This window comes from Variovorax sp. WS11 (genome assembly GCF_010499245.1).
Classification (GTDB): domain Bacteria; phylum Pseudomonadota; class Gammaproteobacteria; order Burkholderiales; family Burkholderiaceae_C; genus Variovorax.
In genome coordinates this window covers 2,607,842-3,049,260 of the sequence record NZ_JAAGOW010000001.1, presented here as the reverse complement: position 1 = coordinate 3,049,260, position 441,419 = coordinate 2,607,842, and the positions used below count along the sequence as shown (strand labels likewise).

Below are 441,419 nucleotides of genomic sequence, written 5' to 3'. Positions count from 1 at the left end.
CGTGCTCGCGCTCGCCTGCCATGCGCTGCTGGAACCGCAGGCGTCGCTCTCGGCGCGCGACTGGCTGCTGGTCGCGCTGTGCGGCCTGGGGCCGTTGGGCGCGGCCTTCTTCCTCTGGGACATGGCGCTCAAGCGCGGCGACGCGCGGCAGATCGGCATCCTGAGCTACATCACGCCGCTGGCCTCGACGGCCCTGCTGATGCTGGTCACGCAGCGGCCGCTGAGCTGGACCATCGCGCTGGCGGCGTGCCTGATCCTGTCGGCGGCGGTGATGGGGTCGCGGATTCGCGCCTGATGGCTTGGCTCAGTCCTTCGCCACCTGCAGCACCAGCTTGCCGAAGTTCTGCCCCGTGAACAGCCGCGTCAGCGCCTCGGGGAAGGTGTCGATGCCCTCGACCACGTCCTCGCGGCTCTTCATGCGGCCGTCCTTCAGGTAGGTCGCCATCTCGGCCACGGCGATGGGGTAGCGGTCGGCATAGTCGAACACCACCATGCCCTGCATGCGCGCCCGGTTCACCAGCAGGCTCAGGTAGTTCTTCGGGCCCTGCGCAGGAGCGCTGTTGGCGTTGTTGTACTGGCTGATCGCGCCGCAGATGATGATGCGCGCGCCGCGCGCCAGCCGGGCCAGCGCGGCGTCGAGGATCTCGCCGCCGACGTTGTCGAAGTAGATGTCGATGCCCTTGGGGCAGTGCGCCTTCAGGCCGTCGCGCACGGCGGAGGGGCCGGCCTTGTAGTCGATGCAGGCGTCGAAGCCCAGCTCCTTGACCACCCAGTCGCACTTCTCCGGGCCGCCGGCGATGCCGATCGCGCGGCAGCCCTTGATCTTGGCCAACTGGCCCACCGTCTGGCCGACCGCGCCGGCGGCGCCCGAGACGACCACGGTCTCGCCGGGCTTGGGCTCGCCGATGTCCATCAGGCCGAAGTAGCCGGTCATGCCCGGCATGCCCAGCACGTTGAGCCACTGGGTGATCGAGCCGGCGCGCAGGTCGATCTTGACGAGCCCGTTGCGCTTGATGTCCTCCTGCGGGATCAGGATGTATTCCTGCACGCCCAGCGTGCCGTAGACGGTGTCGCCGACCGCGAAGGCCGGGTTGCGCGAGGCGACCACGCGGCCGACGCCGCCGGCACGCATGACGGCGCCGATCTCCACCGGCGGGATGTAGCTCTTGCCCTCGTTCATCCAGCCGCGCATGGCGGGGTCGAGCGAAAGCGACAGGGTCCTGACCAGGACGCCGCCCTCGGCCGGTTCGCCGACCGGCTCGGTGGTGAACTGCCAGTTGTCGCGGGTGGCCGCGCCTTCGGGGCGCTTGGCGAGGCGGACCTGGCGATTGCTGAGGGTGCTGCTCATGGAAATGTCTCCTGCCTGGGGATGTACGGGGGAGGCATCGTAGCCCCGGCGAGAGGGCGCGGCGGTAGCGAAGGCGACAGCTCAGAAAGGGTAGTGCCGCGGCGTGGTCTGCACCGTGATCCAGCGCAGCTCGGTGAAGGCCTCCACGCCGGCCTTGCCGCCGAAGCGGCCGTAGCCCGAGGCCTTGACGCCGCCGAAGGGCATCTGCGCCTCGTCGTGCACCGTCGGGCCGTTCACGTGGCAGATCCCAGCCTCGATGCGGCGCGCCACGTTCCAGGCGCGCGCAATGTCGCGTCCGAAGACGGCGGAGGAAAGGCCGAACTCGTTGTCGTTGGCGGTGGCCACGGCCTCCTCCACGCCGTTCACGCGCACGATCGCTTTCACCGGGCCGAAGGACTCCTCGCGGTAGATCCGCATCGCGGGCGTCACATGGTCGAGGACCGTGGCCGGCATCAGCGTGCTGTCGGCGCGGCTGCCGCACAGCAGCCTGGCACCCTTTGCGAGCGCGTCGTCGATGAGCGCATTGCAGCGCGCCACGGTGCTCTGGTCGACCACCGAGCCCAGCACCACCGGGCCCTCGCGCGGATCGCCCAGCGGCAGGCTTTGCGCCTTGGCCGCGAACTTGGCGGCGAAGGCGTCGGCGATCGCCGCGTCGACCACGATGCGCTCGGTCGACATGCAGATCTGACCCGAGTTGGCGAAGGCGCCGAAGGCGGCCGCGTTCACCGCCGCGTCGATGTCGGCATCGTCGAGCACCACCAGCGGCGCCTTGCCGCCGAGCTCGAGCACCGCGGGCTTCAGGTACTTGGCGCAGGTCTGCGCGATGATCCGCCCGACCCTGGTGGAGCCGGTGAAGTTGACGCGCCGCACTGCCGGATGCGCGACCATGGCCTCCACCACGGCGCCGGCATCGGCCGGCGCGTTGGTCACGAAGTTCAGGACGCCCGGTGGCAGGCCGGCTTCGTTCAGCGCTTCGACGATCAACGCGTGGGTTCGCGGGCACAGCTCGGAGCCCTTCAGCACCACGGTGTTGCCGCAGGCCAGCGGCGTCGCGATGGCGCGCACGCCGAGGATCACGGGCGCATTCCACGGCGCGATGCCGAGCACCACGCCGGCCGCCTGCCGCACGCCCATGGCCAGGCTCCCGGGCACGTCCGAGGGGATGACCTCGCCGCCGATCTGGGTGGTCAGCGCGGCGGCCTCGGTCAGCAGGCCTGCCGCGAGGTGGACGTTGAAGCCGGCCCACATCGCGGACGCGCCGGTCTCGGCCGCCATGGCCTGCACGAAGGCGTCGGCGCGCGCCTCGAGGGCGTGGACCGCCTTCAGCAGCAGGGCACGGCGCTCGCCGGGGCCAGTCTGCGACCAGGCCGGAAAGGCCTGGGCGGCGGCGTCGACCGCGGCGACCGCATCCGCCGGCGTGGCCGCGGGCGCGACGGTGGCGATGCTGCCGTCCAGGGGATTGCGGCGTTCGAAGGTGGCGCCACCGGTGGCCGAACGGCGCTCGCCGGCGATGAGCATGGAAAGTGTCGTCATCAGGAAGTCCTCGGGGTCAGGAAACGGTGGATTCAGGCGACGCCCAGGTAGGCCTGGCGGATCACGTCGGAGCCGAGCAGCGTCTGCGCATCGCCGGAAGCGACAACGCGGCCGCGTTCGAGCACATAGCCGCGGTCGGCGGCGCGCAGCGCCTTGCGCACGTTCTGCTCGACCATCAGCACGGTCACGCCCTGGGCCGCGATGCGGCGCACGATGGCGAGCAGTTCGTCGACCATGCGCGGGGCGAGGCCCAGCGAGGGCTCGTCGAGCATCAGCAGGCGCGGGCCGCTCATCATGGCGCGCGCCACGGCGAGCATCTGCTGCTCGCCGCCGCTCATGGTGCCGGCCAGCTGCGTGGCGCGCTCCGCCAGGCGCGGGAAGTCCTGGAAGGCGCGCGCCAGGCGTTCGGCGCGCAGGCGCGGCGGCGCCAGCCAGCCGCCGAGCTCCAGGTTCTCGCGCACGCTCATCTGCGGGAACAGCTGGCGCCCCTCGGCGACCAGCGACAGGCCGCGGCGCACGCAGGCCGTGGCATCGTTCGCGGGCAGGGGCGCATCGTCCAGCACGACCTCTCCAATCCGCGGCAGCAGGCCTGCCAACGCCTTGAGCAGCGTGGTCTTGCCGGCGCCGTTGGGGCCCAGCACGACGGTGATGCCGGGCAGCACGTCGAGGTCGAGGCCCTGGATCACCTGGAAGCCGTGGTAGCCGGCCGCCAATCCCCGGACGCGCAGTTCGGCATTCATCGGCCGGCCTCCATCTCGTCGCCCAGATAGGCCTCGACCACTTCGGCATTGCGCACCACGTCGGCCGGCGATCCGTCGGCGATCTTGCGCCCCTGGTGCAGCACCAGCACGCGCTCGACGTACTTGAGCAGCGTGGTCACCGCGTGCTCGATCCAGACGACCGTGAGGCCGTGCGCGTCGCGCAGCCCGCGGATGCGCTGCGCCATCGCCTCGATCTCGGCCTCGGTGAGCCCGGCCGCTACCTCGTCCAGCAGCAGCACGCGCGGCCGGGTGCCGAGCGCCATGCCGATCTCCAGCAGCCGCTGCTGCGAGGGCGTGACCTCTTCGGCCTGGGCACCGGCCAGCGCCCCGAGGCCCAGCATGTCGAGGATGTCCTGCTCGCTCGCGAGCCCCGCGAGCGGCTTGCGATGGCGCCCCGCGAACTGCATGCCGAAGCGCACGTTGTCGGCCAGCGTCATCCCGGCCATCACGCGCGGCGTCTGGAAGGTACGCGCGATGCCGTGCGCGGCGTAGTGGTGCGGCCCGCGGCCGGTGAGGTCGACGGTGCCCTGCACGACCAGCGTGCCGGCGGTGGGCGCGATCACGCCCGAGATGGCGTTGAAGAAAGTGGTCTTGCCCGCGCCGTTGGGCCCGATGATGCCGACCAGCTCGCCCGCATGCAGGCGCGCGCTGACCGCATCGACGGCGGTGAGGCCGCCGAAGCGCACCGTGAGCGCATGGGCCTCGAGCAGGGGGATCACCGCGTCATTCATTTCGCCGCCCCTGCCGTGCGGTCCACAGCGTCGCCAGGCCGTTCGGCAGGTACATCACGCACAGGATCAGCAGCAAGCCCAGCACCATCATGTAGCCGTAAGGCAGCTGCAGGCGCAGCGTCTCGGCCAGCAGGCTGAAGACGATGGCCGCGACGATCGGGCCGCCGATGCTGGCCGCGCCGCCGATCAGTGCGATCAGCACGGTCTGGAAGCCGATGAAGGGGCTGAAGACCGCCGCCGGCTCGATGTAGGTCCAGCGCACCGCCATCGCGGCACCGGCCGCGCCGGCGAAGGCGGCGGTGAGCGCGAAGCCGGCGATCTTGACGCGCCGCGTGTCCACGCCCAGGGTCTGGGCGCGCTGCTCGTCGGCGCCGATGCCGGCCAACGCGAGGCCGAAGCGGCTGCGCTTGACGAGGATGGCGCAGGCGATCGCGGCGCCGGCGATGGCCAGCATCGTGAGGTACACCGTCTCGTTGGTCGGCACCTCCATCAGCACCCGCCCCACCGTGCCCGAGACCTGCTTCTCGACGAAGGTGACGGCGTGACGGATCAGCTCCGTCATGCCGAAGGTGAGCACCGCGAAGTAGGTGCCGCGCAGGTGCAGCACGGCCGCGCCCATGACCACCGCCACCGCGCTCGCGATGGCGGCGCCGCAGAGGATCACCAGGGGCCAGGGCAGCAGGCCCAGCAGTGTGGCGCTGGCATAGGCGCCGAGCCCGAAGAAGGCCGAGGTCGCGAGCGAGAGGTAGCGCGTGGCGCCGCAGAACAGCGACCAGCTGGTGGCCAGCGCGATGTACATCAGGCAGCTCAGCGCGACCGCGCTGGCGAATTCCGAGGCCACCCAGGGCACCACGGCCGCAATCAGCAGCGCGAGGACCAACCAGCGCCAGGGCTTGCCGGCAAAGCGTTTGTCGTTCATCGCGAGAACAGCCCGTTGGGCCGCCAGATCAGCACGCCGATGAACACGGCATAGGACAAGAGCATCTTGAGCGAGGGGCTGGTGAAATGCATGCCCAGCGCCTCCACCACGCCCAGCAGCAGGCCGCCGACCAGGCTGCCCGCGATGCTGCCGAAGCCGCCGAGGGTGATGACGATCAGCGCCGTGACGGTGTAGGGCTCGCCCATCGAGGGCGAGATCTCGTAGCTCATCGACAGCAGCGCGCCGGCCACGCCCGACAGGCCCAGGCCGATGCCGAAGACCAGCGGATGCAGCCGCTTGGTGTGGATGCCCACCAGCTGCGCACCGACCGGCGACTGCATCAGTGCGCGCACCGCCTTGCCCAGCAGCGTGAGCTTGAGCAGCGCGATCAGGGCCAGGCTCAAGGCCAGCGCGACGCCGAAGAGCACCAGCTTGTTGGCCGTGAAGCGCATGTCGGCCAGCTGCACCGGCTCGGCCAGGTACTCGTAGCCGCGCAGGTCGCCGCCCCACAGCAGCAGGGCCGTGTTCTGCACGAAGAACATCAGGCCGAAGCCGACCATCAGGCTGCGCGCCTCGAACAGCTCCACGTTGGGCGCACCGGCCGCGAGCCGACGGAAGCACAGCCGGTGCACCACGATGCCGATCGCCATCAGCACCAGGAAGGCCGCGGGCAGGAAGACGAGCGGCGAGACGCCCCAGCGCGTGTGCGCCCACCAGGTGAGGAAGGCGCCCAGCATCAGGAACTCGCCGTGCGAGATGTTCATGATGCGCATCAGGCCGTACTGCAGGTTCAGCCCGATCGCCACCAGCGCGTAGATGCCGCCCGTGATCAATCCGCCGGCCAGCAGCTCGGCCCATCCGCTCGAGGACACCTTGCTACTTCCAGGCCGGCTTGGGCATCAGCTGCGCGGTGGCGCGGTTCTTCGGCCACACCACCTCGAACTCGCCGCCCTGCCACTGCGCGACGGTTCCGGGCACGGAGGCGTTCTCGCTGCCCTCGAAGCGCATCGGCCCGAGGATGGTCTTGAACTCGTTCTTGGCGATCTGCTCGCGCAGGGCCTTGCGGTCCAGTCCCGCCCTGGCCACCGCCTGTTGCAGGATCTCGAGGCCGGCCCAGCAATGGCCACTGGCCCAGCGGTCCGGCTCCTTGTTGAACTTCTTGGTGTGCGCATCGAAGTAGGCCTTGGCCTCGGGGCTGGTCTTGGCGTTCCACGAGCCCATGCCGATCACGCCCTCGGTGTTGGCCTGCATCACGTTCTTGTAGAGCTGGAAGGCGGTGCCGACCGAGGCGTAGAAGAACTTCGGGTTGAAGCCCACCTCGCGCGACTGCCGGCTCGCCAGCAGGGTGTCGGGCGGGTAGGTGATGCCGATGAAGGCATCCGGATTCAGGTCCTTGATGGTGCGCAGCACCGGCGCCAGGTCCTTCACGCCCAACGGGTAGCTCTTGCGCTCCACGACCTGGATGCTCGTCTTCTTGAGCGCCGCGTTGAGGGCGGCGAAGTTCTCCAGCCCGAACAGGTCGTCCATGTAGACGATGGCGATGGTCTTCACATTGTTCGCCACCATCATGTCGACCAGCGCGCCCATCATCTTGTCGGGCTGCTGCAGCAGCGAGAAGAAGTACGGCAGGTGCATGTCGATCAGCTTGCGCGAGAGCGCGGTGGGCGCCAGCATCGGATAGCCGAAGCGGTTGGCCAGCGGCGCCACCGCGAAGTTGGCACCCGAGCCCCAGGGCGGCAGGATCAGGTCGACCTTGTCGCTGCCCATCAGCTTCTCGAAGGTGCGCACGCAGGTCTCGGTCTCGCTGCGGTCGTCGTAGCCGATGAGCTCGATGGGCCGCTTCGCGCCCTTGACGGAGAGCCCGCCCGCGGCATTCACCTGCTCGGCCCACAGCAGGTAGTTCGGCTCCTGGCTGACCTGCGCGCCGGCCGCCCAGGGGCCGGTGCGGGCGATGGCGTAGCCGATCTTCACCGGCGCGCCCTGCGCGAAGAGCCGGGGCGCGACGGTGGCGGCGCCAACGGTGGCTGCTGCCTGCTGGATCCAGCGGCGGCGATTGGCATGGGTCATGTGCGTCTCCTCGTGGCGTCGGGTGCGCCTGCTTCCGGGATCGTAGAAAAGGCGGCTTCGCGGCGCTTTGCCGCCTGCGCACAATGCACTTGACCCAGCGTGCACGGCGCTAGTGGTTAACCCGCAAGGGCCGGGCCCGGGGGCGCACCGGACAATAGTTGCATGAGACGCCGCGCCGCTCCCAAGCCGAATAGCACCGCAGCGCGTAGCGCGGAGGCTGCTCAGTGACCGCTTCCCTGCTGCTGTCCACCGACGAAGTGCCGCCGCGGGAGCGCGCCCCGGTGTGGCGCGAATGGGTCTGGCGCCATTTCGGCGGCCTCGAATCCGAGCTCTACGGCGACAGCGATTTCGACGGCCACATCGCGGCCTCGCATGCCGGCGAAGTCATCCTGACCCGGCTGGAAGCCAACCGCCACCGCGTGCTGCGCACGCCGCAGATGGCGCGGCGCTCGGAGGCCGACTATTTGAAGATCGTCGCGCCCTGGCAGGGCTCGGCCGCGGTGACGCAGCGCGGCCGCGAGGCGTCGGTGCGCGCCGGCGGCTGGACGCTCTACGACACCACGGCCGACTACATGGTGGCCAATCCCGAGCGCAGCGACCACCTGATCGTGATGCTGCCCAAGGCGCAGCTCGCGGTGCCCGGCCTGCCGCTGGGCGAGCTGGTGGCGCGCCGCGTGGGCGGCGCGAGCGGCATCTCGCGGGTGGCGCTGGAGACCATGCGCAACACCTACCTCGAGCTGCCCTACATGAGCGAAGCGGCGGCGCGCGGCGCGGGCGAGCTGATCATCCAGCTGGTGCGGCTGTCGCTGATGGAGCTGGCGGGGCAGGAAACGCCGCGCACGCAGCGCGAGGCGCTGCAGGACCGCATTCGCCGGCACGTGGCGCAGCACCTGCACGACCCGGCGCTGTCGATCGACGGCATCGCGCAGGCGCTTCGCTGCAGCAAGCGCCACCTGCACAACGCCTTCGCCGGCGAGGAGGACACGCTGAACGGCTACATCCTGCACCAGCGCCTGACGCGCTGCATCCGCGCGCTGGAGGACCCGGCGAACGCGGCGCGGCCGATCACCGACATCGCGCTGGCCTCGGGCTTTTGCAACCTCTCGCACTTCAGCCGCGTGTTCCGCGAGCACACGGGCGGCAGCCCGAGCGAGTTCAGGCGCCAGGCAGCACGGCGCTGACCGCCAGGCCCGGCTGGGCGTTGCGCACCGTGAGCGTGCCGCCATGCGCCTCGGCCACCAGGCGGCAGAGGTACATGCCCAGCCCGACCCCGCCGGTGGCGCGCTGGCGGGCGCTGTCGGTGCGGTAGAAGGGCTCGGTCAGATGCTCGAGCTGTTCGGCATCGACGCCGGGGCCGAAGTCGCGCACCTCCAGCGCGAGGCCGCCCTGCCCCGCTGCGCGCAGCGCGATGCGCGGCGGCTCGGGCGCATCGCCGCCGTAGCGCAGCGCGTTCTCGAGGAGGTTGCGCACCAGCAGCCGGATGCGCAGGCGGTCCGCCGCCAAGGCAGGCAGGCCGTCCGCGACTTCGAGCACGACGCGCCCGCCCTCGGGATGCTCGGCCACCACCTCGCGAACCAGCGCCGCCACGTCGACCGGCTCGCGCTGCAGCGCCGCATGCGGGCTGGCGAGGCGCTCGCTTTCGAGCAGGTCGCTGATCAGGTCGCGCATCTCGGCCAGGTCGCGCAGAAGCGCGGTGCGCTCGGCCTCGCCCTCGGGCGTGGCGGGCAGCAGCTCGGCATTGAGGCGCGCGCGCGTGAGCGGCGAGCGCAGCTCGTGGCTCAGCGCCAGCAGCAGCGCGCGCTTGGCGTCCAGCATGCCCTGGATGTCGTGCGCCATGGTGTTGATGCGCTGCGCCAGGTCGCCCAGCTCGTCGCGCCGTCGCAGCGGGATCGGCTGGTCGAAGGCGCCGCGGCCGAAGCGCTCGGCGCCGGCGCGGATGTCGTCCAGCGGGCGCAGCAGGCGGCGCACATAGGCGTAGGCGATGACGATCAGGGCCAGCAGCAGCGCGAGCGTGATCCAGCCGATGCCGTGCGGCTCGCGCTGCCACGGCAGGGTGCCGAGGCCGAAAGTCACGCGATGGCCGTCGGCGGTACTGCGCGTGAGCCAGTCGCCTCGGCTCGGCCCGTAGCTGCGCCAGCGGCGCTGCGGATGCGAGTCCCAGTTGACCACCGGGCCCTCGATGCGGATGGAGATCGGCAGCCGCGTGACCAGCGCCTCGGCACGCGCCACGTCGGGCGGCGTGCCGAGCTCGGCCACCAGGCGATCCATGTAGTCGCCCACCAGCGGCTGCGCCGCCTCGCGCCAGCCGGTGGAGAAGGCACGCTGCATGCCGCCCAGGAACACCGCCGCCATCGCCATGGCCAGCAGCACGAAGACGGTGATCAGCCGCAGGCGCAGCGAATGCCGCCAGCGGTGGCGCCAGTGGCGGTGCGGATGCCGGCGACGAGGGTTCACGGATCGCTCTTGCCGACGGCGAGCATGTAGCCCGCGTTGCGCAGGGTCTTGATGCAGTCCAGCGGCTCCAGCTTCTTGCGCAGGCGGCTCACCACGATGTCGACGGCGCGGGTGTAGAGCTCGGCCTCGTGGCCGCGCAGGCGGTTCAGGATGTCGTCGCGGCTCCAGACCTTGCCGGGCGGGTCGGCCAGCAAGGCCAGCAGCTCGAACTCGGTGCCGGTGAGCTCCACGCGCTCGCCCTGGCGCAGCACCTCGCGCCGGTCGAGGTCGATCGAGAGGCCCTCGAACACGCGGCGCTGTGCGGGCGCCGCGGCCGGCACGGCACGCTGGCGGCGCAGGATGGTCTGCACTCGCGCCACCAGCTCGCGCGGCTCGAAGGGCTTGGGCAGGTAGTCGTCGGCGCCGAGCTCGAGGCCGACCACCCGGTCCATCACGTCGCCGCGGGCGGTCAGCATCACGATCGGGATGTCGCTCTCCTTGCGGATCTCGCGGCACAGGGCGAAGCCGTCCATTTCGGGCAGCATGACGTCGAGGATGGCGGCGTCGTAGGCGTGGGCCCGCAGCTTGGCCAGGCCCTCGCTGGGGCGCTGGGCGCTCTCCAGCACGCAGTCGAAGCGCGCGAAGTAGCTCGCCAGCGGCGCGGCCAGGTGCTCGTCGTCGTCGATCAGCAGGATGCGGGGCATGCGCTTGTGATTGTGCCTACCGGCGAAGAGCAGGCTGGTGATCAGGCCGGCGGCCATGGCAGCGCCGGCCCGTGGGAGCGTAGCCAGGCCCCGTCGTGCGGCGCGGGGCTCACCACGGGTCTGCGCGGCCGATGCGGCCGAGGTGGGTGGCGCCGAATTCGCTGCCGTACTTGAGACCGTAGCCCAGGGCGCGATCCAGGCCGATGTGCGCGCTCCAGATCAGCCCCAGCGCCAGCGCCACGGATGCGTCGCCGGCCAGGCCCAGCCCCAGCAAGGCGACCGGCCCGATGTACGAGTGCGCCGCGTTGTAGGCGATGGCGCCCGCGCGCGAACCGGCCAGGTAGCCGAGGAAGCTCAGGTCGGGCAACAGGAACTGCATGGCGAAGGCGCCCCAGCCGGCGCCCAGGTGGATGTAGGCGGCCACCGCCGCTGCGAGCACGGCCAAGCCTTCGAGGCGCAGCAGGATGCGCACGCCGCCCAGCGTGGCGCCGGGCAAGGCGTTCCGGGCGTCGGGCGCCGGCCGCGCCCACGGCGGGTTCGTGGCCCTCGCGGCCGGGAGCCGCGGTGCAGAGAGATCAGCCATGGCGATGCCAACGGCGGCCGCGGTCCATGAACTCGCGCACCTTCTGCTGCTGCGCCGGGTTCAGGTTGTCGAAGAAGTCGGCGGCGGCTGCAATCACCTCGGGGCTGCCGGACTGGATCGTGGCCGTCTTGTCCTCGACCAGCTTCCTCGCCCGCTCCTGATCCAGCTTGGCGCCGGCGAACAGGGCCCGGAATTCCGCGCGCGGGTCGCCGCCGCCGCGCAGCGCCTGGCGCTGGGCCTGGATCTTCTCGGCCAGCACGTTGAGCTTCTGCTTCTGCGTGGCATCGAGTTCGAGCTTGTTGCCCACGCGCTCGACCATGCGGGCGCGGAATTCGGCGCGGTCCTGCTCGGAGCCGCCGCCCCAGCCGTGGCGATAGCTGGAGCAGCCGGCCAGGCTGCCGGCGAGCAGCGCCGCGCCGGCAAAACCGAAGAGGGAACGTTTGAACCAGGGTTTCATGAGAGTCTTCCTTGCAGTGCGATCGGGATCGATCAGGGAGACTCGATGGTGCGAGCCGGCGGCCGCGAAGTCCTTTCGCGGCAGTTTCGGCGTGTTTCGTTTTATTGCGGCGCGGCCGCGGGCGCCAGCAGGGCGGCCGGGTCGTCGGCCTCGAGCACCTGCTGCGTCCAGGCGTCCAGCTTGCTCGTGTCGGCGCGCAGCACCTCCTGCTTGACCGCGAGGATCTGGGAGGGGTGCATCGAGAAGCTGCGCAGGCCCATGCCCAGCAGCAGCCGCGTGAAGGCGACGTCGCCGGCCATCTCGCCGCACACGCTGACGCCCTTGCCCTGGCGCTGGCACTCGGCGATGGTCTCGGCGACCAGGCGCAGCACGGCCGGATGGGCCGGGTCGTAGAGGTGGGCCACCGATTCGTCGGCGCGGTCGATGGCCAGGGTGTACTGGATCAGGTCGTTGGTGCCGATCGACAGGAAGTCGAAGTGCTTGAGGAAGATCTTGAGCGTCAGCGCCGCGGCCGGCACCTCGATCATGGCGCCCAGCTTGACCTTGCCGTGGACCACGCCGCGGTTATCGAGTTCGGCGCGCGCAAAGTCGATCAGCGCCAGCGTCTGGCGGATCTCGCTGGCGTGCGCGAGCATGGGGATCAGCATCAGGATCTCGCCATGCGCCGCCGCCCGCAGGATGGCGCGGATCTGGGTCAGGAACATCGCGGGGTCGGCCAGGCTCCAGCGGATCGCGCGCAGGCCGAGCGCGGGGTTGAGGTGCGCCTCGTCGTCGCGCACGGCCCGGCCGTCCAGCGGCTTGTCGGCGCCGACGTCGATGGTGCGGATGGTGACCGGCATGCCCTGCATGCCCTCGATCGCGCGCCGGTAGGCTTGGTACTGCTCTTCCTCGTCGGGCAGGCGGGTCAGGCGCTGGGCCTCGCGACCCATGAACAGGAACTCGCTGCGGAACAGGCCGACGCCAACCGCGCCGGCCTTGACGGCGTTCAGCGTGTCCTCGGGCATCTCGATGTTGGCGAGCAGGTCGACCTTCTGGCCGTCGAGCGTGACGGCCGGCTTGTGGCGCAGGCGCGCCAGCCGCCCGCGCTCCAGGTCGCCCTGGCGCTGCTTGAAGCCGTAGTCGGCGAGGATGATGGGCGAGGGATCGACGATCACCACGCCGGCATCGCCGTCGATGATGACCCAGTCGTCCTGCCGCACCAGCTGGCTGGCGCTGCGCGCGCCGACCACGGCCGGGATGTCCATGCTGCGCGCGACGATCGCGGTGTGCGAGGTGCGCCCGCCCACGTCGGTGACGAAGCCGGCGAACACGCTCTTCTTGAACTGCAGCATGTCGGCCGGCGAGAGGTCGTGGGCGATCAGCACCAGCGGAGCGTCGATGGCGTCGCGGGCGGTGGGGTCGCTCTCGTCGTCCTCGGCGGTGCGCTTGCGCCGCGGCGGCGTGGGCGCCAGCACTGCGGCCGTGCCCTTCATGCGGTGCAGCAGGCGCTCGACCACCTGCTCGAGGTCGGCCTTGCGCTCGCGCAGGTACTCGTCCTCCATCTCGTCGAACTGGCGCGCGACCACCTCCAGCTGGGTGGTCAGCGCCCACTCGGCGTTGTAGAGACGCTCGACGATCCAGTGCTTGACGCCGCTGGTGAGCACCTCGTCCTGCAGCAGCATCAGGTGCACCTCGAGCAGCGCGGCGAGCTCGTGCGGCGCGTCGTTGGGGCCCATCAGCGCCACGCTGGCCTGCAGCTTCTGCAGTTCCTCGGCGACCGCGTTGCGCGCGATGCGCACGCGATCGATCTCGGTTTCGACCTCTTCCGGCTTGATGAAGTAGTGCGCCACGTCGATGCGGCTCGAGACCACGAGCACCGCGCGTCCGATGGCGATGCCACGGGCGACAGGCAAGCCATGGACAGCGAAGGTCATGGCTGCACTCTCAGGAGAAAAGCGCGGGCGGCGCGCTGATCGAAGGTGAGAAAGCCTGGGGGTGAACCATCTCTATTCGCCTTCCCCGAACTTGTCGTTCATCAATGCGACGATGGCGTCGAGCGCCTCCTGCTCCTGCTCGCCGTCCGTCTCGACGTCCACCGTCACCCCGATGCCCGCGGCCAGCATCATCACGCCCATGATGCTCTTGGCATTGACGCGGCGGTCCCCGCGCGCCAGCCAGACCTCGCATGGATAGCTGCCCGCGATCTTGGTGAGTTTGGCCGAGGCCCGCGCATGCAGGCCCAGCTTATTGCTGATGGTCACGGATGTCTTGATCACTGTGCTTTCTTCTTGCCTGGTTCTGGGGCGCCGCCACCGCCACCTGCATCACGCCCGCAGTGCCACCGGTGAGCGCGCGCTGCACCAGCGTCTCCAGCGGTTCATTGCGGTAGCTTACGGCACGCAGCAGCATCGGCAAGTTGACGCCGGCCACCAGCCGCGAACGCACGCCGTCGACCAACTTCTGCGCCACGTTGCAAGGGGTGGCGCCGAAGACGTCGGCCAGCACCAGCACCTGCGAGCGCGGCGTGTGCTGCAGCTGGGCCAGGGTGATGCGCGCGGCGGCCAGGGTTTCGTCGGGCGACACGTTGGGCAGCACGTCGAGCGCCGCGATCGAGGACTCGCTGTCGGGGAACACATGCAGCGCGCACTGCCGCAGCGCCTGGGCAAGCGGCGAGTGGGCGACGATGAAGATGCTGTTCATGCGGGTCGGAGGCGGGTTCGTCGATTATGCGGGGGCGCCCAAAGGAAGTAGAAATAAGATAACAAACAGCATCCCAGGAACAGCCCCAGCGCGCCCCTGAAAGCGCCCGGCGCATCGAACCCGGCACGGCCGAACAGGTCGACCAGCAGGCCGACGCCCCACTGGACGACGAAAACGCCGAGAAACACCACGAGGTTGTACGCCGAGAGCGCTCGTCCGGCCAGCGCCGGCGGCAGTGCCATGGCGACGGCGGGCTGGGCCAGGGCGACGACGGTGGAACCGCAGAGAAAGACCATCCAGGCCAGCGTGCCCGCGGCGGGACCGAGCACCAGGATGACGGCCAGTGCCAGCATGCTGAACGGCAGGCCCCAGGCGATCAGCCGGTCGGTGGGGACGCCGCGCCGCGCGAGCCAGGGCGTAGCGACGCCCCACAGCCAATAGGTGATCAGCATCGCGATGCTGATCTGGAACAGGGCATCGGCCGCCTCGGGCGGCGCATAACCGGCCACCCGGGTGAGCCAGGGAACGACCCACAGCGTCAGCATGGCGACGAAGCCGCCGTAGTTGAAGAAGCCGACGGGGACGAGCTTGCGGAAGAAGGGGTCGCGCCATACGGCGGCATAGCCGCCGTCCGAAGGGGCCCCAGAGGCCTCGCCGCCTGCGGGGCGCCAGGCAGGTGCGGCCCACGCGATCAACAGCATGGCGAGCAGCAGCCCGGCTGCCAGCAACCAGAAGAGCGGCCGCCATCCCGTGATGGGGATCAGCAGGCGCACGGGCAGCGTGGCGCCAACCAGGCCCAGCGAACCGACCATCAGCATCCACGAGTTGGCGCGCAGCTGCAGCGGCGGGTCGAACCAGCGCCGGTAGCCGGTCAGCGGCGCCATCAGGCAGGCGCTGACGCCCACGCCGGTGAGCACACGTGCCGCCATCAACACCCAGAACTGGGTCGCCGCCGAGAACAGCAGGCAGCCGGCGACGGCGGCCGACAGGAAGCACAGGATCACCCGCTTGGGGCCATGACGGTCGAGCCAGGCGCCCATGGGCAGCTGGGTGAAGGCGAAGCCCAGGAAGTACCCGCCGGCCAGCAGGCCGAGGTCGCGCGCGTGCAGCTCGAATTCCGCCGTCAGCGTGGGCGAGAGGGTGGCGGTGATGGCGCGGATCAACGTGGAGAGGAAGTAGGCGAAGGCAAAAGCGAGGAAGACCGCCGCGCCGCGGCCACGCCCCGTGAGCAGGCGGCTCACTGGAGTACCTTCGCCTTCGGCTGCGGTGCTATGAGCCTTCGGAGCGGCCGTGCGGCTCATGGGAGCCGCAGCCCTTCGAAGAAGACGCCCGGTGCCTCGGCCGATGCGGGGCGGCCCAGCACGGTCGCCTGGTAGAGGTCCACTTTGCCGGCCCGTTGCTGGGCGAACCAGAGCATGTGGGCGGGCGCCGGGCCACCGGCGCCCTGCTGCTGCGGCAGCTCGAAACGCACCGGCGCCGGGGAGCCCGCGGCTCGGGGGAGCGTGGCCGGCGTCTCGACGATCGCGGCGCCGGCCAGCTGGCTGCGCGTAGCGGCGCGCCAGGCACGCATCCACGCGTCGGCCTGGGCGGCGTCTTCGGCGGTGGCATGGGCCACTGCGAAGGTGGCGCCGCCGGCCTCGCAGCCGGTCATGTCGACCGCCACCGATGCGCTGCCGCCGCCCAGGGGCAGGTTGCGCGTGGCGTGGTCGGGCTTGCAGGGCAGCAGCGCGACCAGGCCGTCGTCCGCGATCGGGACTTCGCGCCAGTTGAAGACGGGGCTGCAAGCGCCGAGCGCCGCGGTGAGGACGATGAGCGGCGCCCATCGGGAACGGAACGAAAGGTGCATCGGAGGCCGATTATCGAACCGCCTCCCGGGCGCCCTCTGTGCGGATGGCCCTCAGGCAGGCGCGGCCCATCCGACGGAACTAAAATCGCCCCGCTCCGTTCCACCGTTGCCCCATGAAAAAACTCGTCCCCGCCGCCGCAATCGCGATCGCCCTGGCTGTCGGCGTCGGCGTGTACCTCGACACGGGCGTGTCGGCCGCACCGGCCTCGACCTTCGTGCTGCTCGACGGCAGCAAGAAGAGCACGGACGATCTCAAGGGGAAGGTCACGCTGGTGAATTTCTGGGCCACCAGCTGCGTCACCTGCGTGGCCGAGATGCCCAAGGTGATCGCCACCTACGACAAGTACAAGGACCGCGGCTACGACACGCTGGCGGTGGCCATGAGCTACGACCCGCCCAGCTACGTGGTGAACTTCGCGCAAACGCGCAAGCTGCCCTTCAAGGTGGCAATCGACAACACCGGCGCGGTGGCCCAGGCCTGGGGCGACGTGAAGCTCACGCCCACCACCTACATCGTCAACAAGCGCGGCGAGATCGTGAAGCGCTACGTGGGCGAGCCCGATTTTGCCGAGCTGCACCGCCTGATCGAGAAGCTGCTGGCCGAAGCGTAGGCCGGCAGCGGGGCGGCGTCATTCGACCGCGCCCCTTGCTTTCATTTGCTGCGGAAAGTGTCGTGGCAGGACTTGCAGGTCTCGCCCACGGCCGAGACCGCGGTCTTGAGTGCGTCCAGGTTGCCGGCTTTCGACGCGACAAGCAGCTTGCCGGTCTCGACGACCAGCTTCTCGTTGAGCTCCTTGAACTTCGCCTGCTCCTTCCAGATCTCCGGCTTGGCCTTGCCGCCTTCCGTGCCTTGGCCGAAGCCGATCCACGGCAGCTTCGAGATCTCCGCCACCACCTCGGCGTTCGCCGTCGCACTCGCGGCGTCGTAGGGCGCGCGGCCGCTGGCCATGGCGCCCAGGCGGCTCATGTGATAGTTCTGGATGAACATCGCGCTCTGGCGATACTTGATGGCGTCTTCGGTCTTGGCGAACTGGGCCAGGGCCGGCAGGCACAGCACGGCGCCGGCCGCGGCCAGGGTCAACGAGGCAAAGCGATTCATCGTGGTTCCTTGTTGTGGGGGGCAGCGCCGCGGGACTGGCGGCGCGGGCCAGTTTAGGGGCGGGTGACGGCGCCCCATGCATAGCGACAACCCGTAGGCGCGGTGGCGCCGACTTTGCTAATCTGCGCCTTCCGACGCTTCGCGCCCAGCCTCCCCTCGATGCCCCCCGCCCTAGAGTCCGCCACGCGCCCCGCGAGCCTGGAAGACGCCAGCGCGATCCGCACGCGTGTCTGGGACCTGCCGACGCGCGTGTTTCACTGGGCGCTCACGGTTGCGGTGATCGGCCAGCTGGCGACCGGCTTCGGCGGCGTGATGGAGTGGCACTTCCGGATCGGCTACACGGTGCTGTCGCTGCTGCTGTTTCGCGTGATCTGGGGCTTTGTGGGCGGGCGCTGGTCGCGCTTCGCTGCCTTCGTCTATTCGCCCGGCTCGGTGATGAACTACCTGCGCGGGCGCCCGCATCCGGACCATCTCATCGGGCACAGCCCGCTGGGCGCCTTCTCGGTGTTCGCGCTGCTGGCGATCCTGTCGCTGCAGGTGGCGACGGGCCTCGTGGCCGACGACGAAGTCATGTCGGCGGGGCCGCTCACGCGTTTCGTCTCGGGCGCGACGGTGAGCCTCGCCACGGGCTGGCACACCCTGTTCGGCAAGTGGATCGTGATCGCGCTGGTGAGCCTGCACGTGCTGGCGGTGATCTTCTATGTGGCGGTCAAGCGCCGTCGACTGGTGCGGCCGATGATCTCCGGCGACAAGCTGGTCGCGGACGGCCGCGCAGCGCCGAGCCGCGACGACGCCGCGTCGCGCCTGCTGGCTTTGGTGGTGTTTGCGGCCTGCGCCGCCTTCGCGGCGTGGATCGCGTCGCTCAGAGCATGAGTTTTTCCGTCACCCGGCCGCTTCCGCTGGAAGGTACGCCAGACATCGTGCTGGTGACGCCCGACGAGGCGCACGAACTGGAGGCGACGCGAGCGATCTTCAGGGACTACGCCGCCTCGCTGGGCATCGACCTGTGCTTCCAGAACTTCGACGAGGAGCTGGCCACGCTGCCCGGGGACTATGCCGAGCCGCGCGGCGCGCTGCTGCTGGCTCTGGCGGACGCCGAGCGCCGGGATGCGGCCGCCCCGCCGATCGACGCACCGATCATCCGGCGCGCACAGGGCGGCATGGCCTACGTGGCCGGGTGCTGCGCGCTGCGCCCTCTGGACACGGCCGACTATTCCAATGCCGCCGAGATGAAACGGCTCTACGTGCGCCCCGCCTTCCGCGGCCTCGGGCTCGGCCGCCAGATGGCGGAGGCCATGCTGGACGCGGCGCGTGGCGCCGGCTATGCCTGCGTGCTGCTGGACACGTTGGACGACATGGAATCGGCCCGGGCCCTCTACGAAGACCTGGGCTTCGTCGAGGTGCCGCCCTATTACCACAACCCCATCGCGGGGGCGCACTACCTCAAGGTGGAGCTCTGAGGCGGGGCGCGCTCAACCGCGCGCCTGCTTGAGCAGCGTCTCGGCGTCGCTGACCTCGAACTTGCCGGGCCCCTCGACGTTGAGCGTGGCGACCTTGCCATCTTTCACCAGCATCGAATAGCGGTTGCTGCGCACACCCATGCCGCGGGCCGTCAGGTCCAGCGTCAGGCCGGTCGCGTTCGCAAACGCGCCGCTGCCGTCGGCCAGCATGCGCACCTTGGTGCCGGTCTTCTGGTCGCGCGCCCAGGCGCCCATCACGAAGGCGTCGTTGACGCTCACGCACCAGATCTCGTCCACGCCGGCGGCCTGGAGCGCCTCGTGGTTCTGTACATAGCCCGGAACGTGCTTGGCCGAGCAGGTCGGCGTGAAGGCGCCGGGCAGGCCGAAGATGGCGATCGTCTTGCCCGCCGTGGCCTTGCTCACGTCGACCGGGTTGGGCCCGATGCTGCAGCCCTCGCCTTCGACCTCGGAATACTCCTGCAGGGTCGCGGAAGGAAGGGTGTCGCCGACTTGGATCATGGAAAGTGCTCCTGAAAAAGAAAAACGGCCCACATTGTGGGCCGCTTTCGCTGTGGCTGCGTTACCGCGGTGCGATCAGACCAGTACGGCCTTTTCGACCAGGCGGGTCACCACCCAGTTCTTCGACTTGGAGATCGGCCGGCTCTCGGTGATCTCGATCATGTCGCCCATCTTGTACTCGCCCTTTTCGTCATGGGCGTGGTACTTGCTCGAGCGGATCACGATCTTGTCGTAGATCGGGTGCTTCACACGGCGCTCGACGAGCACCGTCACGGTCTTCTCGCGCTTGTCGCTGACCACCTTGCCGACCAGGGTGCGCTTGAGGGATTTTTTAGCTTCCGTCATGTTCGCTCCTTACTTGGCGGCTTCTTGCTGCTTCTGCGCAAGAATGGTCTTGGCACGCGCGATGTCACGACGGGTGACGCGCAGCGTGGCTGTGTTCGACAGCTGTTGAGTGGCCTTCTGCATGCGCAGGCCGAAATGGGCCTTCTGCAGATCCTTGATTTCGGTCTGCAGCGCGGCGACGTCCTTGTCGCGCAGCGTTGCGGCTTTCGACACCTTGGCCGAAGCCGCCGCGTCCTTCTTCTTACGTGTTGCCATGAGTGTTCTCCTCGATCAGGCGCCGAGCTGGCGCGCGACGAAGGTGGTGCGCAGCGGCAGCTTGGCGGCAGCCAGGCGGAACGCTTCGCGGGCGAGTTCCTCGGGCACACCGACGATCTCGTAGATCACCTTGCCGGGCTGGATTTCGGCCACGTAGTACTCGGGATTGCCCTTGCCGTTACCCATCCGCACTTCTGCGGGCTTGGTGGAGATCGGCTTGTCGGGGAACACGCGAATCCAGATGCGGCCACCCCGCTTGACGTGACGCGAGATCGCGCGACGGGCGGCTTCGATCTGGCGCGCCGTCAGGCGGCCGCGGTCGATCGACTTGAGGCCGAAGTCACCGAAGGACACCGCGTTGCCGCGGGTCGCGATGCCGGTGTTGCGGCCCTTCTGTTCCTTGCGGAACTTTCTGCGTGCAGGTTGCAGCATATTTCTTACTCCGTAGTTCTAAGACCGATCACTCGGTCTTGGAGCCGTCCGCTGCTGCAGCGGGCGCGGCTTTGCGGACGCGCTTAACGGCGGGTTTCGAGTCTGCACCCGGCTGTGCGCCGGTAGCTTCGGCGGGCTTGTCGCTGCCATCGGCCGGGGCGACATTGCCGCCCATCGGGCCGCGAGCACCGGCGCGGGGGCCGCGACGGTCCGAGCCCGGACGGTCGCCGGGGCGGCCGTCACGGCGCGGGCCACGCGGGCGGCGCTCTTCTTCGGGACGCGGGGTCTCGACGACCGGCAGGTCGTTGCGGCCCAGCGTATCGCCCTTGTAGACCCAGACCTTGACGCCGATGACGCCGTACGTGGTCTTGGCTTCCGAGGTGCCGTAGTCGATGTCGGCGCGCAGCGTGTGCAGCGGCACGCGGCCTTCGCGGTACCACTCGGTGCGGGCGATTTCGATGCCGTTCAGGCGGCCAGCCGACATGATCTTGATGCCCTGGGCACCCAGACGCATGGCGTTCTGCATGGCGCGCTTCATGGCGCGGCGGAACATGATGCGCTTCTCGAGCTGCTGCGTGATGCTGTCGGCGATCAGCTGTGCATCGATTTCGGGCTTGCGCACTTCCTCGATGTTCACGGCGACCGGCACGCCCAGTTGCTTGCCCAGTTCGCGCTTCAGGTTCTCGATGTCCTCGCCCTTCTTGCCGATCACGACGCCCGGACGTGCCGAGTAGATCGTGATGCGGGCGTTCTTGGCGGGGCGCTCGATCAACACGCGCGACACGGACGCGTTCTTGAGCTTCTTCTTCAGGTACTCGCGCACCTTGATGTCTTCGGCCAGCATGCCCGCGAAGTCGCGGTTGCTCGCGTACCAGCGGCTGGACCAGTTGCGGCTCACCGAGAGGCGGAAGCCGGTGGGGTGGATCTTCTGTCCCATATTCTTCCAGCCTTGTTAGTTGCCGACCGTCACGTACACATGGCACGTCGGCTTGCTGATGCGGTTGCCGCGGCCCTTGGCGCGCGCGGTGAAGCGCTTGAGCGTGGCGCCCTGCTCGACGTAGATGGTCTTCACCTTCAGCTCGTCGATATCGGCACCGTCGTTGTGCTCGGCGTTGGCGATGGCCGACTCGAGCACCTTCTTCACGATCACGGCGGCCTTCTTCTGCGTGAACTGCAGGATGTTGAGCGCCTGATCGACCTTCTTGCCGCGGATCAGGTCGGCGACCAGACGGCCCTTGTCGACCGAGAGGCGGACGCCGCGGAGGACTGCACGTGTTTCAGACATGGTCGTTCCTTACTTCTTCTGGACTTTCTTGTCCGCGGGGTGCCCCTTGAACGTGCGCGTGAGCGCAAATTCGCCGAGCTTGTGTCCGACCATCTGGTCGGTGATGTAGACAGGCACGTGCTGCTTGCCGTTGTGCACGGCGATGGTCAGGCCGATGAACTCGGGCAGGACCATCGAGCGACGCGACCAGGTCTTGATCGGCTTCTTGTCCTTGTTCGTCACGGCCTTGTCGGCCTTGGCCACCAGGTGGTGGTCGACGAAGGGACCTTTCTTGAGAGAGCGAGTCATTGTGCTGTCCCTTACTTCTTGCGACGCGACACGATGAAGACCTGCGTGCGCTTGTTGTTGCGGGTGCGATAACCCTTGGTGAGATTGCCCCAGGGGTCGACAGGATGTCGGCCTTCGCCGGTCTTGCCTTCGCCGCCGCCGTGCGGGTGATCGACCGGGTTCATCACCACACCGCGAACGGTCGGGCGGATACCCATCCAGCGCTTCACGCCGGCCTTGCCGAGCTGGCGCAGGCTGTGCTCTTCGTTGGCGACTTCACCGATGGTCGCGCGGCACTCGACGTGCACGCGGCGCACTTCGCCCGAGCGCATGCGGACCTGGGCGTAGACGCCTTCGCGGGCCAGCAGCGTGGCCGAGGTGCCGGCCGAACGGGCGATCTGCGCGCCCTTGCCGGGCTGCAGCTCGATGCAGTGGATCGTGGAACCCACGGGGATGTTGCGGATCGGCAGCGTGTTGCCGGCACGGATAGGCGCTTCCGAGCCGCTCAGCAGCGTCGCGCCGGCTTCCAGGCCGCGCGGGGCGATGATGTAGCGGCGCTCGCCGTCGGCGTAGCACACGAGCGCGATGTGGGCGGTGCGGTTCGGGTCGTACTCGATGCGTTCGACCTTGGCCGGGATGCCGTCCTTGTTGCGCACGAAGTCCACCACGCGATAGTGGTGCTTGTGGCCGCCGCCCTTGTGGCGGGTCGTGATGTGGCCGTTGTTGTTGCGGCCGGCCTTCTGGAACTGGGGCTCCAGAAGCGCTGCGTGCGGCGCACCCTTGTACAGGTGGTCCCGCGAGATCTTCACCGCGCCGCGCTGGCCCGGCGAAGTGGGTTTCATCTTGATGACGGCCATGATTAAGCGCCTTCCCCGACCAGGTTGAGCTCTTGACCGGCCTTGAGCGTCACGTAGGCCTTGCGAACGTTGTCGCGGCGGCCGACCGACTTGCCAAAGCGCTTGGTCTTGCCCTTGGTGTTGAGCACCGACACGCCCTTCACTTCGACCTTGAACATCAGTTCGACGGCCGCCTTGATCTCGGGCTTGGTGGCGTCCTGCAACACCTTGAAAGTGACTGCATTCGACTTCTCGCCGACCATCGTGGCCTTCTCAGACACGATCGGTGCGACCAGCACGTTCATCAGCCGACCTTCGTCGAACTGACGCTGCTGCGGCGTGGGATTCATGCGGCTCATGCGAACATCTCCTTGAGCTTGTCGACGGCGCCCTTGGTGACCAGCACCTTCTTGTAGTGGACCAGCGACACCGGATCGGCGTAACGCGGCTCGACCACGAGCACGTTCATCAGGTTGCGCGAGGCCAGGTACAGGTTCTCGTCGACTTCTTCGGCGATCACGAGCACGGACTCGAGGTTCATCGCCTTGAACTTAGCAGCCAGCGCCTTGGTCTTGGGCGAGTCGACCTTGATCGAGTCGACCACGGCGATGCGGCCTTCGCGGGCGAGCTGAGAGAAGATGGACGCCATGCCGGCGCGGTACATCTTCTTGTTGATCTTCTGCGAGAAGTTCTCGTCAGGCATGTTCGGGAAGATGCGGCCGCCCCCGCGCCACAGCGGCGAGGAAGTCATACCGGCACGGGCGCGGCCCGTTCCCTTTTGCTTGAACGGCTTCTTGGTCGAGTGCTTGACCTGCTCGCGGTCCTTCTGGGCGCGCGTGCCCTGGCGGGCATTGGCCTGGTAGGCGACGACAACCTGGTGGACCAGGTCTTCGTTGTAGTCACGGCCGAACACGGTCTCGGGTGCGTCGTACTTGGACGCGGCCTGGCCTTGTTCGTTCAGGAGTTCGAGTTGCATTTCTTTTGCTCCTTAGGCCGCCGGCGCGGCCTTGGCCTTGACGGCCGGGCGCACGGTGACGAAGCCACCCTTGGCACCGGGAATCGCGCCCTTGATCAGAAGCAGCTGGCGCGCTTCGTCGATACGGATCACGTCGAGGTTCTGGGTCGTCACGGTGACGTCGCCCAGATGGCCCGTCATGCGCTTGCCCGGGAACACGCGACCCGGGTCTTGCGCCATGCCGATGGAACCCGGCACGTTGTGCGAACGGCTGTTGCCGTGCGAGGCGCGCTGCGAACTCATGTTGTGGCGCTTGATGGTGCCGGCGTAGCCCTTGCCGATCGAGGTGCCCTGCACGTCGACCTTCTGGCCCACCGCGAACACGCTGCTCACGGCGATGGCGCCGCCAGCCTTGTGCTGGGCGGCCGCATCGGCGGTGACGCGGAATTCCTGGATGATTTCGCCGGCTTCGACGCCAGCCTTGGCGAGATGGCCCGCTTCGGGCTTGGTAACGCGCGACGCCTTGCGCGAGCCGAACGTCACTTGCAGTGCGACGTAGCCATCGGTCTCTTGGGATTTGATCTGGGTCACACGGTTGTTGGACACATCCACCACCGTGACGGGAACGGCATCCCCGTCATCGGTGAAGAGACGCATCATCCCCACCTTGCGGCCCAGCAACCCGAGGGAGTTGCTCAGACTCATGGTTTTTCTCCAAAACTCCCGCCGCTGCCACTTCAATTGGCGACAGCGTTTGGTATGCGGAAGAAGGTTAATAAAGCTCTGCGCCAAGAGGCGCCCAGAAGGCGCAAGTTGGGCAGAGCCGGAGATTATAGCCCGCAGAAGTCCGAGTGCGCAAGCCGCCGGCCAGCCTTGCCGGCCGAGCTCATCACTTCACCGGCATGGAGATGATCTTGTCGCCTTCGGTCGTCTGCTTCAGCCCGCTGCTGGCGGGCATGGCGGAAGGTGCCTTGCCCACCTGGACAGTGATCGAGGTCGCGCTGGTCGCGCCGTTCTGGGTAGTGAACACATGCAGGTAGCCGGTGCCGTCGGCATCCGGAATGACCTGAACGGTCAGGGTCGAGGCCTTTCCGGCCGGCAAGGTATGCGGGCCGGCCGAGCCGCCGATGGTCAGGCCGCCGTCGGCCGTCAGCTTGACCGTGCCGCCGGCAGGATCGCTGACGCCGTCGAAGCTCAGCACGACCGGGACGGCGCTACCGGCCTGCGGTGTACCGTCGATGCGGTATTGAACGGCGATGCCCGAGCCGCCCGGCTTCACGGGCGCGGCCGTCGTCCCCGTTGGAGCGGCCTGCCCAGGCTTCGCGTTGTGCGCACAGGCCTGCAAGGACACGCCCATGGCCAGCGCCGCCATGACGACGGCTCCGAGGCTGCGAGATGCACGCATGGCTGTGCTCCTTAGTTGATGGTGACGGTGAAGCATGTGTTCGCCGACACGTTGTTGAAGTCGTTGAGCACCAGAACGGCCTCGCCCGCGGACAGGCTGACAGCGCCCGATTCGCTGCCGCCGACCGTGGAGAGCCCCTGGCCTGCGCGGCGCCCCTGGTAGACCACGAAATCCGGGTCCGTGCCGGGAGTCCCGCCGGTGACCGCGATCGTGACGCTGTAATTGCGTTGCGTCGGGGCGGTGAAGCGCAAGTAGGCGTAGCTGCCGAGCTTGTTGCCGGCACGGCCCGGATCGACTTGGTTCGTCACGCAAGCCTGCGTGCCGACGCCCAGCGTCGCCGTCCTGTACATGGGGAGAGCGAAGCTGGTGAGTCCACCACTGTTCGTCTCGTTGTCGGCGAATTGGTTGTTCGGTACCGCAATGCCCTGCCCAACCAGCAGTGCGTTCAGCGCCGATGCGCTCCCAGATGCCGCGGCATTGAAGGCCACGGAGAAGGGATGGATCGAGGTCACCGCCGTGCTCGTCTTGAAGGAGCCGGTGAGCGCGTCGTGGATCGGCTTGAAGCCGACCTGGTTGTTGAGATTCCAGAAGATGGACTGGATCGAGGCCTCGCGGAACCAGCCCGGATTGGACGTCGTCCCCGCGGTCAGATCGAGGCTGGATCCCAGGGCCTGGTTCGCTCCGGTCGAATCGGTGTAGTTGCTGCGTGCCAGGGCGATGCCCGACCACGCATTGCCCCAGCCCTCCGAGAAAGCCAGGCGCCGATCCAGCAGTTCGCTCAAGGAATGGCTGCCACCGGGCGAATCGTCACGGCTGAAGGCCGACTGATAGTAGTGCCCCCATTCGTGCGCGACCACCGAGTTGTCGTATTCGTCGGTATCGACGTTCTCCTTGCCCAGCACGTAGATGGCACGCACCGCACCCGTCGCGGTCGAACTGGTGAAGAAGGTCGTTCCGATCTGACCCAGCGCCGGGTTGCCGGAAGCCGGCACGTTGTTGACGCTCCAGAAGACGCGCAGCGGCGGGAATGTCGTGCTCGATGCAACCGACAGGACCTTGGCCTGGGTTGCGTAGACGGTGTCGAGCACCGCGAACGGTCCGGCAACGCGGGTCGAGGCGTAGCTCGAGCCGTTCCAACCGGAGGGCGCGTGGACGTTACGCGTCACCGCCGCGCCACCGGTGGAGAAGCTCTCGCTGGCCATCGAGTAGAGGGCGTCGCTCTGCGTGTTGTCGCGCACACTGACGTCCCAGCTCGCACCGGAGCCGGTCTGCAGCATCTGTGCCTTGACGCGCACACTGACGGTCGTGTTGGCGGGCACGGTGGCGGAATAAGCGCCGCTGCCATCGGTGGCCGTGCTGGTCAGCACGGCCCCGTTGGCATCGAGCACTTCGACGACGGCGCCACGAACCGGCTTGACGCTCATGGCGCCGTAGTTCAGCGCACCGGTGCTGTTGGGCACCGAATCGAAAGTCACGTTGCCGTTCAACGCCACCGTTGTTGCGCCCGGCAAGCCCGTGATCGGGAAGAAGCCGCCACCGCCGCCACCCCCACCGCCGCATGCGCCGAGCACGGCTACGGCGACGATTGCCAAGCTCCGCAGGAACCAAGTCTTCATGATCTCTCACCCCCCAGAGCGTCCATGCCCGGCCGATCGCCGTCGGCGAAGGATGCCACATTCACAAGTCAAAAAATAAGCCCACCAGCGCTTCCGCGGGCGGGCCTATTCCTACAAAGCCGGTGTGGCTTTTTTATTGCAGCTTGATCTCGACGTCCACGCCAGCCGGCAGGTCGAGCTTCATCAGCGCGTCCACGGTCTTGTCGGTCGGGTCGACGATGTCCATCAGGCGCTGGTGGGTGCGGATCTCGAACTGGTCGCGGCTCGTCTTGTTGACGTGCGGCGAACGCAGGATGTCGAAACGCTTCATGCGGGTCGGCAGGGGCACGGGGCCCTTGACGATCGCGCCGGTGCGCTTGGCGGTGTCCACGATCTCGGCAGCCGACTGGTCGATCAGCTTGTAGTCGAACGCCTTCAGGCGGATGCGGATTTTTTGCTTGGCAGCCATGGTGATTCCTTTGCGTTCGATCAGATGTCGAGGATCTTCGCCACGACGCCCGAGCCCACGGTGCGGCCGCCCTCGCGGATGGCGAAGCGCAGGCCTTCTTCCATGGCGATGGGGTTGATCAGCTTCACCGTGATGGACACGTTGTCGCCGGGCATGACCATCTCCTTGTCCGTGGGCAGCTCGATCGCACCGGTCACGTCGGTCGTGCGGAAGTAGAACTGCGGACGGTAGTTGTTGAAGAACGGCGTGTGACGCCCGCCCTCGTCCTTGCTCAGCACGTACACCTCGGCGGTGAAGTGGGTGTGGGGCTTGATGGAGCCGGGCTTGCACAGCACCTGGCCGCGCTCGACTTCTTCACGCTTGGTACCGCGCAGCAGCACGCCGACGTTGTCGCCCGCCTGGCCCTGGTCGAGCAGCTTGCGGAACATTTCCACGCCGGTGCAGGTGGTCTTCTGGGTCGGACGGATGCCGACGATCTCGATTTCCTCGCCGACCTTGATGACACCGCGCTCGACGGCGCCGGTCACCACCGTGCCGCGGCCGGAGATGGAGAAGACGTCTTCCACGGGCATCAGGAAGGTGCCGTCCACAGCGCGCTCGGGCGTGGGGATGTAGGTGTCCAGGGCCTCGGCCAGCTTCATGATGGAGCCTTCGCCGAGCTCGCCCTTGTCGCCTTCCAGGGCCAGCTTGGCCGAGCCGTGGATGATGGGGGTGTCGTCACCGGGGAATTCGTACTTGTCGAGCAGCTCGCGCACTTCCATCTCGACGAGCTCCAGCAGCTCCTTGTCGTCGACCATGTCGCACTTGTTGAGGTAGACGATGATGTAGCCCACACCCACCTGGCGCGCCAGCAGGATGTGCTCGCGGGTCTGGGGCATGGGGCCGTCGGCGGCGGAGCACACGAGGATGGCACCGTCCATCTGCGCGGCACCGGTGATCATGTTCTTGACGTAGTCGGCGTGGCCGGGGCAGTCGACGTGAGCGTAGTGGCGGTTGGCCGTCTCGTACTCGACGTGCGCGGTGTTGATGGTGATGCCGCGCGCCTTTTCTTCAGGCGCCGCGTCGATCTGGTCGTAGGCCTTGGCTTCACCGCCGAACTTGGCCGACAGCACGGTCGCAATGGCCGCCGTCAGGGTGGTCTTGCCATGGTCCACGTGACCGATCGTGCCCACGTTCACGTGCGGCTTCGTGCGGGTGAATTTTCCTTTTGCCATTTTCAATCCTTGAAAGAGCGCTCCCGTGTGTTGGTTTTACGTCTGCATCCTGTTGCTGATTCCTTCGCCACGGGCAACGAAGGGCACAGGATCGCAGACAGAACTGAGGCGAGAACAAGAACGGCTAGGCCGCCTCGCCCTCTTTGGGGTGCACGCTTACTTGGTGCGTGCAGCGACGATGGCTTCGGCGACGTTGCGCGGGGCTTCCGCGTACTGCTTGAATTCCATCGTGTAGGTGGCACGGCCTTGCGACATCGAGCGCAGGGTGGTTGAGTAGCCGAACATCTCCGACAGCGGAACTTCGGCCTTGATGGTCTTGCCGCCGCCGATCATGTCATCCATGCCCTGCACCATGCCGCGGCGGGACGACAGGTCACCCATCACGTTGCCGGCGTAGTCTTCAGGCGTCTCGACTTCCACGGCCATCATCGGCTCGAGGATGACGGGGCTGGCCTTGCGGGCACCTTCCTTGAAGCCGAAGATGGCGGCCATCTTGAAGGCCATTTCGTTCGAGTCCACGTCGTGGTACGAGCCGAAGTGCAGCGTGACCTTGACGTCCACCACCGGATAGCCGGCCAGCACGCCTTGCGTCAGCGCTTCCTGCACGCCCTTTTCGACCGCGGGGATGTACTCGCGGGGCACCACGCCGCCCTTGATAGCGTCGACGAACTCGAAGCCCTTGCCGGCTTCCTGCGGCTCGATCTTGAGCACGACGTGGCCGTACTGGCCCTTGCCGCCCGACTGGCGCACGAACTTGCCTTCGGCTTCTTCCACCGTCTTGCGGATGGTCTCGCGGTAGGCCACTTGCGGCTTGCCCACGTTGGCTTCCACGCCGAACTCGCGCTTCATGCGGTCGACGATGATTTCGAGGTGCAGTTCGCCCATGCCCGAAATGATGGTCTGGCCCGATTCCTCGTCGGTTTTGACGCGAAACGAGGGGTCTTCCTGCGCGAGGCGCTGCAGGGCAATGCCCATCTTTTCCTGGTCAGCCTTGGTCTTCGGCTCGACGGCCTGCGAGATCACCGACTCGGGGAATACCATGCGCTCCAGCGTCACGATGGCTGACGGATCGCACAGGGTTTCGCCCGTGGTCACTTCCTTCAGGCCCACGCAAGCAGCGATGTCGCCGGCGCGGATTTCGCTGACTTCTTCGCGGTTGTTGGCGTGCATCTGCACGATACGGCCGATGCGCTCCTTCTTGCCACGCACCGGGTTGTAGACGCTGTCACCCTTGGAGAGCACGCCCGAGTAGACGCGCACGAAGGTCAGCTGGCCCACGAACGGGTCGGTCATCAGCTTGAACGCCAGGGCCGAGAACTTCTCTTCGTCGTCGGCCTTGCGCACCACCGGTGCTTCGTCTTCGTCGGTGCCGGAGACCGGGGGAATGTCGGTCGGCGCGGGCATGTAATCGATGACGGCGTCGAGCATGGCCTGCACGCCCTTGTTCTTGAAGGCCGAGCCGCACAGCATCGGCTGGATCTCGCCGGCGATGGTGCGCGTGCGAATGGCGAGCTTGATTTCTTCTTCCGAAAGCTTCTCGCCTTCGAGGTACTTGTTCATCAGCTCTTCGCTCGATTCGGCAGCGGCTTCCACGAGCTTCTCGTGGTACTCGTTGCAGACGTCGACCAGGTCGGCCGGGATCTCACCGTAGGTGAAGGTCACGCCCTTGTCCTCGTCCCAGATGATGGCCTTCATCTTCACGAGGTCGACGATGCCCTGGAACTTGTCCTCGGCGCCGATCGGGATCTGGATCACGACCGGGTTGGCTTTCAGGCGGTCGATCATCATCTGGCGAACGCGCAGGAAGTTGGCGCCGGTGCGGTCCATCTTGTTGACAAAAGCGAGGCGCGGCACCCTGTACTTGTTGGCCTGGCGCCAGACGGTTTCCGACTGGGGCTGCACGCCGCCGACGGCGTCATAGACCATCACGGCGCCATCGAGCACGCGCATCGAGCGCTCGACCTCGATGGTGAAGTCCACGTGGCCCGGGGTGTCGATGATGTTGATGCGGTGCTCGGGGAAATTCTGCGCCATGCCCTTCCAGAAGCAGGTGGTGGCAGCCGAGGTGATGGTGATGCCGCGCTCTTGCTCCTGCTCCATCCAGTCCATCGTGGCAGCACCGTCGTGCACTTCACCGATCTTGTGGTTCACACCCGTGTAGAACAGGATGCGCTCGGTGGTGGTGGTCTTGCCGGCGTCGATGTGCGCAGAGATACCGATGTTGCGGTAGCGCTCGATGGGGGTCTTGCGGGACATGAAATTACTCCATTAACGGATGAAAGCCCGCCCACCACACGGTGGGTCGGGCTTCCAGCCAGTACTTGATTTGAGGACGGGCTCTTAGAAGCGGAAGTGGCTGAAGGCCTTGTTGGCTTCGGCCATGCGGTGCACTTCGTCGCGCTTCTTCATGGCGCCGCCGCGGCCTTCCGTGGCTTCCATGAGCTCGTTGGCCAGGCGCAGGGCCATCGACTTCTCGCCGCGCTTGCGAGCGGCCTCCTTGATCCAGCGCATCGACAGCGCCAGGCGACGCACCGGGCGCACTTCCACGGGCACCTGGTAGTTCGCGCCGCCGACGCGGCGCGACTTCACTTCGACCATCGGCTTGACGTTGTTGATGGCCATGGTGAAGGCCTCGACCGGATCCTTGCCCGGGTTCTTCTTCTCGATCTGGTCGAGAGCACCGTAGATGATGCGCTCGGCCACTGCCTTCTTGCCGCCTTCCATGATCACGTTCATGAATTTGGACAGCTCGACATTGCCGTACTTGGGATCCGGCAGGATTTCACGTTTGGGGACTTCGCGACGACGTGGCATTTTTCTAACCTCTTTGCTTCAGTTGGCGCCTCTTGCCGAGACACCGCGAGAACCGACGAGAGTTCTCACTTACTCGACCCGACAGTGGGTCACTTCGTTCGATGCACCCGCCAGGCGCGCCGAACACCGATTGAACACTCGAAGACTCAAGCCTTCTTGGGACGCTTCGCGCCGTACTTGGAACGCGACTGCTTGCGATCCTTCACGCCCTGCAGGTCCAGCGAGCCACGCACGATGTGGTAGCGCACACCGGGCAAATCCTTGACACGACCGCCGCGAACCAGCACCACGCTGTGCTCCTGCAGATTGTGGCCTTCGCCGCCGATGTAGGAAATGACTTCGAAGCCGTTGGTCAGGCGCACCTTGGCGACCTTGCGCAGCGCCGAGTTCGGCTTCTTGGGGGTCGTGGTGTAGACCCGGGTGCAGACGCCGCGGCGTTGCGGCGAGTTCTGCATGGCAGGGCTCTTCGACTTGATCTTCTCGACCTCGCGACCCTGACGCACCAGTTGATTGATGGTTGGCATGAATGAATAAGTCCAAAAACACCCCGGTCGAACCCCTCACCGTGACATGAGGAAACCGGGAGATGACGAAAACGTGAAACCCTTCGGATTTTTCCGAAAAGCCCGCGAGTATAGCACTCACCCCCAGGCTTGCCCACTTCGTGTGGCCCCCAACTCCTTTGAGGGGGCGCTTACTTGATCCAGAGGCGCACGGCGTCCCAGGCTCGGCCCAGGATGCCGGCCTGCTCCACCGGTTCGAGCGCGACCAACGGCACGTCGGCGACCGGCTGGTCGGCGAGCGTGATCTTTAGCGAACCGATCGGCTGGTTGCGGGTGAAGGGCGCAACCAGCGGATCGGGGCGCGCGACCTGGGTCTTGATCTTGCTCGCCGAACCGGCAGGCACCGCCACCACGATGGCCTCGGTGCGGCCGAGCTTGACGGTGTTCTCCTTGCCCTTCCAGACCGGCGGCGTGGCGACCGCCTGGTTGGCGTCGAACAGGCGCACCGCGTCGTAGGCGGTGTAGCCCCAGTTCAGCAGCTTCTGCGACTCGTTGGCCCGCGCGTTCTCGCTGGCCGTCCCGAGCACGATCGACAGCAGGCGCCGGCCGCCGGTGAGGTTCGGGAAATCGCGCTTGGAGGTCACGATCATGCAGTAGCCGGCCGCATCGGTATGGCCGGTCTTGAGGCCGTCGACGGTCGGGTCGCGGAACAGCAGCAGGTTGCGGTTGGTGTCGTTGGTCGAGGGGGTGCCGGGGTAGCGGTACTTCTTGATCGAGTAGTAGTGCACGTACTCGGGAAAGTCGCGCATCAGCCGCGTCGCCAGGATGCTCAGGTCGCGCGCCGTGGTCGTATGGCCCGGCGCAGTCAGGCCCTCGGGGTTCTTGTAGCTGGTGTTCTTCATGCCCAGCGCCTTGGCCTGCTCGTTCATGAGCTCGACGAAATGCTCCACCGTGCCGCCCACGCCCTCGGCCAGCGCGACGGTGGCGTCGTTGCCCGACTGCACGATCAGGCCCTTGATCATGTCCTCGACCGGCACCTGCATCTTCGGGTCGATGAACATGCGCGAGCCGGGCATCTTCCAGGCGCGGGTGCTGACCGGCAGGGTCTGCTGCAGACCGATCTTCTTGGCCTTGAGCGCGTCGAAGACGAGATAAGCCGACATCAGCTTGGTGAGCGAGGCCGGCTCGACCGGCGTGTCGATGTCCTTCTGCGCCAGCATCTGATTGGCCGTCACGTCCAGCAGCAGGTAGCTGCGCGCAGCGACTTCGGGAGCTTGCGGGACCTGGGCCGCGGCGATGAGGCAGAAGGATGCGGCGGCAGCCGCTGCAAAGGCGCGCAGCGCGCCGAGAAGACGATTCATGGAGGTGCGAAGAGAGACGAAAACTAGCCCGCGCGCAGATGGCGGACGACCAGACCCTTGAGCAGCGGCAATTGTCCGTGAAAGAAATGGCCGCCCCCGGGAACGACCGTAACAGGAAGTGATTGTGGCCGGGCCCAATCCAGCACGGCGGTCAGAGGCACGGTGTCGTCCTGCTCGCCATGCACGACCAGCGTGCGCTCATGCGCCTCCGCCGGCAAGGTCGCCACCGAGAAGCGCGCGGCGGCGGTGCCGACCAGCACCAGCTGGCGGATGTCCCGCCGCGCCCACAGCTGCTCGGCCGCGCGGCTCGCCACAAAGGCGCCGAACGAGAAGCCGGCGATGGCGAGCGGCCCCTCGGGTGCCAGCTGCTCGATGACCTGGAGCATGTCCTCGCGCTCGCCGCGGCCCTCATCGTGCACGCCCTCGGTGCCGCCCACGCCGCGGAAGTTGAAGCGCACCGCGGCCCAGCCGCAGGCGACGAAAGCCCGCGCCAGCGTCTGCACCACCTTGTTGTCCATGGTGCCGCCGAAGAGCGGATGCGGATGGGCGATCACCGCCACGCCGCGTGCTGGGACGCCATCGGCCGCGGCATCGCGCAACGCGGCGATCGCGCCGGCAGCGCCCTGGATCCGGATCTTCTCGGTCTGCGAATTCATGGGTTTCAGCGCCCCACGTCCGGTGGCAGCAGCAAGCGCTCGACCACCTTGCCGTCGCGCAGGTGCGAATCGACGATCTCGTCGATGTCCTGCTCGTCCACGAAGGTGTACCAGACGGCTTCGGGATAGACCACCGCCACCGGCCCGCCCGCGCATCGGTCGAGACAGCCCGCCTTGTTGACGCGCACTTTGCCCGGCCCGGCCAGCCCCGCCTCCTTGACGCGCTTCTTGCAGCGGTCGAAGCCTTGCTGCGCATTGTGCTGCGAGCAGGACTCCTCGCCGTTCTTGCGCTCGTTCAGGCAGAAGAAGATATGGCGGCCGTAATAGCCGCGCGGCGGCGCAGTGCTGGAGGTGGGCATCGGCTGATTCTATTGAGCGTCCGCAGCCGCGCACCGCAAAGGGACTAGACACGCGCACGGCGCGACAAGGCGGCCAGCACGTAGACCAGCGTCGCGAAGGGCCAGAGCCAGCCCAGCCACTGCGCCAGTCCGTGGAAGCGGATGAATCGCCCCTGCTCCCAGGTCGCCAGGGTCTGGGCGAAGTAGGCGCTCTCCGGTGCCTGGTTGAGCAGGCTCAGGTGCACCCCGAGCGCGACCAGCAGCAGGGCGGCGCACAGGCGGCGCGACGCGGGCAGCAGCAGCACGCCGAGGAAGAACGCGGCCGCAATGCCGACTTGCACCGGCAGGCTCAGCCAGGCCCAGGCGTGCTCGGGCCCGTAGCTCAGCGCCGCCGACAGCGCGGAAGCTGCCACCCCGCTCAGCAGCACCAGCGGCATCAACACGGCCCGGCGCGCGACTGCCCGCGTCACCTGGAAGGCCAGCAGGCAGGGCACCAGCGCCCCCAGCGCCACGCACAGCAGTTCGACGCCTGGCACCAGCGGCTCCAGCTCGAACTGGCGCACCGGCATCCAGTCGATGAAGGGCGTGTCCAGCAGCCACTCGGAGATGGCCGCCTCGAGACGCTCGAACACCTGGCCCAGCCCGAAGGTGACCGCGGCCGGGAACAGCAGCGCCATCGGCCACAGCGCCAGCAGCACCAGCGCGCCGCGCGAATCCTCCACGAACCAGTTCGAGCGGGTGCGGTGCCAGTGCGCCACCGCGCCCAGACGCTCGAGCGCTGCTGCCAGCACAGCGCCCGCCAGCGCGCCGAGACTGTTGAGACCCAGGTCCACATTGGACGGAATGCGTGCCGGCAAATAGCTCTGCAGCGTCTCCATGACGAAGGCGATGGCAGCGCCAATCAGTGTCGCGGCCAGCACCGCACGCACCGGCCCGATGCCGGGTTGCGTGCGCAGCACGGCGATCGCCGCCAGAAAGCCCAGCGGCAGGTAGCCGGCCACATTCACGCCGAAGTCGAAGCCGGTCCAGTACTTGGGCCAGGGCGCCGCCAGGTAGGACCAGGGGGCGATGCCCTGGTCGCGCCAGTCTGCAAAGGGATAGAGGCTTGCGTAGACGATCAGCGCCGCATAGGCGAATGCCAGGGGCAGGGCCGCGGACTTGTGCTGCTGCGTGGCCACCGCTCAGAAGGGCTTGACCACGACCAGCACCACGATCGCCAGCAGGAGCAAGACCGGCGCCTCGTTGAACCAGCGGTACCAGCGCTCGCTGCGCCGGTCCTGCCCGGCCACGAACTTGCGCAGCAGCACCCCGCACCCATGGTGGTAGCCGACGACCCCCAACACCAGCGCCAGCTTCGCATGCATCCAGCCGTTGCCGGGACCGCGCCCGATGCCATAGCCCAGCCACAGCCAGAGGCCGAAGCCGATCGCCGGCACGGCCAGGAAGGTGGTGAAGCGGAACAGCTTGCGCGCCATCAAGACCAGCCGGGCGCGTTCGGCCACTGACTCCGGCGCCACCATGGCCAGGTTCACGAAGATGCGCGGCAGGTAGAACAGCCCCGCGAACCAACTGGCAATGAACACGATGTGCAGCGATTTGACCCAGAGCATGGCGGCAGTTTAGTGGGGGCCCTTTCGCAGACGGGGCGACCGCCAGGGCAAAAAAAAGCCCGGCGCCAAAACGCCGGGCTGGGAAGCCCTTTTGCTGTCACACATCAAGGCACCCGCTCAGGGAGGAAAAGCGGGGAGCGGCAAGCCGCCCACCGCGGAATTTAGCAAAGGCATTACGTACGATCAAGCGAGTTCTAATTTTTCTGCCGCCTTTTTGGAGATTGAGTACCTCAAAGGTATTACTAATATGAGCAATCAGCGGCTTTCGCCGTGGCTCAAACGCACTTGGGGCACAATTTTCGGCATGACCCTCCACGCCCCCTTCCCTTCGGGCCGGCCGCGCCGGCTGCGCCGGGACGTCTTTACGCGAAACCTGGTACGTGAGCACACGCTCAGCGCCCACGACCTCATTTATCCGGTGTTCGTGCAGGAAGGCGAGAAGCGGCGCGATGCCGTGCCGTCCATGCCCGGGGTCGAGCGGCTCAGCCTGGACCTGCTGCTGCCAGTCGCCGAGCAATGCGTCTCGCTGGGCATTCCGGTGATGGCGCTGTTCCCGGTGATCGACGCCGGCCTAAAGACTCCGGCCGGTGACGAGGCCTTCAACCCCGACGGCCTGATTCCGCGGGTGGTGGCGCAGCTCAAGTCGCGCTTCCCCGAACTGGGCGTGATGACCGACGTCGCGCTGGACCCCTACACCAGCCACGGCCAGGACGGCCTGCTCGACGAAACCGGCTACATCCTCAACGACCCGACCGTCGAGGTGCTGGTGAAGCAGGCGCTGGTGCAGGCCGAGGCCGGCGTGGACATCGTGGCGCCCAGCGACATGATGGACGGCCGCATCGGCGCAATCCGCGGCGCCCTCGAATCGGCCGGCCGGATCCACACCCAAATCATGGCCTACAGCGCCAAGTACGCGAGCGCCTTCTACGGCCCCTTCCGCGACGCCGTGGGCTCGGCCGCCAACCTCGGCAAGAGCAACAAGAAGGTCTACCAGATGGACCCGGGCAACAGCGACGAGGCGCTGCGCGAGGTCGGCCTCGACATCGCGGAAGGCGCGGACATGGTGATGGTGAAGCCCGGCATGCCCTACCTGGACATCGTGCGCCGGGTGAAGGACGAATTCCACGTACCGACCTTCGCCTACCAGGTCAGCGGCGAGTACGCGATGCTCAAGGCCGCGGCGCAGAACGGCTGGCTGGACCACGACGCCGTGATGCTCGAGAGCCTGCTGGCCTTCAAGCGAGCCGGCGCCGACGGCGTGCTCACCTACTTCGCGCTCGACGCCGCGCGGCTGTTGCCCAAGCTTTAGCCTGCGGCCTCAGGACGGCATCCGGGCGCGGGCCGTCTCTCCCCAGAAGAACAGCAGGACCGTCTGCATGCGCATCTTCGAGATCAGCGGCACCCGCGTCACCGAGCATCCCGCGCTGGCGCCGATGGCCGCGCCTGGCGCCTGCGCGGGCTATCTGTGGCTGTCGCTCACGCGCGACGAACTCCGCAGCGCGCTCGCCGAGGTGCAAGGCACCCTGCAATCGCTCTGCGGCACGCACCTGGTCGACCTTCATGTGGCGGACCTGCTCAACGACCAACTGCCGTCACGCTACGACTACACCTCGCAGTACGACGTGCTGGTGTTTCGCCGGCTCGCCGCCGCCAATGGCCCGGCTTTCGCAGGCACCGAACCCGGCCTGCCGCGCGGCGGCCCGCCGGTGCTGCGGCGCATCGACACGCGGCCGGTCGGCTTCGCGGTCTTCGACCGCGTGCTGCTGTCCGTGCATCCGGAAGACGGGTCGGTGCGCGATGCCTTCGCCGCCCGCCTGCTGAACGCGGCGACGCCCGATGCGCGCGGCGGGGCCGCGCCGCCCGCGCTCGATGTGCGCGCCGTCTCGACCCGCGTGCCGGCCAGTCCTGCCGACCTGATGCTGCGCGTGATCAACCTGATCGTCGACGCCTACCTGGACCTGCGCCGCGACCTGACCCGGCAGCTGGACCACTGGCAGGCCGAGCTGATCGACCCGCGCAGCCACTTCACGAACTGGAGCGCGCTGATGAAGGCGCGGCAGGCGCTGCACCACCTGGACGAGATCTGCGAGGACCAGCGCGCCGCGGTGCAGGACTGGATCGACGCCTTCGAAACCCTGCCGGCGCCCGAAGGCACGGCCGAGTCGCGCGAGCGCGAGCTGATCATGGTGCGCAGCCGCGATGTGCTAGAGCACATCCAGCGCGTGGTGCATCACGTGCGGCGGCTCGAGCAGAACGCCGAGACCGCGGTGCAGCTGCATTTCAGCGTGCAGAGCCACCGCACCAACGACATCATGCGGGTGCTCACGGTGCTCACTGCCGTCTTCCTCCCGCTGAACCTCATCGCCGGCATCTTCGGCATGAACTTCGAATTCGTCCCCCTGGTGCACAAGGCCGGCGGCTTCTGGATTGCCATGGGTGCGATGGCCTCGGTCGCACTGCTGCTGGTGCTCGTGTTCTGGCGCAAGCGCTATCTCGCGCGAAACCGATAGGCCAAAAGAAAACCGGGCAGCGCTGGCGCGCCGCCCGGTTCTCCGATGGGCCGGTACGAATTACTTGGCCACGGGCGCGACTTCCTTCTGCGCCTGCTGCAGCGTGCCGGCGCGGTTGGGCATGGTCGAGATCACGCGGCTGTTGACGCGCGAGCCGCTGGACACGTTCTGGTCCGGCGCGTTGGCGGTCGCGACGGCTTGGACGTACACCGCCTCGGAGTTGGCGACCGCCTTGAAGGGCTCCGCGCCGCGCGAGCCGCGCACCACGTTCTGGTTGGGGGCAGAAGCCGTGCGAGCGGCTTCGGCTTCGACGTCGGCGCGGCTCACCGCGGACACCGGCGCTTGCACACCTTGGTAGGTTTCTGCATGGGCACCGGCGGCGGCCAGAAAGGAGAGCGCGGCGGCGGCGAGGATGTAAGAGGTCTTCATTTCAGGTCCTTGGGTTCGTCGGAGGCGGTTTCAAACCAGGCTCGCGTAGGCTGGCCTGTGCGACAAAGTGTCCGGTCGAAGACTCTCGGGAAATTACTTAGAAAAGAGACACGGCGTTTCCGGGATCGAAACAATCCGTAGCCGCGTGCCGCGGCCGCTCAACGCAGCCCGAACAGCCCCGCCGCGTTGCCCCAGGCGATGCGCTGCGCCACCTCCGGGGGCAGTTCGCCCAGCCAGCGCCGGTAGCCGCCCATGATCTCGTCGTAGGCGCTCCAGCGCTGGTTCACCCAGGTGTCGGAGCCGACCACGAAGCGATCGGGATGCTTGAGGATCAACGCTCGCCACTCGGGGCAGAGCATGCCGCCCTCGCAGGTCAGGCCCGGCCGGTAGGAGAGCTCGCCCATCAGCAGCGGATAGCGCTCCAGCAGCGCCTGCACCCGTGCCACCGGCGGCCCGCCGATGCCGGTATGCGCCCAGATCAGCCGCAGCGACTGCCCTTTGGACGGCGCATGCGCCATCAACAAGTCGATCGCCGTATCGTCCACATGCGCGAGCACGGCCAGCTTCTTTTGCTCGGCCAGCACGATCAGCTTGCGGGCCACCGGTCCGTTGGCGTTCGCGCTGTCGTAGAGATGGAATTCGCCCAGCCCGCGGTACGGCCCGCTGGCAGTGCCGCGGGCCAGCTCGGACTGCACCATGTCGTGGATGCTCTCGTCGCGAAACCAGTTTCTGTAGTCGTCGCGATTGCGGTAGAGCCGCACGAAGGGCACCACCGTGACGCCGGCTTCGCGCGTCTCGCGCGCCGCCGCCAGCGTCTGCGTGCCCGCGTTGGGCCGCGAGTTGGCAATGATGGCCTTCACGCCGTTGCGCTGCATCTGCGCCAGCGCCTCGGCCGGCGGGTAGGGGCCGGTGTTGCCGTCCCAGGCTTCCTGGTTGTAGTGCAGGTGCGTGTCGAACAGGGGGCCGCTGTAGTCGGCCGCCTGCACGCCGAGGCATGCAAAGGCCGCCAGCAGGGCCGCGGCAAGACGCACCGGATGCCCCGCTCAGTCGAGGTGCTTGGCGAAGAAGGCCAGCGTGCGCTCGCGCGCCAGCTTGGCGGCCTCCGCGTTGTACGAGCCACGCTGGTCGCAGTTGAAGCCGTGGCCCGATTCGTAGACATGCACTTCCACCTCGGGATGCGCCTTCTTGAAGGCCTCGATGGTGTCCAGCGGAATCCAGTGGTCGTTGTTGCCGAAGTGCGCCATCACGGGCACTTTGGGCGTGATCGCGCTCTCCTCCGGCGTGGTCATGCCGCCGCCGTAGTAAGGTGCCGCGGCCGACAGGCCCGACACCTTCGCCGAGGCGCGCCATGTCAAGAGGCCACCCCAGCAGTAGCCGACGATGCCCACCTTGCCGCCACGGGCCGCGTATTCGACCGCGGCCTGGATGTCCTGCAGCACGCCCGGCGCCGGCAGCGCCTCGACGGCAGTCTTGAGCGCGAAGCCGGCCTTCATGTCCTCCTCGCTGTAGCCCAGCTCGACGCCCGGCTTGACGCGGTGGAAGGTCGATGGCGCGACGGCGAGATAGCCGTCGGCCGCATAGCCGTCGGCCACCGAGCGGATGTGCGAGTTGACGCCGAAGATCTCCGGCACGACGACCACCGCGGCCTTGGGCTTGCCCGCGGGTTCTGCCACGTAGGCGGGAAAGCTGAAGCCATCCTTGGCGGTGAGGTCGATGAATTGGCCCATGGTCATGCTCCTGTAATGGTGAGAGGGGGTTGTTGTTCAATGCGCGTTCAATGCGCGCGCGACGAAATCCAGCCGATCCTGGCCCCAGAAGATCTCGCCGTCGATCACGTAGCTGGGCGCGCCGAATACCTTGGCGTCGATGGCCTGCTGCGTGTAGTCCTCGTAGCGCTCCTGGACGGTCTGGCTTTGCGACTGCTCGATGCGCTTGGCCGCGAGCCCGCATTCGGCGGCCAGCGCCTCGAGTACCTTCGGGTCCGCGATGTTCCGTTCCTTCACCCAGACCGAGGCGAACACCGCGCCGCACAGTTTCATTGCGGCCTCGCAGCCATCGTGCAGGTCGACCGCGATGATCAGCTTGGCGGCGTCGTCGCCCGCGACGGGGAAGAACTTCGGCGTCGGGTTGAGCGGAATGTCCAGGTGACGCGAGAAGCGCGCCAGGTCGACCAGCCGGTACGCCTGGCGCTGCGGGGCGCGCTTGCCTAGCGGCAGGCCGCCGGAGACGGGAAAGATGGCGCCGAAATCAACGGGTCGCACGCACACGGTGGCGCCGGCGGTCTTGGCGAGCGCGGCGAAGCGCGCGTGTCCCAGGTAGGTCCAGGGGCTCTGGGGTGTGAAGTAGTAATCGACGCTGCGGGTCACAGGCCTCTCCTCGATGATGTAATCGACGTCGACGGTTTTAACTGAGGCACGGCTTTCGTGCAGGAGGCGGGATTTGGACCAGGTGCTCTTGATCACGGGCGGCAGCCGCGGCATCGGCGCCGCGACCGCGCTGCTCGCCGCGCAGCGCGGCTTCGCGGTGGCCGTCAACTATGCCAGCAATTCCCTGGCCGCCGACGAGGTGGTGCGCGCGATCCGCGACCAGGGCGGGCGCGCCATGAGCGTGCAGGCCGACGTGGGCGACGAGGCGCAGGTGAAGGCGATGTTCGAGAAGGTCGACGCCAAGTTCGGCCGCCTCGGCGCGCTGGTCAACAACGCCGGCGTGGTCGACGTGCAGGCGCGGGTCGACGGCATGAGCGTGGCGCGGCTCGAGCGGATGCTGCGCATCAACGTGATCGGCAGCTTCCTCTGCGCGCGCGAGGCGGTGCGGCGCTTGAGCACGAAACATGGCGGCAGCGGCGGCGCCATCGTCAACCTCTCCAGCGCCGCGGCGCGCCTGGGCTCGCCGGGCCAGTACGTCGACTATGCGGCCAGCAAGGGCGCGATCGAGAGCTTCACCATCGGCCTGGCCAAGGAGGTCGCGGACGAAGGCATCCGCGTCAACGCGGTGCGCCCGGGCCTCATCGACACCGAGATCCACGCCTCGGGCGGCATGCCCGACCGCGCCTTTCAGCTGGCCTCCACCGTTCCGATGAAGCGTACCGGCAGCGCGCAGGAGGTCGCCAACGGCATCGCGTGGCTGCTGTCTGACGAGGCCAGCTACGTCACCGGCACCTTCCTCGACATCACTGGGGGACGCTGAGTGGCCACGCCCGCCATGGACCTGGTCAAGCCGATGATCACGCTGCTTGCCATCGTGAACCCGCTGGCGATCGTGCCTTTCTTCATCCACTACACGCAGGGCTACACCGAGGCGCAGCGCAAGCGCACGGCCTGGGTGTCGGCCTTCAGCGCCTTCGTGGTCATCGCGATCAGCGCGCTGCTCGGGCTGCAGCTGCTCGCCTTCTTCGGCATCTCGATCGCCAGCTTCCAAGTAGGAGGCGGCATGCTGCTGTTGATCAGCTCGCTCAACATGCTCAACGCGCAGCCGGCGGAATCGAAGAGCAACGAAGAGGAAATCCGCGCCGCGGAAATCAAGGCTTCGCTGGGCGCCTCGATCGCGGTGGTGCCGCTGACCATCCCGCTTTTGACCGGGCCGGCCACCATGTCGACGATGGTGATCTATGCCGACAAGACGCAACATGTCTGGGAGCTCGCGATCCTGGTGGGTTACGGCGTGGTGGTCGGGCTGGTAACCGGCGTCATCTTCTCGCTGGCCGACCCGATCGCGCGCGTGCTCGGCAAGACCGGCATCAACGTGATGACCCGGCTCATGGGCCTGATCCTCGCCGCACTGTCGGTGGAGGTGATGGCGGACGGCCTTTCCACCCTGTTCCCGGCGCTGACCCGCACGCACTGACCGCGGTCAGCGCTTCACCAGTTCGACGAGCTGCGGCGTGACGACGCCGTCGTCCACGCGCAACTCGGCCGCCGAGATCGGCAGCCGGAAGCGTGGCGGTCCGGCGCTGCCGGGATTGACGTACCAGACGCCCCCGCGCTCCTCGGCCTTGGGCCGGTGCGAATGGCCGCACACCACCACGCGCACGCCCTCGGCCGCCGGATCGATCTTCAGCTCGGCGAGGTCATGGATCACGTAGAGGCGCAGACCCGCGAATTCCACCCGCGCCGCGGCGGGCACGGCGTCGGCCCAGGCGCCCACGTCGTTGTTGCCGCGCACTGCCGTCAGCGGCGCCAGCCCGGCCAGCTGCGCGAGGATCCGCGGATCGCCGATGTCGCCGCCGTGCACGATGTGATCGCAGCCCTGCAGGAAGGCCAGCGCCTCGGGCCGCAGCAGCCCGTGCGTGTCGGAGATCAGGCCGATGCGGTACATGGCCGGGCCGGGATGTGTCAGCGCGGCTGGTCCACCCAGGCCACGAGCTCGGCCACCGCCGCATCGCTCGCTGCCGCCAAACCCTTGACGCCGCCGGCCGCGTCGGCGCTCGGCGCCGGCCGCTGCACCGCGAAGCTGCGCTGCGCCAGCACGCGGTCGCCGCCGCTGCCGCCGCGGATCAGCGTGGCGCGCATCCGCACCAGGCCTACGCTCGTGGACGGCGACTCGAAGTAGTGGCTGAACTCGTCGAGCGAGATCCGCAGGGTGTCGGGGACCCGGCCCTCGGTGCGCGCGATGGTGGCGCTCTCCTCCGAGCCGAGCACGGTACGGCGCATGGCCAGCGCATCGCGCAGCCGCTGGTGCAGCAGCTGGGCCGGCGCCAGGCTCCAGCGCGCCTGGCCATAGGGGCGCAGCTCGTTGGCGTCGGCGTAGCCCAGGCGGTAGAGCAGCTGCGTGCCCTCGAGCCGCATGCTGGCGTCGATCTCGGCCAGCGCGATCGGCGGCAGCGCCGGGGAATTCGCCGGTGCCGGCGCGGCCGCCGCGAGGTTGGGCCCGAAGTCGTAGAGCGTCGCACGGGCGGGTTTGTCGGGCAGCGCGCCGCAGCCCGCTGCGAGCAGCGCGGCGCCTGCGGCAAGCACGGCAAGGATCGGAAGGCGCCGGACGAGCGCGCGCGGGTACGGGTGTGCGTTGTTCTTCATGTTCGTCACGGTCAAGGGCGCGCGGCCGGCGCGGAAAAGCCGGGCTCGCCCGGCCCCGCGACCACGCCACCGTTGCCGAAGAGCAGCGATTGCGGGTTGTCGTTGATGCTGTCGGCCGTGCGACCCAGGCGGCGCACCGCCCGCGAGGTGTCGTCGGCTACGCGGTTCACGCGCGGCAGGGTGGCGGCGTTGAAGGAATCGACCGCCTGCGCCAGCGCCCGGGTGCCGTCGCTCAAGCGCTCGACCGGGCCGTCCTTCGCGTTCAGGCGGGTCACGGTGGTGTTGGCATTGTTGGCCACCCGCGAGACGTCGCTGGCGGCCGCCTTCACCGTGCCCATCGTGTCCTTGGTCCGCTCGATCAGCGGCGGCAGCGCCGCCAGCGCCGGGTTGAGCCCATTCTTGACGGTGTTGTCGAGCGAGCGCGTGAGCTCGTTGGCGCTGGCCGTGGCCTGCGAGATGCTCTCCAGCGCGTCGGCGATGCGCTTCTGGTTGGGGTCGCCCAGCAGGGTGTTGGCACGCTTCGTCACTTCCTCGATCTGGCCGATGATGGCCTCGCCGCGTTCCTGCAACTGGGCCAGCACCGAGGGCTTGAGCGGGATGCGCGGCGGGTCGTCGTTGTTGGGCGACAGCGGCGTCTGCGATTCGCCCTTGTCGTCCAGCGCGATGAAGGCGAGGCCGGTCACGCCCTGGTAGGCCAGGGTGGCGTAGCTGGAGGTGGTGAGCGGCACCCGCTGGTCGACCGTGATGCGCACCCGCACATTACCCTTGACCTTGGGGTCGAAGTCGATCAGGGACACCTTGCCGACGGAGATGCCGCGGTAGCGCACCATGGCCTGTGGCTGCAGGCCGCTGACGGCGTCGCGCGTGGACAGTTCGTAGACGTTGCGCACCGTGTTGTCGCGCGTGAGCCAGACCACCAGCGCGATCAGCGCAGCGGCCAGGCCGAGCACGAAGGCGCCGGCGGCGATGGCATGGGCCTTGTTTTCCATGGCAGCTACCTTTCAGTGGATGGGACCGGGCGCGCGCCTGGATGATGCCCCGCGACGAGCGCCGAGGGCGCGCCTTCGTGCAGGGCCTCCATGGCGCGCTGGCCGCGGCCGCCGAGGAAGTACTCGTGGATGAAGGGATGCGGATAGGCGATCACGTCGCGCGCGGTGCCGGCGACGATCACGCGCTGGTCGGCCAGCACCGCGATACGGGTGCTCAGGTCGAACAGCGTGTCGAGATCGTGCGTGACCATCACCACCGTGAGCCCGAGTTCGCGGTGCAGGCCGCGCAGCAGGTCACAAAAGCCGTCGGCGCTCTCGGGGTCCAGCCCCGCGGTGGGCTCGTCGAGCAGGAGCAGGGGCGGGTCCATGATCAGCGCACGCGCCAGCGCCACGCGCTTGATCATGCCGCCCGAAAGATCCGCCGGGCTCTTGGTGGCGTGATGCGGCTCGAGGCCGACCATCTGCAGCTTGACCAGCGCGGCGTCGCGGATCAGGTCCTCGGGCAAAAGCTTGAGCTCGCGCAGCGGGAAAGCGATGTTGTCGAGCACGCTGAAGGCTGAGAACAAGGCGCCGTGCTGGAACAGCATGCCGACCTGGGCGGCGCCGGTGGCGCTCATGCGCCCGGGCGGATGGCCAAGCACCGAGACCTCGCCCTTGTCCGGATGCTCGAGGCCCAGGATCTGGCGCAGCAGCACGGTCTTGCCGGTGCCCGAGCCGCCCACCAGCGACAGCACCTCGCCGCGGTGGATGGTGAGGTCGAGGTCGCGGTGCACCACCTGGTCGCCCTCGGGCGACTCGAACACGGTCCAGAGCTTGCGGATCTCGACGACCGCCTCGCCGTGGACGTTGCCGTTTCCGCTTTCGTTGTCTCCATTCATGCCCGGAACCCCACGCCCCTGAACAGCACCGCGAACAGCGCATCGACCAGGATCACCACCGTGATCGAGGCCACCACCGACGAGGTGGTGCCGCGCCCCAGGCTCTCCGTGTTGGGCTTGACCTTCATGCCGAAGTAGCAGGCGATCAGCGCGATCAGCACGCCGAACACGGCCGACTTGCCCATCGCCAGCCACAGGTTGGTCAGCGGCACCGCGCGCGGCAGCGCCGTCATGAAATAGGCCGGCCCGATGTCCAGCGTGAGATCGGCCGCGATCATGCCGCCGAGGAGCGCCGCCATCGAGGTCCACATGCTGATCAGCGGCATCGCGATGGCCAGCGCCAGCACCCGCGGCATCACCAGGCGGAAGCCGTGCGGGATGCCCATCACGCGCATCGCGTCGAGTTCCTCGGTCACGCGCATCACGCCGATCTGCGCGGTAATGGCCGAGCCCGAGCGGCCGGCGATCAGCACGGCCGCCAGCACCGGGCCCAGCTCGCGGATCAGCGACAGGCCGAGGATGTTGACGATGAAGGCCTCGCCTCCGTACTGGCGCAGCTGCTGCGAGGTCAGGTAGGCCAGCACCACGCCGATCAGCAGGCCCACCAGCGCGGTGATCGGCAGCGCGGTGGCGCCGAAGTGATAAAGGTGCCCCGAGAAGTCGCGCCACGGTGCGCGATGCGGCGCGCGCAGCAGCTTGCCAATGTCGAGGGTGAGCTGGCCGATCAGGCGCAGGAAGTCGCGCGCCACGAACATGATGCGCGGGCCGATGTGGGCGAAGTCGCGCAGGTGCTCGGCCAGCGTCTTGGCCGGCTCGGCCGGCGCGCGGCAGGTGTATTGCGCCACCTGGTCGAGCACGGCCTTGTGCTGCGACTCCATCTCCAGCCGCGCCGGCCATTCGTGCTGCCAGTGGTTCCACAGCAGCTGGGCACCGATGTGATCGAGCTGGTCGATCGGGCGCAGGTCCCAGGCCCGGCCGTCCTGCGCCGGCGCGCCCGCGAGGCTCTTCTCGAGCGCATCCCAGCTGGTCCGGGAGGACATGGCCATCGCGGTCCAGCAGCCGCTGGCGACCGCCCAGCGACCGCCGGCCTCCTCGCGTTGATCGACGCGGGGACGCCTGCTATCCGCGTCTTGCGCGTAAGCGGGCGGCGGCGGGACGGTCGACATGGAGGGTGGGCGGTTCGGCAGAACGGAGATCGCCACATCGTAACCGCCGCGCTTGACAGCTCGAAAGCCGTTCGCCGTTCGCCGCGCGTCGGCGCAGGCGTTCGCGTAGCAGGCGGGCCTTTGCCACAATGTCCGATTCGGTTTGGAGCCGGAACACGCAATGGGCACACCGAAAGACAACAAGCGAGACCGACACACAGGCATGAGCGACGACACCACCTTCGACTACGTCATCGTCGGCGCCGGCACCGCCGGTGCGCTGATGGCCAACCGCCTGAGCGCCGACAAGAACCGGCGCGTGCTGCTGATCGAGGCCGGCCGCAAGGACGACTACCACTGGATCCACATCCCGGTGGGCTATCTCTACTGCATCGGCAACCCGCGCACCGACTGGCTCTACACGACCGAGCCCGACGCCGGCCTCAACGGCCGCAGCCTGCGCTACCCGCGCGGCAAGACGCTGGGCGGCTCCTCCTCCATCAACGGCATGATCTACATGCGTGGCCAGTCGCGCGACTACGACCAGTGGGCAGCGCTCACCGGCGACGACACCTGGCGCTGGGACCAGGTCCTGCCGGCCTTCAAGCAGCACGAGGACTTCTACCTCGGCGCCGACGAACTGCACGGCGCCGGCGGCGAGTGGCGGGTCGAGCGTCAGCGCGTGCGCTGGGACGTCCTGGATGCCTTCGCCCAGGCGGCGCAGCAGGCCGGCATTCCGCATTCGACGGACTTCAACCGCGGCAGCAACGAGGGCGTGGGCTACTTCCAGGTCAATCAGAAGAACGGCTGGCGCTGGAACACCGCCAAGGCCTTCCTGCGGCCCACCTGCTACGGCCGCCCCAACTTCGAGCTGTGGACCGGCGCGCAGGTCTCGCGCCTGCTGCTCGACACGGCGCCGGACGGCCAAAAGCACTGCAGCGGCGTGCAGGTATGGGACGGCCACGAGATGGTCGTCGCCCACGCGACGCGCGAGGTGATCGTGTGCGCCGGCAGCATCGGCTCGCCGCAGGTCCTGCAGCTCTCGGGCATCGGGCCGGCGGAGCTGCTGCGCCGGCACGGCATCGAAGTGGCGCTCGACGCGCCCGGCGTCGGCGCCAACCTGCAGGACCACCTGCAGATCCGCGCCGTCTACAAGATCAAGGACGCGCCCACGCTCAACATGCTGGCTTCGTCCTATTACGGCAAAGCCAGGATCGGCCTCGAATACCTGCTGAAGCGCAGCGGCCCGATGAGCATGGCTCCCTCGCAGCTCGGCGCCTTCACCCGCAGCTCACCCGAGCACGAATGGCCCAACCTCCAGTACCACGTGCAGCCGCTCTCGCTCGACGCCTTCGGCGAGCCGCTGCACAGCTTTCCGGCCTTCACCGCGAGCGTGTGCAACCTGAATCCGACCAGCCGCGGCACGGTGCAGATCAAGAGCCACCGCTTCTCGGATGCGCCGGCGATCGCGCCGTGCTACCTGAGCACCGAGGCGGACCGCAAGGTGGCGGCCGATTCGCTGCGCGTCACACGCCATATCACGGCCCAGCCCGCGCTGGCGAAGTACCGGCCCGAGGAATGGAGGCCCGGCCTCGAATACCAGAGCGACGAGGAGCTGGCGCGGCTGGCCGGCGACATCGCCACGACCATCTTCCATCCGGTGGGCACCACCCGGATGGGCGCCGACGGCGATCCGATGGCCGTGCTGGATTCGCGCCTGCGGGTGCGCGGCATCGCCGGGCTGCGCGTGGTCGATGCCGGCGCCATGCCCGTCATCACCAGCGGCAACACCAACAGTCCCACCCTGATGATCGCGGAGAAGGCGGCCGGCTGGATTCGCGAGGCCGCCGGCGGTTCGTAGCGCCGTCTTGTTTCTGCTTGTTTCAGATGGCGGGTAATCCCCGATGCACTGGCACGGTGCGTCCGCCTAAAGTCCAGCCACTCGCAAACGGGCCTGCCCGCAGCGCGGGGGAACCGAGGAGACACTTGCCGAAGAACTAGAACAGGCTACAGACAAGGCATCCGCACGAGATGTTGTTTTTTTTATCAAGGCGCCGCTGGTCGGCGCCTTTTCTTTTGGCGGCGCCAAAAGCGCCCCCATATGGGGCGCGGCCGCGCCCCACCCGTCACTGAACCAGCTTGCCCCTGGCGCCGAACATCGCGAAGTCCACGTAGCGCGAGGCGGTCTGCCCCCGCGTGCTGAAGTCGAGCACGTAACCGCCGACGTCCACGGCTTTCGCAGAGGCCAGCGCGGCGCCCACGCCGGCCGCGCTGAGGGTGTTGGCGCCCTCCATCACCTTGACCAGCGCCTTGGCGGCGATGAAGCCCTCCATCGAGCGCGCCGAAAGATCCGGGTCCTTGGATGCCTGGCGCAGTTGCAGGTACTCGCGCACCACGGCGCGGTCCCCCTGCTGCGGCAGGACGACCGAGAAGGCGTAGCCGCGCGCCCGTTCGGGCCCGAGCGCCTTGAGCAGCGCGTCGGTGTCGATGATCGACAGGCCGTAAAGCATGCTGCCGGCACCGCCCGCGGCCGTGTATTGCTTGACGAACTCGATGCCCGCCGCCGTGGTCGCGCCGAGGAAGACGACCTGTACCTTGGCCTTGGCGATCTCGGCCACGGCCTTCTCGACCGCCACCGTGTTGCGCGGGTAGCCGGCGCGCACGACCAGTTGCATGCCATGGGCCTTGGCGGCCGCCTCGGCCCCGGCCAGCACGTCCTGGCCCAGGCCATCGTCTTGGTAGACCACGCCCACGCGCTGCACGCCGACGGCGGCGAGTTGGCCGAACAGCCGCGCGACCTCGTCGTGGTAGCTCGCCTTCACCACGTAGATGCCCGGCGCCTGCGCCACGGTGCTCGCGCCCGAGACGGCGCCGATCATCGCGACCCCCTTCTGCGCCAGCACGCCGTCCTTGGCGATGGCCTCGAGGTTGGTGGTGCCCACCGTTCCCATCAGGGCCACCGGCGATTCGGCGGCGATGATCTCCCGAGTTAGGCGCACGCTCTCTTCCGCCTTCTGCGCATCGTCGCGCGTCACGAGCTTGACCGGCCGGCCGCGCACCCCGCCCTTGGCATTGATGGCGTCGAAGTACAGCTTCGCGCCGGCATGGATCGCCCGTCCGGTGACTGCTTGCGGGCCGGTGAAAGGTGCGACCTGCCCGATGACGATGGGCTCGGCAGCCGCGCCCCATGAGGCGCTCGCCGACAAAAATACAGCCGCACAGGCGGCGCGCCAACGCGCGAAGCGGCGCCCGCCTTGGTTCCCGATGTCCATAAGCCCTTTCCGACCTTGCGTACGATCGATATCGTTAGTAACGATTGTTTACAAAGGCCGCGAGCGTACACGAGGGATTAATCCCCCTCGATGACACAGGGTTAACCCGCGGTGGCTGTTCAGGGCGCCGTTGCGGCGCCGCTCACGATGGGCCAGGGCATCTCGCTGGCCACGCGCGGCTTGCCCATCGGCGCGACGGCCTTGCCGACCTGCACGGCCGCCAGGTCCTGCTCGTTGGGGTACTGGTCGGCCAGCCAGTAGTCGAACGCCCGGCGCACGATGGGCGCCGCCGCCGCCGCGCCGAAGCCGGCGTTCTCGACGATGACGGCGATCGCGATCTTCGGCGCCTCGGCCGGCGCGAAGGCGGCGAACAGCGAGTGGTCGCGCTGGTGCTCCTCCAGCGCCTTGGCGTTGTACTTGGTGTTCTGGCCCCACGTCACGGCCTGGGCGGTGCCGGTCTTGCCGGCCGAGGTGTAGGGCGCGCCGGCGAACACCCGCGTGCCGGTGCCGCCCTTGTTCACCGCCACCAGGGCGTTGCGCACCAGGTCGACGTGCTTGGCCTGGTAGCCGAGGCTCTCGCCAGGCGTCTGCACCACCTCGGTGATCTCGCCCGTGACCGTGTCCTTGACGGCCTTGACCAGGTGCGGCCGGTATTTGGTACCCCCATTGGCCAGCGTCGCTTCGGCCACCGCCAGTTGCAGCATGGTGAAGTTGTTGTAGCCCTGGCCGATGCCGAGCGACACGGTCTCGCCCGGGTACCACTTCTTCATTTCGGGGCGCTTGTAGGCCTCGCGCTTCCAGGTGGTGCTGGGCAGCAGGCCGCGCACCTCGCCCTGGACGTCGATGCCGGTGATCTGGCCGAAGCCCAGCGGCTTCATGAAGTCGTGGATGGCGTCCACGCCCATGTCGACGGCGAGCGAGTAGAAGTAGGTGTTGCTCGACATCTGGATCGCGCGGTGCATGTCCACGCCGCCCAGTCCGCCCTCGTGGCTGCGGAAGGTGTGGCCGCCGAAGGTGTAGAAGCCGGGATCGTTGACCACCACGCTGGGCGCGCGCTTGTTGAGCTGCAACGCGGCGAGGGCCATGAAGGGCTTGAAGGTGGAGCCCGGCGGGTAGGTGCCGCGCAGCGCGCGGTTCAGGAGCGGCTTGTCGATGGATTCGTTGAGCGCCGCCCAGCTCTCGCCGTCGATCCCCTCGACGAACAGGTTCGGGTCGAAGGTGGGCTTGGAGACGAAGGCCAGGATCTCGCCGGAGTTGGGATCGATGGCCACCAGGGCGCCGCGGCGCTCGCCGAACATGTCCTCGATCAGCTTCTGCAGCTTGATGTCGAGCGAGAGCTTGACGGTGTTGCCCGGCGTCGCCGGGTGGCTGCCTAGCCGGCGCACCGCCCGGCCGCCAGCCGAGGTTTCCATCTGCTCGACGCCGGTGTGGCCATGCAGCGTCTTCTCGTAGCTCTGCTCGATGCCCAGCTTGCCGATGTAGTCGGTGCCCTTGTAGTTGGCCTGGTCCTCCTCGCTCCAATCCTCCATCGCGGTCTTCTCGCGCTGGTTGATGCGGCCGATGTAGCCGAGCACGTGGGCGGCGAGCTCGCCGTTGGGGTAGTTGCGGAACAGCCGCGCCTTGATCTCGACGCCGGGGAAGCGGTAGCGCTGGGCCGCGAAGCGGGCGACCTCCTCGTCGCTCAGGCGGGTGCGGATCGGGATCGAGTCGAAGCTGCGCGAGTCCTCCCGCAGGCGCTTGAAGCGGCGGCGGTCGCGCTGCGAGACCTCCACCACCTCGCCCAGGCTGTCGATGGTGTCCTCCAGGCTGCCGACCTTGGAGGGCGTGATCTCCAGCGTGTAGGCCGAGTAGTTGGAGGCCAGCACGATGCCGTTGCGGTCGAGGATCAGGCCGCGATTGGGCACCACCGGGACCACTGCCGTGCGGTTGCTCTCGGCCTGCTCCGCGAGGTCCTCGTGCCGGACCACCTGCAGGAAGAAGAGCCGCGCGCACAGCAGCCCGAAGGCGACCAGCACCACCAGGCCGATCACGAGCACGCGGCGCTTGAAGCGTGCGAGGTCGGCGGCAACGTTGCGGAGTTCGGTCATGGCGCGCGAAGCCTACGCCGCCCGCGGGCGCGGGACAAGGCGGCAGCCGGGGCTGTTACAAGGGCCGGTTGGCATCGGGCTCGGGGGCGCGCCGTTGCGGCGCCAGCAGCAGCAGTGTCACGAAAGGCCAGAGGCACGCCTCGACCACCGGCGCGACCAGGAAGCCCCAGCCGGGGAAGATGCCGCCGCCGATCATCCGGATCGCCACCTCGATCAGGTGCGAGATCGCGAACAGCGGCAGCACCTGCAGCGCCTGCGAGAGCAGCGGATACCAGAGCAGCCGACGGTGGACCATGATCGCGAAGAAGCCCAGCGTCGTGTAGGACAGCGCATGCTGGCCCAGCAGCGCGGTCTGGTGCACGTCCATCAGCAGGCCGAACATGAAGGCCGCGCCGATGCCGATGCGCGCCGGCTGGTGCACGCTCCAGAAGACGATCGCCAGCGCCAGCAGGTCGGGCAGCCAGGCAGCGCGGCCCAGGGGCACCATATTGATCAGCAGCGCCACGATCAGGCTGGCCCAGAGGAACAAGGGGTTGACCGGCAGCAGAAGCTGCTGGTGGCCGGGACGCATGATCATGGGGTGCGGCCCTCTTTCTTCTCTGCCTTGGCGGGCTTGTCCGCCTTGTCGCCCTTTCCGGCCTTCGCGCCGGACTTGTCGGCCTTCTTCTTCGCCGCCGCGCTGGCGTCGGCTGCCGCGGGGGGCGCCGGCTTGGGCATCTGATTGGCGGTGGGCGCCAACACCAGCACGTAGCGCGCGGCCGTCACATGGGCCATGGGCAGGCAGTGGATGCGGGCGAAGGCAGAGTCGGCGCGGCGGTCGATGCGGTCGATCTTCGCCACCGGCAGCCCCGGCGGGTAGACGCCGTCGACCCCGCTGGTGGTGAGCAGGTCGCCCTCTTGCACATCGGCGTTGGCGGCGGTAAAGCGCAGCTCCAGCCCGCCGCCATGGGCGCTGGCATCGCCGAAGGCCACGCTGCGCGCGCCGGTGCGCACGTTCTGCACCGGGATCGACAGGTCGCGGTCGATCACCAGCGTGATCTCGCTGGTGAGGGGCTGGACCTGCGTGACCTGGCCCACCACGCCGTGCTCGTCGATCACCGGCGAGCCCGGCGCGATGCCGTTGGCCAGGCCCTGGTCGATCACCAGCTTGCGGGTATACGGGTCGGCCGCGTCGTAGAGCACCTCGGCCGCGCGGCCCGGTGTCTGCGTGATCTGGCGCAGCTCGAGCAGCGAGCGCAGCCGGGCGTTCTCCTGCGCCAGGGTGTCGGCCTGGCTGGCCCGTTCGGACTGCAGCGCCAGCGCCTTGCGTGCATCGGCCTCCTTGGTCTGCGCGGTCTGCAGATCTTCCAGGTAGCGGCCGCCGCCCAGTGCCAGCTGCACCGGCTTCAGGGCCAGCCACTGGACCGGATAGAGCACCGCCCCGATGCCGGCGCGCAGCGGCTGCACGATGTTGAAGCGGGCGTCGGCCACCATCAGGAACAGCGCCAGCGCGCTGAAGAAGATCAGCTTGCTGAGTGCCGAGGGTCCCTGGTTGAACAGGGGCGGCGCAGTGCGGTCAAGGGTGCCGAGCGGCATGCTGCTTTATGCCACGAGCCGGACTGTTCGGGGGGTGCCGCAGGACCGGCTTTGCCGGACCGCAGGCGCCGCCCCCGGTCGGGGATGGGAGCGCGACACGAAGTGCGCGCGACCTGGGGGCGAGCAACATTTATTCGCTGGTGAAGATGCTGCCCAGGCGGTCCATCCGCTCCAGGGCGATGCCGCAGCCGCGCACCACGCAGGTCAAGGGGTCTTCCGCCACCAGCACCGGCAGGCCGGTCTCTTCGGCCAGCAGGCGATCCAGGTCGCGCAGCAGGGCGCCGCCGCCGGTCAGCATCATGCCGCGCTCGGCGATGTCGGCGCCCAGCTCGGGCGGGGTCTGCTCCAGCGCGTTCTTGACGGCCGAGACGATGTTGTTGAGCGGATCGGTCAGCGCCTCCAGCACCTCGTTGCTGCTGATGGTGAAGCTGCGCGGCACGCCTTCGCTGAGATTGCGGCCCTTGACTTCCATCTCCTTGACCTCGGAGCCGGGGTAGGCCGAGCCGATGCTCTTCTTGATGACTTCGGCCGTCGGCTCGCCGATCAGCATGCCGTAGTTGCGGCGGATGTAGTTGATGATGGCTTCGTCGAAGCGGTCGCCGCCGACCCGCACGCTGCCCTTGTAGACCATGCCGCCCAGCGAGATCACGCCCACCTCAGTGGTGCCGCCGCCGATGTCGACCACCATCGAGCCGCTGGCTTCCGACACCGGCAGTCCGGCGCCGATGGCGGCGGCCATGGGTTCCTCGATCAGATAGACGGAGGTGGCGCCGGCCGCCTCGGCCGCGTCCTTGATGGCGCGGCGCTCGACTTGGGTCGAGCCGCAGGGCACGCAGATGATGATGCGCGGGCTGGGCGTAAGCAGCGACCGCGGGTGCACCATCTTGATGAACTGCTTGATCATCTGCTCGGTGATCACGAAGTCGGCGATCACGCCGTCCTTCATCGGGCGGATGGCCTCGATGTTGCCGGGCACCTTGCCGAGCATGGCCTTGGCTTCGCGGCCCACCGCCTGGATCACCTTCTTGCCGTGCGGCCCGCCCTCGTGGCGGATGGCGACGACCGAGGGCTCGTCGAGCACGATGCCCTTGTTGCGGGCAAAGATCAGGGTGTTGGCGGTGCCGAGGTCGATCGCGAGGTCGGTCGAAAAGTACCGACGGAAAGCTCCGAACATTCTGGAATCCTCTGGAGCACGGCATGCGCGTCGGCATGTCGTCGCCCTCTTGCTGGGTCGTTTTTAGACGGGATGGATGGACGTTTTTGCAGCAAATGCCGGCGTGTTCGCGGGGGTTGCGGCAAAGGCGGGATAATACCCGAATCCCCTCCGCATCCCGCCTTCGGCGCACCCTGCCGACGTGCAAATTCCGCCAATTCGGCCACGCGCGGGGCCCTGCTTTTTCCATCGCTCATTCCGATGTCCCTCACTTCTGCAGATATCGCGCGCATCGCCTCGCTCGCCCGGCTGGAGCTCGCGCCCGACGAGAGCGAACGCATGCTCGGCCAGATCAACGGCTTCTTCGAGCTGGTCGAGCGCATGCGCGCCGTCGACACCGCCGGCGTCGAGCCGCTGTCCCACCCGGTGGCCGCCATCCAGGATGTGACGCTGCGCCTGGCCGAGGACGTGGCCAGCGAGCCTAACCGGCGCGAGCTCAACCAGCGCAGCGCGCCCGCCGTCGAGAACGGGCTGTTCCTGGTGCCGAAGGTGATCGAATGAGACATCCTGGGTCAACCTCCCTCGCTGGAAGCGAGCTTGAGGGCGCCAAGATGGCGCGCTGGGTCATAGGGAATGCGGTCGGTCCATGCGCGCCAGATGACGCGCAGCCAAGCTCGCGCGAGGATGCGGATCGCATGGGGGTGATCGCAGCCGCGGGCACGCGCTGCGGCGTAGATGGAGCGTGCCCAGTCGTTGGCGTGACGCGAGTTGTCGGCCAGGCAAGTGATGGCCTGGCGCAGGCGGTGATTGCAGGCCCATCGGAAGGCCACGCTGCGGGTCTTGCCGGACTGGTAGGTCACTGGGACGGCGCCAGCTTCAGAGGCCAGCTGATCGAGCGTGGGGAAACGCTCGCGCACATCACCCAACTCGGCCAGGATCTGCGCGGCGCAGACACGGCCGGCCCGCGGGAAGGACATGATGATCTGCCCGTCGGGCAGCGACTCGACGAAGCGCTCGATGCGTCGCGTGAGTTCGGCGATCTGTTCGACCAGCGGCTGCAGCACCGCCACCATCGAGCGCACGAGCTGCCCAGCAGCCTCATTGGTGAGGGGGCCGGCCAGGCCCGTTGCGGCGCTGTTGAGCCGCACCAGCAACTCGGCCGGACTGCGGCGTCCGCTGTAGTGCTGGCTGCGGCAGAACCGGTTCAAGGCGGCCTCGCTCAGCCGGGTGGCCGACACGGCCGAGGGATAGCGCTTGAGAAACGCCAACCCGATGGGCGAAGTGATGTCGCAGAAGATGCAAGCCGCGCCGGGCCAGAAGGCCTCGAGCGTGCTGCGCAGTTGGTTGCCCAGTGCCACGCGGGTGGCCACCAGATCGTCGCGCGAGCGCACCAGCGCACGCAGCGCGCGGATCGAATCGGACTGCGGCGACAACTCCCCCCAGCGGTGGCCGTCGGTGCGCAGCAGGTCGGCCAGCAGGTAAGCATCGGAGGCATCACTCTTGGCGCCATGGCTGCGGTAGCGCGGACGGCTGGCCTTGACCGCGTTGGGATGAATCGGAAAGACACGATGGCCGGCCTCGACCAGGGCGTCGACGATCAGGCCCGAAGGCCGCTCGATGGCGATGCGCACACGCGCGCCGAAGCGAGCCAGGCGTCGCATCAACTCGGCCAGGCCCTCGCGATCGTGGGCGATCTCGAAGCGCTCAAGCACACGGCCTGTGATGTCGACGACACACACCGCATGGGTGTGCACGGCCCAGTCCAGGCCGACAAACACGCTGCTGCAAGCATTGGTACTCATGGACAGACTCCTGGAAGTTGCGGTATGACTGCCCGTGTCGGAAGGCGCGGCGGGAAGCTCATAAATTGGCGCTCCAGCTGGGTAGGCCTGGCGCTACATCCTGTGGCCCGTCGTGGCCTTCCGGCACCCTGCGGGCTGCGGGTCTCATTCGGGCCTTTGAAAGGCAAGCGCACTAGGCAGTCACCGCAGGGGCACGGAAGTCGGTCGATACCTTCGGTTGTTCTCCTCGACGGCGTCAATGCCGCACACACGCAAAGTCCTCGCGCTGAACACGGGTTGACCACCGGGTGCTTCGCAGTTGTGGACAACACGCTTCGTGGCCTGACAAAGGGCCAGCGCGTTGTCCACAACCAAGCCCGGTGGACAACCCTGCGCCGCAGCACTTCGGCGGCCTTCAACCAAAGAGAGCTTGCCTTATGAGCGGCGAACTCCACCAGATGGGCGTGGCCGAGCTGGCCCGTGCCCTGCGCGAGCGCAAGGTCTCGGCAGTGGAAGCCGCCCAGCACCAATTGGGCCGCATCCGTCAACACCAGGACCTCGGCGCCTTCGTGGCGCTGGACGAGGCGCTCGCCCTGTCCCAGGCCCGCGCCGCCGATGCGCAATTGGCAGCAGGCAACGCCCCCGCCCTCGCCGGTGTGCCGATCGCACACAAGGACATCTTCGCGACGGCAGACCTGCCGACCACTGCCGGCTCGCGCATCCTGGCCGGCTACCGCTCGCCTTTCGACGCGACCGTGGTGCGCAAGCTGGCCGAGGCGGGCGCCGTGAACCTCGGCAAGCTCAGCTGCGACGAGTTCGCGATGGGCTCCTCCAACGAGAACGTGGCCGTGCCGGCCGTGGGCTTCGACCACGCCGTGCCGGTGCGCAACCCCTGGGACCGTGCGCGCATCCCCGGCGGCTCTTCGGGCGGCAGCGCCGTCGCGGTGGCCGCGCGCCTGGTGCCGGCCGCCACCGGCACCGACACCGGCGGCTCGATCCGCCAGCCGGCCTCCTTCTGCGGCGTGACCGGCATCAAGCCCACTTACGGCCGCGCCTCGCGCTACGGCATGGTGGCCTTCGCCTCCAGCCTGGACCAGGCCGGCCCCTTCGCCCGCTCGGCCGAGGATTGCGCCCTGATGCTGTCGGCCCTGTGCGGGCCCGACCCGGAGCGCGATTCGACCTCGCTCGACAAGCCGGCCGAGGACTTCACCCGCACCCTGGGCGACTCGCTCGAAGGCCTGCGCATCGGCGTGCCGCGCGAGTTCCTGGGCGACGGCGTGGCACCGGGCGTGCGCGCCGCCGTCGAGGCCGCGCTGGCCGAGTACGAGAAGCTGGGCGCCAAGCGCGTGGAGGTCACGCTGCCGCGCACCGAGCTCTCGATTCCCGTGTACTACATCATCGCCGCGGCCGAGGCGAGCTCGAACCTGAGCCGCTTCGACGGCGTCAAGTTCGGCCATCGCGCAAAGAACTACCGCGATCTGGCCGACATGTACGCCAAGACGCGCGAGGAAGGCTTCGGCGACGAGGTCAAGCGCCGCATCATGATCGGCACCTACGTGCTGTCGCACGGCTACTACGACGCCTACTACCTGCAGGCGCAGAAGGTGCGCCGCATGATCGCCGACGACTTCCAGCAGGCCTTCGCGCAGTGCGACCTGATCGCCGGCCCGGCCGCGCCCACGGTGGCGTGGAAGCTGGGCGAGCATGGCGGCGACCCGGTGGCCGACTACCTGGCCGATATCTTCACCCTCCCCGCCTCGCTGGCCGGCCTGCCCGGCATGAGCGTGCCGGCGGGCTTCGACGGCGGCATGCCGGTCGGCCTGCAGCTGATCGGCAACTACTTCGGCGAAGCGAAGCTGCTGAACGCGGCGCACCGTTTCCAGCAGGCAACGGACTGGCACCAGCGCACGCCGGAGGGCTTTTGAGATGAACACCTTCGAACAAATGCAGGAAGGCCGCCCGACCGGCCCGCTGGTGCAAGGCTACGAAGTCATCATCGGCTTCGAGACCCACGCCCAGCTCTCGACCGCGAGCAAGATCTTCAGCCGCGCCTCCACCGCCTTCGGCGCCGAGCCCAACACCCAGGCCAGCGCCGTCGACCTGGCTCTGCCGGGCACGCTGCCGGTGATGAACAAGGGCGCGGTCGAGCGCGCCATCCGGCTCGGGCTGGCGCTCGGCTCGCACATCGCGCCGCGCAGCGTGTTCGCGCGCAAGAACTACTTCTACCCCGACCTGCCCAAGGGCTACCAGATCAGCCAATACGAGATCCCGGTCGTGCAGGGCGGCTCGGTCAGCTTCTTCCTCGGTGACGAGAAGAAGACCGTGCGCCTGGTGCGCGCCCACCTGGAAGAAGACGCCGGCAAGTCGCTGCACGAGGACTTCATCGGCCAGTCCGGCATCGACCTGAACCGCGCCGGCACACCGCTCTTGGAGATCGTGACCGAGCCCGACATGCGCTCCACCGCCGAGGCCGTGGCCTATGCGCGCGAGCTGCACAAGATCGTGACCTGGATCGGCATCTGCGACGGCAACATGCAGGAAGGCAGCTTCCGCTGCGACGCCAACGTCTCGGTGCGCCGGCCCGGCGCGAAGCTGGGCACGCGGCGCGAGATCAAGAATCTCAACAGCTTCAAGTTCATGCAGCAGGCGATCGACTACGAGATCCGCTGGCAAATCGGCGAGCTGGAAGACGGCCAGGCGATCCAGCAGGCCACCGTGCTGTTCGACCCGGAGACCGGCGAGACCCGCGCCATGCGCACCAAGGAAGACGCGGCCGACTACCGCTACTTCCCCGACCCCGACCTGCCGCCGCTGGCGATCGCGCCCGAGTGGATCGAGCGCGTGCGCAGCGAGATGCCCGAACTGCCGCGCGCCATGGCCGAGCGCTATGGGCGCGAGCATGGCCTGTCGGACTACGACGCCACGCAGCTCACCCAGAGCCCGGCGCTGGCCCGCTACTTCGACGAGGCCGTGCGCGCGGGCGCCGCGCCCAAGCTCGCAAGCAACTGGATTACCGGCGAAATCGCGCGCCGGCTCAACCTGCAGGACATCGACATCGCCCAGGCGCCGGTCACCGCCGCCCAGCTCGCCGCCCTGATCGGGCGCATCGGCGACGGCACCGTGTCGAACAACGCCGCGCGCCAGGTCTTCGACGCGCTGTGGACCGGCGAAGGCAGCGACGTCGACGCGATCATCGACGCCAAGGGCCTGAAGCAGATGAGCGACACCGGCGCGCTCGAGAAGATCGTCGACACCGTGCTGGCGGCCAACCAGAAAAACATCGACGAATACCGCGCCGGCAAGGAAAAGGCCTTCAACGCGCTGGTCGGCCAGGTCATGAAGGCCAGCCAGGGCAAGGCCAACCCGGCCCAGGTCAACGCGCTGCTGAAGGCGAAGCTGGGCTAGCGGTAGCGGTCAGCGCGTGGAGGTGGCCGGCGCGTTGCCGGCCCACAGCGGCCGCAGGCGGGCGCGCTCCTCGTCGAAGCGCGCGTTCACGCGCTTCTTCTCGTCGTCCTGGTCGGCGATGAAGCGGTTTTGCACCGTCATGCTCTTGCTGTTGTCGTCGAACTTGCGCCGCAGGGAATCGGGCGCCTTGCTCACGTCTTTGGCGTAGAACTCGAGCTCGTCGTCGATCTTGCGGCGCTCCTCGGCCAGCTCGCTCAGGCGCTTGCGGGCGGCGTTGGTCACCGCATCGATCTGCACCAGCGCCTCGGCACGCTCGCGGTCGTGCGCGGCCGCGTTGGGGTAGCGGATCAGCAGCGCGCGCTCGCGCCGGCGTTCCTCGAGCAGGCGGGCGGCCTGCAGCTGCGCCTGGCGCTCGCGGTCCTCGCGCTCGGCCTGCTCACGCGCCGTGTAGGTGGGTTCGAGCTTGCGCCGCACGCTGCCGCTGGGGCTGAGCTCGCGCTGCTCGCGGTCGACGCAGTCGGCGATCGGCCGGTCGGCCGTGATGGTGCGGCCGCGCCCGTCGGTGCAGGTGTAGATGCCGGGACCGCCGGCGGGTTGCTGGGCATGGGCCGCGCCGGCCGCAGCCAGCAGCAGGAGCCCCAGGGATCCGATGCGTATGTACTGCATGCGCGCCAACGTCGATCCTTCCGGTGGTTGATCAACCCGCGCCGTAGCGCGCCCGATAGTCCAGCACTCCCTGCCGATGGGCGCTCAGCTCGTCGTCCGCGCGTCCCGACAGATACTGTAACAAGTCGTCAAGCGTGGCAATCGCCACCACCTGCATTCCGAGCTGTTGTCTGACATATTGCACGGCGCTGTGGTCCACATCGATGCCGTTCTCTGTCGCCTTTTCTTGTCGATCCAGCGCGATGGCCACGGCATGCGGCGTGGCGCCGGCGCTCTTGATGGCGGCGATCGACTCGCGCACCGCGGTGCCGGCGGACATCACGTCGTCGACGATCAGCACCCGTCCCGACAGCGGCGCACCGACCAGCGTGCCGCCCTCGCCATGGTCCTTGGCTTCCTTGCGGTTGTAGGCAAAGGGCACGTTGCGGCCGCGCCGGGCCAACTCGGCCGCCACCGTCGCGCCCAGGGGAATGCCCTTGTAGGCCGGGCCGAAGATCATGTCGAATTCGAGGCCGCTGGCGATCAGCCGGTCTGCATAGAATGCCGCCAGCCGCGCGAGCTTGGCGCCGTCGTCGAACAGCCCCGCATTGAAGAAGTAGGGGCTCATGCGGCCGGCCTTGGTCTTGAACTGGCCAAAGCGCAGCACCCCGGATTCGAGCGCGAACTGCACGAATTCCTGGGCCAGCGCGCCCTCTTCTGTTTTCGCCATCTCATCAGCCATCGGGAACGTCCTCGTGTTCAAACTCACCAGTCTCAACCTCAATGGCCTGCGCTCGGCTGCGACCAAGGGCGTCGCCGACTGGGTGGCCGAACTGGCGCCGGATTGTATTTGCATGCAGGAAATCCGCGTCCAGGCCAGCGACATCGAGGGCCGCTTCGAGGCCATGGCCGGCCTCAAGGGCCACTTCCATTTTGCCGAGAAGAAGGGCTACGCCGGGACTGCGGTTTACACGAAGCACGAGCCCAGCGAGGTGACGGTCGGATGGGGCGACAAGGAATTCGACGCCGAGGGCCGCTACCTCGAGCTGCGCTTCGACACCCCGAAACGCAAGTTCTCGGTGATCAGCTGCTATTTCCCGAGCGGCTCCTCGGGCGAGGAGCGGCAGGCGGCGAAGTTCCGCTTCCTGAAGGGCTTCTTCCCGCACCTGATCGCGCTCAAGCGCGAGCGCGAATTCGTGCTGTGCGGCGACATCAACATCGCACACAAGGAGATCGACCTCAAGAACTGGCGCGGCAACCAGAAGAACAGCGGCTTCCTGCCCGAGGAGCGGGCCTGGATGACGAAGCTGCTCGACGAGGGCGCCGAGGGCGCGGGCCTGGTGGACGTCTACCGCATGCTCAAGCCCGACACCACCGACGAGGCCTACACCTGGTGGAGCAACCGCGGCCAGGCCTACGCGAAGAACGTGGGCTGGCGGCTGGACTACCACCTGGCCACGCCGGGCATCGCGAAGCTTGCGCGTAACGAGCAGATCTTCAAGACCATCAAGTTCAGCGACCACGCGCCGATCACGGTGGACTACGACTTCACGCTCTGACTGAGCCGCGCTATCGCGACAGCGCCGGCAGCGCCTTGACGAGGGTCTTGCAGAAGGCCTGCATCGCCTCGGTCTCCTGCACGCCGCGCCGGGTGATTCGGTAGAAGTCCAGCCCCACCTTCGGCTTGGCCAGCAGGTCGGTGCGCACGCGGTGGCGCCGGCAGGCCGCGAGCGCGAAGGTCGGCATCACGGCGCTGCCGAAGCCGGCCTCCACCATCGAGATCAAAGTGCCGAAGAAGTTGAAGGCAGGACGGTCCGGATCGGCCGCGCCGACGGCCGCCAGGTGTCCGTCGATCAGCTTCTGAATCGGGTTGCTGGGCGGTAGGCCCAGCAGCTGCGCGCCGCGCAGCGAAGACCAGGGGACGCTGCCGATGGGTGGCGCTTCACCGGCGTCGGACGGCGCCACGTGCATCAGCTGGAAATGACCCACCGGCATGCGTTCCAGCCCGGCCGCGGCCTTGAAGAAGAAGCCCAGGCCCATGTCGGCCTCGCCCTCCACCACCATCGCCTCCACGTCGCGCAGATCGGCATCGAAGAGCTTGAGCTTGATCCGCGGATGGCTTTCGCGAAAACCGCCGAAGACCTGCGGCAGCAGGTTCGAGGACACCAGCGGCGTGGCCGCGATGCGCAGCGTCTGGCGCGCCGCGTCGCCTTCGGCGCCCAGCCGGCCGGTCACCTCGTCGAGCTCGCCCAGAACGCGCTCCACCACCGGCAGCAGGCGCCGGCCCGCGGTGGTGAGGCCGACCATGCGCGTGGTGCGGTCGAACAGGCGGGCGCCGAGCTGGCGTTCCATCTCACGCACCAGGGTGCTGAGGCCGGCCTGCGTCATGTGGGCCTGCTCGGCCGCCCGCGTGAAGTTGCCGATGCGCGCCACGTGCAGGAAGGCGCGCATCTGGCGCATGGACAGATTCATACGTGATCATGATAAATCCATACGACATCTAAATTTCCCATATGACCGACAGGCCGGTCTAATTCGGTTTTTCCCGTGAAGAGACCGGAGACATGAGCGAGACATCGACCCAAGTGATCGTGCTGGGCGCCGGCATCGGCGGCCTGACCCTGGCGCTGAGCCTGCACCAGGCCGGCATCCCCTGTCGCATCTACGAAGCCGTGCCCGAACTGAAGCCCCTGGGCGTGGGCATCAACCTGCTGCCGCATGCGGCGCGCGAGCTCGGCGAGCTGGGCCTGCTGCCCGCGCTCGACGCGGTGGGCGTGCGCACGCAGGAGGCGGTGTTCTTCAACTCCCATGGCCAGCTGGTGTTCCGCGAGGCGGCCGGCACCGCCGCGGGCTACGACTGGCCGCAGTACTCGATCCATCGCGGCGACCTGCACACCGTGCTGCTGAATGCGGTGCGCGAACGGCTGGGCGCGGACAGCGTGGTCTGCGGCCACCGCTGCGCCGGCGTCGAGCAGGACGACACGGGCGTGACGGCGCGCTTCACCGCGCCCGACGGCTCGGAGCTGCCCTCCGTGCGCGCCGCGCTGGCGGTGGGCTGCGACGGCATCCACTCGGTGCTGCGCAAGCAGCTCTATCCGAACGAAGGCGCGCCCCGCTACTCGGGCGTCAACATGTGGCGCGGCACCGCGAAGCACAAGCCCTTCCTCTCGGGCGCGAGCATGGTGCGCGCCGGCTGGCTGGACCAGGGCAAGATGGTGATCTACCCCATCCGCAACAACGTCGACGCCGAAGGCAACCAGCTCGTCAACTGGGTGGCCGAGATCCATGCGCCGCAGCCCGCACTGCAGGACTGGAGCCGCCCCGGCCGGCTCGAGGACTTCCTGCCCGCCTTCGCGGACTGGCACTTCGACTGGCTGGACGTGCCGGCGCTGATCCGTTCCTCCGACGCGATCCTCGAATACCCGATGGTCGACCAGGACCCGTTGCCCCGATGGACCCATCGCCGCCTCACGTTGCTGGGCGACGCCGCGCACCCGATGGTGCCGCGCGGCTCCAACGGCGCGGGCCAGGCCATCATCGATGCGCGCTACCTGGCCGGTGCCCTGCGCCGACTCGGTGTGGGCACCGAGGCGCTGGAGGACTACGACCGCATACGCGTGCAGGCCACCACCCAGGTGGTGCTGACCAACCGCAGCAACCCGCCCGATACCATCCTGCGCGAGGTGTTCCAGCGCTCCGGCGGCAAGCGCTTCGAGCGGCTGGAGGACATCGTCAGCACCGCGGAGCTGCAAGCCATCTCCGACAACTACAAGCGCGTCGCGGGCTACGACCCGGCCGCCCTGAAGGCGCGGCCTTCCTATCTTTGAAACCACAAGGCCTACGGAGACAAGCGATGCGTCCCTTCAAGAAGATCCTCGCCACCCTGCTGCTGGCCGCCGGCGCCACGGCCGCCCAGGCCTGGCCCGACCAGCCGATCACGCTGGTGGTGCCCTACACGCCCGGCACCGGCATCGACCTGATCGCACGCCAGCTCTCGGCCCGGCTGCCCGCCGCGCTGGGCCAGCCGGTGGTGGTCGACAACGTGGCCGGCGCGAGCGGCAACATCGGCAGCGAGAAGGTGGCGCGCGCCAAGCCCGACGGCTACACGCTGCTGGTGCAGGTCAACACGCTCGTGATGAACAAGAGCCTCTACAAGTCGCTGGCCTACGACCCGCTGAACGACTTCACGCCGGTCTCGCTCACCTCGTGGGGCACCCTGCTGCTGGTGACCAATCCGAACGTGCAGAAGACCACGTCGGTGGCGCAGGTGGTCACCGCGGCCAAGGCCAGCCCCGGCAAGTTCACCTATGCCACGCCGGGCGTCGGCACGCCGCACCACCTGTCGATGGCGATGCTGCTGCAGAGCACCGGCACCGAGATGCTGCACGTGCCCTACAAGGGCACGGCCGGGGCGGTGACCGACCTCCTGGGCGGGCGCATCGACTACATGTTCCTGCCGGTGCACGTGGCACTGCAGCACATCCAGGCCGGCAAGCTGAAGGCCATCGCGACCGGCAGCGACAAGCGGCTGGCGCAGTTGCCCGACGTGCCGACGCTGGCCGAGGCGGGCATCCAGGGCGGCAATGTCGACATGTGGTACGGCGTGCTGGCGCCCAAGGGCACGCCGAGCGCCGTGGTGGCGCGGCTCAACAAGGAGATCGGCGCGGTGCTGAAGCAGCCCGAGGTCGCGACCGCCTTCGAGTCGCAGGGGATGGCGCCGGCGAGCTCGGCGCCGGGTGAGTTCAAGGAACTGATGACCAAGGATGCGCAGCGCTGGGCTGGCGTGGTCCAGCGCGGCGGCATCACCGCAGAGTAGGGCTCCCCGTCTTCACTTGCGCATGGCGAGGCGGGCCATGTGCACCTGATGCAGCGTGATCTTGCGCACCTCGGCCTGGCTGGTCTCGATATGCGCGCGCAGCAGCATCGCGGCCTGCTCGCCGCGGTTGGCGCGGATGGCCTTGAGGATCTTGGCGTGCTCCTCGTAGGTGGCGTCGATGCGCGGCTGCTGGGTGAAGTCGAGCCGGCGGATGATGCGAATGCGATCGGTCACGTCGCGGTGCACGCGCGCCATCTCGGCATTGCCGGCGGCAGCGACCAGGGCGCAATGGAATTCCTCGTCCCATTGCGCGACCTGCACCGTGTCGGAACTGCGCTGCGCCACGGGCACCAGCCAGATGCCGGCCAGACTGTCGAGCAGGCTGCGATCGACGCGATGGTCGCTCTCGCAGAGCCGGTGAACCGCCGTGGTCTCGAGCACCATGCGCAGGTCGTAGAGCTGCTCGAACTGGTCGAAGTCGAAGGGCAGCACGCGCCAACCGCTGCGGAACAGCACCTCGACGTAGCCCTCCTGCTGAAGCCGGAACAACGCCTGGCGCACCGGCGTGCGCGAGACGCCCAGGCGCTCGCTGATCTCGCTTTCGGTGAAGCGGTCGCCCGGCACCAGGCTGAACTCGGCAACGTCGCGCTTGAGCTGGGCGTAGACCTCGTCGGCACGGGTGCGGAACGCCGCGTCCTCGGACGCGGGTCGGGCTGGAGCTGTACGGGTCTTGACGGAGGTGGGCACGGCGAAGATGTTAGTCGCCCAGCGCGGCGAGCAGTTTCCGGCTCGGCGCGGTCCAGCCGACGATCGCGCCCTGGGCGCGGATCATCTCCAGCGCTGCGGCCTTGAAGGCGGGGAAGTAGCTCTCGGTGCAATCTTCCAGCAGCAGGCTGTCGTAGCCGCGGTCGTTGGCCTCGCGCATGCTGGTCTGCACGCAGACCTCGGTGGTGACGCCCATGAAGACCAGGCTGCGGATGGCGCGCTGCTGCAGCAGGGACTGCAGGCCGGTTGCATAGAAGGCGCCCTTGCCGGGCTTGTCGATCACGATCTCGCCGTCGATGGGCGCGAGCGCATCGATGATCTGGTTGCCGGGTTCGCCGGCGACCAGGATGCGGCCCATGGGGCCGGGGTCGCCGATGCGCAGCGTGGGCTGGCCGCGGTTGCGCTTGGCCGGCGGGCAGTCGGCGAGGTCGGCGCGGTGGGCTTCTCTCGTGTGGACCACGAGGCCGCCTTTTTCTCGCCATGCGTGGAGCATCCGCTGCGTCGCGGGGACGATGGCCTGGAGCAGCGAGACATCGTTGCCCAGGGTTTCGCCGAAGCCGCCGGGTTCGATGAAGTCGCGCTGCATGTCGATGATGACGAGGGCCGCGCGGGCCAGGTCGCACTCGAAGACAAAGGGGTTGGCGTCTACCTGCACATGAGCTCCGTTATTTCTCTCTCTCCCTTTGGGAGAGGGTTGGGGTGAGGGCGTCGGGCCGTCGATGAAGTGCGGCGACTGCAAGCGCCCGGTGCCCTCATCCCCGCCCTCTCCCAGAGGGAGAGGGAGCAAATCGGAGACATGCGCGTCATGCGTGATGCCCTCCACCCATATGCGCCCCGAGCACATGCCGCTCCGCCGAAGCCGCTGCCGTCTCGAACACGATCCGCCCCTCGCTCATCACCACGATCCGGTCCGCCATCTCCAGCAGCTCGTCCAGGTCCTCGCTGATCAGCAGCACCGCGCCGCCACGCGCGCGCACCTGCCGGATGCGGCCATGGATCTCGGCCACGGCCGCGAAGTCCAGCCCGAACACCGGGTTGGCGGCGATCAGCACGTTGATCTCCCCGGCCAGCTCGCGCGCCAGCACGGCACGCTGCACATTGCCGCCCGAGAGACTGCGGATCGGCGCGCCCTCACCCCGGGTCTTCACGCCGTACTCGGCGATCCACTCGCGGGCGCGGCTGCGCCAGGCCGCGAAGTTCAGCACGCCGGCGCGCGCCAGCGGCGGCTGGTCGAAGTCGCGCAGCGCCATGTTCTCGGCGACGCTGAGATCGCCCACGCAGGCATTGCGCAGCGGCTCTTCGGGCAGGCTGCGCACCTTCAGGCGGCGGTTCTCCGCGCGGCGCGCCGCATAGGGCTCGCCCATCACCTTCACCTCGCCGGCCAGCCGTGCGCGCTGGCCGACCAGCGCCTCGACCAGCTCGCGCTGACCGTTGCCCGAAACGCCGGCGACACCGAGGATCTCGCCTGCGCGCACCGCGAGGCTCAGATCGTGCACGGCCAGCGTGCCGCGGTCGCCCTGCGCGCGCAGGGCATCGACCTGCAAGGCCACGGGAGCATCGGCACGCGTGGCCTGCCGCGCACCGTCCGCCGGCGAAGCGGTGGCAGTGTCGCCCTCGGGCGGCGGCGCCTCGCCTTCGCCCATCATCGCGGCCGCCAGCCGCGCCGGGTCGGTCTGGTCGACGCGGCAGTGATGCACCGCCTTGCCCCGGCGCAGCACGGTGACGCTGTCGGCATAGGCCATCACCTCGCGGAACTTGTGCGTGATGATGAGCACGGTGCACAGCCCGCTCTTGGCGAAGGCGCGCACATGGCCCAGCACCTCGTCGGCCTCCTGCGGCGTCAGCACCGAGGTCGGCTCGTCGAGGATCAGGAGGCGCGGCTTCAAATAGAGCTGCTTGAGCAATTCCAGCTTCTGCTTCTCGCCGGCCGCCAGCTCCGAAGGGCGCAGGTCCAGGTTCAGCCGGAAGGGCGTGGTCGCCAGGAACTCCTCGAGCTCGGTGCGCTTGCGCTTCCAGTCGATCACGGCCGGCGTCCGGCCGCCGGCCAGCAGCAGGTTCTCGGCCACCGTCATGCCCGGCGCCAGCGTGAAGTGCTGGTAGACCATGCCGATGCCCAGGGCGCGCGCCACCACCGGATTGGCGATCTCCTGCTCGCGCCCGTCGATCAGGATGCTGCCCTCTTCCGCGCGCTGGTAGCCCGCCACGCACTTGACCAGCGTGCTCTTGCCGGCGCCGTTTTCGCCGAGCAGTGCATGCACGCTGCCGGCCTCGACGCACATGCTCACGCTGTCCATGGCGGTGAAATCGCCGAAGCGCTTGGTCAGGCGGTAGGTGTCGAGCGCGAGCGCGCCGCTGGCGGCGGGCAAGGCGCCGATGGGCTGCTGCTGGATGGTGTCGGGCATGAGCAAGGCTCCCTGCTACATCGCGGCCAGCGCATCGAGCAGCGCGGCCGAGCCGGCGTGCGCCCCGAACACGCCGCCCTGCATGGTGATCATCTTCAGCGCCGCGAGGTGGTTGCCGTGGTCCGTCGCCGCGGTGCAGTCCGACAGCAGCAGGCATTCGAAGCCGCGGTCGTTGGCATCGCGCATGGTGGTGTGCACGCAGACGTCGGTGGTGATGCCGGCGAGGACCAGGTTCTCGATGCCGCGGGTGCGCAGCACCAGTTCGAGATCGGTGGCGTAGAAGGAGCCCTTGCCGGGCTTGTCGATCACCACCTCGCCGGGCAGCGGCGCCAGCGCGGGAATGATCTCCCAGCCCGGCTCGCCGCGCACCAGGATGCGCCCGCACGGACCATCGTCGCCTATGCCGACGCCGCCGGCGCCGATCTGGCGCGAGCGCCAGCGCTTGTTGGCCGGCAGGTCGGCCAGGTCCGGCCGATGGCCTTCGCGCGTGTGGATGATGTGGAAACCCAGCGCGCGCATGCGCGCCATCGTCCGCGCGATCGGCTCGATCGGCGCCTGCACCAGCGCCAAGTCGTAGCCCATCACGTCGACATAGCCGCCCTTGCCGCAGAAGTCGGTCTGCATGTCGATCACGATCAGCGCCGTGTTGTCGGGCCTCAGCGCGCCGTTGTAGGGCCAGCGGTAGGGGTCGGCGTGGACGAAACGCTCCACGACCGGTGTCGATGTATTCATGGAGCCACCTTCGCCTTCGGCGGCGCTCATAAGGCAACCTCCGCGCTGTGCGCTGCGGTGCTATTCGACTGGGGAGCGGCTCGGCGTCTCATGCCGCGTTCTCCGGTCCCTTGTAGACGCGCACCGGCGGCTCGAAGCCGAAACCGCTGCCATCGCGCACCTTCACCTGCTCGCTCCACGGCAGCCGGTAGCGGCCGGCCGCCATGTCCCGCATGTAGGTGTAGGGGCAGTCCTGTGCGCCGCCCTTCACCGCCACATAGCCGCGGTGGTAGAGCTGGTAGATGTTGTTCTCCACGCCCCAGCCGATGCGCGCCTCGCGCACCAGGTCGGGCCGCAGCTCGGCGGTGACGATCTCGTCGGGCCGGCCGCCGCCCTCGACCAGCACCGTGCCGTCGAAGTTGCAGAACATGCCCTCGCCCATGGAGTCGAAGGTGCCGTCGCTGCCGCACATGCACACGCTCGCGGTGTAGGCCAGGTTGCAGAAGGCATTGGCCTGGTTGGTGATCCGCCAAGCATGGCGGATCGGCGCGGTGTAGCCGGCCGTGCGGATGATGATCTCGGCGCCCTTGTACGCGGCCTCGCGCGCCATCTCGGGCAGCATGCCGTCGTGGCAGATGATCAGCGCCAGCTTGCTGCCCTTGGGTCCGTCGCAGACCGGCACGCCGATGTTGCCGGGCTCCCAGGGCTCGACCGGCACCCAGGGATGCATCTTGCGGTAGTAGAGCTTGATCGCGCCCTGGTCGTCGATGATCAGCCCGCTGTTGTACGGGTTGCCCTCGGGGTTGGCCTCCATGATCGAGAAGCAGCCCCAGATCGCGTTGTCGATGCAGGCCTGCCTGAAGGCCGCCACTTCGGGACCGTCCAGCGTGCACATGATCTCGGGCGCGGTGTCCATGGAGAGCCCGTGCAGCGCGTATTCCGGAAAGACCACGAGGTCCATCGTCCCCTGGTTGCGCCGCGCCTTGGCCACCAGTTCGCAGATGCGCTGCGTCTGCGCCGCCAGGTCGGCTTGGGTCTTGACGACCGGCAACTGCAGTTGCACCAGCCCGACGACCACGCCGTTCGCCGATTTGTTGAGACCACCCAGACCGCTCATCGATCGTTTCCTTTCGAGTTCAACGTGTGGAAGACAGCTCGCCGGGGCTGCCGGCGGCCACGCTGCCCGGCTTGCAGGTCAGCACCAGGATGACCAGCGTGAGCACGTAGGGCACCGTGTTGAAGAGGTGGTAGCCCCAGCCCACGCCGATGGACTGCAGCGCCGGCCCGATCGCGCCGGCGCCGCCGAAGAGCAGCGCCGCGCCGATGCAGCGCAGCGGACTCCAGCGCGCGAAGATCACCAGCGCCACGGCGATCAGCCCCTGCCCGCTCGAGATCCCTTCGTTCCAGCTGCCCGGGTAGAAAAGCGTGAGCGAGGCGCCGCCCAGCCCCGCAATGAAACCGCCCGCCGTGGTGGCGCCGATGCGCAGCCCCGCCACCGAATAGCCCAGCGCGCGCGTTGCATTGGCCGAGTCGCCCGCCATGCGCACCAGCAGGCCGATGCGCGTGCGCGCGAAGGCCCACCACAGCACGAGCGCGAGCACGATGCCCAGCGGCACCAGCGCATTGACCTGCAGAGCGGAGCGCACCACCGGGTTCTCGCTCCAGTTGCCCAGCGGGATGGCCGGCAGCTGCGGCGCCTGCGGCTGGATCAGCGGCTTGCCCAGGTAGAAGGCGAGCCCGGTGCCGAACAGCATCAGCGCGATGCCGGTCGCGACGTCGTTGACGCGGTCGAGCGAGCACAGCAGGCCATGCAGCAGCGCCAGCAGTGCGCCGGCGGTCGCGCCGATCAGCACGCCGAGCCAGGCCGAGCCCGTGAGCCAGGCTCCCCCGAAGGAGGCCATCGCCGAGAGCACCAGCACGCCTTCGAGGCCGAGGTTGATGCGGCCCGACTTCTCGGTCAGGCATTCGCCGAGGCTCACGAAGAGGAAGGGCGCACCGACGCGCAAGGCGCCGCCGACGATGCCGGCCACGAGGGCGATCCACTGGTCCGCGGTCATACGGGCTCCTTGCGCAACGGCGGCTCGGCGGCTTGCGGCATGCGGTTGCGGATCAAGGTCTTCCAGTCGACCATGCGCAGGCCCTCGCTCGCCAGGATCAGCACGAAGGCCAGGCCCTGCAGCACCAGCACCGAGGCATCGGGCAGGCCCAGGCGCCGCTGCAGCAGGCTGCCGGCCGCACCGAAGCCGCCGAACAAGATCGCCACCGGGATGACCGCCACCGGGTTGTGGCGAGCGATGAAGGACACCAGGATGCCCGCATAGCCGTAGCCCGCGATCAGCGAGGCATTGGCGTTGGTATGGACCGCCGCCACCTCCACCGCGCCCGCCACGCCCGCACAGGCGCCGCCGAGGCCGCAGGCCGCCAGGATCAGCCGGCTGGCGGGCAGCCCCACCAGCTGCGCGGTGCGCGGGTTGCCGCCCACCACGCGCACCGCGAAGCCCGACGCTGTCGCGCGCAGCCACAGCCCCGAAGCCAGGCAGGCCACGATGCCGATCACCAGGCCCCAGTGCACGTCCGAACCGCCGATGCCGCCGATCGCCAGCCCTTCCGCGAGCGAGCGCGTGGCCGGCTTGTTGAGGCTGGCCGGGTCGCGCAGCGCGCCCTCGACCAGGTGCTTGAAGAGGCCGATCGCGACATAGGCCAGCAGCAGGCTGCTGATGGTCTCGTTGATGCCGCGGTACTGCCGCAGCCAGCCGGCCAGGGCGATCCACAGCGCGCCGGCCAAGGCACCGGCGATGCACAGCGCGAGCGAACCGAAGATGTTGGCCGGCAGCGGCAGCACATAAGGCAGGGCCGCGCAGGCCAGGCCGCCGAGCACCACCGCGCCCTCGCCGCCGATGATGACGAGTCCGGCGCGCGCGGGGATAGCGACGCACAGCGCAGTGAGCATCAGCGGCGCGGCGCGCTGCAAGGTGTTCTGCCAGGAGAACCAGTCGCCGAAGGCACCCTTGAAGAGAATCACCCAGACCTCCAGCGGGCTGGCGCCGGCGAACCAGACGAAGACGCCGAACAAGAGCAGCGCCGCCGCGATGGCGAACACCGGCAGGGCCGCTTCTTTCAATGCGCTGGGCATGGTCGGCTTGCGTCGAACTGGAAGATCAGCCGATCGAGCCGACCACGCCCTCGACGAGGTAGTTCATCTTCTCGAGTTCGAGGTCGGTCTGCTTCAGTGCCTTGCCGGCCGGGATGACGACGACGCCCTTGTTGTCCTTCAGCCCGCCCTGGAAGATGTCGAAGCCGCCGGCCAGCATCTTGGCCTTGATGTCCTCCGCGTTTTTCTTCGCGGCATCGCTCACCATCGGCCCATAGGCCGAGGTCTTCACATAGCCCTCCTTCAACCCGCCGCGCAGGAAGTTGGGATGGGGCTTGCCGGACTGCGCCGCCTCGATGGCGGTCTTGTAGGCGGTGAGCCAGTTCCACTCGGCACCCGTCAGGTAGGCGTTGGGCGCCAGCTTGGCCTGGCTCGCGTGGTAGCCGCAGACCATCTTGCCGCGTTTGGCTGCCGTCTCGACCACCACCTTGGGCCCGTCCACGTGCATGGTGAACACGTCGCAGCCCTGGTCGGCCAGGCTGTTGGTGGCCTCGGCTTCCTTCACGGCCATCGACCAGTCGCCGGTGAAGATCACGCTGCAGGTGATGTTGGGCTTGACCGAGCGCGCGCCCATGGTGAAGGCGTTGATGTTGCGCAGCACCTGCGGGATGGGCTTGGCCGCGACGAAGGCGATCTTGTTGCTCTTGGTCATGTGGCCGGCGATCACGCCGTTCAGATACTGGCACTCGTCGATGTAGCCGAAGAAGCTGCCCACGTTCTTCGGATGCTTGCCCTCGGCCCACAGGCCGCCGCAGTGGGAGAAGCGCACGTCGGGGTTCTTGGGCGCGACCGCGAGGATGTGCGGGTCGAAGTAGCCGAACGAGGTGGGGAAGAGCAGCTTGGCGCCGTCCTGCGCGATCATGCCGGTCATGGTCTTCTGCACGGCCGCGGTCTCGGGCACGTTCTCTTCCTCCACCAGCTTGATGCCCGGCAGCTTCTTGAGCTCGGCCGCGGCCTGCGCGTGCGCCTGGTTGTAGCCGTAGTCGTCGCGCGGACCGACGTAGATGACGCCCACGGTCAGCGGTTTCTGCGCCTGCGCCAGCGCGCTCCAGCCGCCCAGGGTGGTGGCCGACGCGAGCGCGGCGAGGGACTTGAGGGAATCGCGGCGATTGAACTGGCTCATGGTGTGTGCTCCAAGTAGTGAGGGGGTGGCTGGGGATCGGTCAGGCGAGCAGGCTCACGTGGGCGGCGACCACGCGCCAGCCCTGATCGGTGCGCATCCAGGTCTGGCTCTGGCGCCCGGGCTTCGTGCCGCCTTCGCGGCGGAACTCGCAGTTGGCGGTGGCGAAATCGCGGCCGTAGCTGGTGATCACGGTGCACAGCAGCTCGCGCGCCAGGCCCCGCGCAGGGCGCGATGCGCGAAAGGCCTGGATGGCCTGGTAGCCGTAGAGGTTCTCGGTGGCGCCGTAGCGCAGCGTCAGCGGGCTGTTCCAGAACAGTTCGTCGAGCACCTCGACCTTGTTGTGGACCAGCGCATCCTCGTAGCGCGCGAAGGCGGCCGTGACTTCGGCCAGCACATCGGGCAGGTTGATCTCGGGTGTCGTCATGGACTCGCTCATCCCAGCCTGGCGACCGGGGCTTGCACCACGCCGGCCGATTCGAGCGCCGCGGCCACGCGCAGCACCAGGTCCTCGCGCCAGGGCGCGCCGATGACCTGCACGCCGATCGGGAGGCTCGCATGCGCACCCCACACCGGAACCGCACAGACCGGCAGACCGATGCACGAGATGGGCTGGGTCAGCACGCCCATGTTGGCGCGCAGCGGCAGGCGCTGGTCGTTCAGCTCGATCCACTCCGCGCCGATCGGCGTCGCGGCGCAGGGCGTGGCCGCGGCCAGCAGGATGTCGAAGCGCTCGAACACGCGCGCCACCTGCTGGGCGTAGAGCCGGCGCACGCGCTGGGCGCGCGCCACCCAGACTGCCGGCAGCAGCGCGCCGGCCAGGAAGCGGTCGCGCGACAGCGGCTCGAAGTCCTGCGCTCGGGTACGCAGATCGTGCAGATGGAGCGCCGCGCCCTCGGCATTGGTAATGAGGAAGGCGGCGGCGCGCCCGGCCTCGACCATCGGCAGCTCGACAGTCCGGACCGCGCCCAGCGCCACTGCCACGGCATCGACGGCCGCCAGCGCCTCGGGCAGCGCCCGTTCCCGGAACCAGCCGCCCAGCACGCCGATGCGCAGGCCCTGCACCCCGCGCGACAGCGAGGTGAGGAGCGGCTCGACGGGCCGCTGCGCGCAGCCGGGATCGCGTGGCGCCAGCCGCTCCGGGCCCTGCATCGCGTCGTAGGCCAGGGCCAGGTCGCGCGCCGTGCGGGCGAAGGGACCGAGGTGGTCGAGGCTGGAGACGAAGGGGTAGCTGCCGGTGCGCGGCAGCCTGCCGAAGGTGGGCTTGAGCCCGAACACGCCATTGAGCGAGGCCGGCACGCGGATCGAGCCGTTGGTGTCGGAGCCGAGCGCCAGCGGCACCTGGCCGGCCGCCACCGCGGCACCCGAGCCGCCCGAGGAGCCGCCCGCGATGCGCTCCAGGTCGTGCGGGTTGTGGGTGGCGCCGACATGGCTGTTCTCGGTCGTGAAGCCGTAGGCGTACTCGTCCATGTTGAGCGCGCCGACCAGCACCGCGCCGGCGCTCTCGAGGCGGCGCACCAGCGTGGCGTCCCCGCGCGCGGGTTCGCGCTCGCGCTCGATCTTCGAGCCGGCCAGCGTCGGCAGGCCGGCGATGTCGAACAGGTTCTTGACCGCGAAGGGCACGCCCAGGAGCGGCAGCTCGCGCGTGCGCACGCCGTGCTCGGAGGCCAGCGAAGCATCGACCTGGCGGGCGCGCCGCAGGGCGCGCTCGCGAACCACGTCGGTGAAGGCGTTGACGCGCGCGTCGGTGGCGACAATGCGCTCCAGGCTGGCCTGCACCAGCGCGACCGCGCTCACCGCGCCCGAGCGCACCGCCTGCGCCATCGCCGCGGCATCCTTCAGCAGCAGCGCGGCCGGCGTCATTCGCGCGGCTCCGTCGGGGGCACCGGAGAGAAGTGCACCGCCGTCTCGTCGTGGGGACTGAGCGGCACCGCCTCGACGACGGCCGCGAACTCGGCCGCCAGTTCGAAGTAGCGCAGCACACCGGCGCGGTGGTCCGGCCGCAAGCGCAGGTCCAGCGCGGCTGCGGCGGCGTCGACATAGGCCTCGATCTGCTTGGGTGTCATGGCGGCTGTCCTCTCGTCTCGTTGCATCACCTACGCGAAGACCGTGCCAGGAAGCGACACGAAGTAGGCGAGGCCTGCAGGAGCACGCATGTCAGCGGCGCACTTCGCGCTGGAAGATTTCGAGGCTCAGCTTTTTCGTGGCGACGAAGCTGGGCGCGCTCAGCGTCTCGAGGGTGCGCGGGCGCGCATCGCCGTACTCGAGGATCTCGGCCACTCGCGTCGGCCGCTTGGTGAGCAGCAGCACCTGGTCGGCCAGGTACACCGCCTCCTCCAGATCGTGAGAGACGAGCAGCATGGTGGTGCCGGTCTGCATGAAGACCTCCTGCAGCTTCTCGCGGATGAACAGCGTCATCTCGAAGTCGAGCGCCGAGAAAGGCTCGTCGAGGAACAGCACCTCGGGGTTCGGCGCCAGCGCCCGCATGATCGAGGCGGTCTGCTGCTGGCCGCCCGAGAGCTCGTACGGGTAGCGGTGCAGGTCGAACTTGACGTCGAAGGAGGCCACCAGCTCCGCCATACGGCGGTCGACCTCCGCCTTGGAGCGGCCTTCCAGCTTCAGCGGATAGGCGATGTTGTCGATGGTGCGCATCCACGGGAACATCGCCTCGCGGTAGTTCTGGAACACGTAGCCGATCTTGGTGTCCTTCAGCGACTTGCCGTCGAACAGGATCTCACCGGCGTCGATGGGGATCAGCCCCGCGATCATGTTGATCAGCGTGGACTTGCCGCAGCCGTTGGGACCGAAGACCGAGACGATGCGGTTCTTCGGGATGTCGAGATCGAAGTTCTCGTACAGCGGCCAGCCGGCGAAATGCTTGGTGAGGCCGCGGATGGTGATGTGCGTGCCGGCCGGGCCGGGCTGGAAGGCGGGCCTGGGCACGTCGGCGTAGACCGGGCCGTTGATGACGGTGTCGTTGACGGCTCTCATCGTCCGCTCCAGTGCACGATGCGGCGCTCGGCCACGAGGAAGAGGATGTTGAGCGCATAGCCCAGCGCCCCGGCCGCCAGGATGGCCGCATACATGCTCTTGACGTTGAGCACCTGCTGCGCGTCGATGATGCGGTGGCCCAGCCCGTTGTCGGAGCCGATGAACATCTCGGCAACGATGACGATCACCAGCGCCATCGAGACCGCCGAGCGCAGGCCGACGAAGGAAGGCTGCAGGCTCTCCCACACCAGCACGTCCTTGAAGATCTGCCAGCGCGAGGCGCCCATCACCCGCGCCGCCATCACCCGCTGCTTGCGCGCGTTGATCACGCCGTAGGCGCTGTTGAAGACCACGATCAGCAGGGCCCCGAAGGCTGCGATCGCGACCTTGTTGATGTCCGACACGCCGAAGATCAACAGGAACAGCGGGATCAGCGCCGACGAGGGCGTGGAGCGGAAGAAGTCGATCAGGAACTCGACGCTGCGATACGCCTTTTCGTTGCTCCCCAGCAGCACGCCCAGCGGCACGCCGATGGCCGCGGCGATCAGGAAGGCCTGCAGGGTGCGCCAGACCGTGACCGCGAAGTCGGTGAGCAAGGGGCCGCCCGCGAGGCCGGTGATCAGCGCGGCCAGCGTGTCCGCCGGGGTGGGCAGCAGGATGGGCTTGATGAAGCCCAGGCGAACGACCAGGTCCCAGAGGATGAAGAGCACCACGGGGCCGATCGCCGGCAGCCAGGGGGTCCAGGACAACTTCTTCGCTGCCATCGGCGCGACGGCGCCGGCAGGCGGCGACCAGGCCGCACCGGCCGCGGAACTGGGATTCGCGTCGGCCATGCTCAGCCCCGGTAAATCAACCCGTCCACCGCCACCTTCTTCTCGAAGATGCCCTTTTCGGTGAACAGGTCGTAGAACTTCTGGAAGTACGCCAGGTCGCTGGGCTTGAATTCGTTGTAGAGCATGTAGGAGGCCAGCGGCACCTCGGCGGTGAGCGCGCCCTCGATCGCGGTGTAGCCCTTCATGTGCGCGCGCGCCTCCTCGGGCTTGGTGCGCACCAGCTCGATGCCGCGCGCATAGGCGGCGATGTATTTCTTCGCCGCCTCGGGGTTCTTCTTGATGAACTCGCTCGTGAGGCTCGCGGCGCCGCCATGCCACGGCGCCATCGGATCGCCGAGGATGTACTTGGCGACAACGCCGGCCTCCAGCACGCGCGTGGTGCCGTTCATGCGGCCCACGGTGCCCGTGGGCTCGAGTGTGTAGCAGGCGTCGACCTGGCCCGCCACCAGCGCGGCCACGTGCTGGCCGATCGGCAGCTCGGAAACGGCCGCGCCCGTGGCACCCGCACGCTCCAGCATGGTCTTGCACAGCGTCATGTTCTGGATGCCCGGACCCGAGGCCACCTTCTTGCCCTTGAGCTCGGCCATGCTCTTGACCGGGCTGTCCTTGGCGACGATGAATTCGTCGAGCACGAACTTGGCGTTGCTCGGATTGGTGCAGAAGATCTTGAAGAGCCCCGGCTGCGCGATCTCGCCGATGGCCAGGTTGGCGGAGCCGGTGCCGTTGGAGCTGCCGTCGGAGCGGCCCGAGAGCATCGCCTCCATCACCTGCTGCGCGCCGGCGAACTTGAGCGGCTCCACCTCGAGCCCGGCCTCCTTGAAGTAGCCGCGGTCCACCGCGGCGAAGAAGGGCAGGCCGGCCGCCACGGGCCAGTAGCCGATGCGGATCTTCGGCGCAGCCTGGGCCAGCACGGCCGGCGCCGCCAGCGCGGCGATGCCTGCCGCACCGGCTTGCAGCACGCGGCGCCGCGAAGCGCCGGAGATCGGTCGGGGTGTACTCATGAGGGAACTCCTTGTGAAGCTTGGCGGGATTCGATGTAGCGGCGCCAGCCGCCCAGGTGCGTGATGTCCTCGGCGCCCTCGAGCGCCAGCGCTTCGCAGAGAAAGCCCTGCACGCTGCTGCCGTCGGCCAGCGCGAGCGTGCCGATGCCCAGCGGCGCGGGGATCAGCGAGACGAAGCTGCCGTAGTGCGCGAGCGGCATCTGCCACACCTCGAGTGCGATCGACGCGCCCTGCGCCGGCGCCACGCGCACCAGGCCGGGCTTGGGCGGCACCGTGCCGGGCAGCGCATAGAGCCGGTACTGCGGCGCGGTGGCGGTCTGCGCCACCAGCGTGGCGCCGCGCTCGACGAGCTGGCCGTTCAAGGGCATGCCCGAGAGATGCGCGCCGACGACCGCGAGCTTCACCAGCGGCTCCGGCGGCGCGAGCGGCAGCACCTCGGGCGCCGGCAGCGGCCGGCCGGTGGCGCCCTGGGTCAGGCCGGTGGCGTGATGGAAGCGCTGGCCCAGCTCGGCCAGCTGCAGATCGCTGCCGCAGGGCCCGATCAGGGTGATGCCGAAGGGCAGCCCGTCCTCGCGCAGTTCGGCGGGCACCGCGAGCGCCGCGTAGTCGAGGAGGTTGACGAAGTTGGTGTACTCGCCGAGGTTGCGGTTGAGCGCGACCGGCGCCGCGCGCATCACCTCGATGGTGTAGTGCGCGGGCGCGGTGGGCACCAGCAGCATGTCGATGTCCTCCCACATTGCGGCCGCGCGCTGGCCCAGTGCGTGGAGCTTCGTGCGGGCATCGACGAAGTCGGCCGCGCTGTAGCGCCGGCCCGCAGCGAGGATGCCGCGCACCGGCTCGATGACGGCCTCCTCGTTGCCATCGAAGAAACTGCGCACGGCGGCATAGCGCTCGGCCACCAGGGCACTGTCGTAGAGGAGCGCGGCGGCCTCCGCGAGCGGTGCGTAGTCGATGGCGACGGGCGCGCCGCCCAGGGCCCGCATCTGCCCGAGGGAACGCTCGAAGGCGGCGGCCGACAGCGCGTCGCCGAAGAAGCGCGGCGCACGCGGCACGCCGAAGCGGAAGCGCGCCGGCAGCGGCCGCGAGGCGAGTGCGAGGCGGCGTGCGTACGGGTCTTCGGCGTCGAAGCCCATCGCCGCCTGCAGCACGCGCACCGCCAGGCCCACGGTCGGCGCGAAGATCGACACGCAGTCCACGCTCTGCGCCGCCGGCACCACGCCGCGCGCGCTGATCAGGCCACGCGAGGGCTTGAGCCCGACGATGTTATTGAGCCCGGCCGGCACGCGGCCCGAGCCCGCGGTGTCGGTGCCCAGCGCGAAGTCCACCTCGCCGGCGGCGACCGCATAGGCCGAGCCGGAGCTCGATCCGCCGCTCACATAGCGCGCATCGAAGCTGTTGGGCACGGCGCCGTAGGGCGAGCGCGTGCCGTTGAGGCCGCAGGCGAACTGATCGAGGTTGGTCTTGCCGACCAGGCTTGCACCGGCATCGAGCAGCCGTTGCACCACATGTGCATGGGCGGCCGGCGTGCGCGCGAAGGCCGGGCAGGCGGCGGTGGTGGGCACACCGGCGACATCGATGTTGTCCTTGGCCGCGAAGCGCAGCCCGGCGAGCGGGCCGTGCCCGGCGCCTGGCAGCGGCGGATCGATGCGCGCGATCCAGGCCTGCGCGGCAGCCGCTTCACCGTCCAGCGCCGGGGCCTTGCCGCGCGGCGAGGCTGTTTCATGCACCATCATCAAGCATCCTGTCTTGTGTACAAGACGAGATGCAAGCTGCGTGCCAGCAGAGCGGGTCCCTCTGAGGGAGGATCAGTGCCCTTCGATTGCGAGAACGATGGCGCCCGGGCTGGCGCCGGACGAGATGGCGATGTGCCGACAGTCGCGCTTCGACTCACGCGAATGGATGGCCGGGGCGGGCGAGGCCACATGGACGATCACATCGACGCGGCCGAAGACTTCGGTGGCCTCGTCGATGAAGCATTGCATGCTCTTGGGCTGCGTGACGTCGAGCGCCTGGTAGTGCGCCGAGCCGCCGGCCTCGACGATCTCGTGGGCGAGCGCATACAGCCGGCCGATCCCGAGCGCGCCCAGCATCACCTTGGCACCGCGCCCGGCCAGCAGCCTGGCGGCGGCTTCACCGACCTCGCTGCTGGCGCCGGTGATGGCGACGACTTGTTCCTGGATTCCCGACATGCTGCGCTCCTTGAAGAAGGCCCTCGGCGCAAGTGCGACGAGGACAGGAACGAAGTCTAGGAACGAGGTGGCTGCAGGCGGTAGCCGATTCGGGGGCGCTTCTTGCCCGATCCTGCAAAGGCGAAGTGGGGAGCCGGGAGCGCGCTCGATCTAGCTCCGCTTGGCCGCGCGATAGAGCCCTTCGACCTTGGGCACGTTGGCCTCGAGCTTGGCGATCCGGTCGGGTCCGCTCGGGTGCGTCGACAGGAAGCTCAACCCGCCTTGGCTCTTCGAGGCCTGCCCCATCTTCTTCCACAGCGACACCGCGGCTTGCGGGTCGTAGCCGGCGCGCGCGGCGAGCTCGAGCCCGACCAGGTCGGCGTCGGTCTCGTCGGTGCGGCTGAACTTGAGGGTGAGCAGCTGCGTGCCGGCGCGCGCGGCCAGGTCGCCGGCCTGGCCCAGCCCGAGCAGCTGGGCACCGATCGACAGCGCCGCGCCGGTGCCGGCGCTCTTGGCCAGTCGCGCACGCGCGTGCTCGCGCAGCGCATGCGCCATCTCGTGGCCCATGACCATCGCGACCTCGTCGTCCGTGAGCTTGAGCTGGTCGAGGATGCCGGTGAAGAAGGCGATCTTGCCGCCCGGCATGCAGAAGGCGTTGATCTGCTTGCTGCCGATCAGGTTGATCTCCCACTTCCAGCGCGCGGCGCGCTCGTTCCACTGGGCCGCGAAGGGAATGGTGCGCGCCGCGATCGTGCGCAGGCGCTGCAGCTGCGGATTGCCGTCGCCGGCCAGTGCGCCCTTGGCCTTGGCCTGCGCCAGCAGTTGGCCGTACTGCTGCACGCCGGCCTGCTCGACGTTCTCGGCCGGCACCAGGTTGCGCGCAACCGAGGACTTGCCGACCTCCACCTGCGCCAGCGCCGGCGTGGCCGCCGCAGCTGCTGCGGCGAGCAGAAAGGCACGGCGACCCTGCCAGGGACCGGAGCGAGAGGGGCAGTGCAGGCACATGCGGGAATAATAAGAGAGCCAAAGACATTCCTTCATGCCCCCTTACCCCGGCTGACCAGACTCCCCCGCCCTGCCCTGGCGCGATGCGCTCAAGGTGTCCTCGAACCCGCGACCTGCGCATGCTCGCGCTGGGCTTCTCCGCGGGGCTGCCCCTGCTGCTGGTGCTGGGCACGCTCAGCTTCCGGCTGCGCGAGGCCGGCATCGACCGCACCACCATCGGCTACCTGAGCTGGGTGGGCCTCGCCTATGGCTTCAAGTGGGTGTGGGCGCCGCTGGTGGACCGGATGCCGGTGCCGCCGCTGACCACGCTGCTCGGCCGGCGCCGCGGCTGGCTGCTGCTGGCGCAGATGATCGTGATCGCCGGGCTGGTGGGCATGGCCTTCAACGATCCGCGCGCTGGGCTTGCGCCGCTGGTGTGGTGCGCCCTGCTGGTGGCCTTCGGCTCGGCCACGCAGGACATCGCGCTGGATGCCTTCCGCATCGAATCGGCGGCCACGCGCAAGCAGGCTGCGCTCGCGGCGGCCTACCAGACCGGCTACCGGCTCGCGATGATCTGGGCCGGCGCCGGCGTGCTGTGGATCGCGGCCTGGGCCGAGCTCGCCGGCAGCGCCGGCTACCAAGACAGTGCCTGGAAGACCGCCTACCTCGCAATGGCCGCCTCGATGGCGGTGGGCGTGCTCACGGTGCTGCTGTCCCCCGAGCCGGCACGGGTGGCGCTGCCGAAGGCGAAGAACGCGGCCGAGTGGCTGGAGAGCGTGCTCATCGAGCCCTTCGCCGACTTCTTCCGCCGCTACCGCTGGCAGGCGGCGCTGATCCTGGCGCTGATCGCGGTCTACCGCATCAGCGACGTGGTGATGGGCATCATGGCCAACCCCTTCTACGTCGACATGGGCTTCACAAAGGACGAGGTGGCCACGGTCAGCAAGATCTACGGCGTGGTGATGACACTGGTGGGCGCCTTCGTGGGCGGCGTGCTCTCGATGCGGCTGGGCGTGATGCGGGTGTTGATGCTGGGCGCGGTGCTGAGCGCGGCCAGCAACCTGCTGTTCGCCGGGCTGGCCTCGCGCGGGCACGACCTGACGGCGCTGGTGCTGGTGGTCTCGGCCGACAACCTGGCGGGAGGCATCGCCTCGGCGGCCTTCATCGCCTACCTGTCGAGCCTGACCAACGTCAGCTATTCCGCCACGCAGTACGCGCTGTTCAGCTCGCTGATGCTGCTGCTGCCCAAGTTCATCGCCGGCTATTCCGGCGCCTTCGTGGACGCCTACGGCTACCACGCCTTCTTCACGGGCACGGCGGCGCTGGGCGTGCCGGTGCTGCTGCTGGTGGCGCTGGCGGCGCGGAATGCCCCGGCCCGACGGGCTGGCGCCGCATCCGTATCGGCGCCATAATGGCTCCATTTTGCAGGCGCCTATGGCGAATCTTTCGGTCAAGGACGTACCCGACGATTTGGCAGAGCGGCTGCGGCAGCGCGCGGCGCGCAACCATCGGTCGCTGCAGGGGGAGCTGATGGCCATCATCGAGCAGGCCGTCCGTGAGCCTGAGCAGGTCGCTGCGCCCCTGCCGCGCCCAGCCGTCGTCGGCGTCGGCTGGAGTGGCCGGCCGATCCTGCGGCGCGGCAGCAAGACCATCGAGCAGATCGCAGCCGAACACCGGGCTCGCTTCCCGCAACCCATCCGCAGCGGGCCCGACGCGGTGGACATCATTCGCGCCGAGCGCGACGCCCGATGAGCCGTCGGGCCGCTCCCAAGGCGAATAGCACCGTAGCCGAAGGCGAAGGTACTCCAGTGAGCCGCCGGGCCGCCCCCAACGCGAATAGCACCGCAGCGCGTAGCGCGGAGCTTGCCTTATGAGCGCTCCGGCGCCGGCCTTCTACGTTGCCGAGCCGCCGGCGGCCTTCAGCGTGCGCCCGCCGATCGTGGTGGATTGCAGCGCGCTGAGCGCCATCCTCTTCGACGAGCCGGCGCGCGACGAAGCCCTGGCGCGGTTGGTCGGCCGCAGCCTGCATGCCCCCAACCTGCTCGACCACGAGATCGTGAGCGTCGCCCTCAAGAAGGGGCGAAAGGACGGGCCGGCCGAGGCGTTCGCGCAGGCGCTGCGCGACTACGCCGCTTCCGACATCGACCTTCATCCCGTGGACCTGATCGCCCAGTACGAGTTGGCGACACGCTACGGGCTTAGCGCCTACGACGCCGCCTACCTCTGGCTGGCCGCCGAGCTCAGGGCGCCGCTCGCCACTTTCGACCGCGGGCTCGCCGAGGCGGCCCAGGCGCACCTGGGCACCTTGTCCTGACGACGCCGTAGGACATTCACGGCCCCTCGACGGGGGAAGTAGCTGGTAGGCTGTGACGTTTTTCACGTCCTGCATCACCGCTTTACCGTGCCGCCCTCCCGCATCCCTCCCCTCCAGATCAGCGCCTTCACCGCAACCTCGGCCGTCGGTGTCGGCAAGGACCCCCTGCTCAGCGCGCTCGAACAATCGAAGAGCGGCCTGCGCGCCAACGACTTCGGCGCCACACCGCTGCCCACCTGGATCGGCCGCGTCGACGGCCTCGAAGACATCAGCCTGCCCGAAGACCTGGCGTCCTGGGACTGCCGCAACAACCGCCTGGCCTGGCTCGGGCTGCAGGCCGACGGCTTCATCGAGGCGGTGGCCGCGGCGCGCAAGCGCTACGGGCCGGCACGCATCGCCCTGATCCTGGGCACCTCCACCTCGAGCATCGGCGAGACCGAGCTGGCCTACACGCAGCTCGACGCCGACGGCAGTTTCCCGGAAGACCAGCGCCGCCCGCGCGTCCACACGCCGCACTCGCTCGCGATGTTCGTGCAGGAGGCACTGGGCCTCGAAGGGCCGGCCGAAACCATCTCCACCGCCTGCTCCTCCAGCGCCAAGGTCTTCGCCTCGGCCGAGCGGCTGATCCGCCTGGGCCTGGTCGACGCGGCCGTGGTGGGCGGGGTCGACACGCTGTGCGGCAGCGTGCTGTTCGGCTTCAACTCGCTCGAGCTGGTCTCGCCCGAGCCCTGCCGCCCCTTCGACGCCGAGCGCAACGGCATCAGCCTGGGCGAGGCCGCGGGCTTCGCGCTGCTGGAGCGCGGCCCGGGCCGGCTCGAGCTGCTGGGCTACGGCGAGGCAAGCGACGCGCACCACATGTCCACGCCCCACCCGGAAGGCCTGGGCGCCGAGCGGGCGCTCGACGACGCGCTGGCGCGCGCCGGCCTGACGGCCGAGGCCATCGACTACATCAACATGCACGGCACGGCCAGCGCCAAGAACGACGAGGTCGAGGGCGCGCTGGTGGCGCGCCGCTTCCCGCCCGGCACCCATGCCAGCTCGACCAAGGGCTTCACCGGCCACACGCTGGGCGCGGCCGGCATCGTCGAGGCGGTGATCAGCCTGCTGGCCATCGAGCGCGGGCTGATGCCGGGCACCGTCAACACCACCGTGCCCGATCCCGGCTGCGGCCCGCAGATCCGGCTGCAGCCCGCGCACGGCGAGGTGCGCTATGCGCTCTCCAATTCCTTCGGCTTCGGCGGCAACAACTGCGCGCTGCTGTTCGGCAAGGGGGCGGCAGCATGAGATGCCGGACCGCTCCCAAGTCGAATAGCACCGCAGCGCGTAGCGCGGAGGTGGCCTTATGAGCGCCAGGATGCCTACCCTTTTTATCGAAGGTCCTGCCTTCTGGGCCGCCACACTGCCCGGCTGGCACAGCGCCCGCGCGGTCTTCCGCGGCGAGGCGGCGCCGGCCGATCCACCGGCCAAGCGGCCCTCGCCCCAGATGCTGGCGCCGGCCGAGCGGCGGCGCGCCCCCGACACGGTCGCGCTGGCGCTCGAGGTCGCGGCCGCCGCGGTCGAGGCCTCGGGCCGCGCGGCGAAGGACCTGCCCTGCGTGTTCGCCTCGGCGCACGGCGACCTGGGCATCAACGACTACATGTCCGCCACGCTCGCGAGCGACCCCAAGCTGCTGTCGCCGATCAAGTTCCACAACTCGGTGCACAACGCCGCAGTCGGCTACTGGACCATCGGCACCGGCTGCACGGCCGCGAGCAATTCGCTGGCCGCCTACGAGCACAGCTTCGCGGCCGGCCTGCTGGAAGCCGCGACGCAATGCGCGGCCGACCGGCAGGCGGTGCTGCTGGCCGGCTTCGACATCCCGTCGGTCGGCGCCCTGGGCTCGGTGATCAAGAGCCGCGAGCTGCTGGCCGTGGCCCTGGTGGTCGCGCCCACGCGCAGCGAGCGCACGGTGGCGGCCATGGAGTGGTCGCTGGCCGCCGGCGAGCCGGCGCCGCAGCGCCCGCTGTCGGAGGCGGCGACGGCGCTGAAGGCCAACGCGATGGCCGATGCGCTGCCCTTCTACGAAGCGCTGGCACGCGCCGAACCGGAATCGCTGGACCTGCCGCTGGGCACCCGCCTGGCGCTGCGGCTGCGGCTGGAGCCGCAGGGCTGATCAGGCCATGAACACGAAGCTCTCCCACCACGATGTCGTCATCATGGGCGGAGGGCTCGGGGGGCTCACGCTCGCGCTGCAGCTCAAGCGGCGCTTCGATGACATCGACGTGCTGGTGCTGGAGCGCCGCGCCCATCCGGTGCCGCACGCCGCGCACAAGGTCGGTGAGTCCTCGGTGGAGATCGGCGCGCACTACTTCGACACGGTGCTGGGCCTGAAGGCCCACATGCAGGGCGCCCAGCTGCGCAAGTTCGGCTTCCGCTTCTTCTTCAGCGAGGGCCGGCGCGACATCGACCAGGTGACCGAGATCGGCGCCAGCCGCTACCTCTCGGTGCCCAGCTACCAGATCGACCGCGGCATCTTCGAGAACTTCCTGGCCGAGGAGGTCACGCGCGCCGGCGTGCGCTTCATCGACGGGGCGCTGGTGCGCCGCATCGACCTGGCCGAAGACGCCCAGGCGCCGCACCGGCTCGAATGGACCCGGGAGGGCGAGACGCACGCCGTCCACGCCCGCTGGCTGGTCGACGCCTGCGGCCGTGCCGGCCTGCTCAAGCGCAAGCTGGGGCTCGCGCAGCCCAACGCGCATCTCTGCAACGCGGCCTGGTTCCGCATCGGCGATCGCATCACCATCGACCACTGGTCCGACAGCGCCGAGTGGCGCGAGCGATGTGAGCCGCAGGCGCGCTGGCTGTCGACCAACCACCTGGTCGGCACCGGCTACTGGGTCTGGCTGATCCCGCTGGCCTCGGGCTCGCATTCGGTCGGCATCGTGGCCGACCCGCGGCAGCATCCGCTGGAGACCATGGACAGCTTCGACAAGGCGATGGAATGGTTCCGCACCTGGCAGCCGCGCCTCTTCGACGAGCTCGACAGCAAGCGCCACCTGCTGCAGGACTTCGCCTTCTTCCGCGACTTCTCCTACGGCTGCAAGCAGGTGTTCTCGGGACAGCGCTGGGCGCTGACCGGCGAGGCGGGGCTCTTCCTCGACCCCTTCTACTCGCCGGGAAGCGACTTCATCGCGATGAGCAACACCTACATCGCCGACCTGGTCGCGCACGACCGCGCCGGCCGTTCGGTGGAGGCGCGCGCCCGGCTCTACGACCAGATCTACCACTCCTTCTACGAAAGCACGCTCGCGCTCTACACCGACCAGTACGCGCTGTTCGGCGATCCGGAGGTGCTGCCGGTGAAGGTGATCTGGGACTACACCTACTACTGGGGCGTGCTCTCGCAGATCTTCTTCCAGCAGCGGCTGACCGACCTGGCGCTGCTGGGCAGCCTGCGCGAGGAGCTGCAGCACTGCCAGCGCCTGAACTTCGCGATGCAGGACTTCCTGCGCGCCTGGTCGAAGCAAAGCGCCAGGCGCAACCCGGCCGTGATGCTGGACCAGGCCGCGCTGCCGTGGTTCGCCGAGCTCAACCGGAGCCTGGGCGACCGGCTGGACGACGCCGCCTTCCAGGCGCGCATGCGGGCCTCGGCCGAGCAGTTGCAGGTGCTCGCCGCCGAGATCCTGCAACGCGCCGATGGCGAGCACCCGGGCCTGGACAGCCGGGCCCTGCGCGCCGTCCTGGCCGAGCGCAGTGGTGCCGCGCCGCCCGTCATGGCCACGACGCCCATGCTGTTCGCCCCGGCGTGACGCCCCCATGGATACGCCCGGCTGCGAGGTTTACGCCAACTTTACGGACCCTTCAAGCCTGCTTGTCGCCCTGCGGCGACGCTAGGCTTCAGCATTCCCCGGCTTCCTGCCGGGCCGAACAAAGCGGCGGGAGCGCCGGCCGAGGACCCTGATGAGCACACCCCAACTCCTGATGATCGAAGACGATGCCCGCCTGGCCCAGATGGTGGGCGAGTACCTCACGCAGTCCGGCTTCGGCTTCCATCACGCCCTCGACGGCGCCAGCGGGCTCGAGATGCTGCAGCAGCGCTCGCCCGACCTGGTGATCCTCGACCTGATGCTGCCGGACACCGACGGCCTCGAGGTCTGCCGCCGCATCCGCGCCCTGCCCAACCACGCGCTGGCCAAGGTGTCGGTGCTGATGCTCACCGCCAAGGGCGACCCGATGGACCGCATCATCGGCCTGGAGATCGGCGCCGACGACTACCTGCCCAAGCCCTTCGAGCCGCGCGAGCTGCTGGCGCGCATCCGTGCCGTGCTGCGGCGGCGCAGCGAAGGCGGCAGCGAGGCGGCGCCCGCCGCGGTGATGCGCTTCGGCACGCTCGAGATCGACCGCAACGCGCGCAGCGTGACCGTCGGCGGCGAACTGGCGGACCTCACCTCCTACCAGTTCGACCTGCTGGTCGCGATGGCCGAGCGCGCTGGCCGGGTGCTCACGCGCGACCAGATCATGGAAGCCGTGCGCGGCCGCGAGCTGGAGGCCTTCGACCGCTCGATCGACGTGCACATGGGCCGCATCCGCGCGGCGATCGAGGTCGATGCCAAGAACCCCAAGCGCATCCTGACCGTGCGCGGCGTGGGCTACGTCTTCGCCAAGCAGCAAGACTAGGTGGGCGCCATGCTGCTCAACCTGTATCGACGCCATCTCTACGTCCGCATCTGGCTCGCGGTCGTGGGCGGCGTCGTCATCCTCACCCTGTGCGCCAACTGGATCGTGCGGGAAGCCGCAGAGAACGAACGCGAACGGCTGTCGATCGTGCCGCGCGAGGTGGTGGTGCTCGACACCAAGGACCGCGCCATCGGCAGCGGCAGCGCGGTGCGCGTGCCCGGCCAGGGACTGGAGTTCGACGTGACGCTCGAGGACGGCCGCTCGATGTCGCTGCGCGTGGCCCCGCGAGCCCGGCCGATGGGCAGCAGCGGCCTCGCAGCCTGGCGCACGCCCTTCGGCTTGGGCTGGATGGTGGCGCTGGTCGGCATGGCGGTGGCGCTGGGCGTCTACCCGATCGTGCGGCGGCTCACCAAGCGCCTGGAGGCGCTGCAGCGCGGCGTGCAGCGCTGGGGCGAAGGCGACCTGTCGGCGCGCGTGATGGAGGAAGGGCAGGACGAGGTGGCCGACCTCTCCCACCGCTTCAATGCCGCCGCGGCCCGCATCGAGGAACTGGTGCGCTCGCACAAGTCGCTGCTGGCCAACGCCTCGCACGAGCTGCGCTCGCCGCTCGCGCGCATCCGCATGGGGCTGGAATTGATCGGTGAGCGGGCGAGCCCGAGCGCGCGGGACGAAATCGCCCGCAACATTGCCGAGCTCGACCAGCTGATCGACGAGATCCTGCTGGCCAGCCGGCTGGACGCCAAGGAAGCCGACATGGGCACCATCGAGACGGTGGACCTCACCGGCCTGGCGGCCGAGGAGTGCGCGCGAGTCGATGCCGAGCTGGACGTGGCGGAGAGCGCCTGCAGCGAGGCCCTCACCGTGCGCGGCGTGCCGCGCCTTCTGCGCCGCGCGATCCGCAACCTGCTCGAGAACGCGCGCCGCTATGGCGCAGGCGAGATCAGCGTGGAGCTCGGCAATCGGCAGGGCGCGGCGGAGATCCGCGTCAACGACCGGGGGCCCGGTGTGCCGGCGGCGCTGCGCGATCGCATCTTCGAGCCCTTCTACCGCCTGCCGGGCGCGAGCGAGCGCAACGGCGGCGTGGGCCTCGGGCTCGCGCTGGTGAAGTCGATCACCGAGCGGCACGGCGGCAGCGTGCGCTGCGAGGATCGGCCGGGCGGCGGGGCCAGCTTCGTGATCGCGCTGCCGAACTGACGCGGAAGTCAGGAAAGGGCGCAATAGCGCCCCCTAGAATTCGCCCCCATGCAGAGATCGCAACTCGTCCGCCCCGCAGCCATGTTCTGGGGGCTGACGGTGTTCATGCCGGTCGGCGTTCCCTACCTCGCGGCCTTGTTGATGCTCGCTGCCCTGCTCGCAGCCGGCGGCTGGCGCGCGCGCGTGCAGCGGCTGCGCAGCAATCCGATGTGGTGGCCGGTGGTGGCCTACGTGGTGTGGACGCTGGTGGTGCTGGCACTCGAGCCGCAGTATCCGCAGACACCCTCGAACCTGGCGCACGGGCTGCGCATCGCGGCCACGGTGCTCATGGCCCTGGCCCTTACGCGCGACGAGGCGATCTGGGCGCTGCGCGGCTTCCTGCTGATGGCACTCTTCAACATCGTCCTGATCGCGATGTTCTGGGTGGCGGTCGCCCTGAAGATGTATTTCCCGGTGTTGGAGGTCTGGCGCGGCGTGATCTTCCTGATCGGCAACAAGTCCATCAGCAACGCGCTGCTTTTCACCATCCTGGGCGCGACCGCGGCGGTGTTCGGCTTGCAGGCGCTGTCGGAGCACCGGCCGCTGCGCGCACTGCCGGCCTTCGCAGTGACGCTGGCGGTGATCGTGATCATCACCTTCAGCCTGCCCTCGCGCACCTCGCTGCTGGCGCTGCTGCTGGTCATCCCCGCGGCTTGCGTCCATCAATGGCGCGGGCGTCTCAAGGTGCTGGCGCTGGTGCTGATGGCGGGAGGCGCGATCGTGGCCGTGGGCCTGTGGAACTCGCCGGCGGTGCAGCAGAAGTTCGAGCTCGGCGTGCAGGAACTCGAGCAGGCGCAGGCCGGCGCCGTGTCAGAGGGCAGTTGGGTGGTGCGCTACTACATGTACCGCGACACCGGCCGCATGATTCTCGACCGGCCCTTCACCGGCTGGGGCATCGGCGGCTGGACCGAGCAGTGGCATTTGCGCGGGCCCAAGCTGCTGGCCGACTACAACATGCCGCACAACGACTTCCTGTGGATGGGCTCTCAGGCCGGCATTCCAGGCGCGCTGGCTCTGTTGGCGATCATGCTGACGGGCGTCTGGGTGGCCTGGCGGCGCGACGATCTCTACGGGCGCTATGCCTTCGCCGCGCAGCTGATCGCGCTGATCGCGACCAATGCGAACTCGGCACTGCGCGATGCGCAGATCGGGCTCAGCCTGCTGTGGATGTCGACGATCTACCTGCGGCTGGCGCAGGAGCCGGGGGATTCATGGCGCGGGCTGCTGCCGCGCCGCCAGGCAGAGCCTGCCCTCAGTGGCGATGCGCCACAGCCTCGCCGGCCTTGAGCCGGTAGACCGTGCCGCAGTAAGGGCACTTGGCCTCGCCGGTGCGCGCCACGTCCAGGTAGACCTTGGGATGCGCGCTCCACAGCTTCATGTCGGCCTTGGGATTGGGGCAGAACACCCCGCCCTGGTGGTTCAGGTCCTGGCCCGACAGTTCGATCACGGCGTTGGCACTCATTTTTTCTCTCAGACCTTGGTGAGCCAGTGGGCGTAGTTGGGATTGCGGCCGTTCACGATGTCGAAGAAGGCGCTCTGGATCTTCTCGGTGACGGGGCCGCGCGAGCCCTGGCCGATCTCGATGCGGTCGAGCTCGCGGATCGGCGTGACCTCGGCGGCGGTGCCGGTGAAGAAGGCTTCCTCGGCGATATAGACCTCGTCGCGCGTGATGCGCTTCTGCACCACCTCGATGCCGAGGTCCTTGCAGATGTGCAGGATGGTGTTGCGCGTGATGCCGTTCAGCGCACCGGCCGACAGGTCGGGCGTGTAGACCACGCCGCCCTTGACCACGAAGATGTTCTCGCCCGCACCTTCGCTCACGAAGCCCGATGCGTCGAGCAGCAGCGCCTCGTCGTAGCCGTCGTCCAGCGCCTCCATGTTGGCGAGGATCGAGTTGCTGTAGTTGCTCACCGCCTTGGCCTGCGTCATGGTGATGTTGACGTGGTGGCGCGTGTAGCTCGAGGTCTTGACACGGATGCCGCGCTTCATGCCCTCGTCGCCGAGATAGGCGCCCCAGGCCCAGGCCGCGACCATCGCGTGAATGCGGTTGCCCTTGGGGCTCACGCCCAGCTTCTCGGAGCCGATCCACACCAGCGGGCGCAGGTAGCAGCTCTCCAGGTTGTTGGTGCGCACCACCTGCTTCTGCGCCTCGTTGAGCTGCTCGGGCGAGAAGGGGATCTTCATGCGCAGGATCTTGGCGCTGTTGAACAGGCGCTCGGTGTGCTCGGCCAGGCGGAAGATCGCGGTGCCGTCGACCGTCTTGTAGGCCCGCACCCCCTCGAAAGCGCCGCAGCCGTAGTGCAGCGTGTGGCTCAGCACGTGGATCTTGGCCTCGCGCCAGTCCACGAGATCACCGTCCATCCAGATCTTTCCGTCACGATCGTCCAGTGCGGGGGGCAGCGCGCTCATGTCTTTGTCCTTTGGGGGAAGGGAAGTCGCAAAAGCTTTCGATTTTACGGCGCGGGCCGGGCTCGTCCCGCCGACAATGCTCGGCTTTGCCAAACAGCCAGGAAAAGGGTTTCCGTGTCCGTCTTCAAGAACGTCATCGTCTATCGCATCGAATCCACTTGGTCGCAAACGCTCACCGACGTCGAGCAGCGCCTGGATGCCTTTCGCTTCGTGCCCTGCAGCCCCTCGCAGGAGAAGGCCGCCGGCTGGGCCGAGCCCCGCGGCGAGGACCATGGGCCGCTGGTCGAATCCGTCGGCGGCCAGTGGCTGCTCGAATACATGATCGAGAGCAAGACCCTGCCCGGCTCGGTGGTGCGCCGCAAGGTCGAGGAGCGCGCCGCGCAGATCGAGGCCACCACCGGCCGCAAGCCGGGCAAGAAGGAAAAGAAGGAGCTCAAGGAAGACATCACGCAGGAGCTACTGCCGCTGGCCTTCACGCGCCATGTGCGCATCGCGGTCTGGATCGATCCGGCCGCGCGGCGGCTGGTGGTGAACGCCAGCAATGCGGCGCGCGCCGACGAGGTCGTGACCAGCCTGGTGAAGGCGCTGGAAGGCTTCGCGGTAGCGCAGATCAATACCCAGGTGGAGCCGGCCGTCGCCATGTCGGACTGGCTGTCGACGCAGGAGCCGCCGGCGGGCTTCACCATCGACCGCGAATGCGAGCTCAAGGCCACCGACGAGTCGAAGGCCGTGGTGCGCTATGCCAAGCACCCGCTGGACATCGAGGAGGTGCGTCAGCACATCGCCGACGGCAAGCGCCCCACCCGCCTGGCGATGACCTGGGACGACCGCGTGTCCTTCGAACTGACCGAAGGCATGCAGTTGCGCAAGATCGTGTTCCTCGAAGGCACGCTCGACGACGCGCCGGGCTCGGCCAAGGAAGACAACTTCGACGCAGATGCCGCGATCGCGACCGGCGAGCTCGGGCAGCTGGTGCCGGAGCTGATCGAGGCCTTGGGCGGCGAGATGCAGCTGGGCGCGGCCCCGGCCGAGCCCTCGGCACCGAGCGACGCGTCTGCGCCGCCTGAGCTGGTGGACGAGACCGCGCCGTTCTGAACTCGCGCGCTACGAGGCCTTGCCACGCTCGAGCAGGACCTCCTTGGCAACTTGCTCGCAATGTTCGAGGAAGGCGGCGAGCAGCGGTGACGGGCTTCGCGTCCTTGAGGTAATGGCGCAGATCGTGCGGTACGTCGCTTTGCTCCCAATCCTGCGATACACCAGGCCCGTCATGTCGATGTTCTGCAGGAACGACTCCGGCAGTTCCCCGATGCCCAGATCGGCCGAGATCAGGCCCAGCATCGTTCCGACATGCGCGACCTCGAAGGCGGGGCGCAGACCGACGCCGTTGCGTGCGAACTGCTGGTCGACGAGCTGCCGTACGCTGCTGCTGCGGTTCATGACAATGTGCGGGTATGGCCGCACATCGCGCCATTGCACTGTCTTCAGGCGCGCCAACGGATGGTCGGCCCGACAGACAACGCCCAGGTAGTCGCGGAACAGTTGCTTCTGCGTCAGGTCCGACGCGTCATCCATGGCCGGCGCCAGCGCGACGTCGGCCGTGCCTTGGCGAACGAGGTCGACGCTGAGGTCCGAGAGTTCGTCGTGGAGCTCAAGATCGAGCTCGGGATGGTCAGCAGCCACCCTGGCCATCACGCGCGGGGCGAAGGTCGCCGCCATGGAGGGCGCAGCGGCCACGACAAGGCGGCCGCGCTTGCCGGACACGAAGTCCTGTACCCGCGCCAGGGCGGCCTCGATGTTCTCCGACACGGAGGATGCTGCCTTCAGAAACTCCACACCCACAGCGGTCAACGACACCTTGCGCGTGTGCCTGTCGAACAGGCGCGCACCCAGCACCTCCTCCAAGCGCTTCACATTCGCGCTAAGGGCAGGCTGGGAGAGGTGGCACAGCCGAGCCGCTTGGCTGAAGCTCAGCGTCGCGGAGACGGCCAGGAAGACCTCGATCTGTCGCAGGGAAACGTTGATCATTCAGATGGATAAATACATTTAAAAATAGAAATTGTCTGATAAATGCCTTGCCGATATGTTTCGGTCATCCATTCAGTCGACAGAGGAAAAAACCATGAGCAGCGCGATCGAGGTCACGCACGCACCAACGGTGAGTCCCAGTGGGGCGGCACTGGGCGCAGATATCGGCTCGATCGACCTGAACGAGGCGCTTGCGCCCGCGCAGGTCGATGCCATCAAGGCCGCATGGGCCGATCACCTGGTGCTGCGCTTTCGCAACCAGAAGCGCCTCACGCTGGAGAACCTTGTGGCGTTCTCGAGGCACTTCGGCACGCTCGACAAGCGCCCGACCGCCAGCGGCAAGATGAGCGTCGAGCACGACGCGCTGCCCCCCGCCATCACGGTCATCTCCAACGTGAAGGTCGGGGGCAAGCCGCTGGGCGCACTCGGTGACGGCGAGGCCGTATGGCATGCGGACATGACCTACAACGAGCGCCCGCCCAAGGGCGCCTGCCTGTATGCGGTCGAAGTGCCGCCGGCCGGCGGCGACACGCATTTTTCGAACATGTACCGAGCCTACGAAACGCTCGATCCCACGCTTCAGTCGCGCATTCGCGACCTGCGTTGCGTTCACGACGCAAGCCGCAACAGCGCCGGCGAACTGCGGCTGGGCTTTTCGGACAACACCGATCCGCGCCAGACCGTGGGTGCGACGCATCCGCTCGTGTCCGTGCATGCCGTGACCGGCCGGGCCTGCCTTCTGCTGGGACGGCGCCGCAATGCCTACATCGCCGGCTTGGACCTCGAGGAAAGCGAGGCGCTGCTGGACCAGCTCTGGGCCCACGCAACTCGCCCCGAGCTGACCTGGACCCAGGTCTGGAAGGTCGGCGACGTCATGATGTGGGACAACAGCTGCACGATGCATCGGCGGGACTCCTTCGATCCGGGCGCGCGCCGGCTGATGTACCGGACCCAGATCGCCGGCGATGCTGTGCGCTGAAAGGATGCAGCGCGTGCAGATCGAACAGGTGAGCGCGCGGCAGGTCGACCTGCCGCTTCGAGTCCCCTACGAAGTCTCGCTGGCGAAGATCGAGCGCTTCGATCCCTTCGTCATCGAAGTTCGCGGCACCGATGGCGAACACGGCTTTGGAGAGGCCCTGATCATTCCCGGCTACACGACGGAGACGGTCGAGGGCTCATGGCGGCTGTGTGAAATCCTGGGCTCGCGCGTGGTGGGCATGGATGCAGAAGCGGCCAAGGCTGTCGCCCGAAGCCATGTGCATGACGGGGTAGGTGCCGCCAGCGCGATGCTGGCCGCACTGGACATGCTGACCGGCCACCCGCTCCTGGCGACACGTGCGGCCGTGGCAGTCCCCCTGCTCGCCCCGGTGCAATCCTCCGAGCCCGCGGCACTTGCCGAGGAAATCGAGCGGACGCTCGCGCAGGGCTTCCGCACGCTCAAGGTGAAGGTCGGCTTCGACTGGCAGCGCGACCTGGACCATGTCGGTCGCATCCAGGGTCTTGTCGGGGACCGCGCCACGCTGCGGCTCGATGCAAACCAGGGCTTCGATTCGGTCGATGGCATCGCCTTCGCCAGCCGCCTCGCACCGCAGGGCATCGAACTGTTTGAACAGCCCTGCCCGCTGGACGACTGGCGCGCCAACGCCGCGGTTGCCGTTCGCTCGGCGGTGCCGGTGATGCTGGATGAATCGATCTACGACCTGGGCGACATCGACCGCGCCGGCGCGATGGATGGCGTCGGTTTCGTCAAGCTGAAGCTCAAGAAGATGGGCAGCGTGGACATGCTGATCGAAGGCCTTGAACGCATCCGCGCCAATGGCCTTACCCCGGTGCTGGGCGATGGCGTGTCGCTCGAGATCGGCTGCTGGGCGGAAGCCTGCGTCGCCGCGCACGCCATCGACAACGCTGGCGAAATGAATGGCTTCCTCAAGACGCGAGAGCGCGTTTTCGAGAATCCGTTGCCGTTCTCGAACGGTGCAATCCGCATTCCAGCCGGGTACAGGCCTCGGCTCGACACCGATCTGGTCGAGCGCTGCACGCTGCGGAAGGCGACGTTCGGCAAGCAGACGCTGCGGGCCTGAACGACATTCGAACGCGCGGCAGAGACCGCCTCAAGGAAAACATATGAGATATCTGTACAGGACGTACCTTCTGCCTGCGCTCTCGGGGCTGCTGGCACTCTCGGCGTCATGCGCGGGCGCGCAGCCGCCCGGCGACTATCCCGTCAAGCCGGTGGTGATGGTCGTGGCAGGCCCGCCGGCCGGCGGCACCGACGCCATCGCCCGCATCGCTGCCTCCGAGCTGTCGCAGAACCTGGGGCAAAGCGTGGTGGTGGACAACCGAGCGGGTGCGGGCGGCATCATCGGCACCAAGGTGGTCGCGGGCGCGGCACCCGACGGTCACACACTGCTCATGGGACAGGTGGCGACCAACGCCATCGTGCCCGCGCTCATCAAGCCTCGTCCCTACGACCCGCTCGGCGACTTCGTCCCGGTGGCCCTGATCGGCACGGCACCGGACCTGCTGGTCGTGTCCGCCAAGAGCGGAATCAAGACGCTCGACGAACTCCTGGCGAAGGGCAGGGCCGGCGCGCAGTTGACCTATGCATCTCCCGGCGTCGGCCTGCCGCAGCACATCGCCGGCTTCGCATTGGCCAAAACGGCCGGCATACCGATGCAGCACGTTCCTTACCGGGGCAGCGCACCGGCCATCACGGACTTGATCGGCGGGCAGGTCTCGATGATGTTCGTGACGCCCGGCGCAGCGGTGCCCTTCCTCAAGTCAGGACAGCTCAAGGCGCTGGCGGTCACCTCGCGCGAGCGTAGTCGCTTCTTTCCACAGGTGCCGACCGTGGTCGAGCTCGGCTATCCCTCTGTGGAGGAAACGGGGTGGTTCGGCGTGTTCGCGCCCGCCGGCACGCCAGCTCCGGTCGTGCAGAAGCTCAGCAGCCATCTCGGCCACGCGCTCGGCAAGCCGCAGATCCGGGAAAAGCTGGAAGCGATGTATCTCGAACCTTCGCCCGATACGAGCGCGTCGTACTTCGCGGGCTTCGTGAAAAGCGAAGTGGCAAAGTGGGCCAATGTCGTGCAAAAACTCGGCGTCAGCGCGGAATAACGCGGCGCAAGACCAGGAGGCAACCCGATGAAACGCTTTCGAGCCGGCTGGTGCCGGCACCTTGCGGCCCTCGGCCTGCTGCTGCTGGGCTCGGCGGCGCAGGCGCAGACCGACTATCCGAGCCGGACTGTGCAGGTGATCGTTGCCTACCCGGCTGGTGGTGGCACCGACACCCTGGCGCGCATCATCTCGGCCGAATTGAGCAAGGCCCTGGGCCAGTCCTTCGTCGTGCTGAACAAGCCGGGCGCTGCCGGCGTGATCGGCACCGTCGCCGCGGCACGGGCCGCGCCCGACGGCTACACGCTGCTGCTCGACACCGGCAATGCGACGCTGCGACCGGCAATCGAACCGTCGACGCCCTTCAAACCCAAGGACTTCGCGCCGGTGGCCCTGCTGACCGAGTCGCCCGTAGCGCTGGCGGTGGCGGATTCGCTCCCGGTCGCGTCGGTCGCCGAGCTGGTGGCTTATAGCAAGGCAAATCCCGGCAAGCTCAACTACGCATCGACCGGCCCTGGCTCGCCGCAGAACCTGGTGACCGAACTGATGAAAACCAAGCTGGGCCTGGACTGGCAGGAGGTCCCGTACCAAGGCGGCGGCCCCGCGCTCACCGACCTCAGCGCCGGCCGGGTCCAGTTGATGTTCAGCAATCCGGTGCCGCTGATGCCATACGCCAACACCAAACGATTGAAGGTGCTGGCCGTCACCTCACGCGAGCGGCTCCCGGCGCTGGAAGCCATTCCAACCATGGCACAGGCCGGCGTCGCCGACTTCCACATCGGCTTCTGGAACGGACTGCTGGCACCCGCAGGCACGCCCGCGCCAGTACTCGCAAAGCTGTCGGAAGCTGCGCTGAAGGTGATGCGCATCCCAGCCGTGCAGGAGGCACTGATCCAGCAGGGTTCGGTGCTGATGCCGCTCGGCGCCGAGCCCTTCGCGCGCTATATGGCGGAAGACTCGGCACGCTGGGAGCGCGTGGGCAAGACGATCAAGTACAAGCCCGTCCAATAGGAGGAATTGAATGAAGTTGGGATCTTTTTTCATCGACGGTCAACCCACGTTTGGCGCGGTTGTCGACGACGCCGTGGTCGATCTCGGGGCACGCCTGGGGCAGCGTTTTGCCGACCTCCGGGCCCTCCTGACCGCCGATGGTGGGCTGGAGGAGGCACGGCGTTGCCTCGCCACAACCGACCCCTCGATTGCGCTGGACCAGCTTGTCCATCGACCGGTGATCCCGAACCCCGGCAAGATCTTCTGCATCGGGGTGAACTACGCCGATCACTTGGAGGAAACGAAGATCCGCAAGGCGGCGCATCCGACCGTGTTCCTGCGGTATCCCGAATCCCAGGTCGGACACGAACAGCCCCTGCTGCTGCCGCCCGAGTCGACCCGTTTCGACTTCGAGGGTGAGGTCGCCGTCATCATCGGCCATGGAGGGCGCCGCATCTCGCCGGCCGATGCATGGCGGCATATCGCCGGCTATAGCTGCTACAACGACGGCTCGATGCGAGACTGGCAGTTCCATACGACCCAATGGACTCCCGGCAAGAACTTCGCCGCCTCGGGTGCGTTCGGGCCGTGGATGACATCCGCCGACGAGCTCGACCCAAGCCGCCGCCCCCTGACGCTCACCACCCGGCTGAACGGGACGGTGGTCCAGCAGTCCGACACCAGCTTGTTGATCTTCGACATCCCCGAGCTGATCGCGTATTGCTCCACGATTCTTCCGCTTGCACCCGGCGACGTCATCGTGACCGGGACACCCGGTGGCGTCGGAATGGCCCGCACCCCTCCACTCTTCATGCAGGTTGGCGATGTGGTCGAGGTCGAGGTCGCGGGGATCGGTGTCCTGCGCAACCGAGTCGAAGCCGAGCGGGCGGGCTAGCCGCTACATCGGCGGCCGCAGCGCATCCGCGGCCCCGGGCTTCACCGCATCGGCGCTCGGCGCATCGGCCGCTTGCACTGCGTCCTCGTCGGGCGCCTGGGGCCGCACCAGCGTCCATTCCGTCAGCTTGCCGTTGACGAAGGTGGCATCGACCCACGAACCGCCGTTGTCGGTCCAGCGATAGATCTCGGGCTGCGCGTCCTTCGGCGTGCGCTGCTCGCCGAGCGCGCGCGTCATCGCGATCACGTGCAGCAGGGTCACCTTGGGCTTCAACTTGGCATTGAGCATCACCGCGCTCGCCACCGTGCCGATGGGCCGGTCGGCCGCGCGCTTCAGGACCTGCATGGTGCGGTTGAAGTGCATCAGCAGGAACATGACGATGGCACCGCCCGCGAAGGCGACGCCGGGCCAACTGTAGGCGCGGTAGGCCAGGCCGAGCAGCAGCAGGCCTGCGAGAGGCACGAAGACTTTGCCGAAATTCATGGGCCGCATTGTCGCCTCCGTCGAAGCGGGGCTACTTCATCCGTTCGCGAATCGGCCGGGAGGCCGACGGCTCACTCGAGGCCGCGCACCACGTTCATCGCCTCCTCGATGCGCTCCACCGGATGGATGGTCAGCCCCTCGATCTCCTTCGCGCCCTTGCGCGGCGCGTTGGCCTTGGGCACCACCGCCACGCTGAAGCCCAGCTTGGCGGCTTCGCGCAGCCGCTCCTGGCCGCGCGGCGCCGGCCGCACCTCGCCGGCCAAGCCCACCTCGCCGAAGGCGATGAAGCCCTTGGGCAGCGGCTTGCCGCGCAGGCTGGAGGTGATGGCCAGCATCACCGCCAGGTCGGCCGCCGGTTCGCTGATGCGCACGCCGCCCACCGCGTTGACGAACACGTCCTGGTCCATGCAGGCCACGCCCGCATGGCGGTGCAGCACCGCCAGCAGCATCGCGAGCCGGTCGCGGTCCAGGCCCACCGACAGGCGCCGCGGGCTGGGCCCGCCGTTGTCGACCAGGGCCTGGATCTCGACCAGCATCGGCCGCGTGCCCTCCAGCGTGACCAGCACCACGCTGCCGGGCACCGGCTCGGCATGCTGGCTGAGGAAGATCGCGCTGGGATTGGCCACGCCCTTGAGGCCGCGCTCGGTCATCGCAAACACGCCGATCTCGTTGACCGCGCCGAAGCGGTTCTTGATGGCGCGCACCAGGCGGAAGCTGGAATGGGTGTCGCCCTCGAAGTACAGCACCGTGTCGACCATGTGCTCGAGCACGCGCGGGCCGGCCAGCGCGCCCTCCTTGGTCACATGGCCCACCAGCACCACCGCCGTGCCGCTGGCCTTGGCGAAGCGCGTGAGGTGCGCCGCGCATTCGCGCACCTGCGCCACCGAGCCGGGGGCCGAGGTCAGTTGGTCCGAATACACGGTCTGGATCGAATCGATCACCGCGATCGCCGGGCGCGTGGCGTCCAGCGTGGCCAGGATCTTCTCCAGCTGGATCTCGGCCAGCACCTGCACCTGCGACAACTCGAGGCCGAGGCGCCGCGAGCGCAGCGCCACCTGGGCACCGCTTTCCTCGCCGGTGATGTAGAGCGCGTTCCGCCCTGCGCGCTGCAGCGCATCGGTTGCCTGCAGCAGGAGCGTGGACTTGCCGATGCCGGGGTCTCCGCCGATCAGCGTGACCCCGCCATCGACGATGCCGCCGCCCAGCACGCGGTCGAGCTCGTCGAGCCCGGTGGGCGTGCGCTCGATGTCGGTGGCCTCGATCTCCGACAGCACCGCCAGCTCGGCCGAGCCGGCGAGCGAGGCGTAGGGTGCGCCGAAGCGGTTGTTGCCGCCGCCGGGCGCCGCCGCCACCTGCTCGATCAGGGTGTTCCAGGCGCCGCAGCTGGGGCAGCGGCCCAGCCACTTGGGGCTGGTGCCGCCGCATTCGGAGCAGACGAAGAGTGTTTTTTCCTTGGCCATCGCCCGAGTGTAGGGAGGGGCCATCGCCGGCCCTCATCCGGGCTACGGGAAAACCCGGGAAAAGCAGCTTCGGAGAGGACTTGCAAAAAACTTAACATGTTAAATAATCGAGGCCTTCATGAGCACCCCCTTCGTCCACCGCAACCTGCCCCGCCTGCTGCTGCAGGCGCGCGAAGCCGTCATGGCGCACACCCGGCCCAGCCTGCGCGAGCATGGGTTGAGCGACCAGCAATGGCGCGTGCTGCGGGTGCTGGGCGAGCACGGCATGGTCGAGACCGGCCGCGTCGCGCGCGAGGCCTTCATCCTCGGACCCAGCCTGACCGGCGTGCTCGCGCGCATGGAGCGCGACGGCCTGATCCGCCGCGCGCGCGATCCCGCCGACCAGCGCCGCACGGTGGTCGAGGCCACGCCCAAGGGCACGCGCATGGTCCAGCAGCTCTCGCAAAGCATCGAGGCGCACTACGCCTGGATGGAGAAGTCGCTGGGCAAGCAGAAGCTGTCGCAGCTCTATGTGCTGCTCGACCAAGTGATCGAACTGGAACAACCATGAGCTTCCTCCCCACCGGCACCGTCTACGGCGTGCTGCTCAACTTCCGCGCGGAAGTCGAGGCGCTGGCGCCGCAGATGACGCAGCCCCCCTACAAGGCACCGCCAAAGGCGCCGGTGCTGTACGTGAAGACGGCCAACACCTGGAGCCCGCACGGCAGCGCGATCGTGGTGCCCGCACGCGTGCCCGAAGTCGAGGTCGGCGCCACCATCGCGATGGTGATCGGTGCCGACGGCGACGTCGAAGGCTTCGTGCCGATGAACGACCTCTCGATCCCGCACGCGAGCTTCTTCCGCCCGCCGGTCAAGTTCAAGTGCGTGGACGGCTTCCTCGGCATCGGCCCCGCGATGCGTGATGCGCAGGAGGTGGCCGACCCGGCGGAGTTCAAACTCGAGCTGCGCATCAACGGCGCGCAGCGCCAGTCGATCGACTTCTCGCAACTGGTGCGCAACGCCTCGCAGCTGCTGGCCGACGTGAGCGAGTTCATGACGCTGGCGCACGGCGACGTGCTGATGCTGGGTTGCGATGCCGGCCGCCCGCTGGCGCGGCCCGGCGACCGCATCGAGATCAGTGCGCCGGGCTTCGAGACGCTGGCCAACACGCTGGTGGGAGAAGCCGCATGAAGCACGCACGCATCGCCTTCGAAGGCGTGGAGCAGGCGGCCACCGAGCGCGACGGCCGGCTGCTGCTGGCCGACGGCCGCAGCATCGCCTTCGACGACGCCCTCTGGCTGCCGCCGCTGGCGCCCACGCCGCGCCCGCGCACCATCCTCGCGCTCGGCCTCAACTACGCCGACCACGCGAAGGAGCTGGAATTCAAGGCGCCCGAGGAGCCGCTGGTTTTCGTCAAAGGCCAGAGCACGCTCATCGGCCATCGCCAGAAGACGCGGCGCCCGGACGGCGTGTCCTTCATGCACTACGAATGCGAGCTGGTGGTCGTGGTCGGCAAAACGGCGCGGAACGTGCGGCGGGGCGATGCCTACGACTTCATCGCCGGCTACACGGTGGCCAACGACTACGCGATCCGCGACTACCTCGAGAACTGGTACCGCCCCAACCTGCGGGTGAAGAACCGCGACACCTGCACGCCCATCGGGCCCTGGCTGGTGGACGCGGAGGACGTGCCCGACCCGATGGCGCTCGCGCTGCAGACCACCGTCAACGGGAAGCTCACGCAGTCGGGCAACACGAAGGACATGATCTTCGACGTGCCTTTCCTCGTCGAGTACTTCTCAGGCTTCATGACGCTCGCGCCCGGCGACCTGATCCTCACCGGCACGCCCGACGGCGTGGTCGACTGCCGCCCCGGCGACGTGGTGGTGACGGAGATCGAAGGCATCGGCGCGCTGACCAACACCATCGCTGCGGCCTGAGAAGGCGTGACCGCGCAGCGCCTGCCCGCCACAACACAACTAGGAGACAAGCTATGACCCGGATTTCCCGTTTCGCCGCGGCGCTGCTCGCGCTGGCCGCTTCGCTCTTCGCTTTCGATGCGCCCGCGCAGCCCTACCCGAACAAGCAGGTGCGCTGGGTGGTCGGGTATCCGGCCGGCGGCGGCACCGACTTTCTTGCGCGCACGGCCGGCGCGCAGCTCTCGCAGCAGCTGGGCCAGCCCGTGGTCATCGACAACCGTCCCGGCGCGGCGGCCATCATCGCCTCAGAGCACGTGGCCCGCTCGCCGGGCGACGGCTACACCGTCTTCTCGGCCGACAACGGCGTGCTGGTCTACAACCCGGCGCTCTACAAGAAGCTGCCCTACGACGCCGAGAAGGACTTCGCCTTGCTCGGCATGATGGGCCGCTCCTCGCTCATCATCACGGCCGCTCCCAATGCCGGCATCACCGACGCGAAGGCGCTGCTGGCCGAGCTCAAGCGCTCGCCCGGCAAGTACAGCGTCGCCACGCCCGGCCTCGGCAGCCCGCATCACCTGGCGCTCGAGCTGTTCCAGCGCGAGGCGGGCGTGTCGGTGCTGCACGTGCCCTACAAGGGCGGCGCGCCGGCCCTGCAGGACCTGATGGGCGGCCAGGTGCCGCTGATGGTGCTCGACCTTCCCAGCGGCGTCAGCGCCGTCAAGGCCGGCAAGGCCATCCCGCTGATCGCGATGTCCGGCGAACGCATGCCGCAGCTGCCGAACGTCGTGACCGCGAAGGAGCTCGGCTTCCCTGCCGTCGAGGCCTACGCCTGGCAAGGCCTGGTGGCGCCGGCCGCCACGCCCAAGGACGTGCAGGCCCGCCTCGGCGCGGACCTGATGAAGACCATGAACGACCCCGGCGTGCGGCAGAAGCTGCAGGATGCCGGCTGGGACCCCACGCCCGCCGACGCCGCCGAGATGAACCGCTACACCGAAGCGGAACGCAAGAAGTGGCACGCCCTCATCAAGGCGCGCGACATCAAACTGGATTGAAAGCCCCATGAAGATCGATCACCTCATCGACGGCAAACCGGTCGCCGGCGCCGACTACTTCGAGACCGTCAACCCCGCCACGCAGGAAGTGCTGGCCGAGGTCGCCTCCGGCGGCGAGGCGGAAGTCAACGCCGCGGTCGCCGCCGCCAAGGCGGCCTTCCCGAAATGGGCGGGCCTGCCCGCCCCCCAGCGCGCGAAGCTGATCCGCAAGCTCGGCGACCTGATCGCGGCCCACGTGCCCGAGCTGGCTCAGACCGAGACCAACGACTGCGGCCAGGTCATCGCCCAGACCGGCAAGCAGCTGGTGCCGCGCGCGGCCGACAACTTCTATTACTTCGCCGAGATGTGCACGCGGGTGGACGGCCACACCTACCCGACGGAGACGCACCTCAACTACACGCTGTTCCACCCGGTCGGCGTGTGCGCGCTGATCTCGCCGTGGAACGTGCCCTTCATGACCGCCACCTGGAAGGTCGCGCCCTGCCTGGCCTTCGGCAACACGGCGGTGCTCAAGATGAGCGAGCTGTCGCCGCTGACCGCCGCGCGCCTGGGCGAGCTGGCGCTGGAGGCCGGCATTCCGCCGGGCGTGCTGAACCTGGTGCATGGCTACGGCAAGGAGGCCGGCGAGCCGCTGGTCGCGCACCCGGACGTGCGCGCGATCTCCTTCACCGGCTCCACCGCCACCGGCAACCGCATCGTCAAGAGCGCGGGCCTGAAGAAGTTCAGCATGGAGCTGGGCGGCAAGAGCCCCTTCGTGATCTTCGAGGACGCGGACCTGGACCGTGCGCTCGACGCGGCCGTGTTCATGATCTTCAGCAACAACGGCGAGCGCTGCACCGCGGGCTCGCGCATCCTGGTGCAGCAGTCGATCTACGCCGACTTCGCGGCGAAGTTCGCCGAGCGCGCCAAGCGCATCGTGGTCGGCGACCCGCTTCATGAAGCGACCATCGTGGGGCCGATGATCTCGCAGGCCCACCTGGCCAAGGTGCGCAGCTACATCGAGCTGGGGCCGAAGGAAGGCGCGACCCTGCTGTGCGGCGGGCTCGAAGTGCCGCCGCTGCCGGAGCGCGTGCGGCGCGGCAACTACGTCGCGCCCACGGTCTTCGCCGATGTCGACAACCGCATGAAGATCGCGCAGGACGAGATCTTCGGGCCCGTCGCCTGCCTGATCCCCTTCAAGGACGAGGCCGATGCCATCCGCCTGGCCAACGACATCCAGTACGGCCTCTCCAGCTACGTCTGGACCGAGAACATCGGCCGTGCGCACCGCGTGGCGGCCGCCGTCGAGGCCGGCATGTGCTTCGTCAACAGCCAGAACGTGCGCGACCTGCGCCAGCCCTTCGGCGGCACCAAGGCCTCGGGCACGGGCCGCGAGGGCGGCACCTGGAGCTACGAGGTCTTCTGCGAGCCGAAGAACGTGGCGGTGTCGCTGGGTTCGCATCACATCCCGCATTGGGGAGTCTGATCATGGGCACGCTCGCACTCGCCGCCAAGATCACGCACGTTCCCTCGATGTACCTGTCGGAGTTCCCCGGCCCGAACTTCGGCTGCCGCGAGGCGGCGATCAACGGCCACAAGGAAATCGACCGGCGCTGCCGGGAGCTGGGCGTCGACACCATCGTGGTCTTCGACGTGCACTGGCAGGTCAACAGCGAATACCACATCAACTGCGGCCCGAAGTTCGAGGGTACCTACACCAGCAACGAACTGCCGCACTTCATCAAGAACATGCCCTTTGCCTATCCAGGCAACCCGGCGCTGGGTCATCTGATCGCCGACGTGGCCAACGAGATGGGCGTGAAGAGCCGCGCCCACAGCGACACCACGCTGGAGCTGGAGTACGGCACGCTGGTGCCGATGCGCTACATGAACGCCGATCAGCACTACAAGGTGATCAGCATCAGCGGCTGGTGCGACTGGCATGACCTCACCGAATCGGGCCGCTTCGGCCTGGCGGTGCGCCGCGCCATCGAGGAGCGCTACGAGGGCACGGTCGCGGTGTTCGCGAGCGGCTCGCTGTCGCATCATTTCGCCGACAACGGCCGCGCCCCCGAGTTCATGCACAAGGTCTACGATCCCTTCCTCGAGCAGGTCGACCGCCGCGTGGTCCAGCTCTGGGAGGCCGGCGAATGGAAGACCTTCGTCGGCATGCTGCCGATGTATGCCGACAAGTGCTGGGGCGAAGGCGACATGCACGACACCGCGATGCTGCTGGGCCTGCTGGGGTGGGACCGCTACACGGCGCCGGTGGAGATCGTCACGCCGTACTTCGGCAGTTCGGGCACGGGGCAGATCAATGCCATCTTTCCGGTCACGCCGCTGCCGGCGCCGGCCATAGCCTGAGGAGCAGACAACGATGCCGCATCTCGTGATTCTCTACACCCCCAACATCGAGCTGCAGACCGACATGACGGCGCTCTGCCGCACGATGGCCGACGCCATGCTCGAACAGCGCGACGACGAGGGCCGGCAGGTCTTTCCGACCGGCGGCACGCGCGTGCTGGCCTTCCCGGCCGCGCACTATGCCGTGGCCGACGGCAAGGGCGACTACGCCTTCGTCTATCTCAACGTGCGCATGGCGTCGGGACGTACGGAGGCGGTCAAGAAGCGCATCGGCGATGCATTGCTCGCCAAGGTGAAGCAGCATTTCGAGCCGCTGGTCGCGCAGCGGCACATCGGGACCACGCTGCAGATCGACGAAGCGCCCGACCAGGTCTACGACGGCAAGTACGGCAACCTGCATCCTCTCTTCAACAAGTAGAAAAGCATGCTCGCCAGGAACGTCATCCAGCAGCTCGCCGCGGAACTGCACGAAAGCGAGAGGTCGCGCGTGCAGGTCGAGCATTTCTCCAAGCGCTTTCCCGAGATGAGCATCGAGGACGGCTACGCCATCTCGCGCGAGTGGGTGAAGGCCAAGCTGACCGAGGGCCGCGTGGTCCGTGGCCACAAGATCGGTCTCACCTCGCGCGCCATGCAGCAGGCCAGCCAGATCACCGAGCCGGACTACGGCACGCTGCTGGACGACATGTTCTTCGAGCAGGGCGGCGACATTCCCTTCACCCGCTTCATCGCGCCGCGCATCGAGGTCGAGCTCGCCTTCGTCCTGGGCAAGCGGCTGCAGGGCCCGAACGTGAGCATCTTCGATGTGCTCGCGGCCACCGACTACGTGGTGCCGGCCATCGAGATCATCGACGCGCGCATCGAGCAGTTCGACCGCGAGACCGGCGCGATGCGCAAGGTCTTCGACACGATCGCCGACAACGCGGCCAATGCCGGCATCGTGACCGGCGGGCGGCCGGTCAAGCCCGACGCGGTGGACCTGCGCTGGGTCGGCGCCCTGCTCTACAAGAACGGCGTGATCGAGGAGTCGGGCCTGGCCGCGGCCGTGCTCAACCATCCGGCCACCGGCGTGGCCTGGCTGGCCAACAAGCTCGCGCCCTGGGGCGAATGCCTGGAGGCCGGCGAGGTGGTGCTCGGCGGGTCCTTCACCCGGCCCACCAATGCCAAGCCCGGCGACACCTTCCATGCGGACTACGGCCCGCTCGGCGCCGTCGCTTTCCGTTTCGTCTGAAGAAGAACCCCATGCAAACCCCCACGAATCCCTTCAAGCAAGCCCTGGCCGAGAAGCGCGCGCAGATCGGCCTGTGGCTCGGCCTGGCCGACGCCTACAGCGCGGAGATCTGCGCCGGCGCCGGCTTCGACTGGCTGCTCATCGACGGCGAGCATTCGCCCAACGGCCTGCGCAGCGTGCTGCAGCAGGCGCAGGCGATCGCGGCCTATCCGGGCGTGAACGCCATCGCGCGCGTGCCGGTGGGACACGGCGACGTGGGCACGGCGCTGATCAAGCAGTACCTCGACCTGGGCGTGCAGACCCTGCTGGTGCCGATGGTCGACACGCCCGAGCAGGCGCAGGCCATCGTGCGTGCCATGCGCTATCCGCCGCAGGGCATCCGCGGCATGGGCGGCGCGCGCGCCTCGCGCTGGGGCCGCTACCCGGGCTATGCCAGGGAGGCCAACTCACAGGTCTGCCTGCTGGTGCAGGCCGAGTCGCGCGAAGCGCTGGCGAACCTGGACGCGATCGCAGGCGTCGACGGGGTCGACGGCGTCTTCATCGGCCCGGCCGACCTGTCGGCTTCGCTCGGCCATGTCGGCGACTCGAACCACGCCGAGGTGCAGGCCGCCATCGAGGACGCGATTGCGCGCATCCAGCGTGCCGGCAAGGCCACCGGCATCCTGACGCCGGACGAGACGCTGGCGCAGAAGTACCTGGAACTGGGCGCCCTCTTCGTCGCCGTCGGGCTCGACACCAACCTGCTGGTGCGCAGCACCAATGCGCTGGCCGCGCGCTTCAAGGGCGGAGCGAAGCCGGCGTCCGCCGGCGGCACTTACTAGGCCCCTCGCCATGAGCGACCCCAAGCGCTTCCGCTCCGCGATCATCCGCGAGGGCACCATCCGCGCCACCACGCGCAGCTTCCTGCATGCGCTGGGCCAGGACGACGAGGACATCGCCCGCCCGCACATCGGCGTGTTCCACACCGGCGGCGAGATGAGCCCGTGCAACCTCAACCTGCGCGAGCAGGCGCAGCATGCCAAGACCGGCATCTACGCAGGCGGCGGCACCCCGCACGAATGCCCGGTGGTGTCGGTGAGCGACGGCCTGACGATGGCGCATTCGGGCATGCGCTTCTCGCTGATCTCGCGCGAGCTGATTGCCGACAGCGTGGAAGCCTCGACGCGCGGCCACCAGTGGGACGGCATCTTCGCCATCGGCGCCTGCGACAAGAACCTGCCGGGCCTGATGATGGGCATGGTCCGCTGCAACGTGCCCAGCGTGTTCGTGCATGGCGGTTCGGCGCTGCCCGGCCAGATGCCGGGGCCGGATGGCCACGACCTCAACGTGGTCGATACCTACGAGACCATCGGCAAGGTGCTGGCCGGCGACGCCACGCACGAGGAACTCGACGCCATGAGCCGCGCCTGCCTGCCCACCGCCGGCGCCTGCGCAGGCCAGTTCACCGCCAACACCATGGGCATGGTGTCGGAGGCGCTGGGCCTGGCGCCGATCGGCTCCAGCATGGTGCCGGCCGTGTTCAGCGAACGCGCGCCGCTGATGCGCCGCGCCGCGAAGCAGCTGATGAAGGCCGTCATGGGCGAAGGCCCGCTGCCGCGCGACATCGTGACGCGCCAGGCGCTGGAGAACGCCTGCGCGCTGGTCTCGGCCACCGGCGGCTCGACCAATGCGGCGCTGCACCTGCCGGCGATCGCGCATGAGGCGGGCATCAAGTTCCACCTCGACGACGTGGCCGAGGTGTTCGCGCGCACGCCGCTCATCGCCGATCTGCGCCCGGGCGGGCAGTACCTGGCGCGCGACGTGTACTACATCGGCGGCGCCGGCGTGATCCTGCGCACGCTGCTGGAGCAGGGCTACCTGCATGGCAACGTGCTCACCTTCACCGGCCGCACGCTGGCCGAGGAAGTGGCCGATGCGCCCGCGCCGGACGGCCGCGTGGTGCGCAAGGCGGGCGATCCCATCACGCGCGACGGCGGCCTCGCGGTGCTCAAGGGCAACCTGTGCCCCGACGGAGCCCTGCTCAAGACCGCGGGCCTGAAGACGCTGGTGCATCGCGGACCGGCGCGCGTCTTCGAGTCCGAGGAAGAAGCGCAGACCGCCGTGCAGAACCGCCGCTACCAGGCCGGCGACGTGATCGTCATCCGCAACGAAGGGCCCAAGGGCAGCCCCGGCATGCGCGAGATGCTGGGCATCACCGCCCTGCTCTACGGCCAAGGCATGGGCGACAAGGTGGCTTTGCTGACGGACGGCCGTTTCTCGGGCGCGACGCGCGGCCTGTGCATCGGCTACGCGGGGCCCGAGGCGGCCGACAGCGGACCGATCGCGGCGCTGCGCGACGGCGACATCGTCGCCATCGACGCGCGGGCAGAAATCCGCAGCATCTCCGTCGAGCTGAGCGATCAGGAAATCGCTGCGCGGCTCGCGCAACGTCAGGTAAACGCGGGGGTGCGGCATACAGGCTTGCTGGAAAAATACGCGCTCACCGTGCGCCCCAGCCACCAGGGCGCCGTGACCCATTCGGGCGCAGTCACCTGGCTGCGCGACGAATCCTGAAACGCTCACACGGAGACATCCCCATCATGACCCTCACCCGCCGCCATTTGCTGCAGACCACCGGCGCCTCGGCGCTGCTCGCCAGCCTGGGCCAGCAGGCCTTCGCGCAGGCCCAGCAGCCCATGGAGACCGCGCGCCTGATCACCGGCTTCGCCGCCGGCGGCACCTCCGACACGCTCTGCCGCCGCGTCGCGAGCCGCCTCCAGCCCGACTACGGCAAGGCCGTGGTGGTCGAGAACCGCACCGGCGCGGGCGGCCAGATCGCCGTCACCTACGTGAAGGGCCAGCCGGCCGACGGCGCGACGATCCTGCAGACGCCGACCTCGATCCTCACGATCTATCCGCACATCTACAAGAAGCTGCCCTACGACCCGCTGGTGGACCTCACGCCGGTGACGATCGCCTGCCAGTTCGACTTCGGCTTCGCGGTCGGCCCGGCCGTGCCGGCGAGCGTGAAGTCGGTGCCCGAGTTCCTGGCCTGGGCCAAGACGAACCCCGCCGGCGCCAACTACGGCTCGCCCGCGGCCGGCTCCACGCCGCACTTCATCGGCGCGCTGCTCGGCAAGAACGCCGACGTCGATCTCAAGCACGCCGCCTACCGCGGCACGCAGCCGGCCATGCTCGATCTGCTGGGCGGCAACGTGGCGGCGGTGTCGGGGCCGATCGGCGACATCACGCAGCACCTGGCCTCGGGCAAGGTGCGCATCCTCGGCGTCTCCGGCGCCAAGCGCAGCCGCTTCGCGCCCGACGTGCCGACCTTCGAGGAGCAGGGCATCAAGAACGTCACGCACAGCGAATGGTTCGCCTTCCTGCTGCCGGCCAAGGCCTCGCCCGAGGTTGTGGCACGCGCCAATGCGGCGATGAAGACCGCGCTGGCGCAGAAGGATGTGATCGACGGCTTGGCCACCTTCGGGCTGGAGGCCATGTCTTCGTCGCCCGGCGAGCTGACAGAACTGCTCAAGAAGGACACCGCGAAGTGGGCGCCGATCGTGAAGCAGATCGGGTTTACCGCGGAGCAATAGCCCACCCCCAAAGGAACTGTTTGATGAACACACCGCTCGCCACCCCGGCCGCCGCCGCGGCCCGACCCGCCATCCATCCCGACGAACAGGAGGCGCGCCTGCAGCTGGCCGCCTGCTACCGCGTGTTCGCGATGCTGGGCTGGACCGAGATGATCTACAACCACATCACGGTGCGGCTGCCCGACAGCGTGACGGGCGGGCAGAAGCAGTTCCTCATCAACCCCTTCGGTCTGCATTACAGCGAGGTCACGGCCGGCAACCTGGTCAAGATCGACCTGCAGGGCAAGGTGCTGGACGGCTCGCGCCATCCGGTCAACCCGGCCGGCTTCACCGTGCACGCCGCGATCCACGACGGCCTGCCCGACGCGCATTGCGTGATGCACACGCACACCACCGCCGGCGTGGCGGTGGCCTGCCTGCAGGGCGGCCTGCAGCAGACCAACTTCTATTCAGCGCAGCTGCACGGCATGGTGGCGTACCACGACTTCGAGGGCATCACCATCCATGCCGACGAAGGGCCGCGGCTGCTGAAGAGCATCGGCGACAGGCCGGCCGTGATCCTGCGCAACCACGGCCTGCTGGCCTGGGGCCAGACGCTGCCGCAGACCTTCGCCATCCTCTGGACGCTGCAGCGCGCCTGCGAGATCCAGATGGCGACGCTGTCGATGGGCGCGCCCATCCCTGTCTCGGAAGAGATCGCGCGCAAGTGCACGCGGGATGCGCTGCAGTTCAACCCGAAGCACGGCGGCGGACAGGACGTGTTCGACGCGCTGGTCCGGCAGGTCGATCGCATCGACGATTCCTACAAGCACTGAGCGAGGCGCGATGAAAGTCTGCATCTACGGCGCCGGCGCGATCGGCGGCTGGATCGGGGCCGGCCTCGCGCAGGCGGGCAGCCGGCTCAACGTGGTGGCGCGCGGCGCGACGCTGGAGGCGCTGCAGCGCGATGGGCTGAGCGTGATGCGCGGCGACCAGCGCACGCGCGTCGCGGTCAACGCGGTGGCCGACCCGGCCGACCTGGGCGTGCAGGACCTGGTGGTGGTCGCAGTGAAGGCACCGGCGCTGCCGGCCGTCGCCGCGCAGATCGCGCCGCTGCTCGGCCCCGACACCATCGTGCTGACCGCCATGAACGGCGTGCCCTGGTGGTTCCTGCAGGGCGGCTTCGGCGGCCCGCTGGCCGGCACGCAGCTGGAGGCGGTGGACCCGGGCGGCAAGATCGACGCCGCGATCCCCGCGCAGCATGTGATCGGCTGCGTGGTGCACGCGAGCTGCTCGCTGGATGCGCCGGGCGTGGTGCGGCACCACTTCGGCAACGGCCTGATCATCGGCGAGCCCTCGGGCGAGGCGACGCCGCGCGCGCAGCGGCTCGAGGCGCTGCTGAAGCAGGCCGGCTTCGAGGCCCGCCTCTCGCCTCAAATCCAGAAGGACGTCTGGTACAAGCTGTGGGGCAACATGACAGTCAATCCGATCAGCGCGTTGACCGGTGCGACCACCGACCTGATCCTCAACGACGAGCTGGTGCGCGGCTTCATCTCCACCATCATGCTGGAGGCACGCGAGATCGGCGAGCGCATCGGCGTGCCGATCGCCGAGAGCCCCGAGGACCGGCACGCGGTCACGCGCAAGCTGGGGGCCTTCAAGACCTCGATGCTGCAGGATGTCGAGGCCCAGCGGCCGGTCGAGCTCGACGCGCTGGTGTCGGTGGTGCGCGAGTTGGGGCAGCACGCGGGCGTGGCCACGCCCTTCACCGATGCGCTGCTGGGGCTGGCGAGGCTGCAGGCGCGGCAGCTCGGGTTGTACTGAAGCGAAAGCTGCTCAGCGCTTGAGCAACACCCGCACCGCCTCCGGCAGCGAGTTCACCTGCGGCATGAAGCGGTCCAGCGCCGCACCGAGCAGCACCGCGCACAGCAGCGCGCCGAGCAGTGGTTTCCACGTCAGCCGCACCGCGGCCGTGAGCCAGCCCTCGCGCGCCACGCGCACCGCGGCGGTGGCCGTGACGTAGCCAAAGGCGAGCTCGATCGCCACCGCGAGCAGCGCCTCCGAGCCGAAGTACAGCAGCACCAGCGCGCCGGCACCGAAGAGGATGGCCAGGCCGATCAGGAAGATGGCGACCACCGGCACCACGACGATGGCGCCTTCGTCGGCCCCAGCCGCGGCTTCCAGCGCGCCGCCGGCCAGGTCGCCGGCGCCGTGGCCTCCACCGGCCGGGCTCGTGCCGCCGCGGAACGACGGCCAGTCGGCGATCTGCGGGTCGGGCAGGTCGGGATCGAACTGGGTGTTCTTGCGGATCAGCATCGTGGCCCACCAGCGCAGGATCCAGAGGTACCCCAGGTAGCCCACGCCCAGCGTCAACAGGTAGCGCAGCGCCAGCGACTCGACGCCGGCCTTCATCTGCAGCCAGGACGCGAGCCACATGAGCAGCAGCGTCGCCGTCCCGATCAGCAGGCCGTGCGTGCGCAGGTCGTGGTCGCGGTGCAGGTCGCGCTCGACCTGCGTTTCCCAGAGGCGCACCGAGCGCCAGTTGGACAGGATCTTCAAGCGGCCCGCGCCTTGCTCAATCCACCGCCACGGGCACGCGCGGCGCCACCGCGCACATGAGCTCGTAGCCGATGGTGCCGGCTGACCGCGCGACCTCGTCGATGGGCAATACGGCGCCGTTCGAGGCACGCCCCCACAGCGTGACCTCGCTGCCGAACACGGCATCGGGCACTGGCGTGAGGTCGACCGTGATCATGTCCATGCTGACCCGGCCGACCATGCGGGTGCGCACGCCGTTCACCAGCACCGGCGTGCCGGTGTCGCAATGGCGCGGATAGCCGTCGGCATAGCCGACCGCCGCAACGCCGATGGTGAGCGGCCCTTCGGCGGTGAAGCGGGAGCCGTAGCCGATGGTGGCGCCCGCAGCCAGCGTCTGCACCGAGAGCAGCCTCGTGGACAGCGTCATGGACGGCTGCAGCTGCCAGTGCGCCGCATCGTGCTCGGGGAAGTCGGGCGCGCTGCCGTACAGCAGGATGCCGGGGCGCACCCAGTCGGCGCGCGTCGTGGCGGCATGGCGCAGGGTGGCGGCGCTGTTGGCGATCGTGCGCTCGCCCGGCAGGTCGCGCGTGACGCGCTCGAAGACCGCGAGCTGGTGGGCCACGCCGCGCGCGCCGTCGGCGTCGCTGAAGTGGGTCATCAGCGAGATCTCGTCGACCTGCGGAAGCGCGTCGAGCCGCGTCCAGGCGGCGCGGAAGCGCTCGGGCGAGAAGCCCAGCCGGTTCATGCCGGAATTCATCTTGAGGAACACGCGCTGCGGCACCTGCGTCTTGTGGGCGGCCAGCATGTCGATCTGCGCGTCGCAGTGCACGGTGTGCCAGAGCTCCAGGCGCGAGCACAGCTCCAGGTCGCGCGGCTCGAACACGCCTTCGAGCAGCAGCACCGGCCCGCGCCAGCCCAGGGCGCGCACGCGCACGGCCTCGGCCAGGTCGAGCAGCGCGAAGCCGTCGGCGGCGCGGAAGGGCTCGAAGACGCGCTCGATGCCGTGCCCGTAAGCGTTGGCCTTGACCACCGCCCAGACGCGGGCGTCGACGGCGGCGCGGCGCGCGCGCTCGAGGTTGTGGGCCAGGGCGGCGGTGTGGATGGTGGCGAGGATGGGACGAGGCACGGTGAAACCCGTTCAGGACATGAGGACAAACACCCGGAGGACGCGGGACGCGACCTCATTTTGACATTGCACCCCCATGCTATAACCGCGCATTTCCGCCAGTACCGCGGCCAATTTCCACTATTGCCAGCAGCCCACCTCCTGGCCAGCCAGCCCATCGATGAAGCGCGGTTTCTACACCATCATGTCGGCCCAGTTCTTCTCGTCGCTGGCCGACAACGCGCTTTTCGTTGCGGCGGTGGAATTGATGCGAAGCGGTGGCGCGCCCGAGTGGCAGCGCGCGGCACTGGTCCCGATCTTCACCATCTTCTACGTGGCACTGGCGCCGCTGGTCGGCGCCTTCGCCGATGCGCTGCCCAAGGGTCGCGTGATGTTCATCAGCAATGCGATCAAGGTGGTGGGCTGCGTGATGATGCTGTTCGGCGGCCATCCGCTTTGGGCCTATGCGGTGGTCGGCCTGGGCGCGGCCGCCTACTCGCCGGCCAAGTACGGCATCCTGACCGAGCTGCTGCCGGCCTCGCAGCTGGTCAAGGCCAACGGCTGGATCGAGGGCCTGACCATCGCCTCGATCATCCTGGGCATCGTGCTCGGCGGGCAGCTGGTGGGGCATGCGCTGTCGACCCGGCTGCTCGGGCTGGACTTGCCGGTGTTCGACACCGGCATCGACACCCCGCCCGAGGCGGCGATTTCCGCGCTGATCCTCGTCTACATCATCGCGGCCTGGTTCAACACGCGCATCCCCGACACCGGCGTCGAGATGCGGCCGCTGCGCGCCAATGCGCAGCAGGGCATGCTGCGCAACCTGCTGGCGCTGCTGCCGGACTTCTGGCACTGCAACTCGCGCCTGTGGCGCGACAAGCTGGGCCAGATCTCGCTGGCGACCACCACGCTCTTCTGGGGCGCGGGCGGCAACCTCAAGTACATCGTGCTGGCCTGGGCCTCGCTGGCGCTGGGCTACAGCACGGCGCAGGCGTCCTCGCTGACCGGCGTGGTGGCCATCGGCACCGCGGTGGGCGCGGTGGTGGCGTCGATGCGCATGCGCCTGGACATGGCCACGCGCGTGATCCCGATGGGCATCAGCATGGGCATCCTGCTGATCGGGATGAACTTCATCGGCAACATCTGGATCGCGGTGCCCTTCCTTATCCTGCTAGGCGGCCTGGGCGGCTTCCTGGTGGTGCCGATGAATGCGCTGCTGCAGCACCGCGGCCACAACCTGATGGGCGCCGGCCGCTCGATCGCGGTGCAGAACTTCAACGAGCAGGCCTGCATCCTGATCCTCGGCGCGTTCTACAGCGCCTGCACCGGCCTCGGGCTGTCGGCCTACTGGGCCATTACCGCCTTCGGGCTGGTGGTGGCGGGCTTCATGTGGCTGATCAAGCGCTGGCATCGCAACAACCTGCAGCGCTATCCGGAAGAGGTGGAGCACCTGCTCGCGATCGCCCGCAGCGACAAGCATCACTGAGCCCATCGCTGCCTTGCCCGCTCTCGCGCTTGTCTTCAACGCCTTCGTCTGGGGCGTCTCCTGGTTCCCCTTCCGCCAGATCGAGGCGCATGGCCTGCATCCCGTCTGGGCCACGGCCCTCATCTATGCGCTGATCGCGCTGGCCATGGGATGGCTGCGCCGCCATGCGTGGCGAGCCTTCGCGACGTGGCCGGGTCTGTGGCTCCTGGGGCTGGCGGCCGGCTTCACCAACGTGGGCTTCAACTGGGCCGTGACGCAGGGCGACGTGGTGCGGGTGGTGCTGCTGTTCTACCTGATGCCCTTGTGGAGCGTGCTGCTGGCCTGGATCTTCCTCGGCGAGCGGCCCAGCGCCTCGGCACTCGCGCGCATGGCACTTGCGCTCGCCGGCGTGGCCGTCGTGCTCAAGACGCCGGAGACCGACTGGCCGGTGCCGGCGAGCCTGCCCGACTGGCTGGGGGTGGCGGCCGGCTTCAGCTTCGCGCTGGCCAACATCCTGCTCCGCCGCTTGCGCCCGGCGCCCGGCGAATCGCGCGCGCTCGCCATGTTCGCCGGCTGCTGGAGTGGCGGGCCTGACCGGCGGCCAGCACCGCGCTCGGTTATCACCTGCCGCTGCCAGCTGCAGCTGTCGGCGGCGGCGGGTGGCGGCTGGGCGGCAATTCCTGGGCGGGCTTTGCCTCGCCAATGTTCGCCTGCAGTATGGCGCTGCGTTTGAGCGGACAGCGCGCCACCATATGGATCATGCTGTCGGAGGTGCTCTTCGCCAGCGTCTCCTCGGTGGCGCTGGGCGCGGCCACGCTGGATGCCCGCGTCTGGGCCGGCGGCGCGCTGATCGTGCTGGCGGCCCTGTGGTCCTCGTTTGCACGAACGAACGGCGGCGAGGATGATCGGCATTCCCGCATCCTGGAGGACAAGCCATCATGACCAGCGTCTACGACTTCGAAGCCCGGCAGATCGACGGCAGCGAGGTGCCGCTTTCCAAGTACAAGGGCCAGGTGCTCCTGATCGTCAACACGGCCAGCAAATGCGGCTTCACGCCGCAGTTCGAAGGCCTGGAGGCGCTCCACAAGAAATACGCCGGAAAAGGCCTCGCGGTGCTCGGCTTCCCATCCAACCAGTTCGGCAACCAGGACCCGGGCACGAACGAGGAGATCGGCGCCTTCTGCGTGCAGAACTACGGCGTGAGCTTCCCGATGATGGAGAAGATCGAGGTCAACGGCTCCGGCGCGACGCCGCTCTACAAGTGGCTGGCGAAGGAAGCGCCGGGCCTGCTGGGCAGCACGGCCATCAAGTGGAACTTCACCAAGTTCCTGGTCGGCAAGGACGGCCGCGTCCTCAAGCGCTATGCGCCACTGGACACGCCGGCCTCGATGACGCGCGACATCGAGGCGGCGCTGGCGTCATGAGCCGGCCGGGCCGCTCCCAAGGCGAATAGCACCGCAGCCGAAGGCGAAGGTACTCCAGTGAGCAGCTTCGCTCAGAAGCGGAAATCCGCGGTCTGCGAGCCGCGGCCGACCATGACCGTGTGCGTCTTGGTCATGCCCTCGGTACGGGCCTCGACGGTGTAGCGGCCGGCCGGCAGGTCGACCAGGCACACGGGCCCGGAGGCGCGCATCGCGAGCGCGGTGTCGCCGCCGGCGGACTTGATGGTGACTTCCACGTTGGCCAGGTACTCGCCGCCGGCGCGCGCGAACAGCAGCGCGAGCGGATGGTCCTTCATCGCGGCACGCATGGCGTTGGACTCGTCCGAGCCGATGCCGCCGCAGGCGAAGCGCGCGTTGCCCTGCACCTTCATGGCAGGCAGCGTGCCGGTGCCGGGGTCGACGGTCTGCGCGTGCGACGCCAGTGGCCCTGTGGCGCAGGCGCATGCGAGCGCAGCGCCGAAGAACAGCGTGTGGAGAGGGCGGTTGTGCATGGTCTTGCTCCCGAAGTGAAGACATGCGTATCGTGCCGCGCTGCCACCCGGCCCGGGTCGGACCAGTGCCTCTTCGCTTGTGCGATCAAACCGTCGCCGCGCACATGCCGCTCAGGCGGATCGCCAATCTGACGAATTGTCGCAAGACGGCAAGCAATCCGCGCCCGCTCGCCACACTTCGGCTCTCGCCTTGGCGCCGCGCGCATCAGCAAAGTCGGCGCCGACCCCACGCCTTCGAACAGACCCATGATCAGTTATCGCGCCCTGCCGCTCCGCGCCCTTGCCGCGGCCATCTTCTCCTTGTGTCTTGCCGCTTGTGGCGGAGGCGGCGATGGCGGTTGCGCAGCCTGCGGGTTCGGGGCTTCCCTGGCGGGCGCATCGGCAGATCCCTCGACGGCCCAACCGCCCACGTCGCCGACAACCCCGCCTTCGACCGAAACGCCCTCGACCGAGCCTCCGCCGCCGCCTGGCACGACGCCTCCCAGTTACGTCATTGGCGGCTCGCTCACAGGACTGCCCGCCAACAGCAAGCTGGTTCTGCTGAACAACGCGGGCGACACCCTGACGCTGGCAGCCAATGGTGCATTCAGCTTCGCGGCGCCCGTGACCTTCAATACCGGCTACGCGGTCACGATCGCCACCCAGCCTCTGTGGCAAGCCTGCCGCATAGCCAATGGCAACGGCACCGCCGTCGCCAACGTCACCAGCGTCGCGGTGTCCTGCGCCGACGCGCAAGCGCTGGTCTCGACCTTGGCCGGCTCTTCGGCGACGGGCTCGGCCGACGGCACGGGCGGTGCAGCAAGGTTCGACAGCCCGCAAAGCATGGCGATGGACGGCAGCGGAAACATCTATGTGATGGACTCCGACAACTTTGTGGTCCGCAAGGTCACGCCGACTGGCGAGGTGAGCACCTTGGCCGGTTCGGTTGTGCCCGGCTACTCCGTTGGCGTGGTCGTCGATGCCGGCGGCAATGTCTACGTCGCGGACTACGAGAACAACGTGATCCGCAAGATCACGCCAACCGGTGATGCCTCCATCCTGGCCGGTTCCACGGAGGGCTGGACCGATGCCACCGGTACCGATGCCCAATTCAACGGGCCGGCAGGGTTGGCGATCGATTCGAGCGGCAACGTCTATGTCGCGGACTATGACAACAACGTGATCCGCAAGATCACGCCGAACGGAACGGTCACGACCGTGGCCGGTTCCGGGAGCCGAGGGGCGGCGGATGGCCAAGGAGCGGCTGCGTCGTTCGACAGACCGAACGGGCTCAAGGTCGACGCCAGCGGCCATATCTACGTCGCCGACGCCTCCAACCACCTTATCCGCAAGATCACGCCCGATGGTGTCGTCACCACTCTGGCCGGCTCGACGCAAGGCTTCGCAGACGGCACCGGCATCGCTGCGCAATTCGACTACCCGTGGGGTATCGCCCTCGACGCCGACGGCAACGTCTACGTGGCGGACTCCAGCAATAACAAGATCCGCAAGATCACGCCGAACGGCGTTGTCACCACGCTTGCCGGCTCGGGTACGAACGGCTCGGAAAACGGCTTCGGCCTCACAGCCCAGTTCGACGATCCGCTGGACGTCGCAGTGGATGCCAGCGGCAACGTCTACGTGCTCGACGACTACAGCGTCCGCAAGATCAGTCCGTTGCGCTGACAGAACGGAATGCATCACCTCCTCTCGCGAATATTCACCCGTGCATCGGGGCGCTGAACGCACGAGCAATCCATCCGACTCGGCGCCATCAACCATCGAGCCAATCGAACATGAGACTTCTCACTCTCCGCCCCCTCGCCATGGCCGCCCTCTGCCTGTCTCTCGCTGCTTGTGGCGGTGGAGGCGATGGCGGGTGCTCAACATGCGGCTTCCTGGCTTCCGTTCCGAGTGCACCTGCCTCCGGCGACACGGTACCTGCGCAGATCCCTTCCGCTGGCGACACGGCACCTGCGCAGTTCCCTCCCGCTGGCGATACGGCGCCTCCCACCTATGCCATCGGCGGCGCTCTCACGGGGCTGGCCAGCAACACCAAGTTGGTTCTGCTGGACAACGCCGGTGATGCACTGACACTGGCGACCAATGGCGCCTTCAGCTTCGCTGCGCCCGTGGCTTTCAATACTGCCTACGCGGTGACGGTGGGCACACAGCCTCTATGGCAAAACTGCAGCGTGAGCAACGGCAGCGGGACCGCCACGGCTGATGTGAACAGCGTACAGGTGACCTGCATCGAAGCGCAAGCGCAGGTCTCGACACTTGCCGGCTCGGCTGCACCAGGCTTCGCTGACGACACCGGCAATGCCGCGCGGTTCAATAGCCCAGACGGCATAGCGGTTGATCCCAGCGGCAATGTCTACGTGGCGGATTTCAACAACAACAGGATCCGAAAGATCACTCCGGCCGGCGTCGTCACTACCTGGGCCGGCTCCGGAACAGCAGGCTTCGCCGACGACACCGGTACTGCGGCGCAGTTCAATGGCCCATGGGGCATCGCGGTGGATCTCAGCGGCAATGTCTACGTGGCGGAGAACATCAACCACAAGATCCGCAAGATCACACCGGTCGGCGTTGTCACCACGCTGGCCGGCTCCGGAACAGCAGGCTCGGCCGATGGCCCCGGCGGTACCGCGCAATTCAACTATCCGAGTGGCCTCGCAATCGATGCAAGCGGCAACGTCTACGTAGCGGATGACCACATGATTCGCAAGATCACGCCGAATGGCGTTGTCTCCACCCTGGCCGGCACGACCACGTCCGGCTCGACCGATGGCGCCGGGCTGGTTGCGCGATTCAACTGGCCGTACAGCCTCACGGTCGATACCAGCGGCAATGTCTACGTGGCGGACACCTGGAACCATGCGATTCGCAAGATCACACCGGCAGGTGTCGTGGCAAGATTTGCCGGGACAGGAACGGCCGGCTCAGCGGACGGCACGAGCTCAAACGCACAATTCAGCTTTCCGTCCAGCGTTGCAGTCGATACCAGCGGCAATGTCTACGTCTCGGAGCTGGGCAACCACGCGATTCGCAAGATCACACCGGCTGGAGTCGTCACGAAACTCGCCGGTTCAGGAACGGCAGGTTTAGCCGACGGCATTGGGACCACGGCGCAATTCAACAATCCTTGGGACGTGAAGTTGGACGCCGGCGACAACCTTTACGTCGCCACCGACAATGCGATCCGCAAGATCACACCGGTGCGCTAACTCCGCTGCGGGACCGCAATGACTCGAGGGCAGTTCGGGTGATCCCAGTCAGGAACCCAGTGCCTCGTCCAGCACTTCCGCCCAGTGCCGCACCGGCAGCGCACTGCCGCTTTGCAGATGCGTGATGCAGCCGATGTTGGCCGACAGGATGGCGGTGGGCCGCAGCTGATCGAGATGGCCCAGCTTGCGGTCGCGCAGCGCATAGGCCAGCTCGGGCTGCAGCACGGAGTACGTGCCGGCCGAGCCGCAGCAAAGATGCGACTCGTTCTTCGCGACCTGAATGTCGAAGCCGAGTGCGCGCAGATTCACCTCGACGCCGCCGCGCAGCTTCTGCCCATGCTGCAGCGTGCACGGCGGGTGGTAGGCGTAGACGCCCGGCGGCGCCTTTACGCGGTCCTTCAACAGCGGCACCAGTTCGGGCAGCAGCTCGCTCAGGTCACGCGTGAGTGCGCCGATGCGCGCGGCCTTCTGCGCATAGGCCGGCTCATCGCGCAGCACATGGCCGTACTCGCGCACGGTGACGCCGCAGCCGGAGGCGTTCATCACGATTGCTTCGACCACACCGTCCTCGACGTAGGGCCACCACGCATCGATGTTGGCGCGCATCTGCGCCTTGCCGCCTTCCTGGTCGTTGAGATGGAACTTCACCGCACCGCAGCAACCGGCAGTTGGCGCGATCACCGCCTCGATGCCCGCGGCATCGAGCACGCGCGCGGTCGCGCTGTTGATGTTGGGCGCCATCGATGGCTGCACACAGCCGGCAAGCATGAGCATCTTGCGCGCATGACTGCGCGTGGGCCACGCCCCGGCGGGCTGCGGCGCCGGCACCTTGGCTTTGAGCTTGGCCGGCAACAGGCCGCGCACCGACTGGCCCAGCTTCATCGCAGGACCGAAGAGCGGCGAGGGCAGCGCCTCCTTCAGCGTCCACCGCAGCGCACCTTCCAGCGGCGGCCGCTGCACTTTCTCGTCGACGATCTTGCGGCCGATATCGACCAGGTGGCCGTACTGCACGCCGCTCGGACACGTGCTCTCGCAGTTGCGGCACGTGAGGCACCGATCCAGGTGCAGCTGCGTGCTGCGCGTCGGCGCTTTGCCTTCGAGCACCTGCTTGATCAGGTAGATGCGCCCGCGCGGGCCGTCGAGCTCGTCGCCCAGCAGCTGGTAGGTCGGGCAGGTGGCCGTGCAGAAGCCGCAGTGCACGCACTTGCGCAGGATGGCCTCGGCCTCTTCGCCGTCGGGCGTGCCCTTGAATTCGGGAGCGAGTTCGGTTTGCATCTCAAGTCGTGGGGAAGAGCCGTGCGCGGTCGAACACGGCATGGGGATCGAACTCGCGCATCAGCGCCTCGTGGATGCGCTTGAGCGGTGCGCTCAGGGCATCGAAGCGGCGGGTGGCGGTGCCGGCGCCGTCCGCGGTCATGAACAGCGTTGCATGGCCGCCTGCGGAACGGGCCGCTTCCCGGAGCCGCTCGCCCTCGCCGGGCGCCACCTGATACCAACGCTGGCCTCCATGCCATTCGATCAGCGGTGGCTCTTCCAGCGGAAGCACCGGCGCGGTCTGCGGCACGGACAGGCGCCACAGCTCTTTGCCCTGGCGCGCGTCGAACCAGGGCAGCCGGAGATCGCGCGCGGCCTCCCAGTCGCTGCGGGCCTGCGCATCGTCCTGCCGCTCGCCGCCGAGGCGGGTGCAGGCCGCCGCCACCGCGGCCGTCGCGCCACGCAGGCGCAGCCAAAGCCGCCCCTGGCCCTGCTCATGCGTCCAGCGGCTCGCATTGAGCGGCAGCGGCTGGCCGCCCCAGCCGTTGAGCAGGCGCAGCGCATCGGCCTGGTGGCAATCGAAGACCAGCGTGGCTTCGGCCGGCGGCACGGGCAGCACCTTCAGGCTGACTTCCGTGATCAGCCCCAGCACGCCCAGCGAGCCGGCCAGCACGCGTGAGACGTCGTAGCCGGCAACGTTCTTCATGACTTGGCCGCCGAAGCTGAGCAGCTCACCGCGGCCGTTGAGAAGCTGGGCGCCCAGCACGTAGTCGCGCACGGCGCCGGCGCTGGCCCGCGCAGGGCCGCTGAGGCCCGCGGCGACCATGCCACCGACCGTGCCGCCTTGCTCGAAACGCGGCGGCTCGAAAGGCAGGCACTGGCCCTGCGCCGCCAATGCTGCTTCGAGCGCTGCCAGCGGCGTACCGGCGCGCACAGTGACGACAAGCTCGCTGGGTTCGTAGCTCACGAGGCCCTGGAGCTCGCCGGTGGAAAGCGGCTCGCCCCGCGGCGGCTCTCCGTAAAAATCCTTGGTGCCGGCGCCACGAATGCGCAGCACAGTGCGCTCGGCGGCAGCGGCGCGAATGCGCTCGGCGATCTGGCGAAGGGCTGGATCCATGCGGACGATGGTAGCGCCCACTACCGGCTTCATTCCGCGAAGAAATGGACGGGCAGTCCTGACACTTCCGAACGCATCGCGATCACCTGCCCGGAAGCCGGCCTCTGCTCGAGTTCATCGGCAGGCCGCCCGCGGCGTGCGCTGGTAACGAACAGCGTGCGCAGATCGTCGCCGCCGAAGCAGGGCATGGTGGGGCATTGCACCGGCACGGGCAGCGCCGCCACCTGTTCGCCCAGGGGAGAGAAGCGCAGCAACTGCCCGCCCTCGAACATGGCGACCCAGTAGCAGCCCTCGGCGTCGACGGTTGCGCCATCGGGCCGCCCCTGGTAGCGCTGCGCGGAAGTCGACGACCAGCCCTCTGGCTTGGCTTCGAACTGGCGCAAAACGCGGGGACGCGCGAGGCGATTGGCCTGGGCATCCCAGTCCCACACGCTCACGCAGTGCGCTGCGGTGTCGGCCCAGTAGAGCGCTGCCGCATCGGGCGCAAAGGCCAGGCCGTTGGCGGTGGTGACGCCTTCAGCCATGCGGGTCAGCTGCGGCGCGCGGCCACCGCGCGCATCGAGGCAGTAGAGCGCACCGCTGGCGCGGTCCTTGGCCTCGTTGAGCGTGCCGGCCCAGAAGCGGCCCTGCGCGTCGCACTTGCCGTCGTTGAAGCGCATGCTGCGCGCGTCGTGGTCCACGTGCGCGAGAACGGTGAGCGCCCCGCCCCATTTGCGCGCACGGTAGATGCCATCGCGCAGTGCGATCACCAGGCCGCCGCGGGCCGCGGGCGCCATGCAGCCGGGCTCGGTGGGCAGGCTCCAGCGCTCGACCGTGGGCTTGCCCCCGATCTCGCCGCGGGTGCGCAACACGGCGCGGCCCGGGATGTCGAGCCAGTAGAGCGAGCGCTCATGGGGGTGCCAGAAGGGCGATTCGCCGAGCTGGCAGAGGCTGTCGTCGAGGGCGGTCCACATGCCGGCAGCTTAGCCAAAAAAATGGCCCGCTCGCGCCAGGGCGCTTGCGGGCCGAACATCCAAAGGAGACTCTTGCTTTGAATTGTTCCTGCAGGCGATGGGTGCGGGCCGCGCGCGGCCCACACTCGCCTCGCTTCAGCGGTTGTAGGCGGTTTCGCCGTGGGCCGAGATGTCCAGGCCCTCGCGCTCTTCCTCTTCGCTCACGCGCAGGCCGACGGTGAGGTCGACGATCTTGAAGGCGACGAAGGAAACGACTGCGGACCAGACGACGGTCAGCAGCACGGCCTTGAGCTGGATCCAGACTTGCGCGCCGATGCCGTTGGACACCACGCCGGCCGTAACCCAGTCTCCCACCAGGCCGGGGCCGCCGAGCGCCTGGGTGTTGAACACGCCGGTCAGCAATGCGCCGACGATGCCGCCCACGCCGTGCACGCCGAACACGTCCAGCGAGTCATCGGCGCCGAGCATGCGCTTGAGGCCGTTGACGCCCCAAAGGCAAGCGAAGCCGGCGATGAAGCCGATGATGATCGCCCCCATCAGGCCGACATTACCGGCCGCCGGCGTGATGGCCACCAGGCCGGCGACGGCGCCGGATGCGGCACCCAGCATCGAGGCCTTGCCCTTCATCAGCGCTTCGCCGATGGACCAGGCGAGCACCGCCGCGGCCGTGGCCGAGAAGGTGTTCATGAAGGCCAGCACGGCGCTGGTGCCGGCTTCGAGTGCGGAGCCCGCATTGAAGCCGAACCAGCCCACCCACAGCAGCGAGGCACCGACCATCGTGAGCGTCAGCGAGTGCGGCGTGAAGGCTTCCTTGCCGTAGCCGATGCGCTTGCCCACCAGGAAGGCGCCGACCAGGCCGGCAACGGCCGCGTTGATGTGCACCACGGTGCCGCCCGCGAAGTCGAGCGCGCCCCATTGCCAGAGCAGGCCGGCCTTGGCGTTCATGGCGTCGACCACGTCCTTGTTGGCGTAGGCGTCCGGGCCCATCCAGAACCAGACCATGTGCGCGATCGGCGCATAGCTGAAGGTGAACCACAGCGCCATGAAGAGCAGCACGGCCGAGAACTTGATGCGCTCGGCGAAGGCGCCCACGATCAGGCAGCAGGTGATGCCGGCGAAGGTGGCCTGGAAGGCGGCGAACAGCAACTCGGGGATGTAAACGCCCTTGCTGAAGGTCGCGCCCGGCGCGAAGGTGCCGGTGGCGGCGTCGAAGATGCCCTTCATGAAGAGACGGTCGAAGCCGCCGATGAAGGAGTTGCCCTCGGTGAAGGCCAGGCTGTAGCCGTAGATCAGCCACAGCACCACGATCATCGAGAAGGTGACCATGATCTGCATGAGCACCGACAGCATGTTCTTGCTGCGCACCAGGCCGCCGTAGAAGAGGGCCAGGCCGGGGATGGTCATCATGATGACCAGCAGCGTCGACAGCAGCATCCAGGCGGTGTCGCCCTTGTTGAACGAAGGCGCCGGCGCCGCGGCCGCTGCATCGGCGGCGGGTGCTGCGGCGGCGGGAGCGGCCGGGGCCGCTGCAGCAGGTGCAGCGGGCGCGGCAGCAGCCGGGGCCGAGGCAGCAGGCGCTTCGGCCGGGGCCGGCGGGGTCTGGGCAAAGCCGGCGGTGCCGGCGACGAGCACGCCCAGCCCGAGGGCGAGAGAGACAAGCAGTTTTTTCATTGGATCTGTTCTTTCGTGCCTCGAAGTCAAAGGGCTTCGCGGCCTGTTTCCCCGGTGCGGATGCGCACGACCTGCTCGAGGTCGTAGACGAAGATCTTGCCGTCTCCGATCTTGCCGGTGCGCGCGGCGGCCTCGACCGCCTCGATCACGCGCTCGACCAGATCGTCGGCCACGGCGGCCTCGATCTTGACCTTGGGCAGGAAGTCGACCACGTACTCGGCGCCGCGGTAGAGCTCGGTGTGGCCCTTCTGGCGGCCGAATCCCTTGACTTCCGTCACGGTGATGCCCTGGACGCCGATCGTCGAAAGCGCCTCGCGCACCTCGTCGAGCTTGAACGGCTTGATGATGGCTGTAACCAGCTTCATGATGTTTCCCCCACAGATTTCACGATGGTTCTCCTCAGGATGGATGGATCGGGACGCCTGGCCTGGATCAGAGCGTCTTGGTCAGCGTAACGATGAACCGCGCCTTGTTGGGCGACCAGGTCTGCACGCCGACCGGGCCGAAGCCCAGGTCGATGCCCGGGCTGGACACCAGCAGGTACGAGCTCTTCTTGTTGGCGCCCTGCACCGAGCCGGCCAGCGACAGGCCGTTGCCGAAGTCGTAGGAGGCGCCCACGTTGTAGTCCACGTAGCTCTTGTAGCCCAGGCTGCGGATGTCGCTGCTCATGTGCGTGTAGCCCACCGCCGCCTTCAACGTGACCTTGGGCACGATCTCCTTCGTGTAGCTCAGGTTCAGGTAGCCGGTGTTGCGGCCCTTCAGGCCCGAGCCGTCGCGCTCGCCGGCGTAGTTGAAGTAGTCCTTGGATACGGTGTGCGAGTACTTCAGCGTGAACGAGCCGATGGCCTCGTCGGCCCAGGTGCCCGCGCCGTACAGCTCGGTGGTGTTGCCGCGGGCGTTGCCCGGGTAGATGTAGCTGAGCACGCCGAAGTCGAGGTCGAACACGCCGGCCTTGAACTTGTAGCCGCCATAGATGTCGCTCTCGATGCTGTTGCCGTTGAGCCAGTTGACGCTGGAGTTCCAGTTGCCGATGTAGAAGCCGCTCTCGCCGAAGGCATAGTCGAAGCCGCCCTGGATGGCGGGCTTGAAGCCCTTGGTCTTGGCGAAGCCGCCGCTGCCGAGCACGTCCTGGTCCTGGCCGCGGAACTTGTAGTTGCTGGTCAGGGAAACGTTGCCTGTCAGCTGGGCGCTTGCCAGCATGGGAAGGGCTGCCAGCGCGGCCACAGCCAAGGCGGACGCGGTTTTACGGTGCATCATCGGGAGACTCCTCGGTCAGTTTTGAAATGGTTGGATACCGATTCAAAGCAGGGAGCGTGCCAAATCTCGCAGCCGTGTGTCGCGGAGCCTGAGAGAGGTGCATGGAGGCGCATGAACAAGTGATGGTTGCACCATCTTGGTGAAAAGGGAGAAAAATGAGTCTGTCTTTGGTGCAAAGCCGTGCTTTGCTGGGCCTGGAAGCGGCGAGTGTCACGGTTGAGGTGCATCTGGCGAATGGCCTGCCCAGCTTCACGCTGGTGGGCCTGGCTGATGTGGAGGTCAAGGAAGCGCGCGAGCGCGTGCGCGCCGCCATCCAGAACGCCGGCCTCGAATTCCCGAGCAACAAGAGGATCACAGTCAATCTGGCGCCGGCCGACCTGCCGAAGGACTCGGGCGCTTCGACCTGCCGATCGCCCTGGGCATCCTGGCGGCCGCGGGACAGATCGAGGCGGCACGGCTGGCCGGCCACGAGTTCGCCGGGGAGCTCTCGCTTTCAGGGCATCTGCGGCCCGTGCGTGGTGCACTCGCGATGGCGCTGGCGTTGCATGGCGGGGGCGTTGCGACGCGACTGGTGCTGCCGGCCGAGAGCGCGCGCGAGGCCGCCCTGGTGCCCGGTGCCGAGATCTACGGTGCGGCCCACCTGCTCGATGTGGTGCGGCAGTTCCTGCCGGGCGGCCCGGTGCCGGGCGAGGCGGCGGACGATGGCTGGCATCGCGCATTGCCTGCCGCCGCCGGGCCGGCGGCGGCCGTGGCCGATCTGGCGGAGGTCAAGGGTCATGCGGGTGCGAGACGCGCCCTGGAAATCGCCGCGGCAGGCCAGCACAGCCTGCTGATGGTGGGCCCGCCGGGTTCCGGCAAGTCGATGCTGGCCCAGCGCTTCGCCGGTCTGCTCCCGGAAATGAGCGTGGACGAGGCACTGGAGAGCGCCGCAGTGGCCAGTTTGCAGGGCCGCTTCGCCGTCGAGCGCTGGCGCGTGCGGCCGACCTGCAGCCCGCACCACAGCGCCAGCGCGGTGGCCTTGGTGGGCGGCGGCTCGCCGCCGCGGCCGGGGGAAATCTCGCTGGCGCACAACGGCGTGCTGTTCCTCGATGAGTTCCCCGAGTTCCAGCGCAGCGCGCTCGAGGCGCTGCGCGAGCCGCTGGAGACCGGCAACATCACCATTGCGCGGGCGGCGCGGCGTGCCGAGTTCCCGGCTCGCTTCCAGTTGGTGGCGGCCATGAACCCATGCCCCTGCGGCTATCTGGGCTCCTCGCTCAAGTCCTGCCGCCGCACGCCGGACCAGGTGGCCCGCTACCAAGGCAAGCTCAGCGGGCCCTTGCTGGACCGCATCGACCTGCACATCGAGGTGCCCGCGGTGGCGGCGACCCAACTGCTCGACACCCCCGCCGGCGAAGCCAGTGCCGAGGTGCGTGTGCGCGTCGTCGAAGCGCGTGAGCGCGCCATCCGCCGGCAGGGCAAGGCCAACCAGGCGCTACAAGGCGCGGAGATCGACCGCCACGCGCAGCTTGATGCCGCCGCCCTGCAGTTCCTGCATGCGGCGGCGTCGCGGCTGGGCTGGTCGGCGCGCGGGACGCATCGCGCGCTCAAGCTGGCCCGCACGATCGCGGACCTGGCGGGGGCAGGCACGGTGCAGGCGGGGCATGTGGCGGAAGCGGTGCAGTACCGGCGTGCGTTGCAGGTCGCCGGATGATCAAGCTTCCTCAATCGAAGGACGCCGTCGCGGCCTCCGGATAGAGGTTCGGCAGCAGCAGATGCAGGGCATCGAGCGGAAAACCGATGCCGACCGGCCCCTTGGGGCCGTCGCTGACCAGCAAGCCGTCCTTCAAGAGCTGCGACATCAGCTTTCGACCCGTCCGCTCCGCCAGGCCGGTCATCTGGACGAACTCCCCGCGCGTCACCGGGCCCACCGCCAGAACGTGATGCAAGGGCAACACGGCTTCCTGGCGATAGCCCTGGTAGGACCCGGAAGCACTGCGGTACAGCAACAGCCCTCTGATTCGCTCTTTCAGCTCGTCCAGATTCAACATCTTGGTCATGAATGTGACCTGGTCCTCGCACAGCTGAATGAAGAAGCGGCACCACTCCCAGAGCATTCGCTCGCTCAGGTTGCCGTGGCCATCGAGATCGCCGTGGCGCGCCATGTCGGCATTGGACAGCAGGTCGTAGTAGCGGTTCTGCTGGCGCGCCAAGCCGCGATTGACCGACCAGAGGCCTGCGGTCAACGGCCAGAGTGCGCAGTGCATCTGCAGCCGGCTCGCTCGCCCATTGCCATCGCGGAACGGGTGGGTCCACACCGCCCGATGATGTTGAGCCGCAATGGCATACAGCATCGGATCGAATCCCCAGGCACGCCCGTAGACCTCATCCATCCGCGCGAGGAATGCCGGCACGGACCGCCATGCCGGCGGTTGATGGTGGCCGATGCTGACTTCCTCCGTGCGAAGCATTCCCGGCTGAACCACATGGCCGTCATCGGTACGACGGTCTTCCTCCGACAAGCGGCCGTAGAGGCACGCATGGCTCTTCAGCAACCAGTCGCTGCGCAATACGGCGGCTTGGTCCGGCATCTGATGTTCCAGTTCCTTTTCGGCCTCGATATGCGCGACAGCAATTCGCTGAAGCTTCGCGACTGCAGGCTTGTCCGAAAAGTTCTGCCTCATCGCCCGGTCGATGTTCACAGGATGCGTGCTCTGCCCCTCGATGCGATTCGAGTAGTAGGAGTTCATGGCACGCACGACTTCTCGCAGGCCCTCCCGCGCCGATTCGCTCGCGGCCCCCTGCAGGCGGAGGGACTTCTCGACCACGGCGCGGGTGGCGAGACAAAGCTCATCCAAGCGCGCCCGCGGCAGCAAAGGCTCGAACTGATGGATCTGGTCGTAGACCTTGAGGAGTACAGGAGGACTGGAGGCCATTTGCCGATCTTTTTGCCGGCTGATGGTACAAGCAAATTCCAATAAAAACAATGACTTACATGATCATTACATCCAGGATTCGGGGTCGTTTTTGCCGATCTTTTTGCCGATGTTCGCCCGCATGTACTGGGCATGAGTCAGCGCCGCAACCGCTCAGCGCTTGAAGCGCCCCCCGCTGATGATCGACAGATCGACGTAGTCGATACCCGTGTGGTCCTGAGGCGAGTAACCCACCTCCAGGCCGCCGCCCGCGTCGTAGCGGAAGTCGTTGAGCACCGCGAGCAGCTTGGCGCGCGTGGGCTTGGGGCCAGCGCGGCGCAGCGCCTCGACCAACACCTTGGTCGCGACGAAGCCCTCGAGCAGCGCCGGCGAGAGCTCGATATCGCCCTTCGCCTTGGCCAGGTCCGAGGCCTCCTTGATCAGCGGATGCGCCATCGCACGCTCCGAGGGCAGCACCTGCATGACGACCACGCCGCCGCTGGCGCTGCCCAGTTCCTTGATGAAGCCCGAGGCCGCGTTGTTCGACAGCGTGATGACCTGCGCCGCGGAACCCGCCGCGCGCAGCGCCTTGATGCCTTCGGTGACGGCCGTGCCCGAGCCGATCCACAGCACGGCCTGCGCGTTGGCGGCGGTGAGCTTGGGCACGATGGTGGCGTAGTCGGGCTTGTTGCGGTCGGCCAGCGCCAGCGCGACCGGCTTCAGGCCCGCCTTGTCGAAGCCCTTCATCGCGCCTTCCATCGCGTCCTTGCCGAAGGAGTCGTCGGCCTGGACCACGGCGATGCGCTGCATGCTCACCGTGTGCAAATGCAGGACCGCCTTCTCGGCCTCGCGCTGATAGGTGGAGCGCACGTTGAACACGAGCTTCTGCACCGGCTTGTGCAGCGACATCGCGCCGGTGGACGGCCCGATCAGCGGGGTACCGCTCTTGTCGAGCAGCGGGATGACGGCCAGTGCATTGGGCGTGCCGCGGTTGAGCAGCAACGCGATCACCTTCTTGTCTTCGATCAGGATGCGCGAGTTCTCCGCGGAGCGCTTCGGGTCCAGCCCGTCGTCCAGGCGGATCACCTCGACCTTCTCGCCGTGGATGCCGCCCTGCGCATTGACGTGGTCGATGACCAGTTGCGAGCCGGCGATGGTCTCCCTCACGCTGGCCGCGACGGGCCCCGACATGTCGGCGGACTGGCCGATCAGGATCTGGGCGGCCGCATTCGCGGCGCTCAAGACGAGCGCAGCGGCACAGCAAAGAACTCGCACGGTTTTCATGGGCTCCTCCAAAGGGGCCGGGCGTGAAAACGCGCGGCACAGATTGTGAACAATTGTTACCAGCCTCGCCTCTGGCCGTTCGGGAAGAAACCCTTGAGGAAATTGTCTTACTGTGTTTCCGCTCCCTACTGGGCCTCGATGCCGAAGGCGCGGATGCGCTGCGTGATCACCTCGAACTCAGCTCGGTAGCCGCCGGCGAACTGCTCGGGCGTGGTGTTCATGATCTCGAAGCCGCGCTCGACCAGCACCGGGCGCACGTCCTCGGCGGCGACGATGGCGCGAATCTCGGCCGCGAGCCGCTGCACCACGGCCGGCGGCGTGCGCGCCGGCGCCAGCACGCCGAGCCACACATTGGTGTCGTAGAACGGGTCGGTGAAGCCGAGCTCGCGCAGCGTCGGCACCTGCGGCAAGGCCGTCGAGCGCTCGCGGCCCAGCACGGCCAGCGGCACCAGCTTGCCCGCCTGCACATGCTGCTTGGCGCTCGCCACCGACGAAAGGCCGATGCTCACCGTCTTCGACAGCAGGTCGGTCACCACCGGGCCCTCGCCCTTCTGCGGCACATGCACCATGCCCGCCTTGAGCTCGCGGTTGAGCGATTCGCCGGCCAGGTGGCCGAGCCCGCCGACGCCCCAGGAGGCATAGCTCAGGCTCGCGGGCTGACGCGCTGCGAGGCGGCGCAGCTCGTCGATGCTCTTCGCCGGCAGATCGGCGTTGGCGGAGATGAGCGCCGGGCTGCGCACGATCTGCGTGACGAAGGCGAAGTCCTTCTGCGGGTCGTAGGGCAGCGCCTTGAAGAGGGCCGTGTTGTTGATCTGCGAATCGGTGATGGTCAGCAGCAGCACGCTGCCGTCGGCCGGCGCGCGCGCCACCTCGGCGGCGCCCAGCGCGCCGGCGGCGCCGGGCTTGTTGTCCACCACCACGGGCTGCCCCAGGCGCTTGGCCAGGCGCTCGCCGACCAGACGTGCGACGAAGTCGGTGGCGCCGCCGGCCGGATAGGGCACGACCAGCCGCACGGGTTTGGCGGGGAGCGGCGAGGGCGCGGTCTGCGCGAACGCGCAAAGCGGCAGGGCGGCCAGGCAGCAGGCAGCCATCCAGGTCCTGAACATGGTGGGTCTCCGGTGATGGATGAAAGGGCGCCCAGCGGCGCCTCAGGCCCGCTCGGCCTCGATCGCCTGCGCCAGCAGGCGGCGGAACTGCATGAGTGCCGCGTCCATCGCAAGCGGCAGCATCGGGGCCTCGGGCCCGCGCTCGATGTTGCGGGCCTGCGCGGTGATCATGTCGCGGTCCTCGTCGAAGGCGACGACCAGGCCGTCGTGAATCATCTTCGTCAGCCATTCGCCGCCCAGCCCGGCGCGGTGCGACTGCTGGAAGAAGTAGTGGGTGCTGCTCTCGGTCTCAGGCGTTAGCGCCTGGCAGCTGTGAAGCTCGACCGCGCGCCGCATGTCGCCCTCGGCATCGCCGGTGGGGCGGCCGCCCGAGTGCATCAGCAGCGTGCCGGGCAGCAGGAAGTCGTAGATGAACCAGCGGTCCACATGGCCGCCGCCGAAGTCGCGCGCCCGTGCCCAGTAGGCGGGCGGCGGCACGTCGCGGACCTTGCGGCTGACGCGCAGGCCGCGCGGGATCTTCTCGATCTCGGGCCGCACCCGCGCGATCGCGGTGGAGTTGCCCAGCGTCTTCTCATGCACGTAGCTCAGATGCGAGAAGTCCAGCAGGTTGTCGCAGATCAGCAGGTGGGGCGTGTCGTAGTGCAGGTAGTCGGGGATGTTGCGCCAGTCGGCATGCTCGCAGGAGAAGTTGTCGGGCAGCAGCGCCGGATCGGCCAGGGCCGGATCGCCCATCCACACGAAGACCCAGGCATGGCGCAGCGCCACCGCATAGCTGCGCACGCGCGCCTTGGGTGGCACGCTCTCGAGGCCGGGGACCTCGACACAGACGCCCTCGGCATCGAACTTGAGGCCGTGGTAGCCGCAGCGCACGCAATCGCCTTCCTTGCGGCCCTTGGAGAGCGGCGCCAGCCGGTGGCAGCAGCGATCCTCCAGCGCGACGATGCTGCCGTCGGCGCGCCGGAACAGCAGCAGCGGCTCGCCGATCACGGTGCGGTTGAAGAGGCCGTCGGCCGGAACCTCACGGTCCCAGGCGACGACATACCAGCAGTTGCGCAGGAACATTGCGCTTGTCTCCATCGGTGGTTGTGGGGCCAGCTGATGGTGGCGCGCAGGGCCTCGCGCCCGCGTCCCCTGCGCAGGGGACAGTGCCCTGCCCTCAGGCAGCCAGGCGGATCAGCTCGGCGCGGTCGTGGATGTCGAGCTTGAGGTAGGCGCGCTTGCGCAGCGTGAGCACGGTGGAGGCCGCGATGTCCAGGTCGGCCGCGATGCCGTCGGCCGTCATGCTGCAGGCGATGCGCGCGCAGACGTCGAGCTCGCGCGGGCTGAGTGCGGCGTCGCGCGCGTCGAGCCGTGCCCGCGCGAGCGCGACGCGCGTGGCCATCTGGCGCGCGGCCGCGCCGGTGCCGACGGCATTGCGGTGCACCTGGCGAAGCAGCGGCGCAACGGCCAGCACGCGCTCGATCTCCTGCGCGGCGAAGGCGCCCTTGGCCTCGCTGCGGTAGAGGTTGATCGAGAAGGCGGTGCGCGGCGCCGGCGTGAAGAGCAGCGTGAGCCGGTCCGACAGATGCTCGCGCTCGTAGATGCGGTGGCGCCAGCCGGAGTCGGGGATTTCGCCGGCGCGGAAGCGCAGCGCCGTCACCTCCGCGTTCTCGCCGGGCTGCGCGCGCATCTGCCCGGCGATGCGGATTGCATCGTCGAAGAGGTAGAAATGGCGGCGGTACTTGTCGAAGCACTGGCCGGTGACGTTGCGCAGCCCGGCGCCGAAGGCATGCCCTTCGAGCAGCGCCGGTGGATCCTCCATGTGCGAGACCAGGCTGATGTAGTCGACCGGCAACAGCGCGTTGAGGAAATGCAGCATGGCGCGCGTCGGCTCCGCCTCGCGCGGCGCCTCCAGCAGCAGCGAAACCGCGTGCAGGTCGAGCGTGTGCTGGTGGGGAACGGCGGGGACGCGCCAGGTGGCAGGCATGCGGCCATTGTCCGGTCGCGGCCGTGGCGCGCGAAGACCACGGGGCTCGGGACAAACCCGCTTTCCGCTCTTCTGGCCGGCGCGGGATAACTGACTGCTAGGTTTTATTGCACTCCGAGTGCTAGGTTTTGTTGCAACGCCAGGCGCTAGAGAAGACCGCGCCCCGCCAGGTTGCGCATCAGCGCACCAATGCCGAAGGACCAGCGCGCCGCCTGATCGGCATGCACCACGCGGTTCTCCAGCGCGCCGAGTTCGGGCGCCGAGATGGTGACGCGGTCGCCCACCACGTGGGTGAAGCCCTGACCCGGGCCGTGGCGGTCCTGCGTGGGCGCGAACATGGTGCCGAGGAAGAGCATCAGCCCGTCCGGGTAGGCGTGATGCGGCCCGATGGCCTGCGAGACCAGGTCCAGCGGATCGCGGCTGATCTGCGCGAGCGAGCTCGATCCCTCGAGCGCGAAACCCTCGGGCCCGGCGACGCGCAGCGCCACCGTGATGCGGCGCACGTCGTCGATGCCGAAATGCGTGTCGAACAGGCGTATGAAGGGGCCGATCGCGCAGGAGGCGTTGTTGTCCTTGGCCTTGCCCAGCAGCAGCGCGCTGCGGCCTTCGAAGTCGCGCAGGTTGACGTCGTTGCCCAGCGCCGCGCCCAGGGTGCGGCCGCGGCTGTCGACCGCCAGCACCACCTCGGGCTCGGGGTTGTTCCAGACCGAGCCGGAATGGATGCCGACGTCGGCACCGGTGCCGACCGCCGACAGCACCGGCGCCTTGGTGAAGATCTCGGCATCGGGGCCGATGCCGACCTCGAGGTACTGCGACCAGGCGCCCTGCGCGATCAGCACCTCCTTGACCTGAGCTGCCTGCGGCGAGCCGGGCACGATGCCGGCGAGGTTGTCGCCCAGCACGCCGCCGAGCGCGGCGCGGATGGTTTCGGCCCGGGAGGCATCGCCGCGCGCCTGCTCCTCGATCACGCGCTCCAGCAGGCTGGCGACGAAGGTCACGCCGCTGGCCTTCACCGCCTGCAGGTCGCAGGGGGCGAGCAGCCAGGGCAGTTCGGGATCGCGCGCGGCCTCGTTGCTGTTGGCCAGCGAAGCGTCGAGCGCCGCAATGCGCGGCGCGTCGTTGTCGCGTAGGGCCTGGCGCACCAGGCCCACGGGATCGTCGAGCTCGAGGAGCTGGCTGGTGGTGGGCGCCAGGCGCGTCAGGTCGTGCAAGCCGCCCTCGTGCACCACCACCGGCGTGGGCCCGACATCGGGTTGCCAGAGACGGCCGATCAGGGCGGCGCGCCCGGCGTCGCGTGGCAGGCTGGTGGCGGACGAGAGGGTCTGGGGCATGTTGTCTCCAAAAAATCGGGTACCCGACGCAGAGGACGCGAAGGTTTCGCCAAGGACGCAAAGGAATCCAGGAAGACCATTCTGTATGTCTTTTTCGCGTCCTTCGCGAAAGCTTCCCGTTCTTCGCGTTCCGCTCAGTCCTTATTCATTCGTCGCCTCGCACCCGCGCGACCTCCGACTGCAGATCCGTCCATGCCGGCTCCTGCGGCGCGAAGCGCGCGCGCATGTAGCCGGCCAGCTCGGCGATCTGCGCATCGCTGAGCGCCTCGCGGAAGGCGGGCATGAAGCCGATGTCGCGCGTGGCCGGCTCGCGCACGCCATCGAGGATGGTGCGCAGCAGGTTGTCGGGGCGCGCGCTCGTGAGGTTGCTGTTGAGCGCGAGCGGCACGTTGGCGCCGAGCAGCGTGGGCCCGTTGCCGTCGTGGTGGCAGGCGGCGCAGGCGCCGTCGAACAGGCGCTGGGCCGGGCCGAGCAGCGGGCCCTGGCGCGCGGCGGCGGTGGCGACCGCGCGCTGCGCCTGCGCACGGGCCTCGGCCTCGCTGGTCTGCGCATTGAAGGAGGCCAGGTAGGTGGCCATGGCGCGGATGTCCGTGTCGGGCACCTGGGCCAGCTCGCGAACCACCTCCGCCATCGGGCCGCCGGCCGTGCCGTGCTGGGGGCTGTGGCCGTTGCGCAAGTAGCGGTAGAGCGATTCGGCGTTCCAGGGCACGGCCGACTTCGAGGCCAGGCCCGTGAGCGCGGGCGCCTCCCAGCCCTCGACCATCGCGCCCGACAGGTAGGCGCCGCCGCCCTGCTCCGCGCCCAGCGCGTTGCGTGGGGTATGGCAGGCGCCGCAATGGCCCAGGCCGTCGACCAGATAGGCGCCGCGGTTCCATTCGGCGCTCTGCCGCGGGTTCGGCTGCAGGGGGGCGGGATCGTGGAAGAGCGCGTTCCAGCCGGCCATCAGCGGACGGATGCCGAAGGGGAAGTTCAGCGAAGACTTCGGCGTGGGCGCCTGCACCGGCGGAAGCGACATGAAGTAGGCGTAGAGCGCCTGCAGGTCGTCGTCGCTGGTCTTGGCGAAGGCGGTGTAGGGGAAGGCCGGGTAGAGGTGGTGGCCGTCGCGCGAGATGCCCTCACGCATGGCCCGCTGGAAGGCGCTGAAGGACCAGCGGCCGAGGCCGGTGTCGGGGTCGGGCGTGAGGTTGGTGGTGTGGAGGGTGCCGAAGGGCGTGTCCATGGCGCGGCCGCCGGCGTTGGGCGTGCCGCCGGGGGCGGTGTGGCAGACGGCGCAGTCGCCGAGGGCGGCGAGGGTGCGGCCGCGGTCGATGGTGGATTGGCTGTAGACGGGGGCGCTGAGGGTGACGGGGGCGATGGTGGAGCGCCAGCCGAGGAGCCCGGCGATGAGGCCGAGGCCGCCGATGATGAGGGCGGTGGCCGTGGCCCATGCACCACGCGCTTTCGGCCACGGCGCGTCCGGTCTTGCTCCTTCCCTCTGGGGAAAGGTTGGGATGGGGGCACGACGGCGCCACCATCGACCGCCCGCGTGCCCCCACCCCTGCCCCTCCCCAAGGGGGAGAGTGAACGAGATTCAGCGCAGCCCTCACCACCTCCGGCGTGAACGGCGGCGCCTGAACCTCACCCCGTCGCATCGAAGATCGCATTCGCGATCGCCGCCGTCCCCGGCACCGAGGACGACTCCCCGCCCCAGCGGCGGCTCGCCCGGCCGCTGCATGTGCACGACCTCGATCACCGGCACCTCGCGGAAGCTGAGGATCGGGTAGCTGCCCCACTCGCGGCTCGCGACCACGCCCGCGGGCAGCACGCCCGGCAGCGTCTCGCCGCCGGACGGCTGCGCCGGCGGCGCGAAGTCCACGCGCTCCTTCAAGGCCCGGCTGGTGGTCTGGATCACGTTGCCGTGGATCTGGTGCTCGACCCCGGCCGGGTTCACCATCAGCCCCGCGTCGTGCCCCACCACCACGCGGCGCACGTGCACTTCGCCGGTGGTCTTGTGGACCTCGACGTCGGCCACCCAGGCCGACCAGGCCGCGCCGAAACCGGGCCACTTGCTGTGCACGTAGCGGGCGTAAGCGAAGCCCTGGCCGAAGAGCACATCGCCGCCCGGGCCCACGCGCGCGTCGGCGCGCCTCGAAGGATGATCGCCGTCGGCATCCTCCTGCGGCCCCGTGCGCATGCGCCAGCCGGCCTTCTGCGCGGTCTCGCGCACCAGCTCGGCCGCGCGCGGATCGCGCAGATGGCGCAGGCGGAAGGCCACCGGGTCCACGCCGGCCGCGGTGGCCAGCTCGTCCACGTAGGACTCGTGCGCGAAGGAGCTGGGCAACGCCGAGACGCCGCGCAGCCAGGAGGCGCGCACGATGGGCGCCATGTCGTTGACCTTGACCCGCAGATTCTCGTAGGCATAGGGCGGGCGCGCGGTGCGGTCGCCCATCTCGAAGGCCTGCGCGACCGGCTCGACCGTGCGGGTGAGCAGCAGCGCCAGCGTCGGCGCGCCGTTCGACGGGTAGGAGGTCTCGAAGTCGTAGGCCGCCACGCCGCCCTCGGCATCGAGCCCGCCGTTGACCTGCATCAGCTGCGCCGCGCCCTTGGGCTCCCACGCATGCTCCTGCTCGCGCGTGAGCTGCACGCGCACCGGCGCGCCGGCCGCGCGCGCGAGCAGGGCCGCGTCGGCCGCCACGTCGTCGGCGCCGTTGCGGCCGTAGCAGCCGGCGGCCTCCATGCGCACCACGTCGACGGCCACGTCCTCCAGGCCCATGAGCTTCGCGAGATCGGCGCGCAGCACATGCGGGTTCTGCGAGCCGGCCCAGACGCGCAGCTGCACGCCCGCATCGCCCTCGGGCTGCCAGTGCGCGAGCGCGCACGAGGGGCCGATGGAGGCATGCATCTGGTAGGGCCAGACATAGGTGCGCAGCATCGGCTGGGCGGCGTTGGCTAGCGCCTCGTCCACCCGGCCCTCGTCGACCAGCAGGCGCTGCGTCGCGGGGTTGGCGCGGATCGCGCCTTCCAGATCGTCGAGCGCGGGGAGCCCAGGCCAGGCCTTCCAGCGCACCCGCAGCTCGCGCAGCGCCTGCTCCGCGTGCTCCTCGCGCTCGGCGACGATGCCGACGAAGTCGCGGATCACCACCACCGCGCGAATGCCGGGGATATGGTCGATGGAAGATTCGTCGACCGACTCCAGCGTGTTGCCGATGAAGTCGCCGTGATCCGCGCCCGCATAGGGCGGCCGCACGACGCGGCCGTGCAGCATGCCGGGCACGCGCATGTCGTGCACGAACACCGTCTCGCCCGCCAGCTTGGCCGGGATGTCGACGCGCGGGACCGCGGTGCCGACAAGGCGGTAGTCCTTCGGGTCCTTGAGCCGGGCCGCGCCGTCCAGTGGCAGCACGGTGCGCGTGCCGGCCACCAGTTCGCCGAAGGGCACGCTGAAGGCCGGGTCCTCGCCGGCATGGACGCGGCCCTCGCGCACCTCGAGCAGCGAGGGCTGCACCCCAAAGCGCTCCGAAGCCTGCGCGAGCAGCCAGGCGCGTGCCTGCGCCGCGGCCTGCCGCAGCGGCACGGCGTGGATCTGCAGCGAGGCGCTGGCGATGGTCGCGCCTTGGTTGGGCGCGCGCGCCGTGTCGCCGAGCACCATGTGCACCTGCGACAGCGGCAGGTCGAGCTCCTCGGCCACCACCTGCGCCAGCGCGGTGCGGATGCCGGTGCCCAGGTCCACATGGCCGTTGAGTGCAGTGACGCTGCCGTCGCTCCACAACGCGAGCAGGATCTCGGGGCCTTCGGCGGGATTGCCCGCGACCACCGCCGGCTGCCCATTGGCAGCGGGCGGCGCGGGCGGCGTCTCGCGCACCACCACCAGCACGTCCCGGGCGTTCAGGAAGTCGCTGCGGGTGCGCGGCTGTTCGGCGCGCCGGGTCACGTCGGCTGGCCCTTCGCCAGGCGCCTTGCGGCCGCCTGCACCGCGGCCAGGATCTCCACATGCGTGCCGCAACGGCACAAGTTGCCCGAGAGCTCGGCGCGGATGCGCTCGTCGCCGGGGTGCGGGTCGCGCGCCAGCAGCGCGGCGGCCTGCATCACCATGCCGTTGAGGCAGTAGCCGCACTGCGCGGCCTGGGCATCCTCGAAGGCCTGCTGCACGGGATGCCATTTCTCGCGCGAGCCGAGCCCTTCCAGCGTGGTGATGGCGCGGCCGGCCACGCCATGCGCCGGGATCACGCAGGCGCGCGCCGCCACGCCATCGACCCACACCGTGCAGGCACCGCATTGGCCCAGCCCGCAGCCGTACTTGGGGCCATTGAGCGCGAGGTCGTTGCGCAGCACGTGCAGCAGCGAGGCCGCCTCGGGCACCGACAGCGCGACCTCGCGTCCGTTGACCTTCAGTGCGAGTTCCTGCATTGCGCGCGCGGGCCTCCTCAGGCGCTCATCTCGATATCGGTCGACTGGATGCGCTTGACGCCCTTGGTCTGCATCTCCTTCCAGGCCTTGGCGAGCGAGCCGTTCAGGTCGATGGCGCGCGTCGCGTCCTCGACCACATAGGCCTCGAAGCCGGCCTTGCGCGCATCGAGCGCGGTCCAGGCCACGCAGAAGTCGGTGGCCAGGCCGGTCACGAACACGGTCTTGATGCCGCGCGCCTTGAGATAGCCCGCCAGGCCGGTGGGGGTCTTGCGATCGGCCTCCTCGAAAGCCGAGTAGCTGTCGACGCCCTTGTGGTAGCCCTTGCGGATGATCAGTTGCGCGCTGGGCAGCTTCAGGTCCTTGTGCAGCGCGGCGTCTTCCGTGCCCTGCACGCAGTGGTCGGGCCACAGCACCTGGTTGCCGTAGCCGAGCTTGATGCTGCTGAAGGGCTTCTGCCCCGGATGCGCGCTCGCGAAGGAGGCGTGGCCCTGGGTGTGCCAGTCCTGAGTGAGCACGATGTTCTCGAACGCAGTGGAGAGCTTGTTGATCACCGGCACCACGTCGGCGCCGCCCTTGACCGGCAGTGTGCCGCCGTCGACGAAGCAGTTCTGCACATCGACCACGATCAGCGCCGACTTGTCGGAGGGCTTGATCTTCGCTGCCGCGAACAGCGGCGCCGAAAGCCCGGCCAGGCCCAGTGCGGCGGCGGACTGGAGAAAGATTCTGCGGTGCGTGTTGTGCATGGTGTGTTCGCTCCTCGGGTTGATGAAAGCCGTGATCAGACGGACAGGTAGGCCCGCCGTACTTCCTCGTTGGTCGCCAGATCGGCCATCGAGGCCTGGTAGCGGATCTGCCCCTTCTCCAGCACGTAGGCGCGGTCGGAGACCAGCTCGGCGAAGTGCATGTTCTGCTCCGACAGCAGGATGCTCACGCCCTGCGCCTTGAGCTCGAGGATCATGTTGGCCATCTGCTCGACGATCACTGGCGCCACGCCCTCGGAGGGCTCGTCCAGCAGCACGAGGTAGGGGTTGCCCATCAGCGTGCGCGCCACCGTCAGCATCTGCTGCTCGCCGCCGCTCATGCGCCCGCCCGGGCGCTGCGGCATCTCGCCGAGGTTGGGGAAGAGCTTGAACAGGCGCTCGGGCGTCCATAGCGGCGCGTCGCTGCCGTCGGACCAGCGGCGCGCGGGCTGCTTGCCGACCTCGAGGTTCTCCATCACCGTGAGGTCGGTGAACACACGCCGGTCTTCGGGCACGAAGCCCAGGCCCAGCTTGGCGGCGTGGTGCGGCTCGCACTTGGAGATGTCGTGGCCCAGGAAGCGCACCGCGCCGCGGCGCTTGGACAGCATGCCGATCAGCGCCTTGAGCGTGGTGGACTTGCCGGCGCCGTTGCGGCCCATGAGCGCGACCACCTCGCCGCGGCGGACTTCGAGGTCGACGTCGTAGAGGATCTGGGCGGCGCCGTACCAGGCGCACAGGGACTTGGCCTCGAGCAGTGTTTCGTGGGTGCTCATTGGAAAATACCTTCGCCTTTGGCTGCGGTGCGAGCCCCTTCGGACGGCCGGGCAGTGCTCATGCAATTTCTCCCGCCACGGCGGCATTCACCGCGGCCGCCTTCTCCGCGATCTTCTCGAAGGTCTTGCCGCTGCCGAAATAGACCTCCTGCACCTTGGGATGGTCGCGGATCTCCAGCGGCTTGCCCTGTGCGATGAGGCGACCGCGCGCCAGCACGATCATGCGATCGGCATAAGCGAAGACCACATCCATGCTGTGCTCGGTGAACAGCACAGCCATGCCGCGGTCGATCACCAGCTGCTTGGTGAGCGCCATCAATGAGTTGCGCTCCTTGGGTGCCATGCCGGCGGTGGGCTCGTCCATCAGCAGCAGCTTGGGCGAGTTGGCCATCGCGATCGCGAGCTCGACGCGCTTGACGTCGCCGTAGGCGAGCACGCTGCAGGGCCGGTCGGCCTGGGCCTTCATGCCGACCTGGTCGAGCAGGGCCAGCGCCTCGTCGCGCTTGTGGTCGGCAGCGCGGCGCCAGGTTGCGAAGAGCTTGTGGTCGTGCGAGAGCAGCGCCATCTGCACGTTCTCCACCACGGTGAGCGAGGCGAAGGTCTCGGCGATCTGGAAGGTGCGGCCAACGCCCATGCGCCAGATCTCGCGCGGCTTGCGGCCTACGAGCTCCTCGCCGTCGAGCAGGATCGAGCCGCGGTCGGCCTTCAGCTGCCCGTTGACCATGTTGAAGGTGGTGGACTTGCCGGCGCCGTTGGGGCCGATGAGCGCCAGCAGCTCGCCGGGAGCGAGGTCGAAGCTGATGCCGTCGACGGCCTTGACGCCGCCGAAGGACTTGCCGAGTTCTGTGACTTTGAGAAGGCTCATGCCTTGGCTTCCTTGAGTTCGGCCGGATCCTTCGAATGCCGCCGCCTGTCGAACAGCTGCTTCGCAAACCCCGCGATCCCCTGCGGGAACAGCAGCACCAGCAGCAGGATGATCCCGCCCAGCATGGCCCGCCAGTAGTCGGTATTGCGCGCCACCGTGTCGTGCAGCCAGGTGAAGGTCACGGCCCCCACCACCGGCCCCGCCAGCGTCTGGATGCCGCCCAGCAGCACCATCACCAGCCCGTCGACCGACTTGCCCACGCTCAGCGACTCCGGTGAGATGCTGCCCTTGGAGAAGGCATAAAGCGCGCCCGCCAACCCCGCTGCCGCGCCGGCCATCACGAAGGCGGCCCACTGCATGCGCTTGACGTCGATGCCGATCGCGTCCGCGCGCAGCACCGAATCGCGGCCCGCGCGCAGCGCATAGCCGAAGGGCGAGAACAGCACGCGCCGCAGCCACAGCACGCCCAGCGCCACCAGCACCAGCGTGAGCCAGTAGTACACCCGCTTGTCCGCGAGCCAGGCCGCCGGCCACACGCCGGTGAGCCCGTTGCTGCCGCCGGTGAACGTGTCCCACTGGTAGGTGATGGCCCAGGTGATCTGCGCGAAAGCCAGCGTCAGCATCGCAAGGTACACGCCCGACAGCCGCACCGCGAACCAGCCATAGACGAAGGCGCCGGCCGCCGCCACCAGCGGCGCGAGGACGAGCGCCAGCTCCATCGGCATGCCGCTTGCACGCACCAGCAGCGCGGCGCCGTACGCGCCGAGCCCGAAGTAGGCGGCATGCCCGAAGGAATGCATGCCGGCCGGGCCCATGATGAAGTGCAGGCTGGTGGCGAACAGCGCGGCGATCATCAGGTCGATCATCAGCACGGTGGTGTAGGGCGAGTCGGCGGTGAAGATGGGCACCGCCGCCAGCACCAGGCCGAAGACGGCGGCGGCCACCAGGTAGGTCTTGCTGGGGCGGCGCAGCGGCTCCTCCTGCATGCCCACGTAGCGGCTGGGCGCCTGCGGCCGGCCGAAGAGGCCCCAGGGGCGCCACACCAGCACCACCGCCATCACCAGGAAGTCCACCACCAGCGTGAGCTTGGAGAAGGACACGCTGATGCCGAAGACATCGACCACGCCCAGCCAGATGCAGATCGCCTTGATCTCGGCAATCAGCAGCGCGGCCGCGTAGGCGCCGGGGATCGATCCCATGCCGCCCACCACCACCACCACGAAGGCGGCGCCGATGGTGTTGAGGTCCATCTCCAGCGTGGCCGGCTCGCGCGGCAGCTGCAGCGCGCCGCCCAGGCCCGCGAGCATGGCACCGAGCGCGAACACGGCCGTGAACAGCCAAGCCTGGTTGACCCCCAGCGCGCTGACCATCTCGCGGTCCTGCGTGGCCGCGCGCACCAGGGTGCCGAAGCGGGTGCGCGTGAGCAGCATCCACACCAGGCCCAGCACCACCGGGCCGACCACGATCAGGAACAGGTCATAGGACGGAAACTGTCGCCCGAGGATGGCGACCGAGCCCGAAAGCCCCGGCGCACGCGGCCCCAGCAGCTCGTCGGGGCCCCAGAGCCACAGCACCGCGTCCTTGATCACCAGCACCAGCGCGAAGGTCGCGAGCAGCTGGAACAGCTCGGGCGACTTGTAGATGCGGCGCAGCAGCACCACCTCGATCAACGCGCCGAGCACGCCCACCGCCAGCGCCGCCACCACCAGCGCCGGCCAGAAGCCGAAGCCGGTGCCCAGCCGCTCGACCAGCGTGTAGGCGACGTAGATGCCCACCATGAAGAACGAGCCATGCGCGAAATTCACGATCCGCGTGACGCCGAAGATCAGCGACAACCCCGCCGCCACGAGGAACAGCGAGGACGCGCTCGCCAGCCCGTTGAGGAGCTGGACGATGAAACCTGAAAAACTCATGACTCGTCCGCCTCTGGCTCAGTCGTTCGCGCGGGACTTCTTCAGCTCTTCGACCGGCGGCTGATACTTGGCGTCCGCGCCGTCGAGGTACACGTAATTCACCATCACGCCCTTGCCGCCTTCGTTCTTGGTGCGGCCCACATAGGCGCCCATGGTCGACTGGTGGTCTTCCGGGCGGTAGGTGATCTTCCCGAAGGGCGTGTCGACCTGCAGGCCCTTGAAGGCGGCGACCAGCTTGTCGGTGTCGGTGCTCTTGGCCTTGGCGATGCCGGCAGCGGCCGACTTGATCATGCTGTAGCCCACCACCGAGCCCAGGCGCGGGTAGTCCTTGAACTTGGCCTGGTAGGCCTGCTCGAACTTCTTGTGCTCGGGCGTGGTGATGCCGTACCACGGGTAGCCGGTGACGATCCAGCCGTTGGGCGCCTCGTCCTTCAGCGGGTCCATGTACTCGGGCTCGCCGGTGAGCACGCTGACCACCTCGCGGTCCTTGAAGAGGCCGCGCGTGTTGCCCTCGCGCACGAACTTCGAGAGGTCGGCGCCGAAGAGCACGTTGAAGATCGCATCGGGCTTGGCGTCGGCCAGCGCCTGCACCACGCTGCCGGCGTCGACCTTGCCCAGCGGCGTTGCCTGCTCGGCCACGAACTCCACGTCGGGCTGCGCCGCCTTCAGCAGGTTCTTGAAGGCCGCCACCGCGGACTGGCCGTACTCGTAGTTGGGGTAGACCACGGCCCAGCGCTTCTTCTTGAGCTTGGCCGCCTCGGGCACCAGCATCGCGGCCTGCATGTAGGTGCCGGGGCGCAGGCGGAAGGTGTACTGGTTGCCGCCCTGCCAGGTGATCTTGTCGGTGAGCGGCTCGCCGGCCAGGAAGAAGAACTTCTTCTGCTTGGCGAAGTCGGTGACCGCCAGGCCGGTGTTCGACAGGAAGGTGCCGGCGAGCAGGTCCACCTTCTCGCGCGAGACCAGCTCCTCGGCCACGCGCACCGCGTCGCCGGGGTTGGCGTTGTCGTCGCGACTGATGAGCTCGATCTTCTTGCCGTTGACGCCGCCCGCGGCGTTGATCTCGTCGACCGCCAGCTCCATGCCTTTCTTGTAGGGCTCGAGGAAGGCGGGCTGCGCCTTGTAGCTGTTGATCTCGCCGATCTTGATCACGCCCTGCGCATGCGCGGGGACGAGTGCGGTGGCAGCGAGCGAAGCGACGGCGGCCGCACTGAAGACATGACGCAGGGGGTTCATGGAAAGCTCCTTGGGGTCGAACGGTGAAAAAACGGGAAGGTGGCGTGACGGCTCAACGAAGGCCGTCTTCGCCCTTGATCTCGGAGACCTGCAGCCCGCCGATGCGCGGCAGCGGGCGGCCGCTGTCGGTCACGGCGACGGCCACGACGATCTCGTTGGCTCGCGGTGCATCGGACACACGCGCCTCCACGGCGTCGAAGTGGCTGCGCACGAAGGCCGCGTCCTTGTGGCCCAGGGGCACGTCGATGGCGGTGCCCAGCGTGCCGCGCTTCTTGGCCGACGGCACCAGCGCAGCGCCCTTCTCCACCGCCACGCGCAGCGGCGCGCCGAGCTTGGGATGCAGGATGGCAGCGGCGTGCTCCAGCTCGCCGGATTCGCCGACGATCGCGGCCTTGCCGTAGCTCTGCGCCTGGCCGGGCTCGATGCCCAGCGCCTGGACGGCCTTCTGGCCCAGCAGCGCGCCCAGCTCTTCGCCGATGGCGATCAGATCGTCGAGCGATTCGCTGTAGCGGCCGGCGTAAGGGTTCTCGATGACCGCGATGGCCACGGCGCGGCGCGTGGGCGGCTCGATGGTCTTGCCCATTTCCTTGCGGGTTTCGTCGAGCTGCACGACGAGCTTGCGGATGTTGGCGCTCATGGTTCTTTCCTTGTGTCTCTGAATGAAGGGCGTTGCTGCTTCAGGGCTTCAGCGCAGTCCGTCCCACTTGGCGATGTTCTCGGCGCGCAGACCGCCCACGCGCTCGTGTACGCGGTAGCCGGTGCTCATGGCGAGGATGAAGACGATCTCGTCGGACGCGGGCGCGCCGGGTACGCGCACCTCGATGGCGTCGAACTGGCCGCGCACGTAGCTGGCGTTGATGTTGGTGAGCGGCACGTCCAGCGTCGCGCCGGGCGGCCCCACCTTCTTCGTCGAGGGCACGATCGAGAGCGCATTGCCCGGTTGCCCGGTCTTCTTCTCGTCCACGGTGCCTGCGGTGTAGGCCGCGCGATCGCCCTTCCAGCCCAGCAGCTCGCGCATTGCATAGCCGCCCGGCACATGCCACAGCGCGCCATGCTCCAGCTCGCCGGCGGCGCCGACGATCGCGCCCTTGCCGTAGGTCGCGATGCGCGCGAGCGGCACATCCATTGCCGCATGCAGGCGCTGCGCCATGTCGAGGCCCACCGGATCGAGCAGGCTCATCATCGGCAAGATGTCGGGCTCGTAGCGGCCGGCGAAGGGATTGGAGAGCACGGCGCCGATGGCGCCACGCACCAGCGGTGTCGCTGCGCGCGGGCCGAACTCGTGGTGGATAGTCTCGACCTGGGTGAAAACACGGCGTATATCGATCATCGAAGGGTCCTGCTTTTCATTAAGCAAATACTGAACCAACTGCCGCGGCCTGCGGCGAATTCACGAGCGCGGAAATGCCGGACGCTGGCGAGCTTAAAGGTTCCATGAGGCGCCACTGCCCCTGGCAAACCAGCATGGCGGAGCCGATCAGCCCCGAGCGCTGCAGGGCCATGGCGCGAGCGGCGCCCGCCTCCAGTGCGCGCTGCACCTGCGCGGGCGCGAGCGTCTCGACATCGACCGTCACCGGGATGTCGCCGAGGTCGCTGTCGTCCTTGCATTCGCTGGCGGGGCGGCGATGGATGCCCGCGTCTTCCACGTTCACCGCGTTGGCGATCACCGTGGCGGCCGCATCGGCCTCGGCCGCCGTGGCGGCGAGCACGGTCACGCTGTCGGCAATGCCCAGCGAGAAGCTGCGTCCGCGCCAGCCGCTGGTGGCGACGCCGCGCACGGGCATCTCGGCGCGCAGCTCGAACTGGCCGTCGGTCGTGAGCGGGCCGCGCTCGCGAAGGTCGAAGCGCGCTAGGTCGGCGAACAGGCCGACGCGCGCCGACTGGCCCGGCGCGAGGTGCAGCGCGATGTCGCCACCGTTGTTGATCCAGGCGCGCTCGATGCCCTCGCGCTGGTAGAAGGCAATGAGTTCCTGCGCGACGGCACCCGCCACCGCGGCCATCGGCGTGATGAAGCCGGCACGGAAAGGCGCACAGGCCTGCCACATGCGCCGTGCGATCGGGCCCTGCAGCGCACAGGTCTCGCCCACGGGCTGGCGCAGCAGGCGCAGCTCGCCCACGAGTTCGTCGAGCACGGTGCCGAAGCGCCGCCAGGCGAGCTCGTGGGCGACCGCGACCTCGACCTCGTTGCCATGCGCCTCGGCGACGATGTCGATCGGGCCGTGGTTGAAATGCCAGCGGCCTCCCTCGAGAGCGCTGCGTTGGGCCGTCATGGGAAACCCGATCAGCCGAGCATGGGCGGATGGCCGAGCGGCCACGGATTGGCTTCGTCCATGCGAAGCCATTGGCGTGCCAGCGGTGCGCCGTCGTTCTGCCAGGCGCCGCGCGCCAGCGCCTGCTCGAGCGGGAACACATGCTCCATGTGGCCGCCCAGCGCCGCGTAGTCCTCGCGCCGCATGCTGAACTCGATGGGCGCGACGATGGCCGGCGTGGGCACGGTACCGAAGCTGTTGTCGGGCATGCGCAGCACGTCGGCCATCACCGTGATGCCGCCGCCGGGCCACACGTAGGCCGGCGCGCCGCCGCAGGTCACGTTGACCAGCGCGCGCTTGATGGCGCGCGTGAGCAGCACCGGGTTCTCCGTCACGCCCGCGCGCAAGGATCCGCCGGCGCCGCCGAGGAAGAGCACGGTGCACATCGAGGGCTCGCAGTTCTCGCCGATGCGCTCGACGACCCGGCGCACCTCGGCCGGCATCTGCTGCTCGACCGGCTTGAGCGCGTCGTCGAGCACGTACCAAACCGCATGCTCGCCGGTGGTGGAGGTCATCAGCAGGCGCAGGCCGGGCCGGGCCACGCCCTCCTCCCAGCCCTCGATGATCGACAGCGGATCGTCGATGTCGGTGCCGCCCCAGCCGTTACCCGGATTGGCCACCTGGAAGTAGCGCCCCGGCGTGGACTTGCGCCCGCGCATCTGGATGCCCGAGGGCGCCATGTCCAGGCAGCGCCCGGCCTGGTGCTCGGTGAGCACGCCGGTGATGTGGTCGTCGACCACCACCACCTCGTCGGCCTGGCCGAAGAGCTGGCGCGCGAAGATGCCCACCGCGGCCGAGCCGCAGCCCACGCGCATGCGCTTTTCCTCGACGCCATTGACGATGGGGGCCCGGCCGGCCTGGATCACCATGCTGGCGCCGCCGTCGATCACGCACTCGGCCGGCTTCTTGTTGCCCAGCAACTGCATGAGCTCGACCGTCATCCGGCCTTCCTTCTTGCTGCCGCCGGTCAGGTGGTGCACGCCGCCGAGCGACAGCATTTGCGAGCCGTACTCCGCGGTAGTGACATGGCCCACGACCTCGCCGCGGTAGCGCACGTTGGCCTGCTCGGCGCCGAGGAAGCGGTCGGTGTCGATCTTCACCTTGAAGCTGCAGTAGCTGAAGATGCCTTCGGTGACCACCGTGACCATGTCCACGCCCTGCGCCTTGGAGGCCACGATGAAGGGGGCGGGCTTGTAGTCGGGGTAGGTGGTGGAGGAGCCCACGCCGGTCACGAAGACCTCGTCGGCATGAAGGAGATCACCGTTCCAGTCGGGCTCGGCGCCGGGCGCTGCCGGCTCGGCCGCGGGGCGCGCGAAGGGCACCAGCGCGGGCGCCTCGCTAACCAGCTCTCGGCGCAGCAGCAGCACCGGATCGACCCGCACCAGCACGCCCTCGCGGTTGGCGTAGCGGTCGCAGGCGCCGGTGCGCCCCTCGGAGATCTGGCACAGCACCGGGCAGGCGTTGCACTCGACCTTGCTGGTGCTCATGCGCTCGTTGCGCAGGGCCGAGCGGCCCGTGGCCTCGGGCAGCACCGGCATGTCCATGCCGGGCAATCCGTCTGTCTTGGTGTGTTCGGTCATCGCGGGCTTCTCGTGAAATTCGTGGCGGCGGGGGTGCAACAAATGCGCCGGAGGGATCTCTTGTGCTGGAACTTCGCTTTGTGTAGTATTCACTACAACTTCATGTGGTGATCACTACATGAAGTCAATGTAGCAAACAGACCCGATGCTTGCAATGGTGTTTTCTCAGGTGTCGCCGACAATCGAGGGGTTGCGGCAGACTGACGGTGTTCGGCTCCGCGTCACCGCGCACCCCGTTCGTGCGCGTTTTTTCGTCCACAACCATCCCTGATTCCTATGAGTGCATTCAGCGAAGAACGTGTGTTGAGCGTCCACCACTGGACCGACCGCCTGTTCACCTTCACCACCACGCGCGACCCGGCATTGCGCTTCTCGAATGGCCACTTCACGATGATCGGCCTGAAGGTCAACAACAAGCCCCTGCTGCGGGCCTACAGCATCGTGAGCCCCAATTACGAGGAGCACCTGGAGTTCCTCAGCATCAAGGTCGAGGAAGGGCCGCTCACCTCGAAGCTGCAGCACATCCAGGTGGGCGACACCATCATCGTGGGCCGCAAGCCCACCGGCACGCTGCTGATCGACTACACCCTGCCGGGCAAGCGGCTCTACCTCTTCGGCACGGGCACCGGTCTCGCACCGTTCATGAGCATCATCCGCGACCCGGAGACCTACGAGAAGTACGAGCGGGTCGTCCTGGTGCATGGCGTGCGCCAGATCGACGAGCTGGCCTACCACGACCTGGTGACCGACCACCTGCCCAAGCATGAAATCCTGGGCGAGATGGTCGAGAAGCAGCTGCTCTACTACCCGACGGTGACGCGCGAGGAGTTCCGCAACATGGGCCGCATCACCGACCTGATCGCGACCAACAAGTTGACGGACGACCTCGGCCTGCCGCCGCTCGATGCGAGGGAAGACCGCGTGATGCTGTGCGGCAGCCCCGGCCTCCTGGTCGACCTGAAGCACATCCTCGAAGGCCGCGGCTTCAAGGAGGGCAACACGTCGACCCCGGGCGACTTCGTCATCGAACGCGCCTTCGCCGAAAAGTAAATGGCAACGGCCCGCGCACCCAAGCCGGCCACGCGCCGCACCGGCGTGCGCGAGGCCGCCGCGCAGGCCACGCGCGACAGCATCCTGCGCGCGGCCACCAAGGTGTTCGCCAAGTACGGCTACGACGGCGGCAGCGTCGAGAAGATCTCGAAGGCCGCCAACTCGTACGACCGGATGATCTACTACTACTTCGGCAGCAAGGAAGGGCTGTTCATCGCGGTGCTGGAAAGCATCTACCGCCGCATGGACGATGCCGAGGCCGCGCTGCACCTCGATGCGAGCCGGCCGGTGGAAGCGCTCGCGGCGGTGATCCGCTTCGTGCTCGGCTACTACCGCAAGAACCCCGAGTTCGTGACGCTGCTGAACACCGAGAACCTGCACAAGGGCCGGCACATCGCGAAGTCGCTGCGCGCGCGCGAGTACTCGTCGAAGGCGATCGCGATCATCCAGGAGCTGCTGGAGAGCGGCGTGGCGCAGGGCCTGTTCCGCAAGGACGTGGCGGCGCGCGACCTGTATCTGCTGATCGCCTCCACCGGCTATTTCTACACCTCCAACCGCCACACGCTCACGGCCTTCCTCGGCGAGCCGCTGGAGACGCCGGAGGCGGTCACGCATTGGGAGGACTTCGTGATCGAGACCGTGCTGCGCACGGTCGACGCGGGGCCCTCCGAAGAAGAAGCGCCCCCATCCCCAGCACCCCACGAGGACAAGACATGGCAGAAGTCGCAAGCACCGCAAAGTCGGGCAAGGTCGTCATCCGGAACATAGGTCTGCTGCTGTCCGGCGACCTGGACAAGCCCATCCTCGATGCCGACACGATCGTCGTGAACGACGGGCTGATCGTCGCCGTCGGCAAGGAGAAAGACTGCGATTGCGAAGGCGCGCAGACGGTCATCGACGTGAAGAAGACCTGCGTTGCGCCCGGCCTGATCGACAGCCACGTGCACCCCGTCTTCGGCGACTGGACGCCGCGGCAGAGCCAGCTGGGCTGGATCGACTCCACCATGAACGGCGGCGTGACCACCATGATCTCTGCCGGCGAGGTGCACCTGCCCGGCCGCCCCAAGGACATCGTGGGCGTGAAGGCCCTGGCCATCACCGCGCAGCGCGCCTTCGACAACTTCCGCCCCGGCGGCGTCAAGGTGCTGGCGGGCGCGCCGGTGCTCGAGAAGGGCATGGTCGAGAGCGACTTCAAGGAGATGGCCGAGGCCGGCGTCGGGCTGCTCGGCGAGGTGGGCCTGGGCTCGGTGAAGGCCGGCTACGAGGCCAAGGAGATGGTGGCCTGGGCGCGCAAGTACGGCATCCAGAGCACCATCCACACCGGCGGGCCCTCGATTCCCGGCTCGGGGCTGATCGACAAGGACGTGGTGCTGGAGGCCGACGCCGACGTCATCGGCCACATCAACGGCGGCCACACCTCGCTGCCCGAAGCGCATGTGTGCGAGCTGTGCGAGAAGTCATCGCGCGCCATCGAGATCGTACACAACGGCAACGAGCGCGTGGCCATCGCGGCGGCCAAGGCGGCGTTGGATTTGAAGTGCCCGCACCGCATCATCCTCGGCACCGACGGGCCTGCCGGCTCGGGCGTGCAGCCGCTGGGCATCCTGCGCATGGTCGCGATGCTGTCCTCGCTCGCCAACATCCCGGCCGAGCTGGTGTTCTGCTTCGCGACCGGCAACACGGCGCGCATCCGCAAACTGAACTGCGGGCTGATCGAGCCTGGCCGCGCGGCCGACTTCGTCTTCATGGACCGGGCCCAGCACACGGCCGGCAAGACGCTGCTGGAGAGCGTACAGCTGGGCGACATCCCGGGCGTGGGGATGGTGATGATCGACGGCATCGTGCGCTGCGGGCGCAGCCGGAACACGCCGCCGGCGACCGAGATCCCGGTGGTGGTGTCGGGCGCGCACTGAGGCGCGGGCCCTGCCTCGTACCCGCGCCAGCAGGGCAGATGATGCTCGACGAAATACTCGACCATCGCTGCAGCCCGCATGTCCCAGCGGAATGATGCACATGCTCTCCAGCCCCTGACGCCGCCGCGAACGCGCTCCTATTCTTGATCCGTGCAGCGCGCCGACGGCCGCGCTGCCACCTAGGAAACTCAGGAACCTGGAGAGCGACATGAAGGTGCATACGAATTCCATCCGGTTCGACGGCCCGGGCAGCGCCGTCTCCATTGGCGTCTTCGACGGCATTCATCGCGGCCATCGGCGCGTGCTGGCCATGCTGCGCGAGGAAGGGCTGCGGCTGGGTCTGCCCACCGCCCTCGTCACCTTCGACCCGCATCCCCGTGCGATCACGCAGCCATCGGCCGCACCGCCCATGCTCTCGACGCTCGACGAGCGGCTCGACATGCTGGCGCAGTCCGGCGATGTCGATCACTGCGTCGTGCTTCGCTTCGACGAGATGCAGCGACGGCAGACGGCAGGCGACTTCGTCCGGAGCGTGCTGGTGGAAGGCTTGCGCGCGCGAGCGCTGGTGGTGGGGGAGAACTTCGCTTGCGGTCGGGCGAGGCAGGGCAACGTGCCCTGGCTCGAGGCCGCCGGACGCAAGCACGGGTTCGTCGTGAACCCGATCATCCTGGCGAAGGCCGGCGCGGAACCGTCGGCGCCTGCGTGCTCGTCCAGCGAGACGCGACGGCTGATACGAGCCGGAGAGATCGAGGCTGCCGCGGCACTGCTGGAGCGGCCCTATGCCTTGTCGGGCACGGTGCTGCCCGGGTCCGGCTCCGCCTCGATCGACACGCCGGTTGCACTGCCGAGCGGCAGATGCACGCCGGCGGCAGGCCTCTACGCCGGCGAGGTAGGTCTGCGACCACTCGGAGGCGCCGGCATGGCGTGGCGCCGCGCACACCTGGAAGTCCACGCGGCAGGCGAGACGGCAGTCTGCAGCATCCGCATGCCCCATGGCGCGCACGTCGAGGCCGGGCCGGGGCAGGCGTTGGGCCTGCGCTTTCATCGCCGCATCGGCCGTGCCGCCGCACCCATGGCGCACCCCGGTGCGCTTTATGCCTCCATGGAATAGTGCGCATGCCCTGCCCTTGCTGTCCAAGGGCAAGCCTCCGGCCTAAGGTCCGCGGTCAGGAGGTCAGACATGACAGTTCTGCGATACGCCTCGCGGCCCGCACCCGCCAAGACCCGCAACTCCGCTCCGGTTTCGGCGGGGCGCGCCATGCCCTCATGGCTTTGCGACAGGCGCAGTTTGTCGGCGCTCCTTGCCCTGTGCAGCGCCTGCGCGCACGCCACCGAAGGCGGTGGCAACTCCTACCCCGTGGGCGTGGAGACCAACTACAACGGCGTCATGCTGTCTGACGGCGCGCACTGGTTCGCCTATTACGCGCACTACAGCGCCACCCACTCCAGGCACGCAGCCGGCGTGGACAACCCGCAGCTGGCGCGCTTTCGCATCGACTCCGACGTCGTGGCGCCCCGGCTCTCCTATGTGTGGCCCGGCCTCACGCTGTTCGGTGCGCGCGTCGAGACCCGGGTGGTGCAGGCCATCGCCTCGGTCGACCTGGACGCCGCCGTCGCCAGGCGGGGGCTGCCGCCGCTGGACCGCGGCGGATACCGGCTGGGCCTGGCCGACATGGCCTTCACGCCGATCATTCTGGGCTGGAACTGGTCGAACTATCACCACACGATCGGCATCGACACGCATCTGAAGACCGGCAGCTACGACGTCGGCGAGCGCGTGAATACCGGGCGCAACTACGCCCAGGCCGCCCTCTTCTATGCCTTCACCTGGTTCCCGGCGCCCGGCTTCGACATCAACGCCAAGTTCCGCTACGCCGTCAACGGCAAGAACAAGGCGACGAACTACCAATCAGGTGACGAAGCCACGATCGAATTCAGCGGCGGTTACCGCATCAACCCCGGCCTGGCCATCGGGGTCAACGGCTATGTCTACCGCCAGACCAGCGACGATTGGCAGAACGGGGTCGCCGTCAACAACGGCAACCGCGGCCGGGTCAACGCCCTGGGGCCCTACATCAGCTACAACTTGACGCCGCGCATGGCGCTCATCGCGAAGGTCCAATCGGAGTTCGGCGCGCGCAATAGGCCGCAGGGCACGCGAGTCTGGCTACAGGCGAGAATTCCGTTCTAGCGAAGCCGTGCCGGCACGGTTTTCACGCGCGTTGGTGTAGGTCCGGAATGGAATGGCGGCCAGACAACCAGGACTCGATCACATGGGTACGAACCTGCACATCCAAGCAGATCTGCTGGACCTCTACCAGCTCCGGGTCATCGATGTCCTGCTGCGGGAACAAAGCCTCACGCGCGCCGCGCTCGTGCTGAACACGACTCAGCCGGCGCTGAGCAAGACCCTCGCGCGCTTGCGCAGCTATTTCGACGACCCGCTGTTCGTGCGCGTGTCCCTGAACATGGAGCCGACCCCGAAAGCCTTGGGGCTGGCGGCGCCCATCCGTCTCATCCTCGACGAGATGCAGATGCTGCGCTGCTCGCAGGTGCCCTTCGATCCGCGCAAGAGCGATCGCACCTTCAGCTTCTTCGCCACGGATGCGGCGGTGGTGGTCATGCTCCCGTCGCTGGTCAAGACCCTGCAGAGCCAGGCGCCGAGCGTGCGGCTGAGCGCGGTGCAGTTGGAAGAAGACCATCTGCATGCCTGGCTGAAGTCCGGCAAGGTGGACCTGGCGATCGGCAACTACCCCGCGCTCACGCAGGGCATCCGAAGACAGCGGCTGTTCACCGCGGGCTACTTGAGCCTCGTGCGCAAGGGGCATCCGCGCCTGCCGAGAGAACCGGCCCCCGATGCATTCGCCGCCGAGCAACATGTGCTCGTCTCCTCGTCGGGCACCGGTCACGGCATTGCGCTCGCCGAGCACGTGCTGCAGGCCGCGATACCGGCGAGTCAATTCACGGCGCGCGTGCCGAGCTTCACGGCCGCAGCCGTGGTTGCCAAGCACACCGACGCGGTCGTGACCCTGCCGTCGCCCCTGGCCGAAGTGCTGGCGCGCGAGCTCGACCTCGAGCTGGTCAAGCCGCCGCTGCGCCTCCCCCGCTTCGAGGTGGCGCAGTACTGGCATGAGCGCTTCCATCGCGAAGCCGGCAACCAGTGGTTCCGCTCGGTGCTGCACCAGCGGTTCAGCGCCAACCCCTGATACTAACTCGCGTTCAAAAATATAGAAGTTATCCATTTGAACCCGGTCATTGGATGGGTTCGCGTAGGATTGGATTCGAGGGCGACGAGTCCGTTGGTCAGGGTGCTCTCGACGGCGTCCAGATTGGCGAAGACGTGGTTGGCGAAGCAGTCCTCGCGCAGCGACTCCCACAAGTGCTCGGCGGGGTTCAGCTCCGGGCTGTACGGGGGCAGGAAGATCACGCGCATGTTCTGCGGCACGGCGAGATCACCGGCGATGTGCCAGCCTGCTTGATCCATGACCATCACGATGAATTCCGCGGCGTGGCGCTGCGCGACCTCGCTCAGGAACAGCGACATTGTCTCGGCGCTGACCCAGGGCAGCACGAGGCTGTCCAGCACGCCGTCGTGCGGGCTGACGGCGCTGAAGGCGTAGATGTACTTGCGCTCCAGTCGCGCACCGACCACCGGGCGTGTGCCGTGAGGTGCCCAGCAGCGCCGAGGGCTGCCCAACAAGCCGAATCGGCCTTCGTCCTGGAACATCAGGCGCACTTGGCGCCCACGTTCAGCCTGGCGCTCGACCTCTTGGCGTACCGTGCGGCGCAGTTTTTTTAAAGGCGGCCTGCGCCGCCACGTCTGCCTTGGGGTGCCGTGGGCGCGGCACCACCTTGCGCCAACCGTGGCGATCCAGAAGCCGGTAGACCGTAGAGGGGGCCACCTGCTTGCCCAGTTGTTCCTGGTAGGCCTGCTGGATCTCCGCCACCGTCAGCATGCCGCCCGCCTCGGCACGCTTGACGAATGGCGCCAGAAGTTGCTGCTCTTGCTCTGGGCTGAGGTGTTGGTGATGCCTGCCGCCACGCCCGCGCAGCTCGAAGATGGCATCTCCCTCCTTCGACCAGCGCGAGTGCAAGACATGCACCGTCGCTGTGGACCAGCCCAGCAACTCGGCGATCTGCGCGGCTGAACTGCCCAGCGTCGCACGGATGAGCACGCACTGGATGCGCTGGTACTCCGCATGACTGCCGGCTCGCTTGAGCCGCTCCGCCAGGCGCTCAACAGTCGGCCTATCACCCACGATCAATGTCTTCATCCACGACTCCTTGAAGTTCGTGGAATGACATGATATCTAATCTATTGAACGCGAGTTGGTATGAGACGCGCGCGGCGCCTGCCGCGTTCGACGCCGCTCCCAACATTCCCACCCGCGAGTCCGGTGCCGGGCCGGTCCTGCGCGCTCGCGCGCCCGACCCGCTCGCCACAGCTGCCAACGGAATAGTGCGCATTGCCGCTGGTGCATGGCAAGCGGGCAGTCGCCCACCTACATTGATTCCACCGATCTGCTTCAACCCGGTCACACCCCATTCAGGAGACACACAATGCCGCTCGCAGAACTGATTCAACCCGCACGCTCGCATGCGTCCGTTGCGCCCTCGCCCGGCGCCTCGAGGCTTGCGAGCGACCCCATCGACCCTGCGGAATTCCGTGCGGCGCTGTCGCGCGTCGCGACCGCGGTCACCGTCGTCGCCACCAACGGCGAGCACGGCATCGCGGGCGTCACCTGCTCGGCCGTCTGCTCCGTGTGCGACACGCCGGCCACGGTCCTGGTGTGCGTGAACCGCCGCAGCTTTGCCAACGGCGTGATCAAGCGCAATGGCGTGCTCTGCGTCAACTGGCTCGGCGCCGAGCATTCTGAGATCTCACAGGTCTTCTCCGGCGTGGGCGAGCTCCCCATGGCCCATCGCTTCGCGCAGACACAGTGGGGAACGCTCGCGACCGGCGCACCGCACTGCAGCCTCGCGCTCGTCGCCCTGGACTGCCGCGTCGCGCGGGCCATGGAAGTCGGGACGCACAGCGTCTTCCTTGCCGAAGTCGTCAAGACGTCGATCGCGGAAGCCATCGAAGACCCCTTGGTCTATTGCCAGCGCCGCTACGCCACCACGCGGCCCATCGTCCTCAACTGATTCATCCATCCATCCCTCCCTCCCACTCACTCACCCACGTCACACAAAGGAATCGCCATGCGCACCGGAAAACAGTACCTGGAATCGCTCAACGACGGCCGCGTCGTCTGGGTCGGCAACGAGAAAATCGACAACGTCGCCACGCACCCCAAGACATGCGACTACGCGCAGCGCCACGCGGACTTCTACGACCTCCATCACAGGCCGGACCTGCAGGAAGTGATGACCTTCGTGGACGAGGCAGGCGAGCGCCGCTCCATGATGTGGTTCGGCCACCGCACCAAGGAGGAGCTCAAGCGCAAGCGCCGCTACCACGAGGCCGTGATGCGCGAGATGGCCGGTGCCTCCTTCCCGCGCACGCCGGACGTCAACAACTACGTGCTCACCACCTACACCGATGATCCCACGCCCTGGGAGAAGCAGTCGATCGGCACACCGGGCCAGCCGCTGGCGCAGCACATCGTGGATTTCGCGAAGTTCGTGCGCGACCGCGACCACAACTGCGCGCCCAACTTCGTCGACCCGCAGATGGATCGCTCGACCCCCGACGCGCAGGCGCGCTCGCCGGGACTGCGCGTCATCGAGCGCAACGACAAGGGCATCGTGGTCGACGGCGTGAAGGCCGTCTCCACCGGCACCGCCTTTGCGGACTGGGTGCACATCGGCGTCTTCTTCCGGCCCGGCATTCCCGGCGACCAGATCATCTTTGCGGCAGTGCCCGTGGCGACCAAGGGCGTGTCGATCGTGTGCCGGGAAAGCCTCGTGAAGGAGGACCGCGTCGAGCACCCCCTGGCATCCCAGGGCGACGAGCTCGACGGCATGACGGTGTTCGACAAGGTCTTCATTCCCTGGTCGCACGTGTTCCACCTGGGCAACCCGGAGCATGCCAAGCTCTACCCGCAACGCGTGTTCGACTGGCTGCACTACCACGCGCTGGTGCGGCAGATGGTGCGCGCCGAGCTCATGGCGGGCCTGGCGGTGCTCATCACGGAGCACATCGGCACCAGCAAGATTCCGGCGGTGCAGACGCGCGTCGCCAAGCTGATTGGTTTTCACCAGGCCATGCTCGCTCATGTGGTGGCATCCGAGGAACTGGGTTTCCACACGCCGGGCGGTCTCTACAAGCCGAACATCCTGATCTACGACTTCGGTCGCGCCCTGTACCTCGAGAACTTCTCGCAGATGATCTACGAGCTGGTCGACCTGTCGGGCCGCAGCGCCCTGCTCTTCGCCACCGAGGACCAGTGGGAGGACTCCAAGCTCAACACGGTCTTCGAGAAAATGAACAGCGGCCCGGTGGGACGACCGAAGGACCGGCTGCGCATCGGCCGAGTCATCCGCGATCTGTTCCTGACCGACTGGGGCAATCGCCTCTTCGTGTTCGAGAACTTCAACGGCACGCCGCTGCAGAGCATCCGCATGCTGACCATGCAGCGCGCCGAGTTCTCCGGGTCCGGCACCTACGGGAAGCTGGCACGCCAGGTCTGCGGGATCGACGCGGTGGAGGAAGACACCACCGAATACAAGGCCACGGCGGACTATGCGAAGGCGATGGATGCCGCCCGGCACCAGGAGCAGCTCTCGCTGAGCGGCACGCTGTCCATCTGAGCGCCGGGAGTCACGAGGAGACGACCATGCGCAACATCACGCAAGAGAACATCACCCAGGCCGTGCTGGACAGCCTGTCCGACACACCAGACCCGCGGTCGAGGAAGATCTTCCGCGGCCTGGTACAGCATCTGCACGACTTCGCACGCGACGTCGAGCTCACCGAAGCGGAATGGTTCACCGGCATCCAGTTCCTCACGGCGACGGGCCAGAAGTCCGACGACAAGCGGCAGGAGTTCATCCTGCTCAGCGACGTGCTCGGGCTCTCCATGCTCACCGTCGCGATGAACAACGACAAGCCCGCCGGGTGCACGGAGTCGACCGTGTTCGGCCCTTTCTACGTCGAAGGCGCGCCGCATTGCGAGTATGGCGACGACATCGCCCGCGGGGCGGTAGGCGAGCCCTGCGAAGTCACGGCGTCCGTTCGCGGCCTCGATGGGACGCCGGTCGCGAACGCGGTCGTCGATGTCTGGCAAGCCGATGCCGAGGGTCGGTACGACGTCCAGCGCCCGGAGCTGGATCATGCGCAGGGACGGGGGCAGTTTCGTACGGATGCGCAAGGCCGGCTGCGCTTTCGAACGGTCCTCGCCGAGGCCTATCCGATTCCGGTCGATGGCCCGGTGGGAAGATTCCTGGGCGCCGCCAAGCGCCACCCCTGGAGGCCTGCGCATCTGCACTTCATGATCCAGGCGCCGGGCTACGAAACCCTGATCACCCATGTGTTCAGGGAAGGCGATGCCTACCTGGACTCCGATGCGGTGTTCGGCGTACGACAGTCGCTGGTCGCGCCGTGGACCCGCCGGCTGGAAGGTGGCCATGCGCTCCACTACGACTTCGTGCTCGATGCGCGACCGGCCTGAGGGCGTCCAGATGGGCAACCTATCGAGTGCCTCGCGCGTGGTGGACGTCGACGCCAGTGTCGATGCTGCCCCGGTCGGCCGCCACCTGCTGCTCGTCATGGTGCTCTGTTCGCTGGTGGCGCTGCTCGACGGTTTCGACACCCTCGCCATCACCTACGCGGCGCCCCTGATTGCGCAAGCGTGGAAGCTGCCGAAGGAGGCGTTCGGGCCGATCTTCGCGGCCCACTACGCCGGGGCGGCGCTGGGCGCCGGGCTGTTCGGATTGCTGGCGGATCGGATCGGCCGAAGGCCTGCAATCCTCGCAGCGACAGCGACCTTCGGCCTGTTCGCGCTGGCAACGCCGCTCAGCGAAGGCGTCGTCCCACTGTTGATCCTGCGCGGCTTGACCGGCCTCGGCCTCGGCGGCGCGCTGTCGAACGTGATCGCGCTGGTGTCGGAATATGCGCCGGGCCGGGTGCGCGCGACGATGGTCAGCGTCATGTACGCGGCCTTTCCGCTGGGAGGTGTCATCGGCGGGCCGCTGTCCGCCCATGTACTGGCCCAGCACGGGTGGCAGGCGGTGTTCGTCATCGGCGGCCTGGCGCCACTGGCGCTTCTGGCTGCGCTGTGGTTCCTGCTGCCGGAATCGGTGCGCTTCCTCGCTGCCCGGCATGCCCCTGCCGACCGCATTGCGGCACAGCTGCGGCGCCTGGATCCGAAGCGCGGCTTCGGCAAGGACGATCGCTATGTGCTGGCGGCCGCCGGCGAGCGCAGCCATGGCGCCTTGAGGCTGATCCTTTCCGGCGATCACTTGCGCAGCAGCCTCATGCTGGGCGGTGCGTCCTTCGTCACCCAGATGGTGATCGTGTACATCATCACCTGGATGCCGACGCTGCTGCTGGCCAGCGGCCTGGACCTGAGCCAGGCGATCTGGACCTCGGCGACCTTTTCGCTGGGCGGCATCCTGGGCTCCCTGCTGCTCGCACGCATCATCGACCGCGTCGACGCGCCGTGGCCACTCACTGCGGCCTTTGCCGCCTCGGGTTTCGCGATCGCAGCGGTCGGCCTTGGGCCTTCGGAAAGGGTCGTGCTCCTTGCGGCTGTCGCGCAAGCCGGGGGACTGATCGTCGGCGCCCAGGTCAATCTGAGCGCCTACTGCGCGACCGTCTACCCGACCGAGATCCGCTCGACCGGCCTTGGCTGGATCATCGGCCTCGGACGCATCGGCGCGATCTGCGGCGCGCTGCTGGGGACCGCTTTCGTAGCACTGGGACTGACCTTGCCGTGGCAGTACGGCATCAGCGGCCTCGCGGCGCTTTGCACCGCGCTGCTGGTCCACATGGCGAGACGGAAACGAGGAGAAGCAGCCGCGGTTTCAGTGTCTGCCTAGAAATCCCGCGCCCGCAAAACCACCGGCTCCTGCGGAAGCTGCTGGTAGCGATAGGTCGCCGCCACATGGATGGCGAGGTGGTTCTCCTCGTAGGCATCGACCGCGCGGCTGCAGCTTTCTTCGCCGAAGGCATAGGCGCCGAAGTGCGAGGCCAGGGCGTCGTAGGTGATCAGCGCCGACACGTCGCGGCCGCGCATCGGGAGGGTGAAAGCGACGCCCTCCCCGACGGACTGTGCTCGGTGCGCCCGGGGCGATGGGTGGGTCGGCACGTCGTCGTAGGCACTCGGCGACGCGGTGAAGACCAGTCCGGCCAGGTCCGTCGCGGCCGCGTCGGCGGCTGGGGCCGGCCGGGCCTGCGCAAATTCCGCGGTGGGATCGTCCATGCGGCAGAACAGGAGCTCGACGTCGGCCAATTGCAGCCGGTCGCCGTCCAGCACGGGCATGGAGTCGATCCGCGTCCCGTTGACGAAGGTGCCGTTGGTGCTGTGCGCGTCCTTGATCGTGGCGAAGGCGCCCTGGCAGCTCAGGACGGCATGCACCCGGCTGACCTTCTGGCTGGGAAGAACGATCTCGTTCCCGTCCCACCGCCCGATACGGAGTTCGCCTTCGGCGATCCGGATGCGGCGGGCGAAGCGAGCACCTCGCATGACAAGCAAAGTCGGCACGTTTTTCCCTCCCGCGAATGAATCGATCGAGACTTGGTCCTCCGCTGGACCGGCAAGAATAGTACTTTTCTCTGACTTTTGCGGCAACGCCTTTTACATCCCGGCGCATCCGGGAAAGCCCAGCCTTCAGCGCCCGCGCCTGGACTTGAAGATCAGCTGCCGTGCGGCGAGGAAGTTCAGCGCCAGCCCCGCGCAGCTGCCCAACGCCACGCCCAGCGCAGGCACCCAGGGCCCGGCGAGGCTGTGCAGCACGAGGACATAGACGCTGTAGTTCACCACCGCCCCGCCGAGCATGGTCAGCAGGTAGCCGAGGTATTCGCGCGCCAGCGAGGCGCCCGAATGCCGGGTGCCGAAGGCATAGCGCCGGTTCAGCGCCCAGGTGGCGGTCGCGGCCGCGAGGAAGGACAGCACGCGCGCCGCGTACCAGCCCAGGAGCGGCGCCGCGAGGTAAAGCACGCCCACGTCGACACCGAAGCCGATCACGCCGGCGAGCGCGAACAGCAGGAACTCGCGGCCTGCCTTCATCGTCAGGGCCGATCGACGAGCCCGCGATGCCGCACGCCCGGAATGGCCAGGTAGCGCAGGCGCTTGGCCTCCTGGCGGCCCTTGGTCACGGTGTGCATCACGATGCCGCAGACAAAGGCGAGCATCGCGCTCAGCATGGTGCCGGTCAGCAGCACGGCGGTGGGCAGCCGCGGCACCAGGCCGGTCTCGATATACGTCAGGGCCAGCGGCACGGCCGCCAGGATCGAGCCCAGCGCGAGCACGGTCGCGATGCCGGAGAAGAAGAGCAGCGGCCTTTCGCTCACGAAGAGCTTGCAGATGGTCCTGAGGATGCGCCAGCCGTCGCGGTAGGTGGAGAGCTTGCTGTGCGAGCCCTCGAGCCGCGAGCGGTAACGCACCGGCAGCTCGGCGAAGGGCATGCGCAGCTCCAGCGCGTGGACGGTGAGCTCGGTCTCGATCTCGAAGCCTTCGGAAACGGCGGGGAAGGACTTGGCATAGCGCCGCGAGAACACGCGCAGGCCCGAGAGCATGTCGGTGAGCCGCCCGCCGAAGAGCGCCGCCACCGCGCCGGTGAGCAGGCGGTTGCCGAAGCGGTGGCCGGCGCGGTAGGTCTGGGCATCGTGGCCGTCGTCCACGCGCGAGCCCACGACCATGTCGAGGTTGCCCTCCACCAGCGTGTCGACCAGGCGGCGCAGCTCGCCCAGGTCGTAGGTGGCATCGCCGTCGACCATCACGTAGATGTCGGCCTCGACGTCTGCGAACATGCGGCGCGCCACGTTGCCCTTGCCGCGCAGGGCCACGTAGGTCACCTGGGCGCCGGCCGCCCCCGCGATGGCCGCGGTGTCGTCGCTGGAGGCGTTGTCGAAGACGTGGATCTCGGCTTCGGGCAGCGCAGTGCGGAACTCGTCCACCACCTGCGCGATGGCGAGCGCCTCGTTGTAGCAGGGGATCACCGCGGCGATGCGCAGCGCGGGCCGCAGGGCGTTGGAGACAGGAGCTTCGTTCATGGTGCTGGGGGCAGGATACGGTACGCCTTGGCGCCGTCCTGCTCGAACATCAGGGCGAAGTGGCGGTTGAAGTCCTCATGGGCGGTCAGGGTGCGCGCCACTGCATCGGGCATGACGATGGCCTCGAAGCCCAGCCCGGCGAACCGACGCGCGGCCTCGGCGCCCGGCAGCAGCGGGAAATCCGGATAGCGCCAGGGACCGAGCGTATCGCCCCAGATCGGATTGGGCCCGTAGTAGATGGCCTCGCTCAGCGCGATCTGGTAGACGCGGCCCTTGGCGTGCTCGCGCACGTGGTTCATCACGGCATAGCCCGGTACGTTGGCCCGCAGGAAGGCCTCGCGGGCCGCGGGCGTGGGCGACACCTTGGCCAGCTCGCGGGTGGTGTGCCGGAACGACACCGCCGCCAGCACGGCCAGGAACAGGCCCAGCGCGATGCCGCCCGCACGCACGGGCCAGCCGGCACGGCCGAGCGCGGGCAGCAGCTTGCGCAGCCCGCCGGCGATCCACCCCAGCAGCACCTGCCACCCCAGCACCGCCACCAGCGCGAGCAGCGGGAAAGAGGCCGTCATGTAGCGCGGATAGCGCGAGGTCACGGCCCACACGAAAAGCGAGTAGGCGCAGAACACGATCGCCGCATGCACCGCGGGCGAGCGCCGCCAGGCCAGGCTGAAGGGCGCGAGCACCACAGGCCAGATCAGGAAGTTGGGCAGCGCGGCATGGGCGCGCACGTCGTCGACCTGGTTCTTGTAGTCGGCCAGGTTCCAGTTGCTGAAGCCGAACAGCTTGGCGCCGATCGGGTTGAAGGGATCGCCGGTCATCACGGCGTTGCGCGCGTACCAGTAGACGCAGGGCAGCAGGAAGCATAGGAGCCCCACCGCCCAGACGGCCGGCCGCCGCTCGCGCCGGATCACGAACCACGCGGCCAGCGGCAGGAAGGTCAGCGCCTGGTACTTGGAACCGGCCGCGAGGCCGAGGAAGAAGGCCGCCAGGGCCAGCCAGCGCGCGCCCTGCGCCGGCTGCGCCGCGTGCGACTCGTTCCACCACCACAGGGCGATCCAGGCCGACACGATGAACAGGGCGACGCCCATGTCGATCAGCGCGTTCGAGTAGTCGCCGATGCCGAGCCAGATGGCGGCGGCCGCACAGGCCAGCACCCGGTTCAGGTACTGCACGCCCAGGCGGTAGACCATCCACACCGACAGCCAGCCCGCCAGCCCGTTCATGAAATGCGGCAGCGCGTCGTCGCCGACCAGCAGCGCGCCGGCATAGAGCAGGTTGTAGTTGTACGGGAACCAGGGGTAGCGCAGCCACTCGTGGATGCCCAGCGTGCCGCTCTGGGCCACCTGGCGCGCATAGGGCAGGTGGTACATCAGCTCGTCGAAGGCCGCCGGCGGTGCCAGCGGCGCCAGCAGCGTGGGCAGTGCGACCAGCGCGAGCGCGGCCAGGGCCGCCTTCTCGACCCACGACAGGGACGGCCCGGGCTCGAGGGCGCGCGCCTGCCGCAGCCAGGCGGGGGCCTGCACGCAGGCCGCCGCGAAGCCGACCGCGACCGTCAGCAGCACGCCCGGGAGGTTGAGGAGGCCCGCAATGCCCAGGGCCTGGAACACGCAGATGAAGAGGCCGACGCCGAGCGCCGTGGTCATCGCCGTCTCGAGCCAGAAGTCGGGATGGACCAGCCCGCCCAGGCGCGCGAACAGCGCCCGCCCGAAGCCCCAGCAGGCAGCAACGAAGATCGCGAGCGCCGCGTAATGCGCGGCCGCGAATGTGAGTTTCTCGAACATCAGAGATTGGGCGCCAGCAGCCGCTCCAGGTCCGCCTCGCTCTCGTGACGGCGTGCGGCCTGGTCCTGCAACTGGTCGTGCCCGATCTTGCCGACGTTGAAGTAGGTGGCTTCCGGATGACTCAGGTAGAAGCCGCTGACGCTGGCGGCGGGCATCATGGCCAGGCTTTCCGTCAGCGTCATGCCGATGTCCTGGCACCGCAGCACGTCGAACATCGGGCCCTTCACGCTGTGGTCCGGGCAGGCGGGGTAGCCGGGGGCGGGGCGGATGCCGCGGTACTTCTCGGCGATCATCGCCTCGTTGCTCAGGGCCCGTCGTGCGCATAGCCCCAGAGGTCGGTGCGCACGCGGTGGTGCAGCGCCTCCGCGAAGGCCTCGGCCAGCCGGTCGGCCAGGGCCTTGAGCATGATGGCCGAGTAGTCGTCGAGGTCGTCGATGAAGAACTTCTCTTTCTTCTCGATGCCGATGCCGGCGGTGACGGCGAACATGCCCACGTAGTCCGCCACGCCGCTGTCGCGCGGTGCCACGAAGTCGGCCAGGCAGCGGCTGGGGCGCATCACGCCGTCGATCGCCTGCTTCTCGGTTTGCTGGCGCAGGCCGTACCAGGTGAGCGCGGCCTGGCTGCGCGTCTCGTCGGTGTAGAGCGCGATGTCGTCGTCGTTCACCGTGTTGGCGGGCCAGAAGCCGATCACGCCGTTGGCGGTGAGCCAGCGGCCCTCGATCAGCCGCTTGAGCATGCGTTGCCCGTCGCCGAAGACGCGCACCGCCTCGCTGCCCACCACCTCGTCCTTGAGGATCGCGGGGAAGGGGCCGGCCAGGTCCCAGGTCTGGAAGAAGGGGCCCCAGTCGATGTACTTCGCGAGCTCGCTCAGGTCGAAGTTGCGGAACACGCGGCGGCCGATGAACTTCGGCACCGGCGGCACACAGCCCCGCCAGTCGATGGGCGTCTTGTTGGCGCGCGCCTTGGCCAGCGGCCACAGCGGCACCTGCTTCTTGTTGGCATGCAGGTGCCGCACCTTGTCGTAGTCGGTGTTGAGCTCGTCGATGTAGGCCGCGGCCTGGTCCGACAGCAGCGACTGCGCCACGCTCACGCTGCGCGAAGCGTCGGGCACGTAGACCACCGGCCCCTCGTAGTGTGGCGCGATCTTCACCGCCGTGTGCACGCGGCTGGTGGTGGCGCCGCCGATCAAGAGCGGGATCTTGCGGATGCGGAAGTGCTCGTCCTTCTGCATCTCGCCGGCGACGTACTGCATCTCCTCGAGGCTGGGCGTGATCAGGCCCGACAGGCCCACGATGTCCGCGCCCTCGACCTTGGCACGCGCCAGGATCTCGTGGCAGGGGACCATCACGCCCATGTTCACCACTTCGAAGTTGTTGCACTGGAGCACGACGGTGACGATGTTCTTGCCGATGTCGTGCACGTCGCCCTTGACGGTGGCGATGATGATCTTGCCCTTGCTGCGAACGTCGCGGCCCGCGGCCTCGTCCTGGCGCTTTTCTTCCTCGATGTAGGGGATCAGGTGGGCCACGGCCTGCTTCATCACGCGCGCCGACTTCACCACCTGGGGCAGGAACATCTTGCCGGCGCCGAACAGGTCGCCGACCACGTTCATGCCGTCCATCAGCGGGCCCTCGATCACGTGCAGCGGCCGGCCGCCCTTGGCCACGATGGCTTGGTAGGCCTCCTCGGTGTCCTCGACGATGAAGTCGGTGATGCCGTGCACCAGCGCATGCGACAGGCGCTGGCCGACCGACACCGGCTGCTCCGGCGTGCCGCGCCATTCGAGCTTCTTGCTGTCGTCCTTGGCGCCGCTCTTGGCGCTCTCGGCCACCTCGACCAGGCGCTCCCCGGCGTCGGGGCGGCGGTTGAGCACCACGTCTTCCACCCGCTCGCGCAAGCCGGCCTCGAGGTCGTCGTACACGCCGACCATGCCGGCGTTGACGATGCCCATGTCCATGCCGGCCTGGATCGCGTGGAAGAGGAACACCGTGTGAATGGCCTCGCGCACCGGGTCGTTGCCGCGGAAGCTGAAGCTCACGTTCGACACGCCGCCCGAGACCTTGGCGCCCGGCAGGTTCTTCTTGATCCAGCGCGTGGCCTCGATGAAGTCGACCGCGTAGTTGTTGTGCTCCTCGATGCCGGTGGCGATCGCGAAGATGTTGGGGTCGAAGATGATGTCCTCGGGCGGGAAGCCCACCTCGTCGACCAGGATGCGGTAGGCGCGCTCGCAGATCTCGATCTTGCGCTCGTAGGTGTCGGCCTGGCCCTTCTCGTCGAAGGCCATCACCACCGCGGCCGCGCCGTAGCGGCGCAGCAGCGTGGCCTGGTGCTTGAAGCCCTCCACGCCCTCCTTCATGCTGATCGAGTTGACGATGCCCTTGCCCTGGATGCAGCGCAGGCCGGCCTCGATCACCTCCCACTTGGAGCTGTCGATCATGATCGGCACGCGCGCGATGTCAGGCTCGCTGGCGATCAGGTTGAGGAAGCGCACCATCGCGGCCTTGCTGTCGAGCATGGCCTCGTCCATGTTGATGTCGATCACCTGGGCGCCGTTTTCGACCTGCTGGCGCGCCACCGCCAGCGCCTCCTCGAACTGGCCGTTGAGGACCATGCGGGCGAAGGCCTTGGAGCCGGTGACGTTGGTGCGCTCGCCGATGTTGACGAACAGCGTGCCCTCGCCGATGCGCACCGGCTCCAGGCCGGACAGCTTCATCGGAGGGACTTGGACGGGAGAAGAGGAATCGGAAGACATGGGCTCACCTGCGAACGGGGATCAGGCGAGCGTCGTTGCACTCCAGAAGATGGAAGCCCAAGCCTGACGCGGCGCCCTCGACAAGGGAGGGCCGCGCTGCAACGCTCCTTGGGAGCCGGCGATTTTACGCCGGCTGCACCGCGCCGGACGCCGAGGCGGGCAGGCCGAAGATCCCGTCGAAAGCCCAGTTGAAGACGAAGGTGTAGATGAGGAAGAACACCACCAGGCCCAGGTCCATCACCAGCGCCTGCCAGAGGCTCACGTCCAGCCACCAGGCGAAGACCGGCACCAGGAAGGCCACCAGCCCACCCTCGAAGCCGATCGCGTGGGCGATACGGCGGCGCAGGCTCCGGCCGCGCACCGCCTGGCGCGACTCCCAGCGCTCGAAGAGGGCATTGAAGCTGAGGTTCCAGAGGATGGCGATGCCCGAGGCCAGCACGGCGGCCACGCCCGAATGGCCGGCGCTCTGCCCCGTCATCAGCGCCAGGCCGGCGCTGGCCGCGACGATGGCGATGGCCTCGTAGAGCGAGATGTAGACGATCCGGCGCTTGAGCCCTTGCATGAATTCGTTCCCGTTTTTGTTGCTGCGTTGGGCTCGACTTTATGTGTTTATCACTGATATAAGAAGTCACCTTCCTTCAGTTTTATTGACAGATCGATGAGCTTCAGCAGCGACAACGTGGAGGTCTTCCTGGCCGTGCTCGACCACGGCTCCTTCTCGGCTGCTGCCCGGGCGCTGCACCGCGTGCCCTCGGCCGTCAGCATGGCGATCGCCAACCTCGAGGCGGAACTGAACCTCTCGCTGTTCGATCGCAGCGGCCGCGAGCCCCAGCCCACCGCCGCCGCGCGCTCGCTGGAGCCGCAGGCGCGGCTGCTGGCGGCCCAGCTCCAGCAGTTGCAGGTGCAGGCGCTGGCCCTGACCCAGGGCCTGGAGAACCGGCTGACGCTGGCCATCGCACCCGAGCTCCTGGCCGCGCCCTGGAGCGGACCGCTGGCCACGCTGGCGCAGGAATATCCGCAGCTGGAGGTCGAAGTGCTGGCCGCGCCGCAGGCCGATGCGCTGGCGCTGCTGCACAGCGGCCGGGCGCAGCTGGCGCTGGTCTTCGAGCGCCCCAGCCTGGACGGGCGCGAGGCCTTTCAGGAAGTGGCCAACGAGATGATGGTGGCCGTGATCGCGCCCGCCCACCCGGTGCTGGCCGACGCCGGCGGCCGCCTGCGCGAGGACCATCTGCGGACCACCCGCCAGATCGTGGTGGCGGGCCGCGACCTGGCCACCCGCGACCCACGCTTCGAGTTCGCGCGCCACGTCTGGCGCACCGACAACGCGCTGGCCGCCCTGAGCCTGATCACCGCCGGCCTGGGCTGGGGCTGGCTGCCGCGCAACTTCGCCTGGCCGCACGTGGCGGCGGGGGCGCTGGTGGAGATTCCCTTCGAGAACCTCTCGAACGGGCTGGACCTGTGGGTGGACGTGGTCTGGTCGCGCGAGCGCCCGCTGGGCCTGGGCGCACAGCGCTTCGTGGCGCTGATCGCGCGCAAGAAGGACTAGTTTTGCCTTGTGTATGACTCCCTCTCCCCCTGGGAGAGGGCCGGGGTGAGGGCACCGGGCGCATCCACCGCCACATGATGACGGTCTCCTGCGCGCCCCCTAAGGCCGATCGTCCGACGACGACGGCGGCCGGTTGATCCGGTCCATCTGCCGCTGCCGCATATCCGCCCCAGGCATGGCCGGCGCCGGCCCGGGTGGACGACCGCCCGCCTGTCCCGGATGCTGCATCTGCGGCGGACGAGCCCCTGGCTGCACGCCCGGCGGCTGAGCGTGCTGGGGCGGCACCACCCCGGGAATGGCCCTCGGCTGACGAAGGTCAGGGCCGGGCTGCGGCGGCATAACCCCAGGAACGGCCCGCGGCTGACGGAAGTCGGGGCCGGGCTGCGGCGGCCGAACGTCACGATCGGGCCGCGGCGGCCGGAACCCGTGATCCGGTGGCGGGCGCTGCCCGGGCGGCTGCTGCCAACCCGGCTGCGGCCGGAAGCCCGGGTCCGGATGGGGCTGGTAGCCCCGGCCCGGACGCGGCTGGTAACCCGAGTCGCGGTCATGCCAGGGCCGGGGCTGCCAGTCCGGCCGCGGCGGCGGCACCGGACGCCAGCCCGCCACCGGGGGTGGCGGCCGATGACCATGCCACCAGCGCTGCTCGCGGTACCAGGGCCGGTCGCGGTAGTGGTCGGCCCAGTAGTTGCCGATCGTGAAGCCGACGATCGGCACGCCGATGGTCGCGCCGTAGCTCGCCAGGGGCAGGCGCCGGTTGTCGTAGATGTAGTCGATGGCGCCGGCATACACCCAGCCGCGCAGGCCGTCTGGCAGCACCACGTCGCACCAGCTGTAGCCGCTGATGCAGCCCAGCACCTCGAAGGGCTGGCCGGGGCCCAGCCGGGCCACCACCGGGTAATCGCCCGAAGGTCCCGCCCGGAGGTTGACGGTGTTGCGGGCGACGGCCTCCTGGGCCGCCGCGGCGATCGGCAGCGCGAGCGCGAGGGTTCCGATGCCGATCCAGCGTTGTGCGAGCTTGTTGTTCATGGTGCCTCCTTGATGAACTTCAGGGCAGGCCGCGCGCCCAGGCGTTGCCATTGGGCCACGGCCTTCCCGCCCAACGGAGCCGCTCGGGTGGCGGTGCACCGCCATAACCCTTGGAGAGCTTCTTCATCTGGCCTTTACAGGCCGCTGGCCGCGCTCAGGCCGCCTCGGCCTCGGAATAGAAGGCCGCGCGATGCAGCGCCCGCCCCGCCAGCGGCGACACCGCCTGCCCGATGGCCGCGATGTGCTCCGGCGTGGTGCCGCAGCAGCCGCCCACGATGTTGACCAGCCCTTCGGCGGCGAACTCGTGCAGCAGGCGCGAAGTGACCTCGGGCGTCTCGTCGAACCCCGTCTCGCTCATCGGATTGGGCAGGCCGGCATTGGGATAGCAGCTGATGAAGGTGTCGTCGGCCACCCGCGCCAGCTCCTGGATGTAGGGCCGCATCAGCGCCGCGCCCAGCGCGCAGTTCAGCCCGATCGCCAGCGGCCGCGCATGGCGCACGCTGTGCCAGAAGGCGGTGACGGTCTGCCCGCTGAGGATGCGGCCGGAGGCGTCCGTCACCGTGCCGCTGATGATCAGCGGCAGGCACTCGCCGCTCGCCGCGAAGTACTCGTCGACCGCGAACAGCGCGGCCTTGGCGTTGAGCGTGTCAAAGATGGTCTCGACCAGCAGCACGTCGGCGCCGCCTTCGACCAGCGCCTCCACCTGCTCGTAGTAGGACGCGCGCAGTTCCTCGAAGCTCACGTTGCGCGCGCCGGGATCGTTCACGTCGGGGCTGATGCTGGCGGTCTTGGGCGTCGGGCCGAGGGCGCCGGCCACGAAGCGCGGCTTGTCGGGCGTGCTGAACTTGTCGCAGGCAGCGCGCGCGATGCGGGCCGATTCGAGGTTCATCTCGCGCGCGAGATCGGCCATCTTGTAGTCCTCCTGCGCGATGCGGGTCGCACCGAAGGTATTGGTTTCGATCAGGTCGGCGCCGGCGGCCAAGTAGCCCTCGTGAATGTCGCGGATGACCTCGGGCCGCGTCAGAGAAAGCAACTCGTTGTTGCCCTTCACGTCGCGCGGAAAGTCCTTGAAGCGCTCGCCGCGGTACTGGGCTTCGGTGAGCTTGAAGCGCTGAATCATCGTTCCCATGGCGCCGTCGAGGATGGCGATGCGGGTGGCGAGGATGGCGGGGAGCTGCTGGGCGCGCGTGTAGGCGAGGGGCTTCATGGGGGGATTGTAGGAAGGGCTCGACATCCCTTTCGGAGCCTTGGCCTTGCGCCTCCGAAGGACGGATGGAACCAACCCGCCGCCAGGGGTTACGCATTTAGGCGCGCTGCTGAGTCCGCTGTGGACAAGGACAAGGGCGCAATCAGGAACTCCACCATGAACCAAAGCCAATTCAACGGCATCTGCGAAGCCGCCGCCCGTGCATTGCATGTCGATCCTTCGAAGCAGGACGGGCGCTACTCACTCTCGATCGACGAGGTCGAAGTCCTCATGGACTTCGATGACACGGAAGACGGCGACGCGCTCTTCTTCTACATCGACTTGGGCGACACCGACTCGCACGAGCGCGCCGAGGTTTGCGAGCAGCTCCTGCAGCTCAACCTGCGCACGCACGGAACGCTCCGAGGCGCCTACGCATTCAACGCCGGCTCGTCGCGCGCGCTTTTTTGCGGCGAGCTTCGCGACGACGAAGCGCTCGATGGCGAATTCGTGGCGGAGATGCTTCGTTTTCACCTGGAGGAAACCAAGACGGCGCGGGAGGTGATCGGCCTGCGTGCGTCGGAGGGCCATGGCGTCTTGCTGACCAGCGTGCTGGCTTGAACGGTAATTTTGGTCAATCAACAACCACCAACACCAACCACCAACCACCAACCACCAACCCAAATACTCTATGTCCAACAAAAAAAGGCTGACCAAGTTGTTTCGACCACGACATGCAGTCCTAAAACAGGCATTGCTCCGCTTTCCCATTCAAATTATTGAAATATCTCGAGGAGTTTATTCGTGAGCACCCCATCCAAATCAACTGATACGCGCAAGAGCGTCTTCCGGATCAAAAGTGTTCCTAAATCAGGTGATTTATCGAACAAGCCAAGCAAGAAAGAGAAAACAACCCGACAGCCACTGCCAGACATTATCCCGAAGCCCATTGCCACATGGAAACCGGTGCTGCCGGCGAACATGCATGTAGTATCGCCACGGGTTCAGCGTCCGGTGGATCTAGCGACTCAGCTCGCAGCCAACAGAGATGAAGAAATTAGTTACAGCGAGAGCATAAATCTCGACGAATACCTTGCTCCATATCCGAATTCGCCCTCGCCTGATTTGCCTAAATCTGACATTCAGGGTCTCGCCACCCTCGATGAGGAAATTGCGCCGCGATCCTCCTCTAGCGAAGGCGAGCTCACGATGAGCCAAGACAAGAACGTCATAACCTCATCTCAACAGCTCGTACAGCCGGAGAACGACTCTGGAACAGAAAAAAAAGCAGCCAAACCACCTGCACGACAATTGTTCGAAGTCATCAAAAGAGAAAAGACACGCAGTAGCGTGCGAGCACTGGGAGCGCGGCGCACGATCAACAGCGCAATCCCAATCGAAGTGACGTCACACGACGCCGACGCCTACGGCGAAGGCTCCATCACGATGCCCGAAGGGCCAGAGGCAGTGCGCAAGCGTTCCATCGCCGACACCTCCGACGGCACGGGGAACGAGGGTCAACTAGATGCGGACTTGGAAACAATTGGTCTTTTAAACGAACTGAACGCCGATATGGCTCACCTGGGATTTGTTGACGCCATGTCGCCATCTACTGAGTCGGCTGAAAAACCAGTAGCTACTACGCCAACTGTGTCAACACCTGAGCACACAGAAGACTTGACAGAAGTGGCAGATCAGGTCCTCGAGCTCGAAAAATTCGTGAAGATTAACAATCGACCAGAAGGAAAAGAATTTCTCCGCACAGCAGCAAAAGATCTGTCAGTTACCAAGAAAAAAATAAAAGCTGCAGCCTTGGCTGCTCAACACGCAGCTAGAGTTGTTGAAGAAGCAGCTAAAGCCGCCAGAGTTGCTGCTAACGAGCCAGTTAGAGTTGCGCTTGTGTTAAACATCAAAGCGCTGATTGAAGAAAATAAAAGCGCCACCGCAAGTATTTCGAGCAGAGTTCTGAACATTCTCTATTACGCTGCCGATGGCCTTCTTGTCAATCCGAATAATTCGCATCCGGAGGTCAGTACCCATGCGAGCACTTTGAACGCGCTTCCGGAGGAGGAGAGACCTGGGCAACTAAGAGCCCTGTACAACGCGCTCGGCGCTCACTTGTCTCGAATAGATCAAGGCAGGATGGAAGCTAATATTTCCCGCATTGAAAGCGCCAAGACCTCTTTCGCCGTGCGTAACGGACTCGAGAGCCTTAGATTGAATATCTTGATAACCCTCAATTCTCAATGAAGCGTCCACCCTCAAATACAACGGCCAAATCGAAATTTTTCATGAAGAGTGCGCATTAGCCTGAACAGAATGGGCGTTGTGGAACGGCCTCTGGCAAACTCCAACACGGCCACCACCATCCGCCGCACCCGGATGGCGGCTTTAGGCAAGTACGCAAAGGAAACTTGCTTCTGCATGCAGCAGATCTCCGTCATTTCTCTAAGCACTTCATTTCAGCAATGTTGTCATGTTATTTCACTTGAATTTGCTTTGATTCGAAAATTTACTTCACAAGTCACCAAAATATCCAATCATGTCAAATAGAACTTCAGTTTCGAATTTTCATTCGAAAATTCAGCGCAACCCCTCTCAAACAGCACAAAGCGACGAAAGGAAAAAGGCAGAAAAAAACGTCTGACAGACGCAATTCCAAAATTGGTTCTGAAAAATCTTGGCGCCTCAGATTCCGCCCCGCGACCCAAAAAACCAACAAAAACAGAACGACCGACAAAGACGATCACCGAAGCACCTGAATTTGACTCTAGCGAAAAGTCTCATTCAAATCCATCCCTCGAGTTCATGGACAAGTTCGCCGAAAATTCCTTGCCGATGAATATAGGGGACAGAATTCGCACTCGGCCAGTACCAGCAAAGCTAAAACAACAGGCTAGATCGACCACTCTGGCGCGGAGTTTGACGAGAGAATCGACACGGATGCATTTGACAAGAGGCTTAGCAATCTCCTTCCTGAGAAGCAGGTCTTCTCTTGGTGGGAGGACGCTCTTGCCAACCGGCGACGAATCGGCGGTAGTCCTGTTCCGCGGATGCAAGTCGCGCGCGCTCCTGGTCGCGAATGGCCTTCACGCTGTAGTCGCGCGCCGGGCCCGGCTTGTTCCCGCCGCGGCGCGATGTGTGACCAGCCATGAGCTCAAGTCGCCGAATCTTGTATTGCAGCAGAGCGGGCCGCGTCCACACATAGTCTTGCTGCTTGGTCAGCATGTGCCAGATGAGCACGGCCAGCTTGCGCGCCGTCGCGATCGCAGCGACTGACTTGCACCGCTTGACGCTGATTCGATGAAAGAACGCGCTCAGCGGCCCAGTGCTCGAGGCGAGCGACCATGCTGCCTCGACCAGCATGCCGCGGGCGTGTCCTCGCCCCTGATGAGTGATGTGGCCGTGGTACGCCGGATGGTCCCCGGATTGATGCACCGAGGGGTTCAGCCCAAGGTAGCTGACCAGCTTCTCAGGGCTGGAGAACCGTCGGATGTCGCCGACGGCAGCCAGCACACTGGCTGCGACGATGGCGTCGACGCCGCCGATGGTCATCAAGCGCTTGACGTTGGGATCGGCAAGCGCACGCTGTGCCACGTCTCGGTCGATGATGGCCAATTCGGCGGCGAGGCGGCCGAGTTCATCGTGATGACGCAACGCCATCCGCATCTGGTCAGCAGGAAGAGGCAGGGCTTCGAGCCGTGCCCGGCCCCGCTTGCTGAAGATGTGGCCGGTCTCCTTCGGGACGAGGTTGGCATGAAGGATGGACTGAATGCGGTTCTTGAGCCGCGTCATCTGGCCGACCAGCTGCGTGCGCTCAGCGATGACCCTCCGTTGTAGTTCGACGTCCTCGGGAGGCATCCAGACCTCTGGCAGGAACTGCGCCGCATGGAGACGCGCGAGGGTCGCAGCGTCGATCTTGTCTGTCTTGACCTTGGCCCAGGCGATCGCTCGCACTTGGAGGGGGTTGGCAATGACCACGCGACGCACGAAGGGGAGTTGTCAGGATTTTTGTGTTCGAGGCCGGTTGATTGATTTGTTCTCGATTGTTTTTTCTTATGTCTTCAGGCCCCCGCCAGGCCGCCGGAGGCGCCCCGGTTGAGCCATGTATTCATGGTTCAACCTCCTGATTTTGCGTTGCCTTGGGCCGCGTGCGTGAAGCGCTCTTCGTAGAGGATCGCGAATTGATTCATCGCCTCCTTCCAATTGTGCGCCGCGCGCCCCCAGTCGGTCGTGATGTTGCGCAACGCCAGCCAGATCAGCTTGGAGGCCGCGTCATCACTGGGGAAGTGGCCGCGCGACTTGATGATCTTGCGCAACTGCGCGTTGATGCTCTCGATGGCATTGGTCGTGTAGATCACCCGGCGGATGGACGGCGGAAACGCGAAGAACGGAATCACCCGATCCCACGCACGGCGCCAAGCCGCGACCACGGTCGGGAACTTGATACCCCAGGGGCCTTGAGCAAAGGCATCGAGTTCGGCCTCGGCCGCTTCGGCGCTCGCGGCCGTGTAGATTGGCTTGATCGCCGCGGCCAGCAGCTTGCGGTCCTTCCAGCTCGCGTAGTCCAGCGAGTTGCGTATCAGGTGCACGATGCAGGTCTGCAACGTGGTAGCCGGATACACCGCCGCCAGCGCCTCGGGCATGCCCTTCAAGCCATCGGTGACGGCGATGAGGATGTCACCCACGCCGCGGGTCTTCAGGTCGTTGAATACCTTCATCCAGAACTTGGCGCCCTCGGTGCCTTCGATCCACAGGCCGAGGATGTCGCGCGTGCCATCGGGCAGCACCCCCAAGGCCAAGTAGATGGCCTTGTTGCGCACCACCGCGTCTTCTTTGATCTTCACGCGCAAGGCGTCGAAAAAGACCACCGGGTACATCGGCTCCAGCGGCCGGGCCTGCCAGGCTCCGACCTCGGCCATGACGGCGTCGGTGACCGAGCTGATGAACTCGGGCGACACCTCCACCGCGTAGCTCTCCATCAAGAAGCCCTGGATCTCGCGCATGGTCATGCCGCGCGCGTACATGGCCACGATCTTGTCGTCGAAGCCGGTGAACCGGCGTTCGTGCTTTGGGATGAGCACTGGCTCGAAGGAGCCCTCGCGGTCGCGCGGCACCTCGATGCGAAGTGGCCCGTCACCGGCCAAAACCGTCTTGGCACTCCTGCCATTGCGCTGATTGCCACCGCTGGCCTCGGGCTTGCTCGCGCCGCTCGGGTAGCCCAGGTGGTGCGACATCTCGGCACCCAGGGCGCGCTCGATCAGCGCCTTCTTGAACGCGGCCGTCGCCTCATTGACTGCGTCACCGGTCATGGGGCCGGTGACGAACTGGTCAATCAACTCCTTCGGAATCGACGGCAGCGCCGCCATCTTGGCGGCGATCGCCGCGTTCTTCATCTTCGTCTTGCTTACTGGCATACATGCTCCTGGTCGTCATGCTATGCCTCGAACACAAAATTTTTGACAGGCTCCACGAAGGGCGTCAGCAGTCGGACAATGATCGCCGTATTGCCGGTTGCCTCCAGCACGACGTCGTCCTCCTTGGTCAGCACCTTGTTCGCGAAGGCCAGCACGGCCTCGCGCTCCATGACGAATCGGCCGTGGTCCTTGACCAGGCCTCCGTCGAGGATCGCAACCTGTGCGAAGTTGCGATGCACGTCCAAACCGATGACTCTCATAAGGCGATCTCCTGCAGTGGCGTTAATCACGGCGGAAGCTCGCGGGCAACACGACAACTACGGATCCGCGCTCGCAGCGCAACCGGGCGAATCGAAGGGGCAGCCAGATAACAACCCGAGCTCGCAGCTCATTGTCGAACGCCGGCCTGCCCGCGAACACATGCTCCCGTCGCCCCTATCCCGGTGCACGGACACTACTCCGCGAAGGCTCACCGCGCCAAGGGTGGTGCGAACTCCAAGCATGCCAGGTAACAACCTCATGGAGAGAGACGAAGGCAAACAGGCCGGCCAGGCAAAAAGGCGCCGAAGGTTTCTTGAGCTTGAAAGGAATTCCCGTTGTTAGCGAGGAGGCTATCAACGCCAAATCCGAGGCTTCGGACGAAGAATCTCCTCCCAACAATTAATTGAGCAACCGGGAGGATGGAAAAATGTGCATCCTCGGGTTGTCGACAGGGAATTTCGGAGCGCAAGAAGGGCCTCTACCGGCCTCCAACAAACTCCAACACCTCCTCCACCATCCGCCGCACCACCGGCTGCACGCGGATGGCGGTTTCAGGCAGGTACGCAAAAGGCAGCTGCTCCTCCATGTAGCTGGCCTGCGTCATTTCCAGCTGCACCGCATGCACGCCGCCCGCGGGATTGCCGAAGGTGCGCGTGATATGCCCTCCCTTGAAGCGGCCGTTCAACACCGCGGTATGGCCGCTTGCCGATGAGGCGATCCGGAGCAGCGCATCTGCCAGCGCCGGATCGCAGCTCGTTCCTCCCCCAGTCCCTAGATTGAGATCGGTCAACCGCCCTTCGAAAAAGCGCGGCAGCACCGAGCGGATCGAATGCGCGTCCCACAGCGCGACGGTGCCGTGCAACTGCTTCATGCGCTCCAGTTCGGCCGTCAGCTTCTGGTGGTACGGCTTCCAGATCGCATCCACGCGCGCCGAAATCTCAGCCTCGTCCGGCACATCGCCAGCGGCGTAGAGCGGCGTCTTGTCGAAGGTGTCGACGGGGCACAGGCCGGTGGTGTCCTGGCCCGGGTAGAGGTTCTGGTTGTCCGGCGGCCGGTTCAGGTCGATCACATAGCGTGAATGCGTGGCCACGAGCACGGAAGCGCCCAGTTCGTCGGCGAAGTCGTAGAGGCGCTCCAGGTGCCAGTCGGTATCTGGCACCTGTCTCGCCTCCTCGGTCAGCCGCGCGGCCAGTGCGGGCGGCACATGGGTGCCCACATGCGGCATGGAGATGAGCAGCGGCCGCGTGCCCTGGCGGAAGCGGAAAGGGGGCTCGGTGGTTTCGAAGAAGTTCATGACGGTGAATCAGTGAGCAGTTGGTTGCGCGCGGCGACGAAGGCCGCCGCCGCATCGTGGTGAAGAGGATGCCGTCCGCCCGCGACGCGTGGCTGGCCGGCCACCCAGGCCGCGGCGATCGCGTTGCCGCGATGGCTGGCGAAGACATGCGAGGACAGCATGTCCGTCGCGCCGAGGCCGGCGAGCGCAGGATGGCTGGCGTCGAGCATCACGAAGTCGGCCTGCTGGCCGACAGCCAGGCCCGCGACCGCGCGACCTGAAGCCTGCGCCCCACCCTGCACCGCCGCGAGCGTCAGGGCCGTCGCGACACAAGGCTGGTCCGCATCGGCGCCGATGTTGCGCTGCCGGGTCGCCAACCGCTGGCCGTATTCGAGCATCAGCAGTTCCTCGGCCGCGTTGACGCAGGCATGGCTGTCGGAGCCGACGCCCCAGCGCCCGCCGCTCGCGCGCCAGGCACCGAAGTCGAACAGGCCGTCACCGAGGTTGGCCTCGGTGGTCGGGCACAGCCCCGCGACCGCGCCGGTCGCGGCCGCGCGGCGGTATTCGTCCGCATCCATGTGCGTGGCATGCACCAGGCACCAGCGCGCATCGACCGGCGCATGGTCGAGCAGCCACGCAACGGGGCGCTGGCCGCTCCAGGCCAGGCAGGCCTCGATCTCGGCGGTCTGCTCGGCGATGTGGATGTGAATGGGCGCGGTGGCATCGATCGCGTCCAGCCCCGCGAGCACATCGCGCAAGGCCTCGGGCGCGACCGCGCGCAGCGAATGCGGCGCGAGGCCGAGGCGCGCGCCCTGCGACTCGCACGCGGGGCGCAGGCGCTCGAGCAGGCGCAGCATCGATTCCGTCGAACGAACGAAGCGGCACTGCCCCGCATTGGGCGGCTGACCGCCGAAGCCGCTGGCCTGGTAGAGCACGGGCAGCAGGGTCAGGCCGATGCCGGTGCGTTCGGCTGCGCGCAGCAGCGCGAGCGCAAGCTCGGCATCGTCGGCATAGGGCCGGCCGTCGCGGTCGTGGTGCAGGTAGTGAAACTCGCAGACCGAGGTGTAGCCGGCTTCGAGCATCTCGACATAGAGCCAGGTGGCAATGGCTTCGACCTGCTGCGGCGAGAGCTGCGCCGCAAAGCGGTACATCAGGCTGCGCCAGCTCCAGAAGCTGTCTTCGCCGCTGCCGCGGAATTCGGTGAGCCCGGCGAAGGCACGCTGGAAGGCATGCGAATGCAGGTTGGGCATGCCGGGGACGATGGGGCCGCTTGCGGTCGGCGTGCCTGCAGGTGGTTGCGCGTCGGCCTGCACCTGCGTGAGCTGTCCAGCGTCGTTCCACGTCAGCAGGACGTTCTTCGACCAGCCTGCCGGAAGCAGCGCATCCTGCGCGAAGAGCGCGTTGGTCACGGCCGCGTGCCCTCACCCTGCCCTCTCCCAGAGGGAGAGGGAAAAGCAACACGGCCCCGCCGCACCACGATGCGCGCAGGCCTGTGGCCGAACCAGTACGCGAGCTCGGCCGCCTCGCGCACATCCCACAGCACGAAGTCGGCCGGCCGCCCCACGCCGAGCACGCCATGCGTGTCCTCGAGGCCCAGCGCCTTCGCCGCGTGCACGGTGACCCCGGCCAGCGCCTCGGGCACGGTCAGGCGGAACAGCGTGCAGGCCATGTTCACCATCAGCAGCAGGCTCAGCGCCGGCGAGGTGCCGGGGTTGTGGTCGGTCGACACGGCCATCGGCACGCCAGCCGCGCGCAGCGCTTCGATGGGCGGCAGGTGCGTATCGCGCAGCGTGTAGTACGCACCCGGCAGCAGCACGGCGACGGTGCCGGCCTCGCGCATGGCGGCGATGCCCTCGGGGGAGAGGTGCTCGATGTGGTCGCACGACAGCGCGCCGTAGCGCGCCGCCAGCGCCGCACCGCCCATGTCGGACAGCTGCTCGGCATGCAGCTTGACCGGCAGGCCCAGCGCGCGGGCCGCCTGGAACACGTGCTCGGTCTCTTCCAGCGAGAAGGCAATGCGTTCGCAGAAAACGTCGACCGCATCGATCAGCCCCTCGGCAGCGAGGGCGGGCATCATCTCCCGGCACACCGCGTCGATGTACTCGCCGCTGCGGCCCGCGTACTCCGGCGGCAGCGCATGGGCACCGAGGAAGGTGGTGCGTACCGTCACGCCATAGGCCTCGCCGAGCCGCCGCGCCACGCGCAGTTGCTTGCGCTCGTGTTCGAGCGAGAGGCCGTAGCCGGACTTGATCTCGATCGCGCACACGCCATCGGCCAGCAGTTGCTCCAGGCGCGGCGCGGCCTGGGCGAAGAGCTCGTCTTCGTCGGCCTCGCGCGTGGCGCGGACCGATGAGACGATGCCGCCGCCGGCCTTCGCGACCTCCTCGTAGCTCGCCCCCGCGAGGCGCATCGCGAACTCGTTGGCGCGCTGGCCGCCGTAGACCAGGTGCGTGTGGCAGTCGATCAGGCCGGGGGTGACGAGCGCGCCTGCGCCGTCGTGACGTGGCGCAGTGGCAAAGCGCTCGGGCACGGCGCCACTGTCGCCGATCCAGCCGATACGGCCCTGCTCCACGGCGATTGCCGCTTGCGCGCCCTCGGGCAGCGACACATCGGGCGCCGCACCAGGGGCCAGGCGCAGGCCCGTCCACAGGCCGTCGGCGGAAGGAAGGTGGTTCGGGGTTGTCATGGTTCGTCTCTCAAGGCTGCGGGTCGGCGGGCAGGATGCGCACCACGGCCAGGCGCGCATCCGGACTCGCCGGCACGGCCTGCCACGCGTGCGGCGCTTCGGTCCAATGCAGGCCCTCGCCTTCGCGGCAGAGCCGGTCCTCGCCATCCAGGCGCCAGTCGCCACGCAAGACCAGCAGCACACCATGCGAGGCGGGAGCGATCGCGCCTGCGCCGTCGAGCACCTGCACCTCCGCACGCCACTGCCCGCGCCGCGTCATCACATTGAAGTCGCTCGACGCGCCGCCCTGCAGCGTGCAGTCGATCTCTACATCCCCGGGAAAGGCGAAGGGCCGGTGCGGCACGTCGAGCCGGTGATCGATGCGCCCATCGCGCGAGTGCAGGCGAACGCCCTCGCCATCCAGCAGCGTGATGCTGCGGTCCACGCCCGCGAAGACCGAGAAGGGCCCCGCAGCCGCGATGGTCGCGATGCTCACGCGCCAGCCGAAGTCGGACAGGCCCGCGCCCGCGGGCCAGCAGGCGATCTCCTGCGTGGTGCCGCCGCCGTTCTTCCAGGGCGTCGCGGGCAGCGTGGCGCGCGAAAAGCGATGAAGGGCCATCAGTCCGGCTTGATGTTCTGCTTCTTGATCACGTCAGCCCAGCGCACGGTCTCCGCCTGGATCTCGGTGGCGAGGTCCTGCGGCTTGCCGCCGCCGGGCTCGAGCCCCTGCGCCGCGAACTTCTCCCGGATCGCGGGCTTGGCGAGCGAACGCGCGCTCTCGGCGTTGAGGCGGTCGACGATGGCCGCGGGCGTGCCGGCCGGTGCCATCAGCGCATACCAGGACACGGCTTCGAAGCGCGGCAGGCCCTGCTCGGCGATGGTCGGCAGCTCGGGCATCGTCGCCGAGCGCTTGATGCTCGCGACGCCGAGCGCACGCAGCTTGCCCGACTTGACGTGCGGCAGAACCGCCGACATCGCGCCGAACATCATGGTCACCTGCCCGCCCACCACGTCGTTGAGCGCGGGGCCGATGCCCTTGTAGGGCACGTGAATGAGCTTCACCTCGGCACTGAGCGCCATCAGCTCGCCGGCCAGGTGCGCCTGGCTGCCCGCCCCGGGCGATGCGAAGCTGAGCGTGCCGGGCTTCTGCTTCGCGAGCGCGAGCAGCTCCTTGAGCGACTTGGCGGGCACGTCCGCGTTGACCACCAGCACGTTCTCGACGGTCGCGAGCATGGCGACAGGCGCGAGCTCGCTGGCCTTGTAGGGCAGCGTGGGAAAGAGGCTGGGGTTCACCGCCACGTTGCCCACGGGCACGATGCCCACGGTGTAGCCATCGGGCGTTGCCTTGGCGATTTGCTCGACGCCGATGTTGCCCGCGGCACCCACCTTGTTCTCCACCACGAAGGGCTGGCCGAGGGCCTCGGAGAGCTCCTGCCCGATGACGCGCGCCAGCACATCGGCCGGGCCGCCGGGCGCGAAGGGCACGATGACGCGCACGGGCTTGGAGGGATAAGGCTGCGCATGCGCGATCAAGGGCACGGCGAGCAAAGGCAACAGAAGGGCAAGACAACGCTGGATCATCAGAGTTCCTCGAAGGTGGGAAGGTCGGGGCGGGCGATCTGCGCGAGGACCTCGTAGTCCGCGGGATCGGGCACGGCGAAGCCGGCAAGCAACAAGCGTTCCGCGACGGCGTGCAGCTCCGGCACCTTTGTGCTGGCCTGCAGCGCTTCGCGCAGGCGCGCGAGTTCGTCCGGCTTCAACGCGGCCGTGGCCACCAGCGGCGGGATCGGCCGCGCCTCGGTGCTGGCGATGATGCGCACCTGCTGCGCGAAGGCGGGCTCGTTGTGTCGCAACAGGTCGTGGTAATAGCTGTCGAGCGGGCCGACGTCGATGGTGCCGGCGGCCAGCGCATCGATCACGCCGCGCGCGTGGATCAGGTTGCCGACCGCCTTGCGATAGAGACGCGCTCCCCGTGCTTCGCGGTAAGGCGCGAGGTGGTTCGCCAAGGCCACGCCGCCCGACATCGAATCGGCCAGCGTGTAGCCCACCACGCCGCCGAAGGTGTCTTCGAGGCGCTGGTACGGCGCGTCGGCGCGCACGACGATGTCGGTGAAGTAGACCGGCCGGCCGCCGTAGCGCGCCGGCGAAGGCACCGGCGCGGCGACCAGCGTGGGCCGCGGCGTGCGCTGCGAGAAGGGCAGCCCGCACATCATCACCAGGCCCAGGTCTTCGCGCGCCCACAGTGCGGCCAGCGGCGCAGGCGCGTCGTAGTCGATCACCTCCCAGCCGAGCTCCGCGCGCGCGAGCACCCATGCGAGCAGGGTCTTCCAGTCGGCCCGCGCCGAGGCGGTGGCCGAGTACATGCGCGCGTTGGCGACCCGAGCCATGGCGAGCGTCAGCGGAAGCGAAGCTGCTGGCCCAGGCCCATGCGCTTGGCCTTCGCGAGCATCGCCGAGCCGAGCGCGATGTCGGACAGCGACAAGCCGCGATGCCAGAACAGGTTGGTCTCGTCCTCGCTCTCGCGCCCGGGCTTGATGCCCGCGACGATCTGGCCCAGCTCGGCATGCAGCGTCTGCTCCGACAGCTTGCCGCTGTCGACGTGCGCGCGCAGTGCGCCCAGCGGACCGGCCTTGGCCTGGCCCCAGTCGTCCATCACCATCTTGTCCATGATGTCCGTCAGCGAAAGCTCGACCGCGCTCATGGTGCCGTAGGGAATGACGCAGGCGCCCTTCTTGATCCACTCGGTCTTGAGCATGGGCGTGGGCTTCTCGAGGCGCGAGGCCTCGACCACGATGTCGGCGCCGCGCACGCAGGACTCCCAGTCCTCGGTGATGGTGATCTTCGTGCCCAGGTCGCGCTCCAGGCGCGCGGCGAATTTCTCGCGGCTCTCGGGTCGGCGCGAATGCACGCGGATCTCGTCGAAGTGGAAGATGGAGTGCAGCAGGCGCACGTTCCAGTACGAAGTGCCGCGCGCGCCGATGTGACCGAGGATCTTCGAGTTCTTGCGCGCGAGGTGCTTGGCGCCGATGGCGGTGATCGCGCCGGTGCGCATATCGGTGATGTCGGAAGCATCGATGATGGCCACCGGCACGCCGGTCTTCGGATCGAAGAGGTTGAGCAGCGCCAGCTCCGAGGGCAGGCCGATTTCGTAGTTGCGATAGAAGTCGCCCACCACCTTCACGCCCGCCACGCCGAGCGGCCGGACGTAGCCGCGCAGCACGTTGAAGTGGCCCGGGTAGTCCTTCTCGGGCACGAGGTGCATGCGCGGCTCGATGGTGGTTTCGCCGCGACCTTGCGCGAGCAGGCCTTCTTCGACGGCGGCGACGATCTCGGCGTCGGTCATCGCCAGCGCCTGGACGTCGAGGTGGTTCAAATAGTGCAGATAGATCTCGGACATGGGGTTGGGCTCACTTGATCATGGGGAGTTGGAGGGCATGCTTCTTGGCCGTCGCAACGGCCTGTTCGTAGCCGGCATCGGCATGGCGCATGACGCCGGTGGCCGGGTCGTTCCACAGCACGCGGCCAATGCGCTTCGCCGCTGCGTCGGTGCCGTCGCACACGATCACCACGCCCGAGTGCTGCGAGTAGCCCATGCCGACGCCGCCGCCGTGGTGCAGGCTGACCCAGGTCGCGCCGCCCGCGGTGTTGAGCAGCGCGTTGAGCAGGGGCCAGTCGGACACGGCATCGGTGCCGTCTTTCATGGCCTCGGTCTCGCGGTTGGGACTGGCGACGGAGCCGGTGTCGAGGTGGTCGCGGCCGATGACGATCGGGCCCTTGAGCTCGCCCGACTTCACCATCTCGTTGAAGGCCAGGCCCGCCTTGTGGCGCTCGCCCAGGCCCAGCCAGCAGATGCGCGCCGGCAGGCCCTGGAAGGAGATGCGCTCGCGCGCCATGTCCAGCCAGCGGTGCGTGTGCTTGTTGTCGGGGAAGAGCTCCTTGATCTTGGCGTCGGTCTTGTAGATGTCCTCCGGGTCGCCGGAGAGTGCGACCCAGCGGAAGGGGCCCTTGCCCTCGCAGAAGAGCGGGCGGATGTAGGCCGGCACGAAGCCGGGGAAGTCGAAGGCGTTCTTCACGCCTTCGTCGAAGGCGACCTGGCGGATGTTGTTGCCGTAGTCGACGGTGGGGATGCCCATGGCCTGGAAGTCCAGCATGGCCTGCACGTGTACCGCGCAGGACTTCGCGGCATCGGCCTTCAGGCGCTCGTGCTGCGACGGATCTTTTTGCGCATCGATCCACTCCTCGACGCTCCAGCCGGCGGGCAGGTAGCCGTTGATCAGGTCGTGCGCCGAGGTCTGGTCGGTGACGAGGTCGGGCTTCAGGCCGCCGGCCTTGGCGCGCTTCACCAGCTCGGGGAGGATCTCGGCCGCATTGCCCAGCAGCGCGATCGACACGGCTTCCTTCGCCGCCGTGTGTTGCTGGATCAGCGCGATGGCTTCGTCGATGTCCTTGGCCTGCTTGTCCACGTAGCGCGTGCGCAGGCGGAAGTCGATGCTCGACTGCTTGCATTCGATGTTGAGCGAGACCGCGCCGGCGAGCGTGGCGGCCAGCGGCTGCGCGCCGCCCATGCCGCCGAGGCCGGCCGTGAGGAACCACTTGCCTGCGAGGTCGTCGTTGTAGTGCTGGCGGCCGGCTTCGACGAAGGTCTCGAAGGTGCCCTGCACGATGCCCTGGCTGCCGATGTAGATCCAACTGCCGGCGGTCATCTGGCCGTACATGAAGAGCCCCTTGCGGTCCAGCTCGTTGAAGTGCTCCCAGGTCGACCACTTGGGCACCAGGTTGGAGTTGGCCAGCAGCACGCGTGGGGCATCGGAATGGGTCTTGAAGACGCCGACGGGCTTGCCCGACTGGATCAGCAGGGTCTCGTCGTCTTCGAGCGTCTTCAGCGAGGCGAGGATCTGATCGAAGCATTCCCAGTTGCGCGCGGCGCGGCCGATGCCGCCGTAGACCACCAGGTCCTGCGGGCGCTCGGCGACCTCGGGGTCGAGGTTGTTCTGCAGCATGCGGAAGGGCGCCTCGGTCAGCCAGCTCTTGCAGCTGAGCTGGCTGCCGCGCGGGGCGCGGATCACGCGGCTCGCGTCATGGCGGGGGTCGGTGGCGGTCTGGGCGACGAACTTGTCTGGAGCGTTCATGGCGGCTTGTCCCTTTGGTTTGGGGGCGAGGTTCAGGGGCGGCTGGGCAGGATGTCCAGGAGGGCGGCGGGCCAATCGCAGCGGCGCGCCCACTGGCGCATGGCCTCGATGTCGGGGGCGATGAAGTGGTCCTGGTCGATGAAGGCGACGTGCTGGCGGATGGCGGCGAATTCGGCTTCGAGCAGGGGCGAGCTCTTCGGGCCTCGCTTGAGCTCGATGCCCTGCGCGGCAGCCATCGCCTCGATGCCCACGACCACCGCGGTGTTCTGCACCATCTCGCCAAGGCGACGCGCGGCAAAGGTGGCCATCGACACATGGTCCTCCTGGTTGGCCGAAGTGGGCAGGCTGTCCACGCTGGCCGGATGGGCGAGCGACTTGTTCTCCGAGGCGAGCGACGCGGCCGTGACCTGCGCGATCATGAAGCCGGAGTTGACGCCGCCATCGCGCACCAGGAAGGGCGGCAGGCCCGAGAGGCCGCTGTCGAGCAGCAAGGCCATGCGGCGCTCGCTGATGGCGCCGATCTCGGCCACCGACAGCGCGATGATGTCGGCCGCGAAGGCCACGGGCTCGGCGTGGAAGTTGCCGCCGGAGATCACGTCGCCGTTGTCGAAGACCAGCGGGTTGTCGGAGGCCGCGTTGGCTTCGGTGCGCAGCACGCGGGCGGCATGCGCGAGGTTGTCGAGGCAGGCGCCCATGACCTGCGGCACGCAGCGGACGGAATAGGGGTCCTGCACGCGGCCGCAGTCGGCATGCGAGGGGATGATCTCGCTGCCTTCGAGCAGCGTGCGCACCGCGGCCGCAACCGCGATCTGGCCCGGCTGGCCGCGCGCGGCGTGGATGCGGGCATCGAAGGGTTTGATCGAGCCTTGGATCGCCTCGAGCGAGAGTGCGCCGGCCATGAGGCCGGCCGCAAACACGTCCTCGGCACCGAAGAGGCCCGCCAGCGCCAACGCTGTCGAGACCTGCGTGCCGTTGAGCAGGGCCAGGCCTTCCTTGGGGCCGAGCACGAAGGGCTGGAGGCCGATGCGCGAAAGCGCCTCCGCGCCACCGATCACCGCGCCCTCGGGCGTCGTGACCTCGCCCTCGCCGATCAGCACGCAGGCCAGGTGCGCGAGCGGCGCGAGATCGCCGGAGGCGCCGACCGAGCCCTTGGAGGGGATGAGAGGCAAGAGGCCGGCGTTGTGCAGCGCGATCAGCGCATCGACGATCTCGGGCGCGATGCCGGAGTGGCCGCGCGCCAGGCTCACCGCCTTGGTGGCGAGCACCAGGCGCACGACGCCGTCCGGCAACGGCGCGCCGGTGCCGGCGCTGTGCGAGAGCACGAGGTTGCGCTGCAGCTCGGCCAGGCGCTCGTGCGGGATGATGGTCTGCGCGAGCTTGCCGAAGCCGGTGTTGATGCCGTAGACCACTTCGCCGGCATCGACGATGCGGCGCACGGTGGCCTGGGCTGCGAGCAATCCGGCGCGCGCTGCGGGGTCGATGGCGAGCTGTATGCCGCCGGCGTGCACGCGGCGCAGGGCGGCGAGCTCGACCTCGCCGGGCGTGAGCAGCAGCGGTGCGGTGGAGAGGGAGGCGTTGTCCATGCGTGAATCCTGTCTATACAAGTAGGTGCGTGCGAACGGCGGTCCTGATCTGGGCGGACTTCGTTCAGCCGAAGCTCGGATTGCCGTCCGCGCGGAAGCGGCTGCCCAGGCGGTAGCGCGAGGCCGGGTGCAGGCAGCGCACCATCGTCACGGGGGTGCTGCGCGACCAGGTACGGCGCGTCAGCAACAGGCACGGATCGTTGGAGGGCATGTCCAGCCGCTCGGCCTGCTCGACCGTCGGCAGCACGGCATCGACCACATGCTCGATCTGGTCGAAGGGCACGTTGCGCACGAGGTACTCGCTGGGCGACATGGCCGAGAAGTCCTGCTCGAGGAAGGCCGGCACCATGCGCGGGTTGACGTGGCGGTCTTCCAGCTGCACGGGCAGGTTGTTCTCCAGGTGCAGGCACACGGTGTGGAAGACCGACTCGCCGGGCCGCAGGTCCAGCCACACGGCCACGTCGGGCGAGGCGGCGATGCGCTCGGCCACGAGGAACTTGCAGCGGTAGTCGTGGCCGCGGGCGCGGATCTCGCTGGCGATGTTGGCGATCTGAAGCAGCGTGGACTGGGGCTTGTCCTCGGCGACGAAGCTGCCGACGCCCGCCACGCGAACGATGCGGCCCTGCTCCACCAGCTCGCGCAGCGCGCGGTTGACCGTCATGCGCGCGACGCCGAACTGCGCGACCAGCTCGCTCTCCGAAGGCAGGCGATGGCCGGCGGGCCAGGAGCCGTCCTGGATCTTGTGGGTGATGAAGGACTTGACCTGCTCGTAGAGCGCCAGCGCCGGCTGCAGCGGCGCCGCCGGCCCGTGCGCGGGCTTGCTGCTGCGGTGCTTGGCGCTGGTGGTCATGGCTTCGTTCTTCAGTGTTCGGCCGCGGCCATGGACTCGGCGCGGATCTCCTCGGTGAGTCGCGCCTTGATGTCCATGAACTCGGGCGAGGTCTTGATGGTGTAGTGCCGCGGATGCGGGAAGTCGACCGCGATCTCGCTCTTGATGCGGCCCGGCCGCGCGCTGAACACCGCCACGCGGTTGGCCATGAAGATGGCTTCGTCGATGTCGTGGGTGACGAAGAGCACCGTCTTCTGCGCCGATTCCCAGATGCCCAGCAACAGCTCCTGCATCAGCACGCGGGTCTGGTTGTCGAGTGCGCCGAAGGGCTCGTCGAGCAACAGGATCTTCGGGTCGTTGGCGAGCGCCCGCGCGATCGCGGTGCGCTGCTGCATGCCGCCCGAGAGCTGCTTGGGGTAGTGGTTCTCGAAGCCGCGCAGGCCCACCTTGGCGATGAAGTAGTCGCTGCGCTCCTTCTGCGCGCCCTCGCCCATGCCGCGCTCGCGCAGGCCGAAGCGGATGTTCTGCGCGATGGTGAGCCAGGGGAAGAGCGTGTAGCTCTGGAACACCATGCCGCGGTCGGCGCCCGGCCCTTCGATGGGCTGGCCGTCGAGCAGCACGCGGCCTTCGCTCGGATCGTCCAGGCCCGCGACGATGCGCAACAGCGTGGACTTGCCGCAGCCGGAGGGGCCGAGGATGGTGACGAAGTCGTTCTCGCGCACCTCGAAGTCGATGGGCAGCAGCGCCTGCGTGCGCTGGCCGCGGTTGCCGGTGAAAGTGCGGGAGACGCTGCGGATCGAGAGCTGGCTTTGCATCACAGGGCACTCCACGCGAACAGACGGCGGTTGAGGAACTTGAAGGCGAAGTCGGAGACCAGCCCGATCACGCCGATGACGATGATCCCGAAGATGATCTGGCCGGTGTTCAGCAGCGCCTGGCTGTCGGTGATCATGTGGCCGATGCCCGAGGAAGAGCCGATCAGCTCGGCGACGATCACGTAGGTCCAGGCCCAGCCCAGCACCAGGCGCAGGGTCTCGGCGATGCCCGGCGCGGCGCCGGGGATCAGCACGCGCGCGACGATGCCGCGGCTATTGGCACCCAGCGTGTAGGCCGCCTCCACCAGGTCGCGGCGCGCGCCGCCCACGGTGACGGCGACCATCAGCGTGATCTGGAACACCGAGCCGATGAAGATCACCAGCAGCTTTTGCGCCTCGCCGATGCCGGCCCAGAGGATCAGCAACGGGATGAAGGCCGAGGCCGGCAGGTAGCGGCAGAAGGAGACGAAGGGCTCGAAGAAGGCCTCGACGGGCTTGTAGGCGCCCATGGCAATGCCCAGCGGCACGGCGACGATGGCCGCCAGCACGAAGCCGCCGACCACGCGCCACACCGTCATGCCGATGTCGTGGATGAAGTTGAACTCGGTGAAGAGGCCGTAGCCTTCCTTCACCATCGTCACCGGGCTCGCGAGGAAGGTGGGCGGCACGAAGCCGCCCAGCGTGAACGCAGCCCAGACCGCGAAGAACAGGACGAAGAAGCCCAGGCCCAGCATCCAGCGCGCGCGGGGGCTGACGGGCTCGAGCGGCGCCATGCCGCGGCGCCGGCGGGGCGCTGCTGCGGTCGGCATGGCGGCGGGTGCTGCAGGCGCAGCGGTGGGGACGGCGGTGGTCGCTTGCATGGCAGTGGCCCTGGCAGGTTCGTGTGCCGCGTTCTTACTTGATGAAGCTCGCGTCGAAGGTCGCCGCGAGATCGTCGGGCGCCTTGCGGATCACGCCGGCCTCCAGCAGGATCGGCACCGATTCCTTCATGAACTGGGTGAGCTCGCCCGCGAAGAACTTCTGGTTGGCCGCCTTGTCTTGCCAGCGCAGGTAGGCCGAGGACTTGGCGAACTGCTCGCCGCTCTGCTTGACGGCCGAGCCCATCAGATCGTTGGCTTTGGCCGGGTCGCTCTTGATCATCTCCAGCGCCTCGAAGTACGAGTTGGTCAGGGCCTGCGCGGCCTTGGCGTTGGCCTTGAGCCAGGTGGGCGCGCAGCCCACGGTGTCCATCACCATCGGATAGTCGAGCGTGGTGGCGAGGATCTTGCCGGCCTGCGGGTTGGCGCGCACGGTCGAAAGATAGGGCTCGTAGGTCATGGCGGCATCGTTCTGGCCGGCGACGAAGGCCTGGGCGGCGGGCTGGGGCTCGAGCGAGACGGTCTTCACGTCCTTCAGCGACATGCCGTTCTTGCTGAGCATCCAGGCCAGGCCGAAGAAGGGCGCGGTGCCGGGGGCGCTCACGCCGATGGTCTTGCCCTTGAGGTCGGCGAAGGACTTGACGTCATTGCGCACCGCGATGCCGTCGGCGCCGTAGGACTTGTCCATCTGGAAGATCTGCACGATCGGCACGCCGTTGGCGTTCCAGGCCACGTGCGTCTCGACGGTGGTGGCCGCGCACTGGATGGCGCCGGAGGCCAGGGCCAGATGGCGGTCCTTCTGCGGGATCATCTTGATCTCCACGTCGAGCCCGTTCTTCTTGAAGATGCCGGCCTTGTCGGCCAGGGAGAGCGGGGCAAAGCCGGTCCAGCCGGACATGCCGAGGGTGATCTTGCTTTCCTGGGCATCGGCGCTGGCCGCCATGCCTGCGGCGCAGAGGCCTGCCGCGAGCAGCGAGGCGGTTGTTTGAAATGGCTTGAGCATCGAGGTTTCTCCGTCGCGTTTTGAAAAAAAGCCCGGCCGAGCTGCGCAGGAGCTGCTTCAGCGTGGGCCGATTGTTGATGACTGCGATGCACCTGTCTATACAGGGACAACCCTGAAAGCGGGTTTGTTCGGCCGTGGTCGGTCCCCAATGGGATGGTCGTCCGCGGCTTAAAGCGGCCACCATGCCCGCACAGACCAGCATTGGGTTCAGGCGCCTGATGTCGGCGGGGTGGCCTTGGCGACCAATGTCGTTGCGTCGGCCATTTGCTGGAAAACGAGTCGTTGCGCTTCCTCGGCGGCCGTCTTCTTCGCGGCCAATTGCTCGGCCGGCAGCTGCGCGGAATAGTCGGCGAACCCCTTCAGCATTTTCAAGAACGGTGTCTCAGGAAGGTTCTGCGACTGCACCTTTGCCAGGAAAGTCCCGATGGCACTGTCGAAGGCCTGCAAGCCTGCCTGCGGGTCGGGATAGAGCTTGCCCAAATCCTCGCGAATCTCCGCATGGAGGTCAGCCGAACCGCCCCCCTCCTTGTAGCGCTCCCGAACGGTCGACAGTGCTTTCCGGAAATGCCCGAGAAAGACCGACACATGGGGCAGGGCCTGCTCCTGCTGAAGCTCGCCTTGCATTCGCATTTTTATGTCCAGCCGGGGTGCGATCCTCGACTTGATGTAGTCCAGTTGCATATCCGCCGGCCTGGCCGAGGCCGCCTTGCAGATGGCAAGCAGCCTGATCGCGTCGATGCCGACGGCCTCCAGAAGCTTCATGAAGGGAGATTGGGGGTCGTAGCCGCCTCCCTTCAAGACCAGATCCTGGACCCGAAGCGCCAACGCATGAAGTCCCAGGTACTCGTTGTCGCGGGCATCGAAGTCCATCTCCCGGCTGCCGGCGAAGGGCTCCTTTTCAGGCAGGTACTCGCCCTCCTGGAATGCCACGTGCAGCCTGGAATCGTTCTCGTGCGTACCGGCCAGCTTCTGCTCCAGTTCCTCGCGGGACATCTCGAAGCCCAGGACGCGTGCAGCCCGCTGGCGCCACTTGGATTTGTGCTCGATCCGGTGTTGCTCGTAGCCGCGCTTGGCTGCCACGCCTCCCCAGACGAGCCCAGGCACGGCAGCGATTATCCCGGCCGGACCGAGCAACGGTGCGACGACGACGCTGCCCAGGACCAGACATGCCGTCACTCCCAGTGCCGTCATGCCGCCGACGGCCCCACCACCCGTGAAGATGTGTGTTTCGGCAAAACCTTTCTCCCGTTCCATTTGGCGAATCACCTTGTCCTGCCATCCGGCCAGACTGTGCACGATGCCCACCAGGAGTGGGTAGTCGGGATGCTCCTCGTTCACCTCCTTCAGGACCTTGTCCATTGCAGTTTTGCGCTGCTCGGCCCACTGCTTCTGGTCCGATTGGCGCAGGTGTTCCTGCACCCCCTTGTAAACATCGATGCCCCCGCCGACAGCGGCAAGCGGCGCCAATACCGCGGCGGCAGGGGCCGCGATCGCAACCGCGGGCGCGGCCAGGCTGGTGATCGCTGCGCCTGCCGATACGGCGGATGCCACCTGCTGAACCACCTGATTGGCGGCGCCGGCCTTGGCCCCATTCATCTCTGCGAGTTCTTTCTTAATCGGATTGAACTCCTTAGTCTCTGCGAGTTCTTTCTTGGTGGGCTTGAACACCTTCAAGGCGCTTTGATCGAAGTCCAGGAAAAGGTCCGCCTCCTCGGAGTTCGCTTCTGCAAGATAGTGCCAAAAGCGCCCGGCGTCGTTGACGCCATGCAGCACGTTCGCTTTTGCTTTGTCCTGGTCGCTCATAAGCGACGAGAGACCTTCCGCTGCGACTAATGCACCGGCGACCGATAGCACCGGCGCGACACAGCTCAGCGCGCCGCCGAGCACGCCGGCGCCGGCCGCGACGACTGGCTGGCCCAGGCCCGAGGCAGAGGCGGCAACAATGCGGTTGGCTTGCGCTACTCCGCCATAGGCGACCCCGACGTTGTCCAGTGGCAGGGTCTTCTTGCCGGTCACCAGACCTTCAGTGCCCTTGGCGCTCAGGTAGTTGCTGCCGGTCTTACGTTTGCCGACCAGTTTTCCGCCCATTTGGCGCCCACGCTGGCCTATGCGATTGATACTAACTCGCGTTCAAAGATATAGAAGTTATCCATTTGAACCCGGTCATTGAATGGGTTCGCGTAGGATTGGATTCGAGGGCGACGAGTCCGTTGGTCAGGGTGCTCTCGACGGCGTCCAGATTGGCGAAGACGTGGTTGGCGAAGCAGTCCTCGCGCAGCGACTCCCACAAGTGCTCGGCGGGGTTCAGCTCCGGGCTGTACGGGGGCAGGAAGATCACGCGCATGTTCTGCGGCACGGCGAGATCACCGGCGATGTGCCAGCCTGCTTGATCCATGACCATCACGATGAATTCCGCGGCGTGGCGCTGCGCGACCTCGCTCAGGAACAGCGACATTGTCTCGGCGCTGACCCAGGGCAGCACGAGGCTGTCCAGCACGCCGTCGTGCGGGCTGACGGCGCTGAAGGCGTAGATGTACTTGCGCTCCAGTCGCGCACCGACCACCGGGCGTGTGCCGTGAGGTGCCCAGCAGCGCCGAGGGCTGCCCAACAAGCCGAATCGGCCTTCGTCCTGGAACATCAGGCGCACTTGGCGCCCACGTTCAGCCTGGCGCTCGACCTCTTGGCGTACCGTGCGGCGCAGTTTTTTTAAAGGCGGCCTGCGCCGCCACGTCTGCCTTGGGGTGCCGTGGGCGCGGCACCACCTTGCGCCAACCGTGGCGATCCAGAAGCCGGTAGACCGTAGAGGGGGCCACCTGCTTGCCCAGTTGTTCCTGGTAGGCCTGCTGGATCTCCGCCACCGTCAGCATGCCGCCCGCCTCGGCACGCTTGACGAATGGCGCCAGAAGTTGCTGCTCTTGCTCTGGGCTGAGGTGTTGGTGATGCCTGCCGCCACGCCCGCGCAGCTCGAAGATGGCATCTCCCTCCTTCGACCAGCGCGAGTGCAAGACATGCACCGTCGCTGTGGACCAGCCCAGCAACTCGGCGATCTGCGCGGCTGAACTGCCCAGCGTCGCACGGATGAGCACGCACTGGATGCGCTGGTACTCCGCATGACTGCCGGCTCGCTTGAGCCGCTCCGCCAGGCGCTCAACAGTCGGCCTATCACCCACGATCAATGTCTTCATCCACGACTCCTTGAAGTTCGTGGAATGACATGATATCTAATCTATTGAACGCGAGTTGGTATGAGGCCATTCTGTACTGTCGCTCCTGCTTCGGTCTGCCAGTCCGTGAAGCGCTGGACTCTGGTCTTTTTGATCCTGACCACTTCGAAAACCTTCTGAAGCTTACCGCTGCGGTCGACGAAGGTCTTCTCTATTTTCTGGTAGCGCTTGCTGGTGGCTTTTTTCTTCTGCAGCTGCTTTGCCAATCCGTAGTGCAGAGAAAACGCTGCCTCGCCTCTCGCTCTTTGCGCCTTCAATATCTCCGGGTCAATTCCGAAGGAAACAGCCTGCCTGGCTTCCTGCTGCTTCGCGGCGTGATCGTCGGGCACGGGGTTGAACAGGTCAGACGCCTTGAGTTCGTCAGCTTGATTGAGAAAGCCGACTTCATCGGCGTTCCTGCGGGCCAGGAGGCGTGCATGTTGCCGGTTGAAAAGCTCAGCGGGCTGTTTGACAAGCTTGACGCGTCGGACGGTCGCTTCTCTGGCTTGGCTCGTCGACCTGTCGCCATGATTCTCGTTGAGATGCAGGACACGAGGTGTGGCTTGGAGACTGGCGGCGCGCATGGCAAACGTCCTTTTGTTCAGGCAAGTGTTCCGATTGGGAGCAAAGCTTCGCTGTTGGATCGCACATCATCGAGCGCTTGCCGAATGGCAGACTTCCATTCGTCGAGCAGCGGGATCAATTGCTCGTCGAGCACGAAGGCGAGGCCGATGCTTTGATCGCGCAGGATCTTCAGGGGCAGGTGATACGCCACGATCACGTGCCCGCTTTCGGGATGCATGCTGAAGATCGGCAAGTACAGCCCGTTGTTGCTCGAATTGAATTCCAGCAGCACAGAGAACAGCGCTACCCTGTCTTCCTCCGCCTCCATGTCCCCTAGGTCCATGAGCAGGCGAATCTCTTTTCTCGCATCCAGGTACTCGATGCCGATGAGCGTATCGTCCAGTTGCAGAACACCTTGGTGCAGCAGCTCGCCTACTTCCTCGAAGCCGATCGCTTTGCAGAAATCCTGCATCAGCTCGACGTAGTCTTCCCTGCTCACGGCTGCACGACTGGATCTGGTGCTGACTCATTGAGGACGGCATCGAGTTGGGCGTTGATCTGAATGTCTGTCTCGGGCCACTCTGTGCCTTCCTCGGCCTCCTCTATGTCTGCATGGGGATTCACCGGAAAGAGCCTCACTGCGGGCAATCGCGGAGAAAATCCAAACCCCGCCTTCCCTTTGACCGCTTTAAAGAAATGACTTGGTGGCAGCTTGCCCCCTACCGACGGCATGGCCCGGGGATATTTTTTTTTCGTCTGGTACTGTGAAGGAATCCGGTTGCTGGTTTGGAACACGGGCATCACGAGTCTCCTTGTTTTTCAAACCAACGAGCCAGGAAGAGGCAAGGGGTCGACACCGGATGAATCACTGTCGAGTGCCTCCTGCAACCTGAGCTTCCAATCGTCCAGCAACGGGATCAGCTGCTCCGTGAGCACGAATGCGAGATCGACGTCTTCCTCCAGCAAGACCGGCAGAGGGATGTGGTAGGCCACCACGGGGTGATGGTTCTCGGGGTGCACGCTGAAAGTCGGCAAATACAAGCTGGTGTTGCCGAGGTTGGCTTCCAGGAGCAGCTCCAGCATCGCGTGCCGGTCGATGCCTTCCTCGATCTCTCCGAGATCCGCGAGCAGGCGAATTTCATCGCGCTCCTCGAGATACTCGATGGCGACCAACGTGTCGTTCACCTGCAGCAAGCCCCGATCCAGGAACTCGCCGGCGTCGCCGAGTTCCAGCTCCTCGCAAAGATCCTGAACCAGCTCGACATAGTCTTCACTACTCATGGGCCCGTCTCCTCATCAGATCGAACAAAGGAAGTTCACCTGATCAGTTGGTAACAATCGTGTCCTGGACACTCCGCCGGCGACCTGACTTTTTGTGACGGCGGCTCAAGCGACAATCAGTTTTCGGCGCCCAATGCGGTGCCGGTCAGCCTCCTCCCGAAATCATCACGCCGTCGGTGTCAACCCCGTGTCCGTCCTGCCGTCTTCATCACCCGAACGCGAGTTGTCGCAAATCCTTCGCGACGTCTTCGGCTATGCCGAGTTCCGCGGCCATCAGCAGGCCGTCGTCGAGCACGTCACCAGCGGAGGCGACGCGCTGGTCCTGATGCCCACCGGCGGCGGCAAGTCGCTGTGCTATCAGATTCCCGCGATCGCGCGACAGCGTGCGGGCCGTGGCGTGACGGTGGTCGTCTCGCCGCTGATCGCGCTGATGCACGACCAGGTGGGGGCACTGCACGAGGCGGGCGTGGCGGCGGCCTTCCTCAATTCCACGCTGGATTGGGAGCAGACGCAGGATGTCGAGCGCCGCATGCTGCGCGGCGAGATCACATTGCTCTACGCGGCGCCCGAACGCGTGACGACGCCACGCTTTCTCTCGCAGCTCGACGGGCTGCACGAACGCGGCAAGTTGTCGTTGTTTGCAATTGACGAAGCGCATTGCGTGAGCCAGTGGGGGCATGACTTCCGCCCGGAGTACCGTGCACTGACGGTGCTGCACGAGCGCTATTCGAGCGTGCCGCGCATCGCGCTCACCGCCACCGCCGACGCGCTGACGCGCGCCGACATCGTGGAGCGGCTGCAGCTCGAGGAGGCGCGCCAGTTCGTCTCCAGCTTCGACCGGCCGAACATCCGCTACACGATCGTCGAGAAGAAGGATCCGGCCACGCAGCTGCTGCGCTTCATCGAGCGCGAGCACGAGGGCGATGCGGGCGTTGTCTACTGCCAGTCGCGCAAGCGCGTCGAGGACACGGCCCAGACCCTGCGCGACGCCGGGGTCGAGGCCCTGCCCTACCACGCCGGCCTCGATGCCGCGGTGCGGCAGAAGCACCAGGACCGCTTTCTGCGTGACGAGGGCATCGTGATGGTGGCGACCATCGCCTTCGGCATGGGCATCGACAAGCCGGACGTGCGCTTCGTGGCCCACCTCGACATGCCGAAGAACATTGAGGGCTACTACCAGGAGACTGGCCGCGCCGGCCGCGACGGCGCCGCGGCCGATGCGTGGATGGCCTATGGGCTGCAGGACGTGGTGAACCAGCGCCGCATGATCGACGAGAGCCCCGCCGGCGAGGAGTTCAAGCAGGTGATGCGCGGCAAGCTCGACGCCCTGCTCTCGCTGGCCGAGGCCAGCGACTGCCGGCGGGTGCGGTTGCTGCATTACTTCGGCGAGCACAGCGCGCCCTGCGGCAACTGCGACAACTGCCTGAACCCGCCGCAGGTGTGGGACGGCACGGATGCGGCGCGCAAGCTGCTGAGCACCATCTACCGTGTGCAGCAGCAGAGCGGCATCAGCTTCGGCGCCGGCCACATCATGGACATCCTGCGCGGCAAGACGACGGAGAAGGTGACGCAGTTCGGCCACGCGAGGCTCAGCACCTTCGGCCTGGGCAGCGAGTTCAGCGAGGCGCAGCTGCGCGGCGTTCTGCGCCAGCTGATCGCGACCGGGGCGCTCTCGGTCGATGCGCAGGCCTACAACACGCTGCAGCTGATCGAGGGGTCGCGCGCGGTGCTCAAGGGCGAGGTGCAGGTGCTGCTGCGCGAGTCGGTGTCGTCGCCGGCCGAGCGGAAGAAGTCGAGGCGCGAGAAGCCGGCGCGCGGTGCGCCCTCGCCGGCCGCAGCCACGCTGGACTCGACGGGCCAGGCACGCTTCGCGGCGCTCAAGGCCTGGCGCGCCGAGGTGGCGCGCGAGCACAACCTGCCGGCCTATGTGATCTTCCACGACGCCACGCTCGCCGCGATCGCCGAGCGGGCACCGGCCACGCTCGAGGACCTGCAGGGCCTGAGCGGGATCGGCAGCAAAAAGCTGGAAGCCTACGGGGCGGATGTGCTCAGGGTCTGCGCCGCGTTCTAGCCTGGCTGGCGCCCGGGGCGGAGCAGCCGGTTCTCGAGGATCGGAGAGCGCACCAGGTAGGGCACGCGCTCGGCCTCGGCCTTGCGCATCGCGATGTCGGTCTTGCTGGCCGATGCCGGGGTGGGACAGACGCCGCCCCCGAGCAGATGCAATGCCACTGCGAGCCGGGCTTCCTTCGGATCGCCGAGCTCGTGCGTGAAGTCGTCCACCACCGCACAGGTCGGCTTGAAGCCATCGCCGTAGTCGCCGAAGCCCTTGTCGTTGACGCCCTGGAACTGGATCGCGTAATAGCTGGTGCCACAGTTGTCCTGCGGCGTGAAGCCGTAGGGCTTGCCGCACGTGCCGCCGCCGACCAGGTCGACGGTGATGCCGATGCCACGCAGGCTGTTGACGACGGACTCGCTGGCCGAGCAGGTGTCGGGGCCGCTGAGCACAGTGACGCGCGTCAGCCCGAGCTGCGGCAACGCGTATCCCGGAGCCACCGAGTACCCGAGCGCGGCGCCATGGAAGGGCATGGTGGCTTGCTCCGGCGTCAACTGGAACGGATTCTTGCTGTTGTACTGGAGTCGCTCGAAGGCCTTGCCCTGGGTCGCCGCGTTGGAGCTCACCATGTAGGCCAGCTCGCTCGCGATGTCGAGATAGCCGCCGCCGTTGTAGCGCATGTCGATCACGAGATCGGTGATGCCGATGGTCCGGAATAGCTCCATCGTGGAGGTGAGCCAGTATTCGGCTGTGGCAAGGTGTTCGTTGAAAAGCAAGTAGCCGACATACTTGCCGCCGCCGATGTTGAAGGCGTTCAGCGTCGGCACGGGATCGCGAGTGATCGACGCCGACGCGAGCGTGAGGGTGCGCTCGGTGCCGTCGTTCGCCCGCAGCTTGAAGCTGTGCTGCTCTCCCGCGCGCTGGGGCGCGATCGCGGCATTGAGTGCGTCGACATCCGTCCCGTTCACGACATCGATGCCGTCGATCTCGATCAGTCGATCACCGCGAGCCACAGCCGCCTGTGCCGCCGGAGAACCCGGCTCGGTGAACGCGACGCGGATGTCGCGCGGCGCCGAAGCGCCGATGAAGGCGAGCTGCATGCCATAGCCGATTTCGGTGCCGTTCTGCGCCAGTGCGCGCGCCTGCTCGGTGTTGGCGGTGAAATGGAAGCGATCCTTGGGTTTGCCTGACGCGGTGAGCTTCGGTGTCTTCAGCACATCGAAGTAGGAGACGGGGGTGGCGTAGTCCTGCGCGAGCAGGGTGGTGGACACCTCGTCGAACCACAGGTAGGTCTCGTCGATCCAGGCGCGCACCCAGTCTTTCTCGTTGGCCAGGGTGCCCTGGCGATCCGCGAAGGCGGCGTTGGTCGATGGGTCGATGCGATGCGGCGCGGCGCATTGGCCGGACACCGAAGCCGACGGAACGATGGTGGCTTGCGGGATGGGTGTCGGGGCGGGAGGGTGACCGACGGCTCGGGCACCGCAGGGTCGGGGACTCGCCAGGAGCCGGAGCCGGATCTCGGGAACCGGGGATGGCGCCGCTGCGATGGGCGGAAACATCACTGCGCCGCAACTGCCGCCGCCCCCGCAGGCGCCCAGCGCGATGATCCATGCCGCGCAGACTGCAGACCGCGCGACCTTCTTTTCGAGAATTCTCCCCATCTTTCCTCCAGGTGCGATGCGCCGGCGGAGTGCCAGTGCCGCGGGCATGCTAGGAGGCCTCATGTCACGCAGGTTGCAGGCGTGACATTTGTTCAGGTTTCATGGGGGCGACGATCGACGGCCGCGCTTGCACGGCCTTGTCGCAGTGACCGGGCTAAGGCTGCGTCGGCGGCCCCGTCACGACCAGCCGACTCTCCCGGGCCGGCGAACGCACGAGATACGGCGTGCCCTGCGCCTCCGACTTGCGCAGCGCGAGCTCGGCCTTGCTCGACCCCGCCGTCGGGCAGGTCCCGCTGCTGCGGAAGGTCAGCGCCGCAGCCAGCCGCGCTTCCGCCGGGTCGCCCAGCGCGTGGTCGAAATCGTCGGCCACCGCGCAGGTCGGCGCGAAGCCATCGCCGTAGTCGCCGAAGCTCTGGTTGTTGACGCCCTGGAACTGGATCGCGAAATAGGTGGTGCCGCAGTTGTCCTGCGGCAGGAAGCCATAGGGCTTGCCGCAAGTGGCGCCGCCGACCAGGTTGACGGTGACGCCGACGCCGCGCAGGCTGTTGATCACCGATTCGCTGGCGGAGCAGGTGTCGGGGCCGGCAAGCACGGTGACGCGCGAGAGGCCCAGGCGCGGCAGCGCCTGCCCGGCCGGAGTGGAGAAGCCGCGGGACGTCGCGTGGAAGGGCAAGGTGGTCTGCGCGGGTGCCAGGCGAAACGGGTTCTTGCTGTTGAAGAGGAGGCGTTCGAACACGGCGCCGCTGGTCGCGCCCCCCGAGCTGACCATGGAGGCCAGTTCGCTTGCGACATCGAGCAGGCCGCCGCCGTTGTAGCGCATGTCGATGACGAGATCGACGATGCCGGCACCTTGCAGTTGGTTCACTGCCGCGATCAGCGCCGCCTCCGCGGTCGCCAGATGGTCGTTGAACTGCATGTAGCCCACGGGCCCGCTGGCGGTGGCGATGGTCTTCACGTTCTGCACCGGAACGCGCGTGACGCGCGCAGCGGCCATCGAGAGCGTGCGCTCGGTGCCGTCGGGCGCACGCAGCTTGAAGGTGTGGGCTTCGCCCTCGCGCGCCGGCGCAAGCCCGGCGTTGAGCTTCGTGGTGTCGCTGCCGTTGGCGACGTCGATGCCGTCGATCTCCACGAGGCGCGTGCCGCGCACGATGCTAGCCTGCGCTGCCGGCGAGTTGGGCTCGGTGTAGGCCACGCGCACGTCTCGCGGCGGCGATGCGCTCAGGAAGGCAAGCTCGAGGCCATAACCGACATCCACGCCGCCCTGCGAGAGCGCGCGATAGGCGGCCGTGTCCTGCGTGAAGTGGAAGCGGTCCTTGGCGCGGCCTGAAGCCGTGAGCTTGGGCGTCTTGAGCACGCTGAACCACGCGATCGGCGTGGCGTAGTCCTTCGATGCCAGCGTCGTCGGCACCTCGTCGAACCAGAGGTAGGTTTCGTCGATCCAGCCGCGCACCCAGCGCTTCTCGTCGACGCTGGTGCCGAGGCGGTCGATGAAGGCGGCGCCCGTGTCCGGATCGATGCCGGTGCGCGGCGCGGCGCAGAGGCCGGCGACGCTGGAGGAAGCGACGATGGCATCGTCCTCGGCCGTGGATGCGGCTGGCTGCTGCGGCGTCGCGGCCAGCGGCAAGAAGGCGCCGCCGCCGCCTCCTCCCCCGCCCCCGCAGGCGGTCAACGCCACAGCGGCCGCGCACACTGCCAACAGCGCAGCCAGGCGCTGCAATCCAAACTCCATGAAGATCTCCCTCGCGCGCCGGCGCCCGGCGCGACGGCGTGCTGTCTCAGTGAACGAAGCCCATGCCGCGCGATTCGCGCACCTCGGGCTTGATGCGGTGCTCGGCCTCGAGCTGGTCCAGGAACTCGTCGGCCGAGAACGCGACGGCAAGGATATCCGTCTGGCGTTTCACGGCCGCGAAATCGCCGGGGCACAGCTGCTGCAGCCTGGCCAGACGCTGCTGTCGCTCGTTCGTCAGGCCGGCGGCATCGCCGTCCAGCGCCTCGGTGACGAACATGCGCTCGCGCTGCACCGGCGTCAGCGGCATGAACTTGATCTTGAAGGTGAAGCGTCGCAGCGCCGCCTGGTCGAGCCGGTCGAGCAGGTTGGTGGTGCAGACGAAGATGCCGTCGAAGCGCTCCATGCCCTGCAGCATCTCGTTGACCTCGGTCACCTCGTAGGTGCGCTGGGCGCCGCGGCGGTCCTGCAGGAAGCTGTCGGCCTCGTCGAGCAGGAGGATCGCCTGCTCGGCCTCGGCCTCCCTGAACATGGCGGCCATGTTCTGCTCGGTTTCGCCGACGTACTTGCTCATCAGGTCGCTCGCCTGCTTGATGATCAGCGGGCGGCCGATGGCCCGCGCCATGTGCTCGGCCAGCGCGGTCTTGCCGGTGCCGGGGGCTCCATAGAAGCACAGGGTGCCGTGGCCGCGCGCCTTGAGCGCCTCGACGATGCGCGGGATCTCGAAGCGGCTCTCGACGTTGAGCATGTCGAGGTCGTAGGTGGTGACGCTGCGGCGCGCGCCCAAGCCGCCCTGCGTGCCGAGCGCGAGGTCGGCATTGCGCAGCTGGCGCTCGATCAGGCTCTCGATGGAGGTGCCCTCGGACATGGCCAGCCCCGCGAAGCGCACCGCGGTGCGGATCTGCGCCGGCGTGAGGCCCTTGCGGGCGGCCAGCTTGGCGGTGAAGGCCTCGGACACGGCCACGCCCTCGAGTGTCTTGCGCACCAGTTGCTCGCGCGCGCCCGGCGGCGGCGACTTGAGCTCCAGGTGGTAGGCGAAGCGGCGCCGGAAGGCCGGGTCGATCTGCTCGATGCGGTTGGTCACCCAGATCGTGGGCACGGCATTGGATTCGAGGATCTGGTTGACCCAGGCCTTGCCGCTGACGCTGCCGCTGGCGGAAGCGGGGACCTGCTCGGCGCGTGCCATGAGCTGGGCCGCCTCGGTGCTGATCGGCGGGAACACGTCCTCGACCTCGTCGAACAGCAGTGCCGCCTGCGCGCTGCCCTTCAAGAAAACCTGCGCGATCTGCAGCGAGCGGTAGCGGTCGCGGCCCGACAGCGAATTGCCGTCGCGGTCGGCGTACTCCACTTCGAAGAGCTCCAGGCCCGCGGCCTGCGCCACCACCTTCGCGAGCTCGGTCTTGCCGGTGCCGGGCGGGCCGTAGAGCAGCACGTTCACGCCCGGTTCCTTGCGCGCCACTGCCGCGCAGAGCAGGGTGACGAGCATCTGCGCGTCTTCCTGGACGAATGCGAAGTCGTGCACTGCGAGCGCGCTCTTGGCCGAGGGCCGCGTGAACACGGCCATCAGCTCGTTGTGGTCGCGGTACTCGCGCATCAGCACGGGTGGCAGCTTTTCGCTGACCTTCATCAGGTCGGCGAGGTCGGTGATGTTGTGCTCGGAGATCAGGTTCTCGACCAGGCCGATGCGCTCCAGCCGCGAGCCGGCGCGCAGCGCCTCGCCCACGTCGCTGGCATTGACGCCGGCAACCTCGGCGATCGCGGCATAGGCCTCGGGCGCGTTGTTGACCTTGAACTCCACCAGCAGCGAGCGCAGGTCGCGCTGGTAGCGCGCCAGGGTGCCGTAGAGCAGCAGCGCGCGCTCGGCCTTGTTGAGCTGCAGCAGGCCGGCGAGCGCATCGATGTTCTTCTCGACCAGCGTCGACTGCTTGCGCAGCGCATGGGTGAGCCAGTCGCGTGTGGCCGACAGCACGGAGAGCAGGTCCTTGGGCTGGTCCTTGGCGTATTCGTCGAGGTAGAAGAAGAGCGTGCCTTCCTCGTAGGGGCCGCGCCAGACGCCGTGGCGCTCCAGCAGCGTGCGGCCGTCGAAATGCTCGACGCCTTTCCAGACATCGTTGCCAGCGCAGCGGCGGCCGAGGAATTCGCGCAGGCGCTGCAGCACGGCCAGCGGCCAGACCAGGTGGCGGCCGGTCAGCGAGAGCAGGCCGTTGAGGTCGCGCCGCACGTTGAAGCGCGGGCCCTGCTTGGCCGCCAGGGTGAGCACGAAGTGCGAGCACATGAGCTCGAGCACCGGCGCTTCCTTGAGTCCGGGCGACGGCAATGCATGACCGCGGGAAGCCGCGGCCACGACATCGGTACCGGAACGCTTGACCATCGAGCAACCCCCAGCTAGGAGAACACGGAAACTGATCGCGACCATAGCGCAGAGTTTTGGCTTGGGGAAGACTCGGGGACAGTAAAAACCCGGATGTTGCGATTCCGTCCACAATGCCGCCCATGCTTGGAATCGACGACATCGAACGCGCCGCCGAGCGCCTGCGAGGGCAGGTGCTCGATACGCCCTGTGTGGAATCGCGCACGCTGTCCGAGATCGTCGGCGCGCAGGTCTTCCTCAAATTCGAGAACCTGCAGTTCACATCCTCCTTCAAGGAGCGCGGGGCCTGCAACAAGTTGGTCGACCTGTCGGAAAAGGGCGTCCGGGGCGTGATCGCGATGTCGGCCGGCAACCACGCCCAGGGGGTGGCCTACCACGCCCAGCGCCTGGGCTTGCGGGCCCTGATCGTCATGCCGCGCTTTACCCCGGGCGTGAAGATCGAGCGCACCCGCGGCTTCGGCGCCGAGGTGGTGCTGCACGGCGACACGCTGGACGCGGCGCGCGCCCATGCCCTGGCGCTGGCGGAGCAGGAAGGCCTGGCCTTCGTCCACCCCTACGACGACGAGGCGATCATCGCCGGGCAGGGCACCGTGGCCCTCGAGATGCTGGCCGTGGCGCCGCGGCTCGACGCCCTGGTGGTGTCGGTGGGCGGCGGGGGGCTGATCGCCGGCATGGCGCTGGCGGCCCGGGCGCGGCAGCCGGGCATCGAGATCGTGGGGGTGCAGACGCGGCGCTTCCCCACCATGGTCAACGCCGTGCAGGGCACGAACCATCCGCTGGGGCAGAGCACCATCGCCGAGGGCATCGCCGTCGGCACGCCGGGCGTGCTGACGCAGGCCATCATCAGCGAGCAGGTGAACGACCTGCTGCTGGTCGACGAAGGCGACATCGAGCAGGCGGTGCTAATGCTGCTGGAAATCGAGAAGACGCTGGTCGAGGGCGCTGGGGCGGCCGGGCTGGCGGCGCTGATCCGGCATCCCGAGCGCTTCAAGGGCAAGCGGGTCGGGCTGGTTCTTTCGGGCGGCAACATCGATCCGCTGCTGCTGGCGGCGATCATCGAACGCGGCATGGTGCGTGCCGGCCGGCTCGCCCGCGTGCGCGTCAGCGCGCGGGACGTTCCGGGCTCGTTGGCCCAGATCACGGCCACTGTGGCGGAAGCGGGCGCCAACGTCGACGAGGTTCACCACCAGCGCGCCTTCACCATGCTGGCGGCGCAGAACGTGGACATCGAGCTGGTGTTGCAGACCCGCGGACGTGCCCATCTGACGGCGGTGCTCGAGGCCCTGCGCAAGGCCGGGCTCGAGGCAAACGAGCAGCGCTGAGTGTGCTGGCAAGCCCCTAGACCGGGGCGCTCGAGTCGGTCGGTAAAATGGTCTCAGTTTTGCGTACCCGAGGAATAACCATGTCCAATCCCACTCCTGTCGATCCGGCCAAGTCCGCCGCCGTCGAGGCCGACGCGGTCGAGTCGATCGTTCCCCTCATGCCCCTGGTGTTGCCCATCGCCGGCGGGGTTTTGATGCTGCTGCTGGCCTCCATCGCCGTCTACATGGCCTGACACCCGGCTGCGGCAGCGGCGGACACCGCGAGGACCGCCGCCGTTCCAGGATTGCGGACTCCGCTTCGGGGTGCGCGGATCCCTCCTCTCCCGAGACGGGAAACGTTTTTTCCAACGGACCTCGGTGCCCCCCGGCCCCTGAGCCCCGTTCGGAAAGACGATTTTCAACTTAGGAGACTCTATGAACGCACCGCTCAAGGGCCTTGCCGTGCAGGCACCCTCGTACGTCAAGAACGCGAAGCTGATCGCCTGGGTGGCGGACATGGCCGCGCTGTGCAAGCCCGAAGCCATCCACTGGTGCGATGGCAGCCAGGAGGAATACGAGCGCCTGTGCCAGCTGCTGGTGGACGCCGGCACCTTCAAGAAGCTGAACCCGGCCAAGCGGCCCAACTCCTTCCTCGCGAGCTCCGACCCGAGCGACGTCGCACGCGTCGAGGACCGCACCTTCATCTGCTCCGAGAAGAAGGAAGACGCCGGCCCCACCAACAACTGGATGGCGCCGGCCGAGATGCGCGCCACGCTGCAGCCTCTGTTCGACGGCTGCATGAAGGGCCGCACGATGTACGTCGTGCCCTTCAGCATGGGCCCGCTGGGCTCGCCGATCGCGCACATCGGCATCGAGCTGTCCGACAGCCCCTACGTGGCGGTCAACATGAAGATCATGACCCGCATGGGCAAGGCGGTGTACGACGTGCTGGGCGCCGAGCGCGAGTTCGTGCCCTGCGTGCACACGGTCGGCGCGCCGCTGCAGGCCGGCGAGAAGGACGTGGCCTGGCCCTGCAACAAGACCAAGTACATCGTCCACTACCCCGAGACGCGCGAGATCTGGAGCTACGGCTCGGGCTACGGCGGCAACGCGCTGCTGGGCAAGAAGTGCTTCGCCCTGCGCATCGCCTCGAACATGGGCCGCGACGAAGGCTGGCTGGCCGAGCACATGCTGATCCTGGGCGTGACCAATCCGGAGGGCAAGAAATACCACGTGGCGGCGGCCTTCCCCAGCGCCTGCGGCAAGACCAACTTCGCGATGCTGATCCCCCCGGCCGGCTTCGAGGGCTGGAAGGTGACGACCATCGGCGACGACATCGCCTGGATCAAGCCCGGCGCCGACGGCAAGCTGCATGCGATCAACCCCGAAGCCGGCTACTTCGGCGTCGCGCCCGGCACCAACATCCAGACCAATCCGAACTGCATGGCCAGCCTGGACCACGACGTGATCTTCACCAACGTGGCGCTGACCGACGACGGCGACGTCTGGTGGGAAGGCATGGGCGAGGCCCCGGCGCACGCGATCGACTGGCAGGGCAAGGACTGGACGCCCGCCATCGCCAGGGAAACCGGCGCCAAGGCCGCCCATCCGAACGCACGCTTCACCGTCGCCGCCGCCAACAACCCGGCGCTCGACGACGCCTGGGATGACCCCAAGGGTGTGGCGATCGACGCCTTCATCTTCGGTGGCCGCCGCTCGACCACGGTGCCGCTGGTGACCGAGGCGCGCAACTGGGTCGAGGGTGTCTACATGGCCGCGACCATGGGCTCCGAGACCACCGCCGCTGCGGGCGGCCAGCAGGGCGTGGTGCGGCGTGATCCCTTCGCGATGCTGCCCTTCGCCGGCTACAACATGAGCGACTACTTCCAGCACTGGCTGGACCTGGGCAAGAAGCTCGAGGCCGCGGGCACGCGCGCGCCCCGGATCTACACCACCAACTGGTTCCGCAAGGGCGCGGACGGCAAGTTCGTCTGGCCGGGCTACGGAGAGAACATGCGCGTGCTGAAGTGGATGATCGACCGCATCGAGGGCAAGGGCGAAGGCACCGAGCACGTGTTCGGCGTCAGCCCGCGCTATGAAGACCTCAACTGGACCGGCCTGGACTTCAGCGCCGAGCAGTTCGACACCGTGACCCACATCGACAAGGCGGCCTGGCAGGCCGAGCTGAAGCTGCACGCCGAGCTGTTCCAGCAGCTGGCGCATCACCTGCCGAAGGAGCTGCCGGCGACCAAGGCCGCGATCGAGCAGCGGCTCGCTGCCTGACCGAGGCCCAAAAGAAAAAAGCCGCCCGAGGGCGGCTTTTTCATGGGCGCGGCGGGATCAGTAGTGCTGGCCCAGATTCACGCGGCGCAGCGCCGTGTACAAGGTCGGCACGCTGTCGTCGGCGAGCTTCGCCGATTGCGCAGAGGCGGTCACGGGCGCTTCGGCCGAGTCTGCTTCCTGGCGTGTGCGGATCGCCTGCAGCTCGCGAAGGATGCGCGGGTCGAGCTTGGCGTAGGCCAGGAATTGCTCATCGGCACGGGCCGCAGCGCGTCGGCGAGCGGCGCTGCGTGCCGCAGAGACCGCGCGAACGGCCAGCGTGCGGGCGGTACCGGCGAAGAAGGCGAGCGTTGCGAAGGCCACGCCCCACAGCACGAGCCAGGCGACGAGCAGGCCGCCGTCGTTCCAGGTCGACATGAGCTTGTCGGCGACAACGAGCAACGAGGCGACGATGGCCGCCAGCAGCAGTGCTGCGAGGCCGCGCGCGCCGTCGAAGCTGCGGCGGGCAGCGCGAATCTGATCGATGACGGCTTCCGCGCGGGCGACGCCCGGGTGAGTGGCCGGTTGTTCAACGTGGACAAAGCTGGTCATGGTGAAGTCCCTCCTAGGACGACGAGTGGCTGATACCGATGCAGTGATATTAGTGGTTTCCCTAGTACTTTTCTACTTAAGCTTCATGATGTCTATCATTCACAGCAATGATAGATGTCAACTTTCGCACGCTGGATCTCAACCTCCTGCGCGTCTTCGACGAGGTGATGGCGGAGCGCAACCTCACGCGGGCGGCGCGCAACCTCTCGATCACCCAGCCGGCCGTGAGCAATTCCCTGCGCCGGCTGCGCGAGACGCTCGGCGACGAGCTGGTGCGCCGCTCCGGCGCGGGGGTCGAGCCCACACCCCGGGCGCTGGCGCTGTGGCCGACTGTGCGCGATGCCCTGCGGCAACTGCAGCACTCGCTGGCGCCGGGCGAATTCGATGCTGCGGTCGCCGACGACACCTTCGTTCTTGCCATGGCCGATGCGACGGCGGCCGAGCTGATACCCGGCCTTGTCAGGATCGTCGAGGAAGAGGCGCCGGCGATCTCGCTGCGCGTGCTGCCGCTGACCACCCGCGACCCCCGGCGGCTGCTCGAGAGCGAGGAGGTCGACATGGCGATCGGCTACTTTCCGGCCGTCGTCGCCAACCTGGCCGCGCGCGGCCAGTCCGATGCCGCCCTGCTGCCCTTCGAGACGCAACGCCTCTACGTCGGCGAATATGTCTGCGTGATGCGGCGCGGCCATCCGCTGGCGGATCAGGCGCTGACGCTCGACGCTTTCTGCGCCGCGCGACACCTGCTGGTGAGCTTCTCGGGCCGGCCCTACGGCTTCATTGACCAGACGCTGGGCGCGCTGGGGCGGGAGCGGCGCGTCGTGGTCACCGTCAACCAGTTCTTCACGGCCGGCCGCGTGGTGGCCAATTCAGACCTGCTGACGGTGCTGCCCCGCCATTTCGTCAAGGTCACGGGGATCGACGAGCAACTGGTCCTGCGCGAGGTGCCGTTCCAGCAGCCGCTGGTGCACGTGGACGCCATCTGGCACCGCCGGGCGCAGCACGGTCACGCCCATGGATGGTTGCGGCAGGCGCTGTTGCGCTCCGCGAGGGCAGCCTTTGCCGGCGCGCCGGGCGGCCTGGTTTAGCGGACGACGCTGAGCCAGGCGCTGGCGGCGGCGCGCAGTTCCTGGGCTTGATGGGCATTCATGCCGGCGCGGGAATCGGCGCTTTCCATCAGGGCCGCGGCGGGGCTGGCAGGGACTTCGAGGGTCTTGGAACGGAACAGGCGTGCCACCTGGGCAAAAAGGCTGAACATGAAGCTTGCGCGGCCCATAGCCCGCGCTGGAGTGATGATGAAACCAAGATTAAGGGTTTTCCCCAGTATTTCCAGCCTCGGGTTATGCGCGTCGCGCATAGGGATATTCGCCTAGACTGGCCGGCATGAAGCTCCAGCTGCTCTCGGATCTGCACCTGGAAGTGCACCCGCAGTTTCGGATCTCGCCGGCGGCGGGTGCCGACCTGCTGGTCCTTGCCGGGGATATCGGGTCTTATCAGGCGGGATCCCGCCTCATCGAGCCCGATTTCGGCCTCACCCGCTTTTCCCCGCGCCATGGCTGGCCGACCCCGGTGCTCTACGTGCCGGGCAACCACGAGTACGACAACGCCGACTTCGACCAGACGCACGAGCGCCTGCGCACGCTCTGCGAGGTGCTCGACATCCAGTGGCTGGAGCGCGAAACCCGTGTCATCGGTGGCGTCCGCTTCGTCGGCACCACCCTGTGGGCCGACTTCGATGCCCTGGTCGAGCCCGGCGACAGCATGACGGAGGCACTGCGCAAGCGCGGCAAGGCCATGCGCGCCGCCAACTTCTATCTGGAGAAAGCAGTGACCCTGCGGGCCGGCGAAGTCTTCCTCGCCGAGCCTCTGAGAGAGCACTCACTGACGTGTCAGGCGTGGCTGCGAAAGGCATTGGCCGAAGACTTCGATGGCCCCACCGTGGCCATCACGCACTTCGCGCCGACGATGGCCAGCGCCGATCCGCGCTACGGGCTGAGCCCCGGCACCGCGGGTTTCTGCAACTCGCTCGACGAACTGCTGCCCCGGGCCGACCTGTGGCTGCACGGCCATCTTCATTGCGCCTTCGACTATGTGAAGGACGGGTGCCGGGTGGTGGCGAACCCGTTGGGCTATGTGGGCAAGGGCGAGCAGGAGGGCTTCAGGCCCGACTTGCTCATCGAGGTGCCGCCGAGGCGGCCGGACCGCGCCGCCTGAGCGTCTGGCCTCAGGCCGGCTTCACGCCGGCACGGCCAGCCTCGACCACGAAACGCGCCTGGGTGTGGAAGCGCGCATCGGCCACCACAGGATGCGCGGTCGCGCGGAACTCGCAGTGCAGGGACTTCTGCGTGGCCTCGATCAAGGCATAGCCGCGCTCGTCGCCGCGCGCATGGCGCACGTCGGGATTGTCTTGCCGCAACCAATCCATCGAAGTCCGGCTGGCGCCGCGCGAGCTGATCGAGCCGCCGACGAACTCGCTCGCGACCACCGGCGACGCGGTGTCGTTGGGCACCACGCGCAGGTCCGCCGCGACGTACCGGTGCACATCGCCCCCCAGCACCACCACGTCGCGCAGGCCCGCGTCGGCGATGCCCTGCAGCAGTTGGCGGCGCGCCTCGGGATAGCCGTCCCAGCCGTCGGTCCAGAACTGGCGGCCGCGCGGCGCCTCGAGGCTGGTCGGGCTCATCTGCGTGGACTGGCCCATCAGCTTCCACTGCCGGTCGGAGGCGGCCAGGCCCTGGGCCAGCCAGCGTGACTGCTCGGCGCCGAGCATGGTGCGCGACGGGTTCCCCAGCGCCTCGCAGCCGATCACCAGACGGCCCCAGTCATGCGCCGGATCCGGGCAGGCATGGTGGCTGCGGTATTGGCGGCAATCCAGGGTCCAGAGCTCGGCCAGCCTTCCCCAGGCGAAGCGATCGTGGATGCGCATCGCTGCGCCTTGCGGCGGCAGCAGCAATGGCATGTGCTCGAAGTAGGCGCGGTAGGCCGCGGCGCGGCGCTGCAGGAAGAGGCCGGGTTCGGTGTAGGCCGGGTCGCGGTCGTTCGCATAGTCGTTGACCACCTCGTGGTCGTCCCAGGTCAGGATCCACGGGTGCGCCGCATGTGCGGCCTGCAGGTCGGCATCGCGCTTGTAGAGCGCATGGCGCGCGCGGTAGCCCTCCAGCGTCGTCGGGATGGGCGCGTCGTGCCGGCGCAGCTCTGGGGTCCGGCTGCTGCCTTCGTAGATGTAGTCGCCGGCGAACAGCACGAAGTCGAGCTCGCGCCCCGCGATCTCGCGATGTGCCGCGTAAAAGCCATGCTCGTAGTTCTGGCAGGCCCCGAGCGCGAAGCGCAAGCGCGCCACCGCCGCATCCGGGGCGGGGGCCGTGCGCGTGCGGCCTACCGGGCTCTGCGCATCGCCGCACTGGAAGCGATACCAATACTCGCGCTGCGGCGCCAGGCCCTGCGCATGGACGTGCACGCTGAAGGCACGCGCGGCTTCGGCCTGCACCTCGCCCTGCGCCACCGGCCGCTTGAGCTCGGCATCGCCGAAGATCTCGTAGCGCACGGCGCAGCGCTGAAGGCCTTCGAGGCCCGGCTCGTTCTCTGCAGCCAGCCGGGTCCAGAGCACGACGCTGTCGTGCCGCGGCTGCCCGCTGGCGACGCCGAGGGTGAAGGGATTCGAGCGCCAGCGCGGCGCCGGCTGCGCGTGCAGCGGGCGCACCGCCGACCACCCGCACAGGGCGAGCCACAGCGCGGCACGGTTGAGGTCTCGACGGCGAAAGTCCATGGGTCTTTTCTACAGCAGTTCCTCGCCCAGCCAGGGCAACACCAGCCGCCTATGATCGCGCGCATCTTCGAAGGACAGCGGCAGCAAGGGATACGCGTGCTCAACGGCTTGTGGCTCGGTTTTTTTCTGGCGGCAGCACTGGCTGCGTTCTCGCGCTGGCTGATCGGCGGCGATGCCGCGGTGTTCGCCGCCTTGGTCGAGAGCCTGTTCGCCATGGCCAAGCTCTCGGTCGAGGTGATGGTGCTGCTCTTCGGCACGCTCACTCTGTGGCTGGGGTTCCTGCGCATCGCCGAGGCGGCGGGGCTGGTGGCCGGGCTCGCGCGGCTGCTCGGCCCCTTGTTCCGGCGCCTCATGCCCGAAGTGCCCGCAGGCCATCCGGCGCTGGGCCTCATCACCATGAACTTCGCGGCCAATGCCCTGGGGCTGGACAACGCGGCCACGCCCATCGGGCTGAAGGCGATGCGCGAGCTGCAGAGCCTCAACCCCAGCGCGACCACGGCCAGCAATGCGCAGATCCTATTCCTGGTGCTCAACGCGTCCTCCCTCACGCTGCTGCCCGTCACCATCTTCATGTACCGGGCGCAGCAGGGCGCGGCCGATCCGACGCTGGTGTTCCTGCCGATCCTGCTGGCGACCAGCTGCTCCACGCTGGTGGGGCTGCTCTCGGTGGCTTTCATGCAGCGGCTCAGGCTGTGGGACCCGGTCGTGCTCGCCTACCTGCTGCCGGGCGCCCTGCTGCTCGCCGGCTTCATCGCGCTGCTCGCCATGCTCTCGGCCGCGGCGCTGGCCTCGCTCTCCTCGCTGCTGGGCAACCTCACGTTGTTCGGCATCGTGCTCGTCTTCCTGCTGGCCGGTGCGCTGCGGCGCGTGAAGGTCTACGAGTGCTTCGTCGAGGGCGCCAAGGAAGGCTTCGACGTCGCGAAGAACCTGCTGCCCTACCTGGTGGCGATGCTGTGCGCGGTCGGCGTGCTGCGGGCTTCGGGCGCACTGGACATGGTGCTCTCAGGCATCCGCTGGGCCGTCGGCCTGACGGGGTGGGACGCGCGCTTCGTCGACGCCCTGCCCACCGCGCTGGTCAAGCCCTTCTCCGGCAGTGCCGCGCGCGCGATGCTGATCGAGACGATGCAGAGCCACGGCGTCGACAGCTTCGCGGCACAGGTCGCGGCCACCATCCAGGGCAGCACCGAGACCACCTTCTACGTGCTGGCCGTCTACTTCGGCGCGGTCGGCATCCAGCGCGCGCGGCATGCGGTGGGCTGCGCCCTGCTCGCCGAGCTGGCCGGCGTGCTGGGCGCGATCGGCGTGGGCTACTGGTTCTTCGGCTGAGCGGCCTTTTGCAGGCCACGCGACCCCGCGCGACAGCGGCGCGCGGGGTGATCGGCCAGAATAGCCCCTCACTTCCCAGCTTCCCCGTGACCGCTCCCGCCCAGGCGACACCGCCCTCCTTCACGACCGACGAATTCCGCGATGCCCTGGGCATGTTCGCGACCGGCGTGACCATCGTCACGGCGCGCGCGGCCAACGGACGGCTGGTCGGGCTCACCGCCAACTCCTTCAACTCCGTGTCGCTGGCTCCGCCCCTGGTGCTGTGGAGCCTCGCGCGCAGTGCGGCCTCGATGGCGGCGCTCAGCACCGGCTCGCACTACGCGATCAACATCCTGGCTGCCGACCAGAAGGACTTGGCCGAGCGCTTCGCCACAAAGGGCGTGGACCGCTGGGCCGATGTCGACTTCATCGAGGGCGTGGGCGGCGCGCCGGTGCTGGCGGGCGCGGCCGCGACCTTCGAGTGCTTCAACCGCAGCCGCTACGACGAGGGCGACCACGTGATCTTCGTCGGCGAGGTCGAGCGCTGCACGCACAGAACGGGCGCCTCGCCGCTGCTGTTCCACGGCGGGCGCTTCTACACCGAGCACCCGCTGTAGTCGCGCTCGCTCAGCGCCGGAGGCTGAGCTTGTAGCGGAAGGTGTCGGCGCGGTAGACAGCAGTCTCCAGATGCACCGGGCCGCCGCCGGCCAGGTGCAGCAGGCGCTCCACCTGCAGCACCGGCGCGCCGGGCTCGAGCTGCAGCAGCTTCGCCTCCTGCGGCTTCGCCAGGCCGGCGCCGATCTCGAGCTGGGCCTCACCGATCTCCAGGCCGCCCTCATGCTCGAAGACCTCGATCAGGTCGCGCTGCGAGAAGTCCACGCGTGCCAGCCGCTCGCCCAGGAAGCGTGGCAGGTAGGAGCTGTTGACCGACAAGGGCTCGCGGTCCAGGTAGCGCAGCGTCTGCAGGTGGTACACCGTCTCTCCCGCCGGCAGCTGCAGCTGCCGCGCCACCGCGGCCGGCGCCTTCACTTCGCGCCAGGCCAGCCGCTTGCTGCTGACGGCGTGCTGCTCCAGCGAAAGCGCCTCGTTGAGTCCCTGCAGCCGGTTGAGGCTCTGGGCCGCCTTCGAATGGGACACGAAGGCCCCCTTTCCGTGCAGCTTGACGATCAGCCCCTCGGCCTGCAGCGCGCCCAGCGCCTGCCGCACGGTGATGCGGCTGACGCCGTGCGCCGCCGTCAGCTCGGATTCGGAAGGCAGCTTTGCCCCCGGCGCCAGCTCGCCGTCGAGGATGCGCGCGCGCAAGGCGTCGCGCAGCTGCGCATGCAGCGACTGCGGGAGCTCAGCCATGGATGGCCCCATCGCCAACGCTGGCATGCGACTTGCGTCGCTTGTCATAACTTGTCATAACAAGTAGATTCGGCACCGCCAGGGTGCTTCTTTTCCGTTCATTCACCGACCGAGGAAATCGACCATGTCCGCAGCCCGAGCCTTCTTCTTCCATTCCACCGCCGCCGCGCTGGCCCTCGGTGCCAGCGTCGCCGCCGCCCAGGCCCAGGGCTATCCCGCCAAGCCGATCACGCTGATTGTGCCGTTCAGCGCGGGCGGTGGCGTCGATGCGACGGCGCGCCTGCTCACCGCCAAGCTGGGTGAGCAGTTGAAGCAGCCGGTGGTGATCGAGAACGTGGCCGGCGCGGCCGGCACCATCGGCACGCAGAAGGCGGCGCGTGCGCCGGCCGATGGCTACACGCTGCTGTTCGCGGTGGCCAGCCCGCTCAACGTGGCGCCGCTGGTGGCGCCTTCGGCGGTGCGCTACGACAGCTTCAAGGACTTCGTGCCGGTGGCCACCGTGGGCACCTCGCCCTTCGTGCTGATCGGCAAGACCGCCCTGCCCGCGCGCACCACGGCCGAGCTGATCCAGCTGGCGAAGGCGCAGCCCGGCAAGCTCAACTTCGGCACCGACGGCGTGGGCACCTCGCTGCATATCACGGCCGAGATGTTCAAGCAGCGCGCCGGCATCGACCTGATGCACGTGCCGTACAAGTCGGGCCCGCAGGTGCTGACGGATGTGGCGGGCGGCCAGGTCGACCTCGCGGTGCTGCCGCTGTCGCTGGCGCAACCCTTCGTGAAGGACGGCAAGGTGCGCGCCTTCGGCGTCACCTCCGTGGCCCGTTCGCCCAGTGCGCCGGCCATCCCCGCACTGGGCGAGACGCCCGAGCTCAAGGGCCTGGAAATGGACGCCTGGCTCGGCGTGCTCGCCCCCGCCGGCACGCCGGCCACCGTGATCTCGGCGTGGGTCAGCGCGCTCGACGCGACGCTCAAGGACCCGGAGATCGCGCGCAAGCTCGCCGACATCGCCGTCAAGCCGCAGCTGATCGCCGGCCCCGCCTTCGCCGACTACCTGGCGAAGGAGCGCAAGACCATCGCCGACGTGGTTCAAACCGCCGGCATCAAGGTCGAGTAAGGAAGAGGGAGCGCGCCCATGCTGATGTCGCTTGCCAGCGCCTGGATCGTGCTGCCGGCCGTGCTGCTGGCCGGCGGGCTGATCGGCGCCAGCGGCATCGGCGGCGTGCTGCTGGTGCCGGTGCTGACCAAGTTGGGCGAAGTGCCGCTGCCGCAGGCGATCGCCGCGGCCTCGCTGGGCTTCGCGCTGCCGGCGCTGGTGGCGCTGCGCCCGCTCTTGCGCGAGCGCGCGGAGGCGGCGCGCTGCATCCCCTTGCTGGCCGGGGCGCTCGCGGGTGCGGGCGCCGGTGCGCTGCTGGTGCGCTGGCTGCCCGCCGCCGCGCTGATGACGGGCGTGACCCTGCTGGTGCTGTTCTCGGGCTGGCGCGGCCTGAGCGCCGCGGCCGCGGCGCCGGCCCCCGCCGCGCCGCTCGGCACGCCGCTGCTGCTCGCGCTCGGCGTGGCGGTCGGACTCGGCTCCGCGCTCACGGGCACCGGAGGCCCGGTGCTGGTGCTGCCGCTGTTGATGCTGCTGCGCCAGCCGGTCGGCTTTGCCGTGATGGCCGCGCAGGCCGTGCAGCTGCCCGTGGCCCTGGCCAGCAGTGCGGTGCATGCGGTCGAAGGTCGCCTCGACCTGCGGCTGGCGGCGCTGTGCGGCCTGCTGATGCTGGCAGGCTCCCTCGCCGGGCAGCGCGCGGCCGCCGGGCTCGACATGCGGCAGCTGCAGCGCTTCGTCTCGCTGCTGCTGCTCGCCGTCGGCAGCTGGTTCGCCTGGCTGCTGCTCGCCTGATCTGATCGAAGGAAGTGCCATGCTGTCTCCCGAAGTTCTGCAACCAGACCGGCCGTTGTTGCTGGCGCCCGCATGGGTGATGCTGCCCGAAGGCCCGCGCCAGGGCCTCGGCGTCGTGGTGCGCGACGGCCGCTTCGCGCAGGTGGGCCCGCTGGCCGACGTGCGCGCCGCGCATCCCGGCCTCGCCACCATCGAACTGCCGCAGCGCCTGCTGATGCCGGGCCTGATCGACACCCATACCCACCTCACCCAGTCCTTCGGTAAGGCGCTGGCCTTCGGCGAGCCTTCGGAGATCTTCCGCCGCATCTGGGTGCCGATGGAGGCCACGCTCGACGCCGACGCGGCCTATCTCTCGGCCAAGCTCTCGGCGCTGGAGTCGCTGCGCGGCGGCTTCACCACGGTGGTCGATGCGGGCACGCGCTCCGAGGCCGGGCTGGATGCGGTGGCCAACGCCGCACGCGATGCCGGCATCCGCTGCGTGCTGGGCATGATTTGCAACGACGCGGGGCTCGAAGGCGGCGAAGCCGCCGCCCGCCGCATCCTCGATGCGGCCGCGACCTTCCTGGCCCGGCTCGAGCACGACCCGCTGGTGCACCCATCCCTCGCGATCTCGATCCCCGAGGCCGCGACCGACCGCATGCTGCGCGCGGCCGCCGCGCTCACGCTCGAAAGCGGCCGGCGCTTCCAGACGCATGTCAACGAGCACCTGGCGGCCGTCGAACGCTCGCTGGTGGCGCGCGGCCTGCGCCCCCTCGAAGTGCTGCACGCCTGCGGCGCGCTCAATGCCTCGGCCCTGCTGGCCCATGCCACCCTGCTGACGCCGCGCGAGCTGGGCCTCCTGCGCGACAGCGGCGCCACCGTGGCCTACAACCCGGTGGCCAGCCAATGGAAGGGCAATGCGGTGCTCGACGCCGGCCTGCTGGAGATGCTCGGCGTGCCCTTCGGCCTGGGGACCGACGGCACGCGCGCCGACGGCTTCCGCCTCATGGACGCCGCCGAGGCCACCCAGCGCCTCACGCAAGGCCTGGCCAAGGGCGACTCCTCCTGCGGCGGCGGCTGGCTCTGGCTCGACCACGCGACGCACCGCGGGGCCGAAGCCGCAGGCCTGGGCACGCTCACCGGCCGCATCGCCGAGGGCCTGGCCGCCGACTTCCTGCTCCTCGACCTGGAAGTGCCCGAGTTCGTGCCGAGCTGGGACCTGAGCTGGGAGCTGGTGCGCTTCGCGAACCGCGACCAGATCGAGGCGGTGTTCGTGCACGGCGCGCTGCGCCTGTGGAAGGGCTGGCCGGTCGACTGGGACGCGCGCGCGCTGATGCGCGAGGTGGCGACGATCGCGCGCCGCGATGTCAGCCGCGCGCCGATCCAGCGCGTGCATCCGGTCGCCGACCTGCACCGCGCCCGGCAGCAACCCGGCAAGCCCGCCTGAAGCTTTCGCGAAGGCGGGCTACGATCGGCCCATGCCCTCACGCCTGCGCCGCGGCGCGCCCGCGGCACTGCTCGCCGTGGCCTGCGCGGCGGCCGCCGCCAGCCCCGAGAAGAAGAACTGGTTCGACGATCCCTTCTTCCAGGTGTCGTCGGGCGCGCGCGGCTGTCCCGTGCCCGAGGGCCCGCTCTACACCGAGGAAGAGCGTCGTTCCCAGATGCATGCGCGGCTGGAGCGCGGCACCAGCTGCTGGCTGGAGGGCCGCTGCAAGGACAGCAATGCCTACCGCTACGACAAGGCCATCGCGCCCCAGGTGCAGGCCGCGCTCGCCGCCGTGCCGGGCGTGCGGCGCGCCAGCCTCTGGGCCGTCGTGCAGCGGCGCTGGGTCTATCTGCAGGGCTGTGTGCCCTCGCGTGCGCTGGCGCGCCGGCTCGAACAGGCGGCACGCGCCGTGCCCGAGGTCGAGCTGGTCGTCGACGACCTGATGGTCGGCACGCGCGGCAAGCCGCCCTATCCGGTTGCGAGCCCCTGACAACGTCATCAGAGACATACCGAGCAAGAAGAATGATCGAACGCAAGAACCACCTCGACACCCGCGCCACCACCCTGCTGCTCGCCTGCTGCGCCTTCTGGGGCCTGCAGCAGATCCTGATCAAGACCACCGTGACCGAGGTGCCGCCGCTGTGGCAGGCCTCGATCCGCATGACGGGTGCGGTGTTGCTGCTGTGGCTGTGGTGCCTGTGGCGCCGCGTGCCATTGTTCGAGCGCGATGGCACGCTGGCCGGTGGCCTGATCGCCGGCCTGCTGTTTGCCGGCGAGTTCGTCTGCATCTACATCGGACTGCAGCACACGACGGCATCGCGGCTCACCGTGTTCCTCTACACCTCGCCCTTCGTGGTGGCGTTGCTGCTGCCGCGCTTCGTGCCGGCCGAGCGCCTGCGCGGCGTGCAGTGGCTGGGACTGGCCATCGCCTTCACCGGCGTGGTGCTGGCCTTCAGCGAGAGCTTCGGCCACAGCGGCACCGGTCAATTGCACGGCGACGCGCTGGCGCTGGTGGCCGGCGTGCTGTGGGGCCTGACCACGCTCGCGATCCGCACCACGCGGCTCGCCACCGCCAGCGCCGAGAAGACGCTCTTCTATCAAATTGCGGTCACGGCCGCGGTGTCGCCTCTGCTGTCGCTGGCGCTGGGCGAGCGCTGGGGCTTCGCCTACTCGGGCTACGCCTGGTTCTCGATCTCGCTGCAGACCGCGATCGGCGCCTTCGCGAGCTACCTGGCCTGGATGTGGATGCTGCGGCACTACCCGGCCACGCGCATCTCGTCCTTCACCTTCCTCACGCCGCTGTTCGCGCTGGTGTTCGGCGTGGTGCTGCTCGACGAGCCGCTCACGCTGCAACTGGTGCTGGCGCTGGCGGGCGTGGCGCTAGGCATCGTGCTGGTGAACCGGAGGACGAGCCCGACGGTGCAGGCCGAATCCATTCACCGCGCAAGCTGAAGAAGAGAATCTGTCCGGCTGCACGCCACACGGAGATGCGAGCGATGAACTTCCAGCCCCTCCTCGACGAGATTGACGAAGAGATCCGCCCGCTGCTGGGCCAGGGCGGCACGGTGGCCAGCTACATCCCCGCGCTCGCGCGCGTGCCGGCGCAGCAGTTCGGTATTGCGCTGCGCACCTGCCAGGGCGCAGAGGCCTCGGCCGGCGATGCGGCAACGCCCTTCTCGATCCAGAGCATCTCCAAGCTCTTCACGCTCACGCTGGCCATGCGGCACCTCGGCGATGCGCTGTGGGAGCGCATCGGCCGCGAGCCCTCGGGCAACCCCTTCAATTCGCTGGTGCAGCTCGAGAGCGAGCACGGCAAGCCGCGCAACCCCTTCATCAATGCCGGCGCCATCGCGGTGGCCGACCGGCTGCTCTGCGACGGCGATGCCAAGGCCGAGCTGCTCGCGCTGATGGCGAGCCTCTGCGGCGAGCCCATCGGCTTCGACCCCGAAGTGGCCGCCTCCGAGGCCGCGACGGGCTACCGCAACTACGCGCTGGCGAACTTCATGAAGAGCTTCGGCAAGCTCGACAACGCGGTCGAATCGGTGCTCGACCTGTACTTCCACCAGTGCGCCCTGCGCATGAGCTGCGTGCAGCTGGCGCGCGCCGCCGGCTTCCTGTGTCGCGACGGCCGTCATCCGCGCGGCGGCGAGGCCGACATCACGACCGAGCGCCACACGCGCCGCATCAACGCGCTGATGCTGACCTGCGGCACCTACGATGCCGCCGGCGACGTCGCCTTCTCGATCGGCCTGCCCTGCAAGAGCGGCGTGGGCGGCGGCATCGTGGCCGTGGTGCCGGACCAGCTCACGCTGTGCGTCTGGTCGCCCGCGCTGGATGCGACGGGCAATTCGCTGCTGGGCAGGAAGGCGCTGGAGCTGTTCGTCGCGAAGACCGGGCTGTCGGTGTTCTAGCCTGGCTCAGGCGAATTCCAGCAACGTCTCGATCACGCGCTGCGTAGCGCCGTCGAGGGCGCCGTGCGCCCGGTACGCAATGGCCAGGTGGCGCGTGAGCTTGGGGCTCAGCGGCAGCGTCTGCACATGCTCGCCGGCGTGGGCGGTCGTCCCGTCGTCGGGTGCGGGCAGCAGCGCCACGCCGTAGCCTGCGGCGACCAGGCCGCGCATCGCGACGTCGTAGTCGTGCTCGATGCGCGCGCGCGGCGCGAAGCCCGCGCGGCCGAACCACTCCATGGTCAGTTCGTACATGCGCGAACCCGGCTGGTTCATGATCAGCGGGTGCTGCGCCAGCCACGCAGGCGTGGCGCGGCGCGGCGCCTGCCAGCGCGCCGGCACGAAGGCCATCATGGGTTGCTCGCGCCAGGGCGTCAGCGCCACGCCCGGCGTCGCAGGCTGCGGCAGCGCGATGATGGCCAGGTCCAGCGTGCCGGCCAGCAGACCGGAGACCGAATAGGCCGAGCCCAGGAAGCTGGGCGTCAGCACGATGTCGGGGTAGCGCTCGAGCAACGCATGGAACACCGGCGGCAGCAGGTCGACCACCACGCTGGTGGTGCTGCAACCGATGCGCACCTGGCCGGCCAGGCCCTGGTGCTGGCGGCGTACCGCGTCGATCGCGTCGTCTGCGTCACGCAAAAGGCGCCGGCCGCGCTCCACCAGCACTGCGCCGGCCGGGGTGGGCGTGACGCGCCGCGCACCGCGCACGACCAGCGGCGCGGCGAGGCGCGATTCGAGCTCGCTGACATGGAGGCTCACGGTGGGCTGCGCCAGGTGCAGGGCCTGCGCGGCAGCGGAGAAGGTGCCGAGGTCGGCGATGGCGACCAGGGTGCGGAGCTGGTCGAGGTTCAGGTGACGCATCAGGAATCCTGATTGGTGGCTTCAGAAATCTCAACTTCCACAATAGCACGCGGCAGCGCACCATCGGGCTCCATGACAGGAGAAGCGCGATGGAATTGAGGATGCAACTGCCGTTGATCGAATCGCTGATGCGGGTATTCGCCAGCGGCCTCGCGCGCTTGGCCGCACGCCGCCGTGCGCGCCGCCAGGCGCTGCAGCTTGCAGCGATGAGCGAGCACGAGCTGCTCGATCTGGGGATCGGCCGCAGCGAAGTACCGGCCCTGCTGCGCGCCGCGACGCAGGCGGGCACTGATCACAGCACACGGGGCTAAGGGCGCGGGCGCCTGTTAAGCCACCCTGCGCGTCGACTCCCGAACCACCAGCTCCGGCCGCAGCACCACGGTGGAAGCCGACAGCGACTTGCCCTCGATCTCATCGAACAGCATCTCGGCCGCGCGCCAGCCCAGTTCGCGGTGCGGCAGGCGGATGGTGGTGAGGGGCGGATCGACCATGTCGACCAGCGGCATGTCGTTGTGGCCGGTGATCGAGATGTCCTGCGGCACGCGCAAGCCTTGGGCGCGCATCAGGTCGTAGGCGCCCAGGGCCACGAGGTCGTTGCAGCACACGACGGCCTCGGGCCGCTCGTTCTGCGCGAGCAGTTGCTCCATGGCCTGGCGGCCGGCCTCGCGGCTGTAGCTCTCGCATTCGGCGACCGCGGCCAGCGCCAGACCGCGGTCGCGCAGCGCCTGCTCCACGCCCTGGCGCCGGGCCACGCCGGTGGGCACGTTCTGCGGTCCGGCCAGATGCGCGATGCGCCGGTGGCCGGCTGCGACGAGGTGATCCACTGCCAGCTTCATCGCCAGCCGGTCGTCGCTGACCACCGCAGGTAAGCGCCCGCTCTCGTCGGCGCGGTTCACCAGCACCGTGTGCATGCCGGCCTTCTGCAGGTAGTCGATGAGCGGGTCGTCGCGCATGGCGATCGCCATCACCAGCCCGTCGACCTGCTGCGCCAGCATGCGCTCGACCACCGGGCGGGCGAGCGCGGGGTCCATCACGTTGGTCACGAACACGAAGTAGCCGCGCGCCGCGGCGCTGGCCTCGACGCCCTGGAGGATGGGCGGGAACACCGGGTTGGTGATGTCGGGCACCAGCACGCCAATGGTGTGGGTGCGGCCGGTGCGCAGGGCCGAGGCAGCGCGGTTGGGCCGGTAGCCCAGGCGCTGCGCCGCCTCCTCGACCACGCGCAGCACTTCCTCGCTGATCAGGCCGCGCTTGTCCGGGCTGAGGGCGCGCGAGACGGTCGAGACATGCACGCCGGCGGCCAGCGCGACGTCGCGGATCGTGACCGTGGAAGGCGGTTGTGGGCTCATTTCATGCAAACGATTGATTTCGTTGATGCCAAGAGTATCGCCTTGTTTTCATTGGGGACTCTCGTAAACCCCGATTTTTTGGTGAAATTCTTCGACGTCATAATCTGCAAACGTTTGCAGACAACCACCAAGGCCCCATGAACATCGTGACCACCCCCGATTCCGTGCTCCGCATGGCGACCGCCGCCATGTCCCGCACGCCCGACGAGCGCCTGCGCACCGTGATGGCGGCGCTCACCCGCCACCTCCATGCCTTCGTGCAGGAAGTGCGCCTCGGCGAAGAGGAGTTCGAGCAGGCGCTCGAGTTCATCGTCGCCATCGGCCAGGCCACCGGCGAGAAGAAGAACGAGGTGGTGCTGGCGGCCGATCTGCTGGGGGTCTCCACCCTGGTCGCGCTGCTGAACAACCAGGACCCGCAGGGCGAATCGCCCGCCGCGCTGCTCGGGCCCTTCTGGCGGGCCAACGCGCCGCTGTGCCGGGCGGGCGAATCGATCGCGCGCTGCGACACGCCGGGCGTGCCGCTCGAAGTGACGGGGGTGGTCCGCGACACGCAGGGGCGGCCGCTCGCGGGCGCCATCGTCGATGCCTGGCAGGCCTCGCCCGCGGGCCTCTACGAGAACCAGGACCCGCAGCAGGACGACATGAACCTGCGCGGCCGCTTCGAGACCGATGCCGAGGGCCGCTTCCAGTTCCACACCGTGCGCCCGGCCGGCTACCCGGTGCCGACCGACGGGCCCTGCGGCCAGCTGCTGCGCGCGCAGCAGCGCCACCCCAACCGGCCGGCGCACCTGCACTTCATGGTGAGCAAGCCGGGGCACAAGGTGCTGATCACGCAGGTCTTCGCCGACGACGACGAAAACCTGGAGAGCGACCCGGTGTTCGGCGTCACGCGCCGGCTGATCGGCCGCTTCGAGGCGCAGCGCGACGTGAAGCCGCGACGCTGCAGCATGACTTTGTGCTCGAGCCCGGCGAGATGAAGTTCCCCGCCCGCCCATTCCCGAATCCACTCTTGCCAGACGTCCATCGCATGAGCTTCGATCCCACACCCGACTCGACGGCGGGTCGTCCGTCATCACTCAGGCGGCCTCGGCGCCATCGGCTACGCCACGGCGCAGCGCCTCGCGGCGCTCGGTGCCAGCTGCGTGCTGCTGCACCGCGGCGCCGACGACGCGGCCCAGCGCGCGGCCTCGCTGCCCGCCGCGGCCGGCCAGCGCCATGCCGCGCTGCGCGCCGACATCGTCGACACGCCCAGCCTGCAGAAGGCCGCGGCCGACGTGAACGAGCGCTACGGCCGCTGCGACATCCTGGTCAACAGCGCGGGCCACACCCGGCCCGTGGCCGCCGCCGACCTCGACGGCCTGACCGACGAGCTCATCGACGAGCTGATGCGCGCCAACTTCCGCGGCGTCTTCGCCACCATCCGCGCCTTCGCGCCGCTGCTCAAGGCCGGCGGCGACGGGCTGGTGGTCAACATCTCCTCGATCGCGGGCTTCACCGGCGTCGGCAGCAACCTGGCCTACGTGGCGGCCAAGGCCGGGCTGGACGTGGTGGGCGATGCGCTGGCCAAGGCGCTCGCGCCTGCGGTGCGGGTGGTTTCGGTCTCGCCGGGGGCGGTCGAATCGTCTTTCGTGCCGGGGCGCGGCGAGGACTTCAAGGCCAAGATGGCGACGACCACGCCGCTGGGGCGCATCGGCAAGCCGGACGACGTGGCGGCCACCGTCGAGGCGCTGGCAACCACGCTGCGCTTCGTGACGGGCACGCGCATCGTGGTGGATGGGGGGAGGCACCTGTGAACGCGAAAACCTTGATCACCTGCGCCGTCACCGGCAACCTGGTGAAACCAGAGCAGACGCCGCACCTGCCCATCACGCCCGCCCAGATCGCCGACGAGTGCCTGGCCGCCGCCGAGGCCGGCGCGGGCCAGGTGCACATCCATGTACGCGACCCCGAGAGCGGCAGGCCCTCGATGCAGGTCGAGCTCTACCGCGACGTGGTGGACCGTATCCGCAAGCAGAACCGCGAGCTGATCATCAATCTGACCACCGGCCCCGGCGGCCGCTTCATCCCGAGCGAGGACGACCCCAAGGTCTACGCGCCCGGCACCAGCCTGCTGCCGCCCGAGAAACGCGTCGAGCACATCGCGCTGATCAAGCCCGACGTCTGCTCGCTGGACCTCAACACCATGAATTCCGGTCCCGACGTGGTCATCAACACGCCGAAGAACGTGCGTCGCATGGCCAAGGTGATCCGCGAGGCGGGCGTGAAGCCCGAGCTCGAGATCTTCGATTCCGGCGACATCCACCTGGCGCTGGACCTGATCGCCGACGGCACGCTCGAGGGGCCCGCGATGTGGACCCTGGTGCTGGGCGTGAAGTACGGCTTCATGCCCACGCCGCAGACCGTGCTGTACGCGCGCGACATGCTGCCGCGCGGCGCTTTCTGGAGCGCCTTCGGCATCGGCCGCATGGAGTTCCCGATCGTGGCGCAGGCCTGGCTGCTGGGCGGCCATGTGCGCGTGGGCATGGAGGACAACATCTATCTCGCAAAAGGCGTGCTGGCCGAGAGCAATGCGCAGCTGGTGGCCAAGGCGCGCGACATCATCGAGAGCCTGGGCGGCGAGATCGCGAATCCGCGCGAGGCCCGCACGATGCTCGGCCTGGCCGGGGGAACCGGCCGATGAGCGCAGTCCTGAACACGGCGACGGCCGCCCGCGCCGTGCGCCTGCACGAGAAGGCCGCGGCGCTCGATACCTTGAAGCTCGACATCGCCGAGCAGCGCGAGCCTGCCGCCAGGCCCGGTTTCGCCGTGGTGCGCGTCGGGGCGGCGGCGGTGAACCCCAGCGACGTCAAGGCCAGCCTGGGCCTCATGCCCCAGGCCGTGTGGCCGCGCACGCCGGGCCGCGACTTCGCGGGCGTGGTGGTCGCGGGCCCGACCGAATGGGTGGGCCGCGAGGTCTACGGCTCGGGCGGCGACATCGGCATCACGCGCGACGGCTCCCATGCGCGCTTCCTCACGCTGCCCGTGGCCGCCCTGCGCGATCGCCCGCGCAGCATCTCGATGGACGAGGCCGGCGCGGTGGGCGTGCCCTTCGTCACCGCCTACGAGGGTTTCCGCCGCAGCGGCATGCCGCAGGCGGGGCAGACGGTGCTGGTGCTGGGCGCCAACGGCAAGGTGGGCCAGGCCGCGGTGCAGCTCGCCGCGCAAGGCGGCGCGCGGGTGATCGCGGTGCAGCGGCGCGCCGGGCCCTTCGAGGGATTCGCCTGCGGGCCGGTCGACGTGATCGATGCCGGTACAAGCGACGTCGCCGCACGGGTGCGCGAGCTCACCGGCGGGCGCGGCGCCGACATCGTCTACAACACGGTGGGCAGCGCCTACTTCGAGGCCGGCAACAAGTCGATGGCCAAGGGTGCCACGCAGATCTTCATCGCCACGCACGATCGCGCGGTGCCCTTCGACATCTTCGCGTTCTACCGTGGCATGCACACCTACGTGGGCATCGATTCGCTCGCGCTGGACTGCGAGGCGGCCACCGCGCAGCTCGATGCGATGCGCGAGGGCTTCGAGCGCGGCACCCTGAAGCCCTTCCCGGTGGCGCGCGCCTTCACGCTCGACGAGGCGGCGGACGCCTATCGCCTGGTGCTCTCCGGCAGCACCGACCGCGTGGTGCTGCGGCCCTGAAGACGCGACCGCGAATCCGCAGCCGGCCCCCAACGAATCCAAGTAGGAGTAGGAATGCCAGTCACCCAGCACCCCCTCCCCAGATCCGTACGTGCGGAGCTACCGCATACGGCTCCTGCCTTGGGTCGTGACGATCAGACGCTGGTTCGGGTAAGGGTGGCAGATGGTCGGAACAGGCAGCCAGTGCGCCATCAAGCGATACATGCGTCGCCAAGGCAGGTCGTGGCTCTGGCTGCGGCGGCACAACGTGCGGTGCCACAACCCGACGACCTGGAAGCGGAATGCCCTCAGCCGCGCGCCGTTGCACGGCACGCCGAAGTAGCGCGCATGCCCAGTCACCACCGCCCGCAGGTACTGGCCCTGCTCCGGGATGGGTTGGTGCATGCGCCTTCTGAGTTCGAGCTTGACCACCTGCAGTTTGGCTCGCAGGCGTTTGGCACTGGTGAGTCGCAGGACCATGAAGTGGCCCTTCCTCGTCGTCCCGCAGCAATGCGTGAACCCCAGGAAGTCGAAGGTCTGCGGCTTGCCTTGTCCCTTGCGGCGTCGGTTCTCGCGGGCGAAGCGCCCGAACTCGATCAGCCGCGTCTTCTCGGGGTGCAGCTTCAGCCCGAACTGGCCCAGCCGCTCGGCCACCGCGCGCTGGAAGCGCTCGGCATCGTCGCGGAACTGGAACCCGGCAACCCAATCGTCGGCGTAGCGCACGACGATCACGTCGCCTCGGGCATGGCGCCCCCTCCACTGCTTGACCCACAGGTCGAACGCATAGTGCAGGTAGATGTTGGCCAGCAGCGGGCTGATGCTCCCACCCTGAACCGTACCCAACTCACTTTGCGTCAGCCTGCCGTCTTCCAGCACGCCCGCGTGCAGCCATTTCTTGATCAGCCGCACCACGCGCGCGTCAGCCACGCGGTGTTCGATGAACTTCACCAGCCAGTCCCTTTCGATCGTGTCGAAGAACTTGGCTATGTCCGCATCGAGTATCCAGTTCACTCGTCTGCTGCTCACACCTACCGCCACGGCATCCAGCGCGTTGTGCGCGCTCTTGCCGGGCCTGAAGCCGTAGCTGAACCCGAGGAAGTCCTGCTCGTAGATGGCGTTCAACACTTCGACCGTGGCGCGCTGCACGAGCTTGTCCTCCAGCGCCGGCACGCCCAGCGGGCGCTTGCTGCCGTCGGCCTTGTCGATGTACACCCTCTTGACAGGCTGGGGCCGGTAGCCCCCTCGGGCCAGCCGCTCGGACAGTTCCAGGAGGTTGCCCTCCAGGTCCTGCCCGTACGTCTGCCAGGTCTGGCCGTCCACCCCGGCGGCCGCATCGCGCTTGAGCGCAAGGTAGGCCGCCCGCAGGCGCTCGACCGCGTAGATGTGATGCAGCAGTCCAGTGAACCTCGCACCACGACGGCCCTTTGCCGTCTGTCGTATGCCATCGAGCGCGGTTCCCATGTCATAGACCCGCACCGATCTGCGGGACATGCGCGCCGCGATGGCATTGCCCTTGGCCTGCCGCCTTCCCTCCACCGCCTCCGCCGCCGCAGGGGCTTCCCCCGCGGCCTTGTTCGGCAGCTTCTTCGGTACTACGCAGCAGTCCGACTTCCCGCGCCCGTGGCTCATCGTCGTACGCCCTTGGGCTTCACGATGCGCTCTGCAGCCAGCGCTTCCCAGCGCTGCGCAGAAGGACGCGGGATCTCCCGGTTCCCGTGCGAGGTGTTTCCGCGCGTGCGCGGGGTCTCTGACCGCGCGGGGTCCGATGCCGCCTCGCCAAAGCGGCAGCATCGGTGTGGCCTTCGGCTTTCTCCGACAACCTCGGCACCCCGGACCACCCGCAACTCTCGCCGCGGGGCATGTATTACGCGGCTCGATACCCGGCCCGCGCGTACCCCTGTCAACGCTTCGCCCACACCCTCACGAATGTGTACGCATGACTCGGGGCCGCCGTAGCTGGCTAAGCCTTCAACGTATGACTCTTTCATTCACAACACCTCGCCGGTTTTGACCGGCGCACCGGAGACAAGACCATGACGACATTTCTTCCCAGCCGCCGCCAGCTGATCGCGGCCGCATTGGCGGCCTGCGCCTTCACCGGCGCCCAGGCCCAGGGCGACTGGCCCAAGGGCCAGACGATCAAGCTGATCGTGCCTTTCACCGCCGGCAGCGGCACCGACATCGTCGCGCGGCTGGTGGCCGAGCGCCTGGGCCCTGCCCTGGGCACCAGCGTGATCATCGACAACAAGCCGGGCGCCGGCGGCACGCTGGGCGCGGCGCAGGTTGCGAAGGCGCCCGCCGACGGCTACACGCTGCTGGTCCACTCGGCGGGACACCTGGTCAACCCCTCGATCTATCCCAACCTCAGCTACGACACGCTGAAGGACTTCGCCGGCATCACGCCGATGGCGAGCCTGCCCAACATGCTGGTGGTGGCGCCCAACCGCTTCGCCGACGTGAAGGACCTCGTCGCGCAGGCCAAGGCCAAGCCCGGCGGCTTCAACTACGGCTCGGCCGGCAACGGCTCGGCCACGCACATGAATGCCGAGGTGTTCCGCCTGGCCGCGGGCGTGCAGGCGCAGCACGTGCCCTTTCGCGGCACGCCCGAGGCGATGACCGAGGTGATGGGCGGGCGCATCGACTGGTTCTTTGCGCCGATGGTGTCGGCCCTGCCGCTGGTGAAGGACGGCAAGCTCAAGGCCCTGGCCGTGGGCACCGGCAAGCGCTCGGCCGTGATGCCGCAGCTGCCCACCACGGTCGAAGCGGGCGTGCCCGGCTCGGAGTACCTGTTCTGGGTCGGCCTGTTCGCGCCGGCCAAGACGCCGAAGCCGGTGGTCGAGCGGGTCCAGGCCGAGGTCGCGAAGATCATGACCGCGCCGGAGCTCAAGGAGCGGCTGGACAAGCTCGGCGCCGAGGCCTTCACCATGCCCTCGGCCCAGTTCGATCAGTTCATCGTCGACGAGACCACCAAGGCGCAGCAGGTGGTGAAGGCGGCGGGGATCAAGGTGGATTGAGCGCTACTCGTAGACCACCAGCGGCCCGCAGTTCTCGTCGGTGACGAAAAAGGCGATCAGCTTCGCGGTGCGCGACGGGTCCGGGTTCTCGGCGAACACGTGCAGCGTGCCGGGCGGCTCGAAGAAGCTCTGGCCGGCCTGGTAGTCGGCTGCCGGCGTGCCCTGCAGCTGCGAGCGGATGATGCCCTCGGTCACGACCGCGGTGACCGAGCCCGGATGCCGATGCGCCGGCGAGAAGGCCAGCGGCGGGAACTCCACCAGCACCGTGGTCTGGGACTTGCCGGGCACGTTCGGCAAAGGCTCGCAAGACAGCCGCTTCACAACGGTTGCGGGTCGTGCCGCGGCGCCGGCCGGCGCAGGGGCGGAGGCGAACATCGGCCGGCCGAGGCTGCTGCAGAGATCGTCGAACCATTGCACGGCCGAACGCGGGGCGGCGGGCGCAAGCAGCAGCCATCCGGCGGCCAGGCCGAGCGTGGCGAGTGCGGCGGCGCGGCGCGGCGCTGCGGTGCGAGCGCCTTCGGGCGGCCGGGCGGCGCTCATCGCAGGACCTCCGCCGGCCAGCGCAGCGCTGCATGCCAGCCGAGCTCGCGCCGGGCCTTGTCGCTGCTGACTTCGGGGCCGTCCTCGGCGATGTTGTAGATGCCGCGGGCGTTGCGTTGAACGGCCAGCAGGGCCGCCCATGCCGCCGCTTCGACGTGGACCGGACTGGCGCCCCGGGGCGTGGGCGTCGAGGTGCCCGGGCCGTAGATCTGGCCGTAGCGCAACACCGTCCCGGCCAGGCCGCGCGTCCCGAGCGTCAGTTCTTCCAGGGCCGCCACGCCGCGAACGGTGATGCCGCGCGGATCCGCGGCGGTGATGTCCAGCGGCTGCTCCTCGCGCCACGGCTTCGGGCCGGGCGCATACGCCCAGGCGACGCTCTGCGCGATCAGGCGGCCGCAGCCCGCGGCCAGCGCCGCGGCGACGAGGTTGCGCGTGCCTTCGCTGCGCACCCGCGCGTTGCGCACCACCGCCTCGGCCATTCGCGCCGGGTCCAGGTCGCGCGGAAGGGCGGTTAGCTGATGGATCACGATGCCGGGAGCGATCCGCTTCACGGCCGATGCCAGGGCCGGCGCGTCGAAGACGTCGACCACCACCGGCGTCACCTCCTGCGCCTCCAGGGCCTCGGCCCGTTCGGAGCGGCGAGTTGTGCCGTACACCGCGTAGCCGGCGTCCACCAGCAGGGGGGCCAGCACCGACCCGATGGCGCCCGTGGCGCCGGCCAGGAATATCTTCATCTTGCAGAGCCTTTCCTCGATCTTCGGAGGCTCAGCTTAGGTCTACGATGCACCAGGACAAAGATCCAAGAATTGCACAAACGACTGGGCCATGATGGACGCGCATTCCCTCCGCGCCGAGCTGCTCCGGCTGGACCGGCGCCAGGCGGCACCGCTGTACCGGCAGATCTGCCAGCGCCTGCGCAAGGCCATCGAGCAGGGCCTGCTGCAGCCGGGCGAACGCCTCGCCTCGGCGCGCACTCTGGCCGGCGAGCTGGGGGTGGCGCGCGGCACGGTCGAGCTCGCCTACGGCCAGCTGGCCGGCGAGGGCTATCTGGTCGCGCGCGGGCAGGCGGGCACGGTGGTGTCTCCGCAGCTGCCGCACTCGGCACCGCCGCCCCCTGCGCGCGCAGGTGCGCCGGCGCTGCGCGAACCGCCGCTGGTGCCGGTCTCGGCGCCCCCGCCTTTTCAGCTCGGCATCCCTGCCCTCGACGCCTTTCCGCGCAAGCTGTGGGCGCGGTTGGCGGCACGCAGGATCCGCGCGACCACCATCGCCGACATGAACTACGGCGACCCCGTCGGCCATGCGCCGCTGCGCGAGGCCATCGCGACCTACCTCCTGGTGTCGCGCGGCGTGGCTTGCAGCCCGGGGCAGGTGTTCGTCACCGCGGGGCACCGCGCGAGCCTGGCCCTGGTTTCGCGCGTGCTGCTCGCCCCGGAGCAGCGCGTCTGGGTCGAAGACCCGGGCTTTCCGCCGACGAGCGAGGTGCTGCAGAGCGCCGGCCTGCGCGTGGTCCCGGTGCCGGTCGATGCGCAAGGCCTGCGCGTCGCCGAGGGCCGGCGCCGCGCGGCCGACGCGAGGCTGGCGGTGGTCACGCCCTCCCACCAGGCACCGCTGGGCTACTCGATGAGCATGGCGCGCCGGCTCGAGCTGCTCGCCTGGGCGCGGGCTGCGAAGGCCTGGATCGTCGAGGACGACTACGACGGCGAGTACCGCTATGCCGGGCATCCACTGCCGGCACTGAAGAGCCTGGACCGGCAGGACCGGGTGCTCTATGCCGGCACCTTTTCGAAGGTGCTCCACCCGGGCCTGGCGCTGGCCTACCTGGTCGTGCCCGAGCCGCTGGTCGAGCGCTTCGCGCGGGCCGCCCGCATGGGGTCCAACGGCTGTTCGACGCTCGGCCAGGCGATCGTCAGCGACTTCCTCCGGGAAGGCCACTTCGCCCGCCACATCAAGAAGATGCGGCTGCTCTACGCGCGCCGACGGACGATGCTGGCCGCGGAGCTGCAGCGCGTCTTCGGCGAGGCGGTACACATCGAGCTTCGCAGCGGCGGCATGCATCTGATCGCCAGCTTCGAAGGGCTGGGCAGCGACACCGCCTTGAGCCTGCGCGCACAGGAGGCCGGCCTCAACTGCCGGGCCCTGTCGGAGCGCTATGCGGGCAAGCCTGCCCTCGAAGGGTTGCTCATGGGCTTCGCCAACATCGCATCGGAGGCCGAGGCCAGGCGCCTGGTGGCCAGGCTGCGCAGGGCGCTCGTTGTGGGCTAAGCCGCGCTCACCGCTTCGGAATTTCCAGCGGGCCACCGCGCTTCGCGGCGTCGAGCACGATTTGCGTGGTGAAGCTCCTGACGTTCGCGTCGTGCAACAGGCAGGCGTTGCAGAACGCGTCGTAGGCAGCGAGATCCGGCACGATGACCACCAGCACGTAGTCGACGTTGCCCGCAACGCCGTAGCACTGTTGGACCTCGCCACGCTGGATCACCTTGTCGCGGAACGCCTGCGTCGCGCGCGCCGATTCGTCGACAAGATCGACATGCACGATCGCGGTCAAGCCCAGGCCGAGCTTCGCGCAGTCGAGCGACGCCGTCTCGGCCACGACGATGCCGGTGTCACGCAGACGCTTCAGCCGCCGCTGCACCGCAGCGGCCGACAAGCCGACCTGGGCGCCGATCTGCTCACTCGGCACGCGTGTGTCGTGCTGGTAGAGAGCGAGGATTTGGCGATCGAGCATGTCGAGGTTCATGGTGTCGGTCGGCCGCATCGGCGGCACTCAAGATGCGGCGTGGCCGCGAAAGCGGGGGTCGAATCGAGGCCGAAAGCACCGGCCGCTTGTGCACACTCCCTGCATGCCGATTATCGAGACCCCCCACCGACTCTCGCTCGCCAACATCGAGCGCGCAGCCACGCTAATCGACCCGGTGTTCCGCGACAGCCCGCAGTTCGAGTGCGAACCGCTGTCGCAAGCGCTGGGTGCGTCGCTCCTCCTGAAGGTCGAGACGCTGAATCCGCTGCGCTCGTTCAAGGGCCGCGGCGCCGACTTCTTCATGCATGAGAACGCCGCCCGCCTGCGCGGCCGAACCCTGGTGTGCGCGACCGCCGGCAACTGGGGCCAGGCCATGGCCTATGTGTGTCGCACGCGGCAATGGCCGCTCGTCGTCTACAGCGCGACGACGGCCAACGCGCTCAAGGTCGAGCGCATGCGCGCGATGGGCGCCGAGGTGCGCTTGCACAGCGACGATTTCGACGCGGCCAAGGAAGAGGCCCGGCGTTTCTGTGCCGACACCGGCGCCGCGTTCGTCGAAGACGGCCAGGAAGCGAGCATCGCCGAGGGCGCGGGAACGATCGGGCGCGAACTGCTGCGCCAGCAACGCTTCGACACCGTGCTCCTGCCGCTGGGCAACGGCGCACTGGCCACGGGCGCCGGCCGCTGGATCAAGGCCCATGCGCCGGGAGTCCGTGTGGTCGGCATCTGTGCCGAGGGCGCCGATGCGATGGCGGCCTCGTGGCAGCAGGGTCGCGTGGTCGAACGTGAGGCCGTGCGCACCATCGCGGACGGAATCGCGGTTCGTTGTCCGGTCCCCGCAGCAGTGGCCGACATGCAAGGCACCGTTGACGAGGTGCTGCTGGTGAGCGAGGAGGCCATCGAGCGCGCGATACGGCTCGTCTTTTCCGCTGCCGGCCTTGTGAGCGAGCCCGCCGGCGTCGTTGGGGTCGCTGCCGTGCTGGAGCACCCGTCCCTGCGGTCCCAGCGCCTGGCGACGGTGCTGTGCGGCAGCAATCTCACCAACGAACAGGTGGCTCGCTGGATCCATTGAGGACGACACCATGATCGATCACGTTTCGCTCGGCACGAACCACTATGCCCAGGCGGTGGCCTTCTACCAGCGCGTGCTGGCACCGCTGGGCCTGACCCTGCTGCGGGATACCGGCGCCGAAGCAGCATTCGGCATTCCGTCGCATTGGTCGTTCTTTCTCTACCCCGTTCCCATGGAGGAAAGGGTGACGGCGCGTGGCACCCATCTCGCGTTCGGTGCGGCCTCGCGCGCCGAGGTGTCGGCAGTCCATGAAGCGGCGATGGCTGCATCGGCGAAGGACGTGTTCACGCCGCGCGAGCGGCCCGATATCAGCCCGACTTACTTCGGCGCAATCTTTCTCGACCTCGACGGTCATCGGATCGAGGTGCTGACGAACGCGAACTGACTTGCGTCCCATGGCGCGCCGCACGCGTTTGTGGACTAAGCTGCGCGCTGCCATGCCCCAAGCCCTCCTGCTCCTGCTGCATCTGCTCGCCGCCGCCTTCTGGGTGGGCGGCATGGCCGTCATGCACTTCGCCGTTCGCCCTTCCGCCGTCGCGGTGCTCGAGCCGCCGCTGCGGCTGCCGCTGATGGCGCAGGCGCTGTCGCGCTTCTTCGCCGGCGTCTCCGTCGCCATCGTCGTGCTGCTGGCCAGCGGACTCGGCATGGTCTGGCGGGCGGGCGGCTTCGCCCGCGTGCATTGGAGTGTGCACGCCATGATGGCCATCGGGCTGGCGATGATGGCCGTGTTCCTCCACGTCCGCTTCGCGCCTTATCCGCGCCTGCTGCGCGCCGTCGCCGCCCGCGAGTGGCCGGTGGCCGCGGGCCAGCTCAACACGATCCGCCGGCTGGTGGAGCTGAACATCGCGCTGGGCGTGGCGGTGTTCGCCCTGGCGATCGTGGGGCGGGTGCTATGACCTTCAGGTCGGCATGACCAGCTCGTAGCTGGTGCTGCGCCCGCCGGACCCGGACTTCTTCAACACCCCGCGCGCCACCAGGTCGCCGATGTCGCGCAAGGCCGTGTCGGCGGAGCACTTGGCGATGGCGGCCCACTTGCTGCTCGTGAGCTTGCCCTCGAAGCCGTCGAGCAGGCGATTGAGCAACTTGATCTGCCGCTCGTTGAGCGGCAGCTCCGCCCAGCGCTGCCAAACGCGGGACTTGGCCAGCACGGCGGACAGCGAGGCTTCCGCGCCCTCGACGGCGCGCAAGAGGCAGCCCAGGAACCAAACTAGCCAGGGCGTGACGTCCATCGGGCCCTTTTGCGTGCGCTCCAGCATGTCGTAGTAGTCCTTGCGCTCGCGCTGGATCTGGGCCGAGAGGCTGTAGAAGCGCTGCGCGGAGCGGTCCGCGCGGGCCAGGGCCATGTCGCCGACGGCACGTGCGATACGGCCGTTGCCGTCGTCGAAGGGGTGCAAGGTGACGAACCAGAGGTGCGCGAGGCCTGCGTGCACGAGCCGATCGCCCTCTGTGGACAGCTCGAACCATTCGAGAAAGCGGGCCATCTCCGCTTCGAGCCGCGGCGCGGGCGGCGCCTCGAAGTGCACCTTGCGCCGGCCGATGGCGCCGGAGACCACCTGCATCGCTCCACTCGCATCGTCACGCCAGGTGCCGGTGCGGATCGGCGCGAGGCCGCTGTAGCCCGTCGGGAAGAGTGCCGCATGCCAGCCGAAAAGGCGCTCTCGCGTGAGCGGCTGCGCATGCGCGCCGGTGGCGTCGAGCACCATGTCGACCACGCCGTCGACATGCCGGTCCGCGGGCGCCAATGCGCCTATGTCCAGGCCCAGCCGGCGGGCGATGGACGAGCGGACGGTCTCGGGATTGAGCCGTTCACCCTCGATCTCGCTGGTCTTGACGACGTCGTCGGTCAGCACCCGCAAGGTGGTGGCATCACGCTGCGATAGGCCCACGTCGGCCATGCGGCCTCGAAGATGCCCCTGGGCGGCGTGAACGGCGGCGAGCGGTGCGGCGAGAACCGTGAGGTCGTAGCGCAGGCGCGGCCAGCCGGGGTCCTCCCAGATGTAGAGGCCTTCGTCGCTTTCGCCGCTGTTCATGCGGAGATTGTGCGCCCATTCGCCGCACACGGCTGGCTATTCGCCGCAAAAAATGCGGTGAATAAGGCCTCTATTCGCCGCAACGGCAGTGCCTCTAGATCACGCCCGCATCGCGCAGCGCCGCGCGTTGCTGCTCGTCGAGCCCCATCTCGGCCAGCACCTCGTCCGTGTGCTGCCCGAGCGCCGGCGGCGCGTGCCGCAGCACGGGCGGCGTGCCCTGCAGGCGCAGCGGGCTGGCGACGCCCACGATCTGCGCGATGCCGTCGCCGGCCTGGCGCGGCAGAGTTACCGCGAGGCCGCGCGCCTTGACCTGCTCGTCCTCGAAGGCCTGGGCGATGTTGTTGATCGGGCCGCAGGGCACGGCCTTGTCTTCCAGCAGCGCGATCCACTCGGCGGTGGTCCGGGTGCGCGTGACGGTCTCCATCATCGGGATCAGCACCTCGCGGTGCCGCACGCGCAGGGTGTTGGTGGCAAAGCGCGGGTCGCTCGCCCATTCGGCCTGGCCGGCCGCCTCGCAGAAGCGCGTGAACTGGCCGTTGTTGCCGATGGCCAGCAGCATCGCGCCGTCCTTGGTGTGGAAGTCCTGGTAGGGCGCAAGGCTCGGATGGCTGTTGCCCTGGCGCTGGGGCGCGACGCCGGTGTTGAGGAAGGCGCTGGCCTGGTTGGCGAGGATGGCCATGCCGACGTCGAGCAGCGCCATGTCGACGTGCTGGCCCTCGCCGGTGCGGTGCCGCACCTCGATCGCGGCCAGGATCGCCGTGGCCGCGTAGACGCCGGTGAAGAGGTCGGTGAGCGCCACGCCCACGCGCAGCGGGCCACCGCCGGGCGCGTCGTCGGGGCGGCCGGTGATGCTCATCATGCCGCTGGTGGCCTGGATCATCAGGTCGTAGCCGGCGCGCGAGGCATGCGGGCCGTCATGGCCGAAGCCGGTCACGCTGCAGTAGACCAGGCGCGGGTTGATGGCGCGCAGGCTCTCATAGTCCAACCCGTACTGCCTGAGCCCGCCGGTCTTGAAGTTCTCGACCACGATGTCGGCCTGCGCCGCCATCTTCTTGAGGAGCGCCTGCCCTTCCGCGGTCGCCATGTCGATGGTGACCGAGCGCTTGTTGCGGTTGCAGGACGTGAAGTAGGTGGCCTGGTCGGTGTCGCGGCCCTCGGCGTCCTTCAGGAAGGGCGGGCCCCAGGTGCGCGTGTCGTCGCCGACGCCGGGGCGCTCGATCTTGACCACGTCGGCACCCAGGTCCGCGAGGATCTGGGTGCACCACGGGCCCGCGAGCACGCGCGAAAGATCGAGAACCTTGATGCCGTCGAGTGCTGCCGCGGCCATGTCAGGCCTCCCGCCGGGCCGCCCCAAGGGAGGCCTGACCTTGCAGGTCGCGCCGCCGCGAGACGCGACGGCTCTTCGTGCCGTCCAAGCCTGCGCAGGCAGGCTTGGAGCCGCGGCACTCAGCCCCCTCGGGGGGCAGCGAATACACGAAGTGATGAGCGTGGGGGCCCATGGTCAGTTGGCAAAGGCCGCGATGCCCGTGATGGCACGGCCGAGGATCAGCGCATGGATGTCGTGCGTGCCCTCGTAGGTGTTGACCACCTCGAGATTCACCAGGTGCCGCGCCACGCCGAACTCGTCGCTGATGCCGTTGCCGCCCATCATGTCGCGCGCCAGGCGGGCGATGTCCAGCGCCTTGCCGCAGGAGTTGCGCTTGAGCAGGGAGGTGACCTCGACGGAAGCCGTGCCCTCGTCCTTCATGCGGCCCAAGCGCAGGCAGCCCTGCAGGCCCAGCGTGATCTCGGTCTGCATGTCGGCCAGCTTCTTCTGGATCAGCTGGTTGGCGGCGAGCGGGCGGCCGAACTGCTTGCGGTCCAGCGTGTACTGGCGGGCACGGTGCCAGCAGTCCTCGGCCGCGCCGAGCGCGCCCCAGGAAATGCCGTAGCGCGCGCTGTTGAGGCAGGTGAAGGGGCCCTTCAGGCCGCGCACCTCGGGGAAGGCGTTCTCCTCGGGGCAGAACACGTTGTCCATCACGATCTCGCCGGTGATGCTGGCGCGCAGGCCGACCTTGCCGTGGATCTCGGGAGCCGACAGGCCCTTCATGCCCTTTTCCAGCACGAAGCCGCGGATCGGGCCGACGGCGCCGCCCTCGCTCACTTCCTTGGCCCACACCACGAACACGTCGGCGATCGGGCTGTTGCTGATCCACATCTTGGCGCCGGTGAGCGCGTAGCCGCCCGGCACCTTCTTGGCGCGGGTGACCATGCTGCCGGGGTCGGAGCCGTGGTCGGGCTCGGTCAGGCCGAAGCAGCCGATCCATTCGCCGGTGGCCAGCTTGGGCAGGTACTCCTGCTTCTGCGCCTCGGTGCCGAATTCGTTGATCGGCACCATCACCAGCGAGCTCTGCACGCTGGCCATCGAGCGGTAGCCGGAGTCGACGCGCTCGACTTCGCGCGCGATCAGGCCGTAGCAGACGTAGTTCAGCGCGGGGCCGCCGTACTGCTCGGGGATGGTCGGGCCGAGCAGGCCGAGCTCGCCCATCTCGCGGAAGATCTTCGGGTCGGTCTTGCCGTTGCGGAAGCCTTCGAGCACGCGCGGTGCGAGCTGGCCCTGGCAGTAGGCGTGGGCGGCGTCGCGCACCTGGCGCTCTTCGCTGGTGAGCTGCTGGTCGAGCAGGAGGGGGTCGTCCCAATGGAATGCGGCGTGGGCCATGTGCGGTCTCCGGTGTAGGTGGCGGGGGATGCTGGTGCGATCCTAAGCGGCCCACCCTTTGAGCGCAAACGAAGATTCGGCACCCAGTTATGCGCTTTGCTCACTTCATCGCACAATGCCCGATCGAGCCTCATTGGCAGACGGCTTCGATCAACTATGTAGCACCCGCATACCATGCGCCGAAGACTCCCTTCCACCCAGGCCCTGATCTGCTTCGAGGCCGCCGCCCGGCACGAGAGCTACACGCGCGCGGCGCAGGAACTCGCGCTGACGCAGAGCGCGGTCTCGCGCCAGATCACGGCGCTGGAGGACTTCCTGGGCATGGCGCTGTTCCGCCGCACCCGCCACGGCGTGGCGCTGACGCCGGCCGGCGCCGACTACGCACGCCAGACCGCGCGCCAGCTCGACAGCATGGAGCGCGACACGCTCGATGCCATGGCGCGCCAGGGCCTGGGCGGCGCGTTGCAGCTGGCGGCGGTGCCGACCTTCGCTACCCGCTGGCTGATCCCGCGGCTGCCGGACTTCGCCGCGAAGCACCCCGACATCACGGTCCACATCGAGACGCGCACCCGCCCTTTTCTCTTCAACGACACGCCCTTCGACGCCGCGCTCTACGCCGGCACGCCCGCGCAGGCCGCCAACTGGGCCGGCACGCACTCGGTGCTGCTGCTGCACGAGGACGTGGTGCCGGTGTGCAACCCTGCCCTGCTCGGCGCCAAGGCGCAGCTGTCGCCGGCCGCGATCGCGCGGATGCCGCTGCTGCAGCAGAGCACCCGGCCCGACGGCTGGGCCCAGTGGTTCGACGCCCAGAAGGTGGATGCGCCGCGCGCGCGCAGCGGCCCGCGCTACGAGCTGTTCTCGATGATCGCGGTCGCTGCCGCGCACGGCCTGGGCCTGGCGCTCATGCCGCGCATGCTGATCGAGCCCGAGCTGGCGCGCGGCGAGCTGGTCGTGGCCTGCGACCGCCCGCTGCAGGCGGAGCGAGGGTATTTCCTGGTCACGCCGGCCAGCACGGACGAGCGGCCCGCGCTCGCGGCCTTTCGCGGCTGGCTGGCGGCGCAGGCCTCGGCCGAGGCCGACTCCGCCGCGCGCCGCTGAACGGCTGGCCCCCTGTGCTCGTTGGGTTTAGCATCGGCCCCGTGCACCGGAGCCCGCTGGCCTGCGGGGCGAATCGCCGCCTCCGGCCGTCACACGATGGAGACGCGCAATGCCTACCTATCAGTACCGCTGCCAGAAGTGCGGCGAGGTGTTCGAACACGCCGAGCACATCGCGGAGCATGAGACCGTGCAGCTGCGCTGCCCCAAGTGCGGCAGCGACTCGGTCGAGCACAAGCCGACGCAGTTCTTCGCGAAGACCACCAAGAAGAGCTGAGCCGAGCGGCGCCACGGCGCCTGCCCTTGTGCGCCGCGGCAAAGGCCCGCGCCTCGTGCTGTCACACAACCGACGCTGGCATCCGGCGCGCCAGTCTTCTATGCTCTAAGTCTTGCCGCCCGGTGCGGCAACAGCGTTTGTCGTCAGTCATTCTTTTTCAGAGGAGCGAACATGTCACTGCGCATCAACGACGAGGCCCCCAACTTCAAGGCCAAGACCACCAAGGGGGACATCGACTTTCACCAATGGATCGGCGACCAATGGGCGGTCCTGTTCTCCCACCCCAAGGACTTCACGCCGGTGTGCACCACCGAGCTGGGCTACATGGCCAAGATCGAGCCCGAGTTCAGCAAGCGCAACGCCAAGCTGATCGGCCTGAGCATCGACCCGGTGGACGCCCATGACCGCTGGTCCGACGACATCGAGGAAACGCAGGGCCACCGGCCCACCTACCCGATGATCGGCGACACCGACCTCGCGGTGGCCAAGCTCTACAACATGCTGCCGGCCGAGGAGCCGGGCACCTCCGAGGGGCGCACCGCCGCCACGAACGCGACCGTGCGCTCGGTCTTCGTCATCGGCCCCGACAAGAAGATCAAGCTGATGCTGACCTACCCGATGACCACCGGCCGCAACTTCGACGAGATCCTGCGCGTGCTCGACTCCATGCAGCTGACCGCCAAGCACAAGGTCGCGACGCCGGTGAACTGGAAGCAGGGCGAGGACGTGATCATCGCCGGCTCCGTCTCCGACGACGATGCCAAGAAGCTGTTCCCCGGCGGCTGGGAATCGCCCAAACCTTACCTGCGCGTGGTGAAGCAACCCGGCTGAGCCCGGCGGACCGCATGGTCTTCGAGCAGGTCGCGACCGGCGGCTGCCAGTCCTACCTGGTCGGCTGCGAGCAGAGCTGCGGCGCCGCGCTGATCGACCCGGAGCTCAGCCAGATCGACCATTACCTGGGCTTGGCGGCGCGCCACGGCGTGCGCATCCGCTACCTGATCGATACCCACACGCACGCCGACCACTTCTCCGCCACGCGCGAACTGGCGCGCCAGCTCAAGGTGCCGGTGGTGATGCACCGCGCCAGCCCCGCGCCCTTCGTCGAGCTCCGGCTGGCCGACGGCGAGATGCTGGTGCTGGGCAAGCTCAGGCTCTCGGTGCTGCACACGCCGGGCCACACGGCCGACTCGATGTGCCTGCAGGTGGAAGACCGCCTGTTCACCGGCGACACGCTGCTGATCGGCGCCACCGGCCGCACCGACCTGCCCAGCGGCGACCCCGAGGCGCTCTACGACAGCCTCTTCAACCGCGTGCTGCGCCTGGACCCCGCGCTCAAGGTCTGCCCGGCGCACGACTACAAGGGGCGCACGCACTCGACCATCGGCGACGAGCTGGCGACCAACCCGCGCTTGCAAAAGCGCGAGCGTGCCGAGTTCGTCGAGATGATGAGGAGCCTCAACCTCACCATGCCCACCCATGTGACCGAGGCGCTGCGCACCAACATGAGCGGCGGCAAGACCGTGGCGCGCCTGCTGGCCGAGGCGGGGGCGACGGTGCCCTTCATGTCGCTGGCCGAGCTCAAGGCGCGCGTGGAGGCGGGCGAGGACGACCTGATCGTGCTCGATGTGCGCGAGCGCGACGCCTATGAGGCCGGCCATGTGCCGGGCGCGCGCCTGCTGCCGCGCGGCCAGCTGGAGCTGCGCGTCAACCAGGACCTGCCCGATCCGACGCGGCGCATCCTGAGCTGCTGCGAGCTGGGCTACATCTCGACACTGGCGGCGGCCACGCTGCGCGACATGGGCTTCCTGCACGCGGTCGCGCTCGACGGCGGCATGAAGGCGTGGCGCGAGGCAGGCTACCCGGTGAAAACCGGCAAGGAACCCTAGCAGGCCCGCCGATCACCGACCAGGCGGCGCGCGCCCCCGAGAACGACAAGAGATCAGAGACATGGCCCGACTTTCCCCCGACGAGATCGCCCACTACCAGCGCGAAGGCTGGGTCATCCCCGAGTTCCGCCTGTCGCCGCGCCGCGTGGCGCAGATGCACGACGCGCTCAACGAGCTGATTCACCGCAACCCCGGCGTGCGGCCCGAGAAGCTGGTCTCGGCCCACATCGAGGGCGACAACGGCGAGGGCGTGCGCGGCAGCCGGGAGTTCCTCGACCTGGCGATGGACCGAGAGATCGTCGAGCTGGTCTCCGGCGTGATCGGCGAGGACGTGATCCTCTGGGGCTGCCATGTGTTCTGCAAGCCGGCCAGCGAAGGCTTCGAGACGCCCTGGCACCAGGACGGCCACTACTGGCCGATCCGCCCGCTGGCCAACTGCACGGTGTGGGTGGCGCTGGAGTCGTCGACGCGCGCCAACGGCTGCCTGCGCGTGATCCCGCGCTCGCACCGCGGCGGCGTGCTGCATCCGCACCTGCACGAGGAGCGCCAGGACCTGACGCTCAACCAGCGCATGGCCGCCGGCAGCTTCGACGAAGCCGAGGCGGTGGACCTGGAGCTGCAGCCCGGCCAGATGTCGCTGCACGACGTCTACATGATCCACGGCGCCCGCGCCAACACCTCGAACCAGCGGCGCACGGGGGTCGCCCTGCGCTACATGCCATCGACCTCGGTGTTCGAGCGCGACCTCCGGCCGGCGGACGGCAAGACCGGCGTGGCGGTGAACTTCGCGCAGCGGCCGTTGTGGCTGCTCAGGGGCGTGGACCGGAGCGGGCGCAACGACTTCGAGGTGGGTCACCGCCGGCACGGCGCCGGCTGACGGCGCGTCGGGCCAGGGCTGAGATGCCCGTGCTACGGTCGGCGCCATGCGATTCGACCTGACCGACCTGCGCCTCTTCGTCAACGTGGTGCAGGCCGGCACGATCACCGGCGGCGCGGAGCGCACGCACATGACGCTGGCCTCCGCGAGCGAGCGGGTGCGCGGCATGGAGGCCGACATCGGCGTCGCGCTGCTGCTGCGCGACCCGCGCGGCGTGCAGCCCACCGAGGCCGGCCGCACCCTGCTGCACCACGCGCGCGCGGTGCTGCTGCAGATGGAGCAGATGCAAAGCGAGCTGGGCGAGTACGGCGCGGGCCTCAAGGGCCATGTGCGCCTGCTGTGCAACACCTCGGCCCTCACCGAACACCTGTACGAGGCCCTGAGCGGCTTCCTGACGCAGCATCCGCACATCTCGGTGGACCTGGAGGAGCGCGCGAGCCACGAGATCGTGGACGCGCTGCGCAACGAGCTCGGCGACCTCGGCATCGTCTCGGACGCGGTGGACTTGGCCGGGCTGGAGGCCTTCACTTTCCGGCAGGACCACCTGGTGCTGGTGGTGCCGCGCCGCGATGCGCTGGCCCGGCGGCGGCGCGTCGCGCTGGGTGAGGTGCTGGACCGCGAATTCGTCGGCCTCGGCGGCGCCGCCCCCCTGCAGGAACTGGTGACGCGCAACGCCCTGCGGCTGGGCCGGCGGCTCGCCTACCGCGTGCGGGTGCGCAACCTGGAAGCGGTGTGCCACATGGTGGAGCAGGGCGTGGGCGTCGGCGTGGTGCCTCAGGCGGCGGCTGCGCGCTGCGCGAAGCCGATGGCGATCGTGTCTATCGCGCTGACCGATCCCTGGGCGGTGCGCAACCTGATGATCTGCGTGCGCCGCAGCGACGCGTTGCCCGCCAATGCGCAGCTGCTGCTGCGCCACCTGCTGGGCAGCAGCTGAGCGGAGCCCCCGCTCAGGCGAGCGCTGCCAGGCCGCTCGTCGGCGCGCTGGCGTCGGCCGAGGTGCTTTCCTCGCCGGCCAGGACCGCCGACGCATAGATCTTGTCGTGCTGGTGCAGCCAGGGAATGGTCTCGTCCTTGCGCAGCATGGCCAGCTCGCGCTCGTAGAAACTCATCAGCTCGGTGCCGGTGCTGTGCGAGAGGTACAGCCGCATGTCGTGCTCGGCGATGCCCAGGTAGCCGTCCAGCACCAGCTCGACATGCAGGTGGTGCAGGCCGCTGGCGCGCAGGTTCATGCCGGAGAGATAGAGGGCTTCGGCCGTCATGGCGGTGGACATGGCCAGGGTGCCGCGGGTGCGCAGCAGGGCTTCGGCCTGGGTGATGCGGGCGATGAAGCCGGCGAGGTTGTGGCCGCGATAGCGCGGGTGCACCCAGCCTGCGCCGATGTAACCGAAGAGCGCGTGGGGATGGAGCTTGGGGCCCGTTTCCGGCAGCCAGCCCTCCTTCTCCTTGCAGCGGTAGAGCGCCCCCTGGTTATAGGCCTCCCCGACGCGACGGACCGCGCTGCCGTTCTGCATGGTCCGGAAGCCGCTGAGGGCCACGGGCGCGTTGCCGTCGTCGAAGCAGACCCAGAAGTTGTAGGGGTTGGCATCCTTGGGGTCGTCGATCAAGAAAGGCAACTGAACGTAGCCGGTTCCAGTGGCGGCCTCGTAGGTTTTCAGCAGCACCGAGAGATCGTCACCAAAACTGACGTTCAGGCCGGATTCCTCCAGTTGCTGAACGAGTTGATCCTGGTATTCGGTGATCTCGGAGAGTTGCATGACTGTGTCCTTGAGAGTGATGACGGTGCCGGGGGAGCCTGCCGAGGCCCTCCACGAGCCGAAATGAGCGAATTTCCGACAACGGATTGCGCATTACTCCACTTGCGCACACATGATGCAAGTTGTATGTGACGCTCGTCCAAAAAGTAGTTGGACGGAGAGCACAAAGTGTTACGTTAAGTAATCACATTTTCATCTTTGCCAAGTTCGTGTTAATGCTTTTGTCTACACGAAAAGGCGCCTTCCTCTATGCCTTCTCTTCGCCGAGGCTCCCACAGGCTGGGGTCGAACGGCGCATGAACCCGAGGTTTCGCGGCGTAGGCCGATCCGAAAGCCTTTGCCCACAGCATCCAGACATGGTGGGGCTTCGAAGCGCCGGATGTGTAAGCCAAAGCTATTCACGGCCGCCCGCGCTATAGGCCGTATGGGGGAAGACGCCCTTGCGCCGGCCATCCATCATCGGTAATTGCCCGCAGAAATCGACGAAATCGTCGATCAAGAGCGCCTGCGAAGGCACGCGCCGAACTACAGTGGGGCACCCAAGGGAATCATGACCAGAGCGAAATTGCGAATCACGGGGCCCCACTCGAGCCCCTATGTGCTAGGCGAGCCGATGTACCTGTACGACGGGTCGCTTCACATCGCGACCCTGGACCCGGTTCCGGTGAACCGCGAAGGCACCGAGGTTCACATCGAGCACTTCAATCCGACCGCCGTCGTCACGCAGCAGAAGCTGGAGATCAGCAAGCTGGCGCTGGTGGAGATGGTGTATTTCATCGCCGAGAACTTCACCTCGGTCCAGGCCATCAGCCTGTCGCTGAGCCGCCAGGTCGAAGGCTACGGCGACGGCATGCGGCTCGCCGGCGCCCGTTCCGCCTTCCTGCAGAGCCTGGGTGCCAGCCACATCGTGATCGCGCCCAAGCCCAACGCCGAGCACATGGGCCACTTCATCGTTAGCGGACTGTGGGAGTACAACCCCGTGAACCTCGAGGCGCTCGCCTCGGTGCTGCGGCACGAGCGCGACACCTACTATGGCGGGCGGACTGCGACGGCCGAGGAAGCGCGCCGCCCGGGCCTGGGCGCCTGGGTGCGGCGCTTCATCCCCGGGGCTGCGCAGCGCACCGGCACCGGCGACGGGGAGCCCTGAGGCCGGTCGGGAACCCGATGCTGAACACCCTGGCGGCCTTTCTCCTTCACTGGGCCATCATCGCCCTTTCGCTCTGGGTGGCCAGCCACATCTTCAGCGGCATCCGCTTCGAAAGCACCTCAGCGCTGGTGGTTTCCGCGCTGCTGCTGGGCTTTGCCAACGCGATCGTCAAGCCGGTCCTGATCCTGCTAACGCTGCCGCTGACCTTGCTGACCTTCGGCCTGTTCCTGCTGGTGATCAACGCGCTGGTGCTGCTGCTGGTGGCAGCGCTGGTGAAGGGCTTCAGGGTCTCGGGCTTCTGGACCGCGCTGTTCGCCAGCCTCTTCGTCTCGCTGCTGAGCATCGTCTTTGGCGCGCTGGTCGGCGGCGGAGATCCGGCGACGACGATCCAGATGCCGGACGGCGGCAACTGGCTGTAGGTTAGCCCTTGCTTCGCGTGCGTGCGGCGCGGCTCTGCGCGCAGCCGGTCCCCGGCCTCATACTAGCTCGCGTTCAAAGATATAGAAGTTATCCATTTGAACCCGGTCATTGAATGGGTTCGCGTAGGATTGGATTCGAGGGCGACGAGTCCGTTGGTCAGGGTGCTCTCGACGGCGTCCAGATTGGCGAAGACGTGGTTGGCGAAGCAGTCCTCGCGCAGCGACTCCCACAAGTGCTCGGCGGGGTTCAGCTCCGGGCTGTACGGGGGCAGGAAGATCACGCGCATGTTCTGCGGCACGGCGAGATCACCGGCGATGTGCCAGCCTGCTTGATCCATGACCATCACGATGAATTCCGCGGCGTGGCGCTGCGCGACCTCGCTCAGGAACAGCGACATTGTCTCGGCGCTGACCCAGGGCAGCACGAGGCTGTCCAGCACGCCGTCGTGCGGGCTGACGGCGCTGAAGGCGTAGATGTACTTGCGCTCCAGTCGCGCACCGACCACCGGGCGTGTGCCGTGAGGTGCCCAGCAGCGCCGAGGGCTGCCCAACAAGCCGAATCGGCCTTCGTCCTGGAACATCAGGCGCACTTGGCGCCTACGTTCAGCCTGGCGCTCGACCTCTTGGCGTACCGTGCGGCGCAGTTTTTTTAAAGGCGGCCTGCGCCGCCACGTCTGCCTTGGGGTGCCGTGGGCGCGGCACCACCTTGCGCCAACCGTGGCGATCCAGAAGCCGGTAGACCGTAGAGGGGGCCACCTGCTTGCCCAGTTGTTCCTGGTAGGCCTGCTGGATCTCCGCCACCGTCAGCATGCCGCCCGCCTCGGCACGCTTGACGAATGGCGCCAGAAGTTGCTGCTCTTGCTCTGGGCTGAGGTGTTGGTGATGCCTGCCGCCACGCCCGCGCAGCTCGAAGATGGCATCTCCCTCCTTCGACCAGCGCGAGTGCAAGACATGCACCGTCGCTGTGGACCAGCCCAGCAACTCGGCGATCTGCGCGGCTGAACTGCCCAGCGTCGCACGGATGAGCACGCACTGGATGCGCTGGTACTCCGCATGACTGCCGGCTCGCTTGAGCCGCTCCGCCAGGCGCTCAACAGTCGGCCTATCACCCACGATCAATGTCTTCATCCACGACTCCTTGAAGTTCGTGGAATGACATGATATCTAATCTATTGAACGCGAGTTGGTATCAGGCCCGCTCAGCGGCTCGCGCTCGCCGCCACGGCGCGCAGGCGCCCGCGCTCGCTGGCCAGCGACCAGCCGAACACGCCCAGGCCCGCCAGCGCCAGCAGCGCGCCGACCCAGCCGGTCGAAGTCCAGCCCAGGCCCGCGGTGATGGCGACGCCGCCCAGCCAGGCCCCGAGCGCGTTCGCCATGTTGAAGGCCGAATGGTTGAGGGCCGCGGCCAGGGTCTGCGCGTCGCCGGCCACGTCCATCAGCCGGATTTGCAGCGCCGGGCCGATGGCGACGATGGTGCCGATCAGGAACACGTTGAGCGCGGCCGTCGCCACATGGTGGGCCGCGAACGAAAAGGTAGTGAGCACCAGCGCGGCCCAGACCAGCAGGCCGCCGATGGTGGGCATCAGCGCCTTGTCCGCCAGGCGCGCGCCGACCAGGTTGCCGCCCACCATGCCGCAGCCGAAGAGCGCGAGCACCAGCGGCACGCCGCCCAGCGGCAGGCCCGCTACCTCGGTGAGCGTGGGCTTGATATAGCTGAAGACCGCGAACATCCCGCCGAAGCCGATCGCACCGATGCCCAGGGTGAACCAGACCTGCTTGCGCCCGAGCGCGCCCAGCTCGCGCAGCGGGCTGGCGCCCGAGGGCGCGGCCAGGTCCGGCAGGTCGCGCCGCAGCATCGCCATCGCAAGCACGGCGATCGCGCCGACGAAGACGAAGGCGGCGCGCCAACCGAAGTGCTGACCCAGCCAGGCCGCAATGGGCACGCCGACCAGCGTGGCGCCGGTGAGCCCCAGCATCACCAGCCCGACGGCGCGCGCTCGCCGGTCCGGCGGCGCCAGCGCTGCAGCGACCAGGGCCGCCACGCCGAAGTAGGTGCCGTGCGGCAGGCCGCTGGCGAAGCGCAGCAGGTTCAACGAGAGGTAGCCGGGCGCCAGGGCGCTGGCGAAGTTGCCGGCAGCGAACACGGCCATCAGCGCGATGAGCAATGCGCGCCGGGCCCAGCCGGCGGCCAGCACCGCGAGCACCGGTGCACCGATCACCACGCCCAGCGCATAGGCGCTGATCACATGGCCGGCCTGCGGGATGGTGGTGCCGATGTCGCGCGCGACCTCGGGCAGCAGGCCCATGATGACGAACTCGCCGGTGCCGATGGCGAAGCCTCCCACGCCGAGCGCCAGCATCGCGCGCGCAAAGCCGGGTGTGGTTTCGGAAGCAGGCAGGGAGGGTGCGGACATGGGCGGCGGGGATGGCGGTTAGGTATTAACCCTAGACCCGCGCGACCTTAGCACGCCCCACCCATTCTTGCTGCACTGCGGCAATTTCCGGGGCGGCCTCACGCGCCGCTCTTGTGCGCCTCGCCCCGCTGCACCGCGAAGGCCACGTACCAGTCCAGGCTGCCCGGATTGGCCATGGCCTCGCGGTTCACCACCTTCTCGATCGGCTGGCCCAGCAGCAGCTTCTTGATCGGCAATTCCTGCTTCTTGCCCGAGAGGGTGCGCGGAATCTCCGCCACCTGGAAGATGTCATTGGGCACGAAGCGCGGCGAGAGCCGGGTCTTGATCGTGCCCTCGATCTTCGCGCGCATCGCCGCATCGAGCGCGACGCCGGGCCGCAGCACGACGAACAGCGGCATGTAGCTCTCGCGGCCCAGGTACTCCAGGTCCACCACCATCGAATCGAGCACTTCGGGCAGGCCCTCGACCGCGCTGTAGATCTCGCTGGTGCCCATGCGCAGGCCCTGGCGGTTGATGGTGGCGTCGCTGCGGCCGTAGATGATGCAGCCGCCGTCCTGGCCGATCAGAAGCCAGTCGCCGTGCCGCCACACGCCCGGATAGGTGTCGAAGTAGCTCGACAGGTAGCGCGCGTTGCCTTCGTCGCCCCAGAAGCACAGCGGCATCGCCGGGATCGGCTTCGTGCACACCAGTTCGCCGACCTCGCCGATCACCGGTTGCCCCTGCTCGTTCCAGGCCTCGACCGCAGCGCCGAGGAAGCGGCACTGCATCTGCCCCGGCACCTCGGGCAGCTCGCGGTTGCCGCCGACGAAGGCGCCGCAGAAGTCGGTGCCGCCCGAGATGTTGTACCACCACACCTCGGGCGCGCCGGCCGCGCGCAGCTGCGCCGTGCCCCAGCGCTGGACTTCCTCGGACAGCGGCGAGCCGGTGCTGCCGAGCGCCCGCACGCGCGAGAGGTCGCCGGAGGCCTTGGCCTCGAGCCCGGCCTTCATGCAGTTGGAGAAATAGGCTGCGCCGGCGCCGAAGAAAGTGACCTTGTGCCGCGCCACGAAGCGCCACAACACGCCCCAGTCAGGCTTCTCCTTGCTGCCGGATGGATTGCCGTCGTAGATGCACACGGTCGTGCCGAAGGCCAAGCCCGAGAGCTGCGAGTTCCACATCACCCAGCCGGTCGAGCTGTACCAGTGGTAGCGCTCGCCGAAGTTGTTGGCGCCGTAGCTCGGGCCCAGGTCGTGGTGCAGGCCGCAGGCGTACATTGTCAGCAGGATGCCGCCCTGCCCGTGCACGATGGGCTTGGGCAGGCCGGTGGTGCCGCTCGAGTAGACGATCCAGATCGGATGGTCGAAGGGCAGCCATTCGGGCTCGAAGGCCGCGGTCTCGCCGTCGTCGCGCGCGATGGCGTCGCTCCACGCAGCCTCGGCCGGGATCTGCTGCGCCGCGAAGGGCGTGCGAAGCAGCAGCAGCTTCTCGACGCTGGGCAGCGCGGCACGCAGCTCCTGAACCACCGCGCTGCGATCCAGCGCCTTGGCGCCGTAGTGCACGCCGTCGGCCGCGATCAACAGCCGGGGCTCGATCTGGCGGAAGCGGTCGACCACCGCGGCGGTACCCATGTCGGGCGCGCACAGGCTCCACACCGCGCCGATGCTCGAGCAGGCGAGGAAGGCCACCATCGTCTCGGGCACGTTGGGCAGATAGGCCGCGACGCGATCGCCGCGCTGCACGCCCAGCGCACGCAGCGCGAGCGCGCAGGATGCGATCTGCCGGCGAAGCTCGGGCCAGGAGATCTCGCGCACCTCGCCCAGCTCGTTCTCGCTCACGATCGCCGGCATGCCGGCCGCATGCGCCGCATCGACATGGCGCAGCACCTCATGCGCGTAGTTGACCTGCGTGCCGGGGAACCAGCGCGCACCGGGCATGCGCGCATCGGCCAGCGCGACCGTCGGCGGCGCGGGCGAGCGGATGCCGCTCCAGTCCCAGACGCTGCGCCAGAAGGCCTCGAGGTCGGTGACCGACCAGCGCCACAGCGCGTCGTAGGAATCGAAGGCCAGGCCGCGCTGCTCGCGCAGCCAGTCCTGATAAAGGCGGATTTGGGGAACGCAGGGGCTGGAGGTGGGTTTCACCGTTGCAGCCTAACGCGCCTGCGCCTGTGCCTTCAATGCGGGAAAGCACAGGGTTTGTACTGCTGTACAAGAACTTTGTACGCTTGTTCAATACAGCACATGGTTTCACGTGCGCCCCGCGCTGCCCCTCTTCACCGATCACCGCAGCGCGCCGCAGGCGCAGCCGCCGCGGCCGAAGGCGCGCGGCCCGACCGCCGGCATGCGATCCTGCTGGCAGCCGAAAAGCTCTTCGCCCAACACGGCTACCACGCCGTGACGATCCGCCAGATCGCCGATGAGGCAGGCGTGCCGCTGGCGCTGGTCGGCTACTACTACGGCCCCAAGCACGAGCTCTTCCACGCGATCTTCGAGCACTGGAGCCACACCATCGAGGAGCGCCTCGCGGGCTTGCGCGCGGTGCCCATCGACCCCGAGGACGCGCGCACGCTGCCGCGCATCATCGAAGCCTTCACCGCGCCCGTGCTCGCGCTGCGCGCCAGCGCCGAGGGCGAGTACTACGCGCTGCTCGTCGCGCGCGAGCTCTACCACGCGACCGAGGAGGCCGACCGCGTGCTGCGCGGCTACTTCGATCCGCTGGCCGAGGCCTACATCGACGCGCTGCACCTCGCGCTGCCGCATGCCACGCGCGCCCAGGCGGCCTGGGGCTACCAGTTCGCGCTGGGCACGCTGCTGCACCACCTGAACGACAACCGCATCGAGCGGCTCTCGCACGGCGAGAACCGGCGCAGCGACCCGGCGGTGGCGCCGATGCTGGTGAACTTCATCGTCGGCGGCCTGCGCGCGGCGCTGCCCCGCCCCCGGGCCGCGCAGAAGAAGCCCATGACCAGGAGACACAAACCATGATGAAACGACGCACCCTGCTCGCGGCGCTGGCCGCCGCTTCCGGCACCGCCGCGCTGCCCGCGCGCGCGCAGGCCGGCACCCGGATCGTGTTCGGCTACACCGCGGTGACCGATTTCGCCTCGATCTTCGTGGCGGCCGAGGAGGGCTACTTCAAAAAGCGTGGGCTCGATGTCGAGCTCAAGTTCATCCCACTCAACTCCACCATCCCGGCCGCGCTGCAGTCCGATTCGCTGCAGATCGGCGGACCCACGCCCTCGGTCTTCCTGCAGGCGGTGGACGGCGGGATGGACCTGGTGCTGGTGGCCGGCGGCGGGCTCACTTCCAAGACCATGACCGGCTTCGGCCTGGTGGCGCGCGCCGGCTCGGGCATCAGGACCCCGCAAGACTGCATCGGCAAAAAGATCGGCGTGCCCGGCCTGGGCGCCTTCCTTCACGTGACCTTCCGGGCCTACCTCAAGGACCAGGGCGTGGACTACCGCAAGGTCAACTTCGTCGAGGCCGCCTTTCCGCAGCACGCGGACCTGCTGCGCGGCGGCTCGGTCGATGCGGTGGTGTCGGCCGATCCGTTCATGAGCCGCATCACCGACAGCGGCGCGGGCTACGTGGCGTCGTACTACTCGACTTTCCTTCCCGAGGGCAAGCAGACCATCGTGCATGCGGCCAAGCGCGAATGGGTGCAGAAGAACCCCGAGGCCGCGCGCGCCTTCCGCGAGGCGGTGCAGGAAAGCGGCGCCTTCATGCAGCAAGCCAAGAACGACGCCCGCGTGCGCGCGAGCATCGGCAAATACATCAAGCTGCCGCCGGAGGTGTTGGCCAAGGTGCAGATCTCGCCGCCCGGCCCGGTGGTCAGCGAGAAGCAGATGGCCTACTGGGTCGAGCTGATGAAGGAGCAGGAGATGCTCAAGACCTCGATCGACGTGACGAAGCTGGTCGTCAAGTGAACGCGGAAGTGCTGAACGTCGAAGGCGTGCGCATCTGCTACGGCGCGCGCGAGGTGCTGTCGCCGACATCCTTCGAGGTGGCGCGCGGCGAGTTCGTGTGCATCGTCGGGCCCAGCGGCTGCGGCAAGACCACGCTGCTGCGCGCGGCCGCCGGCCTGGTGCGCGCCACGGCCGGCGAGGTGCGGCGCAATGGGCGGCCGATGACCGAGCCCTCGCGCGAGGTGGCCTTCGTGTTCCAGGACTATGGCCGCGCGCTTCTGCCCTGGCGCACGGTGGCGGGCAACGTGGGCTTGGCACTGGAGGCGGCCGGCGTGCCGAAGCACCAGCAGGCGCCGCGCATCGCCGAAGTGCTGGCCAAGGTCGGCCTCGCCGCGCATGCGCAGAAGTTCCCGGTGCAGCTCTCCGGCGGCATGCAGCAGCGCACCCAGATCGCGCGCTGCCTGGCGCAGCAGCCCGAGCTGATGATGATGGACGAGCCCTTCGGCGCGCTGGATGCGCTCACGCGCCAGAGCCTGCAGGACGAGCTCGCGCGCCTGGTGCGCGAGGACGGGCTCACCGTGCTCTTCGTCACGCACGACCTGGAGGAGGCCATCTACCTCGGCGACCGGGTCATCGCGCTGCAGGCCGACCCGGGGCCGGGGCGGCCCAGCCTGGCGCGCATGATCGAGGTGAACATCCCGCGTCCGCGCGACCAGCTCACGGCCAAGGAGCATCCGGAGTTCGTGCGCCTGCGTCGCGAGCTGTTCGCCTTCATCGAGCAAAGCCATGACTGACGAAGGCGTGAGGCGCGGCCTGCTCCCGCTGTTGCGGCCCTGGGTCTTCCCGGCCCTGCTGCTCGGGCTCTTCGAGTGGTACGCGCGCCGTGCCGCGGCGCTGGGCAGCGATGCGCTGGCGCCGCCGAGCGCCGCGCTCGAAGCCTTCGCCGGCGCGGCGCTGGACGGCTCGCTGTGGCAGGCCACGGGCTTCACGCTGGGCACAGCCGCGCTGGGCCTGCTGCTGGGCGCCGTGCTCGGCATCGCGCTGGGCATCGTGCTCGGGCTGTCGCGCCGCGCCGCGCAGCTGGGCGGGCTCTCCATCGAGGTGCTGCGGCCGGTGCCGTCGGTGGCGCTGATTCCGTTGTCGATGCTGATGTTCGGCTTCGGCGTGCGCATGGAGCTCGCCATCGTCGCCTTCGCCACCTTCTGGCCGATGCTGGTCCTGGTGCAGTCGGCGGTGCAGCAGGTGGAGCCGCGCCTGCTCGAGCTCAGTCGGGTGCTCGGCCTCTCGGCGCGCGACCGCGCCTTCAAGATCGTGCTGCCGGCCATCGTGCCACGCCTGTTCGTCGCGCTGCGCCTCGGCGTGGCGGTGGCGCTGGTGGTCGCGGTCACGGTGGAGATCGCGGCCAATCCCCACGGAATGGGCTACGCGATGATGATCGCGCAGCAGAGCTTCGACCCGGCGCTGATGCTGGCCTGGCTGGGCTGGATCGGCGTGGTGGGCTTCGTTGTCAATGCGGGCATGCTGCGGCTGCAGCGGCATGTGGCGCGGCGGATGGGGAGCGCGTCATGAGCCGCAGGGCCGCTCCCAAGGCGAACAGCACCGCAGCCGAAGGCGAAGGTACTCCAGTGAGCCGCCGGGCCGCTCCCGCGGCGAATACCGCAGCCGAAGGCGGTGCATTGACCGCGCGCATCCACGGCTGGCTCGGCTCGACCGCCTTGCTCGCGGCGCTGGTCGCGTTGTGGTGGCTGGCGAGCAACGCAGGCTGGGTCAGCCGGGTCTTCCTGCCGACCCCGCAAGCCACGTTCACCAGCCTGGCCGAGGGCTTGAACTTCGGCGGCAGCGGCAACGGGGAGCTACTGGCCTTCACCGGTGCCACGGTGCTGCGCATGCTGGAGGGCTGGCTGCTGGCCTCGCTGTTCGGCGTGCTGCTGGGCGCGGCCATCGGCGTCTCGGCTGCCGTGCGGGCCTGGGTGCAGCCCACGCTGGAATTCATCCGGCCGCTGCCGGCGTCGGCCCTCCTGCCGTTGGCGATCTCCATCTTCGGCCTCAATCCGGGCATGGTGCTCTTCGTGGTCGCCTTCGGCGCCATGTGGCCGGTGCTGCTGGCCACCGTGCACGGATTCGCCGCCGTCGAGCCGCGCCTCGCGGAAGTGGCGCGCTGCCTGCAGATGCCGCGCGCCGCCTTCATCTGGAAGATCGGGCTGCCCAACGCAATGCCCGACATCCTGGCCGGCATGCGGCTGGCGCTGACCATCTCGCTCATCGTGGCGGTGGTCGGCGAGATGATCGCCTCGCAAAGCGGCCTGGGCCAAGCCATCCTGCTCGCGGCGCGCGCCTTCCGTGCGAGCGATCTCTTCGCCGGGATCGTGCTGCTGAGCCTGATCGGCTTCGCGAGCAACGCACTGCTCGCCCTCGCCGAGAACAAGCTGCTGCGCTGGCAGCACCCCTGAAGAAAAGGAAGCCTCCATGACCCGCACATTCGTCGACCTGTCGATCTTTCTCGAGAACGACGTGCTCTCCGATCCGCCCGCCTTCGCGCCGAAGATCCAGTACTTCACGCACGAACAGACCTACGAGCAGATCGAGCCCTTCTTTCCAGGCCTCAAGAAGGAAGACCTGCCCGACGGCGAGGGCTGGGCCGTGGAGTTCGTGCAGCTCTCGACCCACAACGGCACGCACCTCGATGCGCCCTACCACTTCCACTCGACCATGGACAAGGCGCTCGGCGACAAGAAGCCCGCGATCGCCATCCACGACGTGCCGCTGGAATGGTGCTTCCAACCCGGCGTGAAGCTGGACTTCCGCCACTTCGAGGACGGCTACGTGGTGACGGCCGGCGACGTGGACGCCGAGCTCAAGCGCATCGGCCATGCGCTCAAGCCGCTGGAGATCGTGGTGGTCAACACGCGCGCCGGCTCGCGCTACGGCCACAGCGACTACGTCTCGGCCGGCGCCGGCATGGGCTACGAGGCCACCATGTACCTGCTGGAGCGCGGCGTGCGCCTCACGGGCACCGACGCCTGGAGCTGGGATGCGCCCTTCGTCCATACCGCGAAGAAGTACGGCGAATCGAAAGACGCCTCGCTGATCTGGGAAGGCCACAAGGCCGGCCGCGACATCGGCTACTGCCACCTCGAGAAGCTGCACAACCTCGAGGCGCTGCCGGCCGACGGCTTCTTCATCAGCTGCTTCCCGCACAAGATCCGCGGCGCCTCGGCGGGCTGGACGCGCGCGGTCGCGATCTTCGACGACGCGCTGATGGCCAGCGCGGGGTGAACGCCATGCTCAACCACACGCACGATCCCGCCGCGCGCAGCTGGCTGGCTTCGGCCCAGGCCGAGGGCTGCGACTTCCCGATCCAGAACCTGCCCTACGCGGTGTTCCGCCGCACCGGCAGCCGCGAGCCCTTGCGCGCCGGCGTCGCCATCGGCGACCAAGTACTGGACCTCGGCGCCCTCGCCGTCGGCCGGCAGCTCGAAGGCGCTGCGCTCGATGGGGCGCGTGCCTGCGCCACCTCGGCACTCAACGAATTCTTCGCGCTCGGCCCCAGCGTGTGGCGTGCGCTGCGCCATGCCCTGTTCGCGCTGCTGAAGGACGATGCAGCCCCCGAGCTCGTCGAGGCCGTGCGCGGCTGCCTGGTCCCGCAAGCAGAGGCCGAGTTCAAGCTGCCCGCCAACGTCGGCGACTACACCGACTTCTACACCTCGATCGACCATGCGCTCAACGTCGGCCGGCTGCTGCGGCCGGAGGACCCGATCACGCCCAACTTCCAGTGGATCCCGATCGCCTACCACGGCCGCGCCTCGACGCTGGGCGTGAGTGGCCAGCGCTTTCGCCGGCCGATGGGGCAGGCCCTGCCGCCGGGCGCGAAGGCGCCGGTCTACGGGCCCTGCGCGCGGCTGGACTACGAGCTCGAGCTCGCGATCTACATCGGCAAGGGCAACGCACCCGGCGAGCAGATCCCGCTGGCGAAGGCGGAGCAGCACATCTTCGGCATCGGCCTGCTCAACGACTGGTCGGCGCGCGACATCCAGTTTTGGGAGATGGCGCCGCTCGGCCCCTTCCTGGCCAAGAACTTCGCGACCACGGTCTCGCCGTGGATCGTCACGCTGGAGGCGCTGGCACCCTACCGCCTGCCGTGGACGCGGCCTGCGCAGGACCCGCAGCCGCTGGCCTACCTGGAGGACGAGGCCAACCGTGCGGCCGGCGCCATCGACATCCGGCTCGAGGTGTGGCTGGAGAGCGAGAAGGCGCGTGCCGAAGGCAGCGGCCCGGCTCGCCTGTCGTCCACCAGCTTCAAGCACCAGTACTGGAGCATCGCGCAGATGGTGGCGCACCACACGGTGGGCGGCTGCAGCCTCAACGCGGGCGACCTGTTCGGCAGCGGCACCATCTCGGGCCCGGGGCCGGGCGAGGCCGGCGCGATCATCGAGCTCACGCGCGGGGGCCAGAAGCCCATCGCGCTGCCCAACGGCGAGGAGCGCCGCTTCCTCGAGGACGGCGACGCGGTGCTGCTGCGCGGCTGGTGCGAAAAGCCGGGCCATGCGCGCATCGGCTTCGGCGAGAGCCGGGGGATGGTGCTGCCGGCGCGGGCTTAGGAGGGAGGGTTTCATGCCGCCGCGAAAACAGGCATGCTCGGTGCTCGTGCCGCAAACGATGAACGACGTCGACGCACGCTCATCCACTTGCACATGCCCTCTTCCGCACCCCCGCACTGGACTTCCGAGCTCGGCTTTCGCATCCGCCATCTGCTGGCCCTGAAGATCGTCGGCGTCACGGTCTTCACCTGGCTCTTCTTCATCGGCTACTTCCAGCTGCTGCGCCATCCGGTGCATGCGATGACCGTGATGCCGCTCACGGCGCTCGACCTGCTGGTCCCCTTCCAGCCCGAGATGCTCATCGCGTATTTCTCGCTGTGGTTCTACGTGGGCCTGGCGCCCGGGCTGCAGCGCAACTTCAGCGAGCTGGTGGTCTACGGCCTGTGGGTCGGCGCGCTGTGCCTCGGCGGCCTGGCCCTGTTCCACTTCTGGCCGACGCAGGTGCCGCCGCTCATGGCCGGCGGCTCGGACTTCCCCGGCTTCGCGCTGTTGCAGGGGGTGGACGCGCCCGGCAACGCCTGCCCTTCGATGCACGTGGCCGTCGCGATCTTCACCGCCATCCGGGTGAACGACGTGCTGCACCGCGCGCGCGCGCCCCTGTCGCTGCGCCTGGGCAACTGGCTCTGGTTCGCCGCCATCGCGTATTCGACGCTGGCCGTGAAGCAGCACGTGGTGCTGGACGCACTGGCCGGCGCGCTGCTGGGCATTGCCTTTGCTTGGCCCTCGATGCGCTGGCGGCCGACGCCCGGCGCCAGGGCCCCTGCAGTCTTCGGGGGAGCGGATATCATCCCTCACAGATGACCCTTGGCCCCCCGTGAAGACGGACACCGCCCAATGAGTTCGCTGAAAGAATTACAGGATCTGATCCAAGAGAAATACGGCCTCGACCCCGCGGCGCTCGACCCCCACGCGTCGATGCGCGAGAAGGGCCTCGATTCACTGACACTGGTCGAATTCGTGTTCGCCGTCGAAGACCATTTCAAGATCTCGATGCCCGACCAGGACGTGAACGTCGACACGCTCGCCGAGCTGGCCGCCATGGTCGACAAAACCCTGGCCGCGCAGGCCGCACCCGCCCAGGCCAAGTGAGCGCCGTGCAGGTCGCCGTCACCGGGCTGGGCGTCGTGAGCCCGCATGGCGACGACGCGGGCGCGATGTTCGACGCGCTGATGCGCGGCGAGTCGGCCGTGCAGCCCGTCTTCCCCGAACTCCCCAAACCCACCGCCGCCGCGCTCGCGCCCTTCGACGCCGCCCGCTGGTTCACCAAGCTTCAGCTGGCCGGCGTCGACCGCGTGAGCCAGCTCGCCGTGGCCGCTGCCGAGCTCGCGGTGCAAGACGCGGGCGCGCTGGGCGATGCCGATCCCGAACGCATCGGCGTTTACGCCGGCTGCGGCATGGGCGGCGCCGCGGCGCTCGAGGCCGCCTACCGCGGCGCCAATGCGCGCATGCCGCCGCTGACCATTCCCGCCTTCATGCCCAACGCGCCGGCCGCGCAGGTGGCGATGCGCAGGCAGGCGCAGGGCCCGGTGCTCACCTACTCGGTGGCCTGCGCTTCATCGGGCGTCGCCATCGCCGAGGCGGCCAAGGCCGTGCAGCGCGGCGAGGTCGACATCGCCATCGCCGGCGGCAGCGAGGCGCTGGTTGTGCCCGGCGTGGTGCTCGCCTGGCAGGCCATGCAGACGCTGGCCGCCTTCGCGTCCGGCGAGGAGGCCCGCGCCGTCCGCCCCTTCGCGAGCGATCGCAGCGGCTTCGCGCTCGGCGAGGGCGCCGCCTTCGTGGTGCTGGAGTCGGCCGAGCGTGCCCGCGCCCGCGGCGCGCGCGCCTACGCGCAACTGGCCGGCTGGGGCATCGGCTGCGACGCCACCCACCTCACCAAGCCCGACGCGCCGGGCCAGGCCCGTGCCCTGCGCGCCGCCCTGCGATCGGCCGGGCTCGCGCCGCGCGACGTGGGCTACTGCAATGCGCACGGCACCGCCACGCGCATCGGCGACGTGGTCGAGCGCAATGCGCTGGCGGAGGTCTGGGGCGAGGCCGCGCTCGAGGATCTGCAGGTGAGCTCGACCAAAGCGCTGCACGGCCACCTGCTCGGCGCCGCCGGCGCGCTGGAGGCGGTGATCACCGTGCTGGCGCTGCACCGGCAGCAGTTGCCGCCCAATGCGCATTGCACTGAGGTCGATCCGGAATGCCGGCTCAACCTGGTGCCGCAGCAAGGCGCCGCGGCGCCGCGGCTGGAGGCCGCAATCAGCAACTCGTTCGCCTTCGGCGGCACGAACTCGGTGCTGCTGTTCTGCCGCGCCTGAAGGCGCGCACCTTCTTCGCCATCGGCAGGCCCATGGCACGTGAAGCGCGGCGGGCTTCGCCCGCTCATGTCTGGCAGCGCACGAATAGCGCCATTCCGTTTACCGATAGCTCACAAAACTCGCAATTTGTTCGCCTATCGGCGAACAATCAGCCGAATATTGATCGCCTATAGGCTAACGTTTTATCTAACTTCGTTCGTCTGTGGGCTAACATATGCAATTAATCCTGTCGAACCGCCAACAGATGCCCGCCAATCTCAACCAGCTCCGCCTCGAGCAAGTCGACGAGGCGCTAAAGCCGTACCACCAGATTCGAGGAACTCCCGCTCCAAGCGGAGGCTGGCTGCGCGCCATACGTGAAGCACTGGGCCTGACGGTCCGACAGCAAGCCACACGCGTAGGGGTCGCCGTGGCCACGCTGCACAAGTCCGAACAGTCTGAGGCCGACGAACGCATTTCGTTGGCGCAACTGCGCAGGCTCGCCGAAGGGCTGGACTGCGAACTTGTTTATGGCCTGGTGCCTCGCAAGCCCTTGGTGGACATGGTCCAGGACCAAGCCGTACAGGTGGCCCGGTCCGAGATACTCGGCATCGCGCATTCGATGCGTCTTGAAGACCAGCGGCCCAGTGATCTGTACCTGCGCCAACAGGTGGACCAGCGCCGCGCAGAACTGCTCGCGGGAAAGTGGTCGGACTTGTGGCGTTAGCGTTCCAAGATCACCCGGGCCAGACCCCGCTCGACGCCGACGAACTCGCGCAACTCATCCCGAGGCACATCACCACGCACGGCCAACTCAACGAGTGGGAGCAGGCCAACATCGTCGAGGCGCTCAAGTGGCTCAAGCGCGGTCGGCATCCCGCCGTGTTGACGGAGAAGTTTTGCCGCGAGCTCCACAAGCGCATGTTCGGCAAGACCTGGAAGTGGGCCGGCACCTTTCGGCAGTCCGACAAGAACATCGGTTGCGATTGGCGCCAGGTTCCTACGAGGCTTCGCCAGCTCCTCGACAACACGGATTTTTGGATGCATGAGCGGGTGTTCCCGCTGGATGAGATCGCTGTGCGTTTTCACCACCAACTCGTGCTCGTCCATGCCTTTCCGAACGGCAATGGCCGGCACTCACGGTTGATGACGGACAGCTTGTTGGCCCAAGCGGGAGGCTCGCCCTTTTCCTGGGGTCAGGGCGCCGACCTCGGGGCGGGCGGCGACGTCCGGAACCTCTACCTCGATTCCCTGCGAGCGGCCGATGCCGGCGATATCACCAAGCTGACTGAGCTTGTCCGGCGCTGACCGCGCCGAGTCAGATGCCGATACCTTGTTTTCAGTCGGCGAGCTGCAAGCCTCGCCGGTGCATGCTTTCCACGATCTCCCGCAGCGAATTGCGGCCCAGCCGCGAAAGCACGAAGAGCTTTTTCGCCGGCACGCGGGTCACATCGCGGACCGTGTGGAGCTGGTTGAGGCGTAACACGTTGGTGGTACGAAGCGAGAGCTTCAGGACTTCGATGTCGGCATCCAGCAGCGACTCCGTCGCGGGCCGGACTGCGATGGCTTGACCATCATCCATGGGGTGTCTCCGGGAAACGATGGCTGGAACTTGCACAGTTCATGCCACCGGCCCGCCACTTCGGCGTAGCAAGGTTTTCATTGGAAAGATGCCTTGCAAGGCTGAAATCCAAGCAACCAAATTGCCTTCATTTCAGGCATTTGTCTTATCCGCACACAGGGTTTTCCAGAAGGCTGTCCGAGCTAATTTTTAGCGCGCCCGTTGCGAAAAACGGTGCTTGGAGGCAACGCCTCCCGCTCCTAGCATTCCTGTCATGACGTCTTCACCGTCGCATGTTTCGCGACATCGAAGGCCCAGGTCGACGCTTTCATTTTTCTTGTCTCCAACGCAAAGGAATCTGCCATGGCCAATCTCCGGGATCCCGGTCGCCGCCGCCTCCTCAAGACCTCGCTCCTGGCCGCCGGCCTCGGTGGCGGCGGGCTGCTCTCCATCGACGCGCTGGCCCAGGGCAAGGCGAAGATCAACATGCAGCTCGGCTGGATCGTCGGCGTCAACCAGATCGGCGAGGTCGTGGCCAAGCGGCTGGGCTTCTACGAGCAGGAGGGCATCGACTTCGCGATCCAGCCGGGCGGGCCCAACATCGATGGCGTGGCCATCGTCGCCTCCGGCCGCTACGAAGTGGGGCAGGTGTCGTCCAGCCCCTCGGTGATGCTGGCGGTGTCGCAAGGCCTGCCGATCAAGTGCTTCGCGATCGGGGCGCAGAAGCATCCCTTCACCTTCTTCTCGCTGGCCAAGAACCCGGTGCGCAAGCCGTCCGACCTGGTCGGCAAGAAGGTGGGCATTCCGTCGACCGCGGCCATCCTGCTGCGTGCGCTGCTGGCGAAGAACAAGATTCCCGAGAAGGACGTCAAGGTCGTCACCGTCGGCTCCGACATGGCGCCGCTCCTGACCGGACAGGTCGACGTGGTCACCGGCTGGCTCACCAGTACGACGGCGCTCAAGATGCTGGGCCCCGATCGCGTCGACCTCACGCTGTGGGACGCCGGCGTGCAGCTCTACGCCCTGCCCTACTACGCCTCGACCAAGACGCTGGAAACGCAGCCCAAGGTGATCGAAGCCTTCCTGCGCGCCACGGCGAAGGGATGGCAACACGTGCGGGCCAACCGCGACCAGGCGGTGGAGCTGCTGGTCAAGGAGTACCCCAACCTCAAGGCGGAGGACGAGCGCCTGGCGGTCGACGTCATGCTCGACTACAGCTTCGGCGGCCTCGCGCAGACGCAGGGCTGGGGTGCCATGGACCCCGCCGTCTGGCAGCAGCAGATCGCGACCTATTCGGAACTGGGCCAGTTCACCGCCCGCACGCCGAAGGTGGAGGACGTGATCACGCTCGACGCGCTCAAGGCGACCACGAGCCTGCGCATGGGAAAGGCCTGACCCCATGGCCGCCGTCATGAACGCCACGCCGGCGATCTCCTGCCGCGACATCGGCATGCGCTTCTTCACCGAGCGCCGCGATGTCACCGCCATCAAGAGCCTGGACCTCGACGTCGCGCAGGGCGAGTTCCTGACCTTGCTCGGCCCCTCGGGCTGCGGCAAGTCCACCTTCCTGCGCGTGGTGGCCGACCTGCTCGAGCCCAGCCGCGGCCGCATCGAGGTGCTCTCCACCAGCCCGCAGGCCGCGCGAAAGAACCGCGACATCGGCTTCGTGTTCCAGGACGCGGCGCTGCTGCCCTGGCGCACCGCGCTGCAGAACGTGGAGCTGCCGCTGCAGGTCGGCGGCGGCGCCAGCCGCAAGGGTCGCCGCTCGCCGAAGGAACTGCTGGAACTGGTCGGCCTCAAGGACAAGGCCAACGCATGGCCGCACGAGTTGTCCGGCGGCCAGCGCCAGCGCGTGTCGATCGCGCGGGCGCTCGCCAGCGATCCGAAGATCCTGCTGATGGACGAGCCCTTCGGCGCGCTCGACGAGATCACGCGCGACCGCCTCAACGAGGAGATCCGGCGCGTGTGGAAGGAAACCGGCGTGACCATCCTCTTCGTCACCCACAGCATCCACGAGGCCGCCTTCCTGGGCCAGCGCGTGCTGATGCTCGCGGCGAATCCGGGCCGGGTGCGCGAGATCGTCCCGGTCGACATGCCCGAGGACCGCACGCTGGACATCCGCGAGACCCCCGAATTCGTGCGCCTCACCGCCCATCTGCGGCGCGTGCTGGAAACCTGCTGAGCGAGGCCCTTTTTCATGAGCACTTCTTCTCTCGACGTGAGCAGCGCCTCCGCTGCCACCCTCGCCGCGGCCGACCCCGAGTACCAGGCCTGGGCCACGGCACGCCAGCGCCGCCTGTGGCGCCGCCGCCTCCTGCCCGCGCTGGGCATCACCGGCCTGATCGTGCTGTGGTGGGCGGTGATCGCGATCTTCGACGTCAAGCCCTTCATCGCGCCCTCGCCCTGGGCGGTGGTGGAGACGCTCTACGCCAAGCGCGCGGTGCTGCTCGACAACCTGCTGCCCACCGCCATGGAGGCGGCCGGCGGCTTCCTGCTGGGCAACCTGGCGGCGATCGCCATCGCCACCGTCTTCGTGCACAACAAGACGCTGCAGGACATCTTCTTTCCGGTCGTGCTGATGTTCAACGCCATCCCGCTGGTGGCCAAGGCGCCGGTGCTGGTGCTGATCATGGGCAACGGCATGGAGCCCAAGATCACCATCGCGGCGCTGGTGTGCTTCTTCCCGACGCTGGTGAACATGGTGCGCGGCCTGGAGTCGGTGAACCCGCAGGCGATGGAGCTGATGCGGGTGCTGTCGGCCAGCAAGACGGAGATCTTCTTCCGCCTGCGCCTGCAGAACTCGCTGCCTTACCTGTTCTCGGCCCTGCGCATTGCGGCGTCGATGAGCGTGATCGGTGCGGTGGTGGGCGAGTGGGTGGGTGCCACGGTGGGCATCGGCGCCATGATTTTGCAAGCCACCTTCAACTTCGATTCGCCGCTGCTCTACGCCGCGATCGTGATGAGCGCCACGCTGTCCGGCCTGTTCTTCCTGCTCGTCACCTTGGCCGAGCGCTGGATCATCCGCTGGCAGCCCGAAAGCCAGCACTGAACGACCTCAAGGGGCGACTCCAACGCCGCCCCGACTCGAAATTTATTTAGGAGACCCCTATGAGCCGTATTGGCGACTGGATGCAAGAACCTGCGCACGACATTCGCGTCGCAGCCGAATCGGATGTGGTGGTGGTCGGCGGCGGCCCCGCCGGCCAGGCGGCCGCCGTGGCTGCTGCGCGCAACGGCGCCAGCGTGACGCTGCTGGAGCGCTACAACCACCTGGGCGGCCTGGCCTCCGGCGGCATGGTGCTGGTGCTCGACGACATGTGGGACAGCCACCTGCGCGAGATCTCGGTGCGCGGCATCTGCCTCGAGATGATCGAGCGCATGGCCGAACGCGGCCTGGCCGAGTACCCGAAGCAGAAGGACTGGGGCACCCTGCCCGAGTCGGTGCGCCGCTGGAAGCGCTGGGGCACCTTCGACTTCCACAGCAAGGACAAGCCGCACCCCATCTGCTTTGCCGCCGCCTTCGACCCGGACGCCTTCAAGCGCGCCTCGCTCGACATGGTGCAGCAGGCCGGCATCAACCTGCGCCTGCACTCCTGGTTCTCGCGCACGCTGGTGGAAGACGGCCAGGTCAAGGGCGTGGTGGTCGAATCCAAGAGCGGGCGCGAAGCCATCCTGGGCAAAGTGGTGATCGACGCCACAGGCGACCTCGACGTGGCGGCCTCGGCCGGTGCGCCGCACATCAGCGGTGCCTACATCGTGACCACCGTGTTCCGCCTCGGCGGCGTCGACACCGACGAAGCCGAGCGCTTCGAGCACGAGGAGCCGGAGGCCTTCGCGGTGCTCGACCGCGAGGTCAAGCACATCCTGGGCGGCGCCTGGGATTCGTGGTGGCTCAAGACGCCGCTGCCCGGCGTGGTGTGGTGCAACTGCCCGCACATGGCGGGCCTGGATGGGCTCAAGGTGACCGACCTGACGCGCGCCGAAGTGCAGGGCCGCGCCACCATCCACAAGGTGATCGAGTTCATCCGTGCCAAGCTGCCCGGCTTCAAGGATTGCTACCTGGTCGACCTGGCGCCGCAGACCGGCATCCGCCAGACCCGCCTGCTGGAAGGCGAGTACGTGATGACCAAGGAAGACGTGGCGCAGCGTGCCCGCTTCGCGGACAGCGTGGCGCGTGGCCGCGACTACTACTACCCCTTCCGCACCCTGGTGCCGCGCAGCGTGGAGAACCTGCTGGTGGCCGGACGCCACTACTCGTCGACTTCGGCCGCGCAGAAGATCTCGCGCGAGATCCCGCCCTGCATGGCGATGGGCGAGGCCACCGGCACCGCCGCCGCGCTGGCGCTGGATGCCGGCGTCGCGGTGCGCAACGTGGACATCGCGAAGCTGCAGCGCACGCTGCGTGCGCAAGGCGCGGACCCCGGCGACCAGAAGGGCCCGAACGCAGACACCCCGGCGATCGCCCGTTCCTTCGCGGAGGCCGCATGATCCATTCGAACGGCAACAACCTGCCGCTGGCCGGCATCCGCGTGATCGACTTCACGCAGGTCATGATGGGCCCGGTCTGCACCCAGATGCTGGCCGACCATGGCGCCGACGTGATCAAGATCGAGCGCAAGGGCGCGGGCGACCTGAGCCGCTCCACCTTCGCGCCCGTGGCGGGCGAGGACAACCCGATCTTCTGCAGCCTCAACCGCAACAAGCGCAGCGTCGAGATCGACCTGCGCGACGCGGCCCAGATGGAGCTGGTGAAGGCGCTGATCGCCGACAGCGACGTGGTCTGCAACAACTTCCGCGCCGGCGTGATGGAGCGGCTGGGGCTGGGCTACGAGGACTGCCGGCGCATCAACCCGCGCATCGTCTACGCGGTGGGCACGGGCTTCGGCGAAACCGGGCCCTACGCGCACAAGGGCGGGCAGGACGTGCTGGCGCAGGCACTCACGGGCGTGATGGCACGGCGTGCCGACGCCACCGTGCCGGTCTCGATCTACCCCACGGCGCTGGCCGACTACACCGCCGGCATGCACATGGTGCAGGGCATCCTGTTCGCGCTGCTGCAGCGCGAGCGCACCGGCGAAGGCCAGAAGATCGCTGTGTCGCTCTACAACTCCATGCTCGCCATGCAGATGCAGGAAGCCGCGATGGTGATGATGGAAGACTCGGAGGTCAACTGGGCCGCGATGCCGCTGTCGGGCGTGTTCGACACACAGACCGGACCGCTGGTGCTGGTCGGCGCCTTCAAGGCCAACCCGCTGCGCGACATCTGCGCGGCGCTGGAGATCGAGGACCTGTCGCTGGATGCGCGCTTCGCCGATCTCACCGCGCAGTTCGCGAACAAGGCCGAGCTGCACGCGATCTTCCGCGACCGCTTTGCGAGCCACACGCGCGAGCACTGGCTGGCGCGGCTGGAAGCACAGGACCTGCTGTCGGCGCCGGTGCGCGACATGCGCGAGGCGCTGGTCGATGCGCAGACCCTGCACAACGAGATGATCCTGGAGGGCAACTCGTCCTCGGGCCGCAAGCTGAAGTTCATCGCCAGCCCGATCTGCATGTCGGGCGCGCAGGCCGAGCTGCGGCGCGCGCCGCCGCGGCTGGGCGAGCACACGGAAGAGCTGCTCGCCGAGGCGCGGGCTTTGATCGAGGAGGCCGACGCATGAGTGCCGCACGGCCGCCCGAAGGCACTCGCTCCGCAGTCGAAGGCGAAGGCGAAGGCGAAGGCGAAGGCGAAGGCGAAGGCGAAGGTACTCCAATGACGTGCCGGGCCGCTCCCAAGTCGAATAGCACCGCAGCGCGCAGCGCGGAGGTTTCCAAATGACTGTTTCCTTCAACGTCGCGAACCACGTCGCGACCGTCACCATCGACCGTCCCGAGGTGCTCAATGCGGTGGACATGGCCACCGAGGCCGAGCTGCTGCGCATCTGGGACGAGATCGAGCGCCGCGACGACGTGCGCGTGGTCGTGCTCACCGCCACCGGCGAGCGCGCCTTCAGTGCCGGCGCCGACCTCAAGAACACCTCGAACCTGAAAGGCGTCGAGTACTGGGCCGCCGCCCGCCCCGGCGGCTTCGGCGGTATCGCGCTGCGCGAGACGCTGGACGTGCCGGTGATCGCGCGCGTCAACGGCCTGGCACTCGGTGGAGGGCTCGAGATGGTGCTGGGCTGCGACCTGGTCGTGGCCTGCGAGGAGGCGAGCTTCGGCCTGCCCGAGCCGCTGGTGGGCCGCCTGCCGCTGGACGGCGGCATGGTGCTGCTGCAGCGCCAGATCGGCTTCCGCCATGCGATGGGGATGATGCTCACCGGCCAGCGCGTCAACGCCCGGCGCGCGCTCGAGATCGGGCTGATCAACGAAGTGGTGCCGCGCGCCGAGCTCGATACCGCCGTCGAGCGCTGGGTGCAGCAAATGCTGGCCTGCGCGCCGCTCTCGCTCAAGGCCATCAAGCAGGTAGTGCGGCGCACCGGCATGCTCTCACCGTCGGAGGCCCACGGCCAGCGCCTGCCCGCGCTGATGGCCGCCCTGCGCTCGGAAGACGCCGACGAGGGCGTGCTGGCCTTCCAGCAGAAGCGCAAGCCGCAGTGGCTGGGCCGCTGAGCCGAGCGTCGCGAAAGCCACGACCATGGCCCACGTCATCACCACCGCCTGCATCGACTGCAAGGACGGCGCCTGCGTCCCGTGCTGCCCCGTCGATTGCATCTACGAAGGCGAACGCACTCTGTACATTCACCCGGATGAATGCATCGACTGCGGCATTTGCGTGTCCGCCTGCCCGACCCAGGCGATCTACGAGGAGCATCGGCTGCCGCCCGAGCTCACGCATTACATCGCCATCAACCGCGAGTTCTTCGGCGCCGAGGTCAGCGGCCTGGGCTCGCCCGGCGGCGCCGAAGGGCGGCGCATCGCCTGCGACCATCCGCGCATCGCGCTGGAGGCGCCGAGCGCAGCGGCCGCGAGGTAGCGGCGAGGCCTTCTTCGGGAGGGTGCGGCCATGCACGCCAGCATCCTGAAGTACTTCATCGAGGTGGCGAGCTGCGGCTCGGTGCGCAAGGCCTCGGAGCGGCTGTTCGTCGCGGCCAGTGCGGTCAACCGCCAGATCCACAAGCTGGAGGACGAGCTGGGCGTCGAGCTCTTCGACCGCCTGCCCAACGGGCTGCGGCTCAACCCTGCGGGCGAGCGGCTGCTCAAGCATGCGCAGGAGACGTTGCACCAGTTCCAGGTGATGCGCACCGAGCTCGATGCGCTCAAGGGCGAGCGCACCGGCCATGTGAAGGTGGCGGCGATGGACTCCTTCTTCGAGGAGCTGCTGCCGGCCGCGGTGGAGGAGTTCCTCCAGATCTTCCCCGCCGTGACCTACACCATCGCCTCGACCCAGCCCATGGAGGTGCCGCAGCTGGTGATGTCGGGCCAGGCCGACGTGGGCATGAGCTTCGTGGGCCGGTTGCCCGGCGGGGTGAAGGCGGTGAGCCTGGCCAATCTGCCGATCGGCATCGTGCTGCCGCCCGGCCATCCGCTCGCCAAGCACGATCGCATTGCGCTGAAGGACTGCGCGGGCTATCCGTTTTTGCGCTCCAGCTCGCACCCTGTGATCAGCGCCTCGCTGTCGGCCGAGTTTGCGGCCTTCTGGGACGACATGGAACCGGCCGCGACCTGCAACTCCACGCCCTTGCTCAAGCGGCTGATCATGGGCGGCAAGGGCATTTCCTGCTTTTCGAAGATTGCCTTCATCGAGGAGCTCAAGCGCGGAGAGCTGCTGTGGCGGCCCTTTGCACTGCCGGCACTGAATCAGCTGCTGGTGGGGATCATGGTGCCGACGCAGCGGGCGCTGCCGCATGTGACGCAGAACTTCATCGGGCGGATGGCGAGGAGGTTGACGCAGCTGGAGTTGACTGCCGCCGCGTTGTGACTTGCTCCCTCCCCCAGAGGGGAAGGAGCAAGATCGCGGGGTGTCGGCTGACATGCACACTCGCCGCTGCGCCGCAGAATCAATCAGCTCCACCAAGGAGAGGACCGTGAAGCATCGAAGCATCACCCTCGCGTTCGTCATCATCGCCATGGCCGCCTTGTCCGCCTGCGACCCCAAGCCGCAGCCGCCGAAGGCAAGCGCCCTGCCCTCGCTGCAGGCCATCGCCTGAGCCTCGCGCCCTGAAGCTGCGGCCCCGTCCGCGGCTGTCGGCTGGCGTGCTTCCCCGCCCCTCGCGGCCGGCGGGTGTGAGAAATGCCTCGCCCGCGCTTGCGAATCTCGCAGCGCCTTGCCGAAAACTCACTCTCCGTCACTTTTTTCGGCCCCCTCCCGATAAGATCCCCGGCGGGCGAGAGAGCCGGTCCGCACCGGGCCGTAAAAACAAGCAAAACCGAGGAAGAACAGTGAAGTCTGCATACCAGGTCCTGGGTGTCCCCGGCAACGCGACCGCGGCCGACATCGAGGAAGCCGTCGAGCGCGCACGCGCGTTCTACACCCCGCAGAAGATGGCCGAGGACTCGCGCTTTGCCGAACAGCTGAGCGAGGTCAACGATGCCCACAAGGTGCTGCGCGACCCGGAATCCCGGCAGGCGCACGACCGGAAGCTTGCGAGGCAGGCTTCATCGCCGCCCTCGCGCCCCGCCCCCTACGCCGCCACCGTCGTCGAGCGCGAATCCGGCATGCCTCGGGCCCTGGTGATCATCGGCCTGCTGGCCATCGCCTTGTTCGCGGGTGGCGCCTACGTGCAGCACCGCCGGCAGGCGGCGCAGGCGGAGATCGCGGCCAAGCAGCTGGAAGTGGCCCGGCAGCAAGCCATCGCAGAAGCCGAATCCAGGCAGGCCGCGGAGCAGGAAGCCCGCGAGAAGGCTCGGCGCCAAGCGGACCAACTGGCCCAGGACCGGGCCTTCCGCCGCGAGTCGGACGCCGCCATCGCACGCGCGCAGAACCTGCAGGCGCGCCAGGATTCGCTCAACGCGCAGCAGCGCGCGGCCGAGCTGCGCGAAGAGCAGCGCAAGGCGAGCGAGGTGAGGGCGGACGAGCAACGCCGCATCAACGAGAGCCAGCGCCGGGTCGCTGCCGACCGGCAGCGCATCCGCGAGCTCTGCTACGTCAACTACCGGCGCTACGACTGCTGATCCGAAGCCTGGCCCGGCGCCAGGCGCTCACTTGCCGAGGTGGTCGCGCACGTCCTGCACCGAACTGCCCACGGCGGCCACGGCCAGCCGAAGCTCGGTCTCGCTCACGCCGAGCGCCTCGGTCCAGTAGTCGACGTCGCTCGGGTCGGTGACGTCGATGATGCGAACGCTCGCCGTGTCGGCGACGGAAGGAATGAACAGGCGGGCGGCTGAGGTCATGGCGTGTGGCATTGGAAGTTCAATTGGATTCACTCCGCAGCGTGCCCCGGCGCCGAGCCCGGTCGCGTAGGAAAAGCCTGCATCGTCCTACCCGCGAAAGGCGCACGCGCCCCGGCCCGGCCCGCCGGATCAGGCCCAGGTTTCCAGCACCGCCGCGCGCACCGCCTCCACCGCCGGCGCGCGCCGGCCCTCGGGCTCCACCCAGCACAGCCAGGTGTGCGAGCGCCAGCCCGGCCAGATCTTGAGCTCGCCCTTGCGCTCGCCCTGCTCGGCCTGGTCCAGGCGCAGCAGGCCCGGGCCCAGCCCGCTGGCGACCATGCTGCGGATCGCGCCTTCGCTGTCCGCCGTGCGGCCGGGGCGGTACTCGCGGCCGGCGCTGGCGAACAGGCTGTCGAGGTGCTTGCGCATCACGCAGGAGTTGGGCGTGCCCACCCATGAGAGCTCGGTGAGATCCTCCAGCTTCAGCGCCGGCCGCGCCTCGGCCAGTGCCGCAGGCAGCGTCACCACCAGGTCGACCACGCCCAGCCGATGCAGCGCCAGGCCCTCGATCGCCTCGGCGTCGTTGAGCGCCAAGGCGCAGTCCAGCTCGCCGCGCTGCACCGCCGCCAAGGTCTGATACGACAGGCCCTGCTGCAGCTGCAGCGACACCTGCGGATGGCGTTCCGCCAGCTTCACCAGCACCTCGCCCAGCCGCAGCGCCACCGGGTCGACCACCGTGCCGAAGCGCACCACGCCCTGCGCCGCGCCGCGGATCTGCTCGGCGGCCGAGCGCATGCGCATCGCCGAGGCCAGGGTGCGCTCGGCTTCCTCGAGCAGCGTCTGGCCGGCCTCGGTCGCCACCATGCCGCGCGGCGTGCGCTCGAAGAGCTTGACCCCGAGCTCGTCTTCCAGCGCCTTGAGCTGCGCGCTGACCGCCGGCGCGCTGGTGAACACCCGCTCGGCGGCCCGCGTCAGGCTGCCTTCGCGGGCAATGGCGACGAAGGTCTTGAGTTGGTAGAGCTCCATGGCGGCGATTGTGAGCGCCTCGCGCGCACGAGGCCATTCGCAAATCCTGAGGCCCCCGTCCAAAGAAACGAATGGTTTTCAGGGGGGGCGACGCCCATTCTTCGGGGCATCGAATTCATCTTCAGGCTTGTTCTCATGCGTACCCCCTCCTCCTCGCTCGGCATCGCCGCGCTGCTCGCCGCCACCTCCGCGTGGGGCGCCATGTTCCTGGTCAGCAAGGACGTGCTGCGGCACGTCGACCCCTTCTGGTTCACCTTGATCCGCTACAGCCTCTCGGCCCTGATCTTCGCCGCGCTGCTGGCCCCGCGCGGCGCCGCGCCGTGGCGCAAGCTGCGCAGCCACGCCGGCCCGCTGGCCCTGCGCGGCGTGACCGGCTTCGGCGTGTTCAGCGTGATGCTGCTGACCGGGTTGGCGCATTCGGTGCCCTCGCACGGCGCGATCATCATGGCCACCACGCCGATCAGCACGCAGCTGCTGCGCTGGGTGCTCGACGGTGTGCGGCCCACCCGCACCACGCTGCTGAGCAGCGCGCTGGCGCTGGCGGGCGTGGTCGTGGTCTCGGGCGTGCTGGCGCCGTCGAACGGCGATGCGGCATCGACCGCGTGGGGCGACGCGATCGCCTTCGCCGGCACGCTGGGCTGGGTCTGGTACACGCGCGGCGCCACGCAGTTCGCGGGGCAGCTGGATGTGGTCGAGTACACCGGGCTGACCGTGCTGGCCGCCTGGCCGCTGCTGGCGCTTGGTGCGCTGGGCGCGAGCGCGATTGGGCTGGCCGAGGTGCCGCAGGTGGAGGGGCTGCGGCTGTCGTGGCATGCGCTGCTGTACGTGGGGCTGATTCCTTCGGCCTTTGCCGTGCTGGCCTACAACTTCGGGGTACGCACGCTGGGGACCGTGACGGGGACGGCGTTCATCAACTTCGTGCCGGTGTCGGCGCTGCTGATGAGCGTGGGGATGGGGAAGCTGCCTCGGGGGTGAGTTGTTGGGGATGGGGATGGTGGTGGGGGCGTTGTTGATTCACACGGCGGGGAGCCGGTGGGCGGCCGGGGCTGCTACTGTGCCGGTCAGGGCGCGCGTCGATGGGGTTTGCCGCGCTTCGTCGTGAAGTTTTGTGTGGGACCCCGTATGGCTCCCTCTCCTCTGGGGAGGGCTGGGGGGCACGCGGCGGTGGTGGCGATGACGGCGATTCGAAGGCCTGGTGCCTCATTCTAACCCTTCCCAGAGGAGAGGGGACAAGACGGGGCCCGGCGGGAGTCAGGCGTAGCGCGCCGCCACCTGCGAATTCGACAACCGCCCCGACATCGCCCGCCGCGCCGCCTCGTACACATCCCAATCCGCCTTATCATGCAGCGAGGGAATCGTGACCGCCTCCCCCCGGTCCAGCCCCACGAGCGCCGCGTCGACCAGGTTCTCGGCCGTCATCACGATCTCGCTCGGCAGATGCTGCACCGGCAGCCCGGCGATATCCCAGAACTCGGTGGCCGTGGCGCCGGGCAGCACCGTCTGGATGCGCACGCCCTTGTCGGCCAGTTCGTGCTGCAGCGAATGCCCCAGCGCCAGCACATAGGCCTTGGTCGCGCCGTAAACCCCGTTCAGCGTCTCCGGCGAGATGGCGACGATGGAGGCGATGTTCACCAGCGTCGCGCCCTCGCGCTCCACGAAGGCCGGCACCGCGGCGTAGGTCAGGCGGGTGAGCGCATTCACGTTGAGCGCGATCATGTCTTCCATCTTCCCGATGTCCGATCCGAGCAGCGGCGCGGTCGCGCCCAAGCCGGCGTTGTTGACCAGCATCGTGATCTTCTCGTTGCTGCGCAGCACCTCCTCGACGCGCGCCAGCGCGGCCTTGTCGCTGAGATCGGCGACCAGCGTCTCGACCTTGCGGCCGGTCTCGCGGGTGAGCCGCTCGGCCAGCGCCTGCAGCCGCTCGCGGTTGCGCGCGACCAGGATCAGGTCGTGGCCGCGGCGCGCCAGCCGGTCGGCATAGACGGCGCCGATGCCGGATGAAGCGCCGGTGATGAGGGCGGTGCCCCGGGTGTTTGCTGCAGTCATGGCGTCAGGTCCTTTGGGTGGATTCGGGATTCGGGACCGTCGAACGACCGACGGGCTGGATCGAAGTGTGCTCTGCGCCGCCATGTCCCGAATGCCATATTTCCCACATTTCAGGACATGCTGATCCATTGACCATCCGGCCCGCCGCACGTACGCTCCGCCCCATGCGACGCATCGGCATCCTCGTCTTCCCCGGCTTCCAGATCCTCGACCTCGCGGCCATCGCCGCCTTCGAGCTGGCCAACATGCAGCTCGGCCAGGTGCACTACCGCGTCGAGGTGCTGTCGGAGCATGGCGGCCTGGTCGCGAGCTCCAGCGGCGCGGCGGTCGATTCCCGGCGCTTCACCACCGCCCGCTTCGATACCCTGGTGATGACCGGCGCGCTGGTCGCCACCGCCATCACCCCCAAGGTGTGCCGCTTCTTGCGCTCGGGCATGCGCCAGGCGCGGCGCGTGACCAGCATCTGCACCGGCGCCTTCGCCCTGGCCGAGGCCGGCCTGCTCGACGGCCGGCGCGCGACCACGCACTGGGGCTTTGCGCAAGAGCTGCAGAAGCGCCATCCGCTCATCCAGGTGCAGCCCGATCGCATCTTCATCAACGACGGCCCGGTCTGGACCTCCGCCGGCATGACGGCCGGCATCGACATGGTGCTGGCGCTGGTCGAGCAGGACCTGGGCGCCGAGATCGCGCGCGCCGTCGCGAAGAAGATGGTGGTGTATTACCGCCGGCCGGGCGGCCAGTCACAGTTCTCCGCCATGCTGGAGCTGGAACCGCAGTCGGACCGCATCCAGAAGACCCTGGCCCATGCCCGCGCCCACCTGCGCGAGCCGCTGTCGGTCGAGGACCTGGCCGATGTCGCGCACCTGAGCCCGCGGCAGTTCAGCCGGGCCTTCAAGGCCGAGACCGGGCAGTCGCCGGCGCAGGCCGTCGAGAACCTGCGGGTGGAAGCTGCGCGCACGCTGATCGACGCGGGCGAGCTCGCGCTGGGCGTGGTGGCGCGCGAGGCGGGGTTCGGGGATCCGGAGCGGATGCGGCGCGCCTTTCTGCGGACGCTGGGGCAGCCGCCGCAGAGCATCCGGCGCAGCGCGCGGCTGATGGCTTGAGCTACCTGCGGCAGTCGCCGCCCATGTTCACCGTGCCGTCTCGGCACTCGGTCAGCATCGGCTCGTTGCGCTGCCGTGCGGGCGCGGGCGCCGGCGCAGGCTGCTGCGCCGGCCGGCCCGCCGAGACCGCGCCATGGGTCGGCCCCGGCTCATACACGATCTTCTTCGTGCCCAGGTCGCAGGTGCCGACGACACGCCCGCCGGCTTCGGCCGAGGCATCCACAGTTGTGAGGATGAACTGCGTCACGCCGCCCGCGCGGATCTTCGCGTCGATCTGGGCCATGAGCGCCTCGCAGCCGGCGGCCTGCGCATGCGCGGCGCCCGCGAACGCCAGCAACGCCGCGGTGATAAGGAAACGACTTGTGATGACCATCAGGCGTAGTTCGTGTTGCGTCGTCGCGGGTAGGAGGTCGCGGCGAGGCGGCTCAGCAGCTCGAGTTCGCGCGCCTCTTCGGCTTCTTGCAGGCTCCTGGCGGCGCGCTGCGTCACGTACTGGGCGAAGAGCGCGTCGACCGACGCGTGCCATCGCGCGATGCTGCCATCCGCCGGCAACTCAGGAACGGCAACGCCGTTGCGGCGCAGCAGCAGGGCCTTGTGGGCAGTGTCGAGCATGGGAATCCTCCGGGGTCGTCGGCGTATCCGGAGCAATCTAGCCAACGCACGCGGCCGCGAACATCGGCCGCATGGCCTATGCGCGTGTCAGACAAGATGTCGCATTCCTTCAAGAAGGTGCGGGCACGCAAGCCTAAGCTGACTGCATCCGCCGGTCATCCGACCGCCCGGGGAGTGAAGGAGAAAGAGCCATGTTGGATTTCGAGGGGCGCGTGGCGGCGAGCAGCCGCATCCGCCCCGCTGCACGCCACGAGGCCACGCCGATCGCATCGATCCGCATGGCCGCCTATTCGCAGTACCGCAAGAGCGCGCCTCCGGGCGTCTTCGATGCGTACCTCGACGACCTGCGCCACGTCGAAAGGCCGGAGGACGGCACCCAGCTGCTGGTCGCCGAATGGCAGGGCCGGGTGGTGGGCAGCGTGGTGTTCTACCCCGACGCGGGCCTCGCGGGCATGGGCCTGCCCAAGGGCTGGGCGGGCTTCCGCAAGCTGGCGGTGCACCCGGACGCCCGCGGCCGCGGGCTGGGGCGCCGGCTCGCGCAGTACTGCGTGGACCGTGCCCGCGAGCTCGGCGCGCTGACGCTGGGCATCCACAGCTCGTCATTCATGACGACGGCCTGCAAGCTCTACCACCAGATGGGCTTCATCCGCTGCCCCGAGCACGACCTGCGCGCCACGGCCATCCTGGGGATGTCGCCGGTGGTGGACGATGTGGCGGTGATTGCGTTTCGCATGAACCTGCGCACGCGCTGAGCGCGGCCGGGTCGTGCCGGGCGTCCAGAGCCGCAATCCGCAATGGGCGAATCCTCGATGCTGGCGACTGTCCCGAACATCGACAGGATGAGGAAGCGTCCGTTGCCGACGCATGATGCGTCATGCTCCTTAAACCGCACGTCCTGGCCATCGCATTGGCTCTGGCAGTTCCCGCCATCGCCCAGCCCGCAGACCCGGCGGGCAATGCCGATTGCAAGGCCGAGGAAGCCGCTATCGAGCGGAACATGGAACTTGCCCGTTCCAAGGGGCAGATGCTGCACCGGCAGCGGCTTGCCGAGGCCTTGGCCACCCTGCAAGCGCGTTGCAAGACGCTCGATCCGGCGCAGACCCGCGCCGCACGCATCGAGGCGCTGGAGCAGGTCATCCGGGACCTGCGGCAGGAACTCAACCGCGCAGAAGAGCAACTGCGCACAATAAAGAACTAGCACGCCACCCGTCGATGCGAACGTGCGCTACCGCACAGACGCGCACCCTAGCCGCCCCTACCCTGGGTCGCAAAGGGCGCACCACCGGAATGCCCGACGGAATCCCCGTGGTTCATGGGCATCGCCGATCACGATGTGCCGTAGGGCGCCAAGGTGGTCAGCCGGCTGTCCTGCACCGGGCCGCCGATCGTGAAGTGATAGAGCGACTGGAACGCCAGGTCGCTGAAGCCGAACACCCGGTGCACCGGATCGTCGAAGAAGCAACCGATGCCCGTGCCCCGGATGCCCGCGGCTTCGGACTCCAGGTACAACACCTGCCCGATGATCCCGGCCTCCCAGAAGAGCAGGCGATAGAACCAGGGCCCGTGCGTGAACAGGGCGTCCCGATACTCCGCGATCATGCCGAGCGAAAGGACCCCGTCGCCCGCGATGTCCTGCTGGCAGCTCACTTGCGTCGCGAGCCGCCTGGCATCGCCGCTTTCCAGCTTGCGAAGGGGAAGGCCCGCCGGGCATCCGGGCGGGCTGGACCAGTCGAAGTGCGGATGCATGGCGCGCTTCAGCTTCTCCAGCTTGTGAGGGTCGCGGACGAGCACGTACAGCCCCGCGTCGAGTCCGTCCACCCGATGAACGAACATCGCGAGGTGGATGCACGGCTCCCAGGCCATGGCGTCCCAGGGCGCCGGCCGCCGGTTCGCTTCCAGATCCACGCGCGGCATCGCGCGCGCGAGCATGCCGTAGAAGCGCTCGGCCGTGATCGAGGTCCGGCCGTCGCAGGCCAGGAGGCTTCGCCGCTGGCGGATGATCCGGCCGGCCGGCGGTCCGTCCGGGAACGCTGTGCGTGGATGCGTTGGAGCGGGCGCGTCGAACAGGTCCAGGCCATGGCGCTCTCCGATCGCTTTGCGCGAGGCGAGCGCCACTTCGTCGATGGCGGTCCAGGCGACCGGGTCGTCGCGGCTGAGCCGATTCGCTTTGCCGCACCAGCCTTGCTGCTGCACGAGCTCGCGCGCCAGCAGCGGATCGAGGCTGAGCGGCAGCGTGCGCTGCGCGCCTGCACACCACGGCCCGGCCGAATCGTTCGGCCAGACGAGCATGACGAGTTCAGGCTGTTCGCGCTCGGCGCCTGCGAAGTCCTCGGCGCGGTCCAGCCCCAGCAAGGCTTCGATGGTTTCATCGGCCAGGCCGTGCAACACGACAGCGCGCCATCCCAGGGTCGCGGCGGCGATGCGAAGCGTGGCGATGGCGTGGCCCACGTCGTGCTGGCAATAGCGGAACGCGCGCTCGCCGTACTTCCACGCTTCGCGCCAGAAGATCGACGAGAGGCCGACCAAAAAGGCCTGCGGGGGAAACTCGCGCATCAACTGGGCGAACCACCCGGCGGAACCGGTCGTGCGCCGTTCCAGCGCGTGCTCTCTCGGCGCGTAGTGGTACAGGCCGGGCGCGGGGGCCAGCCCGGGAAGCGCGCCGATCAGCAGGTAGCCCTCGGTGGGATGCAGGTTGCCGCTCGAAGGGTTGCTGCGCAGCGCCCAGCGCATGCCGCCCGCCTGCTTCCAGGCCGACAGCGCAAGCGCGTACTCGAACAGCCGCGACAGCGAGCGCAGCGTGAGCGGCGCGCTCGGCACCGCGTCCCGCCTAAAGATGTCCTCGTAGCGGGGCGACAGCGGCTCCTCGTCCACGCCGAGGATGGGCAGCTGCGTGAGCGGCGCCCCCTCGTAGCGGCGAAACGGGTTGGGTTGGTTCACCCAGTCCAGGGCGCCGGGGGAGCGCGCGTAACGGTGGAGCTGGTGCTTGGTGCGCTCGTGATAGCGCAGCACCGCCTCGAGTTTGTCGGCGTCATGCATCTCGGCACCGGCCCATGGTTGCAATGGGGTCATTGTCTCGTCCCTTGGCGCTGGGAAATGGAAGCTACCACCGTGCGCCCGCCCTTCCCCTCACTCTGTCCTCCGACCCTCCAACGCCCTTCTGCCCTCCGGCGTGATCTCCTCACCACGATCCCCGGCTGAGGACCTCCGCCCCATGGATCGAGCGTCACCTGCATCGCGGCCTTCACAAGGCCGGCCAGGATCAGGGGCGGATGGCTTCGATGTCGGGGTCGTTGGTGAGGACGTGGGGAGGCGGAGTGGGCGATGCGGTGGAGGAGTGCGGTGGGCATGAGACGGGTGGGTGCAGGCACAAGTCTCATGGCCTGCTGCCTTTGAGTCAGCCGCGTTTGAGTCACAAATTGCGCAGGCTGACAACGGAAGTTCGCCTGCATTCCTTTTCAATCACGGAATCTCATCGCACCAGACCTTGAATCCATCCAGCTCGTTGGGGCCGAAGGTGCTTGACAACGCCACGTCGCTGGCGTCGCGCCCCTGCGCAATCAGCACGCGGCCGATGCGAGGCACGTTGTTGCGCGCATCGAAGGTGTACCAGCGGTCACCCAGGAAAGCCTCGAACCAACCCGCAAAGTCCATCGTGCCGTACGGCGGCAGGGTCCCGACATCGCCGAGGTAGCCGGTGCAATAACGGGCCGGAATGTTCAGGCAGCGGCATAGGGTGATCGCCAGGTGGGCATAGTCGCGGCACACGCCTTGCCCTTCCTTGAAGGCTTCAAAGGCCGAACGGGTGCGCCGGGCGTGCTGGTAGCCGAACTCGATGTGCTGGTGCACGAAATCGCAGACCGCCTGCACGCGCCCCCAGCCGGTCGGTCCGGTCCCAAAGTGCTGCCAAGCAAAATCAGACAGCAGGTCGGTTTCGCAGTAGCGGCTCCCCAGTAGGTAGAGCAAGGTGGACTCGGGCAGGTACTCCACCGGCGTCTGCGGCGCCGAGGGCACGATGATGTCCAGCGCGCCGCTGTCGTGGATCACGGTATCCGTACTCAGTACAAAGCGGCCCGCGGGTGCGACCAGGCGTGTGCACCAGTTGCCAAACAGATCGCGGTAGGCGGTGGTGGGGACGGCCGGCTTCGTGAGCAGATGGTCCGGGCGCAGGAGATCCGAGGCGCGCGAGTAATGAATGCTGAGGGTCAGGATCATCGGCGTCGGCCGGGGAAACTGGTAGGCGATTTCAAAACCGAGCTGGATATTCATCAACCCATGATGCGCCTTGATTCGCGCTTCCGCAGGGACTGCTTGGGTTGGGTCACCAAATATCCTCGCGTGCTCGTGCAGATCAGATCTTGAGTGGTTCTGGTCGATCTGAATGACCAACGGTCACCACGTGCAATGGGGGCGCGGTTTCCGGCGACTTGACCACAAGGAAAGTGCCCAGGCCAGGCATCCATGGACAACGCCGCTCCCAGATGCTGGGAGCGCTCGATGACGAGGCACAACGGGGGTCAGTTCCTGATGTCGCTTGATAGATCGCGAGAGTTCGCGGTCGCGAGGCGCCCGGCTGCGTCCGGTGCGAAGCCAAAGCCGGTTCAAGACTGTTGGATAGGGGTAGGAAACGGCTCTCGCCGTCCCCTCCCTCCGAACCCGCTGTGCAGTTCTCCCGCGACGGGCTCTCCAGTCAGTTGTTTCCGCACCGGGATTGGCGCGCCAATTGATGGGCTTCGGATAGCGTGAACAGCCCAAGACTAGCGAAGAAGGAATTTGGCCATCGTTTGTGATCGCTAAGACAGAGCCTGTCAAAAATTTTGTGTTCGAGGCATAGCATGACGACCAGGAGCATGTATGCCAGTAAGCAAGACGAAGATGAAGAACGCGGCGATCGCCGCCAAGATGGCGGCGCTGCCGTCGATTCCGAAGGAGTTGATTGACCAGTTCGTCACCGGCCCCATGACCGGTGACGCAGTCAATGAGGCGACGGCCGCGTTCAAGAAGGCGCTGATCGAGCGCGCCCTGGGTGCCGAGATGTCGCACCACCTGGGCTACCCGAGCGGCGCGAGCAAGCCCGAGGCCAGCGGTGGCAATCAGCGCAATGGCAGGAGTGCCAAGACGGTTTTGGCCGGTGACGGGCCACTTCGCATCGAGGTGCCGCGCGACCGCGAGGGCTCCTTCGAGCCAGTGCTCATCCCAAAGCACGAACGCCGGTTCACCGGCTTCGACGACAAGATCGTGGCCATGTACGCGCGCGGCATGACCATGCGCGAGATCCAGGGCTTCTTGATGGAGAGCTACGCGGTGGAGGTGTCGCCCGAGTTCATCAGCTCGGTCACCGACGCCGTCATGGTCGAGGTCGGAGCTCGGCAGGCCCGGCCGCTGGAGCCGATGTACCCGGTGGTCTTTTTCGACGCCTTGCGCGTGAAGATCAAAGAAGACGCGGTGGTGCGCAACAAGGCCATCTACTGGCCTTGGGGTGCTGCCCGATGGCACGCGCGACATCCTCGGCCTGTGGATCGAAGGCACCGAGGGCGCCAAGTTCTGGATGAAGGTATTCAACGACCTGAAGACCCGCGGCGTGGTGACATCCTCATCGCCGTCACCGATGGTTTGAAGGGCATGCCCGAGGCGCTGGCGGCGGTGTATCCGGCTACCACGTTGCAGACCTGCATCGTGCACCTGATACGCAACTCGCTGGACTACGCGAGCTGGAAGGACCGCAAGCTGCTGGCCGCGGCGATCAAGCCAATCTACACGGCCGCGAGCGCCGAAGCGGCCGAGGCCGAACTCGATGCCTTTGCTCAAGGCCCCTGGGGTATCAAGTTCCCGACCGTGGTCGCGGCTTGGCGCCGTGCGTGGGATCGGGTGATTCCGTTCTTCGCGTTTCCGCCGTCCATCCGCCGGGTGATCTACACGACCAATGCCATCGAGAGCATCAACGCGCAGTTGCGCAAGATCATCAAGTCGCGCGGCCACTTCCCCAGTGATGACGCGGCCTCCAAGCTGATCTGGCTGGCGTTGCGCAACATCACGACCGACTGGGGGCGCGCGGCGCACAATTGGAAGGAGGCGATGAATCAATTCGCGATCCTCTACGAAGAGCGCTTCACGCACGCGGCCCAAGGCAACGCAAAATCAGGAGGTTGAACCATGAATACATGGCTCAACCGGGGCGCCTCCGGCGGCCTGGCGGGGGCCTGAAGACATAAGAAAAAACAATCGAGAACAAATCAATCAACCGGCCTCGAACACAAAAATCCTGACAACTCCCTAAGACATCGTCCCTGACCCGGTCGGTGTTTCTGTTTTCGCAACATCGCCCGCAGTCGACGCCGAACAAAGCCGTCGACTGACGAGAATGTGTACCGGTGGGCCTGTTTGAAGTAGGCGTACCAACCCTTCAGGGTCGGGTTGAGCGACGCGATCACACTCTCGATGGACCCGCCGTGATTGCGGGGCGTCCGGGCACGAACTTTGTCCCGTAACGCCATCAAGCTTTTCGCACGCACCAACCGCCGCCCGGCTTCAAACCGGTACCCCAGAAACTCGAACCCTTGCCCCTTCTCCCGGCAATCCCCAATGTGGGTCTTGTCGGGATGTAGCGTCAGGCCGTTCGCACTCACCCAAGCACGCAAACGAGCGAGCGCGGCTTGCGCTTCCTCTCGACTGCGACACAACACCACGGCGTCGTCTGCGTATCGCACCATTACCAACCCGGCTTCGCGCATCGCTACGTCCAGCTCGTGAAGGTAAGCGTTCGCGAGCAAGGGGCTGATTACTGCCCCTTGAGGACTACCGGAGATCGGCGTCCACCGCTTCAAGTCTTCCATGATGTCTTGCTTGAGAAAGCCCTGAATGAGCTCCAGCACGTGACCGTCACCGATACGGGCTCCCACTTTCGTGAGAAGGGGGTCATGTGGAATCGTGTCGAAGTAGCTTTGCAGGTCCGGATCCACTACCCAGAAGTAGCCCGCTTTCAAATGCCGGTCCACTTCGCGCAGCGCATCCTTGCAGCCGAGACCTTGCCGGAAGCCGTAGCTTCTGGGCTCGAATTCGTGCTCAAAGATGGGCTCGATGACCAGCTTCAGCGCCGCCTGAACCACGCGGTCTTTTACAGCAGGTATGCCGAGCGGGCGCTGCTTCTTGCCCTTGGGTATGTAAACACGCCGTACCGGCAACGGGCGATAACTCCCGTCCCGCAGCGCTTGCGCCAATTCAGCCAAATAGTGATGCCGTCCTTGCGCGAATCGCTCCACGCTCATTCGGTCCACCCCAGCCGCCCCAGCGTTCTTCGCCACCTGGATCCATCCAAGCTCCAGCGTTTCAAGGCGATAGACTTTATCGATCAAACTGTACCATTTACCTCCTCGAACTCCTCTTTGTAGAGCAGCCAACATAGCTTCCGTCCAGATTGGAGCTGGCACGAATTTCCGCTGCACGCAGCTTCCCAGCACGCCTGCATCTTGTTTAGTCGTTGCCGACACTGTCGATGCTTCAATTGTCATATCTCTGCTCCTTTCCGGTCTTCAGCTATCAACCTTCCTGCCCCACTTCCCTAATGCGCCTTTTGCTCTGACACATTTCTCCACGGTTCAATTTAAGTTCCCCGTGATCGGTACTATTGGGACTCTGACTCCTGCCAGCGTTCACCGCACCGGCAGGTCTCCCCGCTTATCTCGTGCCATCTTCCTGTCGTTCCGTCCTCAACCACGTGGTACGCCACATCACCGCTTCTATGAGGACGGTTTTGTCAAGGCATGATGATCATGGCGGGACCTGTTCGTAGCATCCGATCGAAGTACCGACGGGGTGCGACATCCATCGTGATCCGAGGTCAGGGACTGTTGGAGGTCCGAGTCGGTACTCGAACAAGCTTCTATCCGTGCAGGACATTGGAGTCCGACACCACATGCAGCATGCGCGCCAGAGGCGCTTCTATGAGGACGGTTTTGTCAAGGCATGATGATCATGGCGGGACCTGTTCGTAGCATCCGATCGAAGTACCGACGGGGTGCGACATCCATCGTGATCCGAGGTCAGGGACTGTTGGAGGTCCGAGTCGGTACTCGAACAAGCTTCTATCCGTGCAGGACATTGGAGTCCGACACCACATGCAGCATGCGCGCCAGAGGCGCTGGCAATCCCTGCTTACCGACGCGCCCCTTCTTTGAGGACGGTCGCCCTGTGGCGACCCGCGGTGACAACGGGCGCGTCGACCTGTGATCATGATGTTGGCATTCTGTACTGTGTGACTCTGGTTGCTCAGGCGTGAGCTACTGCGGGTTTCAGGTGCGCGCCCGCCGGGATCTCGCCGTCCTGCAAGTAGCGCCACAGTGCGATGACCAGGCGCCGCGCCAGGGCTACCACGGTTAACGTCAACTGCACTCTCGTCCAACCAGTCGTTGGGTTGGGCCGAGATTCGGCATCCGTTTCATCCACGTAGGGGGCAGCGCTTTGCTGTACTGAAGGCGCGATACGTTGCGGGTGTGGACACGCTGATCCTTCGGGATGATGGCGAGCGCCTCAGCTTCGCCATCGCTCGCGAATGGACCGACCTCGCCGCGCCCAATCCATCCCAGCGAGTTGACGGCTCGACGGCTCGGCTTGACCTGGGCTCGCTGTGCGATCTGGTCGCGCTGCTTGAGATCCTGGCAGCTCGCTCGTGCGGAGGGCTTGTCAAATGAGCGTTCATGAACTATTGTCGGACCAGTTATATCTGTGGTCCGTCAAGAATGACAGAGCCGACCTCTTCAGCCCTCAAGCGACGCCGCAGGCAACTGCTGCGCAAGATGCCGCCGCTGGACGCTGTGCTTCGGGGCTCCTTGATCGAACGCTACAAGCGCTGCGGCAAATCAAACCGTAAGTGCGCAGAGGGTCCCGGACACGGACCCAAGTACTACCTCTCGGTGAGCTACCGGGCAGGTCGCCTCAAATGGACTACGTCCCCAGGCCGAGCACGCGCAGGTATGCGAGCACCTGGCCAACTACGCCCAAGTGCGCGAGATCTTGGAGGAGATCTCCGAGATCAACCACGAACTGCTGCGTCGGCGAGAGCCACCTGAGGTGCAACGGTGAGCCAGGTATCACCCTGTCGCCCACCGTCCCCATCGATCTCTCAGTTGGCGCGACTCTGTTGGCCAACATGCTGATCGCCATGATCGAGGCCGACCCGACGCTCATGTCCAGTGTGGAGGCCTGCGATGAACACGACCATCACCAAGCGCACCTGAGCAAACCGGCGTACATCTACGTGCGGCAGTCGACACCGGGTCAGGTGCGTCACAACCAGGAGAGCACCGAGCGCCAATATGCGCTGCAGGACAAGGCACGGGCCATGGGGTGGCCGCAGGTCGATCCGCGTGCTGGATCGGGACCTGGGCCGCTCGGGGCACAGATCGCCGGTCGCGAGGACTTCAAGACGTTGGTGGCGGATGTCTCGATGAGCCAGGTCGGAGCGGTGTTTGCCCTGGAGGTGTCGCGCCTGGCGCGCTTCGAGCCTCGACTGGCATCGGCTCCTGGAACTGTGTGCCCTGACGCACACCCTGGTGATCGATACCGATGGCTGCTACGACCCCGCGGACTTCAACGACGGACTGGTGCTCGGAATCAGGGGCACGATGGCCCAGGCCGAACTGCATTTCTTGCGCGGGCGCCTCCTGGCGGCAAGCTGAACAAGGCGCAGAAGGGTGAGTTGCGCTTCCTTGCCGGTAGGCTTTTGCTTTGACGACCACGACCGCATCGTCATGGATCCCGACGACGAAGTGCGGGGCCGTGCAACTGGCGTTTCGAGTGTTCCGGGAAACGGGCGAGTGCCTACGCCGTTGTCCAACGCTTTGCAAGGGACGGCCTGCGCTTCCCAAAGCGCGCCAATGGAGGTGTGGGCTACCAAGCTCGTTTGGGGTCGACTCAGCCAGAGTCGTATTCTGACCCTGCTGAGGAACCCGATGTATGCCGGCATACGTTTTCGGCCGCCGCCAGTACGCCAGAAGCATCACCCCGAGGGCGAGGTGCGCAAGAATGTGCGGGCGGGTCCCCATGCCGGAGTGGCGTGTCCACTGCGTGAACACCACGAGGGCTACCTCACCGTGGAGGAGTTCGATCAGAACCAGCGGCGCCTGGCGAATAACCGCAATAACGCGGAAGGGACCGTGCTCAGCGGTCCGGCACGCGAAGGCCTTGCGTTGCTCCAGGGAATGCTGTTGTGCGGCACCTGCGGGCGGGCGGTCCTAGTGCGCTATCAAGGCAACGGCGGCATCTATCCCACCTACCAATGCACGGAGGCGCCGCGAGGGCTGGCCACGAAGAACTGCTTCAGTGTGCGCACCGAGCTGCTCGACGACGCCATCTGCGCAGAGGTATTCAGGCCCTGAAGCCAGCCGAACTCGAGTTGGCCTTGGCAGCCTTGAACGACCTTGAGCAGCGCAACCAAGCCGTCATGCGTCAGTGGCACATGCGAATCGAGCGCGCCGAGTATGACTGCGCATTGGCCAAACGCCGCTATGAAGAAGTCGACCCGTCCAATCGCCTGGTCGCCGCAAAGCCTTGAGCGCCGCTGGAACGAAGCCATGTTGCACATTGACGAAGTCAAGTCCGAAGCCGCAAATTTCCAGACCCAGAAGGCCCACGTCGTGACGCCCGAGCAGAAGACGAAGGTTCTGGCTCTGGCTCGTGATCTGCCGCGCGTCTGGCGCCTGCGACGACCTGTCGAAGGATCGCAAGCGGATGCTGCGACTGCTCATCCGCGACATCACGGTCGAGAAACTCACTGATGCGAGACAGGTCGTTCTGCACGTTCGCTGGCAAGGTGCCTGCACCGACACCACGATTCCTCTCCCAAGCCCGATCGCAGACCAAATGCTTTACCCGCGCCAGATCATCGAACGCATACGAGAACTGTCCAGCCGGCTCTCCAATCAACAGATCGTCCAGGCCTTGAATGAAGAGGGCCTTCGCAGTCCGCGTGGACTGCCAATTACGCGGGCAATGATCAAATGGATCCGCATTCGCTACGCCGTGCCTTCCGTCTGTCTGATGCGTCCAGAAGAGCTCACAGCCGGGCAACTTGCTGATCGCCTATCCGTGAGTGTCTATTTTGTTCGCTACTGGATAAAGCGCGGAGTTATTGATGCACGCCATCTCGGCGCACAGGGCCCCTGGTGGATCACGATCACCGACCAACAGGAGCAGCAACTCCGTGATCGCATACGCACCTCAGGTCACTTGAAGAACCATCGCGAGACGCTACCCGACGTCTATCATCCCAACTCTCAGCTGTGAGGAGTGCTTTATGAAGCCACCATCACGATCCCCACACGGCGCATGCGCTTGCCCGCGCCGGCGAAGCGCCGGTTGAACCACTGCGTGAGTGCGCTGCCGGGCTGTAGGCGGAGCCAGCTCCAAGCCAACTCCACCAGCAAGCCTCGCACTCGCCTGTTGCCGGCCTTGCTGATGCCCTGCTCGATATCGCTGTCACCGCTGGCATACGGCGTGGGCACCAAGCCCAGGCTGCCTGCGAGTTCGCGCCGGTTGGCGAAGTGCCGCCAGCCGAACACTTCCTTCACCAACACCCAGGCACCCTTGGGCCCGATCGCACGCAGGCGCGCGAGGTGCGCGACCAGCGGCTGCTTGCCCTCGGCCAGTTCCTTGCAGCGCGCAGCTTCGACCGCTCTGACTTGCTCCTTGACCAGCTTCAGGCGAGCCCCCTCTCGCTCGATTTCCGCGCGCAACATCGGCGGCACCTGATTACGATGGCGCTCCCACCACACTGTCCAGTCGCGTCCGCCGATGACGATCCCTGGCCGCAGGTTGTGCACCAACAGCGAACCGATGCGGTTCGTATGCGCGATACGCTCGTGAGTCAGCCGTTGCAATTCACGGTGCACACGGCGTGCGTCCTCGTCCTCACTGCTTGGTTCGCGCAGCACCGACCATACGTGCTCGCCCGCGTGGTGGCGAATGAGCATGGCCAACAGCTTGTCCGCATCGAGCCGATCGGTCTTGGCTCGCCGTGCGCGTCGGTTGACCTCGATGCTTGCCGCATCGACCACGATGTTGTCGACACCTAACTCGCTCAGCCAGCGATGCAGCCACCAGCCGTCACGCCCAGCCTCGTAGCAGCTGTGCACCTGCGCCTGGGCGCCGGTGCGCAGCCGCGCCCCGGCCTTGACGATGCAATCGGCCACGGCAGCTGTATCGCCGGCGCCTACGGTATAGCGGCTCACGCGGTGACGGCTATCGCCGATGCTCAGCTGCCAATGCTTGTCGCCGAGCTCGAAGCTCATGTACAGATCGCCGCCGCCGGCGGTATCCTTGCCTGGTAGGACTGTTCGGGTCGTCGTCATTTCCATACTCCTTCGCAATAGAGAATCGGAAATACGGTTTTAGCTCGTTGAGCCGATTTGGCCAGTCCTACATAGCATCTTTATCCGCCACGCCAGCGTGATGCATTGCTTCCAGGCTTCGCCACTTTAGTGCAGGCTCGCCGCCATACCCCGCCGAAACAGGTTCGTCATCCTACGGACCGACATTTCGCTTCCGGTTGCTCTCCACCTCGCCTCGCGACGACGCAGTTACCTTCGGCTACGGAGCTGCGGCCAACTCCGACAGGGACTTTCACCCTGCTGATAGCACGCCTTCACGGGCGCACACTAAACCGCTCTCGCGGTAGGCGCTTCGCGCACCCCATGGATATGCCGTGACCCGGTTGCCGCCACCGTTGATGGCGAGGCAATCCCGCCTCGCCATCAACGGAGCAGCCACCATGGACACCATCACTTCGGCCGTTACCCCGCTGCGGCAACGCATGCTCGAGGACATGCGCATGCGCAAGTTCGAGCCTCGAACTCAGGAGGCCTACGTGCGCGCCGTGCGCAAGCTCGCGGCCTACCTTCACCGCCCACCCGACACGGCGACCGTGGACGAGTTGCGCGACTTCCAACTCCACTTGGTTGACTCAGGCACTTCACCCATCACGCTCAACGCAACGCTTAGCGGCCTGCGATTCTTCTTCGATGTCACCGTGGGCCGTCAGGAGGTCATGGTCAGGATGCAGCCGGTCAAGTTGCCCCGCAGCCTGCCGGTGATGCTCAGCCCGCAGGAAGTCTCTCGGCTCATCGCCGCTGCGAGCAACGTCAAGCACCAGGTGGCCTTGTCGCTCGCCTACGGCACGGGCCTTCGAGCCAGCGAGGTCGTGCACCTGAAGGTCACCGACGTGGACAGCCAGCGCATGACGCTGCGGGTGGAACAGGGCAAGGGGCGCAAGGACCGCTACGCCATGCTCAGCCCGGTGCTGCTGCAGCGCCTTCGCACTTGGTGGCGTATCGCACATGCCCAGGGCCGCATGCTGCCCGGTGGCTGGCTGTTCCCGGGCATGAACCCGACTGATCCGCTCACCACTCGCCAGCTCAACCGCGCTATTCACGACGCTGCCGACGCCGCCGGCATCCACAAGCGCGTATCGATGCACACGCTGCGGCACTGCTTCGCACCCCCTGCTGGAGAGCAAGGTCGACATCCGTGTGATCCAGGTTTTACTGGGACACAAGCGCCTGGAGACCACCACCGTGTACACCCACGTCGCTAATGATCTGCTGCACGAAGTCTTGAGCCCGCTGGAGACGCTGCCGCCGTCTTGAGGCGACTGCCGTGGGTCGACCTTCCCTGGAGGTCGCCGACATCTTCTGACAGCATGCGCCAGCGTGGCGCGTCGAGCAACGCGGCCATCTGAGCCTTGCGCAGCTGAAGGTCATGTCGGCCATCCAACAGTGCCGCAGCGCGGCGCTGGGTGGACATGTCTTGCGCTGCGAGGGCTGCGGTGCCGATCAGATCGCCTACAACTCTTGCCTTATGGGGAGTCTCCCGATACGGGGAGTTCGAGGAAGTCGAAGGTGTGGTGTTGCCCTGGACTCGAGCGTGCGCCTGCCGCGCGCAGCTCACCATATCTTCGGACCACCTGAGTACGGTCATCGAGCCATTCATGGCTCAACCCAACCCAGGAGATCTAGATGCTTGACAGCTACTTCTGCACCCCCAAGACGCTCCGTCGCCTGCGTGCCGGCCCGAGTGCCCCGTACATCGACGGCTTCGCAGACTCGCTCGAACGCGATGGCTACGCTCACGCGAGCGCGGTTCGCTACCTGAGGTCGGCAGCTCACCTGGGCTGGTTCGTCTATCTCGAGGGTGGCGCCTGGGCCGATGCCGATGCGGGCACGTTGGCGGCATTCGGCCGCCACTTTGCTCGCTGTCGCTGTCCGCGATCGAACGGCGGAGCGACCGGGTACCACGCGAGCTTCGGCGCGAAGTTGTTCCACCGACATTTGGTTCGACTCGGAGTCTGCAAGGGCCCTGTGATCTCAGACGCTGATCACGCAGAGCCGGCGATCGTGACCGCCTTCAGGGATTGGCTGCGTGTGCATCGCGGGGCAAGCGACCCGACGCTGAGGCAGTACAGCCGCGGCGCCATCGAATTGATCCACGAACTCGGCGCCAACGTCGCGAGCTGGACTGCGCAGTCAGTACGGGACTTCCTGCTCGGGCGTGCCGCCAGGTGCGGGCCTCCTACCACGCAGAAGCTCATCACCTCGCTGCGGGCGTTCCTGCGCTACGTCAGCTTCGCGGGCGAGTCGCGTGACGACCTTGCTCTGGCTGTTCCCGCCGTGGCCAGCTGGCGGTTGGCACGGTTGCCGCGCTGTCTGTCGCAAGACGAACTGGCGCGCGTCATCGGGGCGTGCGATGGGACGACGCGAGGGCGGCTGCGCGACCGCGCGATCGTGTTGCTGTTGTCGCGGCTGGGCCTGCGCGCAGGAGACGTGGCTCAACTTCGTCTCGGCGACATCGACTGGCGCAATGGCATCTTGCGGGTGACGGGCAAGGGCCGCTATGAGGTGGGACTTCCCTTGCCGCAAGAAGTCGGTGATGCGCTGCTCGCCTATCTTGCGCGCCGCCTGCCGGCCGGCGATTCGGATCACGTGTTCCTGCGCAGCCGGGCACCGTCCACCCCATTTGCCGACGGCGACGGCGTCTCGTCCGTGGTCAGGCACGCCATGCAGCGCGCCGGCGTGAAGGCCCCGGTCAAGGGCGCCCATCTGCTGCGGCACACGGCGGCCACGCAGATGTTGCGCAGTGGCGTCCCGCTCGACCAGATCGGCTTGGTCCTGCGCCACCGCAGCATCGACATGAGCGCCTACTACGCCAAGGTCGATGTCGCCTTGCTTCGCGGCGTCGCTCAACCATGGCCGGGGGCGCATCCATGATCGCCGCCATCGACCGGTACTTGGCCTTGCGACGCAGTGCGGGCTTCGTCTTGAGCAACGCGCAGTACCTGCTGCGCAGCTTTGCGGCGTTCGCCGCCGACCGTCAGCAACCACACATCTGCACGTCAACGGTGATCGACTGGGCCAGTCGAGCGCCGTCATCGGCTCAACGGCATACCCGCTACCAGACCGTCCGCCAGTTTGCGGAGCACGTGCGGATGGAAGACCCCCAACACGACCTGCCCCCGCCCAATCACTTCAACCATAGGAAGTCCCGCCGCGTCCCTCGCATCTACGCAGCCGCAGAGATCGATCGACTGATCCTGGCTGCGACGCAGTTGTCTGCAGGTGACCTGCGGCCGCAGACCTATGCGACGCTGATCGGCCTGCTTGCCGCAACCGGTCTTCGGATCTCCGAGGCCTTGCACCTGCGCTACGACGACGTGACGCCGGACGGTCTGCTGATCCGCAAGACTAAGTTCCAGAAGACCCGGTTGGTGCCGCTGCATGAGACCGCAGTGGCGGGGCTCGGGCGGTATCTGGCGCAGCGTCGCGCCGTGTGTCTCACCACGGACCACGTGTTCGTCAACGACGACGGTCGGCCACTGGAATACGGGACCGTGTACCGAGTCTTCGGCAGGCTGGCGGAGTCTGCGGGTATAGCGCCATTGCGCGGGCATCGCCCACGGCTCCATGAGCTCAGGCACACGTTCGCCCTGCGTGCACTGCAGTCAACGCCTGCCGGTCGCCAACGCATCGGACAGCACATGCTGGCGCTGACCACCTATCTCGGCCACGTCAGCATCGACTCGACCTACTGGTACTTGGAATCGACGCCGGAACTGTTGACCGACATCGCCGCAGCCGGCGAGGTCTATCTGAGCGGAGGTCACCCATGAGCTCCCTGGCGCCGCATATCGAGGCCTTTCTGCGCGAGCACCTGCCTCGCCATCGTGCCGCCAGTGCACACACCTGCGATTCGTACGCCTACAGCTTCCAGTCGCTGTTCGAGTTCGCTGCCCGCAGGCTCAACACCGTGCCATCGGCTCTGATGTTGGAGCAGCTGGACGCGCCTTTGATCGCCGCGTTTCTCGAGCATCTCGAGAGTGCACGCCGCAACTCGGCGCAAACGCGCAATATCCGTCTGGCGGCGATCCGATCGTTCTTCCGCTTTGTGCAACATCGTGAACCCGGCGCGCTCGAGCAGACTCGCCGCATCCTCGCGATCCCGTACAAGAAGACCGACACCCGGCTGGTTGCCCACTTGGACAAAGCGGAGCTCCAAGCCTTGCTCGATGCGCCGGATCCGACCACCCGCGACGGGGTTCGCGATCGGGCGATGCTCCATTTGGCGGTCTGCGCGGGGCTGCGGGTCTCGGAGTTGACGGGATTGTGCATTTCCGACGTCGCGGCGCAGTGCAAGAGCATTCACGTGCTCGGCAAGGGCCGTCGCGAGAGAGCCTTGCCGCTTTGGAAGCCGACGACTTCGGCATTGCGAGCCTGGTTGGCCGTGCGCGGCGAGGTTGCCACGCCGGAAGTGTTCGTCAACGCGCGCGGCGAGCCCTTCAGTCGCTGGGGCGTCGCGTACGTCCTGCGCAGCCATGCCGATACCGCAAGTACCGCTTGCCCGTCGTTGCGCGACAAGCAGATCTCGCCACATGTCCTAAGGCACACCTGCGCGATGATCGTGCTGCAGGCGACGCAGGACATCCGCAAGGTCTCTCTGTGGCTGGGGCACAGCACCCTGGCCACGACCGAGATCTACGTTCGAGCCGACCCCAGCCAAAAGCTCGAGGCCATCGAGGCCGTCGTGCCGCCGCATCTGCGCAAGGGCAAGTTCAGGCCGCCGGACCGACTCATTGCGCTGCTCAGGACGAAGCACTAAATGGGGAGCCGAATGGATGCGAGCGCCACGACTTGACGCGCCTTCGATCGCCGAACTCCCCATATCGGGAGACTCCCCATAAGGCAAGTTCTGGAGAGCTCTCCAGAACCTGCCGCAACCGCCACTGCCCGAAGTGCCAGAGCACTGCGGCGCAACGCTGGCTTCATGCGCGGCAGGCCGATCTGTTGCCGGTGGAGTACTACCACGTGGTGTTCACGCTGCCCACAGCCATCGCCGACATCGCGTACCAGAACAAGGCCGCTGTCTACGGGCTGCTGTTCGACCTGGCCGCCGAGGTGTTGTTGACGATCGCTGGCGATCCGAAGCACCTGGGCGCCAGGATCGGTGCCACGCTGGTGCTGCATACCTGGGGCTCGGCGCTTATGCACCATCCCCATGTGCACGGCATCGTGCCGGGAGGTGGGTTGGCGCCCGATGGCACGCGGTGGGTCGCCTGCCGTCCGGGTTTCTTCCTGCCGGTTCGAGTGCTCTCGCGCCTGTTCCGTCGGCGCTTCCTGGAGGAGTTGCAGCGCCTGCATGCCGCCGGCAAGCTCAAGTTCTTCGGCGAACTCGCGCATCTAGCCGATGCACGGGCGTTCAAGTCCTGGCTCGCGCCACTGCGCCAGGTCGAGTGGGTGGTGTATGCCAAGCGCCCCTTCGCCGGGCCGCAGGCCGTGCTGGCCTATCTGTCGCGCTACACCCACCGCGTGGCCATCTCCAACAGCCGCCTGCTCGCGATGGACGAGCGTGGCGTGATCTTCCGCTGGAAGGACTACCGCACCAAGGGTCGCACGCGCCACAAGGTCATGACGCTCTCACCGCAAGAGTTCATGCGCCGGTTCCTGCTGCATGTGTTGCCCACGGGATTCCATCGCATCCGCCACTATGGGCTGCTAGCCAACGGCACACGCATCGCAAGCCTGGCCATCGCACGCGCGCTGCTGCATTCGGCCGCGCCAGTGTCAGCGGCGTGTGAGCACAGCAGCGACCTCGGCACTGAGCAGCACGCCGAGCGCTCCACCTTCATCTGCCGGCACTGCGGCCACGCCATGACCATCGTGCAGGTCTTCATCCGTGGGCAAGCGATTCGTGCACCGCCATGACTGCAAGCCCATCCATTGCGTCCCTGAAGTCGACCAGCGAACGAGTCGAAGGGCCTGGCGCGCGCCGTGTGCGGCCTTGGCCCCAGCCGCTCGACGCCCCATCCTCGCCAGCGCGCGCCGCAGCCGCTGCGCGGGACCTGCGCCGCCCGTTAGAGCCGGCGCGCGACGCTAACGCGGCCAGCTTGACGGTCCTGCACGTGTCACTATCGCCATAGCGCCGCGGCCCTGAATACCCGCCACGGTGCGCTCCGCGCTTTCCTCCCTCAAGGCTTGTGAGACACCTGCCCTCAGGTCGCGGTCGTTCTACCGCAGCGCGCATGCCGGGCAGATGTCTCACAACCCTTCATGGTTGCTGACGGTCACGCGCAAAGCTCAAACGGCAAGGATGGGGCCCCTAGCGGACAGTGGCCTCGCTCCAAAGCGGACGTTCGCCAGCTGCGCTTGTGGCTGCGGGGGCCCTCATCTTGAGGATAGAACGTCAGTCGTTATACGGCAGTTCGTGCACCATCTTCTCCAGCCGATCCGCGAACAACTTCCGACGTTCATCGTCACCCTTGATTTCCTGCAACGTCGCCACAATGCCACGACTGAACGCGTCGACCAGTCCGCGGATTGAGAGCATGACCAAGTGTTCTACATCGCTTGTTTCGGCAACCTCCGGTAGAAATTCGTCGCCGTAGCCAATCTGGCGTTTGACCAGCCGCCGGCTTCAGGCCGGGCAGCTTCCCTCGCGCGGCGTGCGCAGCAGTGGCCGGCCGGCGGCGCGGCCGGTGACTTCGCCGCCGTCCACCGCCAGCTCGCCGTTCACCAGCACCGTCGTCACGCCCTGCGACAGCAGCGTAGGCTGCGCATAGGTGGCGCGCGCCGCGTAGCGCGCCGGATCGAACACCACCACGTCGGCGTGGTAGCCGCTGCGCAGGTAGCCGCGCTTGGTCAGTCCCAGGGTGTCGGCCACTTGGCCAGTGCTGGCGCGCACGAAGCGGCCGAGCGAGATCACCTTTTCCTTCACCACATACTGGTCGTACTTGCGCGCGAAAGTGCCGTAGGCGCGCGGATGGCCTTCCGACGAATCGGAGGAGGTCATCACCCACGGCCGCTTCATGAAGTTGCGCACGTCGTCGTCGGTCTGGTTGAAGGAGGCGATCGCCAGGTCGGCCTCGCGCAGCACCGCGATGGCGGCGTCCACCGGATCGCCGCCCTGCGCCACCTCGGCCAGCGTGCGGCCGATGTATTTGGTGTTCGGGCCGGCCGAGAACAGGATCGCCTCCGGCCCGCCGCGCAGGCGTAGGTTCTCGCGCATGTCCTTGCGCAGACGCTCCTGCAGCGAGGCGTCGTCGAATCGCTTGAGCATCGCGGCGCGGCCGCCGTCCACCGCCCAGCCGGGCACCAGCGCGGCCGAGAAGCGGGTGCTCGATGCGGTCCACGGGTACTGGTCGGCGGTTATCGCCAGGCCGCGCTTCTGTTCGGCCTCGATGCGGCGGATGATGTCGCCGCTCTGGCCATGCACTGCCACGCCCAGCGCCTTGATGTGGGCTACGTGCACCGGCAGCCTAGCTTCGTGCCCGATGCGGATCGCCTCGTCGATCGAGCCCTTGAGGCCGATGTTGTACATGGACTCGTCGCGAATGTGGCTGTCGTACAGGCCGCCGTGGCGCGCCGCGACCTTGGCCAGCTCGATCACCTCCTCGGTCCGCGCGAAACTCTGCGGTGCATAGAAGAGCCCGGTTGACAGGCCGAGCGCGCCTTCGCACATCGCGCGCGAGACCTGGGCGCGCATGGCGTCCAGCTGCTCGGACGTCGGCGCGCGGTTGGCCTCGCCGAGCTGGCCGGCGCGCACCGGCCCGAAGCCGACGTAGATCGCGGTGTTGGTGCCGGCGCCGTTGTCCCTCAGCCGCTGCGCCTGCGCCGCGATGTCGGCGCCGCCGAAGCCGTCGCTGCCGATCACCGCGGTGGTCACGCCCTGGGTGAGGAAGGGCACGTTCAGCCAGCGGCGCGCGTCGGCATGGAACAGGTCGCGGTCGGCATGGGTGTGCGGATCGATGAAGCCCGGCGCCACCACCTGGCCGCGCGCATCGATGCGCCGCTTGGCCACGAAGCGATGCGGCGCAGCCCGGCCGACGAAGACAATGCGGTCGCCGGCAATGCCGACGTCGCCCACCTGCGGCGGCGCGTCGTCGCCGGTGAAGATGGTGCCGCCTTCGATGATTAGATCGAGCGCGACCGGTTCGTCGACGGCGCGCGCCGACACGCCGAAGGCCAGGGGCAGTAGCGTCGCCAGCACGGCGACGCTGCGACGGAGCGGGAAGCGGGAGATGGCGACGGGCATGGCGATGGAGTGCGCGTTGGAAGTGGGACGGCGCCCAGTCTAGAGGCGCCGCCGCGCGCGCGGCCATTACAAATGGACCACCGGCCATGCCCTCAGGGCATGGTCAGCACAGGCCCTAAGCCACCATGCCGGCGCCGCCACGATGCCCATCGCGCTGCGGGTCGGCGCCGCCGGTGAGCCAGGACTGGCCGCCGAGCTGCGTGCGGACGATGGTGCTGATGCCGTGCGCCAGCTCTCCTTGCGGACGACACCATCCTCGACGAAATGATCAGCTTCGGCCACAACGTGTGGGCGCCACTCGTCAAACAGATTCCCCCCTGGGCTGCTAGTAGTGGCTAACGGTGTTAGGCATTGAGCGGTTGCGTGCAGGGTCATTGCTTGAGGTACAGCGTCGCCCTTTAGCGAAAACAGAGAACCATGGGGAACTTCCGGTTTTGGCCGACTACGGTAGTACACGAGCACAAGCCAACGACCGCTCCCGCACTGCGATGCAGGTATTCGTTGAGATCAGGTGGCAGGCAAACGTGTCATCGCCCGCCGTTCTTCAGCGTCCGATCCCGAACAGCCTTGGACGCACGCCGATAGATCAAGATCATCGCAACCAACACCACAAAAGCCGCCAAGTTCGACGCCAGCGCGAGCACAAACAGCAACCCCGCCACATCCACCATGAGCAGCGTCACCGCCAGCGAAGCCGCCCAAAGCCCACCCCACCTCAAGATGTACATGTCCATGTAGGTCTTGAGCCAGACGTTGTTCCTCTGCGCGATGGCATCGGCCTCCTCTGCAGACGCCGCGGGCGAAACCTGTTCGAGGAAACTCTTCGGCGACCAGAAGCGATTCCAAATAGACGCGGGGCGAGGTTCCGTTGGGCTCATCGCGACAGAGACTACCCGCTGCTAAGCCCGAGCAGGCTTCCCCGCCGCCCGCCGCCGCGTCAGCGCCAGATTCGCCGTCATCATCGCCGCGACCAACGTCACCAGCCACGAGAAGTACACCCACAGCAAAAACATAGGCAGCACCGCAAACGCCCCATACAGCGCCTTGTACGTCGGCACCTTGACCAGGTAGGCGGTGAAGGCCCGCTTGCCGAGTTCGAAAGCCAGGCTGGCAATCAAGCCGCCCGCGATGGCGTCGCGCAGCCGTACCTTGGTGTTGGGCACAAGGTAGAACATGCACGTCAGCGCCGTCACGCCGAGCATGAGCGGCCCGAGGTCGAGCACGAAGGCGAGCGACCGCGGCAGCGCGCCGATCAGGCCCATCGAAATGCCCAGCAAGTACGACGTGGCCCACAGGCTCAGGCCCAGAACGGGGGGTCCGACGGCCAGCATCAGCAGGTACAGGCCGACGCGCCTGAAGAACGGGCGATTCTTCCTCACCTGCCACATCTGGTTCAGCGCGTTCTCCACGGTCAGCAACAGCGCGATGGCCGCGCCCAGCAGGAAGAGCGAGCCGACCCAGGTCAGGCCGCTGGCGTTCGCGGCGAACTGGTTCAAGTACTTCAGCACCGTGCGTGCGATGTCCGCCGGGAGCAGCCTGCTCAGCAAGAGCTCCTGAAGCGCGTCCTTGAAGCGCCTGAAGATCGGGAAGTGCGTGAACAGCGCGAAGCTCGCCGCCAGCAAGGGCACGATCGACAGCAAGGTCGTGAAGGTCAGGCTCCCTGCGACCTGGGGCAGGCGCTCTTTCCTGGCGCGGTGGAATGTCAGGCGGGTCAGGTTCAACATGGATCGCTGGAGGGGGACTCGACGGGCTCGCGGGGAATGGGGCTGCTGCGGCTGGATGGCGATTGTGATGGGTGCCGTGCGCAGTCGGCCGGTCAAAGTCACTTCCTTTTTTCCGGCGGCTTGGCCTGGGCCCGCGCGGCGCCGACCTCCCGGCTCACTGCGCCGCAGTTGGTCTCTTCGCCGGGCCCGGTTTCGATAAGAGGCACGAGCGCCGCCAGGGGCCCGGCGGCGGCCAGTGCAAGCGCACCGCCGACGCGCGCAAGGAGCGGCCCCTTCACGATCTCGAAGTCCGGCTGCTTGAAGGTTCCGTACAGACGCACCGGGGTGCGCAGCGACAGCACGCCCGGGCTCTTCGGCTTGGGCGCCACGGTGATGTCGAAGCGCTCATGCTCGAGATCGAATCCGCCGATGCCGAGGATTTGCGTCTGCTCGGTGTCGACGACAAACAGGGTGGACGTGCCGCGGCCGCCTTTCACGTCGAAGACCATGCCGCCGCAGTTGACGGTGATCAGCCGGTCTCCGCCCACCAGAAGCCCGAGCACCTTGCCGCCTTGCAGCCCGCTCGCGGCATCCATCAGGTTCGAGATGCGGCCATTCGCGATGGTGGCGGCGATGCGGCCGTCGGCCTTGGCTGCCGCGTCGGCGATGGAGTTGCCGGTGCCCTTCAGTTGCAGGGCCGCGCCGACGTAGCCGGCCCCCTGGGCGATAGTGGGGCTTTCGGGGATGAGCCGGTCCAGCCGGACGCGGCGCAGGTTGATCTTCACATCGGACTTGATGGTGGGCTCGCGCGCATCGAGCACGGCCTGCGATGCGATGGTGCCGCCCGCAAATCCGAAGTCCAGCTGCGTGAGCTTCAGGATCGCGTCATGCAAGCTCAAGGAAGCGCGCAGGCTTTCGAGCGGCAAGGCTTTGGGGACGACCAGCTTGATCGCCACGAGGCTTGCTTCGGCGTCGATCTTCTGCAGGCGGCTGCCGTCGAAGCTGCCGGCCGGGAGGATGTGGTTCGGATCGATCGCCTGCTCCTTGGCCTTGGCGGCGGGGCGCGTGCGGGTTTCGGCCTGAGAGATGGCGGGCTTGCCGCCCGAGCCCTTGGTCTGAACGCCGATCATGGGTCCGAGGTCGGCCATGTTCAGCAGCTTGCTGTGCAGCTCGGCCTCGAGCAGGGGGCGCGGTTTGCGGTCGGTGTAGCGGGCCTTGCCGGTGACGTCGGTGGACCCGATCTTTCCGGCAAGGTCATCCATCGTGTACTGGTTTCCCTTGAGGACCAGGTGGCCCTTCAACCGATAGGGCGGCGACGCAGGCAAGGGCAGCAGCAAGAAGGGATAAAGGTTGGCCAGGGTCTGGCCCTCGATGTACAGGCGCGTGTCGATGGCCGAAATATTGGCGGCGTCGGCGACGGTGCCTTCGACCTCCACCTTCGTGGTGCCGGCGATCAGGCTGCCTTTCACCGGGAACGGAACGCCGGACTCCTGAAAGCTGAGCACTTCGCCGGTGAGGGCGGTACCGGAGAACGCAGCGTCGTGGTATTTGCCGCCGAACTTGTACTGCGTGGTGTAGCGAACGTTGGAGGGCGGCGCGTCTGCATCCTTGACCTTCTCCTGGGTGGCGGGGTCGAAGGTGCTTCCTTGCACGTCGAGCTCGAAAGGCTCCCCGTGGTCCAGATAGCGCAGGCGCCCGTGATCGACCGACAGCGTGCTGATTCGCAGCTTGCTCGGGGTCGTCTCGGTAGGTTCGGCGAGGATCCAGTTCTTCCGGTTGTCGGGCAGGCGTTCGAAGACCAGGTCGGGCTTGGTCAGGGCCACGCGCGGGATGAGGATCTTCTCGGGGAGGTCGCGAAGCGAGACGGAAAACTCCAGCATTTCGATCTTGGCCATTGCCTCGTGCTGCGGCGACCAGTCGGCGTTGCTGAAGTACACGTCTCGCATACGGATGGTGGGGACGAAGCCGAGCTCGACGTGCAGGTCCGAGATCCTGAACTCGCGCTGTGTCTTCTGCGAGATGTAGCGTTCCAGGGGTGGGCGAAACCAGTTCCAGTCGAAAAGGAGGACCAGGATCACCAGGGCCGTGACGACGGCGAGCAAGACGGGGTGTCGTCGCACGAATTCCGGTAGGGCCGATGAAGACATGGTGCCTGAACGGAGGAACACGCCAAGGCGGTAGTGAGCACCCAAGCTGCGCCCGTCGCCTCGATGTCTCCAGCGTCGAGTCGCCAGTCACCATGAAGGCGGCGGACTACGGGCCATGCCAGCACCCACCTACAGGGCAATGGGTCGGCAATTGACCGTCCGTAACACCTGGGTGGCGGACGTGGCTTGGCTCGCAGACCCCGGCGTTTCACAATCGGAGGCCTAAAAATGAAAACGGAGTGCCTACATGAATAAACCCTCCGAAGATGCGGCACTTGCGCGGCTGAACGAGCGCCGCACCCTGTTGCGCCGTAGGCGTCGGCGCTGGCGACGTCGGCATGGCATCTGGAAAGCGCAGCGCTCACGGCCTGCGGGGAGGCGGTGGCGGAGGGGGAGGCGGCGGGCAGCGCTTTGTTGCTGCCGCTGCAACCGGCGCCGCTCTGCCCCGGCCCCTGCTCCAGCGCCTTCACCCGCTCCCGCACCCGCTCCTGGTTCGACGGCGCCGGCCCTCGGCGCCCACGTGCTCGCCTTCAACCGGGACGGCGTGACGTCCTCGTCGCTGTCCGCTTCCGGCATGACCACGCGCACGAGCGGAAGCACGCTGTTGGCCTGCGTCGGGCGGGGCTTGCTTGCGGCCGGCCTGCCGACGGACAACGCGGGCAATGCCTTCGTCCAGCTCGGTGTGGCGCACACCTACACCCTCTGGCCAAACTCGGGGACGGCCTTGTATGCCTGTGCGCAGGCCCGCGGCATGGCCGGCCACGCGGTCACGGTGGCGAAGCCCAAGGTCACCGACGAAACGACGCTGACCATCGTCGAGATCACCGATGGCGGCTCGGTCCGCGATGCGCAGTGGCGCGAAGTGTTGTCGGGCCAGCCCTTGACGAGCGCCAGCGTCACCACCACCGGCCCTGCGCTGCTCGTCGCATGGTGGTGGGGCGATGCCGGTGTCGACCTGGACAAGACGGCAGTGCCCAATAACGGGTTCACGGTGATCGATTCGGTATTGGCTTCGGGTGCCTTGGTGCAATGCGCCGTTGCGGTCAGGCAGGTCAGCGCGGCTGGGAGCTACAACGTGACCTGGGCCTCGACGCCGCAGCAAGGGGCGCAGCTGTGGCTGGCTGCGGTGCAGGCGGCCTGAAGTGCGCCATGTGATGGGCAGCCATACGACGACGCTCATCGTCGACGCGTGAACGGCGAAAGAAGACGGCGTGTTCTCGCAGTCCATCATCCAGCATGCAACGCAGCGCGCCCTGGCAGACGGTGCGCTGCAGCCGATCGAGACGCAAACCATCCTCCTCGACAGCGATGGCGTCCGGTTTGTGCTGCGCACGGTGTCGAGCCTCGCGCGCAAGGACAAGGCGCGCCAGGCCACGGCGGTGACTGATCCGCTCGGCGACTACGAGCCTTCCCTGTTCGTGGGCGAGCTCGGGCCTTCGCACTACGTCCTGCTCAACAAGTTCCAGGTGCTCGATGGCCATGTGCTGATCGTCACGCGCCGCTTCGAGCGCCAGGAGTGCCTGCTTGGCGTCGATGATTTCGCGGCGCTCAGCGCTTGCCTGGGCGAAGTCGATGGGCTCGGCTTCTACAACGGCGGCGTCGAGGCCGGGGCGAGCCAGCGACGCAAGCACCTGCAGCTCGTGCCGCTGCCGCTCGACGCCGAGAGCCCGGACGGCGTGCCGATGGAGCGAGTGCTCGACCGCGGCGCGCAACTGCCGTTCAGGCATGCGTTCGCACGTGTGACGCCGCAAGCGACGGCGCCCGAGTTGCATGCGCTCTATCGCGAGTTGCTCGATCGGTGCGGAATTTCCGCTGTCGCCGAGGCAGAAGGCGAGGTTCAGTCGGCGCCCTACAACCTGCTGGTTCGCCGAGGCTGGATGCTCGTGGTGCCGCGTTCGCGCGCATGCTTCGAATCGATCTCGGTGAACGGGCTCGGCTTCGCCGGCTCATTGTTCCTGCGTTCGCAAGAGGAGCTGGGGCGCGTGCGTGCAGTGGGGCCGATGCAGGTGCTGCGCGCGGTGGCGATGCCGCAGGACGTGCATCACGACGCGTGATCGCTACTTCGCGGGCTCAGGCGCAGGCTCAAAAAGCTCTACCGGATTGCCGGACGGATCCTCAACCAGAATCTGCCGGCCGCCCGGCCCAGCGACGATGTCGTTGCGGAACGCGACTCCGGCCTTCTTCAGGACGTTCACATCGCCATCAAGATCGCTGCTTCGCACGATGATCCGATTCCACCCACCCGGCTCGGGGTGGCGACCGTCCGGCATCGGTTGTGATCCCCCGCCTGGTCCTCGAGGTGGACTCAGCACGAGCTGCAGATTCTCCCGCGCGAGAATCGCGAAATATGGACCCGATTGGGCAAAGACGCGAAACCCCAAATGATGGGTGTAGAAGGCAATTGCTTCGTCGACGTCGTTCACGATGTAGCGAACCATTAGCGCGTTCAGCTTCATGATCGAACTCCCTTTCTCTGGCCACGTTCAGTGGCAAGCATGCAAGGTGACACATCTGCGCCGTCGGGTGGACAGCCTTGCGTCCTACATCGAGTAGGCGTGGGCCTACCGCTGAAACGTACCCAGACGAAGCGCTGCCTGCTGCCACTTGCCTCAGGATGGCCGGTCCATCCGGCGTGCCCAAAAAACGCCGCGCACCCCGACATTGAGGACCTCCATCTTGAGCAAGCCGCAGCTGCTGGCATTCCTGTTGCCGCAATTTCATCGCATTCCCGAGAACGACAAATGGTGGGGCGAAGGCTTCACCGAGTGGACGAACGTGAGAAAGGCGCAGCCGAGATTCCGCGGCCATCGCCAGCCGCGAATTCCGATGGACGGCCACTACTACGACCTGTCGGACCCGCGCACGCAGGACTGGCAGGCCGATCTCGCGAAGGCGCACGGCTTGGGCGGCTTCTGCTACTACCACTACTGGTTCGCAGGCCGGCAGCTGCTGGAAAGGCCCGTGGATTCGCTCCTGCGACGGCGCGCGCCCGACTTCCCGTTCTGTCTTGCATGGGCCAACGAACCCTGGACCCGTGTCTGGGATGGCGGCGACCGCGACATCCTGATGCCGCAGAGCTATGGCGACAGGAGCGATTGGGAAGCGCACTTCCGATATCTCGAGAAGGCGTTTCGAGACCCGCGCTACATCCGGGTGGACGGCTGCCCGGTGATCCTCTTCTATCGAAGCGCCAGCATCGCCGAGTGCGAAGACATGCTTGACTGCTGGCGAAACCTGGCGGTGCAGCACGGCTTTCCGGGGCTGCATGTCGTGAGCATGCTGACGGTGTTCGGCCGCGATGCGCGCAGCCATCTGTTCGATGCCTATGTCGAGTTCGAGCCCTTCTACACGCAGGCGAACCTGCCTGTGCATGTGAAGATTTCCGAGAAGCTCGCGAACGGCGCGAGCCGGCTGTGCTGGAAGTATCTTGGAAGAGGCCCCTACGCGCCGCGGAGCAGGGACTACCGATCGATGTGGCGCGAGATTGCCAGTCGGCCCCGGCCTCCCCGCCACTACCCGGGCGCGTTCGTCGACTGGGACAACACGCCGCGCAGGCGGCTGGACACGAGCCTGGTCATGCGGAATGTGGACGTCGCCACATTCCAGGACGGCTTCGCTCAACTCTACGAGGGCGCGAGTCGCGCCGGAACGCGCTTCAACTTCATCAACGCCTGGAACGAATGGGCGGAAGGCACCTACCTGGAACCGGACGAAGAGCTCGGTACGGCCTATCTGGATGCCATCAGCGCCGTGGTCGGCCGCAACGCATGACCCCCACATCTCGCCGACGGCCACCTCCCACAGCTGCAGGCGCCCCTCCCGCACAGGGCGCAGCACGGGCCCTCCCCTATGGTCCCTCCCGGACTGGCGCTCAAAGCCAGCTCCTTAGTCAGTGACCATTCATCAAGAAAGGGACCGTCACACATGAAGCAACAACACCACAACCGCATCGCCCTCGGCGCCCTGCTCGCGGGCCTTCTGGCCGCCAGCGGATTCGCTGCCAACGCGCAAACCGTGCAGACGCCGAAGGTCGGGGTCGGCGTGGGCGTTCAGGCCGACGTCAACGCATCGGGCGGCGCTGATGCGAGCACGCCGCAGCAACAGCAACGCCAGCAGCGCGGCACGCGCGCCGGCGGGTCTGCGCAGACGCGGACGGGTGCGAGTGCAGGTGCCGACACGGGCACGAGCAGTGGCTCGCCTGCCAGCACGGTCGGCAATACGCTGGGCGGTGTCGGCTCCACGCTGAGCGGCGGGGTGCAGGGCGCGACCGGCGCGGTCGGCGGTGCCACCAACGCGGTGGGCGGCGCGACGAATGCCGTGGGTGGCGCGGTGCAGGGCGCGACCGGGGCCGTGGGCGCCGGTGCCGGCGGCCAGGCGCAAGGCTCGGGCGCGATCGGCGTGAAGAAGTAAGCCAGCGATCGAGAAAGCAGAGCCCGCAGCGCTCACGCGTTGCGGGCTCTTTTGCTGGGCGCAGCTCAGTGCGCAGGCCGCCGTGGATGCTCGAAGAAGAAGCGCAGCATTTCAGCGCTCGCATCGGGGCCGCGGGCGTCGGTGTAAGAGCCTTTGGCGCTGCCGCCCGCCCATGCATGAGGCGCTCCGTGGACCGTCCAGTGCTCGGCAAGCACCCGTCCGTCAGCCGATCGGTGCAGGCGGCGCGTCGAGGCGCGAGCGCCGCTGCCGTTCACATGCTGGATCTCGACCGTGGCCGTGTCCCCGACGCTGGCTGCAATGACCTGTTCGCCATTGCTCGCATGGACGGTTGCATCGGCATCGCCATGGAAGACGATGGTGGGCATGCCGCTGGCCTTACTTTCCGCAGGTCGGCAGACGCATTTGCGCGTAATTTCCTGACGCCCGGGAAGATCAGGGTTGGCGCGGTGCTTCCAGGTCGATGAGGCGCTCGGTCTGCTCCTCCCACGCCCGCATGAGCTTCTTGGCGTGGCGTTGGTTGTCTATGGCCTGCTGCAGCAAACTGGCCTGCTCGGGCGTGACCACGCGGTGCACAAGCTTGCCGTCCCTGAGGTGGCCCCATTCGTAGTACGGACCGTGCCGCGCCGAGGGGTCCTGGGCGCAGCGGCAACTCGGCCTGCCGCACACCTTCGTGCGCTTGTGCAGCGTGCCGGAGCACAGGTATTCGATCTCGGTGAGCGCGGCTCGGATGCGCCCGATCTTCTCGCGGGTTTGCTCAATGCGTTGGGCGACTGAACTCGGCATAGGCTCTTGACGGGTGTGTTGCTGGCGATAATAATATCGCCAGCATGCCGCGCTCGCAAGCCCCCACTTCCACCATGGAGGAGGCAGGCTTCACTCTTCACACCGAGCGCCTGGGCCCGCTGCCCCTGATCAACCACTTCATCGAGCGCATCGGGCTGACCGAGACGCTGTCGCGCTTCGTGGCCTCGGACCGGCGTTGCGCCGTCAGTCACGCCAGCGCGCTGGGCGTGCTGCTGCGCTCCATCATCGTCGAGCGTGAGCCCATCTACCGTCAGCAGGAGACGGTGCACGGCTTCGCCGACGGCATGTTCGGCATCAGCGCCCGGGAGATGGGGCACCTGAGCGACGACCGCCTCGGACGGGCCCTGGACCACCTGTTCGATGCCGACCGCACCGCGTTGCTCACCGAACTCGTCCTGGCCGTCGGGCAGCGCTTCGGTGTGCGTTTCGAGGAGTTCCACAACGACTCCACGACGATCAGCTTCTGTGGCAGCTATCGCGGCGCGGGCGGGCGCCAGATCCGGGGGCGAACCGCCCCGGCGATCACGTACGGGAGGTCCAAAGCGCACCGCCCCGATCTCAAGCAGCTGCTGTTCATCCTCACCATGAGCGCCGATGGCAACGTCCCCGTGGCGTTTCGCTGCACCGACGGCAACACCAGCGACTCAGTCACCCACATCGAGACTTGGAACACGCTACGCGCCATTGCCGGCAGCAGCGACTTCTTGTATTGCGCGGACTCAAAACTTTGTTCCCGCGAGAACATGGATCACATCGACCGCGCGGGCGGCCGCTTCGTCACCGTCATGCCGCGCAACCGGCTGGAGGATGCGCAGTTCCGCGAATGGATCCAGACCCACACGCCCGAATGGACCCTGGTCTGGGACCGGCCCAACCCGCGTTACGGCGACGGGCCGCGCGACTGCTGGTACGTGCACCGCGCCCCTCTGCCCTCCATGGAGGCCTGGTCCATCGTCTGGGTCTGGAGCACGCTGCTGACGCTGCGCCAGCACGCCCGGCGCCTGCGCAACATCGCTGCGGCCATCGAGCAGTTCGAGGATCTGCGCCGGCGCCTGGCCTCCTCCAAGACCCGACTGCGCGGCGCCCCGGAGATCGACCTGCAGATCAAGCTCCTCCTGGAGCAGCACCACGTGGGCCGCTACCTCAAGGTGCGCCGCGTCGTGCGCGAGGAGCATGTATTCAAGCAAGCGCGCCGCGGTCGCCCCGGCCCCGACACCGCCTACCGCAAGATCACCAAGCGGCGCTTTGACGTGCAGTGGGTCATTGACGAGGACGCCATCACCTACGACCGCAGGAGTGATGGCTGCTATCCGTTGATGACCAACGACCGCACGCTCACCGCCGCCCAGGTCCTTGAGGCCCACAAGGGCCAGCCCATGATCGAGAAGCGCTTCGAGCAGGTCAAGACCGTGCACGAAATCGCCCCGGTCTTCCTCAAGAACGAGGGGCGCATCGAAGCGCTGTTCACGCTATACGCCATCGCGCTGTTGGTTCAAGCCCTCATCGAGCGCGAGCTGCGCCAGGCCATGGCGCGCGAGGGCATCGAAGAACTCCCCATCTATCCCGAGCAACGCCAGTGCGCGCACCCCACCACCGAGCAGGTGCTACGGCTGTTCAGCCTCGCCGAGCGCCACCATCTGCTTCAGCACGGACACCCCGTCCAGGTCTTCGACCTCAAGCTCACACAGTTGCAGCGCCAAGTGCTCGCCCTCCTTGGCGTCCCGCCCGGCACGTTCTAGACCCGTCCTTCGCAGTCAGGAAATTACGCGCAAATGCGTCTCCCGACCTGCGGAAAGTAAGGCTGGCAGCACTGCCGCCAGGAACACCGCCGACCTTCATCGCCATCAGCGCAGCGGGCAAGTCGGATGCGACACCGGCCGCCAGGCCGGAGTGGACGCCGACGGCCGCGTACAGGTCGGGATACGCCTCGCCGAGGATCGCGGCCATCGCGCCGCCCGCCGACAGCCCTGCGACATACACGCGTTGAGGATCGATCGCGTATTGCGCCATGACCGCGCGCGTCATTCCCGCCAGGAGCGCCGGCTCTCCGCGATCGCGCTTCTGATGGCTGTGCTTGAACCAGCTCCAGCAAGCTTGAGGATTCGCGCGGCGCGACTGCGCGGGATACAGCACGAAGAAGCCCTGCGCCAGCGCAGCCTCGTTCATCCCTGTTCCGGCTGCGAAGTCGTCGGGGTTCTGGGTGCAGCCGTGCAGCATCACGACCAGCGGCAGGGGGCGCTGGCCCGCCTCGGGCGGAACGTAGAGCTTGTAGTCGCGGCGGCCGGCTGCGTCGGAAAAACTGTCGGCAATGAATCGGCCCGGAACGGGGGCGGGGTCATACGGCGCAGGCGCCTCGTCGAAGATGCCGGGCGGTGGTGGCTCGGGGACTTGCCTGGCCTCTACGTCGATCACGCCGCTTGCTTGGTTGGTGCTCGTTGGCACAACAGGTCCACGCCCGCGACTCAGCGCGGCCTGGATCGCGGCGGTTGCCGCACGCAGGTCGCCGGCGCGCGTCAGGCGGGTTGCTTCTGCCATCAAGTGCTTGAAGTCGAAGTTCATGGGGGCCTTCAGGTTGGGATTCGTCAGTGGATGCGTGCGGCCAGCGCCGCCTTGACGGCGGGGCTCGCGTGGAGCGCGCCCAGTACCGTGATGGATTCGATGGTGGCGAGCGCAAGCGCCGCTGTGACATCGGGCGCAATCACGGCCAGGCCGAGCACGCGTATCTGCAGCATCTGGCCGGCCGCTTTGGTGGCCTGCAGGTCAGCAGCGCCGTAGTGCTGGATGCCGAGCACCAGCGACTTGCGCGACGCGACCTGGCGGACCACGTCGACCTGCGCGGCGAGTTGGTTGCGTATGGCCGTGCGAATCAGATCGGTGCGATTGGCATAGAAGCCTTCCTGCACCAGCAGGTCGATCTGGCCGAGGTCCACGCAACCGACGTTGATGGTGATCTTTTCGTCGGCGGGCCTGGGCGAGGCCATGAGGGAAGCGCTTTTGCGAGGCATGCGGCCATCCTAACACCATCCAAGTAGATGGCACAAGGCTGGCCATTGGATGGTGGTGCAGCATGGTTCGGACCAGGAGATGAGCGTCTACGCTTTTGGAAGCAGAATCACTTTTCTCAACTTGCCCCGGGGGACGGCCAGATGGAAATGGAAGACATCAACGCGCGACTGCGTGCGCTCGAATTGCGGGCCGTCGCCCAAACCACGGCGATCGCGGTTCTGCTTCACGAGCAGCCCAATGCGGCGGCAAAGCTGCACTTGGTCGCCGAGCATCTTGTCGATGCGCCGCCGGTGCCGCTGTCCGACGAGGACCTGGTCAAAGTCGCGGCCTACATACAAGCCATGCTCGGTGGTCCCTGGATCGAATGACCGCGGGAGATGCTGCGGCGCCGGCCATGTTCGAGAATCGCCCGATGTCCGAAGTCCTCATCTATCACAACCCCGCCTGCGGCACCTCGCGCAATACGCTGGCGCTGATCCGTCATTCGGGCATCGAGCCCACCGTCGTCGAATACCTGAAAACGCCGCCGAGCCGCGAGCAGCTGCGCGAGATCGCGGCGGCCACGGGGCAGCCATTGCGCGCGCTGCTGCGCGAGAAGGGAACGCCCTACGCCGAGCTGGACCTGGGCAACCCGAAGTGGAGCGATGACGATCTGCTCGACTTCATCGCGCAGCACCCGATCCTGATGAACCGCCCGATCGTGGTGACGCCGCTGGGCACCAAGCTGTGCCGGCCTTCGGAGGAAGTGCTGGAGATCCTGCCCGCGGGCAAGATGGCGCTCTTCACCAAGGAAGACGGCGAGCGCATCGAAGACAGCGGGGAGCGCCGCGCGGGATGATGCGGCGATGGACGGGTTCGTGCCGACCAGCGCGGCTACGCCCAAAGCAGCTGCCAGGCCTCGGCCCCGACCATGCGCCGCAAGCGAAGCGTGCGGGTGCCGAGCGGCCGCCACTCTGGCCGGCCCATGCATGAGTCAGCCGCCGCTCTTGACCTCAAAAAGATCCTCAAGATCGGCTTGCAACGTCGGCCTCGCCTTCAACAAGCGGTGAAACCAGGGCTCAGCGCGATCGCCAGCAGGCCACTGCCTGGTTCTTGGATCCAGCTCGACCATTCGCTGGAATGTCGATCGTGCCTTGGCATCGTCTCCAGTGAGGTACTGAAAAATACCTTGCGAATAGAGGACGTAAGACATTTCGCCGCCACTGAGGGCCTGCGCGGCGCGCTCGGCTCGCCCAAAATGGTACTCAGCGGACTTGATGTACTTGCCGTCGTTGACGCCTGCAACCATATACAGCCTCGCCGCATTCAACTGGGTCCAAACGCCGGAGAACTTCCTGACCAGCATGCCGCTGCGATCGGCGGACTCGAGCAGGCGAAGCCCAGCCTCGGTATTGGCACCGCCCACGTAGCTTGCGAGCAAGCTCATGAAGACAAACTCGTCATCGGGCCGCAGGGCCAGCGCTTGCTCGAGATAGGTGGCGGCCGATGCCCACGAGGAGGCATTCATCCTCAGCTGAGCGTTTGACATGAGATCGAAGTACTCGGTGCCCTTCGTGACAGCCGAATCGACCCGCTTGCGAGCCTCCGTCTCGATATCCGACAACTTGGCCAGCCCAATGGCCGAAAGCGCCGTGACCGCAATGGACCCCACCCAGATGAATTGCCTGAACTGCTTTCGCAGGTCCTGAAGCTGGTCCCGCACCTGCTCGAGCGTCAATGCTTCGGTGGCGGATGGCGATTCGCCAACTGGCTTTTCCATGGATCGTCCCCTTCCTGTCGCCAAGCCTGCGTCAAGAGCAAGTAGCAGGCAAGAAGGAAACAAGGCCTGCAGCAAGATCCCCGCGCGCGTGGCGGCGTCATGATCCCACGCTCAGACGCCGCGCAGTTCGTGTTTTTTAATGAACTCTGCGCCCTCAGGCAGTTCCCAGGTTTCAGCCGGCCTGATGGTCTGAGTGTCGAAGGGGGCGGTCGTGACGGCACCCTCTTTAGTCGATGATCAACCAGAACTCGCCTGCAGTGAACTTCATTTGCGACTCCTCGAGTAGATGCCGTCGAGGCCCGACGGCGTAGCTTGGTGCGCATCCAGGCTCGAGCGGAACTTGCCGGCTTCGATGTCACGGCTCGTGACCGTACGCGCTCGGGCGCAAGGCGCAACCCCCGTCCGGGGGAGGTATGGCCCAGCCCCCCCAGAAGGCGCGTTCCCACACTGACGACCGGCCCGCGCGCACAGGGAGTGACGCAACGCGTGCTTACGGTTGTCCCAAGGCAGGCTCACCCATGATGGATGACTTCGAATCCAGAGAGATCGACGCCGGAGAGACGCGCATCTTCGTGCGCTGCCTCGGCGCAGGAGCGCCTCTGCTGCTGTTGCACGGCTTCCCGCAGACACACCTCATGTGGCGCCAGGTCGCGCCACAACTGGCGCGCGATTTCAGCGTGGTGTGCGCCGACTTGCGCGGCTACGGCCGAAGCAACTACCCGGCCTCGGCACCCGACCATGCCCCGTACGCGAAGCGCGCGATGGCGCAGGACCTGGTGCGGGTGATGGGGCAACTTGGCCATTCGCGTTTCTCAGTCGCGGGGCATGACCGCGGCGGGCGGGTTGCCTACCGAATGGCGCTGGACCATCCCGATTGCATCGCCCGGCTTGCCGTGCTCGACATCCTGCCTACGGAGACGGTGTGGGCACGTGCCGATGCGCGGCTCGCGCTGGGCTACTGGCCCTGGTCGTTTCTGGCCCAGCCCGAGCCGCTGCCGGAGCGCCTGCTGGCCACCGCGCCCGAGGCCGTGGTCGACAACGCGCTCGGCAGCTGGGGCTCACCGGCCGGCGTGTTCGGGGAGGATGTGCGTGCAGCGTACGTCGATGCGTTGCGCGATGCCGCACACGTGCATGCCATCTGCGAGGAGTACCGTGCCGCGGCCACGATCGATCGCGCGCATGACCAGGCCGATCTCGCAGCCGGCCGCCGCATCGGCTGCCCCGTGCTCGCGCTGTGGGGCGCTGGCGGCGCGCTCGACACCTGGTACGCCGGCGAAGGCGGCCCGCTCGCGTTGTGGCGCGCATGGGCCGACGACGTGCAAGGCCACGCCATCGACGCCGGCCACTTCTTTCCGGAAGAAGCGCCTGGCCCGACAGCCGAGGCATTGAGGCGCTTCTTCTTCCTGCTCCCCTGAGAACGGAGCACGCGTGTCGGCGCGTGCGGGGATCGGTGTGACAGCATGCGAAGCCTTCGATCCTTGGTCCCATCGTAGGCGGGTGCGTGCGCCTTGCCGATCCCGCGTTCGCGCGATGGCCCGACGTTTGCCCCAGAATCGACGCGAGGCGGCTTGCCGCCGGCGGCCCGTCACGCGTTGCGGGCCCTGTTCGTCATGGCATCTACACGTCGAGGAGCACCATGGAAACCCCTGAAGAAGACGCACCGGACTCTCCGGCAAGCGAGCCGCGCAGCAGTTCCTATCTCGAAGAAAAGGCCTTCAAGTCGCGCACGCTGCTAATCTTCGGCACGATCACCGACGTTGCCGCGCGCGACGTGACGCGCCGGCTGATCGCGCTGGACGCCGACAGCGACGCACCCATCGACATCTTGGTGAGCTCGCCGGGCGGCCACCTGGAATCAGGCGACGCGATCCACGACGTGGTGCGCTTCATCGCGGCGCCGGTGCGCATGATCGGCACCGGCTGGGTGGGCAGCGCGGCCACGCACCTGTACCTGGCGGCCCCACGCGAACGGCGCTTCTGCCTGCCGAACACGCGCTTCCTGATCCATCAGCCCAGCGGCGGCGCCGGCGGGCCGGCGAGCGACATCGCGATCCATGCGCAGGAGATCCTCAAGGCCCGCGAACGCATCGCGCGCACTATCGCGCGCGAGACCGGCAAGTCCTTCGAGGCGGTGATGGCCGACATCGAGCGCGACCGCTGGCTGTCGGCCGAGGAGGCGGTGGAGTACGGGCTGGTGTCGCGCATCATCGAGCGCAAGAGCGAGCTGCAAGCTTAGGCCGCCGTGCCCCTGCAGGTTCAAGCTTCGCCCGGTGCCGGCGCGTGGCACGCAACGCAGAGCTTGTTGCCATCCGGATCGCGGAAGTAGGCGCCGTAGTAGTTCGCGTGGTACTGCGGGCGCAAACCAGGAGGACCTTCGCAACATCCACCGTGATCCAGTGCGGCTCGATGAACGGCATGCACCATGGCTCGGTCTGCCGCGGCGAAGGCGACCATCTGCCCGTTGCCGGGGTCGTGCGGCTGGCCGTCGTGGGGCTTGCAGATGACGAAGAAAGGGCGCGAGCGGCCTTCGCTGTGCCAACCGGCCCAGGGCTTGTCGCGCTCGCAGAAGCGCATTTCGAGGCCCAGGCCGTCCATCACCGGCCCATAGAAAGCCAGGGCGCGATCGAAATCGGTCACGCTGACAAATACATGTGAAAACACTTCTGTCTCCTCGAAGCAGCACTGCAGCGACAAGGATCATCGCATCGCGGCCGAGATGCTTGTCCTGCCTTGCAGCCTTGGATAAGGTTGTTGGTTTGCCCCCGACGCCTTGTCCCTGACGTCATGAACAAGCCCCTCCTCACATCGCTGGCCCTTGTCGCCTGCTGCGCGACCTCCTTTGCCCAAACGCCGAAGCTTCCGATCGAAAGCAACGACGAGGGCTCGATCTACGTCAGCCCCAACCTGTCCCCAACCGAGAAGGCGGCGACCGCGAACGGCGGGACGCTGGGCCTGCAGCGCAAGGACGGGAGCGGCGTCTATGGCGGCATGGACACCTCCGGCACGCGCCCGAACTATTCGCTGGGCGCCAGCACGGGCGGCGACGTCTCCTTCTCCGCCGGCGCGCACACAGACGGGAAGGACAACAAGGGCGTCAAGGCGGGGGTGACGATCCGTTACTAGGCGTTGCTAGAAAGGTGCCGACAGCTCGGCGCCCTCTTCCGCATCGCTCGATGCCTGCAGCGCGGCAAGCTGCCCGCGCAGCGCCTCGTTCTCGGCCGTGAGCTCGGCCACGCGCCGGCGCAGGGCCTGGAGTTCGTCGCCGGGCTGCGCGCCCTCCTGCGGCGCCTCGGCGCCCTCCTCGCGCGGCTTGCGCTTCGATTCGCGCACGCGCTTGGCGGCCTGCTTGAGCTCGTCCTTGCCCGCGACCACGGCGGCGACCTGCTCCTCGGCCGGCAGGGTGGCCACGGCGGCCGCGGCGTTGATCGAGATGGTGCCGGACTTGACGGCGGCCACCAGCTCGGGCGCGGCCTGCTTCCGGATTTTCTCGATCATCACCACCTGACTGCTGCTCAGGCGCGCGGCCTTGGCGACGGCCTCGCGGCTGTCGAGCGGAGCGGGCGCCGGAGCGCTGCCGATGGCTTCGGCCGACGGTGCGCTCGCCGGCACGTCGGGGGCCGGTGCCGGACCGGCCGCGGCACGCGCGCGCCGCTCGGCAACGATCTCCTTCTTGCGTAGCGCCAGCACGCCGCGCTGGAAGTCGGAGATGCTGCGCCGGCCCAGCTGCTGGTCGATCATCCACAGATGCACGTCCTCGAGCGTGCGAAAGCGCGTGTTCTGCACGGTCTGGAAAGGCAGGCCGTGCTTGCGGCAGATGCCGTAGCGGTTGTGGCCGTCCACCAGCACGTCGCCCCACAGCACCAGCGCATCGCGGCAGCCCTCGGCCAGCAGGCTGCGCTCCAGGGCTTCGTATTCCTCCGGGGTCAACGGGTCGATGTAGGCCTTGAGTTCTTCGTTGACGACGATGTCCATGGGTGCGCGAGCGGGGGGAGCCAAAGGGGCCGAATTGTAGAGACGCCCTCCCACGCCCGTCCTTCGTCGGGTGGATGGACGTGGTGGCGTTTGCCTCTACCATGCGCCACCCACACCCACTGCGGCGCCGGCGGCGCCCCTCATCGAGGAGAGCCGGATGGACGAGCGCAAAGAGCCCGAGCTGCCCTACTGCGATCTGGTGATGAAAGGCGGCATCACCAGCGGCGTCGTCTATCCGCGCTTGCTCGCCCGACTTTCCGCCAGCTACCGCTTCAAGAACATCGGGGGGACCTCCGCCGGGGCGATCGCGGCTGCAGGCTCGGCCGCCGCCGAGTTCGGGCGCTCGAACGGCCACCGCGACGGATTCGCCAAGCTGGCGACCTTGCCCGACGCGCTGGGTGCGGATGTGGAAGGCGCGCGCGGCTCGCGCCTGCGGCATCTGTTCCAGCCGAGCCGGCCGCTGTCACGTCATTTCGACGTGCTGCTCGCCGCTCTGAACCGGGCCAACAAGACAGCAATGGTCATGGGCGCGCTCGGCACGCTGCTGTTGCGCTACTGGGGCCTGGTGTTGCCGGTGGCGCTCGTCACGCTGGCCATCGTGGTGGCGCTGGCCCGATCCACCGGGGCGATGCCATGGTCCACGGCGTTGCTGATCGCACTGGCCGGTTCGGCCCTCTGGCTCACAGCAGGCTGGCTGGTGCTGTGGAGGCCATCTCGAGCCACGGGCAGACTGCCTTCGCCGACGATCATCGGACTGTGCTGGCTCACGGGGGTGCTGGCCGGCGCGGGCGCGCTCGCGCTGGCCGGTACCGATGCATGGGAACGGACCTGGCCCGCCGACCTGCTGGCCGCATTCGGATGGAGCATCGTGCTGGCCGGCGGTGTTCTCCTGGCGCTGGCGCTGTGCGCATGGCGCTTCGGCCTCACGCTCGTCAAAGGCCTGTGCGCCAATTTCTGGGGCCTCTGCTCGGGCCGCAGCCAGGACGGCCCGGTCGAAGGCCTCACGGACTGGCTGACCGGCTATTTCAATGACCTGGCCGGCATCGAAGCCACAGCCCGACCGCTGACGCTCGGCGATCTGTGGGATGGCGCGCGTCACTCCGATCAGGACGTCGAGCCCAAGAGCGACACGCCGCTGCGAGAGCGCAGGATCAATCTGGAGGTCATGACTTCCGCCATCAGCCGCCGCATGTGCCATGCGATTCCGTTCAAACCGGGGGCGCCGGCCTACTACTTCGACAAGGACGAGTGGTCCAGGATCTTTCCCCAGCAGGTCATGTCCTGGCTCGAGAAGACCAGCGACGCCTTGCAGTCGGCGCGGCCCGACGGGGAGCAAGTCCGCACGCAGGACGGCAAGACGCTCTTTCGCCTGCCCCACAATCGCCATCTGCCCATCGTCGTGCTGGTGCGCATGAGCCTCAGCTTCCCGGTGCTGCTGTCGGCAGTGCCGATGTACGCGATCGACTACAGCGGCAAGACCGCGATGCGCCAGGCGAAGCGGGTCTGGTTCTCCGACGGCGGCATCGCGAGCAACATGCCGCTTCATTTCTTCGATGAGTTGCTGCCGCAGCATCCGACCTTCGCGGTGAACCTGAAGGACGAGGACCCGGTCGACCATGCGATTGCGCCCGGAAAACTGGACTGCACCACGGACACGAATCGCGTCTACCTGCCGAACGACAACCGCAAAGGCCTGCAGCAGTTCTGGCTGGAGCCGGAGGCATCGCCGGCCGGGATCACGCAATTCCTCTGGAGCATCGTCGCCACCATGCAGAACTGGCGCGACGAGATCCAGTTGCCGATGCCGGGCTACCGGGACCGCATCGTGCAGATCGCCCAGAAGGCGGACGAAGGCGGGTTGAACCTGGACATGCCCGCGGGCCCTATCGGCGCGCTCGGCGACGCGGGCGACTGCGCGGCGCAACGCCTGGTGGCGCGCTTCGCGACGGCCGCCGGCTCCGGCATCGACGAGGACGGCTGGAAGAACCACAAGGCGCAGCGGCTGCGGACGTTCCTGGCGCTGATGGAAGACCTCGCCCGGCATCCAGCCATGCAGGACCCGGGCTGGGACCAGCTGATCGCGGACCCCGAGCTCGGGTACAACGCGAACGAGAAAGCGCTCGCGCAGGAGATCCGCGGTGCCCTCAATGCGCTGGGCCTGAAGGTGGAGGCGAGCGGCGCGACGCTGCTCGACAAGGCGCCCAGGCCGCGGCCTTCGCTGCGCGTCGTGCCACGCATCTGAGCACCAGGAGATTCGGCGCGCGGGCGAGTCAGGAATCGGCGGGCATCCGATCGCGACGGATGCTGACGGGCAGCGGGGCCGGCAGGCCGGCATCTTCGGGGCCTGCTCGCCGAGGACGAACAACATCATGGACAGCCCAGCCTCTTCGACCGCCGCCCCCAAGCCTGGCGCACTGCTGGTGCCCGGATGGGACGACAACCACCGCGAGCGCTACCGAGCGCTGGCGGATGGCCTTGTCGCGCAGGGCTGGGCCTGTCGCCTCGTCGACCTGCCGAACGAAGTGTGGTCGCCGGCGCAGCGCGCGGCGGTGACGCGCGAGGACAACCTGAAGGATGTGCTGGCCGCTTACGACGCGCTGGCCCGCGAGCCGGGCGTCGATCGCGCCGCGATCGGCCTCGTGGGCGTGAGCTACGGCGGCTACCTGGCCGCGTTCGCGAGTGGCCTGCGCCCGGTGCGCTGGCTCGCGCTGCGCGCCCCGGCGCTGTACCGCGACCGGGGCTGGTCGAGGCCCAAGGAGGATCTCGACAAGGAAGACCTGGCGGCCTACCGGCTGCTGCGCTTGCGCGCCGAGGACAACCGCGCGCTGGCGGCCTGCGCTGCCTTCCGGGGCGACGTGATGCTGATCGGATCGGGCAGCGACGACACGGTGCCGCGCCCCGTCATCGAGAACTATGCGGCGGCCTTCGCGCACGCACGCTCGCTGCGCACGCAAATGCTGGAGGGCGCGGATCACGCGCTCTCGCATCCCGACTGGCACGCGGACTTCCGCCGCGGCCTGTTCGACTGGCTGGCGCAGCGCCGCGCCGAGCTGAACAAGGACGCGACCGCGGCGCGCGCGCCGGCGTCGCCCCGCAAGCTGCGCATCCTCGTGGTCGAGGACGAACCGGACATGCTGGCAATCACGCTGGAGCTGCTGCAGACGCTGGGCCATTGGGCCACCGGGGTGAAGAGCGCGGAGGTGGCGATCAACCGATTTCTCGACGGCGTCTTCGATCTGCTGATGACCGACGTCAACCTGCCGGCCCTCTCCGGGCTCGAGCTCGCGCAGAAGCTGCATCGGCATGGCTTCCCGGTGGTCTTCGCCACCGGCAGGCCGCCGCCGTCCCGGCTCGCGCCCGGGACCTTCTGGCTGCAGAAGCCCTACACGGTGGAGCAGCTCGAGGAGGTGCTGCGCGCCGCTGCCGCGCTCGTGCCCGGCGGGCCGCGTGAAATCTAGGCGCTCAAGGGCGAAGATCGGGGTTTTTCCAACCCCGAACGAGGACCGAGACATGGCCAACGAATCCCCCTACGCGCACTACAGCGCGCTCACGCTCAAGCCCCACCCCAACGGCATCCTCGAGGTGGTGATGGGCGCCTCGCAGAGCGCGAACAAGAAGCTCTCGACCGCCGATCACAACCTGCACCGCGAGCTGGCCTCGATCTGGAGCGACATCGACAAGGACCCGCAAACGCGCGTGGCGCTGATCCGCGGCGAGGGCAAGGGCTTCTCCGCCGGCGGCGACCTGGGCCTGGTGGAGGACATGGCGAACGACTTCAACGTGCGCGCCCGCGTCTGGCGCGAGGCGCGCGACCTGGTCTACAACGTCATCAACTGCTCCAAGCCGGTGGTGTCGGCCATGCACGGCCCCGCCGTGGGCGCGGGGCTGGTCGCGGGGCTTTTGGCCGACGTGTCGATCGCCAGCACCACGGCCCGCATCATCGATGGCCACACGCGCCTGGGCGTGGCAGCCGGCGACCATGCGGCGATCGTGTGGCCGCTGCTGTGCGGCATGGCGAAGGCCAAGTACTACCTGATGCTGTGCGAGGCGGTGTCGGGCGAGGAGGCCGAGCGCATCGGCCTGGTCTCGCTGGCTGTGCCGGAGGACCAGCTGGTGGCCAAGGCCTTCGAGGTGGCCGAGAAGCTGGCCGCCGGTTCGCAGACCGCGATCCGCTGGACCAAGTACGCGCTCAACAACTGGCTGCGCCTGGCCGGGCCCACCTTCGACAGCTCGCTGGCGCTGGAATTCATCGGCTTCTCGGGGCCGGATGTGCAGGAAGGCATCGCTTCGCTGCGCGAGAAGCGCAGCCCGAAGTTCGACCCGTCCTGCCCGTTCTAGGGCCTGATTGCCAAAATCACCCAGAGCCAACCATGAAGTCCATTGCCCAGGCACTGGTGCGGTCGACCCCGCACGACTACGCGCATGAGGTCACGACGTCGGGCTTCGCGGTCGGGCCAGGAGCCCGGGGCGTAAGGTCGGCGCATGAACGACGTCTTCCATGATCGCCAGGCACGCGGCCTGACCCGTACGGGCTGGCTCACCAGCCACCACACGTTTTCCTTCGGCTCGTTCAACGATCCGCTGAGGATGGGCTTCAGGGCGTTGCGCGTCATCAACGAGGACGTGGTGGCCGGCGGCTCGGGCTTCGCCGAGCACGCGCACGACCATTTCGAGATCTTCACCTTCCTGTTGACCGGCACCATCGAGCACAGAGACTCGGCCGGCAACGCGGGGACGCTGCACGGCGGGGACGTCCAGGTCATCAGTTCAGGGACCGGCATCAGGCACTCAGAACGCAACCCTTCCGCGATGGAGCGGGCGCATCTGTTCCAGATCTGGCTGCACGGTGAGGCCGACGATGCGGCTGCGCAGTACCAAGTCCTTCCCGGCGCGCTGAACGAAGTCAGCGCGCCCTTTCGCCTCGTCGCGAGCCCGGATGCGACCGACGGCTCCCTGCGCTTGCGCGCGCCGGTACGAATCTGGGCGGGCCGAATGGCGTCGGGCGGTCGATGTACCCATACGATCGCGGCGGGTCGCTTCGGCTGGCTGCAGGTCCTGGACGGCATCCTGTCAACGGAGGAGGAACCGGATGGCGATGCTTTCGAGCTGCGCGGCGGCGATGCCCTGCAGATGGCGACGGTGCGGGCCGTCCATTTGCAGGCACTGACGGACTGCCGCTGCTCTGGCTCGATCTAGCCTAGACGGCTGCTTCGAGCGCGCGCTGCTTCGCCCATGACCGACGCGAGAAGCGCAGCCCGAAGTTCGATCCGTCCTGCCCCTTCTAGAGCCTGATCGCCGACTTCAGTCCGGTGTCGTGCCCTGCGGCGTTGCGGCGCCGCGCAGCTCGCGTTGGCGAATGAACTCAGCGCCCGCAGGCAGTTCCCAGGTGTCGCCCGGGTCGACGATTTGGGTGTCGAACGGGTCGGTCGTCGCGGCACCCTTTGGGAGGGCCTTCACCGGGATAGGGTTTGCGTTGTAGAGCTTGCCCTCCAGCCTGTGGTCGATGGCCAGCGGGAACGCGCCTGCGGTGAAGTTCATGTCGATGCTCCTTGAGCAGGTGCCGCCGAAAAGCCCGACGGCGAAGCTGCAGGTCGGACAGTACGCGCTCGGGCGCGAGGCGCATCCCCTGCTCGGGGGACATGCCGGTCCTTCGCGGTGCCTGCGCTCCCTCAGCGTTCGGATGAAGGGCCGCGCCAGCTTGCGGCCCTGGCTCGTGCCGCAAACAAGCGACTCGCAAACACGGTGCAAGCCAGCGCCAACCCCAGGCCGGCAACCGCCTCGGCCCAGATGCTGAGATTCATTGCCCACGTGTGTTCAGCGCACAGCGCCAGCGTGTAGTGCCCCAGCCCATCGAGCCCGAACGCGCCGTAGGCGGCCAACGCGACCGCGCCCAGGAACGGCCAGCCGCTACGCGACAGCGCGAGGCCGGCCACCCCGACGCTGGTCACCGCGAGCCACACGAGGTACACCGTCTCGCGGGTGATCCACAGCGGCATGTTCGGGTAGTAGGCGATGTACTCGGCGTTGTGAGTGAAGTGGGCCAAGCTCGCCAGGAAGTAGGTCGCGAGCAGCGCCCACACGCCCTGAGGAAGAAGCGCCGAGGTCCATGGGAATCGCATCGTTGTCGTGATGCTGTGTTTCGTGCTCACTTCCTGCCCTTGCGCTGAGCGTCGTGCTTGCGCCAGTACTGGAATTCGTCCTCGTGCACTTCGAGGTCGAGTTCCGAGATGCGCACTTGGAGCCGCTCCTGGACCTCCGCGACGGCCTGGTTGTAGATGACGGGCCCGACCTCCTCGACGAAGAAGCTCAGGAGCGCGCCCGCGGCGATGTTGCCGATGCGCTCTTCCATGTTCTCCTGAAAGTAGCGCTCGATCGACTTGATCGCTTCGCTCCTGGCTTCCTTGTTCAGTTCGATGGGCATGGTGCTTGGGCTTTGTGGTGTCGATGGCTACTGTACGTGGAGTACGGGAACCGCCTGCTAACCTGTCGCGCCCTGCTCCGCCCATGACCGACGCCCAGCTCTTGATGCTTTTCGACGCCGCACTGCGCGGCATGCTGCTCGCCCTGCTGCTGCTCCTGGCCTGGGTGCTGGCCCGCGACCGACCGCGCCTGCCGGCGGCCCGCGCGGCGCTGGCGATGATGCTGGGGCTGATGGTGCAGGTGATCAGCTCCACGCCGCAGTTCGAGGCGCAGGTGCCGCGCCTCTGGCAGGCACCGCTGGTCGCCGTCTCGGTGGGCAACGCGGTGCTCTTCTGGATCTTCGTGCAGGCGCTGTTCGACGACGACTTCAGGCTCAGGCCGCTGCATGCCGCCGCCTGGCTGGCGGTGGCCGCGCTGGCCGGCTTCAATTGCGTGGTGACGACCCCCGGCAGCTCGGTGCTGGCGGTCACGAAGGGGCTGCAGCGCGGGGTACCGCTGTTGTTCTCGGTGCTGGCCACGATCGCGGCGGCGGCGCATTGGCGCGCGGACCTGGTCGAGGGGCGGCGCCGGCTGCGCGCCTTCATCGTGGTGACGGGCGTGGCCTACACGCTGGCGATGCTGGCCGCGCGCCTGGCCTCGCCGCAAGGCCGGCTCTCGGGCACGACAGCGACGGTGGACGCGGCGCTGTTGCTGGTGATCGTGGCGGTGACTGCCTTCTGGATGCTGCGGCTGGCGGGCTCCGAGATCTTCCCGTCCGAGCGCGTCGTGCCGTCCCCGGTGCCGCGCGCGGATCCGGCCGAGGCCTGGCGTGTGGAAGCCGAGGATGGCGCCGAGCCGCCCGCACCCGACCCTGCCGATCAAGCGCTGGCCGAGGCGCTGCAACGCCTGATGAACGAGGAACGCGCCTACCGCACCGAAGACCTGAGCATCGCCGGCCTGGCCGCGCGGCTGAGCACACCCGAGTACCGCCTGCGGCGGCTGATCAACCAGCGCCTGGGGCACCGCAACTTCAACGCCTTCGTCAACGGCTTCCGGCTGGCGGAGGCGCGCACCGCGCTGGCCGATCCGGCGCGCCGCAGCCTGCCGGTGCTGAGCATCGCGCTGGAGGCCGGCTTCCAGTCCATCGGCCCCTTCAACCGCGCCTTCAAGGCGGCCACCGGGCTCACGCCCACCGAGTACCGGCGGGAAAAGCTGGCCGATTCCTGAAATCGGCGAACCGAAACACGCGTTTCGTCGCATTCGGCAAGACGCGGCAGCAGCGGCACGGCATCGTCCGCATCACCGCAGGCAGGGGCCTTCGGACCAACGAAAAAGGAGTGAACACGATGCGTTCTTTGCGTTTGCTGGCGCCCGCGCTGGCGTTGTTGCTGTCGGGCCTGGCACAGGCGAGCGTGGGACTCGGCACGATCGCCGCGACGGCCGAGGACGGGTCGGTCACGCTGTACTACCCGTCCGCCGATGCCGAGCAGGCGGTCCGGCGCGGACCGTTCACGCTGCAGGTGGCGCCGCAGGGCCAGCCGGTGCGGGGCAACGGGCGGCTGGTGGTGATCTCGCACGGCTCGGGCGGCGCGCCGTGGGTGCATGCGGACCTGGCGCGCAGCCTGGTGCAGGCCGGTTTCGTGGTTGCGATGCCCGAGCACCGGGGCGACAACTACAAGGACGGGAGCAAGCCGGGGCCGGAGAGCTGGACCCAGCGGCCGGCCGAGGTGTCGCGCGCCATCGACGCGGTGGGGCGCGATGCGCGCCTGGCGCCGCTGCTGCAGTTGGACAAGGTGGGTGTCTACGGCATGTCGGCCGGCGGCCACACGGCCCTGAGCCTGGCGGGCGGGCGCTGGTCGCCGGGCAGCTTCAAGCGGCATTGCGAGGCGCACCTGGAGGAGGACTTCCAGTCCTGCGTCGGGCTGTTCACGCGGCTGACGGGCGGGTGGCTGGATGGTCTCAAGGAATGGGCCGCGCTCGCGGTGATCCGCCGGCGCTTCGACGACGACACGCCGCGCGTGCATGTCGACCCGCGCGTCGCGGCGGTGGTGGCCGGCGTGCCCTTCTCGGCCGACTTCGACATGGCCTCGCTGGCCGCGCCGCCGGTGCCGCTGGGCCTGGTCACGGCGCAGCAGGACCGCTGGCTGATCCCGCGCTTTCACGGCGACCGGGTGGTGGCGGCCTGCAAGACCTGCGAGCTGATCGCCGACCTGCCCACGGCCGGCCACGGCGCCCTGCTGTCGCCGCCGCCGCCGGGGCTCACCGGCCTGGTCGGCGACATGCTCAACGACCCGCCGGGCTTCGACCGCGCGGCCACGATGCCGGAGGTGGATCGCAAGATCACGGCCTTCTTCGCGAAGCACCTGTTGCAGGAACGCGCGTCGGGCGGCCAGGCCTCGCCCGGCTGAAGCGGCTCAGCGGCCGAGGTCCAGCTCGCGCGCGTGGTTGCTGCGCACCCAGGCGATGTGGCCCGCCTCGGAGTTCCGCGCCTGCCAGGCGCGGAACTCCGGGTCGGCGGACAGGGGGTCGACGACCTGGGCGAAGGCCAGGGCGTTCTCGAACTGCACGCTGAGCACGTAGTTGCCCAGCTCGCCGGCGGTGATGGCCCACAGCCGCGGGCTCGTCGCACCGTGCTTGCGCCAGAGCGCGGCGCCCTGCTCCATCGCTTTCATGACGGCAGCCAGGTCGGCGCCCGGATTGGGCTTGAAGACGTAGCGGGCTTCGTAGGCCATGGCGGCCTCCTGTGGACGTGCGGGGAGCCGGTCATTGAAGCACCGCGGGCCTGCCGGCGCAACTGCGCCAGCCGAGCGCTCGGCCACGGACGCCTTGCGCAAGTCGACGGATCGTGCAAGGCTTGGGGCCGCGCTGCCGAGGCGGCGTCCGTCACGCCAGGAGGTGCGCCATGTCCCAGATCGACAAGGACCAGGTCGTCGATGTTCTGAACCGCCTGCTGGAGGCGGAGCTGGCGGGGGTGGTGCGCTACACGCACTACTCGTTCCTGGTGTTCGGCTTCTCGCGCATTCCCATCGTCTCGTGGCTGCGGGCGCAGGCCGACGAATCGCTCCTGCACGCGCAGCAGGTCGGCGAATGGATCACCACGCTCGGCGCCTATCCGTCGCTGGGCATCGGCGCACTGCTCGACTCGCACAAGCACGACATGTCGGCGATCCTGCAGGAGTCGCTGGCCACCGAAGGCCACGCGCTGGGGCTGTACCGGCAGCTGCTGCAGCTCGTCGAGGGGCGCTCGGTGGCGCTGGAGGAGTTTGCCCGGCAGATGATCCACGCCGAGGAGCTGCATGCGGCGGATGTCGACAAGATGCTGCGCAAGCCCGGCGAAGTCCGCGCCTTCGCGGACCGCCCCGGCGGCTGACTGGCTGACCGGCTAGCCGCGCAGGCCACGCTCCCACGCGCGCAGGCCCCTGTGCCAGGCCTGGAGCCGTTCATCCTCGCGCGCGCCGGTGCCCGAGGTGGTGGCACAGAGCTGGTCGAGCAGGATCTGCTGGTCGGTGCTGAGCCGCTCCGGAAACACGGGCGCGAGCGTGACCCACTGGTCGCCGCGCGCGCCGCGCCGCTCCACCGGAAAGCCCTGGCCCTTCAGGCAATAGGACAGCTGGCCGCGGCTCAGCTGCAGGGACTGCAGGCCGGCGAGGGTCGGCACCTGGACCTGCCGGCCGGCGACCCACGCGAAGCCGTCGACCGGAACCTCGCAGCGAAGCGTGCCGTCGTCGTCGAGCGTGAAGAAGGCATGGTCGAGCAGCTCGACGCGGATTTCGAGATCGGCGGGAAGGCGCTCGGGTCGCAGCCGCCGCCCGTCGACATGCAGCAGGTCGCCATGGCGCACGCCGTGCGGAATGCGGACCTTGGCCTGGTAGCTGCGCGCGGCCGTCTTGCCGGAGCTCCTGCAGGCTGCGCACGGCTGCCGCGCGATCCCGCCGCCCAGGCAGGCCTCGCACTCGGCCAGGCCGGTGGGCCAGCCGAAGAAGGAGCGCTTGGACACGGCGCCCGAGCCGCCGCACCGGACGCAGTTGCCGCCGAGCACCTGGTGGCCGGCGCCTGCACAGACCTGGCAGGTCTCGGTGACCTTGCCGCGCAGCACCTTGATGCAACCGGCCGCGGCCTCCTCGAGCGTCAGCTTGACCTTGCGGTGGATGGGCCGCCGTTGCCGGCTCGCGCTGGCGTCGTCGCGGAAGGCGGTGTCGCCGCCGTCGTCGTGCTCGTCGAACGCGGCGCCGGGCTCCGTCGCCGGGCCGGGCGCGGTGACGTCGGCATCGTCGGCCGAGGGTTCAGGAGCGACCCGGAATCCGGCGCGGCGGATTTCCTCGAAGGCCTGGTTGATGCGCTGCATCTTGGCCACGGCGCCGGCGCTGCCATTGCGGTCGGGGTGCCATTGCGAGACCAGCCGGCGCCACGCGGCCTTCACCTCGCTCTCGCTTGCGTCAGATGCCAAACCCAATTCGGCGAAAGCGTCGTCGGTGCCCAAGCGCGGATCCTCATCGCGGCCCGCCGTCCGGACGAAGGTCCATGGAGGCAGCAGCACCGTCTGCGCGATGCTATCCGAAGGCGATGGCGCGCTGGCGACAGAAGAGCGCGCTTTGGCCGCTATCCGCCAGCGTTTTCAGGCACATCGTGACCGTTCGTAAGCTTCGGTCGCCCGGCAGTGGGCGAGGAACTCGGCCACCGCGTCGTTGACGGCCTCGGGATGCGTCACCGGGCCCATGTGGCCGAGCCCCTCGAACTCGACGACGCTCACGTCCGGCAGCACGCCGGTGAGCAGCCGCGCGACCCCGCGCGCCGAGGCCGGCGACTGCGCGCCCGTCATGTAGAGCACGGGCATCTCCAGCGCGGCGAAGGCCTGTAGCGGCGTGGGCTCGGTGAACAGGGCGCGGGCCCAGCCCGCGACGTTGACCATCGACAGCGCGATGGGTGCGCGGCGCGGCTCGGGCATGCGGCGCCAGCTGCCGGCGCCCATCCAGTAATCGATGAAGCGTTCGGCGGCGGCGTCGGGGTCGCCGGCCTCGATGGCGGCCGCGGCATCGGCGGCGGCGAAGCGGATGCCGTTCGCCGCCTCCTGGCCGGGCGACTCCTGCTCCAGCAGCGAGAAGAGCGTGGGCTCGTACAGCGCGACGGCGCGCACGCGCTCGGGCCATGCGAGTGCCGCCATCAGGGCCACGGCGCCGCCGTAGGAATGGCCGACCAGGCAGAAGGGATCTCCGGCGGCCGCGAACACGGGCTCCAGCAGTGCCAGTTCGTCGGCCAGGGTCACGACGCGATCCGGCGGCCAGGCGGGGCTTCGGCCGGCGCCGAGCGAGTCGGGCGCGAGCACGCGCCAGCCCGGGGCCAGGCGCTCCATCAGGCCGCGCCACTGGGCGGAGTTGCTTGCGTTGGCATGGAGGCAGACGACGCCGGGGCCGGCGCCGGATTCGCGGACGTGGGGATGGAGGTCTTGCTGCATGGGTGCACTGTGGCGCGCCGCGCGCGAGGCGTCCTGACTGGGCGTCCCCGCTGCCTGCCTGATCGTCCGCCCTGCGCAAGGCGCGCGTCCCGGCGAGAAAACCCGGGCATCTGTCCGACTGTGCGTGGGCGTGCGCGCCACTAGACTGCCGCCATTCGCCTCGACCGATCTACAGCATGGCAGATGCACGCGACGTTCCGCTCCCGCCCGGCCCCTCACAGCCGTTGGCGCTGACGCGGCCAGGCGACGCGGACTACCGGCTGCTGGTCGAGGCGGTGAGCGACTACGCGATCTTCCTGCTGGACCCGGGCGGCAACGTGCGCAGCTGGAACACCGGCGCGCGCAAGATCAAGGGCTACGAGGCGCACGAGGTGATCGGGCGCCACTTCTCCCTGTTCTATCCGCCCGAGCAGCTCGAGCGCGGGTGGCCCGAACACGAGCTGAAGGTGGCGCGCGAGGTCGGGCGCTTCGAGGACGAGGGCTGGCGCGTGCGCAAGGACGGCACCCGCTTCTGGGCCAACGTCATCATCACGCGGCTGTCGGGCCCCGAGGGCGAGTTCCGCGGCTTCTCCAAGATCACCCGCGACCTCAGCGAGCGCCGCCGCGAGGAGGAGCATCTGCGCATGAGCGAGGAGCGCTTCCGCCTGCTGGTGGAGGGGGTGAAGGACTATGCGATCTTCATGCTCGACACCAGCGGCCACGTGGTGAGCTGGAACGCCGGGGCGCGGCGCTTCAAGGGCTACGAGGCCGCCGAGATCATCGGCCGGCACTTCTCGGTCTTCTACCCGACCGAGGCGCAGGCCACCGGCTGGCCGGACGAAGAGCTGCGCATCGCGCGCCGCGACGGGCGCTTCCAGGACGAAGGCTGGCGCATTCGCAAGGACGGCACGCGCTTCTGGGCCAGCGTGGTGATCACGGCGCTGCACGATGCCAGCGGCACGCTGCGCGGCTTCGCCAAGGTGACGCGCGACATGACCGAGCAGCGCCGCGTCAGCTCGCTGGAGGACGAAGGCCGGCGCATCAGCACCTTCCTGGCGATGCTGGGCCACGAGCTGCGCAACCCGCTGGCGCCGATCTCGAACGCGCTCGCGCTCATGGCCCGCGAGAAGCTGGAGAGCCGGACGCTGCGGCTCGCACAAGACACGATCTCGCGCCAGCTCAAGCAGCTGGTGCGGCTGGTGGATGACCTGCTGGACGTCGGCCGCATCACCAGCGGAAAGATCCGGCTGGAAGCCAAGCCGGTCGATCTCAAGTGGGTGGTGCTGGAGTCCGTCGAGGCCATGACGCCGACAGCCACGGACAAGGGCCAGCGGCTGCAGACCGAGATCGAGGAGACGCCGCTGTGGATCACCGGCGACCGCGCCCGCATGATCCAGGTGCTGAGCAACCTGCTCGGCAACGCCATCAAGTTCACGCCGGCCGGCGGCCACGTGTGGGTGCAGGCCCGCCGCGACGGCGAGCGCGCGGTGCTGAGCGTGCGCGACGACGGGCCGGGCATCCCGCCGCAGGACATCCAGCGTGTCTTCAACCTCTTCGAGCAGGGCGAGCAGGACATCGCGCGGCTGCAGGGCGGGCTGGGGCTGGGGCTGAGTCTGGTCCAGCAGCTGGTCGACCTGCATGGCGGGGATGTCGCCGCCTACAGCAAAGGGTGCCGGGCGAGGGCAGCGAGTTCGTGATCCGCCTGCCGCTGGCAGCTGCCCCGGCCCTGCCCGAGAAAGCCACGGCGGCCAGCCCGCAGTCGAACGGGCGTCCCGCGGTGCTGGTGGTCGACGACAACCGCGACTCGGCCCAGACCATGGCCGCGCTGATGGAGACGCTGGGCTGCCACGCGATCGTGCGGCACGACGGCCAGGCGGGGCTCGAGGCCATCAAGCGCCTGGCGCCCGACCTGGTGCTGCTGGACATCGGACTGCCCGGCATGAGCGGCCTCGAGGTGGCCCGGCGCGCGCGCGCCGAGATCGAGCATCCGCCGCCGCTGATCGCCGTGACCGGCTACGGGCAGGAGCGCGACCGCCAGCTGAGCTTCGACGCCGGCTTCTTCGCGCACCTGACCAAGCCGGTGGACGTGAGCCAGCTCGAGGACCTGCTCAAGCGCCTGCTCGACCGGCGCTGACCGACCCCGCCCCCGGCCGTTCGACACATGGACGCGCCGCCGCCTGCGGCGTAGCATCGTCTTCCGCCTTGCCGCCACAGCTGCGGCGACAAGTCCGCCAGCCACACTTCAACGGAGGTCGGAATGAGCTATCACCTGGAAGGTCGCCTGCTCGAGGTCTGCAACTGCAACGTGCTGTGCCCCTGCTGGATCGGCGAGGACCCGGACAACGGCACCTGCGACACCATCGTCGCCTGGCGAATCGACAAGGGAACGATCGATGGCCTCGACGTCGGCGGCAACACCATCGCCGCCGTGGCCCATGTGCCGGGCAACATCCTGCAAGGCAACTGGACCGCCGCCATCTACGTGGACGACAACGCCTCGAAGGAACAGGAAGAAGCGCTGCTCAAGGTGTACACCGGGCAGGCGGGCGGCCCGATCGCGGACCTGGCCAAGCTGATCGGCACGGTGGTGTCGGTGGAGCGGGCGAAGATCGGCTTCAACGTGAACGAGGGCCAGGGCAAGCTCGAGATCGGCACCGACTACTACGCCGAGCTCGAGCCCTACCGCGGCGCGACCGGCGGGCAGACCGTGCTGTCGGACACCGTGTTCTCGACCGTGCCGGGCGCGCCGGTCTTCGTCGGCAAGGCGCCGGTCTATCGCTCGAAGAATGCCGCCCTGGGCATCGACCTCGACATCAAGAACCACAACGCGCTGCAAAGCACTTTCGTCTTCGACGCCTGAAGCCATGAGCGCCGCACGGCCGCTCCGAAGGCGCTCGCACCGCAGCGCGTAGCGTGGAGGTGACTCAATGAACACTCCTGCGGGGATTGCGCGGCCGGCCGTGTCGCGCTCCGGAGCCGCGCGCCACCGGCGGGTGTTCGTGCCGCTGCTCGTGGCCTTGATCGGGCTGGCCTGGCTGGCGCTGTGGGCCTGGGCGCGCAGTCCCTACGGCCGCTACCTGGAGCATGGCGACTGGATGGCCTCGGGGCCCGCGGCCTTCCTGTGCCGCGCCGTGCCCGCGGGCGAGCTGCTGCTGCCCGCGCTGCTCTACGCGCTGGCCTGGATCCTGATGACCGCGGCCATGATGCTGCCGACCACCCTGCCCCTGTTCAACGTGTTCGACCGCATGACGGCCCGGCGCCCGGACCACGCGCGACTGGTGCTGCTGCTCGGGCTGGGCTACTTGGCTGTGTGGGGCATGTTCGGGCTGCTGGCGCATGGGCTGCACGAGCTGGTCCTGGCGCTGCTGGAACGCTCGCCGACGCTGGCCTGGCACGGCTGGCTGATCGGCGCCGCGACGCTCGGGCTGGCGGGCGCCTTCCAGTTCAGCCGGCTCAAGCACCAGTGCCTGGAGAAATGCCGCACGCCGCTGGGCTTCGTCATCGAGCACTGGCGCGGGCCGGCGCCGGCGCGCCAGGCCTTCATGCTGGGCGCGCACCACGGCGTGTTCTGCGTGGGCTGCTGCTGGGCGCTGATGCTGCTGATGTTCGCGCTGGGCACCGGCAGCCTCGGCTGGATGCTGCTGCTGGCCGTGCTGATGGCGATGGAGAAGAACCTGCCCTGGGGCCGGCGCCTGAGCGCGCCACTGGGTATCGCGCTGCTGGTGGGGGCCCTGGTCGTGGTGGCCGTCCATGCCTGAGGGGCGCGATGGCCGCCCGGGCCTGCGGGCCATCGCGCTCACCGTGGCAGCCATGCTGGCCTTCGCGGCCAATTCGCTGCTGTGCCGCATGGCGCTGCAGCATGGGGGCATCGATGCGGCCAGCTTCGGCAGCATCCGGCTGGTGGCGGGGGCGCTCACGCTGATGCTGGTCGTGCGCCTGCGGTCGGGCGCCGGTCCGACCGGGCGTGCCGACTGGCTGGCGGCGGCGATGCTGTTTGCGTATGTCGCCTTCTTCTCCTTCGCCTACCTCAGCCTGTCCGCGGGCACCGGGGCGCTGATCCTGTTCGGCGCGGTGCAGCTGACGATGCTGGGCGCCGGCCTGCGCGCGGGCGAGATGTTCGGTCCGGTGGCGTGGTCGGGCTTCGTGCTGGCAGTCGCGGGGCTGGTCTATCTGGTGTCGCCGGGAGTGACGGCGCCGCCGGCGCTGGGCGCGACGCTGATGGCGGTCGCGGGTGTGGCCTGGGGCGTGTATTCGCTGCGCGGGCGCGGCGTGGCCGACCCGCTCGCTGCCACGGCGCGCAACTTCGTGCGGGCGGCACCGATGGCGCTGCTGCTGAGCGCCCTGCTGGCTGGCACCGGCAGCGCGCACGCGGACGCGGCTGGCATCGCGCTGGCCGTGGCCTCGGGTGCGCTGACTTCGGGCATCGGTTATGTGATCTGGTACGCGGCGCTGCCTTCGCTCACGGCGATGCGGGCGGCGACGGTGCAGTTGTCGGTGCCGCCGATCGCGGCTTTCGGCGGCGTGCTGTTCCTGTCGGAGGCGATTACGCCGCGGCTGATGCTCTGCTCGGTGGCGATCCTCGGAGGGATCGCGCTGGTGCTGATGGGCAAGGCGCGGGCCGCCAAGCCGCAAGGATCGTAGTAGCTGAAGCATCGCTGCGAGGCGTTGCGCTCGACGTCGCGTTGAACGACGAGGAGTTCGCCAACTTGAGGTTGCAATCTGCAACCTCAAGCAGAGCTAGTTCTTCCCCGGCACGATGCTCACGCCGATCTGTTCGGCCAGGCTCAGCAACTCGTCATAGGCTGCCCCGTCATCGAGCAGGCTGCGGGAAGGAGTGGCTTGACGCAGCAAGCCGGGGGCGATGCGATCCCCGAACAGCATGACGGCCTGGGCACTGTCGTCCTGTCGGGAGGTCCAGCACAAGCCCTGTACGTCGGCGCGCTGCGCATGGATGGCTTCGGCCCATTTCCGCGTTGACGCGTACTGATCCTTCTCCGTGTCGATCAATTGCCCGCGCTCCACGCCCAGCTTGCGCAGGGCTTTGCTGCGCAGGTCGGCCAGCACGAGATCGGTTCCGGTCGTCAGCTGGGAATGCACTTGATCCTTCAGCTTCGCCTTGTCGTAGCTCTTGAAGCCCGGTGCGAAAGGCACATCGTGGAAGACCGTTTCCATGGCCGCGCACGCGAAGGTGTTTCCTCCATAGAGTGTGGGAATAGGCTTGCCCTTGGCGCTCTTGATCGGGCTGAACCGTGCATTGCCCTTGACGCCGGGATTGAATTCACCGCCCGCATACTTCTCCAGATGAACACGATGCAAGGTCGTACCCCTCGGCCAGGGCGTCGTCGATACATGCAGTGTTGCCGGCGGCGCTGGCGTGGTGTCGGCAGGTGGCGGCGGCGGCGGCGATTTGCCGGGACGCCTAGCCATGCGCGACCGCCTCCTGCTCATCCGCGGCGGCCGCAATGACGCGATCGGGCTGCTTCGCCAGCACGTCCTGGGGTCGCTTGCCGCCGAGGAAGCTGTTGGCGGACGAGAACCAGTACGCCAGACCCCAGCCGTCTTTTGACTCGCCGAAAGTCTCGATCACCTTGGCCATGACCTTGAGCGGCCGGAAGCCCGTCTTGGGGTCGAGCCCATAGCTGGGAAAGTAGTCGACCCCGCGATGCCGGATGGCGAAAATCAACCGGTCGCGCTTCCACTTGTTGGGCTGGGCACTGGGATTGCTGGTACTGAAGCCGGCCAGGTCGGCGATCTGCGCCGTCGTCAGCCAGTTGTCCTCCTGGAGCACGGCGGTGCGGGCTCTCGCCAGCATGGCCGCCTCCTTGAGCTGCGTTGGCGTAGGCGGCGCCCTCGGTACAAGGATTTCGACCAGGGACTCCAGAGTTTCGCGTTCGTGCCGGGAGACGGTCAGGCCTACCAGTTGTACGAAACGGACCAAAGTCTCTGCGATGGCTCCAGCCTCCTTTGCAGATACATGCTCCAGGCCGATGGCAACGACCTGATCCGCATCGAGTTGATTCAGCCGCCGACCGATCTCCTTGGGAGATCCGGTCATGACGTCGAGCAGGTCAGCCTGTGCATGGGTCGTGGTCATGGCACCTTCGATGGTTAGATTGGATATACACAGCAATGCTAATCCATCTAACCGAAAGCCACCACCTTCCCGGTCTAGCCCTCGAGCTTGAACAGACTCGTCGCCTCCAGGTCCAGCGCCAGCTGCTCGCGCTGGTTGAACAAGCGCCAGCGCCAACGCAGGATGCCCAGCGTGGGCCGCTTCTCCGAGCGCCGCACCTCGATCACGTCGGCCACGAGGCGCAGCGCATCACCAGGCCGCACGGGGTTGGGCCACTTCACATAAGCCAGGCCCGGCGAGGCGAAGGACTCGGAGCCCGCCAGCGCGGCATCGGTCACCAGCCGCATCGCGATGCCGCCCGTGTGCCAGCCGCTGGCGATGAGCCCGCCGAAGGGGCCGTCGGCGGCGGCTTCGGCGTCGGTATGGAACCACTGGGGGTCGTAGGCCTCGGCGAACTGCAGCAGCTCGGCCTCGGTGACGAGATAGGGCCCGGCCTCGATGACCTGGCCCGCGTGGAACTCGGCGAACTTCATGCCGCGAGCTTACTTAATAAGTCTCGAGGTGCAGGCGGCCTTCGCGCTTCAGGGCGGCTCCCACCGTGTCCCAGTCCAGGCCCACTTCCACCGCCACGTCGCGCAGCGCGAGCACCACTCCCTCTTCCATGCTCTTCAAGCCGCAGACGTAGAAGTGGCTCTGCCCGTCCTTGAGCAGCGCAGCCAGGTCGGCGGCGCGCTCGCGCATCGCGTCCTGCACGTAGCGCTTGGGCTGGCCGGCCGTGCGCGAGAAGGCGAAGTTGATGTCGATGAAGTCCTTGGGCAGAGTCTGCAGCGGGCCGAAGTAGGGCAGCTCCTGCTGCGTGCGCGCGCCGAAGAAGAGCAGCAGCTTGCCGCTCTCGAACTTGCCGCTCTTGCGCAGGCGCCGGCGCCACTCCGTCATGGCGCGCATGGGCGCGCTGCCTGTGCCGGTGCAGATCATCACGATGTGCGACTTCGGATGGTTAGGCATCAGGAAGGACGTGCCGAAGGGGCCGATGACCTGGACCTTGTCGCCCACCTTGAGGTCGCACACGTAGTTGCTGGCGACGCCGCGAACCGGGTTGCCTTGATGGTCCTGCAACACGCGCTTCACCGTCAGCGAGACGTTGTTGTAGCCGGGCCGCTCGCCGTTGCGCGGGCTGGCGATGGAGTACTGGCGCGCGAAATGAGCCTTGCCGTTGGCGTCGGTGCCCGGCGGGATGATGGCGATGGACTGGCCCTCCAGCACCGGGAAGGGCATGGCGCCGAAGTCCAGCACGATGTGATGCGTCTGGTTCTCGTACCCGGCCTCGGTGCAGTTGAAGTTGCCGACCACCGTCGCCGTGGTCGGGCTCTTCGGCGGGAACAGGTTGGTGTAGGCGTGCGCGGCCGACCAGGGCGGCACGGTGGCGCCGTATTGCGCGGAATTGAAGACCTGCGCGCCGGGCTCGGACTGCGGCTGCGGTGCGGCGGCGGCCTGCGCCTGGATCACGACCTCGTCGGACGAGGCGATGCCCTCGGCCTCCAGCTGCTCGGGCGTGAGCTCGGCGGGCAGCTCGTCCCAGGTGAGCTGCTCCTCGATGGAGTAGGCGCGCGCCACGGGCATGGTGCGCCAGTTGTCGATGGAGCCCGTCGGGCAGGGCGAGATGCAGGCCATGCAGCCGTTGCAGACATCGGCACGCACCACGTAGTTGCGGTCGTCGTGCGTGATGGCATTGACGGGGCAGGTGGCCTCGCAGGTGTTGCAGCGGATGCAGATCTCGGGGTCGATCAGGTGCTGCTTGATGACGCCGAGTTGGATGGTGGCCGTGTCCATGTCGTTATCTCCTTTGCCGCCCAGACGGCCCATCACCGTTCAAGGCCCTTGTACCGCCCCAGGGCCGCGCAAAGCGCTGGCCCCTTCGTGAAACACCGCGGAACCGGCTTCGCCGGGCCGCTGGTGTTGCCCCCGGTAGGGGGTGGGCGCCCGGACACGAAGTGCCGGGCAACCTGGGGGCGAGCAACAGTTCAGCCGAAGCGGACGTATTCGAAATCCACCGGCTGGCGGTTGATGCCCATCACCGGCGGGGCGATCCAGCCGGCGAACTTGCCGGGGTCGACCACGCGGCCCATCAACGATGCCACGAAGGCGAAGTCTTCGCTCGTGGGCAGCCACTCGTCCTTCTTCGCGGCCCATTCGGCCTCGTTCACCACACGCCCCTCGGGCGACATCTTGATGCCGGCCAGCGCGCCGATCTGGCGGTTGAAGGCCTTGTGCGGGACCGTCAGGCGGGTCGGGATACCTGCCTTTTCCAGCACCTTGTTCCAGCGGCCCACGCCGGCGACCGAGTCCTTGATGAAGTCGTCGCGCAGCACTTCGTTCAGCGCATTCAGCATCGGCACGTCCTTCTCGAGGAGCTGGCCGTCCTTGACTTCGAGCACCTTGTAGGTCTGGCCCTTGAGCACGTGGTCGTCGGTGCGCTTGCCCTCTTCGTAGCGGCCCTTCAGACCCGAGCTGTAGAAGGTGGCGGCGTTGCTCGACTGGTCGGCGCCGAACAGGTCGATGGTGACGCTGTAGTGGAAGTTCAGGTAGCGCTGGATGGTGCCGAGGTCGATGGCGCCGGCCGCACGCACCTTCTGCGGGTCGTCGGTCTTGAGCTCGTTCATGACCTGCGCGGTGCGCTGCAGCACGCGCGAGACGCCGCTCTCGCCCACGAACATGTGGTGCGCTTCTTCGGTCAGCATGAACTTCGTGGTGCGCGCCAGCGGATCGAAGGCGCTCTCGGCCAGGGCCGACAGCTGGAACTTGCCGTCGCGGTCGGTGAAGTAGGTGAACATGAAGAAGGCCAGCCAGTCCGGCGTCTTCTCGTTGAAGGCACCCAGGATGCGCGGATTGTTCTCGTCGCCCGAAGTGCGCTGCAGCAGGGCCTCGGCTTCTTCGCGGCCGTCGCGGCCGAAGTGCTTGTGCAGCAGGTAGACCATGGCCCACAGGTGGCGACCCTCTTCCACGTTGATCTGGAACAGGTTGCGCAGGTCGTACATGCTGGGCGCGGTCAGGCCGAGGTGGCGCTGCTGCTCGACCGAGGCGGGCTCGGTGTCGCCCTGCGTGACGATGATGCGGCGCAGGTTGGCGCGGTGCTCGCCGGGGACGTCCTGCCAGGCCTTCTCGCCCTTGTGGTCGCCGAAGTGGATCTCGCGGTTGGCATCGCCCGGGTTCAGGAAGATGCCCCAGCGGTAGTCGCGCATCTTCACGTGGCCGAACTGCGCCCAGCCCTGCGGGTCGACGCTCACGGCCGTGCGCAGGTAGACCTCGTAGTTGGTCGAGCCGTCGGGGCCGACGTCGTCCCACCAGTTGATGAAGTTGGGCTGCCAGCCTTCGAGCGCGCGCTGCAGCGTGCGGTCTTCGCCGAGGTTGACGTTGTTGGGGATCTTCTCGCTGTAGTTGATCGTGCTCATCGTTGTTCCTTGCAAAGAGTTCTGACGTTCAGACGCGGTTGAGATCGAAGCCGGCCTTCTCGCCGGTGCCGTAGACCTTCAGGGCACCCTTTTCGCCGACGGCGTTGGGGCGGTTGAAGATCCAGTTCTGCCAGGCGGTGAGCCGGCCGAAGATGCGGGTGAGCATGTTCTCCTGGCTGGCGAAGCGCAGGTTGGCCTCCAGGCCGGTAAGGGCGTCGGGCGACATGGCGGCGCGCTCCTCGATGGCGATCCGGATCTCGTCGTCCCAGTCGATGTCGTCGGGGGCGGCGGTGACCAGACCGAGCTTGAGCGCCTCGTCGGCGTCGAGCGGCTTGCCGGCAGCGGCGCGGGCGGCCTCGAGCGGGGCGGCCTCTTCGTAGAAGCGGCGCTGCAGGCGGCTCTGGTCGTTGACCATGGGGAAGAAGCCGAAGTTGAACTCGTCGAGCACCAGCTTGGGCGCGCGCTCGGGCTCGTCGGGCAGGGCCAGCATGTAGGCCCGGTCGGCGGCGAAGGCGATCTCGGCCAGGGTGCCGGCGAAGCAGGAGCCGGGCTCGATCAGCGCGAACAGGCTGCGTGAGGAGACGTCCAGGCGGGCCAGCGTGCGGCGCAGCGCGCCGATGGTTTCGCGCACCAGCCAGTGGTCCTTGTTTGCGAGCAGGGTCTTGTCGCTGTCGAGCACGGCCTGGGCATCGCCCTCGGTCTTGAGCAGCCAGGTGCCGATGTCCAGCTCGTTGGTGCGCAGGTTGAGGATGGCGTCGTCGAGCTGGCGGACCATCGCGAGCGGCCACCAGGCGGCGCCCGCGGCCTCGATGCCGGCGATGTCGGTGGGCTGCGCGCCGGCCGGGGCCTTGACGGTCAGCGTGGCGGTGCGGCGGGCGCGGTCGATCTCGACCGTGACGAATTCATAGCGGATGCTGTCGGCGCCGTCCTCGCGCTCGACGCGGGTCAGGCTCACGCCCTTGCCGCCGGCCGGGCGGTGGCTGCCCTCGGCCAGCTTGGCGGCGCGCTCCTGCACGGCGGCGCCGAACTGGGCGGGCTTGGCGATCGCATCGACCAGGCGCCATTCGACCGCGCGCTGGCCGCGCACGCCTTCGACGCTGGTGCAGAAGATGTCGGCCAGGTCATGGCGCACATGGCGCTTGTCGGTGACGCGGGTCAGGCCGCCGGTGCCGGGCAGCACACCCAGCAAAGGCACCTCGGGCAGGGAGACGGACGAGGAGCGGTCGTCGACCAGCACGATCTCGTCGCAGGCCAGGGCCAGCTCGTAGCCGCCGCCGGCACAGGCGCCATTGACGGCAGCGATGAACTTGAGGCCCGAGTGCTTGGACGAATCCTCGATGCCGTTGCGGGTCTCGTTGGTGAACTTGCAGAAGTTCACCTTCCAGGCGTGGCTGGAAACGCCCAGCATGAAGATGTTGGCGCCGGAGCAGAAGATGCGGTCCTTGCCGCTGGTGACGATCACCGAGCGCACTTCCGGATGCTCGAAGCGCACGCGGTTGAGCGCGTCGTGGAGCTCGATGTCCACGCCCAGGTCGTAGCTGTTGAGCTTGAGCTTGTAGCCGGGGCGGATGCCGCCGTCTTCGGCAATGTCCAGCGACAGGCGGGCGACGGAGCCCTCGACGCTGAGCTTCCAGTGGCGGTATTGGGTCGGGTCGGTGCGGTAGTCGACGCGGGCGGGATGGGCAGCGGTCTCGGTCATGTCGCGGTCTCCTGGGTGCCTGTTGGCGTGAACAATAATGCAGTTTGCGTTTGCGCTGACATGCATCATCCTGCATGTTTTGGAGCGCGTCAAGCCCTTGCCGGATTTTTTTGCAACTGCCGGCTTCCGGCGCGTTCTCAGCCGCCCCGGCTCATCGCTTCCCGCACCGTCGTTCGCAGCAGCTGGAAGCTTTGCGCCAGGTCGCGGCCGCTCGTGTCCACGCTGAGATCGGCCTTGGAATAGAAGGCGGCACGGCCGGCGAGGATGCGGCGCAGGTCGTCCATGGCCTCCTTGCTGGCGGCCATGGGGCGGGTGTCGCCCTGGGCGGCGACGCGGCCCATGTGCTCTTCGGGGGCGGCCTGCAGCCAGACGGTGGTGCAGTGCGAGAGCAGCTCGTTGAAGGTGGCGGGGTCGGAAACGATGCCGCCGGGGGTGGCGATCACCACCTCGGCGTAGATCTGTACCGCCTCCTCGAGCGCGCGGCGCTCGTAGCGGCGGTAGGCATTGGTGCCGTAGAGGTCGTGGATCTCGCGCACGCTGCAGCCGGCCAGCTTCTCGATCTCGCGGCTCAGCTCGATGAAGGGCACGTCGAGGTCGTCCGCCAGCATCTGGCCGAGGGTCGACTTGCCGGCGCCGCGCAAGCCGACAAGCGCGATGCGACGGTGGCGCGCCGGGTCGCCGGCGGCGGTGCCCAGCAGTTCGCCGAGGGCGATGCGGGCGCGGCGCAGGTCGGCCTCGCCGCGGCGCTCCAGCAGCTCGCGGATCAGCAGCCACTCGGGGCTGCTGGTCGTGATGTCGCCCACCAGCTCGGCCAGCGAGCAGTGCAGCGCGGTCGCCACCTGCTGCAGCACCAGGATGGAGGCATTCCCGATGCCGTACTCGAGGTTGGCCAGGTGGCGCTCCGACACCTCGGCCGCCTGCGCGACGGCCTTGCGCGTGAGGCCGCGGCGCGCGCGCAGGTTGCGCACCCGCTCGCCCAGCGCCACCAGCAGCGGGTTCTTGGCTTCCTCGGCCGGCAAGGCCGGATCGGCGGGTGCGCTCAGCACCGCGTCGGCTCGCTCATTCATCTCGCTTCGTCCTCTCCTCGTCGCTCCGGTCTACGGGTAAACACCATATATGCACTATATTGCTTGACACCTTTTGTGTCGGTGCTTATGGTTCATGCACAGGCAAGATACTGCACGCGGCGATTTGCCGCAAGTTCGTTCTTCTTCACCCATGCATGAGCGCACCACGATGTCCAAGGAATCCTTCCACCAGATCGTCGCCGACGTGACCTCGCAGATCGCCGGCCGCCCGCTCGACGACGAGCTCGACCGCTGGCTCAACACCGTGCACGGTGTCGGCAGCGAAAGCTACGAACGCCTGAAAGAGGCCTGCATCGACGGCGTGGCCGAAGGCTGGCTGTGCGAGCGCGAGGGCGGCGGCATCAAGTATGGCCGCGTGTTCAAGGCCGAGGACGAGCTGCACCGCTTCTCGGTCGACGTGGTGGACATGAAGGACATCAAGGGCCCGCACCACACGCATCCGAACGGCGAGGTCGATCTGATCATGCCGCTGGAAGGCGATGCGACCTTCGACGGCCGGCCCGCGGGCTGGTGCGTCTACCCGCCAGGATCGGCGCACCACCCGACCGTGGCCCAGGGCCGCGCGCTCGTGCTCTATCTATTGCCCGAAGGGCAAATCCAATTCACCAAGACCTGAGACACCCCATGACCGAACTTCTCTCCAACTACGTCGCCGGCCGCTGGCAGGCCGGCAGCGGCGCCGGAACGCCGCTCTTCGATCCGGTGCTGGGCACCGAGCTGGTCCGCGTCGACGCAGGCGGGCTGGACCTGGCCGAGGCCTTCGGCTTCGCGCGGGAGAGCGGCGGGGCGGCCCTGCGCGCCCTCACTTACAAGCAGCGCGCGGCCCTGCTGGCGGGCGTGGTCAAGGTGCTGCAGGCCAACCGCGACGCCTACTACGAGATCGCCACCGCCAACTCCGGCACGGTGAAGAACGACTCGGCGGTGGACATCGACGGCGGCATCTTCACGCTGGGCCAGTACGCCAAGTGGGGCGACGCGCTGGGCGAGGTGCATGCGCTGCGCGACGGCGATGCGGTGAAGCTGGGCAAGGAACCCGTGTTCCAGTCGCAGCACCTGCAGGTGCCCACGCGCGGCGTGGCGCTCTTCATCAACGCCTTCAACTTCCCCTCCTGGGGACTGTGGGAGAAGGCCGCGCCCGCCCTGCTCTCGGGCGTGCCGGTGATCGTGAAGCCGGCCACCGCCACCGCCTGGCTCACCCAGCGCATGGTGCGCGACGTGGTCGAGGCGGGCGTGCTGCCGGCCGGTGCGCTGTCGATCGTCTGCGGCAGCTCGAACGGGCTGATGGATCAGCTGCAGGGCTTCGACGTCGTGTCCTTCACCGGATCGGCCGAGACGGGTGCGGTGATCCGCTCGCATGCCGCGGTGGCGCAACGCTCGGTGCGCGTGAACATCGAGGCCGACAGCCTCAACTCGGCCCTGCTGCTGCCCGATGCCACGGCCGATAGCGAGGCCTTCAAGCTGCTAGTGCGCGAGGTGGTGCGCGAGATGACGGTCAAGGCGGGCCAGAAGTGCACCGCGATCCGCCGCATCCTGGTGCCGGCCGCACTCTATGACGTTACGGCCGAGGCGATCGGCGCCAAGCTCGCGGGCGTCACGGTCGGCAACCCGCGCAACGAGAGCGTTCGCATGGGCTCGCTGGTGAGCCGCGCTCAGCTGAACGCGGTGCGCGAGGGGCTGGACGAATTGAAAGGCCAAGCCAGCGTGCTGCACGACGGCAGCCAGGCGCCGCTGGTCGATGCCGACCCGGCGGTGGCGGCGTGCATCGGTCCGGTGCTGCTGGGCGCGCGCGATGCCGACGCGGCGCAGCGGGTACACGACGTGGAGGTCTTCGGCCCGGTCGCCACGCTGCTGCCCTACCGTGACTTCGACCATGCGATTGCGCTGGCGCATCGCGGCCAGGGATCGCTGGTGACCTCGCTCTACGGTGCCGACGAGGCCGCGCTGGGCAAGGCGGCGGTGCAGGTCGCTGCCAGCCATGGCCGCGTGCATGTGATCACGCCCGACGTCGCACAGGCGCACACCGGTCACGGCAATGTGATGCCGCACTCGTTGCACGGCGGCCCCGGCCGCGCGGGCGGTGGTGCCGAGCTGGGCGGGCTGCGCGCGCTGGACTTCTACCATCGCCGCGCCGCGGTGCAGGCCAGTCCGGGCGTGCTGGCGCAGCTGGGCCTGGCGCAGGCCTGAGCAAGAACACAGGGATGACCCGGAGAACACGATGAGCCTGCCTGCACGATTCAATTTCGCCGAACACCTGTTCGCCCTCAACCGCGGCCGCGCGCAGAAGACTGCCTATGTCGACGACCGCTGCGCCCTGCCCTACGGCCAACTGGAGGAACGCGCACGCCGGCTCGCGGCCGCCCTGCTCGCCGCCGGCGTGAAGCGCGAGGACCGCGTGCTGCTGCTGATGCTGGACAGCAGCGACTGGCCGGTGAGTTTTCTCGGCAGCCTCTACGCCGGCATCGTGCCGGTGGCGGTCAACACGCTGCTGACCTCCGACGACTATGCCTACATGCTGGCCAACAGCGGCGCCAAGGCCGCGCTGGTCTCGGGCGCGCTGCTGTCGGTGCTGCAGGATGCGCAGCGCAAGGGATCGCATGTGCTGAAGGCGCTGTTCGTCTCGCAGCCCACCGGACCGCTGCCCCAGGGCGCGCAGGAATTCGAAGCGGCGCTCGCCGCTCACGAGCCGCTGGCCGAGCCCGCCGCGACCACCCCGCAGGAGCACGCCTTCTGGCTCTATTCCTCCGGCTCCACGGGCAAGCCCAAGGGCACCGTGCACACGCACGGCAACCCCTGGTGGACCGCCGAACTCTACGGCAAGCCGGTGCTGGGGCTGACGGAGAACGACGTCTGCTTCTCCGCGGCCAAGCTTTACTTCGCCTACGGCCTGGGCAATGCGCTGACCTTCCCGCTTTCGGTGGGCGCCACGGTGCTGCTGATGGCCGAGCGGCCCACGCCGGATGCGACCTTCAAACGCTGGGCCAGCCAGCACAAGCCCACCGTCTTCTTCGGCGCGCCGACCGGCTTCGCCGGCATGCTGGCATCCCCCAACCTGCCGGCGCGCGAGGCGGTGTCGCTGCGCATGTGCTCCTCCGCCGGCGAGGCGCTGCCGGGCGAGCTGGCGCAGCGCTTCAAGCAGCATTTTGGCTGCGAGATCATCGACGGCATCGGCTCCACCGAGATGCTGCACATCTTCATCTCCAACCGGCCCGGCGATATTCGCTACGGCACCACGGGCCGCCCGGTCGAGGGCTACGTGATCGAGCTGCGCGGCGAGGACGGCCAGCCCGTCGGCGTGGGCGAAGTGGGCGACCTCTACATCAAGGGGCCCAGCACGGCCGTGATGTACTGGGGCAACCCCGAGAAGAGCGCCGACACCTTCCGCGAAGGCTGGACCAAGAGCGGCGACAAGTACTCGCGCGACGCCGACGGCTACTACACCTACGCGGGCCGCAGCGACGACATGCTCAAGGTCAGCGGCATCTACGTCTCGCCCTTCGAGGTCGAGGCCACGCTGATGCAGCACCCGGCCGTGCTCGAGGCCGCGGTGATCGGCAAGGAAGATGCGGACGGGCTGGTGAAGACCAAGGCCTACGTGGTGCGCAAGGCCGGGCAGAGCGTGACGGACGACGAGCTCAAGGCCTTCGTCAAGGAACGCCTCGCGCCTTACAAGTACCCGCGCTTCATTGAATTCGTGGAGGAACTGCCGAAGACGGCCACGGGCAAGATCCAGCGCTTCCGGCTGCGCGAGCGGGAGCAGAAGGCGTGACCACCGCGCCCGAGTTCGCCGCCATCGATTGGCGGGGGCGCCCCCTGCGCCTCGAATACCTGCGCATCGCACCGGAACGCTCCGACGCGCCCCTGCTCGTGTTCCTGCACGAAGGCCTCGGCTCGATCGCGATGTGGAAGGACTTCCCCGAGCGCCTGTGCGAGGCGGGCGGCTTCCGCGGTCTGGTGTTCTCGCGCCCCGGCTACGGCCGCTCCACGCCGCGCGGCCCCGAGGAGACCTGGGACGTGGACTTCATGCACCGCCAGGCGCACGAGGTGCTGCCGGCCTTCTTCGAAGCCATCGGCCTCACGGAAAAGCCCTGGCTCTTCGGCCACAGCGACGGCGCCTCGATCTCGCTGCTCTACGCCGCGCGCTTCCCCGATCGCGTGGCCGGCCTGGTGGTGCTGGCACCGCACATCTTCGTGGAGGACGTGACGGTCGCCAACATCGAGCAGGCCCGGCTGGCCTACCTCGAGACCGACCTGCCGAAGAAGCTGGGCCGCTACCACGACGACGTGGATTCGGCCTTCTGGGGCTGGAACCGCATCTGGCTCCATCCGCCCTTCAGGCAATGGAACATCGAAGCCGAGCTCGATGCCATCCGTTGCCCGGTTCTTGCTATCCAGGGCATCGACGACGAGTACGGCACACTCGCGCAGATTCGCGGCATCGCCCAGCGCGTGCCCGGCGCCGAGTTGCTGGAGCTGCCCGACTGCGGGCATTCCCCGCATCGCGACCAGCCCGAAAAAGCGATAGTGGCGACCGTTTCATTCGTCGAGGAGCGGAATCCGCGGTCAGGGAAAACTCGTGTTTGAGAGATAAATGATTTACCCTTAAAGTATCTCGCTCGCGAAGGCGCGTCGTGAAGACACGCGCCCCAACCCCGCCGACCCCGTCTTCAAGCCGTTTCCAATCCATTTCAATACCAACGCCAGGAGATCACCATGAGCACCCGCATCGCCCGCACCACCCTGACGGCCCTCGCACTGGCCTGCATCGCCACGCTGGGCCACGCCCAGCAGGGCAAGCTCAAGGTCGGCCTGATGCTGCCCTTCAGCGGCACCTTCGCCGCGCTCGGCGTGGCCATCGAGAACGGCTTCAAGCTCCATGTCGAGGAGCAAGGCGGCAAGCTGGGCGGCCGCGAGATCGAGTACATCAAGGTGGACGACGAGTCCGACCCGGCCAAGGCCACCGACAACGTCAACAAGCTGATCAAACGCGACAACGTCGACGTGATCGTCGGCACCGTGCACTCCGGCGTCGCGATGGCGATGGCCAAGGCCGCCAAGGAAAGCGGCACCGTGCTGATCGTGCCCAATGCCGGCGCCGACGCGGTGACCGGCCCGATGTGCGCGCAGAACATCTTCCGCAGCTCCTTCTCGAACTGGCAGCCGGCCTACGCGATGGGCGAGGTCGCGGCCAAGCAGGGCAAGAAGACCGCGATGACCCTTACCTGGAAGTACGCGGCCGGCGACGAGTCGGTGGCCGGCTTCAAGGAAGGCTTCGAGAAGGGTGGCGGCAAGGTGCTGAAGCAGCTCACCGTGCCCTTCCCCAACGTGGAGTTCCAGGCGCTCCTGACCGAGATCGCGGCTGCCAAGCCCGATGCGGTGTATTCCTTCTTCGCGGGCGGCGGCGCCGTGAAGTTCGTCAAGGACTACGCGGGTGCGGGCCTCAACAAGAACATCCCGCTCTACGGCCCCGGCTTCCTGACCGACGGCACGCTCGATGCGCAGGGCGACGCGGCCCAGGGCATGCTGACCACGCTGCACTACGCCGACGGCCTCAACACGCCGCGCGACAACAAGTTCCGCACCGAGTACGCCAAGATGTTCAAGCTGCAGCCCGACGTGTACGCGGTGCAGGGCTACGACGCGGCGCAGATGCTGGCCATCGGCCTCGCCGCGACCAAGGGCGACATCACGAAGAAGGCCGACTTCGCGGCCGCCATCGAGAAGGCCAAGATCGACAGCCCGCGTGGTGCCTTCACCATCGGCAAGTCGCACAACCCGGTGCAGGACATCTATCTGCGCAAGGTCGACGGCAAGGAGAACAAGATGGTCAACATCGCCGTCAAGGGTCTTGCCGACCCGGCCCGCGGCTGCAAGATGTAATCACCAACGCTGAAAGCGATGACCTGTCGTGGACTTCGGTACCTTTCTTGTCCAGTGCCTGAACTCGGTTCAGTACGGGCTCCTGTTGTTCCTGGTGGCCTCGGGACTGACGCTGATCTTCGGGATCATGGGCGTGATCAACCTGGCCCACGGCAGCTTCTACATGATCGGCGCCTACATGGCGTTCGCGCTCTCGCCGCTCTTCGGTGACCAGTTCATCCTGATGCTCGTGGGGGGCGTGGTGCTCACGGCGCTCTTCGGCTACGTGCTGGAGTGGGCCTTCTTCAGCTACCTCTACCAGCGCGATCATTTGCAGCAGGTGCTGATGACCTACGGGCTCATCCTGGTCTTCGAGGAGCTGCGCTCGATCCTGGTGGGCAACGACGTGCACGGCGTGCCCGTGCCGCCCTGGCTAAGCGGCAGCTTCGCGCTGGGCAGCCTCATGAGCTACCCGTGGTACCGGCTCTTTGCCTCGGCCGCCTGCATCTTGCTGGCGATCGGCCTGTACTACGTGGTGAACCGCACGCGCCTGGGCATGATGATTCGCGCCGGTGCGAGCAACCGCGACATGGTGCGTGGCCTGGGCATCGACATCCGCCGGCTCTACCGCATCGTGTTCGCGGCCGGCGTGGCGCTGGCCGCGCTGGCGGGCATGATCGCGGCGCCCATGTCCTCGGTGTACCCGAACATGGGCGCGAGCGTGCTGATCATCTGCTTCGTGGTGGTGGTGATCGGCGGCATCGGCTCCATCACCGGCGCGCTGGTGGCATCGCTGCTGGTGGGCTTTGTCGACACCTTCGGCAAGGTGTTCTTTGCGGAGCTGAGCGGCATCGGCGTGTACGTGCTGATGGCCGTGATTTTGATCTGGCGTCCCGAAGGCCTGATGGGCAAGAAGGCCTGAACCATGAAGACCTTCTCCCACTACCTTCCCCTCATCTGCGCCATCGCGCTTGCGGCGCTCGGGCCCTTCCTGGGCCCCTACCTCGGCGACCTGGTGGTCAAGGTGATGATCCTCGCGATCTTCGCGCTGAGCCTGGAGTTGCTGGTCGGCATGACCGGCCTGGTGAGTTTGGGCCACGCGGCCTTCTACGGCATCGGCGCCTATGCCACCGTGCTGGGCTCCGGCAAGGAGGGCGGCTCCATCGCCCTGCTGCTGCCGATGGCCATGGGCTGCGCGGCCGGCTATGCGCTGGTGACCGGCGCCTTGAGCCTGCGCACCCGCGGCGTGTACTTCATCATGGTCACGCTCGCCTTCGCGCAGATGGCTTTCTTCGTCTTCCACGACACCGCACTGGGCGGCGGCAGCGACGGCATCTACATGTACATCCGCCCGGTGCTGGGCGCGCTGGACCTGGAGAACAGCAAGGTCCAGTTCTACTTCGTGCTCGGCGCGCTGGTCTTCACCTACGGCCTGCTGGCGCTGATCCGCCGCTCGCGCTTCGGCGCCGCGTTGGCGGGCATCCGCGTCAACGAGCAGCGCATGCGCGCGGCGGGTTTTCCGGTGTACGGCTACAAGCTCGCGGCCTTCGTCATCGCAGGGGCGCTGGCGGGCCTGGCGGGCTTTCTCGTCGCCTCGCGCGACGGCGTGGTCAACCCCGAGCTGCTGGCCTGGCACAACTCCGGCGAGGTGCTGCTGATGATCATCCTGGGCGGCCTCGGCCACCTGCGCGGCGCGGTGATCGGCGCGGTGGCGTTCACGCTGCTGAAGGAGCTGCTGTCCACCCACGCGATCGTGGGGCCGCTGGCAGACCACTGGCAGCTCACGCTGGGTCTGGCCATCATCGCCTTCGTCGCGCTGTTGCCGAAAGGCATCGTGGGCCTGCGGGTGCGCGTGATGCCGAAGAAGGAGGCTGCGGCATGAGCAGGCTTCTTGCGGTCGAGACGCTGACCCGCCGCTTCGGCGGCCTGGTCGCGGTCAACAAGGTGACACTGGACCTGCACCTCGGCGAGGTGCATGCGGTGATCGGCACCAACGGCGCGGGCAAGTCCACGCTGATCAACATGCTCTCGGGCGAGATCGAGGCCTCCGACGGGCGCATCACGCTGAACGGCGAGAACATCACCACGCGCGCGCAATTCCGCCGCGCGCTGGCCGGCGTGGGCCGCAGCTACCAGCGCACCACCATCTTTCCGGAGTTCACGGTTCTGGAGAACTGCCGCCTCGCGGCGCAGGCCGCGGCGCCGAAGCCGTGGGCGATCTGGCAGTCCTCGCAGAGCTGCGAGTACAGCAATGGCGCCGCCCGCGAAGCATTGGAGGCCGCCGGCCTGGGCACGGTGGCCGGCCGCGTCGCCGGCACGCTGAGCCACGGTGCCAAGCGCCAGCTCGAGGTCGCGATGTGCCTGGCCACCAAGCCGCGCGTGCTGCTGCTGGATGAGCCGCTGGCCGGCATGGGCGCGGAGGAAACCGAGCGCATGCTGAGCCTGCTCGCGAACCTGAAGGCCACCCACGCGATCCTGCTGGTGGAGCACGACATGGACGCGGTGTTCCGCATCGCCGACCGCATCACGGTGATGGTGAACGGCACGGTGATCGCGACGGGCGACCCGGCTTCGATCCGCGTGAATCCCGAAGTACGCACTGCCTACCTGGGCGAGGACCATTGAGATGCTGCAGATCGAAGGGCTCAACACCTACTACGGGGACAGCCATATCCTGCGCGGCGTCGACGTCGCACTGCCTTCGGCGACCTCGATCGGGCTGCTGGGGCGCAATGGGATGGGGAAGACCACGCTGATCCGGTCGCTGATGGGGTATGTGCGGCCGGCCTCGGGGCGGGTGAAGCTGGATGGGGACGATGTGACCGGCTGGGCGCCGGAGAAGATGGCGCGGCGGGGGGATCGGGTATGTGCCGGAGGGCGGGGGATTTTTCCGAACCTGTCGGTGAGGGAGAACCTCGTCATGAGCGCGCGGGCGGGGATCGATGGGAAGCGCGAGTGGACCTTCGAGCGGGTGATGACGACGTTTCCGCGGCTGACGGAAAGGCTGTCGCATGGGGGCAGCAGCTGTCGGGTGGGGAGCAGCAGATGCTTTCGATCGGGCGGGCGTTGATGACGAATCCGCGCTTGCTGATTCTGGATGAGGCGACTGAGGGGCTGGCGCCGTTGATCGTGGCGGAGATCTGGCGGGTGATCTCGGAGATTCGGGCGACCGGGATTGCGACGCTGATCGTGGATCGGGATTGGCGGAAGGTGCTGGGGCACACCGAGCAGGCTGTGGTGATGGAGAAGGGGAAGATTGTTAGGCAGGGGCCTTCGGCGGGGTTGTTGGCGGAGCCGAAGGTGTTGGAGGAGTTGTTGGGGGTGTGAGGACTTGAGGCCGACAAGCTGACGCGCGTACACAGAGTGCGGATCGGCGGCGGCAGGCTGGGGTATTGCCCGTCGAAGCGAGCGGCCCGTCTGACTGCTTGAGACTGGACTGAGACATTCGCGTCCGCGGGCCGAATGTCGGTGGCGTCCAAGACCGGTCCTTCGACGGCGCTCTTGACGAGTGACCGCTGTCCCCAAAGCGAACGGTCGACGATGGCTGGGTAGTCAAAGCCGGGGCTGACCTTCGAGGTGTGCGCGCGGCCGGTCTGAGTCAGCTGCCTGCCGAGGCGTCGAACTGGTAGTCCCGGCCAGGAACGATCTACCTGTACGGATCAGCAACCGTTCAAAGCCGCACTTTGCAGGGAATATTGAGCGCAGCATAAGAATGCTCTGACAGCAGCGTCTTGTTGTATCTGCCTTTTTTTTGAGGCTCTGTTAAAAATCAAGTGGGTTGCCCAGCGTGAGGGTTGATGGCTTGGAAGTCGAGCTTGCCGGCGATCAGGAAGATGACCGTCTTGATAGTGGACAGGCGCACGAAGCCGCGGGCGCGACGCTTGGCAGCCTGGAACAGGCCGTTGATGGCCTCGAGAAAGCCGTTGGTCTGACGCGTCTGCGACCAGGCCACGATGCCGTCCATGTGGCGGCGCACGAGCGCGGCAACTTCTTTCATCGGCTGGACCTTCGAGCGCATGACGCAGGTGCTCCAGTACCGAAGCATGGCGCGCATCACGTTGACCTGCCTGCGCTCCAGGATCTCTCGCAGCTGCTCCTTGTAGAGCCAAGCTCGGGCCGTGCGTTTGAGGCTCGGCTGTGTGATCAATGCGTAGAGATCGGCGGCGGCCTCGGGCTTGAGGCTGTAGCTGTCCTTGAGCAGCGTCCAGCGCATGCCCTTGAGGGACCTGTCGGTACGCTGCTCGATGCGCCGTGTCTTGTCCACTGCGGTGTTGGCGTGCCAGATGACGTGGAACTTGTCGAACGTGATCTGAGCGTTGGGCAACTCCTCGCTCACGCCCTTGATGAAGGCCGGGGACATGTCGATGCTCACCGAGCTGATCTGCTGCGGCGGACAGCCATGAGCCTCGAGATCGCAGGCCAGTGCCGCTATGGCTTGGGCGTCGCGGCCCTCGGTGACGAAGAGCACTCGGCGGGCGACTGCGTCGGCGGCCAAGGTCACGTAGTCGTGCCCCCGGGCACGCGAGGTCTCGTCGATGGCCAGCGCAGTGACATCGCTGAAGTCGGCCAGCCCCAACGCCATCTCGACGTAGCGATTGCAAACTTCCATGACCCGATAGGCGGACTCGCCCACGATGCGTGCAACCGCCGCAAAAGGCATCTGCTGCGCCAGCATCAGGACAAGTGCCTCGAACAGCAGCGTGAAGCCCGACAGGCGTCCGGCGAAATCGGGCTCGACCAGGCGAACCGAGCCGTTGGGCAGCTTGACGCGTGGCGTGCGCACGTGCAGGTGGCACTCGTGCTGGAAGAAGTTCAGGTGTCGATAGGTCTTTGCCACCGTGTCATGCACGGGGTGCGTACCCTCATACCCGGCAACTGCGAAGTGGGTTCCGGGTTCGAAGTCGACCAACACGGTCAGCAGCTTGGCGCCTTCGTCGAACTCAACCGAATTCACCGACCAGGGCGCAGCAATCCCGAGCGCCGCTTCGAACAGCTTGGCAGTCATCGCACAACCCCTCGCAGAGTTCAGCCAGGCGAAATCTTACCCACTCGAAATTCAAGAGAGGCTTTTTTGATGAGTTCAAACTCGCCCACCCACGCCTTTGAACTTCTCTACGAAGGCGGCGACTTTCAGAAAGACGCTCTGCTTCTTGGTTAAGTACTGAGGATTCAGCGGACTCATTTTGGGAAGAACAGCATTGAGTTCCGTGCCGTTGTCACTTGCAAACTCCCGTTTCAGCGAGGTGGTGAGATAGCGCTTTGCCGCTTCCATATTCAGGTTCTCGGCGTTGGCCAGCGACAATTATCTTGAGCGGCGTGTTGCCTCACGAAGGAATGTTACCCGGCTGTTGGTTGTCGTATGGGTTTCTTTTTCTATTCTTTAGTCGAAGGCTGTGGGCATGTGGGCGAAGGTTGCGGCGGTGGTCAACGCAGCCGCGCAGCGCTGCGTTGTCCACGGTCGCAACCGGTGCGCCGCAGGCGCATCGCCCATATGTCCATAGCCTGCCGGGCGCGAAGCGCCCGGCCCCCTGGCATTGAAGTGGTCGGCTTCCGTTCAAACTTCGGCCGGCTCTGCAGCGGTCCTGCGCAGACCGCCCAGGACCATTTCCGTGACCCGCTCGCTGCGCCAGGCTTTCACCCGGCGCTGCAGTGTTCGCAGCTGCGCCTTACCGTCGTAAATCTCTGGAACCATCGCGACCAGTCGATTCATCAGGGCCTTGGGCGCTATCGAGGGCTCCGCGATCAGCCACCCTTCAATGACTGGCCATGCGTCGGCGAATGGGTCCGTGCGGGTTCGCCACCAGTGTTTGGCCTTCGGCTGCTTTGCGATGCGTCGGTCGCACTTCGCCTTCCGTCCAGGCTGACGACAAGCTCCGAAGGAACGCTGAGATATCGGCCGCACTTCTTGGCACCACTTCTTTCGGCGCCCCGTGAGCCGCGATCTCGCTTAACGTCTGCTGGGCCATTCGGATTTCCTGCAGCAGCCGCACCGGGTCGAGTCTCTTGAGTTGCGCCGTCAGCTTCTCCTGATCGCCGGCTCCACGCCGCTGTGGGCAACAAGCCGTTCACATGGAGTCGCCGGCGCGAAGTACACCTTGTTGCACACGAGCGCCGTCTCGTGTTTTGGACTTCAGCTTGAATGAGGGCTGGAAGAAGTTGATGTACAACCGCGACGACTCGTACAGCTGCGCCAGAGCTTTCGTAGCTTCGCGGCCGCTCAAGCGGCCATAGCCGACGAGCCGCCGAACGACGGCACCGTTCTTCTGCTCCACCCAGGCTTGGTCGTTCTTTTTTGTAGGGCGGGACCGCGTCTGCTCAAGGCCGCGCCCCTTGCAGTAGTCGAATACGGCTTGGCTCATGAAGGTGCTGTCGTTGTCCGGAGTCAATGCCGAGCATCGCGAACGGCAGGTCGGCCGCCACCTTTTCGAAGGCTTCGATCACCAGCATCTGGTCGCGCATCCTCATTGCCACGCATTCCGTCCATCCGCTGGCGATGTCGGTCAGCGTCAGGGTGTGAACGTAGTCACCATCGGTCTTCGGGCCGCCGCAGTGCTCGACCATATCAATCTCGAGGAAGCCTGGCGCCGGATCCCACCAGTCGGCGAACGTGCGCACGGGAATGCTGCGTCTGATAGCCGCGCCCACGCCAGTGCGGCGCCTGCGCTTCCCATCGATATGCGAACGCGCGTCGGCAAGGATGCGATCGATGGTCGCTGCACTAACCTGCAGGACTTTGGTCTTGACGACTGGGTCCAGGTCGAGGTGGCCATGGCGCTCCATCGCATCGACCAACATCGGGACCAAGGCCTTCAGCCGCTTGCCGCAGACCCGATCAGCGGCCTCCCATAGCACCGTCAGCGCTTGCCGCACCGCCTCGTCGTACAGACGATCGCGTGCCCGCGTTTCTTTCGAGGGAACTTCCTCTCGCAACACCCGGATTGCGTGTTTGCGGTGGTAGCCCGTCAGGGCCACGAATTCGTCGAGGATCTTGACCTTTTCTCCCATCGCCGCTGCGCGATACCGCTCTCCCAATGCTTCAACCAATTCCTTGCGTGTCGCCATGCTGATTCGCCTTGTCACGTAGCTTTCTGCTCCCGCCGGACCATCCGACGGGTAGCAATTTACGTGAGGCAACAGGTCAGCTCGGGTAGCAAATCCGACGAGTCAATGCGCCGCTCAAAGTAGTTGACGCCGGGCACGGCGTTGATCAGCTCTTGCGCCTCTCGCTGTAGTTCTGCTTGAGCAAAGGCGAAGAAAGCGTCTATCACACTGGCTTTGTCACCCATCTGGTCCAGGTCAGTCTGGTTGATGAAGTCGACCAGCAAGCTCTCCTTGGCACGGTTGCCCAGGCTCGCGCGTATCACCCGACGGACATCTTCCACCAGTGCGGCCTTGTCTTTGATCTTCCTGTTGTTCTCAAAAATCAGTTCCAGGATGTAGTCGAGGTTGATTTCTTGTGACTTCAGCAGGTCGACCTCAGGGTCGGCACTACCAGTTCGATCGGTAGCGAAGCGGTCCCTGATAGGCTGCAAGCCGTGTCTTGAGGTGCAGCGACCGCAGTAGCTCGTACACCTGACGTACTAGGAGTCCGCGCGGCAGAAGTTTTTCTGCGCGGAGGTGAGCCCCGCGTTGAGTTCGTGCACGGCGAGGAAGGGTTGGCGCTGCGCCTTGGCTGTTCCTGAAGCTCCCGGACAGGGTCTATTTGGCCTGCCAGAGGCGAGGGGCACGCGTGTGCCCCCACTGTGGGCTTATCTGACCATCAAGGTGCTCATGCGCCGCAGGTTCAGCGCCAGGCACACGAGCTTGAACTCGGCCTTGACCTTGTTCAATCCCCGCAGGCTGAACTGCCGGAAGCCCAGCACGCTCTTGATCCACCCGTTGGGCGCCTCCACGATCCACTTCCTCTTGCGGTAGGCCGCTTGGCCTGGTGGCGTCTTCAGCCTGGCATCCATCGCTGCAGTGCGCGGGTATTGTTCGGCGTCGATGTCCAGCGCCTGCTTGCCCTCTCGGCCCAATGCCACGATCAGCTCGCTCGGGCTGTCCTTGAGCTGCTCGAACACGGCCTCCGAGCGGAATCCCGCATCCGCCAGCACCTGTCGGGCGTCCTCGCCCAGGTTGGCCTTCACCGCCGCCAACAGCACCGGCAGGCGGTCACTGTCGGCGGCGTTGTTGCTCAGCTCCGCGGCCACCACGAGTTGCGCGGCCTCGTCCACCGCGGTGTGGGCGTTGTAGCCGTAGTCGTAGCCGCCACCTGAGCGTTTCATGATCCGACTGTCCGTGTCGGTGAAGCTCTCCTGGGCGCTGTCCTTGGGAACACCGAAGTCGCGCTTGTAGCGCCCGCCCTTGGGCTTGCCGTCCTTGTCACGGGGTTTGCGCTCGTCGTCGGCGCTGCGCCCGCGGGCCGCATCGGCCTCGCGCTGGCGTTGCTCCAGGCGCAGCTTGGCCTCGGTGATCGCCTTGAGCCGGTCCTCACGGCGCTTGATCTCCCGGGGATGTCCAGGTCGGGTTCGTTCTTCCAGGTCGTCGGCGGCACGCGCTCGGTTGAGCAAGCCATCGATCTGCGCCTTGAGTTCGCCCTCGGCCTTGACCATCCTGTCATAGCTCATGGCCTTGTGGCGGCTCGCGTTGGCCTTGAGCTTGGTGCCGTCCACCGCCACGGTGCCCAGCTTGACCAGGCCGCACTCGCGCGCCAGGCGCACCACCTGCACGAACAACGCCGCCAGTTCCTCCAGGTGCAGTGCCCGGAAGTCCGAGAGCGTGCGGTGCGCCGGGTAGTTCTCTGCACCCAACACCCGCAGCGCAACGTCTTCGTGCAGCTTGGCCGCGAGCTTGCGCGAACTGAAGGTGCCGGTGGCGTAGCCGTAGATCAGCACCTTGACCATCATGGCCGGGTGGAACGGCTGATTGCGCGGCCCACCCTTGGCGTATCGCGCATGGAAGGCGCTCAGATCCAGGCTGTCGACGCTGTCGCTGATGAAGTACGCCAGGTGCCCTTCGGGCAGCCAGTCTTGAAGTGCGTCAGGAAGCAGTCTTTGCTGCTGAGGCTCGTAGGGCAGGTAGCTGATGGGCATGCGCCCAAATCTATCAAGCCTCTGCGCGCTCGTCACGCTTCTGCCGCGCAGGCTCCTAGCCCAGGCGCGCCCCACGACCCAAAGCCTCCTTTGTGCCGGTCGGCGTGAGTAGGGCCGCAGCCCGCGACCGACTGCAACCGCTGCATACCGGAAGGTCAGTTGGCATGGACGCCAATGCCCTCGCCGCATTAAATGAGCACTCTAGTCCGTGGACTTATCGCCATCACTTGATGACGATCACTCGGTGAAAAATGACCCATTGGAAATACCCCGATCGCGCATTTGGGAGAAGCGCAACGAGCACACCTTGCTCCGTCGCATCGCCAGCGAACCTCTCCCTCATGTCCTGACAGGTGACGAAAACCTGCTTGCCGTCAGTGCGCTGTTTCAAGCAGGTCATGTAGATGCAGTGGTGCGTGTCGTCGTCGATCCGCTGGGCGGTGGTCCACAGGTCGGCGTGGTGGTCAGCGAGATCACCCGCTCGGGTTGGCTGCTGCTCCTCAATCGTAGCCACGCGCCGCAGCGCGGAGAGTCGATCTAGCGCCAGGGCGCAGTGCGGCCGCGCTACAACGCGCAACCCTCAGCGCGATTCGTACAGGACTCCACGTCCGCCGCCACGCGAGTTCAGATGCCCACGTTCAACGAGCGCCCGGAAGTGCTGCTTCAGCGTATGGGCCATCGGGGCACGGCGCATTAATCCACCCATTTACACCCATTTCTGATTCAATCGCCCGTCCTCACCAAGAGCCTTTCTTCGGAGGGATTGGGAGGACGGCCCCCGCGGGTCGGATCGATGCTTGCCTTACGGGCTCCTCTCTCAAAACAAGCGTCGCGCCGAGGTTGGACAAGATCCGCATGAGCTGATCAACACTGACCACGCCTGGCCTGGCTTCGATCTCCGCGACGCGGGCCTGCCCGATGCCCAACTGTTCGCCGAGCTGAGCTTGGGTCAGTCCGCGCTGCTTGCGCAGGGCACGAAGATGCTGGCGGAGCTGGTCGGCGAGCCGGAGCGCGTAGTCCATCTGGTCCTTCGGGGGGGAAAAATATTGGCCGTGGCCGATAAACGCAATATATCGGCTTTGAGCGATATTCGGCAGCCGCCAGCATGCGCAGCGCTCGGCGCCTTGGAAATGGACTGCACGCCGCCCGCTGAAGTCCATCAATCACCCGGGCGCCTTTCCCCGACTAGGGCTTTCCGCCTATGGAGCCCGTCCCGACGCTGCCGCATCATCCCCGGTCTCCCCGAGGCACCGAGACCCCATGCGAAAGGACCGCGCCATGTCAGCCGAGCCCACCGCAACCGCCCAACAACGCGAGCCGGGCTTCGAGTCCGATTCCACACCTCGCCCCGAGCGACGCCGCCACGCCGAAACCCAGCTCGACTACCTCTACCGCCAGATCGACGCCACCTGCAACCGGCGCCTCGGCCTCGCGAAGTGGTACCGCCGCCTGAACTTCGGCTACCAGATGTCGGCGGCCGCGCTCTCCGCGCTGGTGACGGTGATCACGGGCTTCCAGACCTTGGGGCCCGAGCGAAGCATCGCCGCCAGCAATGTGGTGCTGGTCTTGAGCGCGATCATCACGCTGATCACGCTGGCAGGCGGCTTCTACACGCCGCGCGAGTTGTGGGTGGTGATCATGGGCCACTGCGGCGACCTGGAGAACCTCAAGACGCGCCTGGAGTTCGAGGAGCGCAGTCCCACCTTCGACGAACGCAGGGACGAGATCGCCGATTGGGGCTTCAAGGAATACCAGCAGCTGATCGACGACTACGAGGAAAAGTGGAAGGCGATCCGCGAGAAGGGCAAGTAGGCGCACCAAAAACACACCCATTGACGTGGCACCCACAAAGCGCCCGCGATGTGACTTACTTGCCAGCTTTGCCGACGCGTTGTCACCACAAGGTGTTACTCCGCCCCGAGGGCGCTGCTAATCTCACTCCGCCACCGCCCAGCAGTGGCCGTGCAGAGGGCGCACGCCACAACAAGCCCTCGAGGAGACAAACAACATGAAGCGATTTCTCGTGCCGATGGCGTTCGTGCTGGCGGCGATTCAGCCCGCCTGGTCACAGGACATCGTGATCGGCCAATCGGTCCCCTTGAGCGGCAACAACGCCGACATCGGGCGCGACATGCGCGATGGTGCGTTGGCAGTGTTTGCTCAGGCCAACGCCAGCAAAGAGCTGGGCCGCACCATCAAGCTCGTCACGTTGGACAACGCCAACAACCGCCAGCGCGCACTCGACAACTCGCAGCAGCTGCTCGGCCAGCATGGGGCGATGGTGCTGTTCGGCTACAACTCCGCGACCAACAGCCTCGACGCACTGCCACTGGCCGAGCAGAGCAAGGTGCTGTTCTTCGCGCCTTTCAGCGGCTCGCTGAGCCTGCGCAAGCACCCCAACGTCTACACCATCCGCGCCTCCTATCGCGACGAGACGGCCAAGGTGATGGAGGCCAAGCGCACCGTCGGCTCCGACAAGGCCGTGATCCTGCACTACGACGACGAGGTGGGCCGCAGCAACTACGAGGCCGCGGCCACCGCGTTCACCGACGCCGGCCTGCCCAAGCCCAAGGGCGTGGCCACCAAGCGCGGCGCGGCCATGGAACCCGCCACGGTCGATGCGCTGGTGAAGGACGCGCCGCACTACGTGCTCGCAACCACGCAGTTCAGCCAGGTCGGCGACTACCTCAAGGCGGTCGACGGCAAGCCGCAGCAGGTACCGGTTGCCGCGCTGTCCTTCGTCAACCCCGACGAGCTGGCCGAGTCGCTGGGCGGGGTGGCGCGCGGTACCGTGGTGTCGCAGGTGATCCCGTCGCCACGCATGTCGAACCAGGTGGCGGTGCCGGTGGTCAAGAGCTGCGCGGAGGCGCTGACTGCATTCAACGGCGGCAAGTTGAACTACACCTCGCTGGAATCGTGCATCGCCGCCAAGACGCTGCTGGTCGCGTTCAAGAAGGCCGGCGGCGCCAAGGCCACGCGCGAGAGCGTGCTGCAGGTCATGGGCACGCTGGGCCGCTTGGACCTGGGCGGCTACGTGCTGACCTACTCGCCGACCAGCCGCCACGGCAGCACGATGGTGGACTTGACCATCCTGTCGCGCGGCAACCGCTTCGTGCAGTAACGGGCCGCGGTTCGGATCACGCCTCAACGCCCTCTCAAGCCGCGCACTGCCGCGCCGCCTCCAATATCTCTTCCGCCGACGGCATCTTCCCAATCCCCGCCAGCCCCTCCGTCGCGCACTCCACGTACGCCCAGCGCACAACCCCCGTGCGGTCGATCATGAACAGCCCCTTCAGCTGCGGCCACTGCTTCTCGACGTCGACCTGATCGGCCGGCGTGTACTGGTAGCCATCCATCTCCTGCAGCACCTTGCCCACTTGCGAGATCGGCAGCGGCTCGGGCAGGTCGCCGAAGGGGTTGACGCGCACCGTGTCCAACGCTTCGATCAGGGCCGGCGTGGGCTCCGGCTTGGGAAGCCCGTAGGCGCGGTGAGTGGAGAGATCCGGGTCGGCGGCCAGCGGCACTTTCGTGGGCCTGAACTTGAAGTACAGCCGCGCGTTCTCCGGCGCCGTGGCGACCACCGCCAGGCTCTCGACGCCCATGCCCTTGAGCCTCTCCTCGAAGGTGCCGAGCTGCGCCAGCTGCCGGCGGCAGAAGGGGCACCACAGGCCCAGCATCAGGGAAAGGAAGAGCGGGCTGCGGCCGCGGTAGTCGTCGAGGGTGACGATGCCGGAGCCGGCAATCGACGGGAGGGCGAAGCCCGGTGCGATTTCACCGGGGGCGACGGGGTGCATTGTCATAGCCATGAACGACTCCCTTCTGCAAATTCAGCAAAGGAATGGAAGCACGACCAGCGCATCGGGGTCCAGTCCGGCACGCTGGCAGGTGTCCTGGGCGAGCGCCATGTAGCGCTCCGCCTGCACGCCATCATCGGCATCGAGGTACAAGGTTGCAAGCCCTTCGTAGCAAGGAAAGAGCAATTGCGGCTCGGCGCTCTTCTCGGCCAGGGCCAGCGCCTCCTGGTAATGCTGCATCGCGCGCGCCGCCTCGCCGTGGCACTGGTAGATCTGCGCCAGCACGACCAGCGACACGGCCAGGTGGTCCAGCTGGCCGGTGCTGCGGTCGATCTCGATGGCGGCATGGGCGGCGCCGACGCCGCGCTCGTCGCAGCGGTTGGTGAGGGTGCAGTAGGCCACCGCCAAGTTGGCCGACAGGCGCGACTGCAGGCCCAGGTCGCCGATGCGGCGCGCCGTCTCCAGGCCGCGCTCGCAGGCCTCGATGGCGCGCTGCGGATGGCTGGAGCTGTAGAGCACGCCCAGGTTGCACAGCGCCCGGCATTCGGCCTGCGGCAGGTCGGCCTGGCTCGCCACCGCCACGCTGCGCTCGAGCTGCGCAACGGCCTCGTCCAGGCGGTTCAGCCGTGCCAGCGCCACGCCCTGGGTGTTGAGGGCGAGCGCGGCGGCGGCGCGGGCGTTGCGGCGCTCCTCCTCGTCCGCGCCCTCGCGGCCCTCGAGCGCCTCCAGGTGGGCGAGCGCGCGCTGGGTCCAGTTCAGCGCGCCGTGGTTGTCTGCATTGCGAAAGCGCAGTTCGCCCATGCGCTGGTAGAGCCAGGCGCGCTCGATGTGCGGCGCCTCGCCGTCGACGAGCGCCAGCCCCGTGGTCAGGCACTCCTGGGCCTCGGCGCGGTCGCCGGCCTCCCAGCGCAGGGCGGAGATCTTGCCGAGCAGGCGGGCCTCGGAGACCCGGTCGCCGTCGGCCGAGTGGCCTTCGCGGGCGGCGGACAGCTGCTGGGTGGCCTCGGCGAGGCGGCCCGCGGGTGCGAGCACGTCGGCCAGGCGTTCGCGCACGGCCAGGCGCTGTTCCTCGTTGCCCTTGCTGGCGGCGAGGATCTCCAGCGCCTGCATGTAGTCGCGAATGGCGTCGTCATTGGCGTAGGTGCCGCGCGCCCAGTCGCCGGCGGCGACGAGGTAGCGGGCGCCGCGTGGCTTGTCCGCCCCCAGGCGGAAGTGATGGGCCAGGGCCTGCAGTTCCTCCAGGCGCCGGGGCTCGCCGCCGCACTGCTTCTCCAGCGCCTCGCCGATGCGGGTGTGCAGCTCGGTGCGGCGGCGCAGCAGGAGGCTCTGGTAGGCGACCTCCTGGAGCAAGCCCTGGCGAAAGCGGAACTCGCGGCCGTCCTCCGCGGGCATCGCGGCCAGCATGCCGGCGTTCAGCAGGCTATCCAGCCCCGGCGCCACGGATTCCGGCGCGCTCGCCACGCCGCGCAGCAGGGCCTCGTCGAACTCGGGGCCGATCACCGCGGCCTCGCGCAGCACGGCGCGAACGGGCGCGGGCAGCCGGTCGATGCGGCCGAGCAGCAAGCCGTGAACAGTCTGCGGCACCTGGACGGCGCTCACGCTGGGGTTGTAGACCCATCGCTCCCCCCGGCGCGTCAGGAGCCCGTCGGCAATGAGCCCACGGGCCATCTCCTCGAGGAACAACGGGTTGCCGCCGGCATGCTCGACGATGCGTTGCCGCAAGGCCCCGGGCAGGGCGCGGGGGCCGAACAGGCCATCGAGCAGGGCATCGCTGGAGCGCGCCGACAACGGATCGAGCCGCAGCACGGTCTGCGCGCCCACACCCTCGGCCCAGGCCTCCAGCGCCGGCGTCGGGCGCTGCGTCGCCATCAGCATGAAAGGACGGTCGCGCAGCCGCTCCACCAAAAAGCGCAGCAGCTCCAGCGAGGCGGCATCGGTCCAGTGCAGGTCCTCCACGATCATGATCACGGGGCTCTGCTGCAGGCGGCGCTCGACCACGGCGTGAACGGCGAAGAAGATCTGCTGCTTGAGCCGCTCCGGGTCGAGGTAGCGGGTGTGCGCCTCCTCGCCCTCCAGGCCCAGCACATGGCCCAGGCAGGCCGCGAGCGCCTGCATTTCGGCTTCCTGCACGCCCAGGCCGACGAGCGCCGCAGCGACCTTCTGCCGCGCCGTGTCGTCCGGGTCGCGCGTGTCCAGGCCCCAGGCGTCGCGCAGCAGCGCCGCCGGCACGCCGAAGGCGCGCTCGCCGAGCGGGGAGCAGGCGGCGCGGCGCACGGCCACGTCCTCCAGCCGGCCCTGGGCCTGAAGGCGCTCGAGGAATTCGGTGAGCAGCCGGGTCTTGCCGCTGCCCGCCTCGGCAACGATGCGCAACAGCCGGCCCTGGCCGGCGCGCATCTGCTCGAAGGCCTGCTGCAGCGCCTCCAGTTCCTTGTCGCGGCCGACCAGCGCGCTGGTCAGGCCGTGCGCCTGCAGGCCGCGCGTCGACTGGGGGGCGTTCAGCGCCGCCTCCAGCCGGTAGGCCGACATCGGCTGGGCCATGCCCTTGAGCGCGAGTTCGCCCATGGGCTCGAAGCAGAAGGCATGCTGCGTGTGCAGCCAGGTCGCGTGGCTGACCACGGTCTGGCCGGCGCCCGCCGCGCTCTGGAGGCGGGAGGCGGCGTTCACCGTGTCGCCGGTGACGGCGTAGGCGGCATCGCCCTCCGAGCCGAGGTGGCCCGCGACGACGGGGCCGGTGTGGATGCCGATGTGCAGGGACAGCGGCCGGCCGGTGCGTGCCTGCCAGCGCTCGCCGAGCTCGCCGGCCCGCCGGTGCAGCAGCAGGGCGGCGCGCAGGGCGCGCTCCGGATCTTCCTCGTGCGCCACGGGGGCGCCGAAGACCGCCATCACGCAGTCGCCGACAAATTTTTCGACGAAGCCGTCGAAGCGGCGGATGGTGGCGGACATCTGCTCGAAGAGCTCGGTCTGCAGCGTGCGCAGGTCCTCAGCGTCCAGCGTCTCGGACAGCGCCGTAAAGCCCGACAGGTCCGCGAACATCACGGTGACCATGCGGCGGTCGGACTCGGGCTCAGGGGCGGGGGGGGGCGGCGGCAGCGAGCCGCGTCCCGCACTTCGGGCAGAAGGCGAAGTCGCGGTCGACGTCGAACCCACAGGCGGGACAAGCCATTGCGCGGCCATGGTACTGCGACGGGCCATGGCGCGCAGGGGGCCTTGCCCTCCCCTCCTTCAGGGACCTTCCCGAAGGATCAGAGAAGTTCCTCGTCGATGAGGCTCGACAGCAGCGCCAGGCGCAGCTGGGTGGACCAGCGGGTGTTCGGTTCCTGGGCCAGCACGATCGGTGCGTCGCTGCCCTGCGCCACCCATTGCAGGTTCTTCGAGCCGCCGGCGCTGCGCACCTGGTAGCTGCGGGGCTGACGCTCGCCGCGCAGCAGGCTGGCCAGCTGGCCGGCGAGCTCGGGGCTGTCGACGATCAGGCCCATCTCGGTGTTGAGGTGGGCAGAGCGGCGGTCCATGTTGAGCGAGCCGATGTAGAAGCGGCGACCGTCGACCACGGCGACCTTGGCATGCAGCCGGCCGAGCGAGCCGTGCGCCTCGCCGGCGACCGCGCGGGCTTGCACGGCGCCGGGCATCAGCTCGTACACCGAGACGCCCATGTCCAGCAGGGCGGTGCGATAGCGCGCATAGCCGGCATGCACGAGGGGCTCGTCGGTGGTGGCGAGCGAATTGGTCATGACGGAGACGCGCACCTGGCTGTCGGTGGCCTGCTTGAGGACCTCCATCGTGCGGCGGCCGGGAACGAAGTAAGGCGATGCCACCAGCACTTCAGAGCGCGCCGATTGCAGCAGCTCGAGCTTGCCGTGCATGACCGCGCCGTCCGCCATCGGAGTCTTGACGGGCGCATCGGCGAGCACGCGGACGGCGGCCACGTGCAGCTGGAGGCGGCCGGTGGCGAGTTGGGTGCCGACGCTGGTCTGGCCGAGCAGGTCGAGCGAGGCCAGCGGCAACCCGGCGGCACCGGCCTGCTGCGCGGCCTGGTCGAACGCGCGGCGGGCGGCTTCGGGGGTCAGGGCGGCGTCGACCAGGCTCTGGATCGGGTAGGCCTGCTCGCTGTTCCAGTAGCCGTCGAACACCGTAGACAGGGCCTGCACCGCGGCGCCGGCGGCCAGGATGTCCATGTCGATGAAGTTGTCCGGGCCGCTGCGGTCGAAGTACTCATCGGCGATGTTGCGGCCGCCGGTGACGGCGAAGGCGTTGTCGGCCACGAACAGCTTGTTGTGCATGCGGCGGTTGATGCGCGAGAACTCGTGCAGCGAGAAGACCACGCGGGAGGCGACGCCGCCGTTGCGCACCGGCAGCGGGTTGAACATGCGCAGCTCGACGTTGGGGCGAGCGGCCAGGCCGGCCAGCAGCGTGTCCTGGCCGATGGCGTGCAGGTCGTCCACCAGCAGGCGCACGCGAACGCCGCGGGCGGCGGCCTCGGCCAGGCTGCGCAGGAACTGCAGTCCGGAAGCGTCGTCGGCGATCTGGTAGTACTGGGCGTCGATGCTCTTCTCGGCGGCGCGGGCCAGGACGATGCGGGCTTCGAAGGCCTGCTCGCCGGCCGGCAGCAGGCGCAGGCCCGAGAGCGCTTCGTCACGCTCCGGCATGGAGGCGGCGGCGACGGCGGCGAGGCGGGTGTCGGTCACGTCGGTGCGGGCCTGGGAGGGGGTGCGCTGCACCGCGCTCGGGAGGCCGGCGCAGCCCGCCAGCACAGCGCCCAGGGCCAGCACGAAGGCCGCCATCGCCAGCCGCAGGCTGACCCAGGGGGCGATCAGGATGTGGTTGCGGGCGAAAGAGGCGATCACGGCGGGCTCCTCGGGGTTTCTTCAGCCGGCGAAATCGACACGCACCGGCCTTGTCCCGAATCTAGGGAAAGAGCCCCTTCGCCACGAGTGAGCAGTGCGCAGCGCGGATGTGAACTGCGTCACACTGCCGCCCAGGGGCCGCCGGATAATCGGGTCGCCGCGAGAGCGCCGCCCGGCTTCCCCCATGTGCACAGGAGCGCCCCGATGCCCGCCGACGCCGAAGACCGCCTGCCGCAGCACCTGCTCGACGCGATCGCGCCGCGCGGCATGACGCGGACCTTTCCCGCGAACGCCATCCTGATCAACGAGGGCGACACCACCGATTCGCTCTACATCCTGCTGAGCGGCAGGGTGAAGATTTACGCCAGCTCGGACGACGGCCGCGAGCTGGTGCTGGCCGAGCACGGCCCGGGCGAGTATTTCGGGGAGCTCTCGATCGACGGCGAGAAGCGCTCGGCCTCGATCAAAGCGATGGAGACCTGCAGCTGCCGGATGGTGCAAGGCTCGGAGCTGCGCCAGTTCCTGGCCGACCACCCCGACTTCGCGATGCACCTGACCCGCAAGCTGATCCGCATGGTGCGACGCCTGACCGAGCAGGTGCGCAGCCTGGCGCTGCAGGACGTCTACGGCCGCATGGTGCGGGTGCTGACGGAGCTGTCGGAGCCGGTGGGCGAAGAGCGCCTGCTGCGCCACAAGCTGACGCAGCAGGACATCGCCGACCGCGTCGGCTCCTCGCGCGAGATGGTGAACCGGGTGATGAAGGAGCTCACGGCCGGTGGCTATGTCGGGCAGCGGGAGGGGCGGCTGGTGATATTGAAGAAGCTGCCGGCTGCGTGGTAGGCGGTGATGGGCCGGTTGCCAGTTATGGCTGGCAAATTAGGTCACGATGCATTGTTTTGCAAGTCAAAACTTGCAATTACAGCATACCTCAAATCGGGCAGTTGCAAGTTATAGCTTGCAAATCATTCCTCACCGCGCATAATTGTCAGCCATGACTGACACTCTCCGCCTGCCCGATGAACTTGGCCGCGCCCTCCGCGAACGGCGGGAGGCCTTGGGAATGAGCAAGTCCGAGCTCGCGGCCCGGGCTGGGAAGGTTCGCGAGGTCATCTACCGCCTGGAGGCTGGCGAAGACTCCACCGTCTCGTCCCTGATGGCCGTCCTGGGTGCTTTGGGTTTGGCCATACGCCTGGAGGGCGTCGGCCTGCCCTCGGCAGAGGAAGTCGCCCGCCGCTTCCAGGAAGAAGACGATGCTTCCTGAAAAGATCCGCGCCCTCGCGGTCTCGATCGGCGACGCGGACTCTGCGGGCCAGTTGCTCAAGACCTCGACCTACGAGTTCCGCTACCTCGACCCGGACCCCGAGCAGCCGCCCGTGGCCTTGCTCATGCCGCCCAAGGAGAGACTCACCTGGCAGGACGGCGACCTGTTCCCGCCCATGGATCAGAACTTGCCCGAGGGCGACTTGTTCATGAAGATTCGAGAGCTGTTTCCCAAGCAGCCGATGACGCCCATGCATCTGCTGGCGCTGATCGGCCGCAACGGGATCGGCCGGCTGGGGTACAGCCTTCCGGAGCATCCGCTGGCGGCAGCACCGCCGCCCTTGAGCAAGGATGAACTGCTCAAGACCCGATACACGCCGGAGGTCTTCAACGAACTGGTGGCCGCCTACCTGAGCACGGGCGCCGGGATTGCGGGCATGCAGCCCAAGATCATGGTGCCGGACCGTCCGACGATCCCCATCCCCTCGCTCATCGTGAAGGCTGCCAGCGCGGCTTACCCGAGCCTGGCGGCCAACGAGTACCTGTGCCTGAGCGCTGCACGGAGCGCCGGCATCGAAGTGCCTTCGTTCGCCCTCTCCGACGACGGGCAGATGCTGATCCTGGACCGCTTCGACCTCGTGCAGCGCGAGGACGGCCGCATCGAGCGGCTCGGCTTCGAGGACGTCGCCGCCCTGGCAGGCCTGCGTGTGCGCGAGATCCTGTCGGACCGGAAGTACCAGGGCAGCTACCAACGCATCGCCGAGCTGCTGCGGCAACTGCGGCTGCACAGCGATAACCTGCACCGCTTCTTCCAGCAGGTGGCCTTCTCCGTCATGGTGCGCAACGGCGATGCGCACCTGAAGAACTTCGGCGTGCTGTACCGCTCCTCCGCGGACGTGTGGCTTGCCCCGATGTTCGATGTGGTGACGACCTCGGTCTACAGGTACGCGCAGTACCCGGGAGGTCCCGAGCTCGAGGACCGTACGCTGGCGCTCAAGCTCTTCGCCGGCAGGCACCGGACCAAGACCTACCCCACCACCGAGGAGCTCCACGACTTCGGCCGCCGGATTTGCGGGGTGAGCCAGCCTGCCCGTGTGCTCGAGGCCATTGCAGAGGCCATGCACCGGACGCTGGAAGACGCCAAAGGCGATGCGCGGGTGCCGGCTGGTTTTCTCGCGAAGATCAGGGAAGCGTGGGCCGAGGGCATGCTGCATGCCCGTCGGGCCCCTGCGGCCCCCTAGCCCGAAGTTCCTCGGTCACCCTGCGGCCTTTTGGCCGGTAACCCCTTTGAAATCAACGAGTTGAGCGGCCTCATGTGTTCCAAAATGTAGGCATGTTATTTACTTGATATTAGCTTGTATTTGACCTATTAATGTAGGCATGCACATCCATGTCGTGCCGAATCGTGGCTCACCGCCCACCGTGCTGCTGCGCGAGTCCTACCGCGAGGGCTCCAAGGTCGGCAAGCGCACGCTGGCCAATCTGTCGAGCCTGTCGGCCGCGCAGATCGAAGCCATTCGAGCAGCCCTGCGCGGCGAGGCCTTGCAGCCGCTCACGCAGTGCTTGGAGATCACCGCGTCGCGTTCGCATGGCCATATGCAAGCCGTTGGCGAGGCTATGCAGCGGCTGGGCTTCGCCTCGGTGCTTGCCTCCAAGCCCTGCCGCGAGCGCGACCTGGTACTGGCCATGGTGGCCTCGCGCATCGCAGCGCCGCATACCAAGTTGGCCACCACGCGCTGGTGGCACACCACGACGCTGGCCGAGGACTTCGGTGTCGCCGACGCCGACGAGGACGACCTGTACGCGGCGATGGACTGGCTGCTCGCGCGCCAGGCCACGATCCAGAAGAAGCTCACCGCGCGTCACTTGAGGGCCGGCGCCCTGGTGCTGTACGACCTATCGTCGAGCTACTTCGAGGGCAGCAGTTGCCCTCTGGCCAGGCTCGGCTATAGCCGCGACGGCAAGAAGGGCCTGCTGCAGGTCAACTACGGCCTGCTCACCGATGCGCGGGGCTGCCCGCTGGCCGTGTCGGTGTACGAGGGCAATGTGGCCGACAGCCTGACCTTGCTGCCCGAGGTCAAGCGGCTGCGCGAGGAGTTCGGCGTCGAGCAACTGGTGATGGTGGGTGACCGCGGCATGATCTCCAACAAGGCGATCCAGGAGATGCGCGAGTCCGAGGGCGTGGGCTGGATCAGTGCGCTGAAGAGCGTCTCGATTCGCGCGCTGGTCGAGCAGGGCCACCTGCAGCTTGGTTTGTTCGACGAGCGCAACCTGCTTGAACTGAGCTCGCCGGACTACCCGGGCGAGCGCCTGGTGGCGTGCCGCAATCCGGAACTCGCCAAGCTGCGCACGCACAAGCGCGAGGACCTGCTCGCCGCCACCGAGGCCAATCTGCAGAAGATCAAGGCCCGGGTGGATGCACTCAAGCTGGCTGGGCGCGACGAGATCGGCTTGCGCGTGGGCAAGGTCGTCAACCAGTACAAGGTCGCCAAGCACTTCGAGCTGGTGATTGGCGACAACGCCTTCACCTTCGCACGCAAGACAGACGCCATCGCTGCCGAGGCGGCACTGGACGGCATTTACATCATCCGCACCTCGGTGCCAACGACGCAGATGGACGCGTCCCAGTGCGTGCGCAACTACAAGGCGCTCGCCAACGTCGAGCGCGCGTTCCGCTCGCTCAAGACGATCGATCTGAAGGTGCGCCCGATCCACCACCGCACCGCTGATCGGGTGCGCGCGCACATCTTCCTGTGCATGCTGGCCTACTACGTCGAGTGGCACATGCGCGAGGCTTGGGCGCCGCTGATGTTCGCCGACACGGATCAACAGGCCAAGGCCGCGCGTGACCCGGTGGCGCCGGCTACGCGATCCAAGGCGGCGCTGGCCAAGGTGGCCCGCCACATGCTGGATGACGGCACGCCGGTGCATAGCTTCTCGACCCTCATGGCCGAACTCGCCACCATCGTGCGCAACACCTGTCGCACGCCCAACGCCGGGGCCGACGCGCCGACCTTCGAGGTGCTCACTACACCCAACGTGCAGCAGCAGCGAGCGCTCAACCTCATCCAGCAGATCCGGTTGTAGACAGAAGCCGGACTCCCGAACTCACGCCAAGTGCTTGTCGTGCAAAGGCAAACTCGCTCGACGGCTTCAGGAACTTCGGCCTAGCCAAAGTCAGGCCGTCTCGGCCAGCGCATCGCCCAGCGCACTGACCAGCCGCTCGATGTCGGCCTTCTCCGCGATGAAAGGCGGCGCCAGCTGGATCGTGTCGCCGCCATAGCGCACGTAGAAGCCCTTTTTCCAGCAGGCCATGGCCACCTCGTAGGGCCGGCGTGCCGGCTCGCCGGGCAGCGATGCGAGCGTCAAGCCCGCGGCCAGGCCGTAATTGCGGATGTCGGTCACATGCTTGCTGCCCTTGAGGCTGTGCACCGCGGCTTCGAAGTGCGGCGCCAGCGCCTGCACGCGGCCGACCATGTCTTCCTTCACCAGCACGTCCAGCGCCGCGACGCCGGCCGCGCAGGCCACCGGATGGGCCGAGTAGGTGTAGCCGTGCGGGAACTCGAGCATGTAGTCCGGCCCGCCGGCGGCCATGAAGGTGTCGTAGATCTCGCGGCTCGCGATCACCGCGCCCAGCGGCTGGGTGCCGTTGGTGACCTGCTTGGCCACGTTCATGATGTCCGGCGTCACGCCGAAGGCGTCGGCGCCTGTCATGGCGGCCGCGCGGCCGAAGCCGGTGATGACCTCGTCGAAGATCAGCAGGATGTTGTTGGCGGTGCAGATCTCGCGCAGGCGCTTCAGGTAGCCCTTGGGCGGAATCACCACGCCGGCGGAGCCCGAGAAGGGCTCGACGATGACGGCCGCGATGTTGCTCGCGTCGTGCAGCGCGATCAGGTCCAGCAGGCGGTCGGCCAGCTCGGCGCCCTGCGCCGGCTCGCCGCGCGAGAAGGCATTGGCCGCCAGCTGGGTGTGCGGCAGGTGGTCTGCCTCCACGGCCTGGCCGAAGGTCTTGCGGTTGGCGACCATGCCGCCCACCGAGATGCCGCCGAAATTGACGCCGTGGTAGCCCTTCTCGCGGCCGATCAGGCGGGTCTTGCCGCCTTGGCCCTTGGCGCGCCAGTAGGCGCGCGCCATCTTGAGCGAGGTGTCGGCGGCCTCGGAGCCGGAGCCGGTGAAGAACACGTAGTCCAGGCCCTCGGGCGTGAGCTCGCGCAGCCGGTTGGCGAGCTCGAAGGACAGCGGATGGCCGAACTGGAAGGCCGGCGAATAGTCCAGCTTCGCGATCTGACGGCTTACCGCCTCGGTGATCTCGGGCCGGCCGTGGCCCAGGCCCGAGCACCACAGGCCGGACAGGCCGTCGAAGATCTTGCGGCCGTCGCTGTCGGTGAAGTACAGGCCCTGGGCCTCGACGATCAGGCGCGGATCGGCCTTGAACTGGCGGTTGGCGGTGAAGGGCATCCAGTGCGCGTCCAGCCATGCGGCGTCGGTGCGGACCGTGGGGAGATGGGAGGACGTGTCGGCAGCGATGGAGCTCATGGCAGGTGGGCGCTGGCGCGCCGGCGGGTTGGAGGTGGCATCGATTCTGAGGAGGCTCGATACTTCGGCCAATGACGGAATATCCACGTTCACTTGTCAATCTATGAAAGTAAAGACGCCCTCCTCTTCCGCCCCTTCCCGCCTGGGCCAGCTCGGCGAATCGGACCTGCGCATGCTCAAGGTCTTCAAGGCCGTGGCCGACTGCGGCGGCATGGCGGCGGCCGAGCTGGAGCTCAACGTCGGCACCTCCACCATCAGCCGGCAGATCAAGGACCTGGAGACGCGGCTGGGCCTCACGCTGTGCCGGCGCGGGCGCGCCGGCTTCGCGCTGACGGTCGAGGGGCAACGCATCTACGAGGAGACGATGCGCCTGCTGAGCGCGGTCGACACCTTTCGCAGCGGCGTGGACGACATCCACCAGCGCATGGGCGGGCAGTTGGAGATCGGGCTCTTCGACAAGACCGCGACCAACCCGAAGGCCCGCATCGGCGAAGCCATCGCCGGCTTCGTCGAGCGCGCGCCCGAGGTGGCGCTGCAGATCCAGATCGGCACCATGAACGCGATCGAGCGCCAGCTGATCGACGGCAGCCTGCACGTGGGCATCATCCCGGCGCACCGGCGCTCCGACAGCCTGGCCTACGACCTGCTGTTCGACGAGACCATGTTGCTGTACTGCGGCGCCGGGCACCCGCTCTTCGAGGGCCGCAACACCGGGCTGGACTGGAAGGGGCTGCGCGCGCATCGCTTCGCCGGGCTGGGCTACCACTCGCCCAACATGGAGGCCAGCCACCGCGCCGGGCTCAAGCGCGCCGCCACCGGCCTGGACCAGGAGGCGATCGCGACGCTGATTCTCTCGGGGCGCTTCCTGGGCTTCCTGCCCGACCACTACGGCCGGGTCTTCGAGGAAGGCGGGCGCATGCGGCCGGTGCGCAAGTCGATGTTCCGCTACGACTGCGGCTTCGTGTGCGTGATGCGGCGCTCGCCGGCGCCCTCGCGCGCGGCGCTGGCTTTCAGGGAGGCGCTGCTGCAGGAGCACGGCGTGGCCTGAGCGACGATGCCGCGCGCCGCCTGATCGCCGGACTCAGAAGCGCGGCGGGTCCGAGTCGCGCTCCGGATGCCTGTGCCGGGCCACCGCGGCGATGAAGCTCGCCGCCGTGTCCTCCCCCGCGCCTGCAAAGAGGATGCCCGGATCAGGCTCGCCGGACGGCAGCGTGGCGGGCATGCCCAGCTTGTCCGTCAACGCCTTCGAGGCGCCCAGCACCAGCAGCGTCTTGCAGTGGCGGTAGGTATTGACGACGAACTCGCTGGTCTGCCCGACACGGGCCAGCAGGTCGACACCGGCTTGTCCGTCGGGCAGCACGACGGCGTCGAACAGCACGGGCGGCGTGTTCTCCAGCGAGGCGTCGGCGTCCAGCGTGCCGCCGTCGGCGGTCTTCACCGGTCCGATGCGCGGCGCCACGATGCGCGCCACCGCGCCGGCTTCCACCAGGGCTGCCTGCAGCACCTGGAGGGACGCGCCTTCCACGCCGTCGGCCGCCAGCAGGGCGATCTTGCGCGTGCGGATGCCGCCGTCGCCGGGCCGGGCCGTGAGCGACAGCGCGGGCGAGGTGGCGACCTCGGGCGCCTGCGGCTTCTCCGCCGCCCGCGGCATGGGCGCAGGCACGGTGAAGCCCAAGCCCTTGGCCACGCGCTCCGCCAGTTCCGGCGCCACGTTGGCCAGGCTGGAGACCATGCGCTCCCGGATTGCCGGCACCGTGCACTTGGACAGCTCGAAGCGGAAGGCGCCGACGATGTGCGCCTTCTCCCACTCGGTCTGGCTGTTCCAGAACAGCGTGGCCTGCTGGTAGTGCTCGGCGAACTTCTCCGGCTTGCCGCGCAGCTTGTCGCCCTGCATGGGCTCGGGGAAGGACACGAAGCCCTTGGCGCCGGCCTGGAAGGGGCAGCCGCCGGCCAGCGAGTTGGGCTCGTAGGCCACGCGCCCGCGGTGCAGGGCCTGGCGCTTGATGCCGTCACGCTGGTTGTTATGCACCGGCACGACGGGCGCGTTGATCGGGATCTCGTGGAAGTTGGCGCCGCCCAGGCGCAGGATCTGCGTGTCCTTGTACGAATGGATGCGGCCGGCGAGCAACGGGTCGTTGCTGAAGTCGATGCCCGGCACCACGTGCGCGGTGCAGAAGGCGACCTGCTCGGTCTCGGCGAAGAAGTTGTCGGGATTGCGGTCGAGCACCAGGCGGCCGACAATGCGCACCGGCACCAGCTCCTCCGGCACGATCTTGGTGGCGTCGAGGATGTCGAAGCTCCAGTTGGCAGCCTCTTGCTCGGTGAAGATCTGCAGGCCCAGCTCCCATTCCGGGTACTCGCCGGCCTCGATGGCTTCCCAGAGGTCGCGCCGGTGGTAGTCGGCGTCGGCGCCCTGGATCTTGGCGGCCTCCTCCCACACCAGCGAGTGGGTGCCCAGCTTCGGCTTCCAGTGGAACTTGACGAATCGGCTCTCGCCAGCCGCGTTCACCATCCGGAAGCTGTGCACGCCGAAGCCTTCCATCATGCGGAAGCTGCGCGGAATGGCGCGGTCGCTCATGGCCCACATCATCATGTGCGTGGACTCGGGCGATAGCGAGATGAAGTCGTAGAAGGTGTCGTGCGCGCTGGCCGCCTGCGGCATCGCGTGATGCGGCTCGGGCTTGACCGAGTGGATGAGGTCGGGGAACTTCATCGCGTCCTGGATGAAGAAGACCGGGATGTTGTTGCCCACCAGATCCCAGTTGCCCTCGTCGGTGTAGAACTTCACCGCGAAGCCGCGCACGTCGCGCGCCGTGTCCACCGAGCCCCGCTCGCCGGCCACGGTCGAGAAGCGCACGAAGACCAGCGTGATCTTGCCCTTTTCCTGGAAGGGCGCGGCGCGGGTCAGGTCCGTGAGCGCCTCGTAGGCCTCGAAATAGCCATGCGCGCCCGAGCCGCGCGCATGCACGATGCGCTCGGGAATGCGCTCATGGTCGAAGTTGGTGATCTTCTCGCGCAGGATGAAGTCTTCCAGCAAGGCCGGCCCGCGCAGGCCCGCCTTCAGCGAGTTCTGGTTGTCGGCGATGGGCACGCCCTGGTTGGTGGTGAGCACCTGGCCGCTGGAATCGACGCGCACGCGGTCGAGCGAGCCGGCGGTGCGGTTCTCGCCCGGCGCGACGCCCTCGCCGGACTTGGGCGAGAAGTTGGCTTCGCTCAAGGTGCTGGCGCCGGCCTGCGCGGAAGGCGGCGGCGTCCTGGCGCCCTCGGGTGGCACCACCGCACTCTCGCGGCCGGCATCGAGCAGCTTGTTGGGGTTGTAGGGCATGGCCGCAGCCATTTCGTTCAGCTCGGCGGCGCGGGCCGCGAGCGCATCGCCGCCGGCGCCTTGAGCGCTCGCGGGCCCGCTGGCGGTGTTGCGGGCGGCGGACTTGGCCGCGGCCTTGCCGGAGGGCGCGGCGGCGGGCTTCTTCTTGGACGTGGGCATCGACAGGGCTCCTTGGGCGGTTGAAGACGGCAGGGAACGCGATTCCATTCCCGCGATGCAGGCGCCCATGTCAGCCGTGACCGCGTCAGCGGTGCGGCAACTTCCGTCGCGTTGCCGGACGCGCGGTGGCAGACTGCAGGATTGCATCGAGGAGCTCGCGATGAACATGCTCGAAATGCCCGAAGCGCAACGCACCGAGCTTCAGGCCCGCAGCGCCCTGGCCATCGATGGGCGCGGCCAGGAACTGCTGCTCGGGCTGAATGCCGAGGAGTCGCGCTTCTTCATCGCCTGCATGCAGCGGACGCCTTCGCGCTCCGCGGAGCGCGAGCGCTACGCGGAGCTGAAGGTGCGGCACGAAGCCGCGCGCTTCAAGCTTGCCTCGGTGGACGACGAGAGCACGGGCGACGAGGAAGGGCCGCCCCATCTGGGGCACAAGTTCTGAGCGGCGCGGGCAGCGCTGTAACATGCTTGAGAGTCGAAGCATTCTCGGAGGCCCCATCATGTCCACTCCCGTCCACGATCTCGAGGCCCAAGTCCTCGGCCTGCCGCCCGAGGACCGCGCTCGGCTTCTGGAACGCTTGATCGCCAGTTTCGAGCCCAAGTCGAAGGCGCAGGAAGCCTGGATGCAAGTTGCGCTGCGCCGCCAGGAGGACGTCCGCTCCGGCAAGACGGCGATGGTCTCCGGCAATGAAGCACTCGCGCGTGTCCGGGCAAGGATCGAGTGAGCCACTGGATCCACCCGGAAGCCGAAGCCGAACTCGGTGATGCGGCGGTCTACTACGCGACGCATGCCAGCCGACTGATCGCCGAAGCCTTCCTGGTCGAGTACGAAAGAGTGCTGGAGCTGCTTCGCGAAAACCAGCAGCGTGGGCCGCACGGCGGGCACGGCATGCGCGTCTATCACTTCGATCGGTTTCCGTACACCGTGATCTATGCCGAGGACGCAAACCTGGGCCCGCAGATCTTCGCCATCGCGCATCAAAGCCGCGAACCGCGGTATTGGGCAGACAGACGCTGACATCGCCGCGATAGCCAACCGCGTGCGAGTTCTCCCACGGCGGATCCCGCGCCGTCCCGACAGAGATGCGCCGGGCATCGGCTAGCTTGGAGCCAGTCGCCTTCCAAGGAGCTTGATGATGCCCAGACACGATGCCCCCAGCCGCGCGGAAGCATGCCGGCCGCGGCGCGATCCGGATTACGAGAAGTGGCGTGACGAGCAGGTGCGTCGGCTCGACGAAGAGCACGACGAGCTGCAGCGAGGGCGCCCGCATGCCGGCCCCGCCGAAGAAGGCGAACAGCCCCAGAGCCCCGGCGCCAAGCCCCTGCACAAGACGCAGCAACAGCAGCACTGAAGCCGCCGGCCGGGCGGCCGGCGCTACTCGACGAAGCGCCGCAGGCCTTCCAGGTCGACCACGGTGATCCCCCCGTACTCGATGCGCAGCAGCCCCGCCTCGCGCAGCCGGTTCAACGCCGCGTTGCAGCGCTGGCGCGACAGCCCCGAGAGGTTCGCGATCTCTTCCTGCGAGGTCTGCAGGTGCGCGTCGCTGCCCGGATGCAGCCAGGGATGGAACAGGCCCGCCAGCGCCCGCGCGACCTGGCTGTCGGCGTCGAGCAGCCGGTGCGCCGCGTAGTTGCCCATGAACCAGTGCAGCCGCTCGTTGAGCTGGCGCAGCAGGAAGTGGTTGAAGCTCAGCTGCGTCTGGTGCAGCCACTCGAAGGTCTCCAGCGGCAGTCGCGCCACCCGACTGTCGCGCAGCGCGATGATGTCGGCCGAACGCGGCAGGGCGCGCAGCAGCGTGCCCTCGCCGAACCAGCTGCCGACCGAGAGGCCGCCGAGCGTCACAGCGCGGCCGTCGTCGGCGGTGATGCACCACTTGAGCAGCCCCTCCAGCGTGCCGTACCAGTGCAGGGGCGTGTCGCCGCGCCGGCACAGCGCGCAGCCGGCGGCCACGGGCTGCTCGCGGATCTCGTCGAGCACGCGCGCCTGGGCCTGCGCATCGAGCGCGGGAAACCAGACCGAACGCTGCAGCAGCTCGGGGATCGAAAGGGATGCCGCCGGTCGCCGGCTCGGCTTGTTGTGCATCGACGCTCCTGCGCCGCGTAAACCCTGACTCCAAATGTCGTCGCAATGACTGTGGGCCCGCCGGCAGACAAAAATAATAACGCCCTCATCCAAGGAGACCGACCCGATGTCCAAGCGCAAGGTGATCGTGACCATTGCCCCCACCGGCGGCATGGCGCACAAGTCACAGAACCCCCACCTCCCACCCAGCCCGCGGAGATTGCCGCCGACGTGGTGGCTTGCTGGAAGGCCGGCGCCAGCGTTGCCGCGATCCATGCGCGGCGGCCGGACGACGGGGCGACCTGCGACGCGGCCGTGTATCGCGAAATCAACCAGCGCATCCGCGACGCCGGCTGCGACATCGTGATCAACAACTCCACCGGCGGCGGCGTGCACGGCGACATGGTCAAGCCGCTGCCCGGCGGGCGCTGGGAGATCGCCTTCGAGGAGCGCATCAAGGGCATGGACGCCGGCGCCGAGATGTGCACGCTGGACGCGACCACGCTCAACCTCAGCTTCGAGGGCCGCGAGATCCTGATGGACACGCCGCTCGGCAAGGGCCGCGAGCTCGCGGCCGGCATGAAGGCGCGCGGCATCAAGCCCGAGTGGGAGGTCTTCAGCCCCACTCATATCCTGCAGGACACGACCACGCTGATCAACGAGGGCCTCGACGAGCAGCCCTACTTCATCAACCTGGTGATGAACGTGCATCGCAACTTCCAGAACGCGATGCCCTTTTCGCCGCGCCACCTGCAGATGATGGTGGACACGCTGCCCAAGGGCGCGATCTTCTGCGTCAGCGGCATCGGGCCCTCGCAGCTGGAGGCCAACATCAGCGCGCTGCTGCTGGGCGGCCATGCGCGCGTCGGGTTGGAGGACAACCTCTACTACCGCCACGGCGAACTCGCGACTAACCTGCAGCTGACCGAGCGCATCGTGCGCATCCTCGGCGAGATGGACATGGAGCCCGCCACGTCCGCCGAGGCGCGCGACATGATGGGCCTGCCGCGCGTCGGCCTGCCGCGCCCCGAATTCGCTCTGTGACGAACGCTCTCTATCTCTCTATAACAGCCTCCGAGGAGTACAACACCATGACCGATCGCCGCCACTTCCTCCACGCCCTCGGCGCCGCTGCCGCCTTCGGCGCGCTCGCGCCGCTGAACGCACTGGCCCAGACGCTCGAGCAGATCAAGATCTACTACGGCTTCCCGGCCGGCAGCGCCGGCGACAGCGTGGCGCGCCGCGTCGGCGAGAAGCTGGCCGGCTCGGCCTACACCCGCAACTCGGGCGTCGTGGAAAACAAGCCCGGCGCGGGCGGCCGCATCGCGCTGGAGGTGCTCAAGGGCGCGCCGGCCGACGGCAGCGTGCTGGCGCTGTCGCCCTTCTCCTGCACCTCCATCTACCCGCACATCTACAGCAAGCTGAGCTACGACCCGGTCAAGGACATCACGCCGGTGTCGATCGCGGCGGTGATGCACCATGGCCTGGCGGTCGGCCCGTTGGTGCCGGCCAGCGTCAAGAACGTCAAGGACTTCCTGGCCTGGGCCAAGGCCAACCCCGACCAGGCCAGTTATGGCTCGCCGGCGGCCGGCTCCACGCCGCACTTCATCGGCGCCCTGCTGGGCATCAACAACGGCGTCGAGCTCAAGCACGTGCCCTACCGCGGCTCCATCCCCGGAGTGACCGACGTGGTGGGCGGCCAGATCGCCGCGATGGTCACGCCCAGCGGCGACTTCATCGCCAACCACAAGGCCGGCAAGCTGCGGCTGCTGGCCACCTCCGGCAAGGCGCGCTCGCCCTTCTCGCCCGAGGTGCCGACTCTGGCCGAGCAAGGCTTCGCGGAGCTCACGACCGAGGAGTGGTTCGGCTTCTACGCGCCGGCCAGGACGCCGGCCGCGGTGGTCAACGCTGCGAATGCGGCCATCAACGCCGCGATCAAGGACAAGGCGGTGATCGACAGCCTGGCGGTGGTCGGCCTGATCGCGCAAGGTTCCACCGTGGAAGAGATGGCCCGCTCGCAACGCGTCGAGTTCGAGCGCTGGGGGCCCCTGGTCAAGAAGGTCGGCTTCACGGCCGAGTCCTGAGATGGCGCACATGGGCACGCCCGTCAGACGCGTCGCGGTGGTCGGCACCGGCGTGATCGGCGCCAGCTGGGCCGCCTGGTTTCTCGCGCAGGGGCTGGACGTCGATGCCACCGACCCGTCGCCGGGTGCCGAGGCGCGGCTGCGCGAGGCCGTGGCGCAGCACTGGCCCACGCTGGAGCGCTTCGGGCTGGCCGAAGCTGCGTCGATGGAGCGCCTGCGCTTTCACGCGTCGCTGGAAGACGCCCTGCGCGAAGCGGACTTCGTGCAGGAGAACGGCCCCGAGCGCCTGGACTTCAAGATCGATCTGTTCCGCCGCATGGACGCCGCCGCGCCGCTGCATGCGATCCTGGCTTCCAGCTCCTCGGGGCTGACGGTCAGTGGCATGCAGTCGGGCTGCGCGCACCCGGAGCGCGTGGTGCTGGGCCATCCCTTCAATCCGCCGCACCTGATTCCTCTCGTGGAGGTGATCGGGGGGGAACGCACCTCGGCCGACGCCGTCGAGCGCACCATGGCCTTCTACGCCGCCATCGGCAAGCGGCCGATCCACGTGAAGCGCGAGGTCAAGGGCCACATCGCCAACCGCCTACAGGCGGCGCTGTGGCGCGAGGCCTTCCACCTGGTCGATCAAGGCGTGGCTTCGGTGGCCGACATCGACACCGCGATTTCGCAGGGCCCCGGCCTGCGCTGGGCGGTGATGGGGCCTTTCATGAACCTGCACTTGTCGGGCGGCGCGGGCGGCATCGCGCATGTGCTGGCGCACCTGGGCGGGCCGATCGAGGACTGGTGGAAAGACCTGGGATCGCCCCTCATGACGGAGCAGCTCAAGCAGCAGGTGACCGAGGGCGTTGCGTCGGAACTCGGCGAGCGCCATGAAAGCGAGCTCGAACGCACGCGCGACACCCTGCTGTTGAACCTGATCCGCGCCAAGTCCGCGTCCGGCACACTCGAATAACAAAGCGTCCCCAGGAGACAAGCGATGAAAGCCGAAGGCTTCTTCGACGACGAGACCCAGCTCGCCCCGCCCCGCACGATCCGCATCGACTTCGACGACGGCTCCTTCGCCCTGCGCTCGCCGGTCGCCCTCAAGCCCTACGCCCGCTGCATCGGCGAATGGCTGGAGCGCTGGGCGCGCGAGACCCCCGATGCGCTGGCGCTGGCCGAGCGCGACGAGAGCGGCGAGGGCTGGCGCAAGCTGGACTACCGCGCGCTGCGCCGCGCGGTCGGAGCCGTGGCGCAGAGCCTGCTCGACCTGGGCGTGCCGGCAGACAAGCCGGTCGTGATCCTCTCCGACAACGCGATCGACCATGCGGTGCTGATGCTCGCCACGATGCACATCGGCCGCACCGCCTGCTCGCTCTCCAGCGCCTATTCGCGCATGGCCAAGGACCCGTCGCGGCTGCACGGCATGCTGCAGGCGCTGGGGCCGGCGCTGATCTACGCCTCGGACGCAAAGATCTACGGCAGCGCGCTGGCCGGCTGCGGCGTCGAGGCCATCACGGTGTTCAGCCGCAACGCCGATGCGCATGCCGGCGCCCTCGCCTTCGAGCGTCTGCTGGCCACCGAAGAGACGCCGGCCGTGATGGAGGCCTTCGAGGCCATCCTGCCCGACACCCATGCCAAGTACCTGCTGACCTCGGGCTCCACCGGCAAGCCCAAGGTGGTGATCAACACCCACCGCATGCTGTGCGCCAACCAGCAGATGATTGCGCAGACCTGGCGCTTCCTGGACCAGGAGCCGCCGGTGCTGGTGGACTGGCTGCCCTGGAGCCACACCTTCGGCGCGAATCACAACTTCAACGTCGTGCTCTGCCATGGCGGCGCGCTCTACATCGACGAGGGCCGGCCGGCGCCGGGCCTGATCGAGAAGACGGTGCGTAACCTGCGGGAAGTGCGGCCCACGCTGATGTTCAACGTGCCGCGCGGCTTCGACATGCTGCTGCCCTTCCTCGAGGCCGATGAAGCGCTCGCTGCCGACGTGCTGTCGCGCCTGCGCCTGTGCTTCTACGCCGCCGCCGCGCTGGCGCCCTCGACCTGGCAGCGGCTGGAGGCGGTGGCGAAGCGTGCGCGGCCGGCTGCGCCGCTGTGGCTCACCACCTCCTGGGGCGCGACCGAGACCTCGCCGGCCATCACCTCGGCCCACTGGAAGCTCGAGGGCGCGGGCTGCATCGGCGCGCCGCTGCCGGGGCTGGAGCTGAAGTTCGTGTCCAACGGCGACAAGCTGGAGATGCGGGTCAAGGGCGTGTCGGTCTTCCCCGGCTACCGCAACGCGCCGCGCGAGACCGCGCAGGCTTTCGACGAAGAGGGCTACTACCGCATCGGCGATGCGGGCTACCTGGCCGACGCGAAGCGGCCCGAATGCGGCGTGATGTTCAACGGCCGCGTGGCCGAGGACTTCAAGCTCACGAGCGGCACCTGGGTCTCGGTGGGCACGCTGCGCGTGCAGCTGGTGTCGCGGCTGGCGCCGCTGGTGCAGGACGTGGTGATCACCGGCCACGACCGCGAGGCGGTGGGCATGCTGGTCTTCCCGAGCGCGCAGGCCGCGCAGCGGCCGCGCGAGGAGCTGGCGGCGGCACTGCTGCGCACGATGCGTGCCCTACGAGACGAGGGCGCGGGCTCTTCGCAGTGTCCGGTGTGCGCGCTGGTGCTGGCGACGCCGCCGGATATCGATGCGGGGGAGATCACCGACAAGGGCTACATCAACCAGCGCGCGGTGCTGAACCGGCGCGCCGCCGAGGTCGAACGCCTCCATGACGCCGCGCACGATCCCGAGGTCGTGCGCCTGGCGTAAGGCCGCTCAGCCCTTGAAGATCGCGGCCAGATCGACTTCCTCGGTCGCGCCATCGAGCTTCATGCTGCCCTCGATGTGCTCCAGGTGTTCCAGCATCAGCTTCTGGGCGCGCGCCGCGTCGCGCCTGGCGACCGACTCGATGATCTTCGAATGCTCGTCGGCCCGGCAGCTGACCGAGGTCGGCGCGTCGTAGAGAAAGATCATCAGGCAGGTCAGCACCGACAGCTCTCGCATGCTGCGCGCCAGCGCGGTATTGCCGGCCAGCTCGGCCGCGAGCGAGTGGAACTCGCCGGACAGGCGGATCACCGCGCGCTTGTCGTCGCGGCGCCGCGCATCGAGCTCGCGCTCTTGGTGCTCGCGCAAGCGCGCGAGCTTCTCGGGCGTGAGCGTCTCGACCAGCCGCCGCATCACGGCCGGCTCGATCAGCCGGCGCGCCTCGAACACGTCGCGCGCCTGCTCGATCGTGGGCTTGGCCACGTAGGCGCCGCGCTGCGGGAAGAGCTCGACGATCTGCTCGTGCGCGAGTCGCGCCAGCACCTCGCGGATGCGCGCGCGGCTGGCGCCGAAGATCTCTGCCAGCCGCTCCTCCCCCAGCTTGGTGCCGGGGTGCAGGCGGTGCTCGAGGATGGCGACGTAGATCTTTTCGTAGATCTCGTCCTGCGTGTTCTCGCGTTCGAGGCGGGCTGGCGTGGCGACGGGCTTGGGCGCGCGTGGAGTCGGCATCGGTGGATCGGGCGTGGCGAGCAGGTCCGGCGCGCGCCGCACGCATGCGTGGGAACGGGCGCCGGCGGAAGGGTCGCGCATTATCGCCAGCCGAACATCCCGCCCCAGCCGCGCACCTGCGCCGGATCAACGCCCGCCGCGCGCAGCTGGCCCCAGACCGTGGTGCTCACCGTGTCGAGCAGCGGGATGCCGAGCTCGGCCTCCACCGCCTCGGCCAACGGGGCCGCGCGCAGGTTGGTGCAGAAGGTGGTGATGGCCTCGGGCTTCGCCGTCGCAACCTCGCGCATCAGTTCCCGCAGGCGCTCGGGCTCGACCCCTGCGAAGTCATGGTTCACGCGGATGCCGAGATGGCGCTCGGCCACCACTTCGATGCCGATGCGACGGTAGTTGTCGACAATTTTCTGCTGCACGTCGCCGGTGTAGGGCGTGACCAGCGCCAGCCGCTTCACGCCGCGCAGCGCGAGCAGCTCGTTGAGGGCCAGCACCGCGGTGGTGGCGGCGACGCCGGTGCGCTCGCGGATGCGCTCGACCAGGCGCCGGTCGGCATCGAAGCCCAGCCAGCCCGAGGAGGTGCCGCTCCAGCCGATCACATCGACCTTCGCATCGGCCAGCAGCTCGGCTGCCGCCAGGATCTTGCTGTCGTCGAACTGCCCGAGGGCCTGCGCCGACAGCGCGATCTCGGTCACCTTGAAGCGCGAGAAGTGGGCGCTGCAGCCGGGGACGCAGGCCGCCAGCGCGCTCGTCAGCGGCTCCAGGGCGGTGTTGGACGAGGGCGTCAAGACGCCGAGGCGCAGGGTGTGGGACATGGGCTTCCTTCGATGATCAGATGTCGACATCAGTGTTATCACCATGTTCGACAACACGATTGTCAACGAATATGTCGACAACTTCAAAACATTTCGTTGACAAAAATTGACCGAATCATGCAAAGACGCCACTTCCTGAAGGCCGCCGGCGCGACCACCATCGCCTCGCTCGGCGCGCCCGGCGTGTTCGCGCAGACCTTGCCGAACACGCCCATCCGCCTCATCGTCGGCTTTCCGCCCGGCGGCGGCGCCGACGCGCTGGCGCGCGTGGTGGCGCAGAAGCTCACGGGCTTGTGGAACCAACAGGTGGTGGTCGAGAACAAGGCCGGGGTCTCCGGCACCCTCGCCGCCGAATACATGCTGCAGCAGCCAACCGATGGCAGCGCGCTCCTGCTGTCCAACATCAACAGCCACGCGCTCGCGCCGGCCGTGCGCAGCAACCTGCGCTACCAAGCCGATCGGGACTTCGCACCCATCGCGCTGCTGGGCGTCACGCCCAACCTGCTGATCACGAGCGCGAGCAATCCAATGAAGTCGGTGAAGGAGGTCGTCGCGCAGTGCAAGGCCCAGCCGGCAAGATCAGCTTCGGCTCGGCGGGACCGGGCACGATCCAGCACTTCGCGATAGAGAAGTTCAAGCTGCAGGCCGGCGTCGATGCGCTGCACGTGCCCTACAAGGGCAGCGGCCCGCTGCTGACCGACCTGATCGGCGGCCAGATCCTCTACACCTTCGAGACCATGACCGCGGCCACCCCGCACGTGAAGAACGGCCGCGTGGTGGCGCTGGCGCAGACCCGTGTCAAGCGCTCGAAGGCCTACCCCGGCGTGCCCACCATGCATGAGCAAGGCTTTCCCGAGTTCGAGACGATGAACTGGTACGGCATCTCGGGTCCCGCCAAGCTCCCAGCGGAGCTGGCGCGCCGGATCAACCAGGACGTCAACGCCGTGCTCGCGATGCCCGACGTGCAGGAGAAGTTCGAGAGCTTCGGCGTCGAGGACGGCGGCGGCACGATCGAGCGCTACGCCGAGTTCACCCGCGCGGAGCTCGCCAAGTGGGCGAAGGTCGCAAAGGACGCCAAGGTGTCGATCGACGGCTGAGAAGCCGCATACCTCCTTCCTGGCGTGCAATTTGCAAGGCGCACGCCATGACCGCCTCTCCCCGCCGCGCGCCCCGCAACGCCAGCCCGATCACCCGCATCGACCGCGATGGCGACAGCACGGTGCAGTCGCTCACGCGGGCGCTGCAGCTGCTGGAGGTGCTGGCCGAGGACGACGAGGGCTACCGCCTGGTCGACATCGCGGCACGCAGCGGGCTGTCCTCCTCCACCGCGCACCGCCTGCTCACCACGCTGGAGCAGCGCCAGTTCGTCCAGTTCGACCGCGAGACCAACCTCTGGTATGTGGGCGTGCGCTGCTTCTCGGTCGGCGCCGCCTTCGCTCGCCGACGCCGCATCGCTCAGCTCGCGCTGCCGGTGATGCGCCGTCTGCGCGACAGCAACGGCGAGTCGGTCAACCTCGGCATCGCCGACCTCGGCGACATCGTGTTCGTGACCCAGGTGGAGAGCCGCGAGGTGATGCGTGCCATCGGCAAGCCCGGCTTCCGCGCCCCGCTGCACGGCACTGCGATGGGCCAGGCGATCCTGGCCGCGATGGCCGAGGACGACGTGCTGCAGTACCTGCGCACCTACGGGCTGCCGAAGCTCACCGCCAACACCATCGCCCGCGCCTCGCGGCTGCACGAGACCCTGGGCGAGGTTCGGCGCGCCGGGTTTGCAATCGACGACGAGCAGAACGCGGTGGGGCTGCGCTGCATCGCCGCGGCGATCCGCGACGAGCATGGGCAGCCCTTCGGCGCGATCTCGCTGGTCGGGCCCACGCAGCGCATCCGGAGCGCCGACTTCGCTTCACTCGGCGCCACCGTGCGCGCTGCCGCCGACGAGATTACCGCCGCCTACGGCGGGCACCTGCGCTAGCGCGCTTCTATCGCGCGTCTTCCACCGGCGCACTGCGCCAAGTGCTTGATTTCAAACGGCTTCTGCCGGCTTTCCCGCAGCGCGGGAAAGTCCGCAGGCACGCCTTGCCGCGCGCTCCAATGGCATGCCGCTTCCGTCGTGTGCCACCCCCTTTCCAGGAGCCTTCATGCCGCTGCCCCACCGTTCCAAGACCTTCGCCGCCACGCTCGCGCTGGCGGCTCTCTTCGCACTGCCTGCCGCACAGGCGCAGGACAAGATCAAGCTCAAGGCCATCGGCCAACCCCTGGCTACCGGGCTGATCCAGAAGAACAAGGAACAGCCCTTCTTCGAGAACTTCGCTGCCCGCACCGGGCTGCCGATCGACGTCGACTACAAGCCGATCGACACGCTCGGCATCAAGGACACCGAGCAGCTGCGCGTCATGAAGGCCGGCCTGTTCGACCTGGTCTCGCTGCGCGTCTCGCAGAACTCGCGCGACGAGCCGACCATCCTCGGCCTCGACCTGGTGGGCGCCGCGCCCGACTACGCGACCGGCCGCAAGGTCGCCAAGGCCTATTTCGACACGGTCGATGCGCGGCTGCAGCAGCAGTTCGGCGTCAAGCTGCTCGGTGTGTGGCCCTTCGGGCCGCAGATCCTGTTCTGCAAGAAGCCGATTGCCAAGCTTGCCGATATCAAGGGCATGAAGGTGCGCGTGTACGACCAGAACCTGGCCAAGTTCATCGAGATGGTGGGCGCGACCCCGGTGCCGATCTCCTTCGCCGACACGCACCAGTCGCTGTCGCTCGGCGTCGTCGACTGCGCGATCACCGGCCCGAGCTCGGCCAACTCGGCCGGCTGGCCCGAGGTGACGACGCACCAGCTGCCGATCGGCTTTCAGATGGCGCTCAACGGATACGGGATGTCGATGAAGTCGTGGAAGGCACTGAATCCCGAGCAGCAGGCCAAGCTGAAGACCGCCTTCGACAGCCTGACCGACGAGGTCTGGAAGTATTCGGAAGAGCTGTTCCAGGACGCGCTGAACTGCAACGCCGGCAAGGACCCATGCACCACCGGCAAGAAGTTCAACCTGGTCAACGTGCCGGTCACGCCGACCGACCTCGAGCTGGTGCGCAGCGCGGTGAGCAAGGTCTCTCTGCCGGTGTGGGCCGAGGTCTGCGACAAGTCCAACGCCGGCTGCTCGAAAGCCTGGCAGTCCACCGTGGCCCCGGTGCTGGGGCTGAAGTGAGCGGCGCCGCCATGACGACTGCCCGGCAGGAACCGCTGGCCCCGCCCGCGCGCGCGGCGGTGCCCGCCAAGGCCGCCGACCTCAAGACACGCATCGAGACCGTGCTGGCCACCCTGTTCGGCGCGATCTTTCTCGGCCTGGCCGCCATCGTGACGACCGAGACCGCGGCGCGCAAGCTGTTCAACGTCTCGCTGCAGGGTGCCGACGAGCTGGGCGGCTACGCGCTGGCGGTGGGCTCGACCCTCGCCTTCAGCCTCGCGCTGATGGGGCGCAACCACATCCGCGTCGACGTCTTCCACGAGCGGTTCTCTGCACGCGCGCAAGCGCTGCTGAACTGGATCTCGATCGTCCTGCTGGCCACGTTCGCGCTGTTCATCGCCTGGGTCGCGTTCAAAGTGATCGGCGACACGATGGCCTACCGCAGCACGGCGCAGACGCCCTGGGCGACGCCGCTGATCATTCCGCAGAGCGTGTGGTATGCGGGCCTCGTGATCTTTGCGCTGATCGCCTGCGGCTTTGCACTGCGCGCGACGCGCCTGCTCCTGGCCGGCGACATCGCCACGCTGAACAGCGACTTCCATCCGAAGAGCGCGAAAGAGGAACTGAAGGAAGAGCTCGACGACCTTGCGCTGCGCCAGGAAGCCGAAGGGGTCAAGCCATGAACTTGATGCTCATCGGACTCGCGTTCTTCGCGATGCTCGCCATGATGCTGATCGGCATGCCGATCGCGGTCTCGATGGCGGTGATCGGCATCGTCGGCGGCATTGCCGCCTACGGGGTTCCGTTCATGGACTCGATCGCGCCGGTGGTCTGGGGCGTGCAGAACGAAAGCCTGCTCACCTCGATCCCGCTGTTCGTGCTGCTGGGCGAACTGCTGCTGCGCTCGGGCATCGCCGACCGCATGTACATCGCGCTGTCGGCCTGGCTCGGCCGCCTGCCGGGCGGACTGCTGCACACCAACATCGGGAGCTGCGCGCTGTTCGCCGCGACCTCCGGCTCCTCGGTGGCCACGGCGGCGACCGTCGGCACGGTCGCGCTGCCCTCGCTGCACAAGCGCGGCTATCCGATGCGCGCCTCGCTGGGTTCCCTGGCCGCCGGCGGCACGCTCGGCATCCTGATCCCGCCGAGCGTGAACATGATCGTCTACGGCTCGCTCACCAACAACTCCATCGGCAAGCTGTTCATCGCCGGCATCATCCCCGGCCTGCTGCTCACCGGCCTCTTCATGCTGTGGATCGCGGTCTCCAGCCTGGCCAGCGGCAAGGCGATGCGCGAGCCCAAGGTGCCGCTGGACCAGCGCCTGCGCTCGCTGGTGCACCTGGTGCCGCCAATGGTGGTGTTCGGCATCGTGATGGGCAGCCTGTACTTCGGCATCGCGACCGCGGCCGAGAGCGCGGCGCTCGGCGTGATCGCCGCGCTCGGCTTCGTCTGGCACTCGGGCAAGCTGAACTGGGAGCTGATGCGCAACTGCTTCGTCTCGACGGCGCGGGTGAGCGGGATGATCCTGCTGATCATTGCCGCCGCCTTCATCCTCAACCTGACGATCAGCCTGACCGGCGTGGCGGAGTCGATGACGAAATGGGTGGCGGGCCTCGGCCTGTCGGCCACCGGGTTGATCGTCGCGCTGATCGTGTTCTACCTGATCCTCGGCATGTTCATGGACGTGCTGTCGATGCAGGTCGCGACCATCCCGATCACCTACCCGATCGCGGTCGCGCTCGGCGTCGACCCGATCTGGTTCGGCATCTTCATCGTGCTGATGTGCGAGCTCGGGCTGATCACGCCGCCGGTGGGCATGAACCTGTTCGTGGTGCACGGCATCCGGCCGGACAAGGGCGGCATCCAGGACGCGATCTGGGGCGCACTGCCCTACGCGCTGATCATGATCCTCTTCACCCTGCTGCTGATGGCCGTGCCGCAACTGGTGACCTGGCTGCCGGCCCACATGTGAGGGCGCGATGAGCATCACCCCTGCGCTCTGGCAGCTCACGGCGACGCAGCTCGCGGCAGGCTTCCGGGAAGGCGCGTTCACGCCGACCCTGGCGCTCGCGGCCTGCCTGGCGCGCAGCGCCGAGGTCAACCCGCGGCTCAACGCGCTGGTTGCGCTGGATGCCGAGGGCGCGACCCATGCCGCCGAGCAGAGCAGCGCGCGCTGGCGCGCCGGCCGCGCGCTCGGTGCGCTCGACGGCGTGCCCGTGACGATCAAGGACAACCTGCACGTGCGCGGCCTGCCCACCCACTGGGGCAGCCAGGCGCTGGCCGGCCTCGTGGCCGAACGCGACGAGTTGCCGGTGACGAAACTGCGCGAAGCGGGCGCGGTGATCTTCGGCAAGACCAACGTGCCCGAGTTCACCATGCAGGGCTACACCGGCAACCCGGTGTTCGGCGAGACGGGCAACCCGTGGAATCCGGCGCTGACGCCCGGCGGCTCCTCGGGCGGCGCGGTCGCGCTGGTGGCTGCGGGCGGATGCCCGATCGCGCTCGGCACCGACGGCGGCGGCTCGATCCGGCGGCCCGCCTCGCACACCAACCTGGTCGGACTGAAGCCTTCTCGCGGCCGCGTGCCGCGCAGGGGCGGACTGCCGCCGATTTTTCTCGACTTCGAGGTCGCGGGCCCGCTGGCGCGCTGCGTGGACGACGTGGCCGCGGTGATGCAGGTGATCGGGCGCGGTGCGGTGCAGCAGGGGCCGGCGGCGCCCGCGCGCATTCTCCATATCCCGCGCTTCGGCGATCACCCGGTCGATCCGTCGATCGCGAAACTCACCGACGCCGCAGCGCGTCAGCTCGCCGCGCTGGGCCATGACGTCACGACGGCCGATCGCTTCGAGATGGCGGAGGCGGTCAATCAGCGCTGGCCGCTGCTGTCGCAAGTCGGGCTGGCGTGGCTAGTCGCGCATCCGCAGGCGCTGTCGTCGATGCGTCCCTTCGATCCGGCCTCGTTCGGCAGCACCATGCAAGCCAACGCAGCCGCCGGCCGCGACGCATCGGCACTCGCGCTGTTCGACCTCCTGTTCGAGATCGAACGCCTGCGCATCGAGCTGGCGAGCCTGTTCGAGCGGTACGACTTCCTGTTGACGCCGGCAGCCGCGGCGCTGCCGTGGCCGGCTGGTGAAACGCATCCTCCACGCATCGATGGCCGCGAGGTCGGTCCGCGCGGGCACGCTGTCTTCGCCGGCTTCGTCAACGCGGTCGGCCTGCCGGCGATAGCGCTGCCCTGCGGCTTCGCGCAGGGGCTGCCGGTCGGCCTGCAGCTGGTCGGGCGCGAAGGCGAGGACGACGCACTGCTCGCCCTGGCGCGCGCCTTTGAGCGAGCTCATCCGTGGCAGCGCTTCCCCGAGCTGTGACGCAGGCAGCGGCCACCGTCACGCCGGCCACCGCCGCGCGCGCGCTGTTCGTGGCGCGGCGTGACGGGCGGCGCGTGCCCTCGGCGCTGGTGCAGCCCGCGGATTGCCTCGAGGCCTACGCCATCCAGGACGCGACCCTGGCTGCCATCGGCACCGTCGGCGGGTGGAAGGTCGGCGCGCGCGCCGGCCAGACGCCGACCTGCGCGCCGCTGCCGGCCGAAGGGCTGCTCCCCGACGGCGCCTTCCTGACCGGGCCGGCCTGGCGGCTGCGCGGCATCGAGGTCGAGGTGGGCTTCCAGCTCGGCGTCGACCTGCCGCCGCGCGCGGCGCCCTACACCCGGGACGACGTGGCCTTTGCCGTACACGCCGTGCTGCCGGTGATCGAGGTGGTGGAGACTCGCCTGGCCGACTGGCTCGGCGCCGGCCCCCAGGCGCAGCTGGCCGATCTCCTGAGCCACGGTGCGCTGGTGCTGGGCCAACGCCAGCCCTTCGAGCCGGCGTGGTTCGACCTCGCGAACGTCGAGACCGTGCTGCGCTTCGGCCCGCAGATCGTGGCCCACACCGTGGGCGGGCATCCGAGCCCGGATGCGGGCGCGCTGCTCGAATGGCTGGCCAATCATTGCGCGGCGCGGGGCGCCGGGCTCAAGGCGGGCCAGGTCATCACCAGCGGCTCGTGCACCGGCTTGCTGTTCGCCTCCCAGGGCACGAAAGTGCAGGTCGAGATCGGCGGGCTCGCGGCCTTGAGCGTGTCGTTCTAGCCTTGCTGCCACCGAACCCAAAAGGAATGGAAATGAAATTCTCGAACATCGATGCAGTGGCTGCCGCGCTGGTGCGCGCACGCCGCGATCACCTGCCGGCCGACGCGGCATCGCTGGCCGCGGCGCTCGCGAACGCGGCCGACGCCTACGCGGTGCAGCAGCGCGTGGCGGGCGAACTCGGTTGGTTCGATGGCGCATCGCCGCGCCACTGGAAATCGGGTGGCCCGTCGCGCGATGCGGTGCTGACGCATGCGCCGCTGCCGCCGGCCGGCGTCTGGGCCAGCCCGGCCCGAAGCGGCGCCTGGCCCTTCCACCTGCGCGGCATCGAAGCCGAGGTGGCCTTGCGGCTGGCGCGCGATGTCGATGCCGCGCTCGCCGCCACGCTGGACGCGGACAGCGCGCGCACGTTGGTCGATGCGATGGCCGTCTCGATCGAGCTGGTCGACTCGCGCTGGCGCGAAGCGCTGGAAGCGCCCGCGCTGTGCAAGCTGGCCGACCTGCAGTCGCACGGCGCGCTGGTGCTCGGCGACTGGATGCCGTTCGAGGCGCGCGACTGGCGCGCCCAGACCTGCCGCGTGCGGATCGGCGCGCAGGCGCCGGTGGAGCGGCGCGGCACCCATTCGCTCGGCGACCCCGCCTTCCTGCTGCCGGCGTGGCTGCGCCATGCAACGCGCGACGACAGCATTCTCTCGGCCGGCACCGTCGTGACCACCGGCACCTGGGTGGGCATTCTTCACGCGGCCGAGGGCGACCTCGTCACGGCCGAGTTCCCGGGCATCGGACAGGCGTCCGTGCAGTTGTAGACCCTATGCGCAACAGCGAAAGAAGGAGACCCATGATCGCTCTCGACAACCATCCCAGCGGCCGCCATTTCCTGCAGATTCCGGGCCCCAGCCCGGTGCCGGACCGCATCCTGCGCGCCATCAGCCTGCCCACCATCGACCACCGCGGGCCCGAGTTCGGCGCGCTGGGGCTGAAGGTGCTGGCGGGCATCCGGCAGGTGTTCCAGACCCGGCACCCGGTGGTGATCTATCCGGCCTCGGGCACCGGCGCGTGGGAGGCGGCGCTCGCCAACGTGATGAGCCCGGGCGATGCGGTGCTGATGTACGAAACGGGCCACTTCGCCACGCTATGGCAGAAGATGGCACTGCGCCTCGGACTCGAGCCCGAGTTCCTGGCCCTGCCGGGCGTCGACGACACGGGGCTGCCGCGCAGCTGGCGCCACGGGGTGCAGGCCGACCTCGTCGAGGCGCGGCTGCGCCAGGACACGCAGAAGAAGATCCGTGCGGTGTGCGTGGTGCACAACGAGACCTCCACCGGCGTGACCTCCGACATCGCCGCGGTGCGCCGCGCGATCGATGCGGCCGGGCATCCGGCCCTGTTGATGGTGGACAGCATCTCGGGCCTGGCCAGCGCCGACTACCGCCATGACGAGTGGGGCGTGGACGTGACGATCAGCGGCTCGCAGAAGGGGCTGATGCTGCCGCCGGGGATCAGCTTCAACGCGCTGTCGCCCAGGGCGCTGGAACGCAGCAAGTCGGCGAAGCTGCCCAAGGCCTTCTGGGCCTGGGACGAGATCGTGGAGATGAACCAGAGCGGCTACTGGCCCTACACGCCCAACACCAACCTCTTGTACGGCCTGGCCGAATCGCTGGACATGCTGCTGGGCGAGGGCCTGCCGCAGGTGTTCGCGCGCCACCAGCGCTGGGCCGCGGGGGTGCGCGCTGCCGTGCAGGCCTGGGGCTTGCCGACGCAATGCGCCGACCCGGCGGTGCATTCGCCGGTGCTGACGGGCGTGATCACGCCCGAGGGGGTGGATGCCGACGCGCTGCGGCGCCTGATCCACGAGCGCTTCGACCTCTCGCTGGGCACCGGCCTGGGCAAGCTCAAGGGCCGCATGTTCCGCATGGGCCACCTGGGCGACAGCAACGACCTCACGCTGGTGGCCATGGTGGCCGGCGTGGAGATGGGGCTGAAGCTCGCGGGCGTGAAGTTCGCGGGCGGCGGCGTGCAGGCGGCGATGGCGTATTTCGCGAGCCACGCGGCGCCGGCGGCGCTGAAGAAGGCGGCCTGAAGGCGGGCAGCCGACCGAGCAGGCGCCGCTACTCGCATTCCTACATCAGCCAGCGCGCGTTGCCCCGCCCCGCGGTCCGATCCAGCACGCCGTAAGGCAACGGCAGCGACGCGGTCGTGCGACTGGCCTGGAGCACGGCGCGGTCGGTCTCCACTTCGTGGAAGCAGGCCAGCATCGCGTTCACGCCGGGCGCCCGGCCCGCCTGCGTGCGCCAGGCCGGCCATTCATGGTCCATCTGGGCGCAGAGATCGTTCCAGGTCTCGGCCAGGGCCGCCCAGGACACCAGTTCGGGGTCGGCCACGCGGCGTGCGAGCTGATGCAGCGCGCGTTGCAGCACAGAGACCTGCTCCACCAGCAGGCGGCAGCGCCGGAACTCCTGGGCATCGCGCGGCAGGTCCAGCGCGGCGCCGCCGTAGTGAGGCGGGCGCACGCCGGTCAGCAGCGTGAAGAGCGCCAGGCTCGACAGGCCCTGCTCGCCGGCGGCCAGCCAGCGCACTGCCTGCGCGTCCAGCCGGCGCGCCGCGCGGCCCAGTTGCGCGCGCACCCGGCCGGTGGCCGCGGCGGTCTCCTGCTCGCGGACGCGCGCCAAGCCCTCGGGCGGGCCGATGACGGCCGTGGCGCCCAGCATGCGCGCCACGTCGGCATGCAGCACATGCAGATCGCTCGCCCCGCGCAGCAGGCGCAGCCAAGTGCCCAGCGGCATGTGGCCGTACACGATCGTGCAGCCTTCGCGCTGCAGGATTCGGTAGTTCGGCGCGCCCTCGGGCGCTGGCTTCCACATGCTCATGCCTGCATATCGGCAGGCCAATGGCCGGCGAACAGGGCATCGGTGGAAAAAATGCGACGGGTGCCGCGCAGGTCGTGCTTGCGCCAGCGTCATCCCCGAAGCGGCCGCGATGTCACCAGCGCGCCGCCCACGGTTCCAGGGGCACGCGCGCCACCTTGCACACATAGCTGATCGCGTGGTACCAGCCAGCCAGCATCAGCAGCTCGATGCGCTGCGGCTCGCTCCACTGGGCCGACAGCGCCTGCCAGAGCGCATCGTCGACGTCGGCCTTGTCGTGCAGCGCGTCCGCCAGCTCGATCAGCAAGCGATCGCGCGGCGCAAGGCCGTCGAGAGCGGCATCGGCCGAGACGATGGGCTCGCGTTCGCGCTCGCCCAACCCCGCGGCCTGCGCGAACGCGGCCCAGTGAACGCCCCACTCGTACTCCGCCCCGCAGCGTGCGCACACGCGCAGGATGACGATCTCCCGGTCGCGCAGCGGCAGCGTGGCCTTGCGGCCCAGCAGGTAGCCGCCCCATGGCATGGAGCGCTCGGCCAGCGCAGGATTGACGGCCAGCACGCGGAACAGCGCGAGGATCTCGGGCGCATCGGGTGGCGTCATCTTCTTCAGCAGCGCATCGAGCTCCTCCGGATAGGGTGGCGCGAGTGGCGCAATGCGTGGTGCGGGCTGGGTGGTCACGGGCGACTCCTCTGGCTAGAATGGTTTCGATTGCTACGGATTTCGTAGCGCCCGAATGCAGTCTACCGCTACGGATTTCGTAGCGCAAGAACGCCCACGACATCGTCTCGCCGCCATGCCCGCTCCTGCTCCCGACGCCGCCCATCTCACCGCCCGCCGGCCCATCATGGCGCTGCTCGAACAGCTGGGGCGCAAGGGCACGCTGCGCATCCTGTGGGAGCTGCGCGACGGCTCGCCGCAGAGCTTTCGCGCGCTGCAGGCGAATGCGGGCGAGATGTCGCCCTCGGTGCTCAACGACCGGCTCAAGGAGCTGCGCGCGCTGTTGATCGTCGAGCTGGCCGAGGCGGGCTATGCGCTCACCGAATCGGGCACGGAGCTGGTCAAGCGACTGAAGCCGCTGAACCAGTGGGCCGACCGCTGGTTCGAAGGGCTTTGACGAGGCTTCGACGATTTGTCCAGTTATGGATAATCAGTCCAATACAGGAGTACCCCATGCCAGACACCCTGAAGCTCCCCACTTTCGACGATGTCGCTGCGGCCGCCCGCCGCATCGAAGGCCATGCCCATCGCACCCCCGTGCTACGTTCGCGCACGGCCGACGAGGAACTGGGCGCGCAGCTCTTCTTCAAGTGTGAGAACCTGCAGCGCATGGGCGCCTTCAAGTTCCGCGGTGCCTTCAACGCGCTGTCGAAGTTCGACGAGCAGCAAAGGCGCGGCGGCGTGGTGGCCTTCTCCTCCGGCAACCATGCGCAGGCCATCGCGCTGGCGGCCCGCATCCTGGGCATGCCCGCCACCATCGTGATGCCGCACGACGCGCCGGCCGCGAAGGTGGCGGCCACCAAGGGCTATGGCGGCCAGGTGGTGATCTACGACCGCTACAAGGACGACCGCGAGCAGATCGGGCGCGAGCTGGCGCAGAAGCACGGCATGACGCTCATCCCGCCCTACGACGATCCGGACGTGATGGCCGGCCAGGGCACGGCGGCGAAGGAGCTGTTCGAGGAAACCGGCCCGCTCGATGCCCTGTTCGTGCCGCTGGGCGGCGGCGGGCTGCTGTCCGGCACGGCGCTGTCCACGCGCGCGCTCGCGCCGCAGTGCAAGCTCTACGGCGTGGAGCCCGAGGCGGGCAACGACGGGCAGCAGTCCTTCCGCAGCGGGAGCATCGTGCACATCGACACGCCCAAGACCATCGCCGACGGCGCGCAGACGCAGCATCTGGGGCAGCACACCTTCCCCATCATCCGCCGCGATGTCGACGACGTGCTGACGGCGAGCGATGCACAGTTGGTCGAGGCCATGCGCTTCTTCGCCACGCGCATGAAGCTGGTTGTCGAGCCCACCGGCTGCCTGGGCTTCGCGGCCGCGCGCGAGATGAACGCACAGCTGCGCGGCCTGCGCGTGGGCGTGCTGATCAGCGGCGGCAATGTCGACGTGGAGCGCCTGGGCGCCCTGCTCGCGGGCTGAGCTTCACTCCCTGGGCTGCACGCCGAAGCGGTGCAGCACGTTGCGCAGCAGCCGGCCGAAGACCGGATCGCTGCCCAGCACCCAGGCCGCGCCCACCGCGCCGGCGTGGAACACGCGGCCGCCCTGGGGCCGCTCCCAGTAGATCATCTCGGCTGACAGGCCATCGAGCGACTCGGTGAGATTCGAGAAGCAGTCGAGGTAGGCATCGAGCCGGCCGGGCACGCGGCGGATGCCCTGCGCGATGACCTCGATGCCCTCTTGCGGCACGGGGAGCGACGCGCCCGGCGGCACCTGCTTCGTCATGCGCGCGAGCGTGGCGATGGTGAGGTCCCACTCGTGGCCGATCGCGCGCGGCAGCCCCCCGCCCGGCGCATGGCCGAAGGTCTGGCCCTCGGCGAGGCCCAGCGGATGCGGCTCGTTGAACAAGGCATGCCGCGGCTGCGTGACGTGGTAGGCGCCGAAGTCCTCGCCGTCGGCGAAGGCCCAGCCCGCGGTCTCCAGGCCGATGATGTCCGCGGCCGCCCGGCCCGAGGCCTTGAGGCGGCCGCCGCGCGCCCAGTCTTGGCTGTGGAACTGCTCGCCGAAGGGGCCGGCAGGCGGGCCCAGCGGCGGCGCCGTCTCGTCGTGATCGGGGCCGTTGACCTTGCGCTGCTCCATCACCGTCAGGTCCTCGTCGTAGCTCACGCGCAGGTACATCGTGTTGCCCGACAGCACGATCGCGCTGCCGCCACGGCGCAGGTAGTCGTCCAGTCCGTCGACGGCGGGGGTCGACCAGTACTCGCTGTGGCCGTTGACGAACACGGTCCGGTAGCGCGCGAGCAGCGACGGGTCGCGGTGCAGATCGATGTCGCCGATCACATCGAAGTCGTAGCCCTCGCGCTCCAGCCACACGTGAAGACGGCGTTCGAGCCGCGTCCACTGGCTGAAGCCGCTGCCCTCGGGGTCGTACAGGGCGTTGGGGCTCGCGTTGGGCCAGGGCATGCGCAGGCCGACCTGGTAGCAGGGTTGGCCGGCGTGGTGGTCCGTGTAGCTGCAATAGGCCGGGGCCTCCGGGTGGCAGCTCTCCAGGCCCGCCGAGCGGCGCGGCCATATGGGATCGTCCACCACGTTCTTCGCGAAGGGCGTGCTCGCGTAGGCCAGCCAGCTGCTGACGGCGCACAGCACGAGGATGGGCGCAGGCGCGGCATGCGCGGGCTTGCGGACGATGAAGCTGATGTCGTAGTCGGCGTCGCGGCCTTCGAGCTCGAAGCGCAGGCGGCCCACGTAGAGGCCGGGCTTCGCATCCTCCGGGATGCGGAACTCGTGCGTGGCGTCCCAGCGGCAGTCGTAGAGGTCGTCGCTGGCCAGGCGCAAGCCGTGGCCGCGCGTGGGATCGCTGAAGGGGTCGTAGGCCGATTCGGCGTCTTCATGCGCCCCGAGCTTGGCCGGCTCGAAGGCCGGGCCGACGATCATCCAGGTGCCGTGGTTGACGATGCGGCCGGTGCGCTGATGGCCGCTCGCATCGCCCACCTGCGCGCCGCGCTCTTCGCGCAAGGGCCAGCAGGCCAGTACCGAGCGGCCGGTGGCGGCGACCAGGCCGCACTCGGCAAAGCGCTGCGCGATCTCCTCCGGTTCGAGGGCGCGGTCGTAGAGCACCGGCATCAGCAGGTCGGCGTCGAGAAGCAGATCGGCCAGGCCGTCGACGGCGCCGGCGCCCAGGCGCAGCGGTGCCGGCCCGGGCCGCACCTCCTGCGCAGCCTCCCATTGCCCGGCCTGCACGCCATCGATCCACAGCGCGGCCACCCGACCGTTCCACGTGGCGGCCACGTGCTGCCAGCGCCGCGCGACCAGCCGGCCCCGGGCTTGCAGCGCATCGGCGCGGAAGGCGCCGCCATCGCCGAGATGGAAGCCCAGCGCGCCGCCCTCCTCGATGAAGAGGCCCCAGCCGCAATGCGCGGGGAAGTCGTACTGGCCCATCAGGCTCTGCCGCGTGTCGATGCGCCAGGGTTTGACCCAGCATTCCACCGTCAGGCCGCGCAAGGGCAGCGCGGCGGGCAATCCCTTGTCGACATGCACGTAGGAGCCCGGATGGATGGGCTGCACCCGCGCTGGCGACGGTGCGAAGCGATGCAGCACCTGGTCGTCGCTGCGCCCTTCCACGTCGCTGCCCAGGCGACAGACCGAGAGGCGATAGGCCCGGTCGCTGCTCACATGGAAGCGCAGCAGCTCCCCGGCCGCCACGCTCTTGTGGTCGGCATAGCCATGAACGCCGGGAAGATGAAGCGCCTTGTGTGCGGGTATGCAGCTCATTCGGAGGTGAAGCCCGAGGCCTTGACCACCGGCCCCCAACGCTTGAGGTCGTCCTCGATGAGCTTGCCGAGCTCTTCCCCGCTGCTCGGGTGCGGGTCGCTGCTGAGCTTGCGCAGGCGCTCCTGCACCTCCTTGTCGGCGAGCGCCTTGCCCAGTGCCGCATGCAGTTGGTCGACGATGGGCTTGGGCGTTCCGGCGGGCACGAACAGGCCGGTCCATTCGAGGTTGTCGAAATGCGGCTGGCCCAGCTCCTTGAGCGTGGGCACGTCGGGCAGCAGCGCGGCCCGCTTCGCGCCATTGACTGCCAGCACCTTGAGCTTGCCGCTCTGCTGGTGGGCCACGAGGTCGGCGATGGGCAGGATGCCGGCCGCGATCTGGTCGCCCAGCAGGTCCTGCACCAGCGGCGCGGCGCCGCGGTACGGCGCGGCCACCAGGTTGGTCTTGGCCTCGGTGCCGAGGCGGTAGCCCATGAACTGCGCGACGCTGCCCGGCGCGGGCACGCCGTAGCTGGCCTTCTGCGGATCGGCGCGCGCGATGTCCAGCCACTGCTTCACGTCCCTGGCCGGCAGCGCGGCAGGCACGGCGATGCCTTCGTAGAAGCTGGCGATGCGGCCCACGGCCTTGAAGTCCTTCACCGGGTCGTAGCGCACCGACTTCGAGGTCAGCGGCAGCATCACCATCATGTGCATGTTGGCCAGCAGCACGGTGAGGCCGTCCGGTGCGGCGTTGCGCACGTAGTCGGCCGCGATCTGGCCGCCGGCGCCGGTGCGGTTGTCGACGACCACGGTGGTGCCGAGCTCGGCCGCGAGCTTGTCGGAGAGCGTGCGCGCCTGCACGTCGGCGGAGCCGCCGGCGGGGTAGCCGACGATCAGCTTGACGGGGCCCTTGTTCGTGGCGATCTGCGCGGGCGCTGCGGCGGCGAAGACAAGGGTCGCGCAGGCGAGCGCGGTCTGCAGAAGTCGATGGATCATGGTGGGACCTTCGGGGGATGGAAAAAGGGTCAGGCCGCGAGGCCCTTGCGCGCGATCTCGTCGGCGAGGTCCGCGAGCGACTTCTGGAGCAGTTCGGCCAGCGTATCGATCTCGGCCTCGCTGATGGTGAGCGGCGGCGTGATCATCTGGAAGTCGCCGAAGGCGCCGAGGTTGGCGCGCCGGTTGTAGAGCGCGATGCCGTGCTTGAGGCCATGCTCGGTAAGCCGCGCCGGCGCGTTGAAGGCCACGGGCAGCTGGCGCCTGGTGGACTTGTCCGCCACGATCTCAATGGCCGTCAGCAAGCCCTTGCCGCGCACGTCGCCGACGATGGGCGAGCGCGCCGCGATCTCGCGCAACCGCGCCATGAGCAGCTCGCCCCGGTCGCGCGCCCGCGCGATCAGATCCTGTCGGATCACCTCGTCGACCACCGCATGGGCGACCGCGCAGGAGAGCGGATTGGTGAAGTAGGTGTGGCCATGCACGAAGCCACCGCTGCCGGCCACCGCGTCGACGATGCGATCGGGCGCCAACAGGCAGCCCAGCGGGGTATATCCCGCGGCCAGCCCCTTGGCGAGCGTGACCAGGTCGGGCCGCGCCGCGGGCCAGTGATGCGCGGCGAGGAAGGCGCCGGTGCGGCCGGCGCCGCTCATGATCTCATCGTAGATGACGAGCACGCCATGGCGGTCGCAGATCTGCCGCACGCGCTCGAAGTACGCGGCCGACGAGACGACCGCGCCGGTCGACAGGCCGCCGATGGGTTCGAGGATGAAGGCGAGCACCGTCTCGGGGCCTTCGCGCAGGATGGCCTGCTCGAGTGCGTCGGCGCAGGCCATCTCGAAGGAGGCCACCGTGTGCCCTTCCGGCACGCGGTAGGACAGCGGCGCCGGCACCTTCGGCATAGAACGGATCATCGGGCCGTACAGCCCCAGCGTGTTGGCATCGCCCGTGACCGCGAGCGCGCCCAGCGTGGAGCCGTGGTAGCTGGGGTCGCGCGAGATCACCTTGCTGCGGCTGCCCTGCCCCGTGACCACCGCGTACTGGCGCGCCAGCTTGATGGCCGACTCGTTGGCCTCCGAGCCGCCCGAGACGAAGAAGGCGCGATCGAAGCCCTCGCCCGCCATCGCGCAGACGCGGTCGGCCAGCGCGATGTTGTGCTCGCTCTCGAAGAAGCGCGGGTAGGCGAAGCTGACCTTGGCCGCCTGCTCGGTCATCGCGGCCAGCACGCGCGGGTTGCCGTGGCCGATGTTGGCGACCACCGCGCCGGCGGTGGCGTCCAGGTAGCGCTTGCCGTCTGCGTCCCACAGGAAGACGCCCTCGCCGCGCGCGATGCGCGGCGGGCGTGGCGCGCCCTTGGGTGCGTAGAAGCCGAGGACGGTGCCGCCCTGGGGCGTGTCGCCGACGGTGCGAACGATGGGAGCCGGGTTGTTCATGCGCGGACGATACGAACAGAGCGCCCTGCCGGGTAGACGTATCAAGCGATGAAGTGCTATACGTCACGCGCATGAAGTACGCACACGACCGCCTGGACCTGCTCGAGACCTTCATCCGCATCGGCGAGGGCGGATCGCTGAGCAAGGCGGCGCGGCTGCTCGGCACGACGCAGCCGACGGTGAGCCGGCGCCTGCTGGAGCTGGAGCGCCTGCTGGGCTGCAAGCTGGCGCTGCGCACCACGGCCAGCTTCTCGCTCACCGACGAGGGCCGTTCGCTGCTGGCCGAGGCGCATGACCTGACGGATCGCTGGTCGGGCCTGTCGCACCGGCTGTCGGGCGGCCAGAGCCGGCCCGAGGGCACCTTGCGGGTGATCGGCCCCTCGGGCTATGGCACGGGCTTCCTGACGGACGCGGTGACGGACCTGCGCGCCGCGCACCCCGGCCTGCGCATCGAGCTGACGCTGACCGATCGCGTGGTCGACCTCGCGGCCTCGGGCGCAGAGTGCTGGGTCTGCGTGGGCGATGTGCGCGACCCCGGCCTGGTGAGTCGCCACCTGGGCGCGATGGAGCGCGTGCTGATCGCCACGCCGGCCCTGCTCAAGCGCACCGGCCCCGTCACGCTGGCGCGGCTGCCCTCGCTGCCCTGCGTGGGCCTGGTGCCCTATGTGGAGGGCAGCGTACGCCTGCTCGACCGGTCCGGGCGCTCGCGCATGGTGCGGTTGGACACGCCGATCAAGACGGACAGCCTGCTGTCGAGCTACCGCGCGATCCTCAATGGCGCGGGCATCGGCGCCGCCGCGCCGTGGATGTGCCATGCGGACATCCAGGCCGGCCGGCTCAAGCGGGTGCTGCCGCGCTGGTGGCTGGAGCCGATCGGCATCCACGTCGCGCTGCCGCCGGGGCTGTACAGGCCGGCGCGGGTGACGGCCTTCATCGAGGCATTGAAGCAGCGCATGCATGCGCTGCCGGGCTTCAAGCCGGCTTGACGGAACTCCGACTCAACGCGCCTTGGACGGCGCGGGCTGCTGCGGCTTCTTCTTGTCGTCCTCGCCGCCGAACAGCTTCTCCACCTGCTGCCCGACACGCGCGCCGATCGCGGTGCCCACGCCCGGCAGCACGGCCGTGCCCACCGCGGCGCCGGCCAGCGCGCCGCCGGTGAGCGACAGCTGCGGTTCATCGAGCGTGCCGGCCAACTTGAGCGGCACGCCGACGACGCCATCGACCAGGTCGATCGCCATCTCGCCGTTCAGGCGGCGATTGAGCACGCTCGCGCTGCCGCTGGCGCTGAGCAAGCCCGAGCGCGCCTGCAGGTCGGTGTAGCGCAGCAGGATGCCGTCTCCGGTGTTCTGCGTCTCGAGGGTGCCCGTGAGCTCGTCGAGCACCGTCTGGCCGCCGCGCCCGGCATTCGGCGCGCCGACCACCTTCGACAGGTCGAAGCCCTTGAGCGTCGCGGGACGCATGGCGAAGCGGGTGCGGGTGTTGAGGTGGCGGATCAGCTCGCCGACGTTGTCGCCCTCGCTGCGCACTTCGGTGCGGCCGTCGAAACGACCTTCGATCGCCTGGTGCCGGCGGAAGGCGCTCACCAGCTGGCCCACGTCCACGCCGCGCGGCTCCAGCTCGGCGGTGATGCGCATGCGACCCTTCTCGAGCGTCTGCAGTTCGGCCTGGCCGTTCCAGGTGCCGCCGCCGGCGTCGATCTGGACGCGCCAGCGGTCTTCCTCGCCCTCGCGCGCGAGGCGCAAGCGCGTGGTGGGCGACACGCCCGGGCGCCGCACTTCCGCCTCGCGCGGCCGCCAGCCGGGGTCGAAGCGCAGCTCGGCATCGTAGGCGAGCGCGATGTCGCGGCGGTTGATCCACACGATGTCCTCCAGCCGCAGCCGCTCGACCGGGATCTCGGCCAGGGTCCAGGCGCCGGCCAGCATGCCGGGGACCTCGTCCGCCTGCCAGCGGCCGCGGAAGGCGCGCACCGAGGCCCGTGGCAGCACGGCGCCTTCGACCTCGACGGCCTCGATGGCGATCGAGCGGCGCCACAGCGCGGCGAGCCGCGGCCGCAGGACCACGCGGCGCACGGTGATCGGCCGCGGCTGCTCGGTCGCGAGATCGTGCAGCACCACGACCGGCGTGGGACGCAGGGACCAGCTCGCGCTACCCACGCGCAGGCCGATGCCGCTGGCGCGCTCGAAGCTCTCGCTGACCCGGGCTGCGAGCGCCTCGTCGCTCGGCAGCAGGCGCCAGGCGAACCAGCCCAGGGCGCCCAGGAGCAGCAGCACCGCCACGCCGGTGCCGATGAGCCATCGTCGGGTTCGCGTCATCGCCAGAGCTTGAGTCCCGGGGTGGCTTGGCCATGTCGTCTGGGGACGACCGGTGATGTCAGGGTCAGTCGCTATAGTTTTGACCCACATCGACCCTGGAGAAACCGAATGTCCATCTGGAAAAAAGAGATCTCGATCGAGGAGCTCACCCGCAGCCACGTCAACACGGCGGTCGCCACGCTGGGCGTGGAGTTTCTCGAGATCGGCCCCGACTTCATCCGCGGCCGCGTCCCGGTGGACGAGCGCACGCGCCAGCCCTACGGCATCCTGCACGGCGGCGTGTCGGTGGTGCTGGCCGAGACGCTGGGCTCCTGCGGCGCACACTACTCGGCGCCGGAAGGGCACCGCGCGGTGGGCCTGGACATCAACGCCAACCATCTCAAGGCCACGACCTCGGGCTGGGTCACGGGCGTTGCGCGCCCGGTGCACCGCGGCCGCAGCACACAGGTCTGGCAGATCGACCTCAGCAACGACGCCGGCGAGTTGACCTGCGTCTCGCGCATCACGATGGCAGTGCTGATCCCGCAAGGCTGAGCCCTTGAGGCAGCCCAAGAACAACAACCGAGGAGAACCCCAACCATGAGCGATTCCTACCTTCCCCGCTGGCGCGAGGTCGCAGCCGGCCATGCCGCCGTGGTGGCGCCCGACGAGCGCCTGCCCTGGCCGCAGACCGCCGCGATGGGCGTGCAGCACGTGATCGCCATGTTCGGCGCCACGGTGCTGGCGCCCATCCTCATGGGCTTCAACCCGAACATCGCGATCCTGATGAGCGGTGTCGGCACGCTGATCTTCTTCCTGGTGACCGGCGGCCGGGTGCCGAGCTACCTGGGCTCGAGCTTCGCCTTCATCGGCGTGGTGATCGCGGCCACGGGCTACGCCGGCCAGGGGCCGAACGCCAACCTCGGCGTGGCGCTGGGCGGCATCATCGCCTGCGGCGCGGTGTACGTGCTGTTCGGCGTGCTGGTCGCGCTCACCAACGAGCGGCACCACAAGTCGGCGCCGATGCGCGGCGTGGAGGTGGAGGAGATCGAGCAGGACGTCGCCGTGCACTGGATCGAGCGGCTGATGCCGCCGGTGGTGACGGGCGCGGTGGTGGCGGTGATCGGGCTCAACCTCGCGAGCGTGCCGATCAAGAACATGGCGCCCACCGGCTTCGACACCTGGATGCAGGCGCTGACCTTCCTGTGCGTGGGCTTGATCGCGGTCTACGCGCGCGGCATGGTGCAGCGCCTCTTGATCCTGATGGGGTTGATCGCCGCGAGCCTCATCTACGCCGTGCTGACCAACGGCCTGGGCCTGGGCAAGCCGATCGACCTCGGCCCGCTGGCCGCGGCGGCCTGGTTCGGCCTGCCGAAGTTCGCGGCGCCGGTGTTCGAGGTCAACGCCATGCTGCTGATCGCGCCCGTGGCGGTGATCCTGGTGGCCGAAAACCTGGGCCACATCAAGGCGGTGAGCGCGATGACCGGGCGCGACCTCAACCCCTACCTGGGGCGCGCCTTTATCGGCGACGGCATTGCGACGATGGTGAGCGGTGCGGCCGGCGGGACGGGCGTCACCACGTACGCCGAAAACATCGGCGTGATGGCGGCCACCAAGATCTACTCCACCGCGATCTTCGTGGTGGCGGCGCTGATCGCGCTGCTGCTGGGCTTCAGCCCCAAGTTCGGCGCGCTGATCCAGGCGATCCCGCTGCCGGTGATGGGCGGCGTGAGCATCGTGGTGTTCGGCCTGATCGCGGTGGCGGGGGCCAAGATCTGGGTCGACAACCGGGTCGACTTCTCGCAGAACCGCAACCTGATCGTGGCGGCGATCACGCTGATCCTGGGCACCGGCGACTTCACGCTGAAGTTCGGCCAGTTCGCGCTCGGCGGCATTGGCACCGCCACCTTCGGCGCGATCCTGCTCTACGCCCTGCTCAACCGTTCGCGTGCCGCCTGAGGCGGGTTCCAGCGGGGCACGGCGCGCATGCGGTAGATGCGCAGGATGCGCGCCATCAGCTCCTGGAGCAGCCCCGGCGGGTCATCGATCATGCGCGCGACCGGGTAGCTGCCCAGCGCGAAGCCGGCGAAGCGGATCTGAACGCGGTCGAAGTAGAGGTACAGGCCCCGCCCCGCGTCGAGCAGGCAGCGTTCGGCCGTGTCGAAGAAGTCGCCGCACTGGAGCTCGGCCTCCGGTGCCGCGCCGAGGCTGTAGGTGTAGAGGTCCGAACGCACCGTTCGAATATCGAGGATGGGTTGCATAAGGGCGAGCAGGCCGCGCAATTTCGAAGCGGCCGAGTCTGTGAAGAAAAGGCGGCAGCGCTTGTAGGAGTCAAGCCATCATTTCTGCCGGTGTTGCGTCCGCGAATCAATGTGAAACCCCATGCAAGAAGTGTTGTGCAGCGTCATCTTTCCATGAAGCATCGACAGGTTGCCCGCCACTGCCCGTTAGACTCCAACGCTTTTCGCACCTACGTTTTCCATGGCCGACGCATCCGCCGCGCGCACCCGAGCGGTTTTCGAATTCAAGAGCGCGACGCTGCCGCTGATTGCCGTGATCCTCAAGACCACGGACCTGGGCGTGCTGGCCGAGGCGCTGGATCTTCAGCTCGCCGATTCCCCCGATTTCTTCGACCAGGAGCCGGTGGTCATCGACCTCTCGCAGCTCCCGCAGGGCGATGCGGGGCCGGGCATCGATTTCGCCGCGCTGCGCGCCCTGCTAGCGCGCCACCAGACGCAGCCGATCGCGGTGCGCGGCGGCAGCGATCCGCAGAACCTCGCGGCGCGGGCCGCCGGCCTGTCGGTGACGGCGATGCCGGTGCCGCCGGCGCCCAGCCCGCGGCCGCCCTCGCCGGCGGCCGAACCCCCGCAACCCCAGATCGTGCGCGAGGTGCCGGTGCCGGCCAACGGCACGCTGGTGATCGACAAGCCGCTGCGCTCGGGCCAGCAGGTCTATGCGCGCGGCGGCGACGTGGTGGTGACCGCGGTGGTGAGCTTCGGCGCCGAGGTGATCGCGGACGGCAACGTGCACGTCTACGCGCCGCTTCGCGGCAAGGCGATCGCCGGCGCGCGCGGCAATACCGAGGCGCGCATCTACACCACCTGCATGGAAGCGCAGCTGGTCGCGATCGCGGGCATCTACCGCACCGCGGAAGTCGCGCTGCCCGCGGATATCGCGGGCAAGCCGGCACAGATCTCGCTGGATGGAAAAAAGATCGTGATGAGCGCGATCGAGTGACGCGCATCGGCTCGCACACCTGAACAAACGAAACAGAAGAGAAGGACTGGAATGGCCAAGATTGTGGTGGTGACCTCGGGCAAGGGCGGCGTCGGCAAGACGACGACGAGCGCGAGCTTTGCATCGGGGCTCGCGCTGGCGGGCAAGAAGACGGCCGTGATCGACTTCGACGTCGGCCTGCGCAACCTGGACTTGATCATGGGCTGCGAACGGCGCGTGGTCTACGACCTGATCAACGTGATCCAGGGCGAGGCCAACCTGAGCCAGGCGCTGATCAAGGACAAGCAGAGCGACAACCTGTTCGTGCTGGCCGCCTCGCAGACGCGCGACAAGGATGCGCTGAAGCAGGAGGGCGTCGAGAAGATCCTGAAGGAGCTGGCCGAGCAGGGCTTCGACTACATCGTCTGCGACTCGCCCGCGGGCATCGAGACCGGCGCGCTGATGGCGATGCACTTCGCCGACGAGGCGCTGATCGTGACCAACCCCGAGGTCTCCTCGGTGCGCGACTCGGACCGCATCCTCGGCATGCTGGGCTCCAAGACCAAGCGCGCCAAGGAAGGCGGCGAGCCGATCAAGGAGCACCTGCTGATCACGCGCTACAACCCGAACCGGGTGGCAGGCGGCCAGATGCTGTCGCTGGAGGACATCCAGGACATCCTGCGCATCAAGCTGATCGGCGTGATCCCGGAATCGGAGAGCGTGCTGCAAGCCTCCAACCAGGGCATCCCGGTGATTCACGACCAGGAGAGCATCGTGGCGCAGGCCTACGCCGACGTGATCGCGCGCTTCCTCGGCGAGGACAAGCCGATGCGCTTCGTCGACGCCGAGAAGCCCAGCTTCTTCAAGCGCTTCTTCGGGGGGAGGTAAGGGATGTCTTTCCTCTCGTTCCTGTTGGGCGAAAAGAAGAAGACGGCAGCCGTCGCCAAGGAGCGGCTGCAGATCATCCTCGCGCACGAGCGCAGCAGCCTGAGCGGCAAGCGCCGGCCCGACTACCTGCCGGAGCTGCAGCGCGAGCTGATCGCGGTGATCTCCAAGTACGTGTCGATCAATGCCGACGACATCAAGGTCCACCTGGAGAAGCAGGACAACCTCGAGGTGCTCGAGGTGAAGATCGAGCTCCCGGACGGGACCGCGCTCGCAACGCGCTGAGCGGCCCCGGTCAAGCCTTCGAGATGAAGGCGGCCACCTGCTGCAGCACCGAGGGCTCCCTCAGGATGCGGCGGTGGCCCAGGTCCTGCGTCGCGACCAGCTCTGCACCGGCGATCGCGTCGCGGTAGGCCACGCCGTCGGCGAAGCGATTCACGCGATCGCCCTGGTCATGCACCACCAGCGTGGGCTGGGCGATGCGCGGACCGACGGCGGCGGGCTCCAGCAGCGGCATCAGGATGCCCTCGCGCGCCTCGATGCGGTGCTGCATGGCAGCCCGCGTGCGCTCGCTGAGGCCGAACACATGGGCGAAGTAGCGGGTGAACGCATGCGGCGATGCGGGCGGCGCCAGCAGCACCAGGCGTTCCGCGCGCAGGCCGCGGCTGGCGGCGTAGGCCAGGGCGTTGGCGCCCAGCGAGTGCGCCGCGATCGCCTTGAGCGCCGTGCCCTCCAGTGCCAGCCGGGCCGCCACGTAGTCGATGGCCCGCGCGAACTGCGGCAGGTTGCTCACCGTCCCGGCGCTTCTGCCATGGGCCGGCATCTCCAGCAGCAGCGGGGCGAAGCCGGCGCCCGCCAGGGCCTGCGCCAGCGGCAGCATCTGGCCCGCGTGGCCGCCCCAGCCGTGCACCAGCAGCACGCGCGGCGCCTCGGGCGAGGCCGCGTCCGGCGTGTAGAGGCCCAGGTCGGCGTTCTCGAAGGCCCAGGCTTCGCGCTGCCATCCGGCCTCGGGGCCATGGCGGCGGTTCAGCCACTTGAGCGGCAGCGGCGTGCCGAACAGGCGGTAGGCCGCGCGCACGCCGAGCGCCGGCCAGGCCCGCTGCGATGCGCCGAGAGCCAGGCGCAGGGCACGCATCCAGGGGCTGGCACCGTAGTAGTTGGAGGCCGCGGCAGAGGGGGCGGCGGTGGACGTGGCAGTCGTCATGGCGGGTTCCTTGTTGTTCAGTACCAGACCCAGTCTTCGTTGCTTTGGGGAAGGCTACGGAGCGTGTCGGCGGCCGAACGCAGGCCGAGGCCGACGAGGCAGGCGCCGAGGAACAAGAGAGCGATCAACATGGTTTTCTCCTTTATCGCACGATTGTGCGAAATGTGAATGAGCGAAGGGCAAGGGCGGCGGCAGGCATTGGTTTCAGGCGCGGTAACTGGCCAGCAGCCGCTGCCAGGTGAGTTGAGCGCGGTCGGCGGCGCGCGTGTCTCGCAGGAAGCGTGCGTCGTGCAGCAAGGACATGATCAGGCCGTTGATCTCGCTCACGAGTTGCGCAGGATCGGTGTCGGCCCGCAGCTCACCGGTCTCGATGGCCTGCAGCACGGTACGGCGCAGGGCGGCGCGCCAGCGCGTGACCTCCTCCACCAGCAGGTCGCGCAACTCGCCCTCGCGGTCGTCGAACTCGAAGGCGCCGGCGGTATAGATGCAGCCGGTCTCAGTCTCCACGTCGCGGGTGCGCACGATCCAGCGCGCGACGATCTCGTCCAGCCGCGCCAGGCCCTTGGGCTTCTGCATCGCGGGCACGAAGACGTCGGCCAGGAAGCGGCGGCCGAACTCCTCGATCACGGCCTTCTGCAGCGCCTCGCGCGAGCCGACGCGGGAGAACACCCCGCTCTTCGACAAGCCCAGGCGCGTGGCGACGGTCTGCAGCGTGATGGCGTCCAGGCCCTCCGCGGCGGCGAGGTCCATCGCCGCGCCGACGATGGCCGTGCGGGTCAGCTCGCTCTTCTGGGTCTTGGCGTCCATGCGGCCAAATTTAGCACATGCGTGCGAAATTGCAAGACAAGAAGAATTGGGGCGTTTGCGACTTCCATCCAGCCGGGGTGTGGGCGTATCGTGGCGGCTCCAACCACAACCCGGAGTGAAGCATGGCAACAAGCAGCAAGACGAGCAGCACAGCCGGCGCCAAAAAGGCGCGGCCGACGGTCGCGGACGATGTGCAGGAGGCCTTCGTCAAGCCGCTCAAGGGCATGGCCGAACGCCTGCAGAATCTCCCGCTGGCCGGCGCGGCCAGCACCATCGTCGAGAGCGGGCGCAAGGACCTGCAGGCGCTGATGGAGGCCAACGAGCGCTCCTACCAGGGGCTGCAGGCCGTAGTGGCGCGCCAGACCGAGATGCTCAAGGCCTCGATCGTCGACTGGCAGGGCACGGTGAAGGGCATGTCGCCCGCCGAGCCGCGCGAGAACCTCGCCAAGCTCGACGCCATGGGCAAGGCCGCCTTCAAGCAGGCGCTGGACGACATCCGGGAGCTGTCGGAGCTGGCGGCCAAGTCGCAGGCCGAGGCCTTCGACATCGTGAGCCAGCGCATCCGCTCCAACGTGGACGAGGTCAGCAAGCTGCTGAAGACGCCGCGCAAGTAGGGGCGCCGTCGATGCCGGGCGGCGCCCGCTGCCGGCCATTTCGCGAAAAAGGTCCGTGACGGCGCTTGCAGGAAGCGTACATTGGTCTCTTTCGTCTGCGATCGGAGCGATTTTGGCCAAGGCATCGACTTCTCTTCCCACGCGCAACCCCGCCTCCGCGGCGGCCGACGAGGCGCGGGAGCGGCTGAGGCAGGCCCTGCCCGCCACGGTCACCCTGTTGAAGCAGCGCCAGGCCGACCAGATCGCCGATGCCGACATCGAAGCCTACGTGGCGCTGAACTGGCTCGAATGGCATGGCGGCGGGCTGCGCCTGACCATCACTGGAAGCAACGTGTGCGCCCAGACGGCCGCAACCACCGCCTGATCCCCTCGGTTAGTTCGACGCGATGATCTGGGCGATCAGCCCGGTCGCGATCGCCGCCAGCACGAAGTCGCCGTTCGCGCTCACCCAGTGGTAGCCGCTGGGCGGCGCCTGCAGCCTGTGGGTGCGCCAGTCGCCCACCTCCTGATAGTGGCCGCGGTAGACCGGCGGCAGATAGCCGCCGCGACGCCAGGCGCGGTGCTCGTCCCAGCGGCGATGGTCGTCCCGTGCTTCCCAATGTCCGCGCCGGTCGTGGTCGCGGTCGTACCGCTGCGAGTAGCGAGGGCCGTCCTGGTCGTGACGGCTGTAGCGGTCGCGATGTCCGTGCCCGTCGTCCTGCGCCAGCGCGCTTCCGGCCATGCCGAGGGCCAGCATGGCGGCGACGACGCTTGTACGAATCCTGCTGCGCTTGTTCATTGCGACTCCTTCAGTGCGTTGGAACATGGGTGCAGTATGGAAAGCCCATGTATCGCCGCGGCGCGCCGCCGATGTGGCGGGCATGAAGGGTGTAAGCGCGGGTAAAGACTCGCCGCGGGAGCGTCTCAGGGCGCGCTGCCCTGCGGGCCCACGGAAGGCGGCGCACTGCGGCCGTGCCCCCCGGGCAGCTTGCGGCCCAACGATTCGCCGAAGTTGCGGATCGGCCTGCTCGCACGCTCGGAGGTATTGCTGACGCCCCGGCGCGTCGCCGAGTCGGCGTGGTCGATGCTGCGGCCAGCGGCATCGCTGCCCCGCTGGATGCCGCCGAGCACCTTGTTGTTCTGCGGCGGCGACTTGAGCGTGTGGGCGCGCTGCGCCGTGGGCGGATCGTTCGCGTTCTGCGCGGATGCCGCCACCGGCAGCGTCAGGCAAGCCGCGAGTGCGGCGGCGCAGGCGCATGAGAGGGGCTTGATGGTCATGAGTCGGTCTCCTCGAATCGGGTGTTTCATTGGTCGTCAGCGGCGGCGGCGCGTGCCATCCGTTCGCTCTTCCAGTACACGTCGTCGCCGCCATCCACGCGGTTCAGCACGCGCGCCAGGACGAACAGCAGGTCGCTCAGGCGGTTGAGGTACTGGCGCGGCGCGTCGTTGAGCTCGGCCTCGGCACCGAGCGCGACGAGCGCACGCTCGGCACGCCGGGCGACGGTGCGGCACACATGGGCCTGCGCAGCCGCGCGGGTGCCGGCCGGCAGGATGAACTCGGCGAGCCGCGGCAGCGCGGCATTGTGCTCGGCCAGCGCGTTGTCCAGCTGCAGCAGCGCCTCGCCCTTCAACAGCGTGTAGCCAGGCATCGAGAGCTCGCCGCCCAGGTTGAAGAGCTGGTGCTGCACGTCGACCAGCAGCTCGCGCACCGGTGCCGGCATCGGCTCGCACAGCAGCAGGCCGATATGCGAGTTGAGCTCGTCCACCTCGCCCATCGCGTGCACGCGCAGGTGGTCCTTGGGCACGCGCGTGTTGTCGCCGAGGCCGGTGGTGCCGTCGTCGCCGGTGCGCGTGGCGATCTGTGTGAGTCGGTTGCCCATGTGGGTGTCTTCGTGGAAGGTGGTTCGTAGAATGGTAGCCCCCTCAGGAGACCCGCCGATGAACGCGCCCACCGCCCTCTCCCAGCTCACCCCTGCCATCGCGCTGCGCGAGGTGCCCGACGCCTTGATCGAGGCCTTGAAGGCCCGCTTCGGCGACAACTGTTCCACGGCGCTCGCGGTGCGCACGCAGCACGGGCGCGACGAGTCTTCGTTCGACGCGCCGCCCCCCGCGGCCGTGGTCTTCGCCGAGACCACGCAGGACGTGGCCGATGCGGTGAAGCTCGCGAGCGAGCACAGCGTGCCGGTGATCCCCTTCGGCGTCGGCTCCTCGCTCGAAGGCCATCTGCTGGCGGTACAGGGCGGCATCAGCATCGACGTGAGCCGCATGAACCGCGTGCTCTCGGTCAATGCCGAAGACCTCACGGTCACGGTGGAGCCCGGCGTCACGCGCAAGCAGCTCAACGAGGAGATCAAGAGCACGGGCCTGTTCTTCCCCATCGACCCCGGTGCCGATGCCTCGATCGGCGGCATGACGGCCACGCGCGCGAGCGGCACGAACGCGGTGCGCTACGGCACCATGCGCGAGAACGTGCTGGCGCTCGAGGTGGTCACCGCGAGCGGCGAGGTGATCCGCACCGGCACGCGCGCGAAGAAGTCATCGGCCGGCTACGATCTCACCCGCCTCATCGTGGGCAGCGAAGGCACGCTGGGCGTGGTGACCGAGATCACTCTGCGTCTCTATCCGCTGCCCGAGGCGGTGTCGGCCGCGATCTGCTCCTTCCCGAGCATCGAGGCCGCGGTGCGCACCACCATCGAGATCATCCAGCTGGGCGTGCCGATCGCGCGCGTGGAACTGATCGACGTCAACACGGTGCGCATGGTGAACGCCTATTCCAAGCTGGCGCTGCGCGAGGAGCCGATGCTGCTGATGGAGTTCCACGGCTCGCCGGCCGGCGTCAAGGAACAGGCCGAGACGGTGCAGGAGCTGGCCAGCGGCCATGGCGGCAAGGCCTTCGAATGGGCCAGCACGCCGGAGGAGCGAACGCGGCTGTGGACCGCGCGGCACAACAGCTACTTCGCGGCGGTGCAATCGCGCCCGGGCTGCCGCGTGATCTCCACCGACACTTGCGTGCCGATCTCGCGGCTCGCGGACTGCCTGCTCGAATCGGTGGCGGAGGCCGATGACAGCGGCATCCCCTACTTCCTCGTCGGCCACGTGGGCGACGGCAACTTCCACTTCGGCTATCTGCTCGACCCGAACGCACCCGAGGAGCGCGTGACCGCCGAGAAGCTCAACCACGCGCTGGTGTCGCGCGCATTGGCGCTCGAAGGCACCTGCACCGGCGAACACGGCGTGGGCCTGCACAAGATGGCGTTCCTGGTCGACGAGGCCGGCGTCGGCGCCATCGACATGATGCGGACCATCAAGCGTGCGCTGGATCCGAAGAACATCATGAATCCGGGGAAGATCTTCAGTCTCTGAGGCGCCAAGAAAAAGCCCGGCGCTCGCAAGGAGGCCGGGCTTTCTTGTGCGCCGACCGAACTTCGGCGCTCCCTCTCGAATTACTTGCGGCGCGCCGGCGCCCGCTCTGCCGGCGCCGAGGTCTGCGAAGGTGCCGCGCCGCCATCGACGCCCAGCCGGCCACCGCCGCCCAGGCCCTGGCCCTGCACCGTCTGCGCCTTGTAGTTGCGCAGCGAGACGACCATCTGGTTGAAGGCGTCCATGAAGGCGGCGCTGATCACCTTGCCCTGCGCCGTGTTGGTGTAGCCGCCCAGGCCGCCCGCGCCGCCGCTGCCGAAGACCGAGCCGAACGCACCGAAGTCGGTCTTGGAGGCGCTGCCTTCGGAAGCCGCGACCTGCACGCCCGAACGGTTGTCGATCAGCGTCAGCAGCGCGCTGGCTTCCTTGGTCTGGAGATTGCCGCCCACCGCCGCCAGCACGCCGCTGTAGCGCCCGCCGACCAAGCCGCCGAGCCCGCCGCCCATGCCGCCGGCATTGCTGTTGCTGAAGACGATCTCGGGCGACAGGCCGTAGTCCGAAGCGACCATCTGGCCGCGGCCGAAGTTGCTGCCCTGGCGCATCTCGCCCGAGGCCATCAGGTCGCGCTCACGCCCCATGGCGTTCATGCCCGCGGCGCCACGCTCCACCACAACGAAGCAGTTGGACTGCTGCACCAGCAGGCGCAGCAGGTTGGCGGTGGGCGGCAGCCGGTATTCGTTGCGAAGGATGGTGTACCAGCCGGCCGACTGGTTCTCGATCAGCGAGACCGTGCCGAGCGGCGAGGCGCAGCGCTCCAGAGAGCCGCTGGCGTTGGCCGAGGCGGTGCCGGCGGCGCTGCCGGTGGCCACCGTCTTCGCGCTCTGGCTGCCCATCTGCATGTCGGTGGTCTGGCAGCCGGTCAGGAAAAGTGCGCCCACGGCGACGGCAAGCGAAAGACGGGCGGAGTTCATGGTCGGATTCCCTCTGAATACTTTCAGGCTATTAGGTTAGAAAAAGTAACCGGCAGAGCATAGGCGCAAAGAAGCCTCCGGACAACCATCCGGAAGCTAGGACTTCCCCACTTTGCAACTAGACCGTTTGGCGGATGCGGTCGATGAGGCCGTTGAGGGCTTCGAGTGAGCCGAAATGGATGGCGAGCTCGCCGCTCTGCTCCACCTTGCCCCCGCGCTTGCTGCGCTTCTTGATGCGCACCTCGACCTCGGCGGCCAGCAGGTCGGCCAGTTCTTCCTCGACGCGCTGCAGGTCGCGCGACTTCTCCACTCCGCCGCGCCGCACCGGCGGCCGCAGGCTGAACTCGGCGCCCAGCTTCTTCACCAGTGCCTCGGCCTCGCGCACCGAAAGCTTCTTGGCCGCGATCTGGTTGGCCGCCGTGATCTGGGTGGCCTTGTCCAGCGACAGCAGCGCGCGCGCGTGACCCATGTCGATGTCGCCCGCCATCAGCATGGCCTGGGCAGGCTCGGCGAGGTTCAGCAGGCGCAGCAGGTTGCTGGCGGCGCTGCGCGAGCGGCCGACGGCCTGGGCCGCCGACTCGTGAGTGAGCCCAAATTCGGAGACCAGGCGCTGCAAGCCCTGGGCCTCTTCCAGCGGGTTGAGGTCTTCGCGCTGGATGTTCTCGATGAGGGACATGGCAGCCGCGGCTTCGTTCGGCACGTCGCGAACGAGCACGGGCACGCTGTCGAGGCCCGCCAGCTTGGCGGCGCGGAAGCGGCGCTCGCCCGCGATGATCTCGAACTCGGCGTTGTTGTTTGCGCGCGATGCGTCGCCGTCGATGCGGCGAACGAGGATGGGCTGCATGATGCCCTGCGCCTTGATGCTCTCCGCCAGCTCGTAGAGCGCGCCCTCGTCCATCCGGGTGCGCGGCTGGTAGACGCCGGGGACCATCTGGTCGAGGTTCAGGGTGGTCGGATTGGGCGGCGCGGCGTCGTCGTTCGCCGAGCTGTCCTGGCCGGTGAAAGTGGGCCCCAGAAGGGCTTCGAGTCCACGGCCGAGGCCCTTGGGTTTTTTGGTGGCCATCGAGGTCATTCTTCTTTCAGGATTTCGTTCAGCAGTTGGCGGCCCGCGGCCCAGTCGCCCAGGCCGGATTCGCCGTTGAGATGGCCGCCCGGGCCGGCATCGTGGTAGCGGGCACCCCAGTCGCGCGCCAGGCCGCGCGAGCGCTCGGCGCTGCAGTAGGGATCGTCGCTGGCGGCAATCATCAGCGCGCGAAACGGCAGTGGCTGGCGCACGATCGGCGCCCAGCCGGGAATCATCTGGCGCAGGTCCTCTCGCTCGAGGTCGCCCGGGGCCACCAGGAGGGCGGCCTGCACCTTGTCGGTGTTGCGCGAATGGGCGGCCCAGGCGGCCACCAGGATGCAGCCCAGGCTGTGAGCGACCAGAACCACCGGTCCCGGCGAAGCCAGCACTTCCTCCTCCAGCCGTGCCGACCAGTCGCCGCGCAGTGGCCGGATCCATTCATGCTGCTCGACACGGCGGTCGCCATGGACCGCCTCCCAGCGGCTTTGCCAGTGCGGGGCATCGCTGTTCTGCCAGCCGGGCAGCAACAGGATGGTGGACGCGGTCATCTGCTGCAAAATTGATAGCAAGAAAGATCGGTCCGGTGGCCTTCAGAGGCCATTGGGATCCTGGACAACAACGGGCGGCGCATCCATCGGCACCGGTGCGGGCGCCGCGGCGGCACCCGCCATCGCGCTGGCAGGCGGCATTTTCCGCACCAGTTCCTCCGCGAAGGCGATGAAAGCCTGGCTGCCGCGCGCGGCCGGATCGAAGATCACGCCCGGCAGGCCATAGCTCGGCGCCTCGGCCAGCCGCACATTGCGCGGAATCACGGTGTCGAAGACCTTGTTGCCGAAATGGGACTTGAGCTGCTCGCTGACCTGCTGCTGCAGCGTGATGCGCGGGTCGAACATGATGCGCAGCAGGCCGATGATCTGCAGGTTCTTGTTGAGGTTCGCATGCACCTGCTTGATGGTGTTGACCAGATCCGTCAGCCCCTCGAGCGCGAAGTACTCGCACTGCATGGGCACGATCACGCCGTGCGCGGAGCACAGGCCGTTCAGCGTCAGCAGACTCAGGCTGGGCGGGCAGTCGATCAGGATGAAGTCGTACTCGGCGCCGACGGCGGCCAGCGCGGTGCGCAGGCGCTTCTCGCGGCGATCGAGCGTCACCATCTCGACCTCAGCGCCCGCCAGTTCCCGGTTGGCGCCCAGCACGTCGTAGCCGCACTTCTCGGCTTTCACCCGCGCCTCGGCCACCGAGGCGGACTCGAGCAGCACGTCGTAGACGGTGGTTTCCAGCTGCCGCTTGTCGATGCCCGAGCCCATGGTCGCGTTGCCCTGCGGGTCCAGGTCGATCATTAGGACCCGCTGATCGACCTTGGCCAGTCCGGCAGCGAGATTGACGGTGGTCGTGGTCTTGCCCACGCCCCCCTTCTGGTTCGCGATGCAGAAAATCTTCGCCATGCTACTGGGACGCCGCCAGCTTCACGCCAAAGCCGATCAGGAAGACGCCCGCCAACTTTTCGAGCAGGGTCTTGATGCGCGGATTGGCACGCAGCCGCTCCGCAAGGAAGTGCGTAAGCAGCGTGGCGCCCAGGCAATAGGCGAGGGTCAGCACCGCAATCGTCAGCGCCATCACGCCGAAGGTCAGCAAGCCCTGGTGATGCGCCGGGTCGACGAAGAGCGGAAAGAAGGCCATGTAGAAGACGATCGCCTTCGGATTCAGGAGCGTGATCATCAGCGCCTGCCGGAAATACTGGCGCGGCCGGATGTTGAGCACCGGCGCGGCGCCCGGCTTGGCGGTCAGCATCCTGAATCCCAGCCAGGCCAGGTACGCAGCACCCAGCCACTGCATGGCCTTGAAGGCCGGCGGGTAAGCAGTCAGCAGCGCGGCAACCCCAGCCACTGCAGCCCACATCAGGACCTGGTCGCCGGCGATCACGCCGAAGGCGGCGGCGAGCCCGCCGCGGATACCGCCCTTGCCGGTGGAGTTAATGATGGCCAGATTGCCCGGCCCGGGAATCGCCAGAAAAACGATGATGGCGACAACGAACGCGCCGTAGTCAGCGATGCCGAACATGGAAATTGCCTCGGAAAGGGAGGCTTCGAGTCTAAGCGAGGTCGATGCGCGGAAGGCCGCTCACGCCGTCTGTTTTCGCGCCCAGACGATGCAGCGGTCGGCTTCCAGCCCGGGAACGCGCAGCTGTTCCACGTGAAACACCTCGATTTCGGCGGCCACCTGCGACAGTTCGTCGCTTGGCGTCTTGCCTTTCATGGCGAGCCAACGTCCACCGGGCGCGAGCAGATGCTTCGAACCTTCGAAGAAATCGGGCAAGGAGGCGAAGGCGCGCGAACTGATCAGCTCGTAGCTCCCGGTCAGCGATTCCACCCGGGCGTGCAAGCCACGCAGGTTGGGCAGACCGAGTTCCGCTGCCACCTGCTGGACGAAGGCTGCCTTCTTGGCCACCGCGTCCAGGCAAGTGACAGTAATGTCGTTGCGCAGAATCGCGATGACCACGCCCGGCAGCCCCGCCCCTGCACCCACATCGAGCAACGCTGCCCTCCCCGGCCACTCGCGGGCCAACGGCCCGATGACGGACAGGCTGTCGAGCAGGTGATGGGTCAGCACGCTCGCCGGGTCGCGCAGCGCGGTCAAGTTGTAGACCTTGTTCCATTTCAGGATCACCGCGCCGTAGGCCAGTAGCCGCTCGCATTGCTGGTCATCCAGGGTCAGCCCAAGCGTCGCTGCGCCCTCGCGCAGCTCCCGATCGGAACTCATTCCCCGACTTGCTGCGGTTCAGCCGAGGGGTCCTGCGCGAAGGCGCGGTGCCCGCCCTTGCGCAGATGGATCATCAGCAGCGAGATGGCAGCCGGGGTCACGCCCGAAATGCGTGAGGCCAGCCCCAAAGTTTCGGGCCGGTGCTTGGTCAACTTCTGCCGCACCTCGAAGCTCAGGGCCTTGACCTGGCTGTAATCCAGGTCCGCCGGCAGCTTGAGATTCTCGAAATGCGCAGCGCGCTCGACCTCGTCGTGTTGGCGATCGATGTAACCCGCGTACTTGGCGGCGATCTCGATCTGCTCGATCTCCGACTCGCCCAACGGCTGGTCCGCGGCGTACTTGCCCCCGTCCAGTGACATCAGGGCGGCGTAGTCGACGTTGGGCCGCCGCAGCAGGTCGCCCAAGTTGTACTCGCGCTCGATCGCCTTGCCCAGCACGCGCTCCGATTCGCTGGCCGGCAAGTTCCGCGGATTTACCCAGATCGAGCGCAGCCGCTCTGTTTCACGTGAAACAAGGTCGCGCTTGCGCGAGAAGGCATCCCAGCGCACGTCGTCCACCAAGCCCAGCTTGCGGCCGGCCTCGGTCAGGCGCATGTCGGCGTTGTCCTCGCGCAGCTGCAGCCGGAACTCGGCGCGGCTGGTGAACATGCGGTAGGGCTCGGTCACGCCCTTGGTGATCAGATCGTCCACCAGCACGCCCAGGTAGGCCTCGTCACGGCGCGGCAGCCAGGCCGCCTCGCCGCGGCACAGCAGCGCCGCGTTGATGCCGGCGAACAGGCCCTGCGCCGCCGCCTCCTCGTAGCCGGTGGTGCCATTGATCTGGCCGGCGAAGAACAGCCCCTGGATGGCACGCGTCTCGAAGCTGCTCTTGAGCTCGCGCGGATCGAAGTAGTCGTACTCGATCGCGTAGCCGGGCCGCAGGATGTAGGCATTCTCCAGCCCGGCCATCGATCGGACCAGCTGATACTGGATGTCGAAAGGCAGGCTGGTCGAGATCCCGTTCGGGTAGTACTCGTTGGTCGTCAGCCCCTCGGGTTCCAAAAAGATCTGGTGGCTTTCCTTGTCGGCAAAGCGGTTGATCTTGTCTTCGACGCTCGGGCAGTAGCGCGGCCCCACCCCATCGATCTTCCCGGTGAACATCGGGCTGCGATCGAAGCCGGAGCGGATGATGTCGTGGGTGCGGGCGTTGGTATTCGTGATCCAGCAAGGCATTTGCCCCGGATGCATGTCGGCGCGGCCCATGAAGCTGAAGACCGGCATCGGCCCTGCCCCGCCCGGCATGCCGTCGCCCGGCTGCTCGACGCACTTGGAAAAATCGATGCTGCGCCCATCCAGCCGCGGCGGCGTGCCGGTCTTGAGACGGCCTTGCGGCAGCTTCAGCTCCTTGAGCCGCACCGACAGGCTGACCGCCGGCGGATCGCCCGCCCGCCCGGCCTGGTAGTTGTCCAGGCCCACATGGATACGGCCATCGAGAAAGGTGCCGGCCGTCAGCACCACGGCCCGCGCCCGGAAGGCGATGCCCACCTGCGTCACCGCGCCCACCACCCGGTCACCCTCGATCATCAGGTCGTCGACCGCCTGCTGGAAGAGCGAGAGATTCGGCTGGTTCTCCAGCCGGCGCCGGATCGCCGCCTTGTAGAGCACCCGGTCGGCCTGCGCCCGCGTCGCCCGCACCGCCGGCCCCTTGCTCGAATTGAGGATACGGAACTGGATCCCCGCCTCATCGGTCGCGATTGCCATCGCGCCACCGAGCGCATCGACCTCCTTCACCAGGTGCCCCTTGCCGATGCCGCCGATCGACGGGTTGCAACTCATCTGCCCCAGCGTCTCGATGTTGTGGGTGAGCAGCAGCGTGCGGGCACCCATGCGGGCGGAGGCCAACGCGCCCTCGGTGCCGGCATGGCCGCCGCCGACGACGATCACATCGAATTCTTCGGAATAGAGCATGGGGAGGGGCGCACCTGCGCGTGCGCTTGCGGAAAGGGGCGTCGATTTTAATCGCGCAGGCGACACCTGGAGGCCCGCAGGGGCAAGGCCTCGCGGTCCGGCACTCGCCGCCAAGTCGCCTGCCGTCTTCGTCGTGTGCTATCGTTTTTATAGCAAACGCGCCTCGGCCGGCGTCTGCAGCAGCGAGACGGAAGCCGCCGCCACCGGAATGGGCTTCTCGATGCCCACCAGCTGCCCGCTCGGCGCCGGCCCGGCCGAGGGCACCAGGCGCTCGTCCTGCAGCTCGTGCACACTCATCGTCTTGCCGGTCATGCGCACCGGCCCGAAGAAGGTGCAGAAGGCCACGTCCTTCGCATCGCGGCCGGTGCCCACGCGCACCAGGCGGTCTACCGGCGCCATGCGCGTGGCATCGAAGAGCACCCACTGCCCGCCCAGCCAGGCCTCGAACACCGCATGAAAGTCCTGCGGCGGCTCGTCGAACCAGACGTAGCCCACCACCAGGCGCGCCGGAATGTTGAGCGCGCGGCAGAAGGTGATGCCCAGGTGCGCAAAGTCGCGGCACACCCCCGCGCGCTCGACGAACACCTCGCGCGCCGTGGTGGTGGAGTCGCTGGTGCCGGGCTCGTAGGTGATGCTGTCGTGGATCCAGTCGGCAATCGCCTGCACGCGCCCGATGCCCGGCGGCAGGTCGCAAAAGAGCTGCTGCGCGCAGCGCGACATCAGGTCCGACTCGCAGTAGCGGCTCGGCATGAGGTAGTGGAGGATCTCGTTCGGCACCTGGTTCACCGGCAGCTCCGCGAGTTCGGACGGCACCAGCACATGGGCGCGCTGCACTTGCGCGCGATAGCGGATCTTCAGCGGACCCGGCGGCGCATCGAAGCGGACAAAGCGATTGCCGCTGCCCTCATCGCAAAAAGCCTGCCGCTGCACCGCCGGCTCGATCACCAGCGCCTCGCTGGCGACTGCCTGCGCACCGCTGCGCGCGGCCTCGATGTTGAACACCAGGTGCGATGGCGCCTCGACTTCATAGTCGAGCACCGCTTCCACATTCGAGACATGCATATTCCTCCCCAGGCCGCGACGCAGGCGCCGCGGCGTTGTCAGTCCAAGGCCTTCTTCGCCGCGCCGATGCCCAGCGCTGCCAGCACCAGGAAGAGAACGGCCAGGATCAGGAACAGACCGAACAGCAGCTTGGCAATCCCGGCCGCGCCTGCGGCGATGCCGCCGAAGCCGAGCCCGGCCGCGATCAGCGAGACGATCGCGAAGATGATGGCGTACTTCAACATGGAGGGACTCCTTCGATTGCGGCCCCGGCCGCAGCGCCACGGAGCATATGGAGGCCCTCCCTCGCCACCGATAGTCGGCCCGCCCGAGGCACCGTAGGACAAAAACGCGGCGCAGCCGAAAGCGCTAGCATCCCCTGCTCTCCCAAGATCGTTTCCCAACATTCCATTGGAGTCTTTCGCATGAAGCTGTACTACTCGCCCGGCGCCTGCTCGCTGTCGCCGCACATCGCGCTGCGCGAAGCCGGCATCGCCTTCGAGCCCGTGCTCGCCAGCACCAAGAGCCACAAGCTGCAGGACGGCACCGACTACTACGGCATCAACCCGCTCGGCTACGTGCCGATGCTCGAGCTCGACGACGGCACGCGCCTGCGCGAAGGCCCGGCCATCGTGCAGTACATCGCCGACCTCGCGCCCACCAAGAACCTCGCGCCGGCTGCGGGCACGCTGTCGCGCTATCGGCTGCAGGAGTGGCTCACCTTCATCGGCACCGAGATCCACAAGACCTACTCGCCCTTCTTCAACCCCGCCATGCCCGACGAGGCGAAGGCCGTCTTCAAGTCCAAGCTGCAGTCGCGCTACGAGTGGCTCGACCGCGAGCTCGAGGGCAAGGAGTACCTGATGGGCGAGCACTTCACCGTGGCCGATGGCTACCTGTTCACCGTCACCAACTGGGCCAAGCCTGTCGGGATCGACCTGTCGCCCTACCCGAACGTGCAGGCCTGGCATGCGCGTGTCGGTGCCCGGCCGAACGTGCAGGAAGCGCTCAAGGCCGAGGGCCTGAGCAAGTAAGACAAGACGCGCGCGGCGCGCTCAGCGGCTCAGCGGCTCAGCGGCCGCTGACGCCACGCCAGCGCTGCGCCGATCCACAGCGCCACGGCCGAGGCCACGAGGCCGCGCGCCAGCCCACCGGCGCCATCGGAGATCCAGCCGGTCACCGTCGGTCCCACGATCTGCCCCAGCGCGAAGACGATGGTGAAGGCGCTGATGCCGGTCGCCCATTGCGCATCCGGCAGGTTGTGCCGCACCAGGGCCGTGGTGGACGCCACCACCGACAGGAAGACCGCGCCGAACAGCAGTCCCGACACCAGGGCCACCGGCCAGGCGGCACTGAGCACCGGGAGCAGCGTCGCCACCCCCAGCAGCGCATTGAGCATCGCCTGCGGCCCGCCGCCGCGAAAGCGGTCCAGCAGGCCCGCCCAGAGCCGTGCCGAGGCCACGCACGCCACGCCGAGCAGCGCATAGAAGGCCGTGATGCTGCCCGGGCTCGCTCCCTGCTCGCGCAACAGCGCGATCACGAAAGTCATGTAGCCGATGTAGCCCACGCCGAACATGGCGTAGCCCGCCAACGCCCAGCCGAAGCGAAGCACGGCGTTGCCCGGCATCGCGGCCGTCGCCGGCGATGCCGCAACGCCGGCGGGCGCATCGGCCGGCATCGCGCGCGCCGCACTGGCCAAGAGCGCCGTCGCCGCCACGCAGGCCAGCGCCAGGGCCCACCACGCCCAGGCCCACCCATGCGCCTGGCCGGCCGCGGCCTGCAGCACCGGCGGCACCAGCAAGGCCGACAGCGTGATGCCGAAGCCCGTGCCACCGTAGTAGAGGCCGAGCAGCAGGCCCGCGCGTTCGGGCCGCTGCGCACCGAGGCGTGCGGCCAACAGTCCGCCCGCCACGAAGACCCAGGCACTCGCCACCCCAGCCAGGAAGCGCTGGACCAGCAGGGCCGGTGCCGAGGTGAAGAAGCCGCTGGCCGCCATGAAGAGGCTGGCCCAGACCGCACCGCCCACCAGCAGGCGCAGCGGCCCGAAGCGCCGCATCAAGGCCGGCGTCATCAGCGCGCCCAGCAGATAGCCGGCCGCGTTCGCCGTGTTCATGCCGCCTGCCAGCGTGTAGCTCCAGCCCAGGTCGGCACGCATGGGCGGCAGCAGCAGGCCATAGGAAAAGCGCGTGATGCCCAGCGAGACCGCCGCCCCCAGCGACAACGCGAGCGCCAGGCGCAGGGCTTGGGCGGGCGTGAGCGTAGCGGCGCAAGTCGTCATCGAGGACGGCCATTCTGAAGCATGACCAGACATCTCCTAGCAGCAATGCGACAACCCCGCGGCAGCACGGCCGAGCGCATCGCATTACCGTCAGGCCCATCCCTTCACAACAAAAGGCAAAAAGGATGTCCTCCCTTTTCGATCCGATCGAGGCCGGCGATCTGAAGCTTGCCAACCGCATCGTCATGGCACCGCTCACGCGCAACCGCTCGCCCAACGCGGTGCCGCCCCCCATCGCTGTCACTTACTACGCGCAGCGCGCCGGCGCCGGCCTGCTGATCACCGAAGCCACCGCCATCAGCCACCAGGGCCAGGGCTATGCCGACGTGCCCGGCCTCTACGCCGGCGAGCAGCTCCAGGCCTGGAAGCGCGTCACCGATGCCGTCCATGCCGAGGGCGGCAAGATCGTCGTGCAGCTGTGGCACGTGGGCCGGGTCTCGCACCACGAGCTGCAACCCGGCGGCGGCAAGCCGGTCGCCCCGTCGGCCATCGCGGCCAAGACCAAGACCGTGCTGATCAAGGACGGCGTGCCCACCTTCACCGAGACTTCCGAGCCCCGCGCCCTCGACGCAGCCGAGCTGCCCGGCATCGTCCACGCCTACGCAGCAGCCGCGCGCAACGCCGTCGAGACCGCGGGCTTCGACGGCGTCGAGATTCATGGCGCCAACGGCTACCTGCTCGACCAGTTCCTCAAGACCGGCAGCAACCATCGCAGCGACGACTACGGCGGCAGCATCGAGAACCGCGCCCGCCTGTTGCTCGAGGCGGCGCGCGCCGTGGTCGACGCGGTCGGCGGCGGCGTGACCGGCATCCGCCTGTCGCCCGTCACGCCGGCCAACGACGTGCACGACGCCGATCCGCAGCCACTCTTCGAGTACGTCGTGAAACAGCTCGCGCCGCTGGGCCTGGCCTACATCCACGTCATCGAGGGCGCCACCGGCGGGCCGCGCGAGCTGGAGGACCGGCCCTTCGACTACGAAGCGCTCAAGGCCGTCTACCGCAAGGCCGGCGGCCGGGCCGCCTGGATGGTGAACAACGGCTACGACAAGCCGCTGGCCGAAGCCGCCCTGAAGGAAGGCGACGACCTCGTGGCCTTCGGCAAGCCCTTCATTTCCAACCCCGACCTGGTGCGCCGCTTGCGCGAAGGCGCGCCGCTCAACCCCTGGGACAAGGGCACCTTCTACGGCGGCGGCGAGAAGGGCTACATCGACTATCCGGCGTTGGACTGATCCTCGTGCTCGGGCGGCGCGCCGAAGGCCACGCTGACCCGCAGCCCGCCCGCTTCGCCGGCCTGCTCGAAGCGCAGCTCGGCATCCAGCAGCGCGGCGTAGCGCGCCACGATCGCCAGCCCGAGGCCGGCGCCCTGCCCCAGCTTCGTGCCCTCGGGCCCCTGCGACCAGCGCTGCACCAGCGCACGCTGGAGCTCGGGTGCGATGCCCGGACCGTCGTCGATCACGGCCAGCGTGCGCTCGGCGAGCGCGATGGTGATGGTGCGGCCCCCGTAGCGCAGCGCGTTGTCGATCAGGTTGTCGAGGATGCCCTCCACCAGCGCGGCATTGGCCAGCACGGTCACCGGTGCCTCCAGGCCCAGCGCGCCCAGGTCCACGCCCTGGGCATCGGCCCGCGCGAGATGGCGCAGCACCGCCTGTTCCACCAGCACGTCGAGCCGCAGCGGCTCGCGCTGCAGGCCGGTGCGCGCTTCGTCGGCCAATGCCAGGCCGAGCAGCTGATCGACCAGGCGGCTGGCGCGCGCCTGACTGGCGGCGATCTGCTGCAGCTGCTCGCGCCACACGGCGGGCGCCTGCTGCGCCAGCCCGTACTCGGCCAGCGCGCGGATGCCCGCCAGCGGCGTGCGCAGCTCGTGCGCCACGTTGCCCGCGAACTCGCGCTGCGCGCGCACGCTGTGCCCGAGGCGCTCGAACAGGGCGTTGAGCGTATCGCCCAGGCGCTCCAGCTCGCGCGAGCTGCGCGCCACCGGCACCGGCGCCAGGTCGCGCGCATCGCGCCGGTCCAGCGTCCGGCGCAGTTCGCCTAGCGGCCGCAGCTCGCCCTCGATGCCGCGCCACAGCCAGAACGCCAGCAGCGCCAGCAGCACCAGCTGCGGCGCCAGCGAGTAGACCAGCAGCCGCTCGACCAGCGCGCTGCGCGCCCGCGTGGTCTGCGCGATCACCACGCGAAAGGCGTCGGGTGGCTCATGGTTCAGCACCACCGCGCGCAGCTCCCGCCCCTGGTAGTCGATGTCGGAGAAGCGGTAGCGCACGCCCTGCGCCGGCACCGGCGCCAGCAGGCCCGCATGGCCCGCGAGCAGCGAGCCGTCCTGCCGCAGCACCGCGAAGTACATGTTCTCGGACTGATCGAAGAGCACGCTCGTGACCTCCCGCGGCGTCAGCTGCAACCGGATATCGCGATCGCCGGACTCGACGTTGGCCGAGACGGCGTAGGCGTCGTCGAGCAGTGCGCGATCGAAGGCCTGCTCGGTGAAGTGGCCGGCCACCGCCACCGCCACCGCGGTGCCCACCAGCCAGGTCAGCGCCAGCGGCAGCAGCACCCGCCGCAGCATGCGCCCGCTGAGCGGAGGTGCGCCCGCCGCCCGGCGTGCCGGCGCGCGGGCGACGCTCACACCGCCGCTTCCAGCAGGTAGCCGATCCCCCGCAGCGTGCGGATGGCCGCGCCGCTGCCGACCAGCTTCTTGCGCAGGCGCGAGATGAAGGCCTCCAGTGCGTTGTCGCCCAGCGACTCGTCGAAGGTGGAGAGCTTGTCGGACAGCGCCCGCTTGCTCACGGTGCGGCCCGGCGGGCTCATCAGCTCCCACAGCACCTCGAACTCGCGCGCCGGCAGGTCCAGGGGCGCGCCGGCCACTGCGAAGCGGCGCGCCTTGCGATCGAGCTTGAGCTGGCCCAGCGTCGCGATGTCCTCGGTGCCCTGCGCGCGCCGCACCAGGGCACGCAGGCGAGCCTCGACTTCGGCCAGGTCGAAGGGCTTGCCGAGATAGTCGTCGGCGCCCGCATCGAGCCCGGCGATGCGCTCCTCGGTGCGGTCGCGCGCCGTCAGCACCAGCACCGGCGTGCGGTCGCCGCGCGCACGCGCATGGCGCAGCACGGTCAACCCGCTCGCCAGGCCGCTGGTCTCGCTGGCGGTGGCGGGCAGGCTGAGGTCGAGCAGCACCGCATCGAACAACTGCACGCGCCAGAGGTGGTCCGCGTCCTCGGCGTTGGCCGCCACGTCGACGCGGTGGCCCGCATCGCCGAGGCTGCGCAGCATCACGCCGCGCAGCACGGCATCGTCTTCGACCAGGAGGATTCGCATGAATGAGGAAAAAAAGGAAAGCCGAGGGAGGGGCTTGGGGACACACCCTCAGTCCGCAAACGCAGGGGCCGTGGGGGTGACTAGCGGCCACGAGGATACGACAGCGGCCTGCGCGCCGCGGTTCCCCAGTGCCTGCCGGACCGGCATTTACCCTTCAGCAGATGTGCGATGCCATCGACCTTGACATCGACACCGTGGCAGAGTCGACACTGGCGCTTCAACCCCCTGAAGGAGCAACGATGAGCCAGAAATTCCAGGTATCGGGCATGAGCTGCAACCACTGCGTCACCGCCGTCCAGAACGCGGTGCAGGCGGTCGATCCCAAAGCGCAGGTCACCGTGGACCTCGAGACCGGCCATGTCGACGTGTTGAGTACGCAGCCGCGCCAGGACCTCGCACTGGCCATCGAGAACGCCGGCTACCGGGTCGATTAGCCGCCCGCGGCCCGCCGGCGGCCCCTTGCCGGCCATCGAAACTATTGAATACCTTTGTTTCAAAGTGCAAAATGCGCGCTGCAGTTGCATTCAACACAAAGGCAAAGGGCTCCCATGCTTTCGAGTCTTCTTCCCCCGTCGGTCCGTGAAGCCGCCTACCGGCGCAAATTCCTGGAGAACCGGGAGGAAAACCTCTTCATGGGCTCCTTCGACAGCTTCGCCGCCGCCGAGGCCGGTGCGCCGCCCTCCAAGGCCGTCGGCTACGACAACGCCCCGGCGGACGCCTTCTACAGCCATCAGGTCGCCTTCTACGACTATCCAGGCCTGTTCTGGATCGGCCGCGCGCTGGACGACGGCATGCGCAGCGTCTTCGACCTGGGCGGCCACGTCGGCATCAAGTACTACGCCTTTCGCCGCATGCTCAACTACCCGGCCGACCTGCGCTGGACGGTCTGCGACGTGCCCACCGTGGTCAAGACCGGCCGCGAACTCGCGGTGCAGCGCGAAGCCACCGCGCAGCTGAGCTTCAGCACCGACTTCCGGGACGCGAGCGGCTATGACGTGCTCTACGCCTCGGGCAGCCTGCAATACCTGCCGCAGCGCATCTCCGAGATCATCGCGGCGCTGCCGGTCAAGCCGCGGCGCATCGTGCTGAACACCACGGCCGTGCATCCGGAGCGCACGCTCTACACGCTCAACAGCATCGGCTTCGCCGTCTGTCCCTACCGCATCCAGCACCACGACCAGCTGCTGGCCGAGCTGGCGGAGTCGGGCTACAAGCGGCGCGACGCCTGGCGCAACGAGGGCAAGCCGATCGAGGTGCCCTTCGTGGATGGTGGCGACAAGCCGTACTACGCGGGTTGCTGCTTCGACCTGCACCAGACCTGAAGGCCCGGCGTCAGCGCGAGAAACTCCTGCCGTCGCCCAGCCGCCGCACCCAGCGGCGGCCCGTTGCCTGCAACCATTCGAATGCACTCGGCGCGGCGACCGCCTCCGGCGCCGCCGTGCGCGCGGAGAGCACGGTCGCCAGCCGCCCGGCGCAGCGCACGAGCGTCGCGAACAGCTCGTCCTCGAGACCGGGAAGCAGCGAGCTCATGTCGATCGCGCGCGCCGCCTCGCGCAGGCATCCCGTGGCGTTGCTGTTGAGCGCCATCAAGTGATCGGTCACCGCATCCAGCAGCCGGGCCACCTCGGCGTCGTTGAAGCCCGCCTGCGGCGCGGCCGGACCGGCGTCGAGCAGCACCGCCGCCTCGTCGCCATAGCGCTCCAGCGCCTTCCAGCCGAAGGCCCGGATGTCGATCAACGTGGCGGCCGAGGCGAAGCTGCCCGCCCGGCCGCGCGCCGCCACCACGTCCCGCACGTCCGCATCGAAGCGCTGCATCGCAGCGTCCAGTGCCTGGCCCAGGCGCGCCTGCTGCACGCTCACGGTCATGCGCGCTGCCGGCAGCGCCAGCGCAGGAGCACACAGCAGATGCCCCGGGCGGGCAGCGTCGGCGATGAAGGGATTCGCAGGCATGGGGTTCTTCCGCGGTGCGCTTGCACCTGCCCGCACTGTGCGCCGCAACCTGGGAGAAAACATGTGTGCGGGTCAGGCGCCGCGCACCATCGCCAGCACCTTGCCCGCATCGAGCGTGCGGGCCTTCTCCTGGATCTGCGGCAGGTAGCGCGTCTGCAGGCCCTGCGCCTCCTGCGTCACGCTGGCAAAAGCGTCCTTCAGCATTTGCGTCGACAGCGTGCGTCCGCCCGCGTAGTAGCGCTTCGCCACGTGGCCCAGCGCGTAGGTGCTCGCGAAGCTCATGCCCGAGCTCACCGCCTGCTTGCCCAGCCCGCCGAGCAGGCCGCCGCCCACCTTGCCGAGCAGCCCGCCCAGCAGCTTGCGGCCGGCCTGCTCCAGGTACTGCGAGGTCAGGCCGACGCCGACGGTGGCGAGGAAGTCCTTCACGTGGCCGCTGTCGAGCTCGTAGCCATGGGCCTTGCCGATGCGATAGACGAGCTTCATCTGCAGCGGGATGATGGCCATGGTGGAAAGCGTCTCCGGCAGCAGCTCCAGCGCGCCGTTGAGGATCGCGGCGTTGAGGATGGCCTGGTCCAGCGCAGCGCCGTCGATGGCGGGGGTTGCGGCAACAGCAGCAGCCGGTGCCAGAGGCACGGCGGCGATCGCCTCGGCCTGCTGCGCGAACTGCGTCGCCGCCGGCGTGTTCAGCCCCAGCGACGTGCGCGCGTCGGCGAGGAACAGGCGCTCGGCCTCCGATTGGGTGCCGTCGGCATCGCAGACGCAAACGGCCATCTCGTAGGCCAACTGCCGCGAATCGGAACTCTTCAGCTCGCCGGCCACCGAGGCCAGCGACACGCGCTTCATCAGAACGTCCTGATACAGCATGGGCAGCTGCACGCCGTCGGCCTGCGACAGGCCCTCGGCGATGCGCTTGATCTCAGCGCGCTCGCGCTCGTGCTTCTCGCCGTCGACGAAGGCCGCCAGCAGGCTCAGGCTCACGATGGCCCGGGTTTCGGATGGGGTCACGGGGGAAGTCTCCGGAAAATGAAAAAGGCCCTGTTCGTTCGCGCGGGCGCGCAAAGGTTCCGGCCCGCTACCATCCGCCCCATGCTCTCCCACCCGCGGATCCTGATCGCCGAAGACGAGTCCGGCATCGCCGACACCCTGCAGTACGTGCTCAAGACCGACGGCTTCGTGCCCGTCTGGTGCGCCACGGCCGAGGAAGCCATCGCCCAGTTCGCGGCCGAGCCGCCCGCGCTGGCCATTCTCGATGTGGGCCTGCCCGACATGAACGGCTTCGAGCTCTTCAAGCGCCTGCAGGCGCTCAACCGCGAGCAGGGCGGGCCCGAGGTGCCGATGCTCTTCCTCACCGCGCGCAGCGACGAGATCGACCGCGTGGTGGGCCTCGAGCTGGGCGCCGACGACTACGTAGCCAAGCCCTTCTCGCCGCGCGAGCTGGTGGCGCGCGTGCGCACCATCCTGCGGCGCAGCGGGCGCGGCAACGGCCATTCGGCGAGCATCGCGCCCGCGCCCGCGGCGGCCCTCCCCGCCTCGCCCTTCGTGCTCGATGCCGAGCGCATGCAGATCCGCTACTACGGCCGCCTGCTCGAGCTCTCGCGCTACGAATACGGGCTGCTGAAGCTGCTGGTGCAGCGGCCGGGGCGCGTCTTCACGCGCGACGAGTTGCTCGAGCTCGTGTGGGACGACGCCAGCGAGAGCTTCGACCGCACGGTCGACGCCCACATCAAAACCCTGCGCGCCAAGCTGCGCGCCGTCGCGCCCGAGGTCGAGGCGATCCGCACGTTGCGCGGCACCGGGTACGCGCTCAACGAAGAACTGCCACCCAGCGTGTGAGCCGTAGAACCCGCATCTTCATCGGCATCCTGCTGATCTACACGGCGGGCATCGCCTTCCTGCTCTACCGCGTGGTCGCCGACATCGACCCGCGCTACCGCGAGTCGGCCGAGGAATCGCTGGTCGAGGCCTCGCAGCTCATGGCCAGCCTGATCGAGCAGGACGTGATCGCCGGCGCCATCAACACCGCGCGGCTGGAGCCGCTGTTCCGCTCGGTCTATGCGCGCCAGTTCTCCGCCCAGATCTACAACCTGCACAAGAGCCGCGTCGAGCTGCGCGTCTACGTCACCGACCGCAGCGGCCGCGTGCTCTTCGATTCATTGGGCCGCAACGCCGGCGCCGACTATTCGAAGTGGAGCGACGTCAGCCGCACCCTGGCCGGCATGTACGGCGCGCGCACCTCGCGCGACATCGAGGGCGATCCGCTGACTTCGGTGATGTACGCCGCCGCCCCCGTGCGCTGGAACAACGAGATCGTCGGCGTGGTCAGCGTCGGCAAGCCGGTGCAGAGCTTCGGCCAGTTCGTCCAGGACGCGCGCGCCCGCACGCTGTGGGTGGGCGTGGGCTCGGCTTTCGCGCTGCTGGTTGGTGCCCTCATCGTCTCGGTCTGGCTGGTGCGGCCCTTCGGCCTGATCTCGGACTACTGGCGCTGGCTGCGCAGCCAGCGCAGCTGGAGCCTCGCCCGCATGCTGCGCCGCGCCGTCGACACCCTGCGCAGCGGCTTCGGCGAAATGCGCGATGCGCTCACCGGCCGCAGCTACGTGGCCGACTACGTGCAGACCTTCACGCACGAGATCAAGAGCCCGCTGTCGGCCATCCGCGGCGCGGCCGAGCTGGTGCAGGAGCCCTCGATGCCGCAGGCCGAGCGCGAGCGCTTCCTCGCCAACATCACGCGCGAGACCCAGCGCATTCAAGAGATCGTCGACCGCATGATGGAGCTCACTGCGCTCGAGACCCAGCGCGCGCTGGAACGCAGCGAGACCGTCGCGCTCGCGCCGCTGCTGCAGGAGGTGGCGGCCAGCGCCCAGGGCGCGGCGGCGGCGCGCGAGATCCGCCTGCATGTGGCGATCGACGGCGAGGCCCGCGTCGAGGGCGACCCCTTCCTGCTGCGCCGCGCGCTGAGCAACCTGCTCGACAACGCGATCGACTTCTCGCCCGCCGGCGCCGAGGTCGCTCTGGCCCTGCATGCCGGCGCGCGCGAGGCCCGCATCACCGTGCGCGACCATGGCCGCGGCATTCCCGACTACGCCAAGGACAAGGTCTTCGAGAAGTTCTATTCGCTTGCGCGGCCGCACAGCCAGAAGAAGAGCACCGGGCTCGGCCTGGCCTTCGTCAAGGAGATCGCCGGACTGCACCGCGGTCGCATCGAGCTCGCCAATGCGCCGCGCGGCGGCGCGCTGGCCACGCTCACGCTGCCGCTGGCCTCGCACGGCTGAAGAAGCTGTGAGCGAAGCCGCGCCTCAGCGGAACAGGTCGAGGATGCTGCTGCGTTCCTCCGGCGCCGGCACCGCGGCTACAGGCACGCCGGCCAGCGTTTCGGCCGGCGCCACCGCTCTCGCCTCCACGCCCAGGCTCGCGATGCCGCGGCCGGGCGCATAGTCGTCGTAGTACCACTCGCCCTCCGCCTGCACCACGCCCGGCGGCACCGGCACCGGCGCAACGGGCACGCCCTGCAACGCCGCCTGCATGTAGGCGGTCCAGATCGGCAGGCTCAGGCTGCCGCCGGTCTCGCCGCGCACGCCGAGCTGGCGCGGCGTGTCGTAGCCGATCCAGGCCACGCCCACGCGCGTCGAGGCAAAGCCCGCGAACCAGGTGTCGATCGAGTCGTTGGTGGTGCCGGTCTTGCCGTGCAGGTCCTCGCGCTTCAGGGCCTGCCAGGCCTTGGCGCCGGTGCCGTTGCGCACCACGCTCTGCAGCATCGAGCTCACGACGAAGGCGTTGCGCTCGGGGATGGCGCGCGTTGTCTCGTCGCGCACCGCAGGCGGCGTCTCGACCAGTACCTGGCCTTTGTGGTCCGTGACGCGCGTCACCAGCGCGGGGCTCACGCGATAGCCGCCGTTGGCGAAGACGGCATAGGCGGCCGCCATCTGCATCGGCGTGACCGAGCCCGCGCCCAGGGCCATCGGCAGGTAGGCCGGGTGCTTCGCGCGCTCGAAGCCGAAGCGGCCGATCCAGTCCTGCGCGTAGCGCGGCCCGATCGACTGCAGCACGCGGATCGTGACCATGTTCTTCGACTGCTCCAGCGCGCGGCGCAAATTCATCGGGCCTTCGAAGCGGCCGTCGTAGTTGCGGGGCTCCCAGGGCGGACCGCCCGTGGTGGCGGCGTCGAAGAAGAGCGGCGCATCGTCGACCAGCGTGGCCGGCGTGAAACCCTTCTCCAGCGCCGCCGAATAGATGAAGGGCTTGAAGCTGGAGCCCGGCTGGCGCCAGGCCTGCGTCACATGGTTGAACTTGTTCCTGCCGAAGTCGAAGCCGCCCACCAGCGCCCGGATCGCGCCGTCGCGCGGGTCGAGCGACACGAAGGCACCTTCGACCTCCGGCAGCTGCGTGATCTCCCACGTTCCCTTGGGCGTCTTCGTCACGTAAACCACCGCGCCGCGGCGCACGCGCAGGTTCGGCGCCGCCCGCGGCGACAGGCCGGCCTGGGCCAGGCGCAAGCCCTCGCCCACGATCCGCAGGCTGTCGCCATTGGCGCGCGTGGCCACCACCTCCTTCGCATCGGCCTGCAGCACCACCGCGGCCAGGACGTCGCCGCTGTCGGGATGCTCGGCCAGCGCTTCGTCGACCGCGTCGTCGAGCCCGGCCGCATCGGCAGGCAGGTCGGCGAAGCGCTCGGGCCCGCGCCAGGGCTGCCGCCGCTCGTAGTCCAGGATGCCCTTGCGCAGCGCCTCGTAGGCCGCAGCCTGCTCGGTCGCCACCAGCGAGGTGCTGACCTTGAAGCCGCGCGTATAGGTGCTCGCGCCGTACTGGGCATACATCAATTGGCGCACGGCCTCGGCCACATGCTCGGCATGCAGGCGCTTCGGCTCGGACGGATCGCGCAGGCGCAGCGGCTCCTGCCTGGCCTGCGCTGCCTGGGCCGCGCTGATGGCGCCGGTCTCCACCATGCGGTCCAGCACGTAGAGCTGGCGGGCGCGCGCGCGGCGCGGATTGCTCACCGGGTCGTTGGTGCCGGGCGCCTTGGGGAGCCCGGCCAGCATGGCGGCCTCGGCCAGCGTGATGTCCTTCAAAGGCTTGCCGAAGTAGCGCTCCGACGCCGCCGCGAAGCCGTAGGCGCGATGGCCGAGGAAGATCTGGTTCAGGTAGATCTCGAGGATCTGGTCCTTGCTCAGGTGCTGCTCGAGCCGGAAGGCGAGCAGCGCCTCCAGCGTCTTGCGCGTCAGCGTGCGCTCGGCGCTCAGGTAGACGTTGCGCGCCACCTGCTGCGTGATGGTGGAGGCACCCTGATGCACGCCATGCCGCAGGTTGGCCAGCACCGCGCGCAGCAGGCCTTTGAGGTCGATGCCCGGGTGCGCGTAGAAGCGCGCGTCCTCCACCGCCACCACCGCGTCCTTCAGCGCCTTCGGCATCTCGGCGATGGGCACCAGCTCGCGCCGCTCCTCGCCGAACTCGCCGATCAGCACGCCGTCCGCGGTGTAGACGCGCAGCGGCAGCTTGGGGCGGTAGTCGGAGAGCTCCGAGACGTCCGGCAACTGGGGCGAGAGCACCGAGACCGCGATCCCCGCGATGCAGGCCAAGGCCACCGCGCCGCCCGCCATCGCGGCGGCGCTCCACAGCAGCGCGCGCTTCATGCCGGCCTTCATGGCTGCGCTCCTGCAACGGGCGCATGGCCCATCGACAAGGCGTACCAGTCGACCTTGCGCGTCGCCAACATCAGCGTCGCGAGCATGCCGAAAACCAGCAGCGCGCCCAGCAGCAGCGCATTGCTTTCCGAGGCCAGCAGCCCGTAGAGCGCGCCATAGAGCAGCGCCACATAGGCTGCGAAGGAGAGGCCGCGTCGCCAGCCGCGCAGCACCGCGCTGAAGTAGACCGCCAGCAACAGCACGCTGGCACCCGCGGCGCAGGCATAGGCCAGCCAGAAAGCGACTTTCTCCGACAGGGCGAGCAGCAGCAGGAAGAAGACCGCGATCGACAAGCCCACCAGTCCGTACTGCACCGGGTGCAGCGGCAGCCGCCGGAACAGCTCGAACATAAAGGCCGCCATCAGCACCAGGCCGATGAAGAGCAGGCCGTACTTGGCGGCGCGCGTGGACATCGCATAGACGTTGAGCGGCTGGGCCAGCGAGACGTCGAAGCTCTGCATCGCCGCGCCCGCACCGGGCGCCCGGCCATCGCGCCCGCCCCGCAGGCCTTCGCGCACCTGCTCGCGCGCCGTGGTCACCAGTGAAGACACCCGCCAGCGCGCGTCGAAGCCCTGCGCGCTCACGCTGCGCTCGGAGGCAAGGAAGCGCCCGCCGAAGCTCGGATGGGCCCAAGGCGAGACCAGGTGCGCCGTCGTCTCCTCGGCGATCGGCACCACCGCGAGGCGCTCCTGCCCCACCACGCCGAGCTTCAGGTGAAAGGGCAGCGGTCGGCCCGCCTGCCAGGCCGCCAGCGCGGCGCCGGCCAGCGGCGCGTGGATGCCGTCCGCAAGCCCCGCGTCCTCGGCCACGCCCGGCAGACGCTGCTGGAAGCGCAGCGTCTCGGTCGCCAGTTGCAGCGCCGGCGAGCCGTCGAGGCCGCGCAGGTCGCTCAGGTGCAAGGCCACGTAGGGCGGCCTGAGCTCGATCATGGACTCCTTCTCGCTGTGCGGCAGCGCGGCCGCATCGAAGGCCGCGAAGGCGCCTTCCAGCGCCGCATCGAGCGTGTAGAAGGGAATGCGGAAGATGCCGCGGTAGCGCTCCTGCGGCGCCAGCCTGCCCTCGAGGTGCAGCTTGTCGGGGAAGATCAGGTGCGTCATCTCCTTGCTGCGCGCCTCCTGGCCGACGATGCGGCCCTGCGCGTCGCGCTGCGGCTCCATCCAGCGCTCCACGTAGGGCTGCACGACGAAGGGGCCGACCAGCGTCTGCGCCCCGGTGTAGGTGGAGGCCAGCTCCGCGGCCGCCTCGCGCTGGCTGTTGCCGCGCTCGCGGGTCAGGCCCTCGATCTGGGCCAGCGGAATGTACAGCAGCACGGTCAGGAGCAGCAGGCCCAGGACCTTGATGAGCACGGAATGTCGAAGCCGGGCAAGCATGGAAGTTCTCCTCATCGATGACGATGGGCCCGATGCTGGCCGCGCCGCCCGAAGCGCATGTGAAGTGCGCGCGGCGCGGGACTTCACACGGACTTCACACGGCGCCGCGCGCTTCAAGAAGGCTTCCAACTTCCTTCGCCTGCGCTCTCGACATTGGCTCCCGTGCACCGTTGCACGAATCCATCGAGGGAAAAGGACCATCGCCATGGAAGCCATCACCACACGCCCCGGCCGCTGGCTCTGGCTCGCGACCATCGGCCTCGCGAGCGCCGGCTTCGCGCTGCTCGTCGCGCGGCCCCTGCATGCACAGGAGGCGCAGGGCCCGCGCCTGAAGACCGAGAGCCCGTACTTCTTCGTCAAGAGCGACGACCCCGCGGTCGACGCGCTGCCGCTCAAGGCGACCGAGGTCGACGTCAAGGTCTCGGGGGTGATCGCCGACGTCACCGTCACCCAGACCTACCGCAACGAGGGCACGCGCGCCATCGAGGCGAAGTACGTGTTCCCGGGCTCGACGCGCGCGGCCGTCGGTGGCCTCAACGTGCGACTGGCCGACCGCCTGATCACCGCGCAGATCCGGGAGAAGCAGCAGGCCCGCATCGACTACGACGCCGCGAAGAAGGAGGGCAAGACCGCCGCCCTGCTGGAACAGCACCTGCCCAATGTGTTCCAGATGAACGTCGCCAACATCCTGCCGGGCGACGAGGTCAAGGTGGAGCTGCGCTACACCGAGCTGCTGGTGCCGCAGGCCGGCAACTACCAGTTCGTGTTTCCGACGGTCGTGGGGCCGCGGTACAACAGTCCGCAGTCATCGCAGGCCAACGCGAAGTGGGCGGCGCAGCCCACGCTGCGCGCGGGCGTGGCGCCGCACACGAGCTTCAAGATGAAGGTCGCGCTCGACACGCCGCTGGGCATCAAGGAAGTGCGCTCCGCCACCCATGCCATCGACGTCGGCAAGCGCGACAACGACCAGCATGCCGACATCACGCTGGCGCGCACCGGCGAGCCCGCCAACAACCGCGACTTCGTGCTCGACTGGCGCCTGGCCGGCGAGAAGATCGAGTCGGGCCTGATGCTCTACAAAGGCCAGGGTGAGAACGCAGAGAACTTCTTCCTCGCCATGGTCGAGCCGCCCAAAGCCGTGGCCGCCAACGCCATCTCGCCGCGCGACTACATCTTCGTGGTCGACATCTCGGGCTCGATGCACGGCTTCCCGCTGGACACGGCCAAGGTGCTGCTGGAGCGGCTGATCGGCGGCCTGCGGCCCAGCGACACCTTCAACGTGCTGCTCTTCTCGGGCAGCAGCAAGATGCTGTCGCCGCAGTCGGTGCCCGCGACCCGCGCCAACATCGAGCAGGCCCTGTCCACCATCAAGAACTACAGCGGCGGCGGCAGCACCGAGCTCATCCCGGCGCTCAAGCGCGTCTATGCGGAGCCCAAGGCCGAGGAGGTGTCGCGCACGGTGGTGGTCGTGACCGACGGCTACGTGACCGTGGAGCGCGAGGCCTTCGAGCTGGTGCGCAGAAACCTGTCGAAGGCCAACGTCTTCGCCTTCGGCATCGGCAGCTCGGTCAACCGGCACCTGATGGAAGGCCTGGCACGCGCCGGCATGGGCGAGCCCTTCATCATCACCGACCCGGTGCAGGCGCCCGAGCAGGCGGCGCGCTTCAAGCGCATGGTCGAGTCGCCGGTGCTCACCAACGTGAAAGCCACCTTCGGCGGCCTCGATGTCTACGACGTGGAGCCACAGGCCTTGCCCGACGTGCTGGGCGAACGCCCGGTGATCGTGTTCGGCAAGTGGCGCGGCGAGCCCAAGGGCCGCGTCGTGATCCAGGGCCAGGGCGCGGAAGGCCCGTACCGCCAGGAACTCGTGATCGACGCGAAGACGCGCCAAGACGCCGCCGCGCTGCGCAGCCTGTGGGCACGGCACCGCATCGCCAGCCTGAGCGACCAGGAAGCGCTGGAAGGCGGCGATGCCTTCAAGCAGCGCATCACCGAGCTGGGCCTGCGCTACGGCCTGCTCACGCAGTACACCAGCTTCATCGCGGTCGACAAGGTGGTGCGCAATCCCGCGCCGCAGGCCAGCACCTCGGTGGACCAGCCGCAGCCGCTGCCCAAGGGCGTGAGCGAGCTGGCGCTGGGCCAGGGGCAGACGCTGGGCGCCGAAGTGCCGAGCACGCCGGAGCCCGAGACCTGGGGCGCCATCGCCGTGCTGCTGTCGATGCTGGCCATGCTGCGCCGCCGTGCGCGCCGCCACGATGCACGCCGCTATACCGCATGACGAGGACGCGCGCATGACCCTCGATCAACTCGCCCGCACGCACCCCCGCGTGTTCGACTGGGGCATCCGCCTCGACCGCGCGCCCGCCGCCGCCTGGCTGGCGCTGCAGGCCGCCGCGCTGGCGCCGACCTGGCTCTGGATGGCGCGCCGGCTGCAGGATGGCGCCGACGATCCGCTCGGCCTGCTGGCCCTCGGCGCGCTGGCCCTCTTCGCCTGGTCGAAGCGCCGGTCGCTGCGTGCCGCACCGCGCCTCGGCTGGCTCGCCCTCGCCGCCGCCGGCACGCTGGCGGCCACCTTCCTGCGCACCGGCATCGGCCCCGTGCCGGCGCTGCCGCCGCTCGCGGCCGGCCTGGTCGCGGTGCTCGCGCTGGCGGCCGGCCTGCTGGCCTTCCTGCCGCGCCAGGTGGCCCGGCTGCCCCTGCTGGGCCTGGCGGTGCTGGCGCTGCCGCTGCTGTCCTCGCTGCAGTTCTATGCCGGCTACCCGCTGCGCGTGATCACGGCCGAGGCCAGCCGCTGGCTGCTGGCGCCGGGCTTCTCGGTCCTGCGCGAGGGCAGCAGCCTGCTGGTCGATGGCCGCCTGGTGATCGTCGATGCGCCCTGCTCCGGGGTGCAGATGGCCTGGCTCGGCTACTTCACGGCCTGCGCGGTCGCGCTCTGGGCCCGGCACGGGGACCGGCGCTTCCTGGCCCGGCTGCCGGCCGTGGGCCTGCTGGTGCTGGGCGGCAACATCGTGCGCAACAGCGTGCTGGTGGCCTTCGAGGGCGCGGGCCATGCGCTCGCGCCCTGGCTGCACGAGGCGGTGGGCCTGGCCGTGCTGGCGCTGGTCTGCGGCGTCATCGCGCAGCTGCTGGCGCCGGCACGCCGGGCGGCTTTCACCCCCACCGCCATTCCCGGCCTGATCACAACCCCCGGAGCCCACCGTGTCGATACCGCTCTTTCTTGAACGCTGCTTCGGCAACCGCTTCCTCAACCGCATCGCGCACAAGGCCGGCTTCGCGCTGGTGATCGCGCTGTGCCTGCTGTGGTCGGCTGCCTCGGCCCTGCGCCCGTCGCCGCCACCGGCACAGGTCGCCAGCTTCCACGAGTGGCCCAGCCACTGGGATGGCGCCCCGCTGCGGCCGATGGCGCTGGGCGCGATCGAGCAGCGCTTTGCCGAGCGCTTCCCCGGCGCCGTCGCCCGCCTGACCGACGGCCGCCAGACCCTGGTGTTGCGCCATGTGAATGCACCGACCCGCATGCTGCACCCGGCCGCCGACTGCTACCGCGCGCTGGGTTTTCGCATCGGCGAGACCCGGCTGGAACGCGATCCGCAGGACCGACTGTGGCGTTGTTTCGTCACCGACGGCCCCGGTGGGCAAAAGTTGCGGGTCTGCGAGCGCATCGTCGATGCCGAGGGCGCGGCTTTCACCGACACTTCAGCCTGGTACTGGGCGGCGGCCGGCGGCCGGTCCAAGGGGCCCTGGCAGGCTGTCACCCTGGCAAGGCCGATCGCGTTCGAGTGATTGAGAGATTTTTTTGAAGAAAGCGCTGCTCTTCCTGCTTTTCGGCCTGCTGGCCCTGGTGCTGACCGCCGCGGTCGCCGTCTACCTGGTCGTGAAGCTGGCGCTGGCGCCCAGCCCCGGCGAGTGGCCGACCCGCGTCAAGGCGGGGCCCTTCACGCTCGATGTCGGCGTCCCGACCGCGATCCGGCTCGCCACCTCCTCCTGGTTCGCGCCCTGGCTGGCCGGCCGCACCTTCCAGACCGAACACGGCCCGGTGCACGTCGGCTGGAACGAGGCCAGCACCACCCTCGAGCTGGACTGCGCCCCCTGCAGCGCCTCGGTGCCGGCGCTGGGCACCACCCCGATCCGCCTCGACAACCTGCGCTTCACTGCGCGCCGCGACGCCGGCTCGCTCAACGGCGTGCTCGAGGCCACGCCGGCCGCGACCACCGTCTCCAGCGTGGCGGGCGACAACGTGCTGCGCGCACGCTGGGACGGCCGCCTCACGCAGAAGACCCTGCAGATCCATATCGATGCGCCCGACGCGCCGATCGCCCGCTGGTACAGCGTGCTGGCGCCCGCCCTGCCCGAGCTGCAGCGGGCCAAGATCGGCGGCACGCTGGCCCTGCGCGCCCAGTTCGACCTGCCGGCGAACCACCTCGCGCTGCATCCGCGCATCGAGCAGTTCAGCGTCGAAGGCCTGGGCACCGAGGCCCTGCTCAACGCCCGCACCAGCTGCGGCCCGCCGAGCCGGCTGGCGGCCGACAGCTGGCTGGCCCGCGCGGTGATTGCGGCCGAAGACCAGCGCTTCTTCAGCCACCCCGGCTACGACCTGGCCGAGCTCACGGCCGCGCTCGACGCCAACCAGAAGGCCGGCCAGGTCGCTCGCGGCGGCAGCACCCTCAGCCAGCAGCTGGCCCGGCTGGTCGTGACCGGCAGCGAGCGCAGCGCCGAGCGCAAGCTGCGCGAGCTGCTCTACGCAGTGGAGATGGAGGAAACCCTGGGCAAGCCCCGCATCCTGCAGCTCTACCTCGACAACGCCCCCTGGGGCGAGGGCCTGTGCGGCGCCGAGGCCGCGGCACGCCGCTACTTCAAGAAAAGCGCCCGCAACCTGGACTCGGCCCAGGCCGTCTGGCTGGCCGCGATGCTGAACAACCCGGGCGTGGCGCTCGAGAAGTGGCAGCGCGACGGCCGCATCGACGGCGAGCGTGCCAAGTGGGTGGCCGAGGGCCTGCGCGGCCTCACCCGCGGCCAGCGCGAGTCGCTGCTCAGAAACCTTGCCGCGGCGCGCTTCGCACCGCCGCCCTGAAGCGGGCACCGGCCGCACCAAGTCGGCGCACTGCAGCCCGCCCCAAGCTGGGTAGCCGCTGGCATCCATCTTGCGAAGACGCTCTCGATGGATGTCGTCCCCACCCTCCCGCCTGCGGCCGTCGAAATCGTGGCGCTCAGCAAGCGCTACGCCGCCGGCGCGCCGCCCGCGGTCGACCAGATCGACCTGCGCATCGCCAGCGGCAGCTACTGCTGCCTGCTCGGGCCCTCGGGCTGCGGCAAGAGCACCACGCTGCGCATGGTGGCGGGGCATGAAACTGCGTCGGGCGGAGACATCCTGCTGGACAACCGCAACATCACGCACCTGCCGGCCGCGGCCCGCGGCACGGCCATGATGTTCCAGAGCTTCGCCCTCTTCCCGCACCTCTCGGCGCTCGACAACGTGGCCTTCAGCCTCAAGATGAAGGGCGTCTCGAAGGTCGAGCGCCACCGGCGCGCGGGCCAGCTGCTGGAGCGCGTCGCCATGGGGCACTTGGCGCAGCGCAAGCCGGGCGAGCTCTCGGGCGGGCAGCAGCAGCGCGTGGCGCTGGCGCGCGCGCTCATCACGCAACCGCGCGTCCTGCTGCTCGACGAACCGCTGTCCGCGCTCGACCCCTTTCTGCGCATCCAGATGCGCGCCGAGCTGCGGCGCTGGCAGAAGGAGCTGGGCCTGACCTTCATCCACGTCACACACTCGCAAGAGGAGGCGATGGCGCTGGCCGACACCATGGTGGTGATGAACCACGGGCTGATCGAGCAGGTGGGCACGCCGCACCAGGTCTACAACCATCCGGCCAGCGAGTTCGTCGCCCGCTTCATGGGCGGGCACAACGTGCTGGAGACGCCCGCGGGGCTGATCGCGGTGCGCAACGACCACATGCAGATCGCGCCGGCCGCCAGCGCCGAGTCCGGGCTCGCGGCCCGGATCACCGATGTCGAATACCAGGGCACCTACGTGCTGATCGGCCTTCAGCTCGAGGGCGCTGCGCCCGAGCGCAGCGGCGTCTCGGTGCTGCTGCCGGAGAAGGCCTTCGGGATGCATCCCTATGCGGTCGGCGACGCCGTGCGGCTTTCGTGGTCGCCGTCAGATGCGCGTCCGCTGGGCCCCGGCGCCGTCCGCCCCGAGGGCGAGCCGCCCGCCGGGCCGGTGTCGCGGCCCGCGCCCTTGTCCGCGCTCGCGGCGATGGCGGCCTGATCCCCGTCCCCCATTTCACCCAGTTCATCACTGCGCCCTCAGGAGCTCAACCATGTCCGAACCCATCGACTCGACCACCGGCAAAGGCGTGCAGCGCCGCGCGCTGCTGCAAGGCACCGCGGGCATCCTTGCCGCCGGCGTGTTCCCTGCCATCCACGCGCAGGAGAAGATCGTGCTGCGCTACCTCGGCACCGCCGTGAACCAGGACAAGGCGATCGCCGAGAAGTTCAAGGCCGACACCGGCATCGAGATCCAATACGTGGCCGTCACCACCGACGACGTCACCAAGCGCGCCGTGACCGCGCCCAACAGTTTCGACCTGATCGACACCGAGTACTTCTCGCTGAAGAAGATCGTTCCCACAGGCAATCTCAAGGGCATCGACACGAAGAAGATCAAGAACGCCGACAAGATCACCTCGCTCTTCACCAAGGGCGAGGTGGCCGGCAAGAAGGTGGGCGACCAGGGCACTGCGCCCAAGAAGGTAATCTTCCTCGAGGGCGAGAAGAGCAAGGTGTTCGCCAAATCGCCGACCCAGTTCATGTCGCTGATCCCGACGGTCTACAACGCCGACACGCTGGGCATCCGGCCCGACCTGATCAAGCGGCCGATCGACACCTGGGCCGAGCTGCTCAATCCCGAGTTCAAGGGCAAGGCCGCGATCCTCAACATCCCCTCCATCGGCATCATGGACGCGGCGATGGTGGTGGAGGCCAAGGGCATCCACAAGTACGCCGACAAGGGCAACATGACGAAGGCCGAGATCGACCTCACGATCAAGACCCTGATCGAGGCCAAGAAGGCCGGCCAGTTCCGCGCGCTGTGGAAGGACTTCAACGAGTCGGTCAACCTGATGGCCTCGGGCGAGGTGGTGATCCAGTCGATGTGGTCGCCGGCCGTGACAGCCGTGCGCACCAAGGGCATCGCCTGCAACTTCCAACCGCTGAAGGAAGGCTACCGCGCCTGGGCCGCGGGCTTCGGGCTGCCGGCGACGCTCTCGGGCAGGAAGCTCGACGGCGCCTACGAGTTCATCAACTGGTTCCTGGACGGCTGGGCCGGTGCGTACCTCAATCGGCAGGGCTACTACAGCGCGGTGCTGGAGACCGCGAAGGCCAAGATGGAGGCCTACGAGTGGGCCTACTGGATGGAGGGCAAGGCCGCGACGCAGGACATCAAGAGCCCGAACGGCGATCTGCTGGCCAAGACCGGCGCGGTGCGCGACGGCGGCAGCTACGAGCAGCGCATGGGCGGCATCGCGTGCTGGAACGCGGTGATGGACGAGAACGAGTACATGGTGCGCAAGTGGAACGAGTTCGTCGCGGCCTGACGGACTTGCTCCCTCTCCCTCTGGGAGAGGGCGGGGGTGAGGGCACCGGGCCTTCGCACGCGGCGCACGGTCACCACCGCCCGGCGCCCTCACCCTAACCCTCTCCCAGAGGGAGAGGGAACAAGACATGAACACCCTACCGGCAACTGCAACGCGTACCCAGGCCATCAAGCCCTGGTGGCAGGCCGCCCCCTTCGCGGCGGTCTTCCTGCTCTTCTTCCTGATCCCCCTGACGCTGATCGCCATGGTCAGCCTCTGGAACTTCAACGAGTACGAGCTGCTCCCGGCCCTCACGCTGCGCAACTACGCGAGCATCTTCGAAGGCTGCTCGCACCTCACCGACAACGGCGACTTCTGCGTCACCCTCTCCACCTACCTCAGCACGCTCAAGTTCTGCCTGCTGGTCTGGGCCATCACCCTGCTGATCGGCTTCTCGGTGGCCTACTTCCTGGCCTTCCACGTGCGCTCTCCGGGCATGCAGACGCTGCTCTTCGTGCTCTGCACCGTGCCCTTCTGGACCTCGAACGTGATCCGCATGATCTCGTGGGTGCCGCTCTTGGGGCGCAACGGTCTGGTGAACCAGGGGCTGATGGGCCTGGGCCTGGTCGACACGCCGGTGGAGTGGCTGCTGTTCTCCGACTTCTCGGTGGTGCTGGCCTTCGTCCACCTCTACACGATGTTCATGATCGTGCCGATCTTCAACTCGATGATGCGCATCGACCGCGCCCTGCTCGAGGCCGCCAGCGACGCCGGCGCCTCCGGCTGGCAGACGCTGTGGAACGTGATCGTGCCGCTCTCGCGCACCGGTATCCTCATCGGCTCGATCTTCGTCATCACCATCGTGATGGGCGACTTCGTCACCATCGGCGTAATGGGCGGCCAGCAGATCGCCTCGGTCGGCAAGATCATCCAGGTCCAGACCTCCTACCTCCAGTTCCCGCTGGCGGCGGCCAACGCGATGATCCTGCTGGCCGTGGTGCTCATGATCATCTGGGGGCTCACGCGGCTCGTCGACATTCGGAAGGAGCTCTGAGGTGAGCGCACGAATCGGCGAACAGCGCAGCCGCGGCTTCTGGCCGCTCGCGCTCGTGTTCGCGCTCTTCGTGCTCTTTCTCTACGGGCCGATGATCACCATCTTCGTGCTGAGCTTCCAGGGGCCGGAGGGCGGCCTCACCTTTCCGCTGCGCGGCGTGTCGCTGCACTGGTTCCACAAGCTGGCCGAAGGCCTGGGCACGGTGGACATCGGCGCGGCCTTCCGGCGCTCGCTGATGCTGGGCACGGTGGTCATGCTCTTCACCGTCGCGCTCTCGGTGCTGGCGGGCCTGGCCTTCCGCAAGAAGCTCGCGGGCGGCAACGCGCTCTTCTTCGTCACGGTGGCGAGCCTGATCATGCCGTCGATCATCGTCTCGCTGGGCATCGGCCTGCAGTTCCGGCTGCTCGACAGCGGCATCAAGGGCGCATTGGCAGCACTGGATGCCAGCAGCACGCTCGAGAACTACGGCACCGCGCTGGGGTTGCTCAGCTCCGCGCTGGGAGCCCATCTCACATGGACGCTGCCCTTCGGCCTGCTCATCATGTTCGCGGTCTTCAACCGCTTCAACCCGGCCTACGAAGAGGCCGCGCGCGACCTCGGCGCCACGCCCTGGCAGAGCTTCCGCCACGTGGTGCTGCCGCTGATCGGGCCTTCGATCGTCGGCATCGGCATGTTCGGCTTCACGCTCAGCTGGGACGAGATCGCACGCACCTCACAGGCCATCGGCGACGTCAACACCCTCCCGCTGGAGCTGCAGGGTCTGACCTCGACCGTGACCACGCCCGCCATCTACGCGCTGGGCACGGTCACCACCATCGTTTCCTTCGCGGTGATGGCGCTCGCACTCGGCAGCGCAGCCTGGCTGCGGCGGCGCGCCACGCGGCAACGGCGCTGATGACGTGGGCCGCCTGCTGATCATCAACCCCAACACCTCGGCGGTGGTGAGCGCGCTGCTGCAGCGCAATGTCCAGGGCGAAGTGAGTCCGGCCGTGAAGGTGCACACCGTCACCGCCCGCTTCGGCGCACCCTACATCGCCAGCGAGGCCAGCTACGCGGTAGCGCAGCATGCGGTGCTCGATGCCTGGGCCGCGGCGGTGGCGCGCGGCGAGCGGGCCGACGCGGTGCTCATCGGCTGCTTCGGCGACCCGGGCCTGTTCGCCCTGCGCGAGGCCTGCGGCGTGCCGGTAGGCGGCCTGGCGGAAGCCGCCTTCGCCGCCGCGGCGCGGCACGGACGCTTCGCGGTGGTAACCGGCGGCGAGCGCTGGCGGCCGATGCTCGAACGCCTGGCCCTGGCGCTCGGCCATGCGTCCTCGCTGGCCGGCATCCACACGGTGGCGCCAAGCGGCGCCGAGATCGCGGCCGACCCGGCCGGCGCCCAGGCACTGCTGACCGAAGCCTGCCTGGAGGCTGCCGCCCGCTTCGAGGCCCAGGCCGTGATCCTGGGCGGCGCGGGGCTGGCCGGCCTGGCCGCCGCCATCGCGCCCCAGCTTCCAGTGTCGCTGATCGACAGTGTGAGCGCCGGCGCGCGCTGGGCCATCGAGGCGGGGCGCGCAGCGGCCGCTCCCCGCGCCGGCGGCATCGACGCGGCTTGGCAGGGCGTGTCCTGGGAGCTCGAGGCGCTGGCCGCGCGGCATCCCCACCCGTAGCGCGGACATCGGTCCGTGCCACCATGCTTTGCATGAGTACGTCGAACACCACCCGTCCCCCTCACCATGTCGAGCCCG

445 protein-coding genes, 15 pseudogenes and 1 riboswitch (2 of these 461 running past the window's edge) are annotated in these 441,419 nt (G+C 68.1%); of the genes and pseudogenes, 218 read left to right on the top strand and 242 right to left on the bottom strand.

Annotated features, from left to right (window positions below):
* Positions 1-295, top strand: the final stretch of a protein-coding gene (locus GXN78_RS15075) for a DMT family transporter (protein WP_106560628.1). It extends 557 nt beyond the left edge of the window; 295 of the gene's 852 nt are visible here — the last part of the coding sequence; its start codon lies off the left edge, out of view; it ends in the stop codon at positions 293-295.
* A 9-nt stretch (positions 296-304) separates the two neighbouring features.
* Here the strand turns inward: GXN78_RS15075 and GXN78_RS15070 are convergent, their stop codons facing one another.
* The 7 genes from GXN78_RS15070 to GXN78_RS15040 form a co-directional block, all read right to left on the bottom strand.
* Entirely contained in the window at positions 305-1,348 is a 1,044-nt protein-coding gene (locus tag GXN78_RS15070; protein ID WP_106560627.1) for an NADP-dependent oxidoreductase, read from the bottom strand.
* Between the two features lie 81 nt (positions 1,349-1,429).
* A complete protein-coding gene (locus GXN78_RS15065; protein WP_106560626.1) occupies positions 1,430-2,881 on the bottom strand; it encodes an aldehyde dehydrogenase in 1,452 nt (483 codons plus the stop codon).
* A gap of 32 nt (positions 2,882-2,913) precedes the next feature.
* Positions 2,914-3,621: an ABC transporter ATP-binding protein gene (locus GXN78_RS15060; protein WP_106560625.1), complete on the bottom strand. Its 708-nt coding sequence runs from the start codon at positions 3,619-3,621 to the stop codon at positions 2,914-2,916.
* Positions 3,618-4,373: an ABC transporter ATP-binding protein gene (locus GXN78_RS15055; RefSeq protein ID WP_106560624.1), complete on the bottom strand. Its 756-nt coding sequence runs from the start codon at positions 4,371-4,373 to the stop codon at positions 3,618-3,620. The genes GXN78_RS15060 and GXN78_RS15055 overlap by 4 nt, the downstream gene beginning before the upstream one ends.
* Complete coding sequence (locus GXN78_RS15050; protein WP_106560623.1) at positions 4,366-5,292, bottom strand: branched-chain amino acid ABC transporter permease; 927 nt, start codon at positions 5,290-5,292, stop codon at positions 4,366-4,368. The genes GXN78_RS15055 and GXN78_RS15050 overlap by 8 nt, the downstream gene beginning before the upstream one ends.
* Positions 5,289-6,164 (bottom strand): branched-chain amino acid ABC transporter permease, encoded by an 876-nt coding sequence (locus GXN78_RS15045; protein WP_106560622.1) that lies wholly within the window; start codon positions 6,162-6,164, stop codon positions 5,289-5,291. Before GXN78_RS15045 ends, GXN78_RS15050 begins: the two co-directional genes overlap by 4 nt.
* 4 nt (positions 6,165-6,168) lie before the next feature.
* On the bottom strand, positions 6,169-7,359 hold the full coding sequence (locus GXN78_RS15040) for an amino acid ABC transporter substrate-binding protein (RefSeq protein ID WP_106560621.1): 1,191 nt from the start codon (positions 7,357-7,359) through the stop codon (positions 6,169-6,171).
* Positions 7,360-7,583: 224 nt separating this feature from the next.
* Here GXN78_RS15040 and GXN78_RS15035 point away from each other — a divergent pair, with 224 nt between their 5' ends.
* Entirely contained in the window at positions 7,584-8,540 is a 957-nt protein-coding gene (locus GXN78_RS15035) for a helix-turn-helix domain-containing protein (RefSeq protein ID WP_106560620.1), read from the top strand.
* Here GXN78_RS15035 and GXN78_RS15030 read toward each other — a convergent pair.
* The 9 genes from GXN78_RS15030 to GXN78_RS14990 all read right to left on the bottom strand — a co-directional run bounded on the left by GXN78_RS15030 (position 8,515) and on the right by GXN78_RS14990 (position 16,061).
* Positions 8,515-9,813 (bottom strand): ATP-binding protein, encoded by a 1,299-nt coding sequence (locus GXN78_RS15030; RefSeq protein WP_239142719.1) that lies wholly within the window; start codon positions 9,811-9,813, stop codon positions 8,515-8,517. The two genes, GXN78_RS15035 and GXN78_RS15030, sit on opposite strands and share 26 nt — an antisense overlap.
* Entirely contained in the window at positions 9,810-10,496 is a 687-nt protein-coding gene (locus GXN78_RS15025) for a response regulator transcription factor (protein ID WP_106560635.1), read from the bottom strand. Before GXN78_RS15025 ends, GXN78_RS15030 begins: the two co-directional genes overlap by 4 nt.
* Positions 10,497-10,605: 109 nt before the next feature.
* Positions 10,606-11,079, bottom strand: coding sequence for a DUF4260 domain-containing protein (locus tag GXN78_RS15020; protein WP_106560619.1), 474 nt, complete (start codon positions 11,077-11,079; stop codon positions 10,606-10,608).
* Positions 11,072-11,536: a Spy/CpxP family protein refolding chaperone gene (locus GXN78_RS15015; RefSeq protein WP_106560618.1), complete on the bottom strand. Its 465-nt coding sequence runs from the start codon at positions 11,534-11,536 to the stop codon at positions 11,072-11,074. The genes GXN78_RS15020 and GXN78_RS15015 overlap by 8 nt, the downstream gene beginning before the upstream one ends.
* Before the next feature lie 101 nt (positions 11,537-11,637).
* A complete protein-coding gene (gene ptsP / locus GXN78_RS15010; RefSeq protein WP_106560617.1) occupies positions 11,638-13,449 on the bottom strand; it encodes a phosphoenolpyruvate--protein phosphotransferase in 1,812 nt (603 codons plus the stop codon).
* 72 nt (positions 13,450-13,521) lie between these two features.
* Entirely contained in the window at positions 13,522-13,791 is a 270-nt protein-coding gene (locus GXN78_RS15005) for an HPr family phosphocarrier protein (RefSeq protein WP_106560616.1), read from the bottom strand.
* On the bottom strand, positions 13,760-14,215 hold the full coding sequence (locus GXN78_RS15000) for a PTS sugar transporter subunit IIA (protein ID WP_106560615.1): 456 nt from the start codon (positions 14,213-14,215) through the stop codon (positions 13,760-13,762). The genes GXN78_RS15005 and GXN78_RS15000 overlap by 32 nt, the downstream gene beginning before the upstream one ends.
* Positions 14,212-15,456, bottom strand: a complete 1,245-nt coding sequence (locus GXN78_RS14995; protein ID WP_239142718.1) for an MFS transporter — start codon at positions 15,454-15,456, stop codon at positions 14,212-14,214. Before GXN78_RS14995 ends, GXN78_RS15000 begins: the two co-directional genes overlap by 4 nt.
* Positions 15,457-15,512: 56 nt before the next feature.
* A complete protein-coding gene (locus tag GXN78_RS14990) occupies positions 15,513-16,061 on the bottom strand; it encodes a hypothetical protein (RefSeq protein ID WP_106560613.1) in 549 nt (182 codons plus the stop codon).
* Between the two features lie 113 nt (positions 16,062-16,174).
* Between GXN78_RS14990 and GXN78_RS14985 the strand changes: the two genes are divergently transcribed.
* The gene (locus GXN78_RS14985; protein WP_106560612.1) at positions 16,175-16,672 is read left to right on the top strand and encodes a TlpA disulfide reductase family protein; all 498 of its coding nucleotides are present in this window, start codon (positions 16,175-16,177) and stop codon (positions 16,670-16,672) included.
* A 41-nt stretch (positions 16,673-16,713) separates the two neighbouring features.
* Here GXN78_RS14985 and GXN78_RS14980 read toward each other — a convergent pair whose 3' ends face one another.
* On the bottom strand, positions 16,714-17,160 hold the full coding sequence (locus tag GXN78_RS14980) for a cytochrome c (protein WP_106560611.1): 447 nt from the start codon (positions 17,158-17,160) through the stop codon (positions 16,714-16,716).
* Between the two features lie 159 nt (positions 17,161-17,319).
* Here GXN78_RS14980 and GXN78_RS14975 point away from each other — a divergent pair, with 159 nt between their 5' ends.
* Positions 17,320-18,033: a cytochrome b/b6 domain-containing protein gene (locus GXN78_RS14975; protein ID WP_106560610.1), complete on the top strand. Its 714-nt coding sequence runs from the start codon at positions 17,320-17,322 to the stop codon at positions 18,031-18,033.
* On the top strand, positions 18,030-18,620 hold the full coding sequence (locus tag GXN78_RS14970) for a GNAT family N-acetyltransferase (RefSeq protein WP_106560609.1): 591 nt from the start codon (positions 18,030-18,032) through the stop codon (positions 18,618-18,620). The genes GXN78_RS14975 and GXN78_RS14970 overlap by 4 nt, the downstream gene beginning before the upstream one ends.
* Before the next feature lie 12 nt (positions 18,621-18,632).
* Here GXN78_RS14970 and GXN78_RS14965 read toward each other — a convergent pair whose 3' ends face one another.
* The 23 genes from GXN78_RS14965 to GXN78_RS14855 all read right to left on the bottom strand — a co-directional run bounded on the left by GXN78_RS14965 (position 18,633) and on the right by GXN78_RS14855 (position 35,479).
* Positions 18,633-19,139: a peroxiredoxin gene (locus tag GXN78_RS14965; protein ID WP_106560608.1), complete on the bottom strand. Its 507-nt coding sequence runs from the start codon at positions 19,137-19,139 to the stop codon at positions 18,633-18,635.
* A 75-nt stretch (positions 19,140-19,214) separates the two neighbouring features.
* Positions 19,215-19,484: a 30S ribosomal protein S17 gene (gene rpsQ, locus GXN78_RS14960; RefSeq protein ID WP_106560607.1), complete on the bottom strand. Its 270-nt coding sequence runs from the start codon at positions 19,482-19,484 to the stop codon at positions 19,215-19,217.
* Positions 19,485-19,493: 9 nt separating this feature from the next.
* On the bottom strand, positions 19,494-19,697 hold the full coding sequence (gene rpmC / locus GXN78_RS14955; RefSeq protein WP_106560633.1) for a 50S ribosomal protein L29: 204 nt from the start codon (positions 19,695-19,697) through the stop codon (positions 19,494-19,496).
* Between the two features lie 57 nt (positions 19,698-19,754).
* Positions 19,755-20,171: a 50S ribosomal protein L16 gene (gene rplP, locus GXN78_RS14950; protein WP_068674864.1), complete on the bottom strand. Its 417-nt coding sequence runs from the start codon at positions 20,169-20,171 to the stop codon at positions 19,755-19,757.
* Between the two features lie 28 nt (positions 20,172-20,199).
* Entirely contained in the window at positions 20,200-21,108 is a 909-nt protein-coding gene (rpsC, locus tag GXN78_RS14945; protein WP_106560606.1) for a 30S ribosomal protein S3, read from the bottom strand.
* A gap of 15 nt (positions 21,109-21,123) precedes the next feature.
* Positions 21,124-21,456, bottom strand: a complete 333-nt coding sequence (rplV, locus tag GXN78_RS14940) for a 50S ribosomal protein L22 (protein ID WP_019657678.1) — start codon at positions 21,454-21,456, stop codon at positions 21,124-21,126.
* Positions 21,457-21,465: 9 nt separating this feature from the next.
* Positions 21,466-21,744, bottom strand: a complete 279-nt coding sequence (rpsS, locus tag GXN78_RS14935) for a 30S ribosomal protein S19 (protein WP_062478874.1) — start codon at positions 21,742-21,744, stop codon at positions 21,466-21,468.
* Positions 21,745-21,755: 11 nt separating this feature from the next.
* The gene (gene rplB, locus GXN78_RS14930) at positions 21,756-22,580 is read right to left on the bottom strand and encodes a 50S ribosomal protein L2 (RefSeq protein ID WP_028250945.1); all 825 of its coding nucleotides are present in this window, start codon (positions 22,578-22,580) and stop codon (positions 21,756-21,758) included.
* 2 nt (positions 22,581-22,582) lie between these two features.
* Positions 22,583-22,909, bottom strand: coding sequence for a 50S ribosomal protein L23 (gene rplW, locus GXN78_RS14925; RefSeq protein ID WP_181360687.1), 327 nt, complete (start codon positions 22,907-22,909; stop codon positions 22,583-22,585).
* A gap of 5 nt (positions 22,910-22,914) precedes the next feature.
* Positions 22,915-23,535 carry a 50S ribosomal protein L4 gene (gene rplD / locus GXN78_RS14920; protein WP_106560604.1) on the bottom strand — a complete coding sequence of 207 codons (621 nt, stop codon included), beginning with the start codon at positions 23,533-23,535 and terminating at the stop codon, positions 22,915-22,917.
* A gap of 12 nt (positions 23,536-23,547) precedes the next feature.
* Entirely contained in the window at positions 23,548-24,219 is a 672-nt protein-coding gene (gene rplC, locus GXN78_RS14915) for a 50S ribosomal protein L3 (RefSeq protein ID WP_106560603.1), read from the bottom strand.
* Between the two features lie 184 nt (positions 24,220-24,403).
* A complete protein-coding gene (locus GXN78_RS14910) occupies positions 24,404-24,919 on the bottom strand; it encodes a hypothetical protein (RefSeq protein WP_146163190.1) in 516 nt (171 codons plus the stop codon).
* An 11-nt stretch (positions 24,920-24,930) separates the two neighbouring features.
* Entirely contained in the window at positions 24,931-26,535 is a 1,605-nt protein-coding gene (locus GXN78_RS14905) for a hypothetical protein (RefSeq protein WP_106560601.1), read from the bottom strand.
* 133 nt (positions 26,536-26,668) lie between these two features.
* Positions 26,669-26,983, bottom strand: coding sequence for a 30S ribosomal protein S10 (gene rpsJ / locus GXN78_RS14900; protein WP_106560600.1), 315 nt, complete (start codon positions 26,981-26,983; stop codon positions 26,669-26,671).
* A gap of 20 nt (positions 26,984-27,003) precedes the next feature.
* Positions 27,004-28,197 (bottom strand): elongation factor Tu, encoded by a 1,194-nt coding sequence (gene tuf, locus GXN78_RS14895; protein WP_106561522.1) that lies wholly within the window; start codon positions 28,195-28,197, stop codon positions 27,004-27,006.
* 156 nt (positions 28,198-28,353) lie between these two features.
* Positions 28,354-30,453, bottom strand: coding sequence for an elongation factor G (gene fusA / locus GXN78_RS14890; protein ID WP_106560960.1), 2,100 nt, complete (start codon positions 30,451-30,453; stop codon positions 28,354-28,356).
* A gap of 84 nt (positions 30,454-30,537) precedes the next feature.
* Positions 30,538-31,011: a 30S ribosomal protein S7 gene (gene rpsG / locus GXN78_RS14885; protein WP_106560959.1), complete on the bottom strand. Its 474-nt coding sequence runs from the start codon at positions 31,009-31,011 to the stop codon at positions 30,538-30,540.
* A 146-nt stretch (positions 31,012-31,157) separates the two neighbouring features.
* Positions 31,158-31,535 carry a 30S ribosomal protein S12 gene (gene rpsL / locus GXN78_RS14880; RefSeq protein WP_028249584.1) on the bottom strand — a complete coding sequence of 126 codons (378 nt, stop codon included), beginning with the start codon at positions 31,533-31,535 and terminating at the stop codon, positions 31,158-31,160.
* A gap of 170 nt (positions 31,536-31,705) precedes the next feature.
* Entirely contained in the window at positions 31,706-32,875 is a 1,170-nt protein-coding gene (locus GXN78_RS14875; RefSeq protein ID WP_106560958.1) for a D-alanyl-D-alanine carboxypeptidase family protein, read from the bottom strand.
* Positions 32,876-32,898: 23 nt separating this feature from the next.
* Positions 32,899-33,531, bottom strand: coding sequence for an alpha/beta fold hydrolase (locus tag GXN78_RS14870; RefSeq protein ID WP_106560957.1), 633 nt, complete (start codon positions 33,529-33,531; stop codon positions 32,899-32,901).
* A gap of 5 nt (positions 33,532-33,536) precedes the next feature.
* On the bottom strand, positions 33,537-33,890 hold the full coding sequence (locus GXN78_RS14865) for a 2Fe-2S ferredoxin (protein ID WP_106560956.1): 354 nt from the start codon (positions 33,888-33,890) through the stop codon (positions 33,537-33,539).
* Positions 33,891-33,934: 44 nt separating this feature from the next.
* Positions 33,935-35,047, bottom strand: coding sequence for a VanZ family protein (locus GXN78_RS14860; RefSeq protein WP_106560955.1), 1,113 nt, complete (start codon positions 35,045-35,047; stop codon positions 33,935-33,937).
* 3 nt (positions 35,048-35,050) lie between these two features.
* A complete protein-coding gene (locus GXN78_RS14855; protein ID WP_106560954.1) occupies positions 35,051-35,479 on the bottom strand; it encodes a CopD family protein in 429 nt (142 codons plus the stop codon).
* Between the two features lie 304 nt (positions 35,480-35,783).
* Here GXN78_RS14855 and hemB point away from each other — a divergent pair, with 304 nt between their 5' ends.
* Positions 35,784-36,788 (top strand): porphobilinogen synthase, encoded by a 1,005-nt coding sequence (gene hemB, locus GXN78_RS14850; protein ID WP_106560962.1) that lies wholly within the window; start codon positions 35,784-35,786, stop codon positions 36,786-36,788.
* A 67-nt stretch (positions 36,789-36,855) separates the two neighbouring features.
* Positions 36,856-37,989 (top strand): magnesium transporter CorA family protein, encoded by a 1,134-nt coding sequence (locus GXN78_RS14845; protein WP_106560953.1) that lies wholly within the window; start codon positions 36,856-36,858, stop codon positions 37,987-37,989.
* Between the two features lie 60 nt (positions 37,990-38,049).
* On the opposite strand, the gene GXN78_RS14840 is transcribed toward GXN78_RS14845, so the two are convergent.
* From GXN78_RS14840 to GXN78_RS14825, 4 genes are all read right to left on the bottom strand, one after another.
* Positions 38,050-38,418 carry a DUF4148 domain-containing protein gene (locus GXN78_RS14840; RefSeq protein ID WP_106560952.1) on the bottom strand — a complete coding sequence of 123 codons (369 nt, stop codon included), beginning with the start codon at positions 38,416-38,418 and terminating at the stop codon, positions 38,050-38,052.
* A 158-nt stretch (positions 38,419-38,576) separates the two neighbouring features.
* Positions 38,577-39,449 carry an amidohydrolase family protein gene (locus tag GXN78_RS14835; protein WP_106560951.1) on the bottom strand — a complete coding sequence of 291 codons (873 nt, stop codon included), beginning with the start codon at positions 39,447-39,449 and terminating at the stop codon, positions 38,577-38,579.
* 12 nt (positions 39,450-39,461) lie between these two features.
* On the bottom strand, positions 39,462-40,145 hold the full coding sequence (locus GXN78_RS14830; protein ID WP_106560950.1) for a dienelactone hydrolase family protein: 684 nt from the start codon (positions 40,143-40,145) through the stop codon (positions 39,462-39,464).
* Positions 40,146-40,181: 36 nt separating this feature from the next.
* Positions 40,182-40,784: a 2-hydroxychromene-2-carboxylate isomerase gene (locus tag GXN78_RS14825; protein WP_106560949.1), complete on the bottom strand. Its 603-nt coding sequence runs from the start codon at positions 40,782-40,784 to the stop codon at positions 40,182-40,184.
* Between the two features lie 73 nt (positions 40,785-40,857).
* Between GXN78_RS14825 and GXN78_RS14820 the strand changes: the two genes are divergently transcribed.
* Positions 40,858-41,604, top strand: coding sequence for an SDR family oxidoreductase (locus GXN78_RS14820; RefSeq protein ID WP_106560948.1), 747 nt, complete (start codon positions 40,858-40,860; stop codon positions 41,602-41,604).
* A 15-nt stretch (positions 41,605-41,619) separates the two neighbouring features.
* The gene (locus tag GXN78_RS14815) at positions 41,620-42,261 is read left to right on the top strand and encodes a MarC family protein (protein WP_106560961.1); all 642 of its coding nucleotides are present in this window, start codon (positions 41,620-41,622) and stop codon (positions 42,259-42,261) included.
* A 6-nt stretch (positions 42,262-42,267) separates the two neighbouring features.
* Here GXN78_RS14815 and GXN78_RS14810 read toward each other — a convergent pair whose 3' ends face one another.
* The 5 genes from GXN78_RS14810 to GXN78_RS14790 are packed head-to-tail and all read right to left on the bottom strand — an operon-like array spanning position 42,268 to position 46,463.
* Positions 42,268-42,732 carry a metallophosphoesterase family protein gene (locus GXN78_RS14810; protein ID WP_106560947.1) on the bottom strand — a complete coding sequence of 155 codons (465 nt, stop codon included), beginning with the start codon at positions 42,730-42,732 and terminating at the stop codon, positions 42,268-42,270.
* Positions 42,733-42,749: 17 nt separating this feature from the next.
* Positions 42,750-43,430 (bottom strand): ABC-type transport auxiliary lipoprotein family protein, encoded by a 681-nt coding sequence (locus GXN78_RS14805; protein ID WP_106560946.1) that lies wholly within the window; start codon positions 43,428-43,430, stop codon positions 42,750-42,752.
* 11 nt (positions 43,431-43,441) lie between these two features.
* A complete protein-coding gene (locus tag GXN78_RS14800) occupies positions 43,442-44,419 on the bottom strand; it encodes an MlaD family protein (RefSeq protein ID WP_106560945.1) in 978 nt (325 codons plus the stop codon).
* Positions 44,420-44,424: 5 nt separating this feature from the next.
* Positions 44,425-45,297 carry an ATP-binding cassette domain-containing protein gene (locus GXN78_RS14795; protein WP_106560944.1) on the bottom strand — a complete coding sequence of 291 codons (873 nt, stop codon included), beginning with the start codon at positions 45,295-45,297 and terminating at the stop codon, positions 44,425-44,427.
* On the bottom strand, positions 45,294-46,463 hold the full coding sequence (locus GXN78_RS14790; RefSeq protein ID WP_106560943.1) for an ABC transporter permease: 1,170 nt from the start codon (positions 46,461-46,463) through the stop codon (positions 45,294-45,296). The genes GXN78_RS14795 and GXN78_RS14790 overlap by 4 nt, the downstream gene beginning before the upstream one ends.
* 202 nt (positions 46,464-46,665) lie before the next feature.
* Here GXN78_RS14790 and GXN78_RS14785 point away from each other — a divergent pair, with 202 nt between their 5' ends.
* The gene (locus GXN78_RS14785) at positions 46,666-48,303 is read left to right on the top strand and encodes a GMC family oxidoreductase N-terminal domain-containing protein (RefSeq protein ID WP_106560942.1); all 1,638 of its coding nucleotides are present in this window, start codon (positions 46,666-46,668) and stop codon (positions 48,301-48,303) included.
* Positions 48,304-48,568: 265 nt separating this feature from the next.
* Here GXN78_RS14785 and GXN78_RS14780 read toward each other — a convergent pair whose 3' ends face one another.
* From GXN78_RS14780 to GXN78_RS14760, 5 genes are all read right to left on the bottom strand, one after another.
* Positions 48,569-49,714: an ABC transporter substrate-binding protein gene (locus GXN78_RS14780; protein WP_106560941.1), complete on the bottom strand. Its 1,146-nt coding sequence runs from the start codon at positions 49,712-49,714 to the stop codon at positions 48,569-48,571.
* 119 nt (positions 49,715-49,833) lie between these two features.
* Positions 49,834-51,801, bottom strand: coding sequence for a penicillin-binding protein 2 (gene mrdA / locus GXN78_RS14775; protein ID WP_106560940.1), 1,968 nt, complete (start codon positions 51,799-51,801; stop codon positions 49,834-49,836).
* Between the two features lie 55 nt (positions 51,802-51,856).
* Complete coding sequence (gene mreD / locus GXN78_RS14770) at positions 51,857-52,378, bottom strand: rod shape-determining protein MreD (RefSeq protein ID WP_106560939.1); 522 nt, start codon at positions 52,376-52,378, stop codon at positions 51,857-51,859.
* On the bottom strand, positions 52,375-53,376 hold the full coding sequence (gene mreC, locus GXN78_RS14765; protein ID WP_106560938.1) for a rod shape-determining protein MreC: 1,002 nt from the start codon (positions 53,374-53,376) through the stop codon (positions 52,375-52,377). The genes mreD and mreC overlap by 4 nt, the downstream gene beginning before the upstream one ends.
* A gap of 130 nt (positions 53,377-53,506) precedes the next feature.
* Positions 53,507-54,550 (bottom strand): rod shape-determining protein, encoded by a 1,044-nt coding sequence (locus GXN78_RS14760; RefSeq protein ID WP_106560937.1) that lies wholly within the window; start codon positions 54,548-54,550, stop codon positions 53,507-53,509.
* A gap of 240 nt (positions 54,551-54,790) precedes the next feature.
* On the opposite strand from GXN78_RS14760, the gene gatC reads away from it, so the two are divergent.
* Entirely contained in the window at positions 54,791-55,090 is a 300-nt protein-coding gene (gene gatC, locus GXN78_RS14755) for an Asp-tRNA(Asn)/Glu-tRNA(Gln) amidotransferase subunit GatC (protein ID WP_106560936.1), read from the top strand.
* 11 nt (positions 55,091-55,101) lie between these two features.
* Here gatC and GXN78_RS14750 read toward each other — a convergent pair whose 3' ends face one another.
* Positions 55,102-56,331, bottom strand: coding sequence for an IS110 family transposase (locus GXN78_RS14750; RefSeq protein ID WP_106561506.1), 1,230 nt, complete (start codon positions 56,329-56,331; stop codon positions 55,102-55,104).
* A gap of 416 nt (positions 56,332-56,747) precedes the next feature.
* Here GXN78_RS14750 and gatA point away from each other — a divergent pair, with 416 nt between their 5' ends.
* Both gatA and gatB read left to right on the top strand, forming a co-directional pair.
* A complete protein-coding gene (gene gatA, locus GXN78_RS14745; protein WP_106559498.1) occupies positions 56,748-58,235 on the top strand; it encodes an Asp-tRNA(Asn)/Glu-tRNA(Gln) amidotransferase subunit GatA in 1,488 nt (495 codons plus the stop codon).
* A 1-nt stretch (position 58,236) separates the two neighbouring features.
* Positions 58,237-59,715 (top strand): Asp-tRNA(Asn)/Glu-tRNA(Gln) amidotransferase subunit GatB, encoded by a 1,479-nt coding sequence (gene gatB / locus GXN78_RS14740; protein ID WP_106559497.1) that lies wholly within the window; start codon positions 58,237-58,239, stop codon positions 59,713-59,715.
* Positions 59,716-59,724: 9 nt separating this feature from the next.
* On the opposite strand, the gene GXN78_RS14735 is transcribed toward gatB, so the two are convergent.
* Both GXN78_RS14735 and pyrE read right to left on the bottom strand, forming a co-directional pair.
* Positions 59,725-60,381, bottom strand: a complete 657-nt coding sequence (locus GXN78_RS14735; protein ID WP_106559496.1) for a DUF4124 domain-containing protein — start codon at positions 60,379-60,381, stop codon at positions 59,725-59,727.
* Positions 60,382-60,412: 31 nt separating this feature from the next.
* Positions 60,413-61,102, bottom strand: coding sequence for an orotate phosphoribosyltransferase (gene pyrE / locus GXN78_RS14730; RefSeq protein WP_106559495.1), 690 nt, complete (start codon positions 61,100-61,102; stop codon positions 60,413-60,415).
* Positions 61,103-61,115: 13 nt separating this feature from the next.
* On the opposite strand from pyrE, the gene GXN78_RS14725 reads away from it, so the two are divergent.
* Positions 61,116-61,919, top strand: a complete 804-nt coding sequence (locus GXN78_RS14725) for an exodeoxyribonuclease III (protein ID WP_106559494.1) — start codon at positions 61,116-61,118, stop codon at positions 61,917-61,919.
* A gap of 10 nt (positions 61,920-61,929) precedes the next feature.
* On the opposite strand, the gene GXN78_RS14720 is transcribed toward GXN78_RS14725, so the two are convergent.
* Positions 61,930-62,832 carry a LysR family transcriptional regulator gene (locus GXN78_RS14720; protein WP_106559493.1) on the bottom strand — a complete coding sequence of 301 codons (903 nt, stop codon included), beginning with the start codon at positions 62,830-62,832 and terminating at the stop codon, positions 61,930-61,932.
* Between the two features lie 92 nt (positions 62,833-62,924).
* On the opposite strand from GXN78_RS14720, the gene GXN78_RS14715 reads away from it, so the two are divergent.
* On the top strand, positions 62,925-64,187 hold the full coding sequence (locus GXN78_RS14715) for a flavin-dependent oxidoreductase (protein ID WP_106559492.1): 1,263 nt from the start codon (positions 62,925-62,927) through the stop codon (positions 64,185-64,187).
* Between the two features lie 26 nt (positions 64,188-64,213).
* Positions 64,214-65,176 (top strand): tripartite tricarboxylate transporter substrate binding protein, encoded by a 963-nt coding sequence (locus GXN78_RS14710; RefSeq protein ID WP_106559491.1) that lies wholly within the window; start codon positions 64,214-64,216, stop codon positions 65,174-65,176.
* Between the two features lie 12 nt (positions 65,177-65,188).
* On the opposite strand, the gene GXN78_RS14705 is transcribed toward GXN78_RS14710, so the two are convergent.
* The 17 genes from GXN78_RS14705 to GXN78_RS14625 all read right to left on the bottom strand — a co-directional run bounded on the left by GXN78_RS14705 (position 65,189) and on the right by GXN78_RS14625 (position 81,323).
* A complete protein-coding gene (locus GXN78_RS14705; RefSeq protein WP_181360651.1) occupies positions 65,189-65,923 on the bottom strand; it encodes a GntR family transcriptional regulator in 735 nt (244 codons plus the stop codon).
* 10 nt (positions 65,924-65,933) lie between these two features.
* Positions 65,934-66,596, bottom strand: a complete 663-nt coding sequence (locus GXN78_RS14700; protein WP_106559489.1) for an isochorismatase family cysteine hydrolase — start codon at positions 66,594-66,596, stop codon at positions 65,934-65,936.
* A 148-nt stretch (positions 66,597-66,744) separates the two neighbouring features.
* Complete coding sequence (locus GXN78_RS14695; protein WP_106559488.1) at positions 66,745-68,343, bottom strand: ABC transporter ATP-binding protein; 1,599 nt, start codon at positions 68,341-68,343, stop codon at positions 66,745-66,747.
* Positions 68,344-68,358: 15 nt separating this feature from the next.
* The gene (locus GXN78_RS14690) at positions 68,359-69,075 is read right to left on the bottom strand and encodes an isochorismatase family cysteine hydrolase (protein WP_106559503.1); all 717 of its coding nucleotides are present in this window, start codon (positions 69,073-69,075) and stop codon (positions 68,359-68,361) included.
* An 88-nt stretch (positions 69,076-69,163) separates the two neighbouring features.
* A complete protein-coding gene (locus GXN78_RS14685; RefSeq protein ID WP_106559487.1) occupies positions 69,164-70,171 on the bottom strand; it encodes a formamidase in 1,008 nt (335 codons plus the stop codon).
* Between the two features lie 19 nt (positions 70,172-70,190).
* A complete protein-coding gene (locus tag GXN78_RS14680) occupies positions 70,191-71,111 on the bottom strand; it encodes an ABC transporter permease (protein WP_106559486.1) in 921 nt (306 codons plus the stop codon).
* Complete coding sequence (locus GXN78_RS14675; protein WP_106559485.1) at positions 71,108-72,187, bottom strand: ABC transporter permease; 1,080 nt, start codon at positions 72,185-72,187, stop codon at positions 71,108-71,110. Before GXN78_RS14675 ends, GXN78_RS14680 begins: the two co-directional genes overlap by 4 nt.
* 25 nt (positions 72,188-72,212) lie before the next feature.
* On the bottom strand, positions 72,213-73,328 hold the full coding sequence (locus GXN78_RS14670; RefSeq protein ID WP_106559484.1) for a BMP family ABC transporter substrate-binding protein: 1,116 nt from the start codon (positions 73,326-73,328) through the stop codon (positions 72,213-72,215).
* A gap of 40 nt (positions 73,329-73,368) precedes the next feature.
* Entirely contained in the window at positions 73,369-73,752 is a 384-nt protein-coding gene (gene hpxZ, locus GXN78_RS14665) for an oxalurate catabolism protein HpxZ (RefSeq protein WP_106559483.1), read from the bottom strand.
* A gap of 8 nt (positions 73,753-73,760) precedes the next feature.
* A complete protein-coding gene (locus tag GXN78_RS14660) occupies positions 73,761-75,188 on the bottom strand; it encodes an AtzE family amidohydrolase (protein ID WP_106559482.1) in 1,428 nt (475 codons plus the stop codon).
* Positions 75,185-75,391, bottom strand: a complete 207-nt coding sequence (locus tag GXN78_RS14655; protein WP_164255474.1) for an AtzG-like protein — start codon at positions 75,389-75,391, stop codon at positions 75,185-75,187. Before GXN78_RS14655 ends, GXN78_RS14660 begins: the two co-directional genes overlap by 4 nt.
* A gap of 91 nt (positions 75,392-75,482) precedes the next feature.
* Positions 75,483-76,316, bottom strand: coding sequence for an ABC transporter ATP-binding protein (locus GXN78_RS14650; RefSeq protein WP_106559480.1), 834 nt, complete (start codon positions 76,314-76,316; stop codon positions 75,483-75,485).
* Positions 76,313-77,149: an ABC transporter permease gene (locus tag GXN78_RS14645; protein ID WP_106559479.1), complete on the bottom strand. Its 837-nt coding sequence runs from the start codon at positions 77,147-77,149 to the stop codon at positions 76,313-76,315. Before GXN78_RS14645 ends, GXN78_RS14650 begins: the two co-directional genes overlap by 4 nt.
* 2 nt (positions 77,150-77,151) lie before the next feature.
* Positions 77,152-78,150, bottom strand: a complete 999-nt coding sequence (locus tag GXN78_RS14640) for an ABC transporter substrate-binding protein (protein ID WP_106559478.1) — start codon at positions 78,148-78,150, stop codon at positions 77,152-77,154.
* Positions 78,147-79,880 carry an allophanate hydrolase gene (gene atzF, locus GXN78_RS14635; RefSeq protein ID WP_106559502.1) on the bottom strand — a complete coding sequence of 578 codons (1,734 nt, stop codon included), beginning with the start codon at positions 79,878-79,880 and terminating at the stop codon, positions 78,147-78,149. Before atzF ends, GXN78_RS14640 begins: the two co-directional genes overlap by 4 nt.
* Before the next feature lie 75 nt (positions 79,881-79,955).
* On the bottom strand, positions 79,956-80,339 hold the full coding sequence (locus GXN78_RS14630; protein ID WP_106559477.1) for an SDR family NAD(P)-dependent oxidoreductase: 384 nt from the start codon (positions 80,337-80,339) through the stop codon (positions 79,956-79,958).
* Positions 80,340-80,489: 150 nt separating this feature from the next.
* Entirely contained in the window at positions 80,490-81,323 is an 834-nt protein-coding gene (locus GXN78_RS14625; RefSeq protein WP_106559476.1) for a M48 family metallopeptidase, read from the bottom strand.
* A 70-nt stretch (positions 81,324-81,393) separates the two neighbouring features.
* Between GXN78_RS14625 and GXN78_RS14620 the strand changes: the two are divergent.
* The 9 genes and pseudogenes from GXN78_RS14620 (at position 81,394) to GXN78_RS14580 (ending at position 90,792) form a co-directional block, all read left to right on the top strand.
* Positions 81,394-82,714 (top strand): annotated as a pseudogene (locus tag GXN78_RS14620) (MFS transporter).
* 22 nt (positions 82,715-82,736) lie between these two features.
* Positions 82,737-83,054 (top strand): Arc family DNA-binding protein, encoded by a 318-nt coding sequence (locus GXN78_RS14615; protein ID WP_106559474.1) that lies wholly within the window; start codon positions 82,737-82,739, stop codon positions 83,052-83,054.
* A gap of 118 nt (positions 83,055-83,172) precedes the next feature.
* Positions 83,173-83,616, top strand: a complete 444-nt coding sequence (locus GXN78_RS14610) for a type II toxin-antitoxin system VapC family toxin (protein WP_106559473.1) — start codon at positions 83,173-83,175, stop codon at positions 83,614-83,616.
* 87 nt (positions 83,617-83,703) lie between these two features.
* The gene (locus GXN78_RS14605) at positions 83,704-84,900 is read left to right on the top strand and encodes a beta-ketoacyl-[acyl-carrier-protein] synthase family protein (RefSeq protein ID WP_239142717.1); all 1,197 of its coding nucleotides are present in this window, start codon (positions 83,704-83,706) and stop codon (positions 84,898-84,900) included.
* A 70-nt stretch (positions 84,901-84,970) separates the two neighbouring features.
* Positions 84,971-85,768, top strand: coding sequence for a beta-ketoacyl synthase chain length factor (locus GXN78_RS14600; protein ID WP_239142716.1), 798 nt, complete (start codon positions 84,971-84,973; stop codon positions 85,766-85,768).
* Between the two features lie 7 nt (positions 85,769-85,775).
* The gene (locus tag GXN78_RS14595) at positions 85,776-87,404 is read left to right on the top strand and encodes a tryptophan 7-halogenase (RefSeq protein ID WP_106559471.1); all 1,629 of its coding nucleotides are present in this window, start codon (positions 85,776-85,778) and stop codon (positions 87,402-87,404) included.
* 151 nt (positions 87,405-87,555) lie between these two features.
* Positions 87,556-88,272, top strand: a complete 717-nt coding sequence (locus GXN78_RS14590) for a response regulator transcription factor (protein ID WP_106559470.1) — start codon at positions 87,556-87,558, stop codon at positions 88,270-88,272.
* 9 nt (positions 88,273-88,281) lie between these two features.
* Positions 88,282-89,466, top strand: a complete 1,185-nt coding sequence (locus GXN78_RS14585; RefSeq protein ID WP_106559500.1) for an ATP-binding protein — start codon at positions 88,282-88,284, stop codon at positions 89,464-89,466.
* A gap of 48 nt (positions 89,467-89,514) precedes the next feature.
* Positions 89,515-90,792, top strand: a complete 1,278-nt coding sequence (locus GXN78_RS14580) for an O-antigen ligase family protein (protein WP_106559469.1) — start codon at positions 89,515-89,517, stop codon at positions 90,790-90,792.
* Here the strand turns inward: GXN78_RS14580 and GXN78_RS14575 are convergent.
* Positions 90,758-90,967: a zinc-finger domain-containing protein gene (locus tag GXN78_RS14575; RefSeq protein ID WP_106559468.1), complete on the bottom strand. Its 210-nt coding sequence runs from the start codon at positions 90,965-90,967 to the stop codon at positions 90,758-90,760. The genes GXN78_RS14580 and GXN78_RS14575 overlap by 35 nt on opposite strands.
* An 8-nt stretch (positions 90,968-90,975) precedes the next feature.
* Positions 90,976-91,914 (bottom strand): branched-chain amino acid transaminase, encoded by a 939-nt coding sequence (locus tag GXN78_RS14570; RefSeq protein ID WP_106559467.1) that lies wholly within the window; start codon positions 91,912-91,914, stop codon positions 90,976-90,978.
* Positions 91,915-92,028: 114 nt separating this feature from the next.
* Between GXN78_RS14570 and GXN78_RS14565 the strand changes: the two genes are divergently transcribed.
* Positions 92,029-93,009: a recombination-associated protein RdgC gene (locus tag GXN78_RS14565; protein WP_106559466.1), complete on the top strand. Its 981-nt coding sequence runs from the start codon at positions 92,029-92,031 to the stop codon at positions 93,007-93,009.
* Between the two features lie 9 nt (positions 93,010-93,018).
* Here the strand turns inward: GXN78_RS14565 and GXN78_RS14560 are convergent, their stop codons facing one another.
* The gene (locus tag GXN78_RS14560) at positions 93,019-93,939 is read right to left on the bottom strand and encodes a LysR family transcriptional regulator (RefSeq protein ID WP_106559465.1); all 921 of its coding nucleotides are present in this window, start codon (positions 93,937-93,939) and stop codon (positions 93,019-93,021) included.
* Between the two features lie 94 nt (positions 93,940-94,033).
* Between GXN78_RS14560 and GXN78_RS14555 the strand changes: the two genes are divergently transcribed.
* The 5 genes from GXN78_RS14555 to GXN78_RS14535 are packed head-to-tail and all read left to right on the top strand — an operon-like array spanning position 94,034 to position 98,935.
* Positions 94,034-94,918 (top strand): TauD/TfdA family dioxygenase, encoded by an 885-nt coding sequence (locus GXN78_RS14555; protein ID WP_106559464.1) that lies wholly within the window; start codon positions 94,034-94,036, stop codon positions 94,916-94,918.
* A 13-nt stretch (positions 94,919-94,931) separates the two neighbouring features.
* Positions 94,932-96,020: an enolase C-terminal domain-like protein gene (locus GXN78_RS14550; protein ID WP_164255472.1), complete on the top strand. Its 1,089-nt coding sequence runs from the start codon at positions 94,932-94,934 to the stop codon at positions 96,018-96,020.
* A 43-nt stretch (positions 96,021-96,063) separates the two neighbouring features.
* Positions 96,064-97,053 carry a tripartite tricarboxylate transporter substrate binding protein gene (locus GXN78_RS14545; protein ID WP_164255471.1) on the top strand — a complete coding sequence of 330 codons (990 nt, stop codon included), beginning with the start codon at positions 96,064-96,066 and terminating at the stop codon, positions 97,051-97,053.
* A gap of 27 nt (positions 97,054-97,080) precedes the next feature.
* Complete coding sequence (locus GXN78_RS14540; RefSeq protein ID WP_106559461.1) at positions 97,081-98,061, top strand: tripartite tricarboxylate transporter substrate binding protein; 981 nt, start codon at positions 97,081-97,083, stop codon at positions 98,059-98,061.
* A 10-nt stretch (positions 98,062-98,071) separates the two neighbouring features.
* Positions 98,072-98,935 carry a fumarylacetoacetate hydrolase family protein gene (locus tag GXN78_RS14535; protein WP_106559460.1) on the top strand — a complete coding sequence of 288 codons (864 nt, stop codon included), beginning with the start codon at positions 98,072-98,074 and terminating at the stop codon, positions 98,933-98,935.
* A gap of 3 nt (positions 98,936-98,938) precedes the next feature.
* On the opposite strand, the gene GXN78_RS14530 is transcribed toward GXN78_RS14535, so the two are convergent.
* Positions 98,939-99,427 (bottom strand): glycerate kinase, encoded by a 489-nt coding sequence (locus tag GXN78_RS14530; protein ID WP_239142715.1) that lies wholly within the window; start codon positions 99,425-99,427, stop codon positions 98,939-98,941.
* A 62-nt stretch (positions 99,428-99,489) separates the two neighbouring features.
* The gene (gene radA, locus GXN78_RS14525; RefSeq protein WP_106559458.1) at positions 99,490-100,878 is read right to left on the bottom strand and encodes a DNA repair protein RadA; all 1,389 of its coding nucleotides are present in this window, start codon (positions 100,876-100,878) and stop codon (positions 99,490-99,492) included.
* A 118-nt stretch (positions 100,879-100,996) separates the two neighbouring features.
* On the opposite strand from radA, the gene hpaR reads away from it, so the two are divergent.
* Genes hpaR through GXN78_RS14460 form a run of 13 tightly spaced genes read left to right on the top strand, consistent with a single transcriptional unit; the run spans position 100,997 to position 112,777 of the window.
* Positions 100,997-101,428 (top strand): homoprotocatechuate degradation operon regulator HpaR, encoded by a 432-nt coding sequence (gene hpaR / locus GXN78_RS14520; RefSeq protein WP_106559457.1) that lies wholly within the window; start codon positions 100,997-100,999, stop codon positions 101,426-101,428.
* Entirely contained in the window at positions 101,425-102,048 is a 624-nt protein-coding gene (locus GXN78_RS14515; RefSeq protein WP_106559456.1) for a fumarylacetoacetate hydrolase family protein, read from the top strand. The genes hpaR and GXN78_RS14515 overlap by 4 nt, the downstream gene beginning before the upstream one ends.
* Positions 102,045-102,797, top strand: a complete 753-nt coding sequence (locus tag GXN78_RS14510) for a fumarylacetoacetate hydrolase family protein (RefSeq protein ID WP_106559455.1) — start codon at positions 102,045-102,047, stop codon at positions 102,795-102,797. Before GXN78_RS14515 ends, GXN78_RS14510 begins: the two co-directional genes overlap by 4 nt.
* A gap of 53 nt (positions 102,798-102,850) precedes the next feature.
* Positions 102,851-103,828 carry a tripartite tricarboxylate transporter substrate binding protein gene (locus GXN78_RS14505; protein WP_106559454.1) on the top strand — a complete coding sequence of 326 codons (978 nt, stop codon included), beginning with the start codon at positions 102,851-102,853 and terminating at the stop codon, positions 103,826-103,828.
* 7 nt (positions 103,829-103,835) lie between these two features.
* Complete coding sequence (gene hpaE, locus GXN78_RS14500; protein WP_106559453.1) at positions 103,836-105,293, top strand: 5-carboxymethyl-2-hydroxymuconate semialdehyde dehydrogenase; 1,458 nt, start codon at positions 103,836-103,838, stop codon at positions 105,291-105,293.
* 2 nt (positions 105,294-105,295) lie between these two features.
* Positions 105,296-106,171, top strand: a complete 876-nt coding sequence (hpaD, locus tag GXN78_RS14495) for a 3,4-dihydroxyphenylacetate 2,3-dioxygenase (RefSeq protein ID WP_164255469.1) — start codon at positions 105,296-105,298, stop codon at positions 106,169-106,171.
* A 13-nt stretch (positions 106,172-106,184) separates the two neighbouring features.
* Positions 106,185-106,589, top strand: coding sequence for a 5-carboxymethyl-2-hydroxymuconate Delta-isomerase (locus GXN78_RS14490; protein WP_106559452.1), 405 nt, complete (start codon positions 106,185-106,187; stop codon positions 106,587-106,589).
* A 6-nt stretch (positions 106,590-106,595) separates the two neighbouring features.
* The gene (gene hpaH, locus GXN78_RS14485) at positions 106,596-107,399 is read left to right on the top strand and encodes a 2-oxo-hept-4-ene-1,7-dioate hydratase (RefSeq protein ID WP_106559451.1); all 804 of its coding nucleotides are present in this window, start codon (positions 106,596-106,598) and stop codon (positions 107,397-107,399) included.
* A gap of 11 nt (positions 107,400-107,410) precedes the next feature.
* Positions 107,411-108,220, top strand: coding sequence for an aldolase/citrate lyase family protein (locus tag GXN78_RS14480; RefSeq protein WP_106559450.1), 810 nt, complete (start codon positions 107,411-107,413; stop codon positions 108,218-108,220).
* A 10-nt stretch (positions 108,221-108,230) separates the two neighbouring features.
* Entirely contained in the window at positions 108,231-109,952 is a 1,722-nt protein-coding gene (ilvD, locus tag GXN78_RS14475) for a dihydroxy-acid dehydratase (RefSeq protein ID WP_106559449.1), read from the top strand.
* Positions 109,953-109,978: 26 nt separating this feature from the next.
* Positions 109,979-110,974 (top strand): Bug family tripartite tricarboxylate transporter substrate binding protein, encoded by a 996-nt coding sequence (locus GXN78_RS14470; protein ID WP_106559448.1) that lies wholly within the window; start codon positions 109,979-109,981, stop codon positions 110,972-110,974.
* Between the two features lie 23 nt (positions 110,975-110,997).
* Entirely contained in the window at positions 110,998-111,789 is a 792-nt protein-coding gene (locus tag GXN78_RS14465; RefSeq protein ID WP_106559447.1) for a class II aldolase/adducin family protein, read from the top strand.
* Between the two features lie 10 nt (positions 111,790-111,799).
* A complete protein-coding gene (locus GXN78_RS14460; protein WP_106559446.1) occupies positions 111,800-112,777 on the top strand; it encodes a 2-dehydropantoate 2-reductase in 978 nt (325 codons plus the stop codon).
* Positions 112,778-112,789: 12 nt separating this feature from the next.
* On the opposite strand, the gene GXN78_RS14455 is transcribed toward GXN78_RS14460, so the two are convergent.
* Entirely contained in the window at positions 112,790-113,512 is a 723-nt protein-coding gene (locus GXN78_RS14455) for a hypothetical protein (RefSeq protein ID WP_106559445.1), read from the bottom strand.
* A gap of 16 nt (positions 113,513-113,528) precedes the next feature.
* The gene (gene alr, locus GXN78_RS14450) at positions 113,529-114,617 is read right to left on the bottom strand and encodes an alanine racemase (protein WP_106559444.1); all 1,089 of its coding nucleotides are present in this window, start codon (positions 114,615-114,617) and stop codon (positions 113,529-113,531) included.
* A 160-nt stretch (positions 114,618-114,777) separates the two neighbouring features.
* Between alr and lplT the strand changes: the two genes are divergently transcribed.
* From lplT to GXN78_RS14435, 3 genes and pseudogenes are all read left to right on the top strand, one after another.
* The gene (gene lplT / locus GXN78_RS14445) at positions 114,778-116,082 is read left to right on the top strand and encodes a lysophospholipid transporter LplT (RefSeq protein ID WP_106559443.1); all 1,305 of its coding nucleotides are present in this window, start codon (positions 114,778-114,780) and stop codon (positions 116,080-116,082) included.
* A 13-nt stretch (positions 116,083-116,095) separates the two neighbouring features.
* Positions 116,096-117,003, top strand: a pseudogene (locus GXN78_RS14440) (DMT family transporter).
* Positions 117,000-117,485 carry a glutathione peroxidase gene (locus GXN78_RS14435; protein ID WP_106560371.1) on the top strand — a complete coding sequence of 162 codons (486 nt, stop codon included), beginning with the start codon at positions 117,000-117,002 and terminating at the stop codon, positions 117,483-117,485. The pseudogene GXN78_RS14440 and the gene GXN78_RS14435 overlap by 4 nt, the downstream one beginning before the upstream one ends.
* Positions 117,486-117,556: 71 nt before the next feature.
* Here GXN78_RS14435 and GXN78_RS14430 read toward each other — a convergent pair whose 3' ends face one another.
* Positions 117,557-117,994, bottom strand: a complete 438-nt coding sequence (locus GXN78_RS14430) for a carboxypeptidase regulatory-like domain-containing protein (protein ID WP_239142714.1) — start codon at positions 117,992-117,994, stop codon at positions 117,557-117,559.
* 246 nt (positions 117,995-118,240) lie between these two features.
* Between GXN78_RS14430 and GXN78_RS40835 the strand changes: the two genes are divergently transcribed.
* Both GXN78_RS40835 and GXN78_RS14420 read left to right on the top strand, forming a co-directional pair.
* A complete protein-coding gene (locus GXN78_RS40835) occupies positions 118,241-119,659 on the top strand; it encodes an NHL repeat-containing protein (protein ID WP_204162225.1) in 1,419 nt (472 codons plus the stop codon).
* A 374-nt stretch (positions 119,660-120,033) separates the two neighbouring features.
* Positions 120,034-121,203, top strand: coding sequence for an NHL repeat-containing protein (locus tag GXN78_RS14420; protein WP_164255467.1), 1,170 nt, complete (start codon positions 120,034-120,036; stop codon positions 121,201-121,203).
* A gap of 48 nt (positions 121,204-121,251) precedes the next feature.
* Here GXN78_RS14420 and glcF read toward each other — a convergent pair whose 3' ends face one another.
* The 6 genes from glcF to GXN78_RS14390 all read right to left on the bottom strand — a co-directional run bounded on the left by glcF (position 121,252) and on the right by GXN78_RS14390 (position 127,455).
* A complete protein-coding gene (gene glcF, locus GXN78_RS14415; protein WP_106560369.1) occupies positions 121,252-122,478 on the bottom strand; it encodes a glycolate oxidase subunit GlcF in 1,227 nt (408 codons plus the stop codon).
* A gap of 1 nt (position 122,479) precedes the next feature.
* Positions 122,480-123,574 (bottom strand): glycolate oxidase subunit GlcE, encoded by a 1,095-nt coding sequence (glcE, locus tag GXN78_RS14410; RefSeq protein WP_106560368.1) that lies wholly within the window; start codon positions 123,572-123,574, stop codon positions 122,480-122,482.
* A gap of 29 nt (positions 123,575-123,603) precedes the next feature.
* Positions 123,604-124,527: an SMP-30/gluconolactonase/LRE family protein gene (locus tag GXN78_RS14405; RefSeq protein WP_106560367.1), complete on the bottom strand. Its 924-nt coding sequence runs from the start codon at positions 124,525-124,527 to the stop codon at positions 123,604-123,606.
* A 135-nt stretch (positions 124,528-124,662) separates the two neighbouring features.
* A complete protein-coding gene (gene amt, locus GXN78_RS14400; protein WP_181360674.1) occupies positions 124,663-126,198 on the bottom strand; it encodes an ammonium transporter in 1,536 nt (511 codons plus the stop codon).
* A 26-nt stretch (positions 126,199-126,224) separates the two neighbouring features.
* Positions 126,225-126,563, bottom strand: coding sequence for a P-II family nitrogen regulator (glnK, locus tag GXN78_RS14395; protein ID WP_106560366.1), 339 nt, complete (start codon positions 126,561-126,563; stop codon positions 126,225-126,227).
* 67 nt (positions 126,564-126,630) lie between these two features.
* Positions 126,631-127,455 (bottom strand): TorF family putative porin, encoded by an 825-nt coding sequence (locus GXN78_RS14390; protein WP_106560365.1) that lies wholly within the window; start codon positions 127,453-127,455, stop codon positions 126,631-126,633.
* 155 nt (positions 127,456-127,610) lie between these two features.
* Here GXN78_RS14390 and GXN78_RS14385 point away from each other — a divergent pair.
* Positions 127,611-129,145: pseudogene (locus tag GXN78_RS14385) on the top strand (YifB family Mg chelatase-like AAA ATPase).
* A 10-nt stretch (positions 129,146-129,155) separates the two neighbouring features.
* Here GXN78_RS14385 and GXN78_RS14380 read toward each other — a convergent pair.
* The 18 genes from GXN78_RS14380 to GXN78_RS14300 all read right to left on the bottom strand — a co-directional run bounded on the left by GXN78_RS14380 (position 129,156) and on the right by GXN78_RS14300 (position 149,832).
* Positions 129,156-130,367, bottom strand: a complete 1,212-nt coding sequence (locus GXN78_RS14380) for a Fic family protein (protein ID WP_106560364.1) — start codon at positions 130,365-130,367, stop codon at positions 129,156-129,158.
* A 153-nt stretch (positions 130,368-130,520) separates the two neighbouring features.
* Positions 130,521-131,630, bottom strand: a complete 1,110-nt coding sequence (locus GXN78_RS14375; RefSeq protein WP_106560363.1) for an ABC transporter substrate-binding protein — start codon at positions 131,628-131,630, stop codon at positions 130,521-130,523.
* Between the two features lie 125 nt (positions 131,631-131,755).
* Positions 131,756-132,736 (bottom strand): tripartite tricarboxylate transporter substrate-binding protein, encoded by a 981-nt coding sequence (locus tag GXN78_RS14370; protein WP_239142713.1) that lies wholly within the window; start codon positions 132,734-132,736, stop codon positions 131,756-131,758.
* Positions 132,737-132,778: 42 nt separating this feature from the next.
* Positions 132,779-133,798 carry an aromatic ring-hydroxylating dioxygenase subunit alpha gene (locus tag GXN78_RS14365; RefSeq protein ID WP_106560362.1) on the bottom strand — a complete coding sequence of 340 codons (1,020 nt, stop codon included), beginning with the start codon at positions 133,796-133,798 and terminating at the stop codon, positions 132,779-132,781.
* Between the two features lie 94 nt (positions 133,799-133,892).
* Entirely contained in the window at positions 133,893-134,702 is an 810-nt protein-coding gene (locus GXN78_RS14360) for a helix-turn-helix transcriptional regulator (protein WP_106560361.1), read from the bottom strand.
* A gap of 146 nt (positions 134,703-134,848) precedes the next feature.
* A complete protein-coding gene (locus GXN78_RS14355) occupies positions 134,849-136,033 on the bottom strand; it encodes a fumarylacetoacetate hydrolase family protein (protein ID WP_106560360.1) in 1,185 nt (394 codons plus the stop codon).
* Between the two features lie 145 nt (positions 136,034-136,178).
* Entirely contained in the window at positions 136,179-137,342 is a 1,164-nt protein-coding gene (locus tag GXN78_RS42215; RefSeq protein WP_343231021.1) for a cytochrome c, read from the bottom strand.
* Positions 137,343-137,615: 273 nt separating this feature from the next.
* Entirely contained in the window at positions 137,616-139,943 is a 2,328-nt protein-coding gene (locus GXN78_RS42210; protein ID WP_343231015.1) for a molybdopterin cofactor-binding domain-containing protein, read from the bottom strand.
* Positions 139,940-140,419 carry a (2Fe-2S)-binding protein gene (locus tag GXN78_RS14345; RefSeq protein WP_106560358.1) on the bottom strand — a complete coding sequence of 160 codons (480 nt, stop codon included), beginning with the start codon at positions 140,417-140,419 and terminating at the stop codon, positions 139,940-139,942. Before GXN78_RS14345 ends, GXN78_RS42210 begins: the two co-directional genes overlap by 4 nt.
* Positions 140,420-140,436: 17 nt before the next feature.
* Positions 140,437-141,162: a bifunctional nicotinamidase/pyrazinamidase gene (gene pncA, locus GXN78_RS14340; RefSeq protein WP_106560357.1), complete on the bottom strand. Its 726-nt coding sequence runs from the start codon at positions 141,160-141,162 to the stop codon at positions 140,437-140,439.
* Positions 141,163-141,197: 35 nt separating this feature from the next.
* The gene (locus GXN78_RS14335; protein WP_106560356.1) at positions 141,198-141,932 is read right to left on the bottom strand and encodes an ABC transporter ATP-binding protein; all 735 of its coding nucleotides are present in this window, start codon (positions 141,930-141,932) and stop codon (positions 141,198-141,200) included.
* Positions 141,933-141,990: 58 nt separating this feature from the next.
* Positions 141,991-142,797, bottom strand: a complete 807-nt coding sequence (locus GXN78_RS14330) for an ABC transporter ATP-binding protein (protein WP_106560355.1) — start codon at positions 142,795-142,797, stop codon at positions 141,991-141,993.
* A complete protein-coding gene (locus GXN78_RS14325) occupies positions 142,794-144,710 on the bottom strand; it encodes an ABC transporter permease (protein WP_106560354.1) in 1,917 nt (638 codons plus the stop codon). The genes GXN78_RS14330 and GXN78_RS14325 overlap by 4 nt, the downstream gene beginning before the upstream one ends.
* An 18-nt stretch (positions 144,711-144,728) precedes the next feature.
* Entirely contained in the window at positions 144,729-145,943 is a 1,215-nt protein-coding gene (locus GXN78_RS14320) for an ABC transporter substrate-binding protein (RefSeq protein WP_106560353.1), read from the bottom strand.
* 52 nt (positions 145,944-145,995) lie between these two features.
* On the bottom strand, positions 145,996-146,580 hold the full coding sequence (locus GXN78_RS14315) for an amino acid synthesis family protein (RefSeq protein ID WP_106560352.1): 585 nt from the start codon (positions 146,578-146,580) through the stop codon (positions 145,996-145,998).
* 48 nt (positions 146,581-146,628) lie between these two features.
* Entirely contained in the window at positions 146,629-147,273 is a 645-nt protein-coding gene (locus GXN78_RS14310; protein ID WP_106560351.1) for an amino acid synthesis family protein, read from the bottom strand.
* Positions 147,274-147,292: 19 nt separating this feature from the next.
* On the bottom strand, positions 147,293-148,213 hold the full coding sequence (locus GXN78_RS14305) for a UPF0280 family protein (RefSeq protein ID WP_106560350.1): 921 nt from the start codon (positions 148,211-148,213) through the stop codon (positions 147,293-147,295).
* An 11-nt stretch (positions 148,214-148,224) separates the two neighbouring features.
* Positions 148,225-149,832 carry a 6-hydroxynicotinate reductase gene (locus tag GXN78_RS14300; RefSeq protein WP_106560349.1) on the bottom strand — a complete coding sequence of 536 codons (1,608 nt, stop codon included), beginning with the start codon at positions 149,830-149,832 and terminating at the stop codon, positions 148,225-148,227.
* A 276-nt stretch (positions 149,833-150,108) separates the two neighbouring features.
* Between GXN78_RS14300 and GXN78_RS14295 the strand changes: the two genes are divergently transcribed.
* From GXN78_RS14295 to GXN78_RS14270, 6 genes are all read left to right on the top strand, one after another.
* Positions 150,109-150,882, top strand: coding sequence for a ferredoxin--NADP reductase (locus tag GXN78_RS14295; RefSeq protein ID WP_106560348.1), 774 nt, complete (start codon positions 150,109-150,111; stop codon positions 150,880-150,882).
* Positions 150,883-151,650: a TetR family transcriptional regulator gene (locus tag GXN78_RS14290; protein ID WP_106560347.1), complete on the top strand. Its 768-nt coding sequence runs from the start codon at positions 150,883-150,885 to the stop codon at positions 151,648-151,650. It abuts the gene before it with no gap.
* The gene (locus GXN78_RS14285; RefSeq protein ID WP_106560346.1) at positions 151,596-152,795 is read left to right on the top strand and encodes an amidohydrolase family protein; all 1,200 of its coding nucleotides are present in this window, start codon (positions 151,596-151,598) and stop codon (positions 152,793-152,795) included. The genes GXN78_RS14290 and GXN78_RS14285 overlap by 55 nt, the downstream gene beginning before the upstream one ends.
* Before the next feature lie 208 nt (positions 152,796-153,003).
* The gene (locus GXN78_RS14280; RefSeq protein ID WP_106560345.1) at positions 153,004-153,906 is read left to right on the top strand and encodes an FAD synthetase family protein; all 903 of its coding nucleotides are present in this window, start codon (positions 153,004-153,006) and stop codon (positions 153,904-153,906) included.
* 69 nt (positions 153,907-153,975) lie between these two features.
* Positions 153,976-154,986, top strand: coding sequence for a transporter (locus GXN78_RS14275; RefSeq protein ID WP_239142712.1), 1,011 nt, complete (start codon positions 153,976-153,978; stop codon positions 154,984-154,986).
* Between the two features lie 82 nt (positions 154,987-155,068).
* The gene (locus GXN78_RS14270) at positions 155,069-156,001 is read left to right on the top strand and encodes a LysR family transcriptional regulator (RefSeq protein WP_106560344.1); all 933 of its coding nucleotides are present in this window, start codon (positions 155,069-155,071) and stop codon (positions 155,999-156,001) included.
* Between the two features lie 2 nt (positions 156,002-156,003).
* Here the strand turns inward: GXN78_RS14270 and GXN78_RS14265 are convergent.
* Positions 156,004-156,588 (bottom strand): annotated as a pseudogene (locus GXN78_RS14265) (IS630 family transposase); the annotation flags it as partial.
* Complete coding sequence (locus GXN78_RS14260) at positions 156,545-157,069, bottom strand: winged helix-turn-helix domain-containing protein (protein ID WP_146163252.1); 525 nt, start codon at positions 157,067-157,069, stop codon at positions 156,545-156,547. The gene GXN78_RS14260 and the pseudogene GXN78_RS14265, both read right to left, overlap by 44 nt.
* Positions 157,070-157,355: 286 nt before the next feature.
* On the opposite strand from GXN78_RS14260, the gene GXN78_RS14255 reads away from it, so the two are divergent.
* Genes GXN78_RS14255 through GXN78_RS14240 form a run of 4 tightly spaced genes read left to right on the top strand, consistent with a single transcriptional unit; the run spans position 157,356 to position 161,777 of the window.
* Positions 157,356-157,940, top strand: coding sequence for a flavin reductase (locus GXN78_RS14255; protein WP_106561064.1), 585 nt, complete (start codon positions 157,356-157,358; stop codon positions 157,938-157,940).
* 57 nt (positions 157,941-157,997) lie between these two features.
* Positions 157,998-159,548, top strand: coding sequence for a 4-hydroxyphenylacetate 3-hydroxylase N-terminal domain-containing protein (locus GXN78_RS14250; RefSeq protein ID WP_106561063.1), 1,551 nt, complete (start codon positions 157,998-158,000; stop codon positions 159,546-159,548).
* A gap of 26 nt (positions 159,549-159,574) precedes the next feature.
* Positions 159,575-160,408 carry an intradiol ring-cleavage dioxygenase gene (locus tag GXN78_RS14245; RefSeq protein ID WP_106561062.1) on the top strand — a complete coding sequence of 278 codons (834 nt, stop codon included), beginning with the start codon at positions 159,575-159,577 and terminating at the stop codon, positions 160,406-160,408.
* Positions 160,365-161,777 carry an MFS transporter gene (locus GXN78_RS14240; RefSeq protein ID WP_164255465.1) on the top strand — a complete coding sequence of 471 codons (1,413 nt, stop codon included), beginning with the start codon at positions 160,365-160,367 and terminating at the stop codon, positions 161,775-161,777. The genes GXN78_RS14245 and GXN78_RS14240 overlap by 44 nt, the downstream gene beginning before the upstream one ends.
* On the opposite strand, the gene GXN78_RS14235 is transcribed toward GXN78_RS14240, so the two are convergent.
* The 6 genes and pseudogenes from GXN78_RS14235 to GXN78_RS14210 form a co-directional block, all read right to left on the bottom strand.
* Positions 161,774-162,442 (bottom strand): FHA domain-containing protein, encoded by a 669-nt coding sequence (locus tag GXN78_RS14235; protein WP_146163213.1) that lies wholly within the window; start codon positions 162,440-162,442, stop codon positions 161,774-161,776. The two genes, GXN78_RS14240 and GXN78_RS14235, sit on opposite strands and share 4 nt — an antisense overlap.
* Before the next feature lie 126 nt (positions 162,443-162,568).
* Positions 162,569-162,967 (bottom strand): GtrA family protein, encoded by a 399-nt coding sequence (locus GXN78_RS14230; RefSeq protein ID WP_106561059.1) that lies wholly within the window; start codon positions 162,965-162,967, stop codon positions 162,569-162,571.
* A 2-nt stretch (positions 162,968-162,969) separates the two neighbouring features.
* On the bottom strand, positions 162,970-163,953 hold the full coding sequence (locus GXN78_RS14225; RefSeq protein WP_106561058.1) for a glycosyltransferase family 2 protein: 984 nt from the start codon (positions 163,951-163,953) through the stop codon (positions 162,970-162,972).
* Entirely contained in the window at positions 163,950-165,734 is a 1,785-nt protein-coding gene (locus GXN78_RS14220; protein WP_106561057.1) for a glycosyltransferase family 39 protein, read from the bottom strand. The genes GXN78_RS14225 and GXN78_RS14220 overlap by 4 nt, the downstream gene beginning before the upstream one ends.
* A pseudogene (gene metH, locus GXN78_RS14215) lies at positions 165,734-168,447 on the bottom strand (methionine synthase). Before metH ends, GXN78_RS14220 begins: the two are co-directional and overlap by 1 nt.
* Before the next feature lie 59 nt (positions 168,448-168,506).
* Positions 168,507-168,602, bottom strand: a riboswitch (S-adenosyl-L-homocysteine riboswitch).
* Positions 168,603-168,610: 8 nt separating this feature from the next.
* On the bottom strand, positions 168,611-169,048 hold the full coding sequence (locus tag GXN78_RS14210) for a PACE efflux transporter (protein ID WP_106561055.1): 438 nt from the start codon (positions 169,046-169,048) through the stop codon (positions 168,611-168,613).
* Positions 169,049-169,144: 96 nt separating this feature from the next.
* On the opposite strand from GXN78_RS14210, the gene GXN78_RS14205 reads away from it, so the two are divergent.
* Positions 169,145-170,032: a LysR family transcriptional regulator gene (locus GXN78_RS14205; RefSeq protein WP_106561054.1), complete on the top strand. Its 888-nt coding sequence runs from the start codon at positions 169,145-169,147 to the stop codon at positions 170,030-170,032.
* A 99-nt stretch (positions 170,033-170,131) separates the two neighbouring features.
* Here GXN78_RS14205 and GXN78_RS41940 read toward each other — a convergent pair whose 3' ends face one another.
* Positions 170,132-171,109, bottom strand: a complete 978-nt coding sequence (locus GXN78_RS41940) for an SH3 domain-containing protein (RefSeq protein WP_275407565.1) — start codon at positions 171,107-171,109, stop codon at positions 170,132-170,134.
* A 103-nt stretch (positions 171,110-171,212) separates the two neighbouring features.
* Positions 171,213-172,265 carry a homocysteine S-methyltransferase family protein gene (locus GXN78_RS14195; RefSeq protein WP_106561053.1) on the bottom strand — a complete coding sequence of 351 codons (1,053 nt, stop codon included), beginning with the start codon at positions 172,263-172,265 and terminating at the stop codon, positions 171,213-171,215.
* 156 nt (positions 172,266-172,421) lie between these two features.
* Here GXN78_RS14195 and GXN78_RS14190 point away from each other — a divergent pair, with 156 nt between their 5' ends.
* Entirely contained in the window at positions 172,422-172,865 is a 444-nt protein-coding gene (locus GXN78_RS14190; protein WP_106561052.1) for a CesT family type III secretion system chaperone, read from the top strand.
* 183 nt (positions 172,866-173,048) lie between these two features.
* A complete protein-coding gene (locus GXN78_RS14185) occupies positions 173,049-174,494 on the top strand; it encodes a hypothetical protein (RefSeq protein WP_146163212.1) in 1,446 nt (481 codons plus the stop codon).
* A gap of 11 nt (positions 174,495-174,505) precedes the next feature.
* Here GXN78_RS14185 and GXN78_RS14180 read toward each other — a convergent pair whose 3' ends face one another.
* From GXN78_RS14180 to GXN78_RS14065, 24 genes and pseudogenes are all read right to left on the bottom strand, one after another.
* Complete coding sequence (locus GXN78_RS14180) at positions 174,506-174,670, bottom strand: hypothetical protein (RefSeq protein ID WP_164255463.1); 165 nt, start codon at positions 174,668-174,670, stop codon at positions 174,506-174,508.
* A 535-nt stretch (positions 174,671-175,205) separates the two neighbouring features.
* Complete coding sequence (locus tag GXN78_RS14175) at positions 175,206-176,225, bottom strand: IS110 family transposase (RefSeq protein ID WP_164255461.1); 1,020 nt, start codon at positions 176,223-176,225, stop codon at positions 175,206-175,208.
* A 137-nt stretch (positions 176,226-176,362) separates the two neighbouring features.
* Positions 176,363-177,640: an IS256 family transposase gene (locus tag GXN78_RS14170; RefSeq protein ID WP_106561513.1), complete on the bottom strand. Its 1,278-nt coding sequence runs from the start codon at positions 177,638-177,640 to the stop codon at positions 176,363-176,365.
* A gap of 74 nt (positions 177,641-177,714) precedes the next feature.
* Positions 177,715-177,906, bottom strand: a pseudogene (locus GXN78_RS14165) (IS110 family transposase); the annotation flags it as partial.
* Positions 177,907-178,400: 494 nt separating this feature from the next.
* Positions 178,401-179,216 (bottom strand): N-formylglutamate deformylase, encoded by an 816-nt coding sequence (hutG, locus tag GXN78_RS14160; RefSeq protein WP_106561152.1) that lies wholly within the window; start codon positions 179,214-179,216, stop codon positions 178,401-178,403.
* Positions 179,213-180,604 (bottom strand): formimidoylglutamate deiminase, encoded by a 1,392-nt coding sequence (locus GXN78_RS14155; protein ID WP_106561153.1) that lies wholly within the window; start codon positions 180,602-180,604, stop codon positions 179,213-179,215. The genes hutG and GXN78_RS14155 overlap by 4 nt, the downstream gene beginning before the upstream one ends.
* Positions 180,601-181,881: an imidazolonepropionase gene (hutI, locus tag GXN78_RS14150; protein WP_106561154.1), complete on the bottom strand. Its 1,281-nt coding sequence runs from the start codon at positions 181,879-181,881 to the stop codon at positions 180,601-180,603. Before hutI ends, GXN78_RS14155 begins: the two co-directional genes overlap by 4 nt.
* A 10-nt stretch (positions 181,882-181,891) precedes the next feature.
* Entirely contained in the window at positions 181,892-182,479 is a 588-nt protein-coding gene (locus tag GXN78_RS14145; protein ID WP_106561155.1) for a HutD family protein, read from the bottom strand.
* Positions 182,479-183,441, bottom strand: a complete 963-nt coding sequence (locus GXN78_RS14140) for a tripartite tricarboxylate transporter substrate binding protein (RefSeq protein WP_106561156.1) — start codon at positions 183,439-183,441, stop codon at positions 182,479-182,481. Before GXN78_RS14140 ends, GXN78_RS14145 begins: the two co-directional genes overlap by 1 nt.
* Positions 183,441-184,247 carry a PhnD/SsuA/transferrin family substrate-binding protein gene (locus GXN78_RS14135; RefSeq protein ID WP_106561157.1) on the bottom strand — a complete coding sequence of 269 codons (807 nt, stop codon included), beginning with the start codon at positions 184,245-184,247 and terminating at the stop codon, positions 183,441-183,443. The genes GXN78_RS14140 and GXN78_RS14135 overlap by 1 nt, the downstream gene beginning before the upstream one ends.
* An 8-nt stretch (positions 184,248-184,255) precedes the next feature.
* Positions 184,256-185,257, bottom strand: coding sequence for an ornithine cyclodeaminase family protein (locus tag GXN78_RS14130; protein ID WP_106561158.1), 1,002 nt, complete (start codon positions 185,255-185,257; stop codon positions 184,256-184,258).
* 10 nt (positions 185,258-185,267) lie between these two features.
* On the bottom strand, positions 185,268-186,989 hold the full coding sequence (gene hutU / locus GXN78_RS14125) for a urocanate hydratase (RefSeq protein ID WP_106561159.1): 1,722 nt from the start codon (positions 186,987-186,989) through the stop codon (positions 185,268-185,270).
* A 32-nt stretch (positions 186,990-187,021) separates the two neighbouring features.
* Positions 187,022-188,572 carry a histidine ammonia-lyase gene (hutH, locus tag GXN78_RS14120; RefSeq protein ID WP_106561160.1) on the bottom strand — a complete coding sequence of 517 codons (1,551 nt, stop codon included), beginning with the start codon at positions 188,570-188,572 and terminating at the stop codon, positions 187,022-187,024.
* Positions 188,573-188,636: 64 nt separating this feature from the next.
* Entirely contained in the window at positions 188,637-189,422 is a 786-nt protein-coding gene (hutC, locus tag GXN78_RS14115) for a histidine utilization repressor (protein WP_106561161.1), read from the bottom strand.
* Between the two features lie 11 nt (positions 189,423-189,433).
* On the bottom strand, positions 189,434-190,216 hold the full coding sequence (locus tag GXN78_RS14110) for an ABC transporter ATP-binding protein (RefSeq protein ID WP_106561162.1): 783 nt from the start codon (positions 190,214-190,216) through the stop codon (positions 189,434-189,436).
* Positions 190,216-191,076 (bottom strand): ABC transporter permease, encoded by an 861-nt coding sequence (locus tag GXN78_RS14105; RefSeq protein ID WP_106561163.1) that lies wholly within the window; start codon positions 191,074-191,076, stop codon positions 190,216-190,218. The genes GXN78_RS14110 and GXN78_RS14105 overlap by 1 nt, the downstream gene beginning before the upstream one ends.
* 34 nt (positions 191,077-191,110) lie before the next feature.
* On the bottom strand, positions 191,111-192,076 hold the full coding sequence (locus GXN78_RS14100; protein ID WP_106561164.1) for an ABC transporter substrate-binding protein: 966 nt from the start codon (positions 192,074-192,076) through the stop codon (positions 191,111-191,113).
* Between the two features lie 207 nt (positions 192,077-192,283).
* A complete protein-coding gene (locus GXN78_RS14095; RefSeq protein ID WP_106561165.1) occupies positions 192,284-194,164 on the bottom strand; it encodes a hypothetical protein in 1,881 nt (626 codons plus the stop codon).
* A gap of 31 nt (positions 194,165-194,195) precedes the next feature.
* A pseudogene (locus GXN78_RS14090) lies at positions 194,196-194,780 on the bottom strand (IS630 family transposase); the annotation flags it as partial.
* Positions 194,737-195,261 carry a winged helix-turn-helix domain-containing protein gene (locus GXN78_RS14085; protein WP_146163252.1) on the bottom strand — a complete coding sequence of 175 codons (525 nt, stop codon included), beginning with the start codon at positions 195,259-195,261 and terminating at the stop codon, positions 194,737-194,739. The gene GXN78_RS14085 and the pseudogene GXN78_RS14090, both read right to left, overlap by 44 nt.
* Positions 195,262-195,302: 41 nt before the next feature.
* Entirely contained in the window at positions 195,303-195,863 is a 561-nt protein-coding gene (locus GXN78_RS14080; RefSeq protein WP_106560727.1) for a hypothetical protein, read from the bottom strand.
* Positions 195,864-195,880: 17 nt separating this feature from the next.
* Entirely contained in the window at positions 195,881-196,342 is a 462-nt protein-coding gene (locus tag GXN78_RS14075) for a CesT family type III secretion system chaperone (protein ID WP_106560728.1), read from the bottom strand.
* Positions 196,339-196,644, bottom strand: coding sequence for a hypothetical protein (locus GXN78_RS14070; protein ID WP_146163195.1), 306 nt, complete (start codon positions 196,642-196,644; stop codon positions 196,339-196,341). Before GXN78_RS14070 ends, GXN78_RS14075 begins: the two co-directional genes overlap by 4 nt.
* Before the next feature lie 18 nt (positions 196,645-196,662).
* Positions 196,663-197,124 (bottom strand): CesT family type III secretion system chaperone, encoded by a 462-nt coding sequence (locus tag GXN78_RS14065; RefSeq protein WP_106560729.1) that lies wholly within the window; start codon positions 197,122-197,124, stop codon positions 196,663-196,665.
* A gap of 133 nt (positions 197,125-197,257) precedes the next feature.
* Here GXN78_RS14065 and recQ point away from each other — a divergent pair, with 133 nt between their 5' ends.
* Positions 197,258-199,195 (top strand): DNA helicase RecQ, encoded by a 1,938-nt coding sequence (gene recQ / locus GXN78_RS14060; protein WP_106560730.1) that lies wholly within the window; start codon positions 197,258-197,260, stop codon positions 199,193-199,195.
* Here the strand turns inward: recQ and GXN78_RS14055 are convergent.
* The 3 genes from GXN78_RS14055 to GXN78_RS14045 form a co-directional block, all read right to left on the bottom strand.
* Positions 199,192-200,838, bottom strand: a complete 1,647-nt coding sequence (locus tag GXN78_RS14055) for a S41 family peptidase (protein ID WP_239142711.1) — start codon at positions 200,836-200,838, stop codon at positions 199,192-199,194. The genes recQ and GXN78_RS14055 overlap by 4 nt on opposite strands.
* Positions 200,839-200,992: 154 nt before the next feature.
* Positions 200,993-202,567, bottom strand: a complete 1,575-nt coding sequence (locus GXN78_RS14050) for a S41 family peptidase (protein WP_106560731.1) — start codon at positions 202,565-202,567, stop codon at positions 200,993-200,995.
* A 46-nt stretch (positions 202,568-202,613) separates the two neighbouring features.
* Entirely contained in the window at positions 202,614-204,935 is a 2,322-nt protein-coding gene (locus GXN78_RS14045; protein WP_106560732.1) for an ATP-binding protein, read from the bottom strand.
* Between the two features lie 122 nt (positions 204,936-205,057).
* On the opposite strand from GXN78_RS14045, the gene GXN78_RS14040 reads away from it, so the two are divergent.
* The 3 genes from GXN78_RS14040 to GXN78_RS14035 all read left to right on the top strand — a co-directional run bounded on the left by GXN78_RS14040 (position 205,058) and on the right by GXN78_RS14035 (position 208,519).
* A complete protein-coding gene (locus GXN78_RS14040) occupies positions 205,058-206,257 on the top strand; it encodes a threonine ammonia-lyase (protein WP_181360691.1) in 1,200 nt (399 codons plus the stop codon).
* Positions 206,258-206,337: 80 nt separating this feature from the next.
* A complete protein-coding gene (locus GXN78_RS40830; protein WP_181360692.1) occupies positions 206,338-206,490 on the top strand; it encodes a hypothetical protein in 153 nt (50 codons plus the stop codon).
* A 181-nt stretch (positions 206,491-206,671) separates the two neighbouring features.
* Positions 206,672-208,519: a phosphoenolpyruvate carboxykinase (GTP) gene (locus tag GXN78_RS14035; protein ID WP_106560734.1), complete on the top strand. Its 1,848-nt coding sequence runs from the start codon at positions 206,672-206,674 to the stop codon at positions 208,517-208,519.
* A gap of 57 nt (positions 208,520-208,576) precedes the next feature.
* Here the strand turns inward: GXN78_RS14035 and GXN78_RS14030 are convergent, their stop codons facing one another.
* Positions 208,577-209,107 carry a hypothetical protein gene (locus tag GXN78_RS14030; RefSeq protein WP_106560735.1) on the bottom strand — a complete coding sequence of 177 codons (531 nt, stop codon included), beginning with the start codon at positions 209,105-209,107 and terminating at the stop codon, positions 208,577-208,579.
* A gap of 110 nt (positions 209,108-209,217) precedes the next feature.
* On the opposite strand from GXN78_RS14030, the gene GXN78_RS14025 reads away from it, so the two are divergent.
* The gene (locus GXN78_RS14025; RefSeq protein WP_106560754.1) at positions 209,218-210,192 is read left to right on the top strand and encodes a LysR family transcriptional regulator; all 975 of its coding nucleotides are present in this window, start codon (positions 209,218-209,220) and stop codon (positions 210,190-210,192) included.
* Here GXN78_RS14025 and GXN78_RS14020 read toward each other — a convergent pair.
* Positions 210,189-210,461, bottom strand: a complete 273-nt coding sequence (locus tag GXN78_RS14020; protein ID WP_146163196.1) for a hypothetical protein — start codon at positions 210,459-210,461, stop codon at positions 210,189-210,191. The genes GXN78_RS14025 and GXN78_RS14020 overlap by 4 nt on opposite strands.
* Positions 210,462-210,487: 26 nt before the next feature.
* Here GXN78_RS14020 and GXN78_RS14015 point away from each other — a divergent pair, with 26 nt between their 5' ends.
* Positions 210,488-211,318: a metallophosphoesterase gene (locus tag GXN78_RS14015; protein ID WP_106560737.1), complete on the top strand. Its 831-nt coding sequence runs from the start codon at positions 210,488-210,490 to the stop codon at positions 211,316-211,318.
* Between the two features lie 10 nt (positions 211,319-211,328).
* On the opposite strand, the gene GXN78_RS14010 is transcribed toward GXN78_RS14015, so the two are convergent.
* Complete coding sequence (locus GXN78_RS14010) at positions 211,329-212,870, bottom strand: alkaline phosphatase D family protein (RefSeq protein WP_106560738.1); 1,542 nt, start codon at positions 212,868-212,870, stop codon at positions 211,329-211,331.
* A 96-nt stretch (positions 212,871-212,966) separates the two neighbouring features.
* On the opposite strand from GXN78_RS14010, the gene GXN78_RS14005 reads away from it, so the two are divergent.
* Positions 212,967-214,196, top strand: a complete 1,230-nt coding sequence (locus tag GXN78_RS14005) for a spore maturation protein (protein WP_106560755.1) — start codon at positions 212,967-212,969, stop codon at positions 214,194-214,196.
* Positions 214,197-214,282: 86 nt separating this feature from the next.
* Positions 214,283-214,792, top strand: a complete 510-nt coding sequence (locus GXN78_RS14000; protein ID WP_106560739.1) for a flavin reductase family protein — start codon at positions 214,283-214,285, stop codon at positions 214,790-214,792.
* A gap of 10 nt (positions 214,793-214,802) precedes the next feature.
* Here GXN78_RS14000 and GXN78_RS13995 read toward each other — a convergent pair whose 3' ends face one another.
* A complete protein-coding gene (locus tag GXN78_RS13995) occupies positions 214,803-215,522 on the bottom strand; it encodes a GntR family transcriptional regulator (protein ID WP_164255459.1) in 720 nt (239 codons plus the stop codon).
* A 124-nt stretch (positions 215,523-215,646) separates the two neighbouring features.
* On the opposite strand from GXN78_RS13995, the gene GXN78_RS13990 reads away from it, so the two are divergent.
* From GXN78_RS13990 to GXN78_RS13965, 6 genes are read left to right on the top strand one after another with little or no spacing between them, the layout of a single operon-like run.
* Complete coding sequence (locus GXN78_RS13990) at positions 215,647-216,636, top strand: tripartite tricarboxylate transporter substrate binding protein (protein ID WP_106560741.1); 990 nt, start codon at positions 215,647-215,649, stop codon at positions 216,634-216,636.
* Positions 216,637-216,654: 18 nt separating this feature from the next.
* A complete protein-coding gene (locus tag GXN78_RS13985; protein ID WP_239142710.1) occupies positions 216,655-217,404 on the top strand; it encodes a sulfite exporter TauE/SafE family protein in 750 nt (249 codons plus the stop codon).
* 19 nt (positions 217,405-217,423) lie between these two features.
* Positions 217,424-218,830 carry an amidohydrolase family protein gene (locus GXN78_RS13980; RefSeq protein ID WP_106560742.1) on the top strand — a complete coding sequence of 469 codons (1,407 nt, stop codon included), beginning with the start codon at positions 217,424-217,426 and terminating at the stop codon, positions 218,828-218,830.
* A 31-nt stretch (positions 218,831-218,861) separates the two neighbouring features.
* Positions 218,862-219,359 carry a BON domain-containing protein gene (locus GXN78_RS13975; RefSeq protein WP_106560743.1) on the top strand — a complete coding sequence of 166 codons (498 nt, stop codon included), beginning with the start codon at positions 218,862-218,864 and terminating at the stop codon, positions 219,357-219,359.
* 32 nt (positions 219,360-219,391) lie between these two features.
* Positions 219,392-220,321: a DMT family transporter gene (locus tag GXN78_RS13970; RefSeq protein WP_106560744.1), complete on the top strand. Its 930-nt coding sequence runs from the start codon at positions 219,392-219,394 to the stop codon at positions 220,319-220,321.
* 35 nt (positions 220,322-220,356) lie between these two features.
* Positions 220,357-221,280, top strand: a complete 924-nt coding sequence (locus GXN78_RS13965; RefSeq protein WP_106560745.1) for a glutaminase — start codon at positions 220,357-220,359, stop codon at positions 221,278-221,280.
* A 6-nt stretch (positions 221,281-221,286) separates the two neighbouring features.
* On the opposite strand, the gene GXN78_RS13960 is transcribed toward GXN78_RS13965, so the two are convergent.
* Positions 221,287-222,177 carry a LysR family transcriptional regulator gene (locus GXN78_RS13960; RefSeq protein WP_106560746.1) on the bottom strand — a complete coding sequence of 297 codons (891 nt, stop codon included), beginning with the start codon at positions 222,175-222,177 and terminating at the stop codon, positions 221,287-221,289.
* Between the two features lie 89 nt (positions 222,178-222,266).
* Between GXN78_RS13960 and GXN78_RS13955 the strand changes: the two genes are divergently transcribed.
* A complete protein-coding gene (locus GXN78_RS13955) occupies positions 222,267-222,488 on the top strand; it encodes a DUF1127 domain-containing protein (RefSeq protein WP_106560747.1) in 222 nt (73 codons plus the stop codon).
* Positions 222,489-222,503: 15 nt separating this feature from the next.
* Here the strand turns inward: GXN78_RS13955 and GXN78_RS13950 are convergent, their stop codons facing one another.
* On the bottom strand, positions 222,504-223,526 hold the full coding sequence (locus tag GXN78_RS13950) for a LacI family DNA-binding transcriptional regulator (protein WP_106560748.1): 1,023 nt from the start codon (positions 223,524-223,526) through the stop codon (positions 222,504-222,506).
* 137 nt (positions 223,527-223,663) lie between these two features.
* On the opposite strand from GXN78_RS13950, the pseudogene GXN78_RS13945 reads away from it, so the two are divergent.
* The 4 genes and pseudogenes from GXN78_RS13945 to GXN78_RS13930 all read left to right on the top strand — a co-directional run.
* Positions 223,664-224,526: pseudogene (locus GXN78_RS13945) on the top strand (dioxygenase); the annotation flags it as partial.
* Between the two features lie 27 nt (positions 224,527-224,553).
* Positions 224,554-225,319 (top strand): annotated as a pseudogene (locus GXN78_RS13940) (SDR family oxidoreductase).
* Positions 225,316-226,206, top strand: a complete 891-nt coding sequence (locus tag GXN78_RS13935) for a 3-keto-5-aminohexanoate cleavage protein (RefSeq protein WP_106560751.1) — start codon at positions 225,316-225,318, stop codon at positions 226,204-226,206. The pseudogene GXN78_RS13940 and the gene GXN78_RS13935 overlap by 4 nt, the downstream one beginning before the upstream one ends.
* Positions 226,203-227,204: a zinc-binding alcohol dehydrogenase family protein gene (locus tag GXN78_RS13930; protein WP_106560752.1), complete on the top strand. Its 1,002-nt coding sequence runs from the start codon at positions 226,203-226,205 to the stop codon at positions 227,202-227,204. Before GXN78_RS13935 ends, GXN78_RS13930 begins: the two co-directional genes overlap by 4 nt.
* A 99-nt stretch (positions 227,205-227,303) precedes the next feature.
* On the opposite strand, the gene ltrA (GXN78_RS13925) is transcribed toward GXN78_RS13930, so the two are convergent.
* Complete coding sequence (gene ltrA / locus GXN78_RS13925; RefSeq protein WP_164255457.1) at positions 227,304-228,812, bottom strand: group II intron reverse transcriptase/maturase; 1,509 nt, start codon at positions 228,810-228,812, stop codon at positions 227,304-227,306.
* Positions 228,813-229,216: 404 nt separating this feature from the next.
* Between ltrA (GXN78_RS13925) and GXN78_RS13920 the strand changes: the two genes are divergently transcribed.
* Complete coding sequence (locus GXN78_RS13920) at positions 229,217-230,197, top strand: tripartite tricarboxylate transporter substrate binding protein (RefSeq protein WP_106561065.1); 981 nt, start codon at positions 229,217-229,219, stop codon at positions 230,195-230,197.
* A 3-nt stretch (positions 230,198-230,200) separates the two neighbouring features.
* Here GXN78_RS13920 and GXN78_RS13915 read toward each other — a convergent pair whose 3' ends face one another.
* Both GXN78_RS13915 and GXN78_RS13910 read right to left on the bottom strand, forming a co-directional pair.
* Positions 230,201-230,737, bottom strand: coding sequence for a cupin domain-containing protein (locus GXN78_RS13915; protein WP_106561066.1), 537 nt, complete (start codon positions 230,735-230,737; stop codon positions 230,201-230,203).
* A complete protein-coding gene (locus GXN78_RS13910) occupies positions 230,734-231,471 on the bottom strand; it encodes an NAD(P)-dependent oxidoreductase (RefSeq protein ID WP_106561067.1) in 738 nt (245 codons plus the stop codon). The genes GXN78_RS13915 and GXN78_RS13910 overlap by 4 nt, the downstream gene beginning before the upstream one ends.
* A 91-nt stretch (positions 231,472-231,562) precedes the next feature.
* Here GXN78_RS13910 and GXN78_RS13905 point away from each other — a divergent pair, with 91 nt between their 5' ends.
* Positions 231,563-232,999, top strand: coding sequence for a PLP-dependent aminotransferase family protein (locus GXN78_RS13905; protein ID WP_106561068.1), 1,437 nt, complete (start codon positions 231,563-231,565; stop codon positions 232,997-232,999).
* Between the two features lie 7 nt (positions 233,000-233,006).
* On the opposite strand, the gene GXN78_RS13900 is transcribed toward GXN78_RS13905, so the two are convergent.
* A complete protein-coding gene (locus GXN78_RS13900) occupies positions 233,007-233,474 on the bottom strand; it encodes an Lrp/AsnC family transcriptional regulator (RefSeq protein WP_164255455.1) in 468 nt (155 codons plus the stop codon).
* Here GXN78_RS13900 and GXN78_RS13895 point away from each other — a divergent pair.
* Genes GXN78_RS13895 through GXN78_RS13885 form a run of 3 tightly spaced genes read left to right on the top strand, consistent with a single transcriptional unit; the run spans position 233,473 to position 235,442 of the window.
* Positions 233,473-234,546 carry a threonine/serine dehydratase gene (locus GXN78_RS13895; protein WP_204162223.1) on the top strand — a complete coding sequence of 358 codons (1,074 nt, stop codon included), beginning with the start codon at positions 233,473-233,475 and terminating at the stop codon, positions 234,544-234,546. The two genes, GXN78_RS13900 and GXN78_RS13895, sit on opposite strands and share 2 nt — an antisense overlap.
* Before the next feature lie 10 nt (positions 234,547-234,556).
* Complete coding sequence (locus GXN78_RS13890) at positions 234,557-234,931, top strand: VOC family protein (protein WP_106561071.1); 375 nt, start codon at positions 234,557-234,559, stop codon at positions 234,929-234,931.
* A 52-nt stretch (positions 234,932-234,983) separates the two neighbouring features.
* Positions 234,984-235,442, top strand: coding sequence for a CopD family protein (locus GXN78_RS13885; RefSeq protein ID WP_106561084.1), 459 nt, complete (start codon positions 234,984-234,986; stop codon positions 235,440-235,442).
* A 3-nt stretch (positions 235,443-235,445) separates the two neighbouring features.
* On the opposite strand, the gene GXN78_RS13880 is transcribed toward GXN78_RS13885, so the two are convergent.
* From GXN78_RS13880 to GXN78_RS13870, 3 genes are all read right to left on the bottom strand, one after another.
* Positions 235,446-236,576 carry a Fic family protein gene (locus GXN78_RS13880; protein ID WP_106561072.1) on the bottom strand — a complete coding sequence of 377 codons (1,131 nt, stop codon included), beginning with the start codon at positions 236,574-236,576 and terminating at the stop codon, positions 235,446-235,448.
* A 94-nt stretch (positions 236,577-236,670) separates the two neighbouring features.
* Entirely contained in the window at positions 236,671-237,903 is a 1,233-nt protein-coding gene (locus GXN78_RS13875) for a CaiB/BaiF CoA-transferase family protein (RefSeq protein ID WP_106561073.1), read from the bottom strand.
* A 174-nt stretch (positions 237,904-238,077) separates the two neighbouring features.
* Positions 238,078-239,274: an acyl-CoA dehydrogenase gene (locus tag GXN78_RS13870; RefSeq protein ID WP_106561074.1), complete on the bottom strand. Its 1,197-nt coding sequence runs from the start codon at positions 239,272-239,274 to the stop codon at positions 238,078-238,080.
* A 174-nt stretch (positions 239,275-239,448) separates the two neighbouring features.
* On the opposite strand from GXN78_RS13870, the gene GXN78_RS13865 reads away from it, so the two are divergent.
* From GXN78_RS13865 to GXN78_RS13840, 6 genes are all read left to right on the top strand, one after another.
* Positions 239,449-240,372, top strand: coding sequence for a LysR substrate-binding domain-containing protein (locus GXN78_RS13865; protein WP_106561075.1), 924 nt, complete (start codon positions 239,449-239,451; stop codon positions 240,370-240,372).
* Positions 240,373-240,481: 109 nt separating this feature from the next.
* Positions 240,482-240,646 carry a zinc ribbon domain-containing protein gene (locus tag GXN78_RS13860; protein ID WP_106561076.1) on the top strand — a complete coding sequence of 55 codons (165 nt, stop codon included), beginning with the start codon at positions 240,482-240,484 and terminating at the stop codon, positions 240,644-240,646.
* A gap of 171 nt (positions 240,647-240,817) precedes the next feature.
* On the top strand, positions 240,818-241,477 hold the full coding sequence (locus GXN78_RS13855; protein ID WP_106561077.1) for a peroxiredoxin: 660 nt from the start codon (positions 240,818-240,820) through the stop codon (positions 241,475-241,477).
* Positions 241,478-241,491: 14 nt separating this feature from the next.
* Entirely contained in the window at positions 241,492-242,532 is a 1,041-nt protein-coding gene (locus tag GXN78_RS13850) for an MBL fold metallo-hydrolase (protein ID WP_106561078.1), read from the top strand.
* Positions 242,533-242,593: 61 nt separating this feature from the next.
* A complete protein-coding gene (locus GXN78_RS13845) occupies positions 242,594-243,409 on the top strand; it encodes a phytanoyl-CoA dioxygenase family protein (protein WP_106561079.1) in 816 nt (271 codons plus the stop codon).
* A 46-nt stretch (positions 243,410-243,455) separates the two neighbouring features.
* Positions 243,456-244,343 carry a LysR substrate-binding domain-containing protein gene (locus GXN78_RS13840; protein ID WP_106561080.1) on the top strand — a complete coding sequence of 296 codons (888 nt, stop codon included), beginning with the start codon at positions 243,456-243,458 and terminating at the stop codon, positions 244,341-244,343.
* A 13-nt stretch (positions 244,344-244,356) separates the two neighbouring features.
* On the opposite strand, the gene GXN78_RS13835 is transcribed toward GXN78_RS13840, so the two are convergent.
* A complete protein-coding gene (locus tag GXN78_RS13835) occupies positions 244,357-245,163 on the bottom strand; it encodes a hypothetical protein (protein WP_106561081.1) in 807 nt (268 codons plus the stop codon).
* 550 nt (positions 245,164-245,713) lie between these two features.
* Between GXN78_RS13835 and GXN78_RS13830 the strand changes: the two genes are divergently transcribed.
* Entirely contained in the window at positions 245,714-246,310 is a 597-nt protein-coding gene (locus GXN78_RS13830) for a hypothetical protein (RefSeq protein WP_146163215.1), read from the top strand.
* 17 nt (positions 246,311-246,327) lie between these two features.
* On the top strand, positions 246,328-246,729 hold the full coding sequence (locus GXN78_RS13825) for a phage holin family protein (RefSeq protein WP_106561083.1): 402 nt from the start codon (positions 246,328-246,330) through the stop codon (positions 246,727-246,729).
* Between the two features lie 62 nt (positions 246,730-246,791).
* On the opposite strand, the pseudogene GXN78_RS13820 reads toward GXN78_RS13825, so the two are convergent.
* The 4 genes and pseudogenes from GXN78_RS13820 to GXN78_RS13805 form a co-directional block, all read right to left on the bottom strand.
* A pseudogene (locus GXN78_RS13820) lies at positions 246,792-247,376 on the bottom strand (IS630 family transposase); the annotation flags it as partial.
* A complete protein-coding gene (locus tag GXN78_RS13815) occupies positions 247,333-247,857 on the bottom strand; it encodes a winged helix-turn-helix domain-containing protein (RefSeq protein WP_146163252.1) in 525 nt (174 codons plus the stop codon). The gene GXN78_RS13815 and the pseudogene GXN78_RS13820, both read right to left, overlap by 44 nt.
* A 71-nt stretch (positions 247,858-247,928) precedes the next feature.
* On the bottom strand, positions 247,929-249,143 hold the full coding sequence (locus tag GXN78_RS13810; protein WP_106560983.1) for an MFS transporter: 1,215 nt from the start codon (positions 249,141-249,143) through the stop codon (positions 247,929-247,931).
* A 98-nt stretch (positions 249,144-249,241) separates the two neighbouring features.
* On the bottom strand, positions 249,242-251,260 hold the full coding sequence (locus GXN78_RS13805) for an acetoacetate--CoA ligase (RefSeq protein ID WP_106560984.1): 2,019 nt from the start codon (positions 251,258-251,260) through the stop codon (positions 249,242-249,244).
* Between the two features lie 99 nt (positions 251,261-251,359).
* On the opposite strand from GXN78_RS13805, the gene GXN78_RS13800 reads away from it, so the two are divergent.
* From GXN78_RS13800 to GXN78_RS13745, 12 genes are all read left to right on the top strand, one after another.
* On the top strand, positions 251,360-252,103 hold the full coding sequence (locus GXN78_RS13800; protein WP_106560985.1) for a TetR/AcrR family transcriptional regulator: 744 nt from the start codon (positions 251,360-251,362) through the stop codon (positions 252,101-252,103).
* Complete coding sequence (locus tag GXN78_RS13795) at positions 252,100-253,044, top strand: ABC transporter substrate-binding protein (RefSeq protein WP_106560986.1); 945 nt, start codon at positions 252,100-252,102, stop codon at positions 253,042-253,044. Before GXN78_RS13800 ends, GXN78_RS13795 begins: the two co-directional genes overlap by 4 nt.
* The gene (locus GXN78_RS13790) at positions 253,041-253,817 is read left to right on the top strand and encodes an ABC transporter ATP-binding protein (protein ID WP_181360698.1); all 777 of its coding nucleotides are present in this window, start codon (positions 253,041-253,043) and stop codon (positions 253,815-253,817) included. The genes GXN78_RS13795 and GXN78_RS13790 overlap by 4 nt, the downstream gene beginning before the upstream one ends.
* Entirely contained in the window at positions 253,810-254,592 is a 783-nt protein-coding gene (locus GXN78_RS13785; RefSeq protein ID WP_106560987.1) for an ABC transporter permease subunit, read from the top strand. The genes GXN78_RS13790 and GXN78_RS13785 overlap by 8 nt, the downstream gene beginning before the upstream one ends.
* Positions 254,589-255,473, top strand: coding sequence for an ABC transporter permease (locus tag GXN78_RS13780; RefSeq protein ID WP_239142708.1), 885 nt, complete (start codon positions 254,589-254,591; stop codon positions 255,471-255,473). The genes GXN78_RS13785 and GXN78_RS13780 overlap by 4 nt, the downstream gene beginning before the upstream one ends.
* 16 nt (positions 255,474-255,489) lie before the next feature.
* Positions 255,490-256,299 (top strand): cyclase family protein, encoded by an 810-nt coding sequence (locus GXN78_RS13775; RefSeq protein ID WP_106560989.1) that lies wholly within the window; start codon positions 255,490-255,492, stop codon positions 256,297-256,299.
* A complete protein-coding gene (gene fahA, locus GXN78_RS13770) occupies positions 256,296-257,621 on the top strand; it encodes a fumarylacetoacetase (RefSeq protein ID WP_106560990.1) in 1,326 nt (441 codons plus the stop codon). Before GXN78_RS13775 ends, fahA begins: the two co-directional genes overlap by 4 nt.
* Positions 257,622-257,714: 93 nt before the next feature.
* Positions 257,715-258,422, top strand: a complete 708-nt coding sequence (locus GXN78_RS13765) for a phosphatase PAP2 family protein (protein WP_106560991.1) — start codon at positions 257,715-257,717, stop codon at positions 258,420-258,422.
* A 33-nt stretch (positions 258,423-258,455) separates the two neighbouring features.
* Positions 258,456-258,710 (top strand): acyl carrier protein, encoded by a 255-nt coding sequence (locus GXN78_RS13760; protein WP_106560992.1) that lies wholly within the window; start codon positions 258,456-258,458, stop codon positions 258,708-258,710.
* The gene (locus tag GXN78_RS13755) at positions 258,707-259,921 is read left to right on the top strand and encodes a beta-ketoacyl-[acyl-carrier-protein] synthase family protein (RefSeq protein WP_106560993.1); all 1,215 of its coding nucleotides are present in this window, start codon (positions 258,707-258,709) and stop codon (positions 259,919-259,921) included. The genes GXN78_RS13760 and GXN78_RS13755 overlap by 4 nt, the downstream gene beginning before the upstream one ends.
* A gap of 214 nt (positions 259,922-260,135) precedes the next feature.
* Positions 260,136-260,627 (top strand): mobile mystery protein A, encoded by a 492-nt coding sequence (locus GXN78_RS13750; RefSeq protein WP_239142707.1) that lies wholly within the window; start codon positions 260,136-260,138, stop codon positions 260,625-260,627.
* Complete coding sequence (locus GXN78_RS13745) at positions 260,606-261,208, top strand: mobile mystery protein B (protein WP_239142706.1); 603 nt, start codon at positions 260,606-260,608, stop codon at positions 261,206-261,208. The genes GXN78_RS13750 and GXN78_RS13745 overlap by 22 nt, the downstream gene beginning before the upstream one ends.
* A 31-nt stretch (positions 261,209-261,239) precedes the next feature.
* Here GXN78_RS13745 and GXN78_RS13740 read toward each other — a convergent pair whose 3' ends face one another.
* Positions 261,240-261,482 (bottom strand): DNA-directed RNA polymerase subunit alpha C-terminal domain-containing protein, encoded by a 243-nt coding sequence (locus GXN78_RS13740; protein WP_106560996.1) that lies wholly within the window; start codon positions 261,480-261,482, stop codon positions 261,240-261,242.
* Positions 261,483-261,824: 342 nt separating this feature from the next.
* Between GXN78_RS13740 and GXN78_RS13735 the strand changes: the two genes are divergently transcribed.
* The 10 genes from GXN78_RS13735 to GXN78_RS13695 all read left to right on the top strand — a co-directional run bounded on the left by GXN78_RS13735 (position 261,825) and on the right by GXN78_RS13695 (position 270,551).
* Positions 261,825-262,856 carry an ABC transporter substrate-binding protein gene (locus GXN78_RS13735; RefSeq protein ID WP_106560997.1) on the top strand — a complete coding sequence of 344 codons (1,032 nt, stop codon included), beginning with the start codon at positions 261,825-261,827 and terminating at the stop codon, positions 262,854-262,856.
* 4 nt (positions 262,857-262,860) lie between these two features.
* Complete coding sequence (locus GXN78_RS13730; protein WP_106560998.1) at positions 262,861-263,643, top strand: ABC transporter ATP-binding protein; 783 nt, start codon at positions 262,861-262,863, stop codon at positions 263,641-263,643.
* Positions 263,644-263,658: 15 nt separating this feature from the next.
* Entirely contained in the window at positions 263,659-264,510 is an 852-nt protein-coding gene (locus GXN78_RS13725) for an ABC transporter permease (protein ID WP_106560999.1), read from the top strand.
* Positions 264,511-264,569: 59 nt separating this feature from the next.
* On the top strand, positions 264,570-265,949 hold the full coding sequence (locus tag GXN78_RS13720; RefSeq protein WP_106561000.1) for an FAD-dependent oxidoreductase: 1,380 nt from the start codon (positions 264,570-264,572) through the stop codon (positions 265,947-265,949).
* A complete protein-coding gene (locus GXN78_RS13715) occupies positions 265,946-267,118 on the top strand; it encodes a CoA transferase (RefSeq protein WP_106561001.1) in 1,173 nt (390 codons plus the stop codon). The genes GXN78_RS13720 and GXN78_RS13715 overlap by 4 nt, the downstream gene beginning before the upstream one ends.
* Positions 267,119-267,272: 154 nt before the next feature.
* Positions 267,273-268,049, top strand: a complete 777-nt coding sequence (locus GXN78_RS13710) for an enoyl-CoA hydratase-related protein (RefSeq protein WP_106561002.1) — start codon at positions 267,273-267,275, stop codon at positions 268,047-268,049.
* Positions 268,050-268,074: 25 nt separating this feature from the next.
* On the top strand, positions 268,075-268,413 hold the full coding sequence (gene fdxA / locus GXN78_RS13705; protein WP_106561003.1) for a ferredoxin: 339 nt from the start codon (positions 268,075-268,077) through the stop codon (positions 268,411-268,413).
* Positions 268,414-268,443: 30 nt separating this feature from the next.
* Entirely contained in the window at positions 268,444-269,358 is a 915-nt protein-coding gene (locus GXN78_RS13700) for a LysR family transcriptional regulator (protein ID WP_106561004.1), read from the top strand.
* 106 nt (positions 269,359-269,464) lie between these two features.
* Positions 269,465-269,587: a hypothetical protein gene (locus GXN78_RS41935; RefSeq protein ID WP_258187288.1), complete on the top strand. Its 123-nt coding sequence runs from the start codon at positions 269,465-269,467 to the stop codon at positions 269,585-269,587.
* 232 nt (positions 269,588-269,819) lie between these two features.
* A complete protein-coding gene (locus GXN78_RS13695) occupies positions 269,820-270,551 on the top strand; it encodes a DnaJ domain-containing protein (protein ID WP_146163207.1) in 732 nt (243 codons plus the stop codon).
* A 27-nt stretch (positions 270,552-270,578) separates the two neighbouring features.
* On the opposite strand, the gene GXN78_RS13690 is transcribed toward GXN78_RS13695, so the two are convergent.
* Together GXN78_RS13690 and GXN78_RS13685 are read right to left on the bottom strand one after the other, a co-directional pair.
* Positions 270,579-270,770, bottom strand: coding sequence for a DUF3606 domain-containing protein (locus GXN78_RS13690; RefSeq protein WP_106561006.1), 192 nt, complete (start codon positions 270,768-270,770; stop codon positions 270,579-270,581).
* A 129-nt stretch (positions 270,771-270,899) separates the two neighbouring features.
* Positions 270,900-271,775 carry a LysR family transcriptional regulator gene (locus GXN78_RS13685; RefSeq protein WP_106561007.1) on the bottom strand — a complete coding sequence of 292 codons (876 nt, stop codon included), beginning with the start codon at positions 271,773-271,775 and terminating at the stop codon, positions 270,900-270,902.
* 135 nt (positions 271,776-271,910) lie between these two features.
* Here GXN78_RS13685 and GXN78_RS13680 point away from each other — a divergent pair, with 135 nt between their 5' ends.
* Positions 271,911-272,750, top strand: a complete 840-nt coding sequence (locus GXN78_RS13680; RefSeq protein ID WP_239142705.1) for a DMT family transporter — start codon at positions 271,911-271,913, stop codon at positions 272,748-272,750.
* Positions 272,751-273,026: 276 nt separating this feature from the next.
* Here the strand turns inward: GXN78_RS13680 and GXN78_RS13675 are convergent, their stop codons facing one another.
* Positions 273,027-273,821 (bottom strand): SDR family oxidoreductase, encoded by a 795-nt coding sequence (locus GXN78_RS13675; RefSeq protein ID WP_106561404.1) that lies wholly within the window; start codon positions 273,819-273,821, stop codon positions 273,027-273,029.
* A gap of 164 nt (positions 273,822-273,985) precedes the next feature.
* On the opposite strand from GXN78_RS13675, the gene GXN78_RS13670 reads away from it, so the two are divergent.
* Positions 273,986-274,924 (top strand): GlxA family transcriptional regulator, encoded by a 939-nt coding sequence (locus GXN78_RS13670; RefSeq protein WP_106561403.1) that lies wholly within the window; start codon positions 273,986-273,988, stop codon positions 274,922-274,924.
* 1 nt (position 274,925) lies between these two features.
* Here GXN78_RS13670 and GXN78_RS13665 read toward each other — a convergent pair whose 3' ends face one another.
* The gene (locus GXN78_RS13665) at positions 274,926-275,297 is read right to left on the bottom strand and encodes a DUF1161 domain-containing protein (protein WP_106561402.1); all 372 of its coding nucleotides are present in this window, start codon (positions 275,295-275,297) and stop codon (positions 274,926-274,928) included.
* On the bottom strand, positions 275,297-275,536 hold the full coding sequence (locus GXN78_RS13660; protein ID WP_106561401.1) for a hypothetical protein: 240 nt from the start codon (positions 275,534-275,536) through the stop codon (positions 275,297-275,299). The genes GXN78_RS13665 and GXN78_RS13660 overlap by 1 nt, the downstream gene beginning before the upstream one ends.
* Before the next feature lie 191 nt (positions 275,537-275,727).
* On the opposite strand from GXN78_RS13660, the gene GXN78_RS13655 reads away from it, so the two are divergent.
* Together GXN78_RS13655 and GXN78_RS13650 are read left to right on the top strand one after the other, a co-directional pair.
* Positions 275,728-276,288, top strand: coding sequence for a GNAT family N-acetyltransferase (locus tag GXN78_RS13655; RefSeq protein WP_106561400.1), 561 nt, complete (start codon positions 275,728-275,730; stop codon positions 276,286-276,288).
* A gap of 122 nt (positions 276,289-276,410) precedes the next feature.
* Positions 276,411-276,734: a DUF1090 family protein gene (locus tag GXN78_RS13650; protein WP_106561399.1), complete on the top strand. Its 324-nt coding sequence runs from the start codon at positions 276,411-276,413 to the stop codon at positions 276,732-276,734.
* A gap of 128 nt (positions 276,735-276,862) precedes the next feature.
* Here the strand turns inward: GXN78_RS13650 and GXN78_RS13645 are convergent, their stop codons facing one another.
* Together GXN78_RS13645 and GXN78_RS13640 are read right to left on the bottom strand one after the other, a co-directional pair.
* Positions 276,863-278,605, bottom strand: a complete 1,743-nt coding sequence (locus GXN78_RS13645; protein ID WP_239142704.1) for a SagB/ThcOx family dehydrogenase — start codon at positions 278,603-278,605, stop codon at positions 276,863-276,865.
* Between the two features lie 390 nt (positions 278,606-278,995).
* Positions 278,996-279,802 carry a transglutaminase family protein gene (locus tag GXN78_RS13640; protein ID WP_106561396.1) on the bottom strand — a complete coding sequence of 269 codons (807 nt, stop codon included), beginning with the start codon at positions 279,800-279,802 and terminating at the stop codon, positions 278,996-278,998.
* 606 nt (positions 279,803-280,408) lie between these two features.
* Here GXN78_RS13640 and GXN78_RS13635 point away from each other — a divergent pair.
* Positions 280,409-281,683 (top strand): annotated as a pseudogene (locus GXN78_RS13635) (IS256 family transposase).
* 83 nt (positions 281,684-281,766) lie between these two features.
* Here GXN78_RS13635 and ltrA (GXN78_RS13630) read toward each other — a convergent pair.
* Positions 281,767-283,041: a group II intron reverse transcriptase/maturase gene (gene ltrA, locus GXN78_RS13630; RefSeq protein WP_106561505.1), complete on the bottom strand. Its 1,275-nt coding sequence runs from the start codon at positions 283,039-283,041 to the stop codon at positions 281,767-281,769.
* An 897-nt stretch (positions 283,042-283,938) separates the two neighbouring features.
* Between ltrA (GXN78_RS13630) and GXN78_RS13625 the strand changes: the two genes are divergently transcribed.
* The 5 genes from GXN78_RS13625 (at position 283,939) to GXN78_RS41225 (ending at position 286,813) form a co-directional block, all read left to right on the top strand.
* Positions 283,939-284,220, top strand: coding sequence for a DUF5372 family protein (locus GXN78_RS13625; RefSeq protein WP_106561481.1), 282 nt, complete (start codon positions 283,939-283,941; stop codon positions 284,218-284,220).
* A 458-nt stretch (positions 284,221-284,678) separates the two neighbouring features.
* Positions 284,679-285,260, top strand: coding sequence for a recombinase family protein (locus GXN78_RS41240; protein ID WP_239142824.1), 582 nt, complete (start codon positions 284,679-284,681; stop codon positions 285,258-285,260).
* Positions 285,261-285,480: 220 nt separating this feature from the next.
* Positions 285,481-285,906, top strand: coding sequence for a zinc ribbon domain-containing protein (locus tag GXN78_RS41235; RefSeq protein ID WP_239142703.1), 426 nt, complete (start codon positions 285,481-285,483; stop codon positions 285,904-285,906).
* 23 nt (positions 285,907-285,929) lie between these two features.
* Entirely contained in the window at positions 285,930-286,082 is a 153-nt protein-coding gene (locus tag GXN78_RS41230) for a hypothetical protein (RefSeq protein ID WP_164255452.1), read from the top strand.
* Positions 286,083-286,258: 176 nt separating this feature from the next.
* A complete protein-coding gene (locus GXN78_RS41225; RefSeq protein ID WP_164255451.1) occupies positions 286,259-286,813 on the top strand; it encodes a hypothetical protein in 555 nt (184 codons plus the stop codon).
* Between the two features lie 8 nt (positions 286,814-286,821).
* Here the strand turns inward: GXN78_RS41225 and GXN78_RS13605 are convergent, their stop codons facing one another.
* Positions 286,822-287,877, bottom strand: a complete 1,056-nt coding sequence (locus tag GXN78_RS13605; protein ID WP_239142702.1) for an IS110 family transposase — start codon at positions 287,875-287,877, stop codon at positions 286,822-286,824.
* A gap of 419 nt (positions 287,878-288,296) precedes the next feature.
* Here GXN78_RS13605 and GXN78_RS13600 point away from each other — a divergent pair, with 419 nt between their 5' ends.
* The 6 genes and pseudogenes from GXN78_RS13600 to GXN78_RS13575 form a co-directional block, all read left to right on the top strand.
* The gene (locus tag GXN78_RS13600; RefSeq protein WP_239142701.1) at positions 288,297-289,118 is read left to right on the top strand and encodes a site-specific integrase; all 822 of its coding nucleotides are present in this window, start codon (positions 288,297-288,299) and stop codon (positions 289,116-289,118) included.
* A 62-nt stretch (positions 289,119-289,180) separates the two neighbouring features.
* Positions 289,181-289,378, top strand: a pseudogene (locus GXN78_RS13595) (transposase zinc-binding domain-containing protein); the annotation flags it as partial.
* 161 nt (positions 289,379-289,539) lie between these two features.
* Positions 289,540-290,787 carry a site-specific integrase gene (locus GXN78_RS13590; protein ID WP_106561299.1) on the top strand — a complete coding sequence of 416 codons (1,248 nt, stop codon included), beginning with the start codon at positions 289,540-289,542 and terminating at the stop codon, positions 290,785-290,787.
* Positions 290,784-291,686 (top strand): tyrosine-type recombinase/integrase, encoded by a 903-nt coding sequence (locus tag GXN78_RS13585; protein ID WP_106561301.1) that lies wholly within the window; start codon positions 290,784-290,786, stop codon positions 291,684-291,686. The genes GXN78_RS13590 and GXN78_RS13585 overlap by 4 nt, the downstream gene beginning before the upstream one ends.
* Positions 291,683-292,672, top strand: a complete 990-nt coding sequence (locus GXN78_RS13580; protein ID WP_106561298.1) for a tyrosine-type recombinase/integrase — start codon at positions 291,683-291,685, stop codon at positions 292,670-292,672. Before GXN78_RS13585 ends, GXN78_RS13580 begins: the two co-directional genes overlap by 4 nt.
* 101 nt (positions 292,673-292,773) lie before the next feature.
* Positions 292,774-293,775: pseudogene (locus GXN78_RS13575) on the top strand (IS91 family transposase); the annotation flags it as partial.
* A gap of 478 nt (positions 293,776-294,253) precedes the next feature.
* On the opposite strand, the gene GXN78_RS13570 reads toward GXN78_RS13575, so the two are convergent.
* Both GXN78_RS13570 and GXN78_RS13565 read right to left on the bottom strand, forming a co-directional pair.
* Positions 294,254-294,397 carry a hypothetical protein gene (locus tag GXN78_RS13570; RefSeq protein ID WP_164255450.1) on the bottom strand — a complete coding sequence of 48 codons (144 nt, stop codon included), beginning with the start codon at positions 294,395-294,397 and terminating at the stop codon, positions 294,254-294,256.
* Between the two features lie 87 nt (positions 294,398-294,484).
* Entirely contained in the window at positions 294,485-296,101 is a 1,617-nt protein-coding gene (locus GXN78_RS13565; protein WP_106561297.1) for an amidohydrolase family protein, read from the bottom strand.
* Between the two features lie 142 nt (positions 296,102-296,243).
* On the opposite strand from GXN78_RS13565, the gene GXN78_RS41930 reads away from it, so the two are divergent.
* A complete protein-coding gene (locus GXN78_RS41930; protein WP_258187307.1) occupies positions 296,244-296,369 on the top strand; it encodes a hypothetical protein in 126 nt (41 codons plus the stop codon).
* Between the two features lie 259 nt (positions 296,370-296,628).
* On the opposite strand, the gene GXN78_RS13560 is transcribed toward GXN78_RS41930, so the two are convergent.
* The 3 genes from GXN78_RS13560 to GXN78_RS13550 form a co-directional block, all read right to left on the bottom strand.
* The gene (locus GXN78_RS13560) at positions 296,629-296,979 is read right to left on the bottom strand and encodes a hypothetical protein (RefSeq protein WP_106561296.1); all 351 of its coding nucleotides are present in this window, start codon (positions 296,977-296,979) and stop codon (positions 296,629-296,631) included.
* A 21-nt stretch (positions 296,980-297,000) separates the two neighbouring features.
* Positions 297,001-297,825, bottom strand: a complete 825-nt coding sequence (locus tag GXN78_RS13555) for a YihY family inner membrane protein (RefSeq protein ID WP_106561295.1) — start codon at positions 297,823-297,825, stop codon at positions 297,001-297,003.
* 98 nt (positions 297,826-297,923) lie between these two features.
* Positions 297,924-299,906, bottom strand: a complete 1,983-nt coding sequence (locus GXN78_RS13550) for an AsmA family protein (RefSeq protein WP_164255449.1) — start codon at positions 299,904-299,906, stop codon at positions 297,924-297,926.
* A 565-nt stretch (positions 299,907-300,471) separates the two neighbouring features.
* On the opposite strand from GXN78_RS13550, the gene GXN78_RS13545 reads away from it, so the two are divergent.
* Positions 300,472-301,092, top strand: coding sequence for a hypothetical protein (locus tag GXN78_RS13545; RefSeq protein WP_106561450.1), 621 nt, complete (start codon positions 300,472-300,474; stop codon positions 301,090-301,092).
* A 70-nt stretch (positions 301,093-301,162) separates the two neighbouring features.
* Entirely contained in the window at positions 301,163-302,005 is an 843-nt protein-coding gene (locus GXN78_RS13540) for a phosphorylase (protein WP_106561449.1), read from the top strand.
* Between the two features lie 3 nt (positions 302,006-302,008).
* On the opposite strand, the gene GXN78_RS13535 is transcribed toward GXN78_RS13540, so the two are convergent.
* On the bottom strand, positions 302,009-302,407 hold the full coding sequence (locus tag GXN78_RS13535; protein WP_181360713.1) for a VOC family protein: 399 nt from the start codon (positions 302,405-302,407) through the stop codon (positions 302,009-302,011).
* Between the two features lie 220 nt (positions 302,408-302,627).
* Between GXN78_RS13535 and GXN78_RS13530 the strand changes: the two genes are divergently transcribed.
* Both GXN78_RS13530 and GXN78_RS13525 read left to right on the top strand, forming a co-directional pair.
* Positions 302,628-303,722 (top strand): glycoside hydrolase family 99-like domain-containing protein, encoded by a 1,095-nt coding sequence (locus tag GXN78_RS13530; RefSeq protein ID WP_106561448.1) that lies wholly within the window; start codon positions 302,628-302,630, stop codon positions 303,720-303,722.
* A 153-nt stretch (positions 303,723-303,875) separates the two neighbouring features.
* Positions 303,876-304,361 (top strand): adhesin, encoded by a 486-nt coding sequence (locus GXN78_RS13525; RefSeq protein WP_106561447.1) that lies wholly within the window; start codon positions 303,876-303,878, stop codon positions 304,359-304,361.
* Between the two features lie 65 nt (positions 304,362-304,426).
* Here the strand turns inward: GXN78_RS13525 and GXN78_RS13520 are convergent, their stop codons facing one another.
* Positions 304,427-304,747 (bottom strand): PHB depolymerase family esterase, encoded by a 321-nt coding sequence (locus tag GXN78_RS13520; protein WP_164255448.1) that lies wholly within the window; start codon positions 304,745-304,747, stop codon positions 304,427-304,429.
* A 67-nt stretch (positions 304,748-304,814) separates the two neighbouring features.
* Positions 304,815-305,165 carry a DUF6788 family protein gene (locus GXN78_RS13515; protein ID WP_106561495.1) on the bottom strand — a complete coding sequence of 117 codons (351 nt, stop codon included), beginning with the start codon at positions 305,163-305,165 and terminating at the stop codon, positions 304,815-304,817.
* 44 nt (positions 305,166-305,209) lie between these two features.
* Here GXN78_RS13515 and GXN78_RS13510 point away from each other — a divergent pair, with 44 nt between their 5' ends.
* The gene (locus GXN78_RS13510) at positions 305,210-306,925 is read left to right on the top strand and encodes an IS1634 family transposase (RefSeq protein WP_106561496.1); all 1,716 of its coding nucleotides are present in this window, start codon (positions 305,210-305,212) and stop codon (positions 306,923-306,925) included.
* Here GXN78_RS13510 and GXN78_RS13505 read toward each other — a convergent pair.
* Both GXN78_RS13505 and GXN78_RS13500 read right to left on the bottom strand, forming a co-directional pair.
* The gene (locus GXN78_RS13505; RefSeq protein ID WP_106560302.1) at positions 306,867-307,745 is read right to left on the bottom strand and encodes a PHB depolymerase family esterase; all 879 of its coding nucleotides are present in this window, start codon (positions 307,743-307,745) and stop codon (positions 306,867-306,869) included. The genes GXN78_RS13510 and GXN78_RS13505 overlap by 59 nt on opposite strands.
* A 23-nt stretch (positions 307,746-307,768) precedes the next feature.
* Positions 307,769-308,191, bottom strand: a complete 423-nt coding sequence (locus GXN78_RS13500) for a CopG family transcriptional regulator (protein ID WP_164255447.1) — start codon at positions 308,189-308,191, stop codon at positions 307,769-307,771.
* 147 nt (positions 308,192-308,338) lie between these two features.
* Between GXN78_RS13500 and GXN78_RS13495 the strand changes: the two genes are divergently transcribed.
* Both GXN78_RS13495 and arsC read left to right on the top strand, forming a co-directional pair.
* The gene (locus tag GXN78_RS13495) at positions 308,339-308,560 is read left to right on the top strand and encodes a hypothetical protein (RefSeq protein ID WP_164255446.1); all 222 of its coding nucleotides are present in this window, start codon (positions 308,339-308,341) and stop codon (positions 308,558-308,560) included.
* A 44-nt stretch (positions 308,561-308,604) separates the two neighbouring features.
* Positions 308,605-309,030: an arsenate reductase (glutaredoxin) gene (arsC, locus tag GXN78_RS13490; RefSeq protein WP_106560339.1), complete on the top strand. Its 426-nt coding sequence runs from the start codon at positions 308,605-308,607 to the stop codon at positions 309,028-309,030.
* A 135-nt stretch (positions 309,031-309,165) separates the two neighbouring features.
* Here arsC and GXN78_RS13485 read toward each other — a convergent pair whose 3' ends face one another.
* Positions 309,166-309,951 (bottom strand): hypothetical protein, encoded by a 786-nt coding sequence (locus tag GXN78_RS13485; protein WP_146163179.1) that lies wholly within the window; start codon positions 309,949-309,951, stop codon positions 309,166-309,168.
* Between the two features lie 518 nt (positions 309,952-310,469).
* Between GXN78_RS13485 and GXN78_RS13480 the strand changes: the two genes are divergently transcribed.
* Positions 310,470-311,366 carry an alpha/beta hydrolase gene (locus GXN78_RS13480; protein ID WP_106560306.1) on the top strand — a complete coding sequence of 299 codons (897 nt, stop codon included), beginning with the start codon at positions 310,470-310,472 and terminating at the stop codon, positions 311,364-311,366.
* A 221-nt stretch (positions 311,367-311,587) separates the two neighbouring features.
* On the top strand, positions 311,588-312,187 hold the full coding sequence (locus tag GXN78_RS13475) for an ATP-dependent Clp protease proteolytic subunit (protein ID WP_106560307.1): 600 nt from the start codon (positions 311,588-311,590) through the stop codon (positions 312,185-312,187).
* Positions 312,188-312,207: 20 nt separating this feature from the next.
* Here the strand turns inward: GXN78_RS13475 and GXN78_RS13470 are convergent, their stop codons facing one another.
* On the bottom strand, positions 312,208-312,612 hold the full coding sequence (locus GXN78_RS13470; protein WP_106560340.1) for a VOC family protein: 405 nt from the start codon (positions 312,610-312,612) through the stop codon (positions 312,208-312,210).
* Between the two features lie 123 nt (positions 312,613-312,735).
* Here GXN78_RS13470 and GXN78_RS13465 point away from each other — a divergent pair, with 123 nt between their 5' ends.
* Positions 312,736-313,074, top strand: a complete 339-nt coding sequence (locus GXN78_RS13465; protein WP_106560308.1) for a hypothetical protein — start codon at positions 312,736-312,738, stop codon at positions 313,072-313,074.
* Between the two features lie 6 nt (positions 313,075-313,080).
* On the opposite strand, the gene GXN78_RS13460 is transcribed toward GXN78_RS13465, so the two are convergent.
* Positions 313,081-313,923, bottom strand: a complete 843-nt coding sequence (locus GXN78_RS13460; RefSeq protein ID WP_106560309.1) for a plasmid replication/partition related protein — start codon at positions 313,921-313,923, stop codon at positions 313,081-313,083.
* A 157-nt stretch (positions 313,924-314,080) separates the two neighbouring features.
* Between GXN78_RS13460 and GXN78_RS13455 the strand changes: the two genes are divergently transcribed.
* The 4 genes from GXN78_RS13455 (at position 314,081) to GXN78_RS13440 (ending at position 319,119) form a co-directional block, all read left to right on the top strand.
* Positions 314,081-316,165, top strand: coding sequence for a patatin-like phospholipase family protein (locus tag GXN78_RS13455; RefSeq protein WP_106560310.1), 2,085 nt, complete (start codon positions 314,081-314,083; stop codon positions 316,163-316,165).
* Positions 316,166-316,292: 127 nt separating this feature from the next.
* Positions 316,293-317,381 carry a response regulator gene (locus GXN78_RS13450; RefSeq protein ID WP_164255445.1) on the top strand — a complete coding sequence of 363 codons (1,089 nt, stop codon included), beginning with the start codon at positions 316,293-316,295 and terminating at the stop codon, positions 317,379-317,381.
* A gap of 52 nt (positions 317,382-317,433) precedes the next feature.
* Positions 317,434-318,261, top strand: coding sequence for an enoyl-CoA hydratase/isomerase family protein (locus tag GXN78_RS13445; protein WP_106560311.1), 828 nt, complete (start codon positions 317,434-317,436; stop codon positions 318,259-318,261).
* Between the two features lie 144 nt (positions 318,262-318,405).
* Entirely contained in the window at positions 318,406-319,119 is a 714-nt protein-coding gene (locus GXN78_RS13440; RefSeq protein ID WP_106560312.1) for a pirin family protein, read from the top strand.
* Positions 319,120-319,224: 105 nt separating this feature from the next.
* Here the strand turns inward: GXN78_RS13440 and GXN78_RS13435 are convergent, their stop codons facing one another.
* The 3 genes from GXN78_RS13435 to GXN78_RS13425 form a co-directional block, all read right to left on the bottom strand.
* Positions 319,225-319,461, bottom strand: coding sequence for a hypothetical protein (locus GXN78_RS13435; RefSeq protein WP_106560313.1), 237 nt, complete (start codon positions 319,459-319,461; stop codon positions 319,225-319,227).
* 131 nt (positions 319,462-319,592) lie between these two features.
* Positions 319,593-320,042: a hypothetical protein gene (locus GXN78_RS13430; RefSeq protein ID WP_106560314.1), complete on the bottom strand. Its 450-nt coding sequence runs from the start codon at positions 320,040-320,042 to the stop codon at positions 319,593-319,595.
* A 26-nt stretch (positions 320,043-320,068) separates the two neighbouring features.
* On the bottom strand, positions 320,069-320,344 hold the full coding sequence (locus tag GXN78_RS13425; protein WP_106560315.1) for a DUF2164 domain-containing protein: 276 nt from the start codon (positions 320,342-320,344) through the stop codon (positions 320,069-320,071).
* A gap of 83 nt (positions 320,345-320,427) precedes the next feature.
* On the opposite strand from GXN78_RS13425, the gene GXN78_RS13420 reads away from it, so the two are divergent.
* Positions 320,428-321,549, top strand: coding sequence for a helix-turn-helix domain-containing protein (locus GXN78_RS13420; RefSeq protein WP_106560316.1), 1,122 nt, complete (start codon positions 320,428-320,430; stop codon positions 321,547-321,549).
* A gap of 119 nt (positions 321,550-321,668) precedes the next feature.
* Positions 321,669-322,730: a dienelactone hydrolase gene (locus tag GXN78_RS13415; protein WP_106560341.1), complete on the top strand. Its 1,062-nt coding sequence runs from the start codon at positions 321,669-321,671 to the stop codon at positions 322,728-322,730.
* Positions 322,731-322,736: 6 nt separating this feature from the next.
* Here GXN78_RS13415 and GXN78_RS13410 read toward each other — a convergent pair whose 3' ends face one another.
* On the bottom strand, positions 322,737-323,054 hold the full coding sequence (locus GXN78_RS13410) for a hypothetical protein (protein WP_106560317.1): 318 nt from the start codon (positions 323,052-323,054) through the stop codon (positions 322,737-322,739).
* 170 nt (positions 323,055-323,224) lie between these two features.
* On the opposite strand from GXN78_RS13410, the gene GXN78_RS13405 reads away from it, so the two are divergent.
* A complete protein-coding gene (locus GXN78_RS13405; protein ID WP_106560318.1) occupies positions 323,225-323,692 on the top strand; it encodes a ferritin-like domain-containing protein in 468 nt (155 codons plus the stop codon).
* A gap of 12 nt (positions 323,693-323,704) precedes the next feature.
* Here GXN78_RS13405 and GXN78_RS13400 read toward each other — a convergent pair whose 3' ends face one another.
* Both GXN78_RS13400 and GXN78_RS13395 read right to left on the bottom strand, forming a co-directional pair.
* Positions 323,705-324,802 (bottom strand): DnaJ C-terminal domain-containing protein, encoded by a 1,098-nt coding sequence (locus tag GXN78_RS13400; RefSeq protein ID WP_106560342.1) that lies wholly within the window; start codon positions 324,800-324,802, stop codon positions 323,705-323,707.
* Between the two features lie 135 nt (positions 324,803-324,937).
* Positions 324,938-325,774 (bottom strand): alpha/beta hydrolase, encoded by an 837-nt coding sequence (locus tag GXN78_RS13395; protein ID WP_106560319.1) that lies wholly within the window; start codon positions 325,772-325,774, stop codon positions 324,938-324,940.
* A 176-nt stretch (positions 325,775-325,950) separates the two neighbouring features.
* Between GXN78_RS13395 and GXN78_RS13390 the strand changes: the two genes are divergently transcribed.
* From GXN78_RS13390 to GXN78_RS13375, 5 genes are all read left to right on the top strand, one after another.
* Positions 325,951-327,450: a PAS domain-containing sensor histidine kinase gene (locus GXN78_RS13390; RefSeq protein ID WP_239142700.1), complete on the top strand. Its 1,500-nt coding sequence runs from the start codon at positions 325,951-325,953 to the stop codon at positions 327,448-327,450.
* Complete coding sequence (locus GXN78_RS41220) at positions 327,447-327,887, top strand: response regulator (RefSeq protein WP_239142699.1); 441 nt, start codon at positions 327,447-327,449, stop codon at positions 327,885-327,887. Before GXN78_RS13390 ends, GXN78_RS41220 begins: the two co-directional genes overlap by 4 nt.
* 123 nt (positions 327,888-328,010) lie before the next feature.
* On the top strand, positions 328,011-328,613 hold the full coding sequence (locus tag GXN78_RS13385) for a DUF1326 domain-containing protein (RefSeq protein ID WP_106560321.1): 603 nt from the start codon (positions 328,011-328,013) through the stop codon (positions 328,611-328,613).
* Between the two features lie 67 nt (positions 328,614-328,680).
* Positions 328,681-329,511 carry a DUF2182 domain-containing protein gene (locus GXN78_RS13380; RefSeq protein WP_106560322.1) on the top strand — a complete coding sequence of 277 codons (831 nt, stop codon included), beginning with the start codon at positions 328,681-328,683 and terminating at the stop codon, positions 329,509-329,511.
* Positions 329,504-330,394 (top strand): DMT family transporter, encoded by an 891-nt coding sequence (locus GXN78_RS13375; protein WP_106560323.1) that lies wholly within the window; start codon positions 329,504-329,506, stop codon positions 330,392-330,394. The genes GXN78_RS13380 and GXN78_RS13375 overlap by 8 nt, the downstream gene beginning before the upstream one ends.
* 96 nt (positions 330,395-330,490) lie before the next feature.
* Here the strand turns inward: GXN78_RS13375 and GXN78_RS13370 are convergent, their stop codons facing one another.
* From GXN78_RS13370 to GXN78_RS13340, 7 genes are all read right to left on the bottom strand, one after another.
* Positions 330,491-331,201 carry an RES family NAD+ phosphorylase gene (locus GXN78_RS13370; protein ID WP_106560324.1) on the bottom strand — a complete coding sequence of 237 codons (711 nt, stop codon included), beginning with the start codon at positions 331,199-331,201 and terminating at the stop codon, positions 330,491-330,493.
* Positions 331,173-331,847: a hypothetical protein gene (locus GXN78_RS13365; protein ID WP_106560325.1), complete on the bottom strand. Its 675-nt coding sequence runs from the start codon at positions 331,845-331,847 to the stop codon at positions 331,173-331,175. Before GXN78_RS13365 ends, GXN78_RS13370 begins: the two co-directional genes overlap by 29 nt.
* A 74-nt stretch (positions 331,848-331,921) precedes the next feature.
* Positions 331,922-332,359, bottom strand: a complete 438-nt coding sequence (locus GXN78_RS13360) for a MaoC family dehydratase (protein ID WP_106560326.1) — start codon at positions 332,357-332,359, stop codon at positions 331,922-331,924.
* A gap of 13 nt (positions 332,360-332,372) precedes the next feature.
* The gene (boxA, locus tag GXN78_RS13355; protein ID WP_106560327.1) at positions 332,373-333,656 is read right to left on the bottom strand and encodes a benzoyl-CoA 2,3-epoxidase subunit BoxA; all 1,284 of its coding nucleotides are present in this window, start codon (positions 333,654-333,656) and stop codon (positions 332,373-332,375) included.
* 191 nt (positions 333,657-333,847) lie between these two features.
* Positions 333,848-335,275: a benzoyl-CoA 2,3-epoxidase subunit BoxB gene (gene boxB / locus GXN78_RS13350; RefSeq protein WP_106560328.1), complete on the bottom strand. Its 1,428-nt coding sequence runs from the start codon at positions 335,273-335,275 to the stop codon at positions 333,848-333,850.
* 28 nt (positions 335,276-335,303) lie between these two features.
* A complete protein-coding gene (gene boxC, locus GXN78_RS13345) occupies positions 335,304-336,974 on the bottom strand; it encodes a 2,3-epoxybenzoyl-CoA dihydrolase (protein WP_106560329.1) in 1,671 nt (556 codons plus the stop codon).
* Positions 336,975-337,111: 137 nt separating this feature from the next.
* A complete protein-coding gene (locus GXN78_RS13340; RefSeq protein WP_106560330.1) occupies positions 337,112-338,041 on the bottom strand; it encodes a helix-turn-helix transcriptional regulator in 930 nt (309 codons plus the stop codon).
* Positions 338,042-338,210: 169 nt separating this feature from the next.
* Here GXN78_RS13340 and GXN78_RS13335 point away from each other — a divergent pair, with 169 nt between their 5' ends.
* The 9 genes and pseudogenes from GXN78_RS13335 to GXN78_RS13295 all read left to right on the top strand — a co-directional run bounded on the left by GXN78_RS13335 (position 338,211) and on the right by GXN78_RS13295 (position 347,245).
* Entirely contained in the window at positions 338,211-338,678 is a 468-nt protein-coding gene (locus GXN78_RS13335) for a DUF4863 family protein (protein WP_106560343.1), read from the top strand.
* 8 nt (positions 338,679-338,686) lie between these two features.
* Complete coding sequence (locus GXN78_RS13330) at positions 338,687-340,246, top strand: 3,4-dehydroadipyl-CoA semialdehyde dehydrogenase (protein ID WP_106560331.1); 1,560 nt, start codon at positions 338,687-338,689, stop codon at positions 340,244-340,246.
* Between the two features lie 31 nt (positions 340,247-340,277).
* Positions 340,278-341,828, top strand: coding sequence for a benzoate-CoA ligase family protein (locus tag GXN78_RS13325; protein ID WP_106560332.1), 1,551 nt, complete (start codon positions 340,278-340,280; stop codon positions 341,826-341,828).
* Positions 341,825-342,643: an alpha/beta hydrolase gene (locus GXN78_RS13320; RefSeq protein WP_106560333.1), complete on the top strand. Its 819-nt coding sequence runs from the start codon at positions 341,825-341,827 to the stop codon at positions 342,641-342,643. Before GXN78_RS13325 ends, GXN78_RS13320 begins: the two co-directional genes overlap by 4 nt.
* A 129-nt stretch (positions 342,644-342,772) precedes the next feature.
* Positions 342,773-343,939, top strand: a complete 1,167-nt coding sequence (locus tag GXN78_RS13315; RefSeq protein ID WP_106560334.1) for an ABC transporter substrate-binding protein — start codon at positions 342,773-342,775, stop codon at positions 343,937-343,939.
* 28 nt (positions 343,940-343,967) lie between these two features.
* Positions 343,968-344,840 carry a branched-chain amino acid ABC transporter permease gene (locus GXN78_RS13310; protein WP_106560335.1) on the top strand — a complete coding sequence of 291 codons (873 nt, stop codon included), beginning with the start codon at positions 343,968-343,970 and terminating at the stop codon, positions 344,838-344,840.
* Between the two features lie 3 nt (positions 344,841-344,843).
* Positions 344,844-345,800, top strand: a complete 957-nt coding sequence (locus GXN78_RS13305; RefSeq protein ID WP_106560336.1) for a branched-chain amino acid ABC transporter permease — start codon at positions 344,844-344,846, stop codon at positions 345,798-345,800.
* Complete coding sequence (locus GXN78_RS13300) at positions 345,797-346,543, top strand: ABC transporter ATP-binding protein (RefSeq protein WP_106560337.1); 747 nt, start codon at positions 345,797-345,799, stop codon at positions 346,541-346,543. Before GXN78_RS13305 ends, GXN78_RS13300 begins: the two co-directional genes overlap by 4 nt.
* 1 nt (position 346,544) lies before the next feature.
* Positions 346,545-347,245 (top strand): annotated as a pseudogene (locus tag GXN78_RS13295) (ABC transporter ATP-binding protein).
* A gap of 442 nt (positions 347,246-347,687) precedes the next feature.
* Here GXN78_RS13295 and GXN78_RS13290 read toward each other — a convergent pair.
* From GXN78_RS13290 to GXN78_RS13270, 7 genes are all read right to left on the bottom strand, one after another.
* On the bottom strand, positions 347,688-348,923 hold the full coding sequence (locus GXN78_RS13290) for an ISL3 family transposase (protein ID WP_164255444.1): 1,236 nt from the start codon (positions 348,921-348,923) through the stop codon (positions 347,688-347,690).
* A 75-nt stretch (positions 348,924-348,998) separates the two neighbouring features.
* Positions 348,999-349,220 (bottom strand): hypothetical protein, encoded by a 222-nt coding sequence (locus GXN78_RS13285; protein ID WP_239142698.1) that lies wholly within the window; start codon positions 349,218-349,220, stop codon positions 348,999-349,001.
* A gap of 252 nt (positions 349,221-349,472) precedes the next feature.
* Entirely contained in the window at positions 349,473-349,628 is a 156-nt protein-coding gene (locus GXN78_RS41215; protein ID WP_239142697.1) for a hypothetical protein, read from the bottom strand.
* A 355-nt stretch (positions 349,629-349,983) separates the two neighbouring features.
* Complete coding sequence (locus GXN78_RS41210; RefSeq protein WP_239142696.1) at positions 349,984-350,277, bottom strand: hypothetical protein; 294 nt, start codon at positions 350,275-350,277, stop codon at positions 349,984-349,986.
* Positions 350,234-350,980 (bottom strand): hypothetical protein, encoded by a 747-nt coding sequence (locus tag GXN78_RS41205; RefSeq protein WP_239142695.1) that lies wholly within the window; start codon positions 350,978-350,980, stop codon positions 350,234-350,236. Before GXN78_RS41205 ends, GXN78_RS41210 begins: the two co-directional genes overlap by 44 nt.
* A 59-nt stretch (positions 350,981-351,039) precedes the next feature.
* Entirely contained in the window at positions 351,040-351,450 is a 411-nt protein-coding gene (locus GXN78_RS13275) for a hypothetical protein (protein WP_239142694.1), read from the bottom strand.
* Positions 351,451-351,666: 216 nt separating this feature from the next.
* A complete protein-coding gene (locus GXN78_RS13270) occupies positions 351,667-352,989 on the bottom strand; it encodes an IS1182 family transposase (protein WP_164255443.1) in 1,323 nt (440 codons plus the stop codon).
* 244 nt (positions 352,990-353,233) lie between these two features.
* Between GXN78_RS13270 and GXN78_RS13265 the strand changes: the two genes are divergently transcribed.
* Positions 353,234-353,530, top strand: coding sequence for a hypothetical protein (locus GXN78_RS13265; RefSeq protein WP_146163229.1), 297 nt, complete (start codon positions 353,234-353,236; stop codon positions 353,528-353,530).
* 196 nt (positions 353,531-353,726) lie between these two features.
* Here the strand turns inward: GXN78_RS13265 and GXN78_RS13260 are convergent, their stop codons facing one another.
* Positions 353,727-354,149, bottom strand: a complete 423-nt coding sequence (locus GXN78_RS13260) for a helix-turn-helix domain-containing protein (protein ID WP_239142823.1) — start codon at positions 354,147-354,149, stop codon at positions 353,727-353,729.
* A 118-nt stretch (positions 354,150-354,267) separates the two neighbouring features.
* Here GXN78_RS13260 and GXN78_RS13255 point away from each other — a divergent pair, with 118 nt between their 5' ends.
* Both GXN78_RS13255 and GXN78_RS13250 read left to right on the top strand, forming a co-directional pair.
* Positions 354,268-354,801, top strand: coding sequence for an SLATT domain-containing protein (locus tag GXN78_RS13255; RefSeq protein WP_164255442.1), 534 nt, complete (start codon positions 354,268-354,270; stop codon positions 354,799-354,801).
* A 196-nt stretch (positions 354,802-354,997) separates the two neighbouring features.
* On the top strand, positions 354,998-356,110 hold the full coding sequence (locus tag GXN78_RS13250) for an ABC transporter substrate-binding protein (protein ID WP_106561329.1): 1,113 nt from the start codon (positions 354,998-355,000) through the stop codon (positions 356,108-356,110).
* A gap of 34 nt (positions 356,111-356,144) precedes the next feature.
* Here GXN78_RS13250 and GXN78_RS13245 read toward each other — a convergent pair whose 3' ends face one another.
* From GXN78_RS13245 to GXN78_RS13235, 3 genes are all read right to left on the bottom strand, one after another.
* Positions 356,145-356,795 carry a redoxin domain-containing protein gene (locus GXN78_RS13245; RefSeq protein ID WP_106561328.1) on the bottom strand — a complete coding sequence of 217 codons (651 nt, stop codon included), beginning with the start codon at positions 356,793-356,795 and terminating at the stop codon, positions 356,145-356,147.
* Positions 356,796-356,816: 21 nt separating this feature from the next.
* Positions 356,817-359,828, bottom strand: coding sequence for an adenylate/guanylate cyclase domain-containing protein (locus GXN78_RS13240; protein ID WP_164255441.1), 3,012 nt, complete (start codon positions 359,826-359,828; stop codon positions 356,817-356,819).
* Between the two features lie 197 nt (positions 359,829-360,025).
* The gene (locus GXN78_RS13235) at positions 360,026-361,624 is read right to left on the bottom strand and encodes a phospholipase D family protein (RefSeq protein WP_106561326.1); all 1,599 of its coding nucleotides are present in this window, start codon (positions 361,622-361,624) and stop codon (positions 360,026-360,028) included.
* Positions 361,625-361,828: 204 nt separating this feature from the next.
* On the opposite strand from GXN78_RS13235, the gene GXN78_RS13230 reads away from it, so the two are divergent.
* From GXN78_RS13230 to GXN78_RS13215, 4 genes are all read left to right on the top strand, one after another.
* Positions 361,829-362,464 (top strand): Crp/Fnr family transcriptional regulator, encoded by a 636-nt coding sequence (locus GXN78_RS13230; protein WP_106561325.1) that lies wholly within the window; start codon positions 361,829-361,831, stop codon positions 362,462-362,464.
* Between the two features lie 151 nt (positions 362,465-362,615).
* Positions 362,616-362,885: a helix-turn-helix domain-containing protein gene (locus tag GXN78_RS13225; protein ID WP_106561324.1), complete on the top strand. Its 270-nt coding sequence runs from the start codon at positions 362,616-362,618 to the stop codon at positions 362,883-362,885.
* Complete coding sequence (locus GXN78_RS13220) at positions 362,875-364,125, top strand: type II toxin-antitoxin system HipA family toxin (RefSeq protein WP_106561323.1); 1,251 nt, start codon at positions 362,875-362,877, stop codon at positions 364,123-364,125. The genes GXN78_RS13225 and GXN78_RS13220 overlap by 11 nt, the downstream gene beginning before the upstream one ends.
* A gap of 139 nt (positions 364,126-364,264) precedes the next feature.
* Complete coding sequence (locus GXN78_RS13215) at positions 364,265-365,971, top strand: IS1634 family transposase (RefSeq protein WP_106561501.1); 1,707 nt, start codon at positions 364,265-364,267, stop codon at positions 365,969-365,971.
* Between the two features lie 90 nt (positions 365,972-366,061).
* On the opposite strand, the gene GXN78_RS13210 is transcribed toward GXN78_RS13215, so the two are convergent.
* Positions 366,062-367,420 (bottom strand): aspartate aminotransferase family protein, encoded by a 1,359-nt coding sequence (locus GXN78_RS13210; protein ID WP_106561046.1) that lies wholly within the window; start codon positions 367,418-367,420, stop codon positions 366,062-366,064.
* A gap of 103 nt (positions 367,421-367,523) precedes the next feature.
* Between GXN78_RS13210 and GXN78_RS13205 the strand changes: the two genes are divergently transcribed.
* Positions 367,524-368,468, top strand: coding sequence for a LysR family transcriptional regulator (locus tag GXN78_RS13205; RefSeq protein ID WP_106561029.1), 945 nt, complete (start codon positions 367,524-367,526; stop codon positions 368,466-368,468).
* 33 nt (positions 368,469-368,501) lie between these two features.
* Here GXN78_RS13205 and GXN78_RS13200 read toward each other — a convergent pair whose 3' ends face one another.
* Complete coding sequence (locus GXN78_RS13200; RefSeq protein ID WP_106561030.1) at positions 368,502-370,904, bottom strand: catalase; 2,403 nt, start codon at positions 370,902-370,904, stop codon at positions 368,502-368,504.
* Positions 370,905-371,064: 160 nt separating this feature from the next.
* Between GXN78_RS13200 and GXN78_RS13195 the strand changes: the two genes are divergently transcribed.
* From GXN78_RS13195 to GXN78_RS13180, 4 genes are all read left to right on the top strand, one after another.
* Positions 371,065-371,346, top strand: a complete 282-nt coding sequence (locus tag GXN78_RS13195) for a hypothetical protein (RefSeq protein ID WP_106561031.1) — start codon at positions 371,065-371,067, stop codon at positions 371,344-371,346.
* 58 nt (positions 371,347-371,404) lie between these two features.
* The gene (locus GXN78_RS13190; protein ID WP_164255440.1) at positions 371,405-371,629 is read left to right on the top strand and encodes an addiction module protein; all 225 of its coding nucleotides are present in this window, start codon (positions 371,405-371,407) and stop codon (positions 371,627-371,629) included.
* Positions 371,626-371,922 carry a type II toxin-antitoxin system RelE/ParE family toxin gene (locus GXN78_RS13185; RefSeq protein WP_106561033.1) on the top strand — a complete coding sequence of 99 codons (297 nt, stop codon included), beginning with the start codon at positions 371,626-371,628 and terminating at the stop codon, positions 371,920-371,922. Before GXN78_RS13190 ends, GXN78_RS13185 begins: the two co-directional genes overlap by 4 nt.
* A gap of 118 nt (positions 371,923-372,040) precedes the next feature.
* On the top strand, positions 372,041-372,256 hold the full coding sequence (locus GXN78_RS13180) for a hypothetical protein (RefSeq protein WP_146163211.1): 216 nt from the start codon (positions 372,041-372,043) through the stop codon (positions 372,254-372,256).
* 23 nt (positions 372,257-372,279) lie between these two features.
* Here GXN78_RS13180 and GXN78_RS13175 read toward each other — a convergent pair whose 3' ends face one another.
* Positions 372,280-372,987: a Crp/Fnr family transcriptional regulator gene (locus GXN78_RS13175; RefSeq protein ID WP_106561035.1), complete on the bottom strand. Its 708-nt coding sequence runs from the start codon at positions 372,985-372,987 to the stop codon at positions 372,280-372,282.
* 106 nt (positions 372,988-373,093) lie between these two features.
* Between GXN78_RS13175 and GXN78_RS13170 the strand changes: the two are divergent.
* The 4 genes and pseudogenes from GXN78_RS13170 to GXN78_RS13155 all read left to right on the top strand — a co-directional run bounded on the left by GXN78_RS13170 (position 373,094) and on the right by GXN78_RS13155 (position 377,838).
* Positions 373,094-374,010: pseudogene (locus tag GXN78_RS13170) on the top strand (3-keto-5-aminohexanoate cleavage protein).
* A 47-nt stretch (positions 374,011-374,057) separates the two neighbouring features.
* A complete protein-coding gene (locus tag GXN78_RS13165; protein WP_106561037.1) occupies positions 374,058-375,050 on the top strand; it encodes a Bug family tripartite tricarboxylate transporter substrate binding protein in 993 nt (330 codons plus the stop codon).
* 10 nt (positions 375,051-375,060) lie between these two features.
* A complete protein-coding gene (locus tag GXN78_RS13160; protein ID WP_106561047.1) occupies positions 375,061-376,002 on the top strand; it encodes a 3-hydroxyacyl-CoA dehydrogenase NAD-binding domain-containing protein in 942 nt (313 codons plus the stop codon).
* 24 nt (positions 376,003-376,026) lie between these two features.
* Positions 376,027-377,838, top strand: a complete 1,812-nt coding sequence (locus tag GXN78_RS13155) for a feruloyl-CoA synthase (RefSeq protein ID WP_106561038.1) — start codon at positions 376,027-376,029, stop codon at positions 377,836-377,838.
* A gap of 6 nt (positions 377,839-377,844) precedes the next feature.
* Here the strand turns inward: GXN78_RS13155 and GXN78_RS13150 are convergent, their stop codons facing one another.
* Both GXN78_RS13150 and GXN78_RS13145 read right to left on the bottom strand, forming a co-directional pair.
* On the bottom strand, positions 377,845-378,561 hold the full coding sequence (locus tag GXN78_RS13150) for a GntR family transcriptional regulator (protein ID WP_106561048.1): 717 nt from the start codon (positions 378,559-378,561) through the stop codon (positions 377,845-377,847).
* A gap of 80 nt (positions 378,562-378,641) precedes the next feature.
* Entirely contained in the window at positions 378,642-379,367 is a 726-nt protein-coding gene (locus GXN78_RS13145; RefSeq protein WP_106561039.1) for an aspartate/glutamate racemase family protein, read from the bottom strand.
* A gap of 117 nt (positions 379,368-379,484) precedes the next feature.
* On the opposite strand from GXN78_RS13145, the gene GXN78_RS42205 reads away from it, so the two are divergent.
* The 10 genes from GXN78_RS42205 to GXN78_RS13100 all read left to right on the top strand — a co-directional run bounded on the left by GXN78_RS42205 (position 379,485) and on the right by GXN78_RS13100 (position 388,740).
* On the top strand, positions 379,485-379,994 hold the full coding sequence (locus GXN78_RS42205) for a tripartite tricarboxylate transporter substrate-binding protein (RefSeq protein ID WP_343231014.1): 510 nt from the start codon (positions 379,485-379,487) through the stop codon (positions 379,992-379,994).
* Entirely contained in the window at positions 379,925-380,464 is a 540-nt protein-coding gene (locus tag GXN78_RS42200; RefSeq protein WP_343231013.1) for a tripartite tricarboxylate transporter substrate-binding protein, read from the top strand. The genes GXN78_RS42205 and GXN78_RS42200 overlap by 70 nt, the downstream gene beginning before the upstream one ends.
* Before the next feature lie 47 nt (positions 380,465-380,511).
* Positions 380,512-381,339 carry an IclR family transcriptional regulator C-terminal domain-containing protein gene (locus GXN78_RS13135; RefSeq protein ID WP_106561040.1) on the top strand — a complete coding sequence of 276 codons (828 nt, stop codon included), beginning with the start codon at positions 380,512-380,514 and terminating at the stop codon, positions 381,337-381,339.
* 166 nt (positions 381,340-381,505) lie between these two features.
* A complete protein-coding gene (locus tag GXN78_RS13130; RefSeq protein WP_106561041.1) occupies positions 381,506-382,564 on the top strand; it encodes a TRAP transporter substrate-binding protein in 1,059 nt (352 codons plus the stop codon).
* A gap of 11 nt (positions 382,565-382,575) precedes the next feature.
* Positions 382,576-383,226 (top strand): TRAP transporter small permease, encoded by a 651-nt coding sequence (locus tag GXN78_RS13125; RefSeq protein ID WP_106561049.1) that lies wholly within the window; start codon positions 382,576-382,578, stop codon positions 383,224-383,226.
* Positions 383,223-384,515: a TRAP transporter large permease subunit gene (locus GXN78_RS13120; RefSeq protein WP_106561042.1), complete on the top strand. Its 1,293-nt coding sequence runs from the start codon at positions 383,223-383,225 to the stop codon at positions 384,513-384,515. The genes GXN78_RS13125 and GXN78_RS13120 overlap by 4 nt, the downstream gene beginning before the upstream one ends.
* Positions 384,516-384,522: 7 nt before the next feature.
* Entirely contained in the window at positions 384,523-385,908 is a 1,386-nt protein-coding gene (locus GXN78_RS13115) for an amidase (RefSeq protein WP_106561043.1), read from the top strand.
* Positions 385,884-386,666 carry a fumarylacetoacetate hydrolase family protein gene (locus tag GXN78_RS13110; RefSeq protein WP_239142693.1) on the top strand — a complete coding sequence of 261 codons (783 nt, stop codon included), beginning with the start codon at positions 385,884-385,886 and terminating at the stop codon, positions 386,664-386,666. Before GXN78_RS13115 ends, GXN78_RS13110 begins: the two co-directional genes overlap by 25 nt.
* Before the next feature lie 32 nt (positions 386,667-386,698).
* Positions 386,699-387,469 carry a fumarylacetoacetate hydrolase family protein gene (locus GXN78_RS13105; RefSeq protein ID WP_106561045.1) on the top strand — a complete coding sequence of 257 codons (771 nt, stop codon included), beginning with the start codon at positions 386,699-386,701 and terminating at the stop codon, positions 387,467-387,469.
* A 32-nt stretch (positions 387,470-387,501) separates the two neighbouring features.
* Entirely contained in the window at positions 387,502-388,740 is a 1,239-nt protein-coding gene (locus GXN78_RS13100; RefSeq protein ID WP_164255439.1) for an aminotransferase class V-fold PLP-dependent enzyme, read from the top strand.
* Positions 388,741-388,780: 40 nt separating this feature from the next.
* On the opposite strand, the gene GXN78_RS13095 is transcribed toward GXN78_RS13100, so the two are convergent.
* Both GXN78_RS13095 and GXN78_RS13090 read right to left on the bottom strand, forming a co-directional pair.
* A complete protein-coding gene (locus GXN78_RS13095) occupies positions 388,781-389,527 on the bottom strand; it encodes a hypothetical protein (protein WP_106559722.1) in 747 nt (248 codons plus the stop codon).
* 112 nt (positions 389,528-389,639) lie between these two features.
* A complete protein-coding gene (locus tag GXN78_RS13090) occupies positions 389,640-390,203 on the bottom strand; it encodes a carboxymuconolactone decarboxylase family protein (RefSeq protein ID WP_239142692.1) in 564 nt (187 codons plus the stop codon).
* Positions 390,204-390,318: 115 nt separating this feature from the next.
* Here GXN78_RS13090 and GXN78_RS13085 point away from each other — a divergent pair, with 115 nt between their 5' ends.
* Both GXN78_RS13085 and GXN78_RS13080 read left to right on the top strand, forming a co-directional pair.
* Positions 390,319-390,639: a helix-turn-helix domain-containing protein gene (locus tag GXN78_RS13085; RefSeq protein ID WP_106559721.1), complete on the top strand. Its 321-nt coding sequence runs from the start codon at positions 390,319-390,321 to the stop codon at positions 390,637-390,639.
* A 56-nt stretch (positions 390,640-390,695) separates the two neighbouring features.
* Positions 390,696-391,667 carry a threo-3-hydroxy-L-aspartate ammonia-lyase gene (locus tag GXN78_RS13080; protein WP_106559720.1) on the top strand — a complete coding sequence of 324 codons (972 nt, stop codon included), beginning with the start codon at positions 390,696-390,698 and terminating at the stop codon, positions 391,665-391,667.
* A gap of 3 nt (positions 391,668-391,670) precedes the next feature.
* Here GXN78_RS13080 and GXN78_RS13075 read toward each other — a convergent pair whose 3' ends face one another.
* The 3 genes from GXN78_RS13075 to GXN78_RS13065 are packed head-to-tail and all read right to left on the bottom strand — an operon-like array spanning position 391,671 to position 396,357.
* Positions 391,671-393,956, bottom strand: coding sequence for a LamG domain-containing protein (locus GXN78_RS13075; RefSeq protein WP_106559719.1), 2,286 nt, complete (start codon positions 393,954-393,956; stop codon positions 391,671-391,673).
* The gene (locus GXN78_RS13070; protein ID WP_106559718.1) at positions 393,953-394,927 is read right to left on the bottom strand and encodes a Bug family tripartite tricarboxylate transporter substrate binding protein; all 975 of its coding nucleotides are present in this window, start codon (positions 394,925-394,927) and stop codon (positions 393,953-393,955) included. The genes GXN78_RS13075 and GXN78_RS13070 overlap by 4 nt, the downstream gene beginning before the upstream one ends.
* 29 nt (positions 394,928-394,956) lie before the next feature.
* Entirely contained in the window at positions 394,957-396,357 is a 1,401-nt protein-coding gene (locus tag GXN78_RS13065; protein WP_106559717.1) for an aspartate aminotransferase family protein, read from the bottom strand.
* A gap of 71 nt (positions 396,358-396,428) precedes the next feature.
* Here GXN78_RS13065 and GXN78_RS13060 point away from each other — a divergent pair, with 71 nt between their 5' ends.
* Positions 396,429-397,343 (top strand): LysR family transcriptional regulator, encoded by a 915-nt coding sequence (locus GXN78_RS13060; RefSeq protein WP_106559716.1) that lies wholly within the window; start codon positions 396,429-396,431, stop codon positions 397,341-397,343.
* 12 nt (positions 397,344-397,355) lie between these two features.
* Here the strand turns inward: GXN78_RS13060 and GXN78_RS13055 are convergent, their stop codons facing one another.
* A complete protein-coding gene (locus GXN78_RS13055) occupies positions 397,356-398,669 on the bottom strand; it encodes an AsmA family protein (protein WP_106559715.1) in 1,314 nt (437 codons plus the stop codon).
* A gap of 108 nt (positions 398,670-398,777) precedes the next feature.
* Here GXN78_RS13055 and GXN78_RS13050 point away from each other — a divergent pair, with 108 nt between their 5' ends.
* Both GXN78_RS13050 and GXN78_RS13045 read left to right on the top strand, forming a co-directional pair.
* Positions 398,778-399,203, top strand: a complete 426-nt coding sequence (locus GXN78_RS13050) for a hotdog fold thioesterase (protein ID WP_106559714.1) — start codon at positions 398,778-398,780, stop codon at positions 399,201-399,203.
* A gap of 45 nt (positions 399,204-399,248) precedes the next feature.
* On the top strand, positions 399,249-400,607 hold the full coding sequence (locus tag GXN78_RS13045) for a solute carrier family 23 protein (protein WP_106559713.1): 1,359 nt from the start codon (positions 399,249-399,251) through the stop codon (positions 400,605-400,607).
* Here GXN78_RS13045 and GXN78_RS13040 read toward each other — a convergent pair.
* Entirely contained in the window at positions 400,574-400,909 is a 336-nt protein-coding gene (locus GXN78_RS13040) for a hypothetical protein (protein WP_106559712.1), read from the bottom strand. The two genes, GXN78_RS13045 and GXN78_RS13040, sit on opposite strands and share 34 nt — an antisense overlap.
* A 220-nt stretch (positions 400,910-401,129) precedes the next feature.
* Here GXN78_RS13040 and minC point away from each other — a divergent pair, with 220 nt between their 5' ends.
* Genes minC through minE form a run of 3 tightly spaced genes read left to right on the top strand, consistent with a single transcriptional unit; the run spans position 401,130 to position 403,034 of the window.
* Positions 401,130-401,885 carry a septum site-determining protein MinC gene (gene minC / locus GXN78_RS13035; protein ID WP_106559711.1) on the top strand — a complete coding sequence of 252 codons (756 nt, stop codon included), beginning with the start codon at positions 401,130-401,132 and terminating at the stop codon, positions 401,883-401,885.
* Between the two features lie 51 nt (positions 401,886-401,936).
* Positions 401,937-402,752 carry a septum site-determining protein MinD gene (gene minD / locus GXN78_RS13030; protein WP_106559710.1) on the top strand — a complete coding sequence of 272 codons (816 nt, stop codon included), beginning with the start codon at positions 401,937-401,939 and terminating at the stop codon, positions 402,750-402,752.
* Positions 402,753-402,755: 3 nt separating this feature from the next.
* Complete coding sequence (gene minE / locus GXN78_RS13025; RefSeq protein ID WP_106559709.1) at positions 402,756-403,034, top strand: cell division topological specificity factor MinE; 279 nt, start codon at positions 402,756-402,758, stop codon at positions 403,032-403,034.
* A 10-nt stretch (positions 403,035-403,044) separates the two neighbouring features.
* Here minE and GXN78_RS13020 read toward each other — a convergent pair whose 3' ends face one another.
* Positions 403,045-403,953, bottom strand: a complete 909-nt coding sequence (locus GXN78_RS13020) for an alpha/beta hydrolase (RefSeq protein ID WP_106559708.1) — start codon at positions 403,951-403,953, stop codon at positions 403,045-403,047.
* Positions 403,954-404,157: 204 nt separating this feature from the next.
* Positions 404,158-404,760: a TetR family transcriptional regulator gene (locus GXN78_RS13015; protein ID WP_106559707.1), complete on the bottom strand. Its 603-nt coding sequence runs from the start codon at positions 404,758-404,760 to the stop codon at positions 404,158-404,160.
* A 122-nt stretch (positions 404,761-404,882) separates the two neighbouring features.
* Here GXN78_RS13015 and phaP point away from each other — a divergent pair, with 122 nt between their 5' ends.
* Positions 404,883-405,374, top strand: a complete 492-nt coding sequence (gene phaP, locus GXN78_RS13010) for a TIGR01841 family phasin (protein ID WP_106559706.1) — start codon at positions 404,883-404,885, stop codon at positions 405,372-405,374.
* A 112-nt stretch (positions 405,375-405,486) separates the two neighbouring features.
* On the top strand, positions 405,487-405,738 hold the full coding sequence (locus GXN78_RS13005) for a hypothetical protein (RefSeq protein WP_181360654.1): 252 nt from the start codon (positions 405,487-405,489) through the stop codon (positions 405,736-405,738).
* Between the two features lie 9 nt (positions 405,739-405,747).
* Here GXN78_RS13005 and GXN78_RS13000 read toward each other — a convergent pair whose 3' ends face one another.
* The 3 genes from GXN78_RS13000 to GXN78_RS12990 form a co-directional block, all read right to left on the bottom strand.
* A complete protein-coding gene (locus GXN78_RS13000; protein WP_106559705.1) occupies positions 405,748-406,152 on the bottom strand; it encodes an RcnB family protein in 405 nt (134 codons plus the stop codon).
* Positions 406,153-406,277: 125 nt separating this feature from the next.
* The gene (locus tag GXN78_RS12995) at positions 406,278-406,631 is read right to left on the bottom strand and encodes a hypothetical protein (RefSeq protein WP_106559704.1); all 354 of its coding nucleotides are present in this window, start codon (positions 406,629-406,631) and stop codon (positions 406,278-406,280) included.
* Positions 406,632-406,657: 26 nt separating this feature from the next.
* Entirely contained in the window at positions 406,658-407,233 is a 576-nt protein-coding gene (locus tag GXN78_RS12990) for a cob(I)yrinic acid a,c-diamide adenosyltransferase (RefSeq protein WP_106559703.1), read from the bottom strand.
* Between the two features lie 58 nt (positions 407,234-407,291).
* Between GXN78_RS12990 and GXN78_RS12985 the strand changes: the two genes are divergently transcribed.
* Positions 407,292-408,716, top strand: coding sequence for an FAD-linked oxidase C-terminal domain-containing protein (locus GXN78_RS12985; RefSeq protein WP_106559702.1), 1,425 nt, complete (start codon positions 407,292-407,294; stop codon positions 408,714-408,716).
* A gap of 80 nt (positions 408,717-408,796) precedes the next feature.
* Here GXN78_RS12985 and GXN78_RS12980 read toward each other — a convergent pair whose 3' ends face one another.
* The 9 genes from GXN78_RS12980 to GXN78_RS12940 all read right to left on the bottom strand — a co-directional run bounded on the left by GXN78_RS12980 (position 408,797) and on the right by GXN78_RS12940 (position 416,739).
* Entirely contained in the window at positions 408,797-409,684 is an 888-nt protein-coding gene (locus GXN78_RS12980; RefSeq protein WP_106559701.1) for a CsgG/HfaB family protein, read from the bottom strand.
* A 118-nt stretch (positions 409,685-409,802) separates the two neighbouring features.
* On the bottom strand, positions 409,803-410,747 hold the full coding sequence (locus GXN78_RS12975) for a ParB/RepB/Spo0J family partition protein (protein ID WP_106559726.1): 945 nt from the start codon (positions 410,745-410,747) through the stop codon (positions 409,803-409,805).
* Positions 410,748-410,752: 5 nt separating this feature from the next.
* The gene (locus tag GXN78_RS12970; RefSeq protein ID WP_106559725.1) at positions 410,753-411,295 is read right to left on the bottom strand and encodes an alpha/beta fold hydrolase; all 543 of its coding nucleotides are present in this window, start codon (positions 411,293-411,295) and stop codon (positions 410,753-410,755) included.
* 42 nt (positions 411,296-411,337) lie between these two features.
* Entirely contained in the window at positions 411,338-412,192 is an 855-nt protein-coding gene (locus GXN78_RS12965) for an AAA family ATPase (protein ID WP_106559700.1), read from the bottom strand.
* 1 nt (position 412,193) lies between these two features.
* Positions 412,194-412,808: a LysE family transporter gene (locus GXN78_RS12960; RefSeq protein ID WP_106559699.1), complete on the bottom strand. Its 615-nt coding sequence runs from the start codon at positions 412,806-412,808 to the stop codon at positions 412,194-412,196.
* 60 nt (positions 412,809-412,868) lie between these two features.
* Positions 412,869-413,507 (bottom strand): 16S rRNA (guanine(527)-N(7))-methyltransferase RsmG, encoded by a 639-nt coding sequence (gene rsmG / locus GXN78_RS12955; RefSeq protein WP_106559698.1) that lies wholly within the window; start codon positions 413,505-413,507, stop codon positions 412,869-412,871.
* Positions 413,504-415,453 carry a tRNA uridine-5-carboxymethylaminomethyl(34) synthesis enzyme MnmG gene (gene mnmG / locus GXN78_RS12950; RefSeq protein ID WP_106559697.1) on the bottom strand — a complete coding sequence of 650 codons (1,950 nt, stop codon included), beginning with the start codon at positions 415,451-415,453 and terminating at the stop codon, positions 413,504-413,506. The genes rsmG and mnmG overlap by 4 nt, the downstream gene beginning before the upstream one ends.
* 147 nt (positions 415,454-415,600) lie before the next feature.
* On the bottom strand, positions 415,601-416,515 hold the full coding sequence (locus GXN78_RS12945; protein WP_106559696.1) for a transglutaminase family protein: 915 nt from the start codon (positions 416,513-416,515) through the stop codon (positions 415,601-415,603).
* Between the two features lie 38 nt (positions 416,516-416,553).
* The gene (locus GXN78_RS12940; RefSeq protein ID WP_106559695.1) at positions 416,554-416,739 is read right to left on the bottom strand and encodes a DUF1328 family protein; all 186 of its coding nucleotides are present in this window, start codon (positions 416,737-416,739) and stop codon (positions 416,554-416,556) included.
* Between the two features lie 180 nt (positions 416,740-416,919).
* On the opposite strand from GXN78_RS12940, the gene gstA reads away from it, so the two are divergent.
* On the top strand, positions 416,920-417,528 hold the full coding sequence (gstA, locus tag GXN78_RS12935; protein WP_106559694.1) for a glutathione transferase GstA: 609 nt from the start codon (positions 416,920-416,922) through the stop codon (positions 417,526-417,528).
* A 29-nt stretch (positions 417,529-417,557) separates the two neighbouring features.
* On the opposite strand, the gene GXN78_RS12930 is transcribed toward gstA, so the two are convergent.
* The gene (locus GXN78_RS12930) at positions 417,558-418,772 is read right to left on the bottom strand and encodes a YbfB/YjiJ family MFS transporter (protein ID WP_106559693.1); all 1,215 of its coding nucleotides are present in this window, start codon (positions 418,770-418,772) and stop codon (positions 417,558-417,560) included.
* A gap of 125 nt (positions 418,773-418,897) precedes the next feature.
* Here GXN78_RS12930 and GXN78_RS12925 point away from each other — a divergent pair, with 125 nt between their 5' ends.
* Positions 418,898-420,001, top strand: coding sequence for an alkene reductase (locus tag GXN78_RS12925; protein WP_106559692.1), 1,104 nt, complete (start codon positions 418,898-418,900; stop codon positions 419,999-420,001).
* Here the strand turns inward: GXN78_RS12925 and GXN78_RS12920 are convergent.
* Positions 419,983-421,332, bottom strand: coding sequence for a sensor histidine kinase (locus GXN78_RS12920; RefSeq protein ID WP_106559724.1), 1,350 nt, complete (start codon positions 421,330-421,332; stop codon positions 419,983-419,985). The genes GXN78_RS12925 and GXN78_RS12920 overlap by 19 nt on opposite strands.
* Before the next feature lie 56 nt (positions 421,333-421,388).
* A complete protein-coding gene (locus GXN78_RS12915) occupies positions 421,389-422,078 on the bottom strand; it encodes a response regulator transcription factor (RefSeq protein ID WP_106559691.1) in 690 nt (229 codons plus the stop codon).
* A 239-nt stretch (positions 422,079-422,317) separates the two neighbouring features.
* On the opposite strand from GXN78_RS12915, the gene GXN78_RS12910 reads away from it, so the two are divergent.
* Both GXN78_RS12910 and GXN78_RS12905 read left to right on the top strand, forming a co-directional pair.
* Positions 422,318-422,512, top strand: coding sequence for a cation transporter (locus GXN78_RS12910; RefSeq protein ID WP_106559690.1), 195 nt, complete (start codon positions 422,318-422,320; stop codon positions 422,510-422,512).
* Positions 422,513-422,626: 114 nt separating this feature from the next.
* Entirely contained in the window at positions 422,627-423,400 is a 774-nt protein-coding gene (locus GXN78_RS12905; protein WP_106559689.1) for a TIGR04325 family methyltransferase, read from the top strand.
* A gap of 10 nt (positions 423,401-423,410) precedes the next feature.
* On the opposite strand, the gene GXN78_RS12900 is transcribed toward GXN78_RS12905, so the two are convergent.
* Positions 423,411-424,028, bottom strand: coding sequence for a hypothetical protein (locus GXN78_RS12900; RefSeq protein WP_106559688.1), 618 nt, complete (start codon positions 424,026-424,028; stop codon positions 423,411-423,413).
* 72 nt (positions 424,029-424,100) lie between these two features.
* Entirely contained in the window at positions 424,101-425,033 is a 933-nt protein-coding gene (locus GXN78_RS12895) for a TerB family tellurite resistance protein (RefSeq protein ID WP_106559687.1), read from the bottom strand.
* A gap of 81 nt (positions 425,034-425,114) precedes the next feature.
* On the opposite strand from GXN78_RS12895, the gene creB reads away from it, so the two are divergent.
* Entirely contained in the window at positions 425,115-425,861 is a 747-nt protein-coding gene (gene creB / locus GXN78_RS12890; protein ID WP_106559723.1) for a two-component system response regulator CreB, read from the top strand.
* Entirely contained in the window at positions 425,858-427,297 is a 1,440-nt protein-coding gene (gene creC, locus GXN78_RS12885; protein ID WP_106559686.1) for a two-component system sensor histidine kinase CreC, read from the top strand. Before creB ends, creC begins: the two co-directional genes overlap by 4 nt.
* Positions 427,298-427,321: 24 nt before the next feature.
* Here creC and GXN78_RS12880 read toward each other — a convergent pair whose 3' ends face one another.
* Positions 427,322-429,664, bottom strand: coding sequence for a PBP1A family penicillin-binding protein (locus tag GXN78_RS12880; RefSeq protein WP_106559685.1), 2,343 nt, complete (start codon positions 429,662-429,664; stop codon positions 427,322-427,324).
* Positions 429,661-431,073 carry a cell envelope integrity protein CreD gene (gene creD, locus GXN78_RS12875; protein WP_106559684.1) on the bottom strand — a complete coding sequence of 471 codons (1,413 nt, stop codon included), beginning with the start codon at positions 431,071-431,073 and terminating at the stop codon, positions 429,661-429,663. The genes GXN78_RS12880 and creD overlap by 4 nt, the downstream gene beginning before the upstream one ends.
* 205 nt (positions 431,074-431,278) lie before the next feature.
* On the opposite strand from creD, the gene GXN78_RS12870 reads away from it, so the two are divergent.
* The 10 genes from GXN78_RS12870 to GXN78_RS12825 form a co-directional block, all read left to right on the top strand.
* Complete coding sequence (locus tag GXN78_RS12870; RefSeq protein WP_106559683.1) at positions 431,279-433,351, top strand: VIT and VWA domain-containing protein; 2,073 nt, start codon at positions 431,279-431,281, stop codon at positions 433,349-433,351.
* Between the two features lie 13 nt (positions 433,352-433,364).
* Entirely contained in the window at positions 433,365-434,294 is a 930-nt protein-coding gene (gene xrtQ, locus GXN78_RS12865) for an exosortase Q (RefSeq protein WP_106559682.1), read from the top strand.
* Positions 434,272-434,853 carry a hypothetical protein gene (locus GXN78_RS12860; protein ID WP_106559681.1) on the top strand — a complete coding sequence of 194 codons (582 nt, stop codon included), beginning with the start codon at positions 434,272-434,274 and terminating at the stop codon, positions 434,851-434,853. The genes xrtQ and GXN78_RS12860 overlap by 23 nt, the downstream gene beginning before the upstream one ends.
* Positions 434,854-434,866: 13 nt before the next feature.
* Positions 434,867-436,141, top strand: a complete 1,275-nt coding sequence (locus GXN78_RS12855) for a biosynthetic peptidoglycan transglycosylase (protein ID WP_106559680.1) — start codon at positions 434,867-434,869, stop codon at positions 436,139-436,141.
* An 87-nt stretch (positions 436,142-436,228) separates the two neighbouring features.
* Positions 436,229-437,335, top strand: a complete 1,107-nt coding sequence (locus tag GXN78_RS12850) for an ABC transporter ATP-binding protein (RefSeq protein WP_106559679.1) — start codon at positions 436,229-436,231, stop codon at positions 437,333-437,335.
* A gap of 52 nt (positions 437,336-437,387) precedes the next feature.
* On the top strand, positions 437,388-438,662 hold the full coding sequence (locus GXN78_RS12845; protein WP_106559678.1) for a PotD/PotF family extracellular solute-binding protein: 1,275 nt from the start codon (positions 437,388-437,390) through the stop codon (positions 438,660-438,662).
* A 127-nt stretch (positions 438,663-438,789) separates the two neighbouring features.
* The gene (locus GXN78_RS12840) at positions 438,790-439,695 is read left to right on the top strand and encodes an ABC transporter permease (RefSeq protein WP_106559677.1); all 906 of its coding nucleotides are present in this window, start codon (positions 438,790-438,792) and stop codon (positions 439,693-439,695) included.
* A 1-nt stretch (position 439,696) separates the two neighbouring features.
* Complete coding sequence (locus GXN78_RS12835; RefSeq protein WP_106559676.1) at positions 439,697-440,590, top strand: ABC transporter permease; 894 nt, start codon at positions 439,697-439,699, stop codon at positions 440,588-440,590.
* A gap of 4 nt (positions 440,591-440,594) precedes the next feature.
* Positions 440,595-441,341 carry an aspartate/glutamate racemase family protein gene (locus GXN78_RS12830; RefSeq protein WP_106559675.1) on the top strand — a complete coding sequence of 249 codons (747 nt, stop codon included), beginning with the start codon at positions 440,595-440,597 and terminating at the stop codon, positions 441,339-441,341.
* A 32-nt stretch (positions 441,342-441,373) separates the two neighbouring features.
* Positions 441,374-441,419, top strand: the 5' portion of a protein-coding gene (locus GXN78_RS12825; protein ID WP_106559674.1) for a pirin family protein. It continues 860 nt past the right edge of the window; the window shows 46 of its 906 coding nt (coding positions 1-46); its start codon is at positions 441,374-441,376; its stop codon lies off the right edge, out of view.

Bases quoted from the DNA above. Each gene is read 5' to 3' on its own strand.
- GXN78_RS15070 (WP_106560627.1), bottom strand. From the start codon at position 1,348: ATGAGCAGCACCCTCAGCAATCGCCAGGTCCGCCTCGCCAAGCGCCCC.
- GXN78_RS15065 (WP_106560626.1), bottom strand. From the start codon at position 2,881: ATGACGACACTTTCCATGCTCATCGCCGGCGAGCGCCGTTCGGCCACC.
- GXN78_RS15060 (WP_106560625.1), bottom strand. From the start codon at position 3,621: ATGAATGCCGAACTGCGCGTCCGGGGATTGGCGGCCGGCTACCACGGC.
- GXN78_RS15055 (WP_106560624.1), bottom strand. From the start codon at position 4,373: ATGAATGACGCGGTGATCCCCCTGCTCGAGGCCCATGCGCTCACGGTG.
- GXN78_RS15050 (WP_106560623.1), bottom strand. From the start codon at position 5,292: ATGAACGACAAACGCTTTGCCGGCAAGCCCTGGCGCTGGTTGGTCCTC.
- GXN78_RS15040 (WP_106560621.1), bottom strand. From the start codon at position 7,359: ATGACCCATGCCAATCGCCGCCGCTGGATCCAGCAGGCAGCAGCCACC.
- GXN78_RS15025 (WP_106560635.1), bottom strand. From the start codon at position 10,496: ATGCCCCGCATCCTGCTGATCGACGACGACGAGCACCTGGCCGCGCCG.
- GXN78_RS15020 (WP_106560619.1), bottom strand. From the start codon at position 11,079: ATGGCTGATCTCTCTGCACCGCGGCTCCCGGCCGCGAGGGCCACGAAC.
- GXN78_RS15015 (WP_106560618.1), bottom strand. From the start codon at position 11,536: ATGAAACCCTGGTTCAAACGTTCCCTCTTCGGTTTTGCCGGCGCGGCG.
- ptsP (WP_106560617.1), bottom strand. From the start codon at position 13,449: ATGACCTTCGCTGTCCATGGCTTGCCTGTCGCCCGTGGCATCGCCATC.
- GXN78_RS15000 (WP_106560615.1), bottom strand. From the start codon at position 14,215: ATGAACAGCATCTTCATCGTCGCCCACTCGCCGCTTGCCCAGGCGCTG.
- GXN78_RS14990 (WP_106560613.1), bottom strand. From the start codon at position 16,061: ATGCACCTTTCGTTCCGTTCCCGATGGGCGCCGCTCATCGTCCTCACC.
- GXN78_RS14985 (WP_106560612.1), top strand. From the start codon at position 16,175: ATGAAAAAACTCGTCCCCGCCGCCGCAATCGCGATCGCCCTGGCTGTC.
- GXN78_RS14980 (WP_106560611.1), bottom strand. From the start codon at position 17,160: ATGAATCGCTTTGCCTCGTTGACCCTGGCCGCGGCCGGCGCCGTGCTG.
- GXN78_RS14975 (WP_106560610.1), top strand. From the start codon at position 17,320: ATGCCCCCCGCCCTAGAGTCCGCCACGCGCCCCGCGAGCCTGGAAGAC.
- GXN78_RS14970 (WP_106560609.1), top strand. From the start codon at position 18,030: ATGAGTTTTTCCGTCACCCGGCCGCTTCCGCTGGAAGGTACGCCAGAC.
- GXN78_RS14965 (WP_106560608.1), bottom strand. From the start codon at position 19,139: ATGATCCAAGTCGGCGACACCCTTCCTTCCGCGACCCTGCAGGAGTAT.
- rpsQ (WP_106560607.1), bottom strand. From the start codon at position 19,484: ATGACGGAAGCTAAAAAATCCCTCAAGCGCACCCTGGTCGGCAAGGTG.
- rplP (WP_068674864.1), bottom strand. From the start codon at position 20,171: ATGCTGCAACCTGCACGCAGAAAGTTCCGCAAGGAACAGAAGGGCCGC.
- rpsC (WP_106560606.1), bottom strand. From the start codon at position 21,108: ATGGGACAGAAGATCCACCCCACCGGCTTCCGCCTCTCGGTGAGCCGC.
- rplV (WP_019657678.1), bottom strand. From the start codon at position 21,456: ATGTCTGAAACACGTGCAGTCCTCCGCGGCGTCCGCCTCTCGGTCGAC.
- rpsS (WP_062478874.1), bottom strand. From the start codon at position 21,744: ATGACTCGCTCTCTCAAGAAAGGTCCCTTCGTCGACCACCACCTGGTG.
- rplB (WP_028250945.1), bottom strand. From the start codon at position 22,580: ATGGCCGTCATCAAGATGAAACCCACTTCGCCGGGCCAGCGCGGCGCG.
- rplW (WP_181360687.1), bottom strand. From the start codon at position 22,909: ATGAATCCCACGCCGCAGCAGCGTCAGTTCGACGAAGGTCGGCTGATG.
- rplD (WP_106560604.1), bottom strand. From the start codon at position 23,535: ATGCAACTCGAACTCCTGAACGAACAAGGCCAGGCCGCGTCCAAGTAC.
- rplC (WP_106560603.1), bottom strand. From the start codon at position 24,219: ATGAGTCTGAGCAACTCCCTCGGGTTGCTGGGCCGCAAGGTGGGGATG.
- GXN78_RS14910 (WP_146163190.1), bottom strand. From the start codon at position 24,919: ATGCGTGCATCTCGCAGCCTCGGAGCCGTCGTCATGGCGGCGCTGGCC.
- GXN78_RS14905 (WP_106560601.1), bottom strand. From the start codon at position 26,535: ATGAAGACTTGGTTCCTGCGGAGCTTGGCAATCGTCGCCGTAGCCGTG.
- rpsJ (WP_106560600.1), bottom strand. From the start codon at position 26,983: ATGGCTGCCAAGCAAAAAATCCGCATCCGCCTGAAGGCGTTCGACTAC.
- tuf (WP_106561522.1), bottom strand. From the start codon at position 28,197: ATGGCAAAAGGAAAATTCACCCGCACGAAGCCGCACGTGAACGTGGGC.
- fusA (WP_106560960.1), bottom strand. From the start codon at position 30,453: ATGTCCCGCAAGACCCCCATCGAGCGCTACCGCAACATCGGTATCTCT.
- rpsG (WP_106560959.1), bottom strand. From the start codon at position 31,011: ATGCCACGTCGTCGCGAAGTCCCCAAACGTGAAATCCTGCCGGATCCC.
- rpsL (WP_028249584.1), bottom strand. From the start codon at position 31,535: ATGCCAACCATCAATCAACTGGTGCGTCAGGGTCGCGAGGTCGAGAAG.
- GXN78_RS14875 (WP_106560958.1), bottom strand. From the start codon at position 32,875: ATGAATCGTCTTCTCGGCGCGCTGCGCGCCTTTGCAGCGGCTGCCGCC.
- GXN78_RS14870 (WP_106560957.1), bottom strand. From the start codon at position 33,531: ATGAATTCGCAGACCGAGAAGATCCGGATCCAGGGCGCTGCCGGCGCG.
- GXN78_RS14865 (WP_106560956.1), bottom strand. From the start codon at position 33,890: ATGCCCACCTCCAGCACTGCGCCGCCGCGCGGCTATTACGGCCGCCAT.
- GXN78_RS14855 (WP_106560954.1), bottom strand. From the start codon at position 35,479: ATGCTCTGGGTCAAATCGCTGCACATCGTGTTCATTGCCAGTTGGTTC.
- hemB (WP_106560962.1), top strand. From the start codon at position 35,784: ATGACCCTCCACGCCCCCTTCCCTTCGGGCCGGCCGCGCCGGCTGCGC.
- GXN78_RS14845 (WP_106560953.1), top strand. From the start codon at position 36,856: ATGCGCATCTTCGAGATCAGCGGCACCCGCGTCACCGAGCATCCCGCG.
- GXN78_RS14840 (WP_106560952.1), bottom strand. From the start codon at position 38,418: ATGAAGACCTCTTACATCCTCGCCGCCGCCGCGCTCTCCTTTCTGGCC.
- GXN78_RS14830 (WP_106560950.1), bottom strand. From the start codon at position 40,145: ATGGGCCAATTCATCGACCTCACCGCCAAGGATGGCTTCAGCTTTCCC.
- GXN78_RS14815 (WP_106560961.1), top strand. From the start codon at position 41,620: ATGGACCTGGTCAAGCCGATGATCACGCTGCTTGCCATCGTGAACCCG.
- GXN78_RS14810 (WP_106560947.1), bottom strand. From the start codon at position 42,732: ATGTACCGCATCGGCCTGATCTCCGACACGCACGGGCTGCTGCGGCCC.
- GXN78_RS14805 (WP_106560946.1), bottom strand. From the start codon at position 43,430: ATGAAGAACAACGCACACCCGTACCCGCGCGCGCTCGTCCGGCGCCTT.
- GXN78_RS14800 (WP_106560945.1), bottom strand. From the start codon at position 44,419: ATGGAAAACAAGGCCCATGCCATCGCCGCCGGCGCCTTCGTGCTCGGC.
- GXN78_RS14795 (WP_106560944.1), bottom strand. From the start codon at position 45,297: ATGAATGGAGACAACGAAAGCGGAAACGGCAACGTCCACGGCGAGGCG.
- GXN78_RS14790 (WP_106560943.1), bottom strand. From the start codon at position 46,463: ATGTCGACCGTCCCGCCGCCGCCCGCTTACGCGCAAGACGCGGATAGC.
- GXN78_RS14785 (WP_106560942.1), top strand. From the start codon at position 46,666: ATGAGCGACGACACCACCTTCGACTACGTCATCGTCGGCGCCGGCACC.
- GXN78_RS14780 (WP_106560941.1), bottom strand. From the start codon at position 49,714: ATGGACATCGGGAACCAAGGCGGGCGCCGCTTCGCGCGTTGGCGCGCC.
- mrdA (WP_106560940.1), bottom strand. From the start codon at position 51,801: ATGACCGAACTCCGCAACGTTGCCGCCGACCTCGCACGCTTCAAGCGC.
- mreD (WP_106560939.1), bottom strand. From the start codon at position 52,378: ATGATCATGCGTCCCGGCCACCAGCAGCTTCTGCTGCCGGTCAACCCC.
- mreC (WP_106560938.1), bottom strand. From the start codon at position 53,376: ATGCCGCTCGGCACCCTTGACCGCACTGCGCCGCCCCTGTTCAACCAG.
- GXN78_RS14760 (WP_106560937.1), bottom strand. From the start codon at position 54,550: ATGTTCGGAGCTTTCCGTCGGTACTTTTCGACCGACCTCGCGATCGAC.
- gatC (WP_106560936.1), top strand. From the start codon at position 54,791: ATGTCCCTCACTTCTGCAGATATCGCGCGCATCGCCTCGCTCGCCCGG.
- GXN78_RS14750 (WP_106561506.1), bottom strand. From the start codon at position 56,331: ATGAGTACCAATGCTTGCAGCAGCGTGTTTGTCGGCCTGGACTGGGCC.
- gatA (WP_106559498.1), top strand. From the start codon at position 56,748: ATGAGCGGCGAACTCCACCAGATGGGCGTGGCCGAGCTGGCCCGTGCC.
- gatB (WP_106559497.1), top strand. From the start codon at position 58,237: ATGAACACCTTCGAACAAATGCAGGAAGGCCGCCCGACCGGCCCGCTG.
- GXN78_RS14735 (WP_106559496.1), bottom strand. From the start codon at position 60,381: ATGCAGTACATACGCATCGGATCCCTGGGGCTCCTGCTGCTGGCTGCG.
- pyrE (WP_106559495.1), bottom strand. From the start codon at position 61,102: ATGGCTGATGAGATGGCGAAAACAGAAGAGGGCGCGCTGGCCCAGGAA.
- GXN78_RS14720 (WP_106559493.1), bottom strand. From the start codon at position 62,832: ATGAATCTGTCCATGCGCCAGATGCGCGCCTTCCTGCACGTGGCGCGC.
- GXN78_RS14715 (WP_106559492.1), top strand. From the start codon at position 62,925: ATGAGCGAGACATCGACCCAAGTGATCGTGCTGGGCGCCGGCATCGGC.
- GXN78_RS14710 (WP_106559491.1), top strand. From the start codon at position 64,214: ATGCGTCCCTTCAAGAAGATCCTCGCCACCCTGCTGCTGGCCGCCGGC.
- GXN78_RS14695 (WP_106559488.1), bottom strand. From the start codon at position 68,343: ATGCCCGACACCATCCAGCAGCAGCCCATCGGCGCCTTGCCCGCCGCC.
- GXN78_RS14690 (WP_106559503.1), bottom strand. From the start codon at position 69,075: ATGAATACATCGACACCGGTCGTGGAGCGTTTCGTCCACGCCGACCCC.
- GXN78_RS14685 (WP_106559487.1), bottom strand. From the start codon at position 70,171: ATGAGCGGTCTGGGTGGTCTCAACAAATCGGCGAACGGCGTGGTCGTC.
- GXN78_RS14680 (WP_106559486.1), bottom strand. From the start codon at position 71,111: ATGACCGCGGACCAGTGGATCGCCCTCGTGGCCGGCATCGTCGGCGGC.
- GXN78_RS14675 (WP_106559485.1), bottom strand. From the start codon at position 72,187: ATGCCCAGCGCATTGAAAGAAGCGGCCCTGCCGGTGTTCGCCATCGCG.
- GXN78_RS14670 (WP_106559484.1), bottom strand. From the start codon at position 73,328: ATGAGCCAGTTCAATCGCCGCGATTCCCTCAAGTCCCTCGCCGCGCTC.
- hpxZ (WP_106559483.1), bottom strand. From the start codon at position 73,752: ATGACGACACCCGAGATCAACCTGCCCGATGTGCTGGCCGAAGTCACG.
- GXN78_RS14660 (WP_106559482.1), bottom strand. From the start codon at position 75,188: ATGACGCCGGCCGCGCTGCTGCTGAAGGATGCCGCGGCGATGGCGCAG.
- GXN78_RS14655 (WP_164255474.1), bottom strand. From the start codon at position 75,391: ATGACACCCAAGCAGATCGAGGCCTATGTCGACGCCGCCGCAGCCGCG.
- GXN78_RS14650 (WP_106559480.1), bottom strand. From the start codon at position 76,316: ATGAGAGCCGTCAACGACACCGTCATCAACGGCCCGGTCTACGCCGAC.
- GXN78_RS14645 (WP_106559479.1), bottom strand. From the start codon at position 77,149: ATGGCCGACGCGAATCCCAGTTCCGCGGCCGGTGCGGCCTGGTCGCCG.
- GXN78_RS14640 (WP_106559478.1), bottom strand. From the start codon at position 78,150: ATGAGTACACCCCGACCGATCTCCGGCGCTTCGCGGCGCCGCGTGCTG.
- atzF (WP_106559502.1), bottom strand. From the start codon at position 79,880: ATGGTGCATGAAACAGCCTCGCCGCGCGGCAAGGCCCCGGCGCTGGAC.
- GXN78_RS14630 (WP_106559477.1), bottom strand. From the start codon at position 80,339: ATGTCGGGAATCCAGGAACAAGTCGTCGCCATCACCGGCGCCAGCAGC.
- GXN78_RS14625 (WP_106559476.1), bottom strand. From the start codon at position 81,323: ATGTGCCTGCACTGCCCCTCTCGCTCCGGTCCCTGGCAGGGTCGCCGT.
- GXN78_RS14615 (WP_106559474.1), top strand. From the start codon at position 82,737: ATGGCGAATCTTTCGGTCAAGGACGTACCCGACGATTTGGCAGAGCGG.
- GXN78_RS14610 (WP_106559473.1), top strand. From the start codon at position 83,173: ATGAGCGCTCCGGCGCCGGCCTTCTACGTTGCCGAGCCGCCGGCGGCC.
- GXN78_RS14600 (WP_239142716.1), top strand. From the start codon at position 84,971: ATGCCTACCCTTTTTATCGAAGGTCCTGCCTTCTGGGCCGCCACACTG.
- GXN78_RS14595 (WP_106559471.1), top strand. From the start codon at position 85,776: ATGAACACGAAGCTCTCCCACCACGATGTCGTCATCATGGGCGGAGGG.
- GXN78_RS14590 (WP_106559470.1), top strand. From the start codon at position 87,556: ATGAGCACACCCCAACTCCTGATGATCGAAGACGATGCCCGCCTGGCC.
- GXN78_RS14585 (WP_106559500.1), top strand. From the start codon at position 88,282: ATGCTGCTCAACCTGTATCGACGCCATCTCTACGTCCGCATCTGGCTC.
- GXN78_RS14580 (WP_106559469.1), top strand. From the start codon at position 89,515: ATGCAGAGATCGCAACTCGTCCGCCCCGCAGCCATGTTCTGGGGGCTG.
- GXN78_RS14575 (WP_106559468.1), bottom strand. From the start codon at position 90,967: ATGAGTGCCAACGCCGTGATCGAACTGTCGGGCCAGGACCTGAACCAC.
- GXN78_RS14570 (WP_106559467.1), bottom strand. From the start codon at position 91,914: ATGAGCGCGCTGCCCCCCGCACTGGACGATCGTGACGGAAAGATCTGG.
- GXN78_RS14560 (WP_106559465.1), bottom strand. From the start codon at position 93,939: ATGATCAACGTTTCCCTGCGACAGATCGAGGTCTTCCTGGCCGTCTCC.
- GXN78_RS14555 (WP_106559464.1), top strand. From the start codon at position 94,034: ATGAGCAGCGCGATCGAGGTCACGCACGCACCAACGGTGAGTCCCAGT.
- GXN78_RS14545 (WP_164255471.1), top strand. From the start codon at position 96,064: ATGAGATATCTGTACAGGACGTACCTTCTGCCTGCGCTCTCGGGGCTG.
- GXN78_RS14540 (WP_106559461.1), top strand. From the start codon at position 97,081: ATGAAACGCTTTCGAGCCGGCTGGTGCCGGCACCTTGCGGCCCTCGGC.
- GXN78_RS14535 (WP_106559460.1), top strand. From the start codon at position 98,072: ATGAAGTTGGGATCTTTTTTCATCGACGGTCAACCCACGTTTGGCGCG.
- GXN78_RS14530 (WP_239142715.1), bottom strand. From the start codon at position 99,427: ATGCGGCCCATGAATTTCGGCAAAGTCTTCGTGCCTCTCGCAGGCCTG.
- radA (WP_106559458.1), bottom strand. From the start codon at position 100,878: ATGGCCAAGGAAAAAACACTCTTCGTCTGCTCCGAATGCGGCGGCACC.
- hpaR (WP_106559457.1), top strand. From the start codon at position 100,997: ATGAGCACCCCCTTCGTCCACCGCAACCTGCCCCGCCTGCTGCTGCAG.
- GXN78_RS14515 (WP_106559456.1), top strand. From the start codon at position 101,425: ATGAGCTTCCTCCCCACCGGCACCGTCTACGGCGTGCTGCTCAACTTC.
- GXN78_RS14510 (WP_106559455.1), top strand. From the start codon at position 102,045: ATGAAGCACGCACGCATCGCCTTCGAAGGCGTGGAGCAGGCGGCCACC.
- GXN78_RS14505 (WP_106559454.1), top strand. From the start codon at position 102,851: ATGACCCGGATTTCCCGTTTCGCCGCGGCGCTGCTCGCGCTGGCCGCT.
- hpaE (WP_106559453.1), top strand. From the start codon at position 103,836: ATGAAGATCGATCACCTCATCGACGGCAAACCGGTCGCCGGCGCCGAC.
- hpaD (WP_164255469.1), top strand. From the start codon at position 105,296: ATGGGCACGCTCGCACTCGCCGCCAAGATCACGCACGTTCCCTCGATG.
- GXN78_RS14490 (WP_106559452.1), top strand. From the start codon at position 106,185: ATGCCGCATCTCGTGATTCTCTACACCCCCAACATCGAGCTGCAGACC.
- hpaH (WP_106559451.1), top strand. From the start codon at position 106,596: ATGCTCGCCAGGAACGTCATCCAGCAGCTCGCCGCGGAACTGCACGAA.
- GXN78_RS14480 (WP_106559450.1), top strand. From the start codon at position 107,411: ATGCAAACCCCCACGAATCCCTTCAAGCAAGCCCTGGCCGAGAAGCGC.
- ilvD (WP_106559449.1), top strand. From the start codon at position 108,231: ATGAGCGACCCCAAGCGCTTCCGCTCCGCGATCATCCGCGAGGGCACC.
- GXN78_RS14470 (WP_106559448.1), top strand. From the start codon at position 109,979: ATGACCCTCACCCGCCGCCATTTGCTGCAGACCACCGGCGCCTCGGCG.
- GXN78_RS14465 (WP_106559447.1), top strand. From the start codon at position 110,998: ATGAACACACCGCTCGCCACCCCGGCCGCCGCCGCGGCCCGACCCGCC.
- GXN78_RS14460 (WP_106559446.1), top strand. From the start codon at position 111,800: ATGAAAGTCTGCATCTACGGCGCCGGCGCGATCGGCGGCTGGATCGGG.
- lplT (WP_106559443.1), top strand. From the start codon at position 114,778: ATGAAGCGCGGTTTCTACACCATCATGTCGGCCCAGTTCTTCTCGTCG.
- GXN78_RS14435 (WP_106560371.1), top strand. From the start codon at position 117,000: ATGACCAGCGTCTACGACTTCGAAGCCCGGCAGATCGACGGCAGCGAG.
- GXN78_RS14430 (WP_239142714.1), bottom strand. From the start codon at position 117,994: ATGCACAACCGCCCTCTCCACACGCTGTTCTTCGGCGCTGCGCTCGCA.
- GXN78_RS40835 (WP_204162225.1), top strand. From the start codon at position 118,241: ATGATCAGTTATCGCGCCCTGCCGCTCCGCGCCCTTGCCGCGGCCATC.
- glcF (WP_106560369.1), bottom strand. From the start codon at position 122,478: ATGCAAACCGAACTCGCTCCCGAATTCAAGGGCACGCCCGACGGCGAA.
- glcE (WP_106560368.1), bottom strand. From the start codon at position 123,574: ATGGATCCAGCCCTTCGCCAGATCGCCGAGCGCATTCGCGCCGCTGCC.
- GXN78_RS14405 (WP_106560367.1), bottom strand. From the start codon at position 124,527: ATGTGGACCGCCCTCGACGACAGCCTCTGCCAGCTCGGCGAATCGCCC.
- amt (WP_181360674.1), bottom strand. From the start codon at position 126,198: ATGAAAAAACTGCTTGTCTCTCTCGCCCTCGGGCTGGGCGTGCTCGTC.
- glnK (WP_106560366.1), bottom strand. From the start codon at position 126,563: ATGAAGCTGGTTACAGCCATCATCAAGCCGTTCAAGCTCGACGAGGTG.
- GXN78_RS14390 (WP_106560365.1), bottom strand. From the start codon at position 127,455: ATGATGCACCGTAAAACCGCGTCCGCCTTGGCTGTGGCCGCGCTGGCA.
- GXN78_RS14380 (WP_106560364.1), bottom strand. From the start codon at position 130,367: ATGGCCTCCAGTCCTCCTGTACTCCTCAAGGTCTACGACCAGATCCAT.
- GXN78_RS14375 (WP_106560363.1), bottom strand. From the start codon at position 131,630: ATGAAAACCGTGCGAGTTCTTTGCTGTGCCGCTGCGCTCGTCTTGAGC.
- GXN78_RS14370 (WP_239142713.1), bottom strand. From the start codon at position 132,736: ATGTTCAGGACCTGGATGGCTGCCTGCTGCCTGGCCGCCCTGCCGCTT.
- GXN78_RS14365 (WP_106560362.1), bottom strand. From the start codon at position 133,798: ATGTTCCTGCGCAACTGCTGGTATGTCGTCGCCTGGGACCGTGAGGTT.
- GXN78_RS14360 (WP_106560361.1), bottom strand. From the start codon at position 134,702: ATGCCTGCCACCTGGCGCGTCCCCGCCGTTCCCCACCAGCACACGCTC.
- GXN78_RS14355 (WP_106560360.1), bottom strand. From the start codon at position 136,033: ATGCCCCAGACCCTCTCGTCCGCCACCAGCCTGCCACGCGACGCCGGG.
- GXN78_RS14345 (WP_106560358.1), bottom strand. From the start codon at position 140,419: ATGCAGGAACTCGCACTGAAGGTCAACGGACGCGAGGTCGCGCTGTCG.
- pncA (WP_106560357.1), bottom strand. From the start codon at position 141,162: ATGCACAACACGCACCGCAGAATCTTTCTCCAGTCCGCCGCCGCACTG.
- GXN78_RS14335 (WP_106560356.1), bottom strand. From the start codon at position 141,932: ATGAGCACCCACGAAACACTGCTCGAGGCCAAGTCCCTGTGCGCCTGG.
- GXN78_RS14330 (WP_106560355.1), bottom strand. From the start codon at position 142,797: ATGAGCCTTCTCAAAGTCACAGAACTCGGCAAGTCCTTCGGCGGCGTC.
- GXN78_RS14325 (WP_106560354.1), bottom strand. From the start codon at position 144,710: ATGAGTTTTTCAGGTTTCATCGTCCAGCTCCTCAACGGGCTGGCGAGC.
- GXN78_RS14320 (WP_106560353.1), bottom strand. From the start codon at position 145,943: ATGAACCCCCTGCGTCATGTCTTCAGTGCGGCCGCCGTCGCTTCGCTC.
- GXN78_RS14315 (WP_106560352.1), bottom strand. From the start codon at position 146,580: ATGAGCGCCAACATCCGCAAGCTCGTCGTGCAGCTCGACGAAACCCGC.
- GXN78_RS14310 (WP_106560351.1), bottom strand. From the start codon at position 147,273: ATGATCGATATACGCCGTGTTTTCACCCAGGTCGAGACTATCCACCAC.
- GXN78_RS14305 (WP_106560350.1), bottom strand. From the start codon at position 148,213: ATGACGGCCCAACGCAGCGCTCTCGAGGGAGGCCGCTGGCATTTCAAC.
- GXN78_RS14300 (WP_106560349.1), bottom strand. From the start codon at position 149,832: ATGACCGAACACACCAAGACAGACGGATTGCCCGGCATGGACATGCCG.
- GXN78_RS14295 (WP_106560348.1), top strand. From the start codon at position 150,109: ATGAGTGCATTCAGCGAAGAACGTGTGTTGAGCGTCCACCACTGGACC.
- GXN78_RS14290 (WP_106560347.1), top strand. From the start codon at position 150,883: ATGGCAACGGCCCGCGCACCCAAGCCGGCCACGCGCCGCACCGGCGTG.
- GXN78_RS14285 (WP_106560346.1), top strand. From the start codon at position 151,596: ATGGCAGAAGTCGCAAGCACCGCAAAGTCGGGCAAGGTCGTCATCCGG.
- GXN78_RS14280 (WP_106560345.1), top strand. From the start codon at position 153,004: ATGAAGGTGCATACGAATTCCATCCGGTTCGACGGCCCGGGCAGCGCC.
- GXN78_RS14275 (WP_239142712.1), top strand. From the start codon at position 153,976: ATGACAGTTCTGCGATACGCCTCGCGGCCCGCACCCGCCAAGACCCGC.
- GXN78_RS14270 (WP_106560344.1), top strand. From the start codon at position 155,069: ATGGGTACGAACCTGCACATCCAAGCAGATCTGCTGGACCTCTACCAG.
- GXN78_RS14260 (WP_146163252.1), bottom strand. From the start codon at position 157,069: ATGAAGACATTGATCGTGGGTGATAGGCCGACTGTTGAGCGCCTGGCG.
- GXN78_RS14255 (WP_106561064.1), top strand. From the start codon at position 157,356: ATGCCGCTCGCAGAACTGATTCAACCCGCACGCTCGCATGCGTCCGTT.
- GXN78_RS14250 (WP_106561063.1), top strand. From the start codon at position 157,998: ATGCGCACCGGAAAACAGTACCTGGAATCGCTCAACGACGGCCGCGTC.
- GXN78_RS14245 (WP_106561062.1), top strand. From the start codon at position 159,575: ATGCGCAACATCACGCAAGAGAACATCACCCAGGCCGTGCTGGACAGC.
- GXN78_RS14240 (WP_164255465.1), top strand. From the start codon at position 160,365: ATGCGCTCCACTACGACTTCGTGCTCGATGCGCGACCGGCCTGAGGGC.
- GXN78_RS14230 (WP_106561059.1), bottom strand. From the start codon at position 162,967: ATGAAGGCAGGCCGCGAGTTCCTGCTGTTCGCGCTCGCCGGCGTGATC.
- GXN78_RS14225 (WP_106561058.1), bottom strand. From the start codon at position 163,953: ATGAACGAAGCTCCTGTCTCCAACGCCCTGCGGCCCGCGCTGCGCATC.
- GXN78_RS14220 (WP_106561057.1), bottom strand. From the start codon at position 165,734: ATGTTCGAGAAACTCACATTCGCGGCCGCGCATTACGCGGCGCTCGCG.
- GXN78_RS14210 (WP_106561055.1), bottom strand. From the start codon at position 169,048: ATGCAAGGGCTCAAGCGCCGGATCGTCTACATCTCGCTCTACGAGGCC.
- GXN78_RS14205 (WP_106561054.1), top strand. From the start codon at position 169,145: ATGAGCTTCAGCAGCGACAACGTGGAGGTCTTCCTGGCCGTGCTCGAC.
- GXN78_RS41940 (WP_275407565.1), bottom strand. From the start codon at position 171,109: ATGGCAACGCCTGGGCGCGCGGCCTGCCCTGAAGTTCATCAAGGAGGC.
- GXN78_RS14195 (WP_106561053.1), bottom strand. From the start codon at position 172,265: ATGAAGCCCCTCGCCTACACGCGCGCCCAGCAGCTCCCCGCCATCCTC.
- GXN78_RS14190 (WP_106561052.1), top strand. From the start codon at position 172,422: ATGAACCAAAGCCAATTCAACGGCATCTGCGAAGCCGCCGCCCGTGCA.
- GXN78_RS14180 (WP_164255463.1), bottom strand. From the start codon at position 174,670: ATGCAGAAGCAAGTTTCCTTTGCGTACTTGCCTAAAGCCGCCATCCGG.
- GXN78_RS14170 (WP_106561513.1), bottom strand. From the start codon at position 177,640: ATGAAGAACGCGGCGATCGCCGCCAAGATGGCGGCGCTGCCGTCGATT.
- hutG (WP_106561152.1), bottom strand. From the start codon at position 179,216: ATGAACTTCTTCGAAACCACCGAGCCCCCTTTCCGCTTCCGCCAGGGC.
- hutI (WP_106561154.1), bottom strand. From the start codon at position 181,881: ATGACAACCCCGAACCACCTTCCTTCCGCCGACGGCCTGTGGACGGGC.
- GXN78_RS14145 (WP_106561155.1), bottom strand. From the start codon at position 182,479: ATGGCCCTTCATCGCTTTTCGCGCGCCACGCTGCCCGCGACGCCCTGG.
- GXN78_RS14140 (WP_106561156.1), bottom strand. From the start codon at position 183,441: ATGATCCAGCGTTGTCTTGCCCTTCTGTTGCCTTTGCTCGCCGTGCCC.
- GXN78_RS14135 (WP_106561157.1), bottom strand. From the start codon at position 184,247: ATGGCTCGGGTCGCCAACGCGCGCATGTACTCGGCCACCGCCTCGGCG.
- GXN78_RS14130 (WP_106561158.1), bottom strand. From the start codon at position 185,257: ATGTCCGAGATCTATCTGCACTATTTGAACCACCTCGACGTCCAGGCG.
- hutU (WP_106561159.1), bottom strand. From the start codon at position 186,989: ATGAACGCTCCAGACAAGTTCGTCGCCCAGACCGCCACCGACCCCCGC.
- hutH (WP_106561160.1), bottom strand. From the start codon at position 188,572: ATGGACAACGCCTCCCTCTCCACCGCACCGCTGCTGCTCACGCCCGGC.
- hutC (WP_106561161.1), bottom strand. From the start codon at position 189,422: ATGACCACCAGCGCCAAGCACCGCAGCAGCAAGCCCGCGCACGGGCCG.
- GXN78_RS14110 (WP_106561162.1), bottom strand. From the start codon at position 190,216: ATGCAAAGCCAGCTCTCGATCCGCAGCGTCTCCCGCACTTTCACCGGC.
- GXN78_RS14105 (WP_106561163.1), bottom strand. From the start codon at position 191,076: ATGCAAGCGACCACCGCCGTCCCCACCGCTGCGCCTGCAGCACCCGCC.
- GXN78_RS14100 (WP_106561164.1), bottom strand. From the start codon at position 192,076: ATGCTCAAGCCATTTCAAACAACCGCCTCGCTGCTCGCGGCAGGCCTC.
- GXN78_RS14095 (WP_106561165.1), bottom strand. From the start codon at position 194,164: ATGGGCGGAAAACTGGTCGGCAAACGTAAGACCGGCAGCAACTACCTG.
- GXN78_RS14085 (WP_146163252.1), bottom strand. From the start codon at position 195,261: ATGAAGACATTGATCGTGGGTGATAGGCCGACTGTTGAGCGCCTGGCG.
- GXN78_RS14080 (WP_106560727.1), bottom strand. From the start codon at position 195,863: ATGCGCGCCGCCAGTCTCCAAGCCACACCTCGTGTCCTGCATCTCAAC.
- GXN78_RS14070 (WP_146163195.1), bottom strand. From the start codon at position 196,644: ATGCCCGTGTTCCAAACCAGCAACCGGATTCCTTCACAGTACCAGACG.
- GXN78_RS14065 (WP_106560729.1), bottom strand. From the start codon at position 197,124: ATGAGTAGTGAAGACTATGTCGAGCTGGTTCAGGATCTTTGCGAGGAG.
- recQ (WP_106560730.1), top strand. From the start codon at position 197,258: ATGCGGTGCCGGTCAGCCTCCTCCCGAAATCATCACGCCGTCGGTGTC.
- GXN78_RS14055 (WP_239142711.1), bottom strand. From the start codon at position 200,838: ATGGGGAGAATTCTCGAAAAGAAGGTCGCGCGGTCTGCAGTCTGCGCG.
- GXN78_RS14050 (WP_106560731.1), bottom strand. From the start codon at position 202,567: ATGGAGTTTGGATTGCAGCGCCTGGCTGCGCTGTTGGCAGTGTGCGCG.
- GXN78_RS14045 (WP_106560732.1), bottom strand. From the start codon at position 204,935: ATGGTCAAGCGTTCCGGTACCGATGTCGTGGCCGCGGCTTCCCGCGGT.
- GXN78_RS14040 (WP_181360691.1), top strand. From the start codon at position 205,058: ATGCTTGGAATCGACGACATCGAACGCGCCGCCGAGCGCCTGCGAGGG.
- GXN78_RS40830 (WP_181360692.1), top strand. From the start codon at position 206,338: ATGTCCAATCCCACTCCTGTCGATCCGGCCAAGTCCGCCGCCGTCGAG.
- GXN78_RS14035 (WP_106560734.1), top strand. From the start codon at position 206,672: ATGAACGCACCGCTCAAGGGCCTTGCCGTGCAGGCACCCTCGTACGTC.
- GXN78_RS14030 (WP_106560735.1), bottom strand. From the start codon at position 209,107: ATGACCAGCTTTGTCCACGTTGAACAACCGGCCACTCACCCGGGCGTC.
- GXN78_RS14020 (WP_146163196.1), bottom strand. From the start codon at position 210,461: ATGCGCGACGCGCATAACCCGAGGCTGGAAATACTGGGGAAAACCCTT.
- GXN78_RS14015 (WP_106560737.1), top strand. From the start codon at position 210,488: ATGAAGCTCCAGCTGCTCTCGGATCTGCACCTGGAAGTGCACCCGCAG.
- GXN78_RS14010 (WP_106560738.1), bottom strand. From the start codon at position 212,870: ATGGACTTTCGCCGTCGAGACCTCAACCGTGCCGCGCTGTGGCTCGCC.
- GXN78_RS13995 (WP_164255459.1), bottom strand. From the start codon at position 215,522: ATGGCTGAGCTCCCGCAGTCGCTGCATGCGCAGCTGCGCGACGCCTTG.
- GXN78_RS13990 (WP_106560741.1), top strand. From the start codon at position 215,647: ATGTCCGCAGCCCGAGCCTTCTTCTTCCATTCCACCGCCGCCGCGCTG.
- GXN78_RS13985 (WP_239142710.1), top strand. From the start codon at position 216,655: ATGCTGATGTCGCTTGCCAGCGCCTGGATCGTGCTGCCGGCCGTGCTG.
- GXN78_RS13980 (WP_106560742.1), top strand. From the start codon at position 217,424: ATGCTGTCTCCCGAAGTTCTGCAACCAGACCGGCCGTTGTTGCTGGCG.
- GXN78_RS13975 (WP_106560743.1), top strand. From the start codon at position 218,862: ATGCCCTCACGCCTGCGCCGCGGCGCGCCCGCGGCACTGCTCGCCGTG.
- GXN78_RS13970 (WP_106560744.1), top strand. From the start codon at position 219,392: ATGATCGAACGCAAGAACCACCTCGACACCCGCGCCACCACCCTGCTG.
- GXN78_RS13965 (WP_106560745.1), top strand. From the start codon at position 220,357: ATGCGAGCGATGAACTTCCAGCCCCTCCTCGACGAGATTGACGAAGAG.
- GXN78_RS13960 (WP_106560746.1), bottom strand. From the start codon at position 222,177: ATGCGTCACCTGAACCTCGACCAGCTCCGCACCCTGGTCGCCATCGCC.
- GXN78_RS13955 (WP_106560747.1), top strand. From the start codon at position 222,267: ATGGAATTGAGGATGCAACTGCCGTTGATCGAATCGCTGATGCGGGTA.
- GXN78_RS13950 (WP_106560748.1), bottom strand. From the start codon at position 223,526: ATGAGCCCACAACCGCCTTCCACGGTCACGATCCGCGACGTCGCGCTG.
- GXN78_RS13930 (WP_106560752.1), top strand. From the start codon at position 226,203: ATGAGCGCAGTCCTGAACACGGCGACGGCCGCCCGCGCCGTGCGCCTG.
- ltrA (WP_164255457.1), bottom strand. From the start codon at position 228,812: ATGAGCCACGGGCGCGGGAAGTCGGACTGCTGCGTAGTACCGAAGAAG.
- GXN78_RS13920 (WP_106561065.1), top strand. From the start codon at position 229,217: ATGACGACATTTCTTCCCAGCCGCCGCCAGCTGATCGCGGCCGCATTG.
- GXN78_RS13915 (WP_106561066.1), bottom strand. From the start codon at position 230,737: ATGAGCGCCGCCCGGCCGCCCGAAGGCGCTCGCACCGCAGCGCCGCGC.
- GXN78_RS13910 (WP_106561067.1), bottom strand. From the start codon at position 231,471: ATGAAGATATTCCTGGCCGGCGCCACGGGCGCCATCGGGTCGGTGCTG.
- GXN78_RS13905 (WP_106561068.1), top strand. From the start codon at position 231,563: ATGATGGACGCGCATTCCCTCCGCGCCGAGCTGCTCCGGCTGGACCGG.
- GXN78_RS13895 (WP_204162223.1), top strand. From the start codon at position 233,473: ATGGTGTCGGTCGGCCGCATCGGCGGCACTCAAGATGCGGCGTGGCCG.
- GXN78_RS13900 (WP_164255455.1), bottom strand. From the start codon at position 233,474: ATGAACCTCGACATGCTCGATCGCCAAATCCTCGCTCTCTACCAGCAC.
- GXN78_RS13890 (WP_106561071.1), top strand. From the start codon at position 234,557: ATGATCGATCACGTTTCGCTCGGCACGAACCACTATGCCCAGGCGGTG.
- GXN78_RS13885 (WP_106561084.1), top strand. From the start codon at position 234,984: ATGCCCCAAGCCCTCCTGCTCCTGCTGCATCTGCTCGCCGCCGCCTTC.
- GXN78_RS13880 (WP_106561072.1), bottom strand. From the start codon at position 236,576: ATGAACAGCGGCGAAAGCGACGAAGGCCTCTACATCTGGGAGGACCCC.
- GXN78_RS13875 (WP_106561073.1), bottom strand. From the start codon at position 237,903: ATGGCCGCGGCAGCACTCGACGGCATCAAGGTTCTCGATCTTTCGCGC.
- GXN78_RS13870 (WP_106561074.1), bottom strand. From the start codon at position 239,274: ATGGCCCACGCCGCATTCCATTGGGACGACCCCCTCCTGCTCGACCAG.
- GXN78_RS13865 (WP_106561075.1), top strand. From the start codon at position 239,449: ATGCGCCGAAGACTCCCTTCCACCCAGGCCCTGATCTGCTTCGAGGCC.
- GXN78_RS13860 (WP_106561076.1), top strand. From the start codon at position 240,482: ATGCCTACCTATCAGTACCGCTGCCAGAAGTGCGGCGAGGTGTTCGAA.
- GXN78_RS13855 (WP_106561077.1), top strand. From the start codon at position 240,818: ATGTCACTGCGCATCAACGACGAGGCCCCCAACTTCAAGGCCAAGACC.
- GXN78_RS13850 (WP_106561078.1), top strand. From the start codon at position 241,492: ATGGTCTTCGAGCAGGTCGCGACCGGCGGCTGCCAGTCCTACCTGGTC.
- GXN78_RS13845 (WP_106561079.1), top strand. From the start codon at position 242,594: ATGGCCCGACTTTCCCCCGACGAGATCGCCCACTACCAGCGCGAAGGC.
- GXN78_RS13840 (WP_106561080.1), top strand. From the start codon at position 243,456: ATGCGATTCGACCTGACCGACCTGCGCCTCTTCGTCAACGTGGTGCAG.
- GXN78_RS13835 (WP_106561081.1), bottom strand. From the start codon at position 245,163: ATGCAACTCTCCGAGATCACCGAATACCAGGATCAACTCGTTCAGCAA.
- GXN78_RS13830 (WP_146163215.1), top strand. From the start codon at position 245,714: ATGACCAGAGCGAAATTGCGAATCACGGGGCCCCACTCGAGCCCCTAT.
- GXN78_RS13825 (WP_106561083.1), top strand. From the start codon at position 246,328: ATGCTGAACACCCTGGCGGCCTTTCTCCTTCACTGGGCCATCATCGCC.
- GXN78_RS13815 (WP_146163252.1), bottom strand. From the start codon at position 247,857: ATGAAGACATTGATCGTGGGTGATAGGCCGACTGTTGAGCGCCTGGCG.
- GXN78_RS13810 (WP_106560983.1), bottom strand. From the start codon at position 249,143: ATGTCCGCACCCTCCCTGCCTGCTTCCGAAACCACACCCGGCTTTGCG.
- GXN78_RS13800 (WP_106560985.1), top strand. From the start codon at position 251,360: ATGGTTTCACGTGCGCCCCGCGCTGCCCCTCTTCACCGATCACCGCAG.
- GXN78_RS13795 (WP_106560986.1), top strand. From the start codon at position 252,100: ATGATGAAACGACGCACCCTGCTCGCGGCGCTGGCCGCCGCTTCCGGC.
- GXN78_RS13785 (WP_106560987.1), top strand. From the start codon at position 253,810: ATGACTGACGAAGGCGTGAGGCGCGGCCTGCTCCCGCTGTTGCGGCCC.
- GXN78_RS13780 (WP_239142708.1), top strand. From the start codon at position 254,589: ATGAGCCGCAGGGCCGCTCCCAAGGCGAACAGCACCGCAGCCGAAGGC.
- GXN78_RS13775 (WP_106560989.1), top strand. From the start codon at position 255,490: ATGACCCGCACATTCGTCGACCTGTCGATCTTTCTCGAGAACGACGTG.
- GXN78_RS13765 (WP_106560991.1), top strand. From the start codon at position 257,715: ATGCCCTCTTCCGCACCCCCGCACTGGACTTCCGAGCTCGGCTTTCGC.
- GXN78_RS13760 (WP_106560992.1), top strand. From the start codon at position 258,456: ATGAGTTCGCTGAAAGAATTACAGGATCTGATCCAAGAGAAATACGGC.
- GXN78_RS13750 (WP_239142707.1), top strand. From the start codon at position 260,136: ATGCAATTAATCCTGTCGAACCGCCAACAGATGCCCGCCAATCTCAAC.
- GXN78_RS13740 (WP_106560996.1), bottom strand. From the start codon at position 261,482: ATGGATGATGGTCAAGCCATCGCAGTCCGGCCCGCGACGGAGTCGCTG.
- GXN78_RS13735 (WP_106560997.1), top strand. From the start codon at position 261,825: ATGGCCAATCTCCGGGATCCCGGTCGCCGCCGCCTCCTCAAGACCTCG.
- GXN78_RS13730 (WP_106560998.1), top strand. From the start codon at position 262,861: ATGGCCGCCGTCATGAACGCCACGCCGGCGATCTCCTGCCGCGACATC.
- GXN78_RS13725 (WP_106560999.1), top strand. From the start codon at position 263,659: ATGAGCACTTCTTCTCTCGACGTGAGCAGCGCCTCCGCTGCCACCCTC.
- GXN78_RS13720 (WP_106561000.1), top strand. From the start codon at position 264,570: ATGAGCCGTATTGGCGACTGGATGCAAGAACCTGCGCACGACATTCGC.
- GXN78_RS13715 (WP_106561001.1), top strand. From the start codon at position 265,946: ATGATCCATTCGAACGGCAACAACCTGCCGCTGGCCGGCATCCGCGTG.
- GXN78_RS13710 (WP_106561002.1), top strand. From the start codon at position 267,273: ATGACTGTTTCCTTCAACGTCGCGAACCACGTCGCGACCGTCACCATC.
- fdxA (WP_106561003.1), top strand. From the start codon at position 268,075: ATGGCCCACGTCATCACCACCGCCTGCATCGACTGCAAGGACGGCGCC.
- GXN78_RS13700 (WP_106561004.1), top strand. From the start codon at position 268,444: ATGCACGCCAGCATCCTGAAGTACTTCATCGAGGTGGCGAGCTGCGGC.
- GXN78_RS13690 (WP_106561006.1), bottom strand. From the start codon at position 270,770: ATGACCTCAGCCGCCCGCCTGTTCATTCCTTCCGTCGCCGACACGGCG.
- GXN78_RS13685 (WP_106561007.1), bottom strand. From the start codon at position 271,775: ATGGAGCTCTACCAACTCAAGACCTTCGTCGCCATTGCCCGCGAAGGC.
- GXN78_RS13680 (WP_239142705.1), top strand. From the start codon at position 271,911: ATGCGTACCCCCTCCTCCTCGCTCGGCATCGCCGCGCTGCTCGCCGCC.
- GXN78_RS13675 (WP_106561404.1), bottom strand. From the start codon at position 273,821: ATGACTGCAGCAAACACCCGGGGCACCGCCCTCATCACCGGCGCTTCA.
- GXN78_RS13670 (WP_106561403.1), top strand. From the start codon at position 273,986: ATGCGACGCATCGGCATCCTCGTCTTCCCCGGCTTCCAGATCCTCGAC.
- GXN78_RS13665 (WP_106561402.1), bottom strand. From the start codon at position 275,297: ATGGTCATCACAAGTCGTTTCCTTATCACCGCGGCGTTGCTGGCGTTC.
- GXN78_RS13660 (WP_106561401.1), bottom strand. From the start codon at position 275,536: ATGCTCGACACTGCCCACAAGGCCCTGCTGCTGCGCCGCAACGGCGTT.
- GXN78_RS13655 (WP_106561400.1), top strand. From the start codon at position 275,728: ATGTTGGATTTCGAGGGGCGCGTGGCGGCGAGCAGCCGCATCCGCCCC.
- GXN78_RS13650 (WP_106561399.1), top strand. From the start codon at position 276,411: ATGCTCCTTAAACCGCACGTCCTGGCCATCGCATTGGCTCTGGCAGTT.
- GXN78_RS13645 (WP_239142704.1), bottom strand. From the start codon at position 278,605: ATGACCCCATTGCAACCATGGGCCGGTGCCGAGATGCATGACGCCGAC.
- GXN78_RS13640 (WP_106561396.1), bottom strand. From the start codon at position 279,802: ATGAATATCCAGCTCGGTTTTGAAATCGCCTACCAGTTTCCCCGGCCG.
- ltrA (WP_106561505.1), bottom strand. From the start codon at position 283,041: ATGACAATTGAAGCATCGACAGTGTCGGCAACGACTAAACAAGATGCA.
- GXN78_RS41240 (WP_239142824.1), top strand. From the start codon at position 284,679: ATGCTGATCGCCATGATCGAGGCCGACCCGACGCTCATGTCCAGTGTG.
- GXN78_RS41235 (WP_239142703.1), top strand. From the start codon at position 285,481: ATGTATGCCGGCATACGTTTTCGGCCGCCGCCAGTACGCCAGAAGCAT.
- GXN78_RS41225 (WP_164255451.1), top strand. From the start codon at position 286,259: ATGCTGCGACTGCTCATCCGCGACATCACGGTCGAGAAACTCACTGAT.
- GXN78_RS13605 (WP_239142702.1), bottom strand. From the start codon at position 287,877: ATGACGACGACCCGAACAGTCCTACCAGGCAAGGATACCGCCGGCGGC.
- GXN78_RS13600 (WP_239142701.1), top strand. From the start codon at position 288,297: ATGGACACCATCACTTCGGCCGTTACCCCGCTGCGGCAACGCATGCTC.
- GXN78_RS13590 (WP_106561299.1), top strand. From the start codon at position 289,540: ATGCTTGACAGCTACTTCTGCACCCCCAAGACGCTCCGTCGCCTGCGT.
- GXN78_RS13585 (WP_106561301.1), top strand. From the start codon at position 290,784: ATGATCGCCGCCATCGACCGGTACTTGGCCTTGCGACGCAGTGCGGGC.
- GXN78_RS13580 (WP_106561298.1), top strand. From the start codon at position 291,683: ATGAGCTCCCTGGCGCCGCATATCGAGGCCTTTCTGCGCGAGCACCTG.
- GXN78_RS13570 (WP_164255450.1), bottom strand. From the start codon at position 294,397: ATGCTCTCAATCCGCGGACTGGTCGACGCGTTCAGTCGTGGCATTGTG.
- GXN78_RS13565 (WP_106561297.1), bottom strand. From the start codon at position 296,101: ATGCCCGTCGCCATCTCCCGCTTCCCGCTCCGTCGCAGCGTCGCCGTG.
- GXN78_RS41930 (WP_258187307.1), top strand. From the start codon at position 296,244: ATGCCCATCGCGCTGCGGGTCGGCGCCGCCGGTGAGCCAGGACTGGCC.
- GXN78_RS13560 (WP_106561296.1), bottom strand. From the start codon at position 296,979: ATGAGCCCAACGGAACCTCGCCCCGCGTCTATTTGGAATCGCTTCTGG.
- GXN78_RS13555 (WP_106561295.1), bottom strand. From the start codon at position 297,825: ATGTTGAACCTGACCCGCCTGACATTCCACCGCGCCAGGAAAGAGCGC.
- GXN78_RS13535 (WP_181360713.1), bottom strand. From the start codon at position 302,407: ATGAAGCTGAACGCGCTAATGGTTCGCTACATCGTGAACGACGTCGAC.
- GXN78_RS13525 (WP_106561447.1), top strand. From the start codon at position 303,876: ATGAAGCAACAACACCACAACCGCATCGCCCTCGGCGCCCTGCTCGCG.
- GXN78_RS13520 (WP_164255448.1), bottom strand. From the start codon at position 304,747: ATGCCCACCATCGTCTTCCATGGCGATGCCGATGCAACCGTCCATGCG.
- GXN78_RS13515 (WP_106561495.1), bottom strand. From the start codon at position 305,165: ATGCCGAGTTCAGTCGCCCAACGCATTGAGCAAACCCGCGAGAAGATC.
- GXN78_RS13510 (WP_106561496.1), top strand. From the start codon at position 305,210: ATGCCGCGCTCGCAAGCCCCCACTTCCACCATGGAGGAGGCAGGCTTC.
- GXN78_RS13505 (WP_106560302.1), bottom strand. From the start codon at position 307,745: ATGAACTTCGACTTCAAGCACTTGATGGCAGAAGCAACCCGCCTGACG.
- GXN78_RS13500 (WP_164255447.1), bottom strand. From the start codon at position 308,191: ATGCCTCGCAAAAGCGCTTCCCTCATGGCCTCGCCCAGGCCCGCCGAC.
- GXN78_RS13495 (WP_164255446.1), top strand. From the start codon at position 308,339: ATGGAAGACATCAACGCGCGACTGCGTGCGCTCGAATTGCGGGCCGTC.
- arsC (WP_106560339.1), top strand. From the start codon at position 308,605: ATGTCCGAAGTCCTCATCTATCACAACCCCGCCTGCGGCACCTCGCGC.
- GXN78_RS13485 (WP_146163179.1), bottom strand. From the start codon at position 309,951: ATGGAAAAGCCAGTTGGCGAATCGCCATCCGCCACCGAAGCATTGACG.
- GXN78_RS13480 (WP_106560306.1), top strand. From the start codon at position 310,470: ATGATGGATGACTTCGAATCCAGAGAGATCGACGCCGGAGAGACGCGC.
- GXN78_RS13475 (WP_106560307.1), top strand. From the start codon at position 311,588: ATGGAAACCCCTGAAGAAGACGCACCGGACTCTCCGGCAAGCGAGCCG.
- GXN78_RS13465 (WP_106560308.1), top strand. From the start codon at position 312,736: ATGAACAAGCCCCTCCTCACATCGCTGGCCCTTGTCGCCTGCTGCGCG.
- GXN78_RS13460 (WP_106560309.1), bottom strand. From the start codon at position 313,923: ATGGACATCGTCGTCAACGAAGAACTCAAGGCCTACATCGACCCGTTG.
- GXN78_RS13455 (WP_106560310.1), top strand. From the start codon at position 314,081: ATGGACGAGCGCAAAGAGCCCGAGCTGCCCTACTGCGATCTGGTGATG.
- GXN78_RS13450 (WP_164255445.1), top strand. From the start codon at position 316,293: ATGGACAGCCCAGCCTCTTCGACCGCCGCCCCCAAGCCTGGCGCACTG.
- GXN78_RS13445 (WP_106560311.1), top strand. From the start codon at position 317,434: ATGGCCAACGAATCCCCCTACGCGCACTACAGCGCGCTCACGCTCAAG.
- GXN78_RS13440 (WP_106560312.1), top strand. From the start codon at position 318,406: ATGAACGACGTCTTCCATGATCGCCAGGCACGCGGCCTGACCCGTACG.
- GXN78_RS13435 (WP_106560313.1), bottom strand. From the start codon at position 319,461: ATGAACTTCACCGCAGGCGCGTTCCCGCTGGCCATCGACCACAGGCTG.
- GXN78_RS13430 (WP_106560314.1), bottom strand. From the start codon at position 320,042: ATGCGATTCCCATGGACCTCGGCGCTTCTTCCTCAGGGCGTGTGGGCG.
- GXN78_RS13425 (WP_106560315.1), bottom strand. From the start codon at position 320,344: ATGCCCATCGAACTGAACAAGGAAGCCAGGAGCGAAGCGATCAAGTCG.
- GXN78_RS13420 (WP_106560316.1), top strand. From the start codon at position 320,428: ATGACCGACGCCCAGCTCTTGATGCTTTTCGACGCCGCACTGCGCGGC.
- GXN78_RS13415 (WP_106560341.1), top strand. From the start codon at position 321,669: ATGCGTTCTTTGCGTTTGCTGGCGCCCGCGCTGGCGTTGTTGCTGTCG.
- GXN78_RS13410 (WP_106560317.1), bottom strand. From the start codon at position 323,054: ATGGCCTACGAAGCCCGCTACGTCTTCAAGCCCAATCCGGGCGCCGAC.
- GXN78_RS13405 (WP_106560318.1), top strand. From the start codon at position 323,225: ATGTCCCAGATCGACAAGGACCAGGTCGTCGATGTTCTGAACCGCCTG.
- GXN78_RS13395 (WP_106560319.1), bottom strand. From the start codon at position 325,774: ATGCAGCAAGACCTCCATCCCCACGTCCGCGAATCCGGCGCCGGCCCC.
- GXN78_RS13390 (WP_239142700.1), top strand. From the start codon at position 325,951: ATGGCAGATGCACGCGACGTTCCGCTCCCGCCCGGCCCCTCACAGCCG.
- GXN78_RS13385 (WP_106560321.1), top strand. From the start codon at position 328,011: ATGAGCTATCACCTGGAAGGTCGCCTGCTCGAGGTCTGCAACTGCAAC.
- GXN78_RS13380 (WP_106560322.1), top strand. From the start codon at position 328,681: ATGAACACTCCTGCGGGGATTGCGCGGCCGGCCGTGTCGCGCTCCGGA.
- GXN78_RS13375 (WP_106560323.1), top strand. From the start codon at position 329,504: ATGCCTGAGGGGCGCGATGGCCGCCCGGGCCTGCGGGCCATCGCGCTC.
- GXN78_RS13370 (WP_106560324.1), bottom strand. From the start codon at position 331,201: ATGAGCAGGAGGCGGTCGCGCATGGCTAGGCGTCCCGGCAAATCGCCG.
- GXN78_RS13365 (WP_106560325.1), bottom strand. From the start codon at position 331,847: ATGACCACGACCCATGCACAGGCTGACCTGCTCGACGTCATGACCGGA.
- GXN78_RS13360 (WP_106560326.1), bottom strand. From the start codon at position 332,359: ATGAAGTTCGCCGAGTTCCACGCGGGCCAGGTCATCGAGGCCGGGCCC.
- boxA (WP_106560327.1), bottom strand. From the start codon at position 333,656: ATGGACACGGCCACCATCCAACTCGGCGTCATCAAGCAGCACCTGATC.
- boxB (WP_106560328.1), bottom strand. From the start codon at position 335,275: ATGAGCACGATCAACTACAGCGAGAAGATCCCCAACAACGTCAACCTC.
- boxC (WP_106560329.1), bottom strand. From the start codon at position 336,974: ATGACCGAGACCGCTGCCCATCCCGCCCGCGTCGACTACCGCACCGAC.
- GXN78_RS13340 (WP_106560330.1), bottom strand. From the start codon at position 338,041: ATGAATGAGCGAGCCGACGCGGTGCTGAGCGCACCCGCCGATCCGGCC.
- GXN78_RS13335 (WP_106560343.1), top strand. From the start codon at position 338,211: ATGTCCAAGGAATCCTTCCACCAGATCGTCGCCGACGTGACCTCGCAG.
- GXN78_RS13330 (WP_106560331.1), top strand. From the start codon at position 338,687: ATGACCGAACTTCTCTCCAACTACGTCGCCGGCCGCTGGCAGGCCGGC.
- GXN78_RS13325 (WP_106560332.1), top strand. From the start codon at position 340,278: ATGAGCCTGCCTGCACGATTCAATTTCGCCGAACACCTGTTCGCCCTC.
- GXN78_RS13315 (WP_106560334.1), top strand. From the start codon at position 342,773: ATGAGCACCCGCATCGCCCGCACCACCCTGACGGCCCTCGCACTGGCC.
- GXN78_RS13305 (WP_106560336.1), top strand. From the start codon at position 344,844: ATGAAGACCTTCTCCCACTACCTTCCCCTCATCTGCGCCATCGCGCTT.
- GXN78_RS13300 (WP_106560337.1), top strand. From the start codon at position 345,797: ATGAGCAGGCTTCTTGCGGTCGAGACGCTGACCCGCCGCTTCGGCGGC.
- GXN78_RS13290 (WP_164255444.1), bottom strand. From the start codon at position 348,923: ATGACTGCCAAGCTGTTCGAAGCGGCGCTCGGGATTGCTGCGCCCTGG.
- GXN78_RS41215 (WP_239142697.1), bottom strand. From the start codon at position 349,628: ATGAATCGACTGGTCGCGATGGTTCCAGAGATTTACGACGGTAAGGCG.
- GXN78_RS41210 (WP_239142696.1), bottom strand. From the start codon at position 350,277: ATGAGCCAAGCCGTATTCGACTACTGCAAGGGGCGCGGCCTTGAGCAG.
- GXN78_RS41205 (WP_239142695.1), bottom strand. From the start codon at position 350,980: ATGGCGACACGCAAGGAATTGGTTGAAGCATTGGGAGAGCGGTATCGC.
- GXN78_RS13270 (WP_164255443.1), bottom strand. From the start codon at position 352,989: ATGCCCATCAGCTACCTGCCCTACGAGCCTCAGCAGCAAAGACTGCTT.
- GXN78_RS13260 (WP_239142823.1), bottom strand. From the start codon at position 354,149: ATGGACTTCAGCGGGCGGCGTGCAGTCCATTTCCAAGGCGCCGAGCGC.
- GXN78_RS13255 (WP_164255442.1), top strand. From the start codon at position 354,268: ATGTCAGCCGAGCCCACCGCAACCGCCCAACAACGCGAGCCGGGCTTC.
- GXN78_RS13250 (WP_106561329.1), top strand. From the start codon at position 354,998: ATGAAGCGATTTCTCGTGCCGATGGCGTTCGTGCTGGCGGCGATTCAG.
- GXN78_RS13245 (WP_106561328.1), bottom strand. From the start codon at position 356,795: ATGGCTATGACAATGCACCCCGTCGCCCCCGGTGAAATCGCACCGGGC.
- GXN78_RS13240 (WP_164255441.1), bottom strand. From the start codon at position 359,828: ATGGTCACCGTGATGTTCGCGGACCTGTCGGGCTTTACGGCGCTGTCC.
- GXN78_RS13230 (WP_106561325.1), top strand. From the start codon at position 361,829: ATGCCCGCCGACGCCGAAGACCGCCTGCCGCAGCACCTGCTCGACGCG.
- GXN78_RS13225 (WP_106561324.1), top strand. From the start codon at position 362,616: ATGACTGACACTCTCCGCCTGCCCGATGAACTTGGCCGCGCCCTCCGC.
- GXN78_RS13220 (WP_106561323.1), top strand. From the start codon at position 362,875: ATGCTTCCTGAAAAGATCCGCGCCCTCGCGGTCTCGATCGGCGACGCG.
- GXN78_RS13215 (WP_106561501.1), top strand. From the start codon at position 364,265: ATGCACATCCATGTCGTGCCGAATCGTGGCTCACCGCCCACCGTGCTG.
- GXN78_RS13210 (WP_106561046.1), bottom strand. From the start codon at position 367,420: ATGAGCTCCATCGCTGCCGACACGTCCTCCCATCTCCCCACGGTCCGC.
- GXN78_RS13205 (WP_106561029.1), top strand. From the start codon at position 367,524: ATGAAAGTAAAGACGCCCTCCTCTTCCGCCCCTTCCCGCCTGGGCCAG.
- GXN78_RS13200 (WP_106561030.1), bottom strand. From the start codon at position 370,904: ATGCCCACGTCCAAGAAGAAGCCCGCCGCCGCGCCCTCCGGCAAGGCC.
- GXN78_RS13195 (WP_106561031.1), top strand. From the start codon at position 371,065: ATGAACATGCTCGAAATGCCCGAAGCGCAACGCACCGAGCTTCAGGCC.
- GXN78_RS13190 (WP_164255440.1), top strand. From the start codon at position 371,405: ATGTCCACTCCCGTCCACGATCTCGAGGCCCAAGTCCTCGGCCTGCCG.
- GXN78_RS13180 (WP_146163211.1), top strand. From the start codon at position 372,041: ATGCCCAGACACGATGCCCCCAGCCGCGCGGAAGCATGCCGGCCGCGG.
- GXN78_RS13175 (WP_106561035.1), bottom strand. From the start codon at position 372,987: ATGCACAACAAGCCGAGCCGGCGACCGGCGGCATCCCTTTCGATCCCC.
- GXN78_RS13165 (WP_106561037.1), top strand. From the start codon at position 374,058: ATGACCGATCGCCGCCACTTCCTCCACGCCCTCGGCGCCGCTGCCGCC.
- GXN78_RS13160 (WP_106561047.1), top strand. From the start codon at position 375,061: ATGGGCACGCCCGTCAGACGCGTCGCGGTGGTCGGCACCGGCGTGATC.
- GXN78_RS13155 (WP_106561038.1), top strand. From the start codon at position 376,027: ATGAAAGCCGAAGGCTTCTTCGACGACGAGACCCAGCTCGCCCCGCCC.
- GXN78_RS13150 (WP_106561048.1), bottom strand. From the start codon at position 378,561: ATGCCGACTCCACGCGCGCCCAAGCCCGTCGCCACGCCAGCCCGCCTC.
- GXN78_RS13145 (WP_106561039.1), bottom strand. From the start codon at position 379,367: ATGTCCCACACCCTGCGCCTCGGCGTCTTGACGCCCTCGTCCAACACC.
- GXN78_RS42205 (WP_343231014.1), top strand. From the start codon at position 379,485: ATGCAAAGACGCCACTTCCTGAAGGCCGCCGGCGCGACCACCATCGCC.
- GXN78_RS13135 (WP_106561040.1), top strand. From the start codon at position 380,512: ATGACCGCCTCTCCCCGCCGCGCGCCCCGCAACGCCAGCCCGATCACC.
- GXN78_RS13130 (WP_106561041.1), top strand. From the start codon at position 381,506: ATGCCGCTGCCCCACCGTTCCAAGACCTTCGCCGCCACGCTCGCGCTG.
- GXN78_RS13125 (WP_106561049.1), top strand. From the start codon at position 382,576: ATGACGACTGCCCGGCAGGAACCGCTGGCCCCGCCCGCGCGCGCGGCG.
- GXN78_RS13120 (WP_106561042.1), top strand. From the start codon at position 383,223: ATGAACTTGATGCTCATCGGACTCGCGTTCTTCGCGATGCTCGCCATG.
- GXN78_RS13115 (WP_106561043.1), top strand. From the start codon at position 384,523: ATGAGCATCACCCCTGCGCTCTGGCAGCTCACGGCGACGCAGCTCGCG.
- GXN78_RS13105 (WP_106561045.1), top strand. From the start codon at position 386,699: ATGAAATTCTCGAACATCGATGCAGTGGCTGCCGCGCTGGTGCGCGCA.
- GXN78_RS13100 (WP_164255439.1), top strand. From the start codon at position 387,502: ATGATCGCTCTCGACAACCATCCCAGCGGCCGCCATTTCCTGCAGATT.
- GXN78_RS13095 (WP_106559722.1), bottom strand. From the start codon at position 389,527: ATGAGCATGTGGAAGCCAGCGCCCGAGGGCGCGCCGAACTACCGAATC.
- GXN78_RS13085 (WP_106559721.1), top strand. From the start codon at position 390,319: ATGCCCGCTCCTGCTCCCGACGCCGCCCATCTCACCGCCCGCCGGCCC.
- GXN78_RS13080 (WP_106559720.1), top strand. From the start codon at position 390,696: ATGCCAGACACCCTGAAGCTCCCCACTTTCGACGATGTCGCTGCGGCC.
- GXN78_RS13075 (WP_106559719.1), bottom strand. From the start codon at position 393,956: ATGAGCTGCATACCCGCACACAAGGCGCTTCATCTTCCCGGCGTTCAT.
- GXN78_RS13070 (WP_106559718.1), bottom strand. From the start codon at position 394,927: ATGATCCATCGACTTCTGCAGACCGCGCTCGCCTGCGCGACCCTTGTC.
- GXN78_RS13065 (WP_106559717.1), bottom strand. From the start codon at position 396,357: ATGAACAACCCGGCTCCCATCGTTCGCACCGTCGGCGACACGCCCCAG.
- GXN78_RS13060 (WP_106559716.1), top strand. From the start codon at position 396,429: ATGAAGTACGCACACGACCGCCTGGACCTGCTCGAGACCTTCATCCGC.
- GXN78_RS13055 (WP_106559715.1), bottom strand. From the start codon at position 398,669: ATGACGCGAACCCGACGATGGCTCATCGGCACCGGCGTGGCGGTGCTG.
- GXN78_RS13050 (WP_106559714.1), top strand. From the start codon at position 398,778: ATGTCCATCTGGAAAAAAGAGATCTCGATCGAGGAGCTCACCCGCAGC.
- GXN78_RS13045 (WP_106559713.1), top strand. From the start codon at position 399,249: ATGAGCGATTCCTACCTTCCCCGCTGGCGCGAGGTCGCAGCCGGCCAT.
- GXN78_RS13040 (WP_106559712.1), bottom strand. From the start codon at position 400,909: ATGCAACCCATCCTCGATATTCGAACGGTGCGTTCGGACCTCTACACC.
- minC (WP_106559711.1), top strand. From the start codon at position 401,130: ATGGCCGACGCATCCGCCGCGCGCACCCGAGCGGTTTTCGAATTCAAG.
- minD (WP_106559710.1), top strand. From the start codon at position 401,937: ATGGCCAAGATTGTGGTGGTGACCTCGGGCAAGGGCGGCGTCGGCAAG.
- minE (WP_106559709.1), top strand. From the start codon at position 402,756: ATGTCTTTCCTCTCGTTCCTGTTGGGCGAAAAGAAGAAGACGGCAGCC.
- GXN78_RS13020 (WP_106559708.1), bottom strand. From the start codon at position 403,953: ATGACGACTGCCACGTCCACCGCCGCCCCCTCTGCCGCGGCCTCCAAC.
- GXN78_RS13015 (WP_106559707.1), bottom strand. From the start codon at position 404,760: ATGGACGCCAAGACCCAGAAGAGCGAGCTGACCCGCACGGCCATCGTC.
- phaP (WP_106559706.1), top strand. From the start codon at position 404,883: ATGGCAACAAGCAGCAAGACGAGCAGCACAGCCGGCGCCAAAAAGGCG.
- GXN78_RS13000 (WP_106559705.1), bottom strand. From the start codon at position 406,152: ATGAACAAGCGCAGCAGGATTCGTACAAGCGTCGTCGCCGCCATGCTG.
- GXN78_RS12995 (WP_106559704.1), bottom strand. From the start codon at position 406,631: ATGACCATCAAGCCCCTCTCATGCGCCTGCGCCGCCGCACTCGCGGCT.
- GXN78_RS12990 (WP_106559703.1), bottom strand. From the start codon at position 407,233: ATGGGCAACCGACTCACACAGATCGCCACGCGCACCGGCGACGACGGC.
- GXN78_RS12985 (WP_106559702.1), top strand. From the start codon at position 407,292: ATGAACGCGCCCACCGCCCTCTCCCAGCTCACCCCTGCCATCGCGCTG.
- GXN78_RS12980 (WP_106559701.1), bottom strand. From the start codon at position 409,684: ATGAACTCCGCCCGTCTTTCGCTTGCCGTCGCCGTGGGCGCACTTTTC.
- GXN78_RS12975 (WP_106559726.1), bottom strand. From the start codon at position 410,747: ATGGCCACCAAAAAACCCAAGGGCCTCGGCCGTGGACTCGAAGCCCTT.
- GXN78_RS12970 (WP_106559725.1), bottom strand. From the start codon at position 411,295: ATGACCGCGTCCACCATCCTGTTGCTGCCCGGCTGGCAGAACAGCGAT.
- GXN78_RS12965 (WP_106559700.1), bottom strand. From the start codon at position 412,192: ATGGCGAAGATTTTCTGCATCGCGAACCAGAAGGGGGGCGTGGGCAAG.
- GXN78_RS12960 (WP_106559699.1), bottom strand. From the start codon at position 412,808: ATGTTCGGCATCGCTGACTACGGCGCGTTCGTTGTCGCCATCATCGTT.
- rsmG (WP_106559698.1), bottom strand. From the start codon at position 413,507: ATGAGTTCCGATCGGGAGCTGCGCGAGGGCGCAGCGACGCTTGGGCTG.
- mnmG (WP_106559697.1), bottom strand. From the start codon at position 415,453: ATGCTCTATTCCGAAGAATTCGATGTGATCGTCGTCGGCGGCGGCCAT.
- GXN78_RS12945 (WP_106559696.1), bottom strand. From the start codon at position 416,515: ATGCATGTCTCGAATGTGGAAGCGGTGCTCGACTATGAAGTCGAGGCG.
- GXN78_RS12940 (WP_106559695.1), bottom strand. From the start codon at position 416,739: ATGTTGAAGTACGCCATCATCTTCGCGATCGTCTCGCTGATCGCGGCC.
- gstA (WP_106559694.1), top strand. From the start codon at position 416,920: ATGAAGCTGTACTACTCGCCCGGCGCCTGCTCGCTGTCGCCGCACATC.
- GXN78_RS12930 (WP_106559693.1), bottom strand. From the start codon at position 418,772: ATGACGACTTGCGCCGCTACGCTCACGCCCGCCCAAGCCCTGCGCCTG.
- GXN78_RS12925 (WP_106559692.1), top strand. From the start codon at position 418,898: ATGTCCTCCCTTTTCGATCCGATCGAGGCCGGCGATCTGAAGCTTGCC.
- GXN78_RS12920 (WP_106559724.1), bottom strand. From the start codon at position 421,332: ATGCTGCGGCGGGTGCTGCTGCCGCTGGCGCTGACCTGGCTGGTGGGC.
- GXN78_RS12915 (WP_106559691.1), bottom strand. From the start codon at position 422,078: ATGCGAATCCTCCTGGTCGAAGACGATGCCGTGCTGCGCGGCGTGATG.
- GXN78_RS12910 (WP_106559690.1), top strand. From the start codon at position 422,318: ATGAGCCAGAAATTCCAGGTATCGGGCATGAGCTGCAACCACTGCGTC.
- GXN78_RS12905 (WP_106559689.1), top strand. From the start codon at position 422,627: ATGCTTTCGAGTCTTCTTCCCCCGTCGGTCCGTGAAGCCGCCTACCGG.
- GXN78_RS12900 (WP_106559688.1), bottom strand. From the start codon at position 424,028: ATGCCTGCGAATCCCTTCATCGCCGACGCTGCCCGCCCGGGGCATCTG.
- creB (WP_106559723.1), top strand. From the start codon at position 425,115: ATGCTCTCCCACCCGCGGATCCTGATCGCCGAAGACGAGTCCGGCATC.
- GXN78_RS12880 (WP_106559685.1), bottom strand. From the start codon at position 429,664: ATGAAGGCCGGCATGAAGCGCGCGCTGCTGTGGAGCGCCGCCGCGATG.
- creD (WP_106559684.1), bottom strand. From the start codon at position 431,073: ATGCTTGCCCGGCTTCGACATTCCGTGCTCATCAAGGTCCTGGGCCTG.
- GXN78_RS12870 (WP_106559683.1), top strand. From the start codon at position 431,279: ATGGAAGCCATCACCACACGCCCCGGCCGCTGGCTCTGGCTCGCGACC.
- xrtQ (WP_106559682.1), top strand. From the start codon at position 433,365: ATGACCCTCGATCAACTCGCCCGCACGCACCCCCGCGTGTTCGACTGG.
- GXN78_RS12850 (WP_106559679.1), top strand. From the start codon at position 436,229: ATGGATGTCGTCCCCACCCTCCCGCCTGCGGCCGTCGAAATCGTGGCG.
- GXN78_RS12845 (WP_106559678.1), top strand. From the start codon at position 437,388: ATGTCCGAACCCATCGACTCGACCACCGGCAAAGGCGTGCAGCGCCGC.
- GXN78_RS12840 (WP_106559677.1), top strand. From the start codon at position 438,790: ATGAACACCCTACCGGCAACTGCAACGCGTACCCAGGCCATCAAGCCC.